Below are 427737 nucleotides of genomic sequence, written 5' to 3'. Positions count from 1 at the left end.
AAATGACCATGGTGATAATTGGACTTATGTTAGCACAGTAAACCACTATTTATATGGCAGCGGTTTCTTCTTTGTAGATGAAAATACAGGATATTCTATTGGGGGAGGAACTTCAGATGTTTTTAAAACTACTAATGGTGGAATAACCTGGAATAAACTAGAAATAACTGTTGATGAAGGTTTAAGTTCGATTTATTTTATTAATGAAGATATTGGATTTATATCGGGCGGATATAACCGTAAAAAAGTTATGAAAACCGTTGATGGCGGTAATACTTGGAATAAGGTATTAGATACTGAATTTGGAAATATTCAATTTCTAAATACCCAGGTTGGATATGGTAACCGAATAGGATATTTTGGTGGGCGCTTATATAAAACAATAGACGGTGGCAATACATGGGATTATATACTAGAGGTTGATCAAGACATAAATTCATTTCATTTTATAGATGAAAATATAGGTTATATTATTGGAGACAACGCCTTAATACAAAAAACTGATGATGGCGGCGCCACCTGGAAGGAACTTTCTATTCCATACGAGTATTATGAGCTAGTTAAATTTTATACGGAAGATATAGGGTTTATTGTAGACGAGGAGGGAAAAATTTATAAAACTGAAGATGGAGGAGAAAATTGGAAATTTCTTACCATCCATTATGGAACCAGGTCTATTGAGTTAACTAATGAACACATTTTTACTGCTGGCTCTAATGGCAAAATCTACAGAAGTGAAACAGGATTCGATTTAGAAAATGAAATTGATACAGATATATTTTCAATAAAAGTTAGTCATGAAACATGTGCAGGAAAGAATAATGGAATTATTCTTATTGAAACTTCAGAAGAGAACGAATTTTCTGTATCGATAAATGGTGAAAATTATAAGTTCACTCAAAGATTGCTTCTCGAAGATCTTCCTGCTGAGCATTATTCTTTTTGTATAACTACAGAATCTAACCCCGATTTTGAACAATGTTTTGAGTCTATAATCAAACCAGGTGGCGAATTAGAAGGCAGAATACAATCGCAAAATCAATTTAAAGAGGTTTTTGTGAAAGTTAATATTGAAAAAGGAACAGGTCCTTTTTTAGCTACACTTAATGGAGAAGTGTTAGGTATTTATAATTCTTCTACTTTCACAATAAATACGGGTAAGGAAGGAATACTTGAAATTACATCAAATAAGTTATGTGAAGGAACATTACTTTTTAATATCGAGAACACTACATCTGTATTTGCTTATCCAAATCCTACTAGTTCCTATATTAATATAAGCATCCCCGAAACACGTTTTTCTCAGGTCCCAGTTTCTATATATAACAATTCTGGTCAACTTTTTTATTCAGATAAAAAAACAGTCAAAAATAAGACTATAACACTTCAAGTTGAAGATTTTAGCACAGGTGTTTATTACGTTATTTTAAAATTAGAAACCCCCCGAATCCTTAAATTTTATAAGAAATGAAAAATATAATTATTTTCTTCTTCAGTCTAATTCTTTTAACCTCTTGTTCAGGAGATTCTGATGGTACCGACGAAATAATATCTCAAAACGAAGCACCTAGTAGTCCCTCACTCTCACTTCCTGAGAATGATTTATATTGTAGCACAAATGATCTTAATTTCAAATGGTCTTCTTCTACAGATCCGGAAGGGGATGAAGTTTCATATCTATTTGAACTAGCTGAGGATAGTGATTTTACTGAGATGTATTTTGAAACTGAAATTTCTAATTTAACTATAAATATAGAGGTTCCGAAAGGAAAAAATTTTTATTGGAGAGTTAGGGCAAAAGATGATAAAAATAATTACAGTACTTATTCTTCAACCCGAAGCTTTTATACCGAGGCAGAGCAAACCTCTAATTCCCTACCCTCCGTTCCTCAGTTAGTTACCCCTGATAACAATTCTGTAATTGCAGAATTAGAAGTTGAACTTCAATGGGAGTCAACAGATGAAGATGAAGATATCTTACGATACGATCTATATTTTGGAACTAATTCATCCCCTGTATTGATTGAGGAAAACCTGGAAGAAAATTACTATTCAATCATTAATCTAAGTCCTGGCACAACCTACTATTGGCGTATAAAAGTAAAAGATGGAAATAGTGGAGTAACTATTGGACAATTCTGGAGCTTTAAAACTCAATGAATTATGAAAGTTCTAATTTAGAGAAATTAAACTTAAGCCGATTCATCGCAAATAGACGGCAGCCTTAGAAAGAAAATAATTAACTTGACCAACAAACCGGGTCTAAGCCACCATTCCGATAGCTATCGGGAGCGTCCCCTACCCCGCCAACATGCGATATCGAAACCCGTAACTAGCTTGTATACGCTATGGTAAAACCGGAGGAAGATTTAAGTACTGCAGGCCTGTGCCCGCATCTTGTTTATGCTCCCCGCATTCAAAGGGAACTTGCATAACAGGATTTAGATAATCCTAATTACATCCGGTCCTGGAAATACAAAAAGTACTGCCAGTGCCTGCAACTTTTCTTGTTTTTGCTCCCCGCTTTCAAAGTGCCTTTGAGCGGGTTTCAAAAACAAGAAAAGTGATGCTTTCGCATCACTTTTTGTGCTTGTCGGGATGACAGGATTTGAACCTGCGACCCCACGCCCCCCAGGCGTATACGCTACCAGACTGCGCCACATCCCGATTAATAATTAAGGCTCAATTTCAGTTTTTAAGACTTTTGGATATTAAAATACCCGTAAAGCTTTTGGGGCAGCCTGTCCTGAGCAAAGACGAAGGACCACATCCCAATAATGTTTTGCAAATTAAACGGCTTCCCTCCAATTTTCAAAGAGAATGTTATTTTTTTTAAGCACTAAAAATCTAAACCATTCAAACAGGGGGAATTAAAACTTCCCCTAAAAAATTAGCCTGGAGTAATTGTTGATTATTCGACTGGTGAGCAAGTTTCTTTGAAAACAATTTAAGGATTACCTCCCTCCGGTCGGTGATCCTAAAAGAGGAAGTGATAAAGAAAAGCCCACAGGCTAACGCCTGCCTGGTCTTTTTTGTTGCTTCTGCGGCTAGAAAGCAAGCTTTCGCCCTGGAGCAACAAAAAAGCCCCACACATTCCGTGCAGGGCTTTTCTTTGTCGGGGTGGCAGGATTCGAACCTGCGGCCTCCTGCTCCCAAAGCAGGCGCGATAACCGGGCTACGCTACACCCCGCGATTACAGCTTGCGCTGTAGTTCAATGTTTCAATGTTCAAGGTTACTTTCTCGGGAAAATCAGAAACCACCTTCCTTTAAATTTCTTGAAACTGAATTTTAAAAAAGAACTTCTGCCGTTAAGCGGCTGCAAATATAATAATTCCTTTGGGATAGCAACAAGAACTTTAGATTTTTTATATCTTAGTTAATTCAATTTATTGGAGCAGTCAAATTATCTAATCACCAAAACTATTGATATGAAACGAGTATTATTATCCCTAAGTATGATTCTTGCCCTTTCGGCTTGTGGGGAGAATCAAAAATCTTCAGAAAAGGCTACAAAAACGGAAACTGAGGAACAAGAAGTTTCAACCAGGGAAGGTCTTGAAGAACAACCAGAGGCAGGAACCCCTGAGACAGATTACGAACACGAAGTAGTGGTTTCCGGACTTAATATTCCATGGAGTTTTACCTTCTTACCAGATGAAAGTATGCTCGTTACCGAAAAAAGCGGAGAGCTTTTCCATTTTAAAGATGGTAAGAAGCAATCTATATCAGGAGTTCCAGATGTTTATACCCAGGGTCAGGGTGGTTTGCTGGAAGTAGCCCTTCACCCCGATTATAAAACAACCGGCTGGATCTACCTGACTTTTTCTTCTGAAGAAGGAGAAGGCGATGGCGGAAACACTAAATTGGTTAGAGCTAAACTCAACAATAATCAACTTACCGATATAGAAGATCTTTACAAGGCGGAACCGAATACCACCAAAGGCCAGCATTTTGGTTCGAGAATTGTTTTTGATGAAGCCGGGCATTTGTATTTCACTGTAGGCGACCGTGGAAATCGTGATGAGAATCCACAGGATATAACCCGGGATGGCGGAAAAGTATACCGCTTAAATCTTGATGGAAGTATTCCTGAAGACAATCCATTTGTGGGAGAAGAAAATGCTAAAGAAGCTATATTCTCCTATGGCCACCGCAATCCGCAGGGGATGATCTATCATCCTGAAACCGGGGAAGTTTGGCTTCACGAACACGGCCCACAAGGTGGAGATGAGATCAACATTGTACAAAAGGGACTAAATTATGGTTGGCCAACGGTGACTTACGGCATTAATTACGATGATTCCATTATCACCGAACAAACCGGCGGACCTGATTTTGAAGACCCCATTTTTTATTGGCTTCCATCTATAGCTCCAAGTGGATTTGTTTATGTTACTTCAGATAAATACCCTGACTTAAAAGGTGATTTATTGGTGGGGTCTTTAAAATTTCAATATCTCGAACATCTTGAACTAGACGGAACAAAAGTTGGTAAAAGAACAAAACTTTTGGATGGCGTGGGAAGACTTCGTGATGTGCGCGAGGGGCCAGATGGCTTTATCTATGCTGCTATTGAAGGCACCGGAATTGTGAAGTTATTGCCAAAAGAAGATGCTTCAAATTAATTAGAAGAATTAGTTATAAATAGGCATTTAAAGAATTTCAGGGTTTGGGGCAAATAATTAAATTTGCCCCAAACTATTTTAGATGCTAATCATAGGAATCGCCGGCGGCACAGGAAGCGGGAAAACCACCGTTGTAAACCAGATCATTGAGGAATTAAAAAATGAAGAAGTAGATGTGATCTCCCAGGATCATTACTACCAGGACCTTAGCCACCTGAATATGGAAGAAAGGGTGAAAACGAATTTTGATCATCCGCAGTCTATAGATTTTGAATTACTGGTACAGCATCTTCAGGAACTAAAAGCGGGCAAAACTATATATCAGCCTGTTTATTCTTTTAAAGAACATAACCGCACCAGCGAAACGGTTAAAACCGAACCCCGAAAGGTAGTAATTGTGGAGGGTATCTTAATCCTCACCAATCCCGAGATCAGGAAAATGTTCGACATTAAGATCTATGTTCATGCCGATAGTGATGAACGCCTTATCCGCAGGTTAAAACGTGATATTAATGAGCGCAGCAGGGATCTGGATGAAGTGCTATGGCGTTACCAGACCACTCTTAAACCTATGCACCAACAGTTTATAGAACCTACCAAAGAATTCGCTGATATTATCATTCCCACCAACCGTTATAATACCGTGGCTGTTGATATTGTGCAAACCATAATCAAGGACCGCTTGACCTAATTTTGTATCTTTATCCAGTATGAAATTAAAAGAACTGCGAAAAAAATCCTGGTTTAGATTTCTTAGCAACAAATACGTGCTGTTGAGCCTTATTTTTGCAGGTTGGATGATCTTTCTGGATAGCAATTCCTGGTTTATTCATAATGAACTCAACCAGGAGCTCAATGAGCTGGAAGAAAATAAAAACTATTACCGCAACGAGATCGCCAAAGATAAAGCTGTTATCGAACAACTACAGGACTCGGTGGAGCTCGAAAAATTCGCACGCCAAAAATACTTTATGAAACGTGCCGATGAGGATATCTATATCATAGAATACGACACGATAGATTAAGGTACCCAAAACCAAAAATCTTTAAAATGAAAGAATCATTATTTCAGGAATTCGAAGAGGTTTCTGCAAAGCAATGGAAACAAAAGATACAATTCGACCTAAAAGGTGCCGATTATAACGAAAAACTCATCTTTAATTCCCTCGATGGAATATCGGTAAAGCCTTTTTATACTACTGAAGATATAAGTGAGGCTGTTCACCTGGAATCTCCTACTCATTGGAATATTTGTGAAAAGATTTATGTGAGTTCTGCAGAGGTTGCCAACAAAAAAGCACTTCATGCTTTAAAAAAAGGTGCTGAAAGCCTCTGGTTTGAAATACCAACAGAAGAGATTTCCATAGAAGAATTATTGGAAGAAATCAACCTTAAAACCACAGCCGTTTACCTAAAACCTGAATTTTTATCTGAAGACTTTTTCAATCGTTTGCGAAAGTATCTGGAGGCTAAGGAAAATCAGGTTTACCTACAAACAGATATTATCGGGAAGTTGGCCCGCTCGGGAAACTGGTTCTTTAACCTAAAAGAAGATCATAGCATTTTAGATCAAATCTTTTCCAAATCTGAAGATTTTTCCTCTGTTATAAGCATAAACACCGACCTGTACCAAAATGCCGGTGCTAATATTCCGCAGCAACTGGCTTATGCCATGGCTCACGTAAATGAATACCTGAACCATATAGATCAGTCTTCAGGAAAAGAAAAAAATAATAAAACGAAGTTTCTGCCACAGTTCATAGTGGCTTCGGGACCTGATTATTTCTTTGAAATTGCGAAAATAAGAGCGCTGCGCTGGTTATATTCAAGTCTGGCGAAAGAATATGATTTTTCGGAAAAATCTCACATCCTGGCCCAACCCACCAAACGCAATAAGACGCTTTATGATTATAATGTGAATTTGTTGCGCACCACTACCGAAAGTATGAGTGCCGTTCTTGGCGGAGCCAATACTATTTACAATTCGCCTTATGACGCTATTTATCACAAAAACAACGATTTTGGAGAGCGCATAGCCCGGAATCAGTTATTAATCCTGAAACACGAAGCCTATCTGAGTAAAGTTAGTAACGCAGCTGAAGGCACTTACTATATTGAAAGTTTAACCCGCCAATTTGCTGAAAAAGCCCTGGAAATCTTCAAAGAAATCGAGATGGGCGGCGGATTCCTAAAGCAATTGAAAGCCGGGATTATTCAGAAGAAAATAAAGGAAAGCGCCAAAAAAGAACAAAAGCAATTTGATGATGGAGAATTGACCCTTATCGGGACAAATAAATTTGAGAATTTGAATGACAGGATGCAGGAGGAGTTAGAATTATACCCATTTCTGAAGAAAAACAAGCGCAAAACCCTACTGGAACCCATCCTGGAGCGCCGATTGAGCGAAAAATCGGAACAGGAAAGATTGGAAAAGGAATCTGCAGAAAATTAAAATCTACCGGAAATGTCAAGAAAAAATCTTCAACATATAAAGTTAGCAACACCCAATAAAGAGGAGATCCAGAACTCAAAACCCTATAAAACTCCCGAAGGTATCAACCTTAAACAAACCTATTCCAAAGAGGATCTAAAAAAGGCCGATCATCTCAATTTTGCCGCTGGAATTCCGCCTTATCTTCGTGGGCCTTACAGCACGATGTATGTCTCCCGCCCCTGGACCATCAGGCAATACGCCGGTTTTTCAACTGCTGAAGAGAGCAATGCCTTTTACCGTAGAAATCTGGCTGCAGGACAGAAAGGTCTCTCTGTGGCTTTTGATCTACCCACTCACCGCGGTTACGACAGCGACCATGAGCGCGTGGTTGGAGATGTTGGAAAAACCGGGGTCGCTATAGATTCGGTTGAAGATATGAAAATCCTTTTCGACCAGATCCCACTTGATAAAATGTCGGTCTCAATGACGATGAACGGGGCTGTTTTACCCATTATGGCCTTTTATATCGTCGCTGCGGAAGAACAGGGCGTGAAACCTGAACAGCTTTCGGGAACTATTCAGAATGATATTCTGAAAGAGTTTATGGTGCGAAACACCTACATCTATCCCCCTGCTCCATCGATGAAGATTATTTCTGATATTTTTGAATATTCTTCGAAGAATATGCCAAGGTTCAACAGTATTAGTATTTCGGGTTATCATATGCAGGAGGCCGGTGCTACCAACGACATTGAGTTGGCTTATACCTTAGCAGACGGACTTGAATATATTAGAGAGGGCCTAAAAGCCGGGATGGAAATAGACACTTTTGCACCACGCTTATCCTTTTTCTGGGCTGTAGGGATGAACCATTTTATGGAGATCGCTAAGATGCGGGCAGGAAGGATGCTGTGGGCAAAACTGGTCAAACAATTCAATCCTAAAAATCCTAAATCCCTTTCTCTTAGAACTCATAGCCAAACCAGTGGTTGGAGCTTAACAGAACAGGATCCTTTCAACAATGTTGCTCGTACCTGCATTGAAGCTGCTGCTGCAGCTTTTGGTGGAACTCAAAGCTTACACACCAATGCCCTGGACGAAGCAATTGCTCTGCCTACAGATTTTTCAGCAAGAATAGCAAGAAACACGCAGTTACATCTTCAGGAGGAAACAGGAATCACTAAAACTGTAGACCCATGGGCCGGGAGTTTTTATGTAGAAAAACTTACCGAAGAGATCGCTCAAAAAGCCTGGAAATTAATTGAAGAGGTTGAAGAGCTTGGCGGAATGACCAAAGCCATTGAAGCAGGAATACCCAAATTGAGAATCGAGGAAGCTGCGGCAAGAAAACAGGCCAGGATAGACAGCGGGACCGACATTATTGTGGGTGTAAACAAATACCGACGAGAAAAAGAAGATGAATTGGTTACCCTGGAAGTGGATAATCAAACGGTAAGAAAACAACAGGTCGAAAGGCTGGAAAAGATAAGAGCTGAAAGGAATAGTGAAAAAGTGAAAGCTTCTCTCGAAAATCTTACCAACGCAGCCAGGGAAGAAAACGGAAATTTATTAGCTTTAGCCGTAGAAGCAGCCAGAAACCGGGCTAGCCTGGGTGAAATAAGCGATGCCCTCGAGAAAGTCTACGGTCGCTATAAAGCAAAAATTCAATCCTTTAGCGGGGTATATTCCAAAGAAATGAAAGACGATACTTCCTTTAAGAAGGCCAGAGAAATGGCTGATCAATTCGCTGAACAGGATGGACGACGTCCACGTATTATGATCGCGAAGATGGGCCAGGATGGGCACGACCGTGGCGCAAAGGTTGTGGCCACGGGATATGCCGACCTCGGCTTTGATGTAGACATAGGCCCATTATTTCAAACGCCCCGGGAAGCGGCAAAACAAGCCGTAGAGAACGATGTTCACATCCTGGGAATATCATCACAGGCAGCCGGCCATAAAACCCTTGTGCCGCAGGTGATCGAAGAATTAAAAGCCCTTGGGCGCGATGATATTATGGTGATCGTAGGTGGAGTAATTCCTTCGCAGGATTATAAATTTCTTTTTGATGCCGGAGCCGTGGCTGTTTTTGGGCCCGGCACTAAAATCAGCGAGGCGGCAATAAAATTGCTCGAGATCCTGATAGAGGAATAGACTAAAACCAAGAAAAATCCCGATCTTAGGGAATAAATTTTGAAAAAATGAACTACACACAAAAGATGCTTCGTGACGATGCCTTAAAAGGAAAAAACATTGTGGTCACAGGAGGGGGTAGCGGCCTGGGAAAAGCGATGACCAAATATTTCATGGAACTGGGAGCGAAAGTCGCCATAACTTCCCGGAACCTGGATAAGCTCCAAAATACAGCGAAAGAACTGGAAGAAGAAACCGGGGGTAAATGTTTTGCAGTACAATGTGACGTAAGAAATTATGATGAAGTTAAAGCGATGCGCGATGCGGTGCTTAAGGAATTTGGTAACGTTGATATTTTATTAAACAACGCCGCCGGAAACTTCATCTCCCCTACCGAGCGACTAAGTGCCAATGCTTTCGATACCATAATTGATATTGTTTTAAAGGGAAGTAAAAACTGTACCCTGGCTTTCGGGAAACACTGGATAGACAAACAAGAAAAAGACAAAACCGTTCTAAATATCGTGACTACTTATGCCTGGACAGGTTCGGCCTATGTCGTGCCCAGCGCTACCGCAAAAGCCGGGGTCCTGGCGATGACACGTTCCCTGGCGGTAGAATGGGCAAAATACGGGATTAGATTTAATGCAATAGCGCCCGGCCCGTTTCCAACAAAAGGTGCCTGGGATCGTTTATTACCTGGAGACCTGAAAGAAAAATTTGACCTTTCTAAAAAGGTACCTTTGAAACGGGTTGGTGAGCATCAGGAATTGGCAAACCTTGCCGCGTATCTGGTTTCCGATTTTTCGGCATATGTTAACGGAGAAGTGATTACCATAGACGGCGGCGAATGGCTGAAAGGCGCAGGACAATTTAACCTATTGGAAGCAATTCCCGAAGACCTATGGGATCAACTGGAAGCAATGATTAAAGCCAGGAAAGGTAGCTAAGCTCCAATTCCATAATTTTTTAAATAAGGGGAAAACCGGAGGAGAAAGCTTCGGTTTTTTCATTTACCCAATTCTTAACATTTTGGATGTTTTTTAGAGGAATGAAACAGCAAAAAGCCTTGAAACATCAGTCTTTACAATATGTACAAGCTGTTAACAAAATGATTTCATAAACCTATAATAAATTGTATTTTTACCTTTTAAAAATTGAACGGAATTAATGGGTAAAATCATTGCTATTGCCAACCAGAAAGGCGGCGTGGGAAAAACCACAACTTCGGTGAACCTTGCGGCCTCACTTGGAGTACTTGAAAAGAAAGTTTTACTAATTGACGCCGACCCGCAGGCGAATGCTACTTCAGGACTCGGAATTAACGTAGAAGAAGTAGAGTTAGGTACCTACCAGTTACTGGAGCATTCTATTCCTGCTGAAGAGGCGATCATGGAAACCAGCTCCCCCAACCTGGATATTATTCCTGCCCATATAGACCTGGTAGCGATAGAAATTGAGCTGGTAGACCAGGAAAATAGGGAGTCTATGCTCAAAAAAGCGATAAGCCCGCTTAAGGAGAAATACGATTATATACTCATTGATTGTGCTCCATCGCTGGGCTTATTAACCCTGAACGCCTTAACCGCGGCAGACTCTGTCGTGATTCCGATCCAGTGTGAATATTTTGCCCTGGAAGGACTCGGAAAACTGCTCAATACCATTAAAAGTGTTCAAAAAATCCACAATAATAAACTTGATATTGAAGGCCTCTTGCTTACTATGTACGATTCCAGGTTGAGATTATCAAACCAGGTGGTAGAAGAGGTTCAGAAACATTTTGGAGAAATGGTTTTTGATACAATCATTCAAAGGAATGTTCGTTTAAGTGAAGCCCCCAGCTACGGGGAGAGCATCATTAACTATGATGCAGGCAGTAAAGGAGCCAGCAATTATTTAAGCCTGGCCCATGAAATTATAAAGAAAAACTCATAGAAGATGGCGAAGGCTACCAAGAAACAAGCTTTAGGAAGAGGACTTTCGGCTTTACTGAAAGATCCGCAAAACGATATACAATCTGCAGAAGACAAGAACGCTGATAAACTGGTAGGCCATATAGTGGAACTTGAATTGGAGGCCATCGAGGTAAATCCATTTCAGCCACGAACCAGTTTCAATGAAGATGCGCTTAAAGAGCTCGCTTCCTCCATCAACGAATTGGGAGTGATCCAGCCAATTACAGTTAGAAAACTAGATTTCAACAAGTACCAGCTGGTTTCAGGAGAACGCAGATTCAGAGCTTCAAAAATTGTTGGACTAAAGACTATCCCTGCTTATATCAGGATCGCTAACGACCAGGAATCCCTGGAGATGGCTTTGGTAGAAAACATTCAGCGCCAGGATCTGGATCCCATTGAGATCTCCCTGTCTTACCAGCGACTTATAGATGAGATTAATCTCACCCAGGAACAACTTAGCGAGCGGGTTGGTAAAAACCGTTCCACTATTGCAAACTACCTTCGTTTGCTGAAGCTAGACCCCATCATTCAAACGGGAATGCGTGACGGTTTCCTGAGTATGGGCCATGGGCGTGCGCTTATCAACGTAGACGATCCGCAGAAACAATTGGATATTTATGAAAAAATCCTTCAGAAATCGCTTTCTGTAAGAGAAACCGAACAATTGGTAAGGGAAAATAATACCGGAAGCAAAGAGAAAAAAGGCAGTAAGGCCACTACCAGTGTTCCTAAAACCTATAAAAAAGGGATCAAGGAATTTTCTGAATACCTGGGAACAAAAGTGGATGTGAAATTAACCAGGAAAGGAAGCGGGAAACTAAGCATTCCTTTTAAATCGGAAGAAGACTTCAACAGAATCAAAAAACTCATCCAGGGTGAAGAGTAAATACCTTTTCACAGCAGTAATGCTGATTTTTTTTTCTTTCCAGGGATTCTCCCAGGATAGCCTGATGGTGGATACTCCACCCGCGGGGGAATTACCGGTGGTTGAAGAAAAAAAAGAAAAGGACTACAAACCCTATGACGCCCTTGCCCCATCCCGTGCCGCATTTTACTCGGCTATTTTACCTGGGCTTGGGCAGGCATACAACGGAAGCTACTGGAAAATCCCTATCGCTTATGGTGGGCTGGGAATTGGAGTTTATTTTTACATAAACAACGATAAGGAATTTAATCGTTATCGCGATGCCTATAAAGACAGGCTTGCAGGCAGGGTTGATGAGTTTCAGGGCAGAATTACTGACGACGGCCTCATAAGAGCACAACGTTTTTACCGCAGGAATAAGGAAATTTCCATTCTTGTAATTGCCGGGATTTACGCCCTTAATATTATTGACGCCAATGTAGAGGCCCATCTTCAACAATTTAATGTTAGCGAAGACCTTACGCTCCAGCCAAATATGAATTTTGATGAATTTTCAGGAAAGACACGTTATGGACTTTCCTTAAATTATAATTTTTGATTATGAAAATAGCGTTATTAGGTTATGGAAAAATGGGTAAAACCATTGAAGAAATTGCTCTGGAACGAGGCCACAAAATCACCTTGAAAGTAGATGAAGATATAGAAAGTTATGATCTCACCAATCTCGATGCCGATGTAGCTATAGATTTTAGCGTTCCCAAAGCCGCTTTTAAAAATATCACCACCTGCTTCGAACTGGGAATTCCGGTTGTGAGTGGAACTACCGGTTGGCTAGACCATTATGATAAAGCAGTGGAAATTTGTGAAAAACACGACACAGCTTTTTTATATGCTTCCAATTTTAGCATTGGGGTTAATTTGTTTTTCGAACTCAATGAAAAACTGGCTGAAATGATGAAAAACCTTAAGGAATATTCGGTAGAGGTTGAAGAAATACATCACGTCCAGAAACTTGATGCCCCAAGTGGCACTGCTATTAGCCTGGCTCAGCAAATTATTGCCAATAATCCTAACAAAATAGCCTGGCAACTGGATCACGCTGAAAATGATGAGATTCCCATTTACGCAAAGCGTGAAGCCAATGTGCCGGGAACCCATACCGTATCTTATAAATCTGAAATAGATTCAATTGAGATCAAGCACACCGCCCATTCCAGACAGGGATTTGCAAAAGGCGCGCTTATTGCCGCGGAATGGATAAAAGGGAAAGAAGGCATTTACAGAATGCAGGATGTTCTATCCGAAATTTTAAAATAATGTAACAAATTGGGCCCCGAGGGCTCTAACAAAGCAAAACATTTCATTATGACATTTACGCAATGGTTTTTGTTTTTCCTGCTTGTACAGGTAATCCATTTTTTAGGAACCTGGAAATTATATAAAAAAGCGGGAAGGCAGCCCTGGGAAGCAGCAATTCCTGTATATAATGCAGTTATTCTAATGAAAATTATAAACCGGCCCTGGTGGTGGGTTATTCTGCTTTTTATCCCTATTGTTAACCTTATAATGTTCCCCGTTATCTGGGTGGAAACCATAAGAAGCTTTGGACGTCATAGCACTACAGACACCTTCCTGGTAATCCTTAGCTTAGGCTTTTATATTTACTACATCAATTATGCTACTGATGTTAAATACATTGAAGACCGCAGCCTTAAACCCAGAACAGCTACGGGAGAATGGGTGAGTTCGATTTTGTTTGCGGTTATCGCCGCTACCATTGTCCACTCTTACGTAATGCAACCATTTACTATCCCTACCTCTTCCCTTGAAAAAACCTTGCTGGTAGGCGATTTCCTGTTTGTAAGTAAGTTTCATTACGGAGCTCGATTACCAAAAACAGCAGTGGCTTTTCCAATGGTGCACGATACCATTCCGATCCTTGGGACAAAATCCTATCTCAATAACCCACAGATCCCTTACACCCGTTTGCCCGGTTTTCAGGAGATAAAAAGAAATGATATTGTGGTTTTCAACTGGCCGGTTGATACGGTTAAACAATTTTTTGATCGTTCCGGGGAACGATATGACAAACCGATAGATAAAAAATCCAATTATGTGAAACGAGCGGTCGGACTTCCCGGTGATTCCCTCCACATAGAAAACGGAGAACTTTATGTGAACAATAAAGTTCTTGAGTTACCCGACCGGGCCAGAACTCAGTTCTCTTATTCAGGAAAAACCAAGGGGCAGGGTTTTGATCCCCGATTCCTATATGAAGAATATGATATTACCGATGGCTTTTATTACAATCCTAATAATAACGAATTTTTCTTCAGGGCGCTAACCGAGGATACCTATAACCGTCTACGGAATCATCCTAACGTAGAGTTTATCCAGCGCTATATCGATACCTCGAGCACAGCCTCAAAAGGGATCTTTCCTAATAATGGAAAATTACCCTGGAACAACGATAATTTTGGACCTATATATATTCCGAAGAAGGGTGACAAAGTTGAGTTAACTGCACAGTCCATGCCTTTCTACAGGCAAATAATTGAGACCTACGAAGGTTTGGAGATGGGCAAACCAAAAAAAATAAGCCTCAACGGCACCCAGGTTTTAATAAATGGAAAACCAGCAGACTCCTATACCTTTAAGCAGGATTACTACTGGATGATGGGAGACAATCGACACAACAGTGAGGATAGTCGTTCCTGGGGTTATGTACCGGAGAATCATGTGGTAGGTAAGCCTGTATTTATCTGGATGAGTTGGGATGCCAATGCCAACGGAATAATAAATAAAATACGTTGGGATCGGGTTTTTACTACGGTAAAAGGAGATGGTACTCCTGTTTCCTACCTCCCCTACTTCCTGATTCTTTTAGTACTTATATTCGCCTTTAATTATTTTAAAAAACGAAGGGAAAATTCTTAGGATGAAAGAGGTTTTGTTACATCCTGCCTATTTTGGGCCCATTTCACAATTTGTAGCATTAGCGAAAGCTGAAAAGGTAGTTTTTGAAAACGAAGACAATTACCAAAAACAAACTTTTAGGAACCGGATGTACATTTATGATTCTAATGGGAAATTACTGCTGAATATCCCTATCAAACATCGCTCTGCGCTTACGGGAGAACCAAAAATTTCCGGGAAACATCAGCTGTATAAAGAAGTGCAGATCGAGAATGAATTCGAGTGGCAGAAACAGCATTGGCGGGCTCTCAAATCTTCGTACCAGACCTCGCCTTTCTTTGAGTTTTACGAAGATGAGTTACATCCCCTCTATCACAAGCACTTTAAATTCCTAATCGATTTTAATTATGCCTGTCTTGAGTTTATTACCGAATCGATTCAGTTGGAATCAGATTTCAGCAAAACTTCAGAATATATAAGAAGACCAGAAAATATTACAGATCTCCGGTCATTGATAAATGCAAAACAGAAAACTGGATTCCAGCATGACAGATATAACCAGGTTTTTGAAAACAAGCATGGATTCCTCCCGAATTTAAGCATTTTGGATTTGCTGTTTAATGAAGGGCCTAACAGCCTGGAGTACCTCGAAAATCAGGAGTTTAAAGCTGAAGCCTGGTCATGATCGGGTAGTGATCTGAATATTCTACCTTAAATCGTTCGTAAGACTGGATCTCTATAGCATCTTCAATTAATAAGAAGTCGATCCTGAGCGGGAAATAACTCAACTTAAAAGTCTCTCCAAAACCTGAGCCCGCCTCAAGAAAAGCATCCTGAAATCGTTTCTCAGGATTTATTTTCTCATAAATATAGGAGAAGATCGTATTATTAAAATCTCCTATGATAAGGGTTTTATATGGCGAGTTATTTACTTCTTCTATCAACATTTCGGCCTGTTCCTGCTGCATGGCAAATCCGGCGCCAATTCTCCCCAGGAGTTTTCTGGAATCCTCTTTCTGAAGTTCATCAATTTGAGGTTTAATATTCAGGGATTGAAAATGAACGTTAAAAACGCGAAGTGTATCTTTTTCTATTACGATATCCACATAGGTGGCATTATTGTTTCCCTGCTGTGGAAAATCGAGGGAATATCTATTAATAATAGGGTATTTTGAAAATATCGCAGAACCAAACTCGTCGTTTTTATTCTTTAATTTAATATAATAGTATGGGTAATCCCGACGAAGTCCTGAAGCCCCTACATAATACTCCTGCATCGCCAGAATATCTGGCGCTTGCTTATTCACGAAACCAGTAATCTTCTCGGGAATATCATCCTCATCTACCCAGTTGTAGGCATTAAACATGCGCACATTATAACTCATCACCGACAGCTGATCGTCATTTCTCTCACCTTCTTCTGCAGAAAACTGGTATAAACCGGTCACATAATTGAAACCCAGTAGTAGCACGATTAAAGAGAGCAGGAATTGTCTTTTAAATTTTAGTATCCAAAAAATCAGGAATACAATATTTAAAATTATCAATACCGGTACACCTAAACTTAGCACAGAAAGTAATGGAAATGACTTTGGCGGGATAAACGGAAGCAAATACGATAACAACAAAGCCGTGGCCGCAAGGGAATTTAAAATAAAGACTATTTTATCTAAAAAACTGAGCTTTTTCATCAATCTTCTTTTCCGGCTTTAAACAAAAAGTCCTTTTCCTCTTTGCTAAGACTGTCGTATCCACTTGTGCTAATCTTATCGAGAATATTATCTATACGCTTTTGCTTTTCGTTCTTGTTCATTCGGGAAGAAGTGCTGCGCCTCTTTCCAGTGGAAGTAGCTTTTTCTTTGCGGTAAACGGTTTTCATTTTTGCTTTTTTTGGCGAAGAAGAGAACATAGATGCAAAGCTATCCATAATCTTTTCAAACCAGGAACCAATATCATTTCCTTTCTGAAGTTGGGTAGTATAGACATAACCCAGTAATGCTCCACCCAGGTGCGCAAGATGCCCTCCAGCATTTCCCATTGGAATTTGAATAACATCCAACAAAACAAGAAATGCTGCGATATACCAAAATTTTATACTTCCCAAAAGCATCAATCTTACACGCATATTAGGAATATAGCTTGCTATACCTACTAAAACAGCCATAACCCCTGCAGAAGCTCCCAGGAGATAAGACCTGCCGGTAGCCGCGAATGCGGGAAAAAGATTATAGCTAAGCATATACACCAAAGCGCCCACGATTACTCCAAGAAAGAAATAATTAAGAAGACGTTTAGGAGAAAAGTAATTCAGAAAATAGATTCCGGAGAAATAAAGAATAAGCATATTAGAAAGGATATGCCAAATTCCACTATGCAAAAACGCATAGGTTATAATACTCCAGGGTTTAAAAATAAATTCCCCGGGTTCTTTGGGAAAGACAAACCACTCCATAAAAAAGTTGGAAGGAAACTGGAACAAGAAAGCTATGGTCCTGAAGAGGTATATTAATACAAACACCAGTACATTTACTGCGATAAGCTTTTCAACTACCGTGGCGGTTTGCAGTTTATATTTAAATTTATCTGAAGCTTTCATTAATCCCAACGATTTTGATTAAACTGGTTTTTCTTCCAGTACCACATCATTATAAAGCCGAACAGGGCACCACCTACGTGGGCAAAATGCGCAATTCCTCCACCAAATATAGAATATCCGGTAAACCCGGAGAAAAGGTCAATCCCGATTAATGCCGGTATAAAATATTTGGCTTTAATGGGTACAGGCACAAACAGCAGAAATAACTGCACATTAGGGAACATCATTCCAAAGGCGACCAGAATTCCATAAATAGCCCCGGAGGCTCCTACAGCCGGTGTATTAAAACTCACATAAAGATCCTGAAGCGTTTCTTTAGAAACCGATTCAAGGATCGCCGTAGAATATTCCCCGGTTTTCAACATAGTTTCTACTTCTCCCATCGTCATTCCGGCATCAAGAAGAGCATTATACCCGGTCTGGTACTCAAAGTAATTCACTAAGGTATGCAATAATGCAGCTCCTAACCCAGCTGAAAAGTAAAAGAACAGAAATTTTTTCTGTCCCAGCATTTGCTCTATGGGGCCTCCAAAAGCCCAGAGTGCATACATATTAAATAAAATATGGGTAAGACCACCGTGCATAAACATATGAGACAGAACCTGCCAGAACCTGAAGTTTTCATTTTCAACAAACCATAAGGAGAAGAGTTGATAGGCATAATCTCCCAAAAACTGGCTTCCAACAAAAAATATAATGTTGATAATTAAAAGTACCTTAACCGTTTCTGTAATTCTTCCCATTTACATAAATTTTTTGTCCAGTTCATCCACCGTAAGGGTCACAAAAACCGATCTGTTAGATGGGCTCAGGCTTGGTTCCTTACAGGCAAACAAACGGTTAACGATATGTTGTTGCTCGGTATTGTTCAGCAGCATCCCCGATTTTACCGCCATTCCTTTAGCCAGCGATCTTGCCAGCAAATCGGTTTGAGAAAAGCCATTATCGGGCACTTCATTTTCTAAATCTGAAAGCAGTTGCTCCAACAACATTTCTACCTCACTCTCAGAAATCAATGGAGGTATTCCGGATATTTCTACGGAATCCCTTTCCAGAGATGAAAATACAAATCCGGTTTGTTCCAGCGATTCCTTAATTTCCCCAAGCATTTCCATCTCATGGGATGAAAACTGCAATTTCAGCGGAAATAATAATTGCTGACTCACCGCGGCTGAAACTGTAATATTTTTCAGCAATTCCTCATACAAAATTCGGGTATGGGCCCGGTGCTGATCAATAACCAGAATTCCGCTTTTTAAAGTGCTTACTATATATTTTTTCTGAAGCTGAAATGTAGATTTTTCCGGTTCTGCTTCCGAAGAATCAAATAAACTTCCGGTAACCTCTTCGCTTTCAAATTCGATTTGATTTATTTCTTCTTTGTTTACAGGCTCATCCTGCATTCCTGAATACAGACTTTCCCACCGGGCAGCCGGCTCTTTTTTGAAGACCCCAGGATTATTTCTCCCCGAATCCTCCTGGAAAGGATTAAAATTCCTGTCTACTTCCACCCCGGGAACGCTGGCTTCTTTATTTTTATAATTATAAGGTGTGTCCAGGTTGGCATCGCGCTCAAAATCCAGTACGGGCGCCACATTAAACTGGCCAAGGCTATGCTTAATGGCACTTCTCAAGATAGCATAAAGCGCGTGCTCGTCATCAAATTTGATCTCGGTCTTGGTAGGATGTATATTGATATCGATACTTCGGGGGTCTACCTTCAGGTATAAAAAATAACTGGGATAAGACTTTTCTTTAAGCAAGCCATCAAAAGCGGCTGTTACCGCATGATTGAGATAAGGGCTTTTAATGAAGCGGGTATTTACAAAAAAGAATTGCTCTCCACGGCTTTTCTTTGCAAACTCCGGTTTACCTACAAAACCCGAAATCTCGACCAGCTCGGTTTCCTCGGTAACCGGCACAAGTTTCTCGTTGGTCTTGCCTCCAAATATATTGGTGATTCGTTGTCTGAAATTGGTTTCTGGCAATTTAAACAACTCGCTGCCATTATGAAAAAGGTCAAAAGCTATTTGCGGATGAGCAAGGGCTACCCGTTGAAATTCATCGATAATATGCCGGGTTTCCACCGCATCCGATTTCAGAAAATTACGACGAGCGGGAATATTATAAAAAAGGTTTTTCACGCTTATGGAGGTTCCCTGTGGGGTCACGCAGGCTTCCTGAGAAGTAACTTCACTACCTTCAATTTTTATAAAGGTTCCCACTTCGCTTTCCTTATCTTTTGTCTTTAACTCTACGTGAGCAATAGCAGCGATAGAAGCGAGGGCCTCCCCTCTAAATCCTTTTGTGGTAAGGCTAAACAGATCTTCAGCCGATTTAATTTTTGAAGTCGCATGACGTTCAAAGCTCATTCTCGCATCTGTAAGGCTCATCCCCAACCCATTATCTACAACCTGAATCTGGGTTTTCCCGGCATCCTTGATAACCACCTGAATTCGCGTGGCTTGTGCATCGATGGCGTTTTCCAGCAATTCTTTAATTACAGAAGCAGGGCGCTGCACCACTTCCCCGGCAGCAATCTGGTTGGCAACATGGTCTGGTAAAAGTTGAATTATATCACTCATTTAGCGAGCATTCGAAAAGATGGACAAATCAAAATCTATTATCCACAGGAAGATAAGCAGCAGGATTGCGATAATGATTAATACCCGGGTGTTGATTTCCCGATTTCCACGGTTACGGCTGGATTTACGTGCATCGGCCCAATGAGAACCAAAATCTATGGCATTGGTGGTATCCTTATATTTATGAAACTTAGAATCAAATTTATAAATATTACCGGTATCCTTTCCTTTATAATAACGGGGAGTGTAATTATAACGGGTATTCTTTTTAATTTTATTCAATCCAATCTTCAAAACAGGCTGCTTTATAATAGAAATCAAATTTACTCAAAAAGCTCCGAAATTCCGAAGCTGAGCGTCTTAAAGATTAACACAATAATAGTGCCGACCCAATAAGTTCCCGGGCTTATAAAAAAATCTAGAACCTGGCGTCCTTGCGAAGTTGTGCCATTTTAATGGCAGCAATAGCAGCTTCTGTACCTTTATTCCCGTGTTTTCCACCGCTACGGTCTATAGACTGCTGCATATTATCATCGGTAAGTACACAAAAAATTATGGGAGTATCATTTTGAACATTGAGGTCTTTTATGCCCTGTGTGACACCCTGGCATACAAAATCGAAATGTTTTGTTTCGCCCTGAATTACACTTCCTATGGCGATAATGGCATCCAGCATATCGAAGCTTTCCTGCATTTTTTTACAGCCGTAAATAAGTTCAAAACTGCCGGGCACATTCCAACGGGCAATTTTCTTGGGGTCAACCCCATTTTCAATTAAAGCCTCATAGGCCCCTTTATAAAGGGCTTCGGTGATATTATCATTCCATTCTGAAACAACAATCCCAAACCGGAAGTCTTCCGCGTTTGGGATTGTGTCTTTATCGTAAGTTGAAAGATTCTTTCCTTCAGTAGCCATATAATTAGTTATTAGCCTGAGCCTGTCCTAAATACACCGGAACCTGATCGGCCTCAGGGCTTTCTGGATATTCATCTCTTAATTTGGTAAGGTAATCTTCTGCTTCATTACTCTCCCCTATCTCAAGCGCAGTTATAGCCGCTTTCAATAAAAATTTAGGAGTAGTAAAGTCATTAGAACGCATGGAAGCTGCTTTATCATAATAATCTAAAGCCTCTTCGGGTTGCTCGAGTTGCATAAAAGCATCGCCAATTCCTCCTACAGCCAAAGCCGCCAGAATTTCGTCATCGCTTTTAAAATCTTCCAGATAATCTATAGCTTCCTGATATTTTCCAGTATGTAGATATGCAAATCCGGCATTGTATCTTGCAAGATTAGCTGCATCTGTACCGCCGTAATTCTCTATAATATCAAGAAAACCATATTTCCCTTCGCCCCCGTTTAGCGACAAAGTGTAGAGCGAATCACGATCTGCTCCGGCACTGTTCATGGCATTTGCAAAATAATTCTGAGCCTGAGCCATTTCATTTGCTGCCTCAGCTTCTTTAGGTTCCTGAATAAAACGTTGCCAGCCAAGATATCCTAAAACAGCCACAATAGCTACACCTACAATAATGTAGATATACTTTTGATTATCGGCTACCCAGGTTTCAGTCTTCGAGGCACCTTCATCAAGGGTATTAAATACTTCAGCGGTTGTAGATTCGTCTTCAACCTTTTGTTTGCGTTCTTCCTTATTAGATGGTTTATATCCCTTTTTCTTGTAAGTTGCCATAAAATCTGTTTAATGCGTCGCAAAAATAGGATTTTTATTGAAAATTAAAAGAGAAAATATTTGTATTTTTTTAATATTTTCGGGTCATTCGCTTAGTTTTGTAAAGAAAATTTTAACAGAAATCACCCGGCTGAACCTCAGAGTTTTATGCAACTTAAACATCTTAATCTTCTTCATTATAAGAACCTCGATTCGGCCACATTTGAGTTCGATGAAAAAATAAATTGTCTGGTTGGTCATAACGGAGTTGGTAAAACCAACGTTTTAGACAGCATTTATCACCTTGCTTTCGGAAAAAGCTATTTCAACCCCATCACCAGTCAGAATATCAACCACGATGCCGACTTCTTTGTGATTGAGGGAGAGTTCGAAAAGCTTGATAAAACCCAACAAATTGTAGTAAGTGCGAAACGCGGGCAGAAAAAACTGATTAAACGGAATAATAAACCTTACGAGAAGTTTAGTGACCATATTGGTTTTATTCCAGCCGTGATCATCTCCCCTGCCGACCGTGACCTTATTATCGAAGGTAGTGAAACCCGAAGAAAGTTTATAGACGGGGTGATCTCCCAAAGTGACCAGTTATATCTTAATAAATTAATTCCGTACGGCAAGATAATCGCCCAGCGTAATTCCCTGCTGAAATATTTTGCGGCAAATCATAGTTTTGACCGCGACACCCTGGAAGTGTACAATCTTCAGCTAAGCGAGCTAGGGCAGTATTTATTCGAAAAAAGGAAAAAATTCCTCAAGGAGTTTATTCCAATCTTTAATAAACGCTATAATGATATTACCGCAAATAAGGAAAAGGTTGATATAAGTTATAAGAGTCAGCTTTTTGAAAATCCTTTATCCACATTGCTGGAGGAAAATCTCCAGAAGGATATGGCACTTCAATATACCAGTGTAGGCACCCACAAAGATGATCTCAGTTTTGAGATAGAAGGTCACCCCATCAAAAAGTTTGGCTCGCAGGGCCAGCAAAAATCTTTTCTGGTTGCCTTAAAATTAGCGCAATTCGATTTCATAAAAGCTATAAGTAAAGTAAATCCCATTTTACTGCTGGATGATATTTTCGATAAACTGGATGAACAGCGTGTTGCCCATATTGTAGCCCTGGTGGCAACAAAGGAATTAGGCCAGATATTTATTAGTGACACCCACGCCGAGCGTACCGAGAAAGTTGTCCAGAACAGTAATCAAACCTATAAAATCTTCAAATTGTGAATAAAATAATTCTTTATTCTCTTATCGGAATCGTACTTTTAAGCTGCAATAAGCAAGATCCTGAAGCGCAGGTAAAATACATTGAGGGCTATTGGGAAATCGACAAAGCTGAACTCCCGGGCGATTCGGTAAGGAAATACTCTATTAATGAGAACATAGATTATTTCGAGATCACAGACAGTACTGGTTTCAGGAAAAAATTACAGCCTCAGTTTGACGGTAGTTATAAAACCAGTGCTAAGGCCGAGGAGCTTAGAATAAAAATTGAAGACGACAGCTTACGTCTTTATTACAAGACCCCTTTCGACCAATGGAAAGAAACACTGCTGGAGGCAGACGAAGAAAAAATGAGTATCCTGAATAAGGATGGAATTATTTACCATTATAAAAAATTCACCCCATTATTTGCTAAAGAAGATGAAGAAGAATAATAGAAGAAATAATGAGAATTTAAGCATAAGCGAGGTGCTAAAAGATTTTGTAGACAAGAATAAACTCCAACCCGGCCTTGATAAGGTAAATGTAAGAGATGTTTGGAACCGGGAAATGGGTCCAGCCATTAAGAAATATACCACAGGTATAAAACTTCAAAACGAAACTTTATATGTACAGTTGAGTTCCTCTGTTTTAAGGGAAGAATTAAGCTATGGAAAAGCCCGGATCATTAAGATGCTTAACGAAGAACTGGGCCGCGAGCTTGTAAAAAAACTGGTTTTACGCTAAACTTTCCAACTTTGCACAGATACTTTAAGATCTATAAACCCTACGGTTATTTAAGTCAGTTTATCACCAATGAGAGGCCAAGGAAAAAGAAAAAATTATTGGGTGACCTCTATGATTTTCCTGAAGGCACGATGTCAATAGGGCGTTTGGACCAGGATTCAGAAGGGCTTTTGCTGCTCACTACCAGTGGCAAAGTGAGTGCAGAAATTACCGGGAATAAGGTTGAAAAAGAATATTATGTACAGGTGGACGGGGAGATGACCGATGTAGCTGTAGACCTGTTGCGGGAGGGAGTCGAAATAAGTATTAACGGTAAAAATTATCAGACTTTGCCCTGCGAAGCTTTCAAGTTGGAGGAAAGACCTGTTTTTCCGCAGCGTGCTAAAAAGATAAGAGACGAGCGCCACGGCCCCACCAGTTGGGTATCTATAAGCCTTACCGAAGGAAAATTCCGGCAGGTGAAGAAAATGACAGCGGCAGTAGGTTTCCCAACTTTAAGGCTCGTAAGAGTACGAGTTGGAAACGAACAACTCGGCAATATGGATACCGGGCAGGTAATTGAACTCCATCATTTTGATTACTGAGTTCTTCGGAGCACCTTACCACTCCTTTCTTCTAAAAATTCAAAATCCTTTTTTGCGATTTTTCCAATTACCAGAACATATTTAAAACCTTTTCCATCCAATTTCCAGGATCTTTTCTATTTAGGTTGGCAGTATCCTGGCCAGGGCTGATAGTGGTTATCCCCCATTGCTAATACTATTGAATAGAAAAAATTTTAGGACTTCATTTTGCCGGCTATATCCACCATTCTTTTCACCTGGTGCGTAACCGCATTTTTAATCTTATCGTCTAATGAATCTTTACCGGCTGTTACGCTAAGCCCATAAGGATTACCTCCGGATTCAAATAAGCATTGATCGGTATAACCGGGGGCAACAATTATAGCTCCCCAGTGAATCATTGTTTTATATAAAGACATTAAAGTTGTCTCCTGACCTCCATGAGGATTACTGGCACTGGTCATTCCACTTACAATTTTATTCGCCAGTTTCCCCTTAGACCAAAGTCCGCCGGTGGTATCGAAAAACTGCTGCAGCTGTGAGGGTAAATTCCCATATCTGGTAGGCGTGCTAAAAATTATAGCATCGGCCCACTCTAAATCGTCTAAACCGGCTTCGGTAATATCTCTTGCAGCTTCCACATGTTTTTCCCAGTCTTTATTCTGGGATATCGCCTCTTTAGGTGCAGTTTCTTTGATCTTCCTGAATCTTACTTCGCCGGCGCCGGAGTTTTTCGCCGCCTCTTCGGCCCATTTAGCGAGTTGATGGTTTGTTCCTGTTGCACTGTAATAAATCACAGCTAAATTCACTTTATTCATAGCTTCATCTTTTTGTTGATTAATCTTTTCCCTTCAAGATAAAACATTCAAACACCAATTATTTTAAAATTAATATAAACTTTGCTTCGGTAATAAACCCAAAAAGCCACGAAGAGATTCGTGGCTTTATTAATTTAGGTTAAAACATTAGTGCCCTACAGCTCTGGAGTCATAACTTCGGGAATCGGCTGCCCCGTAGATCACGCCTTCTTCCTCATCTATGTAAATTCCCATAGCCTGCCCCTGGTTGGTTCTATACCTAACTTTATGGCCCATTTCCTCATAAATATCTTGGGTATCAGGCGAGATCCCATAGCGTTCAAAAGAAGTGATATCGGGAAGCCATTGGTGATGGACCCTTGGCGCCTCAATGGCCCGGGCAATATTCATATCGTAGTCTATAACATTTACAATAACCTGAAATACTGTATTGATAATCGTTCGCCCACCAGGACTCCCAATCACCAACAGAGGTTTTCCTCCTTTTGCTACAATAGTTGGAGTCATACTGGAAAGCATTCTTTTTTCGGGGGCAGCAAGATTTGGCTCGGTGCCAATCAGGCCACTTGTATCAGTATATCCCGGAATGGGATTAAAATCTCCCATTTCGTTATTCAGAAGAAATCCGGCGCCTTCTACGGTGATTTTAGAACCATAACTATGTTCTAAAGTATAGGTTAGGGAAACTGCATTACCTTCTTTATCTACTATTGAGATATGGGTGGTTTGCGGACTTTCATACTGTAAATGAGCCGCTGAAAAATTAGCCGAATCACTCACCGAAGCTTTATCGGGCTCAATAGTTTCCCGCAACTTTGCAGCATAAGCTTTTGAAGTTAACTTTTCAATGGGCATCCCTGGATTGAAATTAGGATCTCCCAGGTGCAAAGCCCTGTCTGAAAATGCCCGTCGCATAGCTTCGGTTAATACGTGAAGGGATGTGGCCGAATTATGGCCCATTTCTTTCATATCAAAACCTTCAACAATATTCAGCATTTCTATTAATGCCACTCCACCGGAACTGGGTGGCGGCATAGCCACAATTTCAAAGTCACGGTAAGAACCTGTTACCGGCTCCAGCTCTTCGGCTTCATAAAGGGCAAGATCCTTTTTAGTTATCAGCCCGCCGTGTTTTTTCATATAGCTCTCAATAAGCCTGGCGGTTTTTCCCTTGTAAAATCCATCGGCTCCATTCTTTTGGATGCGTTTAAGGGTTTCAGCTAAATCGGGTTGTTTCCAGGTTTCTCCCGGTTTATAGATTTCTACTCCATTCTTCAGGAAGGCAGCTGCAGTGGCTTTATAAAGTTCTTCCTCTTTATGCTCCTTCACCCAATTAAGAAACCAGTTCATATTATAAGTAGAAGAAAATCCATCTTCAGCGAGTTTTACTGCGGGAGCAACAAGGTCTTCCCAGGGAAGACTTCCCATTTTTTGATGAGCTTTATACAATCCGGCTACTGTACCAGGCACACCCACTGAGAGTAATCCCTCGTGATTAGAATTGTCTTTAATTTTACCGTCTTCTCCCAAAAACATTTCTGCTGAAGCCGCTAAAGGAGCTTTTTCCCTGAAATTAAAAGTGGTTTTATGACCATCATTTCCATAGTAAACTAAAAACCCGCCACCGCCAATATTTCCGGCTGAGGGCAAAGTCACCGCTAGAGCAAAAGCTGTGGCCACACTGGCATCTATCGCGTTTCCGCCTTGTTCCAGGATATCATTTCCTACCTGCGATGCCAAATAATGACTGGTTACCACCATCCCATTTTCTGCCCGAACCGGAATTCGGCCACTTTGGCCGTAGAAACTAAAATTAACACCTAAGGCCAGGAAAAGACAAAACAATCCCCGAAAATTATATTTATTCATGTATTGGGTATTTAATTAAGAAAGGTAAACCTACTTAAAAAGAAGAAAGAAAACAAGGTGCGATATCTACTGAGCTATGGTTTTAAACCGCCGTAGTGTCCAATTGAAAAACCTCGTGGAAAAATTTAAAAGTATCCCTGGCTTTTTGTGCTGAAATTTCCTTTTCTTCTTCTGAAAATTCCGAATTCCGAAGGCGTTTTAGAAAGATATTCCAGCCTTCCATAGATTTTCTATCAGAAGTGAAGAAATAAGGCTTTTGTATTTCAGAAAGTTCCGGGCAATGTGGTATTTCTTTTGAAATTTGCATGCCTCCCAGAGCCGAACCCTCTACCACATAGGCAGCACCTAAAGCCTCAGTTTTGTTTTGGATGCTTAAACGATTACTGAAATTCGCTATAACGGAAGTATCTACCCTTAAAGAATCCAAATCTTTTTTTAATCGCCGGGATTTATCTGAATTCCAATTGTCCAGATGAAGATTAATTTGCTCTTCGGTAATTTTATAAGCTATATAATTTTGCAGTAAAAGCAATTTATACTCCTCGAGGCTAATCTCGTGAGACATAATTTTAGAAGCAAGATTATCCTGTTCAATCTCTTCATGCAGCTGTTTTGTGGCTTCCCTAAGCTTTGTTAGCATCGTCTTCTCCTGATTTAGAATTTTTTATATCCTGCCTTATCTTATCTAAGTTTTCCATTTGTTCCTCCTTATCGGCATTAAGTTCATCAAGATAATTATAAATCTGATTTACGGCAATCTTATTTTTTCTAATCCGCTCTCGCAGCTCATCGTTTGCCACCATATTATAGACAATCTTTTTGAACAGCGGCTTTAATTTTTCATCCAGTTGAGGCATGTGTTTCTTCAGGATAAAACCTGTGGCTCCTGCCAGGATTGTATTTGCAGCAAGATCTTCGTCTTCTATAGTTCCGGTTATAAAAATAAAGGGCATTTCAGGATCAATCTTCTGGGTTAGTTCCAGCACCTCAAAACCATCACAATTAGGCAAATTATAATCTGAAATCACCAAATCTGGAATAAAATTCATCATTTTATTTTCACAGCCTGAAAGGTCTTCCACCAGCTCAAATTGAGGATCCTCAACTATCTTTTTTATGTTTCGCTTAATTAGGGCAACATCGGTAGCACTATCTTCTACCAGTAATATTCGTAAGGGGATTGTTATCATTTAATGGAATTTCAACAAATAAAAATGTGAATACTTACAAGAAGCTTACCAAACTAAATATAAAATTTAAACACGGTGCCTTTATCCTTTTCGCTTTCAAACCAAATCCTACCCTGGTGCTTATCGATAATTCGTTTAACCACAGCTAAACCAATTCCGCTTCCAGAATAATCGGTGCCCGCAACTCTTTTAAAAGCTTTAAAAACCTGCTCCTCCTTTTGAACATCGAGGCCTATCCCGTTATCTTTTACAAAATATCCGGTTTTTCCATTATGTTTAAAGCTACCTATTTGAACCTCAGGCTTCTCTCCCCGTGCAGAATACTTTAAGGCATTACCAATTAAATTAGACCAAACCTGATAAACCATAGTTTTATCGGCATTCATTGGAGGCAAATCTTTCTCAATTTCCACCCCGGTGTTAGGATAATTAACCTTAAGGTTTAAACTTTCAAGCAGTTCTCTTATCATTAACTCCACCTCTATTTTCTCCCGAATAATATTTCCGGTAGAAATTTTTGAAAGGCAAAGAATGTCATCTATTAAATCATCCATTTTCTTTGCCGAAAGTAGAATGGTTTCTACTACTTCCTGTCCTTCTTTGGAAAGCTCCTCGAAATGGTCTTCCTTGAGAATTCGGGCAAAACCATCTACTCCCCGCAAGGGGCCACGAAGGTCATGGGAGATGCTGTAGCTAAAAAGCTCAAGCTCCTCTACTGCCTTCATCAATTTATCATTAAGTTGCGAAATCTCTTCTTTCTGTCTTTCTACAATAAGATAATTCAGGTTTTCCCCGAGCTCCCGTGCTGCCTTAATTTCAGTATTTTTCCAACCTTGTGCAATCCCGGATAAATTTTGAGTCCACTTTTCAAAAGATTTTCTAGGCCCTAATCGGCCTTCTTTTTCGTTGTAGGTGATTTTATTTTCAGGGTTTCCACCCCAGGATACGCTTTGAGGTTCTTCAGGTCTAAACCAGATTAAGTAATGATTTTTATTTCGCCCTAAACGATAACTTAAAATTCCCGAGGCTTCTTTAGTATAATTTTTGGCCTCAGGATATTCTTCTCCAAGATTTTTGGTGAAAAATACTTCCTCCTCTTTCTCTCTTAAAAATTCTGAAATAAGCTGCTTCACCTCTTCTTCCCCCGGAGTTATTCCTGAAAGTTTTAGATCACCATCCAGAAGTATGGCTCCCCCTTTAGCAGCAACAAGCTCTGTAAATTTAATTTCAGCATTGGTAAGGCCTTTAAAAATCTCTCCCTCCTCCTGAATTTGTTTTAGAAGCCTGGCTTGTATCCCTGAGTTGATTTCACTTTCCTGTTTAAATTCCTCTGCAAGTTTTAAAGCCAATTGGTTTGAAAAAACCTGGGATAAAAATTCACAAGTCTCCCGTTGGAAGTAATTGATGAATTTAGCCGAATAGTGATGGCAGGCTATCAAGCCCCAAAGTTTTCCGTTGGCGATAATCGCCGCGGTAAGCGAGGCACCAACCTTCATGTTTTTTAGATATTCAATATGAATGGGAGAAACACCTCGAAGTTGAGATTTTGAAAGATCAAGTGGTTGGCCGTTAATAGGTGAAATTTCAGGATGAATGGGTATGGGTGTGTAATTTACATCGGCAATGATCCTTACCCGGTGTTTAAGAAAAAGTTCCCTGGACTGCGCCGGAATATCACTGGCCGGATAATGTAGCCCAAGCCAGCTTTCCAGAGAATCTTCCTTTTCTTCTGCGACTACTTCTCCATTCCACTCTTCATCAAATTTATAGACCATCACCCTGTCATATCCAAAAATATCTTTGGTTAAACGGGCTGCGTCTGCACAGAGTTTTGAAATGTTTCCGGAAGCATTTAGATTTTTGAGAATTTGAATAAGTTGTCTTTGAAAAAACAGGGAGTCCCGGGATTCATCCGATTCCTCAAAATCAAGAATAAGGTTTTCACCAGCGAGATGGGGAAGCATGAGAAGTTGCCTGCCGTTTATTTCAAACTCCTCGGGTAACAGATGCCTGCCCCCCTGGAGTTCATTTTTGAGTTTTTTAAGTGGATTCTCTCCTATGAAATCCTCCAGGTTTTTATTCAAAACCTCTTTATAATCAATTCCGAAGAATTCTTCTGCATTGGTCCCACATTGGGTGATCTGGAAATTCCCGGGATTACAGGCCAGAATTATACCATGAGCCTGGGATTTACCAATAAGATGTATTGGTTCCTTCTCACAATTTAAGATATCTATCTCCTGGGGATATACCACCTGCTCATTATCCATATGGATTACGCCTTAATTTTGAAATAAAAAGTACTACCAATTCCCTCCTGAGAATCTACCCAAATGGAACCATCATGTAACTCGATGATTTTTTTTACGTGAGCCAATCCAACCCCGGTCCCTTCCGAATCTTGTTTATTTACCCTGTTAAAAATGGTAAAGATATTTTTTCGATCCTCATCTGAAATTCCCATCCCATTATCCATAATAGAGAAAACCCAGAATTTACCTTCTTTAAAAGCCGAGATCCTGATCTCCGGATTCCGGTCTTTTGGGGTATATTTTATGGCATTCCCTATTAAATTTTGAAATAACAACCTAAGTTCAATTTCATACCCTTTAAGTTTTGGAAGTTTCCCTGAGTGAATTTTCGCTTTGGTCTCTTTTATTCTTTTTCCGAGATCATATTTCACCACTTCCACAACTTCCTTCATGTCTACCAACTTCTTCTCGCCGTTCCTACCAATACGGGAATGCTCCAGAAGTGCTTTAATTTGTTCGGCGAGTCTTGTAGATGCAGCTTTGATATAAGAAAGATAATTCTGGCCTTTCTCATCGAGGTTTTTGGAATAGACTTTTTCTAAAACGTCGCTACCAAATTTAATAGTAGAGAGAGGTTCTTGCAAATCATGAGCTAAAATTGAAACAAATTGTTCCAAATCGCCGTTGGCTCTTACCAGGTCGGCTTTTTGTCTCTTAAGTTTTTCCTCGGCTTTTTTCTGTGCCGAAATATCAACGCAGGTATACCTTATGGTAATAACTTTATCCTGTTCATCCTTTTCAGCAGTGGCACTTAAGATCACCGGCAAAAGCTCCCCCGATTTTTTAAGCATATCCTGCTCGATATTCTTTAATTCTCCGGTTTGCTGAAACTCTTTGTTCGATTTAAGCGCCTTCATCTGGGCTTCTTCATCATAAAGATCATAAACCAACTTTCCGATTAATTCATCTTTTGAATCATAACCCAATTCCCGAACAGCGGTATTATTACACTGGAGAATAAGCGCACTTTGAGGATCCACCGTGATATGTAAAACCGGGTCCTCTTCATAAAAGGTTTTAAAACGTTTTTCACTGGCTTCCAGTTTACTTCTGGACTTTTCAATGCTGCTAATATCAATAAAGGTAATGACCACCCCACTAATAATATCTTTGGAATCAATATACGGAGAAATACGTCTTAAATACTGATTCCCACTTCTGGTAGTCACACGTTTTTCCAGGATCTTACCTGTTCTTAAAACCCGCTCACATCTACTGATAAGGTTATTCTTACCCATACTGGCGGTGAAGTGATCTATAGGACGGCCTTCATCGGAAGCAATCAGATTGAAGTGGTCTTTAATGGCGGGGGTGAACTTCCTGATCTTCAGGTCGGTATCAAGGAAAATAGTACCGATTTCCGTGCTTTCCAGCAAGTTATTTATATCGGAATTAAGCGCTGCCAGGTCTTCCACCTTCTGAAGATTTTCTGCATTCACGGTATTAATCTCCTCGTTTACACTCTGTAATTCCTCATTGGTACTTTGTAGCTCTTCATTACTGGCCAGCAATTCCTCATTGGCCGCCTGCAGTTCTTCGTTACTGGTTTCGATTTCTTCCAGAGAAATATTGAGTTCCTCTTTGGTGTGCTTGAGTTCTTCCTCAAGACTGGAAACATATTCCTTGGTACGTTTGGTAAGGGAAACTTTATCTAATTTTTCAAGATCTACCTCTAAAATTTCTTTTTCTATAAAGATGATCACATAACTCGCATCATTATCGAGTTTTCTATCGAGATAAGGTTTTATAATAATATCAACGGCTTTTTTCTCACCATTGGTCTCGAAGGTCGCCGAAGGATATTTGACCTTTTTGCTTTCGTTCTTTGCTTTCTTTAATGAGGTTTGCAGGATATATTTAAGATCCCCATCCAGCATCTCCAGTAGGTTGATTGAAAATCCTACCGCGGGCATTTTGGCATATTTGCGAAATTCTCCAATAGCATGAAGCACATTATAATCCGAATCGAGCAATACCGAAGCCCCACCAAAATTCTCCATAATGGCATCGTTCAACTCCTCTTTAAGCTTTATTTTTAAAGGGCTGATATTGGGCCGGGTTTTTGGTCGCGGTTTGGATTTTTGGGATTTTATGTTACTGAGTTGACTGGGTTCCGAGATTTCGGATTTCAAACGTTTGCTTGGATGAAGGTTTTTATAAATTTTTGCTGTCCTGTTTATTACCGTGAAATTATTCTTTTGGTTATAGACGCTTTCACTGGTGCCTAACACGAGGAAACCATCCTTTACCAGGGAATAATGCAGCATGTTTAGGGCTTTATTCTGAATTCCTGGTTGAAAATAAATAAGCAAATTGCGGCATACTGCCATATCCATTTTGCTGAATGGGGGGTTCTTAATGATATTATGTCGTGAAAACACCACCATACGGCGTAGCTTATCAACAATACGATATCCATTGGCTTTACTGACGAAATATTTCAGAAGCAAATCATTATCTACATCTGCCACAATACTTTCGGGATAAAAACCCCTGCTCCCAATTTCAAGGTGTTTTTCTGAAATATCGGTAGCGAAGATCTTAAGCTCTATTCTTTTATTTTGTTTATCGATTTCTTCATTGATAACCATCGCAAAAGAATAGGCCTCTTCCCCACTACTGCAGCCAACGTCCCATACCTTAAGAACATCTCCGTCTTCTTTTGATGCCACTAATTCAGGAATCACCTTGCTCCTAAGTACTTCCCAAACTTTGTCATCTCTAAAGAATTTAGTTACCCCAATTAAAAATTCCCGGTAGAGTATATCTACTTCCCCCTGATTCTCCTGTAAATACAAGTGATAATCTGAAAGGGATTCGCATTTACAAACATTAATCCTTCTGGAAATACGCCGTGCCAGGGTAGCTCGTTTATATTCCCTGAAATCAAGTCCTGTTTTTTCATCTACAAACCGCAGAATCTTATCCAGCTCATTTTCATCTACAGAAATATCACCATCTTTAAAATTAAGAATCGAGGGGGCTGAAATAAAATTCTTTAGCTCCTGTCCCATTTTTTCTACAGGAAGCACATAGTCCACCAAACCCGTATTTATAGCGCTTTGAGGCATTCCATCGAACTTCGCTTCTTCGGGATCCTGCACCATAATCATCCCGTCATTTTCTTTGATAGCTCTTACTCCCCGGGTACCATCACTGCCTGTACCGCTTAGGATAACACCAATAGCTTTCTCTTTTCTGGATTTTGCCAGTGATTCGAAAAATTTATCAATTGGAAGGTTTAGGCTTTGGTCTTTAGGTTTGTCCACCAAATGTAGTCTCTCGTTTTCTAAAACAAGGTTATTAACCGGCGGGATTAAATAGATATGCCCCTGGCGCAACTTTAAACTGTCGGTGATTTCTACAATGGGAAGATTAGTGTTCTTTCTCAACAATTCCCCCATCATACTCTTAAAATCCGGAGATAAATGCTGAATGACCACATATGCATTCTTATCGGTCTCGGAGATATTATCAAAAAAAGATTTTAAAGCTTCCAATCCACCAGCACTAGCACCAACAGCAATTATTCTAGGTTCCTGATGCGTTACAATAGTAGGTAAATCAGCACTTTTGGAGGTTACATTAGTTTTGGTCATCTGGTTATATGGAAGCGATAATTAAATAAAAAAGGACTAAAAAATCAAAAATAACGGTTAAAATTAAAAAATGTGGCCCCATATCCCACATTTCCTGACGTTTTTTAACTTTTCTGCAACATTTTACTTTTAAAACTATATAATGATATTTGAAAAAATATCAATTATTTCTTCTATCCCCTCTTCACCTAACTACTTTTTTGCATTAACCTCAATTAATTAATAATTCTCAAAACGATTTTACATCTTGTTTACTTTTAAAAGACAGAAGACCAAAGTTATCTTCTGGAAGTCCCTGTAAATTTAAACTGACCAAAGTCATATAAAAATTTGCGCTTCTATTGTAACTTTAGAGAGCAAAGTAATTATATGGACGGCACTTATAGTTTTAGAAAAAACCTTTCTTCTTTTTTTATAGAGATTGGGGAGCTAACCGGATTCGCCGGAAGATTTTTCCAGGAGTTATTCTCCAGGCCCTTTGAATTCAGAGAATTTTTGCGTCAATGTTACAATATGGGTAATAAATCTCTGCTTTTGGTTGGGGTTACTGGGTTCATCCTGGGTCTGGTATTTACACTTCAATCCAGACCCACTTTAATGGAATTTGGGGCGGTTTCCTGGATGCCTTCCATGATCAGTATTTCGATAGTAAGGGAAATAGGACCGGTAATGATCGCCCTGATTCTGGCAGGCCGGATCGGATCTGGTATTGGTGCAGAATTGGGTTCCATGCGGGTTACAGAACAAATTGATGCCATGGAAGTATCAGGGACCAATCCTTTTAAATTCCTGGTGGTCACCCGAATTCTAGCCACCACCCTTATGGTTCCTATTCTGGTGATTCTGGGAGATTTTATCGCCCTGAGTGGGTCTGCCCTTGTTGAAAATTTAAAAGGGAATGTCTCGTATACCCTATATTTTAACCAGGTCTTTAATACCCTGGAGTTTAGTGATCTTTTTCCCGCCACGATTAAAACCTTCTTTTTTGGTTTTGCCATTGGACTGGTTGGGTGTTTTAAAGGATACAATAGTAAAAAAGGGACAGCCGGAGTAGGAAAAGCCTCAAACTCTGCAGTGGTTTTCACTTCTATGCTCTTGTTTATTATAGATTTTATAGCCGTTTTTATTACAGATATTTTTTACCCCTGATCGCTTTGAAGAAAGAAATAAAAAATATGGTAATTAATATCCAGGATCTCTACAAGGGTTTTGGGGAAACAAAGGTGCTAAACGGCTTTAACCTACAGCTCATGGAAGGGGAAAACCTGGTGCTTATGGGAAAATCAGGCTCAGGAAAATCGGTGATGATCAAGTGCCTGGTAGGTCTTATGGAACCCGATAGCGGAAAAGTAGAGGTACTGGGGAAAGATATTTCTATTATGAAACGCCAGGAACTGGATGAACTTAGAGCCGATATTGGTTTCCTGTTCCAGGGAAGCGCGTTATACGATTCAATGACGGTTAGGGAGAATCTCGAATTTCCACTGCGAAGACACACCCACAAATTCGACCTTAAAAATACCGATGAATTGGTGTTGGAAGCTCTTAACAACGTAGGCCTACCTCACACTATAAATATGATGCCCGCAGAGCTCTCCGGAGGAATGCAACGCCGTATAGCCCTGGCCCGTGCCCTGATTCTAAAGCCCAAAATAATTTTATATGACGAGCCCACCACGGGTCTGGACCCTATTACAGCTAAGGAAATTATTTTGCTTATGCTGGATATTCAGAAAAAATACAAGACCTCATCCCTCATAATTACCCACGATGTAGACTGTGCGCGGGTAATAGCAAACCGGATGATTCTTTTACTGGATGGAATTAATTATGCTGAAGGGAGCTTTGAAGAACTATCGGCCGCTAATGACTCGAAAATAAAGGCCTTTTTTAAATAATACTATTATGAAAAAACAATCATCAACTTATCTGCGCCTGGGACTTTTTGTGATTAGTGGATTAATAATTTTTACTCTTGCCATTTTCTTTATTGGAAACCGCCAACATCTGTTTGGAGAAAACCTTAAGGTTACCTCGGTGTTTAAAAATGTGAATGGTTTGCAGGTGGGAAATAATGTAAGATTTGCCGGGCTGGATGTGGGAACCGTTAAACAAATTGTTATGGTGAACGACACCAGCATAGCAGTAGATATGTTTCTTAGTATAGAAACGGCCAGACAAATGAGAAAAAATGCCCTGGCAACCATCAATTCAGATGGATTGGTTGGAAGTATGGTCGTGAACATTATTCCAGGTGAGGAACCTGGAAGCGGCGCTCTGCAGCAGGGCGACACCCTGGAATCCATAAGCCAGGTTGCGACCGCCGATATGCTCTCTACTTTAAACAGAACCAATGAAAATGCGGCTATGCTCACCTCAGATCTATTGAAGATCACCAATTCCATTAACAGTGGGGAGGGTGTGGCAGGAGCCCTTATTAAAGATGACGAAATGGCTGAAGACCTTAAACACAGTATCAGCAATTTAAGACAGACCACAAAATCGGCGATTACCAGTGTCAACCGGCTAAATAATTTATTGTCTCAAGTGAACTTTGACGAAAGCCTGGCGGGCCTTATGTTCAACGATAGTATTTCTGCTCAAAAATTCTCATCCACCTTATCCAACCTGGATTCCTCTGCTGTTGAGATCAATAAGATCACCAGAGATATCAGCGATTTTTCTTCAGAAATTAAGACCGGAAAAGGGGTGATAAACTTTATGCTTACAGATACCTCTTTTGTAAACCATCTGGATAGTAGCCTTCAGAATATCGAATCGGCCAGCCATAAATTTGATCAAAACATGGAAGCTCTCAAACATAATTTCTTTTTCAGAGGTTACTTCCGCAGATTGGAAAGGCAGAAAGCCCGGGAAGCGGAAGCCAACGAACCATAATTAAGCTTAGCTGAGAAATATCATTATTTATGTAAATATCTGGTCATAAATTTATTGGAAACTTATATTGAGATGAAAAAGATTATTTACACCACAGACTTTTCCAAAAATTCGGTAGCCGCATTGAAATATGCCGTGGCCTTGGGTGAAATCTTTAATACCGATGTAATCGTTCTACATATTGCCACCCACCGGGAACTGGGTTTAACCAAAAAAGATAACGAAAAAGAAGCCCGTATTGCATTAAAAGATAAGCTGAAAGAGTTCTGTAGTGAACATTTAGAAGAAGACCTATCCGATTTAAATCTAACGGTAGCGGTTAAGGTAGCCTCTTCGGTCACCAAAGGCATCCTGGATTTTACCCGCGATATGGAAATAAAAATCCTTATCATGGGAGCTTGTGGCTCGGGTAGCTTCAAAGATTTTTTTCTGGGAAGTTCTACCAAAGATATGTTGGAACTTTCCCCCTACCCATTACTGGCAGTACCACCTAATTATAGATTTACCGAGCTTCAAAATGTTGTTTACACCACAGATTTTGAGCAGGAAGATATTATTAACCTAAAGGAATTACTCAGCCTCCTTAAGCCCGTCCAGCCAAAATTAATCATTTTGCATGTGAGCGACCAGGATGAAACTATGACAAGAAATTTATTGGAATGGTTCAAAAAGAACCTGGCTAAAAAAGTGGAATACTCACATATTGAGTTTAAGATAATTTTCTCTGATAATATCCTGAAGTCTCTGAAAGAAAATATTGAAAATCTTGATGCCGATATGGTGGTCATGCTGGAACGGAAACCCGATTCCCAAAAAAGCAGTTTACTGCACAGGGATCTGGTTAAACGCATGCAATCCTGTATTGAGGTACCCTTATTAAGTTTTAATGAGAAATTTTAAAATGTTCTGAAATGAAAATTGAACATCTTGAAGAGCGGATAAACGAATACAAAAACTCTATCCATACCGTTGTAAACAAACGCATACAATGGGAAACTGAAGTAAAAGATCTTATCCAAAAAGTTTTAAGCGAAGCGGAGGAGAAATATAAAATTGGATGGAAAGTGCAGCAATTGAGCTGGATACACACCAATGAGGCCATAAATATAACCTTCGATTCCTTTCCGCAGGAATTAATTGTAAAAACAAATCAGATTCCCACCTATCAGTTCCTACAAGGCGGCGCTTTAGTATTTTCCCAAATGTATAATGGAGATATCGAGATTTTCACCGTGTTCCCGCTTCCGGAAAACTGGATGCCTGTAGAAAAGGATATGGTGGAAATGGGAGTCTATTCCCCCGCAGCTATTACAGAGAAATTGGTAGTAGAAAAAATAGACGAATTTTTAAAAGAAATGATAAAATGGGAGGTTCCCATTCCAAAAAGCAAGGTGGGGTTTAGGAATATTAATCCTTAAATATTATTCATGCGCCAGCGCTTGAGCTCAGGAAGTTTCCGAATGATTTGTTGTGCTTCTTCAAGGGAGATCCCGTTATGTACTTCAGCCATCTCCAGGAGTTGAATTTCCAGCTGATGTAAGGTTAAGTGATGATTAGTAAATTCACCGTCCCTAAAACAATTTATGCAGTAATCATTATTGAAAGTTTTATCCCTGTTGGTACCACGCATTTCTTTGGTAAAAGGCAATCCACAACTTTGGCAGGTGTAGGGAATCATCAGATTAATTTTTTAAAAGAGATTTTAGTTTAGAGAGCAGGATAAGTTCAGATTTATTTTTACCGGCATAGGATGCAGCAATAGCATCTGCTGTTTTCCAAATCATTTGTTTCACCTTTGGCGTAAATAAACGCTGATGTTCTTTGTAATAATCTTCAAATTCTAAATAAGCCTCCCCAGGTTCAGGGTCGTTCTCATCCAACCAGTCAAAAATTATCTCGATCTGGTACGCCGCATCGGTCCCAAATTCATCCTCGAATTTATCGAATTTAAGCCATTGGTTTTCTACGATCTTCTTAAACGTATCTACTTCCTCTTCCTTCACCACTTTATCGACTGCAGCAACGGCATAAAATAATTTTCCCAAATGAATATAAAAGGAATCGGCGGTATAACTATGTAAATCTCTTCCCATGGTTTAAGGTATTTGCACTTATTAAATTTACGAAAAGCTTTTGAATCGAGAGCGCAGCTTACTTAAAATAATTCTATATAAGTGAAGCCTAAAACCTATAAATTTATTTCGAATAATTTATCTAAAAAATGATAAAAATCAAGTCTGGCTTGAGTTTCCAAAGCTTTTAAATTGAAATTTTCTTAAACTCAACAATAGCCTAAGTTCCACTTAACGAATCGCTCATAAGATTTTTTTAATTTCGACTTAAATTTATAACATTTTCTGTGTATATTTATGTGTAGGTTATATTTCTGGAAATCCAGCATAATTTTTTGAACCTATTGTTTTTAGCCCCCCACCTGATTCACCCCCGAACTATGTTTAGGTAACCCCTGAATAATACTTTTGTGATGAAAAAAATCCTAATAGTTGAAGATGACAAGATCCTACGGGAAAACACCCGTGAACTTCTCGAAATGGAAAATTATAATGTTTTCACTGCCGAAAACGGAAAAGAAGGAATGGATGCGGCAAAGAGACTCAAACCCGATCTTATAATCAGTGATATCTTAATGCCGGTTATGGATGGCTACCAGCTTCTAAAGAATCTCATCCAGGATAGAGAAACCCGGGAGATCCCTGTTATATTTTTATCGGCAAAATCTGAGGCAGAAGATATTAGAACCGGGATGAATATGGGAGCCGATGATTACCTTACTAAACCTTTCCATGAGCGGGATCTTTTACTGGCAATTAGAACCCGGTTAGCCAAACGCGAAAAATTTCAAAAAAGGAAAATTGGTACTCCCGAAAATCATCACATCGATACTTTGGATGAATTAAGGGCCTATTTTGAGCGTGCAGGGGAAAGTCTGGAGATCGAGAAGAATGAGGAAATCTACAGGGAAGGTAAACATTCAAATTATATCTATCTTATAAAATATGGGTTAATAAAAACCCACCGAATGGACGAATACGGCAAGGAGCTTATTACCGGCCTCTATAAGAGTTCTGATGTTTTTGGGGTTTATAATTTTTTGGATACTACTTTTTACCCAGAGACTGCCACTGCTTTGGAAAACAGTTTTTTCTACAGGCTTTCAAGCCTCAAGTTTCAGGAAATTCTGAATTCCAGTCAGCATTTAACTCTGGAACTCGCTCAGTTATTATCTGATAATCTCTCTCTTTTAAAAAGTCACCTTCTTGAGATGGCCTATGCCTCTGTATTAAGGAAAACCACCAGCACCATTAGACAGTTTGCCGAACTTATGCCCGAGAGCGCCCGGGAAGGCATAAGAATATCCAGAACCGATCTAGCCAGTGTGGCAGGTATTTCTACCGAAAGTTTTATTCGAAGTTTATCCAGTCTTAGGAAAAGTGGAATAATTGATATTGAAGGTCGAAACATTAAGATCCTCAATATGCATAAACTTAATAGCATTAAATAGCGGCATCTGGTTATTAATTATTTGTTAAACAGTTTTAAGATGATATTTGTCATTTTTCCCGGCCAGAAGATTAGCTAATTTAGACCCTAGAAAGCAGTAATTAACTGCCGTATGTAAAATATAAGCATTTGGTTTTTAAGTACTTTATTGGAGTTAAAAATCAGATTAAGAGGGTATCAAAGGATATTTTCAACTGATACAAAAATTTTACTTCGTGTAAGATCACTGGTATCGATGAAAAGTTAGAAGATATATTTAATACCTTCTTAGGAAACAGGAGACTTAGTTCTCCTGTTTCTATTTAATGCATTTACCCCAAGCTTAATACGTGGTTGCTAATAGTTTGTTAAAAATCACATACCTGACAAATGTCATTCTTTGCGCAACCCGAAACTGTTAATTTAGACCATAGAAAGCAGCAATTAACTGCTGATCTAAATAAAATAAGAAATTTGATTTTTAAGTACTTGATTGATGTTAAAAATCAAATTAAGAGGGTATCAAGGATATTATCTAATCGATACACAAATTTTACTTCTCGTAAGATCACTGGTATCACAAATGAATTAGAGATACTTTTAATACCTTCTTAAAGAAACAGGAGACTTTGTTCTCCTGTTTCTGTGTTTACTAATTCCTCTTTCCGGCTGATGTTAAAATTAATATACCTCAATTTTAATTTTAAAAAATTGACATTTATCATTCTTCAAAGCATTGTTATTAAATAACTTAGAAAAGTAATTTGTTAACTCTAAAATTTTAATATTATGTCACTAGTTAAATCCAACAAGCGCCGTCGCCCAATGTGGGGGACCTCATTATTTGCCGATGATCCTTTTTTCTCTGATTTGATGGACACCCGAAAACTGAACAATTTAAACCGCATTTTTAAGGGAGAGGATTTCGATTTTAGCCCTGCCGTGAACATCAAGGATCACGAAAAAGATTATGAAATCGAATTGGCTGCCCCAGGGCTGGAAAAAGATGATTTCAAAATCATTATGGAAGATGGAATCCTTACAATTTCTGCGGAAAAAGAAGAGAAATCAGAAGAAGAAAAAGAAGGTTTTGTAAGAAAAGAATTTAGTTTTAACAGCTTTTCCAGGTCTATGAGTCTACCAGACAGTATTGATGAGGAAAAAGAGGTTAAGGCCAGTTACAAAGACGGGATTCTTAAAATGAAACTTGAGAAAAAGGAAGAAACCCAGGCTTCTAAAAAACAAAAGACTATTAAGGTTTCTTAAACTAAAAAAGGGGCGAAAATTTCGCCCCTTTTTTTAATATTTATAAATCTGCCAGAGTTTATCTGGTCCTCTTACGCTTATTAAGTTATCGCCAAGCTGTCTCGCAGCAATAGGAGGGGCCTTTCTGAGATTTCGCTTTGAAACCGAAACCGGAAAAGGTCCCGCTAAATATTGTAAAACTTCCCCGTTGGGGTCAATTACCACTACATCATATTTATAGGAAATCATTCTTTTTCCCAGTACTTCATTTTTCCCTAATTGCTCTCCCTCCAGTTTTAAGGCCAGGGCTTTTCCATCATTAAATAAAGAAACATTTAGAAATTCAGGCTCTATTACTACTTTTCCTTTTTTATCTATAAAACCATAATAATTTACCCCTTCGATATTTTTTTTAATTATTGCTCGGCTTTCCTGCATTACCGGTACTTTTTGTGTAGCAACTCCCAAATCACCAGAAACGGAAACTTCCTCATTTTCAATAAGATCATTTCTGAAGTTAACAATTAAGTCCCCAGACGAATTAATAAATCCCCACTGGTTATTCTTTTTCACCGGGGCATATCCCTCATGGAGAGATCCAACATAGCTAAGGTCTTGTAATTCCTGGGCATCCATAAAAAATGGTACCAGCAGGATTAGAATTAGGCGAATAGGTTTCATCGTTTCACGTTTATGAGTTAATACTTAAAGATAACTAACAGCTTTAAATTAAAAAATGATAAACATCATCTAATTATCCTCGATCCTTTTTCATAATGTTTTTATAAACAGGGGAGTTTACTGATTTTCGTCATAGTTTCCGGCCCTTAATTCTGTTAAATTTGAGTAGATTCAAATCCAGGAAAACATGAGAAAAATAGTATTTCCAACCGATTTTTCAGAGAATGCTTTCAATGCACTTCAATACGCCGTAGAGTTGCTGAAATATGAAACCTGTGAATTTTTTCTCCTTCACGCCTATGCCGATGAGGTATATAACGATGAAACCGTTTTAAGCCGAAGCCTCATGGAGGAGCTTAAAGAAAAAGTTTTAAGCCACGCCGAAGAAAAACTGCAGGAAACCCTTGAAAAAATCAGGGAAATAGCTCCTAACCCACATCACACTTATCATAAAGTAGCTTCATTTGGCGCCCTGGTGGATGAGGTAAATGACCTTGTAGATTCTGAAAATGCCGACCTGTGTATTATGGGTACCAGGGGAAAATCAGATGACCGAAATATTAATTTTGGTACCAATACCCTGTTGGTGATGAAGTACGTACAGTGCCCGGTGCTTAGTATTCCTGCCGGTTACACATACAATACTCCGGATAATATTCTCTTTCCCACAAATTTCCTGGTTCCTTATCAAAAAAGGGAACTGAAACTTGTAAGCGAAATTGCCCGGGTATTCGGTTCAGAAATTCACTCTTTATATATCTCTAAATATCCCGTAGAATCTTTTAGGCAAAAAGATAATCTGAACTTCCTTAAAGAGCAGTTTCAAAATATAAAATTTCAAACGCACCAGGTAGACGGTGTGGATAAAGTAACAACGATCACAGATTTTATAGAAAAACACAGGATAGATATCCTGGTGATGGTTAACTCCAGACACAGTGAACTGGAAAATATCCTGTTTCAAGGGACCCTGGACAAGATAAGTTTGAATCCTAAAATCCCTTTACTGGTTCTGCAAAATTTTAACCGGGAATGTGTTTAACTCCTAAAACCTCATGCGATGAAAAAAATATTAATGCCCACCGATTTTTCCACAAACTCCATAAACGCTCTGAAATATGCGGTGAGTTTGTTCAAGGACGAAGAATGCACCTTCTATTTGTTAAACACCTTTACCCCGGTTTTATATGATACAGAATACATCTTATATAGCACAACCCAACCAGGATTAGAAGAAATTTACCGGCATAATTCAGAAAAAGGCCTTAAAAAGGTAAAAAAACGTATCACCTCACAAGATAAGCGACCTAACCACCATTTTGAATTGATCTCCGCTTTCAATCTTTTGATCGAGGAAATTAAAGATCAGGTAAAGGAGAAAAACATTGATTTGGTGGTAATGGGAACGCAAGGGGCCACGGGAGCCCAGGAGGTTTTGATGGGAACTAATACCGTACAGGCCATAAAAAAAGTAAAATGTCCTATTCTGGCAATTCCTTCAGAATATGAATATACCACTCCAGATAACATTCTCTTCCCTACCGATTATGAGCTGGATTATAGCAGTAAGCAATTTGAGCTCTTAAAAGATATAATTAAAAATTACAACTCCAGGCTTAATATCCTTCATGTATTGGGTAAGAAAGAATTATCTCCGGAAAAAGAACAAAATAAAAAACTGCTTGCCACCCAAATGGATTCGGTAAAGCATCAATTTTACAGTATAGAAAAAAAAGCACTAACAGAAGCTATTTATGATTTTCAGAATGAGCATCCTACAGATATGCTTGTAATGATTAACAACAAACATTCCTTCTTCGAAAACCTGCTTTTTAGGCCTATAATCAATAAAATAGGATTTCATATAAAAGTTCCTTTTTTGGTAATTCCTTCTGGGAAATATTCGGCTTAGTTATGAAAAATGTCCTTGTCCCCACCGATTTTTCCAGTAACGCCTGGAAGGCTCTGGAGTATAGCATGCATTTGTTTGAGAAAGATGTTTGCACCTTCTACCTGCTGAATGCTTTCCAGACAGATTATTTTACAACTACCAGTATGATGGTTCCCGAACCCGGTGAACCGGCCTACGACCTTGCTCATGAACAGTCTGAAAAGGGGCTGGAAAAACTCCTAGATGGCTTAAGCCTTATGAATGAGAATCCCAATCACCATTTCAAAATCATCTCAATGTATAATAGCGTAACCGAAGCTATTAAATGGGCTATAGAGAAATATAATATCAACCTGGTGGTTATGGGTACCAAAGGTTCAGGAGACCCTGAAAATCGTATTTTTGGTAGCAACACCATTCACGTTTCAGATAATTGTAATACCTGCCCTGTTTTAATTGTTCCCGAAAATGCCCTCTTTGTTCCCGACATTCAAAAGGAGATTGTATTTGCTACTAATTTTCGGTACAAATGTTCCCAGGCGGGTGTAAATTACGTTAGCGAAATTGCCAACAAATTTTCTGCAGCGGTAAGGATTTTATATATCCAGGAACATGAACAATTGGACGAAGAGCAGGAAACTAATAAAGATCATCTCCAGGATTTGCTTCGGAATATTTCTCACAGTTTTCATACCTTAACTAATATTTCGGTCACCAAAGGTATCATTACCTTTATTGAAAGTCGGGGGAGCCAGTTACTGATCCTCAATCGGGAAAGACCTGGTTTTTTTAAAAAGATATTTTCCAGATCAATATTACATGAGATCACAAAAAAACCGAGAGTTCCGATCCTGGTGCTTCCAGAAACCAGGTACCTGCCTCGCTTATTTTAATTTTTGTAAATTAAATTCCGGATCTCTATGCTATGGATACTTCAGAATTAAAAATAATAAAAGCCTCCGGAGAGAAAGCACTTTTTTCTGAAGAAAAAGTTGCCGCTTCCCTTGGTCGCGCCGGTGCCAGCCAGGAAGTTATTGATAAGATCCTTTCCAGGCTCAGGCAGGAACTCTACCAGGGAATTTCAACAAAAGAAATCTATAATCGGGCTTTCCGGTTACTAAAAAATAAAGATCACCTTCTTGCTTCCCGCTATAAATTAAAAAATGCTATTTATGAACTTGGCCCAACGGGTTTTCCTTTTGAAAAATTTGTGGGCGCAGTGTTAAAATATAGTGGTTACGATGTAGAAGTCGGTGATATTTTTCAGGGAGCCTGTGTAACACACGAAGTAGATGTAATCGCTACCCGGGAGAAGGAAACCTTCCTTATGGAGTGTAAATTTCACAGTATGCCGGGAAAAAGTTGTGATGTTAAGGTTCCCCTTTATATCCATTCCCGGTTTCGGGATATTGAAAACTTCAATAAAGACAAAAAAAACAATCCTTTTTTCTTCTCTGAAGGCTGGGTGGTGACCAATACCAAGTTTACCAAAGACGCCACAAGGTATGCCAAATGTGTAGACTTAAAATTATTAAGTTGGGATTACCCTAAAGGAAGTAGTTTAAAAGATCGTATAGATAAAACCGGTTTATATCCTATCACCGTTTCGGTTCTACTGAATAAACGTGAAAAACAATTCCTGCTTAGTCGGGATGTGGTGCTCTGCCGTGAACTGGTGAATGATGATTTTTACCTGGACCATCTGGGAATTTCTTCCACCCGCAAAAAACATATTCTGGAGGAGATGCGAAGTTTATGTAAAGCTTAAATATGAGTAATAAAGTGAAGATCAGTTTTTTTGGTGCGGCGGGAACGGTTACCGGCTCAAGGTTCCTCCTGGAAACCCCTGAGTATAATATTCTTGTAGACTCCGGAATGTTCCAGGGGCTTAAGGAATTAAGAAAACTCAATTGGGAGAATTTTCCTTTTCCTCCTAAAAATATTGATATAGTTCTTCTCACTCATGGTCATTTAGATCATTCCGGCTATTTACCACGTTTGGTCATGCAGGGCTTTAACGGAAAAGTTTTAGGAACTTCTCCCAGCCTGGCAATTGCCTCAATTATTTTACGTGACAGCGCTAAAATTCAGGAGGAAGATGCTGAAAGGGCCAATAAGGAAGATTATAGCAGCCACACCCCCGCGCTGCCTTTTTATAATATGGAACAGGCTGAAAAAGCGATCAGCCTATTTGAAAAAATAGAACCAGAAAATTGGGTACAGCTTTCAGAAAATATAAAAGTCAGGTTTAGAAAAAACGGCCATATACTAGGAGCAACCTTTATTGAATTAGATGTTTTTGGAAAAATATGGGTGTTTTCAGGCGATATTGGCAGAGAACAGGACCTGCTGCTGGAACCGCCCCGACGGCCTCAATGGGCAGATTATCTTATCCTGGAAAGCACCTATGGCGACCGCCAGCATCCGGTAGAAGATGTAGATGAAGTTTTAAGTTCAGAAATTGAAGAGGTGATTAACTCAAACGGAAGTCTTATCATTCCCAGTTTTGCGGTGGAACGTCTCCAGAGCCTGATGTTTAAACTATGGCAGCTTTATAAAAAGAATAAAATCCCGAATATCCCAATCTTCATTGACAGTCCAATGGGTAATGAGGTGCTTGATGTATTTGAACGCTTCCCGCAGTGGCACAAACTGGAAATAAACGAATTCCAGCAGATGAAGAAGCATTTTAAAATAGTAACCTCGTATAAAGACACCTGGAAAACCATAGATTATAACCGACCTAAAGTTGTAATTGCGGGAAGCGGAATGGTAACCGGTGGTAGGGTACTAACCTACCTGAGGTACTATCTCGAAAAACCTGAAACCACCGTGCTATTGGTAGGTTTTCAAGCGGAAGGCACGAGAGGTCGCCAGCTTTTGGAAGGGAGCCAGGAGATAAAGATTTTTGGCAAGTACTGCCAGGTGAAAGCTAAAATATTACATTTTGACAGTCTTTCTGCCCATGCCGACCAGGCAGGACTTCTGGCGTGGACTAGCGAAATCAAAAATTTACCCGAACAGGTTTTCCTGGTACATGGCGAACCACATTCCAGGGATGCTTTAAGGGTGAAACTCAAGGATGTATATAAATGGAATGTTTCAACTCCAAAACTAAATGAAAGTTTTCTTGTGCCCTAAAAGTTTATAATCTTTTGATAATTATCATTTTACGAGGCTGTTTTTTGTTGTAAATTTAGAAGTATCTAATTCTAAAACTTATGGCAACCTCTTTCAAAAACCGATTTAACCATAGAGATGGTAGCACAGAGGAACTCCAAAAGGAAACAGATGTCTGGCTACACGAAATTTTCAATGCGACAGAGCATATTCGTTTTCTTACAAAATTCCTGCTTGCCGATATTTTTAAAGCCAGTCAACCTAATATGTTTGAGATGTTCGAAAGTTTTAAAAAAAAGCTGGAAACCTACCGCGCTGGGATTTTTTTACTAAACCAGGAAGTTCACAATCACAAATATGACCTGGAAGGCATGAGGGAATGCGATGATATTAGTTGTGAGGGTTTTTACCGCGAGCAACATTCAGATTTAAAGGAAAAATTCAGAAAATTCATCACCGGTTTTAAAGATTTGCAGTCGCAGATATTTAATTATACCGGCGATTTGTTGATCACCAAAGAATAATCGTTCACTTAATATTTACAGTCATGAAAGATCAAAAAAATTTTCGGTACATCGAATGGAAAAGTCCCGAAGAAATGCACTACAGTGCACAGCAATGGAGTTCAAGCCTTGCTTTTATGAAAGATGAACATCTTTTTTTTGAAGATATGCTTAGGGAGTATACCCTACCTATTATTGAATCCAATTTAATTGCCGAGGTCAAGACGTTGATTGATCGGCTTAATACATCGAAAAAAGAAATGATGAACTTAAATGAGAAGGTTTCAAAGCATAAAAATGGACTGGACATTTTAGTAGATGGAATAAACCAACCAGAAGAAGAAAAGAAGTATAAAGAAGAACATAGAGCACTTCTTAATGAAGTAAATGCTTTTTCGGAATCTTTCAGGCAATTAAAAAAAGATATTTTCGCGAATGTGACCGGTGCCCTGAAAAAACAAAAGCAGAAAAGGCTTTTGAAATAGTGATAATTATATTTTCGTAATTTAAATAAGCCAAAGAAGACCTATATGAGATATTTTCTCCTGTTTCTGTATTTTGTTTTTTTTACGGCGTGTAGTACCGCTCGCCTGGTAGAATCGCATGCTCCATACCGGGCCGAAAAACCAAAAATTGAGAAAATATTGATCATAGGGATGACCCCCTTAACAGAATTCCGCCAATCCTTTGAGACCAGGCTTCAGAAGGAGTTTAGAAAACATGGAGTGGAGGCAGTAACCAGTGTTTCAGTATTGGAAAGTAAACTTGCACCTGGAGACAGTACTGAAAAACAATTAAATAACCTGGAAAAATATTTAGTGGAAGAAGGTTACAATACCGTTTTGTTAAGCAAAATAGTCCAGGTGGAATCACATAAGGATTTACGCACCAGTCTTTATAGTTTAAGAGGTAGTTACCGAAGTTTCAAGAGCGATTATTATTCCAATCAGGGAATTTTCCATGGTGGGGATATAAAAGGTGATTCAAAGATTTATCATACTGAAACCTCTATTTATACGCTCCCTGAAAACCGTCAAAGGGAACTATTATGGCAGGGAGAAATCGACCTCAAAAATCCAAAAAGGGTAAAAAGAACTATCAAACAATATGTAGATTTGCTGATTTCCAGACTAAAATGGGAAGGCGTGCTACCTCATTAAATAAACTTAGCGAAAACCTTTTCGTGACGTATCAGGTGATTTCAAACTGCCATTATTGCAGTTTTGTTCGTGAATAGATTATTTCTATAGTTCATCGATTAACTCAATGTCTAAGAATGAAAGGCACAAAAAAAGCTTTCCTAAAATTAAGGCTTTTCCCCAATAAATAGTTCAAAACTTACATTGAGCCCTTTTCATAAGACTCTACTATTCTTGGTTTTAAGGCGTTATTTCACTGCTTTTCATCCCTTTTTTTAATCAAATTTTAAATTAGATTTAACCTTTCTTCTGGGAGAAAAGCGCTCAAAATACTTTAAATTACTAACATGAATGCTTTCAAAGATGATAATCTCTGGAAAGCTCGCATGGTCTTTGTGCCATATATTAACCTTGAAATAATAACAGGCTTAAAAGCCATTATAAAAATTAACCAAAAAAACAATACATGAAAGTATTACTTATTGGAGCCGGAAATATGGGACTAACTTACGCCGAAGGAATGGCTAAGTCTAGTTTATTAAACCGTAGAAACTTAATGATCTATGATAAATCTGCTGAGATAGTTACCAGCTTGAGCAAATTAGATCATTTTGATGTGTACGACGAAATCGAGGAATGTCTACCCGACGCCGATGTCGTTTTCCTGGCGGTAAAACCATATCACTGCGACAGTCTTTTTGAGGAAATACGGCCATTGGTGAACGATGAACAAATTTTTGTTTCCCTTATGGCAGGAGTTACCATTGCTAAGATTCAGGAAGGTCTTGGGGTAAAGAAGGTGGTAAGATCTATGCCTAATCTCCCTGCCCAGGTAGGAAAAGGTGTAACTTCTTATACCGAATCTGCAGAAGTGTCCCGGGTAGAATTGCTTATGGTAAGGAACCTACTCGATACTACTGGAGAGTCTATTCACGTAGAAAGTGAAAACTTTATCGATGCTTCCACAGGTATTTCAGGAAGCGGGCCGGCATATGTATTTTACTTCATGCAATCTATGCTCGAAGCAGCTCTGAAAATGGGCTTCTCTAAAAATGATTCTAAAGTTCTTGTTAGCCAAACCTTTGAAGGAGCGGTAAAACTATTTAACGAATCCGATCTTTCTCCCGAAACCTGGATGGAACGCGTAGCCTCAAAAGGAGGTACCACCCGTGCCGCCCTTGATTCTATGGAAGACAACAACGTTAAGGAACTTATTAAAGATGCTGCCTATGCCGCGTTCGACAGGGCTGTTGAATTAGGTAAAGAGTAACAATTAATTTTATTTCAAAATAATAGAAATGGAAAAAAAGAGAATAGTTGTAAAAGTTGGAACCAATGTAATGACCAACAAAGACAATAGAATTCTACAACCTGTATTAAAAAACCTTGTAGAACAAATTGCCACCTTATATGAGGAAGATATAATGGTGGTGCTTGTATCCTCAGGTTCTGCCATCGCTGGTAAGGAAATCCTGGGAGATGTACAGATTACCGATCCTTCCAAAAGAAGGCAGGTTTTCTCCTCGGTAGGACAGCCGCGAATGATGCGTCACTATTACAGTATATTCCACGATTTTGGAATGCGTTGTGCGCAGGTGCTGGCTACAAAAAGGGATTTTAGTCCGGGAATTCACCGTGAGAATATGATTAACTGCTATGAATCGCTATTATCTGAGGGAATTATTCCTATTGCCAATGAAGATGATGCCGTTTCTGTAACTATGTCTATGTTTTCTGATAATGATGAACTCGCAAGTCTTGTTGCAGAATTAATTCAGGCAGATGCACTCATCATATTAAGTGATACCGAAGGCCTTTACACTGGTCATCCTGATCATGAAGATTCAGAGAAACTCAACAAAGTACAAATCGACCAAAACGTTGAAAAGTACGTTCAGGAATCTGATAAGGGTGAAGGCGAAGGCCGTGGCGGAATGGAATCCAAGATTAAAATTGCTAAAGGAACCGCCGCTAAAAATATCACTACTTATATCGCGAATGGTAAGCGCCCCAATGTAATACTCGATATAATGGCCGGAAAACCCGTGGGAACAAAATTCACCGCTTAATTTACCGGTAATTAAAAAAGTATTAAAATTTAAAATTTTAAAAATGAAGTTGATAGACACCAAAACCAAAAATAACGTGCTGCAATCCATGATGACAATTCTGGATAAAAAGCGCAACGAAATAATTGAAGCTAATAAGAAAGACCTTGAAGCCTTTGGAAAAAGCGATCGGGCTATGTACGACAGGCTTATCGTTGACGAGAAAAAGGTTGATTCCATGATCCAATCTGTCATGGAAGTGATGGAACAGGAAGACCCTGTGGGTAAAACCTTAGAACATCGCCGTCTTGATACAGGGCTGGATATAACCAATAAAACAGCTCCTTTCGGCACCATAATGATCATCTATGAATCCAGGCCCGATGTAACCATTGAAGCAGCGGTTTTGGCTTTTAAAGCCAACAATAAGATCTATTTAAAAGGAGGAAAGGAAGCATTTCACAGTAATAAAATCCTTGAACAATGCTGGCATGAAGCTCTGCAGGAAAATGGCCTGGATAAAAACTGGATCGAAATGCTAAAATTAGACCGAACCGAAACTCAGGAATTCCTTAAAAACCCACCGGAACACATAGACCTAATTGTTCCACGTGGTGGCGAACGCTTGATTGCTTTCGTAAAAGAGCACGCTACAGGAGCAGTACTCGTAAGCGGCCGTGGAAACAACTTCCTTTATGTTTCTAAGAATGCCGATTTCGAAACAGCCAAAAAGGTTATGCTAAACGCCAAGATCGACAAGATCTCCGGTTGCAACGCTTTGGATAAGGTGCTAATAGACAAGAATATTTCTGGTTACGAAGATAAACTGAAAGAGCTTCAGAAGATGTTCCATGAAAATGAAGTTTCCATTCTTGTAGATGAAGATGTTTCTAAAGTCTTAACCGACGAAGATAAAGTTCCATCTGAAGATACATGGTATGAAGAATTCCTTGCCATGAAGATCGTTCTCGGCAGCATTGACGGATTAGATCAAGCTATAGAAAAGATTAATAAATATTCCGGAGGTCACTCGGCTTCAATCATCACAACCGATAAAGAAGAAGCCAAAACCTTTATGGAACAGGTAGATTGTGCTGCAGTTTACCATAATGCCTCTACCCGTTTCACAGATGGTGGCCAAATGGGTGTTGGTGCAGAACTGGCAATTAGTACCGATAAACTTCACCACCGTGGTCCCCTGGGATTAAAACAACTGGTGACCAATAAGTATTATGTGTTAGGTGAAGGCCATATAAGAGAATAATCACCTTTCACTATTTTAAAAAAACCACCGTATGCAAACGGTGGTTTTTTTATGTTTTCACTAAAAATTCCTTCTTAAATGTAACCTTTTAGGTTTTTCTAAGTCTAACTGGTAAAAGCTATTCTTTATAATGAAAAAGATTCTATACACCTTTGCCCTATTGGGTACTCTAATTTCCTGTAAAACCACTCAGGTTCAACCCGAACCCAAACAACCAATCATCGCAAGCCTGGACCTGGTTAATATTGAAGATGATAAGGTAAAGGTAAGCATTGACCCCGATAGGTTAACCGCAGAGGAGATAAGATTCTACATCCCCAAAACCGTTCCCGGTACTTATTCTAATGACGATTATGGTAAATTTATTGAAGATTTCACGGCGCTGGATTATAAAGGCAATGAAATAGAATTTCGCCAGGAAAATGAAAATACCTGGGTTATTTTAAATGCAGCAGAACTGGATAAGCTCACCTATTTTGTAAATGACACTTATGATATTGAAGGCGAAGAAGGTGTATTCTCCCCCAGCGGAACCAATATTGCCAAAGATGAAAATTTTGTACTTAACCTTCACGGATTTGTTGGCTATTTTGAAAATTTAAGCGAAGAGCCATACCGACTGGAAATTACCCGTCCTGAAGCCATAATCCCTGGAACGGCTCTAAGCCTTGAGGAGATAACCAATGGTGTTGAAACAAACTACCAAACCGATATATTCCTGGTAAACCGTTATTTTGAAGTTATAGACAACCCGATAATGTATTCCCTCCCAGATACCACTTCCTTTATGGTTGAGGATATGGAGGTACTGGTAAATGTATATTCTCCCAATAAAAAATATTCTTCAAAAGATATTAAACCTGGAATAGAAAAAATGATCTCAGCCCAAAAGAGATTCCTTGGAGATATAGATAATACCGGGAAATATGCGATCCTGCTTTATCTTTCAGACACCGAGAAACAGGATGCCCGTGGCTTTGGTGCCCTGGAACATCACACCTCAACGGTAGTTGTGCTTCCAGAAATGATGCAACCCGAACAACTACAAAAAACAATGACTGATGTAGTTTCCCACGAATTTTTTCACATCCTCACGCCCCTGAATATTCATTCTGAGGAAATTCATTATTTCGATTATAACGACCCTGAAATGTCACAGCATCTTTGGATGTACGAAGGAGTAACCGAATATTTTGCGAATTTATTTCAGGTAAACCAGGGCCTAATCGATAACGAAGAGTTTTACAACAGGATGTCTGAAAAGATTGAGGTTTCCCAGAATTTTGATGATACCATGCCCTTTACAGAAATGAGTAAAAACATCCTGGAGCCGGAATATAAAGACAGCTATTATAATGTTTATCAAAAAGGAGCCCTGATAGGGATGGCCCTGGATATCAAATTAAGGGAGTTAAGCGGCGGCGAAACCGGCCTCCTGGACCTTATGAAAAGCCTTTCTGAAAAATATGGAAAAAACAAGCCTTTTGATGATGAGAAATTAATAGAGGTGATAGTTGACTTATCTTATCCTGAAATTCAGAAGTTCTTTGATAAATATATCACAGGCTCCACTTCTATTCCCTACAATGAATTCTTCAAAAAAGTAGGTCTGGTAGAAGAAGAATACGAAACCAATACCGGTTATTTTCTTGCAGGGCAAACGCCTTATATAGATGGCAATCCCGATACCGGTGAGCTATTCTTCAGAGAAAATATAGGCTTTAATTCTTTTCTAAATGAACTCGGCATAGAAGGAGGAGATATTCTAAAATCTATAAACGGTCAGGAATACAATATACAGACCGCCTATAATATGGTAATGACTGCCGAGTCCTGGGAAGAAGGCGAAGAGGTTACTTTTACAGTGGTACGTGACGGGGAGGAACTAAGTTTAACCGCCACGACTCACCAGCCAACTACCACTTCTACAAGAATTATTGAAAAAGACGATGATAATGCGCAGGTGAAACTGCGTGAAGCTTGGTTAAAAGGTTAATAGATTTTAATTTAAGCACAGAGCGGCAGGGAAACCTGCCGCTTTTTTATTTTAGATATACACCTAAATCTGTTAACTTAGGCCCACAACACCAACCAACTCCCAACATTAATGGAAATCCCGATTTTACAGGATATAATTATAATCCTAGGACTTTCAATCCTTATTATTCTGCTGTTTCAGAAAATGAAAGTGCCATCTTTATTGGGTTTCTTACTTGCCGGGATTATCGCCGGGCCATATGCCTTTAACCTGATTAGCAGTCAACATGAGGTCGAGCTGCTTTCAGAAATTGGAATAATCTTCCTGCTTTTTATCATAGGAATTGAGTTATCACTCAAGGAGCTTATCACTATGAAACGTACGGTACTTCTGGGAGGAAGTATTCAGGTAGGCGGGACGATTATAATTACGACTGCCCTCGCTAATTTGATGGGATTACCCTTAAATACGGCAATATTTGTCGGTTTTCTTTTTTCCCTTAGCAGTACGGCTATCGTTCTAAAAATACTACAGGAAAAAGGTGAGATCACAGCACCACATGGGCGCATAAGCCTGGGAGTATTGATCTTTCAGGATATTATTGTAGTACCCATGATGCTTTTTACCCCCTTGCTGGCCGGGGCTTCCGATAATATCATGGAAACCGTGGGCATCCTTCTCCTTAAATTTCTGATTTTAGGTATCGTGATCTATCTGCTTGCCCAATATGTTGTCCCTAAAGTGTTTTCTATGGTGGTTAAAACCAAAAGCCGTGAACTTTTTATCTTAACGGTTGTAGTATTTATTTTTGCCATTGCCTGGCTTACTTCTTCGGCCGGCCTCTCCCTGGCTCTGGGTGCCTTTTTCGCGGGGCTTATTATTTCAGAATCTGAATATAGTCACCAGGCTACGGCCAATGTGCTCCCCTTCAGGGAAATATTTATCAGTTTTTTCTTCATCTCGGTAGGAACCCTTTTAAACCTTAATTTTTTTATAGAAAATATAATCTATATCGTGCTTTTGGTTATTGGGGTGGTATTGCTAAAGATGATTGTGATCGCTGCAACCGTACTGGTTTTAAAATATCCTCCCCGCACAGTTTTCATGACAATGTTCAGCCTTTTTCAGGTGGGGGAATTTTCTTTATTACTTTCCGGAGTTGGGGTAGACAATAACCTCATTCCAGATAATGTTTACCAGTATTTTCTGGCGATATCCATAATAAGCATGGGCCTTACGCCTTTCCTGATTTCAGCCTCCCCTGGAATAACTTATTTTTTACTGAAGGCGCCTATGCCGGCACCGGTGAGAAGACGGCTGGAGCATTTAAAAAAGATTTCTGTTTCTGAAGAAGAATCAAAAAAACCACTGGAAGACCATCTGATTATCGTGGGTTACGGTATAAATGGTGAAAATATCTCTAAAGCCGCTAAAAATGCTGAAATACCTTATTTGATAGTTGATATAGATCCCGATGCTTTTCACAAGGCAAAGCAAAAAGAGGAGCCTATAATCTATGGAGATGCTACCAACCCTTTAATTCTTAAACATCTGCATATTCACGAGGCCCGGGTTGTTGTTATCGCAATTTCTGATCCCGGTGCGACCAAAAAGATAATCAGTAATATCAGGAGTTTTACAAATGCTGCTTTTATAATCGTGCGAACCCGCTACGTAAGAGAAATAGAAGAAAATCTGAAACTAGGGGCCGACGAGGTGATCCCGGAGGAATTTGAAACTTCTATTGAAATCTTTACCAGAGTGTTAAAAAAATACCTGGTCCCCTATAATGAGATCCAGGATTTCATTAATAATATTCGTTCCTCAGACTATGAAATGCTCACCTCCTTAAAGGAAAAGCCACATCGCCCTTCGCTGCAGCATCTTCATATTCCCAATAAGGAAATCGTGACTATTAGTGTTCAGCAAAATAACAGCAGTATAGTTGGTAAGAGCATCGAAGATTCAGAGATTGGAAAAAGATTCCATTTAACCATTCTCACCATTAAACGGGATACGCATTATCTTACCGAAGTAGGTCCCGATACCGTTATTGAGCAAGGTGATTTGCTTTACATCTTTGGGCATCCACAAAATATTTACAAACTTAACAAGGAGCTTTCATATTAAGTTTTAAAGGTGAATAAGACAATATACATCCGGATTCTTTTAAATATTTCCCAAAAATAGCCAATTGAAATCACTTGTTATTGGGGGTATAATTATAAATAGATATCTTTAATCTACATCAAACTAACTAAAAACTTATGTCTGTATTACCCGATAACCTGGAACGCTATAGAAAGTTCATAGGATTTATGCTGAAATACTGGAATAGCGAATTATTCCTCCAAACTGCCAACTCGGCTCTGGAGGATGAACCAGAGGATAAAGAAAAAGAAACAGACTACGATCAGACTCCTGAGGAGTTGGTAGAAGATCTCAAAAATATGGGGCCAACCTATATTAAAATGGGACAATTGCTTTCTACAAGGCCAGACTTGCTTCCCGATAACTATTTAAAAGCTCTTGCCAGCCTCCAGGATGATGTTCCCCCAATTCCTTATGAGGATATTCATAGGATTATCGAACAGGAAATTGGAACCCGTATTTCAAAGGCATTCGAAACCTTTGACGAAAAACCCCTTGCCAGTGCTTCCATAGGACAGGTTCATAAAGCCACCTTACGTTCAGGGAAGCCGGTAGCCGTAAAAATTCAACGCCCGGGAATAAGAAAAAAGTTTTTAGAAGATCTGGACACCCTGGAGGAATTGGCTGAAATGGCTGTAAAACACAGTCAGGTGGCCAGGCGCTATGCTTTTGACAATGTTCTGGCAGAACTCAGAAGAATCCTGTTGCAGGAACTCGATTATAACCGGGAAGCCACAAACCTTCTTACCCTGGGCAAAAATCTCAAACACTTCAGGAATCTCATCGTACCACAACCCATTCTGGATTATTGTACCTCCAAAGTCCTTACTATGGATTTCATAGACGGGAGAAAAGTGACATCCATTTCCCCCTTAAAACAACTGGAAGTAGATTATAGTCCCATTGTAGACGAACTCGTAGAGGCCTATTTGCAACAGGTAATAAACGATGGTTTTGTTCATGCCGATCCTCACCCGGGAAACATCCAATTTACCAGGGACGATAAAATTGCCCTTATAGACCTGGGAATGGTTGCTAAATTCACCCCGGGCCTTCAGGAAGATCTGCTGCAGCTTTTAATCGCAATAAGCCGAAGTAACGGGCAGGATACTGCCCATGTTTTGCTGAATATGAGTGAATATGACCCCGATAAAGCTAACGTAAAAAATTTCAACAAACAGATAAGTGACCTGGTGATGGACAGCCAAACCGGAAGTGCTGAAGATATGCAAACAGGGAGGCTTTTAATTCAGCTTAATCGTGTGGCTGCCAGTAATAATATTCATATTCCTGTAGAGGTTAATATCCTTGGTAAAATTCTGCTCAATATGGACCAGATTATTGCAGTTTTGGACCCCGATTTTGATTTGAAAGAAGCAATCAGAAAGCACGTTAATGAGATTATGAGCAGAAAGATGTATGAGGAATTAAAGCCTGAAAACTTTTTCTCCTTCGTACTCGAAACCAAGAAACTTACAGAACATTTACCTGAACGCTTAAATAAACTATCTGATAATCTTGCAAACAACAAGTTTAAATTACATGTTGAAGCTATAGATGAAAAACGGGTTACCGATGGTTTTCAAAAAGTAGCCAATCGGATAACCCTGGGGCTCATAATTGCCGCGATGATTATTGGAGCCGCAATGTTGATGCAGGTTCCTTCAGACTTTACAATTTTTGGTTACCCCGGCCTGGCTATGGTGTTTTTTTTACTCGCAGCAGTGATGGGAATTTATCTGAGCTATATTATCATTTTTAAGGATGAAAATCTCAATTCCAAAAAAGACGATTAAGTATTAATAGAATTTGTTTTTGTAGGATTCGACGAATCAGTGTATTTTCGGTTTAAATTCAATTAAATCCTGATTTCATGAAATATATTTCTACAATTCTGCTTCTGTTTTTCACCTTCGGAATTTATGCACAAAAAGTTGAGGTTCCAGTAGACACTACCGTAGTTACAGAACATTCGGTGCGTATTAAGGGACAAAATATAAAGTATACTGCCACTACCGGAACCCAACCCGTATGGAACGAAAGTGGAGAACCCATCGCCAGCCTTTATTATACCTATTATAAACGTAGTGATATACAAAATACCGAAAACCGTCCCCTTGTAATTTCTTTTAATGGAGGCCCGGGTTCAGCTTCAGTATGGATGCATATAGCCTACACCGGCCCCAGGGTATTAAAGATAGATGATGAGGGCTTTCCGGTTCAACCATATGGCATAAAAGACAACCCACATTCAATTTTGGATGTTGCCGATATCGTATATGTCAATCCGGTAAATACCGGTTACTCCCGCCCTATTCCAGATAAAGAAGGAAAAGTGGAAAGGGAAAAATTCTTCGGGGTAAAAGCCGACATACAATACCTGGCAGAATGGCTTAATACCTTCGTGACCAGAAATGAAAGATGGTTATCACCAAAATACCTTATTGGGGAAAGCTACGGTACTACCAGGGTTTCCGGTCTTGCTCTTGAATTGCAAAACAGCCAGTGGATGTACCTTAACGGGGTGATCCTGGTGTCTCCTACCGAAATTGGCATTGACCGCGAGGGGCCGGTAGAAGTAGCAAACCGATTGCCATACTTTACCGCAGCTGCCTGGTATCATGATGCCCTTCCGCAGGAATTGCAAAACAGAGAATTAGAAGATTTGTTGGCTGAAGTTGAAGAATATGCCATTAACGAACTATTACCAGTATTGATCAAAGGCGGCTTTACCGAAACCGCTATGAAACAAGAAGCCGCAGAGAGGATGGCTTACTATTCAGGTATTTCTGAAAAAGTGATTCTGCAAAACAATCTCGAGGTACCAATTCGTTATTTCTGGAAAGAACTCCTACGTGAAGATAGTGGTTATACGGTAGGAAGACTGGATTCCCGTTACCTTGGGCTCGATGCCAGAGAAGCCGGTGATTCTCCAGATTACAATTCGGAACTTACTTCCTGGTTACATTCATTCACCCCTGCTATAAACCATTATCTAAGGGAAGAACTTAATTTCAAAACAGATCTTAAATATTTTATGTTTGGCCCTGTTCATCCCTGGGATCGAAGCGGCGATAACACCGGAGAAAATTTGAGGCAGGCAATGGCTCAAAATCCAAATCTCGATGTTTTGGTCCAATCGGGATATTTTGATGGAGCTACTACTTATTTCAATGCCAAATATTCAATGTGGCAGCTCGATAAAAGTGGAAAAATGAAAGATCGACTGAGCTTCAAAGGCTATGAAAGCGGACATATGATGTACTTAAGAGCCGAGGACCTTAAAAATGCAAATGACGACATTAGAGAGTTTATTGAAAATTCTCTGCCGAAAAAAGATGCACCCGCTAAATATTAATTATCAAAAATAAATCCCGGGAGTTTGAACTTCCGGGATTTTTTTATTGTAATAAATAAGCCTTTAAATCTTCATAAGTACTTATCTCCTCCGATTTCTTTTCCTTTTTCATAAAAGATTTAACCGAATCGGGGATTTCAATTTTTTGCTCTATTGAGGTTTCTACCGTTTCAAGAAACTTCACCGGATGAGCTGTCTCCAGAAAAACACCATAATACTGCGGATTTTCTTTTAAAAACTCCCTTAATCCTAAATATCCCACAGCCCCGTGAGGGTCCATTACATAATTATGTTTTTGATAAACCTCTTTGATGGCCTTCCTGGTTTCTTCATCATTAAAACTATAGGATGAAAGCACTTCCTTTAGGTTTTTGAATTCATTCTGAAAAATCTCCAGCACCCTAACAAAATTACTGGGGTTTCCAATATCCATCGCGTTTGAAATAGTATGAACGCTTGGTTTTGGTTCATATTTCTCAGTTTTAAGATAACGCGTTACCACATTGTTTTCATTGTTAGCGGCCACAAAATGTTTTACCGGAAGCCCCATTTCCCGGGCCATAAGTCCGGCACAGATGTTACCGAAGTTTCCACTGGGCACAGAAAATACCAGTTCTTCCTTTTTGTCTTTTAATTGCTTCCAGGCCAGAAAATAATAGAACATTTGGGGTAACCAGCGTGCTACATTAATAGAGTTAGCCGAAGTTAATCGTCTTTTTTTCTGAATTTTCTCATCCAGGAAAGCTTGTTTCACCATATCCTGACAATCATCAAAAGTCCCGTTTACTTCAAGGGCTGTAATATTTTGCCCAAGCGTAGTTAGCTGCTTTTCCTGAATTTCACTCACTTTTCCTTTGGGATACAAGATCACCACATCTATTCCATCAACGCCCAAAAAACCATTGGCTACTGCGCCCCCGGTATCGCCCGAAGTAGCAACCAATACAGTTACATTTCCCAGGTTACCTTTCTTAATGAAATAGCCCAGGCAACCTGCCATAAACCTGGCCCCAACATCTTTGAAGGCCAGAGTCGGGCCGTGAAAAAGCTCTAATACCCCAATATTTTTTTCTACAGGAACAACGGGAAAATCGAAATCCAGTGTCTGCTCAATAATCTTTTTTAGGTCCTTTCCGGGAATCTCATCCTGAATGTATTCTTTGATAACTTCAAAAGCTATTTCCGACCGTGATAGGTCATCAATATTATCAAAGAATTCCTTTGGTAAACCAGGGATTTCTTCAGGAAAATAAAGCCCTTTATCTGGCGCAAGTCCTTTTACAACAGCATTTTCAAAGTTTGAGGTGTTTTCCCTGTTATTTAAACTGAAATATTTCATGATAATTCTTTTATTCCCTGAATATTAATTTCTGAGAGGTGAAGTTCATAAGCTATATTCTTATCGGCATAAAAACTTTCAAGATTTTTTCTAACATTTTCGGCATTCTCTTCTCCTCTACACATTGCAAAAACCGATGGGCCAGACCCTGAAATCCCGAAACCTAAAGCTCCGTTTTCTAAAGCAATGCTTTTCAATTTATCAAAATGCGGAATAAGAATAGACCGAAAAGGTTCTATTATTTCATCTTTCAGGCTTCTGCCCAGCAAGGCATAATCTTCAGTATAAAGACTGCTAACCAGGGCTGCAAGATTTCCCCATTGAGATATAGCTTTCTGCAAACTAACACTTTGCCGGATTACCGCCCTGGAATCCCGTGTTTTGATCTCAATCAATGGATGGAGGATAACTATTCTTAATTCGGAAGGGCTGGGAAGTTTAATTACCTCCAGGGGCTCATAGCTTTTCACGAGACTAAAACCACCAAGCAAGGCAGGCGCAACGTTGTCGGCGTGGGCGTTTCCACTGGCTAAACGTTCCCCTTCCATCGCGAATTTTATCAATTCATTTTTACTGAAGGGTTCGCCCAGCAATTTATTTACCGCGTAGACAGAACCCGCGGCGCTGGCTGCACTACTGCCTATCCCGCTGCCGGCTTTTATCTTTTTATCGATTTCAATATCAAAACCCTGCTTGCTCCCGGCTTCCTTCAACAATGCCTGAACCGCTACCCCGGCAACATTCTTTTCGGTTTCCAGTGGTAAATTCTGCCCGGTTATTTTAGTGATTCTTAACTCCTGGAGATCATTTTTTCGAATAAGCATTTCATCCCCCACATTTTCCAGGCAACATCCCAGCACATCAAAGCCGCAGGAGAGATTGGCTACAGTAGCCGGGGCGAAAATCTTTAGTTCTTCCATCGCTTATTTTTTTCCTATTCTTATCACATCAGCGAAAATTCCCGAGGCTGTAACATCGGCTCCGGCACCGGCGCCTTTAACTATAAGTGGCTGTTCGGGATAACGTTCAGTAAAAAACAGAACGATGTTATCGCTGCCACTTAAATTATAGAACGGATGATCTGGTCCCACTTCCTGCAAACCAACCTGGGCCTTTCCATTTTCCAATTGAGCCACATATTTTAGCTGAGCATTGTTTTTTTCAGCATTATGATAAATCTCTTTGAACTTTTCTTCATCCTTTTCCAGCAGCTTAAAGAATTCTTCATTGTTTTCGGAATTCAGGGCCTTTTCAGAAAGAAAGTTTTTCTTATCTATATCCTCCAGCTCAAGTTTTAAACCGGTTTCCCGGGCCAGGATAAGGATCTTTCTTGCTACATCTACTCCACTGAGATCAATTTTAGGATCAGGTTCAGTATAACCCTCCTTCATCGCCATTTCTACGGTTTTATAAAAGGGAGCTCTGGCATCATAATTATTAAAAACAAAATTTAAACTACCGGAAAGCACTGCCTGGATCTTTTTCACCTGGTCTCCGGAAGCTACGAGGTTCTTTAAGGTATCTATAATTGGGAGCCCGGCCCCTACATTTGTTTCATAAAGAAAAGAGGCTCCATATTCCCGGGAAAGGTCCTGCAATTCCTGGTAATTCGCAAAATCATCGGCACAGGCGATCTTATTACAGGTCACCACCGAAATGGAGTTCGCCAAATAATGCCTGTACCAGGAAGAGATCTCGGCACTTGCGGTATTATCTACAAAAATACTGTTGCGTAAATTCAACTTCTGAACCTTTTTAAAGAAAGCTTTCTTATTGGCCGGTTCTCCTGCTTGTAACTCTTTTTCCCAATTCTGCAGGTTTATTCCCTCTTCATTAAAAATCATTTTTTTCGAATTGGAAAGTCCTAAAACCCGCACTTTTAGTCTGAGTTTTTCTAAAAGGAATTGCTCCTGTTTCTCAAGTTGCGCCAGTAACTTACCCCCTACATTGCCTACTCCGGTGATGAACAGATTTAGTTCTTTCGAAGGCACTTCAAAAAATTGTTCGTGCAAGGTATTCAGGGCTTTTTTCACATCCTTTTTTGCGATTACAGCCGAAATATTTCTCTCAGAAGAACCCTGGGCAATCGCCCTAATATTGATATTGTTGTTTCCAAGAGCGCTGAACATTTTTCCGCTAAGTCCGTGATGGCTTTTCATCCGGTCACCCACCAGTGCAACAATAGCTACATTTTCTTCTATGGAAACAGGTTTTATTTTTTTATTCTGAATTTCGACTTCGAAAGCCTCGTCCAGGGCTTCCTTGGCGGCTTTCGCCTCATCATCTTTTACGGCCACACAAATACTATGTTCCGAAGAAGCCTGGGTGATAAGCACCACATTTATATTTTCCTGAAAAAGGACCTCGAAGAAACGCTTGGAAAACCCCGGAATTCCAACCATCCCACTACCTTCTATATTAAGAAGCTTTATGGAATCTATATGGGTTATCCCGGTTACCCAACGAAAATTTTCTTTGCTCGATTTAGAAATAAGGGTGCCTGGTTCTTCGGGCTTAAAGGTGTTTTTGATATGAATTTCTATCTGCAGTTCAAGCAAAGGTTGAAGCGTGGGCGGATATAGCACTTTTGCGCCAAAATGAGAAAGTTCCATCGCCTCTTCATAAGAAATCTTATCCAGCGAATAGGCCTGCGGCACGATCATAGGATTGGCAGTATACATTCCGTTCACATCGGTATAGATAATAAGCTTTTTGGTTTTCAATGCAGCGGAAAAGATCGCGGCGGTAAAATCTGAACCTCCACGACCCAGCGTGCTGGGCACGCCTTCATCGTTTTTAGCCACAAAGCCTGGGGCAACGAATAAAGCTTTAGGTTTTCCGGAAAAATAGCTTTCAATATTTTTATTGGTTTTAGCATAATTCACCTGCACCTTTTCATTGTTATTCCGACATACGATCAATTCGCGGGAATCCACATAGTTGGTTTCAACACCTTTGCTCTTAAAATAAGCAGTGATGATAAGTGAGGATAGAATTTCGCCAAATCCTGAAACCACGTGTTTGGTTTTATTGGAAAGCTCATTGAGCAAATACACGCCTTCATATAAAGTTTCCAGGCGATTAAATTCGGTTTTTACTTTGCTTAAAACAGCGCTTTGATCATTGACAGGAATAAGTTCTCTTACCGCATCGAGGTGGCGTTTTTCATTTTGTGCCAGGATCTTTTTATAGGCCAGATCTTCATGGGCTGCCAACTCTGCCATCTCCAGCAAATCATTGGTTACGCCGCCAAAGGCTGAAAAGACGGCCAGGGTCGAATCTTTTTTAAGATGTTTTTCTACAGTTTCAGCGACCAGCTTTATACGCTCCGGTGATGCAAGGGATGATCCCCCAAATTTCAGGACATTCATTGGTGAAATTTTTAAATTTAGATATAAGATTTTTAAGAAAAATGTACGGATGTACGTGTTGCGGAAGTTATATACAAAATACCCCAAACGGGGTAATACCAGTAATCATAGTCATTACAGCCCCCATTGGGATAAAGCTGAAGCTATTATGATTGAAATTACTTTTTGGCATCTTTTCCTTAAATATGGTGATAAATGTACAGGTTTTTGCCGGGAAGAAAAATGAAAACTCAACTTTAGAGACAGAAATACAGATATTTCATAATAAGTAAATTATTCTGAATTATTCATAAAATAACAGGGAGTGAATTATCAAAACAAAAATTCAACTCCCTGTTTTTTATCCTTTTAGATTCCGCTGATGTAGGAACCATAGAGATCCTTAAACTGAATCCCTTTACTGAAACGATGTTTACTTAACTTCTTATATTCCACCAAGCCCCAAAGCAAAAATTCTTTCAGAAATAATTTATCTTCCTCCGGAATCTCCGGCTGGTATTTTTTCACCAAAGTTTCCAGTGCCGGCACGGAATCAAGTTTTTCCCTATATTCTTTTTCTGAGATCTCATCCGGAAGTTCAAATCCGCTTTGATCAAAGAACCATTCTACTAACTCATCGTATGGGCTGGTTTCATCGGGTTTCTGAAGTTTCTCTATTTTAGGGAAATATTCAGGAAACAAACTTTTAACCGCTTCGCCGATTAATTGTAAAGCTACGGCTGCTGCTCCTTCCTGTTCCCCTTCATAGACCAGTTCTACCTTTCCTGTTATACTGGGGATCACTCCCATAAAATCGCTGAAACGCAGCGTGGTTTTATCTTCTCCAATTTTTAAGCTACGGCGCTCTGCGGTGCTGAGTAGGTTTTCATAACCGGTGATGCTCATCCTGGCACTAATTCCGCTTTTCTCGTCTATAAATTCACTTTCACGTGCTTCAAAACTGATTTGTTCCAAAAGATCTTTGGCCAATTCCGGCACGTGCACCATTTTTTCCTGTTCCTCATCCAGGTTAGCTTCCTGTTTGGTAATGGTTTTGGCAACCTCAATAGAATCGGGGTAATGGGTTAGAATCTGCGAGCCAATTCTGTCTTTTAAGGGAGTTACAATGCTTCCGCGGTTGGTATAATCTTCGGGGTTGGCGGTGAAAACAAACTGCATATCCAGGGGTAACCTAAGCTTAAATCCGCGAATTTGTATGTCACCTTCCTGCAGAATATTAAACAATGCTACCTGAATTCTCGCCTGCAGATCTGGAAGTTCATTAATCACAAAAATACTGCGATTGGCACGTGGGATCATACCGAAATGAATCACCCTGTCATCGGCATAACTAAGCTTGAGATTTGCTGCTTTAATAGGATCTACATCGCCTATTAAATCGGCTACGGTAACATCCGGAGTGGCCAGCTTTTCAAAAAATCGATCTTCCCTGTTCACCCATGAAATGGGAGTATCATCTCCTTTTTCCTTTATGAGTTCCCTGGCGTACCTGGAAATAGGATTCAGGGGATCGTCATTTATTTCTGAACCTTCCACTATGGGCATCCATTCATCCAGTAAATTCACCATAAGTCTAGCGAGCCGGGTTTTGGCCTGACCCCGCAAGCCTAAAAGATTGATATTATGCTTAGAAAGTATAGCGCGCTCCAGCTCCGGAATTACTGTATATTCATAGCCGTAAATACCTTTAAAAGTTGGTTCTCCGTTTTTTATTTTCTCTCGCAGGTTCTGCCTAAGTTCTTCTTTTATTCCTTTGCTCTTATACCCTGATTTTTTTAAATCGCCTAAAGTCTTTATGTTTTCTATTTTCATTTTCTTAATCTTTTTAAATTTGATAGGCTCCCCTCTTTAAATAAGGAGGGGTGTTTTGGGGTAACCCAAAACGGGGAGTTCAACTAAATCAATTATCCTCTTATCTCCTTTTTCTTATTTGTTTCATAATCTTCACCAAATTAAACCCTCCGTCTAAATTTCTATCGAAATCTAGCCACCTCCCTTTAAAAAAGGGAGGAGCTTGGTTAGTTTTAAAATCAACCTAATTTAAGAACAATCAAAACAGATCAAAGCCTTAAAGAGACTCCCTTCTTAAGACAAAGAGGGAAGGTTTTGGTTGAAAAACCAAAACAGGGAGTTTGATTGTTCTATCCTCTTTTTTCTATTCGGTTCATAATGTATTCTTATTTAATCCTCCATCTTTATTTTTTAAAATTATCTCTAATTTCCTTTAATACCGAAGGTAGTGCATCGAACACCATTTTATTTTCAAAGCGTATTAACTTAAAGCCTAAACCTTCCAAATACTCAGTGCGTTTTAAATCCTTTTCCTCGGCAGTGCTATTCAGGTGAACATCCCCATCCAGTTCAATAATTAATTTTTCAGAAGCACAATAAAAATCTACAATATAATTTCCAATACTGTGCTGTCTTGTAAACCTTTTTCCCACAAACTTCCTGGCTTTTAAAAATTTCCACAGAAAACCTTCAGCAGCAGTCATATTTTCTCTAAGGAACTTACGCTTTCGCTTTAAATCCAACCGGGTATGAATTTGTTGTTTTTTCAAAACAATTATTATAAAATGAAAAAAGCTCCCCTCTTTAAATAAAGAGGGGTGTTTTGGGGTAACCCAAAACGGGGAGTTTGACTAAATCAATTATCCTCTTATCCTCTTTTTTCTATTCGTTTCATAATCTTCAAAGATCATTTCCCCCAGGCCTTTAATCCCGGTATAAAAAGCTTTCCCTTGATTGGCATAAGTGAATTCTCTCACGAATTGCATCAAGTAGGGATCCTGGGCGATCATAAAGGTGGTGATAGGAATCTTTAATTTCCTAGCCTGTTGAGCCATATTGTAACATTTATCTACAATAAATGGATCCAGCCCCATTGGATTCTTGTAATAGGTGCCATCCCGTTCGCGAACACAACTCGGTTTCCCGTCGGTGATCATAAAGATTTGTTTATTGGTATTGCGTTTCCTGCGCAGCAGATCCATGGCCAACTGCAAGCCGGCAACGGTATTTGTATGGTATGGACCAACTTTAAGATATGGGAGATCAGCGATAGAAACCTGCCAGGCGTCATTTCCGAAGACAATAATATCCAGGGTATCTTTCGGATAGCGTGTAGTAATGAGCTCTGCCAGGGCCATTGCAACCTTTTTAGCCGGGGTAATCCGATCTTCCCCATAGAGAATCATACTATGACTGATATCGATCATAAGTACTGTACTCATTTGAGATTTGTAATGAGTTTCCTCTACCACCAGGTCATCTTCGGTCATATTAAAATTTTCAATCCCATGATGAATCTGTGCATTGCGCAAACTCTCTGTCATAGAAATTCGGTCCAGGGAATCCCCGTATTGATAATCCCTGAAATCGCCGGTATGTTCATCTCCGATACCGGTATAGTTAGTGCGATGATTTCCGGAAGTGTTTTTTTTTAACTTTCCAAAGATTTGGTCCAGGGCCTGCTTTCTTATAGCGCGTTCGGTTTTGGCGGTGATACTCATTCCTCCTCCATCATCTGTCTCTTCCCTGATATAGCCTTTCTTTTTAAGGTCTTCTACAAAATCATCTAAAGTATAATCTTCTGTAGTGAGCTTATATTCCTCATCCAGTTGCTTAAGCCAATCCAGGGCTTCTTCCAGGTCCCCGGAGGTATGAGTTATAAGTTCCTTGAATATTTCAAAGAGATTTTCAAAAGGACTTTTAGTTTCTTCTTCAAATTTCCGGAAGACAAAGCCCCGCCCCTGCATTTTTTCTCGCTGCTTCATATCTTAAAATTACTGCATTTTAAACACAAACAAAAAGACCTTATGATTAACATCAATTAAACTTTTGTTAATAGATAAACGTCTTTAAACTATTCTCAGTAAAGCTTAGATTTTCATGTTATTATTTTCTTAAATACTTTAAATTTAAGAGTATACTTAGGAGATTTGAATAGAAATAAAATTTCTATGAAGCAGCTAACGCTAATAATTTTCGCATTCTTATCTATTAATTATGCAAGATCGCAAGAAAAGGAGTCGCCCTATCAAACTGATCTCCTAAAAGACGGTATATGGATAACCACAGGGCTCGGCCTAAATGCAGTAGGCGTTATTATGATTCAAAACAAGGCAGGATTAACAGAAGCTGAAGTGCTGGCTTTAGACAAAAAAGACATCTGGAAAATAGACCAATGGGCCGCCGGTTATTATTCTAAAAATGAAGATGAACTGAGTTACCTTCCCTTTTATGCTTCTTTTGCCTTACCCATTGCTTTTTTACCCAGTGATGCTGAAAGAAATAATTTTGGGCAGATCTCTGTGCTTTACCTGGAAACCATGGCTACGGTAGGCGCAATGTTTACTATAACGGCCGGAGCGGTCCATAAGAGCCGCCCTTTGGTTTACAATGAAAGTTTATCCATGAGGGAACGTAGAGATAACGATGCACAACGGTCTTTTTTTGGGGGGCACGTAGCAGCAACCTCGGCCGCGACCTTTTTTACTGCAAAGGTTTTTCAGGATTTTAACCCCAATTCCCGGGCTATTCCGTATGTTTGGACTAGTGCGGTGGCCATTCCGGCTTTTGTAGGCTATCTAAGAACAAAAAGTGGTAAGCATTTCCTAACCGATAATTTGATAGGCTTTTGTGTAGGGGCTGCTACAGGCATATTAGTTCCTGAAATTCATAAAAAATCAAATGAAAACCTGAATCTGTATCCCACTGCTGCTTTTAATATTCATGGAACAGGCTTAAACTCACGTGGGTTGGCCCTTTCTTATACTTTTTAAGATATGAATATCACTGAAATCATTATCTTGTTTTTCACTATTTTGATGTTGATACCCAGTCTGGCTTCAGCAACGCGCTTTGACCAGTGGTGGATAAGAGGATTTGACTTCCCAAGGATCCAGATTTGTTTTCTGGTTGGGATTGTGTTTCTGGCTTCAGTTTTATATTATGATTTTTCTGAAACCTGGCATTACCTTGCAACCGCCGCTTTAATCTTTAGTTTGGGCTACCAGTTCAAACAAATTTATCCTTACACCTATCTTGCCAAAAAACAGGTGGTACAATTCGAAGGTAGCGATTCAGATTGTTTGGTTTCGATATTGGTGAGTAATGTTCTTACTGAAAACAGGGCTTATCAAAAATTTATTGACCTTGTAAGAGATCGGGATCCGGATATCTTTTTAACATTAGAATCTGACAAGAAATGGGAGAAAGCCCTGGAAGAACTCGAAGACGTTTACAAATATACCGAAAAAGTACCCCTGGATAACCTCTACGGAATGCATCTGTATTCAAAGATAAAACTTGAGGAAACTGAGGTTAAGTACCTGGTACAGGACGATATTCCTTCTATTCATACTTATTTCAGATTAGATGAAAAATCCCGAATTCATTTACATTGTCTCCATCCAAAACCACCCAGTCCCACTGAAAGTAAAACCTCCACAAACAGGGATGCAGAATTACTTATGTTGGGAAGGGATATAAAGACCAGTGAAGAAGGGGTGCTCGTAATTGGGGATTTAAATGATGTGGCCTGGTCCCGAACTACCAGGTTATTTCAGAAAATGAGTGGTTTGCTCGACCCCCGGATTGGCCGTGGTTTTTTTAATACCTTTCATGCTAATTATTGGTTGCTGCGCTGGCCCCTGGATCATGTTTTCCACACCAATGATTTTACCCTGGTAGATATCGCACGGGAGCGCCCGATTGGTTCAGATCATTTCCCCATGTATATAAAGCTCAACTATGAACCGCGCGCAGAGATCCTCCAGGACGAGCCTGATGCTGAAGAAGAAGAAAAGGAATGGGCCCAGGAAAAAATTGAGGATGCAAACCCGTTGGAAAAGGAAGTTTAGACCTTCTCAAAAAAATGACTTATTTCGGGAATATCTTTGATTTTTTTGCAGCTTTCGTTAGTTATTGGTTTTTCCAAAAATTCCCTTACCATAGGATATTGGCTGGCCTTCTCTTTGTCTCGCTGTTCTACTGAAGAGGTTACCATAATTACATGATACCTGTGTTTATCAGGTTTATTATTTAATTCATTGAGAAATTCCCAGCCATTCATTCCGGGCATATTTATATCAAGCAAAATCAGGAACTCCTTATCATTTTCTTCAGCTTCAATGAAATCCAGGGCAGGATTGGCTCTCTTAAAAACCAGAGGACTATCTGAAATTTCGTTGTTCGCCATTAATTTTTTCTGAATAAAAACAACTACCGCATCATCGTCGATAATAAGTACTTTCAAATTCATAGGGGGGCCTTATTGATAGCCTTAGGCTTTTAATGATTATCTTTCTGTTTTATTTGCAATCTTTCGAATAACTTTATCGAGTTCTTCTGATGAAATTAAGATATTATCCAGAATCTCCGTAATATTTTCAATATTTTCTCTATTATTTCTCAATAAATCTATTAACCCCATAATACGGGCAAGAGGTGCTCGTACCACATGTGATTGCGTCCAGGCAATTTCACGCAGGCGTTCATTACTGTCTTCAATAGCCTTAATATAATTGTAGCGATCGGTTATATCCTGGATAGAACCAATAATACGTTTGGGATTACCAGAGGTATCGGTTAAGAGATAGCTACGATCTAATACATATTTATAACTCCCATCTGCACAGGCCAGGCGATATTCGGTATGCATTAATTTGCGTTTTCTTTCCACCATTTCCCTGCTATGGGCTTTGATACGACCAAAATCATCAGGATGAATTTTCGACTCCCACCACTTTCTATTGAGTGCAATATCATCGGTAGAATAACCAAAGATTTCTGAAATAGCTTCATTAAATTTTAGTTCATCGGTTTCTAAATCGAAATCCAAAATAAGATCACTAGTGGCCTTGGCAACGGTATCATACCTCTCCAGGCTTTCTTTTAATACTTGTTCCTGATTTATAAACTGGGTTATATCCCTTGAATTAGCGACAAACCCGCCCACGGCAGGATCGTCTCTTAAATCACTCATAATGGTTTCCAACCAACGCCAGTTACCGTTCCCGTTTTTGTAGCGATAGGAAGGCAATTGTACGGTTTTCTTATTCCCAGCGAATTTGAGATATTTTTTAATCCTAATTTCATCTTCTGGATGGATAAAATCAAAAACATTTCTGCCTTCCATATTCTCCGGTTCGGCATCAAGAATATTTTCTACACTGGGGCTAACATAAGAATAATGGTAATTTTCATCTATTATACTTATCATATCAGAACCGTCCTGCACCAGGGCTTTAAAGCGTTGCTGACTGTGATAAAGTTCCTGTTCAGCTTTCATCTTTCCGGTAATATCGGAGGCCAGGCTAACCCTGGCATCACGACCATCAAAACTTATGGGATTGGTTTCAACCTCCATAAACAAAAGTTTCCCCTCTTTAGTACGATGCTTAATTTTAAGCGAAAAGGAAGTATCTTTATTTTTCTTCCAGGTTTCCTCGCCCACATTTTCACCTTCAACCCAAAGATCTCTAACCGTCATTTTTAAAAACTCCTGGCGGTTATAGCCGTATAGATCGATAGCTGCTTTATTAACATTCAGAAATTCCAGGGTATTTCTGTCCAGCACCCACATGGGCAGCGGACTTGCATCAAAAAGATTTCTGTATTTTTTTTCTGATTCCTCGAGTTGACGATTAACTCGTTTCCTTTCCCGGCTATACTGAATGCTTTTGGCAAGGATCGAGGAAGTGATCTCGTCCTTCAATAAATAATCGGAAACACCCCAGGAGAGTGTTTTCATTCCGAAATCTTTATCAGCATAACCCGTTAATACGATCACAGCCGAAGAATTAGCCAGTTCCAATACTTCCTTCACCAGTTTTTCGGGCTTATCAACATCGGGTAAAGAAAGGTCCAGAAGAACAGCGCTGAAATCCCCGTGGTCCACCAGAAGTTTCCTTCCTATTCTAAAATTTTCGGCTCTTTCTATTTTAAAATTTGAATATTCATCACTAAGATACTCCTGGATAAGAACGAAATCACCGTAATTATCTTCTATTACTAAAATTTTTAATTTTTCGTTCTCCTTCAGCATAGGTTAAGCTTGCTATTTACACTACTCCCGGGTTATAGCCTACCACATAAAACCGATAGTAAATTACCAGCCATATTATTGGGAAAATTAATTTAGGGCCTTATAAAGATACTAATTTTGTTTAGAGATGGTAAAATAGAACCTACTACCTACGCCAGGTTTAGATTCCACCCATATTTTACCTCCCATATTTTCAACTATCTTTTTGCAGATCGCAAGACCTAAGCCTGTACCGGAATATTGCTGGCGGTTATACAGGCGCTTGAAGATCTCGAAGATTTTCTGGTGAAACTCCTCTTCAATTCCAATGCCATTATCTGAAATCTGGAAATGCCAGTGTTTTTCTTTTTCCTTTACCTCTATTTTTACCTCAGGCAAGGAATTGGATGAATGATATTTTAATGCATTGCCTATTAGATTACTCAAAATTTGCTGCAGAGGTGTTTTTTCAGCATTGATCACAGGTAAATCTGAAAAAATAATCCTGGCCCTTTTTTCCTGGATGTTTTCCTGTTGCTGTTTTAGAATTTCATCTACTAACTCATTCAAAAAGATTCTTTCAGGCTTTTTTTCCCATCTTCCGGCTCGTGAAAATTCCAAAAGATCCAGGATCAATTGCCGCATTCTTAAAGCACCGTCACGAGCTATTTCAATATATTGCAGGGCTTTTTCATCCAGCTGATCTTCATATTTTGTTTTCAGCCTGTCTAAAAAACCCGTTATCATCCGCAAGGGTTCCTGTAGATCGTGAGAGGCGATATAAGCAAATTGCTCCAACTCCTTATTGGATACCGAAAGTTCTCTGGCCCTGTCTTCCAGTTCAGCATTGAGCCTTTCAAGCTCTAGTTTTTGTTTCTTTAAAGAGGTTATATTCCTGGCTATTCCAACGAGGCCGGTGATATCACCTTCATTATTGGTTAAAGGTACTTTGGTTAGGAGTACTGTTTCCTGGCTGCCATCCTTATTAAGCACTACGTCCTCGTAGTTAATTACCGACTCTCCCGAAATAAGTACACGCTCGTTATCCTTAATTATTTCCCGGGCTTTAATTTCATCAAAATAATCCAGGGGAGTTAAGCCCAAAGCTTCTTTTTCAGAATTTACATTCAGAAAATTCTTATAGAACTTTTTGTTTACAAGAATAGAGCGATGTTCAAGATCCTTTACAAAAATATAATCGGGAATATTATCGATAATAGCTTTTAACATATTGCGCTCTTCCCGCATACTTTTTTCAGCCTTCACCTGCCTGGTGATGTCTTTTGCTATGCCATAAATCCCTGTAATTTCATTGTTGACGTAAATAGGGAAATTAGTAACATCCAATACTCTCTTAGTTCCTTTTTTACCAATAAAACGGGTGGTATAATGTTGCACCTCTCCCGATAGTGCTTTGCGGGAATGATCCATGACTTCTGGGAGATCTCTTTCATCAATATATGGAATAAAACTGCTATTAAGGAGCTCTTTTTTCTCCGTTTCAGTCATCACAATAGAACTGTTATTTACATTGGTGAAATTCCCTTCCAGATCGAAGGCATAAACAGCATCGGGGTTATTATGGAATAGCGATTCAAAAGCCTCCCGGTTGTTGGCTGCTTGCTGCTCCTGCCTCTTTTTTTCAGAAATATCCAAAACACCTGTACTGGTACGTTTTTCTCCGCGGTGATTTTTATAAATTACCGAATGCACCTCACAGGGGAAATGCTCTCCGTTTTTTTTAATTCCTGTTAACTCGCTTTTTACCTCATTCGTTTCAGCTCTTATGCTTAGGCTTTCTTCCAGGGCTTTATCCTGTAATAAGATACCTCCTCTACCCAATTTCTGAAATTCCTGCGGACTATAACCAAACATTTCACAGGCGGTTTTATTCATATCCATAATTCCTCCTGAAGGTTCAGTGAGAAAAATTGCTAATGAAGAATGCTCAATAACGTTTCGTAGCTGGTGTTCTACTTCGTTTAGAATTCCTGAGTTCTCCTCAATCACCAAACTGAGCTTATCTATTGTCTTTTTTTCTGAAATAATAGGTGAAAAACTAAAGGACAAGACCTGCTGTTTATTGTTCACTTTAGTTTCAAACCGGCTCAGCCTGCCCTCAAAAGCTGCATTTACCGATTTCGCAATACTTTGGTGTAGATTCTGGGGAAAATAATCGAGAAGTCCCTCTGGAACATTTTCCTGAAAAGAAATCTCAGGAAATAATTACACCGCATCAGGAGTACAGCTTAAAACTTTCATTTCTCTACTTACAGTAAATATAATAGATGATTTTTTCAAGAATTTGTTATTTACAATTAGTTAGAGAATGGGCTTAAAGAAGGCTTGCACTTAAGAGAATGCCTGCCCCGTAATTTGGTGATTTCATCGTATTGAAATCGGCTCCAAGCTGCAGGTTGATATCTATAAGGTAAGAATAAACTTTTACATCCAGATAGGTAGATAGAATATCATGTTGCGGAATATTCCCTCCCCCTTTTGCTCCATAGTTCTTGCGGTAACTGCCCAGGAACTTATAAGGCAGTTTATCAAAAGCCAGTCCTGTTATTCCCAGATGATGTGCAATCAATTTATTATTGTTAATCCGGAAACGGTTTTCCCCCAAACCTATAAAAGGAACGCCTAAGATCCTACTCTCATAGGTCCATCCCGATCGGTAAAGATTATTATTGAAATAATTATCAGCTCCATCGGTAGTAGGGCTGTTTTTGCTTTGATTACGGGTATAATAAAGCTCGTACATTACAGCGTCAACCCAGTTCCCGGGGTTTTGATCTTCGAGGTAAATTCCATAGCGGCCATCTGGAGTGTTGGCGAGAACCCGGCCGGAACCATCTTCAAATAAGTGGTTATAAATTAATTCGAGCTTATAATTTTGAATTCGGCTTTTAAGTTTCACTTCGTAGCTCCCCAGGTGATTCCCTAAAGCATTGGCTTCCTGTCCCTCTACGGTATCTTCCCCCTCTTTCCCCATAAATACATCCAGATAATCGGAAAAAGAATCCGGGAGCTGACCGAACTCGGGATGAACACCACCCCATTGCACAAAATGTTGCAATCCGGCTGAAAACTCGAAGTTCTCTGAATGCCGATAAACTAAACTGAAGCGTTTATGATGTAAGCGGGTATTTACAACATATCGCTCATCATCCATAAAATATTCTTCCAAAGCTGCGGTGAATCCAATTCCCTTACTGCCGGAGATAAATACAGGTCTTTTGGTCTTTAATTGAATTCCCGCCAGAGGTCGGGCGTTTAAAGACCAGAGAATGTTTTCGTTGGAAGCACTTAAGCCCCGGTAAAATTCGGTCTTTTGTTTTCTTCCGGCCGAGATCTCCAGCCAGGAAGTTTGAAAACTCAAATAGCTTTCATCCAGCTGAAATTTATCGGTATAGCCATCCTGATAAAGTCCGCCAAGGCCAACTTCAAGAAAAGTGGTATTACCGAGATTATAAGTAGCATTTCCACTAATCCATCCTGAAAAATTGGTAAGTTCATCAATTCTTCCACGCTGATTACTGTGTAACCAGAACGGAGATTCGTCTTCAGTGTATATAAGGGCTGAAGTATTTACTTCGGCAGAATAATTAAGTTCCTGGGCAGGAGCTTTAGCAAAAAAAATAAATGAAAAAAGCAGAGTAAAGATCGATCTCATAAGCAGCAGATTAAAGGCTTACCAAAGATGCTTAAAATGAATTAAAATTCTGTAATTTTACAGCTCAAAATTTCCGAAATGATCTCTTTTTTTCAGAAAAAAATATTCTTCGTCGATCTTTTAGAGGGCTTCACCGATTTTCATAATCATTTATTACCGGGGATAGATGATGGCGCTGCAAGCCCGGAAGCTTCTCTGGAGATGATTGAAAAATTCGAAAAATTCGGGGTGAGTCGTTTTGTGTGTACTCCGCATGTTATGGGAGATTACTATCCAAATACCAGAGAAACTATTGGTGACGCACTTGAAAGATTAAAATCCGTATTGTCTTCGCAAATTGAAATTTCAGCAGCCGGCGAATATATGATGGATCAGCATTTAATGGATAGTTTGGAGGAAGGAGAAAAAATGCTGCCCATCACCGGAAATAATGTGCTGGTTGAAATGTCGTATTTTCAGGCTCCTATAAATTTAAAAGAAATTCTTTTTAAGATCCTAACCAGCGGTCAAAAGCCCATCCTGGCACATCCCGAACGTTATGCTTATTATCACTCTAAAAATCTGGAAAAATATAAAGATCTAAAAAATCGGGGCTGTAGCTTTCAAATGAATATGCTTTCGCTAACCCCACATTATGGATTGGGGATGCAGAAAACAGCAAATCAACTGCTGGAAGCCGGCATGATAGACTACATTAGCAGTGACACGCATCGACTGGAACACCTGGAAAAACTTGAAAAAATCAAACTAAATAAAAAACAGGTCCAATTGATTGAACCTGTTATAGAAAAAAGCAAGGCTTTATTTAATTAAAACTTACTTAAGACTTTTTCTTTCCAAACCACCTTTTCCATCGGCTTTCCTTATCGGCACCGTAACCATAACCGTAGCCGTAGGAATAACCATAATTGGCACCATAAGAGAATTTAGAATAATCGATATCATTTAGCACTACAGCCAGGCCTTTTAATTTCCCCTGCTGTTTTAAATCTTTAGGGAAATCAAGAAGTTTTTTATCGGTATGTTCTGCCCGTACAATATAAAGTGTAGTATCTGCCAACGGACTAATTAAAAGAGTATCGGTAACTATCATGGTAGGCGCGGTATCTACGATCACAAAATCATACAATTCACTGGCTCTTGTGAGCAAATCACCCATCCGGTCACTCATAAAAAGCTCTGCCGGGTTTGGAGGTATTGCTCCCGACATAATGATATCTACATCAATATCATTTTTATTGGTTGGGACGATAATATCTTCCATTCCTACTTCATAATTGTGCAGGTAATCAGACAGACCTTTATCTTCCATTGCCTTATCTGAATACTTATGCAGTTTAGGGTTACGGATATCAGCCCCAACCAGAAGTACTTTTTTATTAGTGGTCGAAAGCGTACGAGCCAGGTTGGTAGAAACAAAAGTCTTACCTTCCCCTTTAATGGTAGAGGTTACAAAGATAATCTCCCCGCGTTCCTTTCCTTTATTCTGAATTAAATAGGCCAGGTTGGTTCTTAGAATTCTAAAGGCTTCTGCAAGGGGCGAGCGGTCATTAACGCCTATTAGTTCATTTTGATCTGATTTAATTCTTGGCAGCTCACCCAGAAAAGGGATTGTTTTGGTTAGCGGTTGGAGGTCTCCTTTATGATGCACTTTGGTATCCAGAAAATTCTTGATAAAGATGATCAGGATAGGAATGATCAAACCAAGGACAAATCCTGCTACCAGTATCAACCAGGGCTTTGGATCTACGGGTTCCTCGATGGTATAAGCCGGATCCACTACACGTGCAACTGAAGCAGTAGCCGCAAAGCTAATAGCAGCCTCTTCTCTGCGTTGCAGAAGAAATAAATACAACTGCTCCTTGATCTGCTGCTGCCTTTCTATGCTACGCATCCCCTTTTCCAGTCCCGGGAAATTACTGAATTGGCCCTGCGCCCTATTTTCCCGTTGATTAAGTTCATTAATCCTGACATTTATAGATCTTCGCGTACTATTTATACTCTCAAAAAGGTTTTCTTTCAAACTATCTAACTGGTCCGTAATTGCCTGCACCACCGGATTTTCGGGAGTAGAATTCTTCAGGTAAAGATTCCGTTCCATCACCAAACTGTTATAGGAATTCGTTAATCCTGAAATCCCTCCTTCGCTAATTCCCGCTTCCGGTAATAGTTCATAATTTCCCTGATTCCGCAATAATTCCTCTACCGATTCGATTAATGCCAGTTGAGTTTCCAGGCTAAAAATCTCTTGCTCGGCAGCAGTATACTGTGACTGGTACATTCCGGCAGTACTAGATACATCCATCATCCGGTTCTCCCTCTTGAAATCGGCTATTCCTCCTTCCACCGAATCTAATTCCGTGGTAATCATTTCAAGTCTGTCCTGGATAAATTTTGTAGTATTTTCAGCTACCTCCTGCTTATTCTTTACTCCTTCCTCATTAAATCTTCCCATTAATTTATTGAGAAAGTCTTCGGACTTTTCACTGCTAGGATGGATCATAGATAAAGCCAGCATATCCTTAGCCTGCCCCTTTTTCATAATCTGTAATCTGGAAAGATAATCCCTGGCCACATCCGGTACTGGTTGTATTAGAATATTTACTGTTTTTGTGTTTTTAAACTCTCCCTCCTCATTCCCGGATCTCGGAAGGATAGTGAATTTAGCTCCATCAAAATTAATAACTTCCCCTATCTTATGGGTTTTATTGTAGGATCTACTTTCTTCGACCAGTTTGAATTCAGTATCCGAAACAGGACTTATAAATAAATTGGCATTTTGTTTATTTATAATACTGTCTGGAGTGATAAACTCAATAAGTACCGGGCTGCTTTTATAAGCTTCAACTTTGATTACATTCCCTTCTATAAAATAGGAAATATTATGGTCAAGTTCATCCACAACACTCTCGATCAGGCTTTTAGATTTCAGTTTTTCTATTTGATTATCCAGGCCGTCATCATTGAGGGACAAAATAGAACCACCTCCCTTAGGCATTGCACTTAAGGCCGTATTTTCTTCATCATTCACAATAACCAGGGTGGCTTCAGTGCGGTACTTAGGGATGGTATAACGGTTATAGAGATAGGCAACCAAGCCTCCAAGTAATAACCCCAAAATGATCCATTTCCAATAAGCCAGATACTTATAGATTTCGGCCTTGAGATCAAAATTCGATTCTTCTTGCTCTTCCGTGAAGTCGTTTAGGTCTTCCATAAATTTAGAGGCTGTTTATTAGCAGGTACATACTTATAATCGTAGTTCCCAAAGAAATTATTCCCTGGTAACTGGTAAAGAAACCGGCTGATTTCACCGCTCTGTAAGTAGGTTCCACATAAACAATGTCATTTTGCTTTAAATAATAATAAGGATTTTTAAAGACGTCGTTAGCATCGGTAAGATCTACCCGGCCATAAGATTTTACTCCATCTTTTTCTCTGATCACTAAAATATTCTGTCTCCTGCCGTCGTAGCTAATATCTCCAACTTCAGCGATTAATTCCGGTACGGTAATACGCCCGTCACTAACCTCAACTCTTGTCGCTCCGGTTTCCCCCAGCACTGTTACCTTAAAATTGACAATTCTAATATCCACTACCGCATCGGTAACAAAATTTCGAATCTCACCTTGAAGTTTCTGCTGGACTTCACTTCTTTTCAATCCGGCTACTTCTACTGAACCTAATACAGGAAACTGGATTTTCCCTTCAGGGTCCACGAGATATCCGGTTAATGACATATTTTGTCCTCCGCCTCCGCCTCCTTGCGATCCCTGGGTAGGGGGTTGAAAAGGTTTCACTACCTCCTCGTTTATCGACGAAACATTTATTCTCAAAACATCATTAGGCTCTATCACCGGTTCATATTCCATGATATTCTCATAGCCTTCGAGTTCTTCGATATCATGAAAATAAACGATTTCCTTTTTAGTGGAGCAACTAAAAATTAAAAAACCAATTAATAGTAGCAGTGGGTATTTTTTCATATAATCTGGGGTAGATTTTTATTTACTAATTACATTTTCCTCTTTATTGTCTAAACGTTCAAAAGAGGAGTTATTGCTTTTAAACTCCGGAATAAGCTCTTTAAGCTTTTGCACAACCAGGTCGGCTTTTAATTTATTGCCAGATGCGATGATCTTTTCTATCTTATCACTTATCAACTCATAATCCCTAACAACCTCCTGGCCAATCATAATCTTCTTATGATGGGTAGGTAGGGTCTTGCATTCATCGTTTAATAATTCTTCATAAAGCTTTTCACCCGGTCTTAAGCCTGTAATTTTTACCTTGATGTTTTTATTGGGATCGTATCCCGCAAGTTTGATCATTTTAATAGCCAGGTCCATGATTTTTACGGGTTCTCCCATATCAAATACAAAGATCTCCCCTCCTTTTCCCATGGTCCCGGCTTCGAGCACAAGCTGACAAGCTTCGGGAATGGTCATGAAATACCTGATAATATCAGGATGGGTTATGGTAACCGGGCCACCCTTCTCAATTTGTTTTTTGAACAGGGGTACTACTGAACCATTAGAACCTAATACATTCCCAAATCGGGTGGTGATAAATTTTGTTGGATGTGGATTATTCGCCAGCTGACTATGATACAAAGATTGCACATACATCTCAGCAGCCCTCTTCGAAGCTCCCATGACATTACTTGGATTCACCGCTTTATCGGTTGAAACCATAACAAAATGACCAACCCCATATTTCACCGAAAGGTCAGCAAGATTTTTTGTTCCGGCAATATTTACAAAAATTGCCTCATGGGGATTTTCTTCCATCAAGGGGACATGCTTATATGCCGCAGCATGATACACCACATCGATTTCATTATTCTGAAACATTAGTTCCAGACGCTTCCAGTTCCCGACGTCACAAATGATAAATTTACAGTTCAAATTCGGAAATCTGGATTCAATTTCCAGTTTCAAACTATGCAGCGGAGTTTCCGCCTGGTCCAGAATAATAAGTCGTTTAGGGTTATAATCGGCGACCTGCCGAACTATCTCACTTCCAATTGATCCCGCACCACCGGTCACAAGAATAGTTTTTCCTGTGAGTTGTTCAATCTTATTCTGAATATCCAATTTGATAGGCTCCCTTTCAAGTAGGTCTTCTATCTGTAAGGATTTCACTTTTTGGGCAATAGGCTCCCCCTGGCCCCAGGTGGAAACAATTGGCGCATTATAAACCTTGATATCGTGTTCGAGACAATCTTCTACAATTCCGAATTTTTCCTCGGCACTTAGATCGTGTTCCGAGAGGATGACCGCATCTGCATTAAGAGATTGCACGGCTTCATGAACTTTCGCGGTCTGGCTCACCACAGGCTTATCGAGTAAGCGTATACTTCGGTTTAATTTTTCCTGAGTTAAGAACCCCACCACTTTAAACCTTCTTGGATGTTCAATATCCAGTGCCCCTGCCACCGAGATAGCATTTTCATCGGCTCCGATAATTACTGCATTGATAAGTTGTTCGTTTTTCTGAACTATTTTAAAATACTCATAAACCTGCTTTACTCCCAATCTAAAAAGAAATAATAAAGAGAAAGCCGCACAAAGGTTTATCAATAAACCTCCTATCAAGAAGATCTTTTCTCCTATTACAAAATATGTGGTGTAACTAATAAATACCAGGGTGAAGAACGAGCTCAATGTAGCCAGCAGTAGCTTGAGCGCATCGATATTGGAGGAATACCGGATGATGCCCGCATAAGTTTTAAAAATAAAAAAATAAAAAATATGAACTGCAATAATGAGAATTCCTTTATCATAGAAACTCAGAATCGTATAATACCGGGGAGTAAGATCTACGACGATTAGCACAGTAAACAGGGTGGAAATAGCCACCAAAGCAATATCGATAAGTAATACCGCCCACCTGGGCAGGTAACGCATATTCCTTAGGTCTAAGGAACTGTCGGTCCCTGACAATATTCTTTTAAGAACTTTGACTAAATTCCCCATAAAATTTTTATTTCTTAAAACACTCCTTTACTGCCCGGCTAATCCTGGCTCTATCCTCGTCGCTAAGGTTAGAACCGGAAGGAAGACAGAGTCCGTTTTCAAAAAGAGCTTCAGCAACCCCTTTTCCGTAAAATGGCGAATCTTTAAATATCGGCTGCATATGCATGGGTTTCCAAAGTGGCCTGCTTTCAATATTATTTTCTTCAAGAAATAAACGGAGGTTCTCCCGGTTTATTCCCCCTGTTTGTTTTTTATCAACTTTTACAACACTTAACCAGTGATTGCTAAAGTAATCATTATCAGGCACAGAGTGGACCTCCACCCCATTGATTTCACTAAACAAATCTACGTAAAATTCGTGCATTGCTCTTCGCGCAGCAACTCTTTCATCCAAAACCAGCATCTGACCCCTTCCGATTCCGGCGGAAACATTACTCAGTCGGTAATTATAGCCAATTTCTGAATGCTGATAATGTGGCGCCGCATCCCTGGCCTGAGTGGCAAGAAAAATGGTTTTTTCTTTGGCCTGTTGATTTTTTGTCACCAATGCTCCTCCCCCGGAAGTTGTTATGATCTTATTTCCATTGAAGGATAGAATTGAAAATTCACCAAAACTCCCACATTTCTTCCCTTTATAGGAACTTCCCAAGGCTTCAGCACTGTCTTCTATAACCGGAATCCCATATGCTGAGGCCACTTTGTTAATTTCATCGATCTTGTAAGGGGTTCCATATAAGTGTACCGCTATAATCCCTTTTGGTTTTTTTCCTTTCGCAATCCGGTCTTGAATGGCTCTTTCGAGTTCTATGGGACAAATATTTAGGGTATCCTCTTCACTATCTATAAACACGGGTGTTGCCCCCAAATAAACAATTGGATTAGCCGAAGCGGCAAAGGTCATACTCTGGCAAAGTACCTCATCCCCGGCTTTCACCCCAAGTTGAATCAATGCAAGATGCAAAGCTGCAGTCCCCGAACTCAGGGCCACCACCTCGGCAGAGTTTTCTCCTTCAGGAAATATATAGTCTTTGATATCCTGTTCAAAACCACTAACATTAGGCCCTAATGGCGCTATCCAGTTTTGTTCAAAAGCTTCGTTTATAAATTCCTGCTCTTTTCCTCCCATATGCGGCGAAGAGAGCCATATCTTTTCGTTACTCATTTGAATACTTTATAATTTTCCCAGGATTCCCAACTACTACAGCGAAATCCGGGATATCTTCTATTATAACGGCTCCGGCTCCAATGTTCACCCATTTGCCGATTTTCACACCGGGAATAACAGCAGCTCCGGCACCAACCTGGCTACCTTCCCCTATTTGCACATTTCCGGTAACCACAGCATTAGGAGAAATATGTACAAAATCTTCCAGGTCTACGTCGTGTTCTACCACAGCGCCCGAATTAATTATGCAGTGCATTCCTATAGACGTATTAGAATTAATAATTGCTCCCGGCATTACTACTGTACCATCTCCCAATTCTACATTTTCAGAAATTATAGCAGTGGAATGACTAAAAGCCTTAGCTATCGCTCCGGTATACCGCCGGGCAACTAATTTCCTTATTGTATTATCACCTATTGCCAGGATCCCAGGAATCTTCAGAATATTCCCCTGAGCTTCATGCACAACTTTATAACCCATGAATTCGGTAACCTCAGGGTTATCATCCAGAACATATTCAGGTCTGATACTCCGGGATTTCAGAATATCAAAAATCACTTTTCCATGTCCGCTTGCGCCGTAGATAAGCATTTAATTATGTCCGTTAAAGGCTTCGGTGGTAGCCATATTGGCGGTATTGATACCTTCCGAAATTACTACTTTTTTTATTGTTTTGAACAAAATTTTCAGATCCAGCCAAAAAGACTGATTCTCAACATACCAAACATCATATTCAAATTTTTTTGTCCAACTGATTGCATTCCTCCCATTAACCTGAGCCCAACCCGTAATCCCCGGTTTTACTTCGTGTCTCCTTTGCTGTCTTTTAGTATAAAGGGCTAAATATTGTGGCAACAAAGGGCGCGGCCCGATAATACTCATATTCCCTTTCAAAACATTCAAAAGTTGAGGAATTTCATCGATCGAGGTCCTTCTTACAAATTTTCCTATTCCGGTTAAACGCTCGGCATCCGGAAATAAATTCCCTTCAGGATCCTTCTCATCGGTCATGGTCTTAAACTTGATAATGCTGAAAATCTGAGCATTCTTCCCGGGTCTTTTCTGAAAGAAAAAAGGTTTCCCACCATTTGCCAAAGCTAATAAAAGCGTGATTGGGATTAATAACGGACTAAGCACTAATAATGCCGTAAATGCAATAAAAAAATCAAGAAATGGTTTAAAAAAATGCCTGTACATGCTTTGGCTTGAGGTCTGTTTTCTCTGGGGTTAATTACCGCGCAAAATTATAACTTTATATATTCCTGCTCTAAGCTTTTATATTCCTTTAACAAAATTTGCCAGAATTCCTCGCGTTCATAGTATTTACAAATCTCCTCGCGGCTGTTGGAAGCCAGCCTTAGACGGTAATCTTCGTTTTGTGCAATGAGTTCCATGACATTAAAAAGAGCCCCTTCATCTTTTACGGGGATAATCATTCCGTTTTTACCTTCCACTATAATTTCATTGCAGCCATTGATATTGCTAACGATAGAAGCTAAACCCATCGCCCCAGCCTGCATGACAACATTTGGGAAACCTTCCCTATAGCTCGGAAAAGCCAACACATTTGACACTGCAAAATACGGCCTGACATCTGCCTGGTAACCGGTGGTATAAATCTTAGGGTGATCCTCAATGCTTTGCATACTTTCTTCGGAAAGCGGGTCCAGCTCTTCTTCGAAAGGACCGACCAGTAATAGAGATATATCAGGAATATTTTGCTGCAAACGCTTGAAAGCCGCTACGAGTTCATTAATCCCTTTCTCTGAAACCAAGCGGCCAATATAGATAAAAACCAAATCTTCGTCAGGTATATTTAAGTCCCGCCGGATTTTCATCTTATCTTTTTTAGAAAAAGCCGAAGGATCAAAATAAGCAGTATCGATTCCGTTAGAACTTCCTTTTCCCAGGACCTTCAGTTTTTTATCATCTGCAAAACCTTCCTTCAAAATTATTTCTTTTAGTCCTCTGGAGTTCGGGTAAACCTTAGTGGCAAGCCTATAGGTAAGTTTCTCGACAAAATCCAGAAGTTTTCTTTTTTTTCCGGTGGTTTCCATTAAGGGCAACCCAGCCACGGTATGTAGTCTTAGAGGTACTCCGGCCAGTTTAGCCGCCAGCATCCCAACAATACCCGCTTTTGGGGTATGAGTGTGGACTATTAAAGGGGTTTCCTTTTTAAAATAATTATATAATTTCCACACGGCCTTAATATCCATAAGGGGTGTAATTGCCCTGGTCATTTCCACCCAAAAAGTCTTCACCCCATTCTCCCTGCCATATTTTTCCAACCTATCTTTTTCGGCTGAAACAGCCGTTACCTGGTAATGCTGATTCATATAGCTAAGCTGACCCTCCAGTAGTTTTTCCAGCGAAAGAGGGATCGTGGTAATGCGGATGAGTTTTTTGGGCATAGGCTAAAGTTACACCGCAAAACTAAACCTTTTTAAAAATATTTATCTGAAAGTAGTGTTAATGAAAAAAGGTCATGCTTACGTATGACCTTTTTCGTTTTATTATTGCTAATTAATCGGGAACTACCCTTATGGTTAATTCTACGGAATCTGTGCACTCACCTTCTGTAATAGTGTAAGTGGTGGTATAGTCTCCCAACTTCTCATCTCCTTGTCTGGATTTATATAAATCAATCAGAGATCGTATGCTTGGGTTAAAAGTGCCATCTTCAGGTACAGAGGCATCTAATAAACTTTTATATAAATTTATAACTTGGTAAGTTTCCAAAGTAGGTATAACAGATTGTGAAATTTCCCTGGAGTTATCAGGTCCGGCATCAAAATTTTCACAAGGATCGAAAACCACAGCTGATACTACAGTAAGCGTTAATTCAACGGAATCTGTACATTCTCCTTCAGTAATTGTATATGTAGTGGTATAATCCCCTAATTTTTCATCATCGTCTCTCGATTTATATAAATCAATCAGAGATCGTATGCTTGGGTTAAAAGTGCCATCTTCAGGTACAGAGGCATCTAATAAACTTTTATATAAATTTATAACTTGGTAAGTTTCCAAATTAGGTATAACAGATTGTGAAATTTCCCTGGAGTTATCAGGTCCAGCATCAAAATTTTCACAAGGATCGAAAACCACAGCTGATACCACAGTAAGTGTTAATTCAACAGAATCTGTACATTCTCCTTCAGTAATTGTATAAGTAGTGGTATAATCCCCTAATTTTTCATCATCGTCTCTCGATTTATATAAATCAATTAGAGATCGTATGCTTGGGTCAAAAGTGCCATCTTCAGGGACAGAGTCATCTAATAAACTTTTATATAAATTTAAAACTTGGTAAGTTTCCAAATCAGGTATTACAGATTGTGAAATTTCCCTGGAGTTATCAGGTCCGGCATCAAAATTTTCACAGGGATCAACATATTCCTGAATAGTATAATTAAAATAATACCAATTACCATTTTTCTCATATTGATCACCCGCCCATGTATGAACTTTTTCCGATCCCATCAAAAATTCTGAAAATGAAGCAATAGTTATATTTTCAGAATAATCAGAAACCGGAAATTTAAAAGTATAATTATTGACTGCCGGGGAAAATTTCATGTCATATTCCATTTGCCCTTGAGGCAAAGCACCATTCCCTCTAACCGGGAAATCACTTAATTCTCCGGCTAGATGAAACCGGACCCTGTTAAGTTCATACCCGTTTTTTGCCGAAACACTAATATAGATAAACTCATTATCGTTGATGACCTCGATAACCCCGGCCTCTTCAAAAGGATATGAAATTGTTTCACCCCCCTCTATTTCTACAACAGCTGAAATATCCTGTAGTGCATCCCCAACAGGAAGAAAATCATCCTCTACTGAACAGGAAAGGATAATTGCTGATACCAAAATTGCCCCAAATTTTTTCATGATATCTTGATTAAAAATACTTATCTAATTTACCAAATAAGGGCCATAAGCCACTATACAATTAATGGCTTTTCGATGTCAAGTATTGATTTTCAGACAAAAAGCTATAAATAGAAGTAAATATGTGAAACCACACATTTCTCGAAGAATTTTCCTCTAAAACATTTGTTAAAAAAGTATTTCAACTGATTTTCTTGTAGACTCGAATCCTCAGTTTTAACTATATTTGAATCATAAACAGAATTAAATGCAAAATAACCTTATCATTTATGGAAGTGGAAAATTTGCGGAGTACATTAGGTATGCTTTCGAATATGATAGTGATTACAGAGTAAAAGCTTTTTGCTTAGAAGCTTCGTATTTATCAAATTTAGCAGACCAAACTCAAAACGGATTGGAAATTTTAAATTTTAATTCTTTAAAAAATACCTATGATCCTTCCAATTTTGAGTTATTTATTGCAATTGGGAATGACGCGCTAAGAGAACGTATTTTCAATGAAGCTAAATCGATGGGGTATAAACTTGCTAGTTATGTTTCTTCCAAAGCAACGGTATTTGAGGAGATAAAAATAGGAAAAAATGTTTTTATTTCTGAAGACACCGGAATACAACCATTTGTTGAAATTGGTGATAACACTATAATAATTGGTTCTAAAATAGGTCATCATACCCATATTGGAAATCATGTACTTCTAAGTATTTCAACTATTGGCGCTAACTCATATATTGGTGATAATTCATTTTTGGGCCTTAATTCTACAATAAAACCAAATACTAGAATAGAAAAAAGAAATATTATAGGTATGGGGTGTAATATAACGAAAAACACCAAGGAAAATGAAGTGTACTCCTCAACCCCTGCGAAAAGAAGAAATATAAGTTATGGCGATTTGAAAGATAAATACTTGTAGCCCACTTGGAATTATGGACTATAAAAAATTTAAAGCGAAATTTCAAAAAGCTCAGGTTAAAGAATTTCCTAATCAGGTTAATGAGACCCCCCTGGTTAGCATCATTGTACTGGCCTACCAACACGCCGAATTCATTTCTAAATGTTTGGATGGAATACTTAATCAGAAAACAAACTTTCCTCTTGAAATAATTATAGGAGAAGATGCTTCTACTGACGGCACTTTAGAAATTGTAAAGCGGTATGCTAGAAACAACCCTGATAAAATTCGGCTCTTTTTACATAATCCACTTAATAAAATCAAGGTTTTAAAAGAAACAACGGGAAATTTTAATGCAGCCTATTGCTATTTTCAATCAAGGGGTAGATATATAGCAATTTGTGAGGGTGATGACTATTGGAACGATGACTATAAACTTCAAAAACAGGTTGATTTTCTTGAGACCAATCCTGGCTTCATCCTTAGTTTTCATAGTTACCAAAACAAATATTACAAACCTTTACCACAGGACATTAAGTATTTGCAACCAGATAATGATATTGACAGGAAGGATCTCATCTTGTTAAAAGAACATCCTTTATTACTAACTACATGTTTTAGAAATGAAATGAAACAAATTCCAAGGGAATTATTGGAAGTTCTTAACCTGGATACATTTCTATTTAGTATCCTGGGGGAGTTTGGAAAAGCCCATTATCAGAAAGAATTAAGACCTGCTATAAGCAGAAAACATACTGGCGGAATTTGGAGTTCTAAATTGAGAATTAAACAACTGGCATTAAAACTCCATACACTTAAAAAACTGGAAAGCTATTATAAAAATCGAAACAAGAAGGCCTATATACATTTTAAAGAAAAAAGAAGATTTCAGGCAAAAATGTTAATTCGCAAAGCTATAAAACAAGCAAACCGGAAAGCTTTAATTTTTGGAATAAAAAATTACCTTGGTTAAAAATCATCTTGGGGACCAACATTCAACTTAAATAAGAGGTATAAATGAGAAACCCTGGTTTTTATTCATTTTTCCATATTTTTTTACCTAAAAAAGGAATTGAAGTCAAAATGATTTTTAATCCGGGTTTAAAACCAGGTTTTATCTTAAATGCTTTAATGAAAAAATTCCTGCTTTTTTTAAAGTTTCCTTCTTTGGCAAGACCTGCCCCCGCTACTCCTAAATAATCCTTATATTCCTGGGGATTTCTTTTAAACCAGAGGTTGTGTTTATCCAATAAAACTAAGGTTCCAAAAAGAACGGCCTGGTTATTATTTCTTATTCGGTTTTTTGAGTGCTCATGAACCCTAACTAAAGCTTCATTAATATATATATATGAGAGTTTATTAGTTAAAATATAGGGCAATACTCTCAAAATAAGATCTGTATTTAAACCTGACGCCAAAGAAGGATCAAAGCCACCAATTCCTTGCAGAACTTTCTTATCGATGCAAAGTGTTCCTGATTTAAAATTTATCCTGATATCAAAATCACCCATATATTGAGGTAATACAATATTTTTAGTCTTATTAACCTGTATACGCTCATATCCACAGGAGATTAAACTATATTTCTCTAGTATCTTTTTATTAATTTTCTCTAGCCAATCCGGTAATGCTTCATCATCACTATCTAAAAAAGTAATATATTTTGATTTTGCTCTTCGAATGCCCTCATTTCTTTTATCACCTGCCCCAGAATGCTTAATAAAATAGAAATAGGTGATCCGGGGATCATCAAAGCTTTTAACAACTTCCTGGGTATTATCATTTGAACCATCATCAAGAATAATTAGTTCCCAGTTTTGAAAGCTTTGCTCTAACACACTTTTTAACATTCTTTTCAGAAATTTTCCTCGGTTAAAGGTGGGAGTAATGATTGTTATTGCTGGAAGCATGATGATAAAATAAGTTAGTCTCTGCTTTTAGAATAAGGTGGTAAGGATTATGCCAGTTCAAACTTGAAGATAATGGAAATAATTTTATACATAATAATTCATTTCTCTTGATGAAATAACTCCAGCCATACTCAATGATTTAAATCCAAATTTATTTCGGCAGGATTGAAAATGCTCTAATAAATGTTTCAGTTCCTGTAGACTCTTTTCAGGCTTTCCCCCAAAGTTATGGGGATGCCACCACAAATGATATATTTCCTTATTCATACCTGCTGCACTCATCTCAGATTTTATCCTTTTCAAACGGGTTTTATCAAGAAAGACTTTTCCACTATTTGGTCTTAGCAACCTGCTTGCTTTTTGTCCGGTAATTCCGGGAGCTATTTCGGGAATATCCCTGTAAGATTTGTTGTTCATGCCGATATAGGCATCCCCCGTTCGAAAAATCTTCTGCTGAAGACTGTCGTGCTGAGTGTTCTTCCAGTACCACACCTCAGGATTGGTTCTAACTGTGCCTATCCCGGTCTCCCTGCATACTTCCAGATAATTTGAGTTATACTGATTTCTGGGAAAGACCAGAGATTCTAACCTGATTCCAAATTTCTCAGCCAGCTCCCTGGATTTTTCCAGATCAGCTTTAAAACTCTCCGGGGTTTGTCCGGGCTCCAGGCAATAATAATGGGAATAAGTATGTGTTCCTATTTCCTGTCCCGGACTTTCTTTAATTCGTCTTATCAGATCCGGAGCAAAACAAAGCTCTTCGGTTTCTTTACTTTGGATAGACTTTCCGTTTCTATAAGCAGATAGCTTCTTATTCTCATAGTTAGGGAGGATATCAGGAATATTTTGGTTCCACTCATCCCAATTCTCATTAAATAACATACCCACCGTAGCCCAGGTGCATTGAATTTCATACTTTTCAAAAAGATTAAGAATTTCAGGAATAAGTTTTCTGGTATTCCGAAAATATTCTTTCTTTTCCCTCCAGTCCACCTTATCAAACACTCCCCACAGTAATTCAAAATCTAATGATATTATCAAAGCACCATTCTCCATTATTTGCATTTAAAATTGAACTAACAATAATTTTATCCTTTATAGACTTAAACCTCCCCAATTCGCCCTCCGAAGCGTTAGCGAAGGAGGAACTTTATCAAAAACTCCCCAAAGCAGTTCGAAATCAAGGGATATACCAAAGCCACATTTTCCATTAAAAATCAATTTACTAATAAAAACATTTGCACAAAACTCAGAGCTAACAAAGTGAGAACACTCTTATTAATTAAAACTCCTGCCACCTATTTCAGGGATATACAAGATTATACACTAAACAATGAATGTTCTAAAGCAAAAATCTCGAAGGGTAACCGAAAACCGAGAACCCACAACTCACAACTGAAATTAACTAACTACCGACTCACGTAACTTCATTTCTTCTAAAGCTTTCTTTCTACGTTTCAATTTCATAACCTTATCATATTTCTTCTGCGCCAGATAATAATAGATTACAAAGAACAGGAAGTACATTACCATAGATTTTTGCCGCATAATAATCCCCAGATTAGACATTATAAATGTCATAGCAAATGAAGAAAGAAAAAAAACTACTAAACTCATTTTTACAGAGATCGGAGATTTTTTTAAAAAAGAAATAAAATCCTTTTTAAAAATTTTTAACGATAAAAGCAAATAAATTAGATTTTCTGCTGAAACAATCAAACCTAAAACCCCTGGTGCATCAAAAAACAAAGGTCTATACCAAAAGGTAAAAAACTTTAATGGTAATGGGTAAGAATCCATGGAAACTCCGGATCCTGCATTATCTAATTTCTGAGAGCGTCCCTCTGAAAAATTTTCAAAATCAGAAACTAGATTTTCAGAATCTTCAAGACCAGCTACACCCAAAATTTGATCTTGTACCATTATTAGTCCGCCAATCATTCCTATATAAATCAAAAGTTTTCTCGTAAATGAAATTTTTTCTTTACCCGTCATATACCCTAAAACCGTTCCTACTGCAACAAATAAAAATACATGAGGTCTAATAAAATAGATTAGTGCCGAACCTAAAATTAAAGTTATAAGCTTTGATTTGGGATTTTTTATAGCATAAGCAAACATCATCAAACCCAAAAAAATTGGGGCGCCCTTACCTAAAGAAGCCGTCCAGAAATGCATATTAGGAAGAAAAAGTGTAAGAATTAATAGGTCAAAATTTTTAAAAACCTTGATCTTAATAGGTATATTCTCCCTAAAGAACATATAGGCATATACAAAACCTACATATCCAAACCAGGAAAATAAAACCATCATCATCTCATAATTGAAACCCAGTACATTAATAAATGGCCAGGATAAAAAATCGATAAAGGTAGTGCTCGTGCCAAAATATTCTCCCCAGGAGTCCCCCCATTGGGGTCGATCAAAATATAATTTAGAATCAGATCGGTTGAAGCTAGCATAAGTATAATACACCAGAAAAAAGAAAAGATGATAAAAATACAAGGAATTCATCAATTTCTTCGAAAACCATTTATGTCTCTTTGAAAAAGAACTGAATAGGCCCTGATTGATGAGAAATAAAAATAATATTAAGACTAAGGCTCCTATCATCTAAAACAATTCAAGATCTCCCAAACTATAAGACCAGGTTTTTATATTTAAAAATTCAGCTTGATTAAGGTTTATAGGTTTATAGGTAAGAACCGGACCAAAATTCCCCGTAATTCCCGTTTTAAAATTAATCCTGGCATCAGGAGATATACTTAGAACCTTTGCCCCCGATGCTTTTGCTAATTTCAGAATGGCCGATTTAGCCGGTTTCTTTCCCTTCCCGGGAACTATAGCTTCAGATACCCTGAATTCACTGAATCTTTTTCTTTCTTTTACGTAACCGGCAATAAAATATTCCTTCTCAAAGATTACTACATAATCTTGTAGTGGATTATTAAGATAGCGCCATTTTATATAAGCTAAATCTTTTGGGGTAAAAAGTCGGTCACCTGCCTTTAATTGCTCAACGTAAGTGTTGAGGAGGTCTGAAATAGTATCTTCATCACCTGAGGTTTCGTATTCTAATTCTTTGTTTTTAAAATTTAGTAAATTTAAAGGGCGCAACTGTATTTTGAGCTTAGCCACTTCTTCCCATCCCATTTTAAGATATCCCGGTTTGCTTTGCGTATTTGGGGTATTAAAAACAAAATGATCACCACGTTCCTTTCCTATCTCTAAAGCCTGTAAAGTAAGCTTTTTAAATATCCCTTTCCCCTGGTGATGTGGATGGGTGGCGGTATCCACCGCTCTAAATGCAGAATATACCTCTTCTCCCCGTTGCCATTTCCAACGCATAAAAGCACGTACCCCTACAATTTCATTCTTCTCCTCCGCCACCAACACCAAAGACTCCCCAAAGGGATTGTCAATATGTTTATAACGCCAAACCTCTTCCGTTTTTTTGGAAGAAGTTTCCCCAAGACTGGCTTTTAGAACCCTCAAAATCCCAGGTATATCAGAATGATTAGCTTCTCTTATTTGCATTTTAAACCTTTAATTCTATTACTAAACTAACATTATAAATTGAATTCCCGAATTGATTCACGGACTAACAACATCCGGTTTAAGCGTTTTCAAAAATTAACCCTTTCCGCTAAACAATGAATAACTGAGAACGCATAACAGACAACTCACAACTGAAAGATCCATCATTGCGAGCGAAAGAAGGAGCGCGGCAATCTGTTGTTTTCCTCAACAGAGAAATCAAAACTGAGAACTCAAAACTGACAACCGTATTAACGCATCCCGAATTAACCAATTAACGAAACCACAAACTATAAACATCAAACCCCAAACATTCTAAAATCACTAAACTAAGGTTGAACCTTAAACTTTGAACTTTAATTCGAATACGAACTATAAATTTCCTCCAACTCCTCAACCATTTTTTTTAGGCTAAACGCTTCGATTACTCTTTTACGCGCTGCCAGCTTATATCTGGCTAACTCCCCTGGTTCAGCGATAAGGCCTTGAACTTGACCTGAGAGCTCCTGCCATTTATCCACCGGAACAATCAACCCATCTTCCTTATTTCTTATAACTTCTTTAATTCCACCGGCATCAGTAGAAACAACTGCACATTCCATACTCATTGCTTCCAGCAAGGCAATAGGCAGGCCTTCAAACGATGAAGACATCATAAAAATATCCATCACCTCGAAATAAGGTTTCACATCCGTTTTCAGACCGGGAAAAAACACAAACTTTTCCAGTTCAAGAGCCTTCCATTCCTTTTTGATCTCCTCTTCTAATGGGCCTGCCCCAACAATTATCCCGTAAACATTTAAATTCCTCTTCCTGATTTTTTTTATCACCTGTAACCACTCCACAAGCCGTTTCTGAAACCTGAACACGGCCACATTCCCAATCACAATGGCATCTTCCGGGATTCCCAGCTGCAATCTAATCTCTGAATGTTCAGACCTTTGAAAAGCCTCGGTATTAACCCCATTTAATAAAGTTCTGACCGGAATTTTCGGTTGAATATTTTTTTTAATGGAATTCGAAACATCCTGAGATACTCCCAGCGACAGGGACTGGAAATTAAAACTGAATTTATTGATACTCTTGGTAGCGATATGATAACGCTCCTGCATATTATGTTCGGTATAGATCACCGGGATCCCGGTTCTCTTATGTACCAGTCGCCCGACAAATCCGGCCCAGGGAAGATGGCAATGGACAAGGTCTATTTTATGCTCTTTACAATATGAGTCAATTTTCTTATACTGTAAAAGCAAATTAATATTATCTTTTGCCTCAAAGCAGGTCACTTTCCCGCCCGCATCTTCAATTGCTCCCACCATCTGATCCTTCCAGGGAAGAAAATAGATATAATGAAATTCGAATTTTTCTTTATCATGAAGCTTAAGGGTTTCGGGTAGCAACATTTCAGCTCCTCCTCTACCTAAAGATTTTATAATGTGAAGAATTCTTAATTTTGTCATTGGAAATTTCTTGAGCAAAATTACTTCAATAATAGGCCTAACCAAGCTTTTTGGAAAAATTTAATAATTGGATATCTAAAAAACAAAAAAGTTTTTAAAACGAATCCTCTGATTTAGAGGTAAATAGTATCGCCCTAGCCCGGTAACCATCAAATGTTTTTTTTATCTCCAAACTAAGCTCATTAAGAACTTCTAAATCCCTGGTATAATCCCGATGAGCAGTAAGAATCCAAAATTCATTTGGTAATTTATCTTTAAAGCTATGTTCCTTAAACTCATAATAATCTCTTATTTGAATGTCTAATTTCAATAACTTTGCATAAGTTTTAAAATACCGCCCTTCATACACTATATCATAAATGGGTAATTGAGAATCATTTTCTTCTTTCAATTTATTTAGAACCTGCCTCCAATTCTCTTTTTTATGTTCCGAATAATAATCTCTATTAAATATTGAATAGAATGACAGAGAAATAACTATAAGACTTAGTATTAAAAATTTTCTTAATTCATAAATCCCTAGGGATATAAGGAGTATGATGGGAGGAAGTACAATTATGGTATATCTCTCTGTCAAAATTGGAGTTGATAAAATACTCCGAATGAAGGATAAAGCATAAGTTATAATTATCAGTAATAATAAAAAAACCACACCTTGCTTAATAGTTTTATCATAAGTATAATATTTGATTAAGGCTATACTTATTAAAATCCCAAACAAAACCACCGAAAATCGAGACTTGAAATAAAAAATAAAATAATACCACCAAAAATTCCACGGCGGACTTTGAATCCAAAATTCATTTAATCTTGATAAGCTAAGGAGGTTATAGAATAATGGTAAGATAGCCAGGGATATAAAAAGGCTTAAAACGGCAAGTGTTATAATATTCTGCTTAAAAAAGTCTCGCTTAAATGATATTATAAATAAACCATGAGATATGACTACAAAAAAACCAAAATAGTGAGTATAAAAAACACTGATGACACTGAAAAAATATAGTATGAAATTTTTCTTTGAAGGACTTTTAAGAAGCTTAAAAAGCATTATTGAAGCCACTATGGACAACAACAACAAAAGACTATATGCTCTGTTTTCCTGAGAGTAATAAATTGCAAATTCATTAAGTGCCAGGATAACTCCTGAAATCGCACCTATTTTCTTATTAAAGATTTCCTTACCAAGGTGATAAATAGCAACTACAGCAAGGCTTCCCAGTATGGCGGAAAATAATCTTCCTGACAGTTCTGTAAAACCTACCAAATTATACCAAGACCACAATAATAGTTGATATAATGGAGGTCCCCCTTTTAGGGTTTCAGAAAAAACAACCTTTAAGTCATTGTTGGGATCACTTATATATGCCGAAACTAATTCATCTAACCAATAACTCTGGAAATTTATATTATAAATCCTTAAAAAAAAAGCAACTAAAAATAAAGCTATCAATCCGATCAAAGAAGAATGATAATAACTAATATTATGAGGGAACCGCATTATCTTTCTAATATTTTTAAGTATCACATATTATACGGTTATAAAAATCTAAAAATTTCCCTGAAATTTTTTCATTCATAAAATTTCCAGTAACCAATTCATAAGCATCCTTGGTTTTATTCCAATCAGGATTTTCTAAAATATTGACCACGGCCTCTGCAAAGTCTTCCTCGTGTCCTTTTTTTATTAAGTCCCCGGTATTATCATATAAAATCTCCGGAATTCCGCCTACATTATAAGCCACCACTGGAGTTTTACAATACATAGCTTCAAGAATAACACCCGGAAGTCCTTCTATAATACTGGGTAAGACTAAAGCATCACCTGCTTTGATAAATGAAAGTGGATTATCCCTAAAGCCGTAAAATTTCACCTTAGAACTCAAACCTTCATTTTCAACTAAGGCTTCAATCTCTTCCAGCAAAGGACCATCGCCAATTAAATGTAAAACTATATCATTCTCTTTGGGTATAAGCTTTTTAAAAATTGAAATAAGCCCCCTATGATTTTTCTCAAAACTGAAACCACCCACATGAATTAAATGTTTTGACTTCTTAGGCTCGAGTTGTATTGGTTCTATACTATTTTTATTTTCCAAACCTACAGGAATGACTTGAGTTTTACCTAGTAAGAAAGGGAAATGAACCAGCAAGTCTTTTTCCGAAGCTTTAGATACCGATGCTACCCCCACTACGTTTCTATATAAAAAGGAATTTAATCGTTTTTGAAGTCCGGACTTTAAATATCGCCCCACCTCACTGGCATTTCGAAATATTATAGGAGTTTTCCAACCAAATATTTTTTTTGAAAAAATCGCATATTTTAAGGTGTCTCCGGCATTGGCCTGTATAATATCGGGTTCAAACTCCTTAATTATCTCATTCAATTTTTTCCAGGCTTTATAATCTAAAAATCTCAATTTTGGGGAGGCCTTCAGGCTTTCAATTTCTTCCTCCCAGGGAAGATTTGCATTACCTGAAAATACCGAAATCATTTTAACGCTATTTCCATTATTTTTTTGATGAATAGCTAATTGGCTCGCAAAGATCTCTGCCCCACGATTTTGAGGTTTTTGAATAATATGAAGAATTCTAAGCTTTTTCTCCTGTACATTACCTGATTCCAAATTTTGTTTTGGAGCGGCTTTTAAATAAAAGTTTTCATATTCATCTACCACTTTCTCAAGTTCAAATTTTTCGATTGCCTTTTTTCGGGCATTTTGGGCCAATATTTGGTAATTTTCCGGATTCTTTAGAACATTTAAAATTTTAGAAGCGAGCTCTTCAACATTTCCTTTTTGATAAATTAAAGCACAATTCTCATCTACACATTCCAGGTTTTCAGGAATATTCGAGGCAATAATTATCCTTTCAGCCATCATTGCCTCTATTAAGGCTCCCGGGAGGCCTTCTGAATATGAAGGATACAGGAAAATATCAGCTTTAACCAATAGTTTTTGAATATTATCTATTCTACCTAAGAATCGAATATAGTCCTGAATCCCTAACTTTCGGGCGTGCCGTTCCAAATTCTCCCTAAAACTGCCATGGCCGGCAAAAACAAGTTGGATTTGTGGATAAACCTTAATTACCTGAGGCATAGCTTTTAATAGATCCAGTTGCCCTTTTAAAGGTATTAACCTGCTAACGTTTAAAAGAATTTGATTTTGGTTATTTAAATACGGTAGATCCCCATGAACTTTTAAGGGATCAAAATTTGCACTTTTTCTTCCCCTATAGATAACCTTTACCTTATTAATTCCTATTCCTAGGGCTCGGGAAGTATTTTCTTTTATGGTATCGGAGTTTGAAATGAATTGATCAACCAAAGGAGCAGATCGCTTATCAAGATTTTGAAAATAGGAAAGTTTAAGTTTGTCCAGAGTGTTCTTTTTCCTAAACCTTTCCGGGGAATATGCATTGCTCACAAAGCTTCCCACCAGATAAATTTGAGGCAGTACTTTTTTTAACTTCCTGGCAATAATCTCAGACCTAAACAAAGTAGCATGAACAATATCGGGTTGCTCTTGTAAATAAATAGTTTTAAGCTTCTTAACAGCAATATTAAAGGCATATTTTTTCCTTAGATCCAGAGAGTAAACTCTAACCCCGGCCTCTTCTAATCTTGGCTTGAGCATATCACCCTGATAAATATGTACAAAAACCGGAATGATGCGGGTAAAACTTCGGGTTATTTCTACCAGGCTTTTTTCAGCTCCGTAGCCTTCAAGGGTATCGATTATATATAAGACTTTAATTTTATTCACAGAATTAAAGTTTGCCTTCAAGGTCTCCAAGAGATACTACGAGGTTTTTTGGAATATTATAGTCATTCCCTTTAAATACGATCAATGCCTTCTTATGTTTTAATGAAAAAACAGGTGATATTTCTTTATTAATTGGATTCTCAAGAAAATATACAAAAGGAGTCTTCTCCTTGGCAAGAATTCTTTTTACTGCTCTCTGCAGTAATTCATTATCACCATAGGTATCACATAAAACGACCGTTGGTATTCCTTTGATACGGTCCTTTCGATAAATAACGTAAAGCAGTTTTTGATCTGATGATTTATACTTCACTTTTTTATAATTGGAATCATTGTAACGCCATTGGATAAATTTAAGAGAATTACCAACCTGAAAGAGATTGCTTGAGGAAAGTATATCTGAAGAGTTTTCCGATTTCGTTATATCCATTAAGCTTTCTCCCATTTTTAATTTTTTAGGCACGATTAATCCAAATTTATATATGTAATTGTGCTTAGGCTCTTTCCAACCCAATTTTAAAAATTCGGGGTGACTATTAGAGTTTGGATTAGCCAACAGAATTTGATAATCATTCTTATATCTTTCCAGGCCTTTGGTCATTAATTTCTTAAAAATACCTTTTCCTCGCATATCAGGTGAAGTACAAGCATCAAAGGGACGGATACATTTTATCCTCTCCCCCTTTCGATTAAAAAAGTTATATCGCATATAAAAAACTACCCCTACTATTACCCCCTGGTTAGTTGCAACCATGGATATGGAAGAACCAAATGGATTATTAAGATGTTTCCAGATAAGAAATTCTTTTGTATAATTTGGTTGTAGATTTTTCCTTATAAGCAATACAATTTCATCAATATCCTTATGGTAATCAGTTTCTCGAAATTCCATTTAATCAGTTCTGGGATTCAACATTAGGCATTAAATTGAAATAGAAATCTGCCATTCCTTCTGTCATAGCATCTTCAGTAAATTTGTTTAAATAAATTTCAAAGGATTTTTCACCATATTTATTAATCAAATTTTTATTCTCATAATAAAAATTTATCTTTTCTGAAAGCTCTAAAATATTCTTAGGTTTAAAAAACATAGCGTTAATATTCTCTTGAGCTACCTCCCGATGCTCTCCTATATCACTCAACAAAAGAGGTTTTGCTAAAGACATAGCTTCAATAACACTGCCAGGTAATCCTTCATATAAAGAAGCTGATACATAAATATCTGCTTCCTTTACAACTGGATTAATATCGTTTAAATACCCACAAAATTCAACTAGCTCTTCAAGCTCATGTTTTTTAATGAATTTAACCAAATCTTTCGTGGCCGACCCCTTCCTACCAACAATTTTTAACTTAACCTTATCTCTATTCATCAAAGTTGCCTCTAAAAGATAAGATAATCCTTTTTGATACTCCTGACGAGCCAATGTTAATAAAATTAACTTATCATCCTTTATTGTATTTGATCGTTTTTCAATTTTGGGTAGAGGTCTACCTCTCTCTACAACTTTACAATTAAAATCACGTCCATAAACTTCCTTATAATGGTCTGCAACAGAATAGCCAACGGAATGAAAGTAATCGACAGCATAAGAGGTAATTCTGTCCAGCATTCTAATTATTTTGGTCTTGGCTTTGATTATTTTACTTTCATAATCTCTATCCATAGAATACGTCTTGTTCACTAAACTTTCAACATATTTCACTTTAGAGCCTATAGAGGAAAACCTGCCTATTATATTAGACTCGTACAAAACACTATGGATGATTTGAGGTCTATGTTTTTTAATAAGTTTTTTAAACCGCCAAACTCGTGCGATAAAATTACTTTCTTCGATATGGATTAAAGGTATTTCATGTTCTCTTAATTCATCGTAAAATCCAGGATTATATAAATAGAGATAAGCACAAACAAACTCTAATTCAGGATATTTTTCTTTAAGTTTTATTATAAAGGATGCAGTTGATTTTTCGGCTCCCCCTCTTCCGAAAGAGTTTATTAAAATTAAAATTTTCATGTTTCTTTTTTATAGGACTTCTAATATAACTTTCCAGAATTTCATTTTATTTTATTAACTGCTTTAATAAAAGGTAAAAGTTTGGTGTGCAGTCCTGATAAAATAAATATCAATTTCCACTTAGGAGTATGATCATTTAATCTCAATCTGGAAATCCTTAATGGATTTAATTTATTTCTATTTATTTTATGATCAAATAAAAAAGCTAATTGAATACCCAACTCTTTTAATTTATTCTCTGACTTTATTGTGAAATTTCCATTCGGGTAAGCGAAGAAAAATGGAGAAAACTTCAAGCTTTTGAGTTTATCAATGGCCATTGACAACTCTTTATTGAGCTCCAAATCAGAGACTTTATCAAACATCGGGTGTGAATGAGAATGATTTGCAATAGTTATTCCAGCGTCCGACATCTCTTTAAGCTCATGATTTGAAAGTTGCTTAATATTCTTATTTGGTAAGCAGCTATCTTTCCTTATTTTTTCTAAAAACCTTTTTCGTTCAAAATTATCCCATTTTTTGACTTCCCACACCATTCTTTCTCCTTCAGTTTCACCTAAATAATATTTTATTTCATCCCACCAAAATGGCTTGTTGGTATTAATTAGATCAGTAATGACAAAAATAACTGCCGGTATATTAAATTCCTTTAAGATTGGCATTGCATTTTGATAAATAGAATAATCCCCATCATCAAATGTTAATAAAACAGAATTTTTAGGTAACTCTTTATCAAGATAAATATTATCATATAGATCAAAAATTGAAATAATCTTAAAATATTTCACCAAAAATTTGATTTGGCTTCTAAAGTTTTCTTTTGCAGAAACTTTATGATAGGCTAAAACTCTTACTCCATTAATAAACAGCATTTTTTGATTATTTATTTATTAATATGTTTTTCCCATTCTTTTTCTAAAAGCATCAAAAATGGAAAAAAACATCATTCGGAAGTTATAATTTCCATATGGAATTCCTTTTAAATATCCTGCTAACATTTTTCCTAAAGCCCTGGAAATAAATATAAAAACTAAACGCCAATTTCTAAATTTATATAAAAACATATATATATTGTTTCTATAAGAGTAATAGTCTCTTTTTATTGCAGAATGACTCTTCTTAAGAAAATAAGAACGTTTTACTTGAATGCCTTTTCGGTCTTTAAAAATTCTATGTTTAAGCATTGATTCCCCGCTAACTAAAATTCTATAACCTTTCAGTTTTAACTTTTGTAAGAATTCAAATTCCTCAAAACCAAAAAATAATTTAGCATCAGGAAAAACCTTAGTTTCCCTTAAAGCTGTACCGCTAATTAATAAATTTTGTCCACCTCCAATAGAATCAACGTCCAGTAAACCTTTTAAATCTTCATCTTTATATCGTACCAATAAACCTTTACTAAAGTCAAATTTCCCTCCAACCGATCCAATGGCCCCTATTTTTGAAATGGAATTTCCTAATTCAATCAAATGCTCAAAAATATCAGGGAACAGAGGAGGATCATCATCATCTCCCCAATAAATCCATTCGAAATTTTGAGAGGCTAAGGTCTTTAATCCAAAATTAGCTGCTCCAGCAGGCCCTATATTACTTCCCATTGCATGATATTCTAATACCGGGTTATTAAAACCCTCAATTAATTTTTTAACATTACTTTTACTTCCATTGTCAAGTACGAGTAACTTCCCGGGAACTATTGTTTGACTCAAAACTTTTTCGATAGTACTTTTAAGTATTTTCTCCTCCCTGTTGTAAGTAATTACAAAACCAGCTAATTTTGTGTTACTTTCCATCTAATACTCCTTTTTAAAGAAATTTATTAATGTGTTTTTCAATAAAGGAGCATCAAACTTAATTGGTTTTTGATTGGCTTGGTTTATAATTTCATCCCGATTAATATTACTAACCTCCTTAATATGCATACAACTCTGCTCTTCTAAACCAACCCCACTATAATAATCCTTAAACTTAAAATCTCCTCCAACTAGTTCATTTTTAAATTTAAATCTAATAGATGGTATACCATAAGCATCGGCTACGATTAATCCATGCAATGAGCTCGAAGCAATATTTTCACAACTTAGGATCTGATCAATAAAATTGTGAATATCTTCCTTAACCATTGGAGATATTAGTAAAATATTTTTTTTTGAATATTCTTCTTTATGTTTTTCAAAATCTTTCAATTCTGTATAATGGGGAATTATTCCCAATTTAAATTTTTTACTAATAGAAGGATTATAAATACTCGGAAACAGTAGCGCCGGATCACCATATACTCCGTTAAAAGAAATGCCCTGCTTTTTCAAAATTTCAGCGGAATATTTTCCGCGAACAGCCAGGACTTTAAAAGGTTTTCCAATTTTCTTTTCGGTTGGATGTATGAAACCCGATCCCCATATAACTGAATTGTTCAAATCACCATTTAAAATGCTTCCAATAGCAAAAAGAGGGCTTTTATTTCTAAAATTATAATTTCGTTTATAAGAAACCACCTTTTTTCCAGTAATCTTTTCAATTAAAAATGGGTTTACATAGTCTCCCCAATTTTTAGTGAAATCCTGATAATAAAGAAAAATGGTTTCCTTCTTAAAACTTAAAAAAAAATCCTTGGAGAATAAGTTCCTTACTTTAATTCCGTGTGAATAAATTTTACTCTTTAATTTCTTGTTCAAAGCCATTTAGTATTTTTAAATATTGTTATTTCTAACAACCCATATTTTATTTCGAATTTCCGGAAAGTGACTTATCATATACCTTAATAAAGCCTTCATCTTATAAGGTTTCTTTTTAAAGGCTTTTAACAATAATTTCCTCCCTTCTTTATGATAACCAGATCTGATAGCCGCCACACCGGCTACCGAATAAAAATAATAATAGGCCGTTGGATTTGAGTCAAAATACTCCTTATGTTTTGTTAAAATACTTAAGCTACCTTGATAAATAGATAAGTTATTATGCCTTATTCGAGGCCCTTTATGAATATAAACTTTTAGCAGGCAATTTTCCGTATACCCCCAATTTATTCCTCGATTAATTAAGTAAGGCAACAGTCTCAATCTTAGTTCTGTATGTTGTCCTGAGGCTAGTTTAATATCATAACCTCCAACATCAAGAAAATATTCTTTTAATACCAGGAATGTCCCGGATAAGAAACTACCATACAGAATATGCTTATTATATTCCAACTTTTGTGGCAGTACTTTTGATAATAATTCTCCTTTTTCATTATATTTTTCCAAACCGCAAAATGCAATATCGGCATTTTCCAGTTTTACAATATCCATCAACTCCTCTAACCAGGTGTTTCGGGCTTCATCATCACTATCAAGGAAAATAATATAATCTCCTTTGGCTTGATTTACTCCATAATTACGTGAATCTGTTGCGCCGCTATTCTCTGTGTAAAAATACCTGATTCTTTCATCTTGGTATTCTTTTATACATAATTCTGTTTCATCGGTACTACCATCGTCAACAATTATTAACTCCCAATTTAAATAAGTTTGACGAATAACACTTTCAATCATTCTTTCAATCAAATTGGCGCGATTATAGGTGGGAGTTATTATAGAAATCATTTAAAAGCTTTAGTTTTTAATAATGAGACCATATCCTTAAGTTTTAAGGATTTTAATAGGTTTGAGCGCGATATATTTTTCCAGGATTCATTTAATAGAATTTTTTTGGATAGTAAAGAAATAGCATCTTTTATTTCACCATTATACTTACTCCTTGTATAACTATTAAATTCCTTTAATAATTTGATGTTATTCGAATTTATTTCATTCCTTTTTCTTTTATCAAAAAGATTCCTGGAAAAAATACCTTGAGCATGAATTCTATATACAGCAGAGTTTATATTTAAAAAAAAGAATTTGCCTTTATCACCTAATAATAGGCTTAAAGCCCGGTCTCCAGATTTAACTTCAAAAATAAATTTTGGGTACTCCTTTATGATATTTCTAAAAGCCAAAGTTGGAGTTGGAAAAAAACCGCCTCCCTTTTTAATAATTTCATTTATTTTAAATGTCTTTTCCTCCTTTAATTTTATAAAATCTTTAGTTATATTAGAAGTTTCGTTTAATATTGTTGCATTGGTAAAACAAGCTACATATTCGGGATTTGCTTCCAAAAAATCTATCTGCTTTTGCAATTTATAAGGGTCGGTCCAGTAATCGTCGCCTTCACAAAGAGCAATGTATTCACCTCTAGCGGAAAATAAATTAGTCATTAAAATAAATCTTCCGGTTGGTGAACCGCCAATTCCTATGTTATTTTCCCTTCGATGTAAATACAATCTTATTTTATTAGGGAAGTTTTCGGCATATTCTAGACAAATTTCTCTTGTACCGTCGGTAGATGCATCTTCACCTAAAAGAATCTCAAATTCAAAATTGGTTTTTTGCATCAGAATACTATCCAAACATTCCTTAATAAAATTAGCGTGTTGATAGGTTTGCACACAAACTGAAACTAAGGGTCTGGGAGAAACGAAATTTGGCTCCTCAATCACCTTTTTATGCTCAAATTTTCTTTTAAACTCTATTAAATCCACTTAAATACCTTATTTAACACCTTAAAATCCTCATCTGCTTTAATCTCATCAAAAATGAAATGTGGAAGTTCTGTCTGCCAGTTATCATCTTTCGACTTCTTCTTAAATACTGAGTAAGCATCCTCATTATTTAATTTTGAAGATTTATTTAAGAAATCCAAGGTTTGTGTTGTCATTTCAAGGCCACAAAAATTAAAAAGGTCCTTTACCACTGTATTTTTATCAGTTAAAAGTGAATCATAATTCACCAAATAAAATCGCTCCGGATAATTTTTCTTCAAATTCAAAAATAAAAAGGTTACTTCTTTCCATTTTTCATAACCATTAAACTCTTCCGGTTTATTTAGGTTCTTTTTTGGTGCAAACCTCCACTCTTCTTCAATGTTCCAATCCAATTCTTTTTTAAACTCTTTAGGAGCACGTAACCAGGAATTGATAACAGAGAATGGATTTCTAAGTAATCCTATAATTTTGGAAGTATCATCCTGCTTTAATAAATTTTCTAAAATATTATGATACCGAACTTCTTTATATACAATATGGGTAATAGTCTTTTTTGTGAAATTCGGAACTTTACTATTTCTAATGGCATCTTTTTGTAGTACAAAGTCATCAGTACTTTGCAAAATATCTTTAAAAAACCTGTTAATATCATCTAATGAAGATTTTTCATTTAATTGATTTTTATGCATATAGGAAAAAAGTGGTTGAAATCGGTAAGCTACTCTTGGATGAGAATCAAAAATACTACCTAACCACGTTGAACCAGATCTCGGTACACTATGTATTGCAATTTTATTAAATTTCATTTTAGCTTTTTAAATTAACTTACCACAACCCTTACAAGATTATCCCTATTTTGAATAAGATTTTCAACTTGCTCGCTTTCCTTAAAATTAAAGACTAAAGTGCCAATTGCATAATTTGCTGATGAAAAGGGATAAACCTTGTCTCGGCTATTTATCCAAATATCTTTTTCTATTAGAAAAGCTTCTATTGAAGCATCTATTTCAAGACCATGAAATTTCCCTTCCTTCCTACTAAACAAGATTAATTCTGTCCAATTACCATTATAAAGCTTTTCTTCCGGTACAGTTATTTTTTCTCCCATAGCTCCTTTTACAGCAAATTCTATTAGGTTTAATCCTGTTGCATACCTAACCATTTCAGATAACCTATTCCCGCCTCCTCTGGGAGCCATCTCCATTATATAAGCTTTTCCATCCTTTCCTTCCCTTACTTCAATATTAAAGATTGATGTTTGAAGGTTCAAAAGAGTTACTAACCTTTGTAACTCTTTTTTAAGTTCAATCTTATTTGTTCTACTAATATTTGAGGGCCAGCTATATGCTGAGGGAGTGAAAGGATTATTAGAATTACTATTGAAATATTGATTGGAGAAAGTTACAATATGTAAATCCCCATTAATGGAAAAACAATCTGAATCTGAAGGACTCCCTTTTGCTTCTATAAATTCTTCTATAATAAAAGTATCTGAAATAGAATGCGTTAAAGCATTTTCAATTGCATATTTTAAATCTTCTAATTCCTCAACTTTTGACACCCCTTTACTGCCTGCTGCATCCACCGGTTTCACTATTACCGGCAAATTAAATGTATTAAACTCCTTAATAGCTTCATCAAAAGTATTAAAGGTTTTTGCCTTAGGAACTGTGAAATTATGTTTTTCAAGAAATGTCCTGAATAAACCTTTATTTTGAAGAATCTCCACTGATTTTAAGGGGCAACCAGGTAATCCCATCTTTTCGGCTACATAGGCTGCTGATACAACGCCTGGATCCACAGCAAAAGACATAATCCCGTTTATTTGGAGCTTTCGTGCCAGGGCTAAAACCGCTTCATGGTCAGTTATACTAACATTATGATATTCATCGGAATATTTATGGGCTATATTCTCCGGCAGATAATCACAAGTTATGGTATAATAACCGAGTTTTTTGGCCTCCTTAATTACTGGAATCAAATATCTTAGCCCGCCTAGCAGCAACAACTTTTTCATTTTTAAAAAATTTCCAAAATTTTAATTAAGTGAGAAATATCTAAATCTTTATATAATGGCAAACATAAAATCCTTGAGGAAATACTTTCAGAATGAACCATCTTACTTTTACCTGTATAATTTAAGGTATTCAGGGAAGGATAAAAATACCTTCTAGGAAAAATCTCTTGTTCGTTTAATTTTTTCTGAACTTTTAAAAGTTGCTGCTCAGTTTCAAAAATAATTGGGTAATAACTGTAATTCCAATCGGTATCCTCTCGGAGTTTCAATTTTCGAACTTTAGTGAAGTCCAGGTGATCGTCGTAAAAGCTTACAATTTCTTTACGTGCTTCCAAAATACCTTCCATATATGGCAAAACACTTAACCCCATCGCAGCCTGTAGCTCACTCATCTTAGCATTGATCCCAACCCCGTGAAAATCTTCCGGCCCGTTATGACCAAAATTATGACTATAGAATAGCTTATGGTTTAGTTCTTTATTCTGGCAAAATATGGCACCGCCTTCCCCGGTATGAAATAATTTAGTGGCGTGAAAACTACAAGTGCTTACATCTCCATAATTAAACAAACTTTCTCCTTTATATTTCACTCCATAACAGTGAGCTGCATCATAGATCACTTTTAAACCGTGCTTTTGGGCAATGCGTTCAATTTCCTCAAGATTACAGGGGTTTCCAAAAACATGAGTGGCAAGTATTGCCGTAGTCTTCTCAGTAATAGCTGCCTCAATTTTTGTTTCATCAATAGTAAGGTACTCCGGATGGATATCCACAAAGATGGGGGTGCAATTTTCCCAAACGATAGCAGAGGTTGTAGCCACATAACTAAACGGGGTGGTGATCACCTCTCCTCCTTTAGCTAACACTTTCAAAGCTATCTGAATGGGCAGGGTCCCATTAGTTGTTAAGGTTATATTTGGGACTCCCAATTCGGTTTTCAAATTAGCTTCTAGTTCTTTTACCAGTTTACCCCTATTTGTTAACCATTGGTTCTTCCAAATTCGTTTAAGGTGTTCTTGATAATCTTCTAGAGGCGGAAAAAATGTTTTGGTTACAGGAATCATTACCAGTCAAATCTTTTATTTAGTAATTGAAAAAGTTTTTCATTATGTTCTTTATAATGATCTCGTAAATATTTTTCTTCTTCCGGCCTCATTTTCTCAGAATACTTTCCGACATGTTTATTTTCGTATTCTTGATGATCAAGAAATTTTAACGAAATATTTAAAAAAGAACAAATATTTGTTAAGGTAGCTTTTTTATTTTCCCTTAAGGTTGAGCTTTCTAAGATCAAGATCTGCTCATTGGGAAATAGATCAATATATCTTTTTATTTGTTCATAATAATAACCACGACGAATAAATGATGGCTCTAAGCTATTAACATTTTCAACCTCTTGTTTGATTAAATCCATGAAATCCGGAAAATATTCATTATTTATTAACGGTATCATTGATTTTCCATCTGACTTATTAAACTTTCTAATAAGTATTTCTTTTTTATCTTCAGGAAGACTATGAATATTCTTGAACATATTATAATGTGAAAATGCTCTTGAGATTGGATTTCTTAATAAGATTATAATTTTGGCCTCGGGATTATAATCATAAATTTTTTCCGGAACAGATGGATGATATAAATATTCCGGACTGGCATCTAAAAAGATCTTGGCGGCCTTTTTGGACTTTGAGAATTGTTTCTCATACCAATATGTCCCAAGTCTAAAAATTTGTTCCTTCGAAAAAAAGCCTATTTCTTTTTTATAGCCTCCGGTAACTTCAGGTGACTTTTCAAGGTAGTTAAACAGTGCAGAAGTACCCCCTTTTTGGGTTCCAACTATAAAAGTATTAACTTTCTGGTAAGGTTTGATATTCAAATAATTTAATATGCTACCTTGAATAACAGTAATTCTCAACTTAAAGTTTTTAATTTTTTGTTTTAATTTTTGCATTTAAATGATTTTTAATCTTCCTGAACAATATTAAAGAAGCATTAATTCCTTTTCCTGATTAATTCAACTAATTTAACCAGTCCATCCAGTTTTATTAAGTAGCTGAAAACCAAATAAGTTAGAGTACCCAATAATATCCCAAGGGTAATTCTTATAAAATTAGTTTGATCAATAATAAACTGATCTAAACCATAAACTGCCGCCCCCCCAATTAGAGCAAGTAAAATAATTGGTACTATATCCTTTATCTGCTCAAATGCGGGATAATTAATAAATTTTTCGGTATAATATGCATTAATAAAAAAAACAAGAAATGATAATATTATCTGGGCATACAATAAACCAAATATCCCAAACTGTATACCTATTACAATGCCTATTACAGTAAGAATCTTTTTATATACAGAAAGTTTTAAAACCAGGTCGCTTCTTCCTTTAACTTTTAAAACATTAAGATTATAAGAATGAATTGGATACAAAATTCCTGTTATACATAATATTTGAAAAAAAGGTACTGCCGGTAACCATTTTTCAGTAAATAAAAACACAAATATTGGTTCCGCAAGTATTGCTAAAAATATAAGCGTTGGAGCAATTACAAATACAACTATTTGCATTAATTGTTTATAAACCCTCTTAAGCCGAACATTATCATCCTGAATGGAAGCAAAAAGCGGATAGGTTACTTTACCTAAAGCACTTGAAATATTTCTTACGGGTAATTGTTTCATAGTCTCTGCCCGTGTATAAAAACCAACCTGCCCGGCAGAGAAATACTTACCAATAACTATTAAATAAATATTGCTAAAAACTTTCTCTAATAAACTCGAAAACATGAGCTTATATCCAAAATTAAAATGGTCCTTAAATTTCTGAGCACTAAATTTTAAGTCAGGAGTCCATTTAGAATAAATCCAAAACTGTATTGAACTTAAAAAAGAGGAACTTATATTACTCCATACCAAACTCCAAACTCCATATCCTGAATAAGCCATACTTAAACCTACCACCCCTCCTAATATTGTGGAAGGAATACTTACTATAGTTTGGGTTTTAAAATCCAATCTTTTAGTCATCCGCGTTCTTTGCACCGTGGAAAAGGCATCGATGATAAAAATAATACAGTATAATCTTATTATATTGGTTAAAATATTCTGCTCATAAAAAGAAGCAATTAAAGGAGCACTAAAATAAATTATCCCATATATCAAAATACTGGTAACCAGGTTAAAATAAAAAACAGTAGAAAAATCACCCTGATCGGGATCTTTTGTACGGATCAGAGATTGGGTTAATCCGGAATCCACTAAAACCTTTCCCACCGAAACGAAAACAGCAATCATACCTATTAACCCAAACTCTTCCGGCATAAGTAGCCGGGCTAATACCATTGAAATAATAAAACCAATTATTTGGTTTCCAAACTGCTGAGCAAAAGTCCATACCATCCCCGCAGTGGCCTGTTTTCTTAGGGACATTTAAATTGATTTAGCAATCTCAGTAAGATAAGCTCCGTATTTAGATTTTCCATATCTATTAGATAAATCATTGAGCTCATTTTTAGAAATAAACCTTCGTTGATATGCAACCTCTTCAATACAACCTATCATAGTACTTTGCCTGTTTTGCAATACTCTGATAAACTCTGTAGCGTCATCCAGGGATTCTACCGTACCCGTATCAAACCAACTCATACCTCTGGTCATAACACCAACTTCTAATTCACCGGCTTGGAGGTACATATCGTTAATGGCAGTAATCTCTTTCTCACCACGTGCAGAAGGTTTTACATTTTTTGCATATTCCACCACCCTATTATCATAAAAGTAGAGGCCTGGCACTGCGAATTTGGATTTTGGTTTCGTAGGTTTTTCCTCTATACTGATGGCCTTTTTATCTTCATCAAATTCTACAACTCCATAACGCTTCGGATCTTTAACCGGATAGGCGAAAATTGCTGCACCCTCGATATTTATTTTGCTTCTTAGCAAACTCCCCAAACCATTTCCGTAAAAAATATTATCTCCTAAAACAAGGGCTACTTTCTCATTTCCTATAAATTCTTCACCAATTATAAAAGCTTCTGCCAATCCATTTGGTTCTTCCTGTACTTCATACTCAAAATTGCAACCTAAATGGGAACCATCTCCTAACAATTTTTTAAAGGCTTCCTGGTCATGAGGAGTGGTTATGAACAAGATATCCTTAATTCCGGCCAGCATCAATACGGAAAGCGGATAGTAAATCATAGGTTTATCATATACCGGCAGTAATTGTTTACTTACTGCTATGGTAATTGGATATAACCTTGTTCCACTTCCTCCTGCTAATATTATTCCCTTCATGTCTTCTCGAATTTCACTGATTTAAGCGAATTAACGCGAATATTGTTTTTTATAATAGTCTTTATAATTACCACTGGTAACATTATCCAACCAGGTTTTATTCTCCAGATACCAATCAATGGTTTTTTCAAGCCCTTCTTCAAAAGTGACGGAAGGCTTCCACCCAAGCTCTTTATTAATCTTGCTAGCATCTATAGCATAACGCTTATCATGCCCGGGCCTGTCTTTTACATAAGTGATTAACCTGGCAGATTCCCCTTCTTTTCGATTCAATTTTCTATCCATAATTTGGCATAGCAAATGGATAAGATCAATATTTTGCCATTCATTAAAACCACCAATATTATAGGTTTCCTTATGCTGTCCTTTATGAAATGCAAGATCTATGGCTTCAGCATGGTTTTTTACGAAAAGCCAGTCCCTGGTATACCTGCCATCTCCATAAACAGGGAGGGGTTTATTATTCACGATATTATGAATAAACAAAGGAATAAGCTTCTCGGGGAATTGGTTGGGACCGTAATTATTAGAACAATTAGAAATAATATAGGGAAGACTGTAAGTTTCTCCGTAGGCCCGAACGAAATGATCTGAACTTGCTTTAGAGGCAGAATACGGGGAATTTGGATCGTAGGAAGTGTTTTCTGTAAATAATCCCGCCTTTCCTAAGCTTCCGTAAACTTCATCGGTACTGATGTGATAGAACAATTTATCATTAAAATTATCCTTCCAGAATTTCCTGGCGGCATTCATTAAATTTAAAGTCCCTATCACATTGGTTTTTACAAAAGCAAGTGGATCGGTAATGGAACGATCTACATGGGATTCTGCGGCAAGATGAATAACAGAATCAAATTTATATTCCTCAAAAAGGCTGTCAATTTTTACAGCATCATTTATATCGGCTTTTAAAAATTTATAATTTTCTGCTTCCTCAATATCCCGTAAATTCTCCAGGTTTCCCGCATAGGTAAGTACATCCAGGTTATAGATATTATAAGCTGGGTATTTATTCACAAAAAGTCGGACAACATGAGAACCGATAAACCCGGCTCCTCCGGTAATTAGGATTCTTCTGTTTTCCATTTTATCCTTTATATTATTATTTATTTTCATCCTGACCTGTGAAATAAGATTTGAGGCGATTTCCCAAATACATTTTTCCGTAATGTGTTTTTAAATACTTTTCTCTCTTTATCGCATCCGATCTTGAGATACAACCTTCAAAATAAATCAATTTTAGTGGTCTACGATACTTAGTAGACGTTACCATTCCCTTTTGATGAGCCTCAAATCTTGATGATAAATCACTAGTTAAACCTGTATATTTCTTTTTGTCCTTTAGGCTTTGAAGAATATAAACATAAAAATATTTACCTAACTGATTTATCATCATTTCACGGGTTAAATCCGGCTCCACCGGTAATTAAAATAGATCTTTTATCCATGCTCTTCTAAATAATATGTTTTATACCAGTCTATAAATTGTTTAACCCCATTTTCAATATCAACAGAAGTAGCATAGCCAAATTTACTCCTTAGGGCTTCCACATCAGCCCAGGTACGAGTAACATCTCCCGGTTGCGCAGGAAGAAATTCTTTTTTTGCCGGTGTTTTAGTTTGTTTTTCAATTTCTTCTATAAACCGCATTAAATTTACCGGCTTGCTGTTTCCTATGTTATAAAGAGAGTAACTTTGATTATTATCCTGACTTATGACTTTATATACCCCATCAACTATATCATCTATATATGTGAAGTCCCTTTCCTGATTCCCTTCATTAAATATTTTAATCGGACGCCCATTCATTATGGCATCCGTAAATAAAAACATAGCCATATCAGGTCGCCCCCAGGGCCCGTATACGGTAAAAAACCTTAAACCGGTTGTTTTAAAACCATATAAATGACTATAAGTAAAGGCCATTAACTCATTGCTTTTCTTTGTAGCAGCATATAGGCTGATTGGGTGATCTACAGCGTCCTCAGTAGAAAACGGCACCTTCTTATTTTGCCCATAAACACTCGAGCTACTGGCATAAATCAAATGCTGAATTCCATAATTTCTACAGCACTCCAGTAAATTGGCGAAACCAATAATATTGCTGTCGATATAAGCTTCAGGGTTTTCAATACTGTAACGAACTCCAGCCTGAGCAGCTAAATTAACCACCTTTTCGAATTTGTGATTTTCAAAAATTTTAGGCAACTCCTCCCGGTCTTCCAGGTTTAAACGTACAAATTGAAAACTATTAAGATTACTATGGCAAACTGAATTATATTTTTTAGCATCCTGTTCTTTAATTCCTAACTCTTTCAACCTATCAAATTTCAGTTGAGGATCGTAATAATCATTGATATTATCCAAACCAATAACTTTCCAGCCTTCAGCAATTAATTTTTCGCATAAGTGGTATCCGATAAATCCTGCAGCACCAGTAACTAGAATTTTTCTATTTTCCAAAGAAGTCTCCATTTTAGATTTCAAAAGTAGGTTTTCTCTATAGTTCTAAACCCTAAATTAATCTTAATATAATCCCAACAATATTTAAATATGAGTATAACAGTAAACACTTTAATCCGTGCAATTCGCTAGAATTCGCGACAATTCGCGTTTACACAATCATTCCCGCCGCAACGGTTTCGTTAGTGTTTTCATCTATTAAAATAATACTTCCGGTATTTCTGTTATCTCTGTAAGAATCCAGCATTAACCTCCTGGTGGTTCTTATTTTTACCCTGGCGATATCGTTCATTTCCAGTTTAGAATCTTCGCTATCACGTTCAAAGGTATTGATATCCATTTTGTATACTACCTCTTTTATCATCGCCCTTTCTTCATTTGAGGTATGCATTATGGTATATTTTGCACGGGGTTTTATAGCATCATTGTTCAACCAGCAAAGCATTACATCAAACTCCTGTTCTTGCTCCGGTTGGTTGTTCTTCTTAACGATCATATCTCCCCGGCTTACATCTATATCATCTTCTAAAGTAATCGATACAGACATGGGGGCATAAGCTTCTTCAACTTCCTCCTCTCCCGCATTGATCGACTTTATCTTAGAGGTAAATCCTGAAGGCAGTACAGCTACTTCATCACCAACCCGGTAAATCCCACTGGCAATCCTTCCGGCATAACCCCTATAATCTCTGAATTCCTCACTTTGTGGTCTTAATACAGTCTGTACAGGGAAACGAGCATCAATTTTATTGATATCACTGCTTATATGGAGATTTTCCAAAGTACTAAGTAAAGTGCCGTTCTGATACCACTTCATGTTTTCGGAGCGATTTACCACATTATCTCCAAGTAATGCGCTAATGGGGATAAAACGAACATCTTTCATCAATAGCTTCGAGGAGAATTCCTCAAACTGCCCGATAATGTTGTTATAAACTTCTTCAGAATAATCCACCAAATCCATCTTGTTAATGCAAACAATGAGGTGGGGGATATTCAACAAAGAGGCGATAAAAGAGTGTCTCTTGGTTTGCTCGATCACGCCGTGACGGGCATCGATAAGAATCACCGCCGCATTAGCGGTAGAAGCTCCGGTCACCATATTACGCGTATACTGAATATGCCCCGGGGTATCGGCAATTATAAATTTTCGCTTTGGCGTGGTAAAATACCGGTAGGCTACATCAATGGTAATCCCCTGCTCTCTTTCATCCTTTAGTCCATCGGTGAAAAGTGCGAGGTCCACCCCGTCGTGTCCCTTCTTTTCACTGGTCTTGCTCACAGAATCCAGTTGATCTTCAAATATAGACTTCGAGTCGAATAAAAGCCGGCCTATTAATGTACTTTTTCCGTCGTCTACTGAGCCTGCTGTGGTGAATCGTAATAGTTGGTTGTTATTTATCTCCATGTTTTTTATGCTTTAGGCCTCAGGCTTTATGCTTTAGGCCAAAAATGTATTTTAGTTGTCGATTAAAGTTTTTATATCATAAATTAGCAATGTAATTTCTGACTCAATCTGAACAATTTTTTCTTTATTTCATTTACTTCCTCAAAACAAATCCTAAATGTATTTTCATCTATAAGTTTTAAGTCTTTACTCAATATGAAAAAGTATTCTAATTCATGAGCTGAACCTAGAAAAATTTGTACAAATCTGTTAAAGTCTTTGTCTGAACCCCTTCCACAACCTTCACTGAAATTCGAAGGTATTGAATAAGCAGCCCGCTGCATTTGAGAAACTAACTGATATCTCTCTGAATTAGGGAAAGAAGAAGTTATTTTATATACATGCAAAGTCAATTCATGACTTAACTTCCAAACATCATATTTCTTAAAATCTCTCATTATTGACGGTAGTTGCGAAGGCATACAGCTTATGGCATAAAGCCTAAAGCCCCATATTAAAAATATCCCTGCTTTTTCCTATCCTCCATCGCTGTTTCACTCCTTTTATCATCAGAACGATCTCCCCTTTCTGTTTTACGCATTGCAGAGACTTCCTGAACAATTTTTTCCAAATTATCAGCATCAGATTCTATCCCGCCGGTGATCGTAATATCTCCCAGCGTCCTAAACCTAATTTTCTTTTTCTCTATTTTCTCTCCTTCCTCTAACTTCAAATATTCTGAAACCGGAATCCAGGAATTACTTCTGAAGACCACTTCTCTTTCATGTGCGAAATACAGAGACGGAATACTAATATTCTCACGCTTTATGTAATTCCACACATCCATCTCGGTCCAGTTACTAATAGGAAAAGCCCTGAAGTGTTCCCCTTCAAAATGCTTTCCGTTTAAAAGGTTCCATAATTCAGGACGTTGATTTTTTGGATCCCATTGTCCAAAATCATCCCTATGACTAAAAAAGCGTTCTTTCGCACGCGCTTTTTCTTCATCTCTCCTTCCGCCGCCAATAGCACAATCTACTTTATTAGTTTCAATAGCATCAAGCAAGGTCGTAATTTGCAAAGCGTTTCTGGTGGCATTTTTGCCTTTCTCTTCTGCAACACGGCCTTTATCTATTGATTCCTGTACAGAACCGACAATAAGCTTTACACCAAGTTTATCAATTAGATCATCCCTAAACTCTATAGTTTCCGGAAAGTTATGTCCGGTATCTACGTGCATCAGGGCAAAAGGGATCTTACTGGGGTAAAAAGCTTTCTTTGCAAGGTGGGTTACCAAAATACTATCTTTTCCGCCGGAAAAAAGGATCACAGGGTTTTCAAACTGGGCCCAAACCTCTCTTAAAATATAGATGGCTTCCGACTCTAATTCGTCTAAATAATTTAAATAATACTTACTCATTATAATTTCAGTTTATCCTGAAGAACTTCCATAATTCGCTCAACGGCGTGTTCAGGAGCTTCTTCTTCAGTTTTAATTTCTATCGCAGGTTTTACAGGTTTTTCAAATGGAGCATCTATCCCGGTAAAATTCTTGATTTCTCCGCTTCTGGCTTTCTTATACAATCCTTTTACATCCCTTCTTTCACACTCCTCCACAGAAGTATTGACAAAGACCTCTACAAATTCATCCTCCCCTATTATTTCTTTTATTGAATTTCTATCTGACTCCATGGGCGTAATAAAAGATGCAATTACTACATTCCCGTTATCGACAAATAATTTAGCTACCTCAGCAATTCTTCTTAAATTCTCGTGTCTGTCTTCTCTTGAAAATCCAAGGTTCTTATTCAGCCCCTGGCGAATATTATCTCCATCAAGGGAATAAGTGTTAATGCCCTGTTGAAACAATTTCTCTTCCACCTTATTTGCCAGCGTAGATTTCCCCGATCCGGATAGGCCCAGAAACCAGATCACAAAACTTTTATGTCCGTTTCTTTTATTTCTTACCTGACGACTAATTTCAAACTTATGGGAGACTAAATTATTCATATTTCCTGTTCCTGTAATTGTTTTTCTTTTTTAATTCTTTTTCTTCGTTGTTTCAGACCATAATCGATCTTATACCAGGCGCGCTCGTGCAAATAATATAATATCATTTTGGTTACCACTTCAGCTCCACCCACTTGTAAGCCTACCATAGGGTCTCCGGAAATTGCCCAGGCCAGAATCATAGTATCCAGGGTACCTACCAGCCTCCAGGTAACGGTTTTTGCCAGGTGCCTTTTCTTACTGTCACCGTTTTTAGTGATTCCGGCTCTAATCCTGAACCATACCCGCTCATGCAGATAATATAAGAACATTTTTGTGACTACCTCAGCCGCTCCAATTTTCAAACCCGTTAACGGGTTGCCGGATATCAACCAAGCCAAAAGCATGGTATCCAGAGTTCCAATAATTCTCCAGGTGACACTTTTGGCGATATGTCTTTTGTAGGATTTAGCCAAGCCTGGAAACCAAAAAGTAATTATTCAATAAATTTTCCCGGTTATATTTCATGGGTTCAGCGGTTTGCCTGTCAATAACAGATAAACCTACTGCATTGCAGATTGCCTGCCCCGCAGCGGTATCCCATTCCATGGTTGGAGCAAATCTTGGGTAAACATCGGCCTTACCTTCAGCCACCAGGCAAAACTTTAAAGAACTGCCTTTTGATACTATCTCTACTTCTTTATTGTATTTGCTTTTTAGATTCTCTATATATTCCAGAGTATCCTGATTCATATGAGAGCGACTTCCAACCACACGAATTTCAGTTTTAGTTTCTGATGGAGCAATTTCGGTAAGGGCCAGGTTCTCCACGTCCAAATTTTCTTCGGCAACCAAACTGGTTTTAAAGCTTTTCTGATTCTCTACATCACCGATATACAAGTCTTTCTTTGCAGGTACGTATATCACTCCAAAAACCGGGACATTATTTCGAATCAAGGCGATATTAACAGTGAACTCCCCGTTTCTCTTGATGAACTCTTTGGTCCCGTCTAAAGGATCAACGATCCAGCATTCCTGCCAGTCTTTTCTTTCTGAAAATTCAAGTTGCTTGTTTTCTTCGCTGATAATAGGTATACCGGTAGGCACCAAAAAGGAATTTATAATATCATTTGCCTCGTTATCGGCTAGTGTCAATGGAGAATCATCCGACTTTGATTCCACCTGAAAATCTTCATTTTCGTAGATTTCCATAATTCTAATTCCTCCTTCAACCGCTGCTTTAACAGCGGTTTTATAAGTATCCTTCATAATATATTCTTTTGGGGCCCAGATTAATCGCCAAAACTCGCAATGTTTTTAAAAATGGACAACTTTCATAACTGATTTAACAGCAATTTAATTCTTCTCACAGACAATCAGTATTCCAGTCTAAATAATACCGCCTCATTAATTCACAACATCCTTTTGTCACAAAGTTCACCTCCCATCTCCATCACTCCTTCCCAACTATATCAACTCCCAATCGCATAAAATTCAAATCCAATTTCTTCCTTGGTCTTTCTTTCAAGTAACCTGCGCCCATCAAAAAGGAAGGCTGGTTTTAGCATCTCATCATAGATTCTCTTCCAGTCCAATTCCATAAACTCATCCCATTCTGTTAATAAGGTCACTGCATGAGCATCTTTTGTGGCTTCATACGGTGTATCCACCACCTTAACCCTGGTACGGTTTTCTTCTGAAGTCCGGGTGTTGAGATAATCCAGGTCAGCATAGATCTGCTCTGTTTTAACTTTTGGATCGTACACCACAATTTCTGCCTGCTCATTCAACAAATAGTCTGCCACGTAAATCGCTGCAGACTCCCGGGTATCGTTAGTGTCTTTCTTAAAGGCCCAGCCCAGTAAAGCGATCTTCTTTCCTGAAACAGTATTAAATAAGGTCTGTACCATCTTTGCTGCAAACCTTCTTTTTTGATGATCATTCATCAGAATTACCTGCTCCCAGTAATCGGCTACCTCATTTAAACCGAAAGATTTTGATATATAAACCAGGTTTAGGATATCCTTTTGGAAACAGGACCCTCCAAAACCAACGGAGGATTTTAAGAATTTTGGACCAATCCGGGAATCCATTCCTACTGCTTTAGCCACTTCATTCACATCAGCTCCGGTTTTCTCACATAATTCGCTCATCGCATTGATACTGGAAACCCGCTGCGCAAGAAAAGCATTAGCCGTTAGTTTGGAAAGTTCCGAAGACCAAACATTTGTAGTAAGTAATCTCTCTCTTGGCACCCAATGTGCATAAACATCTACCAAAGCCTCAACTGCATCTTTTCCTCTTTCGGTATCTATATCTCCACCTATAAGCACTCTATCCGGGTTAACAAGGTCATCCACTGCAGTTCCTTCAGCTAAAAACTCAGGGTTGGAAAGGATCTGATAGTTCACCCCGTTTCCGGTATTATCCAATATATTCTTTAAAGCTTCGGCGGTACGTACAGGTAAGGTAGATTTTTCAACTACAATTTTATCGGTCCTAGAAACCCGTGCAATTTGACGGGCACAGAGTTCGATAAATTTAAGATCAGCGGCCATACCTTTTCCAATTCCATAAGTTTTAGTCGGGGTATTCACCGAAATAAAGATCATATCGGCCTTATCTATAGCCGCGTCAACATTAGTTGAAAAGAAAAGGTTTCTACCTCTAGCCTCTTTAACCACAGCCGATAGTCCGGGCTCATAAATTGGAATGTTCTCTACATCTTCATCATTCCAGGCAGCAATCCTTTCTTCGTTAATATCTACAACGGTAACCTCGATCTCAGGGCATTTTTGCGCGATCACCGCCATTGTTGGCCCTCCTACGTAACCGGCGCCGATGCAACATATATTTTTTATTTGTGTCATTTGTATATTATATCTTTTTATCAGGTAATGGTTTCTTGTAATGCAGTAACGAAGTAACCATGTGATGCTGTTATTTTGTAACCATTTTTAACCCTATAATTCTTATATATTGGTGGATTTCAAGGTTCAATACAAACAACTTTCTCAAACTACCTCACCTTTACTTTTTAACAACATTAATTTTTTACAGCGTCACTACATCACTTCTTTACTCTTTCAAACTTTGTATTAATTTCAGGATCATTCTCCTGATATATATTATTTTCTCCGCAACTTTCGGATTCTCTTTAATAAAATCTAATCTAGAAGCAATCTCAAGTTGAGTTTCTATCTCTGCCACAGAACCTAATGAAATATAAAGAAACCTGATAAATTCCTTTTTACTACTTCTAGCCGCACCTTCCGCAATATTAGATGAAACTGAAACGGAGGCTCTTCTAATCTGCCCCGTCAATCCGAATTTTTCCACCTCTGGAAAACTCCGACTTATTTGATAAATATCAACAACCAAATCAACACTTTTCTTGTAAACGGTTAAATCTTTGTGTGATTTCATTAAACAAGGTTATAGTTATAAATTCAAAACTTCATCCCATCATTACTCGTTCACATGGTCACCGCATCACTCCTTCACAACGTCACCAGATTACAACTTCTTATCACACCTATCCCCAAGGACCCCCTTCACATCATACACCACGGTACTTCCATTCTTCAACTTTTCCAGGTCAAGATCTAAAAATTCTTTATGAGCTACTGCAAGTACAACAGCATCGTATTTCTCATCAGATAATTCACGAGTTGTCTCTAAACCATATTCATGCTTCACCTCCTCGGGATTCGCAAGTGGATCATAAATGGTCACATTGGTACCATATTCCTTAAGGTTTTTTATTACATCTACCACCTTAGTATTTCTTACATCGGGACAATTCTCTTTAAAGGTAATTCCCATTACAAGAATATTAGCGCCTTTCACCTTCTGATCGTTCTGCAACATAAGCTTAACAACTTCTGAAGCCACATATTGCCCCATGGAGTCATTCATTCTTCGACCGGCGAGAATGATCTCCGGGTGGTAGCCTATCTCCTGGGCTTTCTGTGCCAGGTAATATGGGTCTACGCCAATGCAATGTCCACCAACTAAACCGGGCTTGAATGGCAAAAAGTTCCATTTGGTTCCGGCTGCCTCAAGCACATCCTGGGTATCTATCCCCATCATATTAAAGATCTTGGCGAGTTCGTTTACGAAGGCTATATTAATATCCCTCTGTGAATTCTCTATGACTTTAGCAGCTTCGGCTACTTTAATAGTTGGTGCCAAATGAGTACCTGCAGTAATCACTTCTGCATACAGCTGGTTGACTTTCTTTCCTATTTCCGGAGTAGAACCAGCAGTAACTTTTAATATTTTATCTACGGTATGCTCTTTATCTCCAGGATTAATTCTTTCAGGAGAATAGCCAACGAAAAAGTCTTCGTTGAACTTCAATCCACTGGCTTTCTCCAGAACAGGTACACATTCATCCTCAGTTACTCCGGGATAAACTGTGGATTCATAGATTACCACATCTCCTTTCTTAAGAACTTTCCCCACAGTCTCGCTGGACTTGTAAAGCGGAGTAAGATCAGGGCGATTATTTTTATCAACAGGAGTTGGAACCGTGATGATATAATAATTACAATCTGCTATATCTTCAAGATCGGCGGAGCAGTATAAACCATTCCCGTTTTTCAATTCTACCTTTTGAACTAAAGCCGATTGTAATACATCATCCTCTACTTCCAAAGTAGAATCGTGACCAGTCATTAATTCTTTAACCCGTGCTTGATTAATATCAAAGCCTAGCACCGGATATTTGGTAGCAAATAATCTTGCAAGAGGAAGACCGACATAGCCTAAACCGATAACTGCAATTTTAATATTGTTCATTTATTATTTCGTTTTTTCGCTTTATTGTGAGCATGTGACGCTGTGAACCTGTAAAAAAGTGATTAAAAGAAAACTCGTTGTCTAGGTTACACTTATACTTCGTCACTCCTTCACTTCATTACTACTTTACTTTAAATTATTCCAATACCAAGATATCGCTTCCTTTATCCCATCTTCAATTTTATGACTTGGCTTATAACCAAGAAGTTTCTCAGCCTTTTCAACTGAAGCAAGAGAGTGTGGAATATCTCCGGGCCGGTTAGGTCCGTGTTTCACTTCCAGCTTTGCTATTTCAGCATCATATTCCGAAAGGTATTTTTTGAGTAATTGTGTGAGCTCTACCAGGTTGGTCCTGTCTCCTACTGCCGTATTATATACTTCATTAACCGCCTCCGGGTTCTCACTGGTCATTGCAAGCAGGTTCATTTGAAGCACATTGTCTATATAGGTAAAGTCACGGGAATAGGTACCATCTCCATTAATAACAGGACTCTCATGTTGCATAAACTGCATCACAAATTTGGGAATAACCGCGGCATAAGCCCCGTTGGGATCTTGTTTTCTTCCGAATACATTAAAATATCTTAGCCCTATAGTATCAAAATCATATGCCTTCTGAAAGATATCTGCATATAATTCATTTACATATTTAGTAATGGCATAAGGAGAGAGGGGTTTCCCGATTTCATCTTCGATCTTGGGAAGTTTTTCTGAATCTCCGTATGTTGAAGAACTGGCAGCATATACAAAACGTTTAACCCCGGCGTCCCTTGCTGCAACCAGCATATTCAGGAAACCAGAAATATTTACTTCGTTACTGGTAATGGGATCATTTATAGATCGAGGCACCGAACCTAAAGCCGCCTGGTGAAGTACATAATCCACTCTTTCACAAGCTTTTTTACAGGTTTCAAGATCGCGGATATCTCCTTCTATAAGGGTGAAATCGGGATTATCCTTAAAGGCTTCGAGGTTGTGGCGATGTCCGGTGGCAAAATTATCCAGACAAATTACTTTAGCGTCAAGGCTAAGGAGAGTTTCACATAAATTGGAACCAATGAACCCGGCTCCACCCGTTACTAATACATTTTTACCGGCAATTTTATCGGTTGGAAAGTCGATCATGTATAATTGGGAATTTTAACATTTTAACAGCCGCAAAGATAGAATTTATAAGTTTCAGGTTTACTAAAGAAACCTTAAAGCTTTAAAAAGGTTAGGAGCGAGATTAAAACTTTAAGGTATACGGTCTACTGTTTATTTTTTGTTTGACGTTAAATCAATGCTATTTTACTCCAAATCCTTTGTGACATTCACCTTAGGAAAGGTCTTCCCGAGGGAATCTAACTCAAGAAAGATAGAGAGTTTTGTCATTGCATCTGACTCCGAAGGATTGAGAATAAGAAGGTCCGCAGGTCTATATCTAAAATACTCTTTCACATTTCTATTATGATTTTCATAATAATGTATAAGGTGTTCTTTATTGTAGGGATCATCCTCGGCAACATTACAGGCAATCTCCAAAGCCTCCCAGGCCCATCTCTGGGTTCTGTTTAAAGATGCCTTTAATTTCTTCATATCCGAGATTTTCTCTTTTGAACCCCACTTTATTGAATGGTATTTAATTAAAGATTCATACCATTCCTCGGAGTCATTTCTTATTGTCAATATAAATTTACTTCCCGGAAATTTATGATCCAGAATAATGTAGGTATAGGGTAAACTAAATGGAATATCCTGGAAGAATTGTGCCGAATAACAATACTTTATAATTCTGTGAAAATCTCGCTTACCCCAGTCATATAAAAAATTCTCAGCTTTTTTCTGAGAACCAATTATAAAACCCAAGTCAGCCATAGCCGTTTTTAAGGAAGTGGTTCCGGTTTTATTTGCACCAATTCCAAACACTTTTGGTTTGTTGTAAACCCGAAAATAATTATTTATCGTTTTAATCCTCGAACGTAGCATATAAAATATTAAAATCAGTCAAAGTTAAGTATTATCACTTAAAACTGGCTGTCACAAATAAATAGTGTTATTTATTAGAAGTCTGGAAATCAATTCCAAACAAATAATAACTTTTGAATTTTAACTTTGAATGTTAAATCTCTTCTAACTTGATCTATTTTGTATTTAGGATTGATCGAAAGCATTTCGCGCTTTTTTATTCCTTATCTATCTTAATAAATTAACGAATAAAATATATTAACAATTATTAAAAATCCAGAAATTAAAGATTCTTTATTTTTTTTCTTATATCGAATCCACCGGATTTAAGTTTTAAAATTTCTTTTGAATTTTAAAATTCAATATTTGGGAAAATTTATTTGCCCCTTCTTTATTTAAATGATCAGCATCGTAAAAATCTTTTGGTTCGAGAGAATTAATCTGAAGAAAATTATAATAGAATACATTATCAAAATCCTGAGCTAATTTTTCACAATAACTAATAGTAAGATCAAGTTGCTTTTCATTTAAGTTAGCAACATAACTATAATATGCTGGCGGAGTAACCAGGTAAACCTCCCATTTATTTTTATTAGCTATCTGAATTATTTTTTCAAGGTTTTTTAATTGAAACGGCAACAAATTTAATTTTTTTTTGGTATGTCTTTTAGCTGCTTCCAAGCCGGAAAACTGTAATTCTTCCAAAGTGACATTTACGTTTTTTGGACCCCAGCCTAGGGAATCAGCCAATATTAAATTATTGTCTTTAAAATAAAAATCAAAAACTTTAGCCAGCGTTTGACTACCTTTTTTGTTCAAAATTTCAAACTTTATTGGATTTCCTATTCCATAGTAAATATTATAATATGGTGCTCTCCAACTTTCAACTCCATTTTCAAGTGAACCAAAAAGCGAAAAATAGGAGATTGGAATGATCAGTTTTTCTAAATTTTTAAAATCCGCTTTGTAATTTTCTAATATCTTTAGATCATAATCAAGAGATTGTGAAACCATAGCAGCATTGAATGCTGGTTGCTCCAACAATTGGGGATTAACTCCTCGATAAAAATGGGAACTTCCTAAAACCAGAGTTTTTAAATTTTGAGCGTTTTCATCTAGGAATTCCCGTTTTAATGAATAATCGTTAGGAATGTTCCTTAATGCTAATTCGCTTATTATAAGGAAAAAAATTACTGGAAAGCCGATAATCAATATTCTTATTAAAAACTTTTTCATTTATTAAAATTGGAAATAAATAAATTGTTGTTCTTCACCAGCGGTATAAAAAATTAAAAAAGCAATCGTATAATAAGCCGCTAAACGTATAAATATTGATTGATTTAAGAGTAATTTTTCCAAAGCGAACTGGTTCCTTCTTTCTAACCATTCAATAAATATAAATATTGCCAACAATGGAATCAGAAATTTTGCATAGCCAATTCCTTCATAATAGGGAATACTTAATAAAGATTCAGAAAACATCCCTCCCAAATAACTTATCGCGTGACCAATATTCTCTGCTCTGAAAAACACCCAGGCAATTACAGTCAATCCAAAAGTTAAAGTCATTTGACCAAACTCTTTCAAAGAAGGAAAATAGGAATCCTCGGCTACTACCTCCATATTCTGACGGTTTTTATTGGTTAGGAGTAATGGGAGAAAATAAACTGCATTCAATGCACCCCATACAATAAAAGTCCAGTTTGCCCCATGCCAGAAACCGCTTACCATGAATATTATAAAAGTGTTTCTTACCTTCATCCAGGTGCCACCCCGGCTTCCTCCAAGTGGTATATACAAATAATCCCTAAACCAGGTAGATAAAGAGATATGCCAACGTCTCCAGAATTCTGCGATATCCCGGGAAAAATAAGGGAAGGCAAAGTTTTGCATTAATTTAAATCCAAAAATCCTGGCCGTTCCTATGGCAATATCAGAGTACCCGGAGAAATCTCCATAGATCTGAAAAGTGAAAAACACAGCTCCCAAAGCTAATGTACTCCCAGACATATCTGCAGAGTTTTCAAAAATATGATTGGCATATACCGCACAGTTATCTGCGATTACTACCTTTTTGAACAGTCCCCACAAAATCTGCCGCATGCCATCAACTCCCTGGCTGTATTCAAATTTTCTCGGCTTATAAAATTGGGGCAGAAGATTGGAGGCTCTTTCAATTGGCCCGGCAACCAACTGGGGAAAGAAACTCACAAATGCCGCAAAAGAGATGAAATTTTTAGTTGGTTCAAGCCGGTCTTTATAAACATCTATTGTATAACTCAAAGTTTGGAAGGTGTAAAAACTAATTCCAACAGGAAGGATGATATTAAGAGAATTTGCATTTAGTTCGTAACCCGCGATACTAAAAGCAGATTTAAAATTATCTAGAAAGAAATTATAATATTTAAAGAACCCCAGGAAACCAAGATTAACCAGGATACTTATCCAAAGTAAGACTTTTCTTCTCGTTGGGGCTTCGGTTTTACCTAAACTCACCCCCACAAAGTAATCTACTAAAGTACTAAAAAGAATCAATGACAAAAATCGCCAATCCCACCAACCATAGAAGACATAACTGGCTACAGCAACCAATAAGTTTTGCCATTTTAGACTTTTGTTAAATACAAACCAGTAAAGAATAAAAACGATCGGCAAAAAGATCGCAAAGTCCAGAGAATTAAAAAGCATTCATTCCAATTTTAAAACAGAGGTAAATATAAAATCATTTTTTTTGATGTTGAGAGTTCCAGCATAGATTAAACCATCCAGATTATAATTAACTCAATAAAAAATGAAACAGAGTTTTGTTATTGCATTTCCTACATTTTAGCTTTAACTACTTATTTTCACTAGCCTCATTCCTATTCAAAATCAGGAATTCTTTCGCTACAAATTCTGTGAAATATTGCGCTCCCTGAAAATTGAAATGAGTATGGTCTCCCCAATTGGCCGCTTCAAACAAGGAAGTTTGATCCAAGAATTTTTCGTAATCTATTTTATTTTCCGATGGCAAAGTTTTGTAGTTTGCAACCATTTCCTTAGTATAATTTTTAGGTGTTAAAATAAAAATTATGGAAATATTTCTTTCCTGTGCTTTTTTGATTATTTCATTAATTTTTTTTTCAAAAGCCCCATTTGATTTGCTTTCATTAGCCTGAAATAACTGAACACCTTTTGATTGATAATTGGATATAGTAATTTGATTCATTTCTTTTCTACTATCAATAGCAAAAAAACCTTTATTATCAAATTTTTTAGACTCCTTTGAATGTGAATAGGACTCTAAGCCTTTAAGCTTACCTAGATTAAAAATATTTAAAGTTTCACTTATTGAATATGAAAAGATATAATGTACTCCAATTAAAAAGTCTCGAAATGTTCTAATATCCTTATCTAGAACATAGTTAAGGATAAAAGTGAAATTATCAGAACTCTGATAATAAATATTTTTATGGTTATCAATCTTTTCCCAGGGCACACTCATAACCTGTTGAAACTCTATCATAAAAGTTGCATCTTTTATAGAAGTATCATTTAAAATTGAATTGATTAAAAAAATATTTTCATTAAACCAGGTTCCGTAACTTCCCAAATTATACGAATTAATATCCCTGTCATTTACCTGCATAACCGAATCAAATACTTTAGGGTTAATTCCATTCACAATCCTACTTGAGCCAAAAAAATATAAATTATAATCATTTAAATCATTTTTAATAGATGAAAATTTTTGTTCAAACATCTCATTTCCATAATACGTCCGAATAGGCAAAATAAATCCCAATACTAAATTGAAAACAAAAAGAATTATTGAAAATATTAATATTTTATTTAAGAATTTTTTCATTTAAAACTGAAAATATATGAATTCCTGATTTTGTCCATAAAATAATAAAACTAATATAGAGATCGTTAAGTATAAGGTTTTCCTTAAAACATTATTTTTTAATAAACCCTGGGATAAGGCATACTGGTTTCTTCTACCTAACCATTCAACGGTAAAAAATAAAATTAATATTGGTATTAAAGTTTTAAGAAAAGAAATCCCAGAGTATGAGGGTTCATTAAAAAATGACCATGAAAACATTCCTCCCAAGTAGCTCACGGCATGTCCAATATTCTCCGCTCTAAAAAACACCCAGGCAATTACCGTTAGTCCAAAGGTTAAAGTCATCTGTCCCATCTCTTTCAATGAAGGCAAATAAGAATCCTCGGCCACCACTTCCATATTCTGACGGTTTTTATTAGTTAGTAGTAAGGGGAGAAAATAAACTGCATTCAATGCCCCCCATACAATAAAAGTCCAGTTTGCCCCGTGCCAGAAACCGCTTACAATAAATATAATAAAGGTATTCCTGACTTTCATCAAAGTGCCTCCCCGGCTTCCTCCCAGGGGTATATACAAATAATCCCTAAACCATGTGGATAAGGATATATGCCAACGCCTCCAAAATTCTGCGATATCTCTGGAAAAATATGGGGATGCAAAATTCTGCATTAAATTAAAACCAAAAAGTCGGGCGGTTCCTATAGCAATATCTGAGTATCCGGAGAAATCCCCATAGATCTGAAAGGTGAAAAACACAGCTCCCAAAGCTAAAGTACTCCCAGACATATCTGCAGAGTTTTCAAAAATATGATTGGCATATACCGCACAGTTATCTGCGATTACTACCTTTTTGAACAGTCCCCACAAAATCTGCCGCATGCCATCAACTCCCTGGCTATATTCAAATTTTCTCGGCTTATAAAATTGTGGCAATAAATTAGACGCCCTTTCAATAGGACCTGCAACCAACTGGGGAAAGAAACTGACAAAAGCCGCAAAAGAGATGAAATTTTTAGTTGGTTCTAATCGTTCTTTATACACATCTATGGTATAACTCAAAGTTTGGAAGGTGTAAAAACTAATTCCAACAGGAAGGATGATATTAAGAGAATTTGCATTCAATTCATAGCCCGCGATACTAAAAGCCGACTTAAAATTATCCAGAAAAAAGTTATAGTATTTGAAGAATCCCAGGAAACCAAGATTAACCAGGATACTTATCCAAAGTAAGACTTTTCTTCTCGTTGGGGCTTCCGTTTTGCCTAAGCTCACACCAACAAAATAATCCACTAAAGTGCTAAAAAGTATAAGCGAAAGAAATCGCCAATCCCACCAACCGTAGAAAACATAACTAGCTGCAGCAACCAGTAGGTTTTGCCATTTTAGATTTTTGTTAAAAACAAACCAGTAAAGAATAAAAACAATCGGCAGAAAGATCGCAAAGTCCAGGGAGTTGAATAACATTTTCTATAGTTCTTTCAGAAGCATCGGCAAAAATAGAATTATTATTTGTTTACCTCCAAGCATCCAACTTATTTCTTGAAAAGTATTTTTAGATTATAAGATTCTGATATACCGGATACTCTTTAGAAATAAATCAAATAAATCAACTCGTAAATAATCACATCTAGCTAGGTCCTCCTTCGTTATTTCTCTGTAAAAAAACCTCTGTTAAAAAGAAATTATAGGGAAACTTCAAAGAAGCACCGGTATGGCATAGCATACCTAAATCTGCCCTATAAATAATCCTCTCCAGGGCTATAGATAATTTAGAATTTGGTAGACTCCAAATGTACCAGGCTGGTTTTAAGTATTCTCTCGGTGCCGGATTTATCTTTATTGTAATTATTAAGACGAGCCTCCAGTAACTGCATTGCTCCCGTTCCCATCTCTTCGGGAAACTGGTCGATATAGCTGATACTCGGAGTTAAAAAGTTGGCGAGTTCTTTCCCTATAAAACCTATAACTTTCAGATCCTCAGGGATATTTATTGTATGTTCAAAAGCCGATCGGTAGACCTGCATGGTACTTTCAAAATCGGTGCAGATTACTGCCTCTACCTTATCCTTAACAAGCATCTTTTCGGTTTTCTCTTTTAAAGACTCCGGCCGGGCCGAGTTGGCGATATAATAATTTTCATTTTTAGGCAAAGCCTCTTTATAACCCTCTATCCTCAGTTTTCCCACACCCATATGATGGATAGTAGTAGCTATTCCTATTTTTCTAATGCCTTTTGCCAGTAAGCCTTTGGTTACATCAGCAAAAGTACCTACATCATCTATTCCTATTCGGTCGGCGGGAATGTCAAAATTTATCCTGTCATACAATACTACCGGGATTCCATATTCCACCAGTTGGTATAGATGGTCAAATTCTTTTTTTCGTTGAGTCTCTTCTGCTACAGCTATCAAAACCCCATCTACATAACCTGTGGTTAACATATCACAGATCTGCTTCTCTCTATCCAACTTTTCATTAGAAATATAAGTGATCACCTGCAAACCGGCACGTTGGGCTTCTGCTTCAATCCCCGAAAGTACACGGGCAAAAAAGGAATTGGAAATATTTGGGATAATAACTCCAATAGTCCCACTCTTGCTGCTTTTAAGATTTACAGCTACCGGATTAGGCCTGTAATTATGCAATTTAGCAAGTTCCTTTACCCGCTCAACGGTCTTGGCGCTTATCTCGGGGCTGTCATTTAAAGCTTTGGAAACGGTTGAAATTGATACATTAAGCAGTTTTGCTAATTCCTTAAGGGTGATCTTATTCTTCATAATCTCTCTGAAAAATTAAAATAATTTATAAAAGTATGAATATTTCCTGGAAATTATTCTTTACCCTGATATGTTTCATGATTTTATTAAAGATTTAATAACTTTAAAAGGCCTTAAAAATAATTCTAAAGAAAATGTTTGCTAAAATAAACCAAACCGAATATCCCCCAAAAAAACCTACAATGGTTTGGGATGGCACCTGCGGCTTTTGTAAATTCTGGAAGACCCGTTGGCAACTAAAAACAAAAGCTAAACTCCGATTTGTTACTTACCAGGAGGAAGCTGGCGAATTTCCTGATATTCCAGAAAAAGAATTCAAAAAGGCAAGCCGACTTATCGAACCCGATGGCAGGGTTTACAGCGGGCCCGATTCTGCCTACAGAAGCTTATACTACACCGGTGATGAAAAATGGCATCATTGGTACCAACAATATTCCTGGTTTGAAAAGTTAAGTGATGAAGCTTATAATCATATAGCGAAAAACCGGGATTTTTACTTTAAGCTTACTAAAGCACTTCTGGGAGAAGACCCTGTCAATTTTAAATTCTACTGGCTTTTTTACCTTCTCGCTGTTTTTGTTATTTTGGCATTATTATGAATTTTCTGCGTACCTATTGGTTTTTTATTCTTGCAGCCCTTATCACCATAATCGGGATCCTCACCGGCTGGTACCTGTTTATTTTCCTTGTTTTCCCTCTTAGCTTCTTCCGCAGAAAAAAGAAAAATGAAGATGAGCAACAAGGAAAGGACTTCTAAACTTTTCTTTTCTCCGGAAGTAGTTTTTATCACGAGTTAAACTTATCCTAAACCCCCGTAGTAGTTTGCAAATATTGGGCTTGCGCCGTAATTTAATACTCTAATCATGTCAAAATAATTAAAATGAAAGATTACGGAACATTATCCCAGGCAATTAATAAACTGAAACTGGAAGAAGGATATGAACACGATTTCAATCTGCTGGATGAACAAATTGAGATCAAATCTAAAAATGAAACTTATGGCATTGAAGAATTTGACGTTGATAAGGTGCTTCGTTTCGAAGGAATGAGCAACCCCGACGATAATGCCATTCTTTATGCCATATCCACAACCAATGGCCGAAAAGGTGTCCTTGTAGATGGTTATGGAATTTCCAGTGGACAGGTGTCCGATGAAATGATGAAAAAGCTGGACCTCAAGGGCCATCGCCCAATCGATTAATAACTCGTTAAACTTCTATTAAAGCAATAATACGGCTTGGCAAGCTCACTAAACTATTGTATTTTAGTATCATAATTTAAGAATCAATAAACAAAAACTATGAGTTACTTAGGATTAGATAAAAAGAAAACCGAGAACACAGTTAAAGAGCTTAATGTTCTCCTTGCCGATTATCATCTTTATTACCAGAAACTTCGGAATTTTCACTGGAACGTTATAGGAAAGAATTTCTTTGACCTTCACGAAAAATTCGAAGAGCTGTATGATGATGCCAAGCTAAAAGTAGATGAAATAGCCGAAAGGATCTTAACCCTTCGCCATCAGCCAACAAGTAATCTAAGCGAATACCTGAAAGCTTCAAACCTTAAAGAAGCAAAGGCCGATCTTACCGATTACGAAATGATTGAAACGCTCCTGAAAGACCACGGCATCTTGCTAAAACAAATGCGTAGCGTGGTAGAAGTTGCCGATAAAGCCGGCGATGAAGGTACTATAGATCTTATTGGAGCTTACATTAGAGAACTGGAGAAAACAAGCTGGATGCTTGACGCCTGGAAAATGAAAACTACCGATGGTCATGCCCCGGTAAAAAAGGCTAAGTAATCCCCTCTCTTAATGTTCGATGATTATAACTTTTATGATTCCCTGAAAAAAATAGGGAGCAAACTTCAGGAATGGCTGGATACAATAATTCTGAATTTACCGAATTTTGTGCTGGCCATTCTTGTTTTTGGCCTATTTCTTATTCTGGCACGCTATCTTGGCAGAGTCCTGGACCGACTGTTAAGGATTAAGATTAAACAGGTTTCCATCCGCAGGATGATCATAAAGGTTCTCAAGCTTGTCGTAGTACTTATTGGCTTTTTTGTTGCCCTGGGATTACTTAACCTGGATAAGGTTTTAACTACTGTTCTTGCAAGTGCCGGAGTTGTAGGTCTGGCTATAGGCCTTGCCCTTCAAGGCACTTTAAACAATACTTTCTCCGGGGTTATTCTTAGTTTTCTTCCAGAAATTCAAATAGGTGACTGGATTGAAACTAATTCGTACGCCGGGCAGGTTATAGATATCAATCTTCGGAATATCGTGATCAAACAGTCTGATAACAATTATGTAGTTATCCCCAACTCCAAAATTGTAGAGGAACCCTTTAAGAATTTTTCAAGTACTCCCCGGTCCCGTGTTATGCTCGACTGCGGAATCGCATATAATTCCAATTTGGAATTTGTGCAAAAACTCAGCCTGGAAACCATTGAAAAGATCTTCCCTCCCAAATCCAACGAGGAAGTAGAGTTTATGTATACAGAGTTTGGCGATAGTTCTATTAATTTTGTCATTAGGTTCTGGACAGATGTCACTAAAAACCGGGATATTCTAATTGCCAAAAACAAGGCTATCATCGCGATCAAACAGGCCTTTGATGCCAACGATATCACCATCCCATTCCCTATTAGAACTATCGATTTCTCTAATAACTTATCCATAAAAAACCCCGACAACAATCAGTAAAATGAAGACTTTTAAACTATTTCCATTACTGGGGATTTTCCTGCTATGGAGTTGTGAAGATTATGGGCAGTTACTAAAAATTCAACACCTCCCCGCCACTATGAAAGAAGTAAGCGGAATGGAAAAATTTCCCGGCTCAGAAATGATCTGGATGATCAATGATTCAGGAAATGAAAATGTACTTTATGGTCTTAAGCCGGGGGAAACTACATTAAAAGACATCGAAATAAACAATGCTGAAAATAAGGATTGGGAAGACCTGGCTTGGGATACCTCAGATTATCTATATATCGGAGATTTTGGCAATAACCGCAATAAACGGGATGATCTGGTTATTTATAAAGTAAAGAATCCTGAAAAAATTACTTCGGAAGAAATTACTGCAGAAAAGATCTCTTTTCGGCTGGAAGATCAAACAGAATTTCCGCCGAAAAGGAAACACAGAAATTTTGATATAGAAGCCTTTGCACATTTAAACGGAAATCTATACCTCTTCACTAAAAATCGCAGCAGCAAAAGCAACGGAGTTTCAAAGATCTACCGTTTGCCTGATGTCCCGGGCAAACATAAGGCAAAATTAATAGGAGAATTTCAGTCTTGTAAAGAGACCTCCTGCCGTATTACGGCGGCTTCAGTAAGTGAAGATCAGAAAAAGCTGATCTTGCTTACCAACAAATCTTTATACGTGATCACAGATTTTAAAGGTGATGATTTTGCAGGCGGAAAAATAAAACACCTGGAATTTAGTCATAATTCTCAGAAAGAGAGCGTTTGCTTCAAAGATAGCACAAGCCTTTACCTCACCGATGAACAATCGGCAGGCCGAGGAGGAAACCTATATGAATTCAGAATAAATTAAAACACAAGACGCAGCCAGCCCAGGGAATCTTCATTATAAAGCACCCCTGTACTAATAAAGTAACATAAAGTGAAAAATTGAAGCGCCCCATCTAACCAGATGGGGCGCTTCAGGTTAAAATTATTCTTATGTTTTAGCTATAGCAGAGGAACCAATCTTAGAATTCAAAGCCAAGGCCAAAAGCAAACCTCCAACCTTCCGAACCCTTAAAGAAACTAAAGGTCCCGTTTACGGCTCGAGCACTGGTCACCCAGAAACCACCACCGTAGGAGTCGTGCCATTTGTCACTCTCTTCAAAATCATTCCAGACTCTACCCAGATCATAGCCTCCAAAAACTCCTAATTGTATTGGTAAAAAGCCGGTCTTGAATTCATCAAAACTATAGCGCAGGTCTCCTCCTGTAGCAAAGGCGCTTTTTCCTATAAACCTATGTAACCTATAGCCTCTGAGGCCGGTTTCGCCCCCAAGGCGTGCGGCCTGATAAAACTCATAACCATCGCCCATATTTAAATGTGCCATCACCTTGGATTTTAATACAAGTTTCCGGTTTCGGCTCAGGGCATTAAAAAAGCTCCAGTAGGGTTTAAAATATCCATAATGTTGATCGGTATCAGCGGTATTGATCTTCCCTCCCAGGTTTAACTCAAATTTCATCCCCCGGGTTGGATTTAAGGAATTATCGTAGCTTTCATAGCGATATAAGGCATCCAGTCCTGCAAAATATTTTCTCTCGAAGAAATCTTCATCAGTAATATTAAATTCTTCGTGGATAAACCGCCCTTCGGTATCTTCTACTTTATTACTTTCAAAATTCGCCAAATAACTAAAGTAGCTCCCAAAAGGTGTCTTTTTTACAAATCCGGCTTTAGCAGCATACCGGCTTATTTTCACACGGTTATAATCCATTCCCAACTCGTCATCGAAGTTTTCTGTTTCGTTTCCATAGCCAAAAAGGTTACTGGCAAAATTCGGGCTGTTATAACTGGCCCCTACCCGTAAATTATATCTCCCAATAATATTAGCGAATTCTCCTTCATAATAAAGGTCGTAGCCATTAGTTGCAAAATAATAACCTCCGCCAAAAGTATGTTTCGAGGTAAACGGATTGCGCTTAAAGTTGTTTACGGTATATACACTTTCAATCCCTATTTTAAACCCATCATCAGGATTATACCCCAACCCCGGTAAAAAGGCTCCACCCTTAAAGTTCTTTTTATCTTTATCGTAGGTATTAATATCATAATGATCTCTAAATCTAAATCGGGCATTTCCCTCCTCTTTAATTGTATTGGGTAATGATTTATGATCATAGACCTTTAGGTTTCGGCCATTTTTAATGGTATAGATATCATTTCCTAAACCTCCGATGATCCTCAGGTAAATTTCCTCATCTCCTTCTCCATCTACCCGGATCTTATCTTCGTCATCCAGTCCATATATCCAGATATCTTTTGTTTCTTCTCTGGAATAAGTTTTCTCACTGAGCGTCTCCGCACGTTCCCCTCCTTTATTTCTTGTTATTTTAACTCTGGTTTTACCTTCCGGAAGGCGGGTAACATCTATAAAATCATCTTTATCGGTACCGGTTACAATGGCAAGACTGGCCAAATGATCATAATAACGCATCGCAATATCGACAATATTATCTCTTCTTCCTTTTAACTTTGCGATAAGATCTTCCAAGGTTTCCTCTCTGCTTTCCGGGGGAAGTTTCTCAAATGCTTTATCTATGTCTTCATCGGTCATATTCTCCTGAATAAACTTGGCCTCTTTCAACCAGGTTTCTCGGCCCACATTTTGCAGCAGGGAACGGTCAAGACCAACCGCTGCGATATTAAACCATTCCACATCTTTAATATCCTCATCATACACGGCAAATTGATTTGCAAAACCAGCAAGTGCTCTGAGCGTTCCGAAGAAAGCGCCATCAAAATTAGAAAACACCTGATCGCGGTCTCTGGGAATAGCTTCAAAGTGGCGGTTTCCTTCCTGATCTTCGATCTCGGCCCAGCGCCATTGGTCCTGGTGGCGATCCCAGTCGCCTATAAGCATATCGAAAATACGGGATCTTACGTATCGCGGCTCATCGAGGGTATATTTTTCATCTCGTCTTAGCCTTTCAAACATATCGGCGGTGCTCACAATGTCGTGATTGGGGCTTCCAAAACTTTCCTTTCCAAGCCAATTCTCTTCCGGGCGTTCCACAATCATATAGATATCATCTCCGTGCTCCTCATTATATCTTCCCAGGATTGGCTGCTTTGGCATATAAAACAGTTCAGGGTTGGTGTGATGAACGTCAACGGCAGAAGCCAAGCCAGGCACTGCTAAAAAAGCATATGGATGTGCAGCAGTATAAAAATCGGTCATCAGTCTCTCTGCAACGGTATTTTCCAGATCATCCTGAATAGGAGTCGTCTTAAAGGCCACTTTTTGCAAATACTGCACAGATTCCTTCCTTATCCTTCTCATATTATACTCCCGGTTCAAGGTATCTTTCATTCTTACCGAGACCGTTTGGTGCCCTCCCGATTTGATGAGGGGTTCGAGACCACCATATAAAGTATCGAGATCGGCCACTTTCACTTCTATATCTTTTCCGTAAAGTTCCCGGTAACGCTTACCCCAAACGGTTCGGTGAAAATCACTTTTTTCGGTTTCTTCTTTTGAATAGACCGATGTAGTAATTGTTTCAGGAAACTCTGTGGAGAACTGACTTAGATCGTATTCCTGCGGCGCAGAATTAATTTCCTTCTGAAAAAGTAACTTGGCTTTATTTTTTTCATTTCCGTAGAAACTTACCCAGGAAGAACCATCCTTAAACACATCCAGAACGGCAAATCCCTGCCCGCTATAGGCAAAACGCCCGTCATTACTAAGGCTGGCAAAAGTTCCTTTAGATCCTGAGCCTGAAACGATCTGCTTGATATTACCATTATCGATATACTGGAGAGAATGCTCGTGCCCTGCAATAAATATCACCCGCTCTCTTCGGTGGGCTATGGTCTCAAGCCTACGGGCCAGCGACTTATATCTCTCATTCTGAAGATCCTGAATAGACACCCCTCCTGTGGTCCTAATCAACATCGCAAGGGAACCCAGGATGGGAATTGGCAACTTCTTTTGACTGGGATAAATATGTCGGTTGAAATTGTACTGCCCTCCGTGAATTCCATTAGAAAGTACCGGATGGTGCAGAGTTATGAGTACAGTTTTATTCTGACTCTTTTTAAGCTCGGTCTCTACCTCCAGCAACATAGCCTCGCGGGTTTTGATCTGTCCGCAATCGTCGTTAACCTTTGGATGTTTGTCCCAATCTGTAAGATACCATTGGGAATCGATGACTATAAGTTGAATATCCTCTGATACCTCTATAATTTCCAAACCACAGCCTGTTTCAGGAGACCAGATAAGATTCTCTTCAAATTTCTCTTTTAAATAATCTTCCTGACGATCCAGCCCGGGAATACCTTGATTGTACCAATCATGATTGCCGGGAATTACAAGTACATTGCCATCATATTCCTCAATGGCGTCAAGTTGAGCATCAAGCATATACTCGGCCTTTTCTCTTTCCGGGTCTCCTTCTGGCGGCATGCCATCGGGATAGATATTATCGCCAAGAAAGAAGGTATAATTTTCAGGCTTTTTTACCGAGTCCAGGAAATTTTTAAAAGCAATAAGGCCTTTAGAAGAACCCCCTTCAGGTGAGTACCCACCATCGCCAATTAAGTAAAAGGATTTTTCTATTTCTTTTGTTTCGGGGTAGCCAAAGTCCTCTTTAGGTTCATCTTCATGGATTTTCGGTTTTACCGTAACACAGGATGTTAGAAGAATCGAAAAGGCGATAAAAGGAAAGAAGATATTTTTTTTCATATATGAGTTTGATCTTTTTTGTAATTTGGCTTGGACAAAAAAAAGTGCACATGAACCAACTAATAGAGAAAGCCGATAAATTTGTGCTGAATCTTTTTAAGGAAAAATTACCCAATACCTTTATTTATCATAACTACAAGCATACGCAGCGAGTGGTTAAAAGTACTAAAGAATTAATTGATAATTCTGAAATTAATGTTAAAGAGAAAGAGGCGCTATTACTGGCGGCATGGCTCCATGACACAGGATACACACGTACTTTTAAGGGGCACGAAAAAGAGAGCGTGAACATTGCAACTTCCTTTTTAAAAGAAAATAATGCCACCCCTGAACTCATTGAAAAAGTTCAGCAATATATAAAAGCAACCTGCTTTGATACTGAACCGGAAACTCTTCCCGAAAAGATAATAAGGGATGCAGACTCCTCGCACTTTGCCAAAGATTATTTCGAGGAAACCAGTGAATTGCTTAGGCAGGAACTGGAATTACAAAATATAAATAATTATACCGCTCCAGAATGGGTGCAGGAAAATATTGAAATGCTTACCGAAAAGCATCAATTTTACACCACTTATGCGCTTACCACCTGGCAGCAAGGCAAAGAAAAAAACCTGCTCGACCTCATTGAATCACAAAAAAAGCAGGAGAAAAAGCTTAAAAAAGAAGAGGCTAAGGCTCGCATGAAGGCGAAGTTTAAGAATGATAATCCTGAACGCAGTATTCAAACGCTTTTCAGGGTCACTTTGCGGAACCATATAAAATTAAGCGATATTGCCGATACCAAAGCAAACATCCTTCTTTCAGTAAATGCTATCATTATTTCCCTGGCATTTGCTAATTTGTTGCCCAAACTGGACGCCGAAACCCATAAACACCTTCTTATTCCCAGCCTTGTATTAATGCTGTTTAGTGTGGCCTCTATTATTCTTTCCATTATGTCTACCAGGCCGAACGTAACCAGCGGCGAATTCACCAAGGATCAGGTGAAGAACAGAGAAGTAAATTTACTCTTTTTCGGAAATTTCCATAAGATGCCTTTCGAGCAGTTTCGTTGGGGAATGAAGGAAATCATAAAAGATAAAGATTATGTTTATGAATCCCTGATGTTGGATTTACATTTGCTGGGAAAGGTTCTACACCGAAAATATATGCTGTTAAGGTTAACCTATTTAGTCTTTATGGCAGGAATTATTCTTTCGGTAATAAGCTTTGTAATCGCTTTTTATTTAGTTTAATTCCTGCATAAGGTCTTCATAAGTAATGGTTTTTTCGGGGTCTGCTTCATCTGGGGTATAAAGGATATTCACCCTTATGGCCTTTAACCCAACAACTCCCTGGACATCTTCCAACTCAAGGATTTCCACCTCCTCGCCCAAGTATTTCTTGGCCTGAAGGTATTTGATATAGCGAAGGTATTCGCGCTCATCGCTGCGTTGAGAATAGATTATTGCGATCTTTCCTTTTTGGGTGATTCGCTCTTCAGTATTTTTAATGAAAGCTTTATCGATACGTTTTTTAATGATCTCATAGCGGGCATTATAGGTGCCATCTACATCAAACTTCTTCTCATCCATGCGATATCTTATCGACAAGGTGGAATTATAGACAAGAATTAAAGAAGCAGCATCCAACTTTATAGGCGTATTTTCCTGCAATTGGTAGAAACGATTTTCCATTTCACACATCGTACTCAACTGCCACAATCTCATATTATACAAATAGACTTTATTAAAGGCTTTATTTCGCGCCATCGAAGCTCCTATGTAAATATTGTGATCTACACCATCGGTCTTATAACGCTCAAAATAATGCGGATAGATCTCCTGTGCCTTTACCTGTTTCCTATCTATATAGCGAGACATCGTCCGGTTTATTTGTTGTACGGTTTCATCGTAATTCTTGCGATGGTTATATACAATCCCTGTTTCGGGATTAAGTTCCTTTTGATAGTCATCTACCATCTTCTTCAGTTCAGGAGATTGCTTTTTGAGATGTGAAACAATAGGATTTACCTCTTTTTGCAATAAATTAAATACCTTCTGTTCACTGGAGGCATTCAGGCTTTCCTTTAGTTCCTTTCTAAAATCGGCAATTCTGAATTTCACCTGTTCATAGATAGGAAGATTCTCTTTTTCGTAGGCCTTGTCTATAATCTTCACAATGATTTTTAACTGATGTAGTAAATCCTTCTGAATAGCTTCATTTCTGGCCTCAGAGGAAGCCACTACATCTATTTGCCCATATAGAGGATATATATCCCTGAAAACAATATCCTTAAAAGAAGCCAGGCCGTCCTCGTCAAAATCTTTAATGAATTTCTTGGCTTCCCTTTCAAAGACCCAAAGCACACTTGGATGAATGGAAGTGCATTCACTTTGTATCACCGCTTTAATCCTGTTTTCAAAATCGGTACGGTTTCGATCTACCGCTGTCGCGATATAAGGAAGGATCTCGTCAAGCTTAATGGTATTAATACTATTAAGTTCATTTTTTCGGGTAGACACCAACTCCAGAATTCCCAAAAGCCTGTTGTTTTTGACCACTGGTGCCAGGATACAACTCTTTATATCATTAGACAGCAATTGTTGAGACAGGAAATTATTATTGGTTTTTCTGGCATAAGCCTTCACATTCGGAATACTGAAGAAACTGCGTTCTTCAAATAATTTTCTAAAACCTTTCTCGCATAAACCAGTCTTACAATCGCTCTCCTGCTTGTTGTTTAAAATAAAACTCCGGGCATCCTTGCTTTCCATTCGTTCAAAAAGGTTATCCTGGGAGTTATACACCGTGTAACCAACTTTTAAATCGGGGATCTTATAAATAGATCGAAAGATTTCCTGCAGTTTCAGCAATTCGTCCTTTTGAGAAGCCTGTTCAAATAACAGGGTGGTTTTTAATTCTGAAATAGCTTCATCTATAGTTACATCGGTAAGGTTCAGGATAATAAAACCTTTGAACAGCCAGCTTTGAGGTGGGAACATTTCCTTCCAGACAGAAATATCTTCAAAATTTTGAATGAGTTTATCTACATCCTCCTGGCTTATTTTCTTTGCTTTCTCGGTAGGTTCCAAATCCACAAAATCCCCGTTTATGGCTACACGATAGTGACGCATAATTCCATTTTCATCAGGAATATCATAATACATGGGCCTGGAAAAATCTATATCGTATCCATAGTAAGCGTTCAGGATATTGATACACGCGTGGATGTAATGCATATCTGCATCCATATTACGCATTTGAAGATTAAAATCTTTTCCCGTATTATTCATTATCCGTTTTAATCTTTTGGAACGGTTAAAGAATATATTGTGATGAGGGGCCGAAGCTGTTTTAATCTCGTTATCGCTTAAAATACTGGGGAAGATATCATCCAGCAGGATTTTTATAGGTTCTTTAAGTTCTACAAGTTCTTCGCGATCTACAATACCTTCTGTCAATTGGGGAAAAGAATCTACATAATCCAGGATTTTCTCAACATATTCCCGGGAAATCCCATCTATTCCATTTGCAAGTTGTGCTTTATAAACATCAATCACCTTGTGGAAACTGATCTTAATCTTAAATGGAAAATCTTCAATTTGTTCTTTCATTACCTGATAATATTGGGTAAAATTACATTTTCTGTAAGCCCGAACTTTGATGAAGCTCCAAATTAACAATATTTTATAAAAATGAAAGACTCTTCTGTTAGCAGTTGTTTATTTTTGCTGAAATTAAATTTGATATTATGAGAAAACTATTAGCAATAGCCGGCCTGGCCTTATTAACAATATCCTGCCAGGATGATAAAGGTTATTCTATAAAAGGTACTGCTGAAGGTATTGAAGACGGTAAAATGCTCTACATTTCTGAGATCCAGAATCCAAATTCCCGTCCCCAAAGAATTGATTCTACCGCGATTAATGATGAAAAATTTGAGCTCGACCTTACTGAGGTGGAAAGCTCTAATTTAAGCTTCTTAGAAATCGAAGGTATAGATGGAAATGTGATTTTTATTTCTGAAAATCAACCTATAAGTTTCGAAATTTATAAGGATAGCTTAAGAACTTCCGAGATAAAAGGTGGAAAAGAAAACCAGACCCTAACAACTTATCTCGACCACCTTAAAGAAACTAATAAAAAAGTTGGTGAAGGGCGCCAGCAAATGCAACAGGCTTTTCAGCAAAGGGATTCTACTCAACTAAGAGTGCTCCAGGAAACCGAAGCCGAATTGATGGATAATGATAAGGTCTTCAAAAAGAAAATGGTGAAAGAAAACCCCGATTCTTTTGTATCGGTAATGATCCTTTTGGATATGATGAATATGAAATCTTTTCCGGTTAATGAGATCAAAGAATTATATGAAGGCCTGGATGATGAAGTAAAACAAAGTTCCATCGCAAGGTCTTTGGAACAAAAACTGGAAAGCGAAAGCGCTGTGGCAATAGGGAGCAAAGCTCCTAATTTTACCGCTCCAACTCCCGAAGGAGAAGATCTTTCTCTGGAAGAGATCCGCGGAAAAGTTACCGTTATAGATTTTTGGGCTGCCTGGTGCAAACCATGTCGGATAGAAAATCCCAACGTAGTAAAAATATATGAAAAATACCACGATAAAGGCCTTGAAATTATAGGAGTTTCCCTGGATCGTCCAAACCAGAGAGATAAGTGGCTTAAGGCAATTGAAGAAGACAAGCTACCCTGGCACCAGGTATCTCATCTGGAATTCTGGAATGAACCGGTGGCAAAGCAGTATGGAATTCGTGCTATTCCAGCCACATTTATCCTGGATAAGGATGGCGTAATAGTGGCCCGAGACCTGAGGGGACAGAATCTTGAAAACAAGATCGCCGAACTTTTAGGGGAAGAATAAAAATTACTGGACATAAAAAAAAGCGCCGTACGGCGCTTTTTTTTATGTCATATTTATATTAATGTAATTGAAAGCCTACATTCACGGTTACACTTATTTCCATCTCCCCGGGAGAAAGAGTTTGCTGTGAGCCCGATTCTTCACTCATTTTCATATCGGCCATGCGATATACCGGCTGAAAATTATTCCCCGATGACTCACTGATGGTAATCGCCTTTCCTACCTGCTGATTCAGGGGCCCGGCGAATTCCTCGGCTTTTCTTTTAGCAGCGAGAACCGCTCTTTTTCGAGCTTCGGTTTTATACTTTTCTACTTCTGAAGATTTAAACTGAATGCCGTTAATTCCATTCAACCCATTTTCCAGCAATCCGCTTATTATTTCCTCATATTTATCAAGGTCTTTTAAAGTAATGCTAATAGCCTGTCTTGCTACATACGTATAGGATTTATCGTTATAATTATACCTTTTATTCAGGTTAACATAATCGGTTTGGATATTGCTTTCAGGAATATCCTGGGCTTTTAAATACTTCAGAATAGCATCTGCTGTTTGGTCATTTTCTTTTTTTACCGTACTTGCATTCACCCCCTCATGTTCTATTTGGGATTTTATTATAACCTCGTCAGGAACCACTTTAACGATCCCTTCTCCTGAAACAAAAATTCCCTGTTTCATATTGTTTTCTTGGGCCAAGATGCCCATACTTAACAAAATTGCACTAAGCAGAAGTAGTTTTTTCATAATTATATAAGATTAGATTTACACCTTTAGGAACAAGAAAAGTACCAAATTACAGTTTTCCCATTTTCTGCAGCACAAATAAGACTACAATAGGAATTGCTAACAGGATAACCATGAGCAGGTGGTTCTCCATAACCCAGGGAGCAAGGATAAGGGTTAACACATATCCTCCTACAGCTCCGCCAAAATGTGCATCGTGGCCAATATTGCCCAATCTTTTTTTCATTCCGTAAATAGTATATAAAAGATAACCTATTCCGAAGATATAGGCCGGCACAGGAATAATAAAAAACAAACCAAGCATCATATCGGGTTGCAGGAGTATCGCCGAATAGAGCACTCCCATAACAGCACCACTGGCACCTACGGCTGTGTAATGCGGCTCGTCTTTATGAAAGAAATAGGAAAGTAAATTCCCTAATATTAAGCTCACCAGGTAAACAATTAAAAACCCAACGGAACCGATTCCATAAATCACCACATTGGCAAAAAAATAGAGTGTAAGCATATTTACAAACAAATGTGTTGTATCCACATGCAAAAAACCAGAGGTGAAGACCTGATATTTCGCGCCCCTTTTTAGATCAGCTATATTGAATTTAAATTTTTGAAAGAATGAATCATCATTAAAACCCTTAAAAGAGATAAGAACATTCGCGGCAATAATGATAATGGTAACAAGGTTTAATTCCCCCATAATTGGATTTAATTTAATGTCAAATATACCATATATTTGCTGAAACTTGTCTTATGCATCGCCTGGTTTTCTGGTTGACCTACCCCCTGCTCTGGTTTATTTCTATACTACCTTTCCGGTTATTTTACCTGGTTTCTGATATGGTTTTTGTATTGGTATATCACCTTATTGGATACCGAAGAAAAACCGTAAAAGAAAATCTCGACCTGGTATTTCCTGATAAATCTACCGAAGAAAAGAAGTCTTTTCAGAAGAAATTCTATCGCCATATGTGTGATATTTTTTTGGAGATGATAAAAAGTATTTCCATTACTAATGAAGAATTAAAAAAACGATTTGTTTTTACCAATCCTGAGGAATTTGAAAGGTTGAAGCAACTTGATAAAAGTATTGTCGCGATGTGCGGGCATTATGCGAGTTATGAATGGTTAATCGCCCTACAACTCCACGGCATAGACTATAAGGCTTTCGGAATATATAAGAAAGTAAAAAACCCTTATTTTGATAAATTGGCCAGAGATATTCGTGGGAAATTTGACGGAGTATTAATTCCCACAATTGAGGCAACTGCACAAATTACCGCCTTGGAAAAAGCCGGCCAACGTGGTATCTATGCCATGATTGCCGATCAATCTCCCAAACGCTTTAAAAAAACCCATTGGATAGATTTTATGGGTATTAAGGTGCCCGTGTTCATAGGCTCTGAGGTTCTGGCCCGAAAACTGGATATGGCTGTAGTTTATTTAAATGTTGAAAAAGTGAAACGGGGTCATTATGCTGCCACTTTAATCAATATTTCTGATAATCCCAAGCAGGAACCAGAATTTGCTATTACTAAAGAATATATCAAATTACTGGAACGCCAGATTAACAATGACCCTCAGTATTATTTATGGACCCATAAACGGTGGAAGCACCGTCACAGGCCCATAACTAATGACTCTATTGTTATAGACTAAGCTATAATAGATTTGATTTCTGCAATCATCTTTTGGGCAAGATCATCGGCTTCTTCTTGAGATTTTGCCTCGGTATAAATTCGAATTATAGGTTCGGTATTAGATTTTCTAAGATGAACCCAGTTTTCAGGAAAATCTATTTTCACTCCATCTACGGTAGACACTTTTTCTTCCCGATGTCTTTGCTCAACTGCCTTCAGGATTCCATCTACATCAAGATCAGGGGTTAATTGAATCTTATTTTTACTCATAAAATAAGCGGGATATTCTTTTCTCAATTCTGAAACCTTCTGCTTTCGTTCAGCGAGAAGACTTAGGAATAATGCCACCCCAACCAGACTATCCCTCCCGTAGTGGGATTCAGGATAGATGATTCCGCCATTACCTTCACCTCCAATAACGGCATTGCTGTCTTTCATCAACTTCACCACATTCACTTCTCCTACTGCGCTGGCCTTGTAATTCCCATTGTATTTGTTGGTCACGTCACTTAGGGCCCGGGAAGACGAAAGGTTGCTTACGGTGTCACCCGGAGTTTTTGAGAGTACATAATCTGCACAGGCTACCAGGGTATATTCTTCGCCAAACATTTGGCCATTTTCATCAATAATTGCCAACCTGTCAACATCAGGGTCTACAACGATTCCCATATCGGCCTTTTCCTTAACCACCAGATCAGAGATGTCCTGGAGATGCTCTTTTAAAGGTTCCGGATTATGCGGAAAGTGACCGTTGGGTTCACAATACAGCTCTACCACTTCCACGCCGAGTTTTTTTAGTAATGCCGGGATGACAATTCCCCCGGTGGAATTTACCCCGTCTACAACGACTTTAAAACCAGCTTTTTTAATCTTCTCGACTTCAACGAGCGTTAGTTTAAGGACCTCCTCTATATGAGTATCCATATAGTTCTCTTTGAGAGTAATTTTACCAAGCTCATCAACCTCAGAAAAATTAAAATCTTCAGACTCCGCAATACCAAGGATCTTTGCTCCTTCTTCTCCGTCCAAAAACTCTCCTTTGGAATTTAGCAACTTAAGGGCATTCCACTGTTTGGGATTATGGCTGGCGGTTAGGATGATACCACCATCGGCTTTTTCCAGTGGCACTGCAATCTCTACAGTAGGGGTCGTAGACAGGCCAAGGTCAATCACATCTATACCGAGACCGGTAAGGGTGTTCATGGTTAACTCCTGGATCATTTTCCCTGAAATACGGGCGTCTCTTCCCACTACCACCTTTAATTTTTCTTTATCTGAAAAGTTCTTCAGCCAGGAACCATAAGCAGCAGCAAATTTCACGGCATCCAATGGGGTAAGGTTTTCACCGGTTTTGCCACCAATTGTTCCCCGAATTCCGGAAATAGATTTTATTAAACTCATAAATATATATTGATTTTGTAAAATGAAATTTTAACAAATATACAAGTCACGGGAAGTATCAGACAAAACTTAACACAAATTAAACAGGAAGAACCCAGAAATCACTAACTTTCTTCAATGAATTACCTGGCCCATATATATCTCTCTGGAGAGGATAATGAATTGAAAATCGGAAACTTTATCGCAGATTCTGTGAAAGGGAAAGATTTTCTGAAATATCCCGGTAGGATTCAACAGGGAATTATTCTGCACAGGGCTATAGATACTTATACCGATGTGCATCCGGTTTTTGCCAAAAGCCGAAAAAGGCTTTTTCCCCGATTTCGTCATTATAGCGGAGTTATTGTAGATGTATTTTATGATCATTTTCTGGCAGCAAACTGGAAAAAGTTTTCAGAAGAATCTCTAAGCTCCTATACTTATAAATTTTATGATTTATTGAAAGAAAATTGGGCGTTTCTTCCGTCAAGGGTTCAGAATTTCTACCCTTTTATGGTGGAGGATGATTGGTTTTTTCAATACCGAAGCCTGGAGGGTGTAGAGAGAATTTTGGCGCAAATGAGCCGACGGACAAGTTTTACCTCCCAACTACATCATTCTGTAAAAGATTTAAGGTTGCATTACCAGGATTTTGAAAATGAATTCGAGGAGTTTTTCCCTGACCTGGTTGATTTCACTCAAAAGGAAATAAACCAATTAAAAACTTAAGTGATTTCCTGTATTTTTTACATTTTTTTTTCGGCCATTTTTCAGTTCTGATTTTCTTAGTATTTTTTTTGGGGAATTTTAACACAGTTTTGTGTGGAACGGGATTCCCCATTTTAAATTCCAAAAAATGTTAGCATAAAAAAAGCCCGGAAATTTCCGGGCTTTTTTGCTAATGATTTTTGTTCTAAGCTTACGCCCAGTACCAAACGCCATCTATTAAATTTAATTGTCTCCAACCAAACTGGGTTTTCAGATACCATTTATCATACATTCGGAGAACCGTCACTCCATTTATAGTATAGTATTCTCCGTTTTCATAAGTAGGAGCAGTTGTACCTCCAGGATACATTGCCGCTATCCCTTTCTTGTCCCCACTGGACAATTGAGTTCGTTGTACATTATAGGTGCTCCCATCCGTCCTTGTTATGGTTGGCTCTCCATTTTTTGAAAAAGAATAAGAACCATACATCATTATAGACCCAAGATCCAGGCTGGAAGTATACTCATCTCCATCAAATCCACCTTCATCGTAGGTATGAAAATTATGCTCTGTTCCACTTTTTACATTATCATAATGTACGGTAATATAGTTATTCCTGTCAGCCCGACTTTGCTCGTGCCAAAGGCCTACCGCATGCCCAATCTCGTGAATGGTATTCCCGGTAGAACAGCTGCTGGAAAGGGTGATATTTTGTTTCCCCCCAATCATTCCAACATAAGAAGAACATCCTGATCCGGAAGTGAAGTATATATAATTTGACTGTCCTGATCTTTCTATAAATTCCATGTTGGTGTTAGCCTCCCAATGCTTCAAGGCATCATAAACCCTGTCTTTATTAGGTAAGCTTCCGTCAATGGCGTAATAAACTTTATTATCTGGCCATAAACCATTGGTACGGCCTACACTTTTAAAATCAATTTTTTCGCCTTTTTCATAAACCAGTTTTTGGGGCTCTGAACTGGCTAAATGGGCAGGAATCATTATATCCCCCTGATAAACGTAATCCTTACCGTGTTTCTCGACCGGAATTTTTTGTCCGGTATAATAAATCTCCGATACGGGGCCAACATTATCGGGATAGGCTATCTCTGTAAGTGATTCCCCAACTTCGTTGGTCCCTGTTTGCGTTTCTGCTTCTTCCGTTTCATTAATTGGATCTTTACTACAGGCCAGAATCGTTAGAACCGATAGTAACATAAATTTGCTTTTTCTCATAAGTAGGGTTTTTTACCTAAATTTTAAATTATAATATTTTAGTTAAAATTTACTCACCCAGGTTTTACAAAGGTTATTCCAAAAATTTTTATCAATAAAGCCTCTAATTAATTAACAGTCAGTTTCCTACAAAAAAAATAATGAGCAAGATAATTGGTTATCCTGGGGCCGGCTTGTTCCCTATCTTTTCTTATGATTCTTTTTATAAAACTCACTGAAAATGAAATGTTTATAAACAAAAATTATTTGATAAAAAATGTAATCCTCTGGATTAGACCCTACTAACATACTAAACCCTGCATTTTAATAGAACTTTTTGATAATTTTAACAAAAAAAGCTGTTCGGAAAATCCGAACAGCCTCTTTTACTACCAACCTAAAGGATGATAATAAAAAACTAACCAGTATATTAGTCACCCCCCGGTTAATCAATAACTGGTTAGTATGTTACGTGAATTTAATTTATCGCCGGGCAAACATTTACCCGCATATCCAAATCAAATCCTAAAGAGTAATCGCCCTCGATAGTCATTGTCGCAGTGCCTACATTCTCGAAATCGAAACATTCTATATAGTCTCCAATAATAACTTCGGTCTCATCAACTAAGTAAGCATCATTAGATATATTCATGGTAATTTCAATAATTACATCCCCGTTAGCATCAACACTTACTCCTACATTTCCTACTACAGTACCATCAACAAGAAATTCGTAAGGAAATTCATCACTCACATTATCCACATTAAAGCTTGTAGTCTCACAGTTACTTGAAGTATCAGGATCTGGTAAACAAGGAACTACCACCACTGCTCCACAGTTTGGATCTGGATTATTAACACAACCTTCAGCTTCATCAGCATCAATAATACCATCACAATCGGCATCTGGTTCCTGGTCTGGATTAGCTAATTCAGGACAGTTATCCAGACTGTCTCTTATTCCATCGCCATCACCATCAGGACAACCATCTGTTGCCACTGTACCAGGAGTTTCAGGACAATCGTCAACTCCATTCAGCACACCGTCATTATCACAATCAGCTTCCGGATCAGTTAAATCACATTCATCACCTCCACCATTATCATCCTCACATCCGAATCTCAAGTGAGCATACTCGGAAGTTGTACCATCATCATTTAAGAGCGACATTATAGCGTTTCGGGTTAAGGTACCATCAAGAACAATATCCGGAGCTTCCCCATAAACATCATCCCAATCTTCCAAAGTAGCTCTCCAGTAGATATAAGGCACATCACCACCCAGATCAGTTGGATTAGGTAGCGCAAAACATAATGGTGCTACTGATGGATCTTCACCATCTGTATTAGGTACAGGATATAATAATTCATTATATAGTAAATCCCCGCTGTCATCGGTTCCCATATATACTTCAAATGAGTAGTAGGCAGGATAATGTCTTCCATTTTCATCGCAATAATTGGCAAACACACAGAATTCAAAAGCCTCTTTTCCAATAATGTCAAAGAACAGGTATCCATATTCGTTAACCATGCGGTCATCAAAACAAAGAACCTCAACATCTACATATTTTTTAACTCCGGCTCCAAGACTTATATCCAAAGGCAGCGCATTATCCACAAAATCCTCTAGATCACCTCCACTTGTGGGAGCAAGCCAGATCATATCTCCGCCTTCATTGAAGACAGCGAAATAAGTAAGGACATAATCCCCCGGAGTCAGTTCAAGATCTGTGGACTCCTGAGTAAACCATACATCTTCCCCATCTTCCTGGATAGGTGTGGGGTGAACATTAACTACTAAAGGTTCTTCCATACTACCTACGTTTTCGTCTCCGGTAAGAACAATTTCGACATATGCAGGTTCATCATCAACACAAGTAGGAATACCTAAATTAGCCTGCTGTCTGCTGTTGTCCACAAGATCATTTAAGACAGTTCCAAAGGATAATGTGGCCTTGGCATCATCTGGTAAAACATCGGTTTCTTCTTTACTACACGAGGTAAATAACATTGCTATTATTGCAATGGCTCCAATGTACTTATTAAAATTTTTCATAATTAAAATATTTAAGAATGGTTATTAAAGTGTTTGGTATTTAAAAAGGGAAAGGCGTATTACACCTTTCCCTTTTTTATTTTAGTCAAATTCATGTAAATCAATCGCTCCACATGCAACAGGTATCCCGGGAACATATTCCCCGTCTACCGTCATTCCATGGATGTTGATAGTTCTATTTTGCAGTTGTCCTAAGGCGGTTAATTCAGCGGGGCTTAGAGTGAATTCTCTGTTATAATTAAGCGATCCCCACATAGAATGAGCCCTTGGCCATTCTCCGTTTTGTTCCTTCAAGTCAAAGATTGGCCCTCCGGAATCATCACAGCTATCACCCTCATGAATATGTTGAGGATGTGTTTTATGCATACCTTTTTCAAGGTTGGTAGCCATAACAGTAGCTCTTAGCATATCATCTTCCAACTTGAAGTAAGCAAAACCAAATACCTCAGATCCGTTTTCAGGATATAAACAGGCTTTATAATGCTTGGCATCATCTCTTGGATCCTGGAAAATAGGAGGTTCATCCCCGGTTTCACAACCTTCGCGGAAGTGCCAGTAATCCAGGTTATCTTCCCCATCAAAGAAGCTTTTTACTTCCTGATCGGTAATACTTCCAACTCTAATTATTTCTTCAGTAACATCTCCATAAGCATCAGAACTTAAAAGTGTTATTTCATAATAGTATTCATCATCCTCACTGGTGTCTGGCAAGGCCATACATAATGGGGTTCCTGCCCAGTCTCCATCGTCATTTAATTCTACGGTATTGCTTAGGTCATCATAAAGCTGAGTACCTTTTTCTCCATCTTCCCATACCCATACATCTACACTAAAGGCAGCAGGATAGTGTCTTCCACTAGGAGGACAGAAGTTTCCGAAAATACAGAACTCAATGGCTTGTTTTCCAATTATGTCGAAGAACAGGTATCCATATTCATTAACCATACGGTTATCAAAACACAGCACTTCTACGTCAACATATTTTTTTACACCGGCTCCCAGACTGATATCCAGCGGAAGTGGATTATCTACAAAATCGGCAAGATCTCCCCCGGAAGTGGGCGCAAGCCAAATCATATCCCCCCCTTCATTGTATACCGCAAAATAGGTTAATACATAATCACCAGGAGTTAACTCAAGGTCCCCAGATTCCTGGGTGAACCATACATCCTGTCCATCTTCTTGAATAGGGGTGGGATGAACATTAATTACCAATGGTTCTTCTTCAGTTCCAATATTCTCATCTCCGGTAAGAATTACCTCAACATAAGCCGGAGCATCATCTACACAGGCAGGAATACCGAGATCGGCCTGTTGTCTACTGGTGGTAACAAGATCGTTAAGAAGTGCCCCAAAGGAAAGAGTTGCTTTCTCGCCTCCGTTCTCGATCAACGGAGTTTCATCCTTACTACAGGAGGTGAAAAGCATCGCGAAAACCGCAAAACCTCCAAGGAATAGTTTAAAGTTTTTCATAATTAAAAAATTAAGGTTAATAAATAATTGAATGGTTAATAAGAATTATTGAGATGGCCGGTTGGCCTTTGATTTTTCAATAATCCCAGTGAGATATGAAGCTGATTAATCTCCGGCTCTCCATTATTCTGTATGGAGAACCGGATATTAATTTTGCTACATTTAAAATTATCTAGTCCATATCCTCATCTCCAGGACAAACATCCAGGTGTACTACCAACCAGAAGTCTCCGTCACCGGAATACTCATCGTCAGTACTCCAGCTATAGTCGTCTTCGAATGCTGGAAGTTCATATCCAAATTGTCCGGGAGCAGTAGAGGTTGGCATATCTTCATCATCGAAGTATATATGACCACCTTCAGCATCTGCGCCATCACATAGATCAATATCTACGGTTACATCATCGCCCTCTACAGTTAAATGAACTACACCTACTAAATAGCCTTTATCAGTGTCATTTTTACCTGCTGCGGCATAAATGTCATACTCATAAGTTCCATCAGCACCGTCGAAGTTAAGGGCCCATCCCCAACGGTTGTTCCCTAGTTCAAGGTCCTGTAGGGTGTAATTACCAACCATAAAGGCAGTTTCACAGGTATCAAGATCTGTTTCACAATCGTCTCCGTTATCATCTTCCAGACAGTCTGGAATTCCATTTTGATTGTCATCGACATTGTCATCCTCATCAGGACATACATCACAGGCATCTCCTACACCATCTTCATCAGTATCGTCCTGATTTTCATTATCTACGAAAGGACAGTTATCACAAACATCTCCAAAGCTATCATCATCAGAATTTAGTTGGTCCGGATTGTAATCATTAGGACAGTTGTCATCATCATTTGGCCAGCCATCATCATCGTCATCATTTGGTGGGGGAGGTGTATCGCCACAGTTGAAACGGATGTGTTCATAATCTACATTGTCATCTCCATCAAAATTAGCTTCAATTTCATTTCGGCTCAGAGATCCGCTTTCAGTAAAGTCTCCAACTGTTCCATATACTTCATCCCAATCAAGCAGGGTTATTTCATAATGGATGTATTCTACATCGTCACCGTATGAAGGAATATTTGGAAGTGCAAAACATAAAGTCTTTGCAGATGGATCATCCCCGGTGGCATCAACATCATTAATCACCCCTGAATAAAGCATTTCATCTTCACCTTCTAACCAGATATCTACTGAGTAACGTGCAGGATAGTGTCGACCGTTATCATCGCAATAATTCGCAAAGAAGCAAAATTCAAAGGCTTCCTTACCAATAATATCAAAGAATAAGTATCCATATTCATTGACCAGACGATCATCAAAACATAGGACTTCAACATCTACGTACTTCTTAACTCCGGCTCCAAGCGAAATATCAATCGGTAAAGGGTTATCTACGAAGTCCTCCAGATCACCTCCTGTAGTAGGGGCTAACCAAATAAGGATATCGTCCTCACTATAAACCGCAAAATAGGTAAGCTCGTAATCTCCTGGAGTTAATTCCAGGTCGGCAGATTCCTCAGTGAAATATACCATTTCCCCATCCTCTTCAATAGGGGTTTCATTTACGGGAATCATTAGAGGATCGGCCATAGTACCCACATTTTCCTCTCCGGTAAGTACTACGTGTACATACGCCGGCACATCTTCACTACACAGGGGAATTAAGTCACCTATTGCCTGTTTATTGGCATTATCCATCAAGTCATTTAAAGCAGAAGCAAACGAAAGCGTCGCTTTTTCCTGATTTTCAACAACCGATGGGTTGTCCTCCTTACTACAGGAGCTAAATAGCATTGCAAAAATTGCAATTGCTGAAAAAAAATACCTAAAGTTTTTCATCATTAAAGATTTTTAGTTAATAATTATTTTAGAATGGTTAATAAATATATAGGTACCCAAAATGGGTGATCTATCAATAATGCATTAAACACAGTTGTTGGGGAAAGTTCACATACAGACAAGATGGAAAGTGGGGTGACTATCTTATCCTAAAATTCTAATATAAAAGTAGAATAATTGTTGCCGGAGTACCATGGGGGAAATCCCGTAATAATGAATTAAATGTAAGAATCAGGCCTTTTGAAAATCAATCAAATTATGATTAATGGCATAGATAATACTTTCAAGAATAGTTTCAGAATTTGTTCTTTTAATAATATTGGAGCGATGCTTCTCTATGGTTTTTGGAGAAATAAATAAGGTGGAAGAAATATCTTTTGTTTTATATCCTTTGATCAATAACTGGATAATCTCTTTTTCTCTTTTAGTGAAGCTAAATTTCGGAATATTACTATTTTCCTTAAAACAAGCCTCCACCAATTCTGAATTTGTCCCGAGCTTGGGATTTACCAACACCTCATCTCCATTAAAATCTATAATCATAATAAAATGATTCCCGTAGTTCTTATTTAGTTTTGAGAAACTTATTTTTGCATCGCGTACCTTATTAGACCTAAGAAGAAGAGCCGTTTTTGTAGATGCTTTCATATGCTTGCCTCTGCCAAAATTACGAAGGGCATTCTTCACCTTAGCTTTATTTTCACATTGTACTAGATCGGTAAGTTTTAATCCCTGGGTTTTCTCGATCCTAAAATGCTGCCGGAAAGAATCATTCATCGCAATAATTTCATCCTGTTGAAGCAATACCACAGGCTTAGCCATTAAATTGAAGAGCCCCATAAAGGAATCTTTCCAAAAATTAGAAAGCGAATTATTCGCGAATACGAGTTTTATGATTTTTCCGCAGAGAGCTGGAACGGTGGGTGAATAGATAAATTCATCAACTACTCTTCTAAAACGACTCTCTACTTCCATCTTCAAACTTTCATCGGCATAAACGATCAGCCAGGCTTTATTGAGAAAATGGGTGGATTTAAAATTGGAGATATTTTTAAAGTTTCTTCCCGATCTATAGGAAGCATAATCAATCAGAATAATATCTGGTAATAAATTGAGGGCCGTATTAAAACCCGTATGTAAGGAAGTAGCCGTATTAACTTCAAAATGTAAACTTAGCCCATCCTTAATGCCCCTCTCGAGTTCGCTCCTGCTGGTAATCAACAGCAGTTGTTTCTTATCTGTAATCATTCCACAATATTTTAGTGTGCCTAAGCACTGGTTAATAAGCATTACTAACTGTTTGGGGCAGTAGTTTACAAACTCGCAATAAATTGGAGTTTAGCTTCCGGGGGGGAATAATTAAGATTTGGGTAAGAAATTTACTATCTCAAATATAGGTGAAATTACCCATTCTTCGGAAATATTTTCTGTAATATTATACTGACAATCAACAAACTATAAGCCTGACTTAGAACCTCTTTTCACAGATTAAGATTGAATTTTATGGAAGCTTAAAGTTTTGTTTAACAAAGCATTTGCATTTAGTGTGGGCAAAAACATTCTTAAAACAGTATTAAATCATTAAAAATATTACGTCTTAATTAACAAGCATCAGAATAAGCTTTCTTTTTAGTTAGCAACACTTTAAGTACCTTTGCCCCCTTGTTTAAAAATATGGCAGAATTCGAAGAATATATAGAAGTTTTAGGGGCCCGGGTCCATAATCTCAAAAACATCGATGTTAGAATACCACGTGAAAAACTGGTGGTAATTACCGGACTTTCAGGTTCCGGGAAATCATCTCTGGCTTTCGATACGATCTATGCTGAAGGACAGCGCCGGTATATCGAAACATTTTCGGCCTATGCCCGGCAGTTCCTGGGAGGCCTAGAACGCCCTGATGTTGATAAAATTGATGGTCTATCCCCTGTTATTGCCATTGAACAAAAAACTACCAGTAAGAATCCCCGAAGTACCGTGGGTACGATTACTGAAATTTATGACTTCCTGCGACTTTTATATGCCCGCGCCGGAGAAGCTTATAGCTATAATACCGGTGAGAAGATGGTTAGCTATACCGATAGCCAGATCAAAGACCTGATCCTGCAGGATTTTAAAGGAAAAAGGGTGAATGTACTGGCCCCGGTGGTAAGATCAAGAAAAGGACACTACCGCGAGCTCTTCGAGCAGATCGCAAAACAGGGTTTCGTAAAAGTACGTACCGATGGTGAGATAAGAGATATCGTAAAAGGAATGAAGCTGGACCGCTACGTAACACACGATATAGAAATTGTAGTAGACCGGCTGAAGATAGACGATAAGACCGAAGCCGATAAACGCCTGGATGAAAGTATAAAAACCGCCATGTACCATGGCGATGATGTGCTAATGATTATGGAGCAGGAAACCGGGGAGTTACGTTTTTTTAGCCGAACACTTATGTGTCCTTCAACCGGCGTATCCTATCCAAATCCTGAACCTAATACATTTTCCTTCAATTCTCCAAAAGGAGCCTGCGATTCCTGTAACGGGATAGGCACCTTATTCAAGGTGAATATCGATAAGATCATCCCAGACCCTAAAAAAAGTATTCAAAATGGTGGTCTTGCACCTCACGGGCCCCAAAAGAAGAACTGGATCTTCTCGCAACTGGAACTTATTGCTGAGAAATATGATTTTAAACTTTCCGATCCTATTAGTAAAATCCCAAAAGAAGCCATGGAGCTCATTCTTTTCGGCGGAAAGGAAAAATTCTCCAAAGAATCCAAAACCCTGGGTATTACACGCGATTTTAAAATCGATTTTGAAGGGGTAGCTACTTTTATTGAAAAGACCTATTATAATAACGACTCTACTTCCCTTAGGCGCTGGGCAAAGGAATATATGGATAAGATAGAGTGCCCTGAGTGCCAGGGGACCCGTTTGAAAAAGGAGTCTCTTTATTTTAAAATTCACGATAAAAATATCGCTGAACTCGCCCAGCTCGATATCAGCGATCTGGCGAAATGGTTTAAAGGCCTGGAGAAGCACCTCAGCACTAAACAAAATCAAATCGCTTCTGAGGTGATAAAAGAAATACGAACCAGAATTCAGTTTCTCGTTGATGTTGGTCTAACCTACCTGGCTCTTAATCGGGGTTCCAAATCGCTTTCGGGCGGGGAAGCTCAGCGTATCAGGCTGGCGACCCAAATAGGTTCCCAGCTCGTAGGAGTGCTCTACATTTTAGATGAACCCAGCATTGGCTTACACCAGCGCGACAATGAAAAACTTATCAATTCCCTGGTTTCTCTACGCGACCTGGGAAATTCTGTTATTGTGGTAGAACACGATAAGGATATGATAGAGCGGGCAGACCATGTTATAGATATTGGCCCTGAAGCCGGAAAACACGGTGGCGAGATAATAAGTGAAGGAACCCCGTCAGAATTAAAAGAACACGATACGCTTACCGCTGCATACCTTAATGGAACCAAAGAAATTAAGGTTCCTTCAAAGAGAAGAAAAGGCAATGGGAAATTTATAGAATTAAAAGGGGCCACCGGAAATAACCTGAAGAAAGTTTCGGTAAAAATTCCGCTGGGAAAAATGGTGGCTGTAACCGGGGTTTCCGGTAGCGGTAAATCTACCCTAATCAATGAAACCCTCTACCCCATTATGAATGCCCATTATTTTAATGGAGTGAAGGTTCCTATGCCCTATTCTTCTATAAAAGGCCTGGACAATATCGATAAGGTAATCGATATCAACCAAACGCCAATTGGAAGAACGCCGCGCTCCAACCCTGCAACTTATACAGGAGTGTTTTCTGAAATTAGAAATCTTTTCGCCAAAACCCCTGAATCGCTTATTCGGGGCTATAAGCCAGGCCGTTTTAGTTTCAACGTCAAAGGAGGTAGGTGTGAGACCTGTAAAGGCGGTGGGCTAAGGGTAATAGAGATGAATTTCCTGCCTGATGTTTATGTGGAATGTGAAACCTGCCAGGGAAAACGCTTTAATCGCGAAACCCTGGAAATTCGGTATAAGGGAAAATCAATTTCAGATGTTCTGGAAATGACCATCAATGAGGCTACACATTTCTTTGAAGCTATTCCCAAAATTTACCGCAAACTAAAGACCATTCAGGATGTAGGTTTAGGCTATATTACCCTGGGGCAGCAAAGCACTACCCTTTCAGGTGGGGAAGCACAACGAATAAAACTGGCAACTGAACTTTCTAAAAGAGATACCGGAAATACCTTTTATATCTTAGACGAACCTACAACAGGTTTGCATTTTGAAGATATAAGGGTGCTTATGGAGGTATTGAATAAATTAACCAATAAAGGGAACACTGTTTTAATTATCGAGCATAATATGGACGTGATTAAAATGGCAGATTATATAATAGATATCGGTCCCGAAGGCGGAAAAAATGGCGGAAAACTTATCGCCAAAGGTACCCCGGAAGAAGTATCCAGATCCGGAAAAGGCTATACCGCCCCCTACCTTAAAAAAGAATTGAATTAAAATATCAAAAATCTAACATGAGAACTAGCTTAAAGAATAAAGCCTGGAATGAAATTAAAACAAACGATTCCTGGGCTATTTTTAAAATAATGGGGGAATTTGTAAACGGTTATGAAAAACTGAGTCAAATTGGGCCCTGTGTTTCCATTTTTGGATCTGCACGAACAAAACCAGATCAGAAATATTACAAACTTGCAGAAAGAATTTCCAAAAAAATCGTAGAAAACGGATATGGCGTAATTACCGGTGGTGGCCCCGGGATTATGGAAGCCGGTAATAAAGGAGCACACCTTGGCGGCGGAACTTCGGTAGGACTTAATATAGACCTGCCTTTTGAGCAACACGATAACCCTTATATCGATAATGACAAAAGCCTTGATTTTGATTACTTCTTTGTTAGAAAGGTAATGTTCGTAAAATACTCCCAGGGCTTTGTAGTAATGCCAGGTGGCTTTGGCACCCTGGACGAGCTTTTTGAAGCAATAACCCTCATCCAGACTCATAAGATCGATAAATTCCCTATAATTTTAGTAGGCACCGAATTTTGGGGTGGCCTGGTAGATTGGGTGAGAAAAACCCTTCTGGATAGCTTTCAAAATATTAGTGAACCCGATATGGATCTGGTTCAGGTGGTGGATACGGAAGATGAGGTTATTGAAATCCTTAACCAGTTCTACGATGAGTATAACTTAAGTCCTAACTTCTAATTAAAATGAGTTTAGGGCTCATAAACTTTGATTATATTTAGCGAAATTCTGTTATACGCTAAATAGCCTTGTTTCCCTTGAAGTATTTTATTTTTTACCTGCTGCTCATTACAGGAATAGGTTTGGGTTTTTCTCAAAACTCTATCACTATAAACGCGCAGTTAAACGACTCCCTGAGAACCTTTGATATTCAGCAGGAGATTGTTTACCAAAACGAAAGTAAAGATACTTTAAGGGAAATTTATTTAAATGACTGGGCCAATGCCTATAGCAGTAAATCTACTCCCCTCGCCCAAAGATTTGCTGAGGAATTTTCCCGGCGCTTTCATTTTTCAAAAGAAATTGAAAGAGGAGGCACCTCCATTAATTCCCTTTCCCAAAAATCCGGGGATTCCCTTTCCTGGAGCAGACCGGAATTGCATCCTGATATTATAAAAGTTGAACTCCCCCAAGCCTTAGCACCGGGAGAGGAATTTGAAATTCATCTTGATTATAAACTCAAAATTCCTTCCGATAAGTTTACCCGGTACGGAGTAGACAATGTTGGAAATTATAAATTAAGATACTGGTACATTAACCTGGCGGTTTACCGGGATGGATGGCAAATTTTTAGTCATCGCAATCTTGACAATCAATTCACAAGTCCGGCTAATCTGAACATCACCCTTAGTATTCCTCAAAACCTTTATATTGCAAGTGCTCTGGCTAAAAGCAATTCCCATACTTCAAAGGGTGTGAAAACCGTAAAGCTTGTAGGACTTCAAAGAACAGAATCTAAACTCTATCTTACAAAAAGTTATCTCTTTGATTCGGAATATGCCCAATCCCATGAAATTTTAACCGATGTTGAAGACGATGGACTCCAGCCGGTAGTTAAAAGTGTTATTCTGGACAGAATAATAAAATTCATTCATGAACGTCTGGGAACTTATCCTCACAGCACCTTATTTGTTACACAGGAGGATTATTTAAACAGTCCGATTTATGGCCTCAACCAGCTCCCGAGTTTTATAAGACCTTTCCCTGATGGTTTCCAATATGATATCAAACAGTTTAAAACCATAACAAACAACCTGCTTAAAAATTCTATTCAGGTGAATCCCAGGGAAGAACAATGGGTGAATGATGCTATTCTGGTTTCTCTTATGATGGATTATGTAGCCAGATATTATCCCAGGATGAAATTAATTGGAAACCTGAGCGATATTATAGGAATTAGATGGTTTCACGCCGCCGATCTGGAATTTAATGATCAGTACCAGTTTCTATATATGAATACGGCAAGACTCAATCTGGACCAACCACTTGCTACATCGCAGGATTCCCTTATAAAATTCAATATAAATATTGCAAACCCCTACAAAGCCGGAGTAGGTGTAAAATACCTGGAAGATTATTTGGATAGCGATGCTATAAAAAGTGCAATTCAGAAGTTTTATAAAGAAAACAGTATGAAGCCGGTTTCAGAAAAAGATTTCAAATCCTATTTGGAGGCGGCTGCGGATAAGGATATCTCCTGGTTTTTTGAGGATTATGTAGCTAAAAATGAAAAAATTGATTTCCGAATAAGTAATCTGGTAAAGACCAGGGATTCGCTGAAAGTAACCGTCCTGAACAAACGTAGAAACGGATTTCCGGTTTCCCTTTACGGCCTTAAAGACGGACAAATTGTTTATAAAACCTGGGTGAATGATTTTAATAAAGAAAAGACCGTAAGCATCCCAAGAAAGGATATAGACAGGCTCGCCCTGAATTATGAAGGAATAATCCCTGAGATTAACCAAAGAGATAACTATAAGCGAGTAACAAAACTTCTTAATAAGCCCCTACAAATCCGACTTCTTCAGGATATTGAAGACCCACGATATACCCAGGTTTTCTTTATGCCAGAATTTGATTATAACCTTTATGACGGAATTTCTATTGGGCCCAAGATGTATAATAAAACCTTTCTGAATAAAAATTTCCAGTTTAGTATTTCTCCCAAATATGGGTTTAACAGTAAAACCATAGTGGGTTCTGCCTCTTTACTCTATAACCAACAATTCGAAAATAAAGAGCTACATTCTATACGCTACGGACTTAGTGGCTCCCGTTTCTCCTATAATTATGGCCTTTTCTACGAGAAATACACTCCTTTTATTGGCTTTTATTTCAGAAATAAATACCTAAGAAACAATGAAAGGCAACGCCTGCTTATAAGAAATGTAAATGTGAGACGGGATAAAAACCCAGCCGTTCCATTGGACAGACCAGATTATAATGTTTTCAACATAAATTACCAGTATAGCAAACCCCATTTGGTAGATTTTCACGGGGCTTCTTTCGATTACCAGCTTGCAGAAAAATTCAGCAAGGTTTCCATGAGCCTTGAATACCGTAAGCTCTTTAAGAACAACCGGCAGATCAACCTGAGGTTCTTCGCAGGGGCATTTTTATATAATGATAGTCAAAAAACCGATTACTTCAGTTTTGCCCTGGATCGGCCTACTGATTACTTGTTTGATTACAATTACTACGGAAGAAGTCAGGGCAGCGGGCTTTTCAGCCAACAAATTATTGTCGCTGAGGGTGGCTTCAAATCTCAATTGCAACCGGAATATGCCAACCAGTGGCTTACCACCGCTAACGCCAGTACAAATTTATGGAAATTCATCTTTGTTTATGCAGATGCAGGTTTGGTGAAAAACCAGTTTGAAAGTGCGAAATTCCTCTATGATTCAGGATTGCGTCTTAGTCTTGTGGACGATTATTTTGAAGTATTTTTTCCGGTTTATTCCAGCTTAGGTTGGGAAGTTGGGAAAGAGAAATATGATCAAAGAATTCGTTTCATCGTCTCCCTGGATATTAATACCCTTATTAAACTCTTCACCCGCCGGTGGTATTAACAAAAATTTATACCATTCAGATATTTTTGGGATTAAGGAAACCAATTATCTGATATTCACTTAAACCGTTAAACACTTCCGTTTTATTTCATAAATAATAATTTAAGTCAAAAAAAATAATTATTTCGTAAAATATTCAGCTTTTAATGAATTGTGTATAATTATAGTTTTCGTTACATTTGTTATTCAATAAAATGAATGTTCATGCAAAGCGAAACACAGACTAAAGATTCAATTTCATTTGAAGATTTCAAGGCACAAGTGCTGGAAGATTACCGCGTTGCGGTCACCAGTCGCGAATGCAGCTTACTGGGAAGAAGGGAAGTTCTTACCGGAAAAGCTAAATTCGGGATTTTTGGAGATGGAAAGGAAGTGCCTCAACTCGCGATGGCCAAGGCATTTAAAAATGGCGATTTCAGGTCTGGATATTACCGCGATCAAACCTTTATGATGGCAATCAATGAACTTAGCATTGAACAGTTCTTCGCAGGACTTTACGCCGATAATAATATTGTAAATGAACCCATGTCTGCCGGAAGGCAAATGGGCGGGCATTTTTCCACTCACAGTTTAAACGAAGACGGAAGCTGGAAAAACCTGATGCAACAAAAAAATTCCAGTGCCGATATCTCTCCTACAGCAGGCCAGATGCCCCGACTTTTGGGTCTGGCCCAGGCATCAAAAATCTATCGGAATGTTGAAGGAATTGATGCTGAAAAATTCTCAGAAAACGGGAACGAGGTAGCCTGGGGAACCATTGGTAATGCCAGCACCAGCGAAGGCCATTTCTGGGAAACCCTAAATGCTGCAGGCGTAATGCAGGTGCCTATGGTTTTAAGCGTTTGGGATGATGAATATGGAATTTCGGTTCACGCCCGGCATCAAACTACTAAAGAAAATATTTCGGAGATCATTAAAGGTTTCCAACGTGATGAAGATAATAAAGGTTACGAGATAATAATCGTGAACGGGTGGGATTATGTTGCTTTGGTTGAAGCTTATGGGAAAGCCGCAACAATAGCCCGAAGAGAGCATTCCCCCGTTCTTATTCATGTAAAAGAATTAACACAGCCACAGGGGCATTCTACCTCGGGATCGCATGAGCGTTATAAAAGCGAACAAAGACTTACCTGGGAGCGGGAATATGATTGTAACGTGAAATTAAGGGAATGGATAATCAGCAATGATTTCGCTACAGACGAAGATCTTGAAAACCTTGAAAAAGAAATAAAAAAAGAGGTACGGGAAGGCAAAAGAACAGCCTGGGAAAACTATTCCAACCCGATGAAAGAGAAACAAAAAGAGTTGATCAAACTTCTCGCAGAAATCTCAAAATCCTCTGAAAAAAAGAATGAAATAGTAAGCCTGGCTAAAGAGCTTAAAGCAATAAAAGAGCCCCTTAAAAAGGATGTGTTTTCTACAGCAAGAAAAAGTTTACGCTTCCTGGTTCAGGACGAGCCGGCCCTTAAGCAGGATCTTCTGGATTGGATAAAAACATATGAAGACCTTGCAAAAGATGATTACAGCAGTCATTTATATATAGAGAATCAAGCTCATATAGAAGAGGTAAAACCTCAGTATGCCTCAAATGCACAGGAAGTGGACGGGCGTATAATCCTTCGGGATAATTTTGACCAAATCTTTGGCAGCAAACCGGAAACCTTAATCTTTGGTGAAGATTCGGGAGAGATTGGTGATGTTAACCAGGGGCTGGAAGGGCTTCAGAAAAAATACGGAAAACTACGGGTCGCCGATGTTGGGATTCGGGAAGCAACAATTTTGGGTCAGGGAATTGGGATGTCGATGCGAGGTCTACGCCCCATTGCAGAAATCCAGTATTTGGATTATTTAATGTATGCCCTGCAAACCATTAGTGACGACCTTTCTACCGTACAATATCGTACCAAAGGAAAACAAAAAGCACCACTTATTATAAGAACCCGTGGACACCGATTAGAAGGTATCTGGCACAGTGGTTCCCAAATGGGAGGTATTTTAAACCTGGTACGTGGCATTTATGTTCTCGTACCAAGAAATATGACCAAAGCCGCTGGTTTCTATAATACACTACTGGAGCAGGACACTCCAGCACTGCTCGTAGAATGTCTTAACGGATACAGGCTAAAAGAAAAGATGCCTGAAAACTTAGCCGAGATTCGCACCCCTATTGGGAAAGTGGAAACGGTAAAAGAAGGAAAAGATATCACCCTGGTTTCATACGGTTCTACTCTAAGAATTGTTGAACAAACCGCCCAGGAACTTGAAGAATTTGGCATAAACGCTGAAGTCATTGATGTCCAGTCGTTACTCCCATTCGATTTGGAGCATGACATTGTAAAAAGCGTTGAAAAGACTAATCGCCTTCTTGTAATAGATGAAGATGTTCCCGGAGGAGCTTCTGCATTTATCCTGGATAAGGTTTTAAACGAACAAAATGCATACAAATTTCTGGATAGTAAACCAGATACTTTAACGGCTAAAGAACACCGTCCTGCTTATGGCACCGATGGTGATTATTTCTCCAAGCCATCTTCTGATGATATTTTTGAAAAGATTTATAGCATTTTTAATGAAGTAAACCCTGAAAAATATCCAAAACTTAGATAAGCACATTAATTATTTAAAGGGAAAAAGCCACGGAAATTACTATCCGTGGTTTTTTTATTTTTATTTCTCCCAAATCGTCTAAATCTCCTTACATCCAGTTCCTGGAAGTAACTTCGGCCTTATACAAAACATAATTTACATAGGGCAGAATATCCTTTGTAAGCGCATAAAATCTTAGATCACCCCCGGCAGTATGGAATACAACATTTACCAGGTCTCTTCGGCGATACCAGATGGGTTGTTTTACGCTTGTAGATTGTATTTTAAATAATTCGAGGGTTTCTTCAGTCATATTCCATAAGCCTTTCTTCTTTTGCAGGAATTCCCCTGTAACTATTAGTTTTCGTTTTCTAAATGCTAGTATTTGTAAACTTACCGCGGCAATAATATATAATCCTGCCAAAACCAGAACAGCCCATATTTGGAATGGTATAAAAGCTGTGAAATACCATATTGCCAGGAAAACCAGCACAGGCAACATTGCCAGTGCAATTTTCCGGAATAGTAATAATCTGTCCGGCCTAAAAGTACTGCTGAAGCTATCTTCAGATGTTTCGCTGTATAGAAAAGACTTTATCTTTTTTACGATATCTTTTCCTAAGCCAGGAATCTTAATTTTATTTTTCTGAAGTTCATCCTCACTACTGGATAACGAAATTTGAGCTTCATATAGGTTTAAACGTTTTTGAACGGGATTCGTTTTTATTCGCATTAACTGAAGCCTTCTGGGCTGCAAAGAGACTTTGGTATTGGTTTTTAGCCCCATCTCTACCTCCATTTTATCCTTATTCTGATGAATTGTTAAGCCATAATACTTTATAAATACTTCGATAATTGTTATGCTAATACTCAAAAGCAACAGCAGGACAAAAAGCATGGCTAACATCCCAATAGACTGCAAAACCCCCGAAAATTGAGTAAAATAGACTTCAACATCATCCATGCGATCTTGAAAATAAGTATTTATCCTGTTGTAAATACTCGTCACAAAAACAAAAATTAAGGATAGGCCGCGTAGGTAATTAGTACTAATCCCAATTTTTAAAAGGGTAAGCATAGATACCTTATGAATCCAGAGTTTTTCATTTACGGCTTCTACCGTTTCCTCTTCAAATTGTTTTTCTTCAGTTTTTTCAGCTTTAGCTTTTAAAAGAATTTCTGAAAGTTTATTGGCATCTTTTTCAGAAATAGCCTTTATCTCCACTTCCTTTTGATTGCTCCCGGCTGTATCTATTACCAGACTATAGACATTTATCACACGCTGAAGGATAGAGCGCTTAAAATATACCTGCTGAATTTTATCGAAAGGAATTGCAGTATTTTCTGAAGAAAAAATGCCTTCTTCCAATACGAATTCCTCACGTTCATAATCGATATAAAAAATGAACTTACGGTAATAAAGATAGCTATAGAGCAAGGTTAAAACACCTAATACCAGCAAACCAAGGGCGGTAAAAACTAAGGTGCTTTTGCTGGGACCGCTTAATAACAAATAAGCACCCAGCGCCCAAAATATCCTGAAAAGTTTATAAAGACTGGAAAGGAAAATAAGAACAACCCCGGCTATGGTCTGCCGCTGGACGGTGCTATAGGCTTTAGGATTCATCATTGGAGATCTTAACCGCGATAGCTTCTTTTAACCGCACAGCCATTTCCGGTTCTAAACCTGGAATAGTGATATCGCTCCCACTTCCCCCAGCAGTAAAAATATTAAGGCTGGAAATGCCTAAAAACTTATCCCAAATACCTCGTGAAATTGAAGCGTGTTGCACCCTATTAAATGGAATGATCGTGGTTTTACTGAAGATAAAACCTCTTCTATAAATAATATCCTTCTCCCTAATCGCATAGCCTAAAGTTTGAAGCAGCCTATAATTATTCCAAAACCTGAATATAAAACCTATTAATATAACCGAAAAAATAAGTCCAGACTGCAAAGGGTTTAACTTAAAAAACCAAAAGACACCAAGTGCAATAAACAAGACGAGCATAAAAATGCCCGTCTGAATATTCATTTTTATAAGATATTTAGACGAAACTGAAGAGTAGGCTACCGACTCATATTTGGGGAGGGAAGCCAAATCTATCTGTTCGTTGCTAAAACCTTTGCTTATGGGATCCATTTTTTATCAAAATTTGGTTTTCTCTTTTCCAGAAAAGCATCACGGCCTTCTTTGGCTTCATCGGTCATATAAGCCAGACGCGTAACTTCTCCGGCAAAAACCTGTTGCCCTACCATTCCGTCATCAGTCATGTTCATCGCAAATTTCAGCATTTTAATAGAGGTTGGCGATTTTTCCATAATTTCCTGGGCCCATTCATATGCGGTATCTTCCAACTCATCGTGCGGAATTACGGCATTCACCATTCCCATTTCATAAGCTTCCTGCGCCGAGTAATTTCTTCCGAGGAAAAAGATCTCACGGGCTTTCTTCTGCCCTACCATTTTTGCTAAATAAGCCGAGCCATATCCTGCATCAAAACTCGTTACATCGGCATCGGTTTGTTTGAAAATAGCGTTTTCCTTACTGGCAAGCGTTAGGTCACAAACCACGTGTAAACTATGCCCGCCCCCTACTGCCCAACCGGGAACCACACAAATTACGGCCTTTGGCATAAATCGAATTAACCGCTGAACTTCAAGAATATTCAAACGGTGATAACCATCTTCCCCAACATATCCCTGATGCCCGCGGGCTTTTTGATCGCCACCGCTACAAAATGCCCATTTTCCATCTTTAGATGAGGGCCCTTCAGCAGCAAGTAAAACAACCCCAATCGAGGTATCCTCGTGGGCATCGTGAAAGGCATCCAGTAATTCACTGGTAGTCTTGGGCCTGAAAGCATTTCTAACCTCAGGACGATTAAAGGCAATACGGGCTACGCCATTGGCTTTCTTATAGGTAATATCCTCATATTCTTTAACTGTTTTCCAGTCTATTTTGCTCATAATTTTTATTTTAATGTAAAAATAAGATTTTTTGATGCTTCCGAAGAAATTAATAATTTAAACGAAAGTCCTCAGATTTGCATTATTTTTGATATTATATAAAAAACCTCAAGATGAAATTCCGCTTACTAATTCTTTTTTTCTTCTTCTCTGGTATTTCCGGCCTGGTAGCTCAGGAATTTGAAGCCTGGAATGAAGCCGATTTTGATTTAAGCCGAAAGGAACTCAACCGAAGTCTCGATGACTTTGATTTCGGATTTGAGAAATCAAATTTTAATCTCCCTAATGGAAAATTCCTGAATGTAGATCAAAATAAAAGAAACGGAATAGACATCGTGGCTTTAATCGATGAAAAAAACAACTACCGGCAACGTACAGTAGATATTGGATCTCCTCTTCCTAAAAAAGAAAGAAAGGATTTTGAGTTCTCTAATAACACTGGATTGTACAATCGGGCTGAAGTAGAAAACGATGCTCTTAATTCGAATCCTTATTATCGAAACCAGCGAATTTATCAAAACGCGCTTCATAATTCAGGTTTAAGAAGTATGTATGGTCGCCGTCTCTATTTCTCTCCCTACGGTAGGTATTATTGATTTTCCTTTAAATAGATCCCGTCTTCGGTGATATCTATTTTTCGTTGCTTATAAAGATTTCCTGCGGCTCGCTTAAAACTCTTTTTACTCATCTCCAGTACATTTTGTATCACGGAAGGATCTGATTTATCAGTGAGTTTAAGGTGGCCCTGGTTTGCGGCAAGTTCATCTAAAATACGCTGCGCATTAGGTTCAATACTTCTGTAGCCCGGTCGCTGTAACATCACATCTATCTTTCCGTCTGGCCTGGTCTTCTTAACGAAGCCTTTCATGTAATCTCCCACATTAAGGGGCTGGAAAATCTCATCGTTATAGATGAGCCCAAGGTGAATTTCATTGATGATCACGTTATACCCAAGATCGGATTTGTTACTGATAATAAGATCCACTTCCTCGAAAGGCTCAACAGTTAATTCAGAATTATCGAGAAAAGCATGAACCTTACTGGAAGCTACTAAACGATTGGTATCTTCGTCTAAATAACAAAATATTAAATATCTCCCACCTTTTTTCATGGGGTAAGCCTGCTCCTTGAAAGGAACAAACAAATGTTTCTCCAAGCCCCAGTCCAGAAAGGCACCAAATTCATTTACTTCCACACATTTTAAAAAGGCAAATTTATCAAGTTTAACCAGGGGTTTTAAAGTTGTTGCTACAGGCCGCTCTTCGTGGTCCAGGTAGACAAAAACTTCAATTTCGCCGCCTATTTCCCAGCTTTCGGGTATATATTTATTCGGAAGTAAAACCTCATCACCTTCTTCATTGGTAAGAAAAAGTCCGGGCTCCGTCTCCCGGTCGATGGTGAGACTATGGTATTCACCAATATTCAGCATAACATAAATTTAAAATGCAAAGATACTTTATAATTAACGGCTTTCACCTAAAAACAGAAAATCCGCAATTTGTTTCCAAAAAGCGGATTTTCTTATTCTATTATTTTGGTCTAGTTATAGACGCTTTCTTTCTTGAAATACTTTGTAAGCAAGTAATACACCACTGCGCGATATTTATTTCGGTTAGATTTCCCGTACTTTTCCATCACCGCATTTATTCCCACGTCAAGCTTCTCGTCATCCTTAAGGCCTAATTTCTTGATGAGAAAATTCTTTTTCACAGTTTCCAATTCAGACTCTGAAGAACTGGAAACGATTTCCGCATCACTTGAAAAGATACTTGGACCTAAAGCTTCAGTTACTTTTCTAAGGAGATCCACATTTGGCTCTTCCCCTACTTTTTCTTTTACATCCTGAATATACTTTCCAACTTTTTCATCGGTTTTAGTCGCCATATTTTTTAGTTTAACTGGTTAATAAGCTTCAAGTTAGCAAAACCAGGGTTTAAAAACGAAATTAAAATCTTAAGATTTCATAAAATTGAAGTATTCTAATAATACCTCATCATTGAGTTTTCTGGGGGTGAATATTTCCAATAGCCTGGGCCTTTCTGATTTCTGAAAAAAGCTTCGCATTTCCTTCTCTATTTCTTCTGAAGTTTTTGCTGAAGAATATTCCAAATCATAAAGCTCACATACCGGTTTGGCATCCAGGTGATGTACCGTTTCAAAATAGGTATCGAAATTCTCGGTATTCTTGTTCCCGGGAAGTATCCTGAAAATCCCGCCTCCCCGATTGTTCAAAACAATAATCCTGAAGTTAGAGGGCAGATAATTATTCCATAGGGCATTACTATCGTAGAAAAAGCTAAGATCGCCTACAATCAAAAGTGTTGGTTCGTTTGAATGGCAGGCTGCACCGGCAGCCGTAGATACACTACCATCGATTCCGCTGGTGCCGCGATTGCAAAAGATTCGTAAACTCTCTTTCCATTTAAACAATTGCGCATAGCGGATTATTGAACTATTCCCTAGCTGCAGCATATATTTTTCAGGAACTTTAGGCGCAACAAGCTGCATAGCCTTAAGATCAGAATAAGGAATCTCATTCATATATTCCTCGTGTCTTGCCTGGCGTTTCTTCCAGATATTTTTCCAGTATTTTCCATAATCGCTCTCCTGTTTTTTAATTAGAGGAAGAAAATTGCTAAAAAAGGAATTTACATCAGTTTCAAAATGTTTATTTAAACAGAAAAAGGTATTGTAGGCCTTTTTATCGTCAATATGCCAGTGTTCTTGTGGCTGATATTTCCTGAGAAAAGCTTTGATCTTTTTGGACACTATCATCCCGCCAAAAGTGAGCAGGATTTCCGGCTGGAGTTTCCTAAAATGGAATTCCGGATCAGCCTCCCTTTCAATGGGGCCCACCACAGTATCTATCCTGGTAAAGAAATCGGGGTGATGTAAATTGGAAGTGGTTTCGGTAAAAAAGATTACCGAGTCATCTTTAGCCAGTTCGTTCAAAAACCTTTGTTCAACTGCATTGGGTTGAGCCACTCCCACAATTACCATCTTTTTCTTTGCCCTATTCCAGATATCGGCATAAGCGCTTAATTGCTTTTCAGAATAATTACGCTCTTTGATCTCAGGCAAAATCTGTAGCGGATTAACCTCTACATTTTCTACCAGGTCGTACAAAGGCTCATAAAACGGTACATTGATGTGCACAGGACCTTTCCCTTCTATCGCCCTGTTCAGAGCCAGATTTATCTCCCTCTCATTGTGTTTTTGCGCCTCAAATTGTTTCTGCTGAAGCTTAGGATCACTCGATGTTTGGTCTAATACCAACTCTGAGTGCAAATTTGCGGAATACAGTATATGATTTTCAAAAACGTTCTTCTGTCGTATAGTTTGCCCATCACCAATATCGATGCGTTCTATTGGCCTGTCAGCTGAAATAATGACAAGAGGAATATCACTGTAAAAAGCTTCGGCGATAGCGGGATAATAATTCAACAAAGCAGATCCCGAACTACAAACCAGGGCTACGGGTTGCTGTAGTTGCTGAGCCATTCCCAGGGCAAAAAATGCCGCGGCACGCTCGTCTACTATACTGTATGGTTTAATTTCGGGATGATGGGTAAAACCGAGGGTGAGCGGAGCATTTCGCGAACCCGGGGAGATTACTACGTGATGTATATTTTTGGCCACACAAAGTGCTACAACCGAGCGGGCAACAGGTATTTTGGAGTATTTCACAAATTTATGTTTTGAAAAGTGTCCCCCTGGACTTAACTCAGGGGCTCCTGGGAAATTGAGTAATTACTTCAGAACGACCTTCTTTTGGTCACCCAAATTTACAATTTTTCAGGGGAATTATTTTACTAATACAGCCTTGATGGTTTGGGCCTTGTTTTGAGTTTCCTCGAACTCCAAAACAGGATCTGAATCTTTGGTTATTCCGCCCCCAACGAAGATCTCAGCTTCATCATCTTCTATCTTCATACAGCGTAGGTTAACAAATAGAGAGGTTGACGAGCTAATACTTCCGTAAGCCTGATTTTCCTGATTTCTACGGTTTGAGCTACGTTTAATCTCCTTTTTGAAATTCAGTTCTCCCAAAAAACCGGTATAAAATTCACGGTCGTAATTTTCATTTTTTAAAATGAATTCCATAGCGCTATTCCTGGGCATACCGCAAACTGCAGGAGTGGGATGAAGCGTCATTATCAATTCCTTCAAATTTGAGGTACCGGGTTGAATATCCCCTTGAATATCGGTGCGCAAATGCAGGAGATTTCCGGCTCTGGCTGTGTAAGCTTCCGATTGGTCCACCCGCCCGACAGATACTTTTTTAACATTTTCCAGGATATAATCGGTCACGATCTTTTGTTCTTCAATTTCCTTATCTCCCCAGCTCACATTAGTAAGACCTTTAAAAGCCTGGGTGCCCGCCAAAGCCATTGTTTTGAATTTATTCCTTTCAACTTTAAGCAGGGTCTCGGGAGTTGCGCCCAACCATATATCGGTTTTAGGGTGAAACCAGATATAAACAAAAGCCTCTTTATATTTTTTAAGCAAGTCTTTAAAAATTTCCAGTGGTCCCAGTTGGGTTTCTATTTCTTCTTTCCTGGAGAGCACTACTTTTTTAAAAACTCCCGCTTCAATTGCATCTATACCTTTTTGCACAAGATTCTCGTGAGCCGATTTTTCCTTCTGAATAAATTGTTCAGGTGGAAATTCAGGACTTTCTTTTTCTAAAGCCTTTTCATGATCTATAAATCCGGAATATTCTGTTTGAAGAAATTCAGCGCTTTCCTGCGGAATAATATAGGTTGGTAATTCCTTCTGAAAAGGGGCGAAAATGAATCCGCTTTCGGTGAAATCATTCACCAGATTTTCTGAGGTGTCTTCCTGTAAGAGGGCGGTGGTCATCCCCCTACCCGAACCCGGATCGTGCCAGGCTACAAAAGGCTTTTCCTGGTGCAATTGCTCTTTTAACCGATTAAAAAATTCTTCTGCATTCATCATTTACTTATTTTTTGGTAAGGCAATAGTGGTAAGTTTTACAAGGGAGATCAGGTTGTTATCCTCATCGGTAATCTTTATTTCCCAAAGCTGTGTGGTTCGACCCTTATGTATAAAACTGGCTTTAGCATAGACAAAACCTTCAGCAACACTTTTTAAATGATTGGCCGAAATCTCTATTCCCCGAATAAAAAATTCTTCAGTATTCAAAAAAACATAACTTGCCAAACTGCCCACGCTCTCAGCCAAAGCCACACTGGCACCGCCGTGCAGCACGCCATCTGGCTGATGCACTTTGGAGCTTACCGGCATTCTCGCAATAAGATAATCTTCTCCTGCTTCAGTAAATTCAATATCAAGGGTTTCCATCAGTGTGTTTTTACACACCTTTCTGGAAAGCTCCAGAATTTCTTCTTGGGTCATCACAATAAGATTGGTTACTTTGTAAAAATACGTAAAAAATGAGCAGTGAGAAACAGGTTTCCTACCAAAGCACCAATACCTATGAGGTATTAAACGATTTTACCACAAAGACCAAAAACGTATGGGTGGTTTGCCACGGAATTGGCTATTTAAGTAGATACTTCCTGAAATATTTCAAACACCTCGACCCGGAAGAAAATTATATCATTGCACCACAGGCCCCCTCTAAATATTATCTCAACGGAAAATACACCCACGTGGGAGCCTCCTGGCTAACCCGTGAAAACACTGAGCTGGAAACCGAAAATGTACTGAATTATCTCGATGAAATCTATAAGTTGGAAAATCTGAAAAATGCTCCGAGACTTCTCCTATTCGGGTATTCCCAGGGGGTTTCGGTAGCAACACGATGGGTGGCCCATAGGGAGATCGCTTGTGATCACCTGATATTGCATTCAGGAAAGGTACCTGCTGAATTGAATGCTAAAGATTTCACTTTTTTGAAAAACACGAGCTTTACTTTCATCTATGGAGAACAGGATGAATATTTAAAAGAGGAAATTATTAAAAAAGAGGAAGCACGCCTGGAGCAAATATTCCCACGGAATTTGAAGATTCGCAATTTTGAAGGGGGACACGAAGTCAACAAAGAATTTATAACCGAATTTGCTTAAATTGTGTCTTCGACTGCGCTTGAAGTGACATAATCGTTTTTAAGGATTCAAGATTCTAAATGAAACAAAAAAATACTTCTTCCAAAACATCTATTTTAAAAAGTATAGGTCCCGGCTATTTATTGGCGGGAGCAGCTATTGGAGTTTCTCATTTGGTGCAAGCCACTCGCGCTGGAGCCGATTATGGGTTTATACTTATCTGGGCCTTGATCCTTGCCTGCATTTCAAAATATCCTTTTTTGGAATTTGGCCCCAGGTTTGCCGCAGGTACGGGAAACCATCTCATTACCGGTTATAAAAAACTCGGCAAATTTCCTTATTGGATCTATATTTTGATCACCCTGGGAAGTATGTTTATTATTCAGGCTGCGGTGACTATTGTCACCGCCGGTTTAGCCGAGCGACTCTTCAATTTTGGCTGGTCACCTTTTCTTTGGAGTGGCATTATTCTCATTGCCAGTATCGCCTTACTTTTAATAGGAAAATATCCCGGCCTCGATAAAAGTATGAAAGTGATCGTCACCTTATTGACCTTTGCCACTCTTGCCGCGGTCATTATGGCTTTTGGCGCTGGTACAGTGAATGATGCGGTAACTACCGAATCGCCTTCGCTTTGGACTACTGCCAGTTTGGGTTTTATCATCGCTTTTATGGGCTGGATGCCTATTCCATTGGATGCTTCGGTTTGGCACTCCATCTGGACCAAAGAAAAGGCGGTGCAGAATAAACAGAAAATTTCAGTAAAAGGTGCATTTGTCGATTTTAATGTGGGTTATCTTTCGGCTGCATTTATTGGTTTACTTTTCTTTTTGCTAGGCGTTTTAGTAATGTTTGGCAGTGGCACTTCGTTTTCCAGCAACAGCGTGGAATTCTCGAGCCAGTTGGTAGAACTCTACGGAAAAACCCTTGGAGTCTGGAGCAAACCTTTGATCTCCATAGCAGCTTTTGTTACCATGTTAAGTACCGTTCTAACAGTTACTGATGCCTACCCGAGAGTGATTTCTGAATTAAAAAACCCCGAAAAGAATAAACCTGCTGATAAAAAAGAAAAATGGAAAATTTACCGAATTTCCATTTTCATTATCCCGATTTTTTCACTTTCTATATTATTTTTCCTGTCGGGCTCCTTTACACTTTTGGTAGATTTTGCCGCCGGACTTTCATTTCTATCTGCACCATTTTTGGCCTGGTTTAATTATAAACTCGTTACCGGCAACCAAATGCCAAAAAAACATCAACCTGGAAAGAATTACCGCATTTTCAGCCTGGTTTGTTTTTGGTTTTTAGTGCTGTTTAATTTAGGGTATTTGTATTATACTTTTGCCCCCTAGCCACCGAAGAGGAAATTTATATAAACTAAAAAAGCGTGAACTTTTCAGTTCACGCTTTTCAATTTAATCTATTGTCTTTTGAGAACCCGACTTTCGTTGGGATAAGCGATTCGCTCAATTTTCAAAAAGCTCCGAACTCAACATACGATTCAGACTTTTCAGGGATCCCGAAGCAAGTTCGGGATAAGCGATTCGCACATTATTCAAAGCGCTTTTCGCGCTTTGAATAATGGCTCTCTGCTTACTTCACTTCCTCAAAATCTACATCTTCTACATCGTCACCACCTTTGGAGTCTCCTCCTCCGGCCTGGCCACCTTCGGCGCCGGCTCCGGGTGCTCCTTGGGGGCCTCCGGCCTGCCCGCCCTGGGCTTCTGCCTGTGCTTTGTACATCTCTTCTGAAGCGGTTTTCCAGGCTTCATTGATCTTATCTAAAGCAGGTTGGATGGTTTCAACTTCTTTTGTTTCGTAAGCTTTCTTCAACTCTTCCAAAGCTTCTTCGATAGGCTTCTTCTTCTCATCAGAAAGTTTATCGCCAAATTCTTTCAACTGCTTTTCAGTTTGGAAGATCATAGCATCAGCTTCGTTAAGCTTATCTACTTTTTCTTTGGCTTTTTTATCGCTTTCAGCATTCGCTTCAGCTTCTTTCTTCATTTTCTCGATTTCCTCTTCAGTTAATCCTGAAGAAGCTTCGATACGAATATCCTGAGATTTTCCAGTTGCTTTATCGGTAGCACTTACTTTAATGATACCGTTAGCATCAATATCAAAAGTCACTTCAATTTGAGGAGTTCCTCTTGGCGCTGGTGGAATTCCGTCAAGGTGGAATCTACCAATTGTCTTGTTATCTGCCGCCATTGGACGCTCTCCCTGAAGCACGTGGATCTCAACTGAAGGCTGATTATCTGCCGCCGTAGAGAAAGTCTGTGACTTCTTGGTTGGGATCGTTGTATTAGATTCGATAAGCTTAGTGTTAACTCCTCCCATAGTTTCAATACCTAAAGAAAGTGGAGTAACATCAAGTAGCAATACATCTTTTACATCTCCTGTAAGTACACCACCCTGGATCGCAGCACCAATTGCCACAACCTCATCTGGGTTTACACCTTTAGAAGGTTTCTTTCCGAAAAACGCTTCAACTTCTTCCTGGATCTTAGGGATACGAGTTGATCCACCAACAAGAATTACCTCATCGATATCGCTTTTAGAAAGACCTGCATCACTAAGTGCCTTCTTAACCGGCTCCATAGAACGGGTTACCAAATCTGAAGCTAATTGCTCAAACTTAGAACGAGTGATCGTTTCTACAAGGTGTTTAGGGCCGCTTGAAGTTGCCGTTACATAAGGTAAATTGATCTCTGTTTGTGTTGAAGAAGACAACTCAATTTTAGCTTTTTCAGCAGCTTCTTTTAAACGCTGAAGTGCCATTGGGTCTTTTCTTAGATCAATATCTTCAGCTTTTTGAAAAGTATCTGCAAGATAATCTATTAATACTTCATCAAAATCGTCACCACCAAGGTGTGTATCACCATTAGTAGACAATACTTCAAATACACCATCACCTAATTCAAGGATAGAGATATCAAATGTACCCCCACCAAGGTCATATACCGCGATCTTCTGGTCCTGAGATTTTTTATCAAGTCCATAGGCCAATGCTGCTGCAGTAGGCTCGTTTATAATACGGCTTACTTTCAAACCTGCGATCTCACCGGCTTCTTTTGTAGCCTGACGCTGAGAATCGTTAAAGTATGCAGGTACGGTAATTACCGCCTCATTAACATCCTGTCCAAGATAATCTTCTGCGGTTTTCTTCATTTTTTGAAGTACCATTGCCGAAAGTTCCTGCGGAGTATATTTTCTTCCGTCTATTTCAACACGTGGAGTATCGTTATCTCCTTTTATAACTTTATAAGGAACTCTTCCTGCCTCTTTAGAAGACTCAGAATATTTATTCCCCATAAAACGCTTGATAGACGCTACAGTTTTTTCAGGGTTGGTTACCGCCTGACGCTTTGCAGGATCTCCTACTTTTATTTCGCCACCTTCCACAAAGGCAATTACAGAAGGCGTAGTTCTCTTACCTTCGGCATTAGGTATTACCGTTGGTTCGTTACCTTCCATTACGGCAACGCACGAGTTGGTAGTACCTAAGTCAATTCCAATTATTTTACTCATAACTTTATACGTTGATTTATTTTATTGATTTCAATTCGATTCGCTCTGTTAAAGTCAATCATTATGCCAGCAGAAAACTTCTGACAGGTTGTCACTTTCATCTGAAAGCCTTACCAAATCTACTTTACGAAATCGTTATAAACTTTCTATTTTAAACTATGCTTAAGCCTGACAAATCCTTATTTTTGCATTCAAATATTTGCTCTGAATGCGAAAAATTGAATGTATTAGCGTTTTTGATATGCTGAAGGTAGGCGTTGGCCCCTCCAGCTCTCATACTCTTGGTCCCTGGCGTGCTGCCCAGCGTTTTATTGCTGAATTAAAGAAAAAAGGCTGCTTCGACCAGGTGGAAAAACTCCATATAGATTTGTATGGTTCCCTTTCTTTAACCGGAAAAGGTCACGCTACAGATGTGGCCACACTTCTAGGCTTATTAGGTCACGATCCGGTTACTATGGACATCAGCATAATTGACAGGGAGATAGAAAAAATCCGTCAGAATGCTGAATTGTTGCTCAACGGAGAAAGAGCTATCCCTTTTAATATAGAAAACGATGTGAAGTTCAACCGTAAATTCCTGGAGTTTCATCCCAACGGAATGACCTTTAGGGCAAGCCTGGCAAACGGGAAGAAATACTCTTCCTCCTTTTATTCCATCGGTGGTGGGTTTGTGGTAAAAAAGGAACGTAAGAATGCCAGCAAAAAAATGCAAAGCTTTTTGGAATTTCCGTTCCCCATAGAAAAAGCTACCGAATTACTTCAGTATTGCAAGGAGCAAAATATGAGTATTTCTGAAGTAGTTCTGGAAAATGAAAGATCCCTCCGCACCGATGAAGAAATAGATAAAGGCCTCCGCCAGGTTTGGGATGTAATGCTGGAATCTATGTATATTGGATGTCATACCGAAGGCACCCTTCCCGGGGGCTTGAATGTGAAACGACGCTCCTTTGAGATGCACCAACGCTTAATAGGAGACGAACAATATTCGAATGCGGAAGAATGGATCACCGCAATAAGAAGGACTGAAGTAAAATTCCGCCAGATCCTTAAATGGGTTAGCTGTTTCGCCTTTAGTGTAAACGAGGTAAACGCCTCGCTGGGCCGGGTAGTTACTGCTCCTACAAATGGCAGTTCGGGAACGCTTCCGGCTGTGATGATGTATTATATGGTAATCGAAAATCACAACGCCACTTTTGAAGATTTAAAGCGCTTTATGCTGGTTGCCGGTGAAATTGGCAGTCTCTTTAAAAAAGGAGCCACCATTTCTGCTGCTATGGGCGGGTGTCAGGCCGAAATTGGAGTTTCCTCAGCAATGGCTGCAGCAGGCCTTACTGACCTTTTAGGGGGCACTCCCGAACAATCCCTTATGGCCGCCGAAATCGCTATGGAACATCACCTGGGCCTTACCTGCGATCCCATAGCCGGATTGGTACAGGTGCCTTGTATTGAAAGAAATTCAATGGGGGCAATTAAAGCTATAAATGCCGCTGAAATCGCCCTGGAAAGCGATGCCAGTAAAGCTAAAGTTCCCCTGGACAAAGTTATTGCGACAATGTGGGATACCGCAAAGGATATGAACTCAAAATACAAGGAAACCTCTGAAGGCGGGCTTGCGGTGAAGGTGAGTTTGAGTGATTGTTAGAACATCCTGCTATAATCGTCATTACAAGGAGGCGATAGCCGACGTGGTAATCTGTTCTATATCAATTATCTGTTTCCAGGTATGAGTTATTACGAATCTTTACTATTTTCAGAAATAAAAATTCGTGAATTTGTGGCTTAAAATAGCATACAGTTTTAAATTGCAGTAATAATCAAATTTAAGTCTTTGCAGCTCCTAAATCTCCCACCAAAAGTCAGCAATCTTTTTCGAAATTACTGGTTAATGCTGGGAACCTATTTTTTGTTCTTTTTTTTGCTGGGTTTTCTCACAACAGTAATTCCTTCGATCGATCTTGAAAAATACCAGCAAACCGAGCTTTTTAATTTTATGAATGAAAGTCCGCTGGCTTTCGTGATTATGGCGGTGGTTATCGCTCCCGTTCTGGAAGAAAGCCTTTTTCGAAGCCTGGTAAAACCAAGCCTTACCGAAATTTATATTTTCATCTGTGCGGTTTTTAGTTTTATCGCTCTTGCTTTTATTCCTGTGGAGTCTAACGCTATATTGAAATATAGCCTGGTGGTATTATCAGCTTTTATACTTTTTCTCTTTTTTTCTGCTCTTAAACCCAGCCGTTTTTTAAGAAAATTCAGGATATTTCTTTGCCGTAATTATGTGAGTTTTTGGATGATCACCGCTATTCTTTTCGGGTTGGTGCACGTATGGAACTATATCGAAGGTTGGCAATTCGACTTAATTCTTTTTATTTTAATATTTCCGCGGATAATCGCCGGATATTTCTTCGGAAAAATTAAGCTTGAAAACCATAGCCTGCTCTGGCCAATCTACCTGCACGCAATGAACAATGCAGTGGTGGTTTTCTTTCTTTTGCCCCGTCTCCTTTAATTTAACAAAGGCTTATAAGTTGTTCCCTACCTCATTTTGTAACTTATCAGCTGAATAAAAAAAATAATTATGAAAGCTGCTCAAGTAAAAGAAAAGGGAGGAGATTTTGTCCTTTTAGATATTGATAAGCCCTCCCCAAAAGTAGATGAAGTTTTGATAAAAGTAGAAGCCTGTGGCATTTGCCATAGTGATGCTTTTGTAAAAGACGGGATTTTCCCCGGAATTGAATATCCACGTGTTCCCGGCCATGAGGTGGTGGGCCTCGTGGAGCAAGTAGGCGAAAAGGTGAAAAACTGGAAAAAAGGTCAGCGAGTTGGTGTTGGCTGGCACGGGGGACATTGTTTTGAATGTGAGCCTTGCAGACGTGGCGATTTCATTAGCTGCGAAAATGCCCAGATTAGTGGAATTTCGTATGATGGAGGCTACGCCGAATATATGTGTGCCCCAAAAGAAGCTATCGCGGCCATCCCTGAAGAGCTTTCTTCAGCAGAAGCTGCTCCCCTGCTCTGTGCTGGAATTACGGTTTTCAATGCCTTGAGAAATTCAGGAATTAAACCCGGAGAGCTGGTAGCCATTCAAGGAATTGGGGGTCTGGGCCACCTTGCTGTGCAATACGCCGCAAAAATGGGAATGCGCACCGTGGCGATTTCTTCCAGCAATAGCAAAAAAGAGTTGGCCAGGGAACTCGGCGCTCACCATTTTATCAATACCGATGAAATGGATGCCGCCGAAGAATTGCAAAAACTGGGAGGAGCCAAACTTATCCTGGCTACCGCACCCTATAGCAAAGCCATAACATCGGTTGTTGGTGGCCTGGGAACAGATGGGAAATTACTCATGGTAGCTGCAACCGGCGACCCGATAGAAGTTTCACCTATGGAATTACTTATGGGAAGAAAATCGGTGGCAGGATGGCCCAGCGGGACGGCAATGGACTCTGAAGATACCCTGAACTTCAGCGCACTAACCGGCACCAAACCAAAAATTGAAGAATATCCACTGGATAAGGTAAATGAAGCCTATGACAGGATGATTAATAACAAAGCCCGTTTCCGGGTGGTACTTAAACCATAATCTCCTGGGATATCGAGGAGAGTCGGGCTGTTAGAGCTATAAAAAAATATAGCTCCCGACTCTCCTCGAACTTAGATTCCCGTACCTTCGTGACTGGTCTCCTTTTGACAAAAATCTCAATTTCACCTCTTTTTATCTTTTTTATCTTTGCCAAAAATCTTTGGTTATGATTCCCTACTCAAAATTCTCCCTCTTTCTACTCGCTTTCCTCTTAAACTTCAGCAGTTGTAAAAATGTTGAATCGGAAAATACTTCTGAAGAAAATTCAAAAGTGACTTCCGAAAAAAGCGAACAAAGTTTTCACGAGCAAATGATGATCGAGATCGAAAAAATCGAAGTCAGGGAAGATTTAGCGTCAACTGAAGGTATGATAATGCTTGAAGGAGGCACTTATACTATGGGGGGAAATTCCCGGCAAGCCAGGCAGGATGAATTTCCGCAACACCAGGAGACTATAAAAGACCTATGGGTTGACAAAACCGAAGTGACCAATGCGGAATTCAGGAAATTTATAGAAGCTACGGGCTACTTGACTACCGCAGAAAGAGAATTTGAATTGGATGGGAAAACCTACGCCCCGGGGGCAATGGTATTTGATCCTGAAAATCCTGAAGCCTGGTGGAAATTCATTGAAGGCGCCAACTGGAAGCATCCCGAAGGCCCCAAAAGCACTATTAAAAATAAAGACGACTTACCCGTAGTCCAAATCTCCTGGTACGATGCGATGGCCTATGCCAAATGGGCCGGGAAACGCTTACCAACCGAGGCCGAGTTTGAATACCTGGCCCGTGGAGGTAGGGATAAACAGGTATACCACTGGGGGGATGATTTTTCTGTAGCTGCAGAATTTGTAAACTTCCACCAGGGAGATTTCCCTGTCTCTAATTCACAGGATGATAGTTTCGAGAACGCCTCGCCGGTGAAAAGTTTTCCTGCCAATGATTTCGGACTTTATGACATGGCGGGAAATGTCTGGGAATGGTGCCTGGACACCTACTACCCCAACGCCTACAGCAAACTGGAAAGCAGAACCGATGGATATTTCAGGGAATATTTTAATGCCGAACAACATAAGGTGATTCGCGGTGGCTCCTTTCTATGTAGCGAATCCTATTGTACAGGTTATCGCAACTCTGCCCGAATGAGCTCCACCCCAGATAGTAGCCTGGAACACCTTGGTTTTCGTTGCGTCAAAGATATTTAATCTTTATGGCAACCCGTTTTCTCTCGGGTATCTACCAGGTAAATGATCTTCCACTGCCCGTCTTGCTTCAGGAGTTGGAAAGAATTCACCCCACAATGGCTGATTTCTCCATTTAAATAAAATGAATATGGTGTGGAAACATTAGCCATTTTTCCGTGCACCGAAATCTCAAAACTATGAAGCACCTCTTCGAATTTCGTGGTATCAGGAATTGAGGCTATTCCTTGTAGAAATTTAGAATAGGAATCGGTTGTGAGTTTGGTTTCATTTTCTGCAGAAACCGATATACTTTGTAAAACAATATTCTGATGGGCAAAACTTCTTAGTTTTACAGTGTCTTGCTTATGAAATGCCTCAAAAAAACCAACAACCGTTTTTTTAGCCATTTCCTCCTGGGTTAGTGTTTGCGAAAAACTTATTGTCACAAACAAAAGCAAAGAAAAGGTAATAAGAGATTTCATAAAGCTTGATTTTTGATTGATGCGGTCTAATTTACTACTTTTACTCAAATTTAAAATTCGATAGATGTCTGTTGCAAAAAAGGAATATAAAAGGGTAACCACCAAGTCTCTGGTAGATATGAAACAAAATGGTGAGAAGATCGCAATGCTCACCGCCTACGATTATTCTATGGCAAAAATCGTAGATGGCGCCGGGATAGATGTCATCCTGGTGGGCGATTCGGCCAGTAACGTAATGGCCGGGCACGAAACTACGCTTCCTATTACTTTAGATCAGATGATCTATCACGCTCAAAGTGTTATCAGAGCTATTCATCGCGCCCTGGTAGTAGTAGATCTTCCCTTCGGAAGTTACCAGAGTGACCCCAAAGAGGCTTTGCGTTCCGCCATTAGGATTATGAAAGAAAGTGGGGCTCACGCCGTTAAACTTGAAGGTGGAAAGGAGATTAAAGAATCCTTAAAACGAATTCTTCACGCCGGAATTCCGGTGATGGGTCATTTAGGGCTCACCCCTCAGTCTATTTATAAATTTGGAACTTATACCGTGCGAGCGAAGGAAGAAGCTGAAGCCGAAAAACTTAAATCTGATGCCAAACTGCTTGAAAAAATTGGCTGTTTTGCCATTGTATTGGAAAAGGTTCCTGCTAAACTGGCCAGGGAAGTAGCTGAAAGCATCAACATTCCCGTTATTGGAATTGGTGCTGGAAATGGCGTTGACGGTCAGGTTTTAGTAGTTCATGATATGTTGGGAATGACTCATGAATTCAATCCACGATTCTTAAGGCGCTATGCCGATCTGCATTTGGAAATGACTAAAGCTTTTGAGAATTTCAGGGACGATGTGAAAAGTAAGGATTTTCCGTCAGACCAGGAACAGTATTAATGCGCGGTGGGCAGTTTAGATAAATTTTGCACTTGGAAAAGATCATTTCAAATAAAACCAATCTTCAGGTACTTTACGAAGACAATCACATTATTGTGGTGAATAAGCGTCCGGGGGATATAGTGCAGGGTGACAAAACAGGCGATAAACCCCTTAGCGAGGTGGTGAAATCCTATCTCAAGGAAAAACACAACAAACCCGGAAATGTATATCTGGGTGTGGTGCACAGGCTGGACCGTCCTACCAGTGGAATCGTAGTTTTCGCCAAGACCTCCAAAGCGCTGCCCAGACTTAACAAACTTTTTCAGCAAAAAGAAGCTGAGAAAACTTATTGGGCGATTGTGAAAAATGCCCCACCAAAACAGGCCGCCACCCTCACCCATTTTCTCAAAAGAAATCCGAAACAAAATAAATCCTACGCTCACATTAAAGAGGTTCCAGACAGCAAAAGAGCTGTCCTGGAATACCGGGTTCTCAAAAAACTTAATAATTATTACCTGCTGGAAGTAGATTTACACACAGGCCGGCATCATCAAATACGCAGTCAGTTATCTGCCATTGGTTGTCCCATAAAAGGAGATCTAAAATATGGTTTTGATCGCAGCAACAAAGATGCAAGTATACACCTGCATGCCCGGGAACTCAAGTTCATACATCCGGTAAAAAAAGAGGAAATTCATTTGATTGCGCCGCCTCCAGATAAAGTGTTATGGAATAACTGTGTTATCTAAAACAATCCTTGAATAAATCTTTATACTCTTTTTATTTTTTATAATAATTTCAATTTCCGCTTACTCTTCAGAAAACAAGACTGGATATTTTAATACCGTCTTCTCTTTTCCAACGGAAAAATAAATCCTGAAGGCAATCTATCAGAAATTATAATAGTGGGAAATTTTCCCCTTAGGTAGAAAGCAGAAGTTGTCTTTTCCGAAGTGGAGACCTAAAAACGGTATTTTAGTGCCCTTGGAGATATATTTTGTCTATTTTTCTTCAAAAATAACTACCTGCTCATCTTAGATAATTTAGTGGAGATTACCTGGGCAACAGGTTTATTATTTATTTTACTTTCCAGCCAGGATAAAATATCCAGGTATAAAAATGATCTACGTTCGTATGGGTGGTCCTCATATTTTTTTAGAGTAGTGTGAAGTTTGCGAAATTCATCTTTGATATCCAAAGGAGAAACATCTGGTAAATTTCTCAAAAAACGGATCATTTCCTTCTGAACCTCGTGCAAATCATTCATCTTAATTAGGAACTTATAAGTGGATTTGATTAAACTTTCCAGATGATAGTCCATCCCGGCTTCGTAATGGGCCACGAGGTTTAGAATTCTGGAAAAACACATCAAATCTTCCCGCATCTCCAGGGATTTATTATCGATTATCTTTTTAAGAAATATGATACATTTCCTGTTATCCCCATTACCAAAATATAAACAGGCAATCTTATAATAGAAAACCATTATATGGTGTTCGTCTATTCGACCTTTATATTTTTTTATTTTCTTCTGTAATTTCTCCACCAGCTCTTCGCCATTGGCAAACTCCCCCTTCATAAAGCGAAGGTTTAATTTATTGGAATACAGGTAAAGAAACGAAAGGGCTTTTATATTATCATCATCGGGTATTTTAGGGTCTTTAAGGGTGGCCTCCATTTTCTTCAACACCTTTTCAAACAACTTCACATGATTCAAATAAAAAAGTGACTCCAGTAAGTAATGATTGCCCTTTAAATAAGAAACAGGATGCAAGGAAACCAAATGCGGATACTCATTAAAAAGATCTATCCATTTCATGGAATAGCGGTAACAGGCTAAAAAGTCCTGTGTGATGAAACTAAACCATAAATGTGCTTTATAAAGCCAGAGTTTTTCATGAAAACCCAGCTCCTTAAAATTATAGTCGGGAATATTGTCGTAAAAATAACTCCTGATGGTGGCTGCCTCCTCCTGGGTCCTGGCATAACCCATTTTTAGAAAAATCCCGTATAGCTGTAAGGAAAGGTTTGATAATTTGGCGTTTAATTGTGTTCGTGCACTTAGCTCTTCGGTTTGTTGGATCAATAACTCAGCACGGTTTCGAATACTTCGGGTGATATACTGAGATTCTATGATCTTTTCCAACTCAAGAATTTCATAAGCCAGACTTTTCTCCTCGTAGTGCAAGGCGGTTGTTTTGGTTTTATCAAGCAGTTTAAGGGCCTGATTGTATAAACCTTTTCGGTAAAGAATATATGCAAAATCCAGTTGTTCCCTAATTTGCACCGGTACCGTTTGATTTGCAGGATTGAGCCTTAAACTCACCAATATCTGCTTGTATAAATGTGCCTTTACATTTGAAAGCTGTTGCTTACTAATCCTGGTTTTCTGTAATATCTCCTTCTCATCATACTTTTTCAGCTTGGTCATCACCTTAAATAAATTCAGGAATTTACTGTCGGTGTTCACTCCAATTCTCCCCACATATAAAGAAAATTGTCGCTTCTCAGAGGGCGAAAGAGACTTTATAAGCGAAAACAGGTTGTCATTCAATTCATTAGTCATTGTAACAAGTAGGTTTGTAAGTAACTGTAAATCAGCATAATTACGACTTATATTTAGTTTTTATTATCGTAATACTCGTTCTGAAAACAGAATTAAGGCCAGGCTAAAACTATACTTTAGTTAAAGATAAAGCAAAATAAATCTCTTATGAGCACAGAAAAGGTAGAAATTTTTGACACGACGTTACGAGACGGAGAGCAGGTTCCAGGTTGTAAATTGAATACAGCCCAAAAACTAAAAATAGCTGCGCGCCTTGATGAGCTGGGAGTAGATGTTATTGAAGCAGGTTTTCCTGTTTCCAGTCCCGGCGATTTTCAATCGGTTTACGAAATCTCAAAATTGGCTAAGAACGCCGCCGTTTGTGGACTCACCCGTGCTGTTAAAAAAGATATCGAAGTGGCTGCTGAAGCTCTAAAATATGCCAAAAAGCCACGAATTCATACCGGGATTGGCACTTCAGATTCTCATATTAAATATAAATTCAATTCTACAAGAGAAGAAATTATTATGCGTGGTGTTGCCGCGGTAAAACACGCCAAGAATTTTGTAGATGATGTTGAATTTTATGCTGAAGATGCGGGGAGAACAGATAACGAATTTTTAGCTCGTGTCTGTACCGAGATGATTAAAGCCGGAGCCACGGTATTAAATATTCCTGATACTACAGGATATTGTCTTCCTGAAGAATATGGAAGAAAAATAAAGTACTTAAAAGATAATGTAAAAGACATTGATAAGGTTAGAATTTCCTGTCACTGCCATAACGATCTGGGTCTTGCTACGGCAAATGCCATCGCGGGAGTGATGAACGGTGCCCGCCAGATAGAATGTACCATTAACGGTATTGGTGAGCGTGCAGGAAATACGGCTTTAGAAGAGGTTGTTATGATCTTGAGACAACATCCGAATTTGAATTTAAATACTTTAATAGATCCTAAGTTCCTTTTTGATACCAGTTGTATGGTTTCAAAAGAAATGGGAATGTTTGTTCAACCAAATAAAGCCATTGTAGGCGCTAACGCCTTTGCACATAGCTCTGGAATTCATCAGGACGGAGTGATCAAAAATCGTGAAACCTACGAAATTATTGATCCTGCCGAAGTTGGAGTTACCGAATCGGCTATTGTTTTAACTGCAAGAAGCGGAAGAGCAGCTTTGGCACATAAAGCCAAAAAAATGGGATATAATTTAACTAAACTTCAATTAGATGAAGTTTATGCAGAATTCTTGAATTATGCTGATGCGCGAAGATGTGTTGAAGACCATGATATCCACGAGATTATGCAAATTTCAGAAAGAAGAATAAGAGCGATCGCCTAGATGCGGACGCAAAAATGGCAGCACAGGAAAAAATTATAAACCTGTGATGAATTCCCGGGATGGGATTGAATTTATAAACAAATGAAGAAAACTTTATTCGATAAAATTTGGGACGCTCACGTGGTAGAATCTATACCCTATGGGCCCGATATTTTATATATCGATAAACACCTAATTCACGAAGTCACGAGTCCGCAGGCCTTTAACGAGCTAAAGGAACGTGACATTTCGGTCTTCCGACCAGATCAGATTGTTGCTACGGCCGACCATAATACACCCACTGAAAATCAACATTTACCGGTTAAAGATTTATTGTCCAGAAAGCAACTTAAGGAATTAACCCAAAATTGCGAAGAAAATAATATTACGCTTTACGGTCTTGGCCATCCTTATAATGGGATTGTTCATGTAATGGCACCTGAACTTGGGATTACCCAACCGGGAATGACAATGGTTTGTGGTGACAGCCATACCTCTACTCACGGAGCATTTGGCACTATTGCTTTTGGAATTGGCACCAGCCAGGTTTCTCAGGTTTTTGCCAGCCAGTGTGTTTTGGTTCAAAAACCTAAAAAATTGCGTGTAAACGTAAATGGAAAACCTAAAAAAGGGGTTTTACCAAAAGATGTGATTCTTTATATCATAAGCAAACTGGGAACTAATTCTGGAACAGGATACTTCTGCGAATATGCCGGAAATGTATTCGAAGAAATGTCTATGGAAGGCCGCATGACGGTTTGTAATATGAGCATTGAAATGGGTGCTCGTGGAGGACTTATAGCTCCAGATGAAACGACGTTTGAATATGTAAAGGGCAAAGAATTCGCACCGAAAGGTGAAGAATTTGAATCGGCAAAAGCTTACTGGGAAACTCTAAAAACCGATGAAGACGCTGAATTTGATCAGGAATATTCATTCGATGCCGAAGATATTGAACCGATGATCACTTACGGAACAAATCCGGGGATGGGAATTAAAATCACAGGTGCAATCCCCATGGAAGGTGGAAAAAGCGACGCTAAAGCTTTGGCTTATATGGGCTTTAAGCCCGGAGAATCTTTATTGGAAAAACCTATTAATTGGATTTTCATCGGAAGCTGTACTAACTCAAGAATCGAGGATTTTAGACAGGCAGCAGCTTATATAAAAGGTAAACAAAAAGCGAAAAATGTAAATGCCTTAATTGTACCGGGTTCACGCCAGGTGGCCGCACAAATTGAAGCAGAAGGCCTTCGCGAAGTATTCGAAAATGCCGGTTTCACGCTTAGACAACCGGGATGTTCCGCGTGTTTAGCGATGAACGACGATAAAATTCCTACCGGAGAATACTGTGTTTCTACCAGTAACCGAAATTTTGAAGGAAGACAGGGACAGGGTTCCAGAACAATATTAGCAAGTCCGTTAACTGCAGCGGCCACAGCTGTTTCAGGAAAATTAACCGACTTTACAAAACACTTAAATTAAATGGAAAAGTTTATCACTTTAACCGATACAGCGGTTCCTTTAGAAATAGAAAACGTAGATACCGACCAGATAATTCCTGCAAGATTTCTAAAAGCAACCGATAAAGCGGGATTTGGAGAAAACCTGTTTCGGGATTGGCGTTTTGATAATAACGACGAACCACATCCCGAATTTGTTTTAAACAAACCGGAATATAAAGGATCTATTTTAGTAGCAGGAGATAATTTTGGTTGCGGATCCAGCCGGGAACACGCGGCCTGGGCAATTAAAGCATACGGATTCAAAGTAGTTGTTTCCAGTTATTTTGCCGATATCTTCAAAGGAAATGCTCTTAATAATGGTCTGCTTCCGGTTCAGGTAAGTCCCAAGTTTTTGGAGCAGCTTTTTGTTGAAATCACCAAAGATACTTCCATAGAAATTAAGGTAGATCTGGAAGCTCAGAAAATTAGTATTCCGAAGAAAAATATTTCAGAAAGCTTTGAAATAGATCCGTACAAGAAAACCTGTATGCTCAATGGTTTTGATGATATAGATTTTCTGGTAAGTAAACTGGATGCGATAAAAGAATATGAACAGAAAAGATCACAAAACCTGCAAGCGACCACACCCTTGTAGTTTATAATCGTTTTCGTCGAGCTGAACTTGTTTCAGCTTCAAACATGATAAAACAACCAAAAGAACTTAGATCCTGAAATAAATTCAGGATGACACAATCAAAAGCTTTTAGAAGTATTAAAAAATAACCACACATAAAGAAGAAGAAAAATGAAATTAAAAATAGCAGTCTTGCCCGGAGACGGGATAGGTCCTGAAATCACACAGCAATCAGTTAAAGTTTTGAAAGCTGTAGCAGATCGTTTTGATCACCACTTTCAGTTTGAAGACGCCTTGGTAGGTGCGGCAGCAATTGATTTGCTGAACAATCCGTTACCTGAAGCTACGCTGGAATTGTGCAAGAAATCTGATGCTGTGTTATTTGGGGCTATAGGACATCCAAAATATGACAATGATCCAGATGCAAAAGTTAGACCCGAACAGGGACTTTTACAGCTAAGAAAAGGCCTTGGGCTTTTTGCCAATATTAGACCCGTAAAAGCTTATGATAAACTTATTGAACAATCGCCATTAAAGGCCGATCGCATTGCCGGGGCAGATATGGTTATTTACCGGGAACTTACCGGCGGGATATATTTTGGCGATAAGTTTACGGCTGAAGACGGCCAAAGCGCCACCGATGTTTGCACCTATTCTGTCGAAGAAATTTCCAGAATGGCACACCTGGCCTTTAAAGCTGCACAACAACGTTCTAAAAAATTAACGCTGGTAGATAAAGCCAATGTATTAGAAACTTCAAGGTTATGGCGAAAAACAGTGACTAAAATTGGGGAAGAATATCCAGATGTAGCCTTGGACTTCCTTTTTGTAGACAACGCAGCAATGCAAATGATTCTTAACCCAACTCAATTTGATGTAATTCTTACCGAAAATATGTTTGGCGATATTCTTTCAGATGAAGCTAGTGTAATTGGCGGTAGTATCGGGTTATTGGCATCGGCATCTGTAGGAAAAGAAAACGCAATGTTTGAACCTATTCACGGTTCCTATCCGCAGGCAACCGGTAAAGGAATTGCAAACCCTGTTGCCTCCATTTTATCGGCTGCAATGCTTTTAGAACATTTCGGTTTGGTAGATGAAGCTGAGGCAGTAAAAAAGGCGGTGGAACTTAGTATCAAACTAAATGTTTGTACTATAGACATTAACAAAGATAACCATTATACCACAGAAAAAGTGGGTGATTTCCTTGAGGGACTTATCAGTGAAGTTGATAATATTAGTATCAACAACGAGAACCTAAACCTTGGGCAAATGACTATTATTTAAGATTATTTTTCTTCAATTATGTTTTGAACCCTTCGCATTTCGTGTGGTTTTGCGGAGGGTTTTTTAATGAAACTTGACCTGATGGGAATTTAAATAAATTTCCACCAGGTCTTAGTTGAATTAACCCCGATGAAAATCGGGGTCTTATATTGTTTTAATTTTGGTAGAACTATCCCGACTGAAGTCGGGATCTTATTGTTCTATACTCACATAAAAATTCAAATATCTAAACCGCATCCTTTTTTCTCCTAATTTCGGCTAAAGCAAGATTATCTTTACTGCCCAAATGCGAATGCTTTTTACCTTCAGAAGCTTCATAAGTTCCTTCCTGCACCTGGCCACCTATTATTTGATAAGCCTCTCTAAAAGATTTTCCCTGCATCACCAAATCGTTAATACTATCTACCGTAAAAAGATATTTATATTTTTCATCCTGTAAATTGATATCCTTCACCTTAATTAAAGCGATGGAGTGAATAAAAACATCCAAGATCTCTTTAATATTTTCTACCGCATAAATGCTGTTTTCTTTGATCAGTTGGTAGTCTCTATGATAACCGCTTGGTAAATTATTGGTAATTAAAATCATCTCGTTAGCAATGCTCTGTAACTTGTTGCATTTACCACGAATCAATTCAAAAACATCAGGATTTTTCTTGTGTGGCATAATGCTGGAGCCGGTGGTAAGTTCATCGGGGAATGTGATAAAATCGAAATTCTGACTCATATATAAACAAATATCCATCGCGAAACGAGACAGTGTATTTGCTACTGATGAAATATTAGAAGTCACTGTTCGCTCACATTTTCCACGTCCCAATTGCGCAGCTACTACATTATATTTTAAAGTAGAAAACCCTAACTCTTTGGTGGTGAATTCCCGGTCTATAGGAAAAGAAGAGCCATAACCTGCTGCAGAACCTAAGGGATTTTGATCTACAACCTTTAGCCCGGCTTCTAGTAAATAAAGATCGTCGATAAGTAATTCTGCGTAAGCTGAAAACCATAATCCAAAACTTGAAGGCATCGCTACCTGCAAATGCGTATATCCGGGAAGAAGTTTCTCCTGATGTTTATCTGCAAAGCCTAAAAGAACATCTATTAATTGCTTGGTTTTTCCAGAGATACTTTTCAAGTTTTCTTTGAAATACAACTGCATAGCTACCAACACCTGGTCGTTCCTGGAGCGGGCGGTATGGATCTTCTTCCCGGTATCGCCCAGGACTTTGGTTAGTTCAAATTCGATCTTGGAATGTACATCTTCAAAATCCTCTTCAATCTCAAAACTTCCATATTCAAGTTGCTGCTGAAGTTTTGCTAATTCTACTTCTATACTTTTCACTTCTTCTGAAGTCAAAATACCAACTTTCCCTAACATTCTTGCGTGAGCTTTTGAAGCTTTTAAATCATATTCGGCAAGGTGCATGTCAAGCTCCCGGTCATTTCCCACCGTAAACTTTTCGATCTTTTTATCAATTGATATTCCTTTATCCCAGAGTTTCATACTTTATCTTTTTTTACTCCACAGGTATAAAAACCCGTGATTGCGATATTATTTTTTTAAAGCTTTATCCAGCAATTTAATGTACTTCTCAATTCCCTCTTCTACTTCTTTTACATAAATAAATTCATCTGCGGAATGTGATCTGGTTGAATCTCCCGGACCTAATTTTAAAGAAGGACAGCTTAACATCGCCTGGTCTGAAAGTGTAGGCGAACCGTAAGTTTCCATTCCTAAAGCAACTCCAGCCTTTACTAACTCATGATTATTCGGAATTGAAGAAGAATTCAACCGAAGCGAGCGTGCAGTTATTTCATCAACCGGAGCTTTTTTCTTTAAAATTTGTTCAATTTCAGCGTTGGAATACGCATCATTCACCCGAACATCTATCACCAGGTCTACATGGCCAGGCACTACATTATGTTGGCTACCGGCATTGATTTGGGTTACCGTAAGTTTTACTTTCCCCAGGGTTTCAGATTCCTTCGGAAAATCAAATTCCTGAAACCATTTTAAAACTTCCGCCGTTTTATAAATGGAATTATTATCATTGGGATGAGCGGCGTGTGAAGGAGTTCCCTTTACTGTAGCATCAAAAACTACCAGGCCTTTTTCGGCAATTGCCATTTGCATTAAGGTCGGTTCACCAACTATAGCAACATCAACTTTTGGCATTTTAGGTGACAGACATGCAATACCGTTTTTCCCGTTTATTTCCTCCTCAGCAGTTCCCGCAAAAATCAGGTTATATTTCAGTTCCTTTTCCTCGAAGAACCAGCTGAAAGTTGCAAGTAAAGAAACAAGACAGCCACCAGCATCGTTACTACCCAAACCATATAATTTGCCGCCATCAATTTTAGCTTCAAATGGATCACGGGTATATGCTGAATTTGGTTTTACCGTATCGTGATGTGAATTAAGCAACAAGCTTGGTTTAGCCGGATCAAAATATTTATTGGTAGCCCAAACATTGTTCAAATGCCGATAAAAGCTTATCTCTTTAGTCCTGAACCAGTCTTCCAGTAATTCGGCTGTTTTATCTTCTTCCTTTGAGAATGATCGAGTCTCAATAAGATTCTTTAGTAAATCCAGGGCCTCCTTTTGTAATTCTTCGAGCTTCATTAATCCGTGATTTTAGTATAAACTGATTCTTTTTTCAATAGTCTGAAATCTCCCAGGAAAATATTCTTAACACCACTTTCCAAAGCCTTGAAGCTGTTGTGCAACTTAGGGAGCATCCCATCGCTTATTATTTTTTCTTCAAGTAATTCCTGGTATTTTTCACTGGTAATTTCTTCAATCACCGAATCATCGTTTTCGGCATTAGCCAGCACACCTTTTTTCTCAAAGCAGAAATAAAGTTCAGTCTCATATATAGCGCTCATCGCTTTGGCGATTTCCGCGGCAACAGAATCACCATTTGTGTTTAACAGCAAACCAGCTTCTGTACAGGAAATAGCCGAAAAAACCGGCGTAATATTTTGTTCTAAAAGTGAATTTATAAATTCTGAATTAACCTTCTCCACATCTCCTACAAAACCAAAGTCGACTTCCTTTACAGGGCGTTTTTTGGAAACAATGCTCATCCCGTCTGCACCACTTAAACCAATTGCATTGGTTTGAAGCCCCTGAAGTTTAGCAACAATATTTTTATTGATAAAGCCTCCATAAACCATAGTGATCACCTTAATCGAATCTTCATCGGTGATTCTTCGCCCTTCAAACATTTGGGTTTTATAACCGAGTTTTCCTGCAATTTCGGTAGCCAGGTTTCCCCCACCATGAACCAGGATCTTCGGGCCTTGCAAAGCCACAAAATCATTCAGGAATTCAGCGAATTTGGATTCATCTTCAATAAGCTTCCCTCCTATTTTTACAACTTTTAAAACCTTGTTTTTCATATTTCCTTAATTCCGTCCATTAGAGTACGATGAAACTGAATACTGTTTAAGCATTCTTCCCTAAATCTTTTGCTTTCACTTTTTCTTCTAAAATTCTTTTCAAAACCGCCTGAGCAGCAAAAGTTCTGTTTCCCGCCTGTTGAATCACCACCGAGTTTTCTGAATCCAATACCTCATCGGCAATTACCATATTTCTTCTTACCGGCAAACAATGCATCACTTTTGCATTATTGGTTAATTTTAATTTTTCTGCAGAAAAAGTCCAGTTTCGATCCTCACTCAGTTTCTGTCCGTAACTTTCATAGCTACTCCAATTTTTTACATACACGAAATCGGCATCTTTTAAAGCCTCAGCCTGATCGTGAATAACCGAAACATTTTTAGTGATTTTTGGATTTAGATCATAGCCTTCAGGGTTGGTGATCACAAAATCAACATCCAGATTTTGCATAATTTCAGCAAAAGAATTGGGTACACTTTGCGGTAAGGTTTTTGGGTGCGGCGCCCAGCTAAGTACAACTTTTGGCCTGTCTTTTTTCTTTAATTCTGAAATAGTAATTGCATCGGTAAGTGCCTGCAGGGGATGGCCCGTAGCACTTTCCAAATTTACAACAGGTACAGAAGCATATTTTTTAAAACTATTTAATACCGTCTCAGCCTCATCTTTTTCTTTGTCTTTTAAATCAGGAAACGCTCGTACTGCGATGATATCGCAGTATTGCGAAAGCACCGCTGCCGCTTCTTTAATGTGTTCGGCTTTATCGGAATCCATTACCGCCCCAGCTTCAAACTCCAACTTCCAGCTATCGCTACCGGCATTCATCACCATTACTTCCATTCCCAACAATTTCGCTGCTTTTTCAGTACTTAAACGCGTACGTAAACTGGGATTAAAAAACAGCATTCCAAGGGTTTTTCCTTTACCGATTTCTAAAGTAGATGTGCTTTTTTTCAGCTCTAGCGCTTCGGTAATTAATTGCTGTAAATCTTTTATATCTGATAATTCTGTGTAATTTTTCATATTTAGCGTTTTATCCTTCAAGGTCTACAAGACCTTGAAGGTTTTAATTTCCCTTATTCCTACAGGGTTTATAAAACTTTGCAGAAATGTTTAATTAAGAACAATCTTTAAAGCTTTAAATAACTCATCAAAATGTTTCTTTTTTATATTTAGTGGCGGTAAAATTCTTAGCAATTTTTTATTGGCCGAGGCTCCTGTGAAAATTTGGTGTTTATACAATAGCTCTTTTCTTATTTGTGCGATCTCAAAATCGAATTCTAAACCAATCATTAATCCGCGACCTTTGATTTTTTTGATCTGCGGAATTTCTGCCGCTTTCCCTTTTACATATTCAAAAAGTTCACTGGCATTTTTCAGAAGATTTTCTTTTTCAATAACCTCCAAAACCGAAATCCCCGCGGCACAGGCCAGGTGATTCCCACCAAAAGTAGTTCCCAGCATTCCGGGTTTTGCTTCAATAGCTTTATCGATTAAGACTCCGCCAATTGGAAACCCATTGCCCATTCCTTTCGCTATGGAAATGATATCAGGTCGAATATTGTGTTTCTGAAAAGCAAAAAAATCTCCTGTCCTCCCATAACCCGACTGTACCTCATCTGCAATTAAAACTGAATTATATTTTTTACACAATTCAGCGGTTTTTTGATAAAATTCTGTAGAAGCTTCATCGAGTCCTCCAACGCCCTGGATCACTTCAAAAATAACCGCAGCCACGTCGCCTTTTTTCAACTCTTTTTCAAGCGTATCAGTATCTTCAAAAGCAATTTTCGTCGCTTGATGATGTTGATTGAATGAAGCTTTAATATTTTCATTGTCGGTCACCGCAACCACTCCTGAAGTTCTTCCGTGGAAAGCATTTTCAAAATAGATCACGCGATCTTTCCCGGTATGAAAAGAAGCTACTTTAAGCGCATTTTCATTGGCCTCAGCTCCCGAATTACATAAAAACAGGCTATAATCTTCTATTCCTGAAAGTTTTTCCAGCCCGTCGGCAAGTTTTTGTTGTAACGGATTTTTAACCGAATTAGAATAAAAACCCAGTTCCGCAACCTGCTTAGAAATAGAATTCACATAAGCAGGATGGGAATGTCCAATAGAAATTACCGCGTGGCCGCCATAAAGATCCAGGTATTTATTTCCTTCTTTATCAAAAACATAGGCGCCTTTTCCCTTCACCGGAGTGATATCATAAAGCGGATAAACATCAAATAATTCCATAGTTAGTCGGTTGTAATGGTGTTAATTTTCTTGAAAGAAGCCTGGATTCCTTTTATCAAGGAAGAACTAAGGCCGTTGTGTTCCATCTCATTTAAGCCTTCTATTGTGCAACCCCGTGGTGTCGTCACCTTATCAATTTCCTCTTCAGGGTGTTTACCAGATTCTATAAGTAAACTGGAAGCACCCAAACAGGTTTGCATAGCCAGCTGCTGTGCATCCTTGGCATCAAAACCAAGTTGCACAGCGCCCTGGGTGGTAGCGCGAATCAATCGCATCCAAAAAGCGACTCCACTGGCGCAAATTACCGTAGCCGCCTGCATCTTGTTTTCCGGAATAATAATACTTGTACCCAATCGATTAAAAATAGCCTCAGCAATAGCGATACGTTTTTCACCTTTTTCGTTGCTACAAAGACAGGTCATTGATTTACCCACTGCAATTGCCGTGTTAGGCATTGAACGCACAATAAACTGATCCTTACCAACAATGGCTTCCATAGCAGCGATCTTAAAGCCTGTTACGGTAGAAATAAGCACATGCTTCTCGGTAAGCTGATCTTTTATCTCTTCCAGAATTCGCTCCATTTGCGTAGGTTGAACCGCGAAAACAAGGATATCTGAATTTTGAACAGCTTCCCGGTTATCGTTAGTTACTGTTACCTTTGAATATTCTTCGTAATTCTGAAGCTTCTCGATCTTTCGTTTTGTGAGATAAAGCGTGGTAAACGCATTGTTCACAATAAGGCCTTTGGCTATGGAAAGCCCAAGGTTTCCGGCTCCTATGATTGCTATTTTCATATTTTTGGTTTTAATTGGTTACTCTTGCCACGAATTCACGAATCATCCGTAATACATTCTTTATAATACTCGTCATTGCGATCCCGATTTTTATCGGGAGAAGCAATCTGTTAATTGATAAAAAGATTACTTCACTGCTTTCGTAATGACGTTTTATATTCGTGGCTATTTCATTAAAAATAACTCGCTTTTAATTTCAAGCCTGAAGTCTCTTCTAAACCAAACATCAAGTTCATATTTTGAACGGCCTGCCCCGAAGCACCTTTCAGCAAATTATCAATCACACTGGTGATTAAAATTTTATTCCCAAATTTCTGTAATTTCAGCAAACATTTATTCGTATTTACTACTTGTTTTAAATGCAGCTCTTCCTCTACCACAAACGTAAAAACCGAATCTTTATAGGCTTCAGAATAAATCGCCTTGGCTTCTTCCAAAGTTCCTTCAAATTTTGTGTAGGCAGTTGCGTGGATTCCCCTGGAAAAATTCCCCCTGTTTGGAATAAAATTTATTTCCGGTAGCTTATTATTCTGTAACTTTTTTAAACTCTGCCCTATTTCATTTAAATGCTGATGTTCAAATGCTTTATAACTGGAGAAATTATTATCTCGCCAGGTAAAATGCGTAGTAGCCGAAAGTGAAGTCCCAGCTCCGGTTGCTCCGGTTACCGCATTGATATGCACTTCATTCTGCAACAATCCGGCTTTTGCAAGCGGCAAAATTGCTAGACTAATAGCCGTTGCAAAACATCCGGGATTTGCAATAAAATCAGCTTTTTTGATCTTTTCTTTATTGAATTCAGGCAACCCATACACAAACGCATGTTCTCCATTCATTCGATAATCGGTACTTAGATCTACAATTTTTGTTTTTTCCGAAAACTGATTTTCAGCAAGGAATTTTATAGAATTTCCGTGTCCCAGACATAGAAAAACCACATCTGCATTTTTATTGATCTCCCCGCTGAACTGCAAATCGATTTCACCCAGTAAATCCTGGTGCACTCCTGCCACAGGTTTCCCCGGTTGAGAGGTGCTATAAACAAAGTCCAGCTCAACCTCTGGATGGTTTATCAAAATCCTGATGAGTTCCCCGGCCGTATAACCGGCGCCACCTATTATTCCTGCTTTTATCATTTTTCTGCTTTAACGTATTGGTAGATCTTGCCAGCATTCGAAAGAATTTTTATAAATCCTTTAGCATCCTGGGAAGTCCAGGCTTTATTTTCTTCGCCATAATTTCCGAAGCTGGAATTCATTAAATCATTTTCAGATTTAATTCCGTCTAAAGTGAATCTGTAAGGATGCAAAGTGATAAAAACCTCTCCGCTAACCTGCTTTTGTGAACTTTCTAAAAATGCCTCCAAATCTCTCATCACAGGGTCGAGGTACTGACCTTCGTGTAAATGCGTACCATACCAATTGGCCATATAATCCTTATGCTGCAACTGGCATTTGCTTAAAGTGTGCTTCTCAAGCAAATGATGAGCTTTAATCGTGATAATTGCGGCAGCGGCTTCAAACCCAACCCTGCCTTTAATTCCTATAATGGTGTCACCCACGTGAATGTCCCTGCCAATGGCATACTTTGAAGCGATATTTTCCAGGATTTCAATATTCTTCTCCGGAGTATTTTCTTTCCCATTTACTGCAGAAAGCACTCCTTTGGTAAAACTCAAGCTTATTTGTTTTGATTCTTTCTCCTGAAGTTGGGAGGGATAAGCACTTTCAGGAAGTGGTTTTTCTGAAGTCAATGTTTCGGCGCCGCCAACACTGGTACCCCAAAGTCCTTTGTTTACCGAATATTTCGACTTTTCCCAGTTCATCTCCACTCCGTTTTTCTGCAAATATTCGATCTCTTCCTGTCTGCTGAGTTGTTTGTCTCTTATGGGCGTGATGATCTGTATTTCAGGCGCGATGATTTGAAAGATCATATCAAACCTTACCTGGTCATTTCCCGCCCCGGTACTGCCATGGGCAATATATTTAGCATCAATACTTTTTGCGTAATTCACAATCTCTATGGCCTGTACAATTCGTTCAGCACTCACCGAAAGCGGATAGGTATTGTTTTTTAAGACATTCCCATAGATTAAATATTTCACCACTTTTTGATAAAATGAGGAAACTGCATCAATATTCTTATAGGTCTTTGCCCCTATTTTTTGCGCGTTTTCTCCAATTTTCTTCACTTCTTCTTCTGAAAATCCACCGGTATTCACACTTACCGCATGGACTTCAAAATTTTCTTCTTTAGATAAATATTTTGCGCAGTAGGAAGTATCTAAACCTCCACTATATGCTATAACTACTTTTTTCATTTTTTTAATTTAAATCGTGGGGTTCGCCACGAATTCACTAATATTTTATATTTCTCCTCCCTGAAAGGCTTGCGGGATGGTTTAATCCTTCCGTCAGGCTTTCGCCTACCATCTTCCCTTGAAATGCAAGGAACAATTCAGTTTCCGTTTTTCTCCTTTTTATAAAACAGGGTTTGTTTAATATTCTTCAGCCTTTTAAAAGCTTTATCATTTAAACTTTCCTTTTTCTGTGTTTTTTTGAGATCTTTTTTTCTTTCGGGATCGTACATCATCCCGGTGCAAAGGCACATATTACGTTCTGTCCTGGTAAGGATATCGTAATTCTTGCAGGTTTGGCAACCTTTCCAAAAGGCGTCATCATCGGTTAATTCAGAAAAAGGGACGGGTTGATAGCCCAGCTCGTAATTGATCTTCATCACGGCCAGTCCGGTAGTGATTCCGAAGATCTTTGCCTGCGGATATTTCTTTCTGGAATGCGCGAAGATCACCTCCTTGATCTCCTTCGCCAACCCCTGATTTCTGTAATCGGGGTGTACGATAAGCCCTGAATTCGCCACATACCTGTCGTGGCTCCAGGTCTCGATATAGCAGAAACCGGCGAATTTCTCGCCATCAAGGGCGATAACCGCATTGCCTTTTTCCATCTTGTTAATGATGTACTCGGTCGTTCTTCGGGCAATTCCGGTACCACGAACCTTTGCTGACTCTTCTATGGTGTCGCAAATGATCCCGGCATACTGGGAATGAGAAGTATTAGCAATGATTATTTTCACTGACTAAAGTTTTAAAGATGAAATGAATTTTTAAATTTTCGCTGAAGGGGGAACTGGACTCACCTAAGTTCCAATAAATTTACATACGCCCGGGGCGGCGGCGTGTAAAACGCGGGTTCCTGGCTGAAACTAAAATATAAGCGGGCTTTTCAGAAAGATTTCTGAAGAGAACTGAAGTAAATATGTAAAAAAGTTTTTTCAAAATGTGATAATCAAATAATATTAAAAAAAGGACAGAACAGGTTAATCGCTTAGCAACGGCGGATGCGGCGCAAGCGAGTAACGGGGAATATTATTTGTGTCGTTTTTATCACGCTGTAAATGTAATGCAATTTTTTAACCAACAAAAAATTCACACCAAAAATTGAAATAAATTTGGCTTGTCATTCAAATATTCCCCGTAAAAATTCTTCGCTTTCATCCTGGCAACCAGCGGCTCAAAATCGGCCGGGTCGTTTAATTCTATTCCTACCACCGCAGGACCGTTTTCCCTGTGATGCTTTTTTGAGTATTCAAAATGGGTGATATCGTCATTGGGTCCCAATACCTTCGCCACAAATTCCTTCAAGGCTCCTGCCCTCTGCGGAAAGCTTATCACGAAATAATGTTTTAAACCGGCATACAACAAGGCTCTTTCTTTGATCTCGGCTGTTCTGGTGATATCGTTGTTGCTTCCGCTCACAATACACACCACATTTTTCCCCTTGATCTCTTCAGCAAAATAATCTAAAGCTGAAATAGCCATAGCCCCTGCCGGCTCCACTACAATAGCATCCTGATTATAAAGATCGAGAATGGTCTGGCAAATTTTGCCTTCAGGAATAGTAATCATTTTATCCAGATTCTCTTTGCAGATCGCAAAATTCCGGCTGCCTACTTTTTGTACCGCAGCCCCATCTACAAAACGTTCGATATCGCTTAGTTCTACCACTTTCCCTTGTTTCAGTGAGGAAGTCATAGAAGCTGCGCCTTCAGGTTCTACTCCAATTATTTTTGTCTTGGGAGAAAGTTCTTTAAACATAGAAGATAATCCTGCTAGAAGTCCACCGCCACCAAGAGGAGCAAAAACATAATCTATAGGTTCATTTGCCTGTTCCAGGATTTCTAATCCAATAGTAGCCTGACCCTCAATCACTTTTTCATCGTCAAAGGGATGAATAAAAACCAGTCCGAATTTCTCGGCGTGTTTCATCGAGCTTTTAAAAGAATCATCAAAAGTGTCCCCTTTTAAAATTACCTGAACCCATTGGCCACCAAACATTTTAGTTTGTTCTACTTTTTGCCTGGGAGTGGTAATTGGCATATAAATCACGCCTTTTGCCTGCAGTTTATTGCAGGCAAAAGCTACACCTTGCGCGTGATTTCCGGCGCTGGCACAAATAACCCCTTTATAAAGTTGCTCTTGTGGAAGGCTTGAAATCTTACTATAAGCCCCGCGAATTTTATAGGAGCGAACCTGTTGCAAATCTTCCCTTTTCAGCAGAATATTTGCTGAATAACGGTTGCTATAGGTAAAAGAAGGAGCCAGCGGGGTTTTTACCACCACTTTAGAAATTCGTTCAGCCGCTTCTTTTACCGCTTCCAGACTGGGTTTGTATGTTTTCGTTTCTGCCAGCAAAGTGCTCATCTTATTCGTGTATTTTCTTCATTGCGGTCATCGCCTTTCTCAAAGTGCCACCAACCTTTTCTACGGGATGCTGTCTTATCGCATCGTTCACCGCTATCAATTCCTGGTTATCAACTCCGGTATAATCGGTTCCGAAGGAATGGCCTATAACCTCTTTCGGCAGTGCGTTCACATAATCTTTGATCAAAGGCTTGGCCGCGTGGTCGAAAAGATAACAACCATATTCGGCAGTGTCTGAAATGATCCTGTTCATCTCATAAAGTTTCTTTCTCGCTATCGTATTCGCGATAAGCGGCGCCTCGTGCAGCGACTCATAATAGGCCGACTCCTCGACAATTCCGGCTTCCACCATAGTCTCAAAAGCCAGCTCCACTCCCGATTTTACAAAAGCGGTTAATAATACTCCTTTATCGAAATATTCCTGTTCCTTGATTTCTTCGGAAGTCGCTTCGGTTTTCTCAAAAGCGGTCTGTCCGGTTTCTTCACGCCAGGTCAATAATTCCTTATCATCATTGGCCCAGTCTTTCATCATCCTGCTGCTGAAGGCTCCGGAAATAATATCATCCATATGTTTTTGAAACAGCGGACGCATTTTCTGCTTCAAATCTTCAGCAATTTCATTTGCCCTAATTTTTGCAGGATTGGACAGTCTGTCCATCATATTGGTGATTCCTCCGTGTTTCAAAGCTTCAGTAATAGTTTCCCAGCCATATTGGATCAATTTCGCTGCATAAGAAGGTTCTACCCCTTCAGCTACCATCTTATCGAAACTCAGAATAGACCCTGTTTGCAGCACTCCACATAATATGGTTTGCTCTCCCATAAGATCAGATTTTACTTCAGCAACAAAAGAAGACTCCAAAACTCCGGCACGGTCACCGCCCGTGGCCACGGCATAAGCCTTCGCCCATTCAAAACCGATTCCCTGAGGATCATTTTCAGGGTGTACTGCAATTAGTGTAGGTACTCCAAATCCTCTTTTATATTCCTCGCGAACTTCACTTCCGGGGCATTTTGGCGCTACCATAATTACCGTGATATCTTCGCGGATTTTCATTCCTTCTTCCACGATATTAAATCCGTGGGAATAAGAAAGCACCGCGTCTTTTTTAATATGCGGTTGAATTGCGTTTATTACGGAAGTATGTTGCTTATCTGGCGTCAGGTTAATTACCAGGTCGGCGGTGGGAATCAATTCTTCGTAAGTCCCGACTTTAAAATTATTTTCTGAAGCATTTTTATACGACTGGCGTTTTTCCCTGATCGCTCCTTCTCTTAGGGCGTAGGAAATATCCAATCCGCTGTCGCGCATATTCAAACCCTGGTTAAGGCCTTGGGCACCACAGCCAACAATTACTATTTTTTTATCTTTTAAGGCAGCTACCCCATCGCTAAATTCTTCGCTTTGCATAAATCGGCAGGTTCCTAACTGGGCCAGTTGCTCTCTCAATGGCAGGCTGTTAAAATAATTCGTCATCACTTTTATTTAATTGGTTGTATCAAATTGTTTTAAAATATTCGAAATCGGCATTTCGTTTTTGGTCACCGCAATAGTTCCTGAACGTACGAATTGCATAAGCCCGTAGGGTTTTAATTTTTCATATAAACTATCTGTTTCACTGCGTTTTCCGGTTTTTTCTATCACGAAAAATTTCTGAGTTACCGTCACGATTCTCGCATTGGTTTCTTTGATGAAATCCTGAATGCTCATATCTTCCACAAATTCTTCAGAATTCACCTTATACAGCGCGGTTTCCTGGTAGATCATTTCCTCATCGGTATGATAAAAAGCCTTGATCACCTCGATTTGTTTTTCGATCTGTTTTACGACTTTCTGAACCTGTTCTTCGGTCACCTGCACCACAATAATGAAACGCATCACGCCCTCTACCTCGCTTTTAGACACAGTCACACTTTCTATGTTGATATGTCTTTTAAGAAAGATCGCTGCGATTCGGCTCAAAAGCCCAACATTGTTTTCGGTATAGATCGATACTGTATAATTTTTCTTTTCCATTACTCCAATAATATTTCTGAAACTGCCGCTCCCGTTGGAACCATTGGGAAAACATTTTCTTCCTGTTCAACTTTTACTTCAAGGAAATAGGCTTCTTTTGATTCCATCATTTCCTTAACGGCCTCGGCTAATTGAGCTCTTTCGGTCACCTGATTGGTTTTTATGTGATAGCCTTTAGCAATAGTCACAAAATCAGGGTTCACCATCTCGGTGGAAGCATAGCGTTTGTCAAAGAAAAGCTGCTGCCACTGGCGTACCATTCCGAGGAAACCGTTATTAAGAATTACAATTTTCACGGGAGTTTTAGTTTGAAAAATAGTTCCCAACTCCTGGATGGTCATCTGGTAACCTCCATCACCGATAATCGCCACCACCTCACGGTTTGGTGCCCCCATCTTGGCTCCAATAGCTGCGGGCAAGGCAAAGCCCATTGTCCCCAACCCTCCTGAAGTCACCTTGCTTCGGGTTTGATTAAATTTTGAATAGCGGCAAGCCACCATCTGGTGCTGCCCTACATCTGAAACAATTACTGCATCGCCTTTGGAGCAGGTGTTGATCTCGTCGATCACCTCGGCCATTCCAATTTTACCGCGTTCAGCATTGAGATCGTTTTTGATGATTTTATCGTATTCAATTTTATACAGATCTTTAAATTCCTGATGCCAGGCTTCGTGTTTATTTCCCTCGACCAGCTCAAGCAACAAGGCCAGTGTCTTTTTCACATTGCCCAAAACCGGGACATCGGCTTTTACATTTTTATCAATCTCGGCCGGGTCAATTTCAAAATGGATCACTTTAGCCTGTTTGGCATATTTCTCCAGATTTCCGGTCACGCGATCATCGAAACGCATTCCTATAGCAATTAGCACATCGCATTCATTGGTGAGCATATTAGGAGCATAATTGCCGTGCATTCCAACCATTCCTACATTCAGCGGGTGATCGGTGGGCAATGCCGAAAGCCCTAAAATGGTCCAGGCCGCCGGGATACCGGTTTTTTCCACCAATTGCTTCAGCAGTTTTTCAGCGGCACCCAGGATTACTCCTTGCCCGAAAACTATGAATGGTTTTTTAGCTGAATTGATCGCTTCCGCAGCCTTTTCCAGCTGAGGCATACTTATCTCAGGTTCGGGCTTATAGCTCCGAATTCCGGAGCATTTTTTATAACTGAATTCCAAACTGGCAAACTGGGCATCTTTGGTGATGTCTATCAAAACCGGCCCTGGACGTCCCGACCTGGCGATATAGAAAGCTCTTGCTATGATCTCAGGAATCTCTTCAGCTTTTGTAATCTGGTAATTCCATTTTGTAATCGGAGTAGAAATACCAACAATGTCGGTTTCCTGGAAGGCATCGCTTCCCAGCAAATGCGAACCCACCTGCCCGGTGATACACACCAGGGGCGTAGAATCTATCTGGGCATCGGCAATCCCTGTGACCAGGTTCGTAGCTCCGGGCCCTGAAGTCGCCATCGCCACTCCAACTTTTCCCGTAACCCTGGCAAAACCCTGTGCCGCGTGCGTAGCGCCCTGTTCGTGCCGCGTGAGGACGTGGTGAATCTTATTCTGGTACTTGTACAATTCGTCATAAACGGGCATAATCGCTCCTCCGGGATACCCGTAAATGGTTTCCACACCCTCTTCAAGCAAACACTTTATCACGGCTTCAGCTCCTGAAACTGTTGTAGTGGCTGGGGTGGCAAGCTTTTCGAAACTAGCTGTTTTTACTTCCATAATTCACCTTATTAAAATTCGTCAGTTACGCAGCCTTGTGAGGCCGAGGCAACCGTTCTTGCATATTTGTAAAGCACGCCTTTGCTGAATTTAAGCGCAGGGGCTTTCCACTTTTTCTTTCTTTCATTTATCTCTTCTTCGGAAAGGGCTACTTCAATCCTGTTGGTTTCTGCATTGATGGTGATCTGGTCGCCATCTTTTAGGAATGCCAGCAAGCCACCTTCCTGGGCCTCGGGAGTGATATGGCCCACCACAAAACCGTGGGTTCCGCCAGAAAATCTTCCGTCGGTGATTAAAGCCACATCTTTTCCCAGTTTCGCCCCCATAATGGCTGAAGTAGGTTTGAGCATTTCAGGCATCCCGGGACCACCTTTAGGACCCTCGTAGCGTATGACCACTACATCTCCTTTTTTCACTTTCCCTTCGGAAATTCCGTCGTTAGCAGCATATTCTGAATCGAACACCCGGGCCTGCCCGGTGAATTCCAAACCTTCCTTCCCGGTGATCTTTGCCACGGAACCTTCTTCTGCCAGGTTTCCGTAGAGAACCCTGATATGTCCGGTTTTCTTGATAGGATTTTCCAAATCTCTTATCACATCCTGCCCTGTTTCCAGGTCGGGAACTTCTGCGAGATTTTCAGCTAAAGTTTTTCCGGTTACGGTGAGACAATCGCCGTGCAGCATATTATTTTTCAGCATATATTTTAAAACGGCTGGAATACCGCCTATTCTATGAACATCTTCCATCGCGTATTTCCCACTGGGCTTAAGGTCAGCCAGGAAAGGTGTGTTGTCACAAATTCTCTGAAATTCATTCAAACTGAATTCTACTTCAGCCGCTTTAGCGATTGCAAGAAAATGCAGCACTGCATTGGTAGAACCTCCAAGCACGGTAAGCAATCTGATGGCATTCTCCAGGGCTTTTTTAGTTACAATATCCCTGGGTTTGATATCTTTTTCCAGCAATAATCGCATCGCCTTTCCGGCTGCGATGCTTTCGGTTTTTTTAACCTCATCCGTAGCCGGATTTGAGGAATTATAAGGCAAAGACATTCCTAGTGCCTCAATGGCTGAAGCCATCGTATTTGCGGTGTACATTCCGCCACAGGCACCGGCCCCGGGACAGGCTTTCTCAATAATACTTTCGTATTCTTCCTCATCGATATCGCCCGCAGTCTTTGCACCCCAGGCTTCAAAAGCTGAGACTACATCCAGCTTCTTCCCCTTATGGCAACCGGAAGCAATGGTCCCCCCATAGACCAAAACCGCCGGTCTATTAATACGCAGCATCGCCATAAGAGCACCTGGCATGTTTTTATCGCAACCCACTACGGTTACCATGCCGTCGTAAGACATTGCGTGCACCACAGTTTCCATAGAATCGGCGATGATATCACGGGAAGGAAGCGAGTACCTCATCCCCGGGGTGCCCATCGAGATCCCATCGCTCACGCCAATGGTGTTGAAAATCAATCCCACCAGCTCGGCATCTGTACAGCCCTGTTTTACCAGTTTTGCCAAATCATTTAGGTGCATATTGCAGGGATTGCCCTCGTACCCGGTACTTGCGATCCCCACAAAAGGTTTTTTGAAATCTTCTTTGGTAAGGCCTATGGCATGCAACATAGCTTGTGAAGCCGGTTGCGAATCGCTTTGTGTTAAAATTTTACTGAATTTATTAGGCATTGCTTTTTTCTTCTTTCACTTATAAAAAATTAAAAGTAGCCTGATAAGATTTGGACGAAGTTGTTTGAACTGCTGCTTAATTACTTTCAAATGAAATTTGAAGTATTTAATAATCTGATATTCAATTATTTAAGTGCTTTTTGATTACGATAGCTGAAAAACATCTCTTTGGGGAGAAATAATTTTAAGACAAAATCCTTATAAAACCAGTAGATACAGGCTTTCTGAGGAATTCTTATTTAATTGAAATTATATTGAAGAATGAGGATTTAAAAGATAAATATTTATAAAATTCGCAATCTTATTTCTATCACCACCTGAATTCAAAACAAAAGATTGCCGCGGCCTGCGGCCTCGCAATGACGAATTCTCTCCTACAACGTCATTGCAAAGGAGCCCGATGGTAATCGGGAGACTGAAGCAATCTGTTATTGAAAAATTCTAATTTCCTTGAAGGTCCTCACTCCCATCGAAAGATTGCCACGGCCTTCGGCCTCGCAATGACGGGCAATTACTTCTTCTTCTTTAGCGAATAAAGATCCTTACGCCGGTCTTTCATATTTCTCACGCTTCCGAAGTTATGAAGCTCTTTAAGCAAATCCAGATCTACGTCTACCAGCAAGGTGCTTTCAGTATTTGGGGTAGCTTCAGCCTTGATTCCGTTCACCGGGAAAGCAAAGTCTGATGGGGTGAACACCGCGCTCTGGGCATACTGAATATCCATATTATTCACCTTAGGCAAATTACCAACCGAGCCGGCTATAGCTACATAACATTCGTTTTCCACCGCTCTGGCCTGGGCACAAATCTTCACACGGGAATATCCATTTTGGGTATCGGTCATAAAGGGTACGAAGAGAATATTCATACCTTCTTCGGCCAGTATTCTTGAAACCTCAGGAAATTCTATGTCGTAACATACCAAAACCCCAACTTTTCCACAATCGGTATCGAAGGTTTGTAGTTTGCTGCCGCCTTTCATACCCCAGGCGGTTTCTTCGGCCGGAGTGATATGCAGTTTTTCGTAGCGTTCGTAAGTTCCATCGCGACGACACAGGAAGCCTACATTGTACATATGTTCCCCAATTACCATTGGCATACTCCCGGTAACGATGTTGATATTATAAGTAATCGCAAAATCCCTGAAAGTCTCCAGTAGGCGTTCGGTATAGGTGGAGAGTCCGCGTATGGCTTCGGGCTCGTTCAAATGATTGAACTCTGCCATTAGTGGCGCGTTAAAAAGTTCAGGAAAAAGAATAAAATCACTCTGGTAGTCGCTAACCGCGTCTACAAAAAATTCTATTTGCGACACCAGCGAATCATAGTCTCTGAAAAGACGCATCTGCCACTGTACCAGGCCCAGCCTAACCACGGTTTTTGGGGTGTCTATCAGCTTTTTGGTTTTGGTGTAGTAGATATTGTTCCATTCCATCAATACCGCATATTCTTTGCTTTCAGCATCGCCGGGCAGATATCCTTTGATCACCTTTTTTACGTGAAAATCGTTGGAAAGTTGGAAAGACAAAACCGGGTCGTGAATCTCTTGTAGCTTTACTTTTTCAATATATTTTTTCGGGGTAAGTTCTTTGGCAAATTTCGCATAATTGGGGATTCTTCCCCCAAAAGCGATAGATTTTAGATTGAGTTGTTCGCAGAGCTCTTTTCGGGCTTCATACAAACGCCTGCCCAAACGCATTCCGCGGTACTCGGGATGTATAAAGACATCTATTCCGTAAAGCACATCGCCATTATTGGTGTGGGTAGAGAAATTCTCCCCACCAATAATCTCTTCGTAGGTATGATTCTCGTCGAATTTCTTGGAGTCTATGATTATCGCTAATGCACAACCCGCGATCTTATTATCGATCTCGATACAAAACTGTCCTTCGGGAAATTTATTTACGAGATTGCGTATCTCGTCTTTACTCCAATACTCATCAGGCATCTTTTGATAACTCTTTATCATAGAAACCTTGAGTTCCTGGTAATCTTTTAATCTAAGGTTACGGAGGTCTATTTTAGGCGTTTCGTTCACGATCATAAGGTTTTACAGCCTGCGAAGATACAACTGAAATTATTAATACCTCGGTCTTGATAACCGGTACTTTAAATAAGATATATTTTATGTTTAATCGCAAAAAGCACCAGGCCAATGCGGCTGCGAACTTTGAGTTTATTGAACAGGCTTTCGCGATAACCGTCTATGGTCTTCGGACTTAAATTCATTTTTTCTGCAACCTGTTTGTAGGTCATCTCAGTACAGGCCAGGCTAAGAAACTCTACTTCCCGGGCGCTTAAATTTTCGAAGGTTTTCGCTTTTCCGTGGTTCTCTAATGCATCTGAAACTTCCTGGGTGTAATAATAGCCTTCATAGATCACCTGCTTCAGGGCATAACGGAATTCATCGGGGTCTATATCCTTCAGCAAATAACCACGGCAGCCAAGTTTCACCATTCTAAAAATGGTTTCTTCGTCATCTTCCATGGTTAAGGCAAGCACTTTTTGATCGGGATAATTATCTTTTAACCAGGCCATAGTATCGTGCCCATCCATAACCGGCATTTTTATATCCAGAAGTACGATATCGGGTTTTGGGCGATTAGCTCCAAAAAACTCCACGAGTTCCTGGCCGTTTTTATAAAGTCCGGAAACTTCGAATTCTGCAAAAGAATTTACCAGATTTTGCAATGATTTTGCAAACAGATTGTGATCATCTACAATAGCGATCGTCTTACTCATAATTATTTTTGCCCCTTGGTTGGATAGGCTAAAGATAAGCAAGTTCCTGCACCTATAGAAGAATCTAGCGAAAACTTCGTGTTTACCAGTACAGCGCGGCTTTCCATATTAAAAAGTCCGGAGTTTTTTGCGATGCTTTCCTTATCGAATCCTTTCCCGTTATCACAGGCTTTAATTCTTATTTCCCCGGAAGTATAATCCAGGGAAACCTTTAGTTCTGAAGCCTGGGCATGTTTGATGACGTTGGAAAAGAATTCCTGGAGTATTCTGAATAAAATAATACTGTCTTCCTGCGGAATCTCCTGCTTTTCTCCGGTTACATCCAGGCTGGTTTCAATTACGCCCATCCGCTGAAATCTTTCCAGTTCGTTTTCTACCGAAGTTTGCAAACCGGCATAGCCAATCACCTGGTTGTTGAGGGATTTTGAAAGGGAACGCACTTCCCGAAGCGAATTGGCCACAGTTTCCTGGATTTCTGAAGCTGAAGCTTTTTCATCTTCTGATAAGCTTTTTGAGAAAATATTCAACTGCATTTTGGCCACAGAAAGCAGCTGACCAATATTATCGTGCAATTCCCAACCCACGTTCTTCAAGGTTTGTTCCTGCATTTCTATACGAGAGCTGGCAATTTCCCGCTCATAACGCTGTCGGGCTTCAAATTGCTCCTGCAACAATGTATTTTTTCGTCTTTGATAGACGACAAAGAATACGATCACAAAGGCCGTAAGCAAAAGGATGACTACAATAAAATAAACTATGAGTAAGAGTTCTTCTTTAGAGAGCATTTTAAAAAACCATAAGTAAAAATAGAATATAGCCAAATATTAGTTCCCAGAATAGCTAAACTGAATAAGGAAACAAATTCAGGACTAATATTATCATTAAAATAATTAGAATAAATCTTGAGAGGACTTATGGTCAATTTAAAAACCAATAAATCCAAAGCAATATAAACCGGCAAAGAATATTTAAAATTAAGAATTTTATTAGATTTCAAAAATTCAAAAAAAAATAGCCTCCAATGCCAAGACTTCATTCTTTTCTATACTTCTTTATAATTTAAACCTCCGGGTTTAGATTTATGAACATATTCTAGGACAAACCCAAGAATGAACATTCCGTACAAAAATATATTGGCATACCGCAATACCGAAGCAAAAACCTCAATGAATTCAGGGTTTGTTTTAGTAAAGTATGCAGAGTAAATATTAATCGGTTGTACAATTAAATAATATATCAAGACGCCGGTAAAAACGAAAAAGAATAGGTTCTTTTTAAAAAACAAAATTTTATCACTGTTGAGAAAATCATATAAATAAACTCCTACACTTACTGAAATCCAAATTGCTCCAACTAATAATATTGGCAGGTTATAAGCTACAAAAATATCACTACCCAGCGCGATTAAACCAATAGAGTATATAAGGTAAATTCCGGATCCATACTTAATAAAAGCCTTCAATTTAGGATTTAAGATTTCCGCCTGAATAAAATAGGCATAACATACAAAGAAGTAAATCTGTGCTAAATTAAAATACCAGGTATTCCTGGAAAATGGAGAATCTTTTAAAAAAGGCGCCGTTTGGTAATTATCAAAATAGGCCCACAGAGAATAACCTCCTGAAAAATCTATTATAAAGACTGACCAAAGAAAATAAACAAATAGCCTTTTATATTTTGTTACTTTAAAATTCAGCAACAGGAAAATACTACCGGTAAAGGCAGCCAAAAATTCCATTAAAAAAGTTATATATATCTTCTTTTCGATATAGAATTCAAAAAGTTCGTTCAAAAAATTTAAATTTTAAATAAAATTATTCACCATAAACACCGGGGGGCCATAAACCACTGCCTGTGTTAAAAGGTTCGATTTCAGGGTTATCCTCAAAATCTGACTCTTCTTCCTCTATATTTTCCGATTTCTGTTTAGTAGCCGAAAGAAAAACAGTGCTCAGACTTGGTTTTCCATTTCCCGGAGCATAAGATCCCATCCAGATACAAACTCCTGGATCTTCGATTCCCTGTTCCCCAGATTTTTCTTTTACATACTTAAGATACTCCTCTAATTCAGCCACACTAAATTTTACAGCGCAAACATCCTTGTGTTGTTCTGATCTTTCAATGGCTTTTCCTCGGGTATGCCACCATCTTTTTTGAAGCTCTTTTGCCTCCTGGCGGGAAATACATTTTTTTGGTTTTTCCATAATATTGGTTTTTTGGTTGGTTTACTTAAAATTTTGTTAAGCTAAAATTAGTGAAAATTCCCGGAGCTTAAAAAAAGTAAGAGAATATGAGACTGTTACCGGGTTAAAATAAAAAAGTGCCGTTTTGGTTTTACGGAAACCTAATTACCCTACCAATTAGTTTTCCACCTCAACGACACTTTTTTGCCCCAAAACACTTTAGCTAACTAAAATGACTGATACAAATGTAGACGAAGGCCTGGTTGTCTACAAGGGGAAAAATCCCCTTTTTGATAATTCATTGAAAGAAATGTAATTTGAATTCTAAGTACCCACCGGTTTCCAAGTTTTTAGGAACCTGATTTAAAATGTACTTCCTCTCCTGTCTTCTTCTGGGCCAGGATGTTAAGGGAGTGCTCACTAAGCTGAAGTACTCTGGGATAACCGCCTGTAGTTTGGCAGTCGCGCATTAAAACGATAAGATTTCCTCCCGGGGTAAGTTGTACGGTGCCGGGTAGGACCGGCCCGGTGATGATGGGTTTCAGTAAATTTTCGAGTTTTTCACTAAGTTGAACCGCCATCCGGTTGTTGTTTTTGTCTATGCTGAATTTATTCTGAAGTAACTGGGTTTTTAAAGTTTGGGATAAGAGTTCAAACTCAGGTCCCGGGTATACCCTAATTTCTTTAGAAGTTAAGTAAGAAGCATCAAATTTTACAGAAGCATTAGTTTCCCGTTTCTCGTTTTCAGAAGACCAATACTTCAAGGTCATTCCCTTCTCAAGCTTTTCATTAGCAGTGATGCCTTCGTACCAACTACGGCTTTCCAGGGCTTTTTCAGTTCTGAAACCATCCACCACCGCCAAATAAGCACGCATCCCAAGTTGGGGTTTGCCAAAAGACAACAAATCCCCCGCATTTATCTTTATCACCTCATTATTTCGAATTTCTGAATTATTAATTCTGGGAGAAAGATTAGCTCCGCTAATAGCAATTTTAGTGGTTGCTGAAAATTTAAGCTTAGGCCCCATTTGGGTTATTTCCAAAACGGCAGCATCGGCTTTATTTCGTAAAATAAGATTTGCAGTTTTTAATGCCTGCCTGTCCATCGCTCCCGAAAAAGGAACTCCGTATTTTTGAAATCCACGCCGGCCAAAATCCTGTATGCTGGAAAATAATCCCGGGTGTAAAACTTCAATTTCAGCTTCCATAGTTTTCCTTTTTAAATTGAAATTTTCCTTTTGAGATCTCTTCGGAAATTTCTAAAAATTCATCTTTAGAAACCGAATAAAATTTCACCTTGTCGCCGGGGGAAATTTCACAAGGCGGATTGGAATTTTTATCGAAAAAGTTCACCGGACAATTACCTAAAATCTGCCAGCCGCCGGGACTGGATTTTGGGTAAATCCCGGTTTGATTTTCACCTATCCCCACCGCCCCTTTTTCGATCTTCAACCGGGGTTCGTTTTTACGGGAAATTTGAAGCTTTTTATCAAGGCCCCCGAGGTATAAAAATCCGGGTAAAAAACCTATAAAATAAACCGTGTAAAGAGGTGAGGTATGAAGATCAATAATTTCTTTTTTGGACAGGTTTTTTTCCTTTGAAATATAATCGAGGTCCCACCCGAATTCTTCCTCATAACAAACGGGAAGATGAAAAATTTGCCGGTTGGATAATTTTGTTATCTTAGCCTCAGCAAACAGCCGTTTTAAAGCTGAAACCTCTCCATAGACGTCTTCTATAGTGAAAAGATAATTAATTAATAACGAGTTATATGTGTTAGTCACCTCAACTTTTACTTCATCATAAAATTCTTCCAGCTTATTTTTATAAAAAAGCAACTTTTCGAGCAGGTTTTCATCGATCACCGGCTCAAATTGAACCAGGATCGCCCGCTCCCCCATCGCCGATATTTTAGGAAATTCAGCCATTAAGTGTTCTTTATTTTAATATTTTCATCAGCCAGTTTTTCGTGCAGATATCTCAAAATTTCAACCGAATTTGGGGTGTCGCTATGCAGGCAAAAAGTGTTCGCTTTACAACTGATTTCAACCTCATTTTCACAGCGTATTCTCCCTTCAGAAAACATCAAAAACAGGTGCTCAAAAACGGCTGCTTTTTCAGTGATCAAAGCATTGGGTTTTGAACGCGAAACCAGGCTGTAATTTTCGTTATAATTTCTATCGGCAAAGGCTTCAAAAATGAGTGGAATTTTCCCTTTAGCCATTTCAGAAATCACCGAATTCTGAGGCACAAAAAGCGGCAGAATTTCATCGAATTCCAACACCGAATCGATCACTATCCGGGCGATATTTTCATCTTTGGCGGCATCATTATACAAGGCTCCATGAGATTTTATATGGCTGAGTTTTGCACCTTCAGCTTCAGCGATCTGCTTTAAGCTTAAGATCTGGGCAACCAGCGAAAGTTTAAGTTCTTCCGCAGAAATTTCCAGGCTTTTTCTTCCGAAGTTTTCTTTATCGGGATAAGAAGGATGGGCACCTATCTCAACCTTGTGCTCCATAGCCAGAGCTACGGTATGTTGCATGGTCTCCAGGGTACCTGCGTGACCACCACAGGCGATGTTACAGGCCGATATAAGCGGCATCAGGTCGGCATCATATTCACCTCCCTCACCCAGGTCGCAGTTGATATGAATTTCTTTCACGGTTTAAGGTTTTAGACAGTATTCGATAAAGATTAAAAGCTACCAATCACACTTACAATGGCTTTTACCCCAAGGAAAACAGATAATGCGATTACCAGAATTCCCAGAATATTTTGCCAACTACTATTGCGATGATGCCCCAGGACCGAATGTTTATTAACTACCCAAAATAAGAAAATAGCGATTACAGGCAATAGAATTCCGTTGGCAATTTGCGCAAACCGGATGATCTCGATAGGGTTGATCTGTAAAGACGAAAAGAAAACACCCAGGATGAGCACTCCGGCCCATACCATTTTGAATTTTGCAGAAGCCATCCCGCCTTTCCAGCCAAGAGAACCCTGCACCACGTATGCAGCAGCCAAAGGAGCGGTGATCGAAGAGGTAATCCCGGCAGCTAAAAGTCCCAGTGCCATAAACCAGGTTGCAAATTTACCAAAAAGCGGTTCCAGGCTTAAGGCCATATCGGCCGCGGAATTCACATCGGTGATCCCTGCCGAAGCAGCAGAAATAAGGATTGCCATAGAAACCACACCTCCCAGAAGAATAGATACAACCAGTTCCTTTCGCGCTGTTGGTAAAAACGACGAATCCTTCCATTTCTCACTTACCAGAGAGGCGTGCAGGAATAAATTATAAGGCACTACTGTAGTACCCACAATAGCCATAACCGTAAGCAGACCGGCCGCATTGGTATTTGGAATAAAGCCTTGTAAGACTTTAAGGATATCGGGTTTGGTTAGAATGGCGGTAAGCACAAAGCTGATGCTCATTAGCAGCACCAACCCAATAAATACTTTTTCCAGGGTTTTGTAGCTTCCGGAGAAAAGTAAAAGAAAAGCGATAAATCCAATGAGCAGGCTCCAGAGATTGAGCTGGAAACTCCCCAGCTGTAAGCTCTGATCTCCAAATATCGCCTGGGCGCCAAGAACTGCTCCAGTGATATTTCCGGCTTCATAGGCGGCATTTCCTATCACTATGGCCGAGAAGATTAGAATGACTGAGAAAACCTTTAAAAATGGCCTCTTAATCTCTTCACGAATCACTTCGCTTAAACCTTTTTGCGAAACCACTCCTAAACGCGCGGCCATTTCCTGCAAAACAACACAGGAAAAAACAGAGAGCAATAGGGCCCACAGCAGGCTATACCCAAATTCCACCCCGGCCAGGGTGCAGACGGTCACCGTTCCCGGGCCAATAAATGCCGCCGAGACCAGGATTCCCGGCCCAAGGTTTTTTAAAAAATTTCTCACTTGCCCTTGCGGGATTCATTAAGTGCGTAGATAGCAAAACTGCCTAACCAGTGGCCACCTTCGTAGCTATCACCTACCAAATTAGGGAAGGAATAAGCTACGTGACTGTCGGCAAGGCTCTTTAAATGCCCGAATTCATCCGGATATTTATTGACCAGGCCGTAAAAAACCCAGGCGCGGCTAAAATTGAGACCATCGAGATGCACCAGTTTTCCATCGGTGCGATCGGAAACTTCGCCTACTTCAATATTAAAACCTTCATTCTTGAGGTTAGGCATAAAATCGTCTAACCACATCATAAAGGCGTTTTTCGGTAAGACCCTACGCATAATATTCACCTCCTCTAAACAGGGAGAGAGAAAGTCGAAGCCACCCGGCTCCCAGGTTATGGGGCAATGATCATCACTAAGGTAAAAATCCCTTGCTCGTTTCGAAATGAGTTCTTTCAGCTCCTCATTTTCGGCGGTAACAGCATAGTCCCAGGCGTAAGAGAGACCAAAAGCTGTATTTTCGTGTTCTCCAACCCTGATAGGGTAATTGAGTTTTGGGAGAAACTCCATATATCGTTCTACTATAAGATTGGTTAAAGGCTGGAGGTTTTGATCAAGTTCCTGTGCCAGGGGATCATCCCAGGTTTTTATTTCCTGAGCCAGTTTAAGCAACCAGGCCCAACCGTAAGTACGCTCGTAAGAATCACTATGTTCTCTTCGGAAATATTCGAGCTCCTCCTGAATATTTTCAGCAGAAAGACTTTTTTGAAGTAATTCCCTTATTTCTTTTCGCTTTTCAAGCTTCGGAAATTGTTTTAGCAAACTTATAAGGGACCAATGCCCATGAACCGAAGAATGCCAGTCAAAACAGCCGTAAAAGGCCGGATGAAGCTCGCTGGGTTCGCCCATAGCTTCTTTATTTTCCAGGGTTTGGCCCAGTTTATTAGGATATTCGGTTTCAATACAGTTAAGGGGAAGTTCTGCAAGTTTGTTGGCTTCTTCGAGATCAAATTCTATGATTTCGCTTTGTAAAGCCTCAGTGATTGTAGGTACTTTTATACTATCGGCTTCCTCTGCTGAAACTTTTTCAGAGCTTTCGTTGTTTTTACAGCCGGAAATAATTATTAAGAGAAGCAGGATTATTCGTTTCATTGATTTTTGGGTTGTGAGCTAGTAAAGATAAAAGTTTAAAAATAAACCCGTTAAAATTTTACATTCATTTATAATTTAGGACCTCAGCCCAACCAGCCGTCCCGATCCAGGCTTCTATACTGAATCGCTTCGCTGATGTGGTTGGCGGCAATATTTTCCGATTGCTCTAAATCGGCGATACTACGGGAGACCTTTAAAATACGATCATAAGCCCTTGCAGAAAGATTGAGCCGTTCCATAGCTGTTTTCAAAAGTTGTTTAGATGCTTCATCCAAATCACAAAATTCCCTGATCTGCCTTACACTCATTTGAGCATTATAATGCACATTCTCATTTTCTTTAAATCGCTGCGTCTGAATTTCCCGGGCCGCGGTAACTCTTTTTCTTATCTCCACACTACTCTCTCCCCTGCGTTCTTCACTGAGCTTTTCAAATGGAACCGGCGTCACCTCGATATGAATATCTATTCTATCCAGAAGAGGGCCACTAATTTTGCTAAGATAACGCTGCATTTCGGCAGGACTGGAAGTTACCGGTGAATCGGGATCATTAAAGTAACCACTGGGACTTGGATTCATACTGGCTACCAGCATAAAACTTGAAGGATAGGTAACTGTGAATTTCGCCCGGGAGATGGTGACTTCCCGATCCTCCAGGGGCTGGCGCATTACTTCAAGCACGCCGCGTTTAAACTCAGGAAGTTCATCTAAGAATAAAACCCCGTTATGGGATAGCGAAATTTCCCCCGGTTGGGGATAAGCCCCGCCGCCCACAAGGGCAACATCTGAAATTGTGTGATGTGGGCTTCTGAAGGGGCGTTGAGACATCAAGCCTACATTTTCACGTATCCTGCCAACTACGCTATGAATTTTAGTGGTTTCCAAAGCCTCATGCAGGGTCATAGGTGGTAAAATGCTGGGCAGGCGTTTTGCCAACATGGTCTTTCCCGCTCCGGGCGGACCGATTAAAATAATATTATGACCTCCGGCTGCGGCTATTTCCATACAGCGCTTAATAGATTCCTGCCCTTTTACATCGGCAAAATCGTGTTCCGGGTTATCCAGATTTTTATAAAATTCTTCCCGGGTATTAATGAGGGTTTGTTCCAGGGGTTCTTCCTTATCAAAAAACCTGATTACCTCCAGGATATTATCTACGCCATAGATTTCAAGCCCGTTCACCACAGCGGCTTCTTTTGCGTTTTGCTTGGGAAGAATAAAACCTTTAAAGCCTTCTTCTCTGGCTTTAATAGCAATAGGAAGCGCTCCCTTTATAGGTTGAAGGCTTCCGTCGAGGGAAAGCTCCCCCATTATTAAATAATCTGAAATGTTTTCGGCCTTGATCTGGCCTGATGCGGTTAGGATTCCCAGGGCAAAAGTGAGGTCGTATGCCGAACCTTCTTTCCGAAGATCAGCAGGAGCCATATTCACTATAATCTTTTTACCGGGAAATTTATAGCCCGTATTTTGGAGGGCGGCGGTTATGCGATAACTGCTTTCTTTTACCGCATTATCGGGTAAACCAACCAGATGATATCCAATGCCGGTAGCCACATTTACCTCAATGGTAATTGTGGTTGCTTCTACCCCAAAAACGGCACTTCCGTAGACTTTTACCAGCATTTAAAGATTTTGTTTCCTTAAATTTAGTAAAATTTACGAAATGATTTGAGTGTTAAACGTTTAACACGTGATTTCGGTAATAATCTATTAAACCATCAATAGGTCTTCTCACTATATTTCCTACTTCAAGCCCATATGGCTGAACTACTGCCCGAATAATATCTTCGCTAAAGAAAGCTATACTTCCTATAAAATGTATTGGCACATTCTGCGCTTGTTTATAAGACAAAACTCTGGAATGCACAAAATCAGTAATACCTTCGTGAACCAGCTTGTAGAAATATCCATTCCGCTCGTTGGTAAAGATAAATTCGGCAAAATTTGCGAGGTAGGTATTTGGATTTTCTCTTCTATAGAGGTTTTTCTTTATCTCGTCTGAATCAAGGTTATATTTCTGTTCAAATATAGTCACCAATTCCGGAGGCATTCTCTTATAGTAATAATCCCTTAAAAGTCTTTTTCCAAAGTAATTACCACTGGCCTCATCCATAAGAATATATCCAAGGGAATGCACAACCTGGTGAATCTCTTCACCGTCGTAATAACAGGAATTAGATCCCGTACCCAGGATACAAACTATACCAGGTTCTGTAGTTGCGGCATATACAGCAGCTACAATATCTTCTTTTACGATTACTTCGTTAACATTGGTAAAAAAGTTGGTAAAAATATCTTCCAGGAGTTTACGGGGTGTTTCAGTCCCACAACCGGCACCAAAAAAATGTACCCTTTCTACTTTATCTTTTACTTCACGCAATTCTGCGTTTTCTTCAATACGCTGTTCAAGAACCAACTCAGGAAAGACCGCCGGGTTAAGCCCTTTGGTTCTGGTTTTAAAAACCTGTTCTCCCCGGGCATTCAGTAAGATCCAATCACATTTTGTTGAGCCACCGTCTGCTAATAAAATCATTTCTTCGTGTGATTTAAAAAAAAGCCTGATGAAAATGGCTGTAGGATTATGATGAAATCCTACAGTTCCAATTTTCTTTCAGGCTTTTTTCATTTAAGTATTATAATGATGCAACGTGCATCGCCAGTTTAATTATTGAAGCAGAATAACCATATTCGTTATCATACCAGGCCACTAATTTAAAGAAATTATCATTTAGTGCAATCCCTGCTCCGGCATCAAAATTACAGGTATGCGATTCTGAAACATAATCCTGAGAAACCACAGCATCTTCGGTATAAGAAATCACTCCTTTGTAATCTCCTTCGGAAGCTTTTTTGAATGCAGCTTTCACCTGCTCATAAGATACAGATTTGTCGGTACGCACGGTAAGGTCTACTGCAGAAACATCGGCGGTTGGCACTCTAAAGGCCATACCTGTAAGTTTCCCGTCCAGTTTTGGAATAACTTTTCCTACTGCTTTTGCAGCTCCTGTAGAAGCAGGAATAATATTTAACAGCGCACTTCTACCACCTCTGAAATCCTTTTTAGAAGGACCATCAACTGTTAATTGAGTTGCTGTAGTAGCGTGAACTGTAGTCATCAATCCTTCAACAATTCCAAACTCATCATCGATCACTTTTGCAAGTGGAGCAAGACAGTTGGTGGTACACGAGGCATTAGAAACTATATTATCTTCAGCCTTAACATCTTTATGATTAACACCCATAACGAACATAGGCGCATCTTTAGAAGGAGCTGAGATCACAACTTTTTTAGCACCTGCAGTAATATGCGTCTGCGCCTGATCTTTACTCGTAAAGATTCCGGTACATTCTAAAACCACATCTACATCTACATCACCCCATTTAAGGTCTTCTGGATTTTTTTCTGCTGTTACACGAACAGTATTTCCATTCACAATAAGATTCCCATCTTTCACCTCAACATCTCCTTTGAATTTTCCGTGAACCGAATCATATTTAAGCAGGTATGCCAGGTGATCTACGTCAAGAAGATCATTGATTGCTACAACTTCTACATCTTTATTTTCAGCCGCTATTCTAAAGGCTATTCGCCCAATACGACCAAATCCATTAATTCCAATTTTAGTACTCATAATTTTAAATTTTAAATTTTACACTGAAGTGATGTTAGCCACCCTTCTTAACTCTTTGTCTAATTCACGCTTCTCTTTGAGCGCTTTTTCCAATGAAACATGAACTACTTTCTGATGGTGTACTCCAACCATAATATTGGATTTACCATCGGTAAGCGCTTCCACTGCTCCCACACCAAGCTTACTTGCCAGCACGCGGTCAAAACAACTTGGTGAGCCTCCACGTTGAATGTGCCCCAGTACCGATACCCTGATGTCGTACTCTTCATATTTTTCACCTATATGTTCAGCAAGTTCAAAAATTGTTTTACCGCTTTTCTCACCTTCTGCCACAACGATAATGCTTGAGGTCTTTCCGGATTTTTTACTCTTTTCCAGAGAGTCCATCATTAGCTCTATTCCCCCTTCTTCTTCAGGAATAAGGATTTCTTCAGCACCTGCGCCTATCCCGCTATTTAAGGCTATATCGCCGGCATCGCGTCCCATAACTTCAACTAAGAACAGTCTGTTATGTGAACTGGCGGTATCCCGAATTTTATCAATGGCTTCAACTACCGTATTTAATGCGGTGTCGTAACCCAGGGTATAATCTGTACCACTAATGTCGTTATCGATGGTTGCCGGGATACCAACCACCGGAAAATCGAACTCCTGATTGAACAAAAGTCCCCCGGTAAAGGTTCCATCCCCTCCTATAACTACAAGGGCATCTACCCCCGCCTTTTTCAGATTTTCATTTGCTTTTGCTCTCCCCTCTTTGGTTTTGAATTCCATAGAGCGGGTAGATTTAAGGAAAGTGCCGCCTTTATTAATTACATTTCTTACAGACCTGGCATCAAGCTTTTCAAAATCGCCTTCAATAAGACCCTGATAGCCCCGGTAAACACCTGTGCATTCAAGATTGTAATACGAACAAGCTCTTACTACAGCTCTTATTGCGGCATTCATTCCAGGAGCATCTCCCCCGGAAGTTAATACTGCTATATTGTTGATTTTCTTTATCATTACCTCAAAGCTATTTCAATTGATTAATATAACCTAATTTTCGCAAAAACTAAATCGTTTTCGGTTGATAACTAACAAAAACAGCCCGTTTTAGCGGGCTGTTTTTATTAATTTAGGAGTTTTTTTAGTTATTTACTAATATTCGATACTCCCAAGGCTTAAATTCTAAATTTTCATTTTCTTCCATTTCTACAGTTGCCCCAGACATATAATCTATATACTCTCCGTCAAGTCTAACCGTAAAATTCAACGAAGCATCACTGAAATTAGAAAGATAAATAAGTTCCTGACCATTTTTCTCACGTTTAAATGCCATAACTTTCTCTTCTTCTGAAGTTTCCAGAGCTTCATAAGAGGCTGCCTCTTTGGCTCCGTGCAGGGCAACATTTTGGTTCTTAAGCTCCCCTAATTTCTCAAGGATTGGCCATATCTTTCCTTTTTCTTTAGAAATAGTATCTTTTTCAAAGAACCTAAGTCTTTTATCTAAATCATATTCCAGGCCGCTGTAAATAAGTGGCATCCCCGGAAGCGCATAACTAAAGGCAATCATAGCTTCTGAAGCCTCTCCCATTCGCTCTTTCACCGTACCATTCCAGGAATTTTCATCATGATTAGTCACGAAATTCATCAGGTAGTCATCTTCCTGGTAGGTAGTATCGATCTTTTGCATATAGGCATTCCAGTCTTTCACAGTTTTCTTGCCCTGGGCCATTTCATTCATAATGTGGTGACCTTCCCAGTTATACCCCATATCGAAGGCATTATGAAATAAATCCTTATCCTCAGATTCGGCTAACATAAACATGGGTTTATGGGAATTCAGTTTTTTTACTGCCTGCTCCCAGAATTCGGTAGGAACCTCACCGGCCACATCGGCACGGAAACCGTCAATATTATATTCTTCCACCCAGAATTCCATCTCTTTGGTCATCGCTTCCCAAAGTTCTTTATTATCATAGTTAAGGTCGGCAACATCGGTCCAACCCCAGCTTTCACCCGTATCGGGATTTAAAGGATCAACGATCTCTCCTTTATCATTCTGAGTATAGAATTCAGGATGCTCCTCCATCCAGTGATGATCCCAGCCGGTGTGGTTGGCCACCCAATCAAGAATAACATACATCCCGTTTTCGTGTGCGGTATCCACAAGCTCATTGAAATCATCAAATTCTCCAAATTCCGGATTTATCCCGGTATAATCAGCAATAGCGTAGTAACTTCCCAGGTACTTTTTTCTCTCTTCTTCATCTTCAATATCCTCAATAGATAGACCCTGAGTTGCTTTACGATTCTTCATGGAAATAGGATAAATCGGCATTAGCCAGATCACTTTTACCCCTAATTCCTTTAACTGCGGAATATCTTTGGTAAAGGCCTCGAAAGTTCCCTCAGGAGAATATTGCCGAATATTGGCCTCATAAATCACTGCTGATTCCAATGCTTCATTAGATACCGGCTCCAGACTTTCCTGTTTTTCTTCTTTTTGCTCTTCCTGCTTTGGTTCATTTTTACAGGATACCATCAGCACCAAAAGCGCCATTATTATCGAAAATTGTTTCATATTTATAATTTATTTAGTTGAATTTTGTTGTTAAAAGATATACTCCTTCTCCGTTTAATTCCAGCCTGTCATTCCATTCCAAAGTTTCTTCGGAAATAAGATTTTTTAGATTTTTCCCATTCAGGTCTAATTGTTCAAACCTTTCAAGGTCTAAACTGAATTTTTCCTCATTTTTATTCAGAATAACAACTACACTTTCGCCTTCAATTTGCCTTGCCGACACATAAACGCCATCCTGAGGTGCAAAATGAAGAGTTTTACCTGTGTGAATCGCTTTAGAGTTTTTGCGGTAGTTTAAAATTTTCTTCAGAAAAGCCTGCATATCTGCTTTTTCTTCTGAAAGCCCTTCCCCGGTGAAAGCATTTGTATCATGATCGTCCCAACCTCCCGGAAATTCGGTACGGATGAGCCCATGGTCACCCGGATTGGCCGTATCATCCATCAAAATCTCGGTCCCGTAGTAAATTTGAGGTGTCCTCGGAAGCACCAGCATATAAGCAACAGCCATTTTGGTTTTTGCTACATCTTCCTCCAATTGAGTAAAGATCCTGCTCTTATCGTGGTTATCTGGAAAAATCATTATATCCTCAGGACGCTCATAGGCAAAATCGTTCGCCAGGCCTTCATAAAGTCTCGTGAGCCCAGTGCCCCAACCTTCATCTTCTTTTAAACCTTTTACAATTTCTCCCTGCATAGCAAAATCCATTGTAGATCTAAGGTTGGATTCGTAAGCATCTTTATTTTCTACACCATCCTGCCAGTAACGAATTAGCAGTGGATTATAACTCCACTCTTCTCCTACGATATTGAAATCGGGGTATTCGGTCATGATAGCCCCGGCCCAGTCACTCATAAAATCTTTATCCGGATAAGGATAAGTGTCCTGGCGTATTCCGCCAAGACCGAGGTATTCAATCCACCAAATACTGTTTTGAATAAGATATTTGGCCATAAATGGATTTTCCTGATTTAGATCTGGCATAGTATCTACGAACCAGCCTTCAGTCATTTTTCTCTTATCTACATCGGCGGCATAAAAATCCTGGTTGGTGGTTCTTATGTGGTTAGATTTGGTTATTTCCTTTCCCTGTTCAAATTCTTTCTGGTAATTCAACCAATCTTCAAAAGGCAGATCGTCCATCCACCAATGGCCTGAACCTATATGATTTGCCACCTGGTCCATAATAAGTTTGATGTCTCTTTCCCGGGCTTTTTCAGCCAGCTCTTTATAATCTTCCAGAGTTCCAAAACGAGGATCAACCCGGTAAAAATCGGTCATGGCATATCCGTGGTAAGAGCCGGATTCCATATCGTTAATCAATAAGGGCGACGACCAAAGAGCAGTAAAGCCCATTTCGTCTATATAGTCAAGATGATCTATAATACCCTGTATATCGCCTCCGTGCCTGGCATAATCATCTTCCCGGTTTATGGTTTTTTCTCTTAAGGACGAATCTTCATCGTTGGAAGGATCTCCATTGGCAAACCTGTCAGGGGTGACAAGATATATCGCATCTTTATTATTGAACCCGATAAAATCAGATCCAGGCCGGGTTCTTTCTTTTAATTCGTATTGGTGAACCAGTTTTTTACCGTTTTCCAAAGTGAAATTAATTGGAAAGCTTCCAGCTTTAGCCTGTTCTGTTAATTTTAAATCCAGGAACAGGTAATTGGGACTTTTCGCGCGATGAACATCTTCCAAATCAATCCCAACTGCATCAAGACTAACCTCAGCCTCCCCTATATTTTCACCATAGATCATTAATTGTAACTCATCATTGTCAAAGCCAAGCCACCAGTTAGGTGGTTCCACCCTTTCAATCTGAGCCGCCATAGAGAGGCTTCCCAGGAAAATAAGGCTGATTATTATTTTTTTCATCTTATAAATAATTAAAAAACCCGGAGCTCAATAATGAACTCCAGGTTTAAGTTTAAACTGTTTTCTCCTCGTTAGGGCTTACCTCTAAAGATTCGCCATTAACTTTGATCTCTATGGAATTATCGCCTTCAAGTGAAAACCTGGTTTGATCGCTGGTAACGGTAACCTTCAGGATTTGATCCCTAAAGTTCACTTTAAAGGAATAGGCTTCCCATTCCGCTGGAATTATTGGAGTAAACTCCAGCTGATCGTCTTTAACACGCATCCCGCCAAAACCTTCAACAATACTCATCCAGGTACCGGCCATACTTGTAATATGGCAACCCTGCTCTACCTCGTTATTATAGTCGTCGAGATCCAGGCGCGATGTTCTTAAATAAAATTCATAAGCCTGTTTCATTCTACCAAGAACCGCCGCCTGAATACTGTGCACGCAAGGCGACAGGGACGATTCGTGAACGGTAATTGGCTCATAATAATCAAAATGTTTCTCAAGCTCTTCTTTGCTAAAGTGATCTTCAAAGAAATAAAATCCCTGAAGCACATCAGCCTGTTTTATGTAACAGGAACGCAGGATTCGGTCCCAACTCCATTTCTGGTTGATTGGTCTTTGGCTTTTATCCAGTTCACTTACAGGTTTAATCTCTTTGTCCAGGAACCCATCCTGCTGAAGGAAGACTCCATCTTTCTCTGAAAACGGGAAATACATATCGTCTGCAACTTCTTTCCAGGAAATCAATTCTCCATCGGTAAGGTTGGTATGGCCCATAATACGCTCATAATCCTCTTCGTAACCATGCTTCACCTTTTCGATTATTTCCATAGTATATTCCAAACACCATTTCGCGATATAGTTGGTATACCAATTATTGTTTACGTTATTTTCGTATTCATTGGGCCCGGTTACTCCCAGAATAACGTATTTATTTTTTTCACTACTAAAATTGGCCCGCTGATGCCAGAATCTGGCGATAGCAATCATCACCTCCAAACCTTTTTCCGGGATATATTCAAAATCTCCGGTAAAACGTACATAATTATAGATGGCATAGACCATAGCGCCATTACGGTGAATCTCCTCAAAGGTGATTTCCCATTCGTTATGGCTTTCTTCCCCATTCATCGTCACCATCGGGTAAAGGGCGGCACCGTTTTTAAAACCTAATTTTTTGGCGTTTTCAATGGCTTTATCCAGTTGATTGTACCGATAGGTCAAAAGATTTCTGGCCACTTTTTGATCTTTGGTCGCCATATAAAAAGGAATACAATAAGCCTCGGTATCCCAATAGGTGCTTCCGCCGTATTTTTCTCCGGTGAAACCTTTGGGACCAATATTCAGCCTTTCATCTTTACCTAAATAGGTTTGATTTAGCTGAAAAATATTGAAGCGAATTCCCTGCTGGGCTTTTACATCTCCCGAAATAGTAATGTCTGCCATTTCCCAGATCTTTGCCCAGGCTTCTTTTTGCTGCTGAAGTAAATTCTCAAAACCTGAGGCTATTGCAATATCCAATACTTTTTTCGCTGCTGAAAATAACCGGTCTCTATCATGGTTCATATCGGTGACATAACCGGCATATTTTCTCAGACTAACTTTTTGTCCCTTTTTGGCATTCACTAAATAAGAAAAAGTAAGCTTATCATCAGTTTTAGATTCCTTAAAACCCAGGTCTTTCTTTTCTCCAGCAACCCAAACTTCCGATTGCATAAAGGTGCCCACGTGGAATTCGGTTTTTAGGGTTTTTGAGAGAATGAAACCCTGGTTTCCTTCAGTTTTAACCTCTAAAGTCTTCCAGAAACGCTCTTCCCAGTTGGCATCGGTATTGGTGATGCCGCCGTCGAGATAGGGCTCAAAACGAATTTCTGCATCGCTGTTCAATACTTCTACTTCAAAATCTATGGCGCCCAATTCATCTTCAACAATAGAAAGAAATCTGGTTGCTTTAACCGAAATTTCAAGGTCATTTGGTAGCACAGCCACAAAACTGCGGCGGTGAAAGCCTTCCTTCATATTAAGCTCTCTTTTGAAATCTTTTACCTCTTTGCAGGTAAAAAGATCCAGAGCCTTGCCATTTACAAAAACATTTATTCCAATCCAATTTGGCGCATTCAATACTTTTGCGAAATATTCGGGATAACCGTTCTTCCACCAGCCTACTTTGGTCTTGTCGGGATAATAAACCCCACCGATATAGCTACCCTGAAAACTTGGTCCTGAATACTCTTCTTCAAAATTAGCACGCTGGCCCATCACCCCATTTCCTATACTGAATAGGCTCTCGGATGATTTTACTTTCTCTACATCGAAACCCTCTTCAAGTATCGACCATTCGTTTGGTTTTATATAATCCTGGTTCATTTAATTCTCTATTTACTAAGTAGTTGTTCTATAAATTCTCTATCTATTTCCGTGAAATCGGAAAACACATAATCGGCTTCCCCTAAAGTGGTTTTATCGCCAATTCCTATACTCGTCATATTAGCCCGGTTCGCGGCCTGAACACCAGCCACCGCATCTTCAAAGACAATGCTGTTTTCTGGTTTTACACCCAATTTTTCAGCAGCGATCAAAAAGACTTCTGGGTTGGGTTTAGCTTTGGAGACATCGGTTCCATCTACAATAGCATCAAACTTTTCTATAAGATTGAGTTTTTCAAGAATGGTTCGCGCATTTTTACTGGCTGAGCCCAAAGCAAAAGGGATATTATTCTCAATTAGATAGTCAAGAATTTTGGGTACTCCCGGTAAGATTTCAGACGCATCCATCTCATTTACATAAGACAGGTAATTTTCATTCTTCAGGTCCATCTGGCGTTGGAACTCCTCTTCTGAAAGTTCCTTGCCTCCCCATTTCAATATTTTTTGAAGTGAATGCACACGGCTCACTCCTTTAAGTTGTTCGTTTTGTTCTTCGGTAAAATCAAAACCAAGATCGTTTGCCAGCTTGCGCCATGCCAGAAAATGGAATTTTGCCGTATCTACTATCACTCCATCAAGGTCGAAGATCACCGCTTTTCTCTTCATCATTTCCATAAGTTAATTTTTTACCCGATAATCGGGATTTAATAATTCGGGGTTTGCCTCGAATTTCAAATCTTTTTTTCTGTTTTATTTACGAGCTTTTTCAGTGATTTTTTACTTCTATAGGTTCATCTGCATCATAAATTCTAACTGTTAACAGGGCTGCAATAAGAAAAGCCACCCCACTGGTCACCAGGGCATAGATTGGATTTCCGCCATAGAGATATTTCACCATCGGCCCACCAATAAGTGCATTGATAATTTGAGGGATTACGATAAAAAAGTTGAATATCCCCATATAGACTCCCATTTTTCTAGGTGGAATAGAACCTGCGAGGATAGCGTAAGGCATAGCAAGAATACTTGCCCAACCTATCCCTACACCAAGCATAGAAAGCAATAACCAGTATTGATTGGGCATTATATAAATTGACAATAAGCCAAGCCCCCCTATAACTAGGGAGATCATATGAGTACTTTTTCTACCAATCTTTAATGCAATAGCGGGTAGAAAGAAAGCAAAAACGGCCGATACCGCGTTGTAAACCCCAAAGAGTACACCAACCCAGTCTCCCGCATCCTGGTAAGTTTCACTACTATTATCTGAAAGCGGTAAATCATAGATATGATGCGCTATTGCCGGAGTTGAAAAAACCCACATTCCAAATAAACCAAACCACGAAAAGAATTGCACCCAGGCAAGCTGGCGCATTGTGAATGGCATATTTTTAAAGTCGGTGAAAATATCCAGAAGACTGGATTTTTTTTCATCCTCTGGCACTTCTTCCTCCACGTGCTCATCCATTTTCTCAAGTTCCCCGGGAGAATATTCTGAAGTAGTAAAAACAGTAACCAGAATACTACCCACCAGGATCGCTGCACCAATCACAAAAGAAAGCAACAGGTTTAAGGGGACTTCCCCGGCTACGGTACGGTTACTTATATCGAACCAATTGGCCAATACGTATGGCAACCAGGACCCAATAACCGCTCCAACTCCTATTAAAACTGTTTGCACACTAAACCCAAGGGTTCGCTGGTCTGAGGGTAGGTTGTCTGCCACCAGGGCTCTAAAAGGTTCCATGGCAATATTAAAGGAGGCATCCATCACGAATAGCATACCCGCCCCAATCCAGAGCGAAGGTAGAATCGCGATAAACATATCGGCATTGGGCATTAAAATAAGACCAGCCGCTGCAAGAAGAGCACCGGTAAGGAAAAATGGACGACGCCGGCCCAATTTGGTCCAGGTCCTGTCACTATAATATCCAATAATTGGTTGAACTACCAGTCCGGTGATAGGTGCGACCAGCCAGAACCATGAGAGTTCGTGAACATCGGCACCAAAAATTTGTAAGATTCTACTCGCGTTGGCATTTTGTAGAGCAAAACCCAGTTGTATTCCCAGGAATCCAAAACTCATGTTCCAGATCTCCCAAAAACTCAAGGTTCGTTTTTGCATATCGTAAGTTTAGATGTGTTACGATAAGCGCTAAGACTTATCAAAACTTAATTAGGTAGGAAGTAAAAATATAAGTTCTGATAAATTGAAACTGGGGCAAATATAATAAAATTTTAAAAGTAAAAGTCTAAATCAGTTTTTTGTGGATTCTCTACGAACCAAACTGGTTTCTACGATAACAGTTTTATAAGACTCTACCTCATCGGGTTTTCTTTCCAGTTTATCGATAAGAAGGTGCGCTGCTTCTGCACCCATCCGGGTGCCGTGCTGGCTTACGGTGGTAAGGCTTGGGATGAAATTCTTAGAAAGCTCTCCATCTGTAAAACCGACAACCGAAACATCTTCAGGTACATTTCGACCCAGGCGTCTTAAAGATCCTATTGCCGAAACCGCAAATTGCTCGTTTACAGCAAACAAACCATCTATATCCCTGGTCTTCAAAAACTCACCGATCTCCTTTTCGCTGTTATCCATATCCTCTATTTTAAGAATAAGATCTTCATCCACAGGATAGGCATTTTCCTCAAGAGCTTCAATATAACCTTTGGTTCTAAGTTTGCCTACACTCACATAGTCTACGGTGGTAAGTATTCCAATCTTTTTACAACCAGTGTTTATTAAATGCTCCACAGCTTTTTTGGCTCCTATTATATCATCAATAATAACTTTATCACAATGAACCTCATCTACTACCCTGTCAAAAAGCACTACGGGCATCCCTTGATTTATAACTTCAGTGAGATGATGGTAGTCTTCTTTTTGCATGGTTTCCTTGGCCAGGGAAAGAATAAACCCATCGGTACTGCCATTTGCCAGGAGATCGAGGTTGAGGACCTCCCTGTCAAAAGAATTATTTGAGAGGCATACAATTACATTATAACCCTTTTCATTGGCTACCTGCTCCACGCCACTAATTACTGTTGTGAAAAAATAATGTACGATCTCAGGAATAATAATCCCAATAGTCTTGGTCTTTCGGTTTTTAAGGCTTAGAGCAATATTGTTGGGTTTGTAGTTGTAAAGTTTCGCAAAGGCCTTTATTTTTTGCTTGGTATCCTCCCCTATTTCGGGGCTGTCTTTAAGAGCCTTGGAGACGGTTGAAATAGAAACATCTAATTCTCTTGCAATTTGCTTTAAGGTAAGTTTAGGGCGCATACTATTTAATGTGAAATTAATAAATCAAGAAGTCCTCTAACGTGATATGGTAAAAATATCACAATTTTCATGGCTTAACATTAATAATAAAAAAGTTTTCAACACGCAAACGTTTTCGGACGTTGGAGGTGACCAGAATCACTTTGGAGGCTTTATAATTTACCTACTTTTATCCTCAGGAAGTAAAAATATAAGATTAATATTTAGTTAAATCAATAAAATAATTTATGAAAACACTATTCAAAAGCACGTTGATGTTGCTCCTTATGCTACCAATGAGCTTTTTCGCCCAGGAAAGCATTAGCGGGGTGGTTAGCGAAAGCGCCTCCGGCCTTCCGGTCCCGGGCGCAAACGTTATTGTGAAAGGAACCACCAACGGTACTGTAACCGATTTTGACGGGAATTATACTATTAATAATGTAGAACCGGGAGATGTGATTGTCTTCTCCTTCTTAGGTTTTGCAACTCAGGAAATTCCTTATGAGGGTCAAACCACCCTTGATGTACAACTTGATGAAGATGCTGCTACTTTGGAAGAAGTGGTATTAATTGGATATGGTAGTACCTCAGAACAGGATGCGACCGGATCGGTAGAAAAGGTTTCTTCTGAGTCCTTTAATAAAGGAGCTGTAGTTTCTCCTGAACAATTGCTTTCAGGTAAATCTGCCGGGGTTAGAATTACTCCAGGTGGCGGTGCTCCGGGAGAAGGTGGCCAGATTAGGATTCGTGGAGGCTCGTCCCTTTCAGGAAACAACGACCCTCTAATTGTAGTAGATGGTATTCCATTAGACCAAAGAGGAGTTCAGGGGGTTAGAAACCAGTTAAACTCGATTAACCCTAATGAGATCGAAGACTTCGTAATCCTTAAAGATGCTGCTGCAACTTCTATTTATGGTTCACGTGCATCTAACGGGGTAATTCTTATTACCACTAAAACCGGTAAAAAGAGCAGCCCGCTTGAGCTGGAATATGACTTAAAAGTTTCCGCGGGAAGAATTATAGACAAAGTAGATAATTTGAATGCTCAGGAATTCAGAAAACTTATCGAATCTACTCCGGGTACAAATCCAGAGCTTTTAGGTGATACTGAAACCGACTGGCAGGACGAGATCTATCAAACTTCTGTTGGGGCAATACATAACCTTACGGCTTCCCAGGGATTTGAAAATTTCTCTTACCGTGTAAATTACAACCACACTTCTCAAACCGGAGTATTAAAAACCGATGTGTACGAAAGAAATGCGCTTAATATCGCATTGAACCAGGATCTATTTGATAATCACTTAAAACTGGCCTTAACTACAAAAGGTATTGTAGACGAAAACCGTTTCGCAGATCAGGGAGCTATTGGAGCCGCTGTGGCTTTTGACCCTACTCAACCGGTATATGATGAAAGTTTACCATTTGGAGGCTATTTTGAGCACAATACTATGAGCAATGGCCAGGTGATTCCTCAATTGCAAGCTACAAGAAACCCTTTGGCGCTTCTTGAAACCCTTGATGGAAGAGGAAAAACAATGAGAAATATCACCAATTTAAATGCGGAGTATAAGTTCCATTTCCTTCCGGAATTAAAATTCAACGTGAATGCCGGTTTTGATTATGCAGAAAATGAAGGGCATAATTACCGCCCAAGTTATGCAGCCGGAAACGGATTATATATTCAAGGTAGAGAATACGCTCAGGAATACTCAGGGATTAACCGTAACACACTTCTGGATTTTTATTTTAATTACAAGACGGAACTGGAAGCCCTTGACACCGAGATGGATTTAACCGCAGGTCACTCTTACCAGGAATTCTATATTGAGAATAATGATGAGTACACCGTAGCCGATGACCCTGGTTACCGTGTTGTGCCTACAGTTATTGACCGCAATTCCCTGGAGTCTTATTTTGCCCGGGCTAGTTTTGATATCGCCAACAAATACCTGATCTCAGGTAGCGTTCGTCGCGATGGATCTTCCAGATTTGGAGGAGATAACAAATGGAGTACTTTTCCCGCAGCATCTGTGGGTTGGAAGATTCACAATGAGGACTTCCTAATGGACTCCAATACACTTTCAGAATTAAAACTAAGAGCAGGTTACGGGGTTACCGGTAACCAGGAAATTGGAAGTAACTACGGATATATGGGAATCTACTCACCTAGTGTGGGCCCAGCCAGGTACCAGTTTGGGAACCAATTCTACAACACCCTTAGACCAGAGGAATTTGATGCTGACCTTAAATGGGAAGAACTGCAAACCTATAACCTGGGTGTAGACTTCGGGTTCTTCAATAACAGACTCTCAGGTACTGTTGAGGCTTATTACAGAGAAACAGAAGATCTTCTGGCAACCGTACCGGTACCGGCAGGAGCTAACCTAAGTGACCTTTTGGTGACCAACGTTGGTGAAACTGTAAGTAAAGGTATTGAAGTTGGTTTAAATGGAACTATTATCCAGAAAGAAGACTTTAACTGGGATATGAACTATAACATCACCTTCCAGGACCTGGAGATTACCAGGCTATCCTTAGGTGAAAACCCAAATTTCTTTATCCCTCAGGGAGGTATAAGTGGTGGTGTTGGTAACAACATCCAGATCTGGAAAGAAGGTTACGATCCTTCTACCTTCTTTGTATTCCGCCAGGTTTATAACGAAGCTGGACAACCAATTGAAGGGGCTTATGCAGATGTGAACGGTGACAATGAAATTACCGAAGCCGACAAAGTGCCTTATAAAAAGGCTAATCCAGATTACTTTATGGGATTCACCAATACCATAAACTATAAAAACCTGGATTTCAGCTTTACCTTCAGAGGAAGCTTTGGTAACTATATGTACAACAATACCCAGTCTGGAAATGGTTTTGTAACTGCAGGTACAGTAACTCCTCAGGATTACTATTCAAACCTCAATAGCAATGTTCTGGAAAGCAACTTTGTGAATAACCAGTTATTTTCAGATTATTACGTACAAAGAGCAGATTTTGTGAAGCTGGATAACATTTCATTAGGGTATTTATTCCCGGGTGAAGAAGTAGATTTCAGAACCTCATTAACTGCGACCAACCTTTGGACCATTACAGATTATGACGGGCTTGATCCTGAAATCTCCAATGGGATTGATAATAATTTTTATCCGAGGTCTACCAGTGTTGTACTTGGTCTAAACCTTATATTTTAATAATAACAAAATAATATACTAGCTATGTTTAAAACATTTAAATCAATTCTGCTCGTTTTTCTTGGGGTGGCCCTATTCTGGTCGTGCGAGAGCGACCTGGAATTGCAACCTGAAGATAACAGGAGCACAGCTGAAGCTACCTTCGATAGCCCCGAGGCTTACAAGCAGTTTTTAGCAAAACTATATGCCGGTCTGGCTGTTAGCGGCCAGGAAGGACCAGCCGGAAATCCCGACCTGCAAGGTCTTGACGAAGGTTTTTCTCAGTATTTGAGACTATACTGGATGATGCAGGAATTAACTACCGAAAATGCAGTAATTGGTTGGAATGATGGTACCATAAAAGACCTTCACGCCCAAAACTGGACTTCAGGAAATGAGTTTATTAGAACCATGTACTCTAGATTGATGTACCAGGTAGCACTTACCAACGAATTTTTGCGACAAACCACTCCCGAGCTTTTGGATTCCAGAGGAGTTGAAGCTGCTGATAGAGAAAATATTCTGGGCTACCGTGCCGAAGCCAGGTTCCTTAGAGCACTTCATTATTACCATGCTTTAGATTTGTTTGGGAATCCTCCTTTTGTAACTGAAGAAGACCCTATTGGAGCCTTCCTTCCGGAGCAAATTCAAAGTCAGGAGTTGTTCACTTACATTAAAACCGAATTGGAAGCAATTGAGGATGAGATCACTCCGGTAGGTTCTGCAGAATATGGACGTGCCAACCAGGCCGCAGTTTGGATGCTGTTGTCTAAACTTTATCTTAATGCCGAAGTTTATACCGGGACTCCCCAATATGATAAGGCTATGGAGTATTCTCAAAAAGTGATTAATACCAACTATGAACTTGTAGATGATTACCAGAAGCTTTTCCTTGCAGACAACGATAAAAACGGAGCTCAAAAGGAAATTATTTTTCCTATAACTTTTGATGGTAACAATACTCAAAGTTACGGCGGAATGGCATTCCTCATTCATGCATCTGTAGGTGGTGATATGGATCCTGCAGACTTTGGAGTTAGCAGCGGTTGGGCCGGATTAAGAACTACCTCTGCCCTGGTAGAACAGTTCCCGGGAGAAGCTGAATCTGCCGATAACAGAGCTTTGTTCTTTACTGAAGGACAAACAAAAGAGATCAATGACCTCTCCAGCTTTACCGATGGATATGCCGTTACAAAATTTAAAAACGTAGATGTAGACGGAAATCCCGGTAAAGACAGCACCGGAGAATTTCCAGATAACGATTTCCCAATGTTCCGCCTGGCCGATGCTTATCTAATGTATGCTGAAGCACACCTGCAAGGGGGAGGCGGAAGTCTTTCTGAAGCAACCAGATTAATCAATGATTTACGTGAGAGAGCTTACGGCAATCCAAGCAATAACATTTCTGAAGGGGATCTTAGTTTAGATTTCATCCTTGATGAACGTGCAAGAGAACTTTACTGGGAAGGCCACCGCAGAACAGATCGCATAAGATTCGGGGTATTTTCAGACCGCGGCGTATGGCCATGGAAAGGAAATGTTCCTCAGGGAACTACTACAGGAGCTTACAGAGACCTTATGCCAATCCCGGCTTCAGACTTAGGCGTAAACACCAACTTAACACAAAATCCAGGATATTAATTTTATAATCACATTAAAAATGAAAAAACTTTCAATTTTATTATTCGCATTTGTCGCGTTAATCAGCTTGAATGCATGTACAAGCGACGATGATATAGTATTTGTAGCGCAGCCGGATCCAGAAGGGATTGAATTTACCAACTCTTTCTCCGACGTATACTTACTTACCAGTAGCACGGGGGAAAACCTTGCAGAGCGCTTTGTATGGAATGAGGTAGACTTTGATGCTCCAACTACTATCACCTACGAACTTCAGGGAAGCACCGATGCCGATTTCACTGTAGTCGATATTTTAGGAAATACAGGAGGAAATAACCTCGGAGTAACCGTAGATCAAATGTTAAGCCTGGCCGAAGATGCAGGTCTTGATAATGATCCTGCAACTGAGGAACCTAATGCCGGAGATCTTTACTTTAGAGTTCGGGCTTTTGCAGGTGCTGGAGAAGGTAATCCTTTGGAAGAATATTCTGAAGTAAAGAACCTTAGTGTTGAACTTCCGGAAAGTGGAAAAGAAGCAGAGCCTGCTAAAAGAGAGCTTTACTTTGTAGGGGACGCTACCGAAGCAGGATGGGATCCTGACAACAACAACACTCCAATGTTTAGAGACCCTGCAAACGAGAATGTTTATTACTTCCAGGGCCGTTTCGCCGGAGGTGGTGATGTTGAAGGTTTCAAACTTCTTGAAATTCCTGGACAATGGCAACCACAATGGGGAGGTACAGATGGTGTTCTTTCTGTAAATCCTGGAGATACTGATGATCCTTCTGCATTCGGCGTTGATGCTGATGCTTATTATTCCCTGATGGTAGATGTAGATAATATGACCTACACCTGGGAAGAAATCGATGAAACAGCAGCTACGGTTTACAATGAAATAGGAGTTATTGGAGACGCCACCGCTGATGCTTGGGATGCCGATCAGGATATGACTCAATCTGATTTTGACCCACACATTTGGTATGTTAACGATATCGAATTAACAGATGGAGAAATTAAATTCAGAGCCGATAATGCCTGGGACGTAGACTGGGGCGGTGATACACCCATAAGCGGACTAAGTGAATTAAAAGGAGCCAACATTCCGGTAACTGCCGGAACTTATGACATTTGGTTTAACACACTTGATGGCCGGTATATTCTTATTCCGCAAGCTGCAGAGTAATTATATATCTTAACAAAAAGGCTGTCTTCAGAAGGCAGCCTTTTTTAATTCTAAACAAATGAAAAAAACAAGATTAATACTACCGGTGTTTTTGGGACTCGCTTTGAGTTTCACCTCCTGTTCCAAAGATGATGATCCCGTCCTGGTTCCTGATGAGGGCAATTCCGGAGAGGTTCCTGTAGAACCAAACGAAAAGGAATTCCTGGACCTTAATAATTATTCCAGCGGGCAGAAAGTAATGATGCAAACCTTTTATTGGGATGTAGAGCCCCGTCACGAATGGTGGAATATACTTTCAGAAAAAGTGGAAGATTGGGCAGATGCAGGGATAGATCGTTTATGGTTCCCGGTAGCTACCAAAGGCCAATCGGGAGGCTATTCTATGGGGTACGATCCTTCAGATTACTTCGACTTTGGGGAATATGATCAGCACCAAACTATCCCTACCAGATTCGGGACAAGAGCTGAGCTGGAAAGCCTCATAGAAAAATCACATGAGCTGGGACTTGAAGTAATTGCCGATATCGTTATAAACCATAATTCCGGAGGAGGAAAAGAATGGAACCCCTATCGGGAAAAAGAAACCTGGACCCTTTTTAATGAGGAAAACGGAAATGCGTCAGGCTGGTTTAACCGCGATTACGAGAATTTTTATCCAAACAGTACCAGCCCCTATGATGATGGCAGTTTGTTTTATGAGGAAACCAACCTGGATCATAATCAGGAATATGTGCAGGATTGGCTATGGAAAAAAGAAAATTCGGTGGCCAAATATTACATGAATGAGATGGGCTTCGATGGCTGGAGGTTCGATTATGTTCTTGGTTTTGAGCCCTGGGTGGTTAAAGCCTGGCTGGATGAAGTAGGTGGTTTTTCTGTAGCCGAGCTTTGGGATGGAAATGCATCGAACCTGGCTAATTATGTAGAGAAAACCGGTAGTGGCGTCTTTGATTTTGCTACTTTTTACAAATTGGATGAGGCCTTTGATCGACACAATGATCTTACTTACCTCGAAAGAGATATGTTATGGAAAACCCATCCCGATAAAGCAGTAACCTTTACCGCAAATCATGATACCGAAAAAGATAGTAATGAAGACAATAATATTTCCGTGGAAAATAAAATGAAAGCTTATGCATTTATTTTAACACATCCCGGATATCCCACTATTTTTTATTCCGATTATGAAAATGACAATTTCAAGGCTGAAATACAGCAATTAATTGAGATTCACAACAGTTTGGCCATAGGAGATATAGAACTTCTCCATGTAGATAATGACGAATATATTATGAAAAGAAACGGAGATAATGAAAACCCCGGATTAATTCTATATATTAGCACCAGCGAGAATACAAAACGCAGAAACGTTCAAACAAATTGGAAAAATGTTAGCCTGTTAGATTACAGTGGTAACTCAACATACATCCCTACCTCCGATGAAAACGGAACAGTCAATCTGGAAGCTCCTGCAAACGGATATGCCATTTGGTCTGTTTCAAAATAAGAATCTATTTTGAATTTTCATAGGTGTTAATTCAAAGAAGGCCGGCTTAATTTTTAGTCGGCCTCTTTTTTTACTTCAAATTCAGCAGCTTATTTCTCACCAAATTTAATTTCCCTTTTTTTCAAAATTTGTAAACTTTTAACTGTTGATAAATTTTTATACACCTGATTTACAGCTTATTAACAATTCATTTTTGATAACTTTTTATTTTAATAATGCAAATTGTTGTGTATGTTTATCTATATTTACAAAACAGTATTTCAAAAAACTGGATTACTAACCTGAAAATTTAAATATAATATGAGCGCGCCAACAACTACCGCCCCTCCAAAAACTTACAGCCAGGATGAAGCTTTTAAAGCTTCTCTGGAGTATTTTAAAGGAGATGACTTAGCTGCCCGGGTATGGGTTAACAAATATGCCCTGAAGGATTCTGAAGGAAATATTTATGAGCTTACTCCAAACGATATGCATCGCCGCATCGCAAAAGAAATTGCCCGAATCGAAAAACGTTATCCAAATCCGATGAGTGAAGACGAGGTTTTTGATCTTATCAAAGACTTCAAATATATCGTTCCACAGGGCAGTCCGATGGCGGGAATTGGAAATCCGTACCAGATCGCTTCGCTTTCAAACTGTTTCGTGATAGGAAACGATGGAAATTCAGATTCCTACGGCGGAATTATGAAAATAGATCAGGAGCAGGTACAGCTTATGAAACGCCGGGGTGGTGTTGGCCATGACCTTTCTCATATACGTCCTAAAGGTTCTGCGGTAAAGAATTCAGCTCTTACCTCTACCGGAATTGTTCCTTTTATGGAGCGGTATTCCAATTCTACGCGTGAAGTAGCACAGGACGGAAGACGTGGTGCCCTTATGCTTTCAGTTTCTATCAACCACCCCGATTCTGAAGATTTCATCAATGCAAAAATGGAACAGGGCAAAGTTACAGGTGCCAATGTTTCTGTTCGTATAGATGATGAATTTATGCGCGCGGTAAAAGACAATAAAAATTACGTTCAGAAATATCCAATCTTCAGTGAAAACCCAAAGAACACCAAGGAGATTGAAGCTGATAAACTTTGGAAAAAGATTATTCATAACGCCTGGAAATCGGCCGAGCCGGGAATTCTTTTCTGGGACACCATTATCAACGAATCGGTGCCAGATTGTTATGCCGATCTTGGGTACAAAACGGTATCTACCAATCCTTGTGGGGAAATTCCGCTTTGCCCTTACGATTCCTGCAGGTTATTGGCGATAAACCTTTTCTCGTATGTAGAAAATCCATTTACCGAAAAAGCGAGTTTCAACTTTGATCTTTTCAAAAAACATATCGCAGCCGCTCAGCGAATTATGGATGATATTATTGATCTTGAACTCGAAAAGATTGACAGGATCATTGAAAAAATTGACGCCGATCCTGAAGGACTTGAAATAAAAGGGGTGGAGCGTAACCTTTGGCTAAATATTCAGAAGAAAGCAAACGAAGGAAGAAGAACCGGAATAGGTATCACTGCTGAAGGTGATATGCTTGCAGCCCTGGGCATTAAATACGGTAGCGATAAAGGCATAGATTTCTCTACAGAAATCCATAAGACCATTGCCCTGGAAGCTTACCGGGCATCGGTTTATGCAGCAAAAGAACGTGGCGCTTTCGGGATCTTCGACTCAGAAAGAGAAAAGAACAATCCATTCATTCTCCGTCTAAAAGATGCCGATGAAAAATTATACTATGATATGTTGGAGTACGGCCGAAGAAATATCGCCTTACTTACCATTGCTCCCACAGGAACCACCAGCCTAATGACCCAGACCACCTCTGGGATCGAACCTGTTTTTCTTCCTGTTTATAAGCGCCGAAGAAAAGTAAATCCAAACGATAAAGATTCCCGAGTTGATTTTGTAGACGAAGTTGGCGATTCCTGGGAAGAGTATGTGGTTTTCCACCACCGTTTCAAGGAATGGATGAAAATTAATGGCCATGATGTAGACCGCCATTACACCCAGGCCGAATTGGACGAGCTTGTAAAAGCTTCTCCTTATTACCAGGCTACCTCTAACGATGTAGACTGGTTAAGCAAAGTGCGTATGCAGGGAGCGGTTCAAAAATGGGTAGATCACTCCATTAGTGTTACTATTAACCTTCCAAACGATGCTACCGAAGAATTAGTAGGTCAGCTTTATCTTGAAGCCTGGCAAGCTGGCTGTAAAGGGGTAACCGTATATCGGGATGGCTCTCGCAGCGGGGTTCTCCTGTCAAATGAAGATAAAAAAGAAGAGGAAGAAACAGAAAATCACTCTCATTTCCCCACCACCAGGCCGGAAGTTCTTACTGCCGATGTGGTTAGGTTTCAGAACAACAAAGACAAATGGATTGCCTTTATAGGACTTATAGACGATAGACCTTACGAGATCTTTACCGGATTTTCTGATGACGAGGATGGAATTCTTATCCCACGATGGGTAAACGAAGGACTGATTATCAAGAACAGAAACGAAGACGGAACCTCAAGGTATGATTTTCAGTACCAGAACAAGCGAGGCTATAAAACTACCATTGAAGGATTATCACATAAGTTTAATCCTGAATACTGGAACTACGCAAAACTTATTTCAAGTACCTTGCGCCACGGAATGTCTATTGAAAAGGTGGTAGACCTCATCAACAGCCTGCAACTGGATAGCGAGTCTATAAACACCTGGAAAAATGGTGTGGCAAGAGCCCTGAAGCGTTATGTCGCCGATGGTACCCTGGCTCCAAAACAAAAATGCAGCAATTGCGGCTCATCTAATCTTATGTATCAGGAAGGCTGCCTTACCTGTCAGGACTGCGGTTCTTCCAAATGTGGATAGACAACTCTTGTAGGATTAGATTAAAGAAAGGTCTTTCAGTAATTCTGAAAGACCTTTTTGTATTATGGCAGATTTTAATTTGCTATTTAAGCGATACGCTTATAATTCCAACACCGTGCTTCTCTAATTTTTCCTTTTCATTCAGGCCAGGCCCGATAGAAAACTGAAGGCTCTCCACCTCCTCAATATCAAAAGTCTTCAAATTATTATGTTCGAAATAATAAGGCAGAAATGAAGGATAAGGTCTTGGGAGGCTAATCGTTTTCACCGGCTCTAAGTCTGAAATGGGGATCTCATATTCTCTGGTTTCCGGACTCAGGCTGAGAATCGTACCAAAAGCAGCTCCATTTTTCATCAGTAAAGCTACCTGCAGTTTTGAATTTTTTTGATTTAAAGCTCTGGCTTTAACTACTAATTTATTTTTCCCTGCAAATTCAGCTCTTCTTCCTTCGGTTTTTCTATTGAAATTATATTTGAAGGAATAATCATAAATTGGAGTAGCCTCTGGGTTTTCAATATCTTTTCTGTATAATTCCTCTACATTCACCTGAAATTCGGCTTCACCTGCATTATGAGTAGGCACCAGATTTAGAGTCGGCAACCACTCTCCTACTACATAATCTTCGTCCTCTATTGCATTAAAAAGAACAAGTGGGGTATCCTCTTGAACAATTTTCACTTTATATTCTTCAGAAGAAAGAAAATCCCACTCCCCCGGGTTGCCTGTTACATTTCCCGGGAAGGTATAATCTCCCGATTCGGTTTTAACGATAATTCTATACTGTAAAAACCCATGGGTTAATAATTTTTCCGAAACCTCAGCCGAATAAGTGTAGCCGTTTTTATTTTCCAAGGCTATGCTTTCGTAAGTATTCCCGTTTTGCAACCAGGCTTCCACCTTTTCGATCATTTCATTGGAAACGATCTCTGCTGAAATCACTAATTCTGAAGCCGAAGAAATAACCTCAACCGGCTCATGAATTACATAAGTCCTTTCCACCGTAGACTCTGGTGCGCTGAATTCCTCCAGCCTGAAATTTTGTAAATCTGCCGAAGTTTTGTCGTATTCTACATCTGAATTTTTAAGAAGATAGGTCCCGGGTTTTATATTGAAAGTATTTTTAGAAGCTATAGTTTGAAAATCATTGCCTTGATTTATGGCTTCAAGAATAAACTCATCAGACAAATCTGGCAGATCCAGGCTCATTGGCCATTCTTTCCAATTGATAACGCTCACTGTTTTCTCCAGGCTGTTAGTACCAAACGGATTATCTACCAAAATCGCATCGGGTATCACCTCTAATCGCCAAACGCCATCCTGTATTTTATCGAGAAAATAAGCCCCCTGGCCTTCATATTTTACCACTTCTGAATTCCCGTAGCCGGCAATCAGTTTTAATTCTTTAACAGACCGTGGCAGTAGAGAGTTTGTGTTGGAATAGATAAATTTCTCTTCTGAATTTAAAACCGCCAGATCCTTTTCATAACTAACCTCAAAATCCTTGAATTTTAAATTATCGGGATAAGTTCCGAAATCACTGTTAAGTGGAACCCTATGGAATATCTCACCGGCGATCATTAAGGCCAGGGCCTTTTGGGGCGTATACGCCAGGTTCATATAATGGGTGTTGTACTCTGTATTCCCGTGGGCCAGGTAAGTAGGCTCATAAGCAAAATGTGTCCCGATTTGAATGCCGGCCTCTCTAAAACTACGGGCCATCGCAGGATAGATATAGGATTTATTCACATCGGCAGCATCGAATTCATAAACCAGTTTAGCTGCCCTATTTTTGGTGATTACCTCATCAAATGGGATCTTATACTCGTTTACATTTGGCAGTAAATTGCCTTCCAGTTCCTTCTGAAAACCCAGCCCGGTAGGATACCATTGGAAAGTTCCCCCTTGAATATCGGCATCAAAGTAGGCTTCGGCCAGGTTGATACTATGAGTAACATTGTAAAAAACAGGTTTTTCGGTACCCGAACTGCGCATTGCATCAACCATCTTCTGAATAAATTCTGTCACCTCTGCAGGTTTGCCCCTGTGGTGCGGTTCATTACTTATTTCAAAAGCGATAATATTCGGTTCATTTTTATAGGCCACACCGGTGTATGGGTTCACGTGGTTTAAGAACTCTGCCAGGTAATTTTGCTGTGCTTTTATAGCCCCGGAATCGGTAAGGCTTTCTGCTTTTCCATATTTATGGGAGAAGCCGGGAGTATCCTTATCGGGTTCAGGCCAACCGTTGCCCCAATATGCAATGGGAGTAATCACAAAATTTATCCCCCTGTTTTTTAATTGTTTTAGGAGATAATCGAAGGTTTCCAAATGTTCGTTTTCCAGCAAATTTCCTTCTTCATCACTAATTTCGGTGTCCCAAACGTGAATTCTGTAAAGGTCAAAACCCAGCCTTGAAAAATGATATACATCCTTATCTATGGCTTCTTTTAGGTCAACATCCAATTTCTGGCCGCTGCGATAAGCGTGGGCAAAAGGAACCGAATAATTTACCCCAAATCCTTTGACTTCTTCCTTGTTGTGCTCCCATCTCATAAGGCCTTCATCATCTACATACACATTTCCTTTTTCCTGAGAAAAGATAGCCTGCGAAAAAAAAAGGGCCAGGCACATCACAAGTAGTCTTAAAACCATTTTCTAAAAAGTTTTATACATCACATATTTCAATAGCCTCTTTCAAAGCCACCATTTTATTATCGTAAGTTGGAATAAATTCCTGGGCAACATAACCATCAAACCCGGTTTCCACAATTGCGTTCATAATTGCCGAATAATTTAGTTCCTGGCTATCATTGATTTCATTCCGGCCGGGAACACCGGCAGTGTGGTAATGGGCAATATGTTTGTGATGCTTTTTAATGGTAGCGATTATATCGCCTTCCATAACCTGCATATGGTAAATGTCATAGAGCAATTTAAAGTTAGGGGCATTGAGTTCATCGGCAAGTGCTACTCCCCATTCAGTGTTATCGCACATATAATCGGCATGATCCACCTTGCTGTTAAGAAGTTCCATAACCAGATTAACATTTTTTCTTTCGGCATATTTCAGCAAGGGCTTTAGACCGGCCACGCAGTTTCTTATCCCCGTTTTCTCATCCCTCCCCCGGCGGTTGCCGGAGAATACTATAACATTTTTTATATTATGTTCTGAAGCTTTTTCAATGAGTCCTTTATAATTTTTCTGCAAAGTTTCGTGATTTTCAGGAGCATTAAATCCGTTTTCTATATCAGCAAAATCATCGGTCGCCATAGAGCAAACCAGGCCGTGTTTTTCAACGGTATCCCATTCCGAAGGTTTTAAAAGATCTATAGCGCTTATCCCTAAAGCTGCACATTCCTGAGCGAATTTATTCAAGGGAATATCCTGGAAACACCAGCGACACACAGAGTGATTAATATTGAGATTCTTTTTATCAGCCTGGTGCTTATCGATAAAATTAATGGCTGCAAAAGAGGAAACTACTCCGCCAATACTAAGAGCTCCCGACCCCAATACCATGGTTTTAAGCGCATCACGCCTGGAATACTTGTTGCCCATAACTAATTTCTTTTTGTAATTTCTATAAATGTAAATTTTACAATTATATTATTAAAAACAAAAATTTAAGCCTTAATTTTTTAACAAGAATTTTAGATTTAACATTCAGCGGTATCTATCAGGTGATTTCGAAGTTGTAACCCGATTTCAATAGTTTCTGATAGTTTTTGTGATCAAATTTATACAGAAATGCTCCCCGGCGGGAGGTAGACTTGTCTTTTTCATCAAGTTTTATAAGCACATTAAGAGAAAGAAGTTTTTTTCTGAAGTTTCTTCCATCCAGTTCCTTCTGATAAATAACTTCATAGAGTTTTTGCAACTGGGGAATGGTAAATTTTTCGGGAAGAAGCTCAAATCCAATAGGTTGATACCGGGCTTTTCTTCGTAATTTCTCAAGGCCATCGGCCAACATCATATCATGATCCAGGACAAGTCCGGGCACCTCATTTATATCGAACCAATGAGCGCCATGAGATTCAACCAGCTTTTTGTCATAATCATTTATCCTTATCAGGGCATACTGCACAATAGAAATAGTCCTATATCCGGGATCCCGTTCAGCCGCCCCATACGCACCTAGCTGCTCCATAAAAACATTTTCCAGGCCGGTGATTTCGGCCAGAACTCTTTTAGCAGCCTCATCTACATCTTCATCCAAATTCACAAAACTGCCTATTAAAGACCATTCTCCTTTCCTGGGTTCGACTCTCCGTTTAAAAACCAGCAATTTAAGTTGTCCCTCATCAAAACCAAAGATCAAACAATCTGTGGCAACGTACATTTTATCACTGGGCTTGTAAAAGTCTACTGTAGTTTCGGGCATCCATTTAAATTTTCCTTAAAGATAGGTAAAAAGAAAAATTTATGGATATTTAAATGAATGTAAATTTTACATTTATTATCTTTGAAACTCATATAAATTTTCAGATTTTGCATAGCGACGGCAATTTTAAAGATTTTAAAGTTCAGGTGGAAATTGAGTCCCCCGGACGCATAAACCTCATTGGAGAACATACCGATTATAACCAGGGTTTTGTGATGCCCACTGCAATTGACAAGAAGATCTATTTTAAGCTGGGTAAAAACAATTCAGCATCGCTTTGCCGAATTTATAGCGAAACCTATAATTCCTCTTTTCAGTTAAATTTGCAAAAGATCACAAAAAGTAAAAACCCCTGGGAAAACTATATTCTGGGGGTTGTAAATGAGATACAGCAACTAGGGAAACAGCTCAGCGGTTTCGATTGTGTTCTAAAAAGTGAACTGCCCATTGGGGCAGGAATAAGCTCATCAGCAGCCCTGGAATGTGGCCTGGCCAGTGGGCTAAACGAATTGTTTGAACTTAAGCTAAGCAAAATTGACATCATTAAACTCGCTCAACGGGCCGAACATAATTTTGTTGGTTCCAACTGCGGAATAATGGATCAATATGCCTCGGTGATGAGCAGAAAAGATCATTTAATTCTTCTTGATTGTGAGAGCCTCGATGCTGAATATATTCCGGCCGATTTCAGAAATTGTAAAATATTATTGCTGAACACCAGGGTTTCCCACAGTCTGGCCGATAGCAAATACAATTCCCGCAGGCAGGAATGCGAAGAAGGTGTAAGAATTATTGCTAAAACTCATCCTGAAGTAAAAAGTCTGCGCGATATTGATGAGCAAATGCTTGAAAATTCTAAAGATAAATTACCCGGCAAAATCTATGAGCGATGCAGCTATGTGATCGAGGAAAACAAAAGAGTTCAAAAAGCTGCCGAAGCAATTAAAAATGGTAATGTCACAGAATTTGGGAACCTGATGTATGCTTCCCACGACGAGCTGCAACATAAATACGAAGTGAGCTGTGCCGAGTTGGATTTTCTCGTCGATTTTTCCCGGGATAAGGAATTTATTTATGGTGCCCGGATGATGGGCGGAGGATTTGGAGGTTGTACTATCAATCTTATTGAGACCGATAAAATTGATAAATTTATCGAGGAAGCAGACAAAGCCTATTTCGGGAAATTCGGGATAAATCCCGAACCAATTATTGTCGAAGCCGATGCCGGTACCATTATAACCAGAAACTAAGATCATGAGCACAAATATCAATACCACTCCACACAGAAGGTATAATATATTAACAGGGGAATGGATTCTGGTTTCGCCACACCGAACAAAACGGCCCTGGCAGGGAAAAACAGAGAAACATACCTCGGAAAAAAGAGAAACTTACGATCCTTCCTGCTACCTGTGTCCGGGAAATACACGAAATAGTGGTAAAACCAATCCTGATTACAAAAAACCTTTTTCTTTTGAAAATGATTTCCCCGCGCTATTGCCACAAAATCCTTCCGAGGCCTTAGAGCAGGATCTGTTGCGGGCCGAACCTGAAAGCGGAATCTGTAAAGTGGTATGTTTCTCACCAGATCATTCTCTTACCTTACCCATAATGGAAATTAAAGATATTACAGAAGTGGTAAAACTCTGGAAAAAAGAATTTGCTGAACTGGGCGCAGAGGAGAATATTAATTATGTGCAGATCTTTGAGAATAAAGGTGATATTATGGGGTGCAGCAACCCACATCCGCATGGGCAGATTTGGTCTCAGCATTCAATTCCAACCGAAGTTCAGAAAAAATCCAAACATCTTAAAAAACACTGGGAAGAAAACAAACGTAGCCTGCTAAAAGATTACCTCAACCTGGAGCTAAAACTACAGGAACGCATCCTTGAAGAAACAAAACATTTTGTTGCACTGGTTCCGTACTGGGCGGTATGGCCCTTTGAGGCCATGATAATTCCGAAGAATCATTATCAACATATCGGGCAGTTAAACAAAGAAGAGGAAGTAGATTTTGCAAAAATCATTAAGAAGCTCACTATTAAATATGACAACCTCTTTGAAACCTCTTTTCCCTACTCTTCGGGGATACACCAGGCGCCCACCGATGGCCAGGAACACCCCGAATGGCATTTCCATATGAGTTTTTACCCCCCGCTATTACGCTCGGCCACAGTTAAGAAGTTCATGGTAGGCTACGAAATGTTTGCCGGGCCACAACGTGATATTACCGCAGAGCAGGCAGCGCAAAGATTAAGGGACTTACCAGATGAACATTACTCCATCCGGTAAGTTAAATTTATTTCTTACCAGAATAAGGCGTAAAGCATAACCAGGATAAGCAACACGGCGAAACTTCCAATATTGAACGCACGACCTGTTTTAAATAATTCCTTACTTAAAGGAATAGACTTCTCGTGGTTTTTACCCTTGCCTTCCACCAAACTAATAATAAGCATAAGCGCCATCGTAAGAAGCCAGGTCGCCATCATCTGATGCATAAATGGAAGATTAAGGAAGAAGGGACTATCAATCCAGACGTTCGGTCCTATTTTAAAGTAAAATGCGATCGGGATAGATGCCAGCACTCCATAAATGGCAGCCTTATTGGTAGTTTTTCTCCAAAAAAGTCCCAGCATAAATACCGCCAGGATGCCAGGGCTCACCACTCCTGTATATTCCTGAATGTATTGGAACACCTGCCCAAGATTTTTTAATTGGGGAGCCAGAATTACCGCGATAATAAGGGCAACAGAAGCAGAGATTCGACCAACTTTTACCAGGCCTTTTTCAGATTTTCCTTTTTGGAAATAGGGCTTATAAATATCCATGGTAAATATAGTAGCGGTAGAGTTGAGCATAGAAGCAACAGACGATACAATAGCAGCCGCCAGTGCTGCTAATACAAGGCCTTTAAGTCCTGCGGGAATAAATTCCTTTATCAACCAGGGAGCAGCATTATCGTTTATTACATTTCCCGTACCCGAAAAGAAAGAAATATCGGTAAATGTAGAAGAAATCTCCCCGTTTGGTCCTGTATTCATCACAAAGGCGATTATACCGGGAATTACCACTATTAGGGGTATAACAAGCTTTAGAAAAGCAGCTAAAACAATTCCTTTTTGAGACTCCCTTAAGCTTTTTGCTGCCAGGGTTCTTTGAATTATATACTGGTTAAAGCCCCAGTAATAAAGGTTAGCTACCCACATACCACCAATAAGTACAGCCAGCCCAGGAAGGTCCCACCAGGCATCTTTCCCATTTGGCGTGATAATCTCGCCTCTTTCAAGAATCATAGAAAACTTGTCTGGTACCTGCTCATAAATAGAAAGCATTCCGTTTATAACTCCGCCTCCATCAGTAACATTATCAAGAGCAATATAAGTCATGATCAACCCACCTATAATAAGTAATATAACCTGGACAACATCGGTCCAGGCTACCGCCGAAAGCCCTCCATAGAGCGAGTAGGCTGCGGCGAAAAGAGCAAGTCCAAAGATTGAATAAAGGAATATGGAACCATCGCCATCACCAATAATCGTATCCAGGGCGGTAGCTCCCAGATATAATACCGAGGTGAGGTTTACAAAAATGAAAAGAGCGATCCAGAAAACGGCAAGGATAGTTTTGAGGCTTGTCCCATACCGTACCTCCACAAATTCAGGAATAGTATACAATCCTTTCTTGATGAAAATAGGCAGGAAAAACTTACCTACAATGAGAAGCGTTAAGGCTGCCATCCATTCGTAGGAGGCGATGGCAAGACCTATGGCAAAACCAGATCCCGACATTCCTATGAATTGCTCTGCCGAGATATTGGCAGCGATTAGTGAAGCTCCAATAGCCCACCAGGGAAGCGATTTACCTGCCAGGAAATAATCTTCAGAAGTACTTCCCTTTCCCCGGGAAACCCACAAACCTATCGCAACGATACTTAAGGCATATCCAACAAAAACCAGTTGATCTAAAAATCCAAACTCCATACTTTTATTTATTATTATGAAAAGCTTTTATGTGCCCCGAAAAAACCTGTTAAATATAGGATTAAATAATTAATAAATGTAATAATTACTCTTATTAATCATATTAGGAAACAACCTTAAAATTTAGAGAAATCTGGTTAGAATACCTCTCCCCGGGTATAAGAACGCTCGATGGAAAATTCCTGAAATTAGGAGAATCAGGAAAATTTTGGGATTCCAGGCAAATAGAAGGATACTCTTTAGAAATCAGGGTTTTATACTCCAAATCATCCGGCAGTTCCTCGGGAGCATAAGCCACCAGCGCGGGCTGATTGGTTTTGACTTCCATCTTTATTCCGGTTAATGGGGCAAACAGCACCGCTGCATTTTCATTCTTCTCATTATTGAGAACAAAACTATCGTCTAACGGGCGATTTCCGATAAGCTTGCTCTTGCTAAAATCCTTTGGTTTATTTTTAAGTTTCACCAAATCCCCAGTTGGCAGCATTTGCTCATTCACCTGAAGAATTTTATTTGCTGAGATTTGAAGAAAATGATCACTCACACTTCCTTCTCCATTCAGGTTAAAATAAGCATGATTAGTTAGGTTAACGACGGTTTTCTTATCGCTGGTAGCAGTGTATTCGATTAAAATTTCATTTTCTTCGGTGAGGCAGTATTTCACTGATGCCTTTAAATTTCCGGGGTAGCCCTCTTCCCCATCTTCACTGAAATATGAAAGTGTAACCGATGGATTTTCTCCGGAAGTCTGTTCTTCTATTTTCCATATTTTATACTGAAACCCATATTCTCCGCCGTGAAGGTGAACTCCATTTTTCTGCTGAAGCTCAAAGCTTTGGTCATCCAGTTTAAATTTTCCGCCGGAGATACGGCCGGCGTAACGCCCTACAGAGGCCCCAAAACATTTATTATGGTTTTTATATACCGGCTTAACAAATTCAGTAGCTTTAGGAGAAACTATCACATTGGTGGGTTTTCCCTTTTTATCTTTAATTATAAAACTAAGAATGGCCGCTCCATAATTAAGAATTTCAAGCTTGCTTTGTTGTTTGTTCAACAATTGAATGGTTTTCAATTCTTTTTCTGTGATCGTTTCCAATATTTCTAATTAATTAGTTTTTCTCTTCTATCCAGTTCATCACTCTTTCCTCGAGAATATTTAACGGCATCGCTCCATTCAATAAAACCACATCGTGAAATTCCCTAATATCAAAATCATCATCTAATTCGGTCATTGCGGTTTCTCTTAACTCAAGTATCTTATTCATACCTACTTTATATGCTGTAGCCTGCCCTGGCATGACAATATGTCTTTCCACCATTTTAATGGCATCACTTTCAGCATTCGGGGTGTTTTGTTTATAATAGTCAATAGCTTCCTCCCTGGTCCATTTTTTAGCGTGAATTCCGGTATCTACGACTAACCTGCAGGAACGCCAAAGTTCCATGGCAAGCCTTCCAAAATCTGAATATGGATCTTCATAAAAACCTATTTCTTTTGGAACCAACTCACTGTATAACCCCCATCCTTCAATATAGGCAGTATAAAAGCTATGCTTCCTGAATTCAGGAATATTTTCCAGTTCCTGGGCAATTGCTAACTGCATATGATGGCCGGGAATTCCCTCGTGGTAGGCCAGAGCTTCCATTTGATAGATGGGCATAGCCTTCATATCATATAAATTAGCATAATAGATGCCGGGCCTTGAACCGTCTTTAGCCGGTTGCTGATAAAAAGCTTTTCCGGCGCTACGTTCTCTAAAAGGCTCTACTGCCTTTACCACAATATCGGCTTCGGGCTGGGTTAAAAAGAGTTCATCAAGTCGCCCTTTCATGGTGTTGATAATATCGGTGGCTTCAGCGAGGTACTTTTCACGGCCTTCAGGGGAATCTTCATAATAGAATTGAGGATCTTCCCGCATAAATTGAAAGAATTCCTGCATGGAGCCCTCAAAACCAACATCCTCCATAAGAACCTCCATTTCTGCATGGATCCTGGCTACTTCAGATTTCCCCATCTCATGAATTTCTTCCGCAGTAAGATTGGTGGTGGTAATTCTCTTTAATGCATTATTATAAAATTCATTTCCTTTCGGAAACTTCCAGGCACCATCCTCAGTGGTTGCACGCTTTTGTTGATTTTCCAGGGTAGCGATCAGGTTTTCGTAAGCGGGCTTTACCTTATCGATAAGAGCCTGTTCAGCATCGCTTATGAGTTTTCGTTTTTCCTCGCCAGAAATATTTAATTTCTGAACTTTTGTATAAAAGTCATTTAACAGCACACTTCGCTCGCTGGCCTTACCGAAGGGCTTTCCTTTTATAATATTCCTGCTGTCCTCCAGCACTTTGTCAAAAACGAATTTGGGAGGAACTATTCCATTCTGCTCCCTTATTTTTATATTGCCTATAATATCCTCTATCAAACCGGGAAAACCTTCCAGGCGCGAAATATATGCCCTGGCATCACTCACCGAATCGATACGATGCATGTTGATAAGAAAGGCAGGCAGCTCTGCCTGGTATCCATGCATCTGGTTTACGGGATAATTGTAGAACCGATAATCATAATCGGCGATCTCATTTTCGATTTGTTGTTTATAAAGCCTGTAGCTTAAACGGGTCTCTTCGTTTAGGGCCTCCACATCAACCATTTTAAGGTATTCAAGGCGTTTTTTGGCCTTTTTTAGATCTTCAGCATATTTCAGGTGAGAAAGATCATCCCATTTGCCATAATTCGATTTGTCTCCCAAACGGGTTTGCAACATCGGGGAATCATCTACATCCTTCTGAAACTCCTTTTCAAAATACTGGTTGAGTTCAGCTGATGCTTTTTCTATTTCAGCTTCCGAATAATGGTTTTTTTCTTCTCCGCAAGCAACAAGAACTCCCAGCAGAAGGATTATTATATATTGTTTTTTTATTCTGAAATTCATTAAATAATCAATTTTTTATTTCGGTGAATTTAATCTTGGAATCTCCAAAAACAGTATGTGTTTGCGTTTTGAAATCTTCTTCTGAAGCTTCAAAAATATTAGGCACATAGGTTTGCGGGTTAAGATCTATAAGTGGGAACCAGGTACTCTGCACCTGAATTTGCAGTTTGTGACCTTTTTTAAAGGTATGATTTATATCCTGAAGCTTTATTCGCAACTCTGTTTTTTCATTAGGGGTAAATGGCTCCGGCTTTTCAAAACTGTTTCTATAACGTCCACGCATTACCTCACTTCGCACCATCATATGATAATTATCCATATCGAGATGTGGCATGGTTTCTTCGTAATCTTCAGCATCCATAGGATAAACATCAATTACCTTAACTACCCAATCGGCAGCGGTACCGGTGGTTGCAACCTGCAAAATGGCTTCAATTTCACCGGCAAGTTTCATATCTTCTTCAAGTCGTTCGGTTTCAAAAACAAGCACATCGGGCCTTCTGGCGGCAAAGCGCTGGTCCCCCGTCATATATTCGCGGGGTGTGAAAACCGCCTTGATCTCATCGTTATAAGGCACCGGTTTTTTTACATCGCTTACAAAACTCTTTTTTGTTGCTGAAGCCTCATTTGTCAATTGTTGGTCATCACCCAGGAAAAACACTCTTTCTTCTCCCTGTGGAGGCCATTGCTCATAGGTATTCCATTCCCGCTTTCCGGTGTCATACAAATAAGCTTCAGGCAAACCTGAATTATTATCAGCATCAGCTTTTAGAAAATGATTAAAAAACTGAGTTTCTATATTCTGCTGATAATCTTTTGAGATATTATCTCCAAAATATACATTCCCTACAGCCTGTCTTTCGGTTAAACGTGCCCAGTCACCGTGGCTCCATGGCCCCATTACCATGGTATTGTAATTGTCGCTGCGCTTCTCAATATTTTTATAAGTTTCGAAGGGACCGTACAAGTCTTCAGCATCAAATAAACCTCCAACCACCATTACGGCCGGCTCAATGTCTTCCAAATGCTGAATAATTCCCCGACTCTGCCAGAATTCATCGTAATTAGGGTGTTCTTTTAGCTGTTGCCAGAATTCGTTGTCTTCTCCGTAATATTTATCAAGATTACTCAATGGTCCATTGTCCAGGAAAAACTGGTATTGATCCTGGGTACCGAGACCCGGAAGTTCATACCAGGCTTCATCGGTAGGGCCGTCTTTCTGGTATCCAAAAAGGGCGGTTGCTCTCCAATAACTTAAAAGATAGGCTCCATTATGGTGAAAATCATCAAAATAAAAATCTCCAATTCCGGCCTGGGGAGAGGCAGCTTTTAGTGCAGGGTGGGCATCCAGCAAAGAAGCTATTGCATAATGCCCGGGGTAAGATATCCCCCAGGTGCCTACCCGGCCATTATTGTTTTCAACATTATTGATAAGCCACTCAATACTATCGTAAGTATCGCTGGATTCATCGGTTTGATTCCCCTTTTTATTGGGAATAAAGGCCCTCATATTATCATATTTTCCCTCACTCATCCATCGGCCCCGCACATCCTGGTAGACAATAATATTGCCTTCCTGCATCAGGAATTTATTAGGCCCTATAAGCGAACGGAATTGATCTTCCCCATAGGGACGCGAACTATATGGAGTTCGCTGCATAAGAATTGGATATTCTTTAGAAGTATCTTTGGGAGAATAAATTGTAGTATGCAATTTAACCCCATCCCGCATGGGGATAGCGACTTCGGTTTTATTGTAGTGTTCTTTTACCTTAAATTCCTGGGCTTGAGCAACAAACGAAATGCTAAACCCACTGATAAACAATAGTATAAATAAATTTCGGAGTAAATTCATCTTAAGAATATATTTTTAAAGTTCCTAAAGATAGAAATTACCCGCATAAACAGGAAGAATTTTTAATTTTTAGAGTCCTCCCGGAATTTTTCCAGGCCTTCCTGCAACCAGTTGTAATATTTATCGGCATCTGGCATATAACCTACGGGCTCATGTAACATATTTACCTCAGGATCAACCAGCACATAAAAGGGTTGGGAGTTGTTTCGGAAATTGATGGTTTGAAATGTAGCCCATTTATCGCCAATAGTCTTTATAGGTTTAATACTGCCATTTGGCCTTATGTAATTAAACTGCTCATCTTCTTCCAGTTCTTTGCGATCATCTACATAAAGAGAGATAAGGATATATTCATCTCTAATAGTCTCAAAGACTTCTGGCTCACTCCAAACCTGTTCTTCCATTTTTCGGCAGTTTACGCAGGCCCAGCCGGTAAAATCTATCATTATTGGTTTGTTTTCCCTCTTTGCCGCTTCAAGACCTTTATCCCAGTCTTTATAGGCTTCCAGACCAAGGGGAGCCTCGGTGTCCTTATCATACACACTGTAAAACAACGGAGGTGGAAATCCGCTTAGCAATTTTAAATTGGCGTGACTGGTATTGGTTAGCCCGGGAATTAGATAGATCACAAATAAAAGTACCAGTACTCCTACGCCAAATCGCCCTTTACTTATTCTTTGCTTAGGACCATCGTGTGGGAAACTTAGCAAACCGAAGAGGTAAGCTACCAAACCTAGACCTGCAAGGATCCAAATTCCTATAAATATCTCACGTTTTAAAAGTCCCCAGTGCTGAACAAGATCGGCATTAGAAAGGAATTTAAAAGCAAGCGCCAATTCGATAAAACCAAGGGTTACCTTAACTGTATTAAGCCAGCCCCCGCTCTTGGGCAACGAATTTAACCAGTTTGGAAAAAGGGCAAACAGAGCGAAGGGTAAAGCTAAAGCAAGGCCAAAACCACCCATCCCAACTGAAAGCTGCATCGCTCCCCCATCGCTGGTTAAAGAACCTCCAAGCAGGGAACCAAGGATTGGCCCGGTACAGGAAAAGGAAACCAGGGCCAGGGTAAGGGCCATAAAGAAAATCCCTATAAATCCTCCTACACTGGAAGCCTTATCATCCATTTTACTACTCCATGAACTGGGCAGAGTGATTTCATAATATCCGAAGAAAGAAAAAGCAAATATTATAAAGATGACGAAGAAGAGAATATTCAGCGTAACATTGGTGGAAATATTATTCAATAATTCTGGATTTACACTATCCAGAAGATGGAATGGTATACTAAGTAAAAGATAGATCAAAACGATAAAAAAACCATATAGGATGGCATTGACCGTACCTTTCTTACGGTTTTTTGCTCCTTTTGTGAAAAAAGATACCGTTAACGGGATCATCGGGAAAACACAGGGAGTAAGTAAAGCGATGAGCCCTCCCAGGAAACCAAGAAAAAATATGTTGGTGAAATTATTCCCTCCTTCTTCATCACCAGGATGATAAGCTTCCATCCCCTTAATGTCCATATCGAGGGCATTGGCAAGTTCCTGATCTCTGTCGGAGACCTCAAGATCGGTAAACCCGGCGGTTACCTGTTTTTCTTGTAGGTTTATGGTAAAACGTTCTGTCTCGGGAGGCAAACATTGCTCATCATCACAAACCGAAAAATAAATTTCTGCAACTACCTCACGAACCTCAGGGTCAACAAGCTTTATCTTTTGTGTAAAGACAGCCTCATCATTAAAGTAAATGATATCGGCGCCAAAAACCTCATCGTAATAGGGCTCGGCATCGGGTTCTTCGGTATGACCTATTAGTTCATAGGTGTCAGAAGAGTTATTATAAGTAAATTTAGTAGGGATTGGCGCGATTTCAATATCGGCTTCCTTTTGAGAATAAAGATGCCAGCCTTCTTCCAGCTTAGCGGTAAAAACAAGTTTATAAATACTATCGTTCTCTTGTTCTACCTCAGCTTCCCAGCTTATTGGATTTGAGAACTGATAATTTTGATCGTTGTCGTCAAAAATCTGGGCATTAGCCGTTGTGATTGATATAACTAATAGAAACAGACTTGCCAGGTACCTCATAAATTACAGGTGATTTTTAATATTTGCTGATCTGGGGAACTTATTGCGAACCGATTATCGGCCCGTTGGTTGATCACCCACACTATTTTTTCTCCCGAACACAGCAGCCAGCTGTTTTCCTTTTCGGGTAAGGATAATTTTTTGTCCTTAAAGAAGTCGCTTAGCTTTTTCTTTCCTTTCATTCCGAAGGGATAAAAATAGTCCCCTCTCCTCCATTTACGCACAACTAACGGGTATTCAAGCAACTCTGAATTAACATAAATACAATTTTCTGCCTTCTCCTCTATCGCTTTAACCTTAGAGAAGGTAAAAGTACCTATAGGCAGCATCACAAATTCTTCATTCTCTTCAATAAAAAAATCCTGTTTGTGTGTTTCTGAAGGGAGCTCGGTAAGAATAAGCTTTTCCCGGTCTTTTATCAACCTGTGAGTAGCCGAGAAAACCATCTTGCCGGGTTGGGCGGTCAGGAGACTATGCACATCATTCCATTCAGTGAAACCAAACGATTTCAATAACTGATATAAAACCGATTTGGTATTTGGGATCTTCTGAAGAAAAGCAATATCCAATTCATAGCCCAGCTTTCCCTTTTTTACCGTTTCGGGGTAGATAAGGCTAATGTAGTCTTCCACCAGGTCCTGGCTTTCTTTTAAATGAGCCTGGGTTTGCAAAAAAGACTTTAAAAACTCAGGATTGAGTTCCTCCAAAAGGGGCACCATTTCGTGCCTTATTTTGTTCCGAAGATATTTGGTGGAGGCATTACTGCTATCTTCCCGCCAATTTATATGTTGCTGTTTCGCATAGGCTTCAATCTCTTTCCTGGAAAATTGAAGCAGGGGGCGTATTACTTTATTATGCTCCGGGTTTATCCCCGATAAGCCTTCCAGCCCCGTCCCACGAACAAGGTTTATAAGAAAAGTTTCCAAATCGTCGTTGGCGTGATGGCCGGTGAGCACATAATCAAATTTATATTGCAGTCTTAACTCTTTAAACCAGTGGTAACGCAAATCCCGCGCTGCCATCTGGATAGAAAGCCCTTTATCCCCGGCATATTTTTCGGTGTTGAAATTCTGAGAAAAAACTTCGGTCTCCATCTCCCTGGCAAGCTTTTTAACAAAGCTTTCATCTGCATCGCTCTCTTTTCCGCGCAGGTTAAAATTGCAATGAGCAATGGAGATGTCCAGTTTGGCCGCTTTGCACAAATGCATAAGCACAACGCTGTCTAAGCCTCCACTAACCGCCAGCAATAACCTGGAATTGCAGAGATAAGGGAAATCATTTTTGATAAGATTTTTAAAGGCTTTTTCCATCACATTTCAAAGATACAAAAGCCTGATTTAAGAAAGCACCTGCCGCATTGCTTTTGCCTTTAAAAGACATTCTTCGTATTCCTTCTCCGGAATTGACTGCGCTGTTATTGCTCCCCCAACCGAAAAAGACACGTATTTTTTTTCTGAATTATAAAGGATACTGCGTATCACCACATTGAAATCAAAATCCCCGGTGGGTGTGAAATATCCAACTGCACCGCTGTAGAGTCCACGTTTGGCATCTTCCAGCTCCTCAATAATTTTCATAGCCGAAATCTTTGGCGCGCCTGTCATACTCCCCATAGGGAAAGTAACACGCAGAGCTTCAACCGGGGGAATATTCTCGTCAAGTTCTGCAGAAATAGTAGAGATTAATTGATGTACCTGCTTAAAAGGATATACACGGCATAATTCTTCTACCTTCACACTCCCTTTTTTGGCGATCCTGGAAAGGTCATTACGCACCAGGTCTACAATCATCACATTTTCTGAACGTTCTTTGGGATCATTCTTTAGGTTTTCGGTAATTTTAGCATCCTCTATAGGATCTTCTGCTCGCCGGGCCGTACCCTTTATAGGTTGGGAAATAAGTTTAGAACCTGTTTTTTTGAGATAGCGTTCAGGTGATGCTGAAAGCAGATAATGTTCTTCCAGCCGCAAAAAAGTTGCAAACGGCGGTCCCGAAATTGCATTGAGTTCCTCAAAAATCCTGAAAGGATCGATCACCCGTTTTTCTGAAAAGAATTCCTGGCAAAAATTAGCCTCATAAATATCCCCCCGCTGAATGTGATTTAGCATTTGCTCCACCTTTTTCAGGTAATCCTGTTCCGAAGTTCGGGCCACAATTGTGGAGGCCCCGGCAGGAGACTCCTCAACCATTTTCTGCTGAACATTTTTAGGGTCACCTTGCTTTATTTCTTCCAGGTCATCTTCCATTTCATCATCAACCATCCTGAGGTACTGCATCTCAAGATGTTCTCCCTTCAACAGAAATAATTTCTGAGGCTGAAAGAAATAGAGGTCGGGAAAAGCTAAACCATCAAAATTTCTACTGGAAAGTTTTTCCACATCATTTTTCAGGTCGTAGGATAAATACCCAAAGATCCAGTCTTTGGTTGTCTCCTGATATTCCTGAAGCTTATCGAAAGCATTGTGATAATCGGTTTTGATAGCGGTAAAAGCCCCCACTGCAAGTAGCGCATCGAATTCGCCATGCTTTTGTATATACTCATTGCTATCCAGCCAGGCTACCTCCTGAAACTGCCTACTCCAATGAAGTAAGTTTTGTTTAAAATCTTTAGGGTTTTCTACTGTAAATTGTCTTGCGCTGCGCACGAATACTTAAGTTTGGAAGGCAAAGGTAAAAAGACGAAAGCTAAAGAAGGAAGCTTCTGCGAAAGCTTTTTTCATAATTTGGAAATTAATTCAGTTGGTTTTTGATAAGAAATAACTAAAATTAATTTTCTATACTGTTTTCAGAGGCTTCTTCCACATCCTGGGAGAAATTGGTCAACACATCTTCGATCCCTAATTCCAGTACTTCATTTAATATTTTTCCATCCTGAAAATTATCCCGGAAAGATGGGAAACTAAAACTTTGTACCACCTGCCCTCCAAAACGCGGAAAAATTGTTTTGCAATATTCCAGGGCTGCAGCGCCACCCCTAGCTCCCGGAGAGGTACTCATAAGTAAAATCTTTTTTCCAGCCAGGAAATTACGATCAAGCCGTGAAAGCCAATCGAGAATATTTTTAAAAAATGCAGAAATGTTACGGTTATGTTCATTGACGGTAATAACCAGGCCCTCGTGCTGGGAGATCTGATTTTTAATTATACTCGCATTTACGGGGATGCCCCGCTCAAGTTCAATATCGGCGCTATAAATCGGCAATTCATAATCGGTTAGGTGTATGGTTTTGATCTCATGCCCCTGAATGCGCCCGGTGATATGGTTCAATAACTGTAAATTGATAGACCTACTGCTGTTGGAGCCCGTAAAAGCAAGTATCTTCTTCATAGTTGGTTTAGCTTGAACCCAAAAATACCGAAATATAATTTAGAGTAACAGCTTAGAAAGTTTTCCTTAACATTTTTAAAAGCCTGCAAAGAATGTGCAAATGGTTCTTTCGGGATGAGATCACGCCTTGCGGGGGGGATTAGTTCAACTAACTGGTTTTAAAAGCCGCTAAAACGGTTCGTCAAAAGAATTAAACAAAAACCTAATCTTTGAATAAGGTCTTTTCTGCATGAGATCCCGCCTTACGGCGGGATTAGTTCAACTAACTGGTTTTAAAAGCCGCTAAAGCGGTTTTTAAAACCAGAGTTTCACTAACTTTGTCCGCCCATAAAAATTCAAACTGTGACTTTTCAGGATTTAAATATTACCACGCCTTTGCGTAACGCATTGGATGATCTCGGGATTACTTCCCCAACCCCTATTCAGGAACAAAGCTTTTCTACCATTATGTCGGGCAGAGATATGGTAGGAATTGCTCAAACCGGGACGGGAAAAACCTTTGCCTATATGCTCCCTCTTTTAAGGATGCTTAAATATTCTGAACAGAAGAATCCAAGAGTACTTATTCTCGTGCCTACCAGGGAACTGGTGGTACAGGTCGTGGAAGAGATTGAAAAACTTACCGCTTATATTAATGTACGCATTGTCGGGATCTATGGCGGGGTGAATATCAATACCCAACAGCAAAACCTTATGCAAGGCCAGGATATAGTTGTGGCCACGCCGGGAAGACTCTATGATTTAGTTCTCAGGAGGGCGCTTCAGCTAAAATCTATCCAGAAACTGGTGATCGATGAAGTAGATGTCATGCTGGACCTGGGCTTCAAATTTCAGATCAATAATATTTTCGAATTGCTTCCGCAGAACCGACAAAACATAATGTTTTCAGCAACGATTACTGAAAATGTTGAAAATTTGATCGAAGCTAATTTTAAAAGTCCGGAGAAAATTTCGGTAGCCGCCAGCGGAACTCCCCTGGATAACATCCAGCAAACGGGCTATCGAATCCCGAATTTTAATACCAAAGTGAATTTCCTGAAACATATTCTTCAGGATAAAGAAACCTACTCCAAGGTACTCATCTTTGTAGCCTACAAACGTATGGCCGACCGACTTCACCAAGAGCTTGAATCGTATTTTCCCGATGAGTGTACGGTAATTCACTCGAATAAGACTCAAAATTACAGGCTGCGTAGCATCAAACAATTTGGCAACGGATTTTCCAGAATTTTAGTGGCAACCGATGTAATGGCCCGTGGGTTGGACATAGAGTCGGTAAGCCACGTGATCAACTTTGACACCCCAAAATATCCTGAAAATTATATGCACCGCATTGGCCGTACGGGACGGGCAGAAAAAGAAGGAAAATCGATTTTGTTAACTACCGAAGCTGAAACCGAATACCTGGAAAATATTGAGGCCCTGATGAAGATGGAAGTCCCCCAAAAGGAGCTGCCGCGGGAAGTTGAAATCTCTACCGAGTTGATCCCCGAAGAGCAACCAAAGATATTTGAAGCGAACAATCCCTCAAAAACTTCAGATGCTGATGCTCCCGGACCTGCTTTCCACGAGAAAAAAGAAAAGAACAGGAAAGAAAACCTGGGCGGATCTTATAGAAGGGAAATTGCGAAGAAATACAAAAAGCCCAAAACAAGGGGGGACAAAAACGCTAACCGAAGAAGAAAAAAATAATATGTACCAAATAAAAAATGAATTTCTTAGCATAGCCGTAAATCCTGTAGGCGCTGAACTTTCCAGCATTAAAAACCTGGAAACCGGCATTGAACATCTCTGGCAGGGCAATCCAGAGATCTGGGCGAGCCAGGCACCGAATCTATTTCCTGTAATTGGAATTTTAAAAAACGGAGAATACAATTTTGAAGGCAAAACCTATAAAATGCCCAAGCACGGGTTTGTGCGTCACAACGAAAATATTCAGTTGAAAACAGAAACCGAAAACGAACTGGTTTTTGAATTATCATATTCAGAGGAGAGTCTGCAGCATTATCCGTTTAAATTTAATTTCGAAATCGCATTTAAACTAAAAGGAAAAAATCTGGAGGTGTCTCATAAGGTCTTTAATTTAGATACGAAAACTATGTATTTCTCCCTGGGCGGCCACCCGGCCTTTAATGCCCCGCTTTTCGAAAATGAGAATTACGAAGATTATTACCTGGAATTTGACCAAAAGCTGGATCTTAGAAGCTATTTACTCAATGAAGAAGGGCTGGTTAGCGAAAGAACTAAAGGCATTCTTGATAATGAAAATAAAATCTGGCTGAAAAAGGATCTTTTTGAGAATGATGCGCTTATTTTTAAAAATATAACATCAAAGAAAGTAGCTCTTAAAAGCAAAATATCGGGAACGGTTTTAAGCCTGGAATATCCGGATTTTAAAAATCTCGGAATATGGGCCAAACCCGGTGCACCCTATGTATGTATAGAACCCTGGCTGGGCATCGCAGATGTTGAAGGCACCGATCAAAATCTCAAAACCAAAGAAGGCATTGAACAACTGGAACCAGGAAAGTTTTTTGAGGCAGGGTATACAATTAATATTCTATAATATCCCGTATAAATCTCTTTCTAAATAAAAACCCCGCTTTCATAAGCGGGGTTTTTTTATCTGTTCTTGTCTGAATTAGGTTCTGTTCTTCTTCTTTGCGGCTTTGGCGGCACGCTTTTCCTTTAAACTCAAAACCGGCTCTTTTTTAGCCGAATTCTTCGAAGGTGATTTTTCTTTTGCCATCGTTTCTATCTTTAGGATTAACCTTATAAAGATAAGCAAAGAAGAGACACCAAATCCATTCGCCAGAAATAAAAACAAAACCCAGAAATCGTAAAAATTCCGGGCTTTTCTGTGAAATCTTATTCTAAATTATACGTGAAGTGGTCGGTTATCGGTAGCGGCAAGAGCAGCTTCCTTAACGGCTTCAGCATAGGTGGGATGTGCGTGGCTCATTCGCGAAATATCTTCGGCAGAAGCACGGAATTCCATTGCAGTAACCGCTTCAGCAATAAGATCGGCGGTGCGGGCGCCAATCATATGCACACCTAAAACCTCATCGGTCTTTTCATCGGCAAGGATTTTTACAAATCCATCTATATCTCCACTTGCTCTGGAACGTCCCAGGGCGCGCATAGGGAATTTACCTTCTTTATATTTAACCCCGTCTTCCTTAAGTTGTTCTTCAGTTTTTCCTACGGAAGCAACTTCAGGCCAGGTATATACTACCCCGGGAATCAGGTTATAATCGATATGTGGTTTTTGTCCGGCGATAGTTTCAGCAACAAAAGTTCCTTCTTCTTCGGCCTTATGGGCCAGCATCGCACCACGAACAACATCTCCAATAGCATAGATATTCTCTACATTGGTTTGCAGGTGTTCGTTTACCTCAATCATTCCCTTATCGGTTAGTTTTACTCCGGCGGCATCGGCATTTAAACCATTGGTAAAAGGTTTACGCCCTACAGATACCAGGCAATAATCTGCCTTTAGTTCGATTTCCTTATCCTTTTTATCATCGGCTTTGATGATTATCTCGTCGCCATTGCGCTCTACCGACTTCACTTTAGTTGAAGTGTGGAATTTCACACCTTGCTTCTTAAGCACCTTTTGAAGCTCTTTTGAAAGTGCAGCATCCATTGTAGGGATAATTCGGTCTAAGAATTCTACGACAGTAACCTCAGCTCCCAAACGACGGTACACCTGACCTAATTCCAGGCCAATTACTCCGCCGCCAATCACGACCATATGCTTAGGAATTTCTTTTAATTTTAAAGCTTCAGTAGAAGTTATTATTCGTTCTTTATCCAGCTCGATAAACGGAAGATTAGCAGGTTTGGAACCTGTAGCGATAATGGTTTTTGCAGCCTCGATGGTTTCGGTTTCCCCATCGTTTTTCTCAATATTGATATGGGTTTTATCCTTAAAAGAACCTACACCTTCAAAAACATCGATCTTGTTTTTATCCATCAGGTACTTCACTCCGTCGCAGGTTTGACTTACCACCGAAGATTTACGTTCCATCATTTTCTCAAGGTTTACTTTTACCTCGCCCGGAATATCTATCCCGTGTTCTTCAAAATGTTTTACAGCATCGTGGTAATGATGAGAAGAATCCAATAAAGCTTTACTTGGAATACAACCAACATTAAGGCAGGTTCCCCCTAAAGTTGAATATTTTTCTATGATTGCAGTTTTCATTCCCAGTTGTGCGCAGCGTATAGCGGCCACATATCCGCCGGGGCCAGAGCCTATAACTGCAACATCATATTTACTCATAATTTTATTTTTTGTGTTGATTTTTTAACAAAGTAAACACAAAAGTACAACTATTCGGGGCAATGACCAATGTACAGCCTATTCCTCACAAAACTTTAAGAATTAAAGCTTAATGGCTGTGGTATTCTTTACTTTCTCTATAGTAAAAGTACTCTGCGTGCTACCAATATGATCCAGGGTGGTGAGCTTAGTCACCATAAATTCCCTGTAGGCAGCCATATCTTTTACCAGAACTTTTAAAATATAATCATACTCCCCACTCACATGGAAACACTCCAGAACCTCCGGCAAGCTAGTAATTTCGGCTTCAAAACGGGTAAGATAATTCCGGGTATGCTGAATAAGTTTTATCTGGCAAAAAACAGTAAATGCTTTTTCCACCTTTTCCGGGTTTAATAAAGCTACGTATTTAGAAATTATCCCTTCCCTTTCTAAACGTTTAATACGCTCATATACCGCGGTAACTGAAAGATCAAGTTTCATAGAAAGTTGCTTGTTCGTCATTTTACTGTCCTGTTGCAGATACTCTAAGATCTGTTGGTCTTTATCGTCTAATTTCATTTTCGGAAAAATTTTCTATTCTAAAAACCAAACATACACAAATCAAGATTATTATTCTTTAATAAAGCATTATTATAGTTTATTTTACTGATTTTTAATCCTCCTATTGATTTTTATTCTGAAATAACTGTAATTTGATAAAATCTTAAATATAAAACCCATGAAATATAAACCAGCAGATAAAATTCAGGATTTACAATACTTTGGAGAATTTGGAGGGGTGAATCCTTCCATATCCGATTCTTCCACTTACACTTTTCTTTCAGCCAAGACTATGTTTGACACCTTTGAAGGAAATGCAGACGGTTGTTATCTATATTCAAGGCATTCTTCTCCTTCAAATCTTTACCTTGGTGAAGCCCTTGCAGCGATGGAAGGCACCGAAACCGCAAACGTTGCCGCCAGCGGAATGGGCGCTATCACCCCAGCCCTGCTTCAATTATGTAAAGCCGGAGACCATATTGTTTCCAGCCGCACCATATACGGAGGCACTTATGCGTTCCTGAAGAATTTCGCACCCCGACTCAACATCAACACTTCATTTGTTGATATTACTAATGTCGAAAAAGTTGAAGCGGCTATCACCGAAAACACTAAAGTTTTGTATTGCGAAGCCGTGAGCAACCCATTACTGGAAGTAGCCAACCTTCCGGAACTTGCAAAAATTGCCAAAAAACATGGGCTCACATTTGTTGTGGATAATACTTTTTCTCCACTTTCCATTAGTCCAAAAGAACTGGGTGCGGATATCGTGATCCATAGTTTGACGAAATTTATTAACGGAAGTAGTGATACCGTGGGCGGAGTTACCTGCGGAAGTCAGGAATTTATAGACTCTCTTAGAAGCGTAAATGACGGGGCCAATATGCTCTTAGGTCCTACCATGGACAGTATGAGAGCTGCTTCTATTTTAAAGAATCTCAGGACACTTCATATCCGTATAAAACAGCATAGCCACAATGCGATGTACCTGGCAAAAAAATTCCAGGCTGAAGGGCTGAGAACCGTTTATCCCGGACTTGAATCACACCCAGGCCATGAAACTTTCAAAGAGATGATGAATGAAGATTATGGTTTTGGGGGGTTACTTACTCTCGATGTGGGTAGTCTGGAAAAAGCCAATGAACTTATGGAATTGATGCAAAAGAAAAACCTGGGATATCTTGCCGTGAGCTTAGGCTTCTACAAAACACTATTTAGCGCACCCGGAAGTTCTACCTCTTCTGAAATCCCGGAGGAAGAGCAACAGGAAATGGGACTAAGTGACGGGCTTATCCGTTTCAGCATTGGCCTGGACAACGACATTGAAAGAACCTTCCAAATGATGAAGGAATGTATGGAGGAAGTTGGAGTTCTTAATAAATAGCAAGGCTTTAATTATTTCAGGATTTAAATCAACAAAGACCTCATCGCAGATTTGCAATGAGGTCTTTTATTTTTAGTTGACTATCTTTAATAAAATAAGTTATATTCTGAATTCTAATTTCACGCTTCATGAAGATCTTAAAATTTTTGCTCATCCTTCTTTTTTTCAGTTTCAGCCTTAACAGCCTTGCTCAAAACCAAAGTGAAATTCGGGCCTATTATGGTATTTCCTCCAACAGTTTTGGAAATAATCAAGACCTTATTGGCGCAGCCAGTTATGATCCTGAAACCGCCTATGAGCTTGGTATGAGGTACATCCTTAGAATGCAGAACGGGCTTGGTCTTGAAGGCGGGGTGGGTTTCTGGACCGGCGATATCGAAATAACTTCGGCCCCAATGCCTGAGCAAACTTCCAGAAGGGAACGACTCCAGATTACCTCTATCCCGGTTCTGCTAAATTACAGGTTCCTGGAATTTTTCTTTCTAAACGGCGGACCGGTTCTTGATTTTCAGAATTCCGACAATAGTTTCGATTCACAATCGGGTATCGGTATTAGCGCCGGAATAGGATTAAATCATTATATAAGAAACTTTGTAATGTTTGTGAACCCCAATTTCAGGTATTACGCTTTAATTCCTTTTGAAAAGGAAAATCATCACTCAAAGCTTTCAGGATTTGCCATTCAGTTCGGGATGGGATATCGTTTTTAATTTTAGCCCCCCCTAAAACTTGTCGGTTTTACTGTAAAATCGTAAAATTACGGACAGAAACGATAATTTTAATCCCCGCTTCCCCGAAGAATTATTCTCAGGGAGGTTTTACGATATAAAAGCCCTAAATGGAAAACGAATCTACCAGCCCACAGGATGAACAAATTGTAGAAAATAGAGAATTAAATATCTTGGAAGCCTTAATCCCCGTTATTGCGCTCGTAGCGATGCTTGCTTTTAATGTGTATGTATTCGGGGATGACGCGCTTAGCGGTTCCAATCAATTTATTCTTTTACTTGGCGGTGCGGTTGCAGCTATCGTGGGTTACTTCAATAATACGAAGTATGATAAAATGATAGATGAAGTGGCTTCAAACATTCAAAGCACGGCGGGAGCGATTCTTATTCTATTAATGGTTGGGGCCCTGGCAGGCACCTGGCTAATTTCTGGCATAATCCCCACCATGATCTATTATGGCTTACAAATTCTAAATCCCACAATTTTTCTTGCAGCCTGCGTAGTGATCTGTGCGGTAATATCGGTAGCAACAGGGAGTAGCTGGACTACCTCGGCCACTGTGGGTATTGCCCTAATTGGTATTGCTGAGGCATTAGGAATCTCAGTAGGTATGACAGCCGGGGCCATCCTTTCAGGAGCTTATTTTGGAGATAAACTTTCCCCTTTAAGCGACACCACAAACCTTGCACCGGCTATGGCTGGTACCGATCTTTTTACCCATATTCGGTATATGACCCTTACTACGGTTCCCACCATTCTTATAACGATTGCTGTTTTTGTAATTATTGGCTTAAACCTGGAACCTACAGGAATAACCGACACCTCCGCTATTCTTGCATCTATAAAAAATTCATTTACAATTTCGCCCTGGCTTTTTGTGGTACCTCTGGTAGTAATTCTTTTGATCGTTAAAAAGATATCTCCACTTATTGCTCTTTTATTGGGAACCCTTCTGGGAGCAGCAGCCGCATTAATTTTCCAGCCCGGGATAGTAGCTCAAATCGCTGGAGCAGATGATCTTACTTTTGTAAGCGGTTACAAAGGGGTAATGCAGGCCATTACCGTAGATACTGCCGTAGAAACCGATAATGAAAACCTTAATGACCTGTTCTCTGCAGGGGGAATGGCCGGGATGCTTGGTACCATCTGGCTTATTATTTGCGCCATGGTCTTTGGCGGAATTATGGATGCTATTGGTGCACTTGCCCGAATAAGTAAAGCTTTACTGAATTTATTTCACACCACCTTCGGGCTTTTTGCAAGTACGGTATTTAGCTGTCTAGCCCTTAACGCTACCGCTTCAGATCAATATCTGGCCATCGTGGTGCCCGGCAAAATGTTTGCGAAAGCATACAGGGATAAAGGCCTTGCTCCCGAAAACCTTAGTCGTGCCCTGGAAGATTCGGGTACGGTAACTTCAGTATTAGTACCCTGGAATACCTGCGGCGCTTATCATAGCGGAGTGCTGGGTGTGCCGGTAGCCTCCTATTTTGGTTATGCAATCTTTAATTATTTGAGTCCGTTTATGACATTGATCTTTGCCGCCTTCGGTATAAAGATCAAACAACTTAGCGAAAAAGCATCTTAATTAAATAGAACTTTTCTATTTAGAAATAATTTTAGCATAAGCAAAATTTATAATCAGATAAACAATAAAAATTTGAATCTGTATGAACTTTGAAGTCATTCTGTAAATTTGCACGCAGAAATAAAAACCAATAAATCAAATTTTAAAAATTAGAACAATATGTCATTAGTAGGAAAAAAATTTCCAAACCTTAGCGTAGATGCAATGAATGAAATGGGAGACACTTTCAAGATCAATGTTCTTGAAGAAGCTCAGAAAAACAATAAAAAAGTATTGCTTTTCTGGTACCCAAAAGATTTCACCTTTGTTTGCCCCACCGAACTACATGCATTTCAACAGGCTTTAGAAGAATTTGAAAAGAGAAATGTTATGGTAATTGGTGCTTCTTGTGATACTCCTGAAGTACACTTCGCCTGGTTAAATACTCCAAAAGACAATGGTGGTATTGAAGGCGTAACTTACCCAATTCTTGCCGATACAAACCGTAACCTAAGCTCACGTCTTGGTATCTTGGATATCACCGGAGAGTCTTATGATGAGGAAACCGGAGATCTTACTTTAGAAGGAGACAACGTAACTTACCGTGCTACATACCTTATCGACGAGGAAGGAAAGATCTTCCACGAAGGTGTAAACGATATGCCACTTGGTAGAAATGTTGCTGAATTCCTAAGATTGATCGATGCCTATACTCACGTACAGGAAAAAGGTGAGGTTTGCCCGGCTAACTGGGAGGAAGGGAAAGAAGCGATGAACGCTAACCGCGATGGAGTTGCCTCTTACCTAAGCTTAAACTAAAAAAACTCAAACACTGTTATGGTAAAAGAATTAGATCAGGATAACCTGGGCGAGATTGTTGAGAATAACGATACTGTTGTTGTTCAATATATGGCCGGATGGTGTGGTAACTGCCGCTTGATGAAGCCTAAGTTCAAGAAACTGGCTTCAGAAAATGAGAACGCCACGTTCTTAATGGTAGATGCCGAAAAATTTCCGGAGTCAAGAAAACTGGCTAAGGTGGATAACCTGCCAACTTTCGCGACTTTTAAAAACGGAAGTTTTAAAAACCAGGTTCAGACCAATAAATTCGAGCCCCTAAAAGACTTAGTAAATGAAGTTACCAATAATTAGGCACCTACAACGCAATAACGAGCTGGAAAAGCTTGAAAATGCCATAGAGGTCCTGGAAAACTACACCGAGCACCGCTCTGTTAAAGATGATGAGATGGACGTGATTGGGGAATTGGTTTCCAACCTTTGTGGAGCTGTAGAAGTGCAGAAAATGATTGATGACGGCGCTGATGAAAAAGATGCCGCCAACGGATTTATGAAGAAGGTAATTGGGTCTATAGACCAATAAACATTCTTCAAAAACCCTTAAGAACAGGCCGCTTTCCAAAGAAGCGGCCTGTTTGTTTTTATGATAATTTTAGTAAAAGCCTGTCACATAAATCCTAAATTTATCCTCCTTAACCAATAAAATATGATATGTCTCAGATAACTTTAAAAGGAGAGCCTGTTAGTACCTATGGAAGTCTTCCAGAAAAAGGGGAAAAAGCCCCGCATTTTCAATTAGTAAAAAACGATTTATCAACTGCAACCCTTGAGGATTTTAAGGGTAAAAGAGTAATTATGAATATTTTCCCCAGTATAGATACAGGGGTTTGTGCTACTTCAGTGAGGAATTTCAACCAGAAAGCTACTGAACTTGACAATACCGTGGTGCTATGCATTTCGAGGGATCTGCCTTTTGCTCAAAAAAGATTTGTAAATGATGAGGGCTTGAAAAATGTGGTAAATCTTTCAGATTTCAGAGAGCGGAATTTTGGAAAAGATTACGGCTTGGAAATGATTGACGGCCCTATGGAAGGATTGCTTTCGCGGGTTGTTATTGTTTTAGATGAAAACGGAAAAGTAATCCACAGCCAGCAGGTACCGGAAATCGCCGAAGAGCCAGACTACCTGGCGGCACTTAAAAACCTGTTATAATGCGGGATTCTTTCCTCGGAAAACGCATACGAGGTGGTGGATATGCCATAAAAGGAGCCTGGCTGTTGCTGCGGCATGAACCCAGTATTCAGGTTCAGTTTGGGATAGCCATCATTATAACGATCACAGGAATCTATTTTGACATCACTAAAACCGAATGGCTGTTCCAGTTTACAGCCATCGGGCTGGTGATGGCTGCTGAGGGGCTAAACTCTGCTATTGAAGCCCTGGCAGATTTTGTCCATCCTGATTTTCACAGCAAAATTGGCCATATCAAGGATGTGGCAGCCGGCGGAGTCTTCTTTGCAGCCCTTATCGCCGTAATCATCGGTGGATTTATCTATATCCCCTACCTCTTTTAAATCAGGAAAAAGGCAGAGAGAGCACCGGAACAGCAGCCCTGGAGGCCATCATTCGGGTTTTGCTGCGATGGATAAGAGACTCCCAGAAACTGTATTTATGTGGGATCATTACCAGGATATCTGCAGGTAATTTTTTAATCTCCTTTTCGATCTCCCCAATTATTTCTTCCGATTCTATTTCCATGTAATTGTAGTTAAGCTCTGCAAGGGCATTTTCCAATAACTCCTTCGACACCCTCTTTCTATTATCTGCTTTTACATGTAACACCTCTACTCCGGCCTCAAAAACCCTGGCCAATTCCTTTATTTTTTCTGAAATAAGTTGTTCATCCTCCCTGAATCTATCAATGGCAAAGAGGATCTTATGTATACCCGAAAAACTGCTTTTTGCCGGAACAGCTAAAACCGGATAGCTCAGTTTCATAATTGCCTCGGTAGTGGTATTTCCAAAGAGATCCTGAGCGATAGATTGGGCCCCCATTCCCATTACGATAAGATCGGCCTCATACTTTTTGTAGATTTTTTCCAGGGCCCTGCTCACATCCATAAGTAGTCCCGACTCATACCCTACCTCCAAATCAAATTTTTCCCCTATTTCCTGAGCCTTCCTATCCAACTGTTCAATATTTTCCTGTTCCAGATGCTTTAAAGTCTCGGCTGGCATTATTGAGTTGGCCACATGAATAGGAATGCTGAAAGAATTAAACAAAACCAAACGTGCCCCTGAATTTTTAGCAAATTCGGCGGCATAATTAAGGGCGTTCTCAGATTCATGAGAAAAATCCAATGCGACAATAATAGTTCTCATACCGGTATTTTTTAGAAAGAAAAAGAAGAAAATTCGTCTCTTAAAGTTAAGGGTTTATGGGTTGTTAAAGGTGAAAACAGGAAAAGAAATAGTTGACCGGTGTCATATTTCCTCAATTTTTGAGTTATTGATCTACCGAAAATGTTAATTTTAAATACAAAATAGCTTTTGCTTACATTAGATGATCTAATTTGTATTTTTGCCCAAAATCTCTCAAAGCTTATATGGCCAGAAAAAAAACTAAAAACAAAAAAACCACCACCAGGAAAAACAATAAGGTCTCGCTCAAATTAAACAGGCAGCAGAAAGTGGTTTTAGGGAGTTTTTTAATGTTATTTGGCATTGCCCTAATCATAGCTTTCACCTCATTCTTATTCAACTGGCACGCGGACCAAAGCACCCTCTCTGAATTTGGAAACAGAGAAATAGAAGCCAGAAACTGGCTAAGTAAATTTGGGGCTTTGGTGAGTGATTTTTTCATATACAAAGGATTTGGCCTGGCTGCGTTCGTATTTGCGGGCTTAATAGGCATAAGTGGGATCTCCCTGTTTTTTAATCTGAAGTCCCTGCGACTTGGGATCTATTGGTTCTGGGGAATTCTGGTGATGATTTGGATTTCGGTATTTTTTGGTTTTTTTGCTGAAAGCAATGCGCTTTTAGGCGGAAGGGTTGGTTTTGAAACCAACGATTTCCTTCAGGATTACCTTGGTTTTTTCGGCACAGCACTGCTAATGCTGTTCTTGCTTATCGCGTATTTAAGTTTAAGACTCAGGATCACTCCTGAAATGGTAGGCGGGTTTATAAGTCGAAAACATAAGAACTTTCAAAATGAATTTAATTCAGATAAGCCTGCAGCCTCCGAAACCGATGAGGAGTTAAGCTGGAAAGAAGAAACCATAAAAAAACCAGAACCAAAAACTTCTGAAGTAAATCTGGACCCGACTCCTTCAGAAGAGAAGAATAAAGAAAACAAAGTTTCAGAAGAGAAAAAACCTGTAGCTCACGATGAAGTGGCTATGGAAGTGGAAACACCGCCAGAGGAAGAAGTGGAAGAGGATAAGCAAAGCAGAAAACTGGTGGAAGATTTCGGGGAATTTGACCCCACCCTGGAACTTAGCAACTACACCTTCCCTACCCTGGAATTATTAAAAGATTACGGAGGCACTATTACCGTAGACCAGGAAGAACTCGAGGAAAACAAGAACCGGATTGTTGATACCCTTAAAAATTACAAAATAGAGATCGCGCAAATAAAAGCGACGGTGGGGCCCACGGTTACTCTTTACGAGATCGTACCCGAGGCTGGTATCAGGATCTCCAAGATCAAAAACTTGGAAGATGATATTGCGCTTTCACTTTCGGCGCTGGGAATAAGAATTATTGCCCCCATCCCGGGGAAAGGAACCATCGGGATCGAGGTTCCGAATAAAAATGCCTCTATAGTTTCCATGCGCTCGGTGATCGCCTCCTCAAAATTCAGGAATGCCGAGATGGAACTTCCTATGGCCCTCGGAAAAACTATTTCCAATGAAACCTTTGTAGTAGACCTGGCAAAAATGCCTCACCTGCTTATGGCCGGGGCCACAGGGCAGGGAAAATCAGTGGGCTTGAATGCGATTCTTACCTCCCTCCTTTATTCCAAACATCCTGCAGAAGTGAAGTTCGTACTGGTAGACCCGAAAAAGGTTGAACTCACCCTTTTCAATAAGATAGAGCGTCATTACCTGGCAAAATTACCCGACACTGAAGATGCTATTATAACCGATAATACCAAGGTAATAAATACCCTTAATTCCATGTGTATCGAGATGGACAACAGGTACGAACTGCTAAAGGATGCCATGGTACGTAACATCAAGGAATATAATATTAAATTCAAAGCCCGCAAGCTCAACCCTGAAAACGGGCATAAATTCCTGCCTTATATCGTATTGGTGGTAGACGAATTTGCCGACCTGATAATGACCGCCGGAAAAGAAGTGGAAGCACCTATTGCCAGGCTGGCGCAGTTAGCCCGGGCTATCGGAATCCATTTAATAATTGCAACCCAACGGCCCTCGGTAAATGTAATTACGGGAATTATAAAAGCCAACTTCCCTGCGAGGATTGCCTTTAGGGTTACTTCTAAAATAGATTCCAGGACCATTTTGGACGGCCAGGGCGCCGATCAGTTAATTGGCCGGGGAGATATGCTTTTCACCCAGGGTAACGAATTAAAAAGGTTACAATGTGCTTTTGTAGACACTCCCGAAGTGGATAAGATTACAGAATTTATTGGCTCTCAAAAAGCCTATCCCGATGCCCATCAACTTCCGGCATACGAAGGGGAAGATAGTGGCACAGGAGTTGATATAGATGTGAGCGAGAGAGATAAACTCTTTCGGGAAGCCGCAGAAGTGATTGTCACAGCACAACAAGGCTCGGCTTCATTATTGCAACGTAAATTAAAACTTGGCTACAACCGTGCCGGCCGGATTATAGATCAGCTGGAAGCCGCAGGAATAGTTGGCCCGTTTGAAGGCAGTAAAGCCCGCCAGGTTTTGATTACAGATCTCGTTGCATTAGATCAATTATTAAATGAAGAACCAAACACCTAAAAAAGTAATGAAAAAATTAGTATTTATTATTGCAGCCCTGGTTAGCATTAATCTTAGTGCCCAGAATTCACAAAAAGCCGAAAAGCTTTTAAATGAGGTTTCCTCAAAAGTGAAAGCTTACGATAATATGGTAATAGACTTTAAATATTCTTTAGAAAACACCGCAGAGAATGTAAACCAGGAAACTCGTGGGGATGTGAGCATTAAAGGAGAGAAATATCTTCTTAATCTTATGGGTACCACCCAGATGTTCGATGGAGAAAAAATCTATACCATAATTCCGGAAGACGAAGAGATAAACATCTCTACCTATGTAGAAGAGAACGAGAATAACATTACTCCTTCAAAGATGTTCAGTTTCTATGAAGAAGGGTATAATTACGAATGGGATATCGCCAAAAACGTAAAAGGGAGACAAATTCAGTATATCAAGCTTACTCCAAAAGACAGCAATGCCGAAGTAAAAAATATCCTGCTGGGAATAGACAGCCAGACTAAACACATCTACAACCTCATTCAAACTCAGGATAACGATACCAAAATAACCATTACGGTAAAAAGTTTTAAAACCAATCAGCCGCTTTCACAAAACCTGTTTACCTTTGACGAAGCTCGCTACGATTCTTACTATATAAACAGACTCGACTAAATTGAAAATATTAGACAGGTACATATTAATCAGCTACCTCAAAACATTTTTTACAGTTTTTATCATCCTTATGTTCATCTTCGTGCTCCAAACCATTTGGTTGTACATAGGTGAACTCGCTGGTAAAGACCTTGACGCTGAGGTGATTTTTAAATTCCTGCTCTATTTTTCTCCCAAACTGGTGCCCCTGGTTTTACCGCTTACCATCCTGCTTACCTCTATTATGACCTTTGGGAATTTCGCCGAAAACTATGAGTTTGCGGCTATGAAATCTTCCGGCATTTCCCTGCAGAGAGCCATGCGTAGCCTCACTTTCTTTATCCTTTTGGTGAGTCTAACAGCCTTTTTCTTTGCTAACAACGTTATTCCAGCCGCCGAATTTAAATCTATAAACCTTCGCAAAAACATTGCTCAGCTTAAACCCGCGATGGCTATAACCGAAGGGGTTTTTAATGAAGTGGGGACCATTAATATTAAAGTCGATAAAAAAAGCGGGCCTAACGATCAATACCTCGACGATGTAATCATCCATCAAAAAACTGCAAGAAGCGGGAATTTTACCGTGATCAAAGCTGTAGAAGGAGAACTTGTAGGGAGTACAGACTCTGATGTTTTATCTCTAATCCTAAAGGATGGGAACTATTACGATGAGATACAACCTTCAGATCTTTCCAAACGAAGGAATAAGCCCTTTGCCAAGAGTCACTTTAAGGAATACACCATTAACCTGGACCTGTCAGACATTAACAATGTAGATCTGGAAGACGAGTCTTATAGCAACACCCAGGGCATGCTCAAGATTTCAGAATTAAACCAAAGTATAGATTCTTTTTCTACCAGCTATAATACCAATATTAAGGAATTCTCCAGGAATATGTTTAACCGTACAGGCCTGCGAAATATAAACACCAATCTTGAGCCGGCAGATACTGTAAAAGTGATAGAAAATTCTATCCTGGAAAATTATGATAATAATGAGGCAATACAAATCGTAAACCTGGCTTTAGGAAATGTAAACGGTTCTATGTCTCATCTTATCCTGAAGAAAAATGAATTCAGAACGGCTACAAAACAACTCAACAAGTTTGAAATCGCGCTGCACGAAAAATATGTACTGGCTGTTGCCTGTATCGTGCTGTTTTTTGTGGGTGCTCCTCTTGGTGCCATAATTCGTAAGGGAGGTATGGGTTTACCTATGGTAGTTGCCATCCTTATTTTTCTTACCTATCATTTTATCGGGATCTTTGCCAAAAACAGTGCAGAGGATGGGAGTGTGAGTCCATTTCTGGCGAGTTGGCTCTCCACCCTTATCATGTTACCTCTTGGAATTTACCTCACCTACAGGGCTACCACCGACCAGGGACTTTTTGCCTTCGATAATTTAATCGACCCCTTTAAGAAAGGCCTTAAAAAAGCCGGCCTATTGCGCCGGAAAACCGAAATAGAATAAATATCTTTGCAGCCAAATACCGCAAAAATGCCGCAGAAAACTTCAACCCAGCACAATATTAAATTGCATGATATCAAAGACGCCATTGATGATATTCGCGCAGGAAAAGTCATTATCGTTGTAGACGATATAGATCGTGAAAATGAAGGTGATTTTGTGGCAGCCGCCGAAATGGTGACCCCAGAAATGATCAATTTTATGGCTACTCATGGACGCGGGCTAATTTGTGCCCCAATAACCGAAGAACGCTGCCGCGATCTCAAGCTGGAAATGATGGTTGGTAAAAACACCGACCCTCTTGAAACCGCTTTTACCATCTCGGTAGACCTTAAAGGACAGGGAGTAACTACAGGGATTTCAGCTGCAGACAGGGCTAAAACCGTAAAATCCCTGATCGACCCGGCAACCAAAGCTACCGACCTAAATCGGCCAGGGCATATTTTTCCACTTAAAGCCCGGGAAGGCGGGGTTTTAAGAAGAACAGGACACACTGAAGCCGCAATAGATTTTGCTCGCCTTGCAGGTTTTGAACCTGCCGGTGTGATCGTAGAGATCATGAATGAAGATGGTACCATGGCCAGGCTACCACAGCTTATGGAAGTTGCCCGGCGATTCGATCTTAAGGTGGTCTCCATTGAAGACCTAATAGCCTACAGGATGCAGCACGATTCTCTTATCGAGAAGAAGGAGGATTTTGATCTGGAAACCCGCTTTGGGAAATTCAGGCTAAGAGCTTACCTGCAAACCACCAATAATCAAGTGCACATCGCTCTAACAAAAGGGAGCTGGAAGTCTAATGAAGAAGTTTTGGTGCGTGTTAATTCTACCCTTATCAACAACGATATCCTGGGAACTCTCACTAATGATGCCGATAAAAAGCTGGACAGTATGTTCCAGGCTATTAACGAAGAAGGGCGTGGGGCCATTGTCTTTATCAATCCAGCCAGCCAGTCCCTAAACCTTTTAAACAGGCTTTCTGAACTGAAAGATCTTCAGAAACAAGGCGAGACAAAAGCTCCCCCAATTCATATGGACAATAAGGATTTTGGAATAGGCGCGCAGATCCTTCACGACCTGGAAATTCATAAGTTCAAGCTGCTTTCAAATTCGCAGCAAACCAAACGAGTGGGAATGATTGGGTATGGATTGGAAATCACCAGGTATGTAAATTACTAATCCATTTCAATTATCACATCTTCCAGGGGCCTGCGCACTTTTTTGAAACTGGAAAACATATCATCTTCGGCACGGTACCCAACAGGAAGTACCAGCACCGACCTAAGGTTACGGTCTTCAAGTTTTAAGAGTTTATCGTATTCATCGGGCTGAAAACCTTCCATAGGACAGGCATCAATTTCTTCGATCGCACAAACTGTAAGTAAATTCCCCAGGCTTAAATAAGCCTGGTTGATGGCCCATTGGGTGATTTCGGTAGAAGCTTTCGCTTCAAAATCCCCGATTAAAAATTCTTTGAAAGGCGCAAGGATTTCCTCCGGAGTTTCACGAACATGCTTTACCCGTTTAAAGTAATTTTCAATAAACTCCTTCCCTACCTTCTTTTCGATGCAAATAACAAGCACATGAGAAGCCGTGCCCACCTGTTTCTGGTTAAATGAAAAATTCTGGAGCTTTTCCTGAAGCTTTTTATTTTTAACTATCACCAACTTTAATGGCTGCAAACCATAGGAAGTAGCTGTAAGATTAAATGCCTTTTTAAGGATCTCGATCTTTTCGCTGGTTAATTCTTTTTCAGCATCAAATTTTTTGGTAGCATAACGCCATTCCAATGCCTTTATATTGCCCATATTGCTGTGCTTTTATTTGGCACAAAGGTAAACAATGTTACCAGCCCGGTAAACGTTAAGGAATAAAATAAAACTATAGGTATAATAATATGACCTATCTTTATGAATGTATTATAGCCGGAGAAAATGAAACAAATTAAAAAGGTAATTCTCGCCACAGTACTTTCCTTAATTATTGCCATTTTGATCGCTCTGGGTCTAAAAGCATACATTGAAAGAGATACCCAGCACCTTATTTTTGAGGATATTTCGCTGGTTCCACCTTCAGAAACGGTTATTGTGCTTGGTGCCAGTGTACATTCTGACGGGAAACTATCCCCTATCCTAAAAGACCGCGTAGATACCGCCCTTGAACTATATAGGAATAAAAAGGTAAAACGTTTCCTGGTCACCGGGGATCACACTACCGACGATTACAATGAAGTTAACGCAATGGGAAATTACCTGATGAAAAGGGGAATTCCCGAAAGTAAGATCCTCCTCGATCACGCCGGCCTGGATACTTATGATAGCATGTACCGCTCGAATGCTGTTCTGGGAGTAGAAGACGCCATTGTAGTGACACAAAAGTTCCATTTGCCCCGAACTATTTTTATCGCAAAAGGCTTAAAGCTTCCTTATACCGGGTTTGCCGCCCGAAGCCATTCCTACAAAACCACCAATAAAATAGAACGCCGAGAGCTCCTGGCCAATTTTAAGGCACTCTATGAAGTGCTATTGAAAAAAGAGCCTACTACCCTGGAAGACAGGCTTTAAGTTTATAATATTTTCTTAAAGGTTTTTTCGTATCTTTAGTTATACTAACCATAAAACCAAACTAAAATGTTTCAATGGCTAATCCACATTATCATTGATGCCCTGGTATTACTGGCTGCAGCAAATATGATGTCTAAAGTAGAGCTAAAAGGCTTTAAAACGGCAATTTTGGTTGCCCTCATTATTGGAGTGCTTAGCTTCCTGCTCAGCTGGTTACTCACCGGTATTCTGAATGTGGCAACCCTTGGCATATTTTATTTTCTGGGACTCGGCTTTGTAACCCGGGTAATCGCCTATGCCATTATTATCGAGATCGCCGATAAATTCAGTAAAGATTTTAAAACCGTTGGTTTCCTACCATCGCTCTGGCTAGCCATTCTTTTGGCTATAGTTGGAGGGATAGTAGACGCCATCTTATTTTAGGCTAATTCACACTTTTCTTCTGATGCTTCGGAAACAAGTGTTTCCGGAGCATCTTTTTTTCCCCTAATATCCGTATAAACAAATTTGATACAGAATTAACAATCAGAGGCAAATGATACCCTATATTTGCCGGTTTGATGTAGCATAGGAAATAAAATATGGAAACTCTTAACGGCCAGAAAAATATAAAACTAATCGTTACCGATATGGATGGAACCCTGCTGAATGACCGGCACGAAATCCATCCCGATTTCTGGGAAATCGAAAAAAGGCTTTCTGAAAAAGGTATCATGTTCTCGGTTGCAAGCGGCCGGCAATTCTATAATCTCGAAGCTAACTTCGAACCGATTAAAAACAGGATGATGTTCTTTGCTGAAAACGGCACCTTTGTTTCCCATAAAGGGAAAGAGCTCTACGTTAATCCTCTCAATCATGAAGACGCCATTGGTTTTATTAAAATGGGCCGCAAACTGGAAGACACCAAATTAGTGCTCTGTGGAAAGGAATCGGCATATGTAGAAACCAGGGATAAGGACTTTATCGCTCATATTTCCCAATTTTACCAGCGTCTAAAACCGGTTGAAGATCTTACCAAAGTTAATGACGTTATTCTAAAGGTGACCCTGTGCAATGATAAAGGGGTCGAGGAACATACCTACCCGCATTTTGTAAATTATACCGATAGGTTCAAGGTTGCTATTGCAGCAAAGGTTTTTATCGATATTACCGCATTAGACGCCAACAAGGGAAATGCGATAAAAGACGTACAACGGGAATTGAATATTTTGCCTGAGGAAACCCTGGTATTCGGCGATTACCTGAATGACCTGGAAATGATGAAAAATGCAAAATACAGCTACGCCATGAAAAATGCTCATCCCGAGATCAAGCAGGCAAGTAATTTTGTAACCCGGTACAGTAATAATGAAAACGGCGTTTTAAAGACAATAGAAGAACTAGGACTGCTCCACAATTAAAACCCAGGCCTATTTCACAATAATATTAAGTTTATCAAGGCCTGTATTGCCTGTTTTTGGATCGTAGGCATAGACCTCAATTTCATAATCGCCTTCTCCCAGTTGTACAGTTTCAGAGAAAGTACTCGCTTTACCTGTAGGCTTTAGATCGACCTCCTTCTGTTCTTTCCCATCCGAAGAAATAAGCGCCTTAATCTCATAACCCGAGGCATCCCAGGTACCCGCTTCGGTTACGGGGCATCCACACATCATTACAATATTAGCTTTTATCTCTATGTTGCTTTCTGAACTTATAGTTTCATGAGTTTGAGGCGATAAAATATCTACCACAAAACCGGGGATTTCTAAAATAATGCCATCTCCAGTAATGTCCTTTCCCGGGATAATCCATAATTGGGTTGAAGACACCGCTTTAGCCTGTTTTTTACTCATGGGTCCATGGGCTTCTATACTTACAAAAGTGGGCTTCTCCAGCTCCAAACTGGCCTGGTAGCCGGCAGTCTTTTCAGTGGTGATTCTTTTATAGCGCTGCACTGGTGAGATCAGGATGGTCCCGGTATCACCCGTTATCCCTGTAGTAAGCCCTTCATCGAGTATTCTTCCGGTTTCTACATCCCTAATGATGATTTTGGCACCACCCATGGAAGTCCCAATAAATTTGGCATCATTAGCACCAGCCCTTACCATAATTTTAGTTTCCTGGGCAAATAGATTTCCCGCGGAAAAGAATAATACCAGGATAGTTAATACCAGATTGAATGTACTTTTCATAATTTAGATATTTAGTTCACTAATTTATAAAATCCCATTTTGATTCGGCATTCTATTATTGCATAACTTGATTTTCAGGATTTACCAGGTTTTTAAAATTAAGAGAATCGGCTTTATAAGCCTGAATATAGTTCTTTAAGGAATCCAGTTCCTCTTTATTTATAAAATTGGCCAAAGGATTTTCAGCAAGTTTTAGCCAGGGAGCAGGTTCATTGAAATTATAAGTTCCGAAAACAATAAACGGGGTACCATTTTTAAGCAATTGATTCCCTTTTAACTGCCACATATCAGCCCAGTAATAAATATACTTCGCATCCTCCATAAAAAGCCTCACACAGGAATGACTGGCTGGAAATCCCGGTAAGGTATACTGATGAATGCCAATTCCTTCAAAATTCATGAAATTAAAATAATACGGCATAATCCAGGAGGAGTTCACGGTACTTACCTTCCTTTTAGCTTTGAAATTTGCATAGTGAAGCCCGTTGGGAGTGGGCGTAGATTGTTTCCCGGAACTTACCGGGCCCCAGCGGCACAATTGCCCGTATTCATAAACTCCAAAGGCCTGCACCCGCTGATTTACCAGGAGGGTCTTTGGCAGCGAATCCAACAAATCCAGGTGTTCAGGAAAGGGGCTATAATCGAAAAAATTCTCTGAAATACTATCTGGCCTAATAAGTTCTAAGCCCGATTTTAAGCGGTGAGGATCTATACGGTTAAGGCTATAAATAATTTCCTTTTGTACCTGCGAATAATCCTTAAGAAGTTGTTCCAGCTGTGACCAGTTTTTAATAGAATCCCGGCGGTATTTAAGTTTGAAAGTATGGGATATGCTGTCTCTGGAAGCTTTAAAAAAAGTATCCTGCACAAAAGGGCTCTGCTGGGGCAATGCCCTCCCTGAGCCTTCCATTTCTCTACCACATCCCTGGAGAACCAGGATAAAAAAGCTTATCAAAAACAGGTTAATATGGTGAATATATTTGCTCAATAGTAAGGGCTGAAATTTGGGTATATTCCTTATCTAATATAAATTTTGAGCCTGATATCCTTAGCCAAGAAAGCGTTAAAAAAGAAAGCGCGGGGAGAATCCTTTCTATTATTCCTGTCATGGACTGATCTTCGTCAGTTTATTTACATCTTCTTAAAAAAAATTATTCTTAATTCTTTTGGTTTTATACCTTTACCAGCCTTCAGATTTCACCTGCAGGACATAAATTTCTGGCTGGATGACCCATACATTTCCCCTTGAAATTCTTATCGCAGAAGACGATCAGCTTATTACCGAGTTGCAGAAAAGACAATTAGTTAAACTGGTGGATTCCCCCTTAAAATGCTTTTGGAACGGAAAAACCTTAATGAATCATCTTCACAATGTAATCGAAGAGCGGAAAGCAGTTCTAATCTTTTTAGATATTAATATGCCTGTAATGGATGGCTGGGAAGTTTTAGACCAGATCAATGAGTTATATGCTCATAAGAATATTTTTGTGGTTATGCTCACCTCTTCACTATTTCCGGCAGATAAGAAAAAAGCGCTTTCTTACCCCCAAGTGATTAGCTTTAACAATAAATTTCTCGAACACGAAGATTACAAAGAACTTTTAAACATAAAAGTACTTAACCCCTTTTTTAATTCTGAAGTCTTCGCAGAATAAATCCAGGACCTAATTCGAAACTGACTTTTCGATAAATGACCCCTTTCTGTAGATGAACTGCAATATAGGCCTGAGATTTACCATTCATTTAACGTGGGGCCCTAAGCTCTGATTTTCCAAAGTGTCTACATTTGAAAATAGAACATCGGTTTTCTATTTACTATCAAATTAATACACCGACTGATAAGCTTTAAAATTTAAATTTTGGATTATCTCTTAATATTCATAGCCGTCCTTGCTTCTTTTATTGGGGGAGCCGCCTTATACCTTCTGGTAAAGTTTAGTAAGGAACATAACCGGGACGACACCTGATCCCTATCTTTCTTCTTTGTCTCATTAAAAATCAGTTTCTCCGCTATTTCTACATTCCAAGATTCCTTCCAAAGTCGGGACAAATAAGTGGTAGTATCACCCAGGTATGTATCAGAAAGAGGATAAAAAACAAAACCCCCATCACGATGGCGTGAATGATATAAGTACTGTCCCCGGTGGGTTTAATCCTGGGCCATAGCAAGCCGAAGGCTCCTACTACGAAAAGTAAGAAGGGTAAGCCTGAAAAGAGGATCAAAAAACTAAGGCTAAAATCAGCCTCCAACACCCCATAAAAAAGAATTCCAAGAAGCACCGCGAGAATAATCAATATCCAGTAGACAACTTCAGTAGTCTTATTTTTCACCTTTACCATGATCCATACATTTTAAGATAAGTCCTTTAAAATTAAGAAATAAGATCTTATTCAAAATGATTAAAATCATCTAAGCCAGAATGGAAAGTTCTACTCCCTACGGGTAAACTATAAATTCTATAGCCCACTATCTTAAATTATACCTTAATCCAAAAAGCATATTCCCTTTAGGCATAGGCACCAGGTTGGTTTCGGTATATTCCGTATTGAAGATATTATTGGCCGCTACATATATTTCCAAATCATCCAGGCTCAAGCGAATGTTGAAATCCACAAGGCTGTAAGATTCTCCCAGGCTACGCTCAGCATAGGAATAGATAACACTGTGGCTCAGGTTTTTGATGAATTGTGAAGTGTATGTTGCCGTGAAATGATGCCTGAGAGAATTAATAGAGTACTGGGAAAAATCCAGATCGAGATCTTTTATATTATCCTTAAGGTAGGTATACCCCAGGTCAAGGTGTTGCCGGTGATTATTGATATTATAGCCATAAGAAAGATTAGCCTCTACCCCTTTTGAATTTACGTCCCGTACATTTTTTGCCTGCCAGAGATCATCTAGATTTTCTTTCACGTAATCTATTAGATTGCGCGCATCGCGGTTGAACAATGCCACAGAAAACTGCAATTGGGAAGCCAAATACTTCAGGCCAAATTCTTCTGAAACAGCTTCTTCGGGTTCAAGATCTTCATTCCCAATGGTATTGGGAGACTCGTAATAAAGATCGGTGTAGGTAGGTATTCGGTAAGTATAGCCGATATTCCCATAGGCTCTCCATTTGTCGGCCAACTGGTAACCTACATCTACCCCGGGAAAGGCGTGAAATTTAAAATCTGAAAAATAATTAACGGCCAGGCCGGGAGTTACATCGAGGCGGTCGTTTAGCAATTTGAACTGATGTTCCAGAAACAGAGTCGTCATAAAACGTTCCCTGTCTCCCAGGTTGTTACTGGAAAGAAAAACCTTTGCCATATCAACCCCAAATCCGGTTACCCCAAGATTTGAAGTGTATGAAGCATTTACTTCAGCGCCCACTTTATTACTGATGTGCAGGTTCCTGTAAACAGAGGGATCCTGCCTCAAATAAATATATTCATCTTCATTTCTTCGCCAGTACACCCTCGGTTTCAGGCTGAGATTTCCTTTCTCGATAATGCTGGAGAAGCCTAAAAGGCTGGCCTGGGTTTCTTCATATTGGTCTACGGCTTCAGGGGAAGCATAAAACCCGTTAGCTCCAAATTTCCGGTCGGCGAAAGCGGCGATCATCTCGATAGGTAAGCTTTCAGAATCAAAATTACTTTTTATAAAATACTGCTGATTATCATAATCGGTATTGTAGCGATATCCATCTGAAAGCTGCCGCGTATAATTTATGATATGCGAAGATTTCTCCAGCTTACTGCTAACAGTCACCGAAGCATTTTTTTGCTCATAAGAACCCGCTTCCAGCCCTATCGATACTTCATTGCGGAAAGCATCTTTGGTAACAATATTAACGGCACCGGTAAATGCATTTTGGCCATAGACCCGGGCGGCAGGGCCTTTAATGATCTCTATGCGTTCAATAACTTCCATCGGCAAAGCGAGGTTAAGCGTATGATGTCCCGTTTGCGCATCTTCTACTTTAATCCCGTCAATTAGCAGTAAAGTCTGGTCAAAGCTTCCCCCACGTATGTAAAGGTCGGCCTGGGCCCCACCGGTACCTCTACGCCGAATATCCACTCCGGTTACCTGCTGCAGCAAATCAGCAAGGTTATTTGCCCCGGAATTTTTTATTTCTTCTGAAGAAATGAGCTTAATAGTTCGGGAATTTCTGGAAAAAGGAAGATCGATGCGACCTGCAGTGAGCATCACTTCTTCAAGTTGTTCTGGTTGTTCCGGGTTATCCTGTGCCCGGCTAAAGCCGAATGTCATACATACGACTGCAAAAAAAAGTAGATTTCTTTTCATTCCTGGTTGATTTATCAAATCATGAAGGGCTTAAACCCCGGCTATCCTCAAAAAGTTTTCAAATTCAAGCCGGCGAAGGTAAAAATTATTTCTTCGTAAGCTGAACTTTTATTTTTTTGATTTAGAGACAGGAAAAAAAATTTATTTCAAATTCTACTTTCCTTCCGGCTTCTATAAGCCGATTTAAGCAAACCTGATTCCGCTAACTTTAATTAGGAAAGCTTCTTTCTTTTCTGGCGTTTCTTTCTTCTTCCCTTCAGCCAGATCAGAAATCCGGTTATGGAAAGAAAAGGCCCGGAGAGCCCGATTAGGCTATAGAGAATTTTAACAGTCAGCCCTCCAAATTCAGCATAATGCAAAGGCATTACCGTGCTGGCGAGTTGATTGGAAAAAGAGGATCCCGTCACCTTTTTTACTGAAGTGACCTGCCCGGTCTGGTAATCCAGGCGGATGTAATTATAGAATTCACTGAAATAAAAAGCATCCCCAGCAAATTTTCCGAAGACGGTGATATCAGCATTTTTATTTAGAGGAAGCCGTATATAAGTTGGGGTGAATTGAGGAAAATCTGTTTTCAATTCGGCCATACTTTCATTCAGCGAGATCTCCAATTTCGGACCCGATGGTGCCGGTAATGGATTAAGGCCGGCTTTAGCAACCGTATAGGCAAGTATAATTCCCGTCACCACCAAAACCAGGTTCAGGAATAAAGCCCAGACCCCTACATACCGGTGCAGCGAAGAATAGAAACTCCGTTTATTGTGAGGCCTAAGCCTGATCCTAAAAGCAAAGACTTTAAAAATAGATTTGCGGTAAAGGATTATCCCACTAAGCAGGGAAAGGAAAAATACGATTCCAGCCAGCAGGATAATTATCCGCCCTACAGCCCCCGAATGCAGGGAATAATGTAGCTTTAAAAGCCAGGATGTAAAATGCGTGTTGGCATCTACTTCTCTCAAAATCTTTCCCGAGGTGGGGTGAACAAAAAGATAGGCTCGTTGCTGCTGATGCCGTAAATCAAAGACCAGGACTTTTCCCGGTTCAAATTGCTTCAATCGAGTATCCCAACCGGGATATACCGCCTGGACTTCCTCTATAGCCCTGTCTAATTGCAATTCCCCTGAATAATCCTGCTCATATTGTGTCCTAAAAAACCAGAAATCCAATTCCTTATGAAATACCAGGATACTACCCGACACCCCCATAATTAATAGAAAAAGTCCGGCAATAAGCCCAAACCAGGAGTGATATTTTAGTAATTTCCGGTTATTCATTTAGAAAAATAATACTGCAGCCATCCAGGGATGGCCGCAGTAGAAATATTAGAGTTCCACTTTAAGAGACAGGTTAAAGCGTGCCCCATTGGCCTTTATATAATTGGAGTCTCGCGCGCTCCACTGCGAGATAAGATTATAGTAATCTTCATTCAGCAGGTTTTCGATCCCCAAACCAAGGCTGGTGTTCTCTGTTAAACGGTAGGTACTGGTAAGATTTACCAGGTTAAAGCTTTCTACGGGACCTTTTCCGTAGATATAATTGCCGTTGGCATCAGGATCAAAATGATCTCTTTTCCCACTGTACACATGCGATAACCTTGCCTCCCAGTTCTTATTTATGTCGTAGGCCAGGTAGGTTACCGTTTTTAATGGTGGTATGCGGTCGCCGTTCATATAAGTATCATAGTCTCCATTATCTTCCGAATCCAATTTTCCTTCGGTCCAGGAAACCGAACTACCAAAACTTAGGTCGGGACTTATCCTGGTATCCAAAGCCAATTCAAATCCATAGACCTTCTCCGGTTGCCGGGCAATCTGGAAAATACCATTTACTTCGCGATAAGTTGCTCCAAGATCTGAAGTACTTATAAAATAGGCTCCGCTTAACCGGGTAGCCCCAAAATTACTGTTAAACCCTACCTCATAGTTATTAGCGATTACCGCTTCCGAAGAGATCAGACTTACCGTATTCTCAGTAGCGGTTCTCAGGGTACGACCAAGATCTGCAATAGAGAAACTCTGGGAGAAGCTCACAAAGGGATTAAACAGCTTAAGACCATTATACCTCAGCCCAATATTATAGGTGGTGGCATCGTAGGTTATTTCCCCTCCATCTACACTAACCCCTCCATTGGGTGTTTCTCCACCATAGGGAAAGATGTATATAGTACTGTAATCTGGCACATCAATATTGATATTCTCAAAGCGAAGTCCGGCTTTAAGTACGAAATCCCTGTAAAGTGTTTTAAGTTGTGCATACGGCGCCAGGTTGGTCATATCCATCTCCGGGGCCCACACTCTTCCGTCTATGAGTTTTTGAGAAGTTTTATCGTTAAGCACATCCAAGCCGTATAACAAATCCCCGGAGATATCATCACCTATCATATACGGAGATTTAAAGTTAAGCCGTAATCCTTTTTTCGCCGATTCTACTGTAGACTGGCCACCCTCATAGCCTTCTTCAGCATTATAGAAATAGTCGCTAAAACCATACACCGTCTTAAAATCCTGCATGTAAAGATTCAATTTAAGATCGGTATTTCCTACGAGATCAATTGCGTCATAAGTGAGCTGGGCATTATGATTATGCCGGTTCCCCTGATCTACTCCCAGCACTTCCCCAATAACTCCAATTGCGGGGCGTTCTCCATAAACTCCGTTTTGATTTACATACTCGGTGTCCTGATTACTGCTGAAGTAGTTATACATGATTTCTACGGAATGATCCTGAGCAAGATCGTAGTTCAGTTTCCCGAACAGGCTGTACTGGTTGGTCTCCCCCAAACCGTAGGTAGGAGAAACCACCTCGCCTTTTGCATCTCTGAAGATTCCCGTTTGCTGAAAATTCCCGGAAAAAACATAACCTAGTTTTTCAGTACTTCCAGAAAATGTCTGTGATAGTTTAGAACCTATTGTATGCTCAACATTCACCAGGGAACCCTGGGCACTAAGCTCGGTAGTGCTCTGTAGCTTTCGGCCGGTACCCGGTTTTTTGGTGATGTAGTTAATAATCCCGCCGTCGGCTCCGTTCCCGTAAATCGCGGTAGCTCCTTTTATAACTTCAATACGTTCAATGGTATTTGGATCTATAGTATTAATATCGCGACCGCCGGTTCTTAAAGGTGTGGATTGTGGGATCCCATCGATTAAAACCAGCATATTTCTTCCTCTTAAGGTCTGGCCCGTATTACTGGTTCGGTTGGTACTAAGAGATATCCCCGGGATTTCGGTTAATAGCGCCGCAACCGAATTACTGGTCTTGTTAAGCCGCTCTATCTCCCCCGAAGTTAGAATTGATACCGAAGAAGGAACTTCATCCAAAGTCTCCCGGGACCTGTTGGAAGTAATTATTATCTCTCCAAGGTCCTGCTGGTCTTGATTTAGACTTATATCAATACTCTGAATTTTTCCCCTAAGAAGATTAACCTCTTTGGTAACCGACTCATATCCGATAGCCGAAAATGTGAGGTCATAACTTCCCGGCTTCACATCCTGTAATTGGTAAACCCCATCGATATTAGAAGTCGTGCCCATGGAAGTGCCTTCGAGAACTACATTTACAAATGGAATTGGTCTATTCTGTTGGTCGGTCACCGTTCCCTGCAGACCTGTTTTATCCTCTTGTGCAGCGCTGGATAATACTCCCAGTATTACTGCACATAGAATGATGAAATGTTTCATTTTTACAAACTGTTTTTATTTAGACTGGTTTTAAATTGAGGTCAAATGTAGAATCAATCTAAATAAAAAACAACTCCATTTGCTTATAAAAATGAAGATGAAAATCCCCATCCCTGTAATTTACTGATAACGTACTTTTTATATTTTCGCTTTTTATTTTAAAAAAAACGGGAAGATTAAATTTATTTATCCCCGGGTCTTACCACAGGAGTGAAATGGGAATAATTGAGGTCAGAAAGCCGTGCTCCATTTCAAATAAAGAAAAAGCCTAAATGGATTTATTTGACAGGAGTAAGTGATAAACTTTACTTGTTAATAGTAGTAGGAAAAATTTCCGCAGAAATATGTGGAAATAAGTTACAAGCATTCTGAATTAGCGAACTGGAAATCAGTAAAAGAGAGAAATAAACCAAAGGGCGAAAGCCAGCAGGATTAAAATAAAGAAGCTTATAAAAACATAATGGCCTTTATTATAAAACCAGGATTTCCCTTTCCTTAGTACAGGAACCAATGCAGCTGCTGTTTTGTTTATTTTCAATATCTTTTTCTTTTAAGAGTAAAAAGGTCTGCAAAAATCCTAAGCACAAGACTTTCACATTTCCTTAAGATTTGTTGCAATGTACGTGCCAGTTATTTTCCTGATGCAATTAAAAACCGGATACGACCTTAGACAAGAATGTAAAGAATTCCATAAGTCGGCTTGGGGAGGAACAACTTTCAGAAAGATTCAAGGGATTGCGCTTTATTTGTTTTGCTAAAACAAAGAGACCGGTACAGAATTAAACGCCCGGGATGCCAGGTAAAGGTACAGGGCAGCATTCTTAAAGAGATTGATGCCCTGTAAAACGCATAAATTATAATTCAATTTTTGCTCCCAGTAATTTCACGAACTCTCTTATAAATGGTGCGTGACCGGGCCAGGCCGGAGAAGTAACCAGGTTCCCATCTACCACAGCTTCGGTGGGTTTCACTTCTTTATAGGTGCCGCCGGCCAGTTCAATTTCAGGTCCTATACTCGGGTAGGCGGTGAGGGTTCTACCTTCCACCAGGTTAGCTACCGTAAGGATCTGTATTGCATGGCAAATCGCTGCCACAGGTTTATACTGATCAAAGAAATATTTAGTGATCTCCAGCACGCGCTCATTAAGCCGCAGGTATTCCGGTGCCCGCCCCCCGGCGATAACAAGGCCTTCGTAATCTGAGGCTGTGACCTCATCAAAAGAAAAATTAAGCTCAAACAGGTGCCCCGGCTTTTCGGTATAGGTCTGGTCTCCTTCAAAATCGTGGATGGCGGTTTTTATCTTATCGCCTTTCTTTTTATCGGGGCATACCGCATGAACGGTATAACCAAGCATTTCCAACATTTGAAATGGCACCATAGTTTCATAGTCCTCAGCGAAATCGCCGGTAAGGAAGAGTATTTTTTTCATAATAAAATCATTTAAAGCTAAGCAAGCTTAATTTACTAAATCCTACAGGTATCTGGATTAAATAATCGTTAAAAACCAGCCCATTACAGAGAAAAAGAGTCTCGTTTTTTATAAATTATAGATTCAAAAACCTAGCACTATGCCTAATAGAAGACTTTTCATAAAACAAACTGGGCTTTTACTTGCTGCCAGTGCCCTGCCCTTCCCCAATTTTATGATTCCGAAGAAAAAAGAAAAACTCGGTATTGCCCTTGTAGGTTTAGGTTATTACAGCAGCACTCAGTTGGCCCCGGCTCTTCAGGAAACCGATTTGTGCGAATTAAGAGGCATAGTTACCGGGAGCCCGGAAAAAATTCCGGTATGGCAGGAGAAATACGGCATAAAAGACAGGAATGTCTACAATTATGAAAATATGACGGCTATGGCCAATAATGAGGAGATCGATGTGATCTACATCGTCCTGCCAACCGGCTTGCATGCCAAATATGCAATTAAAGCCGCCGAAACCGGCAAGCATGTTTGGTGTGAAAAACCTATGGCGCGTACTGCAGATGAATGCAGGAACATCATTAATGCCTGCGAAGAAAATAAGGTAAAACTTTCTATAGGATACCGCATGCAGCACGAGACCAATACCCGAAAAATAATGAAATGGGCAGAGACCAGGCCTTTTGGGACCATTGAAAATCTTGAAGCCCAGGCGGGGTATTATGGCTCCCCGATGAACCCCTGGAAATTAAAAAAAGAAATGGGTGGCGGGGCCATGTATGATATGGGTGTATATCCCTTAAATGCGGCAAGGTACAGCACGGGGATGGAACCTATTGCTGTTAGCGCCACTCATAGCACTAAGCGCCCGGAGATCTTTACAGAGGTAGACGAAACCACCAACTTCGAACTCGAATTCCCCAATGGGATCACCGCCAGCTGCAAGACCAGTTTTTGGGAAAACCTGAACAACCTGGAAATAAATTGTAAAAACGGATGGTATTATTTAAGGCCTTTTCAGAGTTATAGCGGGGTAAAAGGCAAGGCCAGCGATGGCACTATCTTGCCGCCCTTCGGGAAAAATCAGCAGGCGGTACAAATGGATGATGACGCCCGGGCAATTTTAAACGACACCCCGGTTTTGGTCCCCGGCGAGGAAGGCTTGCGGGATATCGCGATCCTGGAAAAGATCTATGAATCGGCAGGCAGGAATGGGGAGAGGCTAAGTCTTGAGTAGGCCTTTGAGAAAAACTCTCCTTCTCTTCGCTTTAAAGATCCCACTTAAGTTAGCGGAAACGAAAGTTCAAAGTAACCCGATATAACTACCGGCCGGTGCCTTTTCTGTAAACTTCCAGGAGTTGAAACTGGATGAAAGCAGTTCTTCCACCTCTTCGATATCTCTTTTAAAATAGGTGTAGTAGATATATTTTGCCGTTTCCTCATCGAGTTCAGCAGGGTTTTGTCTAAGCGTCCTGAATATTCCCAGTCTCCTTCCGGCCACCTTTTGTTTGCCTAAATTAAGGCTGATCTCTTCAGGGGAAAGCTTGAATTGAAGTCCGAGACTTTCTTTAAGTTCCAGCAAGATCTCAAAAGGCGCACGCCGTAGTTCTTCAAATTCCAGGATTTGAAGCCGGTGTTCTTCGGTTTGTTGCAGCAAAGATCTTATCCCTTCGGAATATTTTCCTGCGATGATATAACTCGTATTCTGTGGCCCCAGCCCCACTTCCGGCGGACTACTATCCCATTTTACAGCTTCTATAAAACTGGAACGCTCTGTACCTTCTTCCCGGTTTTTTCGGTAGGCAGCAAAACCGCGCCATACGGGATTCCTAAGCATCAGATAAACCCTGGCCTGTGGTAATAAATATTCAGAAATATCGGTTTGACGAAGCTCCTCCAGGCTTTCGAATTCGAAGATCCCTACCCGTAGATTTTCAGTTTCTTCAACCGATTTACATTCCAGGATAGCTTTATTCTGAAGGATTTCAGGAGCAGTACCGGTTTTTATATTCTGCTTTAAGAGATCAAAAACCTCCCTGGCACCACTATACTGCGAGGCAATTACCAAACAATCGAATTTACTTTTCATTGGGGCTATAGTATGTTCCGGAAAAAGATCGCAAAGGCAATTCTTTATGTTCGCGCCATTAATAGGCGCACAGCAATCACCTTATGATCCGGGATCCGGAAAATTAATCTTATAACAACAACCAACGTAGTAGGTATAGCCGGTTTTTAATATCTAATCAAAACGCTAAAGCATCTTCAGTACATTGCTCAAAAGTTCATCGCTTTACAAGACTATAAATCTGTAGTTTATAGCTATAACTAAATTAAAAAAATATAGTCTAATTTGAATCCCTTCATAAATAAGTAATGAACAGGTTATTAACTATTTCTGTGAAAAACTTTAATTCAACTAAAAAAAGAAGCTTTTCAATAAAAAACTATACTTTAGACTTTCCTAAAAAACAACTTCAAGCTGGCATTAAACCTATGGGAAAATCAAAAAAGGATTTAATCCTACAAAGCATCTCCTTCGCCATAACTTTTGGAATAGCTTTCTTTGCTGTTCAGTATTTTTTCTTTAATACCAAAAACCTGGAAGAACAACTTGCCGATGCGGCCCGGGAAGTCAATAAAATTTCCTCTAAGATGGTCGATGAATATTCCCGGCTCGACAGCGCCTCTGCCGTGAGCGATCAGGTTTTTAAATATCACTATACCCTGGTAAATATGTCTAAGCAAGAGGTAAATACAGATACTGTAGAAAAATATATTAGACCGGGCATCATTGAAAATGTAAGCTCAAGCCCCGATCTAAAAGATTTCCGGGATAATAATATCACGATGAGCTATAATTATTATGATAAAAACGGCAAGTTTATCCTGAATATAGATGTTACCCCAGAGATGTATTAAGGTCTAATACTATTCCTGCCAGGCTATATATAAACCCCATTTTTAATTTATTTGGTAAAGTGTCGTCTCTAAAACTCCTTTAAAACCGGGAGATTTTACAGATAATATTTGTTTTTCTTCTTTAACCTTCAAGTTAAACGGCGACGCTAAAAGTTTTACTCCACTTTGCTTTTTAAGCCTGATTCCCTGCCCTGAGATAATATCTTTATTGGGTTCAAAATCTTCTTCCGGTAAGTGTTCGGTTAGAATAACATATTTATAATTGTATAATTTTTCAACTACACTTTTTATTTCCGCATTCGATAGATGTTGTAAAACCTGCCTTAGAATCGCGCAATCTCCCGAAGGCAATTCATCTGTTGTAATATCTAAAGCATGAAATTCTAAATTATCTGCCTGAAAGGCTTTCTTGTTATAGGCTATAAGCCCAGGAACTATATCCAGTGCGATATACTTTTTGGAGTATTTTACCAGTTCTTTCCCAATATTAAAATCCCCGCAACCCAGATCACAAACTACCGGGGGAGTCTCAAAATCTTTTAAAAAAGCAGATACCGCAGCTATATATGGATTTACTACTTCAGGGTGATGTGAGCCTAAACCGGAATAATATTCAGATTCCTCGCCACCCCACAGATTTTTTTCATAGATCTGCGCCATAGCATCTTTAGTTGGCCAGGGCTTTTTTGCTTTTTTGTTTTTTGTCATTGAAAAGATCAATACCGGATCATCACTCAAAAGTAATGGATTAAAATAATATTCGATAAGATCCTGATTCCGCTTTTATTCATAAGCGCTCTGGTATTAAAGTCAAAGCAAATATCCGTATGAAGTTTTACGCTAAATTTGGCACTACTTTAAAGATTATGAAAAGAGCTTTAGTAAGATATAGAAAAAGTGCTTTTGGAAGTTATGTTACTCGCAATCAAAAGTACGCTCCCATTCTTTTTTTTATGGGTGGTTTTATCTTTGATACGTTGACCTTAGGGAGAATAGATCGTGTTTATGATACGGTAGTACTTTGCTCACATATGACATTATTATCCATAACGCTTTATTTATATAATACAGTGAATAATGATAAGTGGGAAGGTACTTTTATTAGCCGTTATTCCGAATATTTGCCGCTGGCTATACAGTTCTTCTTTGGCGCACTTTCAAGTGCTTTTGTCATCTATTTTTTCAGAAGTGTGTCTATGTCAAAAACTATATTTTTTTTCATATTGCTGGTCCTGCTCTTATTTGCAAACGAGTTTCTTAAAAAGAAGATCTCCAATAAATACCTTCAGTTTAGTGTTTATTTTTTTATAAGTTTTACCTTTTTCACCTTCATGATTCCCACGCTGATTAGGGAAATGAATACCTTTATTTTTATCATTTCCGGACTTGTAAGTTTGGGGTGTACGCTGGCACTCATCAGTTTTATTTACAGGTCAAGCCCGGGCACAAGAGCTGAGATTAGTCTGAAAAAACTGCTCGGTATTATCTTTTCTATTTATTTAACAATCAATGTTTTTTACTATTTCAACCTTATTCCCCCGGTGCCGCTGGCTATGGATACCGGGATGGTGGCTCATGAAGTGCGGAAAATAAATAACGAATACATCGTTACTTACCAGAAGAATGAATGGTATGTATTTTGGCGTAAATATGACATTAATTTTCTTCGGCAGGAAGGTCAGAGGGTTTATGTGTTCACTTCTGTTTTTGCACCTACAGATTTAAAAAAGTCCATTTTTCACAGGTGGAAACGCTACAATCCCGAAACCGGGAAATGGGAAGTAACAGATGATATTGGCTTTGAAGTTGCCGGTGGGCGTGATCGTGGTTACCGGGGATATACTTATAAAAACAACCTTAGGGAAGGCCAATGGAAAGTTGATGTAATTACAGAAGAGGAACTGGTACTTGGTGTTGTGGATTTTGTGATTAAAAATACTTCTGAACCTCTTAAAGAAGGAATGGTAAAGAAAACATTTTAAAAACTGTTTCCTCAATCCTCTTCAATGCTCTAAAAGTCCTTGATAAAGCGCTTCAGAACCCTGCATCGACTTCCGGTAGGTTTGGTAAAATTGTTCTTGTGGTTATTGGAATTTCGATTGCCGAAAACCTTGTCCCCCATGCTGCACAAAGTCTTCCAAAATCTCTAAAAAGAACAGGTACTACAGCTATATATGGGTTTACTACTTCAAGATGATGTGAGCCCAACCCGGAATAATATTCAGATTCCTCGCCACCCCACAAATTCTTTTCATAGATCTGCGCCATAGCATCTTTTGTGGGCCAGGGCATTTTTGCCTGTTTCTTTTTTGACACTGATTTAGGTTTTAATCCCTCATTTCTGTACTTATAAATTCAAGTTCTTTCCATTCAGAAAAACTTCCATCTTTATAATTTTCTTCAATTTACAAAAGGGCTCATAAAAGCTGTATTTGTAAACGAACACTCTTTTACTTTTTAGTACTCTTTTTTAATCGTGGCAGCAAATAAAAACAGGAGCCGGGATCTAATAAAATCTTTCTACAGCACATATTTGAAAGATTTAAAATTCAGCTAATATTCGAGACCTACCTATGATTTCAGGATGGAGTGGCTTTCATCTGGAAACCATATTTTGGAATCCAAAAGCCTGAAACAGGAAATTAAAGAAAAGTTGCAGAAAGCTTATAAATAATTAAATCTTCAGGGGCCGCGATCTGGTGTTATTTATTCCCACTAGCTGTCATGATCCTTCTATTTAGCATCTCATGCAATAAAAGTTACATTTCTTCTCTGTAAAAAATTATAAATTGATGCGCCAACCAAGGTCCTTAATTTTCAGTAACTTAGCTAATCATTTTCAGTAAAATGGCAAATAAAAACATACGATCATTATCGTCCCGTAAAGGTTTAGATGATAATTTGTTCGAAAATATAGCAGAATTATCGCATAAAAACGCACCAAAAAAAGACTTCCAGAAATTGGCAAAACGCTTTTTGGTCGATGATTCCGTGATAGTTGGCACATCTTCTTTCTACGATTTTACCAGGGAAGAAAACCGGGCTAAAAAAATCCATGTGTGCAGTGGAACAGCTTGTATGGTGGCCAAAACTCAAACAAATCTCCAAAAGAATATAGAAAAGCATTTCAAAAAAGAGGAAATTGGTCACGCTGCCTGTGTAGGTCATTGCCATACCAATAATGCTTTCATGTTCGATGATAAAACATTTTCAGCAGCTACAAATGAGGAATTAACAGAAATCCTGTCAATGCGGGGGCAATCGGGAACTCCCAATAATAGCTATAATATAGCTTCCAATACCACGCCTGTTCTAACTTCAAAGATTGAGAAGGTTTCTAATTTTTATGCGCTTTCCGAAAAATTTAAAGCAAATCCTCAACAGGTTATCCAGGAACTAAAAACCTCAAATTTAAGAGGCCGTGGTGGGGCGGGTTTTCCGTTTTGGTTTAAGTTAGATGCTGTCATTAAAGAACCCTTAAACGCCACCGGAGAGGAAACCCAAAAATACATTGTGTGTAACGCAGATGAAGGTGATCCGGGAGCCTATTCCGATATGTATCTACTGGAACATCAGCCGCATAAAGTTTTGTTCGGGATGTATATGAGCGGCTTAAGCGTTGGAGCCGATACCGGGGTTTTATACATACGTGGGGAATATCCTGATTCAATCAGAATTGTTTCCAATGCGATTCAGGAATTAAAAGATAACAAGCTGATTGGCAATTTTAAATTTAAAATAATTCGCGGGCAGGGCTCGTATGTCTGTGGGGAAGAAACCGCCTTATTGAATTCCATTGAAGGTTTACGCCCTGAAGTGCGGGTGCGGCCACCTTATCCAACTCAATATGGTTTGTATGGCAAACCAACGGTCTTGAGCAATGTAGAAACCTTCGCAAATATTCACTGGATTTTAGAAAATGGTGGCGCGGCTTATGCCTCCCTGGGAACAAAACTATCTACGGGCACAAAACTGGTTTCCCTGGACAGCTTTTTCAATGCTCCGGGAATATATGAAATTGAAATGGGCACTCCCTTAGCCACCGTTTTTAACGAGTTTGGGAAAGGGGTAAAATCAGACATTAAAGCATTTCAACTTGGTGGCCCCTTAGGCGGTATCATTCCAATGCATAAAATCGAAGAGCTGAGTTTAGATTTTGAAAGTTTAAAGTCAAACGGATTCCTCTTAGGTCATGCCAGCGTAGTTTCTATCCCAACAGATTTTCCAATGATTAAATTCCTGGAACATTTATTAGAATTCACTGCCGATGAATCTTGCGGAAAATGTTACCCGTGTAGGATTGGCTCTTTTAGAGGTATGGAGTTACTTCAAAAAGCACAAAATGAAGACTATAAAATTGACCAGCACTTATTCGCTGATTTATTAGAAACCCTGGAAATTGGTTCTTTATGTGCACTTGGCGGAGGAGTTCCCTTACCAATAAAAAATGGATTGATGTATTTTAAAGAGGAGTTAAACCAGTATTTCACTTCAAACTAAAATCAATATGAAAGCTTTTATAAACAACATAGCATACGATTTTATCACAGGTGAAACCATCCTGGATTTCGTTAGAAGAATTGAAAACAACAAAAACGCCATTCCAACAATGTGTCAGGATAACAGATTGGAAAATTTTGGTTCCTGTAGAGTTTGTTCTGTGGAAGTGGCCCTTCAAAAAGACGGACCAACAAAAACAATGGCTTCCTGCCACACCCCGGTTACTAAAGATTTATACATCTATCACAATACAGAAAAAATAAAAAGGCTTCGCAAGAATATTGTTGAACTGGTTTTATCAGATTATCCTACTGATAAAGTCTTTCCTGCTGAAGATAAAAAAGCAACCCCTTTTCAGGAAACCATCGCCCAAATAGGAATTCCTAATGTGCGCTATCCCGAAGGAGAAAATCATTTAGAGCTTGAGCCGGACAGATCACATCCCTATATAAAATCAGATCTGTCACAATGCATCAACTGTTTTCGCTGTGTTAGAGCCTGTGAGGAAATCCAGGGGGAGATGATCTTAGGAATGTCCGGTCGTGGTTTTGCCACCAATATCATTAAAGGCTTTGATGAAACTTTTGATGAATCTGCCTGTGTTTCTTGTGGCGCCTGTGTACAGACCTGCCCAACAGAAGCTTTAACCGATAAATTTGAAACCAAGACTTTGATCGCCGATAAAACGGTAAGAACAACCTGTACGTATTGCGGCGTTGGCTGCCAATTGGATGTTTCGGTAATCGATGGAAAAATCAGGGGCATTCAGGCTCCCGAAACTGCTGAAGTCAATGAAGGTCATACCTGTTTAAAAGGTCGTTTTGCGTTTCAGTTTTATGATCACCCAGACCGTTTACGCGAACCGATGATTAAGAAAAACGGCAAATTTGAAGAAGTTTCCTGGGATGAGGCATACGATTTTATCGCTCACAAATTAATAGATATAAAGAACAGGCACGGCGCAGATAGTATTGGAGCCATATCTTCCTCCAGAGCTACCAATGAGGAAAATTATTTAATGCAAAAAATGATTCGGGCTGCGATAGGAACCAATAATATTGATGGTTGCGCACGTGTATGCCACGCTCCTACTGCCTATGGAATGCAGGAATCTTTTGGAACAGGCGCAGCAACAAACTCCATTGAAGATTTAAAACAAACCGATGCAATTTTCCTTTTTGGAGCGAATCCGCTAAAAGCTCATCCGGTAACCGGAGCAAAAATTAAACAGGCTTTTATGAAAGGAGTGACCTCTATTGTGGTAGATCCTATCAAAACAAGTCTGGCTGAATTGGCAGATTTTCATTTACAAATTAGACCGGGAACCAATGTGGCTATTTTAAATATGATAGCACATTACATTATCAAAGAAAACCTGGTTAACCAACATTTTATTGATGCTTATACCGAAAAGTACGAGGAATTTAAAGCACATGTTGAAAATCTGGATATGGATGAATTAGAGACCCTCACAGGAGTTTCTAAAGCCCTGGTCAGGAAAGCTGCTATTGCCTATGCGAAGTCTGAAAGAGCCATGGAATTTCATGGTTTGGGAGTTACAGAACATTTTCAGGGTAGTAAAACCGTAATGTTATTATCCAATCTGGCCATGATGACCGGGAATATTGGAAAACATGGAGTGGGGCTAAATCCGTTACGTGGGCAAAATAACGTTCAGGGTGCTGCAGATATGGGGGTACAACCACATCAAGGTGCCGGTTATATGGATGTTAATAATCCTGAAAATCAAAAATACTATGCAGAGAAATACGGGGTTGAAAAAATGCCGGAGTTTGAAGGCTTGAAAATTCCGGAAATGCTCGATGCAGCCATTGAAGGTAAGTTAAAAGCGCTCTACATAATGGGGGAAGACACTATTATGACCGATCCCAACACCAATCATAGCATTAAAGCTTTTGAAAATCTGGAATTAATTGTTGTTCAGGAACTATTCATGACTGCCACAACCAGGATGGCAGATGTAGTCTTGCCGGCTTCCTCCTACTTTGAAAAAAATGGAACCTTTACCAATGGAGAACGAAGAGTACAGCGCGTTAATAAAGTCATTGAACCTATTGGAAACACAAAACCAGACGGCCAGATGGTTATTGATGTGATGAGCCGTTTAGGCTACGACCAACCCACCGGTCTAACCTACGACGCTGCCAAAGTTATCGAAGAAATAGCTGATGTTATCCCATTTATGAAAGGATTATCCTGGGAACGTTTAGGAGAAAATGGCTTACAATGGCCTATTAAAGAAGACGGAACAGATACTAAAATGCTTCATATAGATGGGCATTTTAAAAAAGGAATCGGTACTTTTCATCATTTCGATTTTGAAGAAAGCCCTGAAATTAGCTCCCACGGAGAAAAATATCCCTTTATTTTAACCACGGGAAGAGAACTGGAACATTACAATTCCGGAACCATGACCCGTAGAACAGATAATCAAACAATTCTTCCAAAAGATGTATTAGAAGTACATCCACGAGATGCCAAAGAAAAAGGGATTAAAGATAATGAAACAGTGCGAATTTTTTCTGATAGAGGAAGTGTGCACGTACCCATAAAATATTCCAAAAACGTCAAAAGAGGCGTTTTAAGAACCACTTTCCATCAGCCTGAAGTGTTCATCAACCTTATTACAGGAAGTGTTGGAGATAAAGAAACCATGACTCCTGAATATAAGGTTGTGGCAGTCGATTTTGAACGTATTTGATTAAAAAATATGCAGACACTAACCTACGAAGGTTTACACATAGAAAACGGAATTCAGAAAAAAGTAGACGATGCTTTAGTTGTTGAGGCTGCCTTGCAGATAAACATCAATAAGGAGCCCTACACGGTTGTTATGAGAACTCCTGGCGATGATTTCGAGTTAATACGCGGCTTGTTATATGCCGAAGACATTTACCAGCATACAGCTAATCCCGGTTTTGAAGTTATTGAAGAACGGGAGCAGGAATTCTCTATTGTAAATGTGAGCATCCCTGAAAAATCTTTGGGAAAAGGCTACTTAAACAAAAGAACCCTACTCTCTGTTTCTTCTTGTGGAATTTGCGGAAAACAAAAACTTGAAGATATTGCAGTAAAAGGATGCAAACTGGCCAATCATTCCGGTTTCGATTTTCAGAAAATTGAAGCAATGTTTGCTGAAATGAAACAGCGGCAAGAAACTTTTACAGCTTCAGGCGGATCGCATGCGGCCGCATTATTCGATATCAATTACAAGCTGCTAAGTGTAAAAGAAGATATTGGCCGGCACAATGCCGTTGATAAAGTTATTGGCGAATTATTGATGAAAGACTCTTTAAAAACTGCCAATTGTATGCTGGTTAGCGGGCGGGTTTCCTACGAAATTATTTCGAAAGCTTTTATAGCAAATATCCCCTATGTGATAGCCGTTTCTGCCTGCTCAAGTTTGGCTGTAGATTTTGCGAAAGAGTTTGGGATTCGTCTCATTGGCTTCTCCAGGGGGAACAAAGCCACCTTATACTCTTAAAGATAAAACTGTAGATTCAAGAAAGGTTCATTAAAATTTCTTTTCAAGTATATGAAGATATTCTTCAGTTTTATTAAGCTTATGGTTTCGGTTTTCTGTTTTATCTGCCTTGAACCTTTGATATTCTTTCGAAACTAATTGGTAATTACCGTATTTTTCCATTGTATCCTGCACCTCTTTCTTCGACATTAACCCTTCATTGTTGTAACTTAAAAATATATACTTGAAATTAGAATATTTGATTAAGTTGTCAAAAGCACTTAACACGGTTCCCTTGCTGCAATACTGAGATCGATTGTAATCTCTTAAGCCTGTTTTGCCTTTTGGAGTAAATTCATCATAAAGCGCTATTGTATTTAAAAGATGATAGTTTGCTCCATATTGTCGAGCATTATATGGAGGATCCAAATATAAAATATCCCCCTCAATTGTTTTTATAAGTTCATTGCTGTCTTGGTTAAAAACAAGATGTTCATTCTTATTCAATTGGTAGTCCGCAGGTTCTAGAATTAAATCTTTTTGAGCTGATTTTTTAAGCTTCTTGAGATAGGCACCATAGACTGAGGCTGTATTTGCTACTTTGTCAGAACTTTCCAACAAACTAGCCAGTAGAAAAAAATAAGTCGCATTATCTATTGTGCCTTCATTCCTCCACTTTTGGATTTGAATCCTAATGGAATCGATTTTTTTACCATTCTCATCTGAGAAATATTGCCTAGATCCTTTTTCTCCAATACAATAATTACTATAAATAAACCCTTTAACAGGGGAAAGATCATTTAATCTTTTAATGAAATAATCTTTTTTATCCAATGGGAGGTGGTTTCCAATATAATTCCGATTAAGAACATAGCTATAGTATTCAAAATCGTTGCTGATTACTTGTTTTACAAGTTTTTTGAAATTACGTCCCACTATTCCAGTACCGGCAAAAAGATCACAGAAAATTTTATTGGAAAGATCTGCCCCAACAACTTTTTGTACGTTCTCTAATATAAATGGATTTAGTTTATTTTTGGATCCTATATAATTCATATCTGGATATTATTGAGCGCAAATATAAAATATCCTAGCAGTTGACTCTATTTGTTATTTCTTTTTAACGTAGGAGCTTGCCTGAATGCAATCGGATCAAACCAAAAACAACCTTCACAGCCTATAGAAACATCATATAGTTTACTGCCCTTAATATAGGAAACGGTATAGCCTAATAGTTTTGCATCATATCTTTCCCCAGTTTGTACACAGACTTTACAGAATTGCCTTTTTGCATCATTAGCAGGTTTGGATAAGGGCTGAAAATCATTTAATTTTTGGCTGGCAGAATTCATAACTTCTAAGTTATCTTTCCGGCCATCCTTATGATCTACTTCCGTTTTATGATCACAACTTCTTCTTGTACCGAGAACTATACATCTTTTAGAAGAAATTTCTTTTTTAATATCAGCTCTAATAGTTTGCGATAATTTACTTGATTCAGAGTTGTTCAAACCATTTAATCTTATACGGTCAATTTTAACCCCGGGAGTAATTGTTTTATCAGTTTCGACATTATAAGTCTTAGCTAAAACTGAGGATCTACGGCCCCAACTTAAACCATTTAATAGCTCCAGTTGGGAATACTTCCCTACAAATTCTGAAGTATTCACCCACCTGGAAATTCCCTTTTCATTAGGTTTAGCAAGTTCAATAAAGAGTTCATGTTTTTTCATCTTATAAGAGGATTTTGTGAATATCTATTACGCTAGTTGGGTAATTTTTGTGAGTACGTGATTTTCATCTATTGAAAATGAGTAAACCTCTAATTTTTCAAGATTTGGAATTCCTTCCTTAAGTAATCTTTCCTGTTCTTTTTTAAATTTATTTTTCATTGTGAGGTACCAAGGGGATAAAATACCTTTTCTACTTTTTTCCTTTGTTAAAAATTGGAAATATTTGCCTCTGTTATTCTTAGGAACTTCAGGAGGTGCTTTGAGAATAAGAATGGGAATAATATTTTTATACTGACTTTTATATGCTGAAATCCATCTCGCATATTCTTTTATCTGATTATAAATGGACTCATTGTAAACAAACTTATTTTTTAATTCAATTAGAATACACTTTTGGTGATCTGTTCCGAACAGTAAATCCATTCTTCGCTCGCTAAATGAACAGGCAATTTCATTGGCTATAAAATTTACGTTTCCGTTAATTTCAGGCTTTAGGACCTCATTTAAGATTCCGTGATTATTAGCTTTAGCAGTAAATAGTATCCTTAGATCTTCCTCTTTATAAATTTTGTTTAATCTTAGGTCAGAACGAGGCATTTCTGTTGTGCAATTTAAATCATAAGCGTTATTATCATTTAAAACACTAATTTTTCCATCCGAATAAGAAAAATTATTTGCATTTTCTAACAAAATATTATTTTCGATAAGTCCTGCCTTAAATAAAGAAAATTCTTTGTCATCAATCGAAATACAACCTCGATTGCCTTTGAGTTTTTTAAAAATCCAAGACCACTGCATATTAAAAATAGAATGATTTAATATTTTCAAAGGATTTTCCATCATATCCCATTCAGAAATGTAATTTTTATATACCTCCTTAGGTCTAATTCTCATCCTATAAGTGAGGGTTTTCGTACCTAAAGAATTCCCTAGGTACTGAGGGTGATGACCATCATAACAATTATAATCGTAAAATACCTCTCCCACTGCTTTAAAAATTCCGAAAAATCCTCTTTTCATTACATAAAAAATGATATTATCATCTTCACGTATACTAAGGATATCAGCTAATGCTCCTCCTTGATGGGGAGCTCCATTCTTGCCGGTTCCAATGAACATATAATTTAAGTGAGGCTTAATTGTGATTTCATCGACAGTTAAAATATGTGTCGCCATTAAAACATTTTTTTAAAGGTTAATATATATTCATGCTTAAAAATATAGTAATCACTATTCAGGGCCCGATATCGCCAAATCCCACCTTTACCTTGTTTAGCTCTGTTTCCGGCAATGTTCTTTACCACAATCCCTTTAAGTTTAACTTGAAATTTTTGTTTAACAGCATTTATAATAAGTGAGGATAAGGGAATTACCTCTCCCTTTTTATAAACATCCCCTATCACGATGGAGAAGTACCTTTCCTTCTCTAGATAGCTCAGACAATTTTTTATTACATCGAGCATTTTATTTATAAATAAATCAGTATCAGATATCTGAGATAGATCATTCTTATGGCTCGTAAACTTAATAATATCCAGATAGGGCGGGTGCATGAGTACATAGTGAACCTTTTCAGCTTTCATAGATTCTAAAGAGGTAGTAATGGCATTGTCAAATTCTTCCTGAGAAGTGACATCAGCAATTTTTATAGAATACTGAATTTCAGAAGAATTCTTCATGTTGTTTTTAACAAAATTGAAAATATCCTCATTTATATCAAACCCAATAAAATTTCTATTTAAATTCTCAGCTTCATAAAGCGTAGTACCGCTCCCTAAAAAAGGGTCTAAAACTATTTCTTCATTTCTTGTATACCGCCTAATCAACTGATTAGGAATTTGTGGAATGAAATTTCCGTGATACACATTTGAATGTTTACCTGATTTTTCCCGTTGCTCAATAATCCATAAACTATCAACATTTATGTCGCTTTCTTTCCATTTTTTAATATCTAGATCGTTATATTTCATTTTCTATAATCTTATTTCTCTTATACTTTTTAATTTATAATTCTCATCCCAATAAGTGACTAATTTTAAATTGAAAACATTATAATCATCTGTAATTTTTTTCTTGGATTTGTAGATCATTTTATAAGAAACATAGTAATCTCCATCTTCCTGCTCAACTACTTTAAAAGAGTCCCAATCTATTTCTGAACTTGAAAATGGGTACTTTCCTCTATGATTTTTCGCAATTTTCAGTATTTCATTAAGGCTGGGATCGGTTGCGCCATACCAGCTTATTACATTGGGACTAAGAAATTTTGGCAACTTTTCAATTTGATTGGAATTCATAGACTGACAGTAGTCTTTTACAATTTCTTTTAGTTGGTCTTCAGCAGCAAGAGGTTCTGTCGAAAAACTAAAAGCGTAGAATGACAGGAGAATTGCCACAACTCCAATACAGGCAGCTATTAAAATTTTAGGGTCGGTATTCTTTGGTTTTTTAGTTTCTTTAAATGAAGGAATTTTTATTTTTCCTTCAAATTTTTCCTGATATTCTGCCTTTTTATCCTCTTTAAATTTCTGTTTTATTTCTGAAATAGGAAATAATTCCTTTGTAATGTTAAAAGCGTGCACTTTTTCTGGACTCAATGATCTTTCTTTAGCTTCTTCAAATGGGATTAAACTTATAAAATCCGGATTGTTGGCTTTACCACCGTAACCAAAAGCTATAAAAATGGGACTATCATCAGAATTTAACTCGGGGAAGCTTTTAAATTGTTGTTGGCTAAGTACATCATATTTACTCTGAAAGGTTTTGGAACGGAATTTTGCCTCAACATAAAGTTTCTTTCCTGTCACTTTAGATTTAAACTGGAAATCAGGTTTTAGTGAGCTCTGGACATATCGTTCAGTATTTTGCTTGTAATCATTTGTTTTATGCAAAAGTTCATAGTGACTTTCAGGAAATATTATATTCTGGACAAAATTTTCAAATTGCTCTCCTTTTGTCCAGGAATTCTCGTCGTAGTTTTTTTTCATTTAATAAGTTTATTTTAAGCCCCCACCCCTCTCACAAACACCTCCACAAATTCCTTCATCTTGTTAATAATCCTGTCCCCTATTTCACGGGCTTTTAATATGCTGGGGCGGTTGTCCAGACATTTGAAGACTTCATCCCTCAGCGGCTCGTGTTCATTATAAATATAGGCGTCAATCAATGATTTGAACTGTTCCTTATCCAGGTGTTCTTCTTCACAGAGGTTTGCCAGTGCGAGTACCCGCTGATCACTCCAGTATTTATCAAATTCATCGGGAATCGAATCTATATCCTTTATTTTTGGGAGGTTTTCTTCTATGAATTTCTCAATTAATTCCCGCTTGCTGCGAAGCTCTACATCTCCTGCGAGCAGATCAAGAATTTGCTTTTTCTGCTGGGCGGCAGATTGTCCTTTGGCTTGTTTTAGTCCGGCAAGCAGCTTTAGAATATACGCCACATTCACTTCATCGCGATGGATCAACTCCAATTCAAAATCGACATCATCCAAAATGGAGGCTTTCTGTTTCTGGTGATCGCCTTTTGCTTTCTCGTAAAGGTCGAGATACTTGCTCTTGTAATCTTCAAAAGTCTGCTCATCTATTGGCACATCTTCCCAGCTAAAATCTGCAAAAGAGGTCAACACGTTCTTTGCCCGAATTAGCGCCCGGAATGCCTGCACAAACTCCAGCTCCTCTTCTTCAGAGGGTAAATTGTCAACACTCTTTACTGTAGGGGCAACTTTCAGCAGATTGATTAAAGCTTCAGAAAATTTCTCGCTGATCTTATCGTAATCAGGGAGGAGGATCTCTTCTTTTGCGTCTTTATTTGAGAATAAAGCAATGGCTTCATCAGTAGCTTTCTTTAGGTTACGAAATGATAGTATCTCTCCCTGGGATTTTTTCTCGTCCAGGATCCTGTTTGTTCTGGAAAATGCCTGGATGAGTCCGTGGTGGCGTAGATTCTTATCTACATAAAGCGTATTCAGCTTTTTGGCATCAAAGCCTGTGAGGAACATATTCACCACAAGAATAATGTCCAGTCGGTCTTCATCTTTAAAACCAACTTTCTCCCGGTTTTTATATCTCTTGCTGATGTCCTTAAAGTAATTCTCGAAATCTTTGCTGTCACGGGTGGAGAAGGCGGTGTTGTACATTGTGTTGTAATCTTCTATGAACTCGTCCAGCTTCTCCCGGGTATGACTGGTTTTATAAACGACCATTGGTTCTGCCGCCATTGCTTCTGTGTCTGGCAGCAAACCCTGGACTTCTTCATCTTCTTCGTTGGCGCCGTAAGTGAAAATTGTAGCGATACGAAGATCATGTTCTCCTGCTTCCTTCTTCTTTTTAAAGAGTTCGTAGTACCTGATCAGGTTTGGAATACTGCTCACGGCAAAAATGGAAGAGTAATCGCGGTTCTTGGTTTTGGTGTCGTGATATTTGATAATGTAATCCACAATCTTCTCCATGCGCTGCTCGCTCTCCAGTACTTCTTTGGTGTCAATATCTTCCACCTCAATATCGACAAAGGTGTTGCTCTTCCGCCTGTACCTACCAATGTATTCAATGCTGAACTTAAGAACGTTCTGATCCCGAATAGCATCTGTGATCACATACTTATGCAGGCAGGCTCCAAAAAGGTCTTTTGTTGTTCGCTTTCCTAAATCATTGTTGGCGGCATTATCTGCAAAGATCGGGGTACCGGTAAAGCCGAAAAGCTGACTGTTTTTGAAAAAGCTGGTGATCCTCTTATGGGTTTCCCCAAACTGGCTGCGGTGGCATTCGTCAAAAATGAATACTATCCGCTTTTCCTGCAGGTGCTCCATTCGGGACTGGTACCGCCCGGGGGAAATAGCATTGTTCAGTTTCTGAATCGTGGTAAGGATGAGCTTTGTATTGTCTGCAAACTGGGAGACCAGGGAGTTGGTATTATCGGTGACATCAACGCTGTCTTTTTTAAAGCTGTTGAATTCCTTCATGGTTTGGTAATCCAGGTCTTTCCGGTCAACAACAAAAACAACTTTGTGCACCTGCGGCAGGTCCATCAGGATCTGGCTCGCTTTAAAGGAGGTTAAGGTTTTTCCCGAACCCGTGGTGTGCCAGATGTAGCCATTATCCTTTGAAGTTTTGACCTGCTCAATAATAGCTTCAGTTGCATAAAACTGATATGGGCGAAGCACCATCAGGACTTTGTGCGTTTCATTCATCACAACATATCTCGAGAGCATTTTCCCAAGCTGAGCAGTATCTAAAAAAGCCTTCGTAAAATCAAATAATTCTTTGATGTTCCTGTTCTGCTTATCTGCCCAGAAAAAGGTCTGTTTGAAGGTGAGCGTTTGCAGCGGGTTATTGGAGAAATACTTAGTGTCCACTCCGTTGCTTATCACGAACAACTGCACGAAGTTGAAGAGCCCGTAGTTGTTCCAATAGGAGTGGCGTTTGTAACGGTTGATCTGCTTAAAAGCTTCTTTTAACTCGAGGCCGCGCCGCTTGAGTTCGATTTGAACCAGCGGCAAACCGTTGACCAGAATAGTGACATCATAGCGGTTTTTATAGGTACCCTGCTGTACGACCTGGTTGGTAACCTGGAACAGGTTCCTGGTCCAGTCTTCCGAATTAAAAAAGAGCACCCAAAAAGATTCCTCGTTGTCCCGGGTGAGCTGGTATCTGCCACGCAGAATCTTCGCCTTTTCGAAGACGTTACCTTTAGCCAGGTGATTCAGGATTTGTTCAAATTCCTTATCTGAAAAGGAGGTGTCATTAAAAGCCTCCAACTGACTTTTAACATTGGCCAATACTGTAGCCTCAGAATTTACAGTAACTCTGTCATAGCCCTGACTTTGCAGTTGCTTTAGCAGCTTGTTTTCTAATTCGGCTTCAGATTGGTAGCTCATTATTATTGATAAATATTAAATCCATAAGGGCTCTTTTTGCCAGCCCGATTTCATCCCGAGTGCATTTTGATCTACATTCGGATATTTTATAAATAAGGCATTCAGCTTTTCAGTAAAATGGTTAACAGGCTGCACAATGTTCAGCATATACTTCATTAAGCATAAATGAATATATAGGTATTGGAACTGTCCCTGGGACGGAACCTCCCCTATCCATTTATGGGGTGGTTTAGATAATAACTTTGGAGCCCCGGGAAGATTCCTGTTCCACAATCGGGAGTGGTGAGCACAAAAATTCCTAATCTGCGATATACTTTGGAGCCAGCTTGGGAGGTACGTATGATTTACCGCTCCATATTCCCTGGCAATAATATCTTTAGATTTCACTGTGCTTTTAAGATTACCATATAACTTAGACAAGGCACCAAAACTAGTTTGCTCCAAAGATTTCCAGGCAGGTGGAAACCGAAGGTCATCTTTGTGCTTCTTAAAATGAGATTTTATAGTAACATCTTTGGTACGGCTTATTTCTTCTTCCAAATTGGCTAAAGTTTTTACCAAAGCCCGACTATCCTGAAACAATTCGAAATTCTGAAACCACCAGGCGTCAAATTCCAGAGATAGATGATAGATCATTTTGGTGCGAAGACTGATCTCCAACTTTTCTATAACATCAAACAATAGAATTCTCAGTTCCCGATCAAAATTATACAGAGCAATAACATCTGCAAATTTGCTGTTCGGTTTGAAGATATGCTCTACTTTATCCTTTTGCATCACGTACCAGTATTCCCCCAGCCTATAATAGCTAATGTGAGAAAGAAAATGCTCAGCTTCATCTTCCGGATTAATAATTAATCCTCTGGATTTAAGCTGGGCAATTTGCTCCTGTATGGTAAATGCTCTTTTTTCGAACATAATTTTTAAACTAAAAAACCCCACAAGACAGCGCCATGTGGGGTTTAAATATTATTTCTTAAAAGCAAAAGACACACCCTGGGACGCTGTTCTTACGGGTAGCGCGGTGTGTACTGTTAATGCAAATGTACAACAATTGTTGTAATAATTTATCCTATTTTCAATTTGGTTGCTCATTTTTTAAAATTCTCACACAAACATCTGTTGCAACAGCCCTTTTTTAAAGCTTTGCGTTTTTTCTATTTGGTGCGAAACCGCTTCTATTTTTTTATCAAGGGCAGATAAAAAATCTGCTATTTTCTGTTGTTCTTTTTCGGAAGGAAAGGGAACATTAAACTTTTTCAAATCTCCACCATTTATAGAATTTATAGTAGCCCCTAAATTTCTATGCACCTCCTTTTTATAGATAGGAGAATCGAAATAATGAAACAGGAATAAATTAAAAGAGCTTCTATAGATAGTCATAAAAGCGCCAAATGCCAGTCCTTCATCGTGTTTATTGATTATTGCATTTTTACCTATTAATCTTTTGCTCCCGTTCCTTACACAGATTAAAATATCATTTTCTTTTACAGGATTATAGGATTCTACATTTACATAAACATTATCATTAAAATGCAATCTTCTGTTTTGGACATTTGAAGATCTTAGAACCAGGGTTCCGTCTTCTACGATATCTTTAGGACTGTAAGTTAAACCTGAAACAATTTTTCCCACCTCTCCCAGTCTCTTTCTCTCCCACTCCGGATACTCCTTTCCATCCTCCTCCCCTTCGACTCCTTTCAGGGCAGGTTTAAACCTCACCTCCTGCGAAAACAGTTTTTGCATCACGCCTTTTTTATAGGTCTCTAAAAGGGCTTTTTTGCGGGTGAGCTGTTGGATCTTTTTATCTACCGCTGAGAGGAAAGACGCGATTTTTTGTTGTTCGGCATTCGAAGGAAGAGAAATTTTATAACCAGCTAATTGAGGTGCTGTTAATTGAGGAACTCCTGTGCTTTCAACAAACCAATTAATACGATTTATTGCAAATTCAAAGAAATAGATATTCTCCTTGTTTTTAGGTTTTAATACAAGTAGCCTCACAATTGGATAAAATTGATGATTTCGCGCGTGCGCAATTCCGATATTCACACCTCTTCCAGCAACTGTTATAGTCCCAGCCTCAACAGTGTAAATGTTGGAATATCCATAAAAACCTTTATCCTTTTCTGCATTCGCATAAATGGGATACTGAAACTTCTCATTTTTATATGGGCTGATATTTTCTTTTTTTATATCTCCTCCAGCATTAATTTGAAAAACTTTACCCAATTTTTTTTCAGACCATTCAGCAGTAAATTCTTTAAATCTTAGTTTAGGAACAGTCTTAATTTTGACCTTCTGTAATATTTCTGCCTCCATCTTAAAAAGGTTGTTCAATTCCTAATTGCTTACAGAAATCGGCTATTTCAGCATCGGTTTCCCTCATATCCTGCTCCAAAGTTTTTAAGTCTGCAGCAACAGCATTAATATCCACGGGCTCTTCTTCTTCAAAAGTGTCTACATAGCGAGGAATGTTGAGGTTATAATCGTTTTCCTTTACTTCAGCCAAAGAAGCAACGTAGCTATATTTGTCTGTAGTTTTTCGCTTTCTATAAGTGTCAACGACCTTCTCGACATCCTCTTCCCGCAGGTAATTTTGGGTTTTTATCTTTTCATAATGCTCACTGCTGTCAATGAACAAAATGTCTTTGCTATGCTTCCGGTTTTTCTTCAGCACAAGAATGCAGGTGGGGATTCCTGTTCCGTAGAAGATATTCGCAGGTAAACCAATCACCGCGTCAAGATAATTTTTGTCCTGGATGAGATATTTACGAATGTGGCCTTCGGCCGCACCGCGAAAGAGTACGCCGTGTGGCAATACACAAGCCATGGTACCGGTATCAGAAAGCTGATGCACCATATGCTGCACAAAGGCGAAGTCGGCTTTGGTTTTTGGCGCGAGTTTTCCGTAGGCTGCAAAGCGGTCGTCACTCATAAATAACGGGCTCGCGCTCCATTTTGCAGAGAACGGCGGATTGGCGACTATGGCTTCAAAGCGTTCATCAAAATGATCGGGCGACGGGTTCTCCAGGGTATCTTCATTGTAGATGTCAAAGCGCTTGTAATGCACATCGTGCATGATCATGTTCATCCTGCAAAGGTTGTAGGTGGTAGGGTTGCTCTCCTGTCCATAAAAAGCGCCAACTTCGGCTTCCTTGGAAACGCGCAGCAACAAAGAGCCGGAACCGCAGGTAGGATCATAGACATTTTTCACCTGGCCTTTCCCCAGCGTCACCAGCTTTGCCAGCACTTTACTTACTTGTTGGGGCGTATAGAATTCCCCGGCTTTTTTTCCAGCACCCGAGGCAAATTTGCCAATCAGGTATTCGTAGGCATCTCCTAAAACATCATTTTCGGTGTTCTCCAGGTCAAAATCCACCTGGTCGAGATGGGTGAGCACTTTTACAATTAGTTCATTTTTGGCTTCTTCAGTTTTTCCAAGTTTACTGCTGGTAAGGTCCAGGTCTTCAAAAAGATTCCCGAAATCTTCCTCGCTTTCGCTGCCCATGGTGCTTTGTTCGATATTCCGAAGCACTTTGTCCAGGTCGGCCAGGATAAATTTGCTCTTTCCGTTTCCGTTACCCCGGCGGGCCAGTTCGCTAAAGAGTTCTGAAGGTTTGAGAAAGTAGCCAAGGTGCATCAAGGCATCTTCTTTAACAGCTTCCAGGAAAAGGTTTTCCTGAGGATGGCCTTCCAGTTGCCGAAAAGTGAGGTTATCCGGCTTCAGGATCTTATCGGCATGCAATTCCATCTTCCGGCTAAGGTACTTGTAAAAGATAAAGCCTAATATATAATCCCGGAATTCATCGGCTCCCATTTTTCCCCGCAGGGTATTGGCAATGTTCCAGAGCTGATTTTCCAGTTGTTGTTTCGATTGGGTCATAAAATAAGTTGCATATTTTTATATCCCATAATCTACCAGAATTTATAGCAGAAAATAGTATATTGAGTGTAGGGATTGTAAATCTAAAAATTTTCTTAATGCCTTGAAAGGTTTTTCCGTAAATTCATAAATAAGGGAACCCGCAAAGAGTACCTACTTTGCTAGCACAAAGTCTCTTTTGTTTGATACTCATTTTGAAAAGAGCTTGGGTTTTAAAAAATAAAGGATTAACTGCGTTGATCCCGGGGGGGGGGGAACCTGCAAAGAAAACCCACCCCGCTACCGCGGGGAGTTTTTTGTTTTGCGCTCATGCTGCAAAGCGAGCTTTCATTATAAAAAGGAAGGGATTAACTGCGTTGATCCCGGGGGAGGTACCAACAAAGCTTGAAATGCTTCAGGCTCCGCCTGAAATCATTTTCTTTTTAAACCAGCCTTTCAAACTGCGTTTGAGGCTGGTTTAAAAAGAAAATGCTTCCCCTTTCAGGGAAGCATTTCAGGCTTTGCGGAGGAAGAGGGATTCGAACCCCCGGAGGTGTGACCCTCAACAGTTTTCAAGACTGCCGCATTCGACCACTCTGCCATTCCTCCTTAGCGGATGCAAATATAATAAGCTTTTTCAATTACACCCAATAAAAACTTCATGTTTTTTAGCCGCTTTTGCAGCTAATTAATTTTCAGCTACTAAGCGCAAAAAAAAATTAGTTGTTTTGTTCGCTTTTCCTAACTTTAGCTGAAAATCCCTTCCCGATGAAAAATTTTTATGCCTTTATGATCCTGCTGCTTAGTTTAGCTACCTTGAACGCCCAAAATAAAGATCGCATGGAACAGGACTGGCCCAATCTTCAGAAATATCATAAGGAGAATCAGAAGCTTAAAGATGCAGGTAAAAAACCCCTTGCCGTTTTTATGGGAAATTCCATTACCGAAGGCTGGGTAAATACCCATCCCGAATTCTTCAGCAAGAATAATTTTATAGGCCGCGGCATAGGAGGTCAAACCACCCCGCAGATGCTCATTCGCTTCACCCCCGATGTGATCGACCTGAAGCCTGAAGTGGTGGTTATCCTGGCCGGCACTAATGACATTGCCGGCAATACCGGAGCCTCTTCCGTAAAAATGATCACCGATAATATTAAGGCTATGGCTCAACTGGCCCGGGCCAACGGGATAAAAGTGGTGCTGAGCTCCATTCTTCCGGTTTACGATTATCCCTGGCAACCCGGAATTAACCCGGTAGAGAAAATTGCTGCAGTAAATAAATGGATGGAAAATTATGCCTTGGAAAATGAGCATACCTATCTCGACTATTTCCCCGCTCTGGCCAATGAAAAGAAAGGAATGAAATCTGAATACGCCGAAGACGGTGTTCATCCTACCAAAAAAGGCTATGCGGTTATGGAGCCTCTTGTTCATGAAGCCGTGAAAAAGGCGCAGCAATCTAAATAGAAGAAATTTATTCCAGGTATCCTGTTTTCGGTGCGAGCCCTTGATTATTAATGCTGAAAACCCCTATCTTGGGACTTTTTAAAACAATTACTTAAACTATGAAATGAGCATAACGCGATTTCATTACAAACACAAAAAATTATATGCGAATTGCATAGGACAATTAAAAATCAATAAGTATCAACCTATGAAACAAATATTGTTATGCGCCCTTACCGCAGGGCTTGTTAGTTGCGGTGTGCATCAAAAGAATGTAGAAAACGCAGATCCTATGGAGTATGCCAACAGCATTACCTCTCAGGAGCTAAAAGATCACCTCTATGTCTTCGCCGGAGATGAGTTTGAAGGTCGCGATACCGGGGAACCGGGCCAAAAGAAAGCCGCCGAATATCTTCGTGCCGAATTTATTAATTTAAATATCCCTTCGCCCGCGGGGGTAGAGAATCATTACCAGAGTATCCCTACTGAATTTTTCGATGGAAAACTGAAGGCCTCCGAAAACGTCCTGGGATATATCGAAGGAAGTGAATTTCCTGAGGAAGTACTGGTAATCACCTCTCACTATGACCACGTAGGCATTGATGAGGAAGGAAATATCTATAACGGCGCCGATGATGGCGGCTCCGGCCCCATGGGAGTTATCGAAATCGCTGAAGCCTTTGCTGAAGCCAGAAGAGATGGATACACCCCAAAGCGCTCTATTCTTTTTATGTTGTTAACCGGAGAGGAAAAAGGCCTTTTAGGATCAAAATATTATATTGAAAATCCTGTTTTTCCACTTGAAAATACCGTTGCCAACCTTAATGCCGATATGATTGGACGAATTGACGCCGAACACGAGGGCAACGAAAACTATATTTATTTAATCGGGAGTGATAAACTCAGCACCGAGCTGCATGAACTCAGCGAAAACGTGAATTCAGAATATATGAATATGGACCTGGATTACACCTATAATGATGAGAATGACCCTAATCGTTTTTACTACAGAAGCGATCATTACAATTTTGCCAAAAACAATATCCCGGTGATCTTTTATTTTAACGGAGTACACCCCGATTATCACCAACATACCGATACCCCGGAAAAAATTGAATATGAGGCCTTAAAGAACCGCGCTCAGTTAATTTTTCTAACCGCCTGGGAAATCGCCAACCGCGATGAACGCCTGGTAGTAGATAAAGCCGCAGAAACCGAAGAATAAGCTGCGTTCAAAACTTAGGATAAGCCCCGTTTTTTCGGGGCTTTTTCTTTCTCTCTAATCAATCTATTGATTATCAGACTATGGCAGATTCCAATAATTTATTACCTTGTAAAAAATTATCACAGTAAAATGATCGATTTCGACCAGGAAACCTGGATTTATCTCGCCATTATCGCGGTTTTTCTAGTTGTTTTTATGTGGAACTCACGCCGCGCCAAACAAAACAGGAAAGCCCGCAAAAATGAAAACTTTAGAAGACGCTATCTGGCACGCCGGAAAAAACAACAGTCTGAAACAGAAAACCAGGTCTAAGTTTTCATAAAGCTTTATACGGGATACTTTTTTCACTTCCTTTTGTACCTTTGGGGGAAATAGCATTTATGAAAATTTACACAAAAACGGGAGATAAGGGAACCACGTCTCTTTTTGGAGGAACCCGCGTTCCCAAACATCATATCCGCATAGAAAGTTACGGCACGGTAGACGAACTGAACTCCTATATAGGATTAGTCCGCGATCAAAAGATAGATAAACAAACCCATAAGATCCTGATAAAAATCCAGGATCGCCTCTTTACTATTGGATCGATGCTGGCCACCGAACCAGAAAAAGCCACCCTGAAAAGCGGAAAAGAAAGGCTGAATATCCCCAAGATTACTGCCGAAGACATTGAAGTCCTCGAAAAGGAAATGGATAAGATGAACGAAAACCTTCCTGAGATGACTCATTTTGTACTTCCGGGAGGGCATCAAAGCGTGTCATTCTGTCACATAGCGCGTTGTGTTTGCCGTCGTGCAGAACGCATGGCTACAGCTTTATATGAAATTGAAAAATTTGATGAAAGGCTGCTGCAATACCTCAACCGACTTTCTGACTACCTCTTTGTACTGGCACGGAAGTTGAGCCACGACTTGCAGGCTGATGAGATAAAATGGATCCCTCCAAAATCCTGATCAGAGCATCAGTTGGTTTTTAAAATTAAATTTTCCATTGAAAGTTCTAATTTTAGAAAAAGTTCTTATATTATTGAGGAAATAATAGATTTTTTTCTTTGCTATATCAGTAAAAAATTTATTTTTGCAAAAATAAAAAACCCGATTAACCAATGTACTGGACTTTAGAATTAGCATCATACTTAAGCGATGCACCATGGCCGGCAACCAAAGATGAGTTAATTGATTATGCAATCAGGACCGGAGCCCCTTTAGAGGTTGTGGAAAACCTGCAGGCTATTGAAGATGAAGGAGATTCTTACGATTCTATTGAAGAGATTTGGCCCGATTATCCTACTGACGAAGATTATCTTTGGAATGAGGATGAATATTAGAAAACACGCAAAAAAAATAGAAAAAAGTCTCCAAAGCGAGGCTTTTTTTTTGCGTACATTTGAACCTTATTAAACGTAAAAACTATTATGAGTTTTTTAGATTCTGTATTAAAAGTATTTGTAGGCGATAAGTCCAAAAAAGACATCAAGGAAATAACTCCTATAGTAGACAAGATCAAAGCCCTGGAGCCCGATTTCGAAAAGCTAAGTCTTGATGAACTAAGAGGGAAAACCACCCGGTTTAAAGAGCAAATCGCCGAGGCTTTAAAAGAGGTAAACGCTCAAATCGCCGATCTGGAAAAAGAGGCCGACGAGTCTGATGATATCACCCGAAAAGAAGATATTTACGCCGAAATTGATGCTTTAAAAGATAAAGCCTACGAAATTTCAGAAAAGGTTCTTAACGATATTCTTCCCGAGGCTTTCGCTACGGTAAAAGAAACCGCCAAACGATTTTATCACAATACCGAGCTTAAGGTTACCGCTTCAGAATATGACCGGGAACTTTCAGCAGAAAAAGATTATATCACCCTGGATGGGGATCATGCAATTTGGAGTAATTCCTGGGATGCCGCAGGAAAACCCATCACCTGGGATATGATACACTATGATGTTCAGCTCATTGGTGGGGTTGCTATGCACCAGGGAAAAATTGCAGAGATGCAAACGGGGGAAGGTAAAACCCTTGTGGCTACGCTCCCAATGTACCTTAACGGCCTAACCGGAAACGGAGTGCACCTGGTAACGGTAAATGATTACCTGGCCAAGCGTGATAGCGCCTGGATGGCTCCTATTTTTCAGTTTCACGGTTTAAGCGTAGATTGTATAGACTACCACCGCCCTAATTCGGCGGCCAGAAGAAAAGCCTATAATGCCGACATCACCTACGGTACCAATAATGAATTCGGTTTTGATTATTTAAGAGACAATATGTCTCATGCGCCCGATGACCTGGTACAACGCCCTCATAATTACGCTATTGTCGATGAGGTGGATTCTGTACTGGTAGATGATGCCCGTACCCCCCTTATTATTTCAGGACCTATCCCTAAGGGAGACGTTCACGAATTCGACCAGCTGAAACCTGCCATCTCCTCTATTGTTGAAAAGCAGCGCAGCCACCTTACCAAAGTGCTGGCCGAAGCCAAAAAACTAATCAAAGAAGGCGAAACCAAAGAAGGAGCTTTCCTATTATTAAGAGTCTACCGCGGACTTCCGAAGAATAAAGCGCTTATTAAATTCCTTAGTGAGGAAGGGATCAAGCAGTTACTGCAAAAGACCGAAAATCACTACATGCAGGACAACAACAGGGAAATGCCTAAAGTTGATGAAGACCTGCTTTTTACTATCGAGGAGAAAAACAACCAGATAGACCTCACCGATAAGGGTATTGAATTCCTTTCGGGAAAAGATGACCCCGATTTCTTCGTGATGCCTGAAATAGGCATGGAAATCGCCAAAATTGAAAAAGAAGAACTTCCTAAAGAAGAGGAAGCCGAGAAAAAAGAAGAGCTTTTCCGCGAATACAGCGTGAAAAGTGAACGTATACACACCCTGCGCCAATTACTTAAAGCTTATACCCTATTCGAAAAAGATACCGAGTATGTGGTGATTGATAACAAGGTGAAGATCGTAGATGAACAAACCGGGCGTATCATGGAAGGCCGTCGTTACAGTGACGGGCTGCACCAGGCAATTGAGGCCAAGGAAAATGTAAAGATTGAAGATGCTACCCAAACCTTTGCTACGGTAACCCTTCAGAATTATTTCAGGATGTACCGCAAGCTTTCCGGGATGACGGGTACTGCGGTAACCGAAGCCGGGGAATTCTGGGAGATCTATAAACTGGATGTTGTTGAAATTCCAACCAACCGTCCCATTGCCCGTGATGATAAAGAAGATTTAGTTTACAAGACCAAACGTGAAAAATACAATGCAGTTATAGACCACGTTACCGAACTTTCCCGTGCAGGAAGACCAGTGCTTATAGGTACCACTTCTGTAGAAATTTCAGAATTGCTAAGCCGTATGCTGAAACTTCGCCAGGTACCGCATAACGTGCTTAATGCGAAATTGCATAAAAAAGAGGCCGATATTGTGGCTGAAGCCGGTAAATCGGGAATTGTAACCATAGCCACCAACATGGCAGGTCGTGGAACCGATATTAAATTGAGCCCTGAGGTTAAAGAAACAGGTGGTCTGGCCATTGTAGGTACAGAGCGCCATGATTCAAGACGTGTAGACAGGCAGTTAAGAGGTCGTGCCGGACGACAGGGAGATCCCGGAAGTTCTCAGTTCTATGTTTCGCTGGAGGATAACCTGATGCGTTTATTTGGTTCAGAAAAAATCGCGAAACTCATGGATAGAATGGGGCTGGAAGAAGGCGAGGTAATTCAGCACTCCATGATCTCCAAATCCATTGAGCGGGCCCAGAAAAAAGTAGAAGAAAACAACTTCGGAATTCGTAAGCGTTTGCTGGAGTATGATGATGTGATGAATGCCCAGCGGGAAGTGATCTACAAGCGTCGCTACCATGCCTTATTTGGGGAACGCCTGCGCGTTGATATCGCCAATATGATTTTTGATACTTCTGAGGCCATCACCGAAGGAAATAAAATAGCTCAGGATTTCAAAAACTTTGAGTTTGAACTTATACGCTACTTCTCTATGAGTTCCCCGGTTACCGAGGATGAATTCGAGAAAATGGGTGTACAGAAGATCGCCGGTGAAGTTTATAAAAATGCCTATAAACATTACCAGGAGAAGATGGAGAATAGTGCCGAAAAGGCCTTCCCTGTCATTAAGCAGGTATATGAAGGGGATAACAAGTTTGAGCGAATCTCTGTTCCTTTTACCGATGGGCAAAAAACCCTTCAGGTAGTCACAAATCTGGAGAAAGCCTACGAAACCCAAGGAGCTCAACTGGTAAAAGATTTCGAAAAGAATATCACCCTGGCAATTATTGATGATGCCTGGAAAACTCACCTTCGCAAGATGGACGAGTTAAAACAGAGTGTACAACTGGCAGTTCACGAACAAAAAGATCCGCTTCTTATTTATAAATTCGAAGCTTTCGAATTATTCAAAGCAATGATAGACCAGGTGAATCGGGATGTTATTTCTTTCCTCTTCAAGGGAGAAATTCCGGAAGGAAATGTATCTAATATTTCTGAGGCAAGACAACCAAAGAAAAAAGAAAATCTGGAAACCCAGAAAGACGAGATTCCTAATATGGATGAACGCGCCGCTCAAAACCGTGCCGCGGGCCAAACGCAGCAACGCCGTCCCCAGGTTACCGAAACCATTACCAGGGACCAGCCCAAAATTGGCCGTAACGATAAGGTAACCATCAAAAACGTGATGAGTGGAGAAAACAAGACTATGAAATTCAAACAAGCCATCCCACTTTTAGATAAAGGAGATTGGGTGCTGGTAGACCAATAGTTTTCTTAAAAATTAATACCGAAGAATCCCGGAGCTGTAGCTTCGGGATTTTTGTTTTAAGGAGAAACTGATTTTTTTTCTATTTTTAACTTAACCAACCAATTCCAAAAAATGAAGAATTACGCTATCGAGATCAAATGGGGAATCATCTTTTTTGTTGTTTCCCTGCTATGGATGTTTTTTGAAAAAGCCATGGGGTGGCATGATGCGCTTATCTCCCAGCATGCCATGTACACCAATTTCTTCGGCCTTTTAGCCATTGCTATCTATCTCTTTGCTATTTACGATAAACGAAAGAATTATTTTCAGGGTAAAATGACCTGGAAACAGGGTTTCGTGTCGGGGATAATACTCAGCATTGTAGTGGCAATACTTTCTCCCCTGGGACAATACATCACTCACGAGTTCATCACTCCTGATTATTTTGAAAATGCCATCGCCTACAGTACAGAAAACAGTAGGATGGAACAGGAAGACGCCGAAGCTTATTTTAACCTACAATCCTACATCATACAATCGGTGTCGGGAGCGCTAATGATGGGGGTGGTTACCTCTGCTATCGTTGCGCTTATTTTAAAACGGAAATAAATTTAGCGCCTTAATTTCAGTAATAGATCTGGATCGGGACAATTGCGCAGGTAAAAATCCAGATCCCGTCTTGAAGCCACTCCCGGGAAGTCCCCTATCTTATCTTCCAGGTGACCGATGATCTGAAAATGAAGATGCGGTGCATAATCCCCGTTTTCTCCTGCCGTCCCCAGCTCCCCTATCTTTTCCCCTTGTTTAAATTCCTGGCCGGGTTTCAGATTTTCCAGGGATTTCCGACTAAGATGACCATACAGAGAAAAGAATTTATCGCCATTAAGACTGTGTTCAAGAATAATGGTTGGACCATAATCCCCAAAATTCGCATTATCCTTAAAACTATGAATTTTTCCATCCAGCACTGCCAGGACAGCGGTGTAGGCCGGTGCCCAAAAATCCATTCCCATATGAATATCCCGGTCATCCTCAAGATGACTAAAAAGCTCACTGCGTTTATAGAGTTTTCTAATCTCAGAGTACCCGCCAAAGGCCACCTTTTTCCCCGTGTGCTTCAGATAATCATCTATGAATTTCGAAAAGGATTCTGAAGAGGAAATATCGATTTTCTCAAGTTCCTCGTTGGTTGCCGAAAGATCTATCGCGATATAATCCTCTGGGGTAAAACTGGTATCCAGCACACTGGTAAAGCGTTGTGTAAGGTTCCAGATAAACTTTTCAAATCCTGCTCTCTCCATCTTTTTAGCTTTTAAATCAAAAACCCGCAACAAAAGCTGCAGGTTTTGATTTTCCAAAAATAAGCGCTGGATTTTAATTTAGCAACACATCGCTAAAACTTGCTTTAATTGTTACCGAAGCATTCGCATCACGGGTCTTATTATAGCCGTTAAGGCTTTCGTTATCATAGGAGTTGCTGCTTTTAAGCTTTAGAGCTGCAGGCGTTTTGATCTTGCTCTTTGTACCATTATAACTAAAATTATAGGCAACATCTGGCAAAGACAATTCCATATCGCTGTTCTCGAGACTCACATCCAGGTTTTTAAATCCGGGTTGCAGTTTGCCGATCTTTAACTTCCCAAAACTTCCACTAAGTATCCCGGTTTCCCCTATCTCATTAAAAAAGATATCGCTGGATTTAGAGTCGAGTTTTATGCTTCGGGCTTTATCAATTTTAAAGTCTTTCACATATCTCGTACTCAACACCCCATAATCCCAGGTTTTAATCTTTACAGGAGTATAGGCTACTTTGATTTCGGTTTGTTTACCGCCAATGGTATTTGCTTTAAAGCGACTATGAGAAAGATCGGCTTTTAGATCTTTGGTGGTTCCGCTAAGGTTTACATCTCCGTGGCGAACATCCAGATTTAATTTGGCGTTTTTAGGGATGTTTAGCTTCAGGGTCTTTTTAGCCCCACCATCCTTACTTTTTAGCACCTTGATCATTCCTGGTTCCCCATTACCAGCTTCCATATCTGCTTCAAACTGCTGGGCCCATTTTTCCATATCCTCTCCAAAAGTTTCACCCCAGGCTTCCATTTTCTTTCCGAACTCTTCGCCCCAGGCTTCCATATCTTTTCCGAAGTTTTCTCCCCAAACTTCCATATCCATCTCAAATTTCTTCATCTTCGGATTATTCTCAAACTGCTGCCCCCATTCTTCCATTGCCTTTTCGAAATCCTCGCCAAAGTTTCCTTCCATCTCCTTTTCAAATTTTTCGAGATATTTATCGCCGTCTTTTCTATAGGCTTCATAATCGAATTTAATATTGCCCATACTTTCGGCAAATTCAGGCGGAAGTGGATTGTCGGTAAGGCTTTCCAGCATAGGCCCCAGGTTTTCCAAAAGCGGACCGAGCATTTCAGGCAATTGCGCTAAAGGTTCCTCCAGGGCTTGCATACTCTTTTCCCAATTAACAACTACGGGTCCAGAGGTGATCTCTACTTTTCCTGCCGAAGTTTTAATTTGAGGTTTCCAGTCTTCGATAAGCTTTTTACGGGCTTCCTCATCCATCCCTTCGGTATCCAGAAGCGCTTCCACTCTTACTTCATTCTTATCCCAGTAATCCACCACAATATTGGTATGACTGCTGTTAATCTCTATTTCGGCATCAGAGTTGACCTTATAAGTTTTATCTAAGGTTTTGGTTTGGGCAAACGCGACGGCACTGATGAATGCCAGTATCGCGAATAAATTATACCTGATAGTTTTCATATTGTTCGTCTTTTGATTGATTGATTTCCTTTAATTTATTCTTTAATTTATAGAGCAGTTCCAACCTAAGCTGAAGGTTACCGATCATGGCATCGATACTTTGCTCATTGGGACCATTTTTGCTTATTTCCATATTCAGGCGCTGATATTCTTCATCCAGATCTGCCAGTTGTTCCATAAAAGAATTGATAAGATCCCGGTTCTCGTCATTGATATCAATTTTAGCCAGTTCCATATTCAAACTCGCCAGATAGAAATTCTCGATTTTCTTGAATTCAGGCGAAACTTCACTCAGCTGAAATTGTTTCTTTGCCGGAGTTTCAGGGCTGGCCTGTTCCTTCTGATCTTCTACCTCCGTTTCGACAACTGCGGGTTCATTGCTGAATTCATTAGGCTGAAGCAGGTAAAAACCAATCCCCAGGGCTACTACCAACACAGCCGCTATTTTCATAAAGAAATAAAGCTGATTGTTCTTTGAGCTTTCAGGAAAGGCTTCATCCAGCCTGGCCTCAAAGCGTTTTTTATGCCCCTTTGGTAATTTTTCGGGAGTATGGGGGGCTTCGTTCTTAAACATTTCCCTAATATCCTGTTCCATGTCTTTGTGATTTTAATTCTTCCTGCAATTTTTTCTTTCCCCGGTGCACCAATGTTCTTGAGGCCACCTGGCTTATTTCCATTATTTCTGAAATCTCTTCGTGATCATAACCTTCCATCAAAAACAACATTAATGGGTATCTGTATTTTTCGGGGAGATTTTCCATGCATTTTTTAATCTGCTCCAGGCTTACCCCTTCTTCTACCTTCCAGTTTTCATTTTCATCTACCGAGCTTAACACCTGTTCGTTGATGGCCACCAGTTCCAGTTTCTTAGCCTTTAGCTTGTCAATACATTTATTGATAACTATTTTCTTAAGCCAGGCACCAAAACTAACCTCCCCGGTGAACTGATTAAGCTTCGCGAAGGCCTTTATAAATGCCTCCTGCATTGCGTCTTCGGCTTCAAAACGATCTTTCATAAACCGGTAGGCCACATAATACATGCCTTCGCTGTACTTGTTGTAGAGCTTTAGCTGGGCCCTGCGGTCATTTTGTTTACAAGCCTCTATTAATTGATGTTGTATCAAAATTTAAACTGATTGGTTACTATAAAGACGAAAGTTTTTTTGCAATGTTGCAATCCTGTTTATTTTTTTGAAATTAGTTAAAATCAACTTATAATGCCTAAATTTAATATGACAGAAGAAAAAATAAGAGAAGATTACAAGCTGTATTTAGTTTCTCCGGAAAAAAAATTGCAATGAATTCTACCCTCAAAACCACATTAAAGATCGTAGGCATTATCCTGGTATTATCGACCGCGATAATTTATTTTCTTCGAACTACCACCAAAACGCATAGTCCCGAGGAGACCGTAACTTTTTCAAAAGGAGATTTAGAACTGGAAGTGTTTTATAACAGGCCTTATAAAAAAGACCGGGTGATTTTTGGAGAGCTGGTTCCATATAATGAAGTATGGCGAACCGGTGCTAATGAAGCCACAACTTTTACCACCAATAAGGATATTCTTGTAGATGGGTCAGATCTAGAAGCCGGAAAATATACCCTCTGGACTATCCCTATGGAAGAATCCTGGAAGGTGATCTTTAATTCCAGGATGTATCCCTGGGGTATTGATCTTGAGGAAAAAGCATACCGGGATCCCGAATATGATGTGCTGGTGCTCGAAGTGCCTGTGAATAAATCGGACAAGAGTATCGAACAATTCACTATCCTCTTCGAGGAAGCCAATGATCTTATTTTTATGGTATTATCCTGGGATAAAACCAGAATCGCAGTGCCTATAAAAGAAAAAGAGCCGTCTTCCAACGGCTCCTGATCTTTTCTTCACGAAAGCGTACATTAATCTTCGTCTACCAACAAATTAAGAGTCACATCAATATTATCGCGGGTTGCCCGGGAATAAGGACAAATCTCGTGAGCCTCATTGATGAGTTTCTCTCCTGTTTCCACATCAACCCCGGGGATATAGCAATCAAGTATTGCTGCAAGCTGGAGCTGGTCTTCTTCAGTTTTACCAAGGTCTATTATAGCCGTTACGCTAAAATCACCAAGGTCTACCTTGTGATCTTTAGCTACTGCTTCCAAAGCACTTCCGAAGCAGGCAGAATATCCGGCTGCGAAAAGTTGTTCGGGATTACTGAATTTTCCCCCTTCGCCTCCCAGGCTTTTAGGCATACTTAGTTTCATATCTAAAACGCCATCATCACTGGTGGTGTGCCCGTGTCTGGCTCCCTTGGTTGTTACGTTGGCTGTGTACAATGTTTTCATCTTCTTGATTTTAATTAACTTTATTGTCTGCTTCAATATAACAAGCAAAAAATACCGGGGCAAAAAATGAATTCATAAATTTGTCATAAATAAACTCAGCTTGGCTAAAAAAACCACTCCTTCTGCGCTACACGAATCAGGTTCTGAAAAGTCTGCGGTAAGCGTGAATTCAGATGCGGCTAAAAAATTTAAAGCCCGCCGAAAACATACGCTTTCAGAAGAAGATTTGCTCACAAAACTCCTTGAAGGGAACAAAGCGGCCCTGGGAAGAGCCATTACCCTTATCGAAAGCAACCAGCCAAAACATAGCAGGAAAGCAGAGCTTCTTATTGAAGGCGCACTGGCCCACGCTCAAAAATCGATACGGATAGGAATTACAGGAGTACCCGGAGTGGGAAAAAGCACTTTTATTGAGAGTTTCGGCACTTACCTTATAAAACAAGGCAAAAAGGTGGCTGTACTGGCGGTAGACCCCAGCAGTACAGTGTCCAGGGGAAGCATCCTGGGCGATAAAACCCGGATGGAAAACCTGGTAAAAGAGAAAAACGCCTTTGTGAGGCCTTCTCCTTCGGGCGAATCTCTGGGGGGAGTGGCGAGAAAATCAAGGGAAAGCATTTTGTTATGTGAAGCCGCAGGTTTTGATGTTATACTCATCGAAACCGTGGGCGTGGGACAGAGTGAAACCACGGTGCATAGTATGACCGACTTCTTTTTACTCCTCAAACTGGCGGGTGCCGGTGACGAGTTGCAGGGTATAAAACGCGGTATCATTGAAATGGCCGATGCTATTGTGATAAATAAGGCCGATGGCGATAATCTTAAAGCTGCCCGGGAAGCTAAAATGGAATTTAAAAGGGCTTTAAACCTCTATCCCACTAAAGAAAGTGGCTGGCAGCCCAAAGTCAACTTATGTAGTGCCTTGAAAAACACAGGAATTTCTGAGGTATGGGAGCTGATATTAAAATATATCAAACGAACAAATGCCAATGGATATTTTGAACACAATCGCCGGGAACAAAATAAATTCTGGATGTACCAGACCATAGAGGAACACCTTAAAAATCGTTTCTACAGAAATCCCGAAATACAGGAAGCATTAAAAATTCAGCTTAAGGCAATAGAAAACAATAAGACCACAGCATTCGCCGCTGCCAATGAATTGATCAGGAAATTTGAGGCATCATAAATTCTTTGTACCACTGAACCTGTTTTTCCAATCCTTCGTACAATGATATTTTTGGATCGTAAGCGATAATCTCACGGGCCTTTTCAATTTTCGCACGGGTTCGCAACTGGTCTCCGGCCCGCCTTGGTAAATGTTTTAGCCTAATTTTTTTGCCCAGGATCTCCTCGATAAATTGGATTCCCTCACGGGTAGAAAATTCTTCTTCACTCCCCAGGTTAATAATTTCAGTATTTAGTTTTTCATAATTCGTCAGGGCCTGGCTAATTCCATCCACAATATCTCCCACATAAGTAAAACTCCTTAGGTGTTCTTCACTGCCTTCAAAAAGCGGGAACTTTTCGTCCTTACTGGCACACTCAATTAACTTTGTGTATAATTTATCTGGCCGTTCCCGTGGGCCATAAACCGAATATAATCTTAGCGAAGAAGCTTTTAACTTCTCACTTCTGGCAAGAGAAAGCACCAGTTGTTCTGCTGCCAGTTTACTAACTCCGTAATTGGAGACCGGCCGGGGAACTTCAGTCTCAGTAAAAGTGGCTTCCCTCCCGTAGATGGAAGAGGTGCCAATATTAAAGAAGTGTTTCAGATTCTTATTCTGAAGGGAAAAATTCAGTAAAAGCTCTGTCGCGTATACATTATTCGAAAAATAATCATCAAAGCTGCTGTTTGCCGAGATACCCGGACGACCGGCAAAATGAAAAACAAAATCGAAATCCCGGGGCAGGTCCCGGTAATCTTCGGGCTTTCTTAAGTCCTTTTCAAAAACCTCCACATTCCTTTTCTGCAGAATTTCAGCATTTTGCCTTTTCAGGGATACATTGTAATAATCTGAAAAATTATCAATTCCACTAACCTGGTACCCGAGGTCTACAAGTTTTTCGGCCATATGTGAACCGATAAATCCTGCCACCCCGGTGATTAAAACTCTCATATAAATAAATTGGAATTATCAGCTGCAAATTACAATCTTAATTCAATTAGTCCCAAGGGGCCTTTATAGAAATTTTAAATCTCCTGTTTTTTATTAATACCTTTGCCGCCTAGTGTGATCCTTTTATGCAATACGAATTTACCATAATTGTTCCGCTCTTTAATGAGGAAGAGAACCTTTTAAGAGTTGAACAAGCCTTAAGCACCTATTTAAACAAGTCTATAAAAAAGAGCAGCGTTCTCCTGGTAAACGATGGTTCTGTAGACAACAGCCTTAGCCTTATTGAAGAAATTTGCAGCAGGCAGGAACACTTCAGGTATATTTCTTTCGATAAAAACCGCGGTTTGAGCGCGGCTATAAAAGCCGGATTTGATCATGCCGAATCCCCTTTGATTGGATATATAGATTCTGATCTCCAGACTGACCCCGATGATTTTGACCTTCTTTTAGCTGAAATAGGGGAATACGACCTTGTTACCGGGCTTAGAGCAAATCGTAAAGACAAATTTGTCAAGAATATTTCCTCGAAAATCGCCAATAATATCAGACGGAGTTTCACCAATGATGGAATGGAGGATACCGGCTGCCCCCTTAAAGTTATCAAAAGCGAATATGCCCGGAATATCCCAATGTTCCAGGGTTTACACCGGTTTTTACCGGCGATGGTCCTTTTACAGGAAGGAAAAATAAAACAGGTGCCGGTAAGACATTACCCCAGGCTCGCCGGTACACCAAAATATCATCTTTGGAACAGGTTGGGCGGACCTCTGGTAGATTGTTTTGCCTATTTGTGGATGAAGAAAAAATACATCAACTACAGGATCGAGAAAAAAGGATAGATGGAAAATTGGCAGGTTTATGCTATTGGTTTTACTGCACAAATTTTATTCTCGAGCAGGTTACTGCATCAGTGGATTCTTTCTGAAAAGCAGAGAAAGGTAGTTACCCCCGGGCTGTTTTGGAAACTTAGCCTCTTTGCCTCATTCCTGTTATTTATTTACGGCTATTTGCGCGATGACTTTGCTATTATGTTCGGGCAGGGTTTAACCTACTTTATCTACATAAGGAACCTCTACCTGCAGGGCACCTGGCAGCGCTTACCCGCCTGGTTCCAATGGCTTCTGTACTTATTTCCGCTTGGAGTAATCGGTTTCTTTTTTACTTTTAAAAGTTTCCACATCGAAAAATTATTCTTTAATGAAGATATTCCCTTCTGGCTGCTGGCTATGGGAACTTCGGCCCAGATAATCTTTAATTTCCGATTTATTTATCAGTGGTTTTTTTCAGAAAAAATCAAGCAATCTGTCCTCCCTCTCGGCTTTTGGGTGTTAAGCCTTTTTGGGGCCGGACTTATCCTCATGTATGCCATCCTGAGAAAAGATCCAGTGCTTTTTTTAGGACATATTTTAGGAAGTATCATTTATGTTAGAAACATCGTTTTAAGTCTGAAAGCTTATGCCTAAACTGCAAAAATTTCCTGATAAATATCTCCTGATACTTTTCCTGGTAGGGGCTGTAATATTTTTAACCCAGCTTGATGTTTTGTACGTAAATATCATGGAAGCCCGCAATTTTATTGCAGCCCGTGAAATGCTGGAAAAGAATAACTGGCTTCTAACCACCTTAAATGACCTTCCGCGTTATCAAAAGCCACCTTTACCCACCTGGCTCACTGCTTTAAGCGCCGGGATCTTTAGGAATTACGATCTGTATAGCATGCGTCTACCGGCTGCTCTCATGGCCATGATGCTTTTGTTTATTTTCTATGCTTTCCAGGCTTTAATCAAAATTCAGAAAAAGCAGGCCTTTTTAAGTGCACTAATTTTAGCCACCTCGTTTTACATTGTTTTCTCAGGGCGGGACGGGCAATGGGATATTTTCACCCACGCTTTTATGATGGGCAGTATATTCTTCCTGGTTAAAATCTTTCAGGAAACCAAGAAGCTTTATCGAAATGCCATTTTTGCTGCGGTTTTCTTTGCAGCCTCCCTCTTAAGTAAAGGCCCTGTATCTCTTTATGCACTCTTTTTACCATTTCTAATCGCCTATGGCCTAACTTATAATTACAGAGGATTCAGAGGAAAACGCCTTGCAGTCTTACTTTTCATAATCCTGGGAATTTTACTTGGTACCTGGTGGTTCATCTATGTGAGACTGCTCGACCCGGAAAGCTTCCTGAAGATCGCCACACAGGAAACCTCAAACTGGGCCAATTATAATATAAGACCATTTTATTATTACTGGAGTTTTGTGGTTCAAAGCGGTATCTGGACTATCCCTTCATTTGTAGCCCTTCTTTATCCTTATTTAAAGAATAAAGTTTCCAATCCCAGGGCATATAAATTCTCCTTTCTATGGACTATTGCCGCCGTGGTACTGCTCTCTGTTATTCCCGAAAAAAAATCGCGTTACCTGCTCCCGGTGCTCATTCCTATGGCAATAAATACAGGTTTTTATATTGAATATCTATTCCGGAACTTCAGAAGCCTTTCTAAGTCTGAAAGCTGGATAGTCTATTTCAACCACGGACTAATAGCTTTAATTGGGCTAATATTCCCTCTTGCGGCCTTTTTTTATCTCGATCTTACCGGATTTTGGTTTTGGTACATAGCAGTTTCTGTTACACTGTTCGGAATAGGTTTAATGATCCTTTATTTTCTGTGGAAAAAGAAATACCCCCCGGTTTTTTATCTAACAGTAAGCTTTATCGCCGGAATTATTCTTTTTGGTTTTCCACTGATGTATTCTTTCTTAAAAAACCCCCACTTCAACAATATTAGCAACCTGAAGCTATTAGCACAGGAAAAAAACTTCGAAGTTTACGAATATAAAAGTTTTACACCCGAGCTTATTTGGGAATATGGAAGTTCTATTCCAATAACAGAGGATTTACAGAGCCTGGAAAACAAAGATTCCTTCGGAATATTATTTATGGAAGAAGACAGTCTACAGGTAAAATCCCATTTTAAAAACTTCGAAATAAAGCAACGCGAACGCTACGATCTTAATTACGTTAACCCCGAAGCCGGTGGTTATAAAGACCGGTTAATAAGGGCATTCTATTTTTTAGAAAGAAGGGATTAGAGCGAAAATTTTTTCAGTAAATATTTCTGAAGCAGATAATATAAAAAGCCGAAAAAGCCTCCAATGAGAGCACCGGTTAATATATCTCCCGGATAATGCACTCCCAGGTATACTCTACTATAAGCTACCAAAGCCGCCCAAAAAAGAAGAAAATAGATCATTTTAGGAAAATACTTTCTAAAAACGAGACCCAGGAAAACAGCCACGCCAAAAGAATTGGAAGCGTGGGCCGAAAAATACCCATATTTCCCGCATCTCACCGCGACAAAACGGCTATATTCCTTTATACCTTCCTGACCACAGGGGCGTAAGCGTTGAAACCCATCCTTAAAAATATTCCCCAATTGATCGGTGGTGGTGATCAAAAGGGTCACCAGCACCAAACTTAGCAAGGTAGCCTTCCAGCCTAATTTTTTAAAGAGCAAGAAAATAAGGATAGCATAGAGAGGTATTGCGGTCCATTTATCGGTAACCAGCAACCAAAACCAATCCCATTGTTCGCTTCCCAGGTTGTTGAGAAAAAGAAACAGTTTATGATCTAATTCGATAAGACGATCCATAGCTTAATCTTCTTCGTAACGGGATACCTCTCGATCGTAGAATTCAGAAGCCTCTTTGATTAAAGCTTCAGTCTCGTTGGCAAGTTCCTCTTCATCTGCGGTATCGAAATCCTCCAGCCATTCTACCTCATCATTTTCAAGGTTGATGATAAAACGGGGGAATTCGGTATGTACTACGAAAACAGCATTGGGATAGTCTGTATTATCGCCAAGAAGAAATTTCGGAAAATCCATAATAAAATAATTAATTTTGAGCCAGTACGGCTTTCTTTTCAATTAAACGTTTGCTTAAAAAGTTGAACCGAAGATACAACATTAATGCGGAAGCAGTAAGGCCTGCCAACAATCCTAACCAGATTCCCATACTTCCTAACTGCTCGGCTTTACCATAGTACCAGGAAACCGGAAACCCAATAAGCCAGTATGCGATAAAACAAATAAGGGTAGGTATTTTTACATCCTGAAGACCCCGCAAGGCGCCTAGAATAACTACCTGTAGCCCATCGCTAAGCTGAAAAAGAGCGGCTACAATAAGTAATTGGGCTGCAAGAAGAATCACTTCAGTATTATCGATATAAAAAGTAGGCAACCAGTCTTTAAGTAAAATAAAGCCTAAGGCAAAAACAGCCTCGATAAGGAATACCAGTAAAAAGGTGGAAAATGCTATGCGCCTAAGGTCCTTAAAGCGTCTAAGCCCCTTCTGGTTCCCAACTCTTATTGTGGCTGTAACTCCAAGACCAACTGCGATCATAAAAGTCATAGAAGCCAGGTTAAGGGCTATCTGGTTAGCGGCCTGCGGATTGGTGCCCAAAGTACCGGCAAGAAAAACGGTAGCGGTAAAAATAGCCATTTCGAAAAACATTTGTAGAGCGGTGGGAAAACCGAGGGCCAGTAACCTCTTAAAAATATCTGGTTTAAGAAGTTCCTTTCTGGTCCATTTGAAATATTCAGCGAATTTTTTCTTTCTTCTAAGGATTTCCCACACAAACCAAAGCATAAAAAACCGGGAAATCAAGGTACCAATTGCTGCTCCTTCCAACTCCAGCCGGGGAAAGATCCAGATTCCGTAGATAAGCAGGTAATTGAACACCACATTCACCACATTGGCAATAAGGGTGGCGTACATCGCATATTTAGTTTGGGAAAGCCCATCGGCAAATTGCTTAAATGCCTGAAAAATCATAAGCGGGATCATGGAAAAAGCCACGATGTTCAGGTAAGGAATGGCCAGGGCAACCACTTCCGGAGGTTGATCCATATAGTTTAGAACCGGCTTGGCAAGCACCAGCGCCAGGAACAAGAAAATACCATTGAGCGTACAAAGAATTACTCCGTGGTGAAAATAGCTTCGGCCTTTATCAATATCACCAGCACCATCTGCTTCAGCAATGAGAGGGGTAATCGCAAAGGAAAAGCCTATTCCAAGAGAAAGCGCTATAAAAACCATTCCGTTTCCCAGGGAAACGGCAGCAAGAGGGGCGGCGCCCAACCTACCAATCATTAAGTTATCAACAAGACCAACCAGGACATGGCCCAATTGCCCGAGCATTACCGGAAAGGCTATACTAAGGTTTCGGCTGAATTCTTTTGTGTATGCTGATAATTGCAAGCTTATTTTTTTAGGCTGCAAAGATAGAATGTTTTATCACCATAAAAATTGAAAGAGCAGGAAAATTCGGTAAGCCTAATTCATAAAAAAACCGGACTTAAAAGTCCGGTTTTAGAGATAAAATTTTCCTTGTTTAGAATTTCTGCTGCGACTGGGTATTTATTTGTTTGATCCCGTATTTATCAACAAGGTATATCAACGAAGTCATTGTAGCAGCTCCAAGTTCTAATTCCCGTTTGTTCACATGTTCAAAGGTATCTGTGGCCGCATGATGATGATCAAAATAACGTTGGGAATCAGGACGAAGTCCGGCGAGAACCATATCTCCGTCTTTTAAGGGACCGATATCTGCCCCGCTTCCTCCCAGTTCAAAATAATGGATTAGATAAGGTTTGAATAAAGCCTGCCAGCTTCTTATCTGTGCAAATTGCGCCTCATCGGCATCAAAGGAAAAGCCGCGTGGGGTAAACCCTCCTGAGTCGCTTTCTAAAGCGAATATGTGTTTTTCTCCTTTTTCACGCGCAACTTTGGCATATTCATTTCCGCCGCGAAGTCCATTTTCCTCATTCATAAAAAGCACCACCCTAAAGGTTCTTTTTGGTTGATATCCCATCTCCTTAAAGAGCCTTAGCACCTCCATAGATTGTACTACCCCGGCTCCGTCATCGTGAGAACCATCACCTAGATCCCAGGAATCCAAATGCCCTCCAACTACCATAATTTCATCGGGAAATTCACTTCCTGTAATCTCTCCTATCACATTATAGGAAAGTACATCTTCGTGTTGCTGGGAATTCAGTTTAAAATAAAGTTGAAGATCGGGTGAAATTTTCAACATACCACTTACATAATCGGCATCGTTGGTACTAATTGCTGCTGCGGGTATTCTTTGTGCCACAGGCGTGTCTCCATAACTCATTGACCCGGTATGCGGGTAATCATCCTGTTTTAAGCTTAACGACCGTACTATTACCCCAACCGCGCCATATTTGGCTGCTTCTTCTGCACCTGAATATCGCTGATCTACACAACCTCCATAAGCTTCAAAAGTATGGATGAGTTCAGGACGCATCGGGCGATTATAGAACACGATCTTTCCTTCTATTTTTTCTCTCCCCAGTTCGGCCAGTTCTTCCAGGCCTTGCACCTCAATCACTTCGGCTTTAGTCCCGCCTTCGGGAGTGGAAATCGATCCACCAAGGGCAGTAATATTTAAATCCCGGGTTTCTCCCGGGGCTGTTTGCAAATAAGAAAATTCCCTCGCTCCGCGGGTCCATTTTGGAACCATCACCGGTTGCAACCAGACTTTATCAAGGCCCAGGTTTTCGAGTTCGGCTTTGGTGTACTCCACGGCTTGCTGAGCATTTAAAGACCCTGAAAGCCTTCCTCCTATTTTATTGGATAAATGGTCCAGCCACTCATAACTCTTTCCTTCCAAAAGGGCATAATCATATATCTTTCTTAATTGTAATGAATCTTCTTTAGAAGAGGATTCCTGTCCACTTGCAGCAACAAATACTGAAGTTATAAAAAGCAGGCTAAGTAATCTTTTCATTGAAAAATTATAATTTAATAAGCACGAAAATAACTATTCCTTTTAAACCCCTAAATATATTCCTCTAAATTCTTAAATATTTCAGGAGCCTATACCGGTTCTTTTACCTTTGCAAACATATTGAGGTGTTTGGTAAAGTTTTATGGCAACCAAATAACGTGCCGTGGCTTAGAAATATTGAGAATTAACCTCCCTGGAAGCTCATCGGTTAAAGGGCAATAATGGCCTGCAGATTTTTACCTTCAGGAACAAATTTGGTTAGGGTTTATTAAAGATATATTCCTGAAGAGATTTTGGAATCGAGGGGGTTCACTTTTTTCCTTAAGGAAATTAAAAAGTTCTTTATAAGATTTACGCCCTATTTGGGTAACGAAAGATACAATCTTTAAGAAACATTTTTTTTACATTTGCCCACTAAAATATACTGGCTTGAAAAAGGAAGAAAAACAGGAAATAATAGAAAAAGTAACCAGCCTTTTAAAGGAGATTCCTTCTTCAATGGATATCGTTAAAAAAGGTGGAAACCGGCATAAACGCTTTCAGTATCTCGCCACTCATATGGTGGAAAAGGCGATAGAAAAGGATGCCCTTATTATTTCTGAAAACAGAAAAGGAATAGCCATTTTATTTAAAACCAATAGTAAAGCCGATAGTTTCTGGAAAGATATCTGGACGCAGTTAGGCCTGGTCATTAATGTTACCGGCATAAAGAATGCCTTCAGCATTATTAAAAATCAGAATTATATAAAGAAGCAACGCCCCGCCGAAGGCGACTATCTTTACTGCTGGTTTTGGGGTATACTCGCCGATTCCCGAGGCGCCGACACCCAGGTTGGCAAAGAGATGAAAGACGAGTTCTACCGGCAGGCCAAAGAATACCAGATTCCTCTTTATGCCGAAACCCGGATGCGCAAAAACTCTATTGTTTACCAGCGCTTCGGATTTGAACTTTTTCACGAGTGGCAACACCCCAGCGGGGATACCATGTATTTTTTAAGATATTTCCCGCCGGCTAAGGATGAATAACTTATAATTTCCCTGCAAAAACCTTTACATCGTCTTCGGTAACCTCGTTACCTCCTAAGATTATAAGGCGTTCCACTACATTGCGTAATTCCCGTATATTCCCACGCCAATCATATTCCTTTAATAACTTTAAAGCTTCCGGAGTAAACTGTTTTTTATTGGTACCGTGTTCGTTAGCGATCTTTTCGCCAAAATACTCTACCAGCAGCGGGATATCTTCACGCCTGTCATTTAAAGCTGGCACCTGGATTAAAATAACGGCCAACCTATGATAAAGGTCTTCCCTAAATCGTTTCTCCTCGATCTCTTTCTTCAGGTTTTTATTGGTAGCGGCAATCACGCGAACATCAACCTTTATATCCTTACTACTGCCAACCCGTGATATCTTGCTCTCCTGGAGGGCACGTAGCACTTTCGCCTGTGCCGAGAGGCTCATATCCCCTATTTCATCCAGGAAAATGGTACCTCCATTAGCGAGCTCAAATTTTCCTGCACGATCTTTATTAGCCGAGGTAAAGGCTCCCTTAACGTGACCAAAAAGTTCACTTTCTATCAATTCTGATGGAATTGCAGCACAATTCACCTCTACCATGGGGCCCGAAGAACGGTCGCTCTTTTGGTGCAGCCAATGCGCCACCAGTTCTTTACCACTACCATTGGGCCCGGTGATTAGCACCCGGGCATCTGTAGGAGCTACTTTTTCGATAAGATCTTTAATATGCTGGATGGCCTTAGACTCCCCAATCATTTCAAAATTCTTGCTTACTTTCTTTTTAAGGCGGGTGTTTTCCACCACCAGTTCTTTGCGGTCCAGCGCATTGCGAACGGTATTAAGCAAGCGATTGAGATCGGGCGGTTTAGATATATAATCAAAAGCGCCCATCTTCATCGTGTTTACAGCGGTATCCAGGTCTCCATGGCCGGAGATCATCACCACAGGTACTTCCGGTTTTATCTTTTTGATGGCTTCAAGGACTTCTACACCATCCATTTTGGGCATTTTGATATCACAGAGGACCAGGTCGAAATCCTCATCTTTTATCTTTTCGGTGCCCGCCAGGCCATCTTCAGCCTCGATTACAGAATATTTTGAATTTTCTTCAGTAAGGATTTTTACCAAAACCCTTCTTATAGATGCTTCGTCTTCTATTAATAAAATTTTTGCCATAATTATAATATACTAAATTTTAAACCTCCGCGGCAATAAAAAGTATTGGTTTTATTGATGGTGTAAAGGTCTTCCATGTCCTTATCCCTTAAGCGAATATCATTCATTAAGGTATAACCTGCGTAGGTATAAAAAGAAATATGATCGGTGAAATGATATTCATAGCCCAGGCCGCTAAGCAGAATAGTCATGGAAATACTTTCGGCAGTCCCGTTATTAGCGGTCTGCACTTTAAAATTTTCCTGAATATTCGCGAAAAATCCATCGAGGGTAACAAAGGCCTGCATAGAATGCTTATCGTTAAAATAATGCTTTAAATTAGATTTTGGAGTTCCCACGGTATAAGACCACCTGGGATGAAATCTCTTGTAATAGTTCACAATGGGCAGCGGAAATGGAAATCCGGTAGTGGTAGAATAATTTAGGCCGAGAATTAATCGCCAGGGCTCTACATAGCGTTCATCCTCTTTTATCTTGACGAAATAAACGGAACCTATATAAATAAGGTCATCATTAATAACCTTATCGGTTGAAAGATTTGAAGCGATCTTTAAACCAGCTTCGGCGGCAAACCGCCAATCTTCACTTAACTTAAAAGTATAAGCCAGATTCCCTTTAAAGGAATGGAAGCGATCCAGCTTTTGAGTATTAAAATTCTCTGAATCCTCATACTTAAAGTTCACATTGCGGTATTCCACCCCCGGGATGAGATAAGCTTCTTTATCATTAAGTTTAATAGGATAATTCACAAAACTCCGGAATCTTCTAAAGGAATTATCAGAATTCGATTGCGGAAAATAAGTGTATTCAATTCTTGCAAGGTCTGTTGTTTGGGCTGAAAGCTTTTTTGGCACTCCCACCAATAACAGGATTAAACTTAATAAAATTAATGCTCTACACATCTTCTTTCTATTTTTTAGATAGGTTGTCATTAAAAATATGTACATCCCGCTGTGGGAATGGAATGGTAATATTGTTTTTTCTAAATTCCTCGTCTATTTTAAACCTCAGGTTGCTTTTAATCTTGGGGTCAACAAAACTATCGCTCACGTAAAAATGAACGGCAAACAACAGGGCCGAATCTCCAAAATCCTCAAAAAGCACAAAGGGATCTGGAGTATCAAGAATACTATTATTCTCTTTTGCGCACTCAAGCAGGATTTGTTTCACCAATTGAGTATCGCTGCCGTAGGCAACTCCCACTTTAACCATTTCCCGAGTGGTTTTATGATTTTGGGTATAGTTATACACCACGTCACTCATGAACTTATGATTGGGAATTATCATCACTTTGTCGTCACGGGTAATTGCCCTGGTGGTTCGGAGTTTAATTTCAAAAACTCTTCCTACCCGCCCGTTTACTTCAATGACATCTCCAACCAGAAGTGATTTGTCTAGAATAATAAATATGCCACCAATCACATCCTGAAATAACTCTTGTAAAGCTAAACCTAAACCGACAAATAATGCTGCCGATGCTGTTAAAAGTATTGTAATATCTATTCCTGCAGAACTTAGGGTTATTAAGATTACTACAACATATATGAAGTATTTTATGAATTTAAAGACACTAATAAATTTCATTTTATCCTCATCTACAAGTTTTCCTGTAACGAAGGATCTTATTATTCTTAGGATGGTACTGGTAAGAACAAAGGCTATAATAATTAGTAAAATCAATCCTATGGTGATATAAATCCTATCACCCCCCAGGTCATAAGAAAACAGTACATGGTTCCATATATCCTGGATTAGACCCCAAATATCCTTTTCTATTACCTCTTTAATATTTTCTGCTGTGCTTTGGTTCTGCATTTTTAATATTTAAGCCATTTAAATAATTCTTTATAGCTAGCCTTTTTCCCATACATCAATATTCCTACCCTGTATATTTTTGAAGCCAACCATACCACTCCTAAATTAGTAATTAAAAGTAAACTTAAAGAAATGGCCAGTTCATACCAGGGAACCCCAAAAGGAATACGCATTAACATCACGATTGGGGAAGTAAGCGGAATCATAGAGAAAACCGTAGAAATACTACCGTGAGGATTTTCAATCACCGCAAAAAAACCAACGTAAATCCCCAGCATAAGTGGAAGAATTACCGGGAACATAAATTGTTGAGTGTCGGTTTCGCTGTCTACCGCTGCACCTATAGCTGCATATATTGAACTGTATAGAAAATATCCCCCCAGGAAATAAATCACAAAAAATATGAATAAACTCAGCAATGGTAAATTATATACATCGGTAAGGAACAGGCTTAGGTCAGACTGGGCCATCTGTCCCATAATTTCCATTTGTTCTTTTTGGGTAGACAGAATATCAATCCCCAGAGTGAAACTCGTAATCCACAATAAAACCGCCCCCAATATAACCCAGATGCTGAATTGGGTTAGGCCCGCGAGGGAGGTACCTAAAACCTTACCTAACATAAGATGTATAGGCTTTACTGAAGAGACAATTATTTCGATAATTCGATTGGTTTTTTCTTCAATTACACTGCGCATCACCATATTACCATAAATTATAATGAACATCATTAATAAATAACCGGCAATACCCCCAAAGATCATTTTGATATAGTTGGACATCTTGGAAGTTCGCTGTCCCGAAAAATTCTGAATTTCAACATCTACATTTACTTCAGCCGCCTCCATGGCGCTAATATCTATCCCCCGCTGCATCAATTCCCTTTTGGTTAGTCTGTCAGAAATTGTTTTCTCCACAGCCTGCACCGTCCCTAGACCCGGAGGTTCTACTCCAAAAAACTGGATCTGGCCCACGCCCCCATTCTCTTTTTGAGGAATATAAATCAAGCCATAATATTCCTGTTCCCTAACCTTAACCAAAGCTTTTTCGAAGGAAAGATTGGAGAAATCGAGATATTGAACCTGCCTGCCATCTTTAAAATCTGAAGAAAAAATACCGGTCTCATCATAAAGGGCTATTATTTGCTGTTCGCTGGTATTCAACATACTTAAGTACCCCACTAACATAAACATCCCAACCAGAATCAACGGACTTAAAAAGGTCATGATGATAAAGGTTTTATTCCTTACCCTTGCTAGGTACTCGCGCCTTATGATTAATTTCAAATTACGCATCACGGGTAACGGTTTGGATAAAAATATCGTTTACTGAAGGGATTACCTCCACAAAATGATTTATTTGTGCCCGGTTCAAAAGGAATTCCAACAAATGATTCGCCGATTCATTTTCCTGAAGTTGAATTCTTAATTTTAAATCGGTATGAATGCTTTTAAAAGTAGCATTACCCACAATAAATTTTTCCTGAAGCTCAGCCAATAATGCAGGTTCATTTTTTGCTTCCATCCCCACTTCAAATGTGTTCGACTTATACTCTTTTTTAATATCTGAAACACGGCCATCCAGAAGTTTATTGGATTTGTGAATAAGGGCCATATAATCACAAAGCTCCTCCACGCTTTCCATACGGTGGGTTGAAAAAAGAATGGTTGCTCCTTCCTCTTTCAATTGAAGAATTTCCCGTTTTATAAGCCTTGCATTCACGGGATCAAAACCACTAAAAGGTTCATCAAAGATCAACAATTTTGGTTGGTGAAGTACCGTAATGACGAATTGCACCTTCTGAGCCATTCCTTTAGAAAGCTCCTGAATCTTCTTGTTCCACCAACCTGAAATTTCAAGTTTCTCAAACCAGTATTCCAGGCGCATTTTTGCATCAGCCTTAGAAAGCCCCTTTAGTTGTGCCAGGTAAAGGGCCTGCTCCCCAACTTTCATTGATTTATAAAGTCCCCTTTCCTCCGGCAGGTAACCAATATGCTGAATATCATCGGGATGTAGAGGTTTATTATCCAAATAGATCGCACCACGGTCTGGCATAGTGATTTGGTTAATAATTCTAAGCAGGGTGGTCTTTCCGGCGCCATTGGGACCTAAAAGGCCAAAGACACTGGCCCGGGGAACATTTATAGAAACATTATTTAGTGCAGTATAATTTCCAAAGCTTTTGTAAATATTTTCTGCCACTAAGAGGTTATCCATACGCGAGGTTTCGATATTGGTAAAGATATTGAAATGACAGGAGAGAGGTTTTGAATTAAGAAGAATTTATAATTTACAATTCCGCCTAAAAAACAAAACCCACCCTTAATTGAATTAAGGATGGGAAAAAAATTGCTATGAAAAAGAAAAATTATCACCAAAAGACTTAGTGATAATCAAATATATAAATAATTTCTTAAAATTGGAGTATTAAGAAAACATATCTTTAACCTTTTCAAAGAAGGATTTATCAGATTTCTCGGGATTTGGTCGGAAATTTTCATCATCGGCCATGCGTTCAAAGAAATCTTTCTGTTCTCTGGTAAGTGTCTTAGGGGTCCATACATTTACGTGCACCAGCAGGTCCCCTTTGCCATAGCCGTTAAGGTTACCAATACCTTTACCGCGTAACCTCAGGATTTTCCCCGATTGCATCCCTTCATCTATTTTAATACGAACTTTTCCATTAACCGTTTCAATCTCTTTAGAAGTTCCGAGTACGGCTTCAGAAAGACTGATATATAAATCGTAATGCAGGTTGTCCCCTTCGCGCTGCAAACTGGCATGTTCTTTTTCCTCTATAGCTACCAGTAGGTCTCCTGGAACACCATTACCGGGAGCATCGTTTCCCTTACCTGAAACTTTAAGCTGCATTCCCTCTTCTACCCCTGCAGGGATTTTTATGGAAACAGTTTCTTCTTTCATCTTAAGACCCTGGGCATCTGCATCAGCGGGTTTCTGATCTATAATCTGGCCCGAACCGCTACAGGTACCACAGGGAGAAGCCGTTTGCATTCTTCCCAAAATTGTATTGGTAACCCTGGTCACCTGTCCTGTACCATTACAGGTACTACAGGTTTTATAAGTGGTACCGGGAGCCTGGACTTTACGTTTAACTTTAATCTTCTTCTCTGCTCCGTTAGCTATTTCTTCCAGGGTGAGCGCCACGCGAATACGAAGGTTACTACCTTTGGCACGGCGCCTTCCTCCGCCAAAGCCTCCTCCGAAACCAGAGAAACCTCCACCGCCAAAGCCGCCGCCAAAAATATCGCCAAATTGGCTGAAGATGTCATCCATATTCATACCGCCGCCGCCAAAGCCGCCGCCACCTTCAAAAGCCTGGTGGCCAAACCGGTCATAACGGGCACGCTTATCTTCATTGCTCAATACTTCATAAGCCTCTGCCGATTTTTTAAACATTTCTTCGGCTTTAGGATCATCAGGATTTTTATCCGGATGATACTTGATAGCCATTTTCCGATATGCTTTTTTTATTTCGGCAGTAGAAGCACCTTTGCTAATTCCTAATATGTCGTAATAATCTTCTTTCATTTGGTGTTTTTGCGATTCAAAAAATGCTTTATACTCGATAATCGAGATTTAAATGCTACGAAGCATGTATTCTTCTCTTTCAAGGCCTCGTGAGCTTGCTAAGAGCTGGCTTACTTCCCGGTAACTACTTTGGGATAACGAATAATACGCTCCCCAAGTTTGTAACCCCGCTCCACTACATCAACAATCTTGCCTTTAAGGTCTTCGGAAGGCGCCGGAATTTGGGTGATCGCTTCATGCTGATCGGAATCGAAATCGTCTCCTTTTTCAACATTCATAGCCTCCAGACCTTTGCTTGTAAGGGTTTCTCTAAATTTAGTATGTATTAGCTCCACTCCCTTTAGCAGGTTTTTATCTTCGGTTTTCTGAATTTCATTTAAAGCCCTGTCAAAGTCGTCCAGCACAGGTAACAAGGCTGACATTACTTCCTGATTGGCAGTTTTAAATAACTCCAATCTTTCCTTGGAGGTGCGTCTCTTGTAATTTTCAAATTCAGCAAAAAGACGTAAAAACTTATCTTTTTCTTTCTGAACCTCTTCTTTTAATTTATCGGTCTCCGAAAACTCATCGTCCCCCTGCTTATCTTCGGCACTTTCTTCAACGTCTTCAATGGCCTGGTCGATAGCGTCTTCTACTTTATCCTTAACCGAATTATCATTTACCTGATTATCGTTATTTTTAGCTTTATCTGTTTTCTTTTTACTCATTTTTTCAGCATTTAAATACGGGCAGAAACGGTCAAAAGTATTGCCAATTCTTATCAAATGTCAAAATGTCACCAATTCTTTTTAATATTGTTTTAAGAAATTTCAAACTCCGGAAAGCTTACTTTTGAAATAACCACTAAATCGACTAAAAATGAAAGAACTACTGAGTAAGACCATCTTTATTGGTTTATTAAGTTTAGCTCTAACCGGGTGTAAAAATGAAAACAATAAGGCCAGAACCGAAGAAGCCAGAGATATTCGCGAAGCCAATATTGAAACCAAAGAGTTTAAAGTAAATACCGACGAATCTGTAATTCACTGGAAAGGCAAGAAACCTACCGCCACTCACAGAGGAACTATCAAATTAGCCGAAGGTTCCTTCAAGGCAAACGACAGCACCATAGAAAGTGGAAGTTTTGTAATTGATATGAAATCCATAGAGGTAGCCGATCTAGAAGGCAAAGACCGCTCTGATCTTGAGGCCCATCTAAAGGGCACCGTAGAAGGTAAGGAAGGAGATTTTTTCAATACCGAAAAATACCCTGAAGCGAACTTCAAGATCACTGATATCAAGGAAGAAAACGGGCAGACAATGCTTTCTGGCAACCTTACTATAAAAGAAGAGACCAAAAATATCACCTTTCCGGTTATGATTAATCGTAGTGGAGATCAGGTGGAAATTTCCAGTGACGAATTCAGTATAGACCGAACTCAATGGAAGGTTAATTTTGGATCAAAATCAGTTTTCGATGGGCTTGGAGATAATTTTGTTTATGATGATATTAATTTAATAGTAAAGCTTGTCGCCGAGAAATCTTAAAACCACCTTTCAAACCAATAAAAAAGTCACCATAACTGGTGACTTTTTTATTACATAAGATCTTCCAGGGCCTTCGCTAAATTAGCGTATTCAAATCTATAACCGGTATGTTCTATTTTATCGCTGCTTACCAACTGACTGGATAACACCAGTCTTGACATTTCTCCCAGAACTGCTTTAATAGCAATTGCCGGAACATTAGGCAACCATACTGATTTCCCCATTTTAGAAGCGACTTCGTTCACCAGTTCCTTATTGGTCACGGGATTGGGAGCAACGGCATTAAAGGTACCTTCCAGTTTATTTTCCAGAGCATGCACAAAAATACCTGCCACATCATTAATATGTATCCATGACTGCCATTGTTTGCCACTACCAAGGGGAGAACCCACATTAAAATTCACAGGCTCCTTAAGCTTTTCCAAAAAACCACCCTCGCGAGCTAGAACCAGGCCTATTCGTATTTTGGCAACATCCATTCCCAGGTCAGTAAAATTCTCGGCGGCTTCTTCCCATTTTACCACAACCTTCCCCACAAAGGAATCGTCTACAGCTTCATTATCTTCGGTGTAGAGTTTTTCCAGAGAACTGGGATAGATACCAATAGCACTGGCAGAAATGAAATGGGTGATATGATGATTATTATCCTGAAGCGTTTTATACAAAAGATTAGCCGTATCTACCCGACTGCTTATAATTTTTTCTTTTTGCTCCTGCGTCCAACGCTTAGCAATACTCTCACCAACAAGATTAATTATAGCACTAACCCCCTTAAGAGCTTCAGGGTCTATTTCCTGTTTTTCCGGGTTCCAGTAAAATCCTTTATAATCAGGTTTTGATTCAATTTTATCTTGGGTAGTAGTAAGATAATTTACCTTAATACCTTTTTCCTGGCACAGCTGAGTAACCTGCGATCCAATAAGGCCCGTAGCACCGGTAATTAATACACGCATTTTTTCTTTACAAGATAGGTACTTGTCTTGGGCTTTACCAGCACTTTATTAGAGGTTTAACAAGCTAGCCTAACAACTTTTTGTCGCTCTTAACATTTCACGTTTTCCCGGCGGTCCCTCTAGCCTTTCAACGATGAATCCTACCTTTTGCAGAGCGCGCCTAACACTACCTTTTGCCGAATAAGTGACCAAGATTCCTCCATCTTTTAAAGCAGAATGCATGATCTCAAAGATTTCTTCGGTCCAGAGCTCCGGTTGTACCCTGGCTCCAAAAGCATCAAAATAAATTATATCAAACTCGTTTTTAGCAGAGATCTCATCGAATTTCTTCTGAAGTTTTTTCAGCTGGAAATTATCACTTATCGATATATAATGTTCCCAGGGGGTCCCGTGAATTTTCTGAAATGCCCATTCCTGATTTTCTGCTGAAAGGTTTTCAGGATAATTTAAGGCAGCAATCTCCTGTGAAGTAACCGGAAAAGCTTCTACCCCGGTATAGTTAAATTTTACTGGAAGATTCTGCGCTTCTAAAAAAGTGATAAAAGCGTTAAGTCCGGTTCCAAAACCAATTTCCATTATAGAGAGCTCAGGCTTAGGGCTGGCTTTTAAGTAATGATACAAACCCATTTTAATAAAAACGTGCTGAGCTTCCTGCACCGCGCCGTGTTTAGAATGATATTGCTCGTCCCATTCCGGTAAATGAATTGTTACAGACCCATCGGCGGTCTTGATAATTTTCCTTTCCAAATTATTCTTTTACTAATACCCCATGTGCCATGAAAGACCTGGTTAATGCGGGTTCATTGATAAGTGTTATTTCTTCAGGGGTTTTCCCTGCATCTTTTGCATAATGTTTTTGATTTTCAACCGAAACTTCCTCCAGATAGGCCTTTCCGGCGACGATCACTTCCCTGTCTTCAATATCTTTAGGAACAAAAAAACCGTAATCCTTAAAGCTAACCCGCACTTCTTCCCCAGGCAATTCCAGAACCATCCAACACCCTTTCATCTTGCATAGGCTTTTTACTTTGGTAGAAAATTTAATATTTAAGGTATCGCCAGGTGTCAAAGATTCAAAATGATTTTGTGCAGCCAGAGGTCCCAGTGCGTTTTCCGATGAAATTTTCTCCCCGTAAATAGCGTATGACCCGTCTTCAGAATAATTTTGAGCAAAATTCATATTCCAGCAGAAAATGGCCAAAAACAAAGCGATTACAGAAAATAATTTATTCATCATACTTAGGCTTAGGGGAATTAGCAAAAAACTAATTTACCAAAACTTTTGATTTTTATTCTGCCAATATTTCGGTAAATTTGTTAACTAAATTTAAACCAATGAAAACCAATACTTCCTCTCTCGAAATTATAAAATCTCCTACCTCTAAACTTGATCAAACAAAACTGGATAAGCTCGTGTTTGGTGAAATCTTCACCGATCATATGCTGGAGTGTGATTATGAAAATGGAAAGTGGAAGACCCCAAAGATTAAACCCTATGGCCCCATAGAGCTTATGCCTTCGGCCAAGGTTTTCCATTATGGGCAGGCGGTTTTCGAAGGAATGAAAGCTTTTAAGGATGAAGAGGATAAAATCTGGCTTTTTAGGCCCGAAGAAAACTTTAAACGAATAAACATATCGGGTGCAAGGCTTGCTATTCCTGAATTTCCGAAGGAGTATTTTTTCAATGGTCTTGAGGAATTATTAAAATTAGATAAAGAATGGATTCAGAAAGGTTTCGGCAACTCCCTTTATATCCGGCCTTTTGTGATCGCTACCGAAGAGTGCGTTTCTGCTGCACCATCTACCAAATATAAATTTATGATTATTTGCTCCCCGGCCCAGGCTTATTACAGCGGCGAGGTAAGAGTGAAATTTTCTGAAACTTTTAGTCGTGCTGCCGATGGCGGGGTGGGATATGCCAAGGCTGCCGGTAACTATGCTGCGCAGTTCCATCCAACCAACCTGGCAAAAGAAGAAGGCTTCCAGCAGATTGTTTGGACCGATGCCAATACTCATGAATACCTTGAGGAAGCAGGAACAATGAATATTTTCTTCAGGGTTGGAGATAAATTACTCACTGCACCAACCAGCGACAGGATCCTGGATGGGGTGACCCGTAAGAGCCTTATTACTCTGGCCGAAGATTTTAATATTGACGTGGAAGTGAGAAAAGTAAGCGTAAAGGAAATTGTTGAGGCTGCCAGAAACGGGGAACTCAAGGAAATGTTTGGTGCCGGCACCGCAGCTGTGATCAACCCAATTGTTGGCTTTGGATACAAAGGCGAAAAATTTGAACTTCCAAAATTAGAGGATACTTACGCAAGTTTCTTTAAAGACAAACTAATGAAAATTCAGTATAACCAGGCAGAAGATAAATACGGCTGGAGATACGAAGTAAAATAGTCCTTTTTTAAAATTTTACAGGGATTCTTAGAATTCGGTCCAGCTCCGGCTTTCCTGATGCATTGCCATTTTTAAGCAATAAATATCCGTTTTCGGTATCCGGCTTTTTAAAATCTATACTGCCTTTAAAGGCTACAAATTCCTCGGTCATCCAATTAGAACCTACCACTTCTATGTAGCTTCTGCCAAGAGATCGAAAATTACCATCAAGAAGTTCCACGGGAGCTGTGGCTTCAAAAAACCAGTTCCCGCGTGCTTCTCCTTTAATTTCCAGAGGAGATTCTATCGTTTTTCCCCTAACCGCCAATTCAATCTTTATTAAATCGGAAATTTCTTTGCGATCATAATTATCCCGGGAGAACCAAAGACTTTTAATAATTCCATCGATTTCCTGTTTGGATTTTTCTTCCACCTTTCCAAAATATAAAATCTCATCTCCGCCCAGTGGGTCGCATTCTTCCATAGGTATCTCCTTATTCGCCGAGGATTTACATCTGGCTTCGAAGTCCCGCACTTTATACCTGACAAATATTCCGCCATATTCACTCCAGGTCTCTGGAGGAGTAGCAAACCGAAGATACAAACCCCACAGCTCTCCATTATTCAGTAAATAAACCCGGGATTTTTGTTTATCAATCTCAAAAGAAAGAGGCAGTGGGTTGCCGAATTCCTCCAAAGATTTTTGAACTCCTGATGGGCCGTCTACCCCATAGCCCCTGGGTAAAAATGAAATATAGGCATTTCCGAAATCTTCATGAATAACAAATGGAGGCTCCCCCGGATTATTTTTTCGGAAGACATTTATTACCGGAGCCTTCCCCGGAAGACTATCCTCTATAACTTTATAATTATCAGGATATTCAAACCTCAGCTGAAAATCTGGAGAACTATAATTCTTGAGAGACTCTCCATCAGGAGTAGTTTCAGTTTTTTCGGTCTCCGGCTCTTTTTCTGATTTCTCTTTACAGGAGGAGAAAATCAGCAAAACCAGTAAGATATAATAAGTGTATTTCATGATTTTAATATTAATAAAAAGCAGAAGCATTCGGGAAAACTTTTTATTTGAACCCCTGCCTATTTTTATAATTTAAAAGTTTCCCTTTTGTCCTGCATAAGTTGAGAAGATAAAACTATAAAAATGTAACTTTGTCACAAATTATTAAGCATGTTTAGCACCGGTCAATTAATATTTGCTGCCCTCTTCCTTATTGCATTTGTTGCAATAATCACTTTCTCCTACCGGAAAGACACAAAGCTGCATAAAAAGTATTACAAAGGCAGTATTTACGTATTAATTGGTTTTATTGCTTTTATTATTCTTCTTTTTTTTCTGAAATCCTGGCTTGGTCATTAATCTAACCGGGAATAGGCAATTTTGGTTTGTTAAATTCTTTATCTTAGCAGTATAATCAACCACTGCCAAAATGAAAATATTTAAATACCTACTCTTTTTACTTCTTATAATTGTAATTGCCGGCTCAATTTATATCGCAACCAAAGACGGAGAATATCACATAGAAGAAACCCGAATAGTTCCGGCGCCGGCAGAAGTGGTTTTTAATGAAGTGAATGAATACCATAATTGGCGAAACTGGGAACCCTGGTCGCTGGAGGCAGAAGATATGGTGATTGAATATGAGGAAAAAACCCGGGGGAAAGATGCCGGCTATTCCTGGAAGAGTGAAAAGATGGGAGATGGCAGGATTAAAACCCTGGATGCAAAACCCTTTTCCAGCATAGAACAGCAAATAAGTTTTGATACGCCTTTTGGTACCTCCACCAGTAAAATTTACTGGGAATTCAACGCCATGGAAATGGAAGATAGCACCAAAGTGACCTGGGGAATGAAAGGTACCCAAAGTTTTATGGAAAAACTTGCTTTTAGTTTCCAGTCCGAGACCTTAAGTGGGATGATGAGGCCAAAGTTTAGAAAAGGCCTGGAGAACCTGGAAAATTCTGTAATAAAGAAAATGGAAGAGTTTTCCATCAATGTAGATGGAGTGATACAGCATGGAGGAGGTTATTATATGTACACCACTACAGCTACAAAAATTTCCCAGGTTAATCAGCGGGTGCAAAAAATGATCGCAGATGTAAGAACCTATATGGAAGAAAATAATATAGAAATAAGCGGAAAACCTTTTACCCTATACAACGAAAGGGATGAAAACGCGGGCACAGCAATTTTTTCGGCCGGGATCTTTACCCCGAGTCAGGTGGTAACGCCCAATAACAGCCAGATACTCAACGGCAATCTTCCAAATCAAAAAGTACTTAGAACAAGCCTCAAGGGAGACTATAAGAATCTGCAGGATGCCTGGAATACTGCTTACGACTATATGCAAGAACACGGTCTGGAATTAAATGAGGAGGAAGATGTTTTTGAAGTATATATCACCGGACCTGAAAGTAATCCAAACCCGGCAGAGTGGGTCACACAAATTCATATTCCGATTAAATAGTTTTAATGGCTAAACAAATTATCCTTGTTTTTTTAGGTGGAGGCCTGGGCAGCGCTTTAAGGTTTTTGATAACCAAATACCTGAACAAGGCTCATTTTAGCATTCCCTACGGCACTCTTAGCGTAAATATACTTGGAAGCCTTCTCCTGGGAATAATTCTTGGTTGGGCTATAAAGAACAACGCCCTGAATTCAAATTTCAATCTTGCACTTGCTATAGGCTTTTGTGGCGGCTTTACTACTTTTTCAAGCTTCGCTTTTGAAAATCAGTCCCTTCTAAAGTCGGGAGATTATCTTCATTTCATTATTTATACCCTGGGGAGTATCATCCTGGGAATTCTCGCTATAGGTTTAGGGCTATTATTCTCTAAATCGATATAACCCCCTTTAATTCTCATACGAATTTCACAAAAACAACACTTTTATTCATATAACCCTTAAATTTTATAGGGGTATTTATAATATATACATAAAAATAGACACACCACCCCCTGTTTTTACTCTTCTGAAAGATTATTTTTATACTTTTGGTTCAAATCAACAGTCGGTTTGAACTTATCAAATAAGCATACCGGCTATTTATTCAAAGCACGCATGAAACCATGCGAATTACATAAAACCATAAAAAAGACAAGAAAAATCTTCCTATGAAAAAGATTGAAGCAATAATCCGAAAATCGAAATTCGACGAGGTTAAGAATGCTCTTCAGCAAATAGATGTGAATTTCTTCACCTATTGGGATGTCACCGGAGTGGGAAATGAAAAACACGGCAAGGTTTACCGTGGAGTTGCCTATAGTACGAGCGATATTCAAAGACGCATGCTTTCTATGGTGGTTAGTGATGATTTTACCGAAGCCGCGGTAAACATCCTTTTAGAAACCGCTTATACCGGGAATGTGGGTGACGGGAAAATATTCATTTCTCCAGTCGAAGAAGTTTACAGAATACGAACCAGGGAAACCGGAATAAAATCTCTTAATTAATATGGACTACGCTGTTTTTACCACCAATAATTTGTGGATGATGATCTGCATTGCCCTTGTATTTATTATGCACCTGGGCTTCTCCCTACTGGAAATCGGACTTACCCGTGCAAAAAATACTATTAACATCCTCTTTAAGAATGTGATGATCCTCATTATCGGGATCCTTTCCTATACCCTTGTTGGGTTTAGCCTAATGTACCCGGGAGAAACTTTCTCAGGAGCTGTATTCGGATTTTCTAATTTGGGTTTGCTTTTACCCTCTAATGGACTCTCAGCCGATTATGCTGATGGCGCCTATACTTTTTATACCGATTTCCTGTTTCAGGCAATGTTTGCAGCAACGGCAGCCACGATTGTCTCTGGCGCAGTAGCCGAACGCATTAAACTTTCAAGTTTTTTAATCTTTTCCATATTGTATGTTGGTTTTATCTACCCCATAACCGGAATGTGGAAATGGGGCGGCGGTTTTCTGGATACCATTGGTTTTTACGATTTTGCCGGTTCTACCCTGGTTCATTCTGTGGGGGGCTGGGCCGCCCTGGTAAGTATTATTTTATTAGGCGCCAGAATTGGAAAATTTAAAGAAGGGAAGATAAGTGTGATTCCCGGCCATAGTATTCCGCTTGCAACAGTTGGGGTCTTTTTACTTTGGTTTGGCTGGTTTGGTTTTAATGGCGGCTCTGTTCTTTCTGCCGATCCTGCCACCACCTCGCTCGTACTGGTCACTACTTGTATTGCCGCTTCTGCCGGAGGCCTTGGAGCCTTCGTGGTCTCCTACCTGAGATATCGCGACAATGATTTGAGTATGATTCTGAACGGAGTTCTTGGAGGATTAGTAGGAATAACTGCCGGAGCCGATCTAATGGGGGTTATAGATGCTCTCGTTATAGGTTTCATTGCAGGAGTGCTTATCGTCTTTGCCGTGGCATTTCTTGATAGTTTAAGGCTGGACGACCCGGTAGGTGCTATTTCGGTACACCTGGTCTGCGGAATATGGGGTACTCTGGCAGTAGGTATCTTCGGAGAATTAGCAGGCTGGTCGCAATTACTGAATCAGTTTATAGGAATTTTTAGTGTAGGCCTGTTTTGTGTTGCCTCTTCGTTTTTTATCCTTTTCGGATTAAAGAAAAGTATAGGTCTACGGGTTACAAAAACTGAAGAAATAGAAGGCCTTGATGCTCATGAGCATGGCACAGCAGCCTATACCAGTCTTGGAATGAATGAAAGCTGATTAAAACTTCTTTTCCCCGGCAGAAATAGGAATTTCCAGATGATTTTCCTTCGGAACCATGGGACAGGAATATTTCCCACTATACGCACAATATGGATTATATGCTTTATTGAAATCTAAAATAATGGAATCACCCTCCGGTATCCTTAAGTCCAAATACCGTCCGCCGGAGTAGGTGGTTTCACCATTCGTGAGATCTGTAAAAGGAAGAAACAAATAATCATGATATTCAGGATCTGAAGCTAATTCCTGATTCTGATAACAATTTAATTTATATGTCTTGCCATCAAGGCTGAAGTAAATCTCGGCATATTTTCGGTATAACGGAAGTCGGGAAGTTGTGGTACGCATTGCAAATAAAGGCGTGTCTGGAGTTCTTACAAAATTAGCTTTTAAGCTGAATTTAGCATCGATCCCAAAGTAAGTGAGTTGTTTAAATTCCCGAAAATCTTTTTCTTCAAGGGGAGATTCTTCTTCGGTTGCAAATTTTAAGTCTATCGCCTCACGGTGTTTGAGTATTTGCTCGTAATAATCCTGCTTCTGGGCTGCACAAAGATCACAGAAAACCAAAAGCAGAGAAAAAACTACAAACTTCATTTAAAGGAGTGGTTATAATATTTTGATTCTCCCAGGTATTTTTTGATTAAATCATTGTACTCCTGGCTCAATATTAGATCAAGAATCCCCTCAATATCATAGAGCGCATCGATGTTTTTATACCCGGTTCTTAACAGGTCCTCCAGATACATCAAGGCTGTTTGATGATCCCCATCGTGTCCTGCGAGAGAAATAATTTTCAAATATGCTTCAGGATCTTCTTTATCCAGGGCAGTTCTCAATACACTCACAAATATTTTGGTATCAATCCCCGCCTGGCTTTCCATGATAATATCGAAATGACTTAGAGAAAGTTCCCTCAAAAAATCCTGTAACCTGGTATAGATTTTTTTTTCGGCGGGACTGCCTTTCTCTGCGAGTTCCTGAAGTTCTTGTATTTGGTATTCCCACCACCCGATATTTTCAAAATTAGTGCTAAGTATATCCATCTCCATCAGGTAGCGATATTCCTCCTGTTTTTCAGCCTCCAGATTCTCTGCCCTTCTAAAATCTCTTCGTTGTTGCCTATAAGCTTTATTACGTTTTAAAGACTTCAAACGATCTGTCACCTTATCGGAATTGACATTAAAAAGGGCGTACTTATCTTCCATCTGTTCCAGTTTTTCGTAGGCCCTAAGATAATCTCTCTGGCGGCGTAGCATCTCAGTAGACTCCAATTCTTTCTCAAATAAACGCTGGATGAATACCTGGTCTTTTTCTCTCAGGCCTTTTGCCATTGCATCTAAACTAAAAGCAGAAACAGCATTATTAAGCACAAAAGTATCGGGCCATTCCTTATTATTACCATCGAAATAATTAATTTCAGTGGGAAACTTTTTCTGTTTATAAAAATCTACAAAAGCCTGTAGGCCAAATAGGCCCGCATCTTCATCACCTGCTACGGCACTAAAGAAAAAAGGCTTCATCTTATCGGTTAATTCAGGGTTCACCCAGGCATCGCCAACTGCAAGTACTCCACGAATATCCTGGTAAATTAAAGGTGTGGCCGAGGCGAGTTCAGCGCCTTCCTTTAATCCGCCAACGTATACCAAGTTTGGATTTACGGGTATTGAGATTAATAATCGGGTTATAAGTCTGTTAGCAACCTGTAGGTTAGTTTGCAATGGAGTTTTATTTAAAACTTCATTAGATGCTGCAATGATATAACCTTGCTCCTCGGCAATACTTCTGAAGAGCTGGGTAGTAAGTCTACCACGCCCCTGCGGATCAAAAATAACCAGGGTCGGCCAGGTCTCGCCATTTTCAAAATCTTGCGGAATGTAAAGTGAAAAGGTTTCAGAAATACTATCCTCCACCTTAAGGCTGTCTACCACTCTCCCTTTGGATATAACTGTCTCCTGTGACCAGATTTGACCAAAAAAAAGAGTACCTATTAAAATACTTAATAATAAACCTTGTTTCATATTAAACCTTTACTATAAAGATACACAATTTGAAATTTAATATTCTTCCATAAAAAAAGCTTTCCTCTTAATTAGAGAAAAGCTTTTTTTTTGGGGCAGAATTTAATTCTTTATTTATTTTTCACTCGCTGAAATTTCATTTTTTCAGAAGGAAAGATCAATTTAGCCAGAAGGGATATCACCAATAAATCGGCGAATATCAAAAATAATACTCTCACTACTTCAATTCCCGAGAAGCTAAGGCCGGTAAAGCCTATGAGCCCCGTCACCACTGCCAGTATTAAAAAAATTGAACTATATTTTCTCATAACTTTTTTTATTGTTTGTTGTATACAAATCTAAGCACAGATCAGTCGTATAAGTATTAAGAAAATTACAATTAATCCCTATTTAACTAAAAGTATATGCAGGGCGTAAAAATACGTTAAGGATTCTTAGTAAAGGTGTTTTTTTTAACAAATGTAGAGCATCCTTCTTTAAAATCTTATTAACCCAACCGTCTCTTTATAGGAGCATGCTCAATTACATTGGAGAGAATAATATGAGTTTTTATTTCGCCGTAGGTAATTAACCTATCGATAAATTCGGTGAGATGAACCTGGTCATAAAGCACAACTTCCATGATGATATTCTCGTTCCCTGTTATTCGATAACAGTTAACCACCTCGCGGAATTCAACTACTTTTTCCAGAAATGGTTTTAACCGGCCCATAAAAGCTCTTAGGGTAATTATTGCCTTTAACTGATGCCCCGTTTTATGATAAGACACTTCGGTTTTATAACCGGAAATAACCCCTGCATCTTCCATTTTTTTAACTCTTTCTGCAACCGCGGGAGAGCTTAGGCCTATTTCCCGTCCGATCTCAGAAAAAGACCGACGTGCATTTTTTTGAAGCTTTTCCAGGATAGCCCAGTTTAATTCATCAAGCTGCATTTTTAATTATTTTATAATTTATTCTTTAAAATCAAAGATAAATTAAATATTTAAGTTTAAAAACTAAAGATGAGACTGCAATTTACATGGTAATTTTAAATAAAAAATAACCAGGATATGGACTCCGCATTTCCCAACAACACTTATCATCTTCCAGTTTATAGAAAAGCTCTTGAGATCTTTAAGATTTCCAGGGCTATCGCGGCCTATTTTTCTGATGATAAGCACGTTATCGAAATGGGTTTTTCAGCTAATCCACAACACTTCCAGGCGGGTACTCTGGTAACAGAATCTTTGCAGCTCGCTCCAGGAATTGCCTCGGCAGCCTCTGCCCCTAATTCAGATTCAAGGCTGCAACGTGTTAAAAATATCAGAGCCGTTGCCAAAAACCTTAAATATCTTTGTAGAAAGCTTGAAACCTGCGGGGTAAAAGAGGTGGAATTTCTGAACCTGCTTCGTAAGGAAATCCATCTTTTCGATAAAATGGTTTCCGATTGGCTCCAAAATCACAAGGCTTAGCTCTTAATCAAAGAAAGCTAAATTTATTCCCTGGATCAACATGTTGGTTCCGATTATCGCGATAATCAATCCCATAATTTTCTCGATAACTATAATCTTGTTCTGGCCTATAAAGCGCACCAGGTAATCGCTGGAAATAAAAGCCAGGTGATTGAGAAGCATAACGAGCCCAAATACCACCACTAAAATTGCCATATCCAAATAACTGGCTGTTGTAGTATAGTTCATGGCTGTTACAATGGTACCGGGACCTGCCAAAATTGGAATTGCCAATGGGGAGATAGAAATTCCCTCGTTGAAATCTATTTCGGTTTGGTTATCAATACTGGATTGCTGCGCTCTTATCATTTCAAAACCAACAAAAAATACCAAAATACCCCCGGTGATTTTAAAGGCAGGAATAGTAAGTCCGAAGAATTCAAAAATGTATTTTCCCAGAATTATAAAACCGGAAACAATAACAAATGCGGTGAAGGTTGCCTTCTTGGAAATATGTTTCTTCCTGCTCCTGTCGGCCTGTTTAGTAAGGCTCATAAAGATTGGAATATTTCCCACCGGATTATTGATGGCGAAAAACGCGGTAAATACCCCTATGGCAAACAACCAAAAATTTTCCATAGTTTTATCCTTTAGACACTTACGAAGTTACAGGTTAATTTTAAGAAGCTGCAAAACTAATCTGAAAATTCAGAGTGACAAACTAAAAGAACTAAATTTTAATTTAAAAATAGGTTCCTGTAAGAAAACGAAAAACGGCATAGTACCGGAGATTTTTTTGAGAAGCGATACATTAAAGATCCTTGCCAAATTTGCCGGTACCCAGGGGGGGGCAGATCTTTGAAGAGCTTTCTTTCTCCCGAAGATATGAAGTCATAAAAAATCCCGGAAAACAGGTTACCGGGATTTAATTATTTATAAGCCCCTCGTGCAATATCCTGAGCGCTGCGTTTTTGAAAAGCGTCACCCAATTAATAATAGATCCCACTTCGCATTGCTCATCGGGATAGACCTCTCAAAACCACTTGGTGGCTCAATAGATCCCGATATCGCATCGCTCATCGGGATAAGCAGCCTGCACCTTTTTCTCTGCCTTCCAGTTGAGAAAAAGGGCGATCTGCTTACATATTTCTTCTATACTGCCCTCCAACTTCAAACATCGCCTGACTAATTTGTCCCAGGGAACAAACTTTGGTAGCATCCATCAGCACCTCAAAGAGGTTTTTGTTATTTACCGCGGCTTCTTTTATCTTATTTAAAGCAGCCTGTGCTGAGTCTTCTTTGGCTTTATGAAGCGTTTCTAAGGTTTTTATCTGGTGTTGCTTCTCTTCTTCTGTCGCTCTTATCACTTCTCCCGGAGTAACCGTTGGTGAGCCGGTAGAACTTAAAAACGTGTTCACTCCAATGATTGGAAACTCTCCGCTGTGCTTTAAAGTCTCGTAATACAGACTTTCTTCCTGTATCTTTCCACGTTGGTACATAGTTTCCATTGCACCAAGTACTCCTCCCCTTTCGGTGATACGATCAAATTCTAAGAGCACTGCTTCTTCTACAAGATCTGTTAGTTCTTCAATAATAAAAGATCCCTGGATTGGGTTTTCATTTTTGGCCAAGCCTAATTCTTTATTGATGATTAGCTGTATAGCCATTGCTCTTCTTACCGAAGCTTCAGTTGGCGTGGTGATGGCTTCATCGTAGGCATTGGTATGTAAAGAATTACAGTTGTCGTAAATAGCGTAAAGCGCCTGCAAGGTGGTCCTGATGTCATTAAAATCGATCTCCTGGGCGTGAAGTGATCTTCCGGAAGTCTGGATGTGATACTTCAACATCTGAGCACGAGAGTTGGCTCCGTATTTCAGTTTTAAAGCTTTAGACCATATCTTTCTGGCAACTCTACCAATCACGGCATATTCAGGATCAATCCCGTTGGAGAAGAAAAAAGACAGGTTAGGCCCAAATTTATTGATATCCATTCCCCGGCTCAGGTAATATTCCACGTAGGTAAAGCCATTGGCCAGGGTAAATGCCAGCTGGGTAATGGGATTGGCTCCTGCTTCGGCAATATGATACCCCGAAATGGAAACCGAATAAAAATTGCGCACTTTCTCCCTGATAAAATATTCCTGAACATCCCCCATTAAACGCAAAGCGAATTCTGTAGAGAAAATGCAGGTGTTTTGTGCCTGATCTTCTTTCAGAATATCGGCTTGCACTGTACCACGAACCACGCTAATGGTTTTTTCCTTTATTTGTGAATAAACATCAGCGGGAAGAACCTGGTCTCCGGTTAATCCAAGAAGCATCAGGCCGAGGCCATCATTGCCTTCTGGAAGTTCCCCACGATAAACGGGCCTGTCTATGTTTCTGTCGTCGTAAAGTTCTTTAAGTTTAGCTTCAACACTATCTTCGAGACCGTTTTCCTTAATATATTTCTCACATTGCTGATCGATAGCAGCATTCATAAAGAACCCGAGCAGCATAGGAGCCGGGCCGTTAATGGTCATACTCACCGAAGTAAAAGCATCGGCAAGGTCAAAACCAGAGTATAATTTCTTCGCATCGTCCAGGCAACAGATGGAAACTCCTGAATTCCCGATTTTACCGTAGATATCAGGACGATGGTCCGGATCGTTTCCGTAAAGGGTAACCGAATCAAAAGCTGTTGAAAGTCGTTTTGCCGGCAGCCCCAGACTCACATAATGAAAACGCCTGTTGGTTCGCTCCGGTCCACCTTCTCCGGCAAACATTCGGGTAGGATCTTCCCCTTGTCGCTTAAAAGGATATAACCCAGCCGTAAACGGGAATTCTCCGGGAACATTTTCCTGCAGGCACCATTTCAAAATATCACCCCAGGCCCTATATTTCGGAAGGGCAACTTTAGGGATTTGAGTATGGGAAAGCGATTCGGTATGGGTGTCTATTTTTATCTCTTTGTCCCGAACCTTGAAGCTATAAACTGGTTCCCGATATTTAGTAACCTTTTCCTGCCATCCCAGAATCGTCTCCCAGTTATAAGGATCGAGATCCATCTTCATTCTATCGAATTCGGCAAATAATAGCTTTACCAGGTTTTTCTGTTCCTCACTGGTATTTTCAAGTATCTCCTTCTGGTCAATTCCGTGTTTTGTCAGGAATTTATCCTGATCTTTATCCAGTTTCATTCCTGAAACCGATTCAATGGTTTTGAAAATACCATAGAGCTTTTGGGCCACCTCAGCCTCGCTGGTAGCCTTCTCATCATAAGCCCTGTTATTTTCAGCGATTTCTGAAAGGTAACGGGTGCGTTTTGGTGGGATAACGAAAATTTTCTCGCTCATTTCTGCGGAAACTTCAAAGTCTGAGTTAAGGTCAACTTTGGTTTTTTCCACTATCTTATCCATAATCTCGCGATACAGCGTGTTCATTCCCGGATCATTGAACTGGGAAGCTATAGTACCAAAAACCGGAAGATTATCAGGTTTCTCGTCCCAAAGCTGGTGATTGCGTTGGTATTGTTTCTTTACGTCCCGTAAGGCATCCTGCGCCCCGCGCTTATCGAATTTATTGATGGCCACCAGATCGGCAAAATCAAGCATATCGATTTTTTCCAGCTGGGTTGCAGCCCCAAATTCAGGAGTCATTACGTATAATGAAACATCGGAGTGATCCATAATTTCTGTGTCACTTTGCCCAATTCCTGAAGTTTCCAGAATTATCAAATCGTATTCTGAAGCTTTTAAAACCTCCACGGCTTCTGCTACGTGTTTCGAAAGAGCTAAATTAGACTGTCTTGTAGCCAGAGAGCGCATATACACCCGGGAATTATTGATCGAATTCATCCTGATGCGGTCTCCCAAAAGCGCCCCCCCGGTCTTTCTTTTTGAAGGATCTACGGAAATTATCCCGATATTCTTATCGGGGAAATCCAGCAGAAACCTGCGAACCAGTTCATCTACCAGGCTTGATTTTCCTGCACCTCCGGTACCGGTAATTCCCAGTACGGGAATTTCGCTATTTTTCAAATGTTTTCTTAGCGGTTCAAAATGCTGAAGGAAGGAATCGTGTTTATTTTCAGCAAGAGATATCAGCCTTGCAATAGTATTAACGTCTTTATTTTTCAGTAATTCCGATACAGATTTTTCAGAATTAAGATCGGCATGAGCTTCATCAGCTATTTTCACCATATCATTTATCATCCCCTGAAGACCCATCTCACGTCCGTCATCGGGAGCATAAATGCGGGTAATCCCATAATCCATTAACTCCTTGATCTCTTCCGGAAGAATTACTCCACCTCCACCACCAAAGATCTTGATGTGGCCAGCGCCTTTTTCCTGGAGCAAATCGTACATATATTTAAAATACTCGATGTGACCGCCCTGGTAGGAAGTCATAGCGATAGCCTGTGCATCCTCCTGGATCGCGCAGTTCACGACCTCTTCAACACTTCGGTCGTGACCAAGGTGGATCACCTCCACCCCTGTAGATTGGATGATGCGTCGCATGATATTAATTGCGGCATCGTGACCGTCAAAAAGAGAAGCAGCGGTTACAATTCTTATTTTATTTTTAGGTTTATATGGGCTCTGTTGTTCCATTTGTAATGATATCGATTTTTAGGTTCCGCAATTTACGAAAATCGCAAAGAAATAAGACTTGGATTAACATTTTTCAGGATTCAGAGAGGGATCATCAAATATTAGGTTTAAAGGGCTCTTCAGGCTTTTCTAATATTCACAAGAATTTTATTGATACCTTTGAAACAAAATCCAGATTATGAAGAAGTTTTTTGTCCTGCTTAGTATTTTTAGTTTTTATTCCTGTGCGGAATTACAGCAAATAGCCAGTGAGTACCCGATAGGAGTTACCGACACCGAAATAGCTTCCGGCCTGCGCCAGGCTCTGGATTATGGCATCGATAAACAGGTTACCAAACTCACCGAGGAAGATGGATTTTACAGTAATGAACTCGTAAGAATCGGTCTTCCGCAGGAATTGCAGAAAGTAGATAAAACCCTAAGAGATGTTGGCCTTGGTGCGCTGGCCGATGAAGGCCTTAAGGTGCTAAACCGTGCTGCAGAAGATGCTGTAAATGAAGCTACCCCAATCTTTGTAAATGCGGTGAAAGAGATCACTTTCTCAGATGCCCGAAATATCCTTCTGGGTAGTGAGAATGCTGCCACGGTATACCTCACCAATAAAACCGAAGATCAACTCTATTCCAGCTTTAATCCTGTAGTTAAACAATCCCTTGATAAGGTGGGAGCTACAGAGGTTTGGCGCAATATTATTAACAGATACAATAACCTGCCATTAACCAATAAAGTAAATCCCGATCTGGTAGATTATGTAACCACAGAAGCTTTGGAAGGGGTTTATACCATGATCGCCATAGAAGAAAAGGAGATCAGGGAAAATGTGTCTGCCAGAAGTACTGCCCTGTTAAAAAGGGTTTTCTCGCTTCAGGACTAACTCCATCTCACTAAATCTGCGGGTTTATTTTAATTTTTTAACAAATCCAGTGACAATAAAGCTTATTTTACAATAAACTTAACCAAAGCTTGGCAATCCTTAAGCAAGCCTAAATCTATCTTTGTAGGCGAAAGGAAGATGCTATGTTTAAGATTTTTGAAACAAGAACAAAAGAAGAATGCATGTGCGATAAGTATAAACAACTTATGCATCGTGCCTATAAAGTAGCTTTAACCGATAAAGAAGAAAGTGACAGGTTAAATGCTAAAGCCAGAAAAATACTGAACGAACTCCAAAGAATGGAATATGATAAAATAGACCATTAATCGGTCAGGTTTTTAAAATAATCTATTGCGTCTAATAAACGGGACCCATACCAGCTAAAATACTCCCCGTCCACCAATTTTATTTCCGTTCCAGCCTCTTTAAACAAGTCAATATGTTTTTCAGAAAAAGGATAGGGCTCTGAAGACAATAAGATTAAATCAGGTTTTTTTGTTTTTAATTCTTCCAGGCTCGTAACCGGGTACCGGTCTTCTTCATAAACATTTTCAAAATTATTCAATTTCAGGAGAGTATCGATAAAGGTATTTTTCCCAGCAACCATCAATGGTTTCTTCCAGATAAGATAAGCCACTCTTTTTGTCGCTTTTCCCTTTTTTAAATTCTTTAAAACCGAAATTTTCTTCTGAATGGATTGCAGCATTGTTTTAGCCAGCTCTTCCCGGTTAAAAACCTGCCCGTACTGAAGCATCATTTTAAAGGCATCTTCAATTTCAATGATATTAGATACGTGAACAGGGGCAATGGCTTCCAGGGCTCCCACCATTTCAGGAGTATTCTCCTCTTTATTACATAAAATAAGATCGGGCTGTAGGTCCTTTATCCTATCCATGTGCACCTCTTTGGTTCCGCCAACAATCTTTTTTGTTTTCCGGAGAAAAGCAGGATGCACACAAAATTTGGTGATACCCACCAGGGATTCTTCCAGACCCAGATCGAAAAGAAGTTCGGTTTGGCTGGGCACCAAAGACACCACGCGCTGGGGAATGCCATCTAATACGATCTTTCGTTGAAGTTGGTCCCGCAATTCCATAAAAAGAGAGTTTAAAGTTGCCTCATTTCCTCGGCCATCTGCCGTTGGAGAATTTCTGCTTTGGCTCCCGCTATTTCCGCAAAATTAGAGGATTCGGATGCATAAATTATCTTTCTCGATGAGTTAACCAAAAGGCCAACGTTTTTATTCAAGCCGTATTTACAAACATCTTCAAGCTTTCCGCCCTGGGTGCCTACTCCGGGCACCAACAAAAAATTTTCAGGAATTATCTTCCTAATCTCCGATAGAAATTCGGCTTTTGTGGCTCCCACCACATACATAAGTCTCTCGGCATTTTCCCAGGTTTGGGAAACGCGAATCACTTTTTTATATAACTCCTCCCCATCGGTTTGAAGATTCTGAAAATCGGCGGCACCCTCATTAGAGGTTAGCGCCAGGAGAATAGTGTGTTTATTTTCAAATTCAAGAAAAGGTTCTACAGAATCCTTTCCCATATAAGGAGCCACCGTCACCGAATCAAAACCGAGATCTTTCAGGAAGGTCTTGGCGTACATTCGGGAAGTATTCCCTATATCCCCCCTCTTGGCGTCTGCAATTGTATAAATCTCGGGATATTCCTGGTGCAAATAATTTATAGTCTTTTCCAGGGCTTTCCAGCCGTCTACCCCTTCAGCCTCATAAAAAGCGATATTTGGTTTATAAGCCACGCAAAATTTATGGGTAGCATCGATAATAGCTTTATTAAAACTAAAAATAGGATCCTCTTCAGAAAGAAGATAAGTAGGTATCTTTTCCAGATCAATATCCAGGCCTACACATAAAAAAGATTTCTTCTTAAATATTTGTTCGGTAAGTTCTTCGTTGGACATTGAAACTGGGTTTTAGGGGGATTTAAATTTTTATTGGTGGTTTACATTAATGCTAAAAAAGAGACCTCCGCCTGCGCGAAGGTGACTTTTTAAAATACATCAGAATTCTCTTTGAGCTTTTCGGTGTTTTCTACCAGTTGTAACTCATCGATTATCTTCTGGATATCGCCATTTATAATATTTCCGAGGTCGTAAAGAGTTAAATTGATACGGTGATCGGTTACCCTACCCTGGGAATAATTGTAAGTTCTAATCTTGGCACTTCGGTCTCCGCTGGAGACCATAGAGTTTCTTTTGGCAGCATCAGCTTCCTGCTTCTTGGCGAGCTCCATTTCGTACAAGCGAGAACGAAGTACCCTAAAGGCCTTTTCCTTATTCTTATGCTGAGATTTCTGGTCCTGGCACTGAGCAACCAATCCGGTTGGTTCGTGAGTAAGTCGCACCGCCGAATAAGTGGTATTCACCGACTGGCCACCAGGACCTGAAGAACAGAAATAATCTATTCGTACATCTTTTGGGTCGATTTCCACATCAAATTCTTCAGCTTCCGGCAAAACCATTACCGTAGCTGCCGAAGTATGCACCCGGCCCTGGGTTTCGGTTTGCGGGACACGTTGTACACGATGTACTCCCGCTTCAAATTTTAAAGTTCCGTAGACATCTTCGCCGGTAACCTCAAAGATCATCTCTTTAAAACCACCGCTGGTTCCTTCGCTAAAGTCAACAATGTTATGCTTCCAGCCTTTACTTTCAATATATTTGGTATACATTCGATAAAGATCTCCCGCAAAGATACTGGCCTCGTCCCCACCGGTTCCGGCACGAATCTCCATAACGACATTTTTCGCATCGTCGGGATCTTTAGGCACGAGCATCATTCGTATTTTCTCTTCCAGTTTGGGAAGCTCTTCTTTTGCCTCTTCCAGCTGCATCTTGGCCATCTCGGTCATTTCGGCATCACTGCCATCGGAAATAATCTCTTCGGCTTCCTTGATATTGTTGGTGAGCTCCATATATTTTTCGCGCTCATCCATAAGGGCCTTGAGATCCTTATATTCTTTATTTAATTCTATATATCGCTTTTGGTCGGAAATCACATCCGGTTGAATGATAAGATCATTCACCTCATCAAAACGCTGCTTTACTATGTTAAGCTTCTCAATCATATAAACCTCACTGATTTTAGGTTAGCAAATTTACGATATTTTAGGCGATTTAGGCTAATTGAAATTTTAAGCTGTTTGCGTCTTTTCTGAAATGAATAAATCTCTCCCACGAATATATTTCCTAACTTTAAAAACAGTATTAAAACTACCGGTTTGTTTCTAAAATTCAGATTGTTTTTCGTTTTCTACCGCAAATTCTTATTTGTGAGTATAATTTTGAATGCTTTCCTGGTTTTTTTGGGAAATCCGGCAGAGGTCACATTACTTCTCAAATTTTTTCTTTTTGCAGGTTTGTTTGCCTGGTTTAGATTTACTCCAGAAGAGGATCAACTTATATTTTATAGAAATTTTGGAATTAGTCCGCGGTTTCTTTTGGCCGGTTGTTTTATTTCAGAATTTTTACTAACCGCCTTTTCTTACAAATTTTTCAGACTGCTTTATGGTTTTTGAACTGGAAAACATAGAACTGAGTTTTGGAGAAAAGAACATCCTCTACGGAGTTTACCTAAAGGCCGAGACGGGGAAAGTAACCGGCCTTTTGGGTACTAACGGTTGCGGAAAGACTTCGATGCTTAAAGTTTTCTTCGGAAATCTCACTGCTAACAATCAGCTGGTGAGAGTAGATGGAAAGGGCTATCTCAAAAAATTTTACCGAACGGGGATGGTAAAATTTCTCTCACAGAAAAACTATCTGCCATCACATATCAGATTAAAAAAGCTCTTTAATTTTTTTGAAGTTAACTGGATTGAATTTGCTAAAACTTTCCCGGAACTGGCTTCAAAGCAAAAACAAAAGATAGGCGAACTTTCAGGGGGTGAAAAAAGACTGGTAGAAACCTGGTTGATCATAAAATCTAATGCAAAACTGGTACTACTCGATGAGCCGTTCACGCACCTGGCTCCGGTGTATATTGAAATTATAAAAAAGGAAATATATCGGGAAAAGCAGCATAAAGCCTTTGTGATCACAGATCATCTTTTTAGAGAAATCCAGGAAATTGCCGATGAGCTTTATTTTTTACAAAAAGGCTGCACCCAACTTGTCAAAAATTCAGGCCATTTGGAGGAACTGGGTTATATCAACCCAGATCATTTAAATTAAAAGTTATTTTAATACTCAAATTTCCCGAATTCACTTTGTATGGTTAGTTTTTTCTCTTCGGAAGCTTCTACCCTACCTACAATTTGCGCATCTACATTGAAGGATTTGGAGATTTCTATAATTTCTGAAGCAATAGCCTCATCCACATAAAGCTCCATCCGGTGGCCCATATTGAATACCTGGTACATCTCTTTCCAGTCGGTTTTGCTTTCCTGCTGAATGAGCTTAAACAGCGGTGGTACCTCAAACAGGTTATCTTTAATAATATGTAGGTTTTCAACAAAATGGAGGATCTTGGTTTGTGCTCCGCCACTGCAATGCACCATCCCGTGAATTTCCTTATTGTTGAATTTTAAAAGGATCTTTTTGATTACAGGAGCATAAGTACGGGTAGGTGAAAGCACCAGTTTCCCCGCATCAAGCGGAGAATTTTCCACCTTATCGGTAAGTTTCTTTGATCCGGAGTAGATCAAATCTTCGGGAATTCCATTATCGAAACTTTCCGGATATTTCTCGGCTAAAATCTTGGCGAAGACATCGTGTCGCGCCGAGGTGAGCCCATTACTCCCCATTCCGCCGTTATACTCTTTTTCATAGCTTGCCTGTCCAAAGGAAGAAAGGCCAACGATCACATTCCCGGGTTTAATATTGGCGTTATCGATCACCTCGCTGCGTTTCATACGTGCGGTTACGGTAGAATCTACAATGATTGTACGCACGAGGTCACCTACATCGGCGGTTTCGCCCCCTGTGGAATGGATTTCCACACCAAATTCTTTTAAATCTGTAAGCAGTTCTTCGGTCCCGTTAATTATAGCAGAGATCACTTCTCCGGGAACCAGGTTTTTGTTTCTCCCGATTGTGGAAGAAAGCAGGATATTATCAATTGCCCCAACACACAACAAATCATCGATATTCATGATGAGCGCATCCTGGGCGATACCTTTCCATACCGAAAGATCTCCGGTTTCTTTCCAATACATATATGCGAGCGAAGATTTGGTTCCGGCGCCATCGGCATGCATGATGAGGCAGTAATCTTTATCCCCGGTGAGATGGTCTGGGACTATCTTGCAGAAGGCCTGCGGAAACAAACCTTTGTCTACATTCTTAATTGCGTTGTGAACATCCTCTTTTCCGGCTGAAACCCCTCTTTGGGCATAGCGTTTACTGGTTTCCTGACTCATGTTGTTGTGTTGAAGACATCAAAGATAAACAGTTTAAATCTTCCAAAAAACTAATTAAAATAAAAAAGCGGCAGCCCGTTAAACAGACTACCGCTCCCCCCGTAAAATTCATTTATTCCCAATCGGGCATTTTTGCTCCCTCAATCAACTCAAACCTATGAGAACCATCAGAATCCTGATCTTCCAAATACGCGGTATATATATTGTTTTGAGACACGCCATCATTAGAGGTGTTGACGAAAATTATCTCTGCTTCATTAGGCGAAAACCGCGGATCTAGGTCGTTTGTGCCTTCCAGTTTACCTCTACTGTAATTCTGGACTGATGAGCTTTCTAAATTGTAAATAAAAATATGAGAATCTAACCTTCTATAATCTGAACTTTCATATCCGGAAATATCTCTGGTAAATAACAGCAGTTTATTATCTACAGAAAGATCCAGGCCTCCTACTGCCCCATCTACATTTGAAAGTACGGTTTTGACCTTATTACCTTGCGGATCAATTATATAAATCTCGGCCTCATAGCCGCTGGCATTATTTACCAGAAGAGCCATATTTCCATTTTTTTCGCTTACATCCACTTCAGTGATAAATTTACCTTTTGGTTCCTGGTAAATTAGTTCAGTATCGTTTCCGTTCACGTTTACTTTATAAAGTTTCGAAAAATTAGGATAAACCAAACTTGCTCCATCATCAGCCCAGGAAAAATCAAGTTGTTCCAGATTAAATCCGTTAACCGGAATATTACCGGTAACGCGGGTTTGCTGTGAACCATCCAGGTTCATCGTATAGAGGTGAGTTTGGTTTGATTCAGTTTTTAAATATGCTATTTTATTGGTTCGGAGATTTTTTCTCGGTCTAAAACTGTTTACTTCAGAAGAAGTGAGTTGATATTCGTTCTCATTTGGGTCCATGGCATAAATCACATTATTGCCATTAACCGATTTTACATAAAAAATTCTGGACTCGGGATGTTCTAAGGTAGTAAAGGATTTAACCTCACTCATCACAGGGTTATTAACGCTATCACTCACTTTCACCTGCCAGAAATATTTATATCCATAATTAAGGCCTTCCAGCCTAAAGATAGTATCCTGGATATTGTCATATTTAAGAATGTCGTCATCCCGGTTATTACGGATTTCTAATTCATAAGTTAAACTGTCGGTATCGGGGTCACTAGCCTCCCAGATTAAATCTAATTCAAGAGATTGACCTTCAGCATTATCTTCAGGAGTAATCAATTTTGGTGGATTTGGAGCCCGGTTGTTTCCGGTTCCTTCTGCCATTTCAATTACTACGTTAGAAGTGGCTCCTGTGGTAACAGCCACCCCTTTAAAACTCGTAACGTAGCCGTCTGCCTCTGCTTTAACAGAATAAGAATTCACCAAAATATTTTCGAGGAGAAATTCTCCATTTTCATCGGTAAATACCGTTGTAGATGCCGGAGTGGTAGTAATTTCGACTTCCTCTATAGGCTCTCCGGTAGCTTTAGAAATTACCAGCCCGGTAACCGATCCTGTTAATTCTTCACCAATCGTGTCTTCGGAACAGGCCTGAAAGATTCCTAAAACCGAAAGAAGTAATAATTTATATATGGTTTTCATTTTCGATAATATTTGATGGGTTAGTAATAAAAATTAATGCCTATTCCGAAATTATAGTAGTAATCATTCCGCTTACCTTGTTCTATATAATCCAGTTTATCATCAAAAAGCAGATGATGTTCTCCAAAAATTTTAATGCCTATCTTTGGTGATAATAAATACCGCAGTCCGGCACCATATTGCATTTTTAGAAAATCGGACTTTATATCTTCGGCATTATTTTCATTATTGAAACTATCTAAAGCTTTAAGAAAACCTGAACCCGCATACACATAAGGGGCAAGATCATCATTGGGGAGCAGGTTCAATTGAGCATTAAGATCGAAGCTTCCATAATCATTCTTAAAGGCGTTCTTATTATCTAATTGAAAATAATTTAGGGAAGCCCCTAAACTAAAATGAGGGAAAATATCGTGCTGGTATTCTAACCTGGCTAAAATTCCCGGTTGCTTTTTTTGATAATCTCCATCTATTAAAGCTATTCCGCCAGAAAAACTTAAATTGTTTTTGTAAGAACGATCTACCAACAATCTTTCATACAGTTCCGTATTATCATCCTCCTCTTTATTTTTTAGGTAATTGGAAACCAACTGGTGATTAACTTCGTCACCTCCACGTGCAGACCACAGCCTATCCTGTACTCCTTCTACTATAAGATCATGCACTGCCTTTTCTATAGCATCCTGAATAGCCATTTGAACCGGTTCATTGTGGGTAATTCCGGTTTCGGCCTCCAGTAACCTCTGGAATTTCACAAAACGAAAGATATTTCCATCTAAGGCCTGGGAAAGGATGGTCTTGGATACATAGACGGTTTTTAAAATTTCCCCGCTGCTGGTAGAGACAGCCCTTAAATAAACGGTAATCCTATCCTGCCTGTATTTGGCAGAACCACCTACACCAAAATACCGGGCTCCAATGCCTCCGGTGATAATATTGGTATCATAGGAGATAATCCCTCCTTCCAATATTAATCCCGCATAAAGTAATGCCGGTAATGGCGGTTCATTAGGGTTCAGGTTCTTAATATATTCCTGTTTTGTATTACGAATTATATTTCTCTCGGTAGAAAGATTACTTAGATTTTCCCTTTCTATGGGAATGAACCAACCAGAGTCCTCCAGGGCTTTTATTAAGATAGTTGTCCCACCCTGGGTTACAGCAGTACTAAAAGTAGAACCATTCTCTACTGCTTTGTATTGGCCGGTTTGATCACTGAAGTTATAAACCGCAACCTCCACCGGGTCACTCGCTGGGGGTAAATCTAATAAAGGTTTACTACTGGTTGTTAATTCCCCGGTTCGGGATGAACTTTTTTGAAATGGCTGATTGAAATAAGCAGCGCAGGAACTAAATGAACCTATGACGATTATGGCACAGCATAATTTTAGAATTTTAAACATAACGAGGGGGGATTTAAATATTATGTATAAGGGATTATTATTTGGGTTTCCTCTCCGGTAGAAGTGTCCAGGATATTGATAACTATCCCTTCCAGACTTCTGTAAATTTCCATATTCAGGGTTCCATAAGTAAAGGTTCCTTCCTCATCAAAATTAAAACCTTCCAGTTGGTCGGCTAATAAAGAGCGGGAGATCTGGCTAAGAAGTTGTCTATTTATATTTTCGTTAAGACGCTCTAACTCTGATTTCTCTTCCCTGGGGTCTACCGGCGCTTTGTGCTGGTTTTGTGCAGTTGCCGAACTCAACATCCACGAGTAATTATAAGGGTTTCCCCCAAATGCCGGATTAATAGGAGTGTATGTTAACTGCTGGGCCGTTAACGGATAGGCAAAAAATCCTAAAATAATCAATAAGACTAGCTTTTTCATTTAATAATGTTTTACGGTGGTGGTTTGTTGTTCTAACTTTCTAAGTTGATTTATACTTCGTTGCATGGCGATTTCTGCCATCTGTTTTAAATAATCCCGCCGGGGTTGTGCAAAAAATCTCATAATTAACTCGTCCTGCACATATACCGAAATTCGAGTCATTCTCCCTCTTCCCGGGTCTTCTTCAATCTTAATATTAAAAGGAGTGGTGATTTGCCGGTTATAATAATCGGAATAAAAAAAGCGATAGAAATCCCTACCCGCTTTAGTGATAGTATTTTCAATTACTAACCCATTGATTACAAATCCATCCTGGGGTTTTGCTTCATCAGTACTTATTTTTATTTCCTTCCTTTCCGAAACTTCTTTAATACCTTCTTCTGTAAATTCAAATTCGAGCTTATCACGGCCTACCGGTTTACGATCTTTATCATATATAAGATGCATCACGATAATACTTCCATTTAAGGCTCTATTAACCTGGGTAGACGATAAAATTATTTTTTCATAAGCTTTTATAAAGAATCTATCTCCCTGACTTGTTCTGGAGGTATTCCCCTGGGAATCCTTTTTTATCACAATAAATTCATACTCCAGATTGCGATCGGCGGAATTCAGGTTTTCTGCGACGGCCTTGAAATTTAGAAATTCGCCTTTGTCTTCAACCTGAATAGAGGCTTTTATCACCTGGTTCAGGATCTGGCTTTTTACCTGAAAGACAAGCGCAAAGCAGAAAAACACCACTAATCCTATGTTTCTATGAAAACCCATCAATTATAACTATTGATAATCAAAACCGGAGTGGCTTCTGTTTGATTAAACCTTATGGATTTAGTAAGCTCATTTATCCCATTTCTCTCAAATATTTGATCATTCCCCGTTTGTTGCAGTTCTAATGAGATTTCTTCAGTAGGAGCATTTACAAAGTCCTTTATTGAATTATAATTCCCGAGCTGAAAAACATCTGTATAAGCAGTTTTGGCAATATATTTCAAGCTGGTATTGTTATTATTACCCTCCTGGCGAATATTAATTTCACTGGCTTCTGTTCGGGTCATGACATTTACTTGATTCATTTCCCCAATTTGTTCAAGGAAAACCGAGTTGCCGGTGATTTCCTGAACACGGGGATTTAAGCTTGTAAAAATTCCCAAATAGGATAAGGTTTCCGGGGTGAGTTCTTTTCCTTCCTCCACCAATTCTTCATCTGTAGTCTCTATATAGGTTTGAGCCGTAGATTGAGAAGAATACAAGATAAAACCAACTATTAAAATATAAATTAGAATTCTCATAGTTTTATATATTTAAAAGAGGGGAGAGAAATTTAAATCACTCTCCCCAATTTGGATTACTAACCTTAAATTAATTGCAATCCTGACAAATATCTGGAGTAGATGGAACTGGAGTACCAGTCCAGGTCTGTGGAGTCAACATATCGATTTCACATTCCTCAGCTAACCAATCATTAATAGACTGGCTACCATCTGTTTGAACAACATCAATCTGGTTACCTCCCGCTTGTGGATGTGGATAAAGGTTTTGCTCAGCAATATAGCTTTGTCCATCATATTGAGAAATAACTATTTTATTGTCGTGACCTCTTTGAGCAGTACTTACCCAGTTATCATCGCCATACTGAAAGGTAAATGCTTTATTTCTGTTACCTTTTTGTGAAGTTAGCGCTATGTTGTCATCACCATACTGAAATTGTCCGGCTTTATGACCTTTACCACTTTGCACTATCCCGGCATTGTTATCATCTCCATCCTGCATTTGTTGCGCCTTATTACCTCCACCGTTAGATGGTCCAAATAAATCCTGTACAATAAAAGAGTTATTGTCATCTCCTTCCTGATTCTGATAGGCATAATTTCCTCTACCAAAAGCTTCAACCCCATATTGACCTATATTAGCTTGGTTATCATCTCCATTCTGTTTTTGAAAAGCCTGAGCACCTTTCGAGAAAAGAGAAGTATTATTTGGTGTCCCATCAACATCATAAGTATCATCTCGTAAATCATCCATTTCATTATTAAATCCTACTATACTGTAAGAAGGATTAATACCTTGGGCAAGACGAGCACGGTTTGCATCACCTGATGTGGCCTGAGTTGTTTGATATTGGTCGGCATAGTTACCTTCCCCATCCTGAGCGGTATGTGCATAGTTTCTGGCACCTGCACCTTCCTGAAGCACCCAGGATTCATTATCATCCCCTTGTTGATCAACAAAAGCCCAATGTCCACTAGATCCGTCTGGCGCAGCTATCTGTCGTATTCTTGACCTCAAATTATCTCCATCCTGATCGGTATAAGCATCGTTATTATCATAGGTTTGAATGGTTTTCGCCTGGTTGTTCAAACCGTCCTGGTCTATAGCAGCGTAATTATCTTCTGCATTACCATTGTTTCCCTGGCGTATGTATGCCTGGTTACCTGAACTTAGAACGTTAAGATCAGTTTGTCCCTGTCTGGTTATAGCATTGTTTCTGTTGCCTTCCTGAATGGTAAGTGATAGGTTTTCATCCCCGGTTTGTAATACATCTGCCGCATTTAATCGACCACTGTTAGCATTAATATCCCCGGATTGAAGTATCTCGGCCCTGTTCCCGCCAATAGTTCCAACACCGTTAGCCTGATAGGTGTAAACCGATTGTTTGGTTCCTGCCTGTCTAACCCTTACCCTGTGATCGTCACCAAATTGCTCAGATTTACCTTTGTTGGCATTAACATTACTACTGTTATTAGGCACAGTAGTTTGGGATTGAGCTGTAGGTGCCCCGCTCACCTGGGCAAACCCAATCGCCCCAATCATTAGCGCCGCAGCGCTTAAAATCACTTTTTTCATAATAAAAAGATTTAAATGGTTAAAAAATTAATTAATAAACTACAATTTCAGTTGGGGCAATAGTGATTCCGGCTTGGGGGGTAAGCCTAAGAAATTTTACAGGGTTTTGTAGGGTAAATTAATTTGGGGGATATATTCGAAACAGTTAGGTAGGATGTCACTGTTTCAATCTGGAAACTAAAGTATCAAATTATTTTAGAACTTTTTTAGGGAATGTTCGGGTTTTCGACCAAAGCATCTTTTTTTATATAAATTACTCATATTGAGGTAAAAAGGGGAAAACCACCTAAAGTTATTTCTTACAAGTGTTAAAGACAGGCACAAAAAAACCACGTACTCCTAAAAGCACGTGGTTTCTAACAGATTTAATCCAATCTATATTACCTGGTGAACAGGAGTTCGCGGTATTTGGTTAATGGCCAAAGCTCATCGTCTACCATTAGCTCCAGTTTATCACAGTGGTATCTTATCTCCTCAAAGAAAGGTTTTATCTCATTGCAATACTCAAAGGCACGCTTCTCCGGGTCTTCTATCTTATTGGCGACTTTTCTTGCCTCAATCATCTCATTCACTTTGCTATTGATCTTAGCGATGTGTGCCGAGATTTTCTCAATAATATCCAATTGTTCTCTGGAATGTTCTTTGAAACCTTCGTTGTAAATATGCTTAAGGCCTTCTACATTCTCAATAAGTAGATTCTGATAACGAATAGCAGTAGGAATCACATGGTTCCGGGCTATATCACCCAGAATTCTTCCCTCAATCTGGATTCTCATTGAATATTCTTCCAGCTCGATCTCATGACGTGCTTCGATCTCTACCTTGTTCATCACTCCCATTTCCTTGTAAAGATCTATAGTCTTTTTAGAACTCATTATCTTAAGAGCTTCAGGTGTAGAGCGGTTATTACTCAAACCACGTTTTGCAGCCTCTTTTTCCCAGGCCTCACCATAACCATCTCCTTCGAAACGAATTTTCTTTGATTTCTTGATGTACTCCCTAAGCACATTGAAAATGGCATCATCCTTCTTCATTTTTTTGTTCTTAATCAGCTCATCAACTTCCTTTTTGAAATCTTTAAGCTGCTTGGCAACAATAGTATTGAGCACGGTCATAGGATTCGCACAATTGGCAGTTGATCCTACCGCTCTGAATTCAAATTTGTTACCCGTGAAGGCAAAAGGTGAGGTACGGTTTCTATCGGTATTATCCAGAAGAATCTCCGGGATCTTTCCAACAACATTCAGTTTCAGGTCGGTTTTCTCTTGAGGAGAAAGCTTACCGTCGGTAACTTTTTCCAGTTCATCAAGAACCTTGGTAAGTTGCGAGCCGATAAAGGTTGAAATAATTGCAGGTGGCGCTTCATTGGCCCCAAGCCTGTAGTCGTTAGATGCACTTGCGATAGCTCCTCTTAATAGCTCCTCGTTATCGTGTACCGCTTTAATGGTATTGATAAAGAAAGTTAAAAACTGAAGGCTTTTCATTGGAGTTGAACCAGGTCCTAACAGGTTTGTTCCGGTATTGGTACTAAGGGACCAGTTGTTATGCTTTCCACTTCCGTTAATACCTGCAAATGGTTTCTCATGGAATAAAACTTTGAAGTCGTGTCTCTCGGCTACTTTAGACATCACATCCATTAGCAAAGAATTGTGGTCTACCGCCAGGTTAGCTTCCTCAAAAATAGGAGCCAGTTCGAATTGGTTTGGCGCTACCTCATTGTGGCGCGTCTTCACGGGAATTCCCAATTTCATACATTCTATTTCCAGTTCTTTCATAAAAGAAAGCACTCTGGAAGGAATTGAACCAAAATAATGGTCGTCCAGCTGCTGTCCTTTTGCAGGGGAATGCCCTAAAAGAGTTCTTCCCGCCAGTTGTAGATCTGGCCTGGTATTATAGAGAGCAGAATCAATTAGAAAATATTCCTGTTCCCAACCCAGGGTAGCATGTACCTTGGTTACGTTCTTATCAAAGTATTTAGCCACTTTTGTAGCTGCATTGTCCACCGCCTGCAAGGCACGAAGTAACGGAGTTTTATAGTCCAAAGCCTCTCCGGTATAACTTACAAAAACAGTGGGGATACATAGGGTAGTTCCCCAGATAAAAGCAGGAGACGTTGGGTCCCAGGCGGTATATCCACGTGCTTCAAAGGTATTTCTAATACCACCACTTGGGAAACTGGAGGCATCAGGTTCTTGCTGAACGAGTTGTCCACCCCCAAATTTTTCAATTGCCCGGGTAGGTCCATCGGTCTCAAAAAAAGCATCGTGCTTTTCTGCGGTAGTCCCGGTTAAAGGCTGAAACCAGTGCGTATAGTGAGTCACACCTTTGGAGATTGCCCACTCTTTCATTCCTGTTGAAATATGATCGGAAACACCGCGGCTTATCTTGGCTCCTGTCTCTATTGCATCTTTCACATTCTGGTAAGCTTCTTTAGTAAGAAACTGACGCATTACATCTTCATTAAAAACATGGGTAGCGTAGATCTCAGATCTTCTTGGAGGCTCATCCACCTTTACCGGCTTACGGTTAAAAGTTTGTTTTATTGCTTCAAATCGTAAAGTTGACATATTGTGCTGTTTGAATTTTAAATTTCAGCATCAAATGTAGGTATTTTAATCGTACCCCCTCCAAATAATAGGGTATAAGATTTAATTTTTTAACTTTTATTAATACAACCCCCTAATTTTATCCCAAAAATGCAAGACCGATAAAAATTACATATCCTACAAACAATATCATACCTTTATATCGGCTTATAATATATTGTTTAGGCAAAAATGCCAGGGGAATTAATACAAAAGAGATAGCGATCATCCAGAATATATCGCTGGAAAGAATTTTATCAGACTGTAAGTAAATAGGTTGAATAAGTGCTGTTAGACCCAAAACCGAAGCGATATTGAAAATATTAGAGCCAATAAGATTCCCCAGAGAAATTGCTTTCTCCTTTTTTAAAGCCGCAATTACCGAGGCTGCCAGTTCGGGTACACTTGTCCCTATGGCGATCATAGTAACTGAGATAACGCGTTCGCTCACTCCTAAGTTTGTTGCCAGGTCGACCGCCCCGGAAACCAATAATTCTGAACCGCCCCACAGGGTACCACCGCCAATTAAAAGCCAGATTATCATTTTAAAATTGGTGGTTTCCTTTAAAGAATCATCAATCCCTTCTACAGGCAATTCAGCTTTTTTTCTCGAGCGATAGATAAGTAGGATAAGATAGATCACCAGCCCAATAATGAGAGCTAAGCCTTCCAGGCGAGAGATGTTTTCTCCTGAAGCCAGGAAATAATAAAGAGCAATTGAAAAAAGCATCATTACTGGCCAGTTGAAACGGTAAAACTCACGATCTACGGCGAGAGACGAAATAATAGCCGTGATTCCTAAAACCAGGCCTATATTAGCGACATTGGAACCTATTACATTACCCAGGGAAATATCTGAAAACCCATCGAGGGCGGCCTGCAGACTCACAATTAGTTCGGGTGCAGATGTAGCAAAAGAAACTACCGTGAGCCCTATCACCATGCGGGAGACACTCAATTTAAAAGATAAAGCAACTGCCGCCCTCACCAAAAACTCACCTCCAACTACTAAAAGCGCCAGCCCTATTAAAATAAAAAGTATGCTCATCAATATTTTTTTGCGAAGATAAAAGAAACTGTGGCCTGGGATTAAAACAAAATTTTAAAATTTCTTAAAAAGTAAAATCCATCTTCCGACTCATTACTTTTATCCTATCACTATTCTTTGATTTTCAATATCTTTGGTTGAAACTAACAGACCTATGAAAAAGAAGTTCTTTAAATTTCTGGCGAAAATGAACAAAAAAGTTTTACCCAGCTATTCAAAAAAACAGCTTGACTTACAGAAAGCCAGCAAGCTACAGATGGCAATTATAGGTTGGAAGCTCTGGGTCACCAAGAATGCCCTCGATTAATATCTCAACAAAGATTCTACGGGGTAATTCTTTAGTTTTTCCCGGCCTTTCAAGAAGCTAATTTCCACCAGAAAATTACATTGCACGATCTCTCCGCCTAGTTTTTCAACCAGGTTACAGGCGGCCAGCGCCGTACCACCGGTGGCCAATACATCGTCATGAATCAATACCCTCTCCCCTTTTTTTATAGCATCCTGATGGATCTCCAAAGAATCGGTGCCGTATTCCAGCTCGTAAGCTTCGGTGTGGGTTTTATAGGGAAGCTTTCCCGGTTTTCTAATTGGAATAAAACCTGCATTAAGCTTTTCAGCTAAAAGGGTTGCGAAAAAAAATCCGCGGGATTCCACTCCAATAACTTTATCGATTTTTTCACCATTTAATTTTTCAATAAAAGAGGCTACCGCAAAGCGCATGGCCTCCGGACTTTGAAGCATTGGGGAAATATCTTTATAAACAACCCCTTTTTTAGGAAAATCAGGGATGTCTCTTATATATTGCTCAAGATTTATCATAAGCGCAAGATAAGAAACCTCCCTAATTAGAAGAAAGCCTACTTGCTCATTTTTTCGGCTTCTTTCTCCAATTTTTTCACATTGGTAGGATAGGGATTTTCTTTTAAGCTTTTGGCAAGGTGCACCAGGTTATTAGCCATAAGCAAGATCATATTATTGGTGAATTCATGATTATCAGCTTCGGCTTCAATATAGCTGGGGCCAGGGCCGGCTTCTCCAACGTAATAGCTAAATGCGTTTACAGGAATGCTGAAACCTTGTTCAGAAAGATCGAAAAGCATACTGGAAATGGCTTTTTTGGCTCCGTCTTCATTACCATCTACCATTACCCCGGCAACTTTATTATAGGTAGGGTATTGCCCGTTCTTATCGCTTCCTTCTTCCATAATGCCGTCAAAACGCTCTCCTACCAATTTGGCTACGGCACTGCGATCTCCACGCCAAATTGGGGTCGCAAGGATTAAAATATCGGCTTGTTTTACTTTTTTAAGAATATCTGGCCATTCATCTCCTTTTCCTTCATCAGAAGTGTTACCGAAGGCTACCTCATGGTCTACCACACGAAGGATTTCAGTAGTAACCTCCAGGTCATTAAAAACTTTTTCGGCCTGTTCAATAAAGGCTTCGGTGTTAGAGGTTTTGGGTGATTTTTTTAAGGTGCAATTCAAAAATAAGGCTTTCAGTTTCATATTTATTTTTTTGGTTCTCCCTGCAACTTATTAAAAATGAAAGCATAAGCCCGTTAAAACAGGGTTAAAGAAGGCTTAGGAGAATTATAAATATTAAGCGGAAGATTTTCCAAAGAAACTTAAATCTCTGTTATTTAAAATCTCCTTAACGTCTAAACCGAAAAATTGAAGCGATATTTAAGGAAAAGAAAAATTATGGATTTAAAAGGGAAAGTTGCCGTAGTAACTGGCGCGAGCAGCGGAATAGGAAGAGCAATTGCAACAAAACTCTCGGCCGAAGGTTGCAAAGTTGCCCTGGCCAGCCGCAGCCTGGAAAAACTGGCAGAGATTAAAAAGAAACTCCCAACGGAAAGTTTTATCGCTGGAATGGATGTAAGCAGTACCGCAAGTGTGAATGGTGCCTTTGAGAAAATAAGGAATGAATTCGGGAAAATAGACATCCTGGTAAATTCTGCCGGGGTCATGCCCCTCACCTACTTAAAAAACCGTCATTTGGAGGAATGGCTGCAAACGATTGAAGTAAATGTAAAAGGAACACTGCGTTGCATTCACGAGGTTCTTCCGGCTATGAAAAAGCAAAAAAGCGGACATATAATCAATATCGCTTCGGTTGACGGGAAAGAGATCTTTGAAGGTGGTGCGGTTTACGGAGCTTCTAAAGCGGCGGTTATTGAGCTTTCCAGAGCAATGCGCATGGAGCTTTCTCCTGAATTTAATATCAGGGTCACTTCCATTGAACCGGGAACCGTAGAAACAGATCTTCGGAAAGATATTAGTGATGAAGAGCTTTTAGGAGATAAAGAATATGGTGGCAAGGAGCCCAAACTAAAGCCCGAAAATATCGCCGATGCCGTCTATTATGCATTAACCCAGCCGGCTTCGGTAAACGTGAACGAGCTATTAATAAAGCCTACCGGAAAAAGTTAGTCATTTTATTTTGCTATAGTTAACCTGAAGATTACACTTGAGCAAAAATAATCCATTCAAAAATAATTCTCTTCAGGAATAGGAAATAGCAAAGATATTTGCAGCTTGCAGTCACCATGGAAAGCAGGAAGAAACAACGCATAGCTTTAAGCACCTACTTTTTTATCTCGGGTTTTTTCTTTTCGACCTGGGCTTCCCGCATACCCAGCCTGAAGACATTCTTTGACCTGAATGAGGCAGAATTGGGAAATTTACTCATCACAATGCCCGTAAGTTCTATGATAGGACTGCCAATTTCTGGCTGGCTTGTTTCCAAATTCGAAAGCCGATTCCCCTTGCTGGCCTCCTTTGTTTTGCTGGCATTGGGCTTGCTGGGAATAGGATTTACCTACAATATATTCACCCTGGTGATATCAATCTCCCTCTTCGCTTTTTCAATGCGAATTTTCAATATAGCCATAAACACCCAATCCCTAAGCCTTCAGAAAAAATTTGAGCGAAAGATAATAGGATCTTTTCACGGCCTATGGAGTACTGGCGGTGTAGCCGGGGTTGCAGTTTCCACTTTAATGATAAAACTGGAAATACCTATATTTAGCCATATACTTATAATCGTTATCGCAGGAATCCTGGCGGCAGCAGCAAGCTTTTCATTTCTGCTGAAAAAAGACAGATCTACGGCAGGAAATAAATTAAGACTCGGAAAACCCGATAAATTCATCCTCTACCTGGGCCTGCTTGTATTTTTTGCGGCATTATGCGAAGGCGGCATGTTCGACTGGAGTGGCGTGTACTTTAGAGATGTAGTGAACGAGGATATTTTCACCCTGGGTTACCTCATCTTTATGATTTTTATGGCACTTTCCAGGTTTTATTCAGATAAGATAATGGAACGGCTCGGAATGCAGAAAACCTATATGATAAGTTCGATGTTTATCATCTCGGGGATTCTATTGATGACCCTTTTCCCTAATTTCTGGGCGGCGCTGGTTGGATTTTGCCTGGTTGGTCTCGGCGTGGCTGCTGTAGTGCCTATGAGCTTTCTACTTGCGGGTTCTTCGGAAAAATATTCTCCCGGAATGGCTATTTCTATAGTGACTACCTATGCCATTGCGGGAATGTTGCTGGGCCCGCCCATTGTTGGTTACATCGCTCATCTTTTTAATTTGAGAGTTTCCTTTGGACTTTTCCTTCTCGCCGGATTAATGCTTATCCCAATCTCGAGACAAGTCTTAAAATTCAGGGAGTCTCAGGTTTCTTCCGAAAATACTTAATGGATTTTAGTTAATTTTCAGGTGTACCTTTCCTGGTCACAGAGCCTTCCGGCGGATAATCGAGCGATGATCGCAGCGCTTCGATTTGCTCTTCGCTGTATTTAGGAATAGGCATTTCGCCTTTTTCCCGCCATTTTTTCACCTGGTTTTCTGCAATTTCGCCTTTTTCCCGGGAGAGCCCGGCATCTTTAGCGAAGTAAAGTGTTTGAGAAGGGAAAGCGAAATCGGTGCCACTGCGTTCTACCACGTCCATCATTAAAAGCATCAGGTCTTCCCTTATTTCCAAAAAGTCATTATAATCTAAGGCATTTAGATATGCAAAGATTTCAATATCCAGGGAGCTGGCCCCAAACCCAATAAATCTAATTCTTGCAGGGTCATCAAAAACCTTGGGATGAGAATAAAGAACTTTCCTTAATTCGGCTAAGAGAAATCTCAGCTGGTCGGGACTTGTTTCATAACGGAAATTAATAATGCTGTTAAACCGAAATTTATCACGGTAAGCATAATTCTCAATGGTATCTGAAGAAAATGCGCCATTGGGGATGGTCACCAGGGTACGATCCAGGGTACGGATTCGGGTAGATCTCACCCCTATTTTCTCTACCGTCCCGGTGATCTCCCCTACCCGGCAAAAATCGCCTACCCGTATTGGTCTGTCGGCGATAAGGGTAACACTGCCTACAAAATTTTCAATGGTTTTTTGCGCTCCCAGGGCCAGAGCTATACCACCAATTCCCAGTGCCGCCAGCCCGGTAGTAACATCAATACCCAGTATTCCTAAAATGGCAATAACCCCAAAGATCACTATAGCTATCTTCGCCGCTCTCTGTAGAAACAGGACTATGGATACTCCTGCAGGATTACCTCTTAGAATCATCTTTTGTTGAGAATACTTCCCCAGGAAATCAGACAATCGCCACAAAAGTATAAGCAAGGCCGCTATACCAGTTAGAATGATGAGTACACTAAATTTTTGTCTTATGATAATAGATAAGCCCATATTTCTGGAGAAAATCACGAAGACCCAAACCGCAGCATAAAGCATTAAAGGCAGTTTAAGGGCACCAATAATACCTGAAACCGGATCTTTTTTTGCAGCTTTCACTATCCTTGGTAAAAGGAAACTGATAAAGCTTATAACAGCCCAGGCCAAAGCATAACTTAGAATAATAAGCAATACAGCAATTATCCATTGGCCGGCGGGCACACCTCCCCAGATACGATTCTGTAGAAACCCTGGCATAATACGGTTAACAAAAACAGTTTTATCCAGCGTTAAAGAAGCAATCTCACTTAAACTTTCTTCCGAAAATAACCAAACAGGGTAAGCATTTTCATCTTTTGTTTGAACCAGGAGAATGTCTATCACCTCGCCATCGGCCGAAACGCTCCCAATTCTATCTGTGTCCTGATCCAGGTTATCATCGGTGCGTCCCTCGGGGTTGTTACTGATGAGGGAATAAGGCAGAATATCTCCTCCCTGGTCTAATAAGTTCAGTAGCACCTTTACAATTTCTTCGCGTTCCTTTTGATTAGAAGCATTGGAAAATTCAAGGTACCTGGCGGCCCGGGAATAATTTCGGTCTGCCATAGCATCAATAAAACCAATTACCGTTCCTCGTGGGCTTCTCCGGCCCAGGGCGTCTTCGGGAATTTCCTCTTCTTTCTCTTCATTTTCAGCCGGAGCACCCAAAATTTGAGCCTCTGCATTGAAAGACATAAAAGAAAATAAAAGCAGAAAAAATAGAAAAGATTTTAAAGTTGAAATTCTGGAAAGACAATAATGCATGGACAGCTAATTTCAGTAAATAAAAACTTGCCCTAAGATAATAAATTATACGGAAAGCCCGTTGCCGAACTGAGTCTGGTGAGCTACAAATATTAATCAAATCCATTCCTTTGAAATGTTTCAAAGGTCAGAATAACTTTGGTTAACAGGAGAGCGATTTCAGCTAAAACTTAAAATGAAAGCTTATTCCAGCGAAAATAAAGCCTGTAATTACCATAGAAAAGATAAAATAATAAGACTTTACTTCTTCACCGGTAACTCCCCGGAAGAATTTCCAGGGGAGACCACCGGTTTAAAGAGCTGCAATGTTTTGGGGCAAAAAAAGTATCTGTATCTTTTTTTTACATTGCGGCGATACATTTCTCATAATCAAAGCTTAAGTAACTTAATCTAAAAAAGCTAAGGTTAGGAAATGCGAGGTAATTTAAGAGTAAAATCTATATTCACAAATCCTATTCTCTCATTTATAGTGTTTTTAACATACAAGTTATAGGCATGCCAAGAAATATTAGCATCGATAAGACTGCCTCCTAAGGGCTTTATTTTTATTAACAAATATTCCCAAATCGGGCTGGTAGAAACCGAAATGTATTGCAGTGGTTCTGGGAAAGTGAGGCTTCCTACAGGGAAAGTGCAGAAAAACTTATAATTTAAGTAGAAAGCTGTATTTTTGATTGGCTATCCACTTCAGATTAAAATAAAAGAATTATGAAAAAAATTGTACTCTTATTACTCATAAGCCTGATGGCAAGTTTCACCGCCTGTAACACGGAAACGGGTGAAGAGATTATCGTAATCGTAAAATACAAGACTCTTCCCAACAAAAATATAGACGCCCTGGCAAGCATGGAACGCCTCATAGAAGAAGTTGAGAAGGAAGACCATTTCGTAAAGATCAAACTTCACGTAGACAAAGAAGATAATTCCAATATTTTGCTTTACGAGGTATGGAACGATGAAAACTACTACAAGAACCAGCACATGGAAACGGAGCATCTCCAACAGTTTAAAGCTGAATCTGAGGAATTTCTAGCCGGCCCACCCGAAATTTCATATTGGAAAGAGCACTCGGTGTATGAGTAAAGAATAGCGTAAAATTTTATTGTTTCCCCAAGCTTTAGCTTTTCCGGAAAATTAAAAAGTCTGCAGCAAAAGCTGCAGACTTTCTGGTTTTAAGTGACCTTGCCAGGATTCAAACCTGGAACCTCCTGAGCCGTAATCAGGTGCGCTATTCAGTTGCGCCACAAGGCCATTAAATATCGCTTTTCCTAAGCGGTTAAGCGGCTGCAAATATATTGTTTATTTTAAATTCTGAAAAAGAAACTTGAAATTTTTTTCTATTAAACTATTTCTGCACTTAAACCGGCATCAAGTAATTTTGAGCAACGCGGCTTGAGATCTTCATACGGCCCTGTTTTTACGGTGCATTTCCCTTTGTAGTGAACAAGCAGAGAACATTGCTCGGCCTGTTCCGGCGTATGATCGCAGGCATAAATAAGGGTTTCTATAACGTGATCGAAAGTATTATAATCATCATTATATAATATGATCTCGTTTTGCTTTTTCTTTTCCGTTTTTTTAACAACTTTTTCTAAAACTTCTTCCTTAGTACTCATCATCATCAAATTTTAGGACCTCAAAGGTAATAAAAAACTCATTTAGAAAACTTTACCGCTACCCAGTTATTTCTTTCGAAATGTTCCACATATTTTAAACCTAGCTCTTCACAGGCTTTGCGGATAGCCGAAATATCCTCTTCATAAAATCCGCTTAGATATAACTCCCCCTTCTCTTCAAGGGAAGCTGCATAGACGGGAAGGTCACGCAACAAAATATTCCGGTTAATATTGGCCAGGATAATATTGTATTTACGCCCTTCCAGCAGTTCAGCACCCCCTTCTTCTACACTTACATTATCGCAATTATTGCGCTCTACATTTTCCAAAGAATTCTGATAACACCAGTTATCGATATCTATGGCATCCACAAAATGTGCGCCTCTCATACTGGCAAGAATAGCCAGAACCCCAGTGCCACAGCCCATATCCAGCACATTCTTATCGATAAAGTCGTTCTTCAGAATATGCTGAATCATCAAATGTGTAGTTGCATGATGACCAGTTCCGAAGGACATCTTGGGATCTATCACGATTTCATATTCGGTTTCAGCCGAAGGATGAAAAGTCGCCCGGATGCTGCAACGATCGTCTACCACGATGGGACTGAAATTTTTCTCCCACTCTTCGTTCCAGTTTACTTTCTCGATCTCGCTCTTTGAGTATGAAATCTCCACCTCATCAGATTGCAGGATATGCACCTGGGCAAGCAGGTCTTCTTCATATTCTTCCACCGGAATATAAGCCGTTACGCCATCTTCTTCTTCTACAAAACTCTCAAAACCCAGGTAACCCAATTCGGCAATAAGAATCTCTGAACCCGGCTGTAGTGGCTCAATTTTAAACCTGAATTCGAAGTAATTCCCAACCATCTTAAAACGAATTTACAATCTCAAGAAAATCTACCGCTTTAAGACTGGCACCTCCTATTAGTCCACCGTCCACGTCTTTCTTAGCGAAGATCTCTGCGGCATTGGCCGGCTTTACGCTTCCACCGTATAAGATAGAAACATTTTCAGCGATCTCTTCGTTAAAGGCTTCTGCAATATTTTTTCTGATAAACGCATGCATTTCCTGAGCCTGTTCAGGGCTGGCTGTTTCTCCTGTTCCGATGGCCCATACCGGTTCGTAAGCCAGGACGATATTCTTCCAATTCTCTTCAGAAATCTGGTAAAGACTTTCTTTAAGCTGCTTTGCAACCAAATCAAAATGATTTCCGTTTTTACGATCTTCCAATTCTTCCCCAAAACAAAAGATCACCCGCATATCCTGTTCCATGGCGGCGTTCACCTTATTTGCAAGTATCTCATTTGTTTCATGGAAATGTGCGCGGCGTTCGCTATGGCCAAGAATTACGGTATTAACACCAATGCTTTTAAGCATTTTTGCTGAAACTTCGCCGGTAAAGGCTCCGCTTTCGGCCTCGTGCATATTCTGGGCAGCCACGAGCACAGGTGTATCCTTTAATACTCTAAAAGCCGTATATAAATTAGTGAATGCCGGAGCCACCATTACTTCTGCTTCAGGCTCTTTCACCAATTGCATTTTCAGGTGACCTAAAAGCTCTTCCGTTTCAGCAAGGTCATTATTCATTTTCCAGTTTCCGGCTACTATATTCTTTCTCATAATTCTTTATTTTTCCGCAGAGGGATATTTTACATTTAATTTCTCCGGAAGCAAAACCTCCGGCACTTACAAATATATTTAATACACAGCACATAGGAGTTATGCACCTGGCTTAAAGAGATGTTTTTACCATTTCCTTAAAGATTATTAGAAATGACTTATAATTTTATATCGGCAGCATCATACCAATGCTTCTTTTGGGTGATCGTCCCCTTCTCCAGAGTAAGAATTCCGGGATTGGAACGCACAATTGCTTTGAGCGCAGTTTCGTCGGTTTGATAAAAATCAAAGTTGAGATCGTATCTTTCGATCAAACTACGGCGTTCATCTTTTCCTGAAGCAGTAAGTCCCACTACGCGATAACCTTTATTTAATGCTTCTTCGCTAAGATTTTTCACCGCTTTGTAACCCTCTTGTTCCGTTTTCAGAAGATCGTAAGCTATTATAAGCAGGACTTTGTCTTCAGCCAGGATCTCTTCGGTAACATCCTCTCCATTATCTTCTATTTGAAAATCGGTAACCGGTGGCACATAACCTTCGCTAAGTTGTTTTGTTTCCACATCTATATATTCACCGTCAATCTGAGGATACTCCCCATTATTTGTTATTATGACCTCTTCCCCGTCTTGCTCGAATTTCCATTTATATTCAAAAACAGCTTTTGGAGCATCCTCGGGTACTACCATCTGTTCCTTGATATTGTTACCTACTTTATAGGCCCTGAAATCGAAAACGGGTAGATGCATAAGCACATAATAGGCAAACATAAAACTCAGCATAAAAAACAGGAAGATAATCCACCGGTGCGAAACCGGGGCGAATACAGGCGTGATATACTTTATTTTTACGAAAAGAAAAACTATAAGCACCAGCAGGAACACATCTTTATAAAAGGATTGCCAGGGCGTAAGCGGAATCGCATCTCCAAAGCAACCGCAATCGGTAACCTTATTAAAATACGCCGAATAAAAGGTTAGAAAAGTAAAGAAAAGGATCATTAGCAAGAGGCTCCACATCGTAAATTTAGGCAGGTAGCCAATAAGCAGCATAATCCCTAATACCAGTTCAAAAACCACAAGGATAATAGCTAAAACGAGCGCAAAAGGAATAAGAAACTCGAGATTGAGCACTTTCTCCCCAAAATACTCCTGAAGTTTAAATGAAAAACCAACGGGATCATTGAGTTTGATAAATCCTGAAAAAATAAATAAAACCCCAACCAGCACCCTGGCGATTCCAACTAGTAATTTCATATCGAATTGTTTTAATTGCTTTATTCCTCTCCGGCTTCAGTAAACAGGATAAGTGCAAAAACCGAATAATTAATCATATCCTGGTAATTGGCATCTATGCCTTCGCTAACGAGCGTTTTGCCTTTATTATTCTCAATTTGCTTGACCCGAAGGAGCTTCTGGATAATGAGATCAGTAAGGGAACTAATACGCATATCGCGCCAGGCCTCCCCGTAATCGTGGTTCTTATCCTGCATAAGCTGGCGGGTTTCGGCAATTTTTTCGTCATAAAGCTTTACAGCAGTTTCTGTATCAAGATCGGGCTGATCTGCCACTCCCTTTTCCAATTGAATTAAAGCCATCACAGAATAATTGATGATGCCTATAAACTCAGACTTTTCATCTTCATCTACTTTCTTGATATTCGATTCCTGAAGCTGGCGAATTCGCTGTGCTTTGATAAATATCTGGTCGGTAAGTGACGGAAGCCTCAGGATACGCCAGGCGCTCCCGTAATCTTTCATCTTATTGGCAAACAACGCGCGGCAGGTATCCACAACCGCGTCGTATTGTTTTAAGGTATGCTGCATTTAGAAGTTCTAATTTGCGTAAATTTCGACAAATAATTCAGATAGTCAAAATTTAATGAATACCTCCGGACAGAGTGTAAGTATGAATGTCCTAAAAACTTAATAATTAATGACGATAAACTGCAAAGGAAACCTCATAGATCTTTCCCGGCCAAAGGTGATGGGAATTCTCAACATTACTCCCAACTCTTTCTATGCTGATAGCAGAATTTCCAGCGAATCCGTCCTTCAGAAAAAGGCAGAAAAAATGTTGAAAGAAGGTGCCACTTTTATTGATATTGGGGGTTACAGTAGCCGCCCGAATGCTAAGGACGTTTCGCAGGAAGAAGAACTAAACAGGATTATACCGGCGATCGAACTTCTGGTTAAAAATTTTCCGGAGATCATAATTTCCGTAGATACTTTTAGGGCAGAAGTGGCAGATAAAAGCATTCAAGCCGGGGCGGCCCTCATTAATGATATTTCTGCAGGCAGTCTGGACGATAAAATGATGTCTATTGTTGGAAAGCATCAGGTACCTTATATTATGATGCATATGCGGGGGACTCCTAAGACGATGCAAAGCATAACCGAATACCAGGACCTGCCGCGGGATATCATGTATTATTTTTCAGAAAAAATTAAACTCGCCCGCGCATACGGCATAAACGATATCATCACCGACCCCGGCTTTGGTTTTGCAAAAACCACCACACAAAACTTTGAACTCTTTAAAAACCTTGAACTCTTTAAAAATCTCGAGCTGCCTTTCCTTGTAGGTGTTTCCAGAAAATCAATGATCTATAAACAGCTGGGGATAAGTGCAGAGGAAGCTCTCAATGGAACTACTGTTCTTAATAGCCTGGCATTATCCCATGGAGCTTCTATTTTACGGGTTCACGATGTCAAGGAAGCCGTGGAATGTGTAAAATTATACTCACAGGTGTGCTAATACTCCTTAATTTTCTATTTTTACACAAAAGCCCTTTAATTTGGATATTCTAAATCTGCGCATTCTTGATATAGTAGATATCGTTCTTGTCGCACTTCTGCTGTACTATCTTTACAAGCTTATTAAGGGAACTGTAGCAGTAAACATCTTTATAGGCATTGTAATCGTGCTGCTTTTTGGGATGCTTACCCAATTATTGCAAATGGAACTCCTAAGTAGTGTGCTGGGAGAGTTTATAGGGTTGGGGATGTTCGCCCTGATTGTGGTTTTTCAGCAGGAGATCAGGAAATTTCTTTTAATGATAGGTTCCACAAATTTTACCCAAAGAGGAAAATTTTTTAAGAATTTGCGGTTTATCAAGGATGATCTCGAAACTACTACCAATGTAGAAGCCATAGTAAATGCGTGCGAAAGTATGGGGCGCACTTATACCGGGGCCCTAATGGTAATTCAGAAAAGCACCAACCTTGATTTTGTAAAGAATTCGGGGGATGACATGTATATTGAGCTCAACCAACCCATTATTGAATCTATTTTTTACAAGAATTCTCCCCTGCACGATGGTGCAATGATTATTGAGGACAACAGGATAACTGCAACCCGGGTTATTTTACCTGTATCCAATGATAGGGCAATCCCCCTGCGTTTTGGTTTAAGGCACCGGGCAGCAGTAGGCATTACCGAAAAAACAGATGCCCTGGCCCTGGTGGTTAGCGAAGAAACCGGCCAAATCTCTTATATAAAAGACGGGGAATTTGTGATGTTTGAAAACACCAAAGAACTTATAGAAAAAATTAAAGAAGACCTCAGTTAACCAAGCGGTTCTTCAGCCATAAATTGTACCTCATAGAGATTGCGGTAATAACCCTTTTCTTTTTTAAGCAATTCAGCGTGAGTCCCTATTTCCATGATTTTACCTTCATCCATCACGATAATCTTATCGGCTTTTTTAATTGTGGCCAGCCTGTGTGCGATCACAATTGAGGTACGACCCTGGGTAATCTTATCGGTAGCCTCCTGGATGAGCAACTCGCTATAGGTATCTACCGAAGAAGTAGCCTCATCTAAGACCAGGATACTTGGGTTGCTCATATACGCTCTTAGAAAAGATATTAATTGGCGCTGCCCGGAAGAAAGCATTGCTCCTCTTTCTTTTACGTTGTAGTGATAGCCACCCGGCAGGGTATTAATGAATTCATGAATCCCGATTTGTTTTGCGGCGGTCACTACATCTTCTTCAGAAATTTCGGGATCGTTCAGGGTGATGTTGTGCAAAATCGTATCTGCAAATAAAAATACATTCTGAAGCACTACCGCAATTTGTGATCGCAGCGACTGGAGATTTATATCCCGAATGTCGGTGCCGTCAATTAGAATCTTCCCGCTGTTTATTTCGTAAAATCTGTTTAGAAGATTGATAATAGTAGATTTTCCGGCACCGGTGGCACCTACAATCGCAATTGTTTCTCCGGGTTCGGCCCGGAAGGATATTCCTTTCAGCACTTCTTCATCATCAACATAACTAAAGCGAACATCTTTAAATTCGATCTCGCCTTTAAGGTTTGTTACCTCTATTTTTCCCTCATCTTTAATAGAGGATTCCGTATCCAAAATTCCGAAGACACGATTAGCGGCAACCATACCCATTTGCAGGGTATTAAATTTGTCGGCGATTTGACGTAACGGCCTGAATAGCATCTGGGAAAGTTCAATAAAAGCCACGATAATCCCCAGGGTAATCTCCCCACCTTCTACTGCCCTTAAACCTCCAAACCAAACAATAAGTCCAATGGTAATAGAAGTAGCCATTTCAGCAATTGGAAAGAAAATAGAGTTATACCATACCGTTTTCACCCAGGCATTTCGGTGCTTATCATTAATTTTTTTAAAATTTTCATATTCGGCTTTTTCGCGGGTAAAAAGCTGTACGATCTTCATCCCGGTAATGCGTTCCTGTACGAAGGTATTCAGGTTTGCCACCTCTGTACGCACTTCTTCAAAAGCAACCTTCATCTTACGCTGAAACACCCTGGTGGCGTACATAATTAAAGGTAAAACAGTTAACACCAATAGGGTTAACTGCCAGCTCTGATAAAACATAAAAGCAACGACCACCAGCATTTTAAGAATATCGCTAATTATCATAAAAAGCCCCTGGCTAAAAATACTGGCAATGGTTTCAATATCGCTTACCGCTCGCGTAACGAGTCGTCCTACCGCAGATTTATCGTAATACGCCATTTTAAACCGCAGCATATGCCTGAAAAGATTCACCCTAAGGTCCCGAACAACCTCCTGCCCCAGCCAGTTGGCGTAATAGATAAAGAGAAACTGAAAAATAACTTCCAGAAGAAGTATCCCGGCCATAAGCGCTACAAAAAACACCAGGTTCTCATAATCGGCCGGCATAATTGCATCATCTATGGTAACCCTAAGCAAATAGGGCCTCAGTACCGCAAAAAAGGATAGCAAAACAGCGGCAACTCCTACAAAATAAAAAGTGATTTTATAAGGCCTGGTATATTTAAGCAGGCGCTTAAATAAATTAAAATCGAATGCATTTCCAGATTTAGATGCCATTTACTCTACTGCTATTTTTATTTTTGGATATGTGATTTTTGTGAGGTACAGCGCTCTTGCCGGCACCGAAGTTCCTGCCTTACTCCTGTCTTCACTTTTAATTATTTCGTGCAAGCTTTCTACCGAAGTTTTTCCCAATCCAATTTCAATTAAACTCCCAACAATAGCACGCACCATATTCCGCAGAAACCTGTTGGCTGTGATGCTGAATTTTAAAATATCCCCATCCCACTCCCACCGGGCCTCTTCAATTTTGCAATTATAGGTTTTTACATCGGTTCTCGACTTTGAAAAACACTTAAAGTTAGTATAAGTTTTCAAGATCTCTGCGGCTTGATTCATTTTATCTACATCCAGACACTTCTTAATAAAGTAGGCCCGGTCTATCAAAAATGGGTCTTTTTTATTAATTATATGGTATTCATAGCTTCGGCTCAAGGCATCAAACCGGGCGTGAGCAAGGGGTTCTACCTCAAAGATATCATAAACAGCAATGTCTTTTGGCAGCATAGAGTTGAGTTTATACTGAAGCTGTTCTGTATCTATTTTTTCCTGAATATCGAAGTGTGCAAAGATCTGCTTTGCGTGCACCCCGGCATCTGTCCTGCCAGCCCCTGTTATTTCTATGGTTTTCTGAAATAATTTTCCAAGGGCCGTTTCAATTTTTTCCTGCACCGAAACCGCATCTGGTTGGTTTTGCCAACCGTGATAATTCTTTCCAAAATATGCCAGTTCTATAAAATACCTCAAGTGAATGCGATTATTTTTCTATATTTTCGAACTGCAAAGATAAGGCAATTATCACAAGCTGAAATCATACCCATCGGGGGAATTAAATAAGTCTAAACCAGAAGAAATAGTTTTGAAAAAGATCCTGCTTTTAAGCGACACCCATACCTATATTGACGAAAGAATCCTTCACTATGCCGCCCAGGCCGACGAAATATGGCACGCCGGCGATATTGGTAATCTTTCAGTAACCGATGCTTTACAAAAGCTTAAACCCTTAAAAGCAGTATATGGAAATATTGATGGAGCTGAAATAAGAAGAGAGTTTCCGCTTCACCAACGCTTTATATGTGAAGGCGTAGATGTTTGGATTACCCATATTGGTGGTTACCCGGGAAAATATTCGCCGGCAATAAGGGAAGAAATCAGAAAAAACCCTCCTAAACTTTTTATATGTGGCCATTCTCATATTTTGAAGGTGATAAACGATAAACAATTAAACCTGCTCCATATGAATCCGGGCGCAGCTGGAAAACAGGGTTTTCATAAAAAACGCACTATGCTTAGATTTAAAATTGAGGCTGCGGAAATCAAGGATTTAGAAGTGATAGAGTTAAAAAGTAAGTAGGAAGGCTTAGTAAGCAGTATACAATTAGAAAGTTTGTGTCTTTGCGATGGAGGCACGACTGAAGCAATCTGCTCTAATAATTTCACGAAAAGCTTTTGATTTAAAGACTACCTCGCTTGTAATGACGGAAAGAATTAATATCCTCAATTCCAAACATTCAGAGTTCATCAAGATATACCAAATTGATTCCGCTTCACTTACAAAAACTAAAAAACCCGAAGCTTTCACTTCGGGTTTTCACGCACTAATACTACTAAGATGATAGGCTTATCGTAATCGGTCCACAGATTTTACGAGATCTTCGTCCTTTTTAATAGCCTTATTGGCCAAAACAAGAAAAACGATAGAAATGATTGGAAGAAACATCCCAATATCCTTCTTTGAGATTATCACCTCTCCGGATAAGCTTAGCGACCAATAAACAAACACTCCTAGTAAAAAAAAGTTTAACAGTATATTTAAACGCCCCAGCACAAACTGAAGCTTTCTGTTTTTGAACATAAAAATACTCACCAATGAAAGCAATGCCGAAGAAATAAACATGATAAAAATCATAAGTTCATTATTCGCATATACGGGAGCACCTGCTGAATTTTCCCAAAGCGGAAATAAAAAAATCAATCCACCGCTAATAATAGCAGCCAGTAACAAGTAAACAGTCTGTATTCTTTGTAGCATATCGGGGTTACAATTCGCCACAAAAATAACAGATTCTTTAGAAAATTCCACTTTAAATATTAAAATAAAGTCGTATCATTGCATAAACAATTCGTAACCTGTTCTAAACAGGTTACTTAAGTCTCCAAATTTTTTTCGATTCTTCCACGAGAAGTTTTAATCAACCCAAACACAAAATTTTATTCTTATTTATTCATGTTTGAAATTTCAGAATTAAAAGCTAAAAAGCTACCTGAACTTCAGGAAATCGCAAAGTCATTAAATGTTCCTAAATTCAGAAGCCTTAAAAAATCAGATCTGGTTTATCAAATCTTAGATCACCAGGCTGCCAACCCTGCCATCGCGAAGGAAGTTCTGGCCGAGGAGCGCCCAAAAAGCTCCGAAGCTTCAGAAAAACCACAGAAGAAAAAAACCGGAAAAATAGGCAGCGATAAAAAACCACCAAGACAAAAACAATCGGATTCTCCTCAAAAAGAAGAAAAACCACGAGCTAAAGCCCAGCCTGCAAAAGAAAAACCTCAGGCCAGGGAAAACAAAAGACCGGAAAAACGTTCTTCCAAAGACTCAAGAGATTCCAGGGATGATAACCGTGGTAATCAAAGAGAGAAACAGGAGAGCCGTAGTAAAAATACTTCGAGCCGTGACAACGGAAATCGTGATAACAACAATAATAACCGTGACGGAGGAAACCGTGACAGTCGGAATCGCTATCGCGAGCCCGATTATGAGTTTGATGCGATAATTGAAAGTGAAGGGGTACTCGATATCATGCAGGACAACTATGGTTTCTTAAGGTCTTCAGACTACAACTACCTTACTTCCCCAGATGATATTTATGTATCACAATCGCAGATAAGATTATTCGGCCTTAAAACCGGAGATACGGTTCTGGGTCAAATCCGTCCGCCAAAAGAAGGAGAAAAATATTTTCCTTTAATAAAGATCAACAAGATCAACGGCCTGGATCCGCAAGTAGTAAGAGACAGGGTTTCTTTTGAACACCTCACTCCACTTTTCCCAAAGGAAAAATTCAATATCGCCGATAAACAAAGTTCTATTTCAACCAGGATCATGGACCTCTTCTCCCCTATTGGAAAAGGACAACGTGGAATGATCGTTTCTCAACCTAAAACCGGTAAAACCATGTTGCTAAAGGATATCGCTAATGCAATTGCAGCGAATCATCCTGAAGTATACCAAATCGTTCTCCTTATCGATGAACGTCCCGAAGAGGTTACCGATATGCAACGGAATGTTCGCGGGGAAGTAGTGGCTTCAACCTTTGATAAGGAAGCTCACGAACATGTACGTGTTGCAAATATCGTATTAGAAAAGGCTAAGCGCCTGGTAGAATGTGGCCACGACGTAGTAATACTTCTGGATTCTATTACCAGGCTTGCGCGAGCTTACAACACCGTACAGCCTGCCAGTGGGAAGGTACTTAGTGGTGGTGTTGATGCAAATGCCCTTCACAAACCAAAGCGTTTCTTTGGTGCTGCGCGTAATATCGAAAATGGTGGTTCTCTATCCATTATCGCAACGGCACTTACCGACACAGGTTCCAAGATGGACGAAGTTATCTTTGAAGAATTTAAAGGAACCGGTAATATGGAGCTACAACTGGACAGAAAGATCGCTAACAGAAGAATTTTCCCTGCAATAGACCTTACTTCCTCCAGCACACGTCGTGACGATCTTTTACTGGATGAAAATACCATACAGCGTATGTGGGTACTGCGTAAATATCTTGCAGATATGAACCCTATTGAAGCTATGGAATTTATTGAAGAGCGTTTCAAACAAACCAGGAACAACGAAGAATTCCTCATTTCGATGAATGCCTAATCTTCAGAAAGTTATAATCACAAGAAAACCGGGTTCCTTAAAGGATCCCGGTTTTTTGTTTTCTGCTGAAGAAAATTCAGCACTAAAATTTCAAATTTATTTGGAAAATGAATTCCATTAAGATTATATTTGTACCTGTATTGCGGGAGTAGCTCAGTTGGTAGAGCGTCAGCCTTCCAAGCTGAATGTCGCCGGTTCGAACCCGGTCTCCCGCTCTAAAGACCTCTGCATTTTTTGTGGAGGTTTTTTTTATTTAAAAAAATTCAGGACCGGGTGAGAAGCCTGTCCTGAGTGAGCTTGAAAAGCGAACCGAAGGGAACCCGGTCTCCCGCTCTAAAAACCTCTGCATTTTTTGCGGAGGTTTTTTTATGTTTATAAATAAAGATTCAAATATTCATAAAAGTCTTCCAGGATATTACTATTTAAATCCCCTCCCAGGGTCTATAGTTTTTTGTTTCATTCATATAGATGGCAAACTTCTATAAAGTCTTGTTAAATGCCCCTAAAAAAAGGAGTTTTTCTATCAAAATAAGCTTATTTTTAGCTTAATAAATAAAAAACAGTATTCATTATTATGAAAGATAAACCCGGAAAAACCCAGGATCTAATAGATGCAAAATTCTTAGAGAAACGTAAAATATTTCTTTGGGGCGATGTAAACGATAAAACCGCTAAACACGTGATTGATCGTCTTTTGTACCTGGACATGGAAAGTGATAAGGAAATTCAATTTTTTATAAATAGTCCCGGAGGTTTTGTAACCGATGGATTTGCCATTTATGATACCATGCAGAGTCTTAGAAGTCCGGTTTCTACTATTTGTTCAGGCCTGGCAGCATCTATGGGATCTATACTTTTATCTGGAGGCACCAAAGGAAGAAGGCTTATCCAACCTCACGGTAAAGTAATGATTCATCAACCAATGGGTGGAGCCAGAGGCCAGGCTTCCAATATTGAAATTCAGGCGGCCGAAATCCTTAAAATAAAAGAACTGAGTGCGCGCATCCTTTCAGAAAACTGTGAACAGCCTATAGAAAAAGTAATGAAAGATTTTAATCGCGATTACTGGATGAACGCTGAAGAATCTATTGAATACGGAATCGTGGATGATATTTTAAAGAAGTAACATGGATATTAAACATAAAGAAACCGAAACCCGGGGAATGTTCTATCTGGAAAACAATGAAGGAGTATACGCTGAACTCACCTATACTCATAAAGATAATGATATTCTCACCATAGACCATACTGAAGTTAATGAGGATCTGGAAGGACAGGGTATTGCAGGGAAATTGCTTAAAAGAGCCGTAGAATATGCCCGCAACCAGGGACTCAAAATAGATCCGCTTTGCCCTTATGCTGAAGTACAGTTTGAACGAAATGAATCTTACCAGGATGTAAAAGTAAAATAGGCGGGGAAGCCTCTCTCCCAGTTCCTGTTTTACCGCTCCAAAATAACCTACATGAAAATAATTAGATTTTCCCTTTACTTATCTCTCGTTGCAATTTTTGCCTGTAATAATAACAACAAGGAATCCGGAATTGAAACAAAAAATGCTCCGGATATCGAAGAAGTTAAAAAACTTTCTTCTGCAGCAAATGTTGAAGAAAAAATTCAGCAATGGCAAAAAGAATCCGCTAATTCAGGGATTCAGTTAGAAAACATACGCCTGGTAGATAGTTTTTATTCCCAGCGGGAATACCAACCGGTATGGAGCAATAGGGAATTACGGGAAGATCTTTACCGTAGTATTGAGAATGCCCCCAACCACGGACTCCAGTTTAAGGATTATCATGGGGATTACCTGGAAATGGCCTTATCTAATTTAGCTAATCTTGACCAGGAAGAAAAAGACTTATTAGAACTCGTGCTCACCGATGCTTTCTTCACCTACGGAAGACATCTGAATTCAGGTAAGTTAGACCCTAAAAAACTTTACTCTATTTGGGATATAGACAGCAATACAACCGATTTACTCCCGCTGTTCGAAAAGGCCATTTCAGAAAATAAAATTTCTGCCACACTGGAAGACCTGGCCCCAAATCATATAGTGTATAAAGGGCTACAAAAATCACTTAAGGAGTATCGGGTCTTAAAGGAAAAGGAGGAAAATCCAACCCAGGTCCCGCAAGGAGAAAGTATTAAACCGGGTGATACCAGTTCAAGAATGGCGATGATTGCCCTGAGGCTTAATGAATTGAATTTTATAGACAGTATTCCGCCAAATTCAACCCATAAGTATAACCAGAATTTACAGGAAGCCATCCGGAAATTCCAGGAACACCACGGGATAGAAACCGATGCGGTAATAGGCGAAGGAACTATCTCTGAGCTTAATAGTACCTACGAAGAACGTTACAAGCAAATATTAGTTAATATGGAGCGTTGGAGATGGCATCCTCAGGATCTGGGCGATCACTATATTATCGTTAATATCCCTAATTACAGATTGCATCTGGTTAAAGAAAAAGATACCATTAGCAGTAACCGGGTGATGGTAGGAACTGAAGCCCGAAAAACACCTGTTTTTTCAGATAAAATTGAACATATTGTCTACAACCCTACCTGGACGATCCCTCCAACCATTAAAAAGAATGATGTTATTCCGGCAGCAAAAAGGAATAGCTCTTATCTTACCAGCAGGAATATGGCAGTTTTTGATGGTAGCGGCCAAAGATTAAATCCTTCAGAAATAAACTGGAATAACCCAGAGGTGGTAAATTACACCTACCGCCAGGAAGCAGGTCCCGCCAACCCATTGGGAAAGGTAAAGATAATTTACCCTAACAGGTATTCTATTTACCTCCATGACACCCCCTCTAAAAAGCTTTTCGAGAAAAACTCCAGGGCTCAGAGCTCGGGCTGTGTAAGAGTTGAAGGGGTGTTAGACCTGGCCGAATATTTATTAAACGACCAGGAAAAATATACTTCAGAAAAAATTCAGGAAATTCTGGATTCAGGTAGAACTACTACCATCAAGATTACCAAAGATGTTAGGGTTCATCATTTTTATTGGACGGCCTGGCGTGAGGGCGATGAAACCCGATTTGCCGAAGACATTTACAAGCAGGATAAAGAAATTATGCAGCTGTTACTGAATTAAGCAGCTTGGAGTTTTTAAGGTAATTTTTGTCTTCTTTGTGGATATAAATCACAGATCTTCCTTTTATCTTTTCAATAAGGTCTTTAGCTATAGAATTTGGAACTGCAGGGCAGCCATAACTTCTACCTAAACGCCCAATTCTATCTATAAAAGATGGCTCAGCATAATCTGCTCCGTGCACCACTACATAACGTTTTCTGGCGTTGTGATTAAAACCTTTCTCCTGTCCGTCTAAATAAAGAGAAAGCCCGTTTTTACCATAATAAGTTTTTCCGGTTACATAAAACCCAAGGGAACTTTGCAAAGAATTAACCGTATTTGAAAATTTAGTGGCAAACTCGCCGCCGGTATTTTTTCCGTGGGAAACGTAGGTGTGAAATAAAACATTTTTGGTATTCATATCTAGAATCCACATTCTTTTGGTAGTAGAAGAAAGACCAAAATCGATAACGGTTAAGAGTTGATTTCCTACTTTACCTTTTGCATCAAGTTTAGAGTAACCTGTCATTGCTCTTTCAAATACCTTTAAAGTCGGCATACTGGCGCTGTTTTCAGCAAATTCACCATAAACTGTTGCAACTTTTTCAGAAAAAGTTTCAATTTCTTCGGAAACCAATGCGGGGGCAGCAGAGGCTTCAAGCTTTGAGTTTAAAGTTTTAGGAAGTTTAGAGGAAGTTGTAAATGCGAAGGAAAAAATAAGGATTCCAGTAATGGTTAAGATCTTATAAATCATAGGCAAATTTTAAAGTTTTTTGTTGTTCTGTTAATTTATTCCAAAGGATATGCCAATCCGCCCAATTTTGACTTTAATTGAGACACACCCCGCTTAAAAAGGCAAATTTTAACATAATCAAGCAATATCAGGCTTATTTTCAACCAATTATATCATTAAAGCTGGGTTTTCTAAAACGCAAATTAAACAGATGTAGTATACAATTCGGGAAGAATTTTTGTTAAAATTTTAATTTACACGATATAAAATAATGAGAAAAAATAGTATCCTTTTTTTAAGATTCCTTATTGAACTGGGATTATAATTTTGGCTCTGGGGAAATTCTGGCTATCCGGTCACGAGCTAGGATGAAAAAGACAAGAGAAGCCATAACAACATAGATTTAATAAAACATTAGTCGGAGATGCTTAGTGAAGGCTAAAATTTGTTTTTATCTTTATAGCCAAAATTTAATTGTGTTATGAATAAGAAAGTTTTACTGATGATCCTGGACGGATGGGGAATTACCCAGGACCCTAAAGTCTCTGCAATCGCACAGGCTAATACCCCGTTTATGGATTCGGTTATAAAGGAATATCCCCATGCCGAATTACGCACCGACGGGATGAATGTAGGTTTGCCTGAAGGCCAAATGGGAAACAGTGAAGTAGGACATATGAATTTGGGCGCTGGTAGAATTGTATATCAGGACCTGGTAAAGATAAACATGGCAGTAGAAAAAAATACCTTAAAAGACGAGCCGGTACTTGAAGAAGCCTTTACCTACGCCATTAAAAACAATAAACCCATCCATTTTATGGGCTTATTAAGCGATGGCGGGGTCCACTCCCACATCAATCACCTCAAAGGTCTTCTCTCGGCTGCCGAAGAATTTGGGGTGAAGGAAAAATATGTTCACGCCTTTACCGATGGCCGTGATGTAGATCCACATTCGGGAAAAGGATTCATAACAGAGATTGAAGAGCACCTAAAGAAAACCAATGGGAAACTAGCTTCGGTAATAGGAAGGTATTTTGCTATGGACCGTGATAAACGCTGGGAACGGGTAAAAAAAGCCTACGACCTTATTACCAAGGGCGAAGGTTATAAAACCACCAATGCCGTTGAAGAGGTGGAAAACAGTTACAAGAATAATATAAGCGATGAATTTATAGAGCCTATTGTTCTTACCGACGAGGCCGGGGAACCAGTTGCCAAATTGAATGAGAAAGACGTTGTTATTTTCTTCAATTTTCGAACAGATCGCGGGAGACAACTTACTCAAGCCCTTACCCAGGAGGATTTTCCTGAATATGATATGAAAAAAATGCTGTTATATTATGTGACCATCACCAAATATGACGATAGCTTTCAGGGGATTAATGTAGTTTTCAAAAAAGACAATATCAAATCCACTCTGGGAGAAGTTTTAGAATACACCGGGAAAAAACAAATCAGGATAGCTGAGACCGAGAAATATCCTCACGTTACTTTTTTCTTTTCAGGAGGACGCGAAAAACCCTTTAAAGGGGAAAAAAGAATTATGTGCAATTCTCCAAAAGTAGCTACCTACGATCTGCAACCGGAGATGAGCGCTTATGAGTTAAGAGATAAGATCATTCCGGAAATCAGGGAACATTCAGCCGATTTTATTTGTCTGAATTTTGCAAATCCCGATATGGTAGGCCATACCGGAGTATTCGAAGCCGCCGTGAAAGCCTGTGAAACTGTAGATTCCTGTGCTAAAGATGTAGCTGAAGCAGCCCGCGAGAATGATTATTCAGTAATAATAATTGCCGATCACGGGAATAGTGAAACTATGATCAATCCAGACGGAAGTCCAAATACAGCTCACACCACCAACCCGGTGCCCCTTATTTTAATGGACAGCGACGTAAAAGAAATCAAAAGTGGAAAACTTGGAGATATTGCCCCGACCATATTAAAACTTATGGGTATAGATCAACCCGATTTAATGACCCAGGACCCTTTAATTTAAAACAATGACGAGTAAGATATTACTAATTATTCTCAGCTTGTTTTTAAGCGGGAATTTTTCAGAAGAAGAAACTAACAAGCAATCGGAAGAAGAACTTCAGGAGGACTTTCTTGTGGGGGAGTTTCAGCGAAAAGAACTGGAACAAAATCCGTATTCATATTGGTTCAACAGTGGCTACAGCAATTATCAGCCGGAAGAAAAACATATGAAGGTTATAAAAGAAAACATCTCTGATTATGAAATTGTTCTATTTATGGGTACCTGGTGTGCCGATAGCCAATTGGAAGTTCCCAAACTCTATAAAATCCTGGACCAGGCCGGTTATGATTATTCCAAATTAACTAATATAGCTGTTGATCCCAATAAGGAAACCCCCAATCATATTGAAGAAAATTATGAGGTTAACCTGGTACCCACGATTATCTTTTGCAAAGATGGCGTAGAAGTAAACCGGTTCGTAGAATTTTCATTAGAGACATTTGAAGAAGACGTGGCAGATATTGTAAGCCAAAAAGCTTACAAAAATCCATATGCCGATTTTTAAAACCAGAAACATAATTTAAGTTTAATCTTTCTAATTTTGTATTATGCCAAAATCCCTTACAATAGCAGTAGATTTTGATGGCACTATTGTAGAGAACAAATATCCCGAGATTGGCAAACCTATGCTTTTTGCTTTTGAATCCTTACAGAAGCTACAGGAAGAAGGCCACTTGTTAATCCTCTGGACCTACAGGTACGGCGAGAAATTAGAAGAGGCAGTTGAGTTCTGTAAAATGCGAGGGATCGAGTTTTACGCTGTAAATAAAAGTTATCCTGAAGAAGATTTCGATGAAGGGATTAGCAGAAAAATCCTTGCCGATATTTTTATTGATGACAGAAATTTAGGAGGAATGTTAGGTTGGGGAGAAATATATCAGAAACTTACCAACGGAAACGAAAGACCGCAGAAAAAGCGCTACGGTTTTTTAACCGCTTTTAAAAAATAAAAATGATTATACCTAAAACTAAAGAAGAGATAGAATTACTAAGGGAAAGCGCCCTTATAGTTTCAAAAACCCTTGGTATGTTAGCTGCTGAAATAAAACCCGGCATCACTACCCTTCATTTGGATAAAATGGCTGAAGAGTTCATAAGGGACCACGGTGCAGAACCGGGCTTCCTGGGAATGTATGATTTCCCAAATTCTCTTTGTATGAGCCCCAACGCCCAGGTAGTACACGGAATACCGAATGACATACCTTTACAGGAAGGAGATATTATTTCTATAGATTGTGGAGCACTTAAAAATGAATTCTATGGTGATCATGCCTACACTTTTGAGGTAGGAGAAGTTTTACCAGAAATAAAGGAACTGCTAAAAGTAACCAAAGAATCTTTATATGTAGGAATTAGAGAATTTAAAGCAGGAAATCGCGTCGGGGATGTTGGATACGCCATTCAGCAATATACCGAGAGTCGCGGTTATGGTGTGGTAAGGGAACTTGTAGGCCATGGTCTTGGAAAAAAGATGCACGAGGATCCAGAAATGCCAAATTACGGTAAACGCGGAAGAGGAAAAAAGTTCGTGGAAGGAATGGTAGTGGCCATAGAGCCTATGATTAATCTCGGAACCAGAAGAATTAAACAGTTGCCTGATGGCTGGACAATTTTGACGGCAGATAACAAACCCAGCGCACATTTTGAACATGATGTGGCCCTGGTGAACGGAAAACCAGAATTGTTATCTACCTTTAAATATATTTATGAGGCTTTAGGAATAGAGAGTGATGAGGAGGTAGAATTTAGAGCACAGGTATATGATTAAAAATTTTAGACAGGAACGGTGGGAAACCTTGCATAAGGAAGAATGGCAGGAGAGATTTATCTATAAAGTTTCCAATTTTGGTCGTATGATCAGTTTTCTTAGAAATCCTGAAGGAGAACTTGTTAAGGGAGGCAAAATAGGAGGCTACCTCAATTTCTCGGTTAAATTAAAAACCGGAAAATCCAAAAGCTATTATATTCACCGAATCGTTGCCGAGCTATTTCTGAAGAAAAAAGAGGGTGATAAGTACGTGGTTCACAAGAACTTTCAGAAAGACGACAACCGGGTGTCAAATCTTGCCTGGATGACCCAGGAAGAATGGGTGAAACATCAATATAACAGCCCCAAGGTTAAGGAAAATAAGCACAAGAGGAAATTACGTAAAGTGGTTTCTTATTCAAAACTCACCTATGCCCAGGCGGTTATCCTTAAAAAGAAATTACTGGACCCTAACCGAAAAACCCGAATAAGAGTGCTGGCCAAGCAATTTGGAGTTTCTGAAATGCAACTGTACCGCATCAAATCGGGAGAAAACTGGGGAGATATTGAAGTTTGATGTATACACATCAAGCAGAATTGTAAATTAGATGAAGAAAGTTTTTAAGCTAATCCTCAATGCTTTTCCCAGGCCATTGCTAATTCGTTTCAGTTATCTCGCCAGACCACTGCTGAAGTTGGCGCTGCGCGGAAATAATTATACAGATCCCATTGATGGTAGTAGCTTTAGAAAATTTCTTCCCTACGGTTATGTAAAGCAGCGGGAGAATGTACTCTCCCCTTCTACCCTTTCCCTGGAACGGCACCGTTTGCTCTGGCTATATTTAAAAAATGAAACAGACTTCTTCACCCGCCCCTTAAAAGTTCTTCATTTCGCACCGGAACAGGCCTTTTACAAGCGATTCAGAAAATTAAAAAACCTCGATTACACCACAACAGATCTTAATTCTCCATTGGCCGATGTAAAGGCAGATATCTGCGATTTGCCATTTTCAGATAACGAATTCGATTTTATTCTTTGCAATCACGTGCTGGAACATATTCCCAATGACACCAAGGCTATGCAGGAGATTCACCGGATATTAAAACCCGGCGGGACGGCTATTGTGCAAATCCCGCAGGACCTGAACCGGGAGAAAACATTCGAGGATGATTCCATTACCGATAGAAAAACCCGGGAGAGAATCTTTGGGCAGTATGACCATGTGAGAGTTTATGGCAGGGATTATTTTGATAAACTTAGAAGTATCGGATTCAGGGTGGAAGAAATTGATTATAGTAATGAATTAACTTCAGAAGAAATAAATAAATACCGTCTGGCAGAAGGGGAAATAATTCCCGTTTGCCACAAATAATTAATCTCTCAGCGTCTTTTTAAAGCCCTCTGAAGCATATACAACAGGCTCTCCCTTCTTCACATAGATAAAATAAGCATCAACATTATCAAGCTTTCCCAGTAAGGCTGAAGCCTTTTCAAATCCCATAGCCATAAATGCCGAGGCATAAGCATCGGCAAGGGTACAGTTTTCAGCTAAAACCGAAGCGCTAAGAAGATCGTTTTTTTCGGCCAAACCGGTGAGGGGGTTAATGGTATGTACAAAGGTATTCCCCGAGGAATCTGTTTTGAATTTCCGATAATTTCCAGAAGTTGCCATCGCCCTGTCTTTTAAGGCAAGAATGGTTTGAAAAGTTCGCTCTCCTTCTACCTGTTTAGGGTCATCTATAGCTACAATCCAATCGGAGTCTTTTTGTTTATTTCTTCCTTTAGCCACAAGCTCGCCCCCTAACTCGATAAGATAATCTGAAACATTTTTTTCATCAAAATATTCAGCAATAACATCAATGGCATAACCTTTAGCAATAGCATTAAAATCGATATAAATTCCGGGTTCGGCTTTTCTAATTCTATTATCAGGATCTAACTCAAGTTTATCAAAGCCCACAAGCCGATGAAGGGAGTCAAGACAAGCTTCATCAGGTTGTTTAAGCCCCTTTTTAGGTCCAAAACCATATGCATTTACCAAATTACCAACCGTAGGATCAAAAAAGCCTTCGCTCTCCTTATAGATCTTTTCTGAGGCACGGAATACTTTCACGAAATGTTCATCTACCACAATACTGGTATCGCCCCGGTTAATCCGAGAAATATGAGAATCCTGCTGATATGTGCTCATCGATGTATTTATAATCTCGAATATAGAGTCAAGAGCAGTTTCCACTTTTAATTCTTCGTCTGAAAAATATTTGATATTATAAGTGGTTCCCAGTGCATTGCCGGAAATACTTTTAGCAGAATTTTCAGGTTGACAGGCCATGAAAAGCGTCAGCAAAAGCAATAAAAGTATATGTTTATTCATCGATTTAAATTTCTTGCCAGCCATCATAATTTACCACATAAGCTTCCCCATGGGAAACAGGTTTCTCGTAATCTTCAGAATTGGCCAGGCCAACGCCTGCATAAAAGGTGCGAGCTTTAAATTTTAAGGCGTGATCTTTTATGGTCTGCAGAAATTGTCCTTCTAAGATTTTAGGATCATGAGGATATTCTATCGCACGAACAATTACAAAATGTAGCTTCTTATCCTTAAGAGCTACAAACTGTGGATCCTTTTGAATTTCACTATTCACCCCCAAAAATTCATAGCCTTTTTCCTCGAGGTCTTTTCCTACAATATTCATTGCAAGATTATGCAGTTCCTGGTCGTTTAATTTTGCCATAATGCAAAAATAAAAAAGACCGTCTTCCCAGACGGTCTTTTTAGCATATTTATAGGAAGATTAACCCCCAAAGTCATCAAATCTGATATTCTCATCAGGAATACCGAAGTCTTCACCCATTTTCTGAACGGCCTTGTTCATCAATGGAGGTCCACAGAAATATAATTCGATTTCCTCAGGCTCTTCGTGTTTACTCAAATAGTTATCGATAACCACCTGGTGGATGAATCCTACGAATCCATCTCCTTCATCATCGAGATCTTTTTTCACTTTCCAGTTATCTTCTTCCATTGGTTCAGAAAGCGCCAGGTAGAATCTAAAGTTAGGGAAGTCCCTTTCCAGAGCTCTAAAGTGTTCTGTATAGAACAACTCTCGTTTCGAACGTCCACCGTACCAGTACGTCACTTTTCTGCCGGTTTTAAGGGTGCGGAAAAGGTGGTAAAGATGAGAACGCATTGGAGCCATTCCGGCACCACCCCCAACATAAAGCATTTCTGCTTCACTAGGGTTGATAAAGAATTCACCATAAGGTCCTGAAATGATTACCTTATCACCTTTTTTCCTTGAGAAAATATAAGAAGAAGCAATACCTGGGTTAACATTCATCCAAGCATCTTTCGCCCTATCCCATGGTGGCGTGGCCACACGAACATTAAGCATAATTTCACGGCCTTCAGCAGGGTAAGAAGCCATAGAATAGGCTCTCTCTACGGTCTCAGTGTTTTTCATTACCAGAGGCCATAGTTGAAATTTATCCCATTCTTCCTTAAATTTCTCAGGCTCACCCGGGTGTTCATCGGGGTGGGCTGTGATATCCATATCGCTGAACTTTACTTCACATTTAGGAATCTCGATTTGGATATAACCACCGGCCTTATAATCCATATCTTCAGGAATTTCGACAACGAATTCCTTGATAAAAGAGGCCACATTGTAGTTTCTTACTACCGTTGCCTCCCATTTCTTAATTCCGAACACTTCTTCCGGAATCTGGATCTTCATATCTTCCTTTACTTTTACCTGGCATCCAAGGCGCCATCCCTGTGCAATCTCTTTACGGGTAAAATGTGGCTCCTCGGTAGGAAGAATAGCTCCTCCTCCTTCAGAAACAATACACTTACACTGAACACAGGTACCCCCACCCCCACAGGCCGATGGTAAAAATAATTTATTATCCCCTAAGGTAGAAAGCAAGGTTCCTCCGGAACCTACCTCCATATCTTTTTCTCCGTTAATATTAATTGTTACCGGTCCTGACGGTGCCAGTTTAGCTTTGGCTCCAAGCAAAATGGAAACCAATAACAGGATCAATACTAAAAATACTACTACACTTGCTATTACAACTGTCATAATCCTACTTTTTCGATTATATTTTAATTCCCATAAAACTCATAAATCCAAGAGCCATTAGTCCGGTAATAATAAAAGTTATTCCCAGGCCTTTTAACGGAGCCGGTATGTTTGAGTACGCAATTTTTTCACGGATGGCTGCAATTCCCAGAATAGCCAGGAACCAACCAATACCACTTCCAAATCCATAAGTAACGGCTTCGGTTATGGCGCCAAAGTCTTTTTGCTGCATAAATAATGAACCACCAAGGATGGCACAGTTTACCGCAATAAGCGGAAGAAAAATACCCAAAGCACCATAGAGGGCAGGAGCAAATTTCTCTACGATCATTTCTACCAGTTGTACCATAGAAGCGATTACCGCAATAAACATAATAAAGCTCAAAAAGCTAAGGTCTACATCGGCATATTCAGCTCCTAGCCATTGCAGGGCACCGGGTCTTAACAGGTAATTGTCCAGCAAGAAGTTAATAGGCACTGTGATTGTAAGTACAAATATTACAGCAGCACCTAAACCAACAGCTGTTTTCACGGTTTTGGATACCGCCAGGTATGAACACATCCCGAGGAAGTAAGCAAAAACCATATTTTCTATGAAAATACTTCTTACAAATAAGTTTACATATTCCATTATAATTATTTTTTAGCTGTTAGTTGGTTTCTTCAATCAGTTTGCGGTTGCGTGCTCGCTGTACCCAAATTATAAGTCCTACAACAATAAGAGCCATTGGAGAAAGCAGCATCAATCCGTTGTTTTCGTATCCGAATGCATACAGGCCGGTGGATTCGGCAAGGGTTGCGCCTTTATGGCCCAAAACCTCAAAACCAAATAATTTACCAGAACCTAAGAGTTCTCTGAAGAAAGCCACGATTATTAAGATAAGTCCATAACCGGCGGCATTTCCAACACCATCCAGAAAAGACTTGTAAACTCCGTTACCAAGGGCAAACGCTTCAAGACGTCCCATCACAATACAGTTAGTAATAATAAGACCGATAAATACCGAAAGCTGTTTACTTACATCATAAGCATATGCCTTTAATATCTGGTCTACCAAAACCACCAGGGAAGCCACTACAACAAGTTGTACAATAATCCTGATTCGGCTTGGAATCATATTACGCAACATAGATATAATCATGTTACTAAACGCCATTACCGCCACAACCGCAATTGCCATTACCACAGCCGGCTCTAACTGCACGGTGATCGCCAGGGCCGAACAAATACCTAAAACCTGAACGGTGATAGGGTTATTATCGTCTAATGGATCAGATAATAATTTTCTGTTCGCCTTCGATAGAAAATGTTCCTTCTCTTCTGAATTAGACATGAAGAGAATCATTTCTTTTTTCTTGGCTTCCTTTTCTTCGGAAGTATATTTTTTCTCGTTAGCCATAATTATTGAATTGCTACTTTAATATCCTTTTCCTTTTCAAAATAAGGGAGATAACGCTTAAGCCTTTCAGAGATCATATCTGAAACCCCGTCACCGGTAATAGTGGCTCCTGATATTGCATCTACCTGGTTATCGGCTTTATCGGAAGGATCTATATCTCCTTTCACAACAGATACTCCTACAAGATTTCCGCTTTCATCAAAAATCTTCTCGTCGGTAAATCTTTCTCTAAAAAATTCTTTAGTGATCTCGGCTCCAAGTCCAGGTGTTTCTCCCAGGTGGTCAAAAGTGGCACCGGCAATGGTGTTCACATCATCCCGCAATGAAATATATCCAAAGATCGCATTCCATAATCCGTTACCTCTTAGGGGAACGATATAGAATTTTTCTCCATCTACTTCGGCTATATATAAAGGAAAAACTTGCTCTGAGGCGGGCTTTTTAAGCTCCTTGGCCAGGTCTACCTGGAAAGCATCTACCTCCTCATCTACAGATCCATCTTCGCGAAGACTAATCTCCTCGGTGATGTATTGATTATATAGTTCTTCAGCTCCCGCCCTATCGGTTTCAACACCAATAGTAGCAAGAATACTCTGCATCTTTTCCTGTCTTACGTTTTCTCTTTGCGTAGGCTGCAGGGAAGTCGCGGTAAAGGCTAAAACGCTTGCTACTATTACTACCATAATAATAGCGAACATAAAAGTATAGCCGTTACTGTTAGTCTTATTTACTGATTTCTCTTCCATAACTAAACTGCTGTTTTAACCTGCCCGGTGGCAGTTTTAATTCTTTTTCTTCTGCGTTTAATGTTAGCCTGAATTACATAGTGGTCTATGGTAGGTGCAAACACGTTCATCAACAGAATTGCCAGCATCACTCCTTCGGGATAAGCCGGGTTAAATACCCTAATCATTATCGAGAAGAATCCGATAAGGAATCCGTAGATCCACATTCCCCTTTGGGTTTGTGCAGCAGATACCGGATCGGTAGCCATAAACACAATTCCGAAGGCTAAACCTCCAATTAGTAGATGATTTGCCCAATAGAAATTTGTCAACTCATTTCCTGCAACTCCCAGGGAAGGAAGAGCATTAAAAATCAAGGCCATCACGGCAGCTCCTACAAATCCACTCAGGATAATTCTCCAGTTTCCAACTTTTGTAAGAATTAGAAGAAGTGCTCCAGCAAGGATGAACAAGGTGGAAGTTTCTGCAACCGATCCCGGGATTACCCCGTAGAACATATCCCACATACTGTAAGACACATTGTCTCCGGCCGCAAGCGAACCAAGAATTGTTTCTCCAGAAACCGCTTCTACATTACTCGCCTCACTAACCCAAACCTGGTTACCCGACATATAGGTAGGATAGGCAAAAAAGGCGAAGGCCCTTGCCGTTAAAGCCGGGTTCAGGATATTCATCCCTGTTCCCCCAAAAGCTTCTTTACCTATTAATACTGCGAATACTACCGAAAGAGCCAACATCCATAAGGGAAGATCAATTGGCATAATCATAGGGATAAGCAAGCCGGTGACCAGGTAACCCTCGTTAACTTCGTGGCCTCTAAAGATCGCAAATGCAAATTCAATTCCCAGTCCAACCGCGTATGACACCACGATCATAGGAACGATCTTTAAGGCTCCGTGCCCAAGCGCATCCCAAAAAGTAAAGGCTTCCCCTAATTGGCTGTAGTATTGATAGCCTGCATTCCACATTCCGAAGAGAAGCGCTGGTATTAAAGCGATTACCACAGTAATCATCACCCTTTTCAAATCTACCGCATCCCTAATATGTGCTCCTTTTTTGGTAGTGTGATTTGGTGTAAACAGAAAAGTATCTATCGCATTTAAAGCGGGCGCATACTTCTCATATTTCTTACCCTTACCAAAAGGCTCTCCTATTTTATCTAATTTTTGTCTAATCCATTCCATATTTTTCCTGCTTTTTAACCTACTTCAGTAATCATTAGATCAAGGCCTAAACGAATTACTTCCTGAATTTCAATCTTCGAGGTGTTTACATATTCTACCAAAGCGAAATCTTCAGGAGCAACTTCATAAATCCCCAGGTTCTCCATTTTTTCAATATCACCGGCCATACAAGCTTTTATTAGCTGCATAGGGTAAATATCCATTGGTAAAACCTCTTCCATTTCACCGGTAACCACTAAAGCCCGCTCTTCTCCATTGAGATTGGTGGTAGGCTTATATTTTCGGTTAGGAAACAACCACGAAAGGGAAGTTCTGGAATTTGAGTGAATATTATTATAGGTGAAAGGCATCCAACCAAAAGCCCTGTATTGATTTCCTTCCGGGATTAATGTTAGTTCGTTTTCCAGAAAACCGAGGTACTGATTATTGGATATCTTGGTTCCGGTTAATACGTTTCCAGAAATTACACGAATATCGTCGCTAACCTCCCCTATAAATTCCGAAACATTTGCACCAATTTTTGAACTGTAGTATTTGCGGTCTTTTGCTTCACTACCGGTTACTGCAATGGTACGATCGGCTTCGAATCGCCCGGTTAAAAAGAGCTTACCTATTATAGCCACATCTTCCGGATTAAGAGTCCAAACTCTTTCTCCCTGGTTAATAGGATCGATCTTATGGATTTGCACCCCAACATTTCCCGCTGGGTGCGGCCCATCTACATTATGAAGCTCGGCACCTTTTATCCCTTTTAGGGCGGCTGCCGAAGAATCGTCTAATGAAAGATGAACTTTTCCTGAAGTTAGTTTTTGAAGGGCGTTAATTCCTTCCTGGAATTCCGCCTGCTTATCTTTTAGAATGAAGCCCCAGTCTGGAGCCAAAGGAGCAGTACTTACCGCCGAAATAAAAATAGCTTTTGGGCTATCTTTAGGATCGGCTATAATGTCGTAAGGCCTTTGATTGATAAACGCCCCGCAACCGCTCTCAAGTATCCTGGATTTAACGGCTTCAGCATCGGCTGACGAAGCGTCCATTTTTCCAAATTCTTTATAAGCATCTTCGGGATCTGCTTCTATAATTATTTCCATAATGCGGCGTTTATCACCACGCTTAATTTCCTTAAGCGTCCCGCTAACAGGACTGGTAAAACGCACCTCTTCGGTGTATTTTGAGTAGAAAAGTTCGTCACCGGCTAGCAGTTTCGCACCTTCCTTTACAACCATTTTGGGTACTACAGTATGAAAATCTGGCGGTTTAATGGCATAGGTCTTAGACCTTGGAGCTTTTACCAGCTCTTTTTCCGCCTCCCCTTCTAATCGTAGAGATAATCCTCTTTTAATTCGAATGTCTTTTGACATAGGATGGAGTGTATGTTAAAAAATTTTTTTTAAAGTCAGGCAAATTTAGGAATTTTAAACCCACAAATCCCAATAAAAACAAGAATTTTCAGTCTTTTAATCTGTTAAATTGAAATGTTAAAAACTTCGGTATGAGAATTGTAATTATCTTTGAATATATTTCCTCACAATGAAAATGATCCTCGTCATAATTCCCGTTATTTTTACATTTTTTAGCCTTAAGGCACAAAGTGAAAAAGAAACCTTACCTCCAAATTATATTTATACAATTCAGTTTGATGGGAGTTCCATTCAAAATGGAAACCCGATAATTCAACAGGGAGAGAAACTTAAATTGAGTTTTGATGATATTATAGGAGATGAAGCCGATTATTATTACACTATCGAACATTACAATTACGACTGGAGCCCTTCCCAACTCTCAAAATCAGAGTACATGGAAGGCTTTGACGACATCAGGATTTTTAATTACAAAAATTCCTATAATACCCTGCAGGGCTATTCCCATTATGAACTGGAGATACCTAACTCCAACACCCGTGGCCTAAAAGTTTCGGGAAATTATATGCTGAAGATCTTCAATGCAGCAAAAGAACTTGTATTTTCCCGAAAATTCATGCTTTACGAACCTATTGCCCAGGTCTCGGTAAACATAAGGCGCTCGCGCGACCTCAAATTAATTTCGGAAAAGCAGGTAGTAAATTTTTCAGTAGAAAGCCCCGATTTAATTCTGAAGAATCCAAATGAAACAATTAAGGTTCTTATTCTACAGAATCAGAATTTAAAAACTGCAATAAAAAACATCAAACCCCAATACACTATTGGCAATGAGCTGGTTTACCGCTACGACCAGGAAACCGCATTCTTTGGTGGAAATGAGTATCTTCAGTTTGACAATAAAGACCTTCGAGCGAGTACCGTAGACATTAATTATATCGAATTAAACGAACTTTATCATCATCACTTATTTCCAGACAGAAGCAGGGCTAATGAGCCTTACACTTACCAACCCGATATTAATGGTGGGTTTGTAGTACGAAGTCTACAGGGCCGGGAACCAGAGATAGAAGCTGAATATTCCTGGGTACATTTCAGGCTCCAAAATTACAGCGTCCTGGAGGGTGGAGAAATTCACATCTATGGTAATTTCAATAATTTTCAAACCGATCACACCACCAAATTAATTTTGAATAAAGAAACTGATGTTTACGAGGCTGCCCGACTGTTTAAGCAAGGCTTTTACAATTATAAATATGTATTAAAGAAACCAGATGGAAGTATTGACGAAGGTTTCTTTAGCGGCAACTTCTATGAAACTGAAAATGAATACCAGGTGCTGGTTTATTACCGAAGTCCGGGAGCTCGTTACGATAGGCTTATCGGGGTAGGCAGCGCCAACTCCACCAGCATCACCAACTAATCAACTTAGACTTAAATGGAAAAAGAAAGAAGCCATTTAAAATATCGTGGTAAGCGCTGTCTTAACTGTGATCACGAACTTGACAGAAGCGATAAATATTGTCCTGCCTGCGGACAGCTGAACAGCACAAAAAAGCTCGCTCTAGACGATTTCTTCAATGAATTCTTTGCAGGCATCTTTGCCTACGATTCCCGGTTTCGGCGAACTATCAAAGCATTACTTTTCAGGCCCGGTAAGATTTCGAAAGATTATATTTTAGGAAAGCGAATGCGCTATGCTAACCCATTCAGGTTTTACCTTAGCGCTTCTATTATATTCTTTCTAATCTGGGGGTTTGTAAATAGCTTTGAGTTAGATCCAGTTCCTTCAAACCTGGATGCTGACGAGATCACCACTGCCCAACAAGCCACTGATTCTCTTGATATCCCTAATCCTGAAATAAATGGTAGAGAAATTAAGTTAGATTCCCTTATAAGAACTCAGCAAGCCAAAGAAAGAGCAACTTACCAGGAGGTGTATCTCGATTCTGTCGCCTTAGACAGTATGAGGTTTTTTGAGGCTAACAGTAATAAATTTAATATTTATTCAAAATTTTACAAACAAACAAAGATACTATCCTCCTCACAAGCTATGGACAGCTTAAGGCATCCCCAAAGCAATTTTAATCACTGGCTCTACAAAAAAGCTGCCGATTGGAATATACTAAAAAGCAACCCACAATTGTTCCTCAATTATTTTATCAATAAGTTGCCATTTATCATCTTTTTCTACCTCCCGGTTTTTGCCTTTTTTATCTGGCTGCTTTACCTACGCCGAGCATTTAATTATATGGAACATCTTATTTTTACCTTTCACGTGCAAACCACATTTTTTGTCCTCTATGGTCTTGCAATTCTTGTGGATTACATATTCAATACCGAGTTAGGAATCACACTGGCAACCTTAATTTTCATCTTTTACCTCTATAAAGCTATGCGAAAATTCTACGGGCAAAATCGTGTTAAAACCATTGTAAAGTTTATGTTGCTCAATATTATATTTTTTACCTTAGCAATTATCGCAGGGGTGGTATCCATAATCGCATCTTTCGCACTATACTAAGAGATAATTCAATATGATTCAACAAGTTACAAGAGGAATTAAGATCTCTGTTGAGACCAGTTTTGAAGGTTCTGTTTTCAGAAGCTACAGGAAATTATTTGCCTTTGCTTATCGAATTACTATTGAAAATCAAAGCAACGATTCGGTGCAATTAACCTCCCGATACTGGAGGATTAAAGATGCCTTGAATAATACCGAAATTGTAAAAGGAGATGGAGTAATTGGCAAAAAGCCGGTAATAAAGCCAGGGGAATCTCATTCCTATAGTAGCGGTTGCCTGTTAACTTCACCTTTTGGGGCTATGAGCGGATATTACAATATGGTTAATTTCACCACCACCCGAAAATTTAAGGTTCAAATTCCTTCTTTTAAACTAAGTGTTCCCTTTGCTTTAAATTAGAGTTTCAGTTTTTTCTCTGTTATTTGGGAAGTATTCAGATCCCTGTACCAGAAATTTATATGGGATGGTTTCGCGATTATTTGAGAAATACTTTGGGTTTTTAAAAAACCCCGGTCCATTACCAGGTCCTGTTCTTTATCCCCAATTCCTGCGTTATGATGAAAATTCAAAATATTTTCCGGGTTTAGGCTACCCCTTATTTCTGCGAACCACTCCTCCCTCCTTGTTTTAACCACTTCAGAATATAAAGGAGAAGAAGACCAAATATGCGGGACTAACTCCAATTGTTTAATATGTTTTCTTTTTTCGTCCCAAACCAATTCAAAGAACTCCAGTTCTGTTTTCCAGTCGGCTAAAATTAAAGTGAAAGCTTCCACGCCATCAAAATTATATTTTTCCAGACTGTCAATAGCATTTTCAGCAGCAAGAAATTCTTTCACAACCAACCCTCTACTTAATCGATAAGGCAAATTTCTCTGGTGGGGCTTGAACTCTCCATTCATAAGGCAAACCACTCTTTTTTTTGAACTCCCCCCTATCCAGGTACCTCCGGCCCTCTTATCTTTAGGCATAATTAAATTGGAGCCATTTATATTTTCATAGTCAGGGGGCAAAGTTTGCCTTTCCACGATTTCATCTCTGTTGAAGGTTAAAACAAAGCTATTTTGCTGAATACTTAAAGGAGCCAAACTGATGGTGCACATAGAATTTTCTTAAAAAATTACCTCAAAATACTAAAATAGTTAAGCTTTCGTGAAGTCGATCTCGTTATTGCCTAAAATCGCTTAATTTTTTTACCTTTAACAGCAAGAATTAATAATCAGAAAAACTTAAATAAATTATTATGGGAAAAGGATTTTTTCACGTTCCTGTGGCTGTAAATGAGCCAGTGAAATCGTACGAACCGGGATCACCGGAAAGAGAAGAAGTATTGCTTACTTACAAAGATCTATATAACACAAAAATGGAGGTGCCTTTATATATTGGCAAAGAACAAATTAAGACAGGAGACACGGCTACCATGCATCCTCCTCACGATCACAAACATGATCTTGGTGTTTATCATAAAGCAGACAAAAAACACGTTCAACAGGCTATAGACTCTGCTCTGGAAGCACGTAAGGAATGGGCAAATTTAGAATGGGAACAGCGTGCTGCTGTATTTTTAAAAGCCGCCGATCTTATTGCGGGGCCTTACCGCTCCAGGATCAATGCCGCTACTATGATTGGCCAGTCAAAAAATATTTTTCAGGCTGAAATCGATTCGGCTTGTGAGTTGTGTGACTTTTTACGCTTCAACGTAGAGTATATGTCCCAGATCTATGATGAGCAACCCGAATCTTCTGAAGGCAACTGGAACAGGGTAGAGTACCGCCCACTGGAAGGATTTGTATATGCCATTACTCCATTTAACTTTACCGCTATTGCAGGAAACCTACCTTCAAGTGCGGCTTTAATGGGGAATGTAGCAATCTGGAAACCCAGTGACAGCCAGGTATTTTCAGCACAAATTATCATGGAAGTGTTCCGTGAAGCAGGATTGCCCGATGGGGTTATCAACATGATAATGGGAGATCCGGTAATGATCACCGATATTCTTCTGGACAGTCCAGATTTTGCCGGGATACACTTTACCGGTAGTACCACTGTATTCAAAGATATTTGGGGTAAAATTGGAACAAGGATAGAAAAATATAAAACTTACCCACGCATAGTTGGGGAAACCGGTGGTAAGGATTTCATTGTTGCACACCCTACCGCAAACCCAAAACAAGTGGCCACTGCCATTTCCCGCGGAGCTTTTGAATTCCAGGGACAAAAATGTAGTGCCGCCTCCAGAGTTTATATTCCAAAGAGTATTTGGCCTGAAGTTAAAAATTATGTAGCGGAAGATGTAAGTTCTTTTAAAATGGGATCTCCCGAAGATATGGGCAATTTCATTAACGCCGTTATTCACGAAGGAGCCTTCGATAAATTAGCAGGCTATATTGACCGTGCGAAAAAAGACAAGGATGCTGAGGTTGTAATTGGTGGTAATTACGATAAATCTAAAGGTTATTTCATAGAACCTACAGTTATTCTAACTACCGATCCCAAATACGTCACTATGGAAACCGAACTCTTCGGTCCCGTAGTTACTATTTATGTATATGATGATAAAAATTTCTCTGAGAAAAAATGGGAAGATTTGCTTGAGCTTGTAGATAATACCAGTATCTATGGACTAACCGGAGCAATTATGTCTGGAGATCGTTATGCAGCGGCCAAAGCCACTAAAATGTTGCAAAACGCTGCCGGAAACTTCTACATTAACGATAAGCCCACAGGTGCTGTGGTTGGACAACAACCTTTTGGTGGAGCCCGTGCCAGTGGAACTAATGATAAAGCAGGTTCTAAACAAAATCTCCTACGTTGGATTTCCCCAAGATTAATTAAGGAAACCTTTGTAACTCCTACAGATTATAGATACCCATTCCTGGGAGAATAGTTTTTGTAAGAATTTATCTTACAAAAAGTCACAGCCTTAAAAAAGCTGTGGCTTTTTTTGTTTTTAAGGTATTCCTCAGCATTCTTTAATTCACCCCAACCCAGCATATTTAAACTTCAAAAAGCTGTATTCCAATTAACTATAACTTTTTTATAATAGGAAAATTTAAAACCGCGTGCATTTTAAACGATTAATCAACCCATTCAACGAAAAAAACATTCTTACTTCTTAAAATTCCTTATTTTTAAATGTTAATTGTCTTCGCCCCAATGGTTTACCCAGCCAGACCTCAGTTAGCATAAAATTATCCCTACGTAATTTATTGTTCCACCTAATGCATTACAATTATGGGAAAAAAATTACTCGTTATATTCTTTATATTTTCCTTGTTTCTGCTGAATTCCAGAAATGGATTTGGGCAGTGTACAGATAATGCACCAAGCGTTACAATTTCTACAACTTCGGGAGCTATTTTGTGTGAAAGTGAGACTATTTCTTTTACATCAACTATAAGTCCATCTTCCCAAACAGAAGCATATACTTACCAATGGCAAGTGAAAGTTGGTAATAATGCTTATACTGATATTTCTGGTGCAACCGGTAAAGATCTCAATAATTACGCTCCAGCGATTGGAAATAACAGATTTCAGTTGATCGTTACTTACTGTAGCGGTACTACAGATGAAAAAACTGTTATTAGTCCGGCAAGCGGGATCATCACTGTTTACAAGGAACAAACGGGAAATGTAAGCATTCAAGCCGATAAAACCGAAATATGCCCCGGGGAGGAGGTTGTTTACTCTATTACCAACATCAATAATCACGGCGGAAGCAGTGCCCAGTATGAATGGCTTTTAAATAATCAGCCATTTTCTCCTGCTGAGGCGACCACAACCTTAAAATATAGTCCAACGGGCTCTGATGTGATCTCCCTAAGGGTAAATTCCGGGACTCCCTGTGTTGATGATTTTACAAGCTCAGGAATCACAGTTAAGCTTAAACCTGGCACACCTAATCAACCCACAGCAATACAGGCACCGGCCTTGATTTGCCCGGGCGTGGAGGAAGAATATAACATTTCGGCGGTTACCAATGCCACCGAATACCTCTGGACCCTGCCCGATGGCACTACCGAAACCACTGCTTCAACAAAACTTCTGTTAAGCATAAATACCCCGGGTAGTCATACGCTTTCGGTTCAGGCGGTTAATGAATGTGGAACAAGCCCAAAAGAAACTATTGCCTTAACGGTAAATACCGGAATACCGGATAAACCCGGTCCTATTTCTGCACCGGTACTGGTATGTCCAGGCATTGAAGAAACCTATTCGATTAGCCCTGTTTCCGATGCCGATGATTATATATGGACTTTGCCCGATGGAAGTAACCAAACCACCAGCTCTCCAGAAATAAAATGGACCTTCAATAACTCCGGACAATACAATATTTCAGTTGCTGCTCGTAACGAATGCGGCACCGGTATCGAAGAAACTTTAAGTATAACCGTGAATGATGGAATACCATCAACTCCAGCAGTAATTAATGGTCCTACTGAAGTTTGCCCCGGCGAGATGATAACCTACTCGGTAACCAATGATAATACCGTAACAAATTATGAATGGAGCCTCCCCTCTGGCTGGACCCTCACGATTAATAATGGTAATGAAATTGAAGTAACGGCCGGAAATTATAATCAAAATGGCCAGATTAGTGTAATTGCAAAAAATGATTGTGGGAATAATGCTCCACAAACACTTTCTGTTGAAGTTAAACCAGGTATTCCCGCCCAACCTGAAATTTCAGGAGTATTAAATGCCTGTACCGGCACCGAAGAAATTTACACTATTTCCGAAATCGATTTTGCTGAAGAATATACCTGGGAGTTTCCTTCAGGATGGAATGTAAATAACACCAACTCGAATATTGTAACTGTAGCTGCCGGAACAACTTCGGTTAATGTGCTTCCCGGCACTAACGGGGGAACGCTTTCAGTTTTTGCAAGCAATTCCTGTGGGGACAGTACCGCAGACACAGAAACGCTAAATATTGAAGACCCGGCACCCGCGATGCCCGGAGCCATCACCTATCCTAATTCCGGAGATGGGGAAGACAATAAAGTGTGTTTGGGAACAGCCGGCACCTACACTATTGCTCCGGTACCAACAGCTACTTCTTATATTTGGACATTGCCTGATAGTACAACTCAAACAACCACCGAACCTGAATTAGTATACACAGCCACCTCTGCAGGAACCCTGGATCTCTCCGTTCAGGCAGTTAATAATTGTGGGGCAAGTACTGCCAAAGAATTTGAAATTGTTGTAACCGATGGTGTTCCGGCACAGCCCGGTGCGATCACCTCAACCTCTTACTTGATATGTCCACCCGCTACACTTAGTTTAAGTGTTCCGAATGATCCAAATGCATTAGGTTATGAATGGTTTTTACCTTCTGGTTGGGATATAACCGGAGAAAAAAACACCAATTCAATTACGGTGAATGTTAGTGCCTCAGCACAATATTCCAATCCTGTGGTAATAGGTGTGGAGGCTTTTAATATTTGTGGTAATAGTACAAGAAGAGAGACTCCAGCTAATCTAAATGATGCAAATGCCATTGCCATAAGCGATTATGTATTTGTAGATCTTGGAGAAGATTTAACTCTATGCAGTACCAATGATCCTGTATCTCTGGATGCCCAATTAAACTTTGGTGGAAAGAAATTAAAGGTTTCCAGTCTTAGTTCTTCTTCAGGCGTAAATATTAACTTTCCTTCTGGTGCTATTAGTGATTTATCATTTAATTACACCCCTTCTGGTACTGATTTAGCTAACGGCTCTGTCACCATCACTATAATTACCGAAAAGCCAAACGGAGCTTGTGACGCAGGAGAAGATGCTGTTACCTTATATTTCCGTGACGACCCCACTGCACAAATCATTGGCCCAAGTGAAGCCATATGCACCGGGACTGAAACCGAATTTTCCATTAGCGGCACACCAAATACCACAGTAACCTACAGTCTTGGAGGAGTAAATAGTACGGTAGAACTTGGCAATGGTGACGGCACCACTGCTTCAACAACACTTTCCACAGGAACTTTAACCGAAAACACTAGCATTGTCCTGGTCTCATCAGAATATACAGACGGAGATCCTGGTTGTCCAGCTACGCTTAACGATTCAATCGAAATTGAAGTTACACCTATTCCAACAGCTACAATTTCCTATTCCGGGCCTTATTGCAATTCGGGAACGAATACTATTGATCAGCCCAACCTGCAAGGGGAACATTCATACCAGAATGGCAGTTTTACAGCAACAGGAGACCTAGGCAATTATATCGATGATGAAACCGGTGTTTTTATTCCAGCAGAAGTTGATCCCGGCACCTATACTGTAACCTATACCATTCCGTCTTCAGGAGGCTGTGAATCAGAAATTGCGACTACCGAAGTTAGCATTACCGAATTACCAAGTCCGGAGATTAGCTATGCTGAAAGCCCATTTTGCTCAACAGTAGCTTCGGGCGATGTAACGCTTACAGGAGGTGGAAATTACCAGGGCGGAACATTTACTTCTACTTCGGGATTGGATATTAACCCTGAAACAGGCCAAATCGATCCGACAAATTCCACAGCAGGAGATTATACGGTAACCTACACGCTTGCTGCTTCAGAAGGCTGTGAGCTTGTTGAAACCACCACAGATATCACTATTACTGAAAAACCTGAACCTGAAATATCCTATACAGCCAACGAAATCTGTGAAGCTGATACAAATACTTATCAGGCGACGCTTTCAGGAACCGGCTTAGTTACCGGGGGCATTTTTTCTGCTCCGTCGGGCTTAAGTATTGATTCAGAATCCGGACTAATTACTCCAGCAAATAGTAATCCGGGAACTTACATTATAACATATACTCTTGACACAGCGGGTGACGGATGCGACGAGGTCACTACCCAAACCGAAATAACCATCACAGAAATACCTTCTGTCACCATATCTTATCCAGGTCCATACTGTGCATCTACCACCGGACAAAAAGCCGTTGAATTCACTAATAAAGTGGGTGCCTTTGAAGGAGGAAGTTTCACCTCTACCCCTGACGGGCTTAGCATCGATGGAACGACAGGAGACATTACTCCTTCCGGTAGTGATCCCGGAGAATATACAATAACTTATACTATACCTGCTTCAGGAGGATGTGAATCTGAAATTTCAGAAACAACGGTCATTATAACCGCAGTTCCAGGAGCAACAATAAATTATGAAAATGCCCCTTTCTGTACATCTGATTCAAGCCCACAAACACCGGTTTTCAGTGAAACCGTTGGAGCATATGATACCGGTAGTTTTAGCGGGACTTCAGGTTTGGAAATTGATTCTCAAGGTAATATTATTCCTTCTGAAAGTACTGCCGGGGTGCATACGGTCACCTATACCATTCCTGCCACAGAAGCTTGTGAAGCCGTTACCACAACGGTGGAAATTGAGATATTTAAAGAGGTTAGCATTAACTCCCAGCCATTTGATATTGGGACCTGTTCGGGAGAAGACGTTAGTTTTGAGGTTTCAGCTACAGGAGATGGCCTCTCCTATCAATGGTACTTTGAGGACGGAACTGAGGTCCCAGGTGCTACCTCTGAAATCCTTGAATTTTCTTCAGCAAATTCAACAAATAGCGGCACTTATTATGTGGAGGTCTCCGGGGCAGGGCCATGTGCCAGTGTGGCTTCAAATCTGGTTACCCTTACTGTAGATGAAAATATAACAATTGAAACCCCACCCCAAGACGAGGTAGTATGCCTTGGGGATGATGTAGAATTCGTTATAGCTGCATCTGCGACAGGCGGAGAAGTCCAGTATCAATGGTTAAAAGATGGAGTAGAGATTTCAGGTGCAACCAATGCAACTTTAAATCTAACCAGCGTGGAGCTCTCTGATGCTGCAGAATACAGCGTCTTTATCGAAGGCCCGGCAGGATATTCCTGTTCCACCATCACTTCTGGTGTCGCAGTTCTCAGTGTTAACGAACCACCTGTTGTTGAAGCAGGAAACAATTTTGAAGTATGCAGCACAACCACTGTCATTGATGTTGGTAATGGAGCCACCGCTTCCAATCATACTTCTCTCATCTGGACGTCGAATGGACTGGGAGTAATATCAAATGCTACTAGTTTAAACGGTGCCTCCTACGAACCTCATCCCGATGATATTGGTGAAACTATAGAATTCACCTTAACAGCTATTCTGGAGGTTGGTGAAGATCAGATTTGTGCTGAGGCGGTTGATACCAGGGAAATCACCATAATACCTCAACCGGTAATTACGGAATTCAGTTATATCGCCACCGATAATTCAGCAACATCTGGTGAGTTCTGCGAAACCGATGAAACCAGCTATCTACCATATACAGCCGGAGATTACCTTAATAGTGGGACTGGAGAATTTTCAGTAAACAAGAATGATTTAAGCCTAAATAGCACTACCGGTGAATTTACGCCAAATGGCACAAGCCCCGGTGTTTATATCCTAACATATACTTATACCATCAATTCCGAAGAGGCCGGTTGTACCGAGGCAAAAAAAGAGTTTACTGTGACCATTGGTGAAAAACCTATAGCCGATTTCTCCTACGATACAGAGGTGTATTGCAAAGATACCAGGGATAATACCTTAAATACTGATCCGGTTATTTCCTTTGATGAAGGACACGACGAATTTGACAGTTTTGTTGTTGATAATAACGGGCTTGAATTAGACCCTGATACAGGCGCAATTGACCTCAGCACCAGTGCTGCCGGCACCTACATAATCACCCGAACTGTAGATTATTCAGGTACAAATGAAGATGGATGTCAACCGGTTACTGCAGAATTCACCATTACCATTAACGAGAAACCTATTCCTGATTTCACTTATGCTGCCACAGAATTTTGTTCAGATCCGGAAATGGCCACCACAATTTCTCCAGTTTTAAGTCAAAACGGCAGTATTGGCGAATTTACTTATGCCGCTACTCCAACAGAAGCTAATTTAGTTTTAGATTCCGCTACGGGTGATATCGACCTGGCAAATAGCGATGCAGGTAGCTTTACCATAATCAATACCGTGGATCTTACAGGGGAAAACGAAGATTCCTGTGGAGAGGTATCGCATGAATTCACTATTAACATTTCAAAACAACCAAAAGCGGCTTTTGAATATACTCAAACCGATTACTGTATTTCCCAAACTTCAGCCACTGTTAAAGAAGGTTTTCAAACGGGTGGCAGCTTCAGCAGTACTACCTTAGGAAACCGCCTGAATCCAGAAACCGGGGAAATTACCTGGACGATTAATGATAGTGGAATTATTGGAAATCATACAATTACCTACACAGTCGAAGGGGATGGTGCTTGTGTAGATGCTATAGAAACCTCTGAAATTACTATAGATGCACTTCCTCTAGGGGGAGAACTAAAATTTTCTTCAGGGCGTATCTTTATGACCTGTGAAAATGCCGTTTCGGGTTATGCTGAAGACCTTATCTTATCGGGTCATGAAGGAGAAATTGTTGAGTGGGAATACCGAAATTCGAATAGCACCCAGTGGACCCCTATAAATAACACTACTAATAAGCTTGAAGGAACCGACATTGAAATGTATGTAAATAATGTTTCTACAGTTTTCAGGGCCGTAATCACCAATGGAGCTTGTGATAATAAAGTGTATTCTGCTACAGCAATAGTTAGTGTAATCCCTTCAAATATTAAGCCGTCCCCTGTAGAGGTAGATCCTGAAGTTCTGTGTTTTGGCAGTGAAATTCAGCTTAGCTCTGAAACAGGTTATGGAGAAGAGTTTGGAAAGTTTGAGGGTGGAGATTTTACCGATGCCGGTATAAAGAATAAGGGTTGGAATTTCACTGATCCTGATGGGAATGAAATTGATTATAATGCAAATGCAGACTCCGGCAACCCCATTCACTGGCACAAAACACAACCTAAATGGAAATTTGAAACTGCAGACATTAATACCAATGAAATCACAGGAATGTGGTGGAACCCTCTTAGCGATGGAAAAACCAATGAGCATTTTGCTATAGCACAAAGTACCTATGATTCTAATATGGACACTCCCACCTTTAATCTTACAGGTATGGATGAGGCTGTTTTAACTTTTGATCAAGCATTTAACCTTACCGCCAACGCTACTATAAGAGTGGTTTTATTAAAGAATGGTACTGAATACAAAGAATTGTATAAAATCACCGGACCTGCAAGCAGTGGCTATTATGAAGGCTTTGCAGACGGAACACCAGGTGTAAATAATATGACTTTTGATTTAGGCAGCTATCTCGGTGAAACAGGCCTGAAAATTCGATTTGAATTCAGGGGAGAAAGAAATGGTGATATTTGGGCCGTAGATAATATCAAAGTGCCAGAGGGGCCCCAGGATGTATTACTGCAATGGTTCTATGATGAAGATATAAACGACTCTGAAAATGTGTTAGAACAAATAGGCCAGGATAACGAAAAAGTGGTCACATTTGTACCCCGCAAAATCGGTTGGAACGATTTTGAAGTTAAAACTGCCATTCTACTGGACAGTAACGGGAATGCCTGTGAGAGTTTAGATAACTCAGAAACCATCAGGGTTTTTGTTTTTGATCAGTATACCACAGAAGTTGAAGCTATAACCGGACCCTGCGGAAATTATACCGCTAAATTGAATGCCACAACGACCGGAGATTTCCAGGGCGAGATTCCAGTTACCGACTACCCTACAATTGATGGTTATATTGGCGCCTGGGTTATTGAAGGACCTGAAGAGTATATTTTAACCAATCAGGACTCTGAAAGTGAATTAGATCCTGTCAATAATCCTAATATAATTTTTGAAGCGGAAAATTTTGGGGACTACACCATTAGCTGGGAACTAACCCCAACAATTAAAGATGAGAATGGTGAGATAATTGAAAATACCGGGTGCCCACCTATTCACACCCCTGTAGAATTACCAATTCTTGCCTGTACCACCCTCGATTTCGATGGAATCGATGATTATGTGGATCTTGGAAATAATTATAATGGCAACCATTTCATTGAAGCCTGGATACGTCCATTCGACAGGCCTCTTGAAGATGGCTCTGGCACTACAGATGCCTCCAATGGTGTTATTTTTAGCAGCTCAGGTTTTGAGATAAGAATGGAAAATCTACCTGCAGGTATTCAAAAGAATACCCGATGGTATCATATAGCCGTTGCCAATAATGGGGATCTCTGGGTTGATGGAATTCCATCGGGAAATATCACGGTTACTGGTTCAGGTATTAATAATACGAGTATAGGAGCAAGATATAATGCCAATACCAAAGCAACTTCAAACCATTTTTCAGGTTGGATAGAAGAACTTCGGATCTGGAATAATGCGCCTTCCCAGAAAGAAATTCGCTTCATGATGAATCAAAGATTGAAATTGGATGGCACAGGAACAGTAATAACACCCTTAGAAGGAGAAATTATACCTAACAGAACTGTAGCCGGAAGTTACAACACCCTTAATGGAAATAACCTGGATTGGCAAGAAGATCCATTTTACGATCAAACTGCGGGGGATTTAGCAGGCTATTACAGACTAATTTCTGAAGCACCCGATCCTTCAGGTTTAGGTGCTCCATGGGGAGTTAATTTTGCTGCTGCTTTAATGCCTCAAAATGGGGAAACCCCGGATCTAGCAATCAATAAAATTCCCGGTAGGTTGCATAATATGACAACCAACCAGGAAAATACGGCACCATTGCCTTATATTTCGGCTATTGACGGAAAAATTTGGGCTGAAGTTGATACCTGGCTGCGTCCTGCAGTTTGGGATGCACCTAATAGTTATGGAATTAATGGGACAACTCCAATAGACTGGAACATAGCCCGAATAAATCATAATATAGATTCAGGAGATAGAGACATCACAGTATTAGGCCTGAAATCTGAAACTGCAGGCAAATTATTAAACATAACCCGATCAGGAACTCAGGATGAGTATAATCCTGGGCAAATGTTAAGAGTTACCCATTATCTCTTGCTTAATGGGAACATAGATCTGGTAGGTGAATCACAATTACTGCAGGATTCCGGAAGCATCTTAGCAGAGGAAAGTGCAGGCTGGCTGGAACGCGATCAACAAGGAAAACGAAACAGCTTTGTTTATAATTACTGGTCATCACCGGTGAGTATCCAGGATGCTGCAAATAATTCCGGCTATACGGTGGGAGATATTTTGTGGGATGGTACTACAGCCTCTAATCCTCAAACAATCAATTTTCAGGGGGCCTATTGGGCAGCTGATGGAGGTAAATCTAACCCTATCACCATTAGCACTTACTGGATCTGGGGCTTCTCGCCTGCAACTGCTAATCTTTATGCAGAATGGGATCACGTAGAAGCCGAGGGTTTATTAAAAACCGGGGAAGGCTATACTATGAAAGGTTCCGATGGCACGGCTTCCATTACTGCCGATCAGAACTATGTTTTCAAAGGTAAACCTCATAACGGAGATTTTGAGTTACCGATAGCTACTGGACAGAATTATCTTATCGGCAACCCTTATCCCTCAGCAATTGATGGGCATCAGTTTATTGATGACAATGGTGGAGGAAATGGTGTTTTCGATGGCACTATATATTTCTGGGATCATTTTATCGAGGTAGATCATATCCTGGCAGAGTATATTGGAGGTTATGCTTATTTAACCAAAACAGGAGCTACTCCTGCATTTTCTAATGATGACCGAATAAATGAAGAAGGAGGTACAGGCAAAAAATTACCGGGACAATATATTCCAGTAGGCCAGGGATTTATGATAAATACCACTGGAGCCCTGGGCGGGGATATAAAATTTAAAAATAGTCAACGGGTATATAAAAGAGAAACAGGAAGTGGCACCTCTATATTTCTGAGTCACGAAAATCGTGAAAAAACTTCTAAACAACAGCAAGAAGAGCCGCCTCGTATAAGGCTTAATTTCAGATCTCCTACAGGGTATCACAGGCAGATCCTAGCGGCTGCAATTCCAACAACTACTAATGGTTTTGATTGGGGTTACGATGCACTCTTAAGAGATAACAGCGTAGAAGATATGTTTTGGATGATCGATGAAGATAAATACGTAATCCAGGCAGTGCCCGACTTTAATGAAGACCAGGTGTTACCGCTGGGAGTAAGAATTAAAGGACAATCAGAATTTACATTTAAAATCGATACCCTGGAAAACTGGCCGGCTGATAAACCGGTATATTTGAAAGATAATATGAATGACAGCATTCACGATTTAAGAAAAGCTGATTATAAAGGAGTTTCAGAAGTCGGAGAAATACTAGACCGCTTTGAGATTGTGTTCCATAAAGAACCTGATCAAATTATTCCTGAGGAACCAAATCCGGAGGCAGAATTAACCAATATCCAAATACGTTACCATCATGACAACAGAGAATTGATAATTATGAACCCTGATCTTATAAAAATTAATGAAGTAATGATCTTTGATCTGGTTGGTAAGCGAATCCAGGATTTTAAAGAAATACCTCAGGCCAAAGAAATCATTTTGGATATCAGGCCAATAGGCTCCAGCGTATACATTGTAAAACTGCTTACTCCCTCAGGAGTGAAAAATATCAAGTTCCTGATGAAGTAATTAATATTTATTTTGAAAGATAATTCCTACGAATAAAATAATTTTAATCCCTAATCAGGCCTTTTATCTGATTTTTAAGCCTTTAAATATAAAATTTAGGCTATAAAATTTGTAGGACTTAACTTTTTATATGTAATTTTACTCTTTCTTTAACGAAGAATGCCTATGGGTAAAATTACTCTCCGGTTGAAATCTTTTTCAATCAGTCTCCTCCTTACTTTATTCAGCTGCAGTTTTCTGTTGGCTGCAGACTTTCCTGTGAAAAATATAAATATTAGTTCAGGAGAGCTAACCCCCTATTTCGTAGGCTTCTATTTATATGAACCTACAATTACTGCACCTGAAGACGTCAATGAGGTTAATGATTCCGGTGAGTGCTATTCTTTAAAAGCAAATATCAGTTTAGGTACTCCAAGCCTTGGAGGATCAGGTGGTAGTGTCACCAATAATGCACCGAACGAATTTCCAGTAGGTCAAACCACGGTTACCTGGACCGTCACCGATGATTCTGGAAATACCGCTACCGATACCCAGTTAGTAATTATTTCAGACAATGAGAATCCAAAAATCACCCTCGGAAATGAAATTTCTGACACCACAGATGCAGGCCAATGTTCTGCTTCTATTGCTATTCCTAACGCTACTTTCAGCGACAATTGTTCTGGCGTAAGTTTAAATTGGAAATTAACCGGGGTTACCACCGGAAGTGGAAACGGGCAGGTAGGTACAAAAACATTCAACATTGGGACTACAACGATTACTTACACCGTGACCGATGCGGCAAATAACTCGGTTACAGAATCTATTAACGTAATTGTTCAAGACAACGAAAATCCGACAATCACCGCTCCGGCTGATTTAGTTATAGATTCAAATCCTGGAAGCTGTGATGCTACTAATGTAAGCCTTGGAAGCTCTACTACAACTGATAATTGCGGAGTTGCTTCGATAGAAAATGATGCTCCCGCTACTTTTCCATTAGGAGAAACCACTGTAACCTGGACGGTCACCGATGATACAGGAAATACTGCTACTGCCACTCAAAAAATTACAGTTGAAGATAATGAGGCACCAACAATTACAGCTCCGGCTGATTTAGTTATAGATTCAGATACAGGAAGCTGTGACGCTATTAATGTAAGCCTTGGCAATTCCACGACAAGTGACAATTGCGGAGTTGCTTCTGTAGAAAATGATGCGCCGGCTACTTTTCCATTAGGAGAAACCGCGGTAACCTGGACGGTCACCGATGATACAGGAAATACTGCTACTGCCACTCAAAAAATTACAGTTGAAGATAATGAGGCACCAACAATTACAGCTCCGGCTGATTTAGTTATAGATTCAGATCCTGGAAGCTGTGATGCTACCAATGTAAGCCTTGGAAACTCTACTACAAGTGACAATTGCGGAGTTGCTTCTGTAGAAAATGATGCTCCGGCTACTTTTCCTTTAGGGGAAACTACAGTAACCTGGACGGTTACCGATAATGCAGGAAATACCGCTGAAGCAACACAGGTCATTACCGTTGAGGATAATGAGATTCCAACTATTACAGCTCCGGCTGATTTAGTAATAGATTCAA

The 427737-nt window shown here is 39.6% G+C and carries 372 protein-coding genes and 5 tRNA genes; 151 read left to right on the top strand and 226 right to left on the bottom strand.

Going from position 1 to position 427737, the window contains the following annotated elements; all coding sequences use genetic code 11:
- Both BUW93_RS06180 and BUW93_RS06175 read left to right on the top strand, forming a co-directional pair.
- Positions 1 to 1471, top strand: a 1471-nt coding sequence (locus BUW93_RS06180) for a T9SS type A sorting domain-containing protein (protein WP_157893291.1), incomplete at its 5' end; no start/stop codon positions are given.
- Positions 1468 to 2160 (top strand): fibronectin type III domain-containing protein, encoded by a 693-nt coding sequence (locus BUW93_RS06175; RefSeq protein ID WP_081210213.1) that lies wholly within the window; start codon positions 1468 to 1470, stop codon positions 2158 to 2160. The genes BUW93_RS06180 and BUW93_RS06175, both read left to right, overlap by 4 nt.
- A 433-nt stretch (positions 2161 to 2593) precedes the next feature.
- Here BUW93_RS06175 and BUW93_RS06170 read toward each other — a convergent pair.
- Both BUW93_RS06170 and BUW93_RS06165 read right to left on the bottom strand, forming a co-directional pair.
- Positions 2594 to 2667: transfer RNA gene (locus tag BUW93_RS06170), tRNA-Pro, on the bottom strand.
- A gap of 448 nt (positions 2668 to 3115) precedes the next feature.
- Positions 3116 to 3190 (bottom strand) — tRNA-Pro (locus tag BUW93_RS06165).
- A gap of 239 nt (positions 3191 to 3429) precedes the next feature.
- Between BUW93_RS06165 and BUW93_RS06160 the strand changes: the two genes are divergently transcribed.
- From BUW93_RS06160 to BUW93_RS06105, 12 genes are all read left to right on the top strand, one after another.
- On the top strand, positions 3430 to 4626 hold the full coding sequence (locus tag BUW93_RS06160) for a PQQ-dependent sugar dehydrogenase (RefSeq protein ID WP_081210251.1): 1197 nt from the start codon (positions 3430 to 3432) through the stop codon (positions 4624 to 4626).
- Between the two features lie 82 nt (positions 4627 to 4708).
- Positions 4709 to 5317: a uridine kinase gene (gene udk, locus BUW93_RS06155; RefSeq protein ID WP_081210211.1), complete on the top strand. Its 609-nt coding sequence runs from the start codon at positions 4709 to 4711 to the stop codon at positions 5315 to 5317.
- A 19-nt stretch (positions 5318 to 5336) separates the two neighbouring features.
- Positions 5337 to 5651 (top strand): FtsB family cell division protein, encoded by a 315-nt coding sequence (locus tag BUW93_RS06150; RefSeq protein ID WP_081210210.1) that lies wholly within the window; start codon positions 5337 to 5339, stop codon positions 5649 to 5651.
- Positions 5652 to 5677: 26 nt separating this feature from the next.
- Complete coding sequence (locus BUW93_RS06145) at positions 5678 to 7078, top strand: methylmalonyl-CoA mutase subunit beta (RefSeq protein WP_081210208.1); 1401 nt, start codon at positions 5678 to 5680, stop codon at positions 7076 to 7078.
- 12 nt (positions 7079 to 7090) lie between these two features.
- Positions 7091 to 9214: a methylmalonyl-CoA mutase gene (gene scpA / locus BUW93_RS06140; RefSeq protein ID WP_081210206.1), complete on the top strand. Its 2124-nt coding sequence runs from the start codon at positions 7091 to 7093 to the stop codon at positions 9212 to 9214.
- Positions 9215 to 9261: 47 nt separating this feature from the next.
- The gene (locus BUW93_RS06135; protein WP_081210204.1) at positions 9262 to 10143 is read left to right on the top strand and encodes an SDR family oxidoreductase; all 882 of its coding nucleotides are present in this window, start codon (positions 9262 to 9264) and stop codon (positions 10141 to 10143) included.
- Between the two features lie 220 nt (positions 10144 to 10363).
- Entirely contained in the window at positions 10364 to 11128 is a 765-nt protein-coding gene (locus BUW93_RS06130) for a ParA family protein (RefSeq protein WP_081210202.1), read from the top strand.
- Positions 11129 to 11131: 3 nt separating this feature from the next.
- Positions 11132 to 12037: a ParB/RepB/Spo0J family partition protein gene (locus BUW93_RS06125; protein ID WP_081210200.1), complete on the top strand. Its 906-nt coding sequence runs from the start codon at positions 11132 to 11134 to the stop codon at positions 12035 to 12037.
- The gene (locus BUW93_RS06120; protein WP_110688274.1) at positions 12027 to 12614 is read left to right on the top strand and encodes a DUF5683 domain-containing protein; all 588 of its coding nucleotides are present in this window, start codon (positions 12027 to 12029) and stop codon (positions 12612 to 12614) included. The genes BUW93_RS06125 and BUW93_RS06120 overlap by 11 nt, the downstream gene beginning before the upstream one ends.
- A gap of 2 nt (positions 12615 to 12616) precedes the next feature.
- Positions 12617 to 13333, top strand: a complete 717-nt coding sequence (gene dapB / locus BUW93_RS06115; RefSeq protein WP_081210196.1) for a 4-hydroxy-tetrahydrodipicolinate reductase — start codon at positions 12617 to 12619, stop codon at positions 13331 to 13333.
- Positions 13334 to 13381: 48 nt separating this feature from the next.
- Complete coding sequence (gene lepB / locus BUW93_RS06110) at positions 13382 to 14953, top strand: signal peptidase I (RefSeq protein WP_081210249.1); 1572 nt, start codon at positions 13382 to 13384, stop codon at positions 14951 to 14953.
- Position 14954: 1 nt separating this feature from the next.
- On the top strand, positions 14955 to 15617 hold the full coding sequence (locus tag BUW93_RS06105) for a WbqC family protein (protein ID WP_081210194.1): 663 nt from the start codon (positions 14955 to 14957) through the stop codon (positions 15615 to 15617).
- Here BUW93_RS06105 and BUW93_RS06100 read toward each other — a convergent pair.
- From BUW93_RS06100 to BUW93_RS06070, 7 genes are all read right to left on the bottom strand, one after another.
- Entirely contained in the window at positions 15595 to 16623 is a 1029-nt protein-coding gene (locus BUW93_RS06100) for an endonuclease/exonuclease/phosphatase family protein (RefSeq protein ID WP_081210192.1), read from the bottom strand. The two genes, BUW93_RS06105 and BUW93_RS06100, sit on opposite strands and share 23 nt — an antisense overlap.
- Entirely contained in the window at positions 16623 to 17528 is a 906-nt protein-coding gene (locus tag BUW93_RS06095; RefSeq protein WP_081210190.1) for a rhomboid family intramembrane serine protease, read from the bottom strand. The genes BUW93_RS06100 and BUW93_RS06095 overlap by 1 nt, the downstream gene beginning before the upstream one ends.
- On the bottom strand, positions 17528 to 18271 hold the full coding sequence (locus BUW93_RS06090; protein ID WP_081210188.1) for a rhomboid family intramembrane serine protease: 744 nt from the start codon (positions 18269 to 18271) through the stop codon (positions 17528 to 17530). The genes BUW93_RS06095 and BUW93_RS06090 overlap by 1 nt, the downstream gene beginning before the upstream one ends.
- Positions 18272 to 20113, bottom strand: a complete 1842-nt coding sequence (mutL, locus tag BUW93_RS06085) for a DNA mismatch repair endonuclease MutL (protein ID WP_081210186.1) — start codon at positions 20111 to 20113, stop codon at positions 18272 to 18274. It lies immediately after the preceding gene.
- On the bottom strand, positions 20114 to 20407 hold the full coding sequence (locus BUW93_RS06080; protein WP_110688276.1) for a hypothetical protein: 294 nt from the start codon (positions 20405 to 20407) through the stop codon (positions 20114 to 20116).
- 124 nt (positions 20408 to 20531) lie between these two features.
- On the bottom strand, positions 20532 to 21029 hold the full coding sequence (gene ribH, locus BUW93_RS06075) for a 6,7-dimethyl-8-ribityllumazine synthase (RefSeq protein ID WP_081210184.1): 498 nt from the start codon (positions 21027 to 21029) through the stop codon (positions 20532 to 20534).
- A 4-nt stretch (positions 21030 to 21033) separates the two neighbouring features.
- Positions 21034 to 21804: a tetratricopeptide repeat protein gene (locus BUW93_RS06070; protein ID WP_081210182.1), complete on the bottom strand. Its 771-nt coding sequence runs from the start codon at positions 21802 to 21804 to the stop codon at positions 21034 to 21036.
- 147 nt (positions 21805 to 21951) lie between these two features.
- Between BUW93_RS06070 and recF the strand changes: the two genes are divergently transcribed.
- From recF to BUW93_RS06050, 4 genes are read left to right on the top strand one after another with little or no spacing between them, the layout of a single operon-like run.
- Positions 21952 to 23031 (top strand): DNA replication/repair protein RecF, encoded by a 1080-nt coding sequence (gene recF, locus BUW93_RS06065; RefSeq protein ID WP_081210180.1) that lies wholly within the window; start codon positions 21952 to 21954, stop codon positions 23029 to 23031.
- Positions 23028 to 23462 (top strand): lipocalin family protein, encoded by a 435-nt coding sequence (locus BUW93_RS06060; RefSeq protein WP_110688273.1) that lies wholly within the window; start codon positions 23028 to 23030, stop codon positions 23460 to 23462. The genes recF and BUW93_RS06060 overlap by 4 nt, the downstream gene beginning before the upstream one ends.
- Complete coding sequence (locus BUW93_RS06055; RefSeq protein WP_081210176.1) at positions 23449 to 23754, top strand: DUF721 domain-containing protein; 306 nt, start codon at positions 23449 to 23451, stop codon at positions 23752 to 23754. The genes BUW93_RS06060 and BUW93_RS06055 overlap by 14 nt, the downstream gene beginning before the upstream one ends.
- A gap of 11 nt (positions 23755 to 23765) precedes the next feature.
- Entirely contained in the window at positions 23766 to 24338 is a 573-nt protein-coding gene (locus BUW93_RS06050; protein WP_081210174.1) for a pseudouridine synthase, read from the top strand.
- 194 nt (positions 24339 to 24532) lie between these two features.
- Here BUW93_RS06050 and wrbA read toward each other — a convergent pair whose 3' ends face one another.
- The 6 genes from wrbA to BUW93_RS06020 form a co-directional block, all read right to left on the bottom strand.
- Positions 24533 to 25135: an NAD(P)H:quinone oxidoreductase gene (gene wrbA, locus BUW93_RS06045; protein ID WP_081210172.1), complete on the bottom strand. Its 603-nt coding sequence runs from the start codon at positions 25133 to 25135 to the stop codon at positions 24533 to 24535.
- Between the two features lie 147 nt (positions 25136 to 25282).
- Positions 25283 to 27004 (bottom strand): gamma-glutamyltransferase, encoded by a 1722-nt coding sequence (gene ggt, locus BUW93_RS06040; protein WP_081210170.1) that lies wholly within the window; start codon positions 27002 to 27004, stop codon positions 25283 to 25285.
- Positions 27005 to 27086: 82 nt separating this feature from the next.
- Positions 27087 to 27644 (bottom strand): biliverdin-producing heme oxygenase, encoded by a 558-nt coding sequence (locus BUW93_RS06035; protein WP_081210168.1) that lies wholly within the window; start codon positions 27642 to 27644, stop codon positions 27087 to 27089.
- Entirely contained in the window at positions 27628 to 28194 is a 567-nt protein-coding gene (locus tag BUW93_RS06030; protein ID WP_081210166.1) for a response regulator, read from the bottom strand. Before BUW93_RS06030 ends, BUW93_RS06035 begins: the two co-directional genes overlap by 17 nt.
- A gap of 53 nt (positions 28195 to 28247) precedes the next feature.
- Complete coding sequence (locus tag BUW93_RS06025; protein ID WP_081210164.1) at positions 28248 to 30464, bottom strand: ATP-binding protein; 2217 nt, start codon at positions 30462 to 30464, stop codon at positions 28248 to 28250.
- A gap of 5 nt (positions 30465 to 30469) precedes the next feature.
- Positions 30470 to 34105, bottom strand: a complete 3636-nt coding sequence (locus BUW93_RS06020) for a chemotaxis protein CheB (RefSeq protein ID WP_081210162.1) — start codon at positions 34103 to 34105, stop codon at positions 30470 to 30472.
- Between the two features lie 369 nt (positions 34106 to 34474).
- Between BUW93_RS06020 and BUW93_RS06015 the strand changes: the two genes are divergently transcribed.
- The 5 genes from BUW93_RS06015 to BUW93_RS05995 all read left to right on the top strand — a co-directional run bounded on the left by BUW93_RS06015 (position 34475) and on the right by BUW93_RS05995 (position 38421).
- Entirely contained in the window at positions 34475 to 35254 is a 780-nt protein-coding gene (locus tag BUW93_RS06015; protein ID WP_081210160.1) for an MlaE family ABC transporter permease, read from the top strand.
- Between the two features lie 26 nt (positions 35255 to 35280).
- Positions 35281 to 36003: an ABC transporter ATP-binding protein gene (locus tag BUW93_RS06010; RefSeq protein WP_198536988.1), complete on the top strand. Its 723-nt coding sequence runs from the start codon at positions 35281 to 35283 to the stop codon at positions 36001 to 36003.
- 7 nt (positions 36004 to 36010) lie between these two features.
- The gene (locus BUW93_RS06005) at positions 36011 to 37003 is read left to right on the top strand and encodes an MlaD family protein (protein WP_081210158.1); all 993 of its coding nucleotides are present in this window, start codon (positions 36011 to 36013) and stop codon (positions 37001 to 37003) included.
- A 72-nt stretch (positions 37004 to 37075) separates the two neighbouring features.
- Positions 37076 to 37903, top strand: a complete 828-nt coding sequence (locus BUW93_RS06000; protein ID WP_081210156.1) for a universal stress protein — start codon at positions 37076 to 37078, stop codon at positions 37901 to 37903.
- A gap of 11 nt (positions 37904 to 37914) precedes the next feature.
- Entirely contained in the window at positions 37915 to 38421 is a 507-nt protein-coding gene (locus BUW93_RS05995) for a hypothetical protein (RefSeq protein WP_081210154.1), read from the top strand.
- On the opposite strand, the gene BUW93_RS05990 is transcribed toward BUW93_RS05995, so the two are convergent.
- Together BUW93_RS05990 and BUW93_RS05985 are read right to left on the bottom strand one after the other, a co-directional pair.
- The gene (locus BUW93_RS05990) at positions 38418 to 38681 is read right to left on the bottom strand and encodes a zinc ribbon domain-containing protein (protein ID WP_081210152.1); all 264 of its coding nucleotides are present in this window, start codon (positions 38679 to 38681) and stop codon (positions 38418 to 38420) included. The genes BUW93_RS05995 and BUW93_RS05990 overlap by 4 nt on opposite strands.
- A 4-nt stretch (positions 38682 to 38685) precedes the next feature.
- Positions 38686 to 39096, bottom strand: a complete 411-nt coding sequence (locus BUW93_RS05985; protein ID WP_081210150.1) for a hypothetical protein — start codon at positions 39094 to 39096, stop codon at positions 38686 to 38688.
- Positions 39097 to 39488: 392 nt separating this feature from the next.
- On the opposite strand from BUW93_RS05985, the gene BUW93_RS05980 reads away from it, so the two are divergent.
- Entirely contained in the window at positions 39489 to 40526 is a 1038-nt protein-coding gene (locus tag BUW93_RS05980) for a response regulator (protein ID WP_081210148.1), read from the top strand.
- A gap of 767 nt (positions 40527 to 41293) precedes the next feature.
- Positions 41294 to 41770: an Hsp20/alpha crystallin family protein gene (locus BUW93_RS05970; protein ID WP_081210144.1), complete on the top strand. Its 477-nt coding sequence runs from the start codon at positions 41294 to 41296 to the stop codon at positions 41768 to 41770.
- Between the two features lie 33 nt (positions 41771 to 41803).
- Here BUW93_RS05970 and BUW93_RS05965 read toward each other — a convergent pair whose 3' ends face one another.
- Positions 41804 to 42430, bottom strand: coding sequence for a WG repeat-containing protein (locus BUW93_RS05965; protein ID WP_081210142.1), 627 nt, complete (start codon positions 42428 to 42430; stop codon positions 41804 to 41806).
- A 187-nt stretch (positions 42431 to 42617) separates the two neighbouring features.
- On the opposite strand from BUW93_RS05965, the gene BUW93_RS05960 reads away from it, so the two are divergent.
- From BUW93_RS05960 to BUW93_RS05890, 15 genes are all read left to right on the top strand, one after another.
- Positions 42618 to 43472, top strand: a complete 855-nt coding sequence (locus tag BUW93_RS05960) for a universal stress protein (protein ID WP_081210140.1) — start codon at positions 42618 to 42620, stop codon at positions 43470 to 43472.
- Between the two features lie 18 nt (positions 43473 to 43490).
- Positions 43491 to 44342 (top strand): universal stress protein, encoded by an 852-nt coding sequence (locus tag BUW93_RS05955; RefSeq protein ID WP_081210138.1) that lies wholly within the window; start codon positions 43491 to 43493, stop codon positions 44340 to 44342.
- Positions 44343 to 44344: 2 nt separating this feature from the next.
- Complete coding sequence (locus tag BUW93_RS05950; RefSeq protein WP_081210136.1) at positions 44345 to 45214, top strand: universal stress protein; 870 nt, start codon at positions 44345 to 44347, stop codon at positions 45212 to 45214.
- Between the two features lie 32 nt (positions 45215 to 45246).
- Positions 45247 to 46089, top strand: coding sequence for an ATP cone domain-containing protein (locus tag BUW93_RS05945; protein WP_081210134.1), 843 nt, complete (start codon positions 45247 to 45249; stop codon positions 46087 to 46089).
- Positions 46090 to 46091: 2 nt separating this feature from the next.
- Positions 46092 to 47462 carry an MBL fold metallo-hydrolase RNA specificity domain-containing protein gene (locus tag BUW93_RS05940; RefSeq protein ID WP_081210132.1) on the top strand — a complete coding sequence of 457 codons (1371 nt, stop codon included), beginning with the start codon at positions 46092 to 46094 and terminating at the stop codon, positions 47460 to 47462.
- Between the two features lie 80 nt (positions 47463 to 47542).
- Positions 47543 to 47965: a hypothetical protein gene (locus tag BUW93_RS05935; protein WP_081210130.1), complete on the top strand. Its 423-nt coding sequence runs from the start codon at positions 47543 to 47545 to the stop codon at positions 47963 to 47965.
- Between the two features lie 23 nt (positions 47966 to 47988).
- On the top strand, positions 47989 to 48429 hold the full coding sequence (locus BUW93_RS05930) for a hypothetical protein (protein WP_081210128.1): 441 nt from the start codon (positions 47989 to 47991) through the stop codon (positions 48427 to 48429).
- 45 nt (positions 48430 to 48474) lie between these two features.
- A complete protein-coding gene (locus BUW93_RS05925) occupies positions 48475 to 49104 on the top strand; it encodes a hypothetical protein (protein WP_081210126.1) in 630 nt (209 codons plus the stop codon).
- A gap of 445 nt (positions 49105 to 49549) precedes the next feature.
- On the top strand, positions 49550 to 50353 hold the full coding sequence (gene proC, locus BUW93_RS05920; protein WP_081210124.1) for a pyrroline-5-carboxylate reductase: 804 nt from the start codon (positions 49550 to 49552) through the stop codon (positions 50351 to 50353).
- 28 nt (positions 50354 to 50381) lie between these two features.
- On the top strand, positions 50382 to 51152 hold the full coding sequence (proB, locus tag BUW93_RS05915; RefSeq protein WP_081210122.1) for a glutamate 5-kinase: 771 nt from the start codon (positions 50382 to 50384) through the stop codon (positions 51150 to 51152).
- 43 nt (positions 51153 to 51195) lie between these two features.
- Positions 51196 to 52395: a glutamate-5-semialdehyde dehydrogenase gene (locus tag BUW93_RS05910; protein WP_081210120.1), complete on the top strand. Its 1200-nt coding sequence runs from the start codon at positions 51196 to 51198 to the stop codon at positions 52393 to 52395.
- Positions 52396 to 52525: 130 nt separating this feature from the next.
- Positions 52526 to 54391: a M61 family metallopeptidase gene (locus BUW93_RS05905; protein WP_081210118.1), complete on the top strand. Its 1866-nt coding sequence runs from the start codon at positions 52526 to 52528 to the stop codon at positions 54389 to 54391.
- A 111-nt stretch (positions 54392 to 54502) separates the two neighbouring features.
- Positions 54503 to 56503 carry a cation:proton antiporter gene (locus BUW93_RS05900; RefSeq protein ID WP_081210116.1) on the top strand — a complete coding sequence of 667 codons (2001 nt, stop codon included), beginning with the start codon at positions 54503 to 54505 and terminating at the stop codon, positions 56501 to 56503.
- A gap of 137 nt (positions 56504 to 56640) precedes the next feature.
- Positions 56641 to 58320 carry an ABC1 kinase family protein gene (locus tag BUW93_RS05895; protein WP_081210114.1) on the top strand — a complete coding sequence of 560 codons (1680 nt, stop codon included), beginning with the start codon at positions 56641 to 56643 and terminating at the stop codon, positions 58318 to 58320.
- Positions 58321 to 58397: 77 nt separating this feature from the next.
- Positions 58398 to 59882 carry a S10 family peptidase gene (locus BUW93_RS05890; protein ID WP_081210112.1) on the top strand — a complete coding sequence of 495 codons (1485 nt, stop codon included), beginning with the start codon at positions 58398 to 58400 and terminating at the stop codon, positions 59880 to 59882.
- Between the two features lie 43 nt (positions 59883 to 59925).
- Here BUW93_RS05890 and thrC read toward each other — a convergent pair whose 3' ends face one another.
- From thrC to BUW93_RS05860, 6 genes are all read right to left on the bottom strand, one after another.
- Entirely contained in the window at positions 59926 to 61221 is a 1296-nt protein-coding gene (gene thrC, locus BUW93_RS05885) for a threonine synthase (protein ID WP_081210110.1), read from the bottom strand.
- On the bottom strand, positions 61218 to 62141 hold the full coding sequence (locus BUW93_RS05880) for a homoserine kinase (RefSeq protein ID WP_081210108.1): 924 nt from the start codon (positions 62139 to 62141) through the stop codon (positions 61218 to 61220). The genes thrC and BUW93_RS05880 overlap by 4 nt, the downstream gene beginning before the upstream one ends.
- A 3-nt stretch (positions 62142 to 62144) precedes the next feature.
- A complete protein-coding gene (gene thrA, locus BUW93_RS05875; RefSeq protein WP_081210106.1) occupies positions 62145 to 64592 on the bottom strand; it encodes a bifunctional aspartate kinase/homoserine dehydrogenase I in 2448 nt (815 codons plus the stop codon).
- 348 nt (positions 64593 to 64940) lie between these two features.
- Positions 64941 to 66404 (bottom strand): magnesium chelatase, encoded by a 1464-nt coding sequence (locus BUW93_RS05870; protein WP_081210104.1) that lies wholly within the window; start codon positions 66402 to 66404, stop codon positions 64941 to 64943.
- Positions 66405 to 66787: 383 nt separating this feature from the next.
- Positions 66788 to 67153, bottom strand: a complete 366-nt coding sequence (locus BUW93_RS05865) for an endonuclease domain-containing protein (protein ID WP_081210102.1) — start codon at positions 67151 to 67153, stop codon at positions 66788 to 66790.
- A gap of 90 nt (positions 67154 to 67243) precedes the next feature.
- The gene (locus tag BUW93_RS05860) at positions 67244 to 68368 is read right to left on the bottom strand and encodes a vWA domain-containing protein (RefSeq protein WP_081210100.1); all 1125 of its coding nucleotides are present in this window, start codon (positions 68366 to 68368) and stop codon (positions 67244 to 67246) included.
- Positions 68369 to 68554: 186 nt separating this feature from the next.
- Between BUW93_RS05860 and BUW93_RS05855 the strand changes: the two genes are divergently transcribed.
- Together BUW93_RS05855 and BUW93_RS05850 are read left to right on the top strand one after the other, a co-directional pair.
- Positions 68555 to 69376, top strand: a complete 822-nt coding sequence (locus BUW93_RS05855) for a phosphatase PAP2 family protein (RefSeq protein ID WP_081210098.1) — start codon at positions 68555 to 68557, stop codon at positions 69374 to 69376.
- 3 nt (positions 69377 to 69379) lie between these two features.
- Positions 69380 to 70456, top strand: coding sequence for an endonuclease/exonuclease/phosphatase family protein (locus BUW93_RS05850; protein ID WP_081210096.1), 1077 nt, complete (start codon positions 69380 to 69382; stop codon positions 70454 to 70456).
- On the opposite strand, the gene BUW93_RS05845 is transcribed toward BUW93_RS05850, so the two are convergent.
- From BUW93_RS05845 to BUW93_RS05830, 4 genes are all read right to left on the bottom strand, one after another.
- Complete coding sequence (locus BUW93_RS05845; RefSeq protein ID WP_081210094.1) at positions 70453 to 70857, bottom strand: response regulator; 405 nt, start codon at positions 70855 to 70857, stop codon at positions 70453 to 70455. The two genes, BUW93_RS05850 and BUW93_RS05845, sit on opposite strands and share 4 nt — an antisense overlap.
- Positions 70858 to 70893: 36 nt before the next feature.
- Positions 70894 to 72642: a PAS domain S-box protein gene (locus tag BUW93_RS05840; protein WP_081210092.1), complete on the bottom strand. Its 1749-nt coding sequence runs from the start codon at positions 72640 to 72642 to the stop codon at positions 70894 to 70896.
- Positions 72643 to 72753: 111 nt separating this feature from the next.
- A complete protein-coding gene (locus tag BUW93_RS05835) occupies positions 72754 to 74712 on the bottom strand; it encodes a PAS domain-containing sensor histidine kinase (protein WP_081210090.1) in 1959 nt (652 codons plus the stop codon).
- Between the two features lie 244 nt (positions 74713 to 74956).
- Complete coding sequence (locus BUW93_RS05830; RefSeq protein ID WP_081210088.1) at positions 74957 to 76297, bottom strand: capsule assembly Wzi family protein; 1341 nt, start codon at positions 76295 to 76297, stop codon at positions 74957 to 74959.
- Between the two features lie 78 nt (positions 76298 to 76375).
- Here BUW93_RS05830 and BUW93_RS05825 point away from each other — a divergent pair, with 78 nt between their 5' ends.
- Entirely contained in the window at positions 76376 to 77110 is a 735-nt protein-coding gene (locus tag BUW93_RS05825) for a tyrosine-protein phosphatase (RefSeq protein ID WP_081210086.1), read from the top strand.
- A gap of 7 nt (positions 77111 to 77117) precedes the next feature.
- Here the strand turns inward: BUW93_RS05825 and BUW93_RS05820 are convergent, their stop codons facing one another.
- From BUW93_RS05820 to BUW93_RS05785, 8 genes are all read right to left on the bottom strand, one after another.
- The gene (locus tag BUW93_RS05820; RefSeq protein WP_081210084.1) at positions 77118 to 79514 is read right to left on the bottom strand and encodes a GumC family protein; all 2397 of its coding nucleotides are present in this window, start codon (positions 79512 to 79514) and stop codon (positions 77118 to 77120) included.
- Positions 79515 to 79518: 4 nt separating this feature from the next.
- On the bottom strand, positions 79519 to 80283 hold the full coding sequence (locus tag BUW93_RS05815; protein ID WP_081210082.1) for a polysaccharide biosynthesis/export family protein: 765 nt from the start codon (positions 80281 to 80283) through the stop codon (positions 79519 to 79521).
- An 18-nt stretch (positions 80284 to 80301) separates the two neighbouring features.
- A complete protein-coding gene (locus BUW93_RS05810) occupies positions 80302 to 82275 on the bottom strand; it encodes a polysaccharide biosynthesis protein (protein WP_081210081.1) in 1974 nt (657 codons plus the stop codon).
- 7 nt (positions 82276 to 82282) lie between these two features.
- Positions 82283 to 83437, bottom strand: a complete 1155-nt coding sequence (locus BUW93_RS05805) for a DegT/DnrJ/EryC1/StrS family aminotransferase (protein WP_081210079.1) — start codon at positions 83435 to 83437, stop codon at positions 82283 to 82285.
- Positions 83430 to 84032: an acetyltransferase gene (locus BUW93_RS05800; RefSeq protein WP_081210077.1), complete on the bottom strand. Its 603-nt coding sequence runs from the start codon at positions 84030 to 84032 to the stop codon at positions 83430 to 83432. The genes BUW93_RS05805 and BUW93_RS05800 overlap by 8 nt, the downstream gene beginning before the upstream one ends.
- A complete protein-coding gene (locus tag BUW93_RS05795) occupies positions 84033 to 84638 on the bottom strand; it encodes a sugar transferase (protein ID WP_081210075.1) in 606 nt (201 codons plus the stop codon).
- 47 nt (positions 84639 to 84685) lie between these two features.
- Positions 84686 to 85852 (bottom strand): glycosyltransferase family 4 protein, encoded by a 1167-nt coding sequence (locus BUW93_RS05790; protein WP_081210073.1) that lies wholly within the window; start codon positions 85850 to 85852, stop codon positions 84686 to 84688.
- A gap of 112 nt (positions 85853 to 85964) precedes the next feature.
- Positions 85965 to 87335 carry a hypothetical protein gene (locus tag BUW93_RS05785; RefSeq protein WP_081210071.1) on the bottom strand — a complete coding sequence of 457 codons (1371 nt, stop codon included), beginning with the start codon at positions 87333 to 87335 and terminating at the stop codon, positions 85965 to 85967.
- Between the two features lie 247 nt (positions 87336 to 87582).
- On the opposite strand from BUW93_RS05785, the gene BUW93_RS05780 reads away from it, so the two are divergent.
- Complete coding sequence (locus tag BUW93_RS05780) at positions 87583 to 88248, top strand: acetyltransferase (RefSeq protein ID WP_081210069.1); 666 nt, start codon at positions 87583 to 87585, stop codon at positions 88246 to 88248.
- 13 nt (positions 88249 to 88261) lie between these two features.
- The gene (locus BUW93_RS05775) at positions 88262 to 89200 is read left to right on the top strand and encodes a glycosyltransferase family 2 protein (RefSeq protein WP_081210067.1); all 939 of its coding nucleotides are present in this window, start codon (positions 88262 to 88264) and stop codon (positions 89198 to 89200) included.
- 61 nt (positions 89201 to 89261) lie between these two features.
- Here BUW93_RS05775 and BUW93_RS05770 read toward each other — a convergent pair whose 3' ends face one another.
- From BUW93_RS05770 to BUW93_RS05580, 39 genes are all read right to left on the bottom strand, one after another.
- Complete coding sequence (locus BUW93_RS05770) at positions 89262 to 90137, bottom strand: glycosyltransferase family 2 protein (RefSeq protein ID WP_081210065.1); 876 nt, start codon at positions 90135 to 90137, stop codon at positions 89262 to 89264.
- A gap of 84 nt (positions 90138 to 90221) precedes the next feature.
- Positions 90222 to 91193 carry a polysaccharide deacetylase family protein gene (locus BUW93_RS05765; RefSeq protein WP_110688272.1) on the bottom strand — a complete coding sequence of 324 codons (972 nt, stop codon included), beginning with the start codon at positions 91191 to 91193 and terminating at the stop codon, positions 90222 to 90224.
- Positions 91194 to 91538: 345 nt separating this feature from the next.
- Complete coding sequence (locus BUW93_RS05760; RefSeq protein WP_232778320.1) at positions 91539 to 92453, bottom strand: hypothetical protein; 915 nt, start codon at positions 92451 to 92453, stop codon at positions 91539 to 91541.
- A 297-nt stretch (positions 92454 to 92750) separates the two neighbouring features.
- Complete coding sequence (locus tag BUW93_RS05755) at positions 92751 to 93674, bottom strand: GNAT family N-acetyltransferase (RefSeq protein WP_081210059.1); 924 nt, start codon at positions 93672 to 93674, stop codon at positions 92751 to 92753.
- A 356-nt stretch (positions 93675 to 94030) separates the two neighbouring features.
- Positions 94031 to 95137, bottom strand: a complete 1107-nt coding sequence (locus BUW93_RS05750; protein WP_081210057.1) for a glycosyltransferase — start codon at positions 95135 to 95137, stop codon at positions 94031 to 94033.
- Between the two features lie 94 nt (positions 95138 to 95231).
- Positions 95232 to 96635, bottom strand: a complete 1404-nt coding sequence (locus BUW93_RS05745; protein ID WP_157893290.1) for a glycosyltransferase family 39 protein — start codon at positions 96633 to 96635, stop codon at positions 95232 to 95234.
- Between the two features lie 16 nt (positions 96636 to 96651).
- On the bottom strand, positions 96652 to 98901 hold the full coding sequence (locus tag BUW93_RS05740) for a glycosyltransferase (protein WP_198536983.1): 2250 nt from the start codon (positions 98899 to 98901) through the stop codon (positions 96652 to 96654).
- 4 nt (positions 98902 to 98905) lie between these two features.
- Complete coding sequence (locus BUW93_RS05735; protein WP_081210051.1) at positions 98906 to 99793, bottom strand: GNAT family N-acetyltransferase; 888 nt, start codon at positions 99791 to 99793, stop codon at positions 98906 to 98908.
- A gap of 4 nt (positions 99794 to 99797) precedes the next feature.
- Positions 99798 to 100919 (bottom strand): glycosyltransferase family 4 protein, encoded by a 1122-nt coding sequence (locus tag BUW93_RS05730; protein ID WP_081210050.1) that lies wholly within the window; start codon positions 100917 to 100919, stop codon positions 99798 to 99800.
- Between the two features lie 41 nt (positions 100920 to 100960).
- Positions 100961 to 101791 carry a polysaccharide deacetylase family protein gene (locus BUW93_RS05725; RefSeq protein ID WP_081210048.1) on the bottom strand — a complete coding sequence of 277 codons (831 nt, stop codon included), beginning with the start codon at positions 101789 to 101791 and terminating at the stop codon, positions 100961 to 100963.
- 18 nt (positions 101792 to 101809) lie between these two features.
- Complete coding sequence (locus tag BUW93_RS05720) at positions 101810 to 102712, bottom strand: glycosyltransferase (RefSeq protein WP_081210046.1); 903 nt, start codon at positions 102710 to 102712, stop codon at positions 101810 to 101812.
- Positions 102713 to 103414, bottom strand: a complete 702-nt coding sequence (locus BUW93_RS05715) for a polysaccharide pyruvyl transferase family protein (RefSeq protein ID WP_157893289.1) — start codon at positions 103412 to 103414, stop codon at positions 102713 to 102715.
- 195 nt (positions 103415 to 103609) lie between these two features.
- Complete coding sequence (locus tag BUW93_RS05710) at positions 103610 to 104500, bottom strand: glycosyltransferase family 2 protein (RefSeq protein WP_081210042.1); 891 nt, start codon at positions 104498 to 104500, stop codon at positions 103610 to 103612.
- On the bottom strand, positions 104497 to 105477 hold the full coding sequence (locus BUW93_RS05705; protein WP_081210040.1) for a glycosyltransferase: 981 nt from the start codon (positions 105475 to 105477) through the stop codon (positions 104497 to 104499). The genes BUW93_RS05710 and BUW93_RS05705 overlap by 4 nt, the downstream gene beginning before the upstream one ends.
- Entirely contained in the window at positions 105468 to 106286 is an 819-nt protein-coding gene (locus tag BUW93_RS05700) for a sulfotransferase (protein ID WP_081210038.1), read from the bottom strand. The genes BUW93_RS05705 and BUW93_RS05700 overlap by 10 nt, the downstream gene beginning before the upstream one ends.
- A gap of 14 nt (positions 106287 to 106300) precedes the next feature.
- The gene (locus BUW93_RS05695) at positions 106301 to 107461 is read right to left on the bottom strand and encodes an ATP-grasp domain-containing protein (protein ID WP_198536982.1); all 1161 of its coding nucleotides are present in this window, start codon (positions 107459 to 107461) and stop codon (positions 106301 to 106303) included.
- 38 nt (positions 107462 to 107499) lie between these two features.
- A complete protein-coding gene (locus BUW93_RS05690) occupies positions 107500 to 108561 on the bottom strand; it encodes a DegT/DnrJ/EryC1/StrS family aminotransferase (RefSeq protein ID WP_081210034.1) in 1062 nt (353 codons plus the stop codon).
- Positions 108561 to 109448, bottom strand: a complete 888-nt coding sequence (locus BUW93_RS05685) for a sulfotransferase family protein (protein WP_081210032.1) — start codon at positions 109446 to 109448, stop codon at positions 108561 to 108563. The genes BUW93_RS05690 and BUW93_RS05685 overlap by 1 nt, the downstream gene beginning before the upstream one ends.
- Positions 109449 to 109489: 41 nt before the next feature.
- Complete coding sequence (locus BUW93_RS05680) at positions 109490 to 110896, bottom strand: lipopolysaccharide biosynthesis protein (protein WP_232778323.1); 1407 nt, start codon at positions 110894 to 110896, stop codon at positions 109490 to 109492.
- Between the two features lie 30 nt (positions 110897 to 110926).
- On the bottom strand, positions 110927 to 111793 hold the full coding sequence (gene rfbA / locus BUW93_RS05675) for a glucose-1-phosphate thymidylyltransferase RfbA (protein WP_081210028.1): 867 nt from the start codon (positions 111791 to 111793) through the stop codon (positions 110927 to 110929).
- 30 nt (positions 111794 to 111823) lie between these two features.
- The gene (rfbB, locus tag BUW93_RS05670) at positions 111824 to 112879 is read right to left on the bottom strand and encodes a dTDP-glucose 4,6-dehydratase (RefSeq protein WP_081210243.1); all 1056 of its coding nucleotides are present in this window, start codon (positions 112877 to 112879) and stop codon (positions 111824 to 111826) included.
- Between the two features lie 16 nt (positions 112880 to 112895).
- A complete protein-coding gene (locus tag BUW93_RS05665) occupies positions 112896 to 113189 on the bottom strand; it encodes a GIY-YIG nuclease family protein (protein WP_232778319.1) in 294 nt (97 codons plus the stop codon).
- Between the two features lie 44 nt (positions 113190 to 113233).
- A complete protein-coding gene (locus BUW93_RS05660; protein WP_157893287.1) occupies positions 113234 to 114256 on the bottom strand; it encodes an NAD-dependent epimerase in 1023 nt (340 codons plus the stop codon).
- Positions 114257 to 114407: 151 nt separating this feature from the next.
- Positions 114408 to 115664: a sulfate adenylyltransferase subunit 1 gene (locus tag BUW93_RS05655; RefSeq protein WP_081210024.1), complete on the bottom strand. Its 1257-nt coding sequence runs from the start codon at positions 115662 to 115664 to the stop codon at positions 114408 to 114410.
- A gap of 83 nt (positions 115665 to 115747) precedes the next feature.
- The gene (locus BUW93_RS05650) at positions 115748 to 116101 is read right to left on the bottom strand and encodes a four helix bundle protein (protein ID WP_081210239.1); all 354 of its coding nucleotides are present in this window, start codon (positions 116099 to 116101) and stop codon (positions 115748 to 115750) included.
- Positions 116102 to 116157: 56 nt separating this feature from the next.
- Positions 116158 to 117063, bottom strand: coding sequence for a sulfate adenylyltransferase subunit CysD (gene cysD, locus BUW93_RS05645; RefSeq protein ID WP_081210022.1), 906 nt, complete (start codon positions 117061 to 117063; stop codon positions 116158 to 116160).
- Positions 117063 to 117653 carry an adenylyl-sulfate kinase gene (gene cysC / locus BUW93_RS05640; RefSeq protein ID WP_081210020.1) on the bottom strand — a complete coding sequence of 197 codons (591 nt, stop codon included), beginning with the start codon at positions 117651 to 117653 and terminating at the stop codon, positions 117063 to 117065. The genes cysD and cysC overlap by 1 nt, the downstream gene beginning before the upstream one ends.
- Complete coding sequence (locus BUW93_RS05635) at positions 117650 to 118108, bottom strand: DUF2061 domain-containing protein (protein ID WP_081210018.1); 459 nt, start codon at positions 118106 to 118108, stop codon at positions 117650 to 117652. The genes cysC and BUW93_RS05635 overlap by 4 nt, the downstream gene beginning before the upstream one ends.
- Positions 118101 to 118901: a 3'(2'),5'-bisphosphate nucleotidase CysQ gene (cysQ, locus tag BUW93_RS05630; protein ID WP_081210016.1), complete on the bottom strand. Its 801-nt coding sequence runs from the start codon at positions 118899 to 118901 to the stop codon at positions 118101 to 118103. The genes BUW93_RS05635 and cysQ overlap by 8 nt, the downstream gene beginning before the upstream one ends.
- Before the next feature lie 203 nt (positions 118902 to 119104).
- The gene (locus BUW93_RS05625) at positions 119105 to 120502 is read right to left on the bottom strand and encodes a UDP-glucose 6-dehydrogenase (protein WP_081210014.1); all 1398 of its coding nucleotides are present in this window, start codon (positions 120500 to 120502) and stop codon (positions 119105 to 119107) included.
- A gap of 208 nt (positions 120503 to 120710) precedes the next feature.
- Entirely contained in the window at positions 120711 to 121058 is a 348-nt protein-coding gene (locus tag BUW93_RS05620) for a four helix bundle protein (RefSeq protein ID WP_081210012.1), read from the bottom strand.
- A gap of 90 nt (positions 121059 to 121148) precedes the next feature.
- Positions 121149 to 122435, bottom strand: coding sequence for a nucleotide sugar dehydrogenase (locus tag BUW93_RS05615; RefSeq protein ID WP_081210010.1), 1287 nt, complete (start codon positions 122433 to 122435; stop codon positions 121149 to 121151).
- 126 nt (positions 122436 to 122561) lie between these two features.
- The gene (locus BUW93_RS05610) at positions 122562 to 123560 is read right to left on the bottom strand and encodes an SDR family oxidoreductase (protein WP_081210008.1); all 999 of its coding nucleotides are present in this window, start codon (positions 123558 to 123560) and stop codon (positions 122562 to 122564) included.
- 165 nt (positions 123561 to 123725) lie between these two features.
- Complete coding sequence (locus tag BUW93_RS05605; RefSeq protein WP_081210006.1) at positions 123726 to 124403, bottom strand: sulfotransferase; 678 nt, start codon at positions 124401 to 124403, stop codon at positions 123726 to 123728.
- Positions 124404 to 124715: 312 nt separating this feature from the next.
- A complete protein-coding gene (locus BUW93_RS05600) occupies positions 124716 to 125618 on the bottom strand; it encodes a hypothetical protein (RefSeq protein WP_081210004.1) in 903 nt (300 codons plus the stop codon).
- Positions 125619 to 125621: 3 nt separating this feature from the next.
- A complete protein-coding gene (locus tag BUW93_RS05595) occupies positions 125622 to 127070 on the bottom strand; it encodes an MBOAT family O-acyltransferase (RefSeq protein ID WP_081210002.1) in 1449 nt (482 codons plus the stop codon).
- 148 nt (positions 127071 to 127218) lie between these two features.
- On the bottom strand, positions 127219 to 128229 hold the full coding sequence (locus BUW93_RS05590; RefSeq protein ID WP_081210000.1) for a hypothetical protein: 1011 nt from the start codon (positions 128227 to 128229) through the stop codon (positions 127219 to 127221).
- Complete coding sequence (locus BUW93_RS05585; protein ID WP_081209998.1) at positions 128230 to 129675, bottom strand: MBOAT family O-acyltransferase; 1446 nt, start codon at positions 129673 to 129675, stop codon at positions 128230 to 128232.
- A gap of 305 nt (positions 129676 to 129980) precedes the next feature.
- On the bottom strand, positions 129981 to 130988 hold the full coding sequence (locus tag BUW93_RS05580; RefSeq protein ID WP_081209996.1) for a LacI family DNA-binding transcriptional regulator: 1008 nt from the start codon (positions 130986 to 130988) through the stop codon (positions 129981 to 129983).
- Between the two features lie 134 nt (positions 130989 to 131122).
- Here BUW93_RS05580 and BUW93_RS05575 point away from each other — a divergent pair, with 134 nt between their 5' ends.
- The 6 genes from BUW93_RS05575 to BUW93_RS05555 all read left to right on the top strand — a co-directional run bounded on the left by BUW93_RS05575 (position 131123) and on the right by BUW93_RS05555 (position 134554).
- Positions 131123 to 131587 (top strand): thiol-disulfide oxidoreductase DCC family protein, encoded by a 465-nt coding sequence (locus tag BUW93_RS05575; protein ID WP_081209994.1) that lies wholly within the window; start codon positions 131123 to 131125, stop codon positions 131585 to 131587.
- A complete protein-coding gene (locus BUW93_RS15010) occupies positions 131584 to 131745 on the top strand; it encodes a hypothetical protein (protein ID WP_198536981.1) in 162 nt (53 codons plus the stop codon). The genes BUW93_RS05575 and BUW93_RS15010 overlap by 4 nt, the downstream gene beginning before the upstream one ends.
- 123 nt (positions 131746 to 131868) lie before the next feature.
- Positions 131869 to 132189, top strand: coding sequence for a phosphoribosylpyrophosphate synthetase (locus tag BUW93_RS05570; RefSeq protein ID WP_081209992.1), 321 nt, complete (start codon positions 131869 to 131871; stop codon positions 132187 to 132189).
- A gap of 99 nt (positions 132190 to 132288) precedes the next feature.
- A complete protein-coding gene (locus BUW93_RS05565) occupies positions 132289 to 132792 on the top strand; it encodes a Dps family protein (RefSeq protein ID WP_081209991.1) in 504 nt (167 codons plus the stop codon).
- A 12-nt stretch (positions 132793 to 132804) separates the two neighbouring features.
- Positions 132805 to 133695 (top strand): mechanosensitive ion channel family protein, encoded by an 891-nt coding sequence (locus tag BUW93_RS05560; RefSeq protein WP_081209989.1) that lies wholly within the window; start codon positions 132805 to 132807, stop codon positions 133693 to 133695.
- A gap of 1 nt (position 133696) precedes the next feature.
- Positions 133697 to 134554, top strand: coding sequence for a hypothetical protein (locus tag BUW93_RS05555; protein WP_081209987.1), 858 nt, complete (start codon positions 133697 to 133699; stop codon positions 134552 to 134554).
- A gap of 157 nt (positions 134555 to 134711) precedes the next feature.
- Here the strand turns inward: BUW93_RS05555 and BUW93_RS05550 are convergent, their stop codons facing one another.
- The gene (locus BUW93_RS05550; protein WP_081209985.1) at positions 134712 to 138431 is read right to left on the bottom strand and encodes a metallophosphoesterase; all 3720 of its coding nucleotides are present in this window, start codon (positions 138429 to 138431) and stop codon (positions 134712 to 134714) included.
- Between the two features lie 50 nt (positions 138432 to 138481).
- On the opposite strand from BUW93_RS05550, the gene BUW93_RS05545 reads away from it, so the two are divergent.
- On the top strand, positions 138482 to 139666 hold the full coding sequence (locus tag BUW93_RS05545; protein WP_081210237.1) for a Pycsar system effector family protein: 1185 nt from the start codon (positions 138482 to 138484) through the stop codon (positions 139664 to 139666).
- Here BUW93_RS05545 and BUW93_RS05540 read toward each other — a convergent pair.
- Positions 139658 to 142027, bottom strand: a complete 2370-nt coding sequence (locus tag BUW93_RS05540) for a GAF domain-containing protein (protein ID WP_081209983.1) — start codon at positions 142025 to 142027, stop codon at positions 139658 to 139660. The two genes, BUW93_RS05545 and BUW93_RS05540, sit on opposite strands and share 9 nt — an antisense overlap.
- Positions 142028 to 142164: 137 nt before the next feature.
- Between BUW93_RS05540 and BUW93_RS05535 the strand changes: the two genes are divergently transcribed.
- A complete protein-coding gene (locus BUW93_RS05535) occupies positions 142165 to 143286 on the top strand; it encodes a TlpA disulfide reductase family protein (RefSeq protein WP_081210235.1) in 1122 nt (373 codons plus the stop codon).
- 58 nt (positions 143287 to 143344) lie between these two features.
- Here the strand turns inward: BUW93_RS05535 and BUW93_RS05530 are convergent, their stop codons facing one another.
- A complete protein-coding gene (locus BUW93_RS05530) occupies positions 143345 to 144028 on the bottom strand; it encodes an SIMPL domain-containing protein (RefSeq protein WP_081209981.1) in 684 nt (227 codons plus the stop codon).
- Positions 144029 to 144077: 49 nt separating this feature from the next.
- Positions 144078 to 144725: a rhomboid family intramembrane serine protease gene (locus tag BUW93_RS05525; RefSeq protein ID WP_081209979.1), complete on the bottom strand. Its 648-nt coding sequence runs from the start codon at positions 144723 to 144725 to the stop codon at positions 144078 to 144080.
- A 53-nt stretch (positions 144726 to 144778) separates the two neighbouring features.
- Here BUW93_RS05525 and BUW93_RS05520 point away from each other — a divergent pair, with 53 nt between their 5' ends.
- Positions 144779 to 145684 carry a lysophospholipid acyltransferase family protein gene (locus BUW93_RS05520; RefSeq protein WP_081209977.1) on the top strand — a complete coding sequence of 302 codons (906 nt, stop codon included), beginning with the start codon at positions 144779 to 144781 and terminating at the stop codon, positions 145682 to 145684.
- Here BUW93_RS05520 and glmM read toward each other — a convergent pair.
- Positions 145681 to 147066 carry a phosphoglucosamine mutase gene (gene glmM / locus BUW93_RS05515; RefSeq protein WP_081209975.1) on the bottom strand — a complete coding sequence of 462 codons (1386 nt, stop codon included), beginning with the start codon at positions 147064 to 147066 and terminating at the stop codon, positions 145681 to 145683. The two genes, BUW93_RS05520 and glmM, sit on opposite strands and share 4 nt — an antisense overlap.
- A 117-nt stretch (positions 147067 to 147183) precedes the next feature.
- Here glmM and BUW93_RS05510 point away from each other — a divergent pair, with 117 nt between their 5' ends.
- Entirely contained in the window at positions 147184 to 147774 is a 591-nt protein-coding gene (locus tag BUW93_RS05510) for an acyl carrier protein phosphodiesterase (RefSeq protein ID WP_081209973.1), read from the top strand.
- 190 nt (positions 147775 to 147964) lie between these two features.
- On the opposite strand, the gene BUW93_RS05505 is transcribed toward BUW93_RS05510, so the two are convergent.
- The 5 genes from BUW93_RS05505 to BUW93_RS05485 all read right to left on the bottom strand — a co-directional run bounded on the left by BUW93_RS05505 (position 147965) and on the right by BUW93_RS05485 (position 155586).
- Positions 147965 to 148990 carry a M12 family metallopeptidase gene (locus BUW93_RS05505; protein WP_081209971.1) on the bottom strand — a complete coding sequence of 342 codons (1026 nt, stop codon included), beginning with the start codon at positions 148988 to 148990 and terminating at the stop codon, positions 147965 to 147967.
- Between the two features lie 457 nt (positions 148991 to 149447).
- The gene (locus BUW93_RS05500) at positions 149448 to 151028 is read right to left on the bottom strand and encodes a thrombospondin type 3 repeat-containing protein (RefSeq protein ID WP_081209969.1); all 1581 of its coding nucleotides are present in this window, start codon (positions 151026 to 151028) and stop codon (positions 149448 to 149450) included.
- 81 nt (positions 151029 to 151109) lie between these two features.
- Positions 151110 to 152501 carry a hypothetical protein gene (locus BUW93_RS05495; protein WP_081209967.1) on the bottom strand — a complete coding sequence of 464 codons (1392 nt, stop codon included), beginning with the start codon at positions 152499 to 152501 and terminating at the stop codon, positions 151110 to 151112.
- Positions 152502 to 152673: 172 nt separating this feature from the next.
- The gene (locus BUW93_RS05490) at positions 152674 to 154341 is read right to left on the bottom strand and encodes a hypothetical protein (RefSeq protein WP_157893286.1); all 1668 of its coding nucleotides are present in this window, start codon (positions 154339 to 154341) and stop codon (positions 152674 to 152676) included.
- Positions 154342 to 154569: 228 nt separating this feature from the next.
- The gene (locus tag BUW93_RS05485) at positions 154570 to 155586 is read right to left on the bottom strand and encodes a response regulator transcription factor (RefSeq protein ID WP_081209963.1); all 1017 of its coding nucleotides are present in this window, start codon (positions 155584 to 155586) and stop codon (positions 154570 to 154572) included.
- 426 nt (positions 155587 to 156012) lie between these two features.
- Here BUW93_RS05485 and uvrA point away from each other — a divergent pair, with 426 nt between their 5' ends.
- From uvrA to BUW93_RS05465, 4 genes are all read left to right on the top strand, one after another.
- Positions 156013 to 158844 carry an excinuclease ABC subunit UvrA gene (gene uvrA / locus BUW93_RS05480; protein ID WP_081209961.1) on the top strand — a complete coding sequence of 944 codons (2832 nt, stop codon included), beginning with the start codon at positions 156013 to 156015 and terminating at the stop codon, positions 158842 to 158844.
- 17 nt (positions 158845 to 158861) lie between these two features.
- Positions 158862 to 159551 carry an LOG family protein gene (locus BUW93_RS05475; protein ID WP_081209959.1) on the top strand — a complete coding sequence of 230 codons (690 nt, stop codon included), beginning with the start codon at positions 158862 to 158864 and terminating at the stop codon, positions 159549 to 159551.
- Positions 159552 to 159628: 77 nt separating this feature from the next.
- Positions 159629 to 162439, top strand: coding sequence for a gluzincin family metallopeptidase (locus tag BUW93_RS05470; RefSeq protein WP_081210233.1), 2811 nt, complete (start codon positions 159629 to 159631; stop codon positions 162437 to 162439).
- A 204-nt stretch (positions 162440 to 162643) separates the two neighbouring features.
- Positions 162644 to 165046 (top strand): alpha-ketoacid dehydrogenase subunit alpha/beta, encoded by a 2403-nt coding sequence (locus BUW93_RS05465; RefSeq protein ID WP_081209957.1) that lies wholly within the window; start codon positions 162644 to 162646, stop codon positions 165044 to 165046.
- An 88-nt stretch (positions 165047 to 165134) separates the two neighbouring features.
- Here BUW93_RS05465 and BUW93_RS05460 read toward each other — a convergent pair whose 3' ends face one another.
- Genes BUW93_RS05460 through BUW93_RS05450 form a run of 3 tightly spaced genes read right to left on the bottom strand, consistent with a single transcriptional unit; the run spans position 165135 to position 167996 of the window.
- Positions 165135 to 166655: a PH domain-containing protein gene (locus BUW93_RS05460; RefSeq protein WP_081209955.1), complete on the bottom strand. Its 1521-nt coding sequence runs from the start codon at positions 166653 to 166655 to the stop codon at positions 165135 to 165137.
- Complete coding sequence (locus BUW93_RS05455; RefSeq protein WP_081209953.1) at positions 166642 to 167169, bottom strand: PH domain-containing protein; 528 nt, start codon at positions 167167 to 167169, stop codon at positions 166642 to 166644. Before BUW93_RS05455 ends, BUW93_RS05460 begins: the two co-directional genes overlap by 14 nt.
- Positions 167157 to 167996, bottom strand: a complete 840-nt coding sequence (locus BUW93_RS05450) for a 1,4-dihydroxy-2-naphthoyl-CoA synthase (protein ID WP_081209951.1) — start codon at positions 167994 to 167996, stop codon at positions 167157 to 167159. The genes BUW93_RS05455 and BUW93_RS05450 overlap by 13 nt, the downstream gene beginning before the upstream one ends.
- A gap of 113 nt (positions 167997 to 168109) precedes the next feature.
- Here BUW93_RS05450 and BUW93_RS05445 point away from each other — a divergent pair, with 113 nt between their 5' ends.
- The gene (locus BUW93_RS05445) at positions 168110 to 168592 is read left to right on the top strand and encodes a hypothetical protein (protein ID WP_081209949.1); all 483 of its coding nucleotides are present in this window, start codon (positions 168110 to 168112) and stop codon (positions 168590 to 168592) included.
- On the opposite strand, the gene BUW93_RS05440 is transcribed toward BUW93_RS05445, so the two are convergent.
- From BUW93_RS05440 to BUW93_RS05420, 5 genes are all read right to left on the bottom strand, one after another.
- Positions 168586 to 169425, bottom strand: a complete 840-nt coding sequence (locus BUW93_RS05440) for a CvfB family protein (RefSeq protein ID WP_081209947.1) — start codon at positions 169423 to 169425, stop codon at positions 168586 to 168588. The genes BUW93_RS05445 and BUW93_RS05440 overlap by 7 nt on opposite strands.
- A 110-nt stretch (positions 169426 to 169535) precedes the next feature.
- Positions 169536 to 169880, bottom strand: coding sequence for a DUF2853 family protein (locus BUW93_RS05435; protein ID WP_081209945.1), 345 nt, complete (start codon positions 169878 to 169880; stop codon positions 169536 to 169538).
- A gap of 69 nt (positions 169881 to 169949) precedes the next feature.
- Positions 169950 to 171683, bottom strand: a complete 1734-nt coding sequence (menD, locus tag BUW93_RS05430) for a 2-succinyl-5-enolpyruvyl-6-hydroxy-3-cyclohexene-1-carboxylic-acid synthase (RefSeq protein ID WP_081209943.1) — start codon at positions 171681 to 171683, stop codon at positions 169950 to 169952.
- A 117-nt stretch (positions 171684 to 171800) separates the two neighbouring features.
- The gene (locus BUW93_RS05425; RefSeq protein WP_081209941.1) at positions 171801 to 172955 is read right to left on the bottom strand and encodes a chorismate-binding protein; all 1155 of its coding nucleotides are present in this window, start codon (positions 172953 to 172955) and stop codon (positions 171801 to 171803) included.
- Positions 172956 to 173375, bottom strand: a complete 420-nt coding sequence (locus tag BUW93_RS05420) for a PaaI family thioesterase (protein ID WP_081209939.1) — start codon at positions 173373 to 173375, stop codon at positions 172956 to 172958.
- A gap of 38 nt (positions 173376 to 173413) precedes the next feature.
- Between BUW93_RS05420 and BUW93_RS05415 the strand changes: the two genes are divergently transcribed.
- Together BUW93_RS05415 and BUW93_RS05410 are read left to right on the top strand one after the other, a co-directional pair.
- Positions 173414 to 174049 carry an alpha/beta hydrolase gene (locus BUW93_RS05415; protein WP_081209937.1) on the top strand — a complete coding sequence of 212 codons (636 nt, stop codon included), beginning with the start codon at positions 173414 to 173416 and terminating at the stop codon, positions 174047 to 174049.
- Positions 174050 to 174108: 59 nt separating this feature from the next.
- The gene (locus BUW93_RS05410) at positions 174109 to 175380 is read left to right on the top strand and encodes an NRAMP family divalent metal transporter (protein ID WP_081209935.1); all 1272 of its coding nucleotides are present in this window, start codon (positions 174109 to 174111) and stop codon (positions 175378 to 175380) included.
- Between the two features lie 241 nt (positions 175381 to 175621).
- On the opposite strand, the gene dnaK is transcribed toward BUW93_RS05410, so the two are convergent.
- Positions 175622 to 177556: a molecular chaperone DnaK gene (gene dnaK / locus BUW93_RS05405; RefSeq protein WP_081209933.1), complete on the bottom strand. Its 1935-nt coding sequence runs from the start codon at positions 177554 to 177556 to the stop codon at positions 175622 to 175624.
- Between the two features lie 208 nt (positions 177557 to 177764).
- On the opposite strand from dnaK, the gene BUW93_RS05400 reads away from it, so the two are divergent.
- The 4 genes from BUW93_RS05400 to BUW93_RS05385 all read left to right on the top strand — a co-directional run bounded on the left by BUW93_RS05400 (position 177765) and on the right by BUW93_RS05385 (position 182340).
- Complete coding sequence (locus BUW93_RS05400; protein ID WP_081209931.1) at positions 177765 to 179198, top strand: L-serine ammonia-lyase; 1434 nt, start codon at positions 177765 to 177767, stop codon at positions 179196 to 179198.
- Between the two features lie 243 nt (positions 179199 to 179441).
- Positions 179442 to 180062, top strand: a complete 621-nt coding sequence (locus BUW93_RS05395) for a CPBP family glutamic-type intramembrane protease (RefSeq protein ID WP_081209929.1) — start codon at positions 179442 to 179444, stop codon at positions 180060 to 180062.
- A gap of 69 nt (positions 180063 to 180131) precedes the next feature.
- Positions 180132 to 181136 carry an alcohol dehydrogenase gene (locus BUW93_RS05390; protein ID WP_081209927.1) on the top strand — a complete coding sequence of 335 codons (1005 nt, stop codon included), beginning with the start codon at positions 180132 to 180134 and terminating at the stop codon, positions 181134 to 181136.
- A gap of 166 nt (positions 181137 to 181302) precedes the next feature.
- Positions 181303 to 182340, top strand: coding sequence for a formylglycine-generating enzyme family protein (locus tag BUW93_RS05385; protein WP_110688271.1), 1038 nt, complete (start codon positions 181303 to 181305; stop codon positions 182338 to 182340).
- Here BUW93_RS05385 and BUW93_RS05380 read toward each other — a convergent pair.
- Complete coding sequence (locus tag BUW93_RS05380; protein ID WP_081209925.1) at positions 182337 to 182801, bottom strand: 3-methyl-2-oxobutanoate hydroxymethyltransferase; 465 nt, start codon at positions 182799 to 182801, stop codon at positions 182337 to 182339. The two genes, BUW93_RS05385 and BUW93_RS05380, sit on opposite strands and share 4 nt — an antisense overlap.
- 64 nt (positions 182802 to 182865) lie before the next feature.
- Here BUW93_RS05380 and panB point away from each other — a divergent pair, with 64 nt between their 5' ends.
- Together panB and BUW93_RS05370 are read left to right on the top strand one after the other, a co-directional pair.
- Complete coding sequence (gene panB, locus BUW93_RS05375; protein WP_081209923.1) at positions 182866 to 183684, top strand: 3-methyl-2-oxobutanoate hydroxymethyltransferase; 819 nt, start codon at positions 182866 to 182868, stop codon at positions 183682 to 183684.
- A gap of 32 nt (positions 183685 to 183716) precedes the next feature.
- A complete protein-coding gene (locus tag BUW93_RS05370) occupies positions 183717 to 184415 on the top strand; it encodes an RluA family pseudouridine synthase (protein ID WP_081209921.1) in 699 nt (232 codons plus the stop codon).
- 272 nt (positions 184416 to 184687) lie between these two features.
- Here BUW93_RS05370 and BUW93_RS05365 read toward each other — a convergent pair whose 3' ends face one another.
- Positions 184688 to 186232 (bottom strand): hypothetical protein, encoded by a 1545-nt coding sequence (locus BUW93_RS05365; RefSeq protein ID WP_081209919.1) that lies wholly within the window; start codon positions 186230 to 186232, stop codon positions 184688 to 184690.
- A gap of 147 nt (positions 186233 to 186379) precedes the next feature.
- Between BUW93_RS05365 and BUW93_RS05360 the strand changes: the two genes are divergently transcribed.
- The 4 genes from BUW93_RS05360 to leuB all read left to right on the top strand — a co-directional run bounded on the left by BUW93_RS05360 (position 186380) and on the right by leuB (position 190897).
- Positions 186380 to 187552: a 2-isopropylmalate synthase gene (locus BUW93_RS05360; protein ID WP_081209917.1), complete on the top strand. Its 1173-nt coding sequence runs from the start codon at positions 186380 to 186382 to the stop codon at positions 187550 to 187552.
- Between the two features lie 81 nt (positions 187553 to 187633).
- Positions 187634 to 189016, top strand: a complete 1383-nt coding sequence (gene leuC, locus BUW93_RS05355) for a 3-isopropylmalate dehydratase large subunit (protein WP_081209915.1) — start codon at positions 187634 to 187636, stop codon at positions 189014 to 189016.
- Positions 189017 to 189631 (top strand): 3-isopropylmalate dehydratase small subunit, encoded by a 615-nt coding sequence (gene leuD / locus BUW93_RS05350; RefSeq protein ID WP_081209913.1) that lies wholly within the window; start codon positions 189017 to 189019, stop codon positions 189629 to 189631.
- Between the two features lie 150 nt (positions 189632 to 189781).
- Entirely contained in the window at positions 189782 to 190897 is a 1116-nt protein-coding gene (gene leuB, locus BUW93_RS05345; protein WP_081209911.1) for a 3-isopropylmalate dehydrogenase, read from the top strand.
- A gap of 226 nt (positions 190898 to 191123) precedes the next feature.
- On the opposite strand, the gene argH is transcribed toward leuB, so the two are convergent.
- The 34 genes from argH to BUW93_RS05170 all read right to left on the bottom strand — a co-directional run bounded on the left by argH (position 191124) and on the right by BUW93_RS05170 (position 231187).
- Positions 191124 to 192401 carry an argininosuccinate lyase gene (gene argH, locus BUW93_RS05340; protein ID WP_081209909.1) on the bottom strand — a complete coding sequence of 426 codons (1278 nt, stop codon included), beginning with the start codon at positions 192399 to 192401 and terminating at the stop codon, positions 191124 to 191126.
- Between the two features lie 48 nt (positions 192402 to 192449).
- Positions 192450 to 193520, bottom strand: coding sequence for a M20 family metallo-hydrolase (locus BUW93_RS05335; protein WP_081209907.1), 1071 nt, complete (start codon positions 193518 to 193520; stop codon positions 192450 to 192452).
- Entirely contained in the window at positions 193520 to 194299 is a 780-nt protein-coding gene (gene argB, locus BUW93_RS05330; RefSeq protein ID WP_081209905.1) for an acetylglutamate kinase, read from the bottom strand. Before argB ends, BUW93_RS05335 begins: the two co-directional genes overlap by 1 nt.
- A gap of 46 nt (positions 194300 to 194345) precedes the next feature.
- Positions 194346 to 195320, bottom strand: a complete 975-nt coding sequence (locus tag BUW93_RS05325; protein WP_081210231.1) for an N-acetylornithine carbamoyltransferase — start codon at positions 195318 to 195320, stop codon at positions 194346 to 194348.
- Positions 195321 to 195410: 90 nt separating this feature from the next.
- Complete coding sequence (locus tag BUW93_RS05320) at positions 195411 to 196538, bottom strand: aspartate aminotransferase family protein (protein WP_081209903.1); 1128 nt, start codon at positions 196536 to 196538, stop codon at positions 195411 to 195413.
- A 2-nt stretch (positions 196539 to 196540) separates the two neighbouring features.
- Positions 196541 to 197335 carry a pyrroline-5-carboxylate reductase gene (proC, locus tag BUW93_RS05315; RefSeq protein WP_081209901.1) on the bottom strand — a complete coding sequence of 265 codons (795 nt, stop codon included), beginning with the start codon at positions 197333 to 197335 and terminating at the stop codon, positions 196541 to 196543.
- A 173-nt stretch (positions 197336 to 197508) separates the two neighbouring features.
- Positions 197509 to 198471 (bottom strand): N-acetyl-gamma-glutamyl-phosphate reductase, encoded by a 963-nt coding sequence (gene argC / locus BUW93_RS05310; RefSeq protein WP_081209899.1) that lies wholly within the window; start codon positions 198469 to 198471, stop codon positions 197509 to 197511.
- On the bottom strand, positions 198468 to 199655 hold the full coding sequence (locus BUW93_RS05305; protein WP_081209897.1) for an argininosuccinate synthase: 1188 nt from the start codon (positions 199653 to 199655) through the stop codon (positions 198468 to 198470). The genes argC and BUW93_RS05305 overlap by 4 nt, the downstream gene beginning before the upstream one ends.
- 137 nt (positions 199656 to 199792) lie before the next feature.
- A complete protein-coding gene (locus tag BUW93_RS05300; RefSeq protein ID WP_081209895.1) occupies positions 199793 to 200428 on the bottom strand; it encodes a GNAT family N-acetyltransferase in 636 nt (211 codons plus the stop codon).
- A 352-nt stretch (positions 200429 to 200780) separates the two neighbouring features.
- Positions 200781 to 202055: a threonine ammonia-lyase IlvA gene (gene ilvA / locus BUW93_RS05295; protein ID WP_081209893.1), complete on the bottom strand. Its 1275-nt coding sequence runs from the start codon at positions 202053 to 202055 to the stop codon at positions 200781 to 200783.
- 1 nt (position 202056) lies between these two features.
- On the bottom strand, positions 202057 to 203532 hold the full coding sequence (ilvC, locus tag BUW93_RS05290) for a ketol-acid reductoisomerase (RefSeq protein WP_081209891.1): 1476 nt from the start codon (positions 203530 to 203532) through the stop codon (positions 202057 to 202059).
- A 9-nt stretch (positions 203533 to 203541) separates the two neighbouring features.
- The gene (ilvN, locus tag BUW93_RS05285; RefSeq protein ID WP_081209889.1) at positions 203542 to 204072 is read right to left on the bottom strand and encodes an acetolactate synthase small subunit; all 531 of its coding nucleotides are present in this window, start codon (positions 204070 to 204072) and stop codon (positions 203542 to 203544) included.
- Complete coding sequence (gene ilvB / locus BUW93_RS05280; protein WP_081209887.1) at positions 204072 to 205805, bottom strand: biosynthetic-type acetolactate synthase large subunit; 1734 nt, start codon at positions 205803 to 205805, stop codon at positions 204072 to 204074. Before ilvB ends, ilvN begins: the two co-directional genes overlap by 1 nt.
- Positions 205806 to 205816: 11 nt before the next feature.
- A complete protein-coding gene (gene ilvD / locus BUW93_RS05275) occupies positions 205817 to 207490 on the bottom strand; it encodes a dihydroxy-acid dehydratase (RefSeq protein ID WP_081209885.1) in 1674 nt (557 codons plus the stop codon).
- Between the two features lie 511 nt (positions 207491 to 208001).
- Complete coding sequence (locus BUW93_RS05270; RefSeq protein ID WP_081209883.1) at positions 208002 to 209531, bottom strand: bifunctional GNAT family N-acetyltransferase/carbon-nitrogen hydrolase family protein; 1530 nt, start codon at positions 209529 to 209531, stop codon at positions 208002 to 208004.
- A 65-nt stretch (positions 209532 to 209596) separates the two neighbouring features.
- Positions 209597 to 210229: a response regulator transcription factor gene (locus BUW93_RS05265; protein ID WP_081209881.1), complete on the bottom strand. Its 633-nt coding sequence runs from the start codon at positions 210227 to 210229 to the stop codon at positions 209597 to 209599.
- 2 nt (positions 210230 to 210231) lie between these two features.
- On the bottom strand, positions 210232 to 211014 hold the full coding sequence (locus tag BUW93_RS05260; RefSeq protein WP_081209879.1) for a sensor histidine kinase: 783 nt from the start codon (positions 211012 to 211014) through the stop codon (positions 210232 to 210234).
- 257 nt (positions 211015 to 211271) lie between these two features.
- A complete protein-coding gene (locus BUW93_RS05250) occupies positions 211272 to 212021 on the bottom strand; it encodes a hypothetical protein (RefSeq protein ID WP_081209875.1) in 750 nt (249 codons plus the stop codon).
- A gap of 22 nt (positions 212022 to 212043) precedes the next feature.
- On the bottom strand, positions 212044 to 212433 hold the full coding sequence (locus tag BUW93_RS05245) for a hypothetical protein (RefSeq protein ID WP_081209873.1): 390 nt from the start codon (positions 212431 to 212433) through the stop codon (positions 212044 to 212046).
- 329 nt (positions 212434 to 212762) lie between these two features.
- On the bottom strand, positions 212763 to 213620 hold the full coding sequence (locus tag BUW93_RS05240) for a 5-oxoprolinase subunit C family protein (RefSeq protein ID WP_081209871.1): 858 nt from the start codon (positions 213618 to 213620) through the stop codon (positions 212763 to 212765).
- Complete coding sequence (gene pxpB, locus BUW93_RS05235) at positions 213610 to 214341, bottom strand: 5-oxoprolinase subunit PxpB (RefSeq protein WP_081209869.1); 732 nt, start codon at positions 214339 to 214341, stop codon at positions 213610 to 213612. Before pxpB ends, BUW93_RS05240 begins: the two co-directional genes overlap by 11 nt.
- Positions 214341 to 215078 carry a 5-oxoprolinase subunit PxpA gene (gene pxpA / locus BUW93_RS05230; protein WP_081209867.1) on the bottom strand — a complete coding sequence of 246 codons (738 nt, stop codon included), beginning with the start codon at positions 215076 to 215078 and terminating at the stop codon, positions 214341 to 214343. The genes pxpB and pxpA overlap by 1 nt, the downstream gene beginning before the upstream one ends.
- 32 nt (positions 215079 to 215110) lie before the next feature.
- Positions 215111 to 216331, bottom strand: coding sequence for an Nramp family divalent metal transporter (locus tag BUW93_RS05225; protein ID WP_081209865.1), 1221 nt, complete (start codon positions 216329 to 216331; stop codon positions 215111 to 215113).
- Positions 216328 to 217473: a DUF2891 domain-containing protein gene (locus tag BUW93_RS05220; RefSeq protein ID WP_081209863.1), complete on the bottom strand. Its 1146-nt coding sequence runs from the start codon at positions 217471 to 217473 to the stop codon at positions 216328 to 216330. The genes BUW93_RS05225 and BUW93_RS05220 overlap by 4 nt, the downstream gene beginning before the upstream one ends.
- Positions 217474 to 217556: 83 nt before the next feature.
- The gene (locus BUW93_RS05215) at positions 217557 to 219095 is read right to left on the bottom strand and encodes a YifB family Mg chelatase-like AAA ATPase (RefSeq protein WP_081209861.1); all 1539 of its coding nucleotides are present in this window, start codon (positions 219093 to 219095) and stop codon (positions 217557 to 217559) included.
- Positions 219096 to 219147: 52 nt separating this feature from the next.
- The gene (locus BUW93_RS05210) at positions 219148 to 220005 is read right to left on the bottom strand and encodes a BadF/BadG/BcrA/BcrD ATPase family protein (protein WP_081209859.1); all 858 of its coding nucleotides are present in this window, start codon (positions 220003 to 220005) and stop codon (positions 219148 to 219150) included.
- Between the two features lie 100 nt (positions 220006 to 220105).
- The gene (gene gap / locus BUW93_RS05205) at positions 220106 to 221104 is read right to left on the bottom strand and encodes a type I glyceraldehyde-3-phosphate dehydrogenase (RefSeq protein ID WP_081209857.1); all 999 of its coding nucleotides are present in this window, start codon (positions 221102 to 221104) and stop codon (positions 220106 to 220108) included.
- 18 nt (positions 221105 to 221122) lie between these two features.
- The gene (gene pfkA / locus BUW93_RS05200; protein ID WP_081209855.1) at positions 221123 to 222109 is read right to left on the bottom strand and encodes a 6-phosphofructokinase; all 987 of its coding nucleotides are present in this window, start codon (positions 222107 to 222109) and stop codon (positions 221123 to 221125) included.
- Between the two features lie 124 nt (positions 222110 to 222233).
- A complete protein-coding gene (locus BUW93_RS05195; RefSeq protein WP_081209853.1) occupies positions 222234 to 223670 on the bottom strand; it encodes an alpha-amylase family glycosyl hydrolase in 1437 nt (478 codons plus the stop codon).
- A 13-nt stretch (positions 223671 to 223683) separates the two neighbouring features.
- Positions 223684 to 225549 (bottom strand): glycoside hydrolase family 13 protein, encoded by a 1866-nt coding sequence (locus BUW93_RS05190; protein WP_081209851.1) that lies wholly within the window; start codon positions 225547 to 225549, stop codon positions 223684 to 223686.
- 52 nt (positions 225550 to 225601) lie between these two features.
- Entirely contained in the window at positions 225602 to 227908 is a 2307-nt protein-coding gene (locus BUW93_RS05185) for a glycoside hydrolase family 65 protein (protein ID WP_081209849.1), read from the bottom strand.
- Positions 227909 to 227916: 8 nt separating this feature from the next.
- Positions 227917 to 228573 (bottom strand): beta-phosphoglucomutase, encoded by a 657-nt coding sequence (gene pgmB / locus BUW93_RS05180; RefSeq protein ID WP_081210230.1) that lies wholly within the window; start codon positions 228571 to 228573, stop codon positions 227917 to 227919.
- 100 nt (positions 228574 to 228673) lie between these two features.
- Positions 228674 to 230032 (bottom strand): MFS transporter, encoded by a 1359-nt coding sequence (locus tag BUW93_RS05175; RefSeq protein WP_081209847.1) that lies wholly within the window; start codon positions 230030 to 230032, stop codon positions 228674 to 228676.
- 132 nt (positions 230033 to 230164) lie between these two features.
- The gene (locus BUW93_RS05170; RefSeq protein WP_081209845.1) at positions 230165 to 231187 is read right to left on the bottom strand and encodes a LacI family DNA-binding transcriptional regulator; all 1023 of its coding nucleotides are present in this window, start codon (positions 231185 to 231187) and stop codon (positions 230165 to 230167) included.
- Positions 231188 to 231414: 227 nt separating this feature from the next.
- Here BUW93_RS05170 and BUW93_RS05165 point away from each other — a divergent pair, with 227 nt between their 5' ends.
- The 5 genes from BUW93_RS05165 (at position 231415) to BUW93_RS05145 (ending at position 241502) form a co-directional block, all read left to right on the top strand.
- Positions 231415 to 234357: a SusC/RagA family TonB-linked outer membrane protein gene (locus tag BUW93_RS05165; protein ID WP_081209843.1), complete on the top strand. Its 2943-nt coding sequence runs from the start codon at positions 231415 to 231417 to the stop codon at positions 234355 to 234357.
- Between the two features lie 24 nt (positions 234358 to 234381).
- Positions 234382 to 235977 carry a RagB/SusD family nutrient uptake outer membrane protein gene (locus tag BUW93_RS05160; RefSeq protein ID WP_081209841.1) on the top strand — a complete coding sequence of 532 codons (1596 nt, stop codon included), beginning with the start codon at positions 234382 to 234384 and terminating at the stop codon, positions 235975 to 235977.
- A gap of 19 nt (positions 235978 to 235996) precedes the next feature.
- On the top strand, positions 235997 to 237139 hold the full coding sequence (locus BUW93_RS05155; protein ID WP_081209839.1) for a SusF/SusE family outer membrane protein: 1143 nt from the start codon (positions 235997 to 235999) through the stop codon (positions 237137 to 237139).
- Positions 237140 to 237197: 58 nt separating this feature from the next.
- Positions 237198 to 238646 carry an alpha-amylase gene (locus BUW93_RS05150; protein ID WP_081209837.1) on the top strand — a complete coding sequence of 483 codons (1449 nt, stop codon included), beginning with the start codon at positions 237198 to 237200 and terminating at the stop codon, positions 238644 to 238646.
- Between the two features lie 300 nt (positions 238647 to 238946).
- Positions 238947 to 241502, top strand: a complete 2556-nt coding sequence (locus BUW93_RS05145; protein ID WP_081209835.1) for an adenosylcobalamin-dependent ribonucleoside-diphosphate reductase — start codon at positions 238947 to 238949, stop codon at positions 241500 to 241502.
- An 82-nt stretch (positions 241503 to 241584) separates the two neighbouring features.
- On the opposite strand, the gene BUW93_RS05140 is transcribed toward BUW93_RS05145, so the two are convergent.
- The 3 genes from BUW93_RS05140 to BUW93_RS05130 form a co-directional block, all read right to left on the bottom strand.
- On the bottom strand, positions 241585 to 244155 hold the full coding sequence (locus BUW93_RS05140) for a cellulase family glycosylhydrolase (RefSeq protein WP_110688269.1): 2571 nt from the start codon (positions 244153 to 244155) through the stop codon (positions 241585 to 241587).
- Positions 244156 to 244168: 13 nt separating this feature from the next.
- Complete coding sequence (locus tag BUW93_RS05135; protein ID WP_081209831.1) at positions 244169 to 245062, bottom strand: hydroxypyruvate isomerase family protein; 894 nt, start codon at positions 245060 to 245062, stop codon at positions 244169 to 244171.
- A 118-nt stretch (positions 245063 to 245180) separates the two neighbouring features.
- Positions 245181 to 245885 carry an NUDIX hydrolase gene (locus BUW93_RS05130; RefSeq protein WP_081209829.1) on the bottom strand — a complete coding sequence of 235 codons (705 nt, stop codon included), beginning with the start codon at positions 245883 to 245885 and terminating at the stop codon, positions 245181 to 245183.
- 53 nt (positions 245886 to 245938) lie between these two features.
- Between BUW93_RS05130 and galK the strand changes: the two genes are divergently transcribed.
- Both galK and BUW93_RS05120 read left to right on the top strand, forming a co-directional pair.
- Entirely contained in the window at positions 245939 to 247135 is a 1197-nt protein-coding gene (galK, locus tag BUW93_RS05125) for a galactokinase (protein ID WP_081209827.1), read from the top strand.
- Between the two features lie 4 nt (positions 247136 to 247139).
- Positions 247140 to 248180 (top strand): UDP-glucose--hexose-1-phosphate uridylyltransferase, encoded by a 1041-nt coding sequence (locus BUW93_RS05120; RefSeq protein ID WP_081209825.1) that lies wholly within the window; start codon positions 247140 to 247142, stop codon positions 248178 to 248180.
- Between the two features lie 14 nt (positions 248181 to 248194).
- Here the strand turns inward: BUW93_RS05120 and BUW93_RS05115 are convergent, their stop codons facing one another.
- The 8 genes from BUW93_RS05115 to BUW93_RS05080 form a co-directional block, all read right to left on the bottom strand.
- The gene (locus BUW93_RS05115) at positions 248195 to 249871 is read right to left on the bottom strand and encodes a sodium/sugar symporter (protein ID WP_081209823.1); all 1677 of its coding nucleotides are present in this window, start codon (positions 249869 to 249871) and stop codon (positions 248195 to 248197) included.
- A 103-nt stretch (positions 249872 to 249974) separates the two neighbouring features.
- A complete protein-coding gene (locus BUW93_RS05110) occupies positions 249975 to 250970 on the bottom strand; it encodes an aldose epimerase family protein (protein ID WP_110688268.1) in 996 nt (331 codons plus the stop codon).
- Between the two features lie 13 nt (positions 250971 to 250983).
- Positions 250984 to 252804, bottom strand: coding sequence for a DUF885 domain-containing protein (locus BUW93_RS05105; protein ID WP_110688267.1), 1821 nt, complete (start codon positions 252802 to 252804; stop codon positions 250984 to 250986).
- 7 nt (positions 252805 to 252811) lie between these two features.
- The gene (locus BUW93_RS05100) at positions 252812 to 254659 is read right to left on the bottom strand and encodes a CocE/NonD family hydrolase (RefSeq protein WP_081209821.1); all 1848 of its coding nucleotides are present in this window, start codon (positions 254657 to 254659) and stop codon (positions 252812 to 252814) included.
- 62 nt (positions 254660 to 254721) lie between these two features.
- Positions 254722 to 256743: a protein-disulfide reductase DsbD family protein gene (locus BUW93_RS05095; RefSeq protein ID WP_081209819.1), complete on the bottom strand. Its 2022-nt coding sequence runs from the start codon at positions 256741 to 256743 to the stop codon at positions 254722 to 254724.
- Positions 256740 to 258053 carry a tRNA lysidine(34) synthetase TilS gene (gene tilS / locus BUW93_RS05090; RefSeq protein WP_081209817.1) on the bottom strand — a complete coding sequence of 438 codons (1314 nt, stop codon included), beginning with the start codon at positions 258051 to 258053 and terminating at the stop codon, positions 256740 to 256742. The genes BUW93_RS05095 and tilS overlap by 4 nt, the downstream gene beginning before the upstream one ends.
- 27 nt (positions 258054 to 258080) lie before the next feature.
- Entirely contained in the window at positions 258081 to 259388 is a 1308-nt protein-coding gene (gene pabB / locus BUW93_RS05085; protein WP_081209815.1) for an aminodeoxychorismate synthase component I, read from the bottom strand.
- 121 nt (positions 259389 to 259509) lie between these two features.
- Positions 259510 to 260070 carry an NADPH-dependent FMN reductase gene (locus BUW93_RS05080; protein ID WP_081209813.1) on the bottom strand — a complete coding sequence of 187 codons (561 nt, stop codon included), beginning with the start codon at positions 260068 to 260070 and terminating at the stop codon, positions 259510 to 259512.
- A gap of 342 nt (positions 260071 to 260412) precedes the next feature.
- Between BUW93_RS05080 and BUW93_RS05075 the strand changes: the two genes are divergently transcribed.
- A complete protein-coding gene (locus BUW93_RS05075; RefSeq protein WP_081209811.1) occupies positions 260413 to 261762 on the top strand; it encodes a DEAD/DEAH box helicase in 1350 nt (449 codons plus the stop codon).
- Position 261763: 1 nt separating this feature from the next.
- Positions 261764 to 262636, top strand: a complete 873-nt coding sequence (locus tag BUW93_RS05070) for an aldose 1-epimerase family protein (RefSeq protein ID WP_081210227.1) — start codon at positions 261764 to 261766, stop codon at positions 262634 to 262636.
- 312 nt (positions 262637 to 262948) lie between these two features.
- On the opposite strand, the gene lpdA is transcribed toward BUW93_RS05070, so the two are convergent.
- Together lpdA and BUW93_RS05060 are read right to left on the bottom strand one after the other, a co-directional pair.
- The gene (gene lpdA / locus BUW93_RS05065; RefSeq protein WP_081209809.1) at positions 262949 to 264355 is read right to left on the bottom strand and encodes a dihydrolipoyl dehydrogenase; all 1407 of its coding nucleotides are present in this window, start codon (positions 264353 to 264355) and stop codon (positions 262949 to 262951) included.
- A 102-nt stretch (positions 264356 to 264457) separates the two neighbouring features.
- Entirely contained in the window at positions 264458 to 264916 is a 459-nt protein-coding gene (locus BUW93_RS05060; RefSeq protein ID WP_081209807.1) for an Lrp/AsnC family transcriptional regulator, read from the bottom strand.
- A 160-nt stretch (positions 264917 to 265076) separates the two neighbouring features.
- Here BUW93_RS05060 and BUW93_RS05055 point away from each other — a divergent pair, with 160 nt between their 5' ends.
- The 8 genes from BUW93_RS05055 (at position 265077) to BUW93_RS05020 (ending at position 270950) form a co-directional block, all read left to right on the top strand.
- On the top strand, positions 265077 to 266282 hold the full coding sequence (locus BUW93_RS05055; RefSeq protein ID WP_081209805.1) for an aminotransferase class I/II-fold pyridoxal phosphate-dependent enzyme: 1206 nt from the start codon (positions 265077 to 265079) through the stop codon (positions 266280 to 266282).
- 128 nt (positions 266283 to 266410) lie between these two features.
- Positions 266411 to 266992, top strand: coding sequence for an outer membrane beta-barrel protein (locus tag BUW93_RS05050; RefSeq protein WP_081209803.1), 582 nt, complete (start codon positions 266411 to 266413; stop codon positions 266990 to 266992).
- A gap of 128 nt (positions 266993 to 267120) precedes the next feature.
- Complete coding sequence (gene nhaC / locus BUW93_RS05045) at positions 267121 to 268599, top strand: Na+/H+ antiporter NhaC (protein WP_081209801.1); 1479 nt, start codon at positions 267121 to 267123, stop codon at positions 268597 to 268599.
- A gap of 159 nt (positions 268600 to 268758) precedes the next feature.
- Positions 268759 to 269397, top strand: a complete 639-nt coding sequence (locus BUW93_RS05040; RefSeq protein ID WP_081209799.1) for a peroxiredoxin — start codon at positions 268759 to 268761, stop codon at positions 269395 to 269397.
- Positions 269398 to 269415: 18 nt separating this feature from the next.
- Complete coding sequence (locus BUW93_RS05035) at positions 269416 to 269730, top strand: thioredoxin family protein (RefSeq protein WP_081209797.1); 315 nt, start codon at positions 269416 to 269418, stop codon at positions 269728 to 269730.
- Positions 269711 to 269959, top strand: coding sequence for a DUF6952 family protein (locus BUW93_RS05030; protein ID WP_081209795.1), 249 nt, complete (start codon positions 269711 to 269713; stop codon positions 269957 to 269959). The genes BUW93_RS05035 and BUW93_RS05030 overlap by 20 nt, the downstream gene beginning before the upstream one ends.
- 128 nt (positions 269960 to 270087) lie before the next feature.
- Positions 270088 to 270588 (top strand): thiol peroxidase, encoded by a 501-nt coding sequence (gene tpx / locus BUW93_RS05025; protein ID WP_081209793.1) that lies wholly within the window; start codon positions 270088 to 270090, stop codon positions 270586 to 270588.
- Positions 270588 to 270950, top strand: a complete 363-nt coding sequence (locus BUW93_RS05020) for a diacylglycerol kinase (protein WP_081209791.1) — start codon at positions 270588 to 270590, stop codon at positions 270948 to 270950. Before tpx ends, BUW93_RS05020 begins: the two co-directional genes overlap by 1 nt.
- 1 nt (position 270951) lies before the next feature.
- Here the strand turns inward: BUW93_RS05020 and BUW93_RS05015 are convergent, their stop codons facing one another.
- Positions 270952 to 271758 carry a universal stress protein gene (locus BUW93_RS05015; RefSeq protein WP_081209789.1) on the bottom strand — a complete coding sequence of 269 codons (807 nt, stop codon included), beginning with the start codon at positions 271756 to 271758 and terminating at the stop codon, positions 270952 to 270954.
- Positions 271759 to 271982: 224 nt separating this feature from the next.
- Here BUW93_RS05015 and BUW93_RS05010 point away from each other — a divergent pair, with 224 nt between their 5' ends.
- From BUW93_RS05010 to ribB, 4 genes are read left to right on the top strand one after another with little or no spacing between them, the layout of a single operon-like run.
- Positions 271983 to 274355 carry a DNA translocase FtsK gene (locus BUW93_RS05010; protein ID WP_081209787.1) on the top strand — a complete coding sequence of 791 codons (2373 nt, stop codon included), beginning with the start codon at positions 271983 to 271985 and terminating at the stop codon, positions 274353 to 274355.
- 7 nt (positions 274356 to 274362) lie between these two features.
- Entirely contained in the window at positions 274363 to 275004 is a 642-nt protein-coding gene (locus tag BUW93_RS05005; RefSeq protein WP_081210226.1) for a LolA family protein, read from the top strand.
- A 1-nt stretch (position 275005) separates the two neighbouring features.
- Complete coding sequence (locus BUW93_RS05000; RefSeq protein WP_081209785.1) at positions 275006 to 276454, top strand: LptF/LptG family permease; 1449 nt, start codon at positions 275006 to 275008, stop codon at positions 276452 to 276454.
- A gap of 27 nt (positions 276455 to 276481) precedes the next feature.
- Positions 276482 to 277630, top strand: coding sequence for a 3,4-dihydroxy-2-butanone-4-phosphate synthase (gene ribB, locus BUW93_RS04995; protein WP_081209783.1), 1149 nt, complete (start codon positions 276482 to 276484; stop codon positions 277628 to 277630).
- Here the strand turns inward: ribB and BUW93_RS04990 are convergent.
- The gene (locus BUW93_RS04990; RefSeq protein ID WP_081209781.1) at positions 277627 to 278259 is read right to left on the bottom strand and encodes an NAD(P)H-dependent oxidoreductase; all 633 of its coding nucleotides are present in this window, start codon (positions 278257 to 278259) and stop codon (positions 277627 to 277629) included. The genes ribB and BUW93_RS04990 overlap by 4 nt on opposite strands.
- A 126-nt stretch (positions 278260 to 278385) precedes the next feature.
- On the opposite strand from BUW93_RS04990, the gene BUW93_RS04985 reads away from it, so the two are divergent.
- The 3 genes from BUW93_RS04985 to BUW93_RS04975 all read left to right on the top strand — a co-directional run bounded on the left by BUW93_RS04985 (position 278386) and on the right by BUW93_RS04975 (position 280415).
- On the top strand, positions 278386 to 279015 hold the full coding sequence (locus BUW93_RS04985; protein ID WP_081209779.1) for a SanA/YdcF family protein: 630 nt from the start codon (positions 278386 to 278388) through the stop codon (positions 279013 to 279015).
- Positions 279016 to 279081: 66 nt separating this feature from the next.
- Positions 279082 to 279438 carry a phage holin family protein gene (locus BUW93_RS04980; RefSeq protein ID WP_081209777.1) on the top strand — a complete coding sequence of 119 codons (357 nt, stop codon included), beginning with the start codon at positions 279082 to 279084 and terminating at the stop codon, positions 279436 to 279438.
- Positions 279439 to 279596: 158 nt separating this feature from the next.
- A complete protein-coding gene (locus tag BUW93_RS04975) occupies positions 279597 to 280415 on the top strand; it encodes an HAD family hydrolase (protein ID WP_110688266.1) in 819 nt (272 codons plus the stop codon).
- A 9-nt stretch (positions 280416 to 280424) separates the two neighbouring features.
- Here the strand turns inward: BUW93_RS04975 and BUW93_RS04970 are convergent, their stop codons facing one another.
- Both BUW93_RS04970 and BUW93_RS04965 read right to left on the bottom strand, forming a co-directional pair.
- A complete protein-coding gene (locus BUW93_RS04970) occupies positions 280425 to 281186 on the bottom strand; it encodes a hypothetical protein (protein ID WP_081209775.1) in 762 nt (253 codons plus the stop codon).
- A 55-nt stretch (positions 281187 to 281241) separates the two neighbouring features.
- Complete coding sequence (locus tag BUW93_RS04965) at positions 281242 to 282174, bottom strand: L,D-transpeptidase (protein ID WP_157893285.1); 933 nt, start codon at positions 282172 to 282174, stop codon at positions 281242 to 281244.
- A gap of 238 nt (positions 282175 to 282412) precedes the next feature.
- On the opposite strand from BUW93_RS04965, the gene BUW93_RS04960 reads away from it, so the two are divergent.
- Positions 282413 to 282841, top strand: a complete 429-nt coding sequence (locus BUW93_RS04960; protein WP_081209771.1) for a response regulator — start codon at positions 282413 to 282415, stop codon at positions 282839 to 282841.
- A gap of 361 nt (positions 282842 to 283202) precedes the next feature.
- Here the strand turns inward: BUW93_RS04960 and BUW93_RS04955 are convergent, their stop codons facing one another.
- The 5 genes from BUW93_RS04955 to BUW93_RS04935 form a co-directional block, all read right to left on the bottom strand.
- A complete protein-coding gene (locus BUW93_RS04955; protein ID WP_081209769.1) occupies positions 283203 to 283526 on the bottom strand; it encodes a hypothetical protein in 324 nt (107 codons plus the stop codon).
- 127 nt (positions 283527 to 283653) lie between these two features.
- Positions 283654 to 285477 (bottom strand): TonB-dependent receptor plug domain-containing protein, encoded by a 1824-nt coding sequence (locus BUW93_RS04950; protein ID WP_081209767.1) that lies wholly within the window; start codon positions 285475 to 285477, stop codon positions 283654 to 283656.
- 212 nt (positions 285478 to 285689) lie between these two features.
- Positions 285690 to 286751: a PepSY-associated TM helix domain-containing protein gene (locus BUW93_RS04945; RefSeq protein ID WP_081209765.1), complete on the bottom strand. Its 1062-nt coding sequence runs from the start codon at positions 286749 to 286751 to the stop codon at positions 285690 to 285692.
- 48 nt (positions 286752 to 286799) lie between these two features.
- On the bottom strand, positions 286800 to 289154 hold the full coding sequence (locus BUW93_RS04940) for a TonB-dependent receptor (RefSeq protein WP_081209763.1): 2355 nt from the start codon (positions 289152 to 289154) through the stop codon (positions 286800 to 286802).
- Positions 289155 to 290008: 854 nt separating this feature from the next.
- A complete protein-coding gene (locus tag BUW93_RS04935; protein ID WP_081209761.1) occupies positions 290009 to 290584 on the bottom strand; it encodes a DJ-1/PfpI family protein in 576 nt (191 codons plus the stop codon).
- A 139-nt stretch (positions 290585 to 290723) separates the two neighbouring features.
- Between BUW93_RS04935 and BUW93_RS04930 the strand changes: the two genes are divergently transcribed.
- On the top strand, positions 290724 to 291809 hold the full coding sequence (locus tag BUW93_RS04930; RefSeq protein WP_081209759.1) for a Gfo/Idh/MocA family protein: 1086 nt from the start codon (positions 290724 to 290726) through the stop codon (positions 291807 to 291809).
- 66 nt (positions 291810 to 291875) lie between these two features.
- Here BUW93_RS04930 and BUW93_RS04925 read toward each other — a convergent pair whose 3' ends face one another.
- Positions 291876 to 292661: a hypothetical protein gene (locus tag BUW93_RS04925; protein WP_081209757.1), complete on the bottom strand. Its 786-nt coding sequence runs from the start codon at positions 292659 to 292661 to the stop codon at positions 291876 to 291878.
- 407 nt (positions 292662 to 293068) lie between these two features.
- Between BUW93_RS04925 and BUW93_RS04920 the strand changes: the two genes are divergently transcribed.
- Positions 293069 to 293494: a hypothetical protein gene (locus tag BUW93_RS04920; protein ID WP_157893284.1), complete on the top strand. Its 426-nt coding sequence runs from the start codon at positions 293069 to 293071 to the stop codon at positions 293492 to 293494.
- Positions 293495 to 293536: 42 nt separating this feature from the next.
- Here BUW93_RS04920 and BUW93_RS04915 read toward each other — a convergent pair whose 3' ends face one another.
- Positions 293537 to 294202, bottom strand: coding sequence for a class I SAM-dependent methyltransferase (locus tag BUW93_RS04915; protein WP_081209753.1), 666 nt, complete (start codon positions 294200 to 294202; stop codon positions 293537 to 293539).
- A gap of 158 nt (positions 294203 to 294360) precedes the next feature.
- On the opposite strand from BUW93_RS04915, the gene BUW93_RS04910 reads away from it, so the two are divergent.
- Positions 294361 to 295476 carry a DUF2914 domain-containing protein gene (locus BUW93_RS04910; protein ID WP_081210224.1) on the top strand — a complete coding sequence of 372 codons (1116 nt, stop codon included), beginning with the start codon at positions 294361 to 294363 and terminating at the stop codon, positions 295474 to 295476.
- Between the two features lie 52 nt (positions 295477 to 295528).
- Here the strand turns inward: BUW93_RS04910 and BUW93_RS15140 are convergent, their stop codons facing one another.
- The gene (locus BUW93_RS15140; protein ID WP_081209751.1) at positions 295529 to 295810 is read right to left on the bottom strand and encodes a hypothetical protein; all 282 of its coding nucleotides are present in this window, start codon (positions 295808 to 295810) and stop codon (positions 295529 to 295531) included.
- A gap of 531 nt (positions 295811 to 296341) precedes the next feature.
- On the opposite strand from BUW93_RS15140, the gene BUW93_RS04900 reads away from it, so the two are divergent.
- The 3 genes from BUW93_RS04900 to fdhD are packed head-to-tail and all read left to right on the top strand — an operon-like array spanning position 296342 to position 301499.
- Positions 296342 to 297994, top strand: coding sequence for an NADH-ubiquinone oxidoreductase-F iron-sulfur binding region domain-containing protein (locus BUW93_RS04900; protein ID WP_081209749.1), 1653 nt, complete (start codon positions 296342 to 296344; stop codon positions 297992 to 297994).
- A 7-nt stretch (positions 297995 to 298001) separates the two neighbouring features.
- Positions 298002 to 300716, top strand: coding sequence for a formate dehydrogenase subunit alpha (fdhF, locus tag BUW93_RS04895; protein WP_081209747.1), 2715 nt, complete (start codon positions 298002 to 298004; stop codon positions 300714 to 300716).
- A 9-nt stretch (positions 300717 to 300725) separates the two neighbouring features.
- Positions 300726 to 301499, top strand: a complete 774-nt coding sequence (gene fdhD / locus BUW93_RS04890; RefSeq protein ID WP_081209746.1) for a formate dehydrogenase accessory sulfurtransferase FdhD — start codon at positions 300726 to 300728, stop codon at positions 301497 to 301499.
- A 30-nt stretch (positions 301500 to 301529) separates the two neighbouring features.
- Here the strand turns inward: fdhD and BUW93_RS04885 are convergent, their stop codons facing one another.
- The 10 genes from BUW93_RS04885 to BUW93_RS04835 form a co-directional block, all read right to left on the bottom strand.
- Entirely contained in the window at positions 301530 to 302534 is a 1005-nt protein-coding gene (locus BUW93_RS04885) for a DNA adenine methylase (protein WP_081209744.1), read from the bottom strand.
- Positions 302535 to 302581: 47 nt separating this feature from the next.
- A complete protein-coding gene (locus tag BUW93_RS04880) occupies positions 302582 to 303211 on the bottom strand; it encodes a hypothetical protein (RefSeq protein WP_081209743.1) in 630 nt (209 codons plus the stop codon).
- 27 nt (positions 303212 to 303238) lie between these two features.
- A complete protein-coding gene (locus BUW93_RS04875; RefSeq protein WP_081209742.1) occupies positions 303239 to 304387 on the bottom strand; it encodes an EVE domain-containing protein in 1149 nt (382 codons plus the stop codon).
- Positions 304387 to 305181: a DNA methyltransferase gene (locus BUW93_RS04870; RefSeq protein WP_081209740.1), complete on the bottom strand. Its 795-nt coding sequence runs from the start codon at positions 305179 to 305181 to the stop codon at positions 304387 to 304389. The genes BUW93_RS04875 and BUW93_RS04870 overlap by 1 nt, the downstream gene beginning before the upstream one ends.
- Before the next feature lie 3 nt (positions 305182 to 305184).
- The gene (locus BUW93_RS04865) at positions 305185 to 306198 is read right to left on the bottom strand and encodes a hypothetical protein (protein ID WP_081209738.1); all 1014 of its coding nucleotides are present in this window, start codon (positions 306196 to 306198) and stop codon (positions 305185 to 305187) included.
- Positions 306199 to 306212: 14 nt separating this feature from the next.
- Entirely contained in the window at positions 306213 to 309086 is a 2874-nt protein-coding gene (locus tag BUW93_RS04860; RefSeq protein WP_081209737.1) for a type I restriction endonuclease subunit R, read from the bottom strand.
- 15 nt (positions 309087 to 309101) lie between these two features.
- Positions 309102 to 310004: an Abi family protein gene (locus BUW93_RS04855; protein ID WP_081209735.1), complete on the bottom strand. Its 903-nt coding sequence runs from the start codon at positions 310002 to 310004 to the stop codon at positions 309102 to 309104.
- Between the two features lie 189 nt (positions 310005 to 310193).
- A complete protein-coding gene (locus BUW93_RS04850) occupies positions 310194 to 311405 on the bottom strand; it encodes a restriction endonuclease subunit S (protein ID WP_081209734.1) in 1212 nt (403 codons plus the stop codon).
- Between the two features lies 1 nt (position 311406).
- The gene (locus BUW93_RS04845; protein WP_081209733.1) at positions 311407 to 312969 is read right to left on the bottom strand and encodes a type I restriction-modification system subunit M; all 1563 of its coding nucleotides are present in this window, start codon (positions 312967 to 312969) and stop codon (positions 311407 to 311409) included.
- A gap of 503 nt (positions 312970 to 313472) precedes the next feature.
- Positions 313473 to 313557 (bottom strand) — tRNA-Ser (locus tag BUW93_RS04835).
- A gap of 159 nt (positions 313558 to 313716) precedes the next feature.
- On the opposite strand from BUW93_RS04835, the gene BUW93_RS04830 reads away from it, so the two are divergent.
- From BUW93_RS04830 to BUW93_RS04800, 7 genes are all read left to right on the top strand, one after another.
- Positions 313717 to 314415: an SGNH/GDSL hydrolase family protein gene (locus BUW93_RS04830; protein ID WP_081209730.1), complete on the top strand. Its 699-nt coding sequence runs from the start codon at positions 313717 to 313719 to the stop codon at positions 314413 to 314415.
- A gap of 187 nt (positions 314416 to 314602) precedes the next feature.
- On the top strand, positions 314603 to 315619 hold the full coding sequence (locus BUW93_RS04825) for a M28 family metallopeptidase (protein WP_081209729.1): 1017 nt from the start codon (positions 314603 to 314605) through the stop codon (positions 315617 to 315619).
- A gap of 129 nt (positions 315620 to 315748) precedes the next feature.
- Positions 315749 to 315931 (top strand): hypothetical protein, encoded by a 183-nt coding sequence (locus tag BUW93_RS04820; protein ID WP_081209727.1) that lies wholly within the window; start codon positions 315749 to 315751, stop codon positions 315929 to 315931.
- Between the two features lie 68 nt (positions 315932 to 315999).
- Complete coding sequence (locus tag BUW93_RS04815) at positions 316000 to 316572, top strand: cob(I)yrinic acid a,c-diamide adenosyltransferase (protein WP_081209725.1); 573 nt, start codon at positions 316000 to 316002, stop codon at positions 316570 to 316572.
- A 152-nt stretch (positions 316573 to 316724) separates the two neighbouring features.
- Complete coding sequence (locus BUW93_RS04810; RefSeq protein ID WP_008272287.1) at positions 316725 to 316946, top strand: DUF2795 domain-containing protein; 222 nt, start codon at positions 316725 to 316727, stop codon at positions 316944 to 316946.
- A gap of 87 nt (positions 316947 to 317033) precedes the next feature.
- Positions 317034 to 320390, top strand: a complete 3357-nt coding sequence (gene secA / locus BUW93_RS04805) for a preprotein translocase subunit SecA (protein ID WP_081209724.1) — start codon at positions 317034 to 317036, stop codon at positions 320388 to 320390.
- Positions 320391 to 320501: 111 nt separating this feature from the next.
- Positions 320502 to 320978, top strand: coding sequence for a DUF4199 domain-containing protein (locus BUW93_RS04800; protein WP_081209722.1), 477 nt, complete (start codon positions 320502 to 320504; stop codon positions 320976 to 320978).
- 2 nt (positions 320979 to 320980) lie between these two features.
- Here the strand turns inward: BUW93_RS04800 and BUW93_RS04795 are convergent, their stop codons facing one another.
- From BUW93_RS04795 to BUW93_RS04780, 4 genes are all read right to left on the bottom strand, one after another.
- Complete coding sequence (locus BUW93_RS04795; RefSeq protein ID WP_081210223.1) at positions 320981 to 321670, bottom strand: peptidoglycan DD-metalloendopeptidase family protein; 690 nt, start codon at positions 321668 to 321670, stop codon at positions 320981 to 320983.
- Between the two features lie 73 nt (positions 321671 to 321743).
- On the bottom strand, positions 321744 to 323144 hold the full coding sequence (locus BUW93_RS04790; RefSeq protein ID WP_081209721.1) for a hypothetical protein: 1401 nt from the start codon (positions 323142 to 323144) through the stop codon (positions 321744 to 321746).
- The gene (locus BUW93_RS04785; RefSeq protein ID WP_081209719.1) at positions 323125 to 323739 is read right to left on the bottom strand and encodes a hypothetical protein; all 615 of its coding nucleotides are present in this window, start codon (positions 323737 to 323739) and stop codon (positions 323125 to 323127) included. Before BUW93_RS04785 ends, BUW93_RS04790 begins: the two co-directional genes overlap by 20 nt.
- On the bottom strand, positions 323723 to 324268 hold the full coding sequence (locus BUW93_RS04780; RefSeq protein WP_081209718.1) for an RNA polymerase sigma factor: 546 nt from the start codon (positions 324266 to 324268) through the stop codon (positions 323723 to 323725). Before BUW93_RS04780 ends, BUW93_RS04785 begins: the two co-directional genes overlap by 17 nt.
- Before the next feature lie 173 nt (positions 324269 to 324441).
- Here BUW93_RS04780 and BUW93_RS04775 point away from each other — a divergent pair, with 173 nt between their 5' ends.
- Positions 324442 to 325020 (top strand): DUF2911 domain-containing protein, encoded by a 579-nt coding sequence (locus tag BUW93_RS04775; RefSeq protein WP_081209716.1) that lies wholly within the window; start codon positions 324442 to 324444, stop codon positions 325018 to 325020.
- Between the two features lie 23 nt (positions 325021 to 325043).
- On the opposite strand, the gene BUW93_RS04770 is transcribed toward BUW93_RS04775, so the two are convergent.
- Positions 325044 to 325472, bottom strand: coding sequence for an organic hydroperoxide resistance protein (locus tag BUW93_RS04770; protein WP_081210222.1), 429 nt, complete (start codon positions 325470 to 325472; stop codon positions 325044 to 325046).
- A gap of 100 nt (positions 325473 to 325572) precedes the next feature.
- On the opposite strand from BUW93_RS04770, the gene meaB reads away from it, so the two are divergent.
- On the top strand, positions 325573 to 326658 hold the full coding sequence (meaB, locus tag BUW93_RS04765; RefSeq protein ID WP_081209715.1) for a methylmalonyl Co-A mutase-associated GTPase MeaB: 1086 nt from the start codon (positions 325573 to 325575) through the stop codon (positions 326656 to 326658).
- On the opposite strand, the gene BUW93_RS04760 is transcribed toward meaB, so the two are convergent.
- On the bottom strand, positions 326636 to 327589 hold the full coding sequence (locus BUW93_RS04760; protein ID WP_081209713.1) for an NAD-dependent epimerase/dehydratase family protein: 954 nt from the start codon (positions 327587 to 327589) through the stop codon (positions 326636 to 326638). The genes meaB and BUW93_RS04760 overlap by 23 nt on opposite strands.
- Positions 327590 to 327714: 125 nt before the next feature.
- Between BUW93_RS04760 and BUW93_RS04755 the strand changes: the two genes are divergently transcribed.
- The 3 genes from BUW93_RS04755 to BUW93_RS04745 are packed head-to-tail and all read left to right on the top strand — an operon-like array spanning position 327715 to position 330673.
- A complete protein-coding gene (locus BUW93_RS04755) occupies positions 327715 to 328428 on the top strand; it encodes a glycosyltransferase (protein ID WP_081209712.1) in 714 nt (237 codons plus the stop codon).
- A complete protein-coding gene (locus tag BUW93_RS04750) occupies positions 328429 to 329052 on the top strand; it encodes a lipid-A-disaccharide synthase N-terminal domain-containing protein (protein WP_081209710.1) in 624 nt (207 codons plus the stop codon).
- Positions 329045 to 330673: an ArnT family glycosyltransferase gene (locus BUW93_RS04745; RefSeq protein ID WP_232778318.1), complete on the top strand. Its 1629-nt coding sequence runs from the start codon at positions 329045 to 329047 to the stop codon at positions 330671 to 330673. The genes BUW93_RS04750 and BUW93_RS04745 overlap by 8 nt, the downstream gene beginning before the upstream one ends.
- On the opposite strand, the gene BUW93_RS04740 is transcribed toward BUW93_RS04745, so the two are convergent.
- The 4 genes from BUW93_RS04740 to BUW93_RS04725 all read right to left on the bottom strand — a co-directional run bounded on the left by BUW93_RS04740 (position 330670) and on the right by BUW93_RS04725 (position 334397).
- Positions 330670 to 331233: a phosphatase PAP2 family protein gene (locus BUW93_RS04740; RefSeq protein ID WP_081209708.1), complete on the bottom strand. Its 564-nt coding sequence runs from the start codon at positions 331231 to 331233 to the stop codon at positions 330670 to 330672. The two genes, BUW93_RS04745 and BUW93_RS04740, sit on opposite strands and share 4 nt — an antisense overlap.
- A 3-nt stretch (positions 331234 to 331236) precedes the next feature.
- Entirely contained in the window at positions 331237 to 331467 is a 231-nt protein-coding gene (locus BUW93_RS04735; protein WP_081209706.1) for a hypothetical protein, read from the bottom strand.
- A gap of 10 nt (positions 331468 to 331477) precedes the next feature.
- Positions 331478 to 332842, bottom strand: a complete 1365-nt coding sequence (locus BUW93_RS04730; RefSeq protein WP_081210219.1) for an MATE family efflux transporter — start codon at positions 332840 to 332842, stop codon at positions 331478 to 331480.
- A gap of 133 nt (positions 332843 to 332975) precedes the next feature.
- Complete coding sequence (locus tag BUW93_RS04725) at positions 332976 to 334397, bottom strand: M20/M25/M40 family metallo-hydrolase (RefSeq protein ID WP_081209704.1); 1422 nt, start codon at positions 334395 to 334397, stop codon at positions 332976 to 332978.
- 429 nt (positions 334398 to 334826) lie between these two features.
- Here BUW93_RS04725 and BUW93_RS04720 point away from each other — a divergent pair, with 429 nt between their 5' ends.
- Positions 334827 to 335423 (top strand): hypothetical protein, encoded by a 597-nt coding sequence (locus BUW93_RS04720; protein ID WP_081209702.1) that lies wholly within the window; start codon positions 334827 to 334829, stop codon positions 335421 to 335423.
- A gap of 1 nt (position 335424) precedes the next feature.
- Here the strand turns inward: BUW93_RS04720 and BUW93_RS04715 are convergent, their stop codons facing one another.
- The 7 genes from BUW93_RS04715 to BUW93_RS04685 form a co-directional block, all read right to left on the bottom strand.
- Complete coding sequence (locus tag BUW93_RS04715) at positions 335425 to 336591, bottom strand: sigma-54-dependent transcriptional regulator (protein WP_081209700.1); 1167 nt, start codon at positions 336589 to 336591, stop codon at positions 335425 to 335427.
- A 2-nt stretch (positions 336592 to 336593) separates the two neighbouring features.
- Entirely contained in the window at positions 336594 to 337493 is a 900-nt protein-coding gene (locus BUW93_RS04710) for a DUF6268 family outer membrane beta-barrel protein (RefSeq protein ID WP_081210217.1), read from the bottom strand.
- Between the two features lie 7 nt (positions 337494 to 337500).
- A complete protein-coding gene (locus tag BUW93_RS04705; RefSeq protein ID WP_081209698.1) occupies positions 337501 to 338406 on the bottom strand; it encodes a mechanosensitive ion channel family protein in 906 nt (301 codons plus the stop codon).
- A 2-nt stretch (positions 338407 to 338408) separates the two neighbouring features.
- The gene (locus BUW93_RS04700; RefSeq protein ID WP_081209696.1) at positions 338409 to 339701 is read right to left on the bottom strand and encodes an ABC transporter permease; all 1293 of its coding nucleotides are present in this window, start codon (positions 339699 to 339701) and stop codon (positions 338409 to 338411) included.
- The gene (locus BUW93_RS04695; RefSeq protein WP_081209694.1) at positions 339694 to 340623 is read right to left on the bottom strand and encodes an ABC transporter ATP-binding protein; all 930 of its coding nucleotides are present in this window, start codon (positions 340621 to 340623) and stop codon (positions 339694 to 339696) included. The genes BUW93_RS04700 and BUW93_RS04695 overlap by 8 nt, the downstream gene beginning before the upstream one ends.
- Positions 340624 to 340833: 210 nt before the next feature.
- A complete protein-coding gene (gene dnaJ / locus BUW93_RS04690; protein WP_081209687.1) occupies positions 340834 to 341955 on the bottom strand; it encodes a molecular chaperone DnaJ in 1122 nt (373 codons plus the stop codon).
- Between the two features lie 110 nt (positions 341956 to 342065).
- Entirely contained in the window at positions 342066 to 342662 is a 597-nt protein-coding gene (locus BUW93_RS04685) for a nucleotide exchange factor GrpE (protein ID WP_081209685.1), read from the bottom strand.
- A gap of 151 nt (positions 342663 to 342813) precedes the next feature.
- Between BUW93_RS04685 and BUW93_RS04680 the strand changes: the two genes are divergently transcribed.
- Positions 342814 to 343482 (top strand): YceI family protein, encoded by a 669-nt coding sequence (locus tag BUW93_RS04680; RefSeq protein ID WP_081209683.1) that lies wholly within the window; start codon positions 342814 to 342816, stop codon positions 343480 to 343482.
- A 50-nt stretch (positions 343483 to 343532) separates the two neighbouring features.
- On the opposite strand, the gene BUW93_RS04675 is transcribed toward BUW93_RS04680, so the two are convergent.
- From BUW93_RS04675 to BUW93_RS04665, 3 genes are all read right to left on the bottom strand, one after another.
- Positions 343533 to 344435 (bottom strand): TIGR01777 family oxidoreductase, encoded by a 903-nt coding sequence (locus BUW93_RS04675; protein WP_081209681.1) that lies wholly within the window; start codon positions 344433 to 344435, stop codon positions 343533 to 343535.
- A gap of 69 nt (positions 344436 to 344504) precedes the next feature.
- A complete protein-coding gene (gene mnmD / locus BUW93_RS04670; RefSeq protein ID WP_081209679.1) occupies positions 344505 to 345182 on the bottom strand; it encodes a tRNA (5-methylaminomethyl-2-thiouridine)(34)-methyltransferase MnmD in 678 nt (225 codons plus the stop codon).
- Position 345183: 1 nt separating this feature from the next.
- Positions 345184 to 345672, bottom strand: coding sequence for a DUF4920 domain-containing protein (locus tag BUW93_RS04665; protein WP_081209677.1), 489 nt, complete (start codon positions 345670 to 345672; stop codon positions 345184 to 345186).
- A gap of 98 nt (positions 345673 to 345770) precedes the next feature.
- Here BUW93_RS04665 and BUW93_RS04660 point away from each other — a divergent pair, with 98 nt between their 5' ends.
- Positions 345771 to 346838, top strand: a complete 1068-nt coding sequence (locus tag BUW93_RS04660; RefSeq protein ID WP_081209675.1) for a branched-chain amino acid aminotransferase — start codon at positions 345771 to 345773, stop codon at positions 346836 to 346838.
- 7 nt (positions 346839 to 346845) lie between these two features.
- On the opposite strand, the gene BUW93_RS04655 is transcribed toward BUW93_RS04660, so the two are convergent.
- Positions 346846 to 347853, bottom strand: coding sequence for a Gmad2 immunoglobulin-like domain-containing protein (locus tag BUW93_RS04655; RefSeq protein WP_157893283.1), 1008 nt, complete (start codon positions 347851 to 347853; stop codon positions 346846 to 346848).
- Positions 347854 to 348003: 150 nt separating this feature from the next.
- Between BUW93_RS04655 and BUW93_RS15070 the strand changes: the two genes are divergently transcribed.
- The 5 genes from BUW93_RS15070 to BUW93_RS04630 all read left to right on the top strand — a co-directional run bounded on the left by BUW93_RS15070 (position 348004) and on the right by BUW93_RS04630 (position 351519).
- The gene (locus BUW93_RS15070; protein WP_081209671.1) at positions 348004 to 348192 is read left to right on the top strand and encodes a hypothetical protein; all 189 of its coding nucleotides are present in this window, start codon (positions 348004 to 348006) and stop codon (positions 348190 to 348192) included.
- A gap of 70 nt (positions 348193 to 348262) precedes the next feature.
- On the top strand, positions 348263 to 349300 hold the full coding sequence (locus BUW93_RS04645; RefSeq protein WP_081209669.1) for an SRPBCC family protein: 1038 nt from the start codon (positions 348263 to 348265) through the stop codon (positions 349298 to 349300).
- A gap of 5 nt (positions 349301 to 349305) precedes the next feature.
- A complete protein-coding gene (crcB, locus tag BUW93_RS04640) occupies positions 349306 to 349680 on the top strand; it encodes a fluoride efflux transporter CrcB (protein ID WP_081209667.1) in 375 nt (124 codons plus the stop codon).
- Positions 349681 to 349946: 266 nt separating this feature from the next.
- Positions 349947 to 350285: a P-II family nitrogen regulator gene (locus BUW93_RS04635; protein WP_081209665.1), complete on the top strand. Its 339-nt coding sequence runs from the start codon at positions 349947 to 349949 to the stop codon at positions 350283 to 350285.
- A 1-nt stretch (position 350286) separates the two neighbouring features.
- Positions 350287 to 351519, top strand: coding sequence for an ammonium transporter (locus BUW93_RS04630; protein ID WP_081209663.1), 1233 nt, complete (start codon positions 350287 to 350289; stop codon positions 351517 to 351519).
- Here BUW93_RS04630 and BUW93_RS04625 read toward each other — a convergent pair whose 3' ends face one another.
- The 4 genes from BUW93_RS04625 to BUW93_RS04610 form a co-directional block, all read right to left on the bottom strand.
- Entirely contained in the window at positions 351520 to 352116 is a 597-nt protein-coding gene (locus tag BUW93_RS04625) for a DUF1684 domain-containing protein (RefSeq protein WP_081209661.1), read from the bottom strand.
- Positions 352113 to 353540: a hypothetical protein gene (locus tag BUW93_RS04620; RefSeq protein WP_081209659.1), complete on the bottom strand. Its 1428-nt coding sequence runs from the start codon at positions 353538 to 353540 to the stop codon at positions 352113 to 352115. The genes BUW93_RS04625 and BUW93_RS04620 overlap by 4 nt, the downstream gene beginning before the upstream one ends.
- 110 nt (positions 353541 to 353650) lie before the next feature.
- Positions 353651 to 353848, bottom strand: coding sequence for a DUF1328 domain-containing protein (locus BUW93_RS04615; RefSeq protein WP_081209657.1), 198 nt, complete (start codon positions 353846 to 353848; stop codon positions 353651 to 353653).
- A gap of 179 nt (positions 353849 to 354027) precedes the next feature.
- Entirely contained in the window at positions 354028 to 354474 is a 447-nt protein-coding gene (locus BUW93_RS04610; RefSeq protein WP_081209655.1) for an Lrp/AsnC family transcriptional regulator, read from the bottom strand.
- A 117-nt stretch (positions 354475 to 354591) separates the two neighbouring features.
- On the opposite strand from BUW93_RS04610, the gene BUW93_RS04605 reads away from it, so the two are divergent.
- The gene (locus BUW93_RS04605; RefSeq protein ID WP_081209653.1) at positions 354592 to 354993 is read left to right on the top strand and encodes a hypothetical protein; all 402 of its coding nucleotides are present in this window, start codon (positions 354592 to 354594) and stop codon (positions 354991 to 354993) included.
- A 3-nt stretch (positions 354994 to 354996) separates the two neighbouring features.
- Here the strand turns inward: BUW93_RS04605 and BUW93_RS04600 are convergent, their stop codons facing one another.
- Both BUW93_RS04600 and BUW93_RS04590 read right to left on the bottom strand, forming a co-directional pair.
- A complete protein-coding gene (locus tag BUW93_RS04600) occupies positions 354997 to 355611 on the bottom strand; it encodes a MarC family protein (protein ID WP_081209651.1) in 615 nt (204 codons plus the stop codon).
- A 500-nt stretch (positions 355612 to 356111) separates the two neighbouring features.
- The gene (locus BUW93_RS04590; RefSeq protein WP_081209647.1) at positions 356112 to 359567 is read right to left on the bottom strand and encodes a methylmalonyl-CoA mutase family protein; all 3456 of its coding nucleotides are present in this window, start codon (positions 359565 to 359567) and stop codon (positions 356112 to 356114) included.
- Between the two features lie 178 nt (positions 359568 to 359745).
- Here BUW93_RS04590 and BUW93_RS04585 point away from each other — a divergent pair, with 178 nt between their 5' ends.
- Positions 359746 to 360441 (top strand): DUF4197 domain-containing protein, encoded by a 696-nt coding sequence (locus tag BUW93_RS04585; protein ID WP_081209645.1) that lies wholly within the window; start codon positions 359746 to 359748, stop codon positions 360439 to 360441.
- Positions 360442 to 360584: 143 nt separating this feature from the next.
- A complete protein-coding gene (locus BUW93_RS04580; RefSeq protein WP_081209643.1) occupies positions 360585 to 360767 on the top strand; it encodes a Lacal_2735 family protein in 183 nt (60 codons plus the stop codon).
- Here BUW93_RS04580 and BUW93_RS04575 read toward each other — a convergent pair.
- From BUW93_RS04575 to prfA, 3 genes are all read right to left on the bottom strand, one after another.
- Positions 360764 to 361537 carry an ABC transporter substrate-binding protein gene (locus tag BUW93_RS04575; RefSeq protein WP_081209641.1) on the bottom strand — a complete coding sequence of 258 codons (774 nt, stop codon included), beginning with the start codon at positions 361535 to 361537 and terminating at the stop codon, positions 360764 to 360766. The genes BUW93_RS04580 and BUW93_RS04575 overlap by 4 nt on opposite strands.
- Positions 361538 to 361548: 11 nt before the next feature.
- Positions 361549 to 362367, bottom strand: a complete 819-nt coding sequence (gene pyrF / locus BUW93_RS04570) for an orotidine-5'-phosphate decarboxylase (protein ID WP_081209639.1) — start codon at positions 362365 to 362367, stop codon at positions 361549 to 361551.
- An 89-nt stretch (positions 362368 to 362456) separates the two neighbouring features.
- Positions 362457 to 363533, bottom strand: a complete 1077-nt coding sequence (prfA, locus tag BUW93_RS04565) for a peptide chain release factor 1 (protein WP_081209637.1) — start codon at positions 363531 to 363533, stop codon at positions 362457 to 362459.
- A gap of 439 nt (positions 363534 to 363972) precedes the next feature.
- Between prfA and BUW93_RS04555 the strand changes: the two genes are divergently transcribed.
- On the top strand, positions 363973 to 364635 hold the full coding sequence (locus BUW93_RS04555; RefSeq protein WP_081209633.1) for an ATP-binding cassette domain-containing protein: 663 nt from the start codon (positions 363973 to 363975) through the stop codon (positions 364633 to 364635).
- Positions 364636 to 364643: 8 nt separating this feature from the next.
- Here the strand turns inward: BUW93_RS04555 and BUW93_RS04550 are convergent, their stop codons facing one another.
- From BUW93_RS04550 to BUW93_RS04510, 9 genes are all read right to left on the bottom strand, one after another.
- The gene (locus tag BUW93_RS04550) at positions 364644 to 365822 is read right to left on the bottom strand and encodes an AIR synthase related protein (protein ID WP_081209631.1); all 1179 of its coding nucleotides are present in this window, start codon (positions 365820 to 365822) and stop codon (positions 364644 to 364646) included.
- 112 nt (positions 365823 to 365934) lie between these two features.
- Positions 365935 to 367431: a carboxypeptidase regulatory-like domain-containing protein gene (locus tag BUW93_RS04545; protein ID WP_081209629.1), complete on the bottom strand. Its 1497-nt coding sequence runs from the start codon at positions 367429 to 367431 to the stop codon at positions 365935 to 365937.
- Between the two features lie 20 nt (positions 367432 to 367451).
- Positions 367452 to 368834: a CsgG/HfaB family protein gene (locus tag BUW93_RS04540; RefSeq protein WP_081209627.1), complete on the bottom strand. Its 1383-nt coding sequence runs from the start codon at positions 368832 to 368834 to the stop codon at positions 367452 to 367454.
- 20 nt (positions 368835 to 368854) lie between these two features.
- Positions 368855 to 369262 carry a curli production assembly/transport component CsgF gene (locus BUW93_RS04535; protein ID WP_081209625.1) on the bottom strand — a complete coding sequence of 136 codons (408 nt, stop codon included), beginning with the start codon at positions 369260 to 369262 and terminating at the stop codon, positions 368855 to 368857.
- Complete coding sequence (locus BUW93_RS04530; RefSeq protein WP_081209623.1) at positions 369263 to 370033, bottom strand: CsgE family curli-type amyloid fiber assembly protein; 771 nt, start codon at positions 370031 to 370033, stop codon at positions 369263 to 369265. It abuts the gene before it with no gap.
- On the bottom strand, positions 370033 to 370554 hold the full coding sequence (locus BUW93_RS04525; protein ID WP_081209621.1) for a hypothetical protein: 522 nt from the start codon (positions 370552 to 370554) through the stop codon (positions 370033 to 370035). Before BUW93_RS04525 ends, BUW93_RS04530 begins: the two co-directional genes overlap by 1 nt.
- A 70-nt stretch (positions 370555 to 370624) precedes the next feature.
- Positions 370625 to 372109 (bottom strand): hypothetical protein, encoded by a 1485-nt coding sequence (locus tag BUW93_RS04520; RefSeq protein WP_081209619.1) that lies wholly within the window; start codon positions 372107 to 372109, stop codon positions 370625 to 370627.
- Positions 372110 to 372489: 380 nt separating this feature from the next.
- Entirely contained in the window at positions 372490 to 374676 is a 2187-nt protein-coding gene (locus BUW93_RS04515; RefSeq protein WP_081209617.1) for a glutamine synthetase III family protein, read from the bottom strand.
- Positions 374677 to 374794: 118 nt separating this feature from the next.
- Positions 374795 to 375742, bottom strand: a complete 948-nt coding sequence (locus BUW93_RS04510; RefSeq protein WP_081209615.1) for a calcium/sodium antiporter — start codon at positions 375740 to 375742, stop codon at positions 374795 to 374797.
- 154 nt (positions 375743 to 375896) lie between these two features.
- On the opposite strand from BUW93_RS04510, the gene BUW93_RS04505 reads away from it, so the two are divergent.
- Positions 375897 to 376049, top strand: a complete 153-nt coding sequence (locus BUW93_RS04505; protein ID WP_081209613.1) for an SsrA-binding protein — start codon at positions 375897 to 375899, stop codon at positions 376047 to 376049.
- Here the strand turns inward: BUW93_RS04505 and BUW93_RS04500 are convergent.
- Positions 376046 to 376558 (bottom strand): adenine phosphoribosyltransferase, encoded by a 513-nt coding sequence (locus BUW93_RS04500; RefSeq protein WP_198536984.1) that lies wholly within the window; start codon positions 376556 to 376558, stop codon positions 376046 to 376048. The genes BUW93_RS04505 and BUW93_RS04500 overlap by 4 nt on opposite strands.
- 41 nt (positions 376559 to 376599) lie before the next feature.
- Entirely contained in the window at positions 376600 to 377250 is a 651-nt protein-coding gene (locus BUW93_RS04495) for a flavodoxin family protein (RefSeq protein WP_081209609.1), read from the bottom strand.
- 195 nt (positions 377251 to 377445) lie between these two features.
- Between BUW93_RS04495 and BUW93_RS04490 the strand changes: the two genes are divergently transcribed.
- A complete protein-coding gene (locus tag BUW93_RS04490; protein WP_081209607.1) occupies positions 377446 to 378177 on the top strand; it encodes an SDR family oxidoreductase in 732 nt (243 codons plus the stop codon).
- Positions 378178 to 378275: 98 nt separating this feature from the next.
- Positions 378276 to 379451: an MFS transporter gene (locus BUW93_RS04485; RefSeq protein ID WP_232778317.1), complete on the top strand. Its 1176-nt coding sequence runs from the start codon at positions 378276 to 378278 to the stop codon at positions 379449 to 379451.
- 10 nt (positions 379452 to 379461) lie between these two features.
- Here BUW93_RS04485 and BUW93_RS04480 read toward each other — a convergent pair whose 3' ends face one another.
- On the bottom strand, positions 379462 to 381174 hold the full coding sequence (locus BUW93_RS04480; protein ID WP_232778316.1) for a mechanosensitive ion channel family protein: 1713 nt from the start codon (positions 381172 to 381174) through the stop codon (positions 379462 to 379464).
- 777 nt (positions 381175 to 381951) lie between these two features.
- Between BUW93_RS04480 and BUW93_RS04470 the strand changes: the two genes are divergently transcribed.
- Positions 381952 to 382326: a putative quinol monooxygenase gene (locus tag BUW93_RS04470; RefSeq protein WP_081209599.1), complete on the top strand. Its 375-nt coding sequence runs from the start codon at positions 381952 to 381954 to the stop codon at positions 382324 to 382326.
- Positions 382327 to 382420: 94 nt separating this feature from the next.
- Here the strand turns inward: BUW93_RS04470 and BUW93_RS04465 are convergent.
- From BUW93_RS04465 to BUW93_RS04440, 6 genes are all read right to left on the bottom strand, one after another.
- Positions 382421 to 382494 (bottom strand) — tRNA-Arg (locus BUW93_RS04465).
- 89 nt (positions 382495 to 382583) lie between these two features.
- On the bottom strand, positions 382584 to 382859 hold the full coding sequence (locus BUW93_RS04460; protein ID WP_081209597.1) for an ATP-dependent Clp protease adaptor ClpS: 276 nt from the start codon (positions 382857 to 382859) through the stop codon (positions 382584 to 382586).
- A 38-nt stretch (positions 382860 to 382897) separates the two neighbouring features.
- Positions 382898 to 383731: a 50S ribosomal protein L11 methyltransferase gene (gene prmA / locus BUW93_RS04455; RefSeq protein ID WP_081209595.1), complete on the bottom strand. Its 834-nt coding sequence runs from the start codon at positions 383729 to 383731 to the stop codon at positions 382898 to 382900.
- Between the two features lies 1 nt (position 383732).
- Positions 383733 to 384485 carry a triose-phosphate isomerase gene (gene tpiA, locus BUW93_RS04450; RefSeq protein WP_081209593.1) on the bottom strand — a complete coding sequence of 251 codons (753 nt, stop codon included), beginning with the start codon at positions 384483 to 384485 and terminating at the stop codon, positions 383733 to 383735.
- A 158-nt stretch (positions 384486 to 384643) separates the two neighbouring features.
- Positions 384644 to 385738, bottom strand: a complete 1095-nt coding sequence (locus BUW93_RS04445) for a BT_3928 family protein (RefSeq protein ID WP_081209591.1) — start codon at positions 385736 to 385738, stop codon at positions 384644 to 384646.
- 20 nt (positions 385739 to 385758) lie between these two features.
- On the bottom strand, positions 385759 to 386307 hold the full coding sequence (locus tag BUW93_RS04440) for a DUF1599 domain-containing protein (protein ID WP_081209589.1): 549 nt from the start codon (positions 386305 to 386307) through the stop codon (positions 385759 to 385761).
- Positions 386308 to 386416: 109 nt separating this feature from the next.
- Between BUW93_RS04440 and folP the strand changes: the two genes are divergently transcribed.
- Together folP and cdaA are read left to right on the top strand one after the other, a co-directional pair.
- Complete coding sequence (folP, locus tag BUW93_RS04435) at positions 386417 to 387238, top strand: dihydropteroate synthase (protein WP_081209587.1); 822 nt, start codon at positions 386417 to 386419, stop codon at positions 387236 to 387238.
- 40 nt (positions 387239 to 387278) lie between these two features.
- The gene (gene cdaA, locus BUW93_RS04430) at positions 387279 to 388052 is read left to right on the top strand and encodes a diadenylate cyclase CdaA (RefSeq protein WP_081209585.1); all 774 of its coding nucleotides are present in this window, start codon (positions 387279 to 387281) and stop codon (positions 388050 to 388052) included.
- On the opposite strand, the gene BUW93_RS04425 is transcribed toward cdaA, so the two are convergent.
- Positions 388049 to 389818: an ABC transporter ATP-binding protein gene (locus BUW93_RS04425; protein WP_081209583.1), complete on the bottom strand. Its 1770-nt coding sequence runs from the start codon at positions 389816 to 389818 to the stop codon at positions 388049 to 388051. The genes cdaA and BUW93_RS04425 overlap by 4 nt on opposite strands.
- Positions 389819 to 390568 carry a tRNA pseudouridine(38-40) synthase TruA gene (truA, locus tag BUW93_RS04420; RefSeq protein WP_081209581.1) on the bottom strand — a complete coding sequence of 250 codons (750 nt, stop codon included), beginning with the start codon at positions 390566 to 390568 and terminating at the stop codon, positions 389819 to 389821.
- Positions 390569 to 390680: 112 nt separating this feature from the next.
- On the opposite strand from truA, the gene BUW93_RS04415 reads away from it, so the two are divergent.
- Positions 390681 to 391175, top strand: a complete 495-nt coding sequence (locus BUW93_RS04415) for a metallophosphoesterase family protein (protein WP_081209579.1) — start codon at positions 390681 to 390683, stop codon at positions 391173 to 391175.
- A 267-nt stretch (positions 391176 to 391442) separates the two neighbouring features.
- Here the strand turns inward: BUW93_RS04415 and BUW93_RS04405 are convergent, their stop codons facing one another.
- On the bottom strand, positions 391443 to 391853 hold the full coding sequence (locus BUW93_RS04405; RefSeq protein WP_081210215.1) for a DUF4293 domain-containing protein: 411 nt from the start codon (positions 391851 to 391853) through the stop codon (positions 391443 to 391445).
- A 195-nt stretch (positions 391854 to 392048) separates the two neighbouring features.
- On the opposite strand from BUW93_RS04405, the gene rho reads away from it, so the two are divergent.
- From rho to BUW93_RS04380, 5 genes are all read left to right on the top strand, one after another.
- The gene (rho, locus tag BUW93_RS04400; RefSeq protein ID WP_081209575.1) at positions 392049 to 393698 is read left to right on the top strand and encodes a transcription termination factor Rho; all 1650 of its coding nucleotides are present in this window, start codon (positions 392049 to 392051) and stop codon (positions 393696 to 393698) included.
- Positions 393699 to 393840: 142 nt separating this feature from the next.
- A tRNA-Gly gene (locus BUW93_RS04395) sits at positions 393841 to 393913 on the top strand.
- A 359-nt stretch (positions 393914 to 394272) separates the two neighbouring features.
- On the top strand, positions 394273 to 394824 hold the full coding sequence (locus BUW93_RS04390) for a ClpP family protease (RefSeq protein ID WP_081209573.1): 552 nt from the start codon (positions 394273 to 394275) through the stop codon (positions 394822 to 394824).
- A gap of 1 nt (position 394825) precedes the next feature.
- Positions 394826 to 395110, top strand: a complete 285-nt coding sequence (locus tag BUW93_RS04385) for a GNAT family N-acetyltransferase (RefSeq protein WP_081209571.1) — start codon at positions 394826 to 394828, stop codon at positions 395108 to 395110.
- Positions 395111 to 395161: 51 nt separating this feature from the next.
- Positions 395162 to 396802 carry a L,D-transpeptidase family protein gene (locus BUW93_RS04380; protein WP_081209569.1) on the top strand — a complete coding sequence of 547 codons (1641 nt, stop codon included), beginning with the start codon at positions 395162 to 395164 and terminating at the stop codon, positions 396800 to 396802.
- Here the strand turns inward: BUW93_RS04380 and BUW93_RS04375 are convergent.
- Complete coding sequence (locus BUW93_RS04375; RefSeq protein ID WP_081209567.1) at positions 396780 to 397535, bottom strand: murein L,D-transpeptidase catalytic domain family protein; 756 nt, start codon at positions 397533 to 397535, stop codon at positions 396780 to 396782. The genes BUW93_RS04380 and BUW93_RS04375 overlap by 23 nt on opposite strands.
- A gap of 460 nt (positions 397536 to 397995) precedes the next feature.
- Between BUW93_RS04375 and gpmI the strand changes: the two genes are divergently transcribed.
- From gpmI to BUW93_RS04345, 6 genes are read left to right on the top strand one after another with little or no spacing between them, the layout of a single operon-like run.
- Positions 397996 to 399513 (top strand): 2,3-bisphosphoglycerate-independent phosphoglycerate mutase, encoded by a 1518-nt coding sequence (gpmI, locus tag BUW93_RS04370; RefSeq protein ID WP_081209565.1) that lies wholly within the window; start codon positions 397996 to 397998, stop codon positions 399511 to 399513.
- 4 nt (positions 399514 to 399517) lie between these two features.
- Positions 399518 to 400057: a thioredoxin family protein gene (locus BUW93_RS04365; protein ID WP_081209563.1), complete on the top strand. Its 540-nt coding sequence runs from the start codon at positions 399518 to 399520 to the stop codon at positions 400055 to 400057.
- A 43-nt stretch (positions 400058 to 400100) separates the two neighbouring features.
- Positions 400101 to 400502, top strand: coding sequence for a BT0820 family HAD-type phosphatase (locus BUW93_RS04360; protein WP_081209561.1), 402 nt, complete (start codon positions 400101 to 400103; stop codon positions 400500 to 400502).
- A 2-nt stretch (positions 400503 to 400504) separates the two neighbouring features.
- Complete coding sequence (gene map / locus BUW93_RS04355; protein WP_081209559.1) at positions 400505 to 401320, top strand: type I methionyl aminopeptidase; 816 nt, start codon at positions 400505 to 400507, stop codon at positions 401318 to 401320.
- On the top strand, positions 401313 to 401876 hold the full coding sequence (locus BUW93_RS04350; protein ID WP_081209557.1) for an HNH endonuclease: 564 nt from the start codon (positions 401313 to 401315) through the stop codon (positions 401874 to 401876). The genes map and BUW93_RS04350 overlap by 8 nt, the downstream gene beginning before the upstream one ends.
- Positions 401877 to 401907: 31 nt before the next feature.
- Positions 401908 to 402672, top strand: coding sequence for a class I SAM-dependent methyltransferase (locus BUW93_RS04345; RefSeq protein WP_081209555.1), 765 nt, complete (start codon positions 401908 to 401910; stop codon positions 402670 to 402672).
- Here BUW93_RS04345 and BUW93_RS04340 read toward each other — a convergent pair whose 3' ends face one another.
- Genes BUW93_RS04340 through BUW93_RS04305 form a run of 8 tightly spaced genes read right to left on the bottom strand, consistent with a single transcriptional unit; the run spans position 402673 to position 410073 of the window.
- The gene (locus tag BUW93_RS04340; RefSeq protein WP_232778315.1) at positions 402673 to 403674 is read right to left on the bottom strand and encodes an FAD:protein FMN transferase; all 1002 of its coding nucleotides are present in this window, start codon (positions 403672 to 403674) and stop codon (positions 402673 to 402675) included.
- Positions 403675 to 403678: 4 nt separating this feature from the next.
- Positions 403679 to 404035 (bottom strand): Na(+)-translocating NADH-quinone reductase subunit F, encoded by a 357-nt coding sequence (locus tag BUW93_RS04335; RefSeq protein ID WP_081209551.1) that lies wholly within the window; start codon positions 404033 to 404035, stop codon positions 403679 to 403681.
- A 60-nt stretch (positions 404036 to 404095) separates the two neighbouring features.
- Complete coding sequence (gene nqrF, locus BUW93_RS04330; protein ID WP_081209549.1) at positions 404096 to 405385, bottom strand: NADH:ubiquinone reductase (Na(+)-transporting) subunit F; 1290 nt, start codon at positions 405383 to 405385, stop codon at positions 404096 to 404098.
- A gap of 16 nt (positions 405386 to 405401) precedes the next feature.
- Entirely contained in the window at positions 405402 to 406016 is a 615-nt protein-coding gene (gene nqrE, locus BUW93_RS04325; RefSeq protein ID WP_081209547.1) for an NADH:ubiquinone reductase (Na(+)-transporting) subunit E, read from the bottom strand.
- 19 nt (positions 406017 to 406035) lie between these two features.
- Entirely contained in the window at positions 406036 to 406785 is a 750-nt protein-coding gene (locus BUW93_RS04320; protein ID WP_081209545.1) for an NADH:ubiquinone reductase (Na(+)-transporting) subunit D, read from the bottom strand.
- 2 nt (positions 406786 to 406787) lie between these two features.
- Complete coding sequence (locus BUW93_RS04315; protein WP_081209543.1) at positions 406788 to 407531, bottom strand: Na(+)-translocating NADH-quinone reductase subunit C; 744 nt, start codon at positions 407529 to 407531, stop codon at positions 406788 to 406790.
- Between the two features lie 2 nt (positions 407532 to 407533).
- The gene (locus tag BUW93_RS04310) at positions 407534 to 408715 is read right to left on the bottom strand and encodes an NADH:ubiquinone reductase (Na(+)-transporting) subunit B (protein WP_081209541.1); all 1182 of its coding nucleotides are present in this window, start codon (positions 408713 to 408715) and stop codon (positions 407534 to 407536) included.
- 14 nt (positions 408716 to 408729) lie between these two features.
- The gene (locus BUW93_RS04305) at positions 408730 to 410073 is read right to left on the bottom strand and encodes a Na(+)-translocating NADH-quinone reductase subunit A (protein WP_081209539.1); all 1344 of its coding nucleotides are present in this window, start codon (positions 410071 to 410073) and stop codon (positions 408730 to 408732) included.
- Between the two features lie 169 nt (positions 410074 to 410242).
- Between BUW93_RS04305 and BUW93_RS04300 the strand changes: the two genes are divergently transcribed.
- Genes BUW93_RS04300 through apaG form a run of 3 tightly spaced genes read left to right on the top strand, consistent with a single transcriptional unit; the run spans position 410243 to position 412994 of the window.
- Positions 410243 to 411493, top strand: a complete 1251-nt coding sequence (locus BUW93_RS04300; protein WP_081209537.1) for a type IX secretion system plug protein — start codon at positions 410243 to 410245, stop codon at positions 411491 to 411493.
- 15 nt (positions 411494 to 411508) lie between these two features.
- Complete coding sequence (locus BUW93_RS04295) at positions 411509 to 412594, top strand: DUF3667 domain-containing protein (protein ID WP_081209535.1); 1086 nt, start codon at positions 411509 to 411511, stop codon at positions 412592 to 412594.
- A 13-nt stretch (positions 412595 to 412607) separates the two neighbouring features.
- The gene (apaG, locus tag BUW93_RS04290) at positions 412608 to 412994 is read left to right on the top strand and encodes a Co2+/Mg2+ efflux protein ApaG (protein WP_081209533.1); all 387 of its coding nucleotides are present in this window, start codon (positions 412608 to 412610) and stop codon (positions 412992 to 412994) included.
- Here apaG and BUW93_RS04285 read toward each other — a convergent pair.
- The gene (locus BUW93_RS04285) at positions 412991 to 413698 is read right to left on the bottom strand and encodes an NRDE family protein (protein ID WP_081209531.1); all 708 of its coding nucleotides are present in this window, start codon (positions 413696 to 413698) and stop codon (positions 412991 to 412993) included. The genes apaG and BUW93_RS04285 overlap by 4 nt on opposite strands.
- Positions 413699 to 413838: 140 nt before the next feature.
- Here BUW93_RS04285 and pruA point away from each other — a divergent pair, with 140 nt between their 5' ends.
- The 3 genes from pruA to BUW93_RS04270 all read left to right on the top strand — a co-directional run.
- Positions 413839 to 415482: an L-glutamate gamma-semialdehyde dehydrogenase gene (gene pruA / locus BUW93_RS04280; RefSeq protein ID WP_081209529.1), complete on the top strand. Its 1644-nt coding sequence runs from the start codon at positions 413839 to 413841 to the stop codon at positions 415480 to 415482.
- Between the two features lie 347 nt (positions 415483 to 415829).
- Entirely contained in the window at positions 415830 to 426152 is a 10323-nt protein-coding gene (locus BUW93_RS04275; protein WP_081209527.1) for a PKD domain-containing protein, read from the top strand.
- A gap of 258 nt (positions 426153 to 426410) precedes the next feature.
- The coding region (locus BUW93_RS04270) for an HYR domain-containing protein (RefSeq protein ID WP_198536979.1) at positions 426411 to 427737 on the top strand (1327 nt) is incomplete at its 3' end.

The sequence above is a fragment of the Salegentibacter sediminis genome (assembly GCF_002078605.1).
Classification (GTDB): Bacteria; Bacteroidota; Bacteroidia; order Flavobacteriales; family Flavobacteriaceae; genus Salegentibacter; species Salegentibacter sediminis.
This window is presented reverse-complemented; position numbering and strand designations above follow the sequence as displayed.

What these genes read in the sequence shown, in the direction of transcription:
- BUW93_RS06175 (WP_081210213.1), top strand. Translation starts at nt 1,468, where the DNA reads ATGAAAAATATAATTATTTTCTTCTTCAGTCTAATTCTTTTAACCTCT.
- BUW93_RS06160 (WP_081210251.1), top strand. Translation starts at nt 3,430, where the DNA reads ATGAAACGAGTATTATTATCCCTAAGTATGATTCTTGCCCTTTCGGCT.
- udk (WP_081210211.1), top strand. Translation starts at nt 4,709, where the DNA reads ATGCTAATCATAGGAATCGCCGGCGGCACAGGAAGCGGGAAAACCACC.
- BUW93_RS06150 (WP_081210210.1), top strand. Translation starts at nt 5,337, where the DNA reads ATGAAATTAAAAGAACTGCGAAAAAAATCCTGGTTTAGATTTCTTAGC.
- BUW93_RS06145 (WP_081210208.1), top strand. Translation starts at nt 5,678, where the DNA reads ATGAAAGAATCATTATTTCAGGAATTCGAAGAGGTTTCTGCAAAGCAA.
- scpA (WP_081210206.1), top strand. Translation starts at nt 7,091, where the DNA reads ATGTCAAGAAAAAATCTTCAACATATAAAGTTAGCAACACCCAATAAA.
- BUW93_RS06135 (WP_081210204.1), top strand. Translation starts at nt 9,262, where the DNA reads ATGAACTACACACAAAAGATGCTTCGTGACGATGCCTTAAAAGGAAAA.
- BUW93_RS06130 (WP_081210202.1), top strand. Translation starts at nt 10,364, where the DNA reads ATGGGTAAAATCATTGCTATTGCCAACCAGAAAGGCGGCGTGGGAAAA.
- BUW93_RS06125 (WP_081210200.1), top strand. Translation starts at nt 11,132, where the DNA reads ATGGCGAAGGCTACCAAGAAACAAGCTTTAGGAAGAGGACTTTCGGCT.
- dapB (WP_081210196.1), top strand. Translation starts at nt 12,617, where the DNA reads ATGAAAATAGCGTTATTAGGTTATGGAAAAATGGGTAAAACCATTGAA.
- lepB (WP_081210249.1), top strand. Translation starts at nt 13,382, where the DNA reads ATGACATTTACGCAATGGTTTTTGTTTTTCCTGCTTGTACAGGTAATC.
- BUW93_RS06105 (WP_081210194.1), top strand. Translation starts at nt 14,955, where the DNA reads ATGAAAGAGGTTTTGTTACATCCTGCCTATTTTGGGCCCATTTCACAA.
- BUW93_RS06100 (WP_081210192.1), bottom strand. Translation starts at nt 16,623, where the DNA reads ATGAAAAAGCTCAGTTTTTTAGATAAAATAGTCTTTATTTTAAATTCC.
- BUW93_RS06095 (WP_081210190.1), bottom strand. Translation starts at nt 17,528, where the DNA reads ATGAAAGCTTCAGATAAATTTAAATATAAACTGCAAACCGCCACGGTA.
- BUW93_RS06090 (WP_081210188.1), bottom strand. Translation starts at nt 18,271, where the DNA reads ATGGGAAGAATTACAGAAACGGTTAAGGTACTTTTAATTATCAACATT.
- mutL (WP_081210186.1), bottom strand. Translation starts at nt 20,113, where the DNA reads ATGAGTGATATAATTCAACTTTTACCAGACCATGTTGCCAACCAGATT.
- ribH (WP_081210184.1), bottom strand. Translation starts at nt 21,029, where the DNA reads ATGGCTACTGAAGGAAAGAATCTTTCAACTTACGATAAAGACACAATC.
- BUW93_RS06070 (WP_081210182.1), bottom strand. Translation starts at nt 21,804, where the DNA reads ATGGCAACTTACAAGAAAAAGGGATATAAACCATCTAATAAGGAAGAA.
- recF (WP_081210180.1), top strand. Translation starts at nt 21,952, where the DNA reads ATGCAACTTAAACATCTTAATCTTCTTCATTATAAGAACCTCGATTCG.
- BUW93_RS06055 (WP_081210176.1), top strand. Translation starts at nt 23,449, where the DNA reads ATGAAGAAGAATAATAGAAGAAATAATGAGAATTTAAGCATAAGCGAG.
- wrbA (WP_081210172.1), bottom strand. Translation starts at nt 25,135, where the DNA reads ATGAATAAAGTGAATTTAGCTGTGATTTATTACAGTGCAACAGGAACA.
- ggt (WP_081210170.1), bottom strand. Translation starts at nt 27,004, where the DNA reads ATGAATAAATATAATTTTCGGGGATTGTTTTGTCTTTTCCTGGCCTTA.
- BUW93_RS06035 (WP_081210168.1), bottom strand. Translation starts at nt 27,644, where the DNA reads ATGCTAACAAAGCTTAGGGAAGCCACAAAACAGCTGCATGAAGAGATT.
- BUW93_RS06030 (WP_081210166.1), bottom strand. Translation starts at nt 28,194, where the DNA reads ATGATAACAATCCCCTTACGAATATTACTGGTAGAAGATAGTGCTACC.
- BUW93_RS06025 (WP_081210164.1), bottom strand. Translation starts at nt 30,464, where the DNA reads ATGGATAATGAGCAGGTGGTATATCCCCAGGAGATAGATATCTTAAAT.
- BUW93_RS06020 (WP_081210162.1), bottom strand. Translation starts at nt 34,105, where the DNA reads ATGACCAAAACTAATGTAACCTCCAAAAGTGCTGATTTACCTACTATT.
- BUW93_RS06015 (WP_081210160.1), top strand. Translation starts at nt 34,475, where the DNA reads ATGGACGGCACTTATAGTTTTAGAAAAAACCTTTCTTCTTTTTTTATA.
- BUW93_RS06010 (WP_198536988.1), top strand. Translation starts at nt 35,281, where the DNA reads ATGGTAATTAATATCCAGGATCTCTACAAGGGTTTTGGGGAAACAAAG.
- BUW93_RS06005 (WP_081210158.1), top strand. Translation starts at nt 36,011, where the DNA reads ATGAAAAAACAATCATCAACTTATCTGCGCCTGGGACTTTTTGTGATT.
- BUW93_RS06000 (WP_081210156.1), top strand. Translation starts at nt 37,076, where the DNA reads ATGAAAAAGATTATTTACACCACAGACTTTTCCAAAAATTCGGTAGCC.
- BUW93_RS05995 (WP_081210154.1), top strand. Translation starts at nt 37,915, where the DNA reads ATGAAAATTGAACATCTTGAAGAGCGGATAAACGAATACAAAAACTCT.
- BUW93_RS05990 (WP_081210152.1), bottom strand. Translation starts at nt 38,681, where the DNA reads ATGATTCCCTACACCTGCCAAAGTTGTGGATTGCCTTTTACCAAAGAA.
- BUW93_RS05985 (WP_081210150.1), bottom strand. Translation starts at nt 39,096, where the DNA reads ATGGGAAGAGATTTACATAGTTATACCGCCGATTCCTTTTATATTCAT.
- BUW93_RS05980 (WP_081210148.1), top strand. Translation starts at nt 39,489, where the DNA reads ATGAAAAAAATCCTAATAGTTGAAGATGACAAGATCCTACGGGAAAAC.
- BUW93_RS05970 (WP_081210144.1), top strand. Translation starts at nt 41,294, where the DNA reads ATGTCACTAGTTAAATCCAACAAGCGCCGTCGCCCAATGTGGGGGACC.
- BUW93_RS05965 (WP_081210142.1), bottom strand. Translation starts at nt 42,430, where the DNA reads ATGAAACCTATTCGCCTAATTCTAATCCTGCTGGTACCATTTTTTATG.
- BUW93_RS05960 (WP_081210140.1), top strand. Translation starts at nt 42,618, where the DNA reads ATGAGAAAAATAGTATTTCCAACCGATTTTTCAGAGAATGCTTTCAAT.
- BUW93_RS05955 (WP_081210138.1), top strand. Translation starts at nt 43,491, where the DNA reads ATGAAAAAAATATTAATGCCCACCGATTTTTCCACAAACTCCATAAAC.
- BUW93_RS05950 (WP_081210136.1), top strand. Translation starts at nt 44,345, where the DNA reads ATGAAAAATGTCCTTGTCCCCACCGATTTTTCCAGTAACGCCTGGAAG.
- BUW93_RS05945 (WP_081210134.1), top strand. Translation starts at nt 45,247, where the DNA reads ATGGATACTTCAGAATTAAAAATAATAAAAGCCTCCGGAGAGAAAGCA.
- BUW93_RS05940 (WP_081210132.1), top strand. Translation starts at nt 46,092, where the DNA reads ATGAGTAATAAAGTGAAGATCAGTTTTTTTGGTGCGGCGGGAACGGTT.
- BUW93_RS05935 (WP_081210130.1), top strand. Translation starts at nt 47,543, where the DNA reads ATGGCAACCTCTTTCAAAAACCGATTTAACCATAGAGATGGTAGCACA.
- BUW93_RS05930 (WP_081210128.1), top strand. Translation starts at nt 47,989, where the DNA reads ATGAAAGATCAAAAAAATTTTCGGTACATCGAATGGAAAAGTCCCGAA.
- BUW93_RS05925 (WP_081210126.1), top strand. Translation starts at nt 48,475, where the DNA reads ATGAGATATTTTCTCCTGTTTCTGTATTTTGTTTTTTTTACGGCGTGT.
- proC (WP_081210124.1), top strand. Translation starts at nt 49,550, where the DNA reads ATGAAAGTATTACTTATTGGAGCCGGAAATATGGGACTAACTTACGCC.
- proB (WP_081210122.1), top strand. Translation starts at nt 50,382, where the DNA reads ATGGAAAAAAAGAGAATAGTTGTAAAAGTTGGAACCAATGTAATGACC.
- BUW93_RS05910 (WP_081210120.1), top strand. Translation starts at nt 51,196, where the DNA reads ATGAAGTTGATAGACACCAAAACCAAAAATAACGTGCTGCAATCCATG.
- BUW93_RS05905 (WP_081210118.1), top strand. Translation starts at nt 52,526, where the DNA reads ATGAAAAAGATTCTATACACCTTTGCCCTATTGGGTACTCTAATTTCC.
- BUW93_RS05900 (WP_081210116.1), top strand. Translation starts at nt 54,503, where the DNA reads ATGGAAATCCCGATTTTACAGGATATAATTATAATCCTAGGACTTTCA.
- BUW93_RS05895 (WP_081210114.1), top strand. Translation starts at nt 56,641, where the DNA reads ATGTCTGTATTACCCGATAACCTGGAACGCTATAGAAAGTTCATAGGA.
- BUW93_RS05890 (WP_081210112.1), top strand. Translation starts at nt 58,398, where the DNA reads ATGAAATATATTTCTACAATTCTGCTTCTGTTTTTCACCTTCGGAATT.
- thrC (WP_081210110.1), bottom strand. Translation starts at nt 61,221, where the DNA reads ATGAAATATTTCAGTTTAAATAACAGGGAAAACACCTCAAACTTTGAA.
- BUW93_RS05880 (WP_081210108.1), bottom strand. Translation starts at nt 62,141, where the DNA reads ATGGAAGAACTAAAGATTTTCGCCCCGGCTACTGTAGCCAATCTCTCC.
- thrA (WP_081210106.1), bottom strand. Translation starts at nt 64,592, where the DNA reads ATGAATGTCCTGAAATTTGGGGGATCATCCCTTGCATCACCGGAGCGT.
- BUW93_RS05870 (WP_081210104.1), bottom strand. Translation starts at nt 66,404, where the DNA reads ATGAAAATAGAAAACATAAAGACTTTAGGCGATTTAAAAAAATCAGGG.
- BUW93_RS05860 (WP_081210100.1), bottom strand. Translation starts at nt 68,368, where the DNA reads ATGAAGCAGCGAGAAAAAATGCAGGGGCGGGGCTTTGTCTTCCGGAAA.
- BUW93_RS05855 (WP_081210098.1), top strand. Translation starts at nt 68,555, where the DNA reads ATGAAGCAGCTAACGCTAATAATTTTCGCATTCTTATCTATTAATTAT.
- BUW93_RS05850 (WP_081210096.1), top strand. Translation starts at nt 69,380, where the DNA reads ATGAATATCACTGAAATCATTATCTTGTTTTTCACTATTTTGATGTTG.
- BUW93_RS05845 (WP_081210094.1), bottom strand. Translation starts at nt 70,857, where the DNA reads ATGAATTTGAAAGTACTTATTATCGACGATGATGCGGTAGTTGTTTTT.
- BUW93_RS05840 (WP_081210092.1), bottom strand. Translation starts at nt 72,642, where the DNA reads ATGCTGAAGGAGAACGAAAAATTAAAAATTTTAGTAATAGAAGATAAT.
- BUW93_RS05830 (WP_081210088.1), bottom strand. Translation starts at nt 76,297, where the DNA reads ATGAGATCGATCTTTACTCTGCTTTTTTCATTTATTTTTTTTGCTAAA.
- BUW93_RS05825 (WP_081210086.1), top strand. Translation starts at nt 76,376, where the DNA reads ATGATCTCTTTTTTTCAGAAAAAAATATTCTTCGTCGATCTTTTAGAG.
- BUW93_RS05820 (WP_081210084.1), bottom strand. Translation starts at nt 79,514, where the DNA reads ATGGAAGACCTAAACGACTTCACGGAAGAGCAAGAAGAATCGAATTTT.
- BUW93_RS05815 (WP_081210082.1), bottom strand. Translation starts at nt 80,283, where the DNA reads ATGAAAAAATACCCACTGCTACTATTAATTGGTTTTTTAATTTTTAGT.
- BUW93_RS05810 (WP_081210081.1), bottom strand. Translation starts at nt 82,275, where the DNA reads ATGGGGAATTTAGTCAAAGTTCTTAAAAGAATATTGTCAGGGACCGAC.
- BUW93_RS05805 (WP_081210079.1), bottom strand. Translation starts at nt 83,437, where the DNA reads ATGAGTAACGAAAAGATATGGCTCTCTTCGCCGCATATGGGAGGAAAA.
- BUW93_RS05800 (WP_081210077.1), bottom strand. Translation starts at nt 84,032, where the DNA reads ATGCTTATCTACGGCGCAAGCGGACATGGAAAAGTGATTTTTGATATT.
- BUW93_RS05795 (WP_081210075.1), bottom strand. Translation starts at nt 84,638, where the DNA reads ATGTACAGGCATTTTTTTAAACCATTTCTTGATTTTTTTATTGCATTT.
- BUW93_RS05790 (WP_081210073.1), bottom strand. Translation starts at nt 85,852, where the DNA reads ATGCCCAAAAAACTCATCCGCATTACCACGATCCCTCTTTCGCTGGAA.
- BUW93_RS05785 (WP_081210071.1), bottom strand. Translation starts at nt 87,335, where the DNA reads ATGAAAAAATTTGGGGCAATTTTGGTATCAGCAATTATCCTTTCCTGT.
- BUW93_RS05780 (WP_081210069.1), top strand. Translation starts at nt 87,583, where the DNA reads ATGCAAAATAACCTTATCATTTATGGAAGTGGAAAATTTGCGGAGTAC.
- BUW93_RS05775 (WP_081210067.1), top strand. Translation starts at nt 88,262, where the DNA reads ATGGACTATAAAAAATTTAAAGCGAAATTTCAAAAAGCTCAGGTTAAA.
- BUW93_RS05770 (WP_081210065.1), bottom strand. Translation starts at nt 90,137, where the DNA reads ATGCTTCCAGCAATAACAATCATTACTCCCACCTTTAACCGAGGAAAA.
- BUW93_RS05765 (WP_110688272.1), bottom strand. Translation starts at nt 91,193, where the DNA reads ATGGAGAATGGTGCTTTGATAATATCATTAGATTTTGAATTACTGTGG.
- BUW93_RS05760 (WP_232778320.1), bottom strand. Translation starts at nt 92,453, where the DNA reads ATGATGATGGTTTTATTTTCCTGGTTTGGATATGTAGGTTTTGTATAT.
- BUW93_RS05755 (WP_081210059.1), bottom strand. Translation starts at nt 93,674, where the DNA reads ATGCAAATAAGAGAAGCTAATCATTCTGATATACCTGGGATTTTGAGG.
- BUW93_RS05750 (WP_081210057.1), bottom strand. Translation starts at nt 95,137, where the DNA reads ATGACAAAATTAAGAATTCTTCACATTATAAAATCTTTAGGTAGAGGA.
- BUW93_RS05745 (WP_157893290.1), bottom strand. Translation starts at nt 96,635, where the DNA reads ATGCGGTTCCCTCATAATATTAGTTATTATCATTCTTCTTTGATCGGA.
- BUW93_RS05735 (WP_081210051.1), bottom strand. Translation starts at nt 99,793, where the DNA reads ATGGAATTTCGAGAAACTGATTACCATAAGGATATTGATGAAATTGTA.
- BUW93_RS05730 (WP_081210050.1), bottom strand. Translation starts at nt 100,919, where the DNA reads ATGAAAATTTTAATTTTAATAAACTCTTTCGGAAGAGGGGGAGCCGAA.
- BUW93_RS05725 (WP_081210048.1), bottom strand. Translation starts at nt 101,791, where the DNA reads ATGCTGTTTATTAATGGAGTAAGAGTTTTAGCCTATCATAAAGTTTCT.
- BUW93_RS05720 (WP_081210046.1), bottom strand. Translation starts at nt 102,712, where the DNA reads ATGGAAAGTAACACAAAATTAGCTGGTTTTGTAATTACTTACAACAGG.
- BUW93_RS05710 (WP_081210042.1), bottom strand. Translation starts at nt 104,500, where the DNA reads ATGATTTCTATAATAACTCCCACCTATAATCGCGCCAATTTGATTGAA.
- BUW93_RS05700 (WP_081210038.1), bottom strand. Translation starts at nt 106,286, where the DNA reads ATGAAATTTAATAAAATTGCAATACATAGTGTACCGAGATCTGGTTCA.
- BUW93_RS05690 (WP_081210034.1), bottom strand. Translation starts at nt 108,561, where the DNA reads ATGATTCCTGTAACCAAAACATTTTTTCCGCCTCTAGAAGATTATCAA.
- BUW93_RS05685 (WP_081210032.1), bottom strand. Translation starts at nt 109,448, where the DNA reads ATGCAAAAATTAAAACAAAAAATTAAAAACTTTAAGTTGAGAATTACT.
- BUW93_RS05680 (WP_232778323.1), bottom strand. Translation starts at nt 110,896, where the DNA reads ATGGTATGGACTTTTGCTCAGCAGTTTGGAAACCAAATAATTGGTTTT.
- rfbA (WP_081210028.1), bottom strand. Translation starts at nt 111,793, where the DNA reads ATGAAGGGAATAATATTAGCAGGAGGAAGTGGAACAAGGTTATATCCA.
- rfbB (WP_081210243.1), bottom strand. Translation starts at nt 112,879, where the DNA reads ATGGAAAACAGAAGAATCCTAATTACCGGAGGAGCCGGGTTTATCGGT.
- BUW93_RS05665 (WP_232778319.1), bottom strand. Translation starts at nt 113,189, where the DNA reads ATGATGATAAATCAGTTAGGTAAATATTTTTATGTTTATATTCTTCAA.
- BUW93_RS05655 (WP_081210024.1), bottom strand. Translation starts at nt 115,664, where the DNA reads ATGGAGATAAATAACAACCAACTATTACGATTCACCACAGCAGGCTCA.
- BUW93_RS05650 (WP_081210239.1), bottom strand. Translation starts at nt 116,101, where the DNA reads ATGAGAGATTTTAAGAAATATGATGTTTGGAAGTTAAGTCATGAATTG.
- cysD (WP_081210022.1), bottom strand. Translation starts at nt 117,063, where the DNA reads ATGAGTAAGTATTATTTAAATTATTTAGACGAATTAGAGTCGGAAGCC.
- cysC (WP_081210020.1), bottom strand. Translation starts at nt 117,653, where the DNA reads ATGAATAATTTAGTCTCCCATAAGTTTGAAATTAGTCGTCAGGTAAGA.
- cysQ (WP_081210016.1), bottom strand. Translation starts at nt 118,901, where the DNA reads ATGAAGGATACTTATAAAACCGCTGTTAAAGCAGCGGTTGAAGGAGGA.
- BUW93_RS05625 (WP_081210014.1), bottom strand. Translation starts at nt 120,502, where the DNA reads ATGACACAAATAAAAAATATATGTTGCATCGGCGCCGGTTACGTAGGA.
- BUW93_RS05620 (WP_081210012.1), bottom strand. Translation starts at nt 121,058, where the DNA reads ATGAAATCACACAAAGATTTAACCGTTTACAAGAAAAGTGTTGATTTG.
- BUW93_RS05615 (WP_081210010.1), bottom strand. Translation starts at nt 122,435, where the DNA reads ATGAACAATATTAAAATTGCAGTTATCGGTTTAGGCTATGTCGGTCTT.
- BUW93_RS05610 (WP_081210008.1), bottom strand. Translation starts at nt 123,560, where the DNA reads ATGATCGACTTTCCAACCGATAAAATTGCCGGTAAAAATGTATTAGTA.
- BUW93_RS05605 (WP_081210006.1), bottom strand. Translation starts at nt 124,403, where the DNA reads ATGCTACGTTCGAGGATTAAAACGATAAATAATTATTTTCGGGTTTAC.
- BUW93_RS05600 (WP_081210004.1), bottom strand. Translation starts at nt 125,618, where the DNA reads ATGAAAAAGTTTTTAATAAGAATATTGATTATCGGCTTTCCAGTAATT.
- BUW93_RS05595 (WP_081210002.1), bottom strand. Translation starts at nt 127,070, where the DNA reads ATGCTTTTTAATTCTCTGGACTTTGCGATCTTTTTGCCGATCGTTTTT.
- BUW93_RS05590 (WP_081210000.1), bottom strand. Translation starts at nt 128,229, where the DNA reads ATGAAAAAATTCTTAAATAAAATATTAATATTTTCAATAATTCTTTTT.
- BUW93_RS05585 (WP_081209998.1), bottom strand. Translation starts at nt 129,675, where the DNA reads ATGTTATTCAACTCCCTGGACTTTGCGATCTTTCTGCCGATTGTTTTT.
- BUW93_RS05580 (WP_081209996.1), bottom strand. Translation starts at nt 130,988, where the DNA reads ATGAAGAATAAGATCACCCTTAAGGAATTAGCAAAACTGCTTAATGTA.
- BUW93_RS05575 (WP_081209994.1), top strand. Translation starts at nt 131,123, where the DNA reads ATGTTTGCTAAAATAAACCAAACCGAATATCCCCCAAAAAAACCTACA.
- BUW93_RS15010 (WP_198536981.1), top strand. Translation starts at nt 131,584, where the DNA reads ATGAATTTTCTGCGTACCTATTGGTTTTTTATTCTTGCAGCCCTTATC.
- BUW93_RS05570 (WP_081209992.1), top strand. Translation starts at nt 131,869, where the DNA reads ATGAAAGATTACGGAACATTATCCCAGGCAATTAATAAACTGAAACTG.
- BUW93_RS05565 (WP_081209991.1), top strand. Translation starts at nt 132,289, where the DNA reads ATGAGTTACTTAGGATTAGATAAAAAGAAAACCGAGAACACAGTTAAA.
- BUW93_RS05560 (WP_081209989.1), top strand. Translation starts at nt 132,805, where the DNA reads ATGTTCGATGATTATAACTTTTATGATTCCCTGAAAAAAATAGGGAGC.
- BUW93_RS05555 (WP_081209987.1), top strand. Translation starts at nt 133,697, where the DNA reads ATGAAGACTTTTAAACTATTTCCATTACTGGGGATTTTCCTGCTATGG.
- BUW93_RS05550 (WP_081209985.1), bottom strand. Translation starts at nt 138,431, where the DNA reads ATGAAAAAAAATATCTTCTTTCCTTTTATCGCCTTTTCGATTCTTCTA.
- BUW93_RS05545 (WP_081210237.1), top strand. Translation starts at nt 138,482, where the DNA reads ATGAACCAACTAATAGAGAAAGCCGATAAATTTGTGCTGAATCTTTTT.
- BUW93_RS05540 (WP_081209983.1), bottom strand. Translation starts at nt 142,027, where the DNA reads ATGAAAGAACAAATTGAAGATTTTCCATTTAAGATTAAGATCAGTTTC.
- BUW93_RS05535 (WP_081210235.1), top strand. Translation starts at nt 142,165, where the DNA reads ATGAGAAAACTATTAGCAATAGCCGGCCTGGCCTTATTAACAATATCC.
- BUW93_RS05530 (WP_081209981.1), bottom strand. Translation starts at nt 144,028, where the DNA reads ATGAAAAAACTACTTCTGCTTAGTGCAATTTTGTTAAGTATGGGCATC.
- BUW93_RS05525 (WP_081209979.1), bottom strand. Translation starts at nt 144,725, where the DNA reads ATGGGGGAATTAAACCTTGTTACCATTATCATTATTGCCGCGAATGTT.
- BUW93_RS05520 (WP_081209977.1), top strand. Translation starts at nt 144,779, where the DNA reads ATGCATCGCCTGGTTTTCTGGTTGACCTACCCCCTGCTCTGGTTTATT.
- glmM (WP_081209975.1), bottom strand. Translation starts at nt 147,066, where the DNA reads ATGAGTTTAATAAAATCTATTTCCGGAATTCGGGGAACAATTGGTGGC.
- BUW93_RS05510 (WP_081209973.1), top strand. Translation starts at nt 147,184, where the DNA reads ATGAATTACCTGGCCCATATATATCTCTCTGGAGAGGATAATGAATTG.
- BUW93_RS05505 (WP_081209971.1), bottom strand. Translation starts at nt 148,990, where the DNA reads ATGAGAAAAAGCAAATTTATGTTACTATCGGTTCTAACGATTCTGGCC.
- BUW93_RS05500 (WP_081209969.1), bottom strand. Translation starts at nt 151,028, where the DNA reads ATGAAAAATTTTAATAAGTACATTGGAGCCATTGCAATAATAGCAATG.
- BUW93_RS05495 (WP_081209967.1), bottom strand. Translation starts at nt 152,501, where the DNA reads ATGAAAAACTTTAAACTATTCCTTGGAGGTTTTGCGGTTTTCGCGATG.
- BUW93_RS05490 (WP_157893286.1), bottom strand. Translation starts at nt 154,341, where the DNA reads ATGATGAAAAACTTTAGGTATTTTTTTTCAGCAATTGCAATTTTTGCA.
- BUW93_RS05485 (WP_081209963.1), bottom strand. Translation starts at nt 155,586, where the DNA reads ATGATTACAGATAAGAAACAACTGCTGTTGATTACCAGCAGGAGCGAA.
- uvrA (WP_081209961.1), top strand. Translation starts at nt 156,013, where the DNA reads ATGGCAGAATTCGAAGAATATATAGAAGTTTTAGGGGCCCGGGTCCAT.
- BUW93_RS05475 (WP_081209959.1), top strand. Translation starts at nt 158,862, where the DNA reads ATGAGAACTAGCTTAAAGAATAAAGCCTGGAATGAAATTAAAACAAAC.
- BUW93_RS05465 (WP_081209957.1), top strand. Translation starts at nt 162,644, where the DNA reads ATGCAAAGCGAAACACAGACTAAAGATTCAATTTCATTTGAAGATTTC.
- BUW93_RS05460 (WP_081209955.1), bottom strand. Translation starts at nt 166,655, where the DNA reads ATGATGAATCCTAAAGCCTATAGCACCGTCCAGCGGCAGACCATAGCC.
- BUW93_RS05455 (WP_081209953.1), bottom strand. Translation starts at nt 167,169, where the DNA reads ATGGATCCCATAAGCAAAGGTTTTAGCAACGAACAGATAGATTTGGCT.
- BUW93_RS05450 (WP_081209951.1), bottom strand. Translation starts at nt 167,996, where the DNA reads ATGAGCAAAATAGACTGGAAAACAGTTAAAGAATATGAGGATATTACC.
- BUW93_RS05445 (WP_081209949.1), top strand. Translation starts at nt 168,110, where the DNA reads ATGAAATTCCGCTTACTAATTCTTTTTTTCTTCTTCTCTGGTATTTCC.
- BUW93_RS05440 (WP_081209947.1), bottom strand. Translation starts at nt 169,425, where the DNA reads ATGCTGAATATTGGTGAATACCATAGTCTCACCATCGACCGGGAGACG.
- BUW93_RS05435 (WP_081209945.1), bottom strand. Translation starts at nt 169,880, where the DNA reads ATGGCGACTAAAACCGATGAAAAAGTTGGAAAGTATATTCAGGATGTA.
- BUW93_RS05425 (WP_081209941.1), bottom strand. Translation starts at nt 172,955, where the DNA reads ATGATGAATGCAGAAGAATTTTTTAATCGGTTAAAAGAGCAATTGCAC.
- BUW93_RS05420 (WP_081209939.1), bottom strand. Translation starts at nt 173,375, where the DNA reads ATGACCCAAGAAGAAATTCTGGAGCTTTCCAGAAAGGTGTGTAAAAAC.
- BUW93_RS05415 (WP_081209937.1), top strand. Translation starts at nt 173,414, where the DNA reads ATGAGCAGTGAGAAACAGGTTTCCTACCAAAGCACCAATACCTATGAG.
- BUW93_RS05410 (WP_081209935.1), top strand. Translation starts at nt 174,109, where the DNA reads ATGAAACAAAAAAATACTTCTTCCAAAACATCTATTTTAAAAAGTATA.
- dnaK (WP_081209933.1), bottom strand. Translation starts at nt 177,556, where the DNA reads ATGAGTAAAATAATTGGAATTGACTTAGGTACTACCAACTCGTGCGTT.
- BUW93_RS05400 (WP_081209931.1), top strand. Translation starts at nt 177,765, where the DNA reads ATGCGAAAAATTGAATGTATTAGCGTTTTTGATATGCTGAAGGTAGGC.
- BUW93_RS05395 (WP_081209929.1), top strand. Translation starts at nt 179,442, where the DNA reads ATGCTGGGAACCTATTTTTTGTTCTTTTTTTTGCTGGGTTTTCTCACA.
- BUW93_RS05390 (WP_081209927.1), top strand. Translation starts at nt 180,132, where the DNA reads ATGAAAGCTGCTCAAGTAAAAGAAAAGGGAGGAGATTTTGTCCTTTTA.
- BUW93_RS05385 (WP_110688271.1), top strand. Translation starts at nt 181,303, where the DNA reads ATGATTCCCTACTCAAAATTCTCCCTCTTTCTACTCGCTTTCCTCTTA.
- BUW93_RS05380 (WP_081209925.1), bottom strand. Translation starts at nt 182,801, where the DNA reads ATGAAATCTCTTATTACCTTTTCTTTGCTTTTGTTTGTGACAATAAGT.
- panB (WP_081209923.1), top strand. Translation starts at nt 182,866, where the DNA reads ATGTCTGTTGCAAAAAAGGAATATAAAAGGGTAACCACCAAGTCTCTG.
- BUW93_RS05365 (WP_081209919.1), bottom strand. Translation starts at nt 186,232, where the DNA reads ATGACTAATGAATTGAATGACAACCTGTTTTCGCTTATAAAGTCTCTT.
- BUW93_RS05360 (WP_081209917.1), top strand. Translation starts at nt 186,380, where the DNA reads ATGAGCACAGAAAAGGTAGAAATTTTTGACACGACGTTACGAGACGGA.
- leuC (WP_081209915.1), top strand. Translation starts at nt 187,634, where the DNA reads ATGAAGAAAACTTTATTCGATAAAATTTGGGACGCTCACGTGGTAGAA.
- leuD (WP_081209913.1), top strand. Translation starts at nt 189,017, where the DNA reads ATGGAAAAGTTTATCACTTTAACCGATACAGCGGTTCCTTTAGAAATA.
- leuB (WP_081209911.1), top strand. Translation starts at nt 189,782, where the DNA reads ATGAAATTAAAAATAGCAGTCTTGCCCGGAGACGGGATAGGTCCTGAA.
- argH (WP_081209909.1), bottom strand. Translation starts at nt 192,401, where the DNA reads ATGAAACTCTGGGATAAAGGAATATCAATTGATAAAAAGATCGAAAAG.
- BUW93_RS05335 (WP_081209907.1), bottom strand. Translation starts at nt 193,520, where the DNA reads ATGAAGCTCGAAGAATTACAAAAGGAGGCCCTGGATTTACTAAAGAAT.
- argB (WP_081209905.1), bottom strand. Translation starts at nt 194,299, where the DNA reads ATGAAAAACAAGGTTTTAAAAGTTGTAAAAATAGGAGGGAAGCTTATT.
- BUW93_RS05325 (WP_081210231.1), bottom strand. Translation starts at nt 195,320, where the DNA reads ATGAAAAATTACACAGAATTATCAGATATAAAAGATTTACAGCAATTA.
- BUW93_RS05320 (WP_081209903.1), bottom strand. Translation starts at nt 196,538, where the DNA reads ATGGAATTATTTGATGTTTATCCGCTTTATGATATCACTCCGGTGAAG.
- proC (WP_081209901.1), bottom strand. Translation starts at nt 197,335, where the DNA reads ATGAAAATAGCAATCATAGGAGCCGGAAACCTTGGGCTTTCCATAGCC.
- argC (WP_081209899.1), bottom strand. Translation starts at nt 198,471, where the DNA reads ATGATAAAAGCAGGAATAATAGGTGGCGCCGGTTATACGGCCGGGGAA.
- BUW93_RS05305 (WP_081209897.1), bottom strand. Translation starts at nt 199,655, where the DNA reads ATGAAAAAAGTAGTTATAGCATATAGTGGAGGTTTAGATACTTCCTAC.
- ilvA (WP_081209893.1), bottom strand. Translation starts at nt 202,055, where the DNA reads ATGAGCACTTTGCTGGCAGAAACGAAAACATACAAACCCAGTCTGGAA.
- ilvC (WP_081209891.1), bottom strand. Translation starts at nt 203,532, where the DNA reads ATGACGAATTATTTTAACAGCCTGCCATTGAGAGAGCAACTGGCCCAG.
- ilvN (WP_081209889.1), bottom strand. Translation starts at nt 204,072, where the DNA reads ATGGAAAAGAAAAATTATACAGTATCGATCTATACCGAAAACAATGTT.
- ilvB (WP_081209887.1), bottom strand. Translation starts at nt 205,805, where the DNA reads ATGGAAGTAAAAACAGCTAGTTTCGAAAAGCTTGCCACCCCAGCCACT.
- ilvD (WP_081209885.1), bottom strand. Translation starts at nt 207,490, where the DNA reads ATGCCTAATAAATTCAGTAAAATTTTAACACAAAGCGATTCGCAACCG.
- BUW93_RS05270 (WP_081209883.1), bottom strand. Translation starts at nt 209,531, where the DNA reads ATGATCGTGAACGAAACGCCTAAAATAGACCTCCGTAACCTTAGATTA.
- BUW93_RS05265 (WP_081209881.1), bottom strand. Translation starts at nt 210,229, where the DNA reads ATGAGTAAGACGATCGCTATTGTAGATGATCACAATCTGTTTGCAAAA.
- BUW93_RS05260 (WP_081209879.1), bottom strand. Translation starts at nt 211,014, where the DNA reads ATGCTCTCTAAAGAAGAACTCTTACTCATAGTTTATTTTATTGTAGTC.
- BUW93_RS05245 (WP_081209873.1), bottom strand. Translation starts at nt 212,433, where the DNA reads ATGGAAAAACCAAAAAAATGTATTTCCCGCCAGGAGGCAAAAGAGCTT.
- BUW93_RS05240 (WP_081209871.1), bottom strand. Translation starts at nt 213,620, where the DNA reads ATGGAAGCTGAAATTGAAGTTTTACACCCGGGATTATTTTCCAGCATA.
- pxpB (WP_081209869.1), bottom strand. Translation starts at nt 214,341, where the DNA reads ATGGCTGAATTTCCTAAAATATCGGCGATGGGGGAGCGGGCGATCCTG.
- BUW93_RS05220 (WP_081209863.1), bottom strand. Translation starts at nt 217,473, where the DNA reads ATGAAACGAATAATCCTGCTTCTCTTAATAATTATTTCCGGCTGTAAA.
- BUW93_RS05215 (WP_081209861.1), bottom strand. Translation starts at nt 219,095, where the DNA reads ATGCTGGTAAAAGTCTACGGAAGTGCCGTTTTTGGGGTAGAAGCAACC.
- BUW93_RS05210 (WP_081209859.1), bottom strand. Translation starts at nt 220,005, where the DNA reads ATGATTTTATTAGCAGACGGTGGCTCAACAAAATGTGATTGGATCTTA.
- gap (WP_081209857.1), bottom strand. Translation starts at nt 221,104, where the DNA reads ATGAGTACTAAAATTGGAATTAATGGATTTGGTCGTATTGGGCGAATA.
- pfkA (WP_081209855.1), bottom strand. Translation starts at nt 222,109, where the DNA reads ATGATAAAGAAAATCAACAATATAGCAGTATTAACTTCCGGGGGAGAT.
- BUW93_RS05195 (WP_081209853.1), bottom strand. Translation starts at nt 223,670, where the DNA reads ATGAAACAATTTTCGATAATAATGGCGCTTTTGGTGCTGATGGTATCC.
- BUW93_RS05190 (WP_081209851.1), bottom strand. Translation starts at nt 225,549, where the DNA reads ATGAAAAAAATAATAATCAGCCTTATTTTCCTGGGAAGCCTCTCTATG.
- BUW93_RS05185 (WP_081209849.1), bottom strand. Translation starts at nt 227,908, where the DNA reads ATGAACCAGGATTATATAAAACCAAACGAATGGTCGATACTTGAAGAG.
- pgmB (WP_081210230.1), bottom strand. Translation starts at nt 228,573, where the DNA reads ATGAAGAGAAAAGCGGTGATCTTCGACCTTGATGGAGTGATAGTAGAT.
- BUW93_RS05175 (WP_081209847.1), bottom strand. Translation starts at nt 230,032, where the DNA reads ATGCAAAAACGAACCTTGAGTTTTTGGGAGATCTGGAACATGAGTTTT.
- BUW93_RS05170 (WP_081209845.1), bottom strand. Translation starts at nt 231,187, where the DNA reads ATGCGCCCTAAACTTACCTTAAAGCAAATTGCAAGAGAATTAGATGTT.
- BUW93_RS05165 (WP_081209843.1), top strand. Translation starts at nt 231,415, where the DNA reads ATGAAAACACTATTCAAAAGCACGTTGATGTTGCTCCTTATGCTACCA.
- BUW93_RS05160 (WP_081209841.1), top strand. Translation starts at nt 234,382, where the DNA reads ATGTTTAAAACATTTAAATCAATTCTGCTCGTTTTTCTTGGGGTGGCC.
- BUW93_RS05155 (WP_081209839.1), top strand. Translation starts at nt 235,997, where the DNA reads ATGAAAAAACTTTCAATTTTATTATTCGCATTTGTCGCGTTAATCAGC.
- BUW93_RS05150 (WP_081209837.1), top strand. Translation starts at nt 237,198, where the DNA reads ATGAAAAAAACAAGATTAATACTACCGGTGTTTTTGGGACTCGCTTTG.
- BUW93_RS05145 (WP_081209835.1), top strand. Translation starts at nt 238,947, where the DNA reads ATGAGCGCGCCAACAACTACCGCCCCTCCAAAAACTTACAGCCAGGAT.
- BUW93_RS05140 (WP_110688269.1), bottom strand. Translation starts at nt 244,155, where the DNA reads ATGGTTTTAAGACTACTTGTGATGTGCCTGGCCCTTTTTTTTTCGCAG.
- BUW93_RS05135 (WP_081209831.1), bottom strand. Translation starts at nt 245,062, where the DNA reads ATGGGCAACAAGTATTCCAGGCGTGATGCGCTTAAAACCATGGTATTG.
- BUW93_RS05130 (WP_081209829.1), bottom strand. Translation starts at nt 245,885, where the DNA reads ATGCCCGAAACTACAGTAGACTTTTACAAGCCCAGTGATAAAATGTAC.
- galK (WP_081209827.1), top strand. Translation starts at nt 245,939, where the DNA reads ATGAATGTAAATTTTACATTTATTATCTTTGAAACTCATATAAATTTT.
- BUW93_RS05120 (WP_081209825.1), top strand. Translation starts at nt 247,140, where the DNA reads ATGAGCACAAATATCAATACCACTCCACACAGAAGGTATAATATATTA.
- BUW93_RS05115 (WP_081209823.1), bottom strand. Translation starts at nt 249,871, where the DNA reads ATGGAGTTTGGATTTTTAGATCAACTGGTTTTTGTTGGATATGCCTTA.
- BUW93_RS05105 (WP_110688267.1), bottom strand. Translation starts at nt 252,804, where the DNA reads ATGAATTTCAGAATAAAAAAACAATATATAATAATCCTTCTGCTGGGA.
- BUW93_RS05100 (WP_081209821.1), bottom strand. Translation starts at nt 254,659, where the DNA reads ATGAATTTACTCCGAAATTTATTTATACTATTGTTTATCAGTGGGTTT.
- BUW93_RS05095 (WP_081209819.1), bottom strand. Translation starts at nt 256,743, where the DNA reads ATGAGGTACCTGGCAAGTCTGTTTCTATTAGTTATATCAATCACAACG.
- tilS (WP_081209817.1), bottom strand. Translation starts at nt 258,053, where the DNA reads ATGGAAAAAGCCTTTAAAAATCTTATCAAAAATGATTTCCCTTATCTC.
- BUW93_RS05080 (WP_081209813.1), bottom strand. Translation starts at nt 260,070, where the DNA reads ATGAAGAAGATACTTGCTTTTACGGGCTCCAACAGCAGTAGGTCTATC.
- BUW93_RS05070 (WP_081210227.1), top strand. Translation starts at nt 261,764, where the DNA reads ATGTACCAAATAAAAAATGAATTTCTTAGCATAGCCGTAAATCCTGTA.
- lpdA (WP_081209809.1), bottom strand. Translation starts at nt 264,355, where the DNA reads ATGAGTAAATATGATGTTGCAGTTATAGGCTCTGGCCCCGGCGGATAT.
- BUW93_RS05060 (WP_081209807.1), bottom strand. Translation starts at nt 264,916, where the DNA reads ATGAAATTAGACGATAAAGACCAACAGATCTTAGAGTATCTGCAACAG.
- BUW93_RS05055 (WP_081209805.1), top strand. Translation starts at nt 265,077, where the DNA reads ATGAAATATAAACCAGCAGATAAAATTCAGGATTTACAATACTTTGGA.
- BUW93_RS05050 (WP_081209803.1), top strand. Translation starts at nt 266,411, where the DNA reads ATGAAGATCTTAAAATTTTTGCTCATCCTTCTTTTTTTCAGTTTCAGC.
- nhaC (WP_081209801.1), top strand. Translation starts at nt 267,121, where the DNA reads ATGGAAAACGAATCTACCAGCCCACAGGATGAACAAATTGTAGAAAAT.
- BUW93_RS05040 (WP_081209799.1), top strand. Translation starts at nt 268,759, where the DNA reads ATGTCATTAGTAGGAAAAAAATTTCCAAACCTTAGCGTAGATGCAATG.
- BUW93_RS05035 (WP_081209797.1), top strand. Translation starts at nt 269,416, where the DNA reads ATGGTAAAAGAATTAGATCAGGATAACCTGGGCGAGATTGTTGAGAAT.
- BUW93_RS05030 (WP_081209795.1), top strand. Translation starts at nt 269,711, where the DNA reads ATGAAGTTACCAATAATTAGGCACCTACAACGCAATAACGAGCTGGAA.
- tpx (WP_081209793.1), top strand. Translation starts at nt 270,088, where the DNA reads ATGTCTCAGATAACTTTAAAAGGAGAGCCTGTTAGTACCTATGGAAGT.
- BUW93_RS05020 (WP_081209791.1), top strand. Translation starts at nt 270,588, where the DNA reads ATGCGGGATTCTTTCCTCGGAAAACGCATACGAGGTGGTGGATATGCC.
- BUW93_RS05015 (WP_081209789.1), bottom strand. Translation starts at nt 271,758, where the DNA reads ATGAGAACTATTATTGTCGCATTGGATTTTTCTCATGAATCTGAGAAC.
- BUW93_RS05010 (WP_081209787.1), top strand. Translation starts at nt 271,983, where the DNA reads ATGGCCAGAAAAAAAACTAAAAACAAAAAAACCACCACCAGGAAAAAC.
- BUW93_RS05005 (WP_081210226.1), top strand. Translation starts at nt 274,363, where the DNA reads ATGAAAAAATTAGTATTTATTATTGCAGCCCTGGTTAGCATTAATCTT.
- ribB (WP_081209783.1), top strand. Translation starts at nt 276,482, where the DNA reads ATGCCGCAGAAAACTTCAACCCAGCACAATATTAAATTGCATGATATC.
- BUW93_RS04990 (WP_081209781.1), bottom strand. Translation starts at nt 278,259, where the DNA reads ATGGGCAATATAAAGGCATTGGAATGGCGTTATGCTACCAAAAAATTT.
- BUW93_RS04985 (WP_081209779.1), top strand. Translation starts at nt 278,386, where the DNA reads ATGAAACAAATTAAAAAGGTAATTCTCGCCACAGTACTTTCCTTAATT.
- BUW93_RS04980 (WP_081209777.1), top strand. Translation starts at nt 279,082, where the DNA reads ATGTTTCAATGGCTAATCCACATTATCATTGATGCCCTGGTATTACTG.
- BUW93_RS04975 (WP_110688266.1), top strand. Translation starts at nt 279,597, where the DNA reads ATGGAAACTCTTAACGGCCAGAAAAATATAAAACTAATCGTTACCGAT.
- BUW93_RS04970 (WP_081209775.1), bottom strand. Translation starts at nt 281,186, where the DNA reads ATGAAAAGTACATTCAATCTGGTATTAACTATCCTGGTATTATTCTTT.
- BUW93_RS04960 (WP_081209771.1), top strand. Translation starts at nt 282,413, where the DNA reads ATGACCCATACATTTCCCCTTGAAATTCTTATCGCAGAAGACGATCAG.
- BUW93_RS04955 (WP_081209769.1), bottom strand. Translation starts at nt 283,526, where the DNA reads ATGGTAAAGGTGAAAAATAAGACTACTGAAGTTGTCTACTGGATATTG.
- BUW93_RS04950 (WP_081209767.1), bottom strand. Translation starts at nt 285,477, where the DNA reads ATGAAAAGAAATCTACTTTTTTTTGCAGTCGTATGTATGACATTCGGC.
- BUW93_RS04945 (WP_081209765.1), bottom strand. Translation starts at nt 286,751, where the DNA reads ATGAATAACCGGAAATTACTAAAATATCACTCCTGGTTTGGGCTTATT.
- BUW93_RS04940 (WP_081209763.1), bottom strand. Translation starts at nt 289,154, where the DNA reads ATGAAACATTTCATCATTCTATGTGCAGTAATACTGGGAGTATTATCC.
- BUW93_RS04935 (WP_081209761.1), bottom strand. Translation starts at nt 290,584, where the DNA reads ATGAAAAAAATACTCTTCCTTACCGGCGATTTCGCTGAGGACTATGAA.
- BUW93_RS04930 (WP_081209759.1), top strand. Translation starts at nt 290,724, where the DNA reads ATGCCTAATAGAAGACTTTTCATAAAACAAACTGGGCTTTTACTTGCT.
- BUW93_RS04925 (WP_081209757.1), bottom strand. Translation starts at nt 292,661, where the DNA reads ATGAAAAGTAAATTCGATTGTTTGGTAATTGCCTCGCAGTATAGTGGT.
- BUW93_RS04920 (WP_157893284.1), top strand. Translation starts at nt 293,069, where the DNA reads ATGGGAAAATCAAAAAAGGATTTAATCCTACAAAGCATCTCCTTCGCC.
- BUW93_RS04915 (WP_081209753.1), bottom strand. Translation starts at nt 294,202, where the DNA reads ATGACAAAAAACAAAAAAGCAAAAAAGCCCTGGCCAACTAAAGATGCT.
- BUW93_RS04910 (WP_081210224.1), top strand. Translation starts at nt 294,361, where the DNA reads ATGAAAAGAGCTTTAGTAAGATATAGAAAAAGTGCTTTTGGAAGTTAT.
- BUW93_RS04900 (WP_081209749.1), top strand. Translation starts at nt 296,342, where the DNA reads ATGGCAAATAAAAACATACGATCATTATCGTCCCGTAAAGGTTTAGAT.
- fdhF (WP_081209747.1), top strand. Translation starts at nt 298,002, where the DNA reads ATGAAAGCTTTTATAAACAACATAGCATACGATTTTATCACAGGTGAA.
- fdhD (WP_081209746.1), top strand. Translation starts at nt 300,726, where the DNA reads ATGCAGACACTAACCTACGAAGGTTTACACATAGAAAACGGAATTCAG.
- BUW93_RS04885 (WP_081209744.1), bottom strand. Translation starts at nt 302,534, where the DNA reads ATGAATTATATAGGATCCAAAAATAAACTAAATCCATTTATATTAGAG.
- BUW93_RS04880 (WP_081209743.1), bottom strand. Translation starts at nt 303,211, where the DNA reads ATGAAAAAACATGAACTCTTTATTGAACTTGCTAAACCTAATGAAAAG.
- BUW93_RS04875 (WP_081209742.1), bottom strand. Translation starts at nt 304,387, where the DNA reads ATGGCGACACATATTTTAACTGTCGATGAAATCACAATTAAGCCTCAC.
- BUW93_RS04870 (WP_081209740.1), bottom strand. Translation starts at nt 305,181, where the DNA reads ATGAAATATAACGATCTAGATATTAAAAAATGGAAAGAAAGCGACATA.
- BUW93_RS04865 (WP_081209738.1), bottom strand. Translation starts at nt 306,198, where the DNA reads ATGAAAAAAAACTACGACGAGAATTCCTGGACAAAAGGAGAGCAATTT.
- BUW93_RS04860 (WP_081209737.1), bottom strand. Translation starts at nt 309,086, where the DNA reads ATGAGCTACCAATCTGAAGCCGAATTAGAAAACAAGCTGCTAAAGCAA.
- BUW93_RS04855 (WP_081209735.1), bottom strand. Translation starts at nt 310,004, where the DNA reads ATGTTCGAAAAAAGAGCATTTACCATACAGGAGCAAATTGCCCAGCTT.
- BUW93_RS04850 (WP_081209734.1), bottom strand. Translation starts at nt 311,405, where the DNA reads ATGGAGGCAGAAATATTACAGAAGGTCAAAATTAAGACTGTTCCTAAA.
- BUW93_RS04845 (WP_081209733.1), bottom strand. Translation starts at nt 312,969, where the DNA reads ATGACCCAATCGAAACAACAACTGGAAAATCAGCTCTGGAACATTGCC.
- BUW93_RS04830 (WP_081209730.1), top strand. Translation starts at nt 313,717, where the DNA reads ATGAAAAATTTTTATGCCTTTATGATCCTGCTGCTTAGTTTAGCTACC.
- BUW93_RS04825 (WP_081209729.1), top strand. Translation starts at nt 314,603, where the DNA reads ATGAAACAAATATTGTTATGCGCCCTTACCGCAGGGCTTGTTAGTTGC.
- BUW93_RS04820 (WP_081209727.1), top strand. Translation starts at nt 315,749, where the DNA reads ATGATCGATTTCGACCAGGAAACCTGGATTTATCTCGCCATTATCGCG.
- BUW93_RS04815 (WP_081209725.1), top strand. Translation starts at nt 316,000, where the DNA reads ATGAAAATTTACACAAAAACGGGAGATAAGGGAACCACGTCTCTTTTT.
- BUW93_RS04810 (WP_008272287.1), top strand. Translation starts at nt 316,725, where the DNA reads ATGTACTGGACTTTAGAATTAGCATCATACTTAAGCGATGCACCATGG.
- secA (WP_081209724.1), top strand. Translation starts at nt 317,034, where the DNA reads ATGAGTTTTTTAGATTCTGTATTAAAAGTATTTGTAGGCGATAAGTCC.
- BUW93_RS04800 (WP_081209722.1), top strand. Translation starts at nt 320,502, where the DNA reads ATGAAGAATTACGCTATCGAGATCAAATGGGGAATCATCTTTTTTGTT.
- BUW93_RS04795 (WP_081210223.1), bottom strand. Translation starts at nt 321,670, where the DNA reads ATGGAGAGAGCAGGATTTGAAAAGTTTATCTGGAACCTTACACAACGC.
- BUW93_RS04790 (WP_081209721.1), bottom strand. Translation starts at nt 323,144, where the DNA reads ATGAAAACTATCAGGTATAATTTATTCGCGATACTGGCATTCATCAGT.
- BUW93_RS04785 (WP_081209719.1), bottom strand. Translation starts at nt 323,739, where the DNA reads ATGGAACAGGATATTAGGGAAATGTTTAAGAACGAAGCCCCCCATACT.
- BUW93_RS04775 (WP_081209716.1), top strand. Translation starts at nt 324,442, where the DNA reads ATGAATTCTACCCTCAAAACCACATTAAAGATCGTAGGCATTATCCTG.
- BUW93_RS04770 (WP_081210222.1), bottom strand. Translation starts at nt 325,472, where the DNA reads ATGAAAACATTGTACACAGCCAACGTAACAACCAAGGGAGCCAGACAC.
- BUW93_RS04760 (WP_081209713.1), bottom strand. Translation starts at nt 327,589, where the DNA reads ATGAGAGTTTTAATCACCGGGGTGGCAGGATTTATCGGTTCACATATG.
- BUW93_RS04755 (WP_081209712.1), top strand. Translation starts at nt 327,715, where the DNA reads ATGCAATACGAATTTACCATAATTGTTCCGCTCTTTAATGAGGAAGAG.
- BUW93_RS04750 (WP_081209710.1), top strand. Translation starts at nt 328,429, where the DNA reads ATGGAAAATTGGCAGGTTTATGCTATTGGTTTTACTGCACAAATTTTA.
- BUW93_RS04745 (WP_232778318.1), top strand. Translation starts at nt 329,045, where the DNA reads ATGCCTAAACTGCAAAAATTTCCTGATAAATATCTCCTGATACTTTTC.
- BUW93_RS04740 (WP_081209708.1), bottom strand. Translation starts at nt 331,233, where the DNA reads ATGGATCGTCTTATCGAATTAGATCATAAACTGTTTCTTTTTCTCAAC.
- BUW93_RS04735 (WP_081209706.1), bottom strand. Translation starts at nt 331,467, where the DNA reads ATGGATTTTCCGAAATTTCTTCTTGGCGATAATACAGACTATCCCAAT.
- BUW93_RS04725 (WP_081209704.1), bottom strand. Translation starts at nt 334,397, where the DNA reads ATGAAAAGATTACTTAGCCTGCTTTTTATAACTTCAGTATTTGTTGCT.
- BUW93_RS04715 (WP_081209700.1), bottom strand. Translation starts at nt 336,591, where the DNA reads ATGGCAAAAATTTTATTAATAGAAGACGAAGCATCTATAAGAAGGGTT.
- BUW93_RS04710 (WP_081210217.1), bottom strand. Translation starts at nt 337,493, where the DNA reads ATGTGTAGAGCATTAATTTTATTAAGTTTAATCCTGTTATTGGTGGGA.
- BUW93_RS04705 (WP_081209698.1), bottom strand. Translation starts at nt 338,406, where the DNA reads ATGCAGAACCAAAGCACAGCAGAAAATATTAAAGAGGTAATAGAAAAG.
- BUW93_RS04700 (WP_081209696.1), bottom strand. Translation starts at nt 339,701, where the DNA reads ATGCGTAATTTGAAATTAATCATAAGGCGCGAGTACCTAGCAAGGGTA.
- BUW93_RS04695 (WP_081209694.1), bottom strand. Translation starts at nt 340,623, where the DNA reads ATGGATAACCTCTTAGTGGCAGAAAATATTTACAAAAGCTTTGGAAAT.
- dnaJ (WP_081209687.1), bottom strand. Translation starts at nt 341,955, where the DNA reads ATGAAAGAAGATTATTACGACATATTAGGAATTAGCAAAGGTGCTTCT.
- BUW93_RS04685 (WP_081209685.1), bottom strand. Translation starts at nt 342,662, where the DNA reads ATGAGTAAAAAGAAAACAGATAAAGCTAAAAATAACGATAATCAGGTA.
- BUW93_RS04680 (WP_081209683.1), top strand. Translation starts at nt 342,814, where the DNA reads ATGAAAGAACTACTGAGTAAGACCATCTTTATTGGTTTATTAAGTTTA.
- BUW93_RS04675 (WP_081209681.1), bottom strand. Translation starts at nt 344,435, where the DNA reads ATGCGTGTATTAATTACCGGTGCTACGGGCCTTATTGGATCGCAGGTT.
- BUW93_RS04665 (WP_081209677.1), bottom strand. Translation starts at nt 345,672, where the DNA reads ATGATGAATAAATTATTTTCTGTAATCGCTTTGTTTTTGGCCATTTTC.
- BUW93_RS04660 (WP_081209675.1), top strand. Translation starts at nt 345,771, where the DNA reads ATGAAAACCAATACTTCCTCTCTCGAAATTATAAAATCTCCTACCTCT.
- BUW93_RS04655 (WP_157893283.1), bottom strand. Translation starts at nt 347,853, where the DNA reads ATGAAATACACTTATTATATCTTACTGGTTTTGCTGATTTTCTCCTCC.
- BUW93_RS15070 (WP_081209671.1), top strand. Translation starts at nt 348,004, where the DNA reads ATGTTTAGCACCGGTCAATTAATATTTGCTGCCCTCTTCCTTATTGCA.
- BUW93_RS04645 (WP_081209669.1), top strand. Translation starts at nt 348,263, where the DNA reads ATGAAAATATTTAAATACCTACTCTTTTTACTTCTTATAATTGTAATT.
- crcB (WP_081209667.1), top strand. Translation starts at nt 349,306, where the DNA reads ATGGCTAAACAAATTATCCTTGTTTTTTTAGGTGGAGGCCTGGGCAGC.
- BUW93_RS04635 (WP_081209665.1), top strand. Translation starts at nt 349,947, where the DNA reads ATGAAAAAGATTGAAGCAATAATCCGAAAATCGAAATTCGACGAGGTT.
- BUW93_RS04630 (WP_081209663.1), top strand. Translation starts at nt 350,287, where the DNA reads ATGGACTACGCTGTTTTTACCACCAATAATTTGTGGATGATGATCTGC.
- BUW93_RS04625 (WP_081209661.1), bottom strand. Translation starts at nt 352,116, where the DNA reads ATGAAGTTTGTAGTTTTTTCTCTGCTTTTGGTTTTCTGTGATCTTTGT.
- BUW93_RS04620 (WP_081209659.1), bottom strand. Translation starts at nt 353,540, where the DNA reads ATGAAACAAGGTTTATTATTAAGTATTTTAATAGGTACTCTTTTTTTT.
- BUW93_RS04615 (WP_081209657.1), bottom strand. Translation starts at nt 353,848, where the DNA reads ATGAGAAAATATAGTTCAATTTTTTTAATACTGGCAGTGGTGACGGGG.
- BUW93_RS04610 (WP_081209655.1), bottom strand. Translation starts at nt 354,474, where the DNA reads ATGCAGCTTGATGAATTAAACTGGGCTATCCTGGAAAAGCTTCAAAAA.
- BUW93_RS04605 (WP_081209653.1), top strand. Translation starts at nt 354,592, where the DNA reads ATGGACTCCGCATTTCCCAACAACACTTATCATCTTCCAGTTTATAGA.
- BUW93_RS04600 (WP_081209651.1), bottom strand. Translation starts at nt 355,611, where the DNA reads ATGGAAAATTTTTGGTTGTTTGCCATAGGGGTATTTACCGCGTTTTTC.
- BUW93_RS04590 (WP_081209647.1), bottom strand. Translation starts at nt 359,567, where the DNA reads ATGGAACAACAGAGCCCATATAAACCTAAAAATAAAATAAGAATTGTA.
- BUW93_RS04585 (WP_081209645.1), top strand. Translation starts at nt 359,746, where the DNA reads ATGAAGAAGTTTTTTGTCCTGCTTAGTATTTTTAGTTTTTATTCCTGT.
- BUW93_RS04580 (WP_081209643.1), top strand. Translation starts at nt 360,585, where the DNA reads ATGTTTAAGATTTTTGAAACAAGAACAAAAGAAGAATGCATGTGCGAT.
- BUW93_RS04575 (WP_081209641.1), bottom strand. Translation starts at nt 361,537, where the DNA reads ATGGAATTGCGGGACCAACTTCAACGAAAGATCGTATTAGATGGCATT.
- pyrF (WP_081209639.1), bottom strand. Translation starts at nt 362,367, where the DNA reads ATGTCCAACGAAGAACTTACCGAACAAATATTTAAGAAGAAATCTTTT.
- prfA (WP_081209637.1), bottom strand. Translation starts at nt 363,533, where the DNA reads ATGATTGAGAAGCTTAACATAGTAAAGCAGCGTTTTGATGAGGTGAAT.
- BUW93_RS04555 (WP_081209633.1), top strand. Translation starts at nt 363,973, where the DNA reads ATGGTTTTTGAACTGGAAAACATAGAACTGAGTTTTGGAGAAAAGAAC.
- BUW93_RS04550 (WP_081209631.1), bottom strand. Translation starts at nt 365,822, where the DNA reads ATGAGTCAGGAAACCAGTAAACGCTATGCCCAAAGAGGGGTTTCAGCC.
- BUW93_RS04545 (WP_081209629.1), bottom strand. Translation starts at nt 367,431, where the DNA reads ATGAAAACCATATATAAATTATTACTTCTTTCGGTTTTAGGAATCTTT.
- BUW93_RS04540 (WP_081209627.1), bottom strand. Translation starts at nt 368,834, where the DNA reads ATGTTTAAAATTCTAAAATTATGCTGTGCCATAATCGTCATAGGTTCA.
- BUW93_RS04535 (WP_081209625.1), bottom strand. Translation starts at nt 369,262, where the DNA reads ATGAAAAAGCTAGTCTTATTGATTATTTTAGGATTTTTTGCCTATCCG.
- BUW93_RS04530 (WP_081209623.1), bottom strand. Translation starts at nt 370,033, where the DNA reads ATGGGTTTTCATAGAAACATAGGATTAGTGGTGTTTTTCTGCTTTGCG.
- BUW93_RS04525 (WP_081209621.1), bottom strand. Translation starts at nt 370,554, where the DNA reads ATGAGAATTCTAATTTATATTTTAATAGTTGGTTTTATCTTGTATTCT.
- BUW93_RS04520 (WP_081209619.1), bottom strand. Translation starts at nt 372,109, where the DNA reads ATGAAAAAAGTGATTTTAAGCGCTGCGGCGCTAATGATTGGGGCGATT.
- BUW93_RS04515 (WP_081209617.1), bottom strand. Translation starts at nt 374,676, where the DNA reads ATGTCAACTTTACGATTTGAAGCAATAAAACAAACTTTTAACCGTAAG.
- BUW93_RS04510 (WP_081209615.1), bottom strand. Translation starts at nt 375,742, where the DNA reads ATGAGCATACTTTTTATTTTAATAGGGCTGGCGCTTTTAGTAGTTGGA.
- BUW93_RS04505 (WP_081209613.1), top strand. Translation starts at nt 375,897, where the DNA reads ATGAAAAAGAAGTTCTTTAAATTTCTGGCGAAAATGAACAAAAAAGTT.
- BUW93_RS04495 (WP_081209609.1), bottom strand. Translation starts at nt 377,250, where the DNA reads ATGAAACTGAAAGCCTTATTTTTGAATTGCACCTTAAAAAAATCACCC.
- BUW93_RS04490 (WP_081209607.1), top strand. Translation starts at nt 377,446, where the DNA reads ATGGATTTAAAAGGGAAAGTTGCCGTAGTAACTGGCGCGAGCAGCGGA.
- BUW93_RS04480 (WP_232778316.1), bottom strand. Translation starts at nt 381,174, where the DNA reads ATGTCTTTCAATGCAGAGGCTCAAATTTTGGGTGCTCCGGCTGAAAAT.
- BUW93_RS04470 (WP_081209599.1), top strand. Translation starts at nt 381,952, where the DNA reads ATGAAAAAAATTGTACTCTTATTACTCATAAGCCTGATGGCAAGTTTC.
- BUW93_RS04460 (WP_081209597.1), bottom strand. Translation starts at nt 382,859, where the DNA reads ATGAGTACTAAGGAAGAAGTTTTAGAAAAAGTTGTTAAAAAAACGGAA.
- prmA (WP_081209595.1), bottom strand. Translation starts at nt 383,731, where the DNA reads ATGGTTGGGAATTACTTCGAATTCAGGTTTAAAATTGAGCCACTACAG.
- tpiA (WP_081209593.1), bottom strand. Translation starts at nt 384,485, where the DNA reads ATGAGAAAGAATATAGTAGCCGGAAACTGGAAAATGAATAATGACCTT.
- BUW93_RS04445 (WP_081209591.1), bottom strand. Translation starts at nt 385,738, where the DNA reads ATGAAATTACTAGTTGGAATCGCCAGGGTGCTGGTTGGGGTTTTATTT.
- BUW93_RS04440 (WP_081209589.1), bottom strand. Translation starts at nt 386,307, where the DNA reads ATGCAGCATACCTTAAAACAATACGACGCGGTTGTGGATACCTGCCGC.
- folP (WP_081209587.1), top strand. Translation starts at nt 386,417, where the DNA reads ATGACGATAAACTGCAAAGGAAACCTCATAGATCTTTCCCGGCCAAAG.
- BUW93_RS04425 (WP_081209583.1), bottom strand. Translation starts at nt 389,818, where the DNA reads ATGGCATCTAAATCTGGAAATGCATTCGATTTTAATTTATTTAAGCGC.
- BUW93_RS04405 (WP_081210215.1), bottom strand. Translation starts at nt 391,853, where the DNA reads ATGCTACAAAGAATACAGACTGTTTACTTGTTACTGGCTGCTATTATT.
- rho (WP_081209575.1), top strand. Translation starts at nt 392,049, where the DNA reads ATGTTTGAAATTTCAGAATTAAAAGCTAAAAAGCTACCTGAACTTCAG.
- BUW93_RS04390 (WP_081209573.1), top strand. Translation starts at nt 394,273, where the DNA reads ATGAAAGATAAACCCGGAAAAACCCAGGATCTAATAGATGCAAAATTC.
- BUW93_RS04385 (WP_081209571.1), top strand. Translation starts at nt 394,826, where the DNA reads ATGGATATTAAACATAAAGAAACCGAAACCCGGGGAATGTTCTATCTG.
- BUW93_RS04380 (WP_081209569.1), top strand. Translation starts at nt 395,162, where the DNA reads ATGAAAATAATTAGATTTTCCCTTTACTTATCTCTCGTTGCAATTTTT.
- BUW93_RS04375 (WP_081209567.1), bottom strand. Translation starts at nt 397,535, where the DNA reads ATGATTTATAAGATCTTAACCATTACTGGAATCCTTATTTTTTCCTTC.
- gpmI (WP_081209565.1), top strand. Translation starts at nt 397,996, where the DNA reads ATGAATAAGAAAGTTTTACTGATGATCCTGGACGGATGGGGAATTACC.
- BUW93_RS04365 (WP_081209563.1), top strand. Translation starts at nt 399,518, where the DNA reads ATGACGAGTAAGATATTACTAATTATTCTCAGCTTGTTTTTAAGCGGG.
- BUW93_RS04360 (WP_081209561.1), top strand. Translation starts at nt 400,101, where the DNA reads ATGCCAAAATCCCTTACAATAGCAGTAGATTTTGATGGCACTATTGTA.
- map (WP_081209559.1), top strand. Translation starts at nt 400,505, where the DNA reads ATGATTATACCTAAAACTAAAGAAGAGATAGAATTACTAAGGGAAAGC.
- BUW93_RS04350 (WP_081209557.1), top strand. Translation starts at nt 401,313, where the DNA reads ATGATTAAAAATTTTAGACAGGAACGGTGGGAAACCTTGCATAAGGAA.
- BUW93_RS04345 (WP_081209555.1), top strand. Translation starts at nt 401,908, where the DNA reads ATGAAGAAAGTTTTTAAGCTAATCCTCAATGCTTTTCCCAGGCCATTG.
- BUW93_RS04340 (WP_232778315.1), bottom strand. Translation starts at nt 403,674, where the DNA reads ATGAATAAACATATACTTTTATTGCTTTTGCTGACGCTTTTCATGGCC.
- BUW93_RS04335 (WP_081209551.1), bottom strand. Translation starts at nt 404,035, where the DNA reads ATGGCAAAATTAAACGACCAGGAACTGCATAATCTTGCAATGAATATT.
- nqrF (WP_081209549.1), bottom strand. Translation starts at nt 405,385, where the DNA reads ATGACAGTTGTAATAGCAAGTGTAGTAGTATTTTTAGTATTGATCCTG.
- nqrE (WP_081209547.1), bottom strand. Translation starts at nt 406,016, where the DNA reads ATGGAATATGTAAACTTATTTGTAAGAAGTATTTTCATAGAAAATATG.
- BUW93_RS04320 (WP_081209545.1), bottom strand. Translation starts at nt 406,785, where the DNA reads ATGGCTAACGAGAAAAAATATACTTCCGAAGAAAAGGAAGCCAAGAAA.
- BUW93_RS04315 (WP_081209543.1), bottom strand. Translation starts at nt 407,531, where the DNA reads ATGGAAGAGAAATCAGTAAATAAGACTAACAGTAACGGCTATACTTTT.
- BUW93_RS04310 (WP_081209541.1), bottom strand. Translation starts at nt 408,715, where the DNA reads ATGGAATGGATTAGACAAAAATTAGATAAAATAGGAGAGCCTTTTGGT.
- BUW93_RS04305 (WP_081209539.1), bottom strand. Translation starts at nt 410,073, where the DNA reads ATGTCAAAAGACATTCGAATTAAAAGAGGATTATCTCTACGATTAGAA.
- BUW93_RS04300 (WP_081209537.1), top strand. Translation starts at nt 410,243, where the DNA reads ATGAAAATGATCCTCGTCATAATTCCCGTTATTTTTACATTTTTTAGC.
- BUW93_RS04295 (WP_081209535.1), top strand. Translation starts at nt 411,509, where the DNA reads ATGGAAAAAGAAAGAAGCCATTTAAAATATCGTGGTAAGCGCTGTCTT.
- apaG (WP_081209533.1), top strand. Translation starts at nt 412,608, where the DNA reads ATGATTCAACAAGTTACAAGAGGAATTAAGATCTCTGTTGAGACCAGT.
- BUW93_RS04285 (WP_081209531.1), bottom strand. Translation starts at nt 413,698, where the DNA reads ATGTGCACCATCAGTTTGGCTCCTTTAAGTATTCAGCAAAATAGCTTT.
- pruA (WP_081209529.1), top strand. Translation starts at nt 413,839, where the DNA reads ATGGGAAAAGGATTTTTTCACGTTCCTGTGGCTGTAAATGAGCCAGTG.
- BUW93_RS04275 (WP_081209527.1), top strand. Translation starts at nt 415,830, where the DNA reads ATGGGAAAAAAATTACTCGTTATATTCTTTATATTTTCCTTGTTTCTG.